This window comes from Acaryochloris marina MBIC11017, assembly GCF_000018105.1.
Classification (GTDB): Bacteria; Cyanobacteriota; Cyanobacteriia; order Thermosynechococcales; family Thermosynechococcaceae; genus Acaryochloris; species Acaryochloris marina.
Window position 1 is genome coordinate 6,053,108 of the sequence record NC_009925.1, and the last position, 450,617, is coordinate 6,503,724.

Consider the following 450,617-nt stretch of genomic DNA (forward strand, 5'->3'; position numbering starts at 1 on the left):
GAGACAAACAACACCTTGAAATGTGTGGAAAGTTGGTTTGAGCTAGAAGAGAAGATGGGCTCTTTCCAGATTGCATCGAGTTCTGCTAATTTTGCCCTGGCTTCAGGACTGATTCAACGCATCTGGACCCATGATGGTCCCCTATGGCTAACAGATAATGCCATTCAAGATATTCATGCCAATTCGTTTCCCCAGGCCGGTATGCAAACCGCCTTTAGCTTTCCGATCTTAGAAGGCTATAACCGTTTGGGGGTAATGGTTTTTAGCAAGCGTGAACATCAAGCGATGGACGCTAGTCTTTTAAAGATTATGGGGTCTATTGGAACCCAGCTTGGTGAGTTTATTATGCGTAAACGAGCGGAGGAAGAAGTCCAACATCAGCATGCGAAATTGCAATCTGAGCTGGATCAGGCGGCAGGCTATGTCCGTTCTTTAATTCCCCCACCCATGACAGGTCCTGTTTCGATTCAGCATCAGTTTATCCCGTCCAATCAATTGGGGGGAGATGTTTTTGATTACTATTGGCTGGACTCGGATCATCTCGCCATTTACTTACTAGATGTGGCAGGCCATGGTATTCGTTCTACTTTGTTGTCTGTTTCCGTGCTCAACGTGGTGCGATCGCAATCCTTGCTGGATACAGATTTCTATCAGCCCAGTTCGGTTTTGGATGGCCTCAATGAAGTCTTCCAAATGAATGAGCAAGGGGATGACTATTTCACAATTTGGTATGGGGTCTATAACTGTAAGACTCAAAAACTCAAGTACGCTAGTGGTGGTCATCCAGCGGTACTTTTGGCGTCTGCCCAAAACCCAATTCAGCCTTTAGAGGTGCGCAGTATTCCCATTGGCATGATGACAGGGTTTCCCTACGATCAGTTTGAATGTGATATCCAAACCGGTAGTGCCCTCTACCTATTCAGTGATGGGGTCTATGAAATTGTGCAACCAAATGGCGAAGTATGGACTTTTGATGGATTTATGACCGTAGTCTCTGAATATCAACGACGGCAGTTTGATACCCTCGATCCACTTTTCCAGCAGATTCAGCATATTGCTGGCAATAAGAGCTTTGAAGACGACTACTCTCTGATGAAAATCTCCTTTGACTCGGTTCAGCCTAAGCAAACTTTGCCACCAATACCTTATGCGGCCCAGGCTGCTACCCCGATAGCTGCTAATCCCTTCTAAAAAGTTAAAAAAAAACTGATTGTTACAGAGTTTAGCTAACAGAAATTGACTTCTTGCTTAATTCAGCTACCGATATGGAAGTGGACAAAAATTTAAGTCAGATTGCAGCATGAATTGAGTAAATAACACATTATGAAAAGAATGTTGCAAGGAGTCTAGTCTGTTTTTCAGAATATAGCTTGTATTTGATTCTGAAAAAAATCTCCTGAATAAAAAAGATAAACACTAAGCTAGACAACTTAGACAATTCCTGAGACATGATGTTAAACCTGAGCTTGACATACTAATAACTAAGCCAGATTTATACCTTAGTATTGTCATCTCTATTATGATAAGTACCCAGCTCAATGAAACCTCTTTATCTCTAAATGGTGAAGGCACGATTGATCAGCTTCCATCCGTTTTGGCGATGCAACGGTTTCATGCTTTGAACGATCAAAGGAATGGGAGCTTGACCCAGAAGATGCAAATATCTTCTACTTCCTTAAAGATGCTTAATCGGATTGTCGAGAAATTTCCAGCCCAGGAAATCTATCAAATCGGAAAGGAATTAGGAGAAAGAGAATTTAGAGCCTTTTATCTCGCCTTTGCACCAGTCAATCCTTCTTTGCTCGATTTGGGCTGGAAGACAATTCTAGAGCGGTGGTGGGTTTATGCCTATTTATCTGAATACGGTAACGTGAATCTTGAGTTAAGCCAAGAACAAAATGATTACTTCTTTGTAACATTTACCAATACTAAGATCCATCGTACCAAAGCGACGAAAAACAAGCCGGTGTGCCCACTGATTGCAGGAGTCCTAGCAGGTTTTTTTAGCAGCTTGTCGGGTTATGAATATGAAGCCATTGAAACTGAATGCCATGAGAAGGGGCATCAAAATTGTACGTTTATTCTAGGGAATAGTGGCTTGGTTAATTCCGAGACATTTTGGCAAGCAATCCATGATATCCATTAATCTGGATTACTCATGAAAAGGGCTATGTCATCCTACAGAAATCTACAAAATCCATTTAGAAAACTTTTAAGCAGTCAGTGCCATTGTTCTGTAGCAATCTCTATTATTTAACTAGGCACCAGCTAAATTGAAGGCGTTGCTCAATGACGGGATGAATTAATTGGATTGCGTCAGGATAACCTCATGACTATTTCAAACATCATGAGGAATCTGTATGAAGTGTCCTGAGTGTGGTGGTCAACATATCCATAAGAATGGGCATCGTCGAGGTAAACAAAATCATATCTGTGTGACCTGTGGACGACAGTTTCTTTCAACTTACTCAAAGCGTGGCTACAGTGATTGGACGAAACGACTCTGCCTGAGAATGTATGTCAATGGAATGGGGTTGAAGGGTATCGAACGAGTCATAGGCGTTGCTCATACCACTGTGATTCATTGGGTTCAACAAGTTGGAGTTCTATTACCCGATGCTTATGACCCCGACGATATCCCACAGGTCGGAGAATTAGATGAACTCGAAACCTTTGTGGGCAAAAAACGCAATAAGGTCTGGATTTGGACTGTGGTGGATCATTTTCACCCCGGCATTCTAGGCTGGGTTGTGGGTGACCATAGTGCTGAGACCTTTCGACCGTTATGGCAAGCAATCGTCTGTTGGCAATGTTTTTTCTGGGTCAGTGATGGCAATCCCGTCTATCCAGGCTTTATCCCAGAGGGTGACCAGATTGTTAGCAAGACCTACATGACACGAGTAGAGGGAGAAAATACTCGTTTACGACATTACTTGGCACGGCTCCATCGCAAGACTTTATGTTATTCAAAGTCGGTGGACATGCTCAAGCATTCAATTCGACTATTGATCCACTATCTCAAGTTTGGGGAAGTACCTATTCCTGCGTGAGTCATCCCGTCATTGAGCAACGCCAAATTGAAACCCATAAACAGTTATTCGGTTGCCTTTTATGCCTATCTCTTTCCTGGGGTCAACGACTGCTCTCAAGTTTATTAGGAATCCCTTCGCAACCGCCAGGAATAGTTGCCCTAGACTGTTTTCCTCCCCACGCACAACAGTAATACCGTTGCTCTTCGGATAATCCTTTCGCTTTAGAGAAATCGGCATTTTCAATTACAGCCCCAGTTTGTGCACCGGTTTGAAAGTTGGGTGGATTCATGCGATCGCGCGGTGTTACCTTTTCCACTTCCCCATAGAAAAATCGGGTCCGGGTTAAATCCGTCTTCGATAAATTGGCTCCATACAAAATACAGCGAGACAAATTGGCTCGGCCTAAATCACACCCCTGCAAATTACTATGGACTAGATTGGCTTCACTCATCTCAGTCCGCCGTAGATCAGTCCCGGACAGATCGACATTTGCCAACATACCAACCAAATCAATTACCCGTACTCCATATTCCAGGTCTTCTTCATAGCCTCCCAACCCATCAAAAATGGCGCGACCTAATCTGCGATCGCGTTTTAACGGCGTCAATAACTTAGAACTGGATAGGAACCGAATCACCTTTGCCTTTCCTTCGGCACTCAGTCCTGTCAAAATTGCTGCAGTTCGGCCTTCCGCAATAGCTCGCTCCGGGGGCCAGTCTTCTAACAATCCTTCTTCATTGATCACCAAATCAGAAATCCCTTGGAAATAGGCATCAATCGTTTGTTGTTGGGTAATCCGATTTTGCTGCTCCGTTAATTCTTTGGAAATCACGTACTGACGCCAGGCCACATAAAGCGCTAAAAAGGCCACTAGTATTTGCCCCACTGCTCCAAAGGAGTCTGCTAGAGCACCCACTGCTTCCCAATTGACCGTCCGTCCCCCCAGTAACATTTGGGGCAACCCCGTAAACTGAATAACACCGATCAGGCCAACAACACTCAAAACGCCGGCTAGAATCAGTTGCTGATTCCGAACAGACACCCATTCCTGCAGAGCTTTACTCAGGGGAGGCCACAGTACCCTCAGGGACAACCACAGCACCACCACGGCTGCCGGTAGGCCAATCCAGGGATTATGAAACAGCAAGCTCACAATCAGGACGACCGTTGCTGCTCCGGTTACTAACTCGATTGAAGAAGAAGCGGTAGCAGATTGCAACAGCCTGGTGGAAGACGCTTTTAATCCTGCTAATGAAGGAGACAACTCTCCTTTGCCATTTGCAAGAGACCGTTCCGTTTCATTAACTGATCGAGGAGACACCGAAGACTGTTGTTCTTCTGGATTTGGCGTTGGGGATGAAGGCCGTGTCATGCACTTTTCGAAAAGAGACTACAGATACCGCTTTTATTTAATCGTAGTCTGCCCCAAACACGAAGATCGTTACCTTTAAGCGTTTATTCCCAGATTAATCGCCATCAATAAGTTCAGTTCTAACAACAGTCATCATAAATATTTTACTAAGAAGTAAAAATATTTATGATGTTCCCTTGCCCAATGGGAGTCTCCTTTTTCATGATTAATTCCTAAATGGAGAATTTTCTTCTCTCCAGTTTGTTGGGATTTGTATAGGGACTTAATGGGATGTTCAAACGTCACTTTTTGGGGTTAGGTAGTGCAGGAGTGAGCATAGGTTTTCTCTGGCTGAACCCAGGTATAGCTTTGGCTGCACCAGGTTGTGAATCGGCTCAACCACTTACTTTAGCCGGTATTGGATCACCATCGAATCCTGCTCCACCTCCATTTATTTTGGCCAAGAAACAGTTTTCCGATACCCGTAATCATTGGGCAGAACCTTTTATCTCAGCCTTAGTCAAACGAAAAATTGTCAGCGGTTTTCCAGGGAATCGGTTTAAGCCTGATGCCCCTGTAACCAGGGCAGAGTTTGCAGCCATGCTTGCCAAGGCCTTTGACTATCGTTCGCCCCGTCAATCTCCAAAATCATTCTCCGATGTCACGATTTCTTGGCAGAAACAGTCCATTGGCAAAGCCTACGCCCTAGGGTTTATGTCCGGTGGTCCCAAGGGACGTTTTAACCCAAACCAGGCGATTACTCGATTGCAGGCACTGGTTGCCCTGTCCTCGGGATTAGAACTGGCCAGTCCAGGCAATCCGGTTCAGGTACTAAGTCAACAGTTTAGAGATGCAAATCAAGTCCCCAGTTGGGCTGTTAAAAAGATTGCAGCCACCACTCGCCGTAAAATCGTCAGTAACTACCCCAGTCCCCAAGTATTGTCTCCCAATCGCATGGCAACCCGAGGAGAAGTGGCTGCCTTTATCTATCAAGCATTAGTCAACGCCAAAAAAGCGCCCCAACTAGCCGCCAAAAATGTATCTCGCAAATATATCGTTGGCTATCAAGGCAGCATTACCTACGATATTAAAGATTTGGTCCCCTTGCACAATCAAGTCCGTTCAGAGGTAGGAGTTGGCCCTATCACTTGGTCTGATAATTTAGCAGAATATGCCACTGAATGGGCCAATTATCTGGCTACTAAAGGGGGCTGTAAGCTCACCCATCGGCCCTTTAAGGGAAAGTGGCAGCAAAAATACGGCGAGAACTTATTTATGGGCAGTTTCACTGCGTTTAACGTTACCGATGCCGTCAAGACTTGGTACACGGAAAAGAAGAAATATGACGGAAAACCGCTCAACCGTTCAAATGCTGTCTTGGCTAGCCACTACACCCAACTTGTCTGGGGAAAGACCCGTAAAGTCGGTTGTGCCCAGGTTACCTGTCAGAAGAGACTGATTGTGGTGTGTAATTATGATCCACCTGGCAATCATCTGGGGGAAAAGCCCTTTTAGTGGCTTGTTCGGTTGCAGATTCAGCGGCTTCACCTTCTATAGCACTACGGATATATGTTAGTACGCTCTTTGAAAGCAGCATCCACACAATCACGAAAGGTATCAAATTCATCCCACCGCTGCTTCATCCAGTTTTTGAGCACAAACCACCATCGCTCGATTTTATTGAGATCTGGAGAATAGCTCGGTAGATACCAAATCTCACAGCCTGCTTCAGCTACGATTTCTTCGATCCTCTGGCCATGATGAAAACTGGCATTATCAATCACAATCACATCGCCAAGTTGTAACTGGGATATAAGACTCTGCTGTAACCACGCTTCGAATAACAACCGATTGCAAGACCCTTCAAAGGTCATGGGAGAAAATAACTGGCCTTCTTTGAGCGCAGCAATAAAACTGACTCGCTCTGTCCGCTTGCCTGATTTGAGGTCATAAAATCGTTGACCCACAGGGCAGTATCCATAAGGATAGTCCGCTCGATTATCGATACCCGCTTCGTCTACATAGACGATCTGATGAGGGTGTTTGGTCTGTAATCGTTCTATAAATGCTTGACGTTGTGTTTCATCTCGTTCTCGATAGCCATAGGTCTTTTTTTTCGACTCAATCCCAGTTTTCTCAAGGCATCACTGATATTTTGCTGGGTGACATTATCCCCCCATAGCTTAGCCATTTGGGCCTGGGTTTTACCCCCATGCTCTTGAGCAAATTCACGAAAGCGCTCCCAATCTGTGATCTTGTGGCGAGCCCCTTGTTGGTAGTTGGTAATCGCCTGACAGTCACCTGTAGCTTCTTCGCGGACTATCCATAGATGCAAGGTATTACGGCTGATGTTCAACATTCGACAGATATCGACTTTCCGTTCACCATTCTTGAAGGCATCAACGGCTTTACGACGAAGGTCATAACTATAGGGTGCTGGCATACTAATGTAGGGATATCTTCTATATCAATAGTACTAACATAGTTTCGTAGGGCTATATTAACTTTCCAAGGTCCTTTTATAAATACCAATATCAATCTGCATTAAAAGTTGGGTCACATCCCTTTGATCATCAACTGATAGTTTGATCTGACTTTTCACGGTAACTCCTGGAGTTATTTTCCCATAGAGGTTCTAGAAAATCTTTCTCCATACAACTACGATGGCTAAACCCCGAGTATGGAGATGATTAGGATGCAGACATGGTGGAAGAAAAACTTTGCTGAGTGTCAATTCAGTGATCAGCGCTTGACCCATCGAGCCTTAAAGATTGGTCAAGCAATTTGCGAAGGCTTCGGCCAAGCCCTGTCGAGTATTTTCAAGACTGCAACAGAGCTCAAACGCTCTTATGAATTTTCGCCAATGGGAAAACTAGTGCTTCGCCACAGTGATTATGACAGGATAGTTTGGGGATAGAGTCGGCTGAGTTTAGTTCGTGCATCATCCACCGTAAACAACCAATTAACCGTTGCCTTATCATGGTTCCGCCTTTTTTCCCCATGCAGTGACCTCGTACCGGAGTTGTTCAATATCAGGAATCCGCCGATTTAAGCATTGCCTCGAAAGGGCAGAGAACTCAAACTCAATCATATTGAGCCAACTGCCATGTTTTGGGGTGTAGTGAAACTGAATACGCTTGAGAATCCGCAAGGCTTCATCTGGATTGAAGGTTTTGTAAAGTGCTGCGGGAGAATGGGTATTGAGATTGTCCAAAACAACATGTAGCTTGTCAGCCTGGGGAAACAGACCATCCACTAGATATTGCATGCAAAGTGCAAAATCTTCGCTTTTGCGATGCTCAGTCACCTTCAAATGTCGCCAACTTTTGAGCGGTTGAAAAAAGCCAAATATATTACAAGTGCCCTTCCGCTCATATTCATGGTCGTAGCGTTGAGGACGACCGGGCTTCGGTGGACGGGGCACCCGGGTTTCGCCAATCAGTTGGCAAGGCCGTTCATCAAAACAAACAACAGGCTCATCAGGATCGTAGGGTTGGGCATACCAATCTAGAACGTTCTCCATCCGCCAAACAAAGTCTGCGCCTACAGTAGAAAAACACCACTGCTCTTTTAGCCAAGGCTTAAGCTGTTTTTTTCGAGCGTACGTCGCACAGTTTCATCCGATAGGCTTTCGACGACTTTAAGTTCAACCAGCCGTTCTGCCAATAGCTGCATGGTCCACCGGCAACAACCGGTTGGTGGGTCGCTACAAGCTGTCGCAATTAGCAAGGCCTCTGCTTTGCTATCGAGCTTCTTTTGCCCTCCTGGTCTGGGACGCTCATTGAGGGCAAATTCCACACCACCTTCAACAAATTTCTGGCGAGTACGATGCACGGTAGAGATGCCTGCATTGAGCATTTGAGTAATGGTATCGTCTTTGTGTCCCTCATCTGCCAACATCAAAATCTGGGCTCGTTTCATTTTTCGCGCTGACAGGGTTCTACGTCGGGTGAGTTGTATCAGCTCACTGCGTTCTTCAGGCGTTAGCGTCACAATATATTTGTCAGGCATGATTAGTTGGCTAAAAACAGCTAGATTGTTGCTAGCTTACCTATCCAATTCAGTGTGGTCGAGCACTAGCTTTGCTCTTGTGATTACGCCTCATTGTCGTGCAACCGCCCGAGCCATTGCTGAGGAAGAGATTACCTTGTGCGTGGGTGATACGAGCTTTTTAGATTACGGAGGCATCAAGAAGAAGCGTCAAGGCTATGGTCCTCAAGGCAATGGGGGAAATGGCTTATTGCTCCACAGTGCCTTAGCTGTTGACCCGGCGCAGGGTCAGCCGTTGGGGTTGCTATGGCAAAAGGTATGGAATCGTCAGCATCGACCCCAGCCTCCGAAAAAGGAAACCCCGCGACAAAAGAAGAAGCGTCAGGCAAAGGCGCGAAAAGCTTCTCGGAATCGACCGTTTGAGCAAAAGGAATCCTATCGTTGGGTGGAGGCCATGCAAGCCGTAGAGAAAATAGTGAGTCCGTCAACCCGCACCATCCATGTGTTCGACCGAGAAGGAGACATCGCCGAAGTGTTCGAGCAGCTCAACCATCTTCGCAACACAGGGGTTGTGGTCAGAGCCTCACATAATCGTCGACTTGAGCAAGACCCTAATCGGCTGTGGGAAAAGCTGGAAGCCCAAAGGGTTCAATTGGAGTATGAAATTGACTTACCCAAAACGAAAGACCGGAGTGCACATACAGCCAAGCTAGTGGTGCGCTGTTGTCTTGTCCAACTGCAGCGACCCACCCGTCTAGCTGATAGTCACCCCCTCCAAGTCTATGCCGTTTATGCCACAGAAGTAGATCCCCCAGAGGATGAAGACCCTGTCTCATGGATGTTGCTCACGAGTGAAGCGGTCACCACGGTGGAGATGGCCCAGACCATTTTGCGCTGGTACACATACCGATGGAGAGTGGAGGAATATCACAAAATTCTCAAATCAGGGACTCAGGCGGAGCGGTATCGTTTGGCGGCTGAGGGGATGAAAACCTTATTGGGATTCCTATGTGTCACTGCTGTAGAGCTATTGCGTCTGACCTACTTAGAACGCACATCTCCGCAACGTCCTGCTCAAGATGTCGTCACACCTTTGCAACTCAAGGTTCTTATTTCTAAGACACCGAAAGTTCCCAAACCCCTCACTGTTTCTTGGGCAGTGAAGGCGGTTGCACGACTCGGAGGATACTTGGAGCATCGTCGCAATACACCGATTGGGATTCAAGTCCTTTGGAAAGGATGGGCTAAGTTAAATCTCCTGATGGAGGGCTGGCAGTTAGCAACCCAGGAGACTTACCGTGAAAAGTCAGATAGTTTGATAACTGAACTGATGCTCGTATCGTTTCTAATAACGTCTTGGCTTCAGGGCTAAGGGAATATTTCGGGTTAGTAGCAATGACAACTTCATGCACAAGAGGAGTTCCAGGGATAGTTTTAACGACTAGATCTTTACCTTGAAGGTTGGAGGCAACCTGAGAACCGGGTAAAATAGCAATTCCAAAGTTGGCTAGTAAGATTAATCGTAAGGATTGGGCACCACTAAATTCAACAACTGTCTTGATACTGCGCTTGTGAATTCGAAATAACTCTTCTACAACAGAACGTATTCCGTAATTAGAGCCTTGCCGAGGCAAAACAATAGGGTACTGGCAAATATCGTCCCATGTAAGATTAGCGACTTGAGCCAATGCATGTGCAGAAGAGCATACTAGACTAAGAGGCTCTTTATACAAAACTTCAGTATGAAGCGTTTCGATGGGTAAAGGAGAAGACATCCAAGCTAAATCAATAGTCTGATTTTGCAAGCCATGAATAAGTTCATCCAGTGGATACTCAAAGATTTGCAGGTTGATATTAGGATTGAAATCATGGAAGTTTTTCAATACAACCGACAAACAGTGTTCAGCATTAACACTAGTTAATCCTAAACTTACTTTATTTACAGAGGTTTGAGCTGCCTTAAGAGCTGCAAATACGCCTGTTTCAACATTTTGCAAACCCGACTGGCAATACTCAATAAAAGCCTCACCCGCTTTACTTAAATAAACTTTATTTGAACCACGATTAAGTAACTTAACCCCAACAATACGCTCAAGCCTCTGTATTTGTTGGCTTACAGTGGGTTGAGATAAATTCAAGGCTAAGGCGGCCTCAGTAAAACTGCCTCTCTCAGCAACTTCAATGAAAGAAATGAGGGCCGACATCTCTATATTACTAAGACAATACTTATCCATCAAAAAGGCTGCAAGTCAAAGTTTAAACAACTAAAAGCATAGAAAAGAGCTATTGAATTACATATTATGAACTTTTAGTATTTGATGTTCTCATCAACCAGAATCAAAATCTTTTCAACTTTATTGTGTTAATAAAATGCTACGGCTAATCAATAAAAACACTTACTTCAAACAGGCATCTATCTTAAGATTTTTATACTGCCAAATAGCGATGCAATAAGGAATCTGCGAGTTTGTCAGTTTTACCTTTTTCCACAATAGCCCCCTTCTCCATGATGAAGAATTGCTGAGCAAGTTTACGAGCAAATTCAATTTTTTGCTCAACAACAATGATGGTAATGCCTTTCTCAATATTGATACGTCTCAAAGTATCTTCAATTTCTTGGACAATAGAGGGCTGAATTCCTTCTGTTGGCTCATCCAGCAGTATAATTTTAGGGTTACACATTAGACCGCGTGCTATGGCAAGCTGCTGTTGTTGACCTCCACTTAATAGGCCCCCTTGACGTTGCAAATGCTCTTTAAGCATTGGGAAAAAATCATAAATCTCGGCTGGAATACGCTTTGCCTTCTTCCCGCTCGCACTAAAGCCCATCTTCAAATTGTCTAATACGGTCAAGTAGGGAATAATTTCTCGACCTTGTGGAATATAGGCAATTCCTTTTCTGGCCCGCTTATAGGTTGGAGCCTTCGTAATATCGGCATCATTGAAGTAAATGTTGCCACTCGTTAAGGCATTCAAACCGATAATACTGCGCAAAAGAGTTGTTTTACCTACGCCATTTCGTCCCAATAGGCAGGCTATTTCTCCCTCCGCAACAGACATATCAACATCAAATAAGACTGGAGTTTGGCCATAGCCAGCCGTTACATTGACTAAATCCAATAATGGCCTAGTGACAGCCATATCATCTTCTTTACGCAGCAGTGTTGATGGTTTCACGGCCGAGATAAACCTCAATAACTTTAGGATTAGCTTGAATACTTTCGATAGAGCCTTCTGCCAAGACCTGGCCTTGGTGAAGCACTACGATTCTTTTTGCTATTTGTTTCACAAATTCCATATCATGCTCAATCACCACAACTGCATGAGATTTGGAAATGCTTTTAATAATTTCTCCTGTCATGTAGGTTTCGTCTCCTGTCATCCCAGCTGTAGGTTCATCAAGTAAGACAATGGACGGATCCTGCGCCAAAACCATTGCAATTTCAACCCACTGCTTTTGGCCATGGGATAGAGAGGACACCTGCTCAAATGCTTTATCGACTAAGCCCGTTCTCTCTAGAGCATCGTGAATTTTGCTTTTTTTGGTTTGAGTTAATTTGGCTGTGATGGAAGCCAGAATCCCATGGGTTCCCTTAAGAGCTAAGAGAATATTGTCAAATACGGTTAATTCGTTATAAACATTAGGGTTTTGAAACTTCCGGCCAATACCCATCCGAGCGACTTCATGGGGCAGCTTATTGGTAATCTCCTTACCTTGATACCGAATATGCCCCGACGATACAGGAGACTTACTCACAATGGCATCTAGTAGTGTACTTTTCCCTGCACCATTGGGACCAATAATCGTCACAATTTCACGATCAAATACATTCAGGTTCACACCACTTAAGGCTTTAAATCCTGAAAAAGTGACATTTAAATCTTCAACGGATAAAACGGCATCCATATACTCCAACCCTCAATCCAATACTATTTATTTTTTCGTCAATACTGATATGGGCAATGGCTTCGGCTTTGATAAATTTGCCATTGAAGCTTGCTTAGGTAACAGACTCATCAATCCATTCGGTAGGAATAGAACAACAACTAATAACAAAATCCCAACAACAAGTTGCCAATCCTGAGTCACTTTTTCAGCGTAGTTCTGCACTTGTCCCAATAAAATCGCGGCAACTAATGGCCCCACTATGGATCCTCGACCGCCGATAGCCACCCAAATAACCACTTGAGTACCAAAAGCAACCGCTAAGTACACCGGAGAAATGAAGCGATTGAGGGGGACAAATAGCCCCCCAGCTACACCTGCGATCGCAGCTGAAAGGGTCCAGATAAAAATCTTAAATTGCGCTACATCATATCCCAAAAAAGATATCCGTTTTTCATTCTCATTAATCGAACGTAAAATCAGGCCAAAATTAGATTGCGTAAGGAACCAACTTAAAGCAATTACAAAGGCCGCATAGGCCAAAATCAAAAAATATAGTCCTATCGGTTTAACTTGAACCCCAAAAAACCTCAAGCTACTGACATCGGTAATCCCATTTGTGCCACCAGTATAGGCCTGTTGACTAATGAAAAAAGTGGTTAAGGCAGATGAGATCGCTAAAGTAATGATAGTGATATAGACCCCACTCACTTTAGAACGAAAGATGAAATAGCCAATGATATAAGCAAATAATGCTGGAACAGCGAAAGTTGCGACTAGGGCCACAGGAAAATGCTTCAAAGGAGCAATAAACCAAGGCAGTTTCTCTAATCCATTCCAGACCATAAAGTCAGGCAATTCTCCTCCGTAGGTATTTGAAGCAGCCGAGAGATTCAGCTTGAGATAATAGGCAGAAGCATAGCCTCCCAACGTAAAAAAGACCCCATGGGCAAAACTTAGAATACCTGTAAATCCCCAAACTAAGTCCAGGGAAACTCCTAATGTGCCAAACAACAATAGTTTAGACATCAAAGATAACTGAAAGCTATTTAAAGTGAAGGGCAATATAGTAAAAATCAATAGTGAAATACCACTCACCACAACCAACTTCTTAGGAAAAGTTGATTGTTTATATCCCATAACAATATTCGTCATTTAAAACCTCCAAAAGATCATCAACTAGCACGGAATAAATTCTGGAAATCATGCCCGTTTCTGAACTGTAAATAGACCTTCCGGACGATAACGAATTAACACGATGACAGCTCCCAACACGATGACTCTAGCAAGGGGGTCATTAAGAAGAAAAGCGATGATGGCGTTAGCCTCACCAATTAATAGAGAACCCGCTAAAATCCCAATTAACTTGTCAACGCCCCCAGTGACCACCACCATCCAAGCATCCACCAAGTAATCTTGGCCCATCGGAGGGGCTACAGACTTTAAAGCCGAAATAACGGCACCCGCTACTCCTGCCAAACCACAGCCATAAGCAAAAGTGCCCATGTCAACTAGTTTGGTGTTTACACCAAGGCACATGGCCATATCTCGATTTTGGGTCACTGCTCTAATCTGCCTACCCCAGGAAGTGCCATAAAATAGATACAAGGTGAGTCCTAATAATGCCAGTGCAACTCCAACAATAAATAGACGATAGTAGGAAATCGCGACCACTGCGGCACCGTTTTCATCTGAAACCAAGGGTATATTTCCAGACAAATAAGCGGGAGCTTTCACATACTTCAATTGAGCTGTAAAAATCAGCTTTACAACGCCCTGCATCACAATACTCAATCCCCAGGTCGCTAATAGCGTTTCTAGGGGATTACCATACAATCTACGAATAATAGTAATTTCTACAACTGCACCAATTAGAGCAGTAATCAAGAAAGCTAAAGGAATCGTCAGGAGTAGGTCTAATTGAAAGGCATCTTGAAACACAAAGGTGACATATGCCCCTAACATAATGAACTCACCATGAGCCAAATTTATAATGCGCATCACTCCAAAAGTAATCGCTAAGCCCAACCCTGTTAACAGCAAAATTCCCACAATACCGATCCCATTGAGGGCCTGATTAAGAAGGGTATAAACATCAAAACTTTCAGGAGATGCTGCTTCTTCCTGAGCCAACAAGAAGTAGGGGGTCGAAAATACTGAAGAGAATGAGATATCCAACATAGGCTTAATTCCTAAGACCTAATAAAGCTAAAGACTATGGGTGAAACAGAAAAACAGCACCCTGTTCAACATTTCTAAATTGAGAATCTAGTTCTTGATAGTTAGGAGAGATACTTAGGTTCTAAATCTTTACCTGTCTCAACCGTTGGGTCTACCCGAGTGTCAGGAGTAGGATGAACACAAGTTCTACCTTTGTATAGAGTTTGGCTCCAAGCAATCGGTTTCACTGCTGCATCTGTCGAAAAGACAATTTCTGCTTGGCCATCCTCTTTCCACTTGCCAATTCTGGAATAAAGGTAGGTGTGGTAGTTCTCAGGATCTATTTTGACCTTTCCTTGAGGTGCATTAAACTCTTGCCCTCTTGTTGCCTCCCGGATGGTCCCAGTATTGAGTTCTCCACCTTCATCCAGAATCTTCTTCATCGCCTGAGCCATAAAGAAAGTCTGCAAATAAGCAGCTTCCATCACACCGTTCGTAACCCGGTTTCCTCCAAACATCTCTTTGAACTGCTCCACAAAGAGCTTGTTTTCTGGCGTGTCTACGGTCTGAAAATAGTTAAAACTCGTATAGTGACCGGATGAATATTCAGGTCCCATGGCCTGAATTTCTTCTTCGGTAGTGGGATAAGCCATAATCGGCATCTTATCTGCAGTAATTCCCGCATCCTTAAATTGCCGATAAAATGCGGGAATACTATCCCCAACCAGATTACTTAAGACAAAATCAGGTTTTGCTGCTTTGATTTTGTTGATAATCGTAATAAATTCTGTTGTACCCAGGGCTGCGTATTCATCCCCTACCACTTTTCCACCAATTTTTTCTAATTCTGCCTTGGCAATTCGGTTACTCTCTTTAGGGTAGATATAGTCAGAACCAATAAAGAATCCTTTGGGGCCAAAGTTTTTGTGACAATAGGGAATAGAGTCCGTAATCTGTTGGTTTGGAGCCGCCCCGGTATAAAAGACATTAGAACTACATTCATTGCCCTCGTAATAGACCGGATAGTAGAGAATGGCGTCCTTGTCTTCAAAAACAGGTAAGACAGATTTTCGACTAGCTGATGTGTAACATCCCAATACACATACGACCTTATCTTCATCGATCAGGCGCTTGGACATTTGATTATACAAATCCCAGTTGGAGTCTGGATTGACGACAACCTTTTGGATTTTACGGCCAGCAATACCCTCACCATTCCCTTCCCAGGGTCCAGTTCCAGAATTAATTTGCTCAATGGCCAAGAACGTCGCATCTTGGAGTGATTTTTCTACAATGGCAATGGTGCCCGTCGTAGAATACATCACACCAACCTTGATTGGATTCTCACCTAAATCAACACTCTGGGTAGAAGAACCGCTTGAACATGCTGCGACAATACCAGAGCCTACTGCTAACGAACTATACTGAATAAATTTTCGACGACTGATGCCTTCAGAGGATGATTGGGGCTTTGTCATAGTTTTAGCTAACCAAAACAGGTGCAAATACAACATAATTAAGAGAAAACACTTAAGTCTAAGGAAGAACAAGAGCCATTTAATATTCAACAAAAAAGCTAGTGCTCTTTTAATGGCTGTTCTTCAAAAGTATTTCACTCGAAATTATTTTATTTGAGGTGCATAGGTTACTCGCTCAGCTAGCAAGTAAAGACCTAAGTACCGATAGGAAGAAATATCATTAGTAAAAGATTACTGTAGTTTTAAATTGATTTTGTAATCCTATATACAAGGCAGCTGCTATTACAATAAAATTGACTTTATACATAAAAAATAGGTTTGTATGTCATGAAATCTCTACTTTATTAAACTAAGCAGAAAATAATGCATGGGCTTTTTAAGTGAGATATCTGAGAAAAGGACGAATCTGATTACTTGAATATCAGCATTATTGGGTTTAACAATATGCCTATTGATTAACTCAATAATTCTTCTGCTATTTTATCGTTGCATATGAATTAGTATTGTCACCAATGAAATAAGTGTATTAATTACGGGAATAAGCCTTTTCAAAAACATTCTATGTAATGTATAAAGGAATACATTTATTTAGAGATGTTTGTTTGACTTATGGTCTATTTCTCTTGTGAAACCCATTAAAATAGGAGAGTCAGATGGCATTTCATGGTGATATTTCTTCAAGTTATGATTCTGTTGGCGTTGCTGTCGTTAACTACAAAATGCCGAGGCTACATACTCAAGATGAAGTATTAGCTAATTGCAATAATATTGCTGAAGTCATAGATGGAATGAAGCAGGGCCTGCCTGGTTTAGACCTTGTGATTTTCCCTGAGTATTCAACTCATGGCATTATGTATGATTCCCAAGAGATGATGGATACAGCTTCCAGCATTCCAGGCCCTGAAACGGATATTTTTTCTGAAGCTTGTATACGGAATAAAGTTTGGGGTGTGTTTTCCCTCACGGGGGAGCGCCATGAACAACACCCAGATAAAGTCCCCTATAACACCCTTATTCTGATAAATGATCAGGGGGATATCGTCCAAAAGTATCGCAAAATTATGCCTTGGACTCCCATTGAAGGATGGTATCCAGGAAACTGTACGTATGTTACCGAAGGTCCCAAGGGTTTAAAAATTAGTCTGATTATTTGTGATGATGGCAATTATCCTGAAATTTGGCGTGATTGTGTTATGAAGGGCGCTGAATTAGTCATTCGCTGCCAAGGATATATGTATCCCGCCAAAGAACAGCAAATCATTGTTTCGAAGGCGATGGCATGGATGAACAATACTTACGTGGCGGTTGCAAATGCTGCGGGCTTTGATGGCGTGTATAGCTACTTTGGTCATTCTGCAATCGTTGGGTTTGATGGTCGAACCTTAGGTGAATGTGGTGAAGAAGAAAATGGTATTCAATACGCTGCGCTATCCAAATTTTCGATTCGCGATTTTCGTAAACACGCCCAATCTCAAAACCACCTCTTCAAATTGTTGCATCGGGGATATACCGGCATCATTAATTCAGGGGAGGGAGATCAAGGCATGATGGAATGCCCCTATGACTTCTATAGGGAATGGGTTTTAGATCCTGAATCAACGAAGAAAAAGGTAGAAGCGTTAACACGACCAACGGTGGGAACCCATGAATGTCCCATTGATGGCATCCCCAATCCAGCTACCAAAATCCCTGAAGTGAGAGTGAAAGAATCAGAGCCGATTCCGGTAAGACAAATCATTCCCTAAGAATAGATGGTTGGGAAATCTCAGAATTGAGACCTCAAGGATCTATTCAAAACGTTGGGTTCGTACTTTTTGTATTAACTCAATCACGATAATTTCATGATATTAATATTTTAAAAAAATGATCAAATTATACAGTTAGAATCTTAAGTTTCGTTTGTGAATTACTTAATAATAGATTGAAATGTAAATAGTATCATAGCAAACAAAACTAATATTTATTCGTTGTATAGTTTTAGTTAGATTCACTCCAGCCTATGTTCTACGTAGGCCTTTTCTTTGCTTTTTTTAAATTTTATTCTATATAAGCATTCAAGATAGAAATCATTTCTATATATGTTTTAAGACAATTAAGCCTTAAAGCTTTAGATTTATATAGTCAATAGAATCATTCTAAATAAGCCTAGGGAATCTTGCGTAAGGTCAATATTTTATGGATATTTAGGGAATTAATTTAATCCATCTAAATCAATATTTACTGTGGCCATAAATCAACAAAAATAATTTTATTTAGAGAAATACAAATATTTTTATTAATCTTTATTCAAAAGTATCTAAATTATCTTTCAATTAAATTTTCCTGCTTTAACCTAACAATCATATTCATCCAGGAATTAATATTCTTGAGACTAATTCATAGATAAATAAATATTGATAAGTTTCATTCTTACTACTATTAGGACTGCATCACTATGCCCGAAACTCTCTTCAAAATAGATCTGACGAAGCCGATGCATGAACAAGATGTGCCAGGCCATAATCGATGGCACCCTGATATTCCAGCTGTCGTCTCTGTTAATCCAGGAGATATCTTCAGAATCGAATGTAAAGACTGGACAGATGGACAAATTGGCAATAATGATGATCCCAGTGATATCCGAGATGTTGAGCTACAAGTTGTTCATGTACTCAGTGGTCCGATTCATGTAAATGGTGCAGAACCAGGGGATATCCTAGTTGTGGACTTGCTTGATATTGGTGCTTTACCCGGAGATGAATGGGGGTTTACAGGCATATTCGATCGTAATAATGGAGGAGGATTCCTGACGGATCACTTTCCTGAGGCAGCAAAAGCCTGTTGGGATTTAGAAGGTATCTATACTGAAACTCGTCATATCCCTGGGGTAAAATTTGCGGGCATTACCCATCCTGGACTTATTGGATGTGCTCCATCCCAAGAACTATTAAATACCTGGAACCAGAGGGAACAAGCATTAGTTGACAAAGGGGACAGTGGTTGGGGGCCACCTTGGAAACCCCCAATCCCTCCCTATGCAGCACTTCCCAATCCAAATTATGCCGTCCTTGGGAAATTGGGGAGCTATGTCAATAAGGGACCAGAGTTTGACCGTGTTGCAGCAGAAGCCGCGCGTACGGTCCCTCCCCGAGAACATGGTGGTAACTGCGACATCAAAAACTTATCAAAAGGATCCCGCATCTATTTCCCGGTTTATGTTGAAGGAGCTAAATTATCCATGGGGGATATTCATTTCTCTCAAGGGGATGGAGAGATCTCTTTCTGTGGGGCCATTGAGATGTCTGGCTATATTGACTTACACGTCGACATCATTAAGGGGGGGATGGAAAAGTATTCGATGATCAACCCCATCTTCAAACCTGGTCCCGTTGAACCTCATTATTCTGAGTATCTAATCTTTGAAGGAATTTCTGTGGATGAATTTAGCGGAGAGCAATATTATCTTGATGCTCATGTGGCTTATCGAAGAGCCTGTTTGAATGCGATTAACTACTTGAAAAACTTTGGATTTACGGGAGAACAAGCATACTTGTTACTGAGTTGCGCCCCTGTTGAAGGGCGGGTTAGCGGTATTGTGGATGTTCCCAATGCTTGTTGTACCCTCGCTTTACCCACTGCCATTTTTGATCAAGATATTGTTCCCTCTTAATTCAATCTAATTGGTCATCCATTGTTGATGTGTTCTTCTCCTCAATGATTGAGTGCTGAGTCAGTTTTCAGTGCTCAATCTTCTCTCGTTTCTTATTTATTCAATAGTTTTGGAGAGTAAATTTTTATATGCCTTTGTACGATTATCGGTGTAATGAATGTGGAGATTTTGAAAAATGGCTCCAGATTTCTGATTTAGATTCACCTGTCTATTGTTCAGATTGTGATCAAGTTGCCAATCGGCTCATTTCTGCTCCAAACATTAGTCTTAATTCAGGTCGTTTTCCCAAAAAGTATGGTACTCCTGAATTGGTGACTCGCAAAAAAAGATCTGTATCTCCCCCTCGCTTACAAGAGGCCAAAGCTGGACGTCCCTGGATGGTCAGTCATTCCCCCGCTCGGTATTAACACCGCTCTTCCTTCATACTATTCGACAGGAATAGATAGGATTGGGGATGCTAGAAAGTACAATTTGGGTTCTGCTAGTCGGGTTTGGGGCTGGACAATTAGCCAAACGCCTAGGAGCACCAGGCCTAATTGGCATGATTCTAGTCGGTATTCTCCTGGGGCCTGAAGGTCTGAATCGCATTAGCACTGATATGCTGGCCAATGCGTCCGAGTTGCGTCAGTTCGCCGTTATGGTGATTTTAATGCGGGCAGGGCTGGGACTCGACCGGGACAAGCTCCAGCAACAAGGAAGCGTGGCGTTGCGATTGGGGTTTCTTCCTGCGATGTGTGAAGCGATCGCAATCACCGTAACCGCGATGGTGCTCTTTCAATTTAACTGGGCTACAGGACTACTTTTAGGATGCATCATTAGTGCTGAATCTCCTGCAGTTATCGTTCCGGCAATGCTGCGGCTGAAAAATCTAGGGTGGGGCGTAGGTAAGGGTATCGCTGATGCCATCTTGACAGGGAGCGCTTTATCAGATGTCTTTATCCTCCTGGTCTTTAGCTTGTTGATCAATTTCCTGGCTCAGGAGCAAAGCAATGGGCTGGCCCTGCTTCCCCTACAAGTTGTAATGCAAATTGGTGTCGGTGCATTATTTGGCTATGGCTTTGCCCGATTATTTACCCTTCTCTTGACCCAATTATTGTGGTTGGAAACTCAGGTGCAAGAAGTGCTTGTCGCGGCCTGTCTTGCCCTCTTGCTGGTGGTTGGCAACCGTTTCTTACCCATTTATTCTGGCTACCTGGCAGTGATGGCCTTTGGTTTTTTTATAATTGAGTTTTCTCCTCCCCTGGCACGACGCATGCGTATCGGGTTTAATACCTTGTGGGTCGGTGCTGAAATCGTCTTGTTTGTTCTTATGGGAGCTAGCATCCAGCTTCAAGTTTTGAGCAAAACTTTTTGGCCAGCACTACTAATATTGGTAATTGGTATTGTGTTTGGCCGAACGCTGGGGTGGGCCTTATCCACCTACCGTAGCAATTGGAACTGGAAAGAGCGATTGTTTCTCCTACCGGGCAATTCAGCCAAAGCGACCGTTCAGGCAGCCATCGGTGCTGTACCCCTCAGTCTCAATCTAGACGGAGGCGACATTATTCTTGCGGTTGCCGCTCTATCCATCCTGATCACGGCTCCTTTTGGTGCTTGGGCTATTCCTGCCTTTGCACCTAGATTACTGACTCAAGATCCCATTGATCCCACTAAAGTAACGGTCAATCGTAAGACTATCCTGTTAGCCGCAGTGGATACTTCAGAATTAGCGGTTCTCGTGTTAACGAAAACAGCTGAAATCGCTCGCCGTTGTCAAGCTGAAGTGATCGTCGTCCATGCCCTCCAAGGTGAGCCCACCGCATCGACCCAGACTTTAGAAACCCAAATCAGTCGATTGTTATTAGATGTGCCCCACCAATTTGTAATGATCGCCGGAACGGTATCAGATGTACTTCTCAAGTCTGCACAGCAATATCAAGCAGATGAAATCATCATGGGCAAACGGGGGCATCGACCTTGGCAACAAGTCTTTATCGGTTCTGTCTCTAGAGCTGTATTAGCAACCAGCACTATTCCAGTGATGTTGGTCGAACCCGATCGTTCTACCTCTAAACCTATTTGCTAGCCAAAGAATTTTATTCAGCATGAAAACAATTTGACTAGATAGGTATACGGATAATCTGATTTTGAATTGTCCTTTAGGTTTTCGCTCAAGATAGATACTCTTTCTGGACGTAAATAAGCTAGCTATGAATTTACTTTATTAGTAATTTATTTATTGTAGGCGATGCTCTTGTTCTAGTGAATCTGCTATTAAATTAAATAATTGATATATTAGATTATTTTATAGTTAAATTTACCTAGATATAGTAGTTAAGTTTTGGGTTTAGTAAAGCTAAAGAAGCTACTAAAAAATTGGGGAATATGATTTCTATGACATTCTGTTAAAGAAAATTGTTTTTTATAGGTTCTGTTATAACCTCCTGCTGGCATGAAATACGGATATACCTGATTTTAGATTGCTAGCTTATAGAAGTAAGGTCTAGATTGAGTTTAATTTTTGATAAAAGGCAAGAAATTCCATTAAGATTACCTTGATTTTAGTAAAAATAAACTCATAGTGAGTATAGTTAAATAAATTATAAGTCAACATCCTCTTATCTCATTCAGCAGCCTTCTTGTCTGCTCAGAGCAATGTTGGTAGCTGAGCTTCAACAGTTAATTAATATTCTATTTCTCCATGGTGCTTCTGTCCCTCGCCCAATAGATCGAATACATTTTCTTCTTGTCTAAAATTAAGTTCTTTTTTTCTGATGTTTTTAATCAGTCTGGGGAATGCTAGGGACAGTGCATCACAACCATGGGTGATGGACTCTTACGATTTACCTTGACGCCCCCTTCAGGAAGAAGCTGACTATGGGATCGCGCTGGCCTGTAACTTGGCAACCCGTATCAACCAGCATCATTAACCCCCAGCCACTAACCGTGACTGTCGATACGCCTGTGATGTCGGTCTTGAAGCAGATGAGCCAGCTTTATGGGGCAGCCTGTGCATTTCCCGTAGACCCAAAGGAATCCTTGCTTCAAGCGAGCTGTGCCATCGTAACCCATTCATCAGGACGGCTGGCGGGGGTTTTTACTGAACGAGATCTAGTTCAATTGATGGTGGAGGGACATGATCTTGCCCATGCCAACATTGGGGATGTCCTTCGTGACTTGCCAGTCACAATTTCTCCAGAACAGTGCCGAGATATTTCTGTCCCTCTTTTTTTAATGAGGAGGGCGAAGGTACAGCATTTACCTGTGGTGACTCCCCAGCAAAAAGTGCTGGGAATCGTTACTTTGGGCACCCTTTGTCAGGCAATTGAAGCAACCAACTTTTTGCAACTATGGTCTGTGCCGGCCGTGATGTCTACTGAAGTGGTTTGTGCAGCCCCCTCCATGTCGATCTTAGAAGTTGCCTGTCAAATGCATGCTCACCATACGAGTTGTGCAGTGGTTACTTGTCAGAAACAGCAAATGACACAACTCATTGGCATCATCACTGAACGAGATATTTTACAGCTACAAACCTTAGGGATACCAATGACCACCACCTTCGTTGAGCAGGTGATGAGTAGCCCGCTATTTTCAGTCAATCCTAAGGATAGTTTGTGGTCGGTGTATCAACAAATGCATCACCATCACATTCGCCGGATGGTGGTGGTTGATTCAAATCAAATTTTGGGGATTGTCAATCAAGATGATCTGCTCCATTTATTTGATCCATTGGCGACGAACGCTTTAACAGAAGCTCTGCAAGGGCAGGTTAAGCAGTTAAGACTAGAAAAAGTTGACTTGTTGCAGGGTCAAAGTTACGGCATAGAGACCCAACAGTCGCTAGAAGATATTAACCATGCCAACGATCAAGTCCAACTCTTAAAACAACAGAATCAGCGACTTCAACAGGAACTTAAGCATAAGGAGCAAGCGGAAGCAGAATTAAGCCAACAAATTAAGCAGGAACGACTCCTCCGACTCATCACCCAAGAGATCCATAGCACCACAGATCTCAAGGAACTCCAGTCTATTGTTGTCCATCAAGTCCGTCAGGCTGTTGGTGCTGATCGAGCCTTGCTGTTTCGCTTGATGCCAGGGGGTGGCGGCATCATTCTCGAGGAATCTGTTCTCCCGAACTATCCTGCAATGGAAGAGTTAGACGGGGAAGATCAAGATTTTCCACCTGAATATTATGAATTTTATCTCCACAGACAACCTCGAATCGTTTTGGATGTGGACCAAGATGACTGGAGTCAATGTCTAAAGCAATTCTGGCTGCCAGCTCAAGTCAAATCTAAAATTGTGGCCCCTATTGTACAGTCCCAAGATCATGGCCACAGCCGATTGTGGGGGCTGTTGGTTGTTCATGCCTGTGAATACCATCGGGTGTGGCAGCCAGATGAAGCATTATTTCTGCAGCAAGTGGCCAATCAATTTGCGGTTGCAGTTCAACAAGCTGATTTAGCCATACAGTTGCAGCAAGAGTTAGTAGAACGTCAACAAAGCGATCGGGCTTTAGCTCAAGAGTTACAGCGATCACAATTGTTGGGAAAAATCGCTCAGAAGGTTCACGAAAGTCTGGATAGCCTGCATGTTTTTGAAACGGCAGTGGTAGAAATTCGTCGTGCTCTCAAAGCGAGTCGATGCAACATTTATATCTATAGTGCTACGGATGAACCTCATTTTTCTTTGATGTTTCATGACTATGAAGCGGATTATCCTGATCGTGGCCCAGAGATTGTCCGCTTGGCCGACCATGAGTATGCACGACGACTGGTAAGCCAATCAGAAGCCATTGTCAGCCCCCAGGTTCAATCTGATCCATTATTGGCCAACGGTTTACCAATGGTTAACGCACTGTCCATTCAATCCATGGTTAGTATTCGTACGTCTTATCAAGGTGATGTGAATGGTGCGATTACGATTAGCCAATGCGATCGCATCCGGGATTGGACCCTTGAGGAAGTAGACTTACTCGCTGCAGTCGCCACAGAAGTTGGCATTGCCCTAGCTCATGCCAACTTGCTGGCCCAAGAACTCCAACAGCGAGCACAACTCTCCCAAAAGAACCAACAGCTGCAAACTGAAATCGAAGAGAAGAAACAAACACAGACCCTTCTCAAACTTGTGATGGATTCTATTCCCCAGGCAATCTTTTGGAAGGACAAGGCCTCCCGCTATTTAGGGTGTAATCAAGCTTTTGCCCAAGAAGCAGGTTTTAACACTGCAGAAGATATTATTGGCAAAACGGATCAAGAAATGCCTTGGTCATCGGAAGAAGCTGAATGGCATCGTCTCTCTGATCTAGAGGTCATGAACTCCAAGCAACCTCAATTCCATGTGCTTGAAACTCACCTGCGGGCCGACGGGACCAAAACTTGGTTGGATACCAATAAAGTCCCCCTTCATAACCTTAAAGGGCAAGTCGTGGGTCTTTTGGGAACCTCAGAAGACATCACAGAGCGAATTCAGATCGAAACCGAGCTGCAACAGCAGCTCCAACGAGAACAGGTCTTATCCGAGATTACCAACCAAATTCGTCGAAGCCTCGATCTTGATGTCCTTTTGAAATCTGCTGTAGATCAGCTTCGTGATCTATTCCAAGTGAGCCGATGTTCATTTTTTACCTACTCGGACCAGCCAAATTCACAACTCATTCTCTCCGCCCAAGCCTATGCACACCCCGAATGGGAAGCCGCTCTTTCTGATCCTCTTCCCACCTCAGATCATCCTCGTTTCATAAAGTTACTTGCGAATGATCGAGTACATGCTGTGTCTGATATTTGGCAAGAGCCTAGCCTTTCAACAACAGAGAAAGAACTGTTATCAACTTCCCTTAGAATTGGAGCTTATCTCAGCGTTAGAACGGCTTTTAAACATCATCCGAATGGCATTATTTTCCTCGACCAATGCGAGCGCCGACGGAATTGGACCAAAGATGAAATCTCTCTATTGGGAGCAGTTGCGGCTCAGCTGGGGATTGCCGTTGCCCATGCTGATTTATTAGCGGATGAACAGAAGCAGCGTCAGAATTTGAATCTTCAGAATCATCGTCTTCAAGAAGAGATCGTTAATCGAAATCAGGCGGAAAAGGCTTTAGCCAAGCAACTCGAAAAAGCTGAACTATTAGAGCAAATTGTTCGGCAAATTCGGCAAAGTCTAGAACCCCAGTTAATTTTTCGCACTGCTGTGACCCAGGTACGGAAATTACTGGCTGTAGATCGCGTCTGCATCTATCGGTTTATAGAGGATGCTGGCTACTCTCAAGGCATGATGGTTGCGGAAGAAGTACTCCCAGAGTTTCCGTCTGCCCTCACAGCACAAGTTCGAGACCAATGCTTTGGTGATGAATATGCAACTCAGTATCAGAACGGTCGCTTTCAAGCTGTTGCTGATATCTATGATGCCGGTCTCAGTGAGTGCCATATCGAGATTTTGGACCTGTTCCATATTCGTGCCAACTTGGTTTTGCCTCTCCTTCAGGGAGATAATTTGTGGGGATTACTCTGTATTCATCAATGTTCAGGGCCACGGTCTTGGCAGCCTGATGAAATAGAATTTGTGCAAAAGATTGCGAATCAGCTTGGTATTGCCCTCTATCAAGCGGAACTCTTGCTGAAAGAGCAACACCAACGTCATGTTTTATCCGTTCGAAGTCAAGAATTAACCTTCAATAATCAACAGTTAGCGAAGGCTAAACAGGAAGCCGAAACAGCTCAAAGGAAAGCAGAACAGGCTAATCGAGCCAAGAGTATTTTTCTAGCAAATATGAGCCATGAACTGAGGACACCATTAAATGCCATCCTTGGTTTTAGCCAGTTGATTAGTCGCGACCCCAGCACCCCAAACTATCAGCTAGAGCAGCTCGAAATTATTAATCGCAGTGGTGAACATCTGCTGGCCTTAATCAACGATGTTCTCACCATGTCCAAAATTGAGGCAGGACGGTCTTCTCTACGTTCCCAAATTGTAGATCTACCGTTGCTTCTAGATACCGTGGAAAATATGCTTGGCCTTAAAGCAGAGAAAAAAGGTCTAAAACTGATATTTGATCGTGGACTTACCCCCCCTCACTACATTCGGACCGATCCAGGCAAACTCCGTCAGGTATTAATGAATTTATTGAGTAATGCCATTAAATTTACGACCAGTGGTCATGTCCAGTTATGCCTAGAGTCTAATACCTTAGATACCCCAGAGGGGGCTGGAGTTCCTCCATTATTAGACGTCCGGTTTACGGTTTCAGATACCGGGTCCGGCATTGCCCCAGAAGAACTTAAGTTGTTATTTGAACCGTTTGCTCAGACAGAAACCGGGCGTCAATCCCAAGAAGGGACGGGTTTAGGCTTAGCCATTAGTCGGCAGTTTGTACAGATCATGGGGGGTAATCTTACTGCCCACAGTATCCATAATCAGGGAACTACGTTAACGTTTAATATCGTGGTTGAAACTGTCCTGCAGAAAAAGCAACTTGGTTCCCATCGTCAGGTCATGCAACTCTTACCGGGACAACCTCACTATCGAATTTTAGTGGTAGAAGACAATGTCGATAGTCGTGAGCTGTTGGTAACCTTACTGGTAACCGTAGGTTTTACCGTGAAGGCTGCCGAGAATGGTGAAGTAGCCATTGCACTGTGCCAATCATGGCAACCCCATTTAGTTTGGATGGATTTGCGGTTACCTGTTTTAGATGGTCTGAGCGCTACTCGTTTGATCAAGCAGCTGGAGACACCCCCAGTAGTCATTGCCTTAACTGCTAATGCCTTTGATGAAGATCGTGACTTGGCACTACAAGCAGGGTGTGATGACTTTGTCCATAAACCCTATCGAGAAGCCAGTATTTTCGAGAAAATGGCCCTTCATTTAGAAGTGCAGTATCAGTATCAAGAGAAGGAACTGCTCAAATCAACGATTCCTACCCTCAATGTGGAGCAGCTCGCTCAAATGCCTCACCCTTGGCTAGTTCAATTACATCAAGCGACCAACAACCTCGACCAACACATGGTTGAACTTCTCCTGGATGAGCTTGATGAGACCAATCAACCCTTACAAGAAGCCCTTAGGCATCTAGTGCATGAGTTTCGTTATGACGAAATATTAGCGGTGACTCATCCTCTCCTTTCCCCGCCCCTCCAAGAATCTACTGAACCCCCTCAAGAATCTACTGAATAAGCCCTCTGAATTAAATGGGTAAGCTAATCAACAGGTACCGGAAGTCTCCTGAGAAGTGATCACCTAATGCTCACAGGCAATCCGTTCTCTCAATCTATTCAGTTTGCTCTGGCAAGTAACGGCATATGGGTGTCTTGCTATCTGTGCTGAATAAATGCCCCATCTGTTCTTGATACATGGCCAGATACAGTACCACTCAAACATTACAATCCCTAGTTGTGATCGGTGTTGTCGCAGGCTTCTCTTTTGTGCCCATTTACTACGGGGGCTGTACCTTCAGAAAGGACATCAGTCAGAAAGCTGGACATCCACAACAGCTCTCGTTGAACAATCGGAAACAATTCGGACACCGAGTGGAGATACTAAAACTCATCTCAACTACAAATTTAAATATCGATATTGGGTCAATGGAAAGTCTTATACGTCCCATCGCAACTCTTATAAAGCAGGAGGTGGAGATGTGGCTGAGATTGTAAACCGATTAAAAAAGGGAGATTCTGTGCAGGTCTATTACAATCCCAATACCCCATCAGAAGTTGTGGTGGAACGAGGCTATTCCTTACTGCAGATAGTGTGGATCGCAGCAGGCTTAGGAGGGCTGGGTTTTTGTGGCCTGGGGTTAGTTGGATTATGGATGGATCCTTTAGATAGAAACCCTCATCGCCATGCTTCCGATATGGAATAGCACTATATCTATTTTATGAATATAGTGCTATTTTTGAATATAGTAACCCAGACTACTTAGGTCCAATATGTCAGAACTCAACTTACGTTTGACACCTAATCAGGAGGTCATCTTAGCGGCCTTACGATTACATAGACGTTATGGTCTTGAGATTCTAGCTGCTATTGAAAATAGTGGGGGAAAGCAGATTGGTTTTAATTCCCTCTATCCCAATTTGAAGAAATTAGAGCATAAAGGACTCGTCCAGTCGGAATGGGGAGATGAGCCTCCAGAAGAGCATAGTGGGGCAAGACGGAAGTATTACCGGATTACTGATGTAGGCATTAGAGCATTAGATCTTAAACAAGAACTATTAGCTGGGGTATCAGCCTGGATACCTGAAACAGAAGGGGCATGATATGAATGAGAAGGACTTAGAGCTTGCAGGTAAAACAGGACGGTTTGCTCGTCAGTTTCCTCAAGTATGGCAAGAGTATCAGGACTGGTTGAGAGCCATTGTCTCTTCTCGGGAGCAACTGCAACAACGCTATGCCAAGGGACTTGCCAGTCTGATATTCAGATGGCGATTGCTGTATTTTGGCATCTACATTGTAGCTATGGCTGGATGTAAGACCGTGATTCAAAGCCGAAACCAGCTATCGACTCGGCAAGGTGATAGGGATAAGGCTCTTGCCTTGGGCCAGACCGAGAACGTAACCCAATCTCTACAAATTAATCGTACCTATTTTATTCTGCAAAGGATAGCGACGCTTTTAGCCGTGGCGGAATTAACCCTATGTGGTCTAGCAGCGCTTACGGGCGTCATGCTGGCGTTCTACTATCAACCGACAGCGATTGGTGCTCATGCATCGTTGTATGCGATCGCATATCACATCACCAACGGCAATCTTATCCTCAGCTTACATAATATTGCTGGGAATGGCCTCATAGTTCTGGCTTTAGTCCAAATTGTCGTTATGTTTTTGGGGCGACAGTTTATGAGATCTTGGTTAACGGCTTGGATTAGCGGTATTTGCCTAGCCCTAGCAACAATAGGTCTTAGCTGGACCGCCATTATTCTCAATTGGGACCAGATCGGGTTCTGGCGATTTAAGATTGAGCTCAACATTATTGGATCCTTGCCTGCAGGCTCATTTCTCCGGGAGGTCCTAGCCGGTGGGAGCGCTATCAATACCCTGACGCTGCAGCATATGTATACATTGCACAGCTACGTACTTGCGATCGCAGCCCTGCTTCTGTCTATTATTCATCTCGCAGCCCATATCTTCCAAGAAAAATCATGGGCTCAAATTGCTCCTGGGAGCTGGTGTTCTTCAGAAGATACCAGCACAGTTTAGTTGTTTAGAAACTCAATAGTCTACGCCCAAAAGGGATCCAATTAATCAAGCCAATGCACTCCGTTGTCAGACGTGGGAGGGGACTCATTGGCCTGATTAGCCTCTGAAGCCGAAGGCATTTCTTCATTGGGGTCAAACTGAATAAACGGATTGACACTCACATCCGTGAGACTATCCGGATCAATAATCATGTAGGGGGGTTCCCCAATATGTTCTGGATAAAACTGCTCAACGAAAAAATCCAAGGTGGCTTGTCGAATATAGCCATTCAGAACGGCAAGGGCTCCAAACCGTAACCCTGTCTTTTTCTGGGCTGCCAAGATAGCATCGACCATGTTTCGATCAATCAGTCCAGCCCGACGAAAATAGCTACCAATGGGAACTGGCTCTGCTTGAGTATCTGGGTAGGGCCACTGATCACCAAAAAAGTCAGCCGTTTGTTGTTGAACCCACCCATGGAGTGTCAGAATCTCACCCAAGCGCATCATTTCATACAGCCGCTGCTCATAAAGGGCAGTCTCTAGTTGATGGGGCGTAATCAGATCTGACGCGCACAAACGCTCACCAATTTTGTGAGAGTTTTGGATTAGGGTGGGGCCAATCGTCATGGCTTAGCCTACAGAATACTCTTACCCAAAGTAACAAATTTCATTCTCATAAGTGAATATTGTTACGGAATGCAGGACAACAAAGGGGGATTGGAGATTTGCCAGGAAAGTACCCCATACACTGACACCTTTATCGTTTCTCAGTTAGAGCTTAAAGCCAGATGCTAGCAAAAACAAACAGCATGGCCCATAGCGAATTCACTGATTCTTAATCAAACAACTCTCGATGGTAGTGGGTTAAATATCCAAGAGAAGCAACAATCCAATCCATCTTTATCATTCACAAGAACACCATCTTAGAGAGAAATTCTACACGCATTGGCAGCAAATATCCTCACTATCATTGCGAACACAATAAATCCCCCTCATTTTCGAAACCCAACAGGAGTAATGAGAATGAGGGGGAAGTTCCAGTATTGTCAATTAGGAACAAAACCTTATTAAAACCATGAAGACAGAGGACGCTTATCCCTCTCCACCTTCTCCACCTTCTCCACCATCATCAGAGGAACCATCTTCTCCACCTTCTCCACCATCATCGGTGGAACCATCTTCTCCGCCTTCGCCACCATCATCTGCAGGGCTTTCCACAGCTGGGCTGGGGCTTTCTTGTTCACCACCTTCACCATTTGTTGTGCCACCATCACAGGCAAAAAGGGTAGCCGATAAACCTAAGGCAAGAAATAACTCAACTGATTTGGAACGTTTCATTGTAGTCACTTAAATTTTCAACAGAGCTGGAATCATCCTACCGTTTATTCACATCAACTCTCATTAAAAAGAAAAATGATTGCTCAAAACTTCAGGTTTTTTTCAGATTGACTTTAAGCATTCGAGGGATGAAACAGTTGATATATAAGTCTTTCAGCAGGGTTTCATACATGATGTCGACCTAAAGGTTTCCGATTAGACCCTCAATATAGACCTTGGAAGATCCAATTTTATAGATAATTTCTCAATTAGATTCCATTGATATTGCTTTGATCAGCTTACTCAAAGCTTATCACTATCTACAAATTGGATAGTGATAAGCTCCCTATAATGAAAGACTTATTAGTTCTTTCATCGTCAATCCAGAGAAAAATTTTTAAAAAGAGCCCTAAGCTTATTGCCATTATTGGCAATGCCTGCTTAAATAGCGAAAGAGTCTTATTGACTTAAATTCTCAATAAAATATCTAAGCCAACCATTCTTGGTTTCAAACCTACCCTAGGACTGGTTAGCAAGAAGACGTTGTACCAAAACGCTAGCTAAAAAAACATCCGTCGGAAACGGCATTCCTTTTGTTAGCACAGCCCTCACATCTATGTCAGAGGTTGGTTCCTTCAACCTCTGGCCTTTACTTAAAATCTTTCGCAATGCTCATAACAGAGCGATAAATATGGACATTCAAAAAGGAAGGAGACTTTCCTATGCAAAACTACGGTAACCCTGAAGTTACCTATGGCTGGTGGGCAGGTAATTCCCGCGTAGCGAACTCTTCAGGATTATTTATTTCCGCCCATGCGGGCCATGCTGGCTTGATATCAGTTTGGGCTGGTGGTTTTACGTTATTTGAACTGGGTCGGTATTCCACTGAATCTCCCATGTGGGATCAGGGACTTGTGCTCCTCCCTCACCTGGCTGCTGAAGGCATTGGTTTTGGGTCTGGTGGAATTTTGAATGATCCGCAACAACTAGTTGCAGTGGGTATGGTCCACATTATCGCTGGGGCCGTTCTGGGCGCTGGCGCGTTGTTCCACATCCTGAAAGCGCCGCTTGATCTCAGTGATGCTTCGGGTGCAGCTCGTACCTATCATTTCGAGTGGGATGATACAGCTCAATTGGGGCGGATATTAGGGCATCATCTTCTCATTCTGGGCCTATATGCGCTCTTATTTGTGGGTTGGGCCATGTTTTGGGGAGGACTCTACGATCCTGACTTACAAGAGGTTCGTCTAGTCACGGATCCAACTCTCAGTCCCTCAGTTATTTTTGGTTATCAAACCCATTTCGACAGTGTAGATAATTTGGAAGATATTGTTGGGGGCCATATTTTTATTGCTGCTCTAGATATTGTCGGTGGGATTTTTCACTTGCTTGTTCCCATGCTTCCTTGGGCTAAGAAGCGCGTCCCTGTTAATGGAGAAGCGATATTGTCCTATTCTCTGGGAGCAGTGGCTTTCTTCGGTTTTCTCTCTGCCTATTGGTGTTCGGTTAATACCTATGTGTGGCCAGAAGAATTTTACGGACCGGCCTTGCAAATCAAGTTTGGCTTTACACCCTACTTTGCAGATACGGTAGACCTTCCTTACGGTATCCATTCCGCCCGTTGTTGGCTATCTAATGCTACCTATATCTTGGCATTCTATTTCCTCCAAGGTCATCTTTGGCATGCCCTGAGAGGTCTTGGTTTTGACTTTAGATCCGTCGATAAGTTCCTTAATTCATTGACTTACGATGAACAGGTAACATCTGCCAAACCCAAGCAATCGAAGAATGCTATGGCACCTGTTCCGGCAACTACTCCACCTGCGCAGACGGCCGAAAATTAAATCTGCATAGGTTTTTAACCCTATTCAACTCAGTTGAATAAGAGCGCCACGGTAAGAGCGTGAACAACCTGGGCGCTTCACGCTCTTGCCATTTTTATCGTAACGAAACTTAGTTCTTTTGTAGTAATCCTTTGGAGTAGATATGACACAAATCGGAATGTTCTTTGGCACAACCACTGGAAAAACAGCGGAAGCAGCTGAAAAAATTCAAGAAGCCTTTGGTGGGGAAGATGTTGTTACTCTGATCGAAATCCCAGATGCTGAAAACGATGACTTTTCCAGTTACAACTTCTTGTTGATTGGTTGTCCGACTTGGGATATCGGTGAACTGCAAAGTGATTGGGACGCATTTTTTCCTAATCTAGACAGCATTGATTTTTCCGGCAAGAAAGTGGCGTATTTTGGTACCGGTGATCAAGTGGGCTATGCCGATAACTATATGGATGCCATCGGCATGATTGAGGCAAAAATCTCTGAAAAGGGTGGCCAAACCGTTGGCTATTGGTCAACGGATGGGTATGAATTTGATGGTTCTAAGGCAGACAGAGGCGGAAAATTTTGTGGTTTGGCACTGGATGAAGATAACCAGTCTGAACTCTCTGATGAACGCATTGAAGCTTGGGTTGCCCAAGTTAAAACAGAATTCGGAATATAGGGTTCCAAAAGCCGGGTCAGGGCTTATTCCTGGCCCTTCATCTCCCCTTTTTAGAGTTCTTCTTTACTCCATTTGCGACGAAATAAATGACTCACTCCATTGATGCTGTCTGGACAACGACTAGTCCCTATCTCAAACGTTTTGACCAACCCCTACTGGATCGCTTGAGCAAACACAAAACGATTGCTCAGTGGCAGTACCAACAAACTGCGGATGAACCCAGCTCCCTGAGTACAGCGGTGGGTCTCCTGCATGAATATATCCAAAATTTTGACCATCCTATTCATTTAATGGGGCATGGCACAGGTGGGTTAGTGAGCCTAATGTATGCACGTCAATGCCCACAGAATGTTCGGTCCCTCACAATACTGGGGGTTGGCGCATCAGCCACCCTAGACTGGATGGCCCACTATTATTTTCATCTCCAATTTATGCCTAGCAACCGTCGTCAGATTCTAACTCAGCTGATTCCCGATCTATTTGGTGAACAAAATTCAACCGTCACTTGCTACCTCAGTCGGCTATTGGAAAAGGAAATGATGGTTTCTCCTTCACCTCATTCCCTATTTCAACGCTACAGTTTGCCCCCTAGCGGTGTATCAATGCCCCTATTTGTTTGTGGCAGTAAAAATGATCCTGTAGTCGATAGCCAGGCTTTGAAGGAATGGCAGCGTTGGATGAAAGGATGCGATCGCATATGGCAATGCAAGAGCGGTTACCACTTTTTCCACTGTTTTCATCCGCAGCCCATCGCAGAACAAATTCTGGACTTTTGGCAAATCAAATCAGAGCCTCCTATTCCATCTGAAACTTGGGATGTTTGCTCCGTTTAATTCAGCATCAGTTTTTTACTTTGGTTGTCTGATGGTTTCTTCACTATCTACCGCTCCTTTTTCTTCGTTTATGCACTCTCAGTCTAGTGGTTTGCAATCGTCCTTCTTCTCAGATCGAGCCTTTTTACCCTCTGAATCGCAAGAATTATGGCAAATTAAGCGAGGGCTTGTGAGAACCTATACCTGGGATTCCAATGGCAATATCACCACCTTGGGAATTTGGGGAACCGGAGATATCGTTGGGCAATCGCTGTCAAACGTTACACCTTATATGATCCAGACCTTAGGAACCGTTGAAGCAACGTCCCAAGTCTCTAATCAATGGAATAATCCTGAAGCTATTCTCAGTCATGCCCAGCAACTCACCATTCTGCTTAAAATCATTAGTATTAAACGAGCAGACGATCGGTTATTAAGCTTGCTTCAATGGTTGGCCCAACGTTTTGGCTATATAACTCCCACAGGAACATGCACAACCTTGCCCATCACTCATCAAGAGCTAGCAGAAACCGCTAATGTCACGAGAGTTACAGCCACTCGACTGATAGGTGATTTGGAGCAACAGGGCGTTCTATCATGGTCTCGCCGACGTCAGTTTGTACTGTTGAAGCCATCCTAACTACCATGGCAAGGCTTTTAATTTAGGTTTGCTTGCCAGCAACGATTTTAATCAAGCATCTTTTGTCAGAGATTGGACTATCTTGAGGGACTCATCAATATGGCCCTGGAAGTTCAACTGCGAATTAAAAATATGACGAACAACGCCGTCAGTATCAATCACATAGGTCACTCGGCCAGGTAATAATCCTAATGTAGAGGGAACCCCAAAGGCCTTACGGGCTTGATTGGCTCCATCGCTCAATAAGGTAAAGGGGAGTTGGTACTTATTGGCAAACTGTTGATGGGAATTTGGGGTGTCGTTACTGACGCCAATCACCTCTGCCCCCGCTTCTTGAAAAACGGTATAACTATCCCGAAAACCGCAGGCCTCTTTCGTACAGCCAGGGGTATCATCTTTGGGATAAAAATAGAGGACAACAATCTTTTCCCCTAAGAAGTTTTTAAGGCTAACGGTTTCTCCTGTCGGGGTTTGGAGAGTTACATCGGGAACTGAGTTACCAACTTTGATTGCCATTGATTTGGTTTGAATGTGAGACTTTTGCTCTTCTCCCAATGCTATCAGAGAAATCTCATCCCAATTATAGAGACCTAGAGGGTGCACCATAGTGGTTCTCCGTTCTACACAATCGGCATGGTTCCTGTCTTACCCGATCTGATTTTTTAGATGAGTCATACCCTGCAGGTTTAGCTCCATCCCATTTTCTATCCCAGCTTTCCTAGGGTAGTGGAGGATGGATATTCGCGCCGATGAAGAATTTCATTAAAGTTATCCCACTGTAGTTGAGACCATTGGTTACAGTTCATCTTTCCAGATTGAACTCCAGATTGGACTTGTTCTATCAAAGGCCTACGAATGTTCTCATATTGATGAAATGCATTGGCGATCGCAGTCCTATCATCCAACCCGTTGTCCTGAATCAGCTGAACAATATAAGTGCTAACCACAGCTGCATCTTCCAGCCCTTGATTAGCCCCTTGGGCCATAAACGGAGGCATTCCATGGGCTGCATCACCAACGAGAACTGCCCGTCCATGACACCAAATCGACTGCACATCCTTTAGGCTTGCGATTGGATGGATAAAGTAGGGGCGATAAAACACTTTTTCAGGGGCTGACAACTCTACAATTTCAGAGAAAATGGGCAGAAAACCAGCATCTCTTAAAATTTTCAGTCCTAAATCGAGAACTTCTGCAGGCGAACTCTGTTGCAATACATCCAAATGAATTGGACTGGTAATGGCATAGCCTATTGCTGTATCAGAAATACGGATCAAACTCACACGGGTCTGTTCTGATTCTGGAGTATCTAATTGAGCTGAATCATTCTTAAGGGTAACGACCTTTGCTCCTTGCAAATATCGAGTCTCTAAAGTGTCGAGTATGGAATCTGGTAAATTGTCACACTTAAAGCAACTTATCGTGGCGAAACCAGAATATTGTGGTTTTGCCCATTCTTCTAACCCTTTATTTCTATAAAGCACTTGGCGTATCGTTGAGTTGATTCCATCAGCAACCACAACTAACTTGGCATAAAAGCGTCTACTGATGGATGCTTGATTAGTTTCAGGCGTAGTAGAAGGCTCCGAGCCAGAACGCAACATTTCCCAATGGGCAAAAGGATTTATGGACTCCGCCGCATTCGAGGTCGAATCTACTCGCACCCAGTCAGGACTATCCTCAATGTGAACACAACGATGATTGGCTAGGACCTTTTCGGGGGGGAGTAGATTTCTCAATTCAGTTTGTAAATTAAACCAGGGTAAGGAGACCCGTCCTTCTCCATAGCGGTCAAACCAACTTTGAAAATCCAAGGGAAACGAGCGTAAAATGTCTCCCTGCAGATTTCTTTTGCACCACCGTTGTGTTGCAGGGGCTGGCTGAGATTGAGAGACCGAAGAACTAGAAGGTTTACTCACGCCAAGCCGGGATGCTTTTATTTGCTCATAAGCATTTGGGTCAATATATTTGATAGCTCGTAAGCCATTAGGGAGTAAATCAACAACTTGCCCCACCCTGCGGAATTCACGCGTCTGATCGATGACCAGAATATTCGTGATGCCTCGTTTTAGAAGTGCGATCGCAGTTGCTAAGCCAACTGGGCCAGCCCCTACAATCAAAACATCATAAATATGCTGTGGGGCAGTGAAATCTGGTCCATCACTCATAGCACTCAAGCAGATATGATTTGCAAGTTTAGAATTCAGTTGCTTATAGCTTATGGGTAACAGGTACCGGCAGCAATAAGCGAAACTTGCATTGATCGAGGGGATGGGACAGTTATTCAGTGAATACTCAAAGGCAGTACTTTTTAATGAATTCCAATTAGCTAGCCATACTTTTCCATAGAATCTTTACACCTGAAAACGGGGCAGCCCCTCCTTGATTTAGAACTGGTCATAATGCTAGCTGTACTCTAAAGATTAGAGCACTAGGGCATTATCCTTCTTAACTTAGTTGTTAGCTTCTTAGGGGAAGCGAGAGCTGACATTTTATAGATAATTTGACCCCGACATAATCCCAACTTGAAGAGCTTTTCAGTTCTCAACAAGTAGTTCAGCATTCTAGAAGGTCGAGACGAGGACTCTTGATGAACTGTGGTATTTTCCTGTGTACTGTTTGGAGAAATCTGAATCCAAATCTCTGGAGAACTTGACCAGGGTGAAGAAGATTTTGATGAGCTACCAAGTTCCAGTTTATTAACCGCAAAGTCGACCTGGCTTGCAATCCGATGCAATCCGTCAATAGAAAAGTTGTACTTATGGGCGATGTGTAAGTACATCAATAAATTACCCAGAGCAGGTAGATGCCCAAACTGATCAATGCGGCTAATATCAGGCACAATCAAGACAATCTTCCCATTAGGGGTGAGATACTGACGAGCCTCTTGCAGAAAATTAAGTGGCTGATCAAGATGTTCAAAAACGTGATGCAGATAGATTAAGTCAAACTTCGCTTTTCTTTGCTCTTCTGGCAGGGAATTTAGGTCGCCATAGTAAAGATGTTTAACTCCATAATGGCGACCCGCTTGCAAGGCTGCTACATCGTAATCACAGCCAATGGCGTCATATCCCCGTTCCTGCATGAATTTAACACTACCTCCTCCTCCACAACCAACCTCACACAGTCGGCTTTTTGGTGTTAAGGAGTCACCAGCGAATTGAAGGAGTTTCTCAGAATAACTGCTTTGGCTCGCAATATAATCTCCATAATCAGCTGAGTCATCAACATCCATGGCATACATTTTTCGATAGATGTTGGTATAAAAATCAGCTAGGCTAGCTTCATCTAAATACGGATCAAATCTTACCGTTCCGCATCGATTACATAAGACTGATTTTAGCGGAATGCCATATCTATCAATCTCAGAAACGAGAATATCTTCTGATGATTCTGCTCCGCAAGGACAGGCCGAATGCTGAAGATTATATGACTTGTTGGTAATATTTAATTTTATTTTTTCTATGTAATTTTTCTGGGTTTCAGAAACAGAAGGCTGATAAGGATTATCAGAATTAAACTCAAATCTAGGAGAAATGATTTTCCGTTCTGGTGCTAAAATCATAGTCAAAAACTTGTCGGTAAATTAAAGGTTCAAGTTTTATACTAAGTACCGGAAAGTTATAAAGAAGTGGCTTAGATCACAAATTAAAATCCAATTTTTGAGATAAAAATAGTCTGACTTATTTAGATGAATTCAATGTAAAAATTAGAGCTATTTGCTACCTAGCCCCAGTTCAGGTTAAGCCCATTTTTGAGATTCTTCTACGCAAGAATGCAGGTTTCAGCTTATCCCGAACTCAGGTTACCTAGGTATTTCTTTTGCTACAACTTCTTTGATAATCGGTTGACAATATGTTTAGCCCGAAATAAAGCGCCAGCCTGGTTTAAATGGTATTCACTATCAAAGAAATAATTTACCTGTAAGGCCATCTCTTTAGAGGTATCAATAAAATCAAGCTCAGAAGAATCCTTTAGGGCAGCACTAATTTCACCAATGGCCTCTGAATTATCCTTATAAACGTTTTCAGCCAGTGGTGGATAAGAGAAATAGACTTGTGCACCCTTATCTTTCGCAACTTGATCAAATTCCTGAATGATTCTTAAGGCCGTTTGAATTGAACTATCCGTCACTTCCAATGTACCCTTTATCTTCGAAATATCTCGTGGTGTTCCTGTATTCGCCATCATATCTCCTACTGGACTAAAATTAACCCGTTTATAGGTTTTATCTAGTTCATAGGTCCCAGTAAGGGTCGAAATGACATTACGAATCACACCGCCTAGATAGAGTTGCCCTTTATCTAACATCACAGGAGCATAGTAATAAGGAACAAACTTTATATTTTGAAATCGATTGTCAATGGTATTAAACAGGCGTTCTGGAATATCAGGTAAATGATTAGAGAAATTCTCATATTCTAGGGAAACAACTACGACATCACCCGACGCCAACTTCTCCTCAACTTCATTCAGGGTATACTCAAGGCCAAGGGCAGCATGAAGTCCCATATTGACTGGTTGATGGTTAAGCTGGCTGGAGATAAAGTTCGAGTTAATTCCAAAAGCAACATTAGACCCTCCCACAAAGATAATTCTGGGTTTGGCTTGCCGCTTGAGTAGAGCGTGCTTGTCGATTGTTGCAGCTAAATACTGTTTTTGTGCTAGCTGATCATGAGTTTGAATGTAGTAGAACGCAATTGCAGCGAGTATGAGGAATTGTAGCGAAGCAAACTTAAAAAGCTTAAGTAAAAACTTATTCATATCTATTTAAGTTGTTTGTGGTGATTGGCAGTCAAATAGGTGGGTGCAATGCCATTTCTTTCTCATTAATTTGGCAGTAAAAAACCATCCCCATCATTTAAGACAGGCAATTTGAGTCACTGAGGTTACTCACTGAGTGCCCATGCTCTTATTTAGCGATAAGGTTTCTGGAAGACTTTTCAATAATCATCTTTAACCGTACACGTTTTGCTTTTTTCGCATTGTGATCGAGCTTACGTTTTCATGGTCATATCTAAAATAGTTGTCCCAAAGCCCCATTTAAGCCTCATCTGTAGTCCATCTACTCAACCAAAGAGTACGTAATGGCATGCAAGATCTTTGTTGCTTACTAGCCTATATCCTAGACCTATCAGGACTGACACCCTGTTTCTGCTATCTAAAGTTAGGGTTAATAATATAGCGGCTTACAGCTCAACTTTTATGCCAAAGTCTTCAGACTATAGCAATCGCTAAATTCATACCGCCCCGGATACTATGTCAACGTCAATATTTGTGCTCATCAGACATCATCCGATTTGGACCGATGATGATTCGAGTACCATCTGCAAAATAGCCCCTAAACCAGAACTCATTTCTGCAGGAGTGATTTTGCCGTCATGGTCTTGATCCAGGGCATCAAATACAGCATCTGTTCCTAACCATTCTTCCCGGGTGATACAACCATCACCATCCAGATCGTAGCTGTTAAAAATATTGGCGGTTGCAGTACTAACATTAACGTCAGCTTCTAGTCGCACCAATCGGTTAATTAGCAATTGTTCTAAGGTTTCCAGCGCTTTACTAAACCCCTTAATCCCTTCTTCTAATTTTTCAGAAGCCATTGGATCGTCGGCATGCATCTGCAAAAAGGTTGCTTGATCGATGGCCAACTTTTCTATCTCCATCCCTGCTGCCTTACTGGGATCGAGTTTTCGCGGCACATTATCAGTACTGGCTTGTAACTGTGCCAGTAGCTTAGGTGAAATGGTGAGGAGATCACATCCGGCTAATTCTAAGATCTCGCAAGTATTGCGGAAGCTAGCACCCATAACTTCAGTCGTATACCCGAACTTTTTATAGTAGTTATATATCTGAGTAACAGACTGTACCCCCGGATCGTCAGAAGGTGTGTAATCTTGGCCAGTCTCTTTTTTATACCAATCCAGAATCCGACCGACAAAAGGAGAGATTAAAGTAACCCCTGCTTCGGCACAGGCGATGGCCTGGTGGAGACCAAAAAGTAGCGTAAGGTTGCAGTGGATGCCCTCTTTTTCCAAGACTTCTGCAGCTTGAATCCCTTCCCATGTGGAGGCGATTTTGATTAAGATGCGATCTCGGTTAATTCCTGCTTTTTCATATTCAGAAATAAGGTAACGTCCTTTGGCAATCGTGGCCTCTTTATCGTAGGAAAGTCTCGCATCAACTTCCGTTGAGACCCGCTGAGGAACGATTTCTAAAATCTTTTTGCCAAAGGATACTGCTAAGCGATCAAAGGCTAAAGACGCAATGTCTGCATGAGTTGCACCTGAACCTGCATCTGCTTTGGCTTGCAGCAAGGTTTCATCGACAATCTCTTGATATTCAGGCATTTGTGCTGCTGCAGTTATCAGAGATGGATTGGTGGTTGCATCACGGGGGGTAAACTGCTCGATCGCTTGAATATCACCAGTGTCAGCAACAACAACTGTAACTGCTTTGAGTTGGTCTAGTGCACTTTTGGCCATGACTGATTCCCTGTAGTAATGGGTGATGCCTTTACACTGTAGCGTTGAAGAACTAGGGATTCGAGCCATGTAAGCATTGGCTCTAGTTCCCCGATCTCATTGTGAATAACAGACTTAACTTATTACACATTACTCACTCTAGATATGGATTAATGCCATATGAACCCTATCTTGGAAAATTCTCAGAATCCTCTGGATTCAACCTCAGTTTCCTATGACTTAATCAACATAGACATTCAAAGGTTGATGCATCTCTTACTCTAATCCTCGATGGATGAGTGATTTCAATGATTGCCACGTACGTTCTGCATCAATGTCTAGTTCTGCTACCAAAACAAAGGATTAACGATGCCCTCACTTCACTCCGCTATTCGTTCACTTGGTGTTTTGATTGCTGTGAGTTCTGTCAGCCTTCCGGTTTGGGCTGCTCCCCAGTCTTCTAACACAACTGCATCTAGTTTGGGGGAACCCATCATCGTTTCACCCAACACCAAATTTGTTGAGCCCACTCCGGCGACCAAACTCATTGAAGACGTTAATTCCCAACTGAAAGGCATAGAAATTTCCCGCCGTCTTTCCCCTCAGCCTGACCCTTCATTCCAGTGGCAGTCAGAGCTTCAGAACAATCAACGTCGTAGTGATCCAGGCTATCAATTCTTCCAGTCCAAGTTTTAAATGCCACAGGAAGGTAACCTTGCACTTCCGTATCTAGGGAGGCACAAGTTGGAAGTCTGTTCAGTGCCCCAAAGCTATTTATTTGCGCGCAAATCTCCATCTCTCATCGCCAACCTTGACAGCGTTTGCAGACCATAAAGTTTGGCCTGAATCACTTATCCGTTTTCCACCTACCCTACCCCTATCAGGTCACAATTTCAGATGGGGGCATCTCAGGAGCGACCTTTGTATCATGAGTATGATAGCTCTATATCTTTTAGGATTCTGATGTGATATTTCTGATGGAATCTGTATCCTTGATCCAAACGGTGCTTTAATTTGGATGACCTTTGATATGCTCGATTCCTCAAAGATTTTCGTTCAAGGAATAGCACTCATTGCCTTCGGAGTAGTGTCTTGTACTTCCCCACAACGAACGGGTCCAAGCTCTTTAGCTTCTGAGAAACAGGAGTTGGCTGCCCAGCCAGGAGCAGCTCAATGTACCTTAGTGGACAATGGCTTTGGCCCTCAAGGACAAGTTCAGATCAGGGTGGAAGAAGTGGTATCAGGGTTAGAGGTGCCCTGGGGTATTGCCTTTTTGCCGAATAACCGCATGTTGGTAACAGAGCGGCTCGGACGAATTCGGTTGGTTCAGAATGGCAAGTTACGCTCTCAGCCTATTGCTACAGTTAGGGTCAGCGATCGGGGTGAAGGGGGATTGTTGGGGATTGCCACCCATCCTGATTTTGCCAATAACCGATTCTTCTATATCTATTTCACCGCCAGCCAGCCTGGGAAATCTGTCAATCGAGTTGAGCGCTGGCGATTGTCAGAAGATGGGGGCAAAGCAATCCGCGATCGCATTATTGTAGACAACATTCCCGTTGCTCGCTTCCATAATGGTGGACGAATTCGATTCGGCCCGGACGGGATGCTCTATATTGGCACGGGTGATGCCCGAGATCCTGACCTATCTCAGGATGTTAACAGCTTAGCGGGTAAGATATTGCGGGTAACTCCAGAAGGACAGGTCCCCGCCGATAATCCTTTTGCCAATAATCCAGTCTATATTTTGGGGATTCGCAATACCCAAGGATTTGATTGGATCAATCCTTCCACCCTTTGGGTGAGTGATCATGGTCCAAGTGGTGAGTTGGGACGGTCAGGACATGATGAAATCAGCGTGGCCCAAGCTGGAGATAATTTGGGCTGGCCCACGGTGTATCGATGTGAATCCCAACCTGGATTGGTCCCTCCGACCCTCACCTGGCGTCAAGCCCTACCCCCTGGCGGTGCTGCAGTATACACAGGGGATGCTGTTCCAGAGTGGAAAGGGAGCTTTTTGGTAGCAGGACTGCGGGCTGAACAGTTGCAACGTATCGTCATTGATCCTCAATCCGGTCAGTTGAAGCAGCATGAAGTTTATTTGCAAGGTCAGCAAGGACGTTTGAGAGAGGCTGTGATGGGACCTGATGGTGATTTGTATATCACGACGAGTAATTGTGACGGTCGGGGTAGATGCTCAGCAGACCGAGATAAGATTCTGCGCATTACTCGCTAATTGCTTGATGCATCTCTCTTGATCCAAGAGAGATTGGGTTTTGCCGCCGCTATTCCTTTCGGTATAGCTTGATTGTATCCATCTATAACGACGAGTGATCTTTGGTAGCTTAAGGTATGGAAGCCATCCATAACCTGTCGGTGAAATGAATATTGTAAGAGGTCTAATATACTTGGGTAGTTGTCTCATTATTGAGTAGTCACAACACCATATCTGCATGATGTAACCCCCATTGTCTGCTGGAGTAGATACTGATTTTTCCGGGCTTCAATTTGTTAGTGATGGAAAACTTCAATCTATTTCAATGATTAATATCCCGTTCCCCGATTGATTGAGATTTGCAGTGTCTAGTTCTATCCTCAGTGCTAGAGCAGAAATACTATTCGGGAGCAATTTATGTCCCGTTCCCTCAAGGTTCGTAGTGATCGTACCGACCAAGCTAAATTAGCCCTTAAACGCAATGGATTTCATAGTCAGAGAGCACTCGCTGAAGCTGCAGGTTTTTCGTTAGCAACAGTCAGCAATTTCTTACGGGGGCTACCGGTTGATTTTGCAACTTTTGTCGAGCTGAGTGCACATCTGTCTCTGGATTGGCAAAGCTTGGCTGATGTTGGCGGCTCTCAGCCAACGCCAAGCCATCAGTCTGCTGATCAGCCCCCAAGTCGTCCAGCTCAGGATCGACGTTTAAACTGGGGAGAGTCTCCAGACGTGTCCTCTTTTGTCGGTCGTTCGGCTGAACTATCGATTCTTCGCCAATGGATAGAGGTTGCTCGATGCCGCTTGATTATGATCCTGGGGATGGGAGGCATCGGCAAAACCTCACTTTCGGTCACTTTGGTCCACCAAGTTCAAGAGAAATTTGACTGCGTAATATGGCGTAGTCTTCGGAATGCCCCCTCAGTAGAGGCTATTCTGGACCAACTCTCTCAATGTTTTTTCCCTTCTCAGCAGAATCAAACGTCGTTGGATGCCAAAATTCTCCAGTTATTAGCGTATGTGCGAGAAAATCGTTGTTTGATTGTTCTGGATAATGTGGAATCGATTTTACAAAGTTGCGATCGCAACGACCAATTCCACGCTGCCCACGAAGGCTACCAACATCTCTTCAAAGTGATGGGTGAAACTCAGCATCAGAGTTGTCTAATTTTGACGTCTCGGGAAGTTCCCCGATCCTTAACTACATTGACCGGAGAAACGACTCCAGTTCGAAACTTTATTCTCAAGGGTTTGCCCTATGCAGAGGCTCAGCAACTCTTTCCTTTCAAAGGCAATTTTGAAGGCCAATCTAGTGAATGGGAAACCCTGATTGACCATTACAGCGGTAATCCTCTGGCCTTAAAAATTATTGCCTCTGCGATTCAAAATTTTTTCAATGGCAATATTTCCCAATTCCTAGCCCTGCTGAAGGAAGAGACATTTGTCGTTGACGATATCCATAACTTATTAGCTGAACAATTTGATCGCCTCACCGCTTTAGAACAAGACATTATGTATTGGTTGGCTCTAAATCGGGAACCCACCACGTGGCAAGAGCTGCAATCTGATTTAGCCAATCATCATTCATCGGCAGAGATTTTACAAGCGATCTCATCCTTAGAACGAAAGTCATTGATCGAGAAACAAAATCAAGGTTTTACTCAATCTGCCGTAGTGATGGACTTCTTGATTCAAGAGTTTGTGGAGATGATGGTCGAAGCACTGATTGCCCAAGATCTATGCCGGCTGAGTTCCCACTGTTTGATCAAGGTCAACAGCAATGATTACCTGCAAGATATACAAACTTGCTTAGTTCTAGATCCCATTACTCAAAAATTGCAGACTCACCTTGGTTCCTTACCCCATCTTAAAGAACATCTAAAACAGATTTTGGCTCAAGCCCGACAGCAGCCGTTGCAACTTGCAGGTTACATTGGGGGCAACATTTTCAATCTGTTACGACATTTACAGGTTGACTTAGGACATTATGATTTTTCCAATCTAACTCTGTGGCAGGCTAATCTTCAGGGGCTCCGTCTTAACAAAATCAACTTGTCTGGATGTGATTTAGCGCATTCATCCTTTTCTCAAACCTTTAGCAGTATCCGGGCCGTTACCTTTAGCCCTGAATGGTCACAGACAGGTGTAGAGAATCAACTTTTGGCAACGGGCGATACCAGCGGTGAAATCCGCCTATGGCAGGTGCCAGAAGGACAAAATATATTAACCCTATCGGGGCATACCAATTGGGTTTGTGCTTTAGCTTTTCATCCCAAAGAAAAGTTGCTTGCTAGTGCCAGTGCCGATCACAGCATCAAAATTTGGAATACTCATACTGGACAGTGTCTCAATACATTGATAGGCCATCGCAGCTGGGTCATGTCAGTTGCCTATAGCCCTAGCGGGAAGGAATTACAGCCATTTCTTGCCAGCTGTAGTGCAGACCGCAAGATTAAACTCTGGGATGTGCAAACGGGGCAATGCCTACAAACGTTGGCAGAACACCAACATGGCGTCTGGTCTATTGCGATTGACCCTCAAGGGAAATACGTAGCCAGTGCTAGTGCAGATCAGACGGTTAAGCTTTGGGATGTCCAAACGGGACAATGTTTACGAACATACCAGGGGCACTCACAAGGGGTTTGGTCCGTGACCTTTAGCCCGGATGGCAAGCTTTTAGCGACAGGTAGTGCAGACCAAACCATCAAACTGTGGAATGTGCAAACGGGACAGTGCCTAAACACATTCAAGGGCCATCAAAATTGGGTGTGGTCGGTCTGTTTTAATCCCCAAGGGGATATCCTCGTCAGTGGTAGTGCAGATCAATCTATCCGGCTGTGGAAGATACAAACAGGACAATGCCTTAGAATCTTGTCTGGCCATCAAAATTGGGTGTGGTCTGTCGCTGTGAGTCCTGAAGGAAATCTGATGGCCAGTGGCAGTGAAGATCGCACCTTAAGGCTATGGGATATCCACCAAGGTCAATGCCTCAAAACCTGGCAAGGATATGGTAATTGGGTGAGATCCATTGTTTTTCATCCTCAAGGAGAAGTGCTGTACAGCGGTAGCACTGACCAAGTGATCAAACGGTGGTCTGCCCAGTCTGGAAAGTATTTAGGGGCTTTATCGGAGAGTGCTAATGCCATTTGGACTATGGCGTGCCACCCCACGGCTCAATGGTTAGCGAGTGGGCATGAAGATAGCAGTGTAAAGCTATGGGATCTTCAAACTCATCAATGCATCTATGCCATCACTAGGCATCTCAATACAGTGTGGTCAGTTGCCTTTAATCCATCGGGAGATTACCTAGCAAGTGGTAGTGCAGATCAAACGATGAAGCTCTGGCAGACTGAGACAGGGCAGCTGCTACAAACCTTTTCAGGTCATGAAAATTGGGTTTGCTCCGTGGCCTTCCATCCCCAAGCAGAAGTGCTAGCGAGTGGGTCTTATGATCGCACGATTAAACTTTGGAATATGACGTCAGGGCAATGTGTGCAAACTCTGAAAGGACATACTAGCGGCTTATGGGCGATTGCGTTTAGTCCAGATGGTGAACTATTGGCAAGCTGCGGCACAGATCAAACGATTAAGCTTTGGGACGTCCAGACTGGACAATGTCTGAAAACCCTGAGAGGACATGAAAATTGGGTAATGTCGGTTGCCTTTCACCCTTTGGGGCGATTGCTAGCGAGTGCCAGTGCAGACCATACCCTCAAGGTATGGGATGTTCAAAGTAGCGAGTGTTTACAGACATTGTCAGGTCATCAAAACGAAGTCTGGTCAGTGGCCTTTAGTTTTGATGGCCAGATCTTAGCAAGTGGAGGAGACGATCAAACCCTGAAGCTTTGGGATGTTAACACCTATGACTGTCTCAAAACCTTAAGGTCTCCCAAACCCTATGAAGGAATGAATATTACAGATGTGACCGGGTTAACGCCAGCCCAGAAGGCGACTTTGAAGTCGTTAGGTGCTAAAGATCATCCACCATGTCTATGATGAGATTAGCCGATAAGTCATTAAATGGAGAAGATTCTTTACCTATATGCAAGCTCCCCCTAAAACATCGGTAATTTCTACGGATAAATTTACAAATCCGTCATTACCCGCTCAATTTATGGTGATGATTATTATCTCGTGGGTGTTGCTTCTATTTGTAGGCGGAAGTTTATTCTTCTTCCCTGGGTTTGCTCGCAGCCACTGGATGTGGGCATTAACTCCTTTTAATACCAATTTCTTAGGGGCCGTGTATCTAAGTGCATGGGTGCCTTTAACGGTGGTCTTATGGGTTCGCCGCTGGGCGCCTGCACGGCTAATTCTACCGATGCTTTGGGTCGTAACTACTTTTATCCTGATAGCCTCGTTTTCCCATCCTGAGCAGTTTGCGTTAAACCGGCGTGTCACAGGGATTTGGTATTGGCTCTATTTAGTTGACTGCCTGGGAGCCACTTACTACTTGGGCAAATTTCACAGTCGTCCTCCTGCTAGTTCATCACGAGTCGGGAAGCAGTGGGCTTTGGTATTGCGGGCTCAGGGCTTTGCATTGGGCGGGTTTGGTGTAGGTTTGCTCGGAATCCCCGCCTTGTTTGGTCAATTTTGGCCTTGGCCCCTCGATCTTTTTCACTGTCAGTTGTACAGCTCAATTTTTATTGCTGGAGCGGTGGGCAGTTGGGTATTGCAGCGAGCAGCAACTTCAGTTGAGCTGTTGACGATGGGTCTGACTCAGTTGACATTTAGCCTTTTAGTTCTGATCGGGATGACAGTGGTAGATGCTTCGGTGCATAAAATCCAGTGGCTGCAGGCTGGAACTATTGTTTGGCTAGGTAGTTTTGTTGTTTTAGGTTTCATTGGCATGATGATGATTCGTCAGTCTTGCAAAGCTGATGCATAAAGTAAACCTTGGGATGTAAACAGAAGAGTTGATCCAGTTTTACTTCCATGATTCTTCATCCATAGTTATGTAATATGAAATCTCAAGAGAATTCAAAAGTTAAAGTATTGACTTTAGCTTGACTTGAATAGACGAGTATAGGTAATACAAAATTTGTCGAGAATTTGAAAAATTAAAAGACTGCATGAATTACTAGGTGTGATAACGGGGTTTGCGATCGCACTGAGCGGGCTTAACCTACATTATTCATGACATTTCTAAAAATATCTCTAAAAGTCTTCTATTACCGCCGTCAAATTTCTCCTCAAACCGTTCAGGCCATCCTTCAATCTCATGCTGAAGGCAGTAGCATCGGAGGCCTATCCCACATCACAGGTGTGATTAAATATTGGTAAGCCTCCGGCTTGTCGGGGGCTTACCAATATTTAGTTAATATGAATAAAATACTTTACCATCTAAACCAAATAATTCCGCTGTTGAAACCTCTACATAACTATCACTTACTCTAAAGTTGCTATCGAGCAATTGAACCCTTTGAGTATGCTGCTGTTTGCAAGTTTTAAAAGAACAAATGTTCGATGATTTTTGTGCCATTTCAACTAAACTAAGTTGATTGTTTAATGATCTAATCCTAACGATAAATTTATTCATTCTTTTTGTATTTTTATATTAGATGTAATGGCTCAATATTTATATTTCAAAGTCTAGTTTTTTCTTAGGCTATTGAGCTGTAAGAGTTCTTGTAAGGTCTTTCCATCATGATAGATGTTGAATCTTCGCTAGAAAGAAGTAGTTGATAATTGAGCTAAAGACGATGATTGCGAACTCTTTCAGGAGTGATATCTGTAAGATAACCCTAAATATCATCATTATTTATATAGGTGAAAATCATCACTCTGCCAAATGACAATCTTTCGATTATTAAAAAAGCCTATATGTTGCAGGTTGACCATTAACCCTTACTCCATTTCAACTTCGATCATCATCACAGGTTCCATCAATTAGTTTGTATTTCTTATTATCACTACTCTGAACCTGGACTAGCTGGGTGTGGTCCTTAGATATTGTATATGAGAGTAGATAAATATCGATGTCAGGTTTCCTGTCAATAGAGTAGACTATACGGTACTTTTATGTCTCAGCGCTAAGAAATGCTTAGCATGTTCCATTAATATGTAAAACTCATTAGTGATGAATAGTATTTTTCTCATATCTAATAGTAAATCTAAAAACTATCAATACAATCAGTGATATTACTTATTTTGCAACTTAATGTGATGTGCAACAAGACAAAATATTTCCGAATTATTGAATAATATATCCTTGTTGATAATTTCAATTAAGCCAATATTGTATGATATTTAATTTCTATTTTATAGAATTAATAAGTGAAGTTGAAGATGTGACTTCTCAATAAATTTAATTGCTGAATTAGCCTGTGATGCTTTCTATTTATGATATTCAGCGATCTTTAGTATTTTGAATATCAGTATATTTTTGTTGTGCTTTTCAGTAGTTTTTCTATATAAAAATTACTCTATATAGAAATAAATAGCTTATACATAAAATAAGTTTTTGATGGCGATCCGTGTTTATACTGACAGCTGAGATGATTGGCACGGGTAAGTTAGTAATACTACTAAGATTTTTCAAAAATTATATTTATATATGATCTGTAATTCTAAATGAATTTCATCTCATGAATTGAGGATGTGCATGTATTTTGAAATTTCCTATTATTAAAAGTCTACAAAAAAGTAGATATCAATAATAATTTTATCTCTGAGTGCTTGATATGATGAATCAACAAATTCTACGCTATTTACTCAATTTTAAGAATCGCAATAGTAATCGAGGTTTCACGCTTTTAGAATTATTGGTAACAATAGTGATAATGGCAGTGCTTTCTGGCATAGCCTTACCATCTGTTCTAAATCAAACCCTTAAAGCAAAACAAGCAGCTGCTCATAACCATATTGGCTCAGTCAATCGGGCACAGCAAGTATATCGTCTTGAACGTGCAACATTTGCTAACTCCATTACTCAGTTGAGTATTGATCTACCTATGACGACCAATGAATATACCTATTCATTTGGTGCAGCAAACGCCACTGTTGCTGAGTTTAGAGCTACTCCTCAAGATAATTCTCTGAGTGCTTTGACGGGATGTACACGCGCCAATATCGTAATAGGGACTTTAGCCACAACAGATTTTTCGATTGTTGAGCAGTCAGCTCCCGGTGGAGGTATTCCTGCTACTCCTCCCAGTTGCTAGCATGATTTAATAATAAGCAGTCACAAATGCGATGAGTGAGTTGGTGAAGTTTGAGATATTGCCCCTTCTCCAACATGACTTCCAGGTAAACCTTCGTTTGGTTGAGTTCGTTTAAGCTTAACATCATCTCTATCTCTTTCCGACTCAGTAGTGGAAATGTATAGACCACAATCGTTTCACTTAACTTCATTATCGCCACAAGTCTCTGATTGATCTGTACTTGAGGCTGGAACCTTGATAGCAAAGCTTGAGCTTGGGTGACGGTATCTTCTGAATCGGCCACAATCAACTGCATTAGACCCACGCCCAGAGGGTCAACGGGTTCATTCAAGTCATCAAGGTAGATTCAGTGAACTTGATCGCTGTTTAAATTGGCTCGGAAGACTGGATATAATCAGGCTCAATGCTACGTTGAGGGTAAATAACAACGGCTTGCCAGACCACGCCACGGTATCAGGTACAGATTGAGATACAGATATAGCAGTCGCCATATTGAGAAGGACTTAAACTAGAGAAGTATTTTATTCCTTCTCCTGTGTGATGCCCAAAATTTATAGTTACGACCTACGTTGCAAAGTGATAGATGCGATTGAGCTAGATGGGATGCGCCCTTCTGAGGCTAGTGAGCTGTTCGATATCAGTCGTAACACCATTAACCAATGGCAACACCTCAAGGCGGAAACGGGTGATTTGCATCCCAAGCCAGTCCATCATCCTGGCCATAGCCATAAAATCACTGACTGGGACAAGTTTCGAGCGTTTGCCCACAAGCATCGTCATAAAACCCAAGCTCAGATGGCTCAACTATGGGATGGAGAGATTAGTGATCGAACCATCTCAAGAGCCCTCCAGAAAATCGGATTTACTCGAAAAAAAAACATATGGGTACCGAGAACGAGATGAGCACAAACGGGCAGAGTTCATCAAACGTCTAAGTACCGTAGATCCAGACGATATCGTCTATGCGGATGAGTCGGGCATGGATCATCGAGACGAGTATGACTATGCTTATGGCCCCAAAGGTGAGCGGGTTTATGCTTTGAAGACTGGGCGTAGAAGCGGCCGAGTCAATATGATTGCGGCGTTGAGAGCCAAGCAATTAATGGCGCCGTTCACGATCGAAGGAGCTTGCAATCGCACCGTATTTGAAATTTGGCTGGAGCGTTGCTTGATACCTATGCTCAAACCTGGGCAGAAGCTGGTGATTGATAATGCCACTTTCCACAAGGGGGGACGAATACAGGAATTAGTGGAAAAAGCAGGATGTGAGGTTTGGTATTTACCGCCTTATTCCCCTGACTTGAATAAGATTGAGCGGTCTTGGTCATGGATTAAAAGTCGCATCCGTCACCAATTAGACCATTTTGGGTCTCTCAGAGAAGCAATGGAACATGTCCTGCATCTGGCGTCCTGAATAGTATGGCGACTGCTATAAATCTCAGTGAAGAACCGTTGATAAAACACCGGATCACGTTGAAACTATACTTCCACGAACCAAACCGTTTGATCTGAAGTCTCTGGCGTGGATAAGAAAACGGCATCGATACGGAAGGCAACCTGCTTGATTTCAACTGATGTAAATTCATAGCCTTGAGCGACTTCTAAGGACTGTCCTCGTAGCTCAAATAGGATGCCGGGGTCAGTCTTGAACTAACGTTTCTCTACTAAAATCTATCTTGAAAATTTTGCTTTTGGGTTTAGGATTGAAGGCATATGATTCGGTTTCAGATGGGGGACTGTTGATGAAGCGTACTCATGCTTATAAGCCAGAAAAATCTAAGTCACAACCGATACCTCAACAGATATCATCAGATCAAGCTCAATCAGCAACACCAGTTCCTCCCCCTATCCAAGCGAAAACAAATGAAGAAGGTTTGGCTGAATGGAAAGCTCAACAGGAGAAGTGGGAAAAGTTTGGAACACCTTGGCAAGATAAGGTTCCTAATCCTTCAGGGGAATTGGCACAACCTTGGATTCAGCGGAAACTAACCCTTGGACAACCAGGAGATAAGTATGAACAGGAAGCGGATCGGATTGCTTCTCAGGTAGTACAGCAAATTAATGCCCCTACTTTATCTCAATTCAATCAAGGGCAATCCGTACAACGAGAGAAAGAATTGGAAGAGGAAGTCTTAGCGCAAAGTATTCGTCCTGCCATTCAGCGTCAGCAAGAAAAGACAGATGAAAAAATATCATCAGAGTTAGAGTCTTCTATTAATACTGCTAGAGGTAGCGGACAGCCATTGGATACAGGATTGCAACAGTCAATGGGTCAGGTTATGGGTGCAGATTTTAGTGGCGTGAGGGTGCATACGGATGCCCAATCAGACCAATTGAATCAATCAATTCAGGCGAGGGCATTTACAACCGGGCAGGATGTATTTTTCCGAGAGGGGGCATATCAGCCAGGGAATCGTCATGGGCAAGAGTTGATTGCCCATGAGTTAACTCATGTAGTGCAACAGAATAGTGCAATTCAGGCTAAGAGAAGTAGTGTATCGTTCGAGCGGCTGCCTTCTAGAGAGCAGACTGAGAAAAGTGCAATGGCTTTTGGCCAACCTAGTGAGATAGTCAACCAATCGCCAGCAGGCCGAGTACATCGCTGTTGTGGAACAAGCGGCCCGACCGAACTTAAGGATGAGTTAGTGGGGACAGGTAGTAAACCAGGGGTGATCGTTGAAGCAATCCTCAATAAATCTGAAGAGTTTGCTAGCCTTAAAGCTAAGGCAGGAGTGACATACAAGACGGCTAAGAAGGGAACATCGGGTTCGTATGATCCTGAAAGCCATGAGGTCCGCCTAGCAAAAGGACAGAACACAACAACAGCCTTGAACGCAATTTTTGAGACTGCAAATGCCATACAGCATTCGCGATTTGCAAAAGTTAAAAATGCTTATGACAAAGGTGAATTTGAAAATGGAGCAAAACTGTCTGATTGGGAAGTAGACTCTCTAGACCCACTAAATCCCACTACTCCCGAAGAGTGGCGTGCTGCAATTCAAGAGTACTATGAGTGGGATAGCTTTCAGCTTGCGAGAAAAACCTTCGAAGAAGTAGAACCTTTCTTCAAAGAAGCGGGTAAGAGCGATGAGTTTGAAGCATTTGGAAAGTTTTTCCCTTGTGAAAATTTTTCAGACTATATCGGAGTCGCTAAAACGAACCACTACCGAGATCAGGTCACTCGCCTAAACGCAGCAAAAGACCCAAAGCGCATTAAGTTAAACTTCTAATCATCTATTTATGATCCCCGGAGATATCCTTAAGGCTATTCGCCTCAGCGTTATTACCCTTGCGAGTGATGCAGATATTGCTTTGGGGGAACTAATGTCTACTACTCTTCCAGACCCACTCCCACCTGTAGCGATCTTGCCTGTGGCCACAGGCTTAGCATGCGGTGGTTCAATAGAGCAACTTATCCCTGTCACCTCAACAATAGTTGCGGTTGCCTTTGCACTTCGTACTCTCGACGATATAGCTGATCAAGATAACTCTAATGCGCTGCATCAAAAAATAGGTATTGGACGTGCAGCAAATTTCTCTGCTGCGCTAATTGCCTTAGCTTCGCGTGAGATAGGAGTTCTCTCTAAATCATCACCCGATAGCATCCTCATGACAGGAGACTACTTTGATGCTCTGCTACGGATATTTGTTGGACAGGATAAAGACATTCAAAGAGAAGTTCGTTCATTGGTAGCATACGAAGAAGTCGTTGAATTGAAGACTGTTGCTGCTTATGAGCTAGCAGCAATTGTGGGTGCCAATGCTGTTACTGCCGATGGAAATTTCACAAAGAAGTGTCGAGTCTGTGGTCGTCATATTGGTTGGGCACAGCAAATACTTGATGATATTGAGGCGTTCTGGTTTCTGGACAATGCAGAAGAATCCGGTCATGAACAGTATACGTACCCTGTACTTCTAGGGATAGAGAATGGTGGTAGTACAGGTGAAGCAGTGTCAAGGCTTTGTAATCAGAAAGACCGAAACGATGATGCTATTCGTAACCTACTGGATAGTCTTGATGTCCGAGGTCAATTAATGATGCGAGCATTAGATCATCGTGACCAGGCCCTGTTAGTTCTTGGTCCACCACTTCGGTCAGAGGGACATCAGCTTATCAAATTGTGGTTTGATTGGCTCTTTCGTGACGGAGAGCGCTTGTTGAAATTGTCATCATCAAGAAGTTTAATAAGTGGGTCGCCCTTGAGCTGATCAAGGTGGTTAATCAGGATGGAGAACGGCAATATGCGATTCGCTATGCGGGTAAACAAATCTTCTCAGAAGAAGTGGAATCGGAGATTGAAATAAAAAGACAAAGTTGTGAAATCCGAAAGGACGATAGAGAGCTAATTATAGAAATTATCGCTCTTTCATCACCCTTGACAGAAAAAAACGGCGTTTTCACCCTAGGCGCAGCCCTGGGTATGGCTCCATTATTCAGTAGAAGCATCCTATTTTTTCTAGGATTAACGTAAAACAACTCTGGACCAATGGAATATAACGTCAACAGATTGGGCGAAGGTATCGATGACAGAACAAATTTGGTCAAGTCTGGCAACAAAGTGCAGTGACCTTAAGACTGGTACTGACTTATTTCAATTGGATCTGGTGCCACTCTCGATTCAAAAATACGGCTGCCCAACGTGCTGGGCTGACGGAGCATTCCTGGGAATGGCAAGACCTCGCTACCTATCCAACACTTAGTTGATGCACAATCCTTTGATTTGGTGAATTAAACGCTGCTCATCGATTCTGCAAAGCAGTAGATGAAGTGAGTAGTTTTTTGAGACCTTGCAGTCATATGGCAGAATGCGTGTCTCCATCTGCTCAAAGAAAGAAGTTCATCAAACGGTATTGGTGAACTCAAAGAAATATTCCAGGCTACTTAACAATAGGAAAGACAACGTTTGGTGGGTCGTGCATCAAAGAAGTGTGGGTTTGTTAAACCGATAGGGAGTCGAGTTGTTTTATTTCCTCATGCAATGTCCTCTATGTGGTCATCCTAAAACCCACAAACATGGCAAGACCAGCAAAGGCAGTCAACGTTACCGTTGCCCCCACTGTCAACAGACCTTTAGTGAGACCTTTGACACCCTGTGTTATCGCCGTCAGATCTCTCCTGAAACGATCCAGACCATCCTTCAAGCTCATGTTGAAGGGAGTAGTCTACGAGGACTCTCTCGCATCACGGGTGTAGCGTATAACACTTGTGTGAGTGTGGTTCGTTCAGCGAGTCATAAATCCCAAATGATTCACAATGGGGAAGTTCAGGCCGTTGCGACCGACGTCATTAATGCAGATGAGTTGTGGTCCTTTGTCAAAAAAAGCAAAAGCACTGTGAGCCGAAGGAGTTGAGGGTAGGCGACTGCTGGATAGCATTGAGTCTTGCGAAAGAGAGTGGTCTCGTGCTCAGTGGCCGTATTGGCAAACATACCGACGAGCTAGCTCAAGAATTGATTGAAAATACTGAGGGCAAAACCGCCTGTCATCATTGGCAAACGGATGGTTGGGAAGGGTACGCACGACAATTACCCGATGAGGTCGTCCATGAAGTGAGTAAAGCCCTGACCCAACGCTTAGAGCGGACCAATGGCATCGTGCGTCAGCAGACCGGGCGTTGGCATCGACGACAGAATAAGTTTGGCAAAGTCTGGCAACAGAGTGCGATGACTTTAAGATTGGTGCTGAGCTATTTCAACTGGATTTGGTGCCACTCTCGATTCAAGAACACGGCTGCCCAACGAGCTGGATTGACGGAGCGTCCTTGGAGATGGCAAGACTTAGCTTCCTATCCCACACTTTGTTGATGCACAATCTAATATTCTTGGCTAACCAACCTCGAAAATTTCGTTACGCAGGCATTGAATTAATGTTCATTCTCTGGTGTCGTAGCTAATAATCAGTGGGCTTCTTAACGTAAGTATCATTTTTCTCTTAAAAAAGTGACACGCTCCCTCCTACGATTAGTCAAAACTCCTACAGAATCAAATGGAAGACACCTTTTGCTCAGTCTAGAGGGGTTCGGATATGTACGTCCAGAGCACTTGCGTAGGAATTCGATGATGATGCTTGGTCAATCATTTAAAAATTGATTTATTTCCTGAAAAAAGTGATCTAAATCAGTGACAAGCCAATTAAAAAAATTAATTTTTTGATCCCAGAAAACTATCTGTAAGTAGAAAATTCTATATTTTTTTATCTCTCTATACCTCAAGCTTAACTCAGTTTTAAGTCAGCTATTCTCAGTTCTAAAGTCATATATACATCTTCTTGAATATAGATAGATGCAGTTTAGATGGCTCTTATATGAGAGTTTCATGCTTCTTTGCAACTTCAAGGCATTGCTTTGAATTAGTCATTACAAGATGCAAGTTATTTCTAATGTGTTTTTCTTTGAAATACCAGATAATTCTTGTTTTTTTAGCTATAGAGATAAAGTTTCTTCTAGTAACAGATGAAGTCATGAGAATTACACATATCTTAAATAAAGTTGATCGATTTCTCCACCCTTCTAATATCTATGCTCTTCAACCTGATCACGATCTTCTTAGGAAAAATCGATCACTTATAAAATCAAATGATATTGTTCTACTATCTTATCCGAGATCTGGAAATACTTGGTTGAGAAGACTCTTAGCAAACTCAATATTAGAGTCTCAGAAAAGTCTAATCTCTATACAGTCAGATATTCCTTTTGAAACCGTAATCCCATCTATTTATACTCAAAGCTTAGAACCCAGTTGTTTACATAATTATCAAGATATCAGTCAACGTATCATTAAAAGTCATGAGCATCGGGATGCCAAAGGACATCGAACCATTTATTTAATGCGTAACCCAGTTGATACTTTAGTGTCTTGGTATCATTTTGTTTGTGGATCGCCAAAACTTTTAAATCAATTTCCTTGGATACAAGATCTCTCTATTGATGAGTTTTGTTTGAATGCTGTAGAAGGCTGGGCCAAACACATCCAACAGACCCGCAAGTATGAAAATATCTTACTAGTTGAATATGAAAACTTATTTCAATACCCAAACCAGGTTCTTGGAGAAATTTTATCTTTTTGTGGTATCCCCCAACACAATATTGATCTAGATCGGGTAATTGAAAATCAGTCTATCCGTAAACTTAAGCCTGTCACACAATCACTAGAGTTAAGAAAAGGTGGGGTTGGACATGGCAATGTTGAGTTACAAGCAGATACTGTGGCAGAACTACAGAAATATCAGAACTTGATCGATACCAAATGGAAACCTGCAATTGAACTTATTACTCAGTCATAGTAATTTCGACAGGCTAGGTTGAGGATAGAGTCTGGTGAGTCTAGTGCGCAACTAATTACGGGTTTTATTTCATGGGTGAGATTGCCTAAAACCCGTAATTAGTTGGACCTTAATCGCTCTCATGAGCTTGGGTGACTTTCCCCCTAAAGACCACATAGTTATAGATGTTGTAGAACAACATAATCGGGATTAAGAAACCAATAAAAATGATCATAAAAACCAGGGCACTTGACGAAGCAGCAGCCTGATAGATCGTGACTTGAGGGGGGATGATGTACGGAAAAATGATTAACCCCAGGCCTAAAAAAGAGAGTAAGAAAATCAGCACTGTCCAAACAAAGGGCATTCGCTCTTGCTCCTTGCTGAGACTTCGCAATAACAGAGCTACAAATAAGCTGCCTAAGAGGGGAATAGCGGCGAAGAAATAAAGCAGAGGTGGATCAAACATGCGATCGCGCATTTGTTCATAAAACACCGGCGTACTCACCGTAATAAATACTGCTCCTAGGAACGTCGTGACTGCCGCTAATTTAGCCGTTTTGTAGTGGGTTTGTTGCAGGGCTCCCGTCGTTTTCATCACCAAATAGGTGGAACCAATCAGGACATACCCTTGAATCAGCGTTAGAGCGACCAGAACTGATTTCCAGCTTAACCAATCCCATACACCCCCCACAAAATGGCCTGCAGTATCTACCGTAATTCCCTCAAATACGGTTCCTACGGCAAAACCCTGACCTAAGGCTGCCATAAAACTCCCTGCGCCAAAGGCAACATTCCACAGTTGCTTGCTACGAACCGAATTTTCCCGAAACTCAAATGCGATCGCCCGCAAGATTAATCCGCCCACCATCAAACTGACGGGAATATATAGAGCATGGAGGACCGTGGCATAGGCTAATGGGAAAGCGCCAAATAACGTTCCCCCCACCAAGACCAACCAGGTTTCATTGGCATCCCAAATATTGCCCAAACTGGTCATTAAAATGCTGCGACTTTCCTCATTCGAGGCCGTTAGGGACAAAATCCCCACCCCTAAATCAAATCCATCGAGGGTGACATAGAGGAAAAGAAACAACCCTAGAATCACAAACCAGACCTGGGGTAGAAAATGTTCTAATGCTTCCATGAACGAACCTCTACTGTTGGGTTTCTATGGGACGCTGATCAGGCTGATGCTGCATGGGTTCAACCGCCAAGGGAGCTTTGCTAACTGATTGGGGTAGGGGTAGCTCTAAATTAGGACCCTTACGAATAATGCGGCTGCCAAAATACAGTGCTCCCACAAATAACAGGCTATACATACCAGCAAAGCCCAGAAGAGAGGTTAGAACTTCAGGAGGTGGCAGAGGCGTGGCCATATCTGCGGTGCGTAGCTCACCATAAACCGTCCAGGGTTGGCGACCAACACAGCGAACAATCCAACCACATTCCACTGCTATATAGCCCATGGGCGCTGCGAGTAGCCATCCCCACAGCATTAGTTTCTGCTCAACGATCGCCTCTGCCGTCAGTTTGCCCCGGAGCCATCGCCATAAGCTAAAGCCCATCAACCCTGCTAAGAAAATACCAATCCCACTCATAATCCGAAAGGAATAGTAAATTAATCCCACCATATGGGGTCGATCCTGTGGTTCCCACTCGTTTAAACCTTGCACAGGCTCCGATAGGGTGGGCTTCAACTCCAACAAATAGCTGAGCATACCTGGGACTTTGACTTCCCATTCATTGCGCTCCTCCTGATCATTCGGCAATGCGACCAAGCTCCAGGCCGGAGACGATCCAGCGGGAATGGTATCCCACTGAGCTTCCATGGCTGCCAATTTAGAAGGCTGGTAGTGATAGACCTGCTCAGCGCTGAGATGACCGACAAAAATCTGGAGTGGGGCAACGACGAAGGCAACAGCCAGAACCACCTTCAGAGATCGTCCGAAAAAGCCTGGATGACGACGATTGAGGATATACCAGGCACTAATGCCCCCAATCACAAACAAAGACGTTTCCAGGGTGGCGAAAAACATATGCAGAAAGCTATTCAGCATAAATGGATTTAGTATCGCCTGGAAATAATCGCTGACGATAAACTTACCCCCAATAAATTCTCCTCCCGCTGGAGTTTGTAACCAGGAATTCGCAGTCAAAATCCAAAAGGTGGAAAGGTTTGCACCAAAAGCAACCATGATCGTCGCTAGCCAGTGCATCAACGGGGGGACTCGGTCCCAACCAAATAGCATAATCCCCAGAAAGCCCGCTTCGAGCATAAAGGCCATTGCCCCTTCAAAGCCCAGAATGCTACCAAAAAAATCTCCTACAGCTTCCGAGAACGGTGCCCAGTTGGTACCGAATTGAAACTCCATGGGTAAGCCAGAAGCCACACCAATCCCAAAATTCAAGACATAGAGCTTGGCCCAGAATCGGGCATGGAGATAATAATCACGATTTCGGGTTTTTAGCCATAACCCTTCAACTACGACTAAATAAATGGCCATCCCAGTCGATAAGACAGGCCAAAGCATATGAAAAATAGCTGTCAAGGCAAACTGCATCCTTGACAGCACAACCGTATCAGACAAAAAATCCATAGGGGCAACCTGTTGACGGAGCGGAATGAAAGATCAATGGTTCATCCCTCCCCCTTGTAACAAATCTGGTCAAAGCTTTGCCAAAGACGGTTTGTAGAACTTATCAGTTCAGGATTAAAGTTTATACCCCAAGACTTATCCTGTTACCCACTCCCGCATCACATAGCGAATCAGTAAAATCAAACGATCCCCTGATGTGGGCTGTGCACCTTTGTGAAAGACTTGAGGTTCTTCCGCAAAACCAAACCCCGCCTCTCCTTCTAGGCTGACTAAGGAGTCTTGGCCGTAATGGTTGATCAGATCTTCATCCGAACGAAAGCGCGATAGGGTGATTTTATCTGTCAAACGTTTGTGATCGTGGGTGCCCCGCACAATCATATGAGGGCCACAGGCAGAATCCACTTTGGTGAGATAAAAGAAAAATCTTAAGGCCCCAAAATCATCCACATCATAGTGAAAACGCTGGCCTGCATGGTCGATATCATAGGGAGGAACATTGGCATAACTCCACCACAACCTTGAGCCGTTATGAATCGGCCGTACACCCAAATAGCCTTGGGCAATCTTCAATAGCTTGGGATCGTGGATAATGCGCTGAATTGCCGGGCAATCGAGAAAGGTTTCTGGATATCGCCCCCTAGAGTAGAGCTTATTGTACTGAGGTGAAGTGGAGTCATTATTTGCCTCAGTCTGGGGAGGGATATAAGCTGGCCCGTCATGGTCAGGGTAATAGTCAATGGTTTCCAGAAATTGAAAAATTTCCTGAACTGTAGCTGATGGGAGAGTTATGCCTGGGTAATATCCATCTTTTTTGATGCCATTGACAACGGTATTAACCTGTAAGTCTGAGAATAAAGAATCTCTATCTTCTATGCCAAAAAAGAGAGAATTATTCGTTTTATTGCTTTGAGTACTGCCATAAAGGCGAGTTATCAGCTTCCGCATTGTGCTAAAGCGACTTAAAGCATACATGAGAAACCAATCTGGTTTGCGTAGCTTGAACAAAACGTGTTGAAGTCGTCCAAGAACAGCAGTATTCATAAGCAGACTCAACTTAGTAGGTAACCCTAAAAACTCTCTCGTAAAAGTATTTTCAACCCACCGAGTTGAATTTTGCGGAAGCCCCAGTGTAACTTATATTGATTGTTTGTGATGTGATTTAAATCCCAATCCAAAATAATAGAAAAGAATTGAGTTAATGAACGGTTAACTATAGATGTCGCCAAAAAAAAGGAAATCTTATTCTAGTTGAAGATTTCCTTTCTATAAAGTTCCGAGCGAACAAAAATATGATTCGGGAAAAAATCTAAAAAGTGATCGTTAAGTACCCACCTTGAAATTTTGCAGCTTTCACGGGCTTGCCACGAAGCTCAGATGGGAGAAAAATATTTCGTCGTTGGTCTCCTGCTTCAATGGTCACTTCTGGACCATATTGGGTTAATTTAACCTGGGATTTTTCAAATTTGGGCAGAAATAATTTCACCTGACCATGGATAATGTCAATTTCAATCGGTTTAGGAGCATTTGCAGCTTGTTTTAAATCCGGTAGAGCTGCGATTAGGGGCTGCCAATCTCCGGTGTGCTCGGGCAGGGTGACCACAGAGAGTGGATCAAATGCAGTTTGCAAAGCTGAGGAATTGAGGGGCGTTCTAGCAGGATTGGCAATTACACCCCCTACGCTTAACCCCACTTGCTGGGCGCTGCCCCAATAGTACTGGGCAGTTGCGATCGCAACCTCGTCCCCAGTGGTAACCAAATAGGCTGCAACTCGATTTGGATCGGAGATTGCCCGCTTGGCATCATCCAACACGGCATTGGCGCGTTCCGTCGGTTCAGCAAAATTGTCCCCAGCCAAATTAACCGTAAATACGGCTGCTGTAACGGGTTGAACAAAGGGAGATAGGGCTTTACCTAAATCGGAATCAGCAATGACCTGGCGAAATCGGCGGGCATACCAACTGAGAATTTCCGGTGAGCCCACCATCCGCAGGGTAGACAGATCGCCCGGCCCGTCGTAAATAATGACGTCATAACTGCCGCTACCCTCGTACTCCCGTAGAGCATTGAGGGCGAGGGCGCTATCCATTCCGGGCAAAATGCCGAGTTCTTGACCAAAGACCGTCTTAAAAAAAGGCGTGCGAACATATTCTGCTTCGAGTTTCTTGAGGTCTTCCCAAGCTTTCTCTAGCAAAACCGTGCTGCGGAGCTGCACTGCTTTTAAGTTGACGCCGAGTTCTTGAGGTTCCGTGCCAATTGGGGCACCCATCATTAAATCAAAACCGGGACCCGGGTTCTGACTGGCCAATAAGACCCGATATCCCTGTTCAGCGAATTGTTTTGCCGCTGCGATCGCAACCGTCGTTCGCCCCGTACCACCTTTTCCTAAGAAGGTCAGAAGAAATGCCATTCAGGATTACCGTCGTCCGGTCTCTAGCTCTTCTTCGAAAAACCAGCTACTGGTTTTATCACTAAAGGCGACGACGACGCCAATACCGCTACCATCGGTCATTTTGAACTCTTGAATGGTGCCCATTTCACCGACTTTATCGTTGAGAGCACTCGAAAATCGATCGCGAATTTGGCAAACGCGAACTTTCTGACCTAACTTCATCACTTGATACCTCTGCAAGAAAACGGACCAATCCATAGTCTAGCAGGCTTGAGGTCTTTATACCGTAAGGATTTAAGCCTATTGTCAAGAAAAAATGTGGTAAACCCGTGTCATTTTGGGGATTATTTCACGAGTCCTTGAACTTCGATCCAGTGAATTGCTTCTTTTAAGGTTTGAGCGTAAAAGGATTTCCCCGAACATGGATCGGCAATCTGCCACCAGACTTCACCCTTGTAATTACTCTTTTTCTCAAGGCTCAATTGAGACCGTTGAGACAGTTTTTGAGAAGCCTGCAGAAGCACTCTCCGCAAACCCGAACCATGGTGTTGATGCTTAGAAGATGCTGTGCTTGCACCCCTTGGTGCAAGAGAAGATCGATGTTGCTGATCCACCGATAGAGAAGGCAATTGACTAAACATCCTAAAAACCCCGCTGTCAAAAAATGTGTTCAATCTTACTATTTATAAGACTTGTCAGCTCACGTCTAGAAAGATACGCAAGATACCAAAAACCATATTCCGATCCCACTCAAAGAAACAGCATTTCTATCACCCTGCTCGATAGACTGAGATCACTGCACTTTCTAGATTTCATCAGTAGCTCTCTTTTCAACCTCCCCGTCATGGCTGAGCCGTTTTCAAGGACGTTATAAACCCAGAGAGATCGCATATGGATAATCAACCCCTTAAGCAATCCGTCCGAATGGCAGTCGTTATGGGCATTTTCCTACCCCTTGCCGAAACCGTCCGACGCTCCAACCATATTTTGGATATCTTGCGCTTTCTGAACTGGTTTGATGATTACATTCTGGGAGGTGTGCTGTTACTGGCAGCATACTTAGTCCTTCGCCAGGTAGCCAATGGTATTACCTACCTAGTCGCAGCTTGGTCCTTTGCCGCAGGAGCGCTAGCTCTGAGCTTTTTAGGACAACTTGATTACTTCAGGACCCACACAGCTGATCCAGGCATCTTTAACACAGCCTTTATCGCCTTTGCCAAGGGGATGATCTTTATCTATCTGATGGTTGGCCTAGGGTTAGCCATCAAAGCCAACGCTATCCGAGAGAAACAACTCATGCAGAAATAGCCCCATCTGCCAAAGAATAGTCCTAAGCCGGGCTTTTCGATTCTTGAAGCGGGAAAGATTAACCGATTGAATCCCAACACCTTGATGGGAAGCGAACCAGTCGGTACCCTCATAGATATCTGCTCTGAGGATCTAGATCGTGACTTTTAATATTCGCCAGCTCGACGGCCTGGATTATGACGAAGCTGAACCCTTATTTGACGATTACATCAATGGTTTGATCAACGAATTCATCCAATCAGACGTGGGAATTGCCCATACCCAAACTTACCCAGAGGGAGGATTTTGGATCGGCACGTTTATTGAAATGGCCTTTGCCTACGGTGAATTTACCCTACCGAAGATGACCAAAGGGGACGCCCAGCTGGTGATGGAGAATATCCTGCCTCGTAAGCTTACCTTACGCGATCGAAGTGAAGCTGAGGACGCGATTCCTGAGTTAGTGGCCTTTTGGACCTTTTTGAAACGAGAGTATAAATTGCGCAGCGGGGGTGCGATCGCAAAATATCTCACCTCTATCCAAGACAAATTTGCAGACTGGATGTTTGATGCATCCCGAGGCGGCATTGCTAAAAACTTTATGCTGCAGGGAATGCAGGCGGGCTTTGATATGTCGAGTCAAGCCGATATAGAGGCATTTCAAGCGGAATATAATCAGCGCATCAAAGCTGATCCACAAAATAATCCCCTTATCCCTGTTGAACCAACAGTTCCCATGACAGCTCCTCCTCCAGATATTCAGAAGTTTCTGGATTTAATGGGAGTCGAACTACCGGAAGTGGGCGAACAGGTCAACCCGGTAGAGCTGCTCAACAAAATAATGGATGCAGCCGATCAGATGGCTGACCTCCTGGACGCTACTGGACCAGCCGCCAAGGAAGGACCGGGGGATACTCTACGCTCCCTCAGAACTGAATTGATGTCCGCGTCCTTAGATAAAGATGCCTCCTTGTCAGAGCAAGAGATTACACAGCTTAAAGCACTGACCATTAGTGAAACTCAACCTGGTTCCATCCTTAAAGACTTTCAAACCCTATTAGGGTTTATTGGTCTCGAAGGTCGAGCGGTCAGTGGCAAACGACAGCAAATTTCCATGAAGGACCTCGCTGAACTGAACCAGCAGTTGAGCACTCCCATAGACATTGATCTAAAACGTCCAGCTCAAAAATCCTATCCGCCAATCCATGGACTCTATCTGCTGTTGAGGGCAACAGGTATTGTAAGCTCAGTGACCAAAGGCAAAAAACAATTTCTGGTTCTGAATCAACCTGTATATGAACTCTGGCAACAACTCAATCCCACAGAACGGTACTGCACGCTACTGGAAGCGTGGCTGATTCGCGGCTATGCAGAAATGCTAGGGGAGGACCGCATGGGATTCCTCACAGAAGGCAATCGCTGCATACAAGGTTGGGAAAGGATTGCTGACCAGAAAAAGCATACATTTAATCAGAAAAAGTCATCCCTGGATTTTTTCAGCTACTATCCTGGCATCCATAATCTAGCGCTAATGGAGATGTTTGGCTTTTTGAACATTACGACCGGGAAACCGGAAGCTGGGAAAGGATGGCGGATTAAGAGTTTTGAAGCATTACCCTTGGGGTCACCCATATTCAAGTTGGTTCGGAATGCTTATGAACAGAATGATATGACTTGGCCTTCTGAGGTCGATCCATCTGTTCCCTACGATGAATTACAAGATACCCTACAACCCTATTTCCCGGAATGGCAGAAAACCCTGGTCTTAGCTAGTTCAGGCTTTCGTCCCGATCGCCATATTTTTAAGGTTAGTTTAGGAAAAATCTGGCGACGGATTGCCATCTCAGGAGAAGCCACTTTAGAGGATCTCAGTGCTTATATTCTCTCCTCCGTCGAGTTTGACTCAGATCATCTGGATTCCTTTACCTATACCAATGCAATGGGGCGAAAAGTGGAAGTACTACATCCCTATGCCGACGGCGGCTTCTTCTCTAGAGGAGTACCGCTTCATACCGATGAAGTTAAAATTGGCAGCCTCCCCCTGTCAGAAGGCAGTGTGATGGAATATCTGTTTGACTTTGGAGATTGCTGGACTTTTGACGTTCAACTCGAAACCATCGAGCCAGATCTCAACCAAATTCAGAGCACTCGAACTAAAAAGAAAAAGAAGAAAAAAACACCTGTGGGTGAAATCTTGGAGGTACATGGAGAATCCCCCGAACAATACCCAGGTTATGAAGGGGATTGGTAGCTTCTGCTCAGTCCTTAGAGATTCATGACTCAAGGATTCTTCCTCAAACCTTCAAGTAAAAAAGCGATTGTCTTAGCTGTCAAGCTCCCCTTGCCATTTCGGGATTCCATTGCTGATTGTTTTTGACCATCGCATTCAAAATGATCAAGAGCTTCCGCATACAGGCCGTCAATGCCACTTTCTTCGGTTTTCCTTGTCCAACTAAACGCTCATAGAAAGCTTTGAGCACTGGGTTGTAGCGAATAGCGACTAAAGTTGGCATGTAAAGGGCTGTACGTACTCGGCCACGCCCGCCCCAGATCATCCGCTTACCACGGAATTTTCCACTGTCTCGATTGAGCGGAGCTAAACCAACAAGACAAGCAATTTTCCGGGAATCAAGCTTCCCAAGTTCAGGTAAATCGACAAGTAGGACAGAGGACAACACGTCTCCAACACCAGGAACGCTTTTAAGCAACTTCGCCTGCTCACACCATACGGGGGTCTGACGAATAGTTCTCTGAAGTTGCTCATCTAACTCATTGAGTTGCGTCTTGAGCCATTCGATATGCTGCTCAATATGCTCTTTCATTGGACCATGCATGGCTGCTAAACGATTTTTCTCAGCAGTGATCATATCTACAATTTGATGACGCCGCGTTACCAGCTCACCCAGAAGTTGACTCTCTTCACTAGCAAGAGGTCTGGTCTCGGGACGAATTGCTTCTGCAAAGTGAGCCAATATTGCTGCATCAATCGTGTCTGTCTTGGCGATCTGTCCCGTTGCTTTGGCAAAATCTCTCGCTTGGCGGGGATTAACCACAGCAACAGCCATACCAGCTTGGCTCAGTGCCACTGCTGCGGGTAGCTCCATGCCACCTGTCGCTTCTAAGACAATCCGCTCAATTGAGACAGACTCTAGGGACGCGACAAGGGCACTAATTCCGTCTTTATCATTGGGGTGTTGGAAGATGTGTCCGCTCGGACGAATGTGAATGTCCAAGTTCTGTTTGGAGACATCAATGCCTACCCAGCATTTAGTGTCAATCATGGTTCGTGTCCCGCGATGTTGTTCTACGGATTCTACTCATCCTTGCCAGATGCGGGTTCTATGACCCAGGCGATTGTTCGAGTTAGATGGAGAGCCGAAGAGTGTGGCGGCCCAAGCTTTTTTACGGTTTGCTCAACCAAGGGGGAGACGGCCTACCACACCTTCCACAATACAAGGGGGACTAATAATAGTGCTCCTCCTGTATCCATGAATCAAGACCACCTGGGATCGTCCTCACACTGCTTGAGTACCTGGATCACAAATTATTCTGCTCAGGATGATTAAGATCACCCTACGGAATGGTTTGAGATCAATATGTCCGCTGAAATAGCAGTACGCACCCAGGGATTGACGAAGCGATTTGGTCGTCACGTTGCGGTCAACGACTTAGACTTAGAAATTGGTTCAGGGGAAGTTTTTGGGCTTATTGGTCCTAATGGAGCCGGTAAGACCACCCTGATTCGGATGTTGGCGACGGCAGAACAGCCCACCCTTGGCCATATCTATATTCGAGGCCAGTTGTTAGAGCGCAATCAAACCAATGCTCATCTTAAGCGCCTGATCGGTTATCTCCCCGATGATTTTCCCCTCTACGAAGATCTGACGGTGTGGGAATATCTCAATTACTTTGCCCGTTTGTATGAGTTACGCCAGCCTCGCCGCCGTCAACGTCTGTTTGATGTTTTGGAGCTGGTGCAGTTGACCCATAAGCGACGGAGTTCCGTTGCCAGTCTATCGCGGGGCATGAAGCAGCGACTGGGCCTCGCTAGGACAATCATCCATGAGCCTGTTTTGCTGCTGTTAGACGAACCCGTCTCTGGCTTAGATCCCCTTGCTAGAGTTCAGTTTCGGGAATTGATTAATGTGCTGCGAGAGGCAGGCATGACTATTGTCATTTCCTCCCATATTCTCAGTGACCTCGCCGAACTTTGCACCTCAGTGGGGATTATGGAATTGGGCTATTTGGTGGAAAAGACTTCACTCCAGCAGCTTTACCAAGCCTTAAGCCAACAGCAAATTCAGATTGCCACCCTGGGGGACTTGCCGCCCGTGGAACAACTGTTGGGGCAATGCCCTCATATAGAGAGTTGGCGTGTAGATCCAGCGACCCAACAGATCAAAGCTCAATTTCAAGGGAATCAAGCAGATGCCGCTGCCTTATTGCGATCTCTCCTAGCAGCTGATATTCCCATCTATAACTTTCAGTGCATTCAAGAAGATTTAGAAACCATCTTTCTCGATAAACTAGATCATAAGCAGGTGTCATAAATGGGCAAGGCTCAATTTTCCCTTGTAAACAGAGGGATCGAAACCCTGGGCGACTGGAATCCGCAACTGATGCGGGAGATCCAAGGTCGATTGAAATTACGTAGTGTGCTTTTGACAGTATTCTTGTCTTTGATCGCTCAAGGACTGTTTCTTTTCTGGCAATATCGGACGTTAGATTATCGGTGGGGGAATTGCCAAACAGCTGAATATCGAGAAACAGGCTTGGACTGTTTCCAAGTCAGCAAAGAACAATATCTGTTAGTGAACTGGCAAGGGTGGTGGCTGCAGGTCTTTTCCTGGAGCTGTATATTCTTAATGTTTGGCCTGATTGTAGGCGGCACCTTTTTGCTAATTAGTGATCTCTCGAAAGAGGATCGCCAGGGAACCCTGACATTTATTAGTCTTAGCCCCCAAACGGCCCGCACCATCCTGCTGGGTAAGATGTTGGGTGCTCCCTTCCTAATTTATTTGGCTGTTCTTCTCGCTTTACCGCTCCATTATCTGACGGGTTTAGCCGCTGAAATTTCGGTCATCAGAATATTGGGTTTTGATGTCTTACTCTTGGCAAGCTGTTGTTTCTACTACAGCCTGGCTTTATTACTTGGTCTTGCCAGCAACTGGCTCAATGGCTTTCAAGCTTGGATCAGTAGTGCAGGTATTTTGTTGCTCCTGCTATTGCTCTCCCAAAATGCTTTAACCTCCAGTTCTATCGACTGGCTCTATACCTTATCGCCATCAGCAGTATTGCCTTACCTTTATGAAGATATTGTTCCCAGTCTTATTGGGGTGAATCTCCCGTTTAATGCTTACGGGTTATCGGACTGGCAGTGGTTCTTTGTTCCGCTTGGGAGAAGTGGGGGTCTGATAGGGGTTTTTGCCTTAGCTCATTTCGGATTATGGGCGTGGTGGCTCTGGCGTCCCCTGCAACGACGCTTTCGCAACCCAACGGTCTCGCTTCTCAGTAAAAAGCAAAGCTATTGGGCAACCGCCTGCTTCTTCGTCTGTTTCTTGGGATTTTCATTCAATGCAGGAAACAACACACCATCCAATATGATTAAAGCCATTATCCTCACTCATCTGTTGTGGTTCCTGTTGATGGTTGTATTATTACTCCCTCACCATCAAGATCTAGAGGATTGGGCTCGGTTTCGAGGAAATTATCCTTCTACAAAGGGTAAAACACAGCGCTTTAGAGATTTATTGTGGGCCGATAACAGTCCGACTTGGATTGCGATCGCAATCAATCTGGGCATTGCCAGTCTTCCGATTATGTTTTGGATGCTGTCTTTACCCGAAGATGACTCTGGAGTCGGCATTGCCGCACTCTTGTTCAATTCCACCTTGATATTGATTTTTACCTTATTTAATCAAGTGATGATGTTGCGGCCCATCTCCAATCGCAATTTGTGGGTGGTGGCAACATTGTTGGGACCCACCATCGTACCCGCTGTTGTACTTGCTATTTTAGGGATTAGTCCTGGACAAGCCTGGGGTAGTTTGATCTTACTTACCCCCTTTGCGATGGTTAGTATCAAAGAAATATCAGTCTTCAGTGCTTTGCTGATGTTTGGAATCCACTTAGGTCTGATCGCAGCTTTGAGCTGGCTACAGGACCGAAAGCTTATACAATTCGGGGAGTCTACTTCCCAGCAACTCCTTCGAGGTGATGTGTCTGTTGAGCAAGGCTAATTTCGTACCCAGTCTATAGGATGGATATACCTCAATTTGTTGGGAGTCTCTCGTTCGTTTTGGTTTGAGAATCTTGTTGTTCGGCCAAAGCTAATAAGGTGACCTCCCACACTAATCGAGGTTGAGCATAGTGACGCAGCTGTTCCTTCGCTTTCTCAAACTGATGGAGCAAGACAGAATTGCCATAGGTACGCCAGTATAGCTGTTGATAATAATCTAGGAGCCACAGTTGAGAGGGGAGGTCCAGAGCTTGATCAATTTTCTGAGCCAGCTCAAGACAGGCGAGGGGCGTGTTTAGATCGTCCAAATTGGCCTGCAAGAGATCGGGTGAAATGGAGTCTTGCTGATGCCAATGTGCGATCGCACATCCAGGACTCCCCTGAGCCATCTCGATCAATTGAGGATACTCCAAAATCTCTCCATATCCCGCCTGATCCAACACCTGAGCCATTTGAGCAGCATTCAGTCGACTAAACGGGATACGCTGACACCGCGATACCAACGTTGGTATCAAAGCGTCAATATTTGGTGCCAATAAAATCAATGTGGCATTTCCAGGCTCTTCTAAACTTTTGAGTAGCGCATTGGCGGCAGCTTCATTCATGGTTTCCGCCCCCTCGATCACCACAGCCAATCGGGATGCCTCCAAAGGGGATTGGCTGAGGAACTGGGTCATGTCTCGAATTTGGGCCAAGCGTATTTGAGGATGGCTCCTCGGCAGGGCAATCTCCTGTGCCTGCATTTGAGCCACCGTCATCAGTTTGTTCTTATGTTTATAGGTCGGGGCAATCCATAGGCTATCAGGATGGTTTCTCAGGCTGCGCTGCTCCGTTTGTTCTGGATCTAGCAGCAAACTGAGAAACTGTTCGGCAACCCGACTTCGCCCAATGCCTTCAGGGCCAGCAAAGAGATAGGCAGGGGCAATGCGTTGGGTTGAGATGGCCCGCTGCAAATACTCAATTGCTGCCGATTGACCAATAATCCCCTTAAACATTAGGGATACCATTCCTGAAGTCGCGATTCTAGAATGCCTTGAATTTGCTGGGCAACCACGTCATCCGATTGATGAGCCTCTATACGAAAAATCCGCTCTGGATGTTGACGAGCTAAATCTGCGAACCCTTGTCGTAACCTTTGATGAAAGGCTATCTCATTGGCCTCCATACGATCGGTCTCAATCTCTGGATCCTGCTCCCGATCGTGGGTCCTAGCCAGACCAAATTCAGGATCGATATCTAACCAAAAGGTGAGGTCACTGACTAATCCTTGGGTTGCAATCTGATTGAGCTGATGGATTAAGGTTAGGTCTAGTTCTCGACCATATCCCTGATAAGCGATAGTGGAATCCGTATAGCGATCGCATAAAACTAATGCCCCCTGCTGTAGATGCGGTAGCAGGCAACTCGAAACATGTTGAGCCCGATCGGCCGCAAACAGTAATAACTCCGCCCGTTCATCGATCGATTCATTCCCCGTTGCGGTCACATCCAACAACAACTTACGAATGCTCTTACCTAAAGCCGTTCCACCGGGTTCTCGGGTTGTCAGGACTGAGGGATAATCACCCTGTATATATCCCTTAATTCGGTTTGTCCAGCCGCTCCCTGTTAACCATTCAAATACCAAGTTGAGTTGAGTGGTTTTACCCGCTCCTTCGCCACCTTCAAAAACAATAAATTTGCCAAGCATGAATCAGCCATGAAAGTCATGCTCTCTATCTTGCCCTGGAAGTTGACTTTTAAGCATCCAATTCTGGGCGACGATTCTGAAAATAGAGCTGGCGCGTCAGTTGTTGTCTTGCTTGAACATACTCAGATGAGTTTTCGACTCTGCTACCACTCTGCTCAGTAATACAGGCATCTAGCTCGTCATTCAGTTTGTCAATCAGGTTCAGGGCGACTTCATCTTCTAAATAGGTTTGCAAAAATAACACAGCAATGATGTTATTGATATCTCGATTGGTCAAATTGACCCTACAATCCATGTAGCTTCTCCTACGATGCGGTAAAGTTCCCCCCACACCATTAGGTCAACACTCAAATTTGAGAAGGACATGGAAATCCCAGTCAATCCTCACTCCAGATTGAAAAACAATCGGAGAATGACCTATGTATCCGTTGAAATTTGTATTGAGTGACAGCAGCCTACGCCTCTCTTAGGGTTAGCGATGGTTAATGGCTAAACATAGAGAGAATTGGCGATAAGATGCATTTCCCCGCGACAGCTCAAAACAGTGGATAAATATATTCGTTCATCCAAGATAGCTCATTAAATCTCTACCGTCACTATTTAAAGAATGGGAGATGCATTGATGTCCCGTCCCATCGCTAGCATAGTCTTCTTACTTTCATTGAAGGGTTAACCCTAGGAGATTGAGCGGGACAGTATGCACCCGCAGGTTATTACCGAATTCGGATAAACAACTCTTCTGGTGTACACTCATTTAATAATTTTTAAAATGGAATATTGTCAGGATCGTTTTGAAAGATCGGTGTTGGGCATCGGATAAGGAATGGCATTTGACTGGCCCAATCTCTAGGAACCAAGTCTTCTCGATTTTATCGGTTGCCTAGCTTGCTGAAGTGAGAGCAAGAGCATCTATCACATCTAAGAGTGTCACAATAAGTGAGTACACTCAACTTGAACGCCCTAATGGCCATCAATAAAGTTCAAATACGGCGTCTACATGCTCGAATTGCACCGATATGGTTTCTGCCGCTTATCCTGACCTCCCTTTCAGGTTCCCTTTATCAAGTCGCCAGTCTTATGAAAGCCAATAGTGATTTCTTTTGGTTGCTCGACATCCATAAAGGCAACTTTGGCCCCCTCAAGCTAGAAGTCATTTATCCTTTTATCAATACCTTTGCCCTGCTGATGCTGGCGGTAACCGGCATCACGATGTGGCTGCAAACACCTCGCAGAAAACGTTCATAGATGCTACCTACTGTCATATTGCCGGGGTATCTGGCTCCGGCGAAAGACTATCTAGACCTCCAACAACAACTGAATGCCTTAGGCACAAAAACGACCATCGTTCCTCTCCAGCGCAAAGACTGGTTTGTCACCTTAGGGGGACGTCCCATTACCCCTATTCTTGAACAGCTCGATCACACCGTTCAGCAGGTTCTGGAACGCACCCAAGCCCCTCAAGTCAACATTGTCGGCCATTCTGCTGGTGGATGGATCTCCCGGATTTATATGGGAGCAGAGCCCTACTGTGATCAGGTTTGGCAAGCTCAGCCCAAAATTCACACCCTGGTTAGCCTAGGGACCCCCCACACCAGTAAAGAAGCATGGACCCAGCGCAACCTCAATTTCGTCAACAATAATTATCCCGGAGCGTTCCATCCTGAAGTTAAATATGTATGTGTTGCCGGGAAAGCCCTCTATGGACAGCGCAGTTGGCGGTTGGGACAGTGGTTTACCTACAGCAGTTATAAGGTCACTTGTGGTGAAGGCGAATGCTGGGGCGATGGTGTTACTCCGGTGATGTCTGCCCATCTGTCTGGTGCGCTCAATCTCACCATTGATCAGGTTTGGCATTCCCCCCATCCCACCCAAGCCGTTCCTAAAAATACGGATTATCTGTGGTATGGCTCCCCAGCAGCGATTAAACAGTGGAGCACTTATTTGGCATAACGGGTAGCTGAGGGGTTCCTCCTGCCCAGGTTGTCATTAAGAAATCTGGGGTCTTCCCTCAGCCAATCTGTCAATACCTCAGATCTTCCAAAAGAAAAGAGGTAAGTTTATACGTCTTACCTCTTTTGTAGATAGCAGCTTTTTGCCGTTACAACGCATTGCCTCTAGGTAAAACCTCTTCAGGGAAGACAAAATTTTCGTGAATTTGATCCTGAGGAGCCATCCAAGCTCTAAGACCCTCATTGAGCAGGATGTTTTTGGTATAAAACGTTTCAAATTCTGGATCTTCTGCTGCACGGATCTCTTGGCTAACAAAATCATAGGCTCTCATGTTGAGGGCAATGCCGACTAGCCCAATCGCCGAAGCCCACAGCCCAGTCACGGGAACAAATAACATAAAGAAGTGCAGCCAGCGCTTGTTCGAAAAGGCTATTCCAAAGATCTGAGACCAGAAGCGATTGGCCGTTACCATGGAATAGGTTTCTTCTGACTGGGTGGGACTAAAACCACTAAAGGTGTTGGCATCTTTAGTGTCCTCAAATAAAGTGTTTTCTACCGTTGCCCCATGGATGGCGCAGAGCAGTGCCCCACCTAAGATACCCGCCACCCCCATCATATGAAAGGGATTAAGGGTCAGGTTATGAAACCCTTGGACAAATAGTAAAAAGCGGAAAATACTGGCTACGCCCCAACTGGGAGCAAAGAACCAACTGGATTGCCCTAAGGGATACATTAAAAAAACAGAAACAAAAACGGCAATGGGACCACTAAAAGCAACTGCGTTATAAGGTCGCACATTTACTAGCCGAGCAATTTCAAATTGCCGCAGCATAAAACCAATCAGCCCAAAGGCACCATGTAAAGTCACAAAGTTCCACATGCCCCCAAGTTGGCACCATCGAGTAAAATCTCCTCTAGCCTCTGGTCCCCACAGCAAGAGTAAGGAATGTCCCATACTATCCGCAGGGGTAGAGACGGCTGCAGTTAGAAAATTGCACCCTTCGAGATAAGAACTCGCGAGGCCGTGGGTATACCACGAGGTGACAAAAGTCGTTCCCGTAAACCATCCGCCAATGGACAAGAACGCACAGGGGAATAGTAATAACCCTGACCAGCCTATAAAGACAAAGCGATCGCGTTTCAACCAATCGTCGAGGACATCGAACCAGCCTCGCTCTTGGACACGTCCAAGTGCAACTGTCATAGAATAACCTCCAGACAAGTGATGAGTAATCTTGATTTGTGGATGCAGTTATAACTCAGTTCCTAACTGCATGAGCAGCCCACCAGGAAACATCGCAGATGAAGATCCGGTGTTGTGCTGTGTCACTCCATGTGGCTGCAGGCAAGTTTAGAATATTCCACCCATCTCTTACGAATTGCTGCTTGAGCAATCAGATAGGTTAACGGAATTATCTGCCGGTAGAAGCTTTATCTGACAAAAAACAGAAGGCTTAATGCGCTAAATGTGCCCTTAAAATTTCAAAAAAGACTTAGCTGGTAAAACTCAATCTTTTAGGGCTACGCAAATGGTGCTTTGACAACATCACAGGCCGATAAAATATTCGTTGTTTAGGGTGCTTTTTGGATGCCTGATAAGTGTCTGATAGCTTAGAAGGGACTTCTATCCAGCAATGGGGACAAAACCAGCTTACTCTCTCAAAGCGGATTTGTCGTAGCAATGGATTCGAGCAGCAAGGACAGTCAGTCATAAGCTTTGTAGAAACGATTGCCGGGGAAAATGATTCTGTTCGGTATTAACCTTAGTTTGCAATCATGAGGAAGTTGTGAGGATAGACTTAAAGATCTCCGGTTAAGCCGAGAGGGAAGCGTCACTATCCCTCTCTTTGCAAAGGTTTTATACCTTCTGGAAGATGGGCTAATGGGTATGTAATAATCATCGCAATCTGAAACCTTCAAGTCTATGCGCCGTTGGCTGAAAAAACTATACGACCACCCATTTTTGCCTGCGGTAGCTTCTCTGGGAAATACCCCACAAGATCGGCAGGTTGCTGAGCAATGGTCAACCTGGATGAAACAGCAGTGGTATGACCATGGCCTCAAGGAGCTGAAGCAGCAGCGCAATTTAATGACTGAGGTGCGACAGGCGTTGAAGAAGCAGTTGGGTGAGGAACATGTGGTCGTGGAGACCATGAATTTTTCACGGGATGAGTGGATTCAAATTAATTTGTCGATCAATGATCGAGTCGCAGCCCGTAATGAACAGCAAGGGCTGATAGAGCAACCAGATGCCATTGTTGATCGCGCCAAGATGCTCTTGGATAGCCGAGACTGGTCAGAAGTTGCCGCTGGATTAGCAGTGGTCACTGGACGTCGCTGCACAGAGCTATTACAAACGGCTGAATTTAATTATTCCTCTCCCTATAGTGTGTGGTTCAATGGAGCCTTGAAGCGTCGGAAAGAAGCGATGGAATTACGCTTTGAAATTCCCACCCTTGCACCGGCTAAACATGCGATCGCAGCCCTAGATCTCCTCCGGCAGCGAGTCAATACCGTGGGGTTGGAACTGGAAACCATCAATCGAAAGTACAGTCCTCCCGTGGCTAAAGCGTGCGATCGCTATTTTGCTGAACTGATTCCTCAACGAGCTGGGCGGGGCAATCTCTATACTCATCTATTTCGGACGATCTATGCTCGGATCGCTACCCATTGGTATGCTCCACCCACTGTGGCGGATGTTGAGTATATGGCAGCGATCCAAGGTCATTTTTTGATCCAAAATGAGCAAGATACGACGCTTCGCCGGTCCCTTGCCTCCACTCGACACTACAATGACTACAAAATTGGGGACGGCGAGGGAAATATAGATGGCCGTCAAGGCATCCGACTACGGGATCCAGGAGTACAGGTCCTGCAAGTCTTCCAAAGTGCCGCCCCTCAACTTGAACCAGACCCCCTCACTGAATGGGAAGAACAACCAATGATCCGACCAGTTAAACGTCAACGCCAACGCCCCAAGCGGGAAATTTCGACCCTAAGGCTTTATCAAGATGAACGGGATCGCTGGCTTCAAGTGCTCGACCAGTTTGAACCTCGGGGTACCCAGCAAGAAAAGATGTCCGTGTTGCTGGAATGGCTGGAGCAATCCTTAAAAGACGGTACCTCTGTTCATGAAACCCCGGACGATTTAGAACAGCTGGCTCACCTCTTTATTGAGCCACTGCAACCCCTCAGAGATCCTGAGGCCATCCGCACTTTGTGTCAGCAGGAAATTGCTGACCTAGAGCAGGACTACTATCTAGAAGATTACTTGCCGCTGTATAAACGGGCGATCGCAGAAGCCATTCGCTCGGGACAGCTGCCTTTATTAGACGGAAAAACAGCAGAACGAACCAGCTATACCAAAGAGGGCGTCAATTACGAGCAGCGCACCCATTATGCCCTATTATTTCTAGACAATTTGGATCATGAATTGGAAGCTCCCAAATCTGATCCGCCGCAGCGAGTTACACCTATAAAATCGGACATTACACCTACAAATGATTCAACGCTTGATCAAACAACCCCACCATCCGCAACCGATCAAAAATTAGATACCCTGACCACGGTGCTGACACAGCTTGTCCAAGTGATGCAGGGGGAGCAGGCCGCTCCACACCCCACTCCAGAGCTGGATACTGCTCAGAATGAAAGCGCCCAAAATAATGGCCACGCTCATCCGGCTGAATCTCCTGAACTTTCTACTGCAGATCCAGACCCTTCTTCTCCTAAAAAGAGAGGAAGGCGGGCAGGGAAGACGTCTGCCGCTGCAGAGGCCAAAATCTCCCAGGCCATTAATGCAATCATGGACTACAACAATGTTTCCACTCGGACCTTTGATGAAAAATGGATGATTAGCTCATCTATCCTCAAACGGCTCACTAAGTCCTACCAAGGCGTGATTCAGCGAGTCCTAGATGCCCGCAAAGATGAAATTAAGCTTCACCATCAGGCCCATGGATTGAAAGGCCGTCATAATACTCGCCACGGTCGAGCTGGGGTCACCATTGATCAAGTGATTCAGCTGGACTTTGATTAAGTGTTTGACAATGGCAGATTAACTCGCTATTCTGTTCCCTCAAAACATCAATGGTTGGAGGGAATGGTCGTCTATTACAACTCTAGTAAATAGGCATCTAACGACAGAAGCTGCGTTTGGAGGCAGGTTACGCTTATAAGCTATGAATAGTAATAGTTTTAGGCCCTTTCAATAAATATTGCTTGTTGAGAATTCAATCGGCTTGCAAATGCTGTAAGACCAAAATGGGTTCATCACCATCGTGCATTTATACAAAATCGCCTTGTATCACAGCTATGGTCGTTTGAGGCCAAATAGGGAGAGAGCTACTTTTTGGGTGAAATGAAATTCTACCCTTTGTTCAGGAATCCATATGTTTAGCCAAGAGCTTTTTCGCCATGGGTTTGTATAGCAGGTAGAAGATAGTCTCGATATACCGGAGCATATCTTCCCTTTTTTCCCTAGAAGTGTAGTTCCAAAAACCGTATATTTTAGCGAGGGAAAGTAATCGACTGGTGTGAATTTTCCAAGTGTAGGTAGTGTAGACCCGCTCTATCGCTTGTTCTGAAATTTGTTGCCAATAGTCTGGATTGGTTGCACATTCTTTGGCAAACTCTAGCAATTTAGTCGCAATTTCTTCATTATGGGTGGGGTTGATATAAAAGCCATCGATGCCATCTCGAATGATTTCTAGTGGTCCCCCAAACCGAGTTGCAAAAGTGGGGAGCCCAGAAATCATGGCTTCTAAAACCGTTAACCCAAAGGCTTCAAATAGGGCGGGTTGAACAAAAATACCTTTGTGATCGGCAACAACTCGATAGATTTCACCTGAATCTTGCTTGGGAAAGCGTACCCCTAACCAACGGATTTTGCCATGCAAATTGTATTGATCAATTATTCGGTATAGTCGCTCGATTTCGTTGATTTCTTCGTGATCCACTGAATCACTGGTTCTCAGCTTTCCAGCCACTAGAATGAGGTTGTAGTGGTCTTGGAGTTGAGGATGTTGGCCAAAGCATTCTGCTAAACCCGTCAAATTTTTAATCCGATCCAAACGAGCCATGGAAAACAGTGGCGGTTTTCCTGGATTGTCTAAATGGCCAAAGACATGTTCAGGGTCTTCGAGGGTAAACAGCAATTCTTCCAGTCGGTCTATATCCCCGGGTGTTCTCTCCTGATGCCGTGTGAAGGGAAAATAGACACTTTCGTTGACGCCAGGGGGAACAACATTAAATTTAGGACTGAACAATTCGGCTCCATAAACAACATGGTACAGATCGGGCATTGTAAAGGAGCGATAGCTTTCATACTGACCAATGGTATCGGGGCGACCCGCGATTTCTTGATAGGTACTAGTGACAATAAAATTCGCCGCATTCATGGCAATTAGATCGGCGGTAAACTGCATGGAGAAGTGATACTGCTCCTCTAAATCCTGCCAATACAGATTACTGAACAGATACTTCGACTTTTCAAGAGCATGGGCAACGTTGCACTGGGTTACTCCTAACCGACGGGAGAGGAGAAAGGCGACTAAGTTACCGTCTGTATAGTTACCCACGATCAAATCCGGTAAGCCCCGAAACTCGGCCAGTAGTTCCCGCTCAGCATCGATGGCGTAGGTCTCTAGGTAGGGCCATATCTCAAATCGGGAAATCCAGTTCTGGGTGTATTTGGGATTTAGCTCTCGGAAGGGAACGCGCAAAATCCATACATTGTCGGTGGCATGAACCTTTTCTAGCCGCTGATTGCAGAGGGTTCCTTCACTATTGGGAATCAATCGAGACAAAATAATAAGCTTTGGCTGAACTTCTAAGGTATCTAGCCCTGCAAACTGAAGATCTTCTTGCAGCTGCTTCTCTAGGCTTTTTGCTTGATCAAGGACATAAACAACCTGCCCACCCGTATCGGGTCTGCCCAAAACCCCTTCTTGACCAAAGTAGCCGTGAATTGAAACCAGCACGATCTTAAAGATCATGGGAATGCGAGAGATAAAGGCTTCCAACACCTGATCGTCAGGAGAATCGATTAGCTCATCCAGCATTTCTAAAGTTTCTAGAACTCTGGCCGCGGTATTCCCCCAACCTGGTTCAAAACCCAACTCTTGGAAGTTAAATCTAAATTCCGGATAGGGCTGTTCTGGGGGGAGTCCCCCCACTAAGCTAATGGCTTGCTTTACGCACTCAGATAGATGTTCGGGGCTTTGGATCCTTTGATTAATCAGAAGTTGAGTGCCGTTATAGGAATGAAGTTTGAGGAATGAAAAGAGAGAGAAGAGCCATTGTTGAGGTCCCTCAAACATCTTGCTCGATAAGTATCGGTTGAGATATTGAACGCCTCGACCAATATTCTTGGGATCTCGGATGACGGGAGAATAGTCATAGAAAGGACGGAAATCAATTTCGAGGATGTCGCCCTCTTGGGGATGATAGTGCCCTACAAATCGATCGCGCAGATCCAATAGCTCATCAATCTGGATTTGCTCATAGACTAATTCTCGAGGATCTAAGCGGTAAGCTTCTTCAGATGCGATTTTGGGTCGAATAATCAGATAGAGGTTTTCATCCTCGACCAGGATTTCCTGGGTGTAGTAAATCAGCTTTTGCAATCGTGATGAGAGTTGAAATGCAGGAGTCTTCTCATATTTCTCGCAGAAGGTGTCAAATACGCTCAGAATGTCGTTGCGGAGTAAATAGCGTTCGGGTTGATTATGAACTTCACTGGCAAACTGTCGCAAATCCGTTTTTTCATCGCTATTTAAGACCGCTTGAATCAACTGAGACATAAAGATGCTCCGGACATGGGACCTAGGAATATATTAAGTCTGATAGCAACAGACGTATCAATAGTGTTGTAAGGGGTTACGAATGTTAAACATTGCAGGCATAAAAAAAGCTGACCCTGAGGCCAGCTATTAGGATTTTGGGAACGCGCAGAGAAATTAGCGATGGAGAACCAACTTGACATTGGCGTTCTGGAGCTCAGGTCGCTTAATTTCTGACAATGTTTTGGTGACGGCGTACTTTTGATTAATAGAGTTAATGAGTTCGGTTTGATTATGCTTTTTGGCAACGCCCCATAGATCAGCAATCAGATCAAAGGAGCCATCAGTATTATGGGACCAACCCAAATCATATTCACCGTCTAAAACTGCAACGATGTCTGCCCGAACACGTTGGCCGTTATAGCCCCGCACATCGGCATTTGTTTTAACTTCAATACCGAGATCCTTCAGGGAAGACTTAAGAATTTCAGCTTCCGTGATCTTGGTGCGGAGAGTGCTAAAGTGTGACATTGGATGTTCCTCCAGGAATTGAGATAACAACGTTTGGTTGGGATAAACCGCAACGCTGACAGAATTGCGGTTGGATGGACTAGCGTATAGCTAGTGGTTCCTCCTGTTGGGAACAGGAGAAAGCTTTTAGAACTCAAGTCGCTGATATTCTGCGACTGAGGCTGCTGCAGGGCGGGCTCTTTGGCGAGCCCAGTCCCGTAAGGCCATTACCTGCTCGGTCATTGTCTTGGAGAGGGGTAAGGTGGAGCGGCTGGCGGCAATAATATCGAGTTGCGTGAATTCGCGATTTTGGGAAAAAGCTTCGTACATGGCGGCGATGACGACCTGTTCAATTTCTGCTCCCGAAAAGCCTTCGCAAACGTTTGCGAGTTCAGCTAAGTTAAAACGGGAAATATCTCGACGACGCTGGGAGAGATGAATATTAAAAATTTGCTGGCGCTCTTGGGGGTTGGGCAAATCGACAAAGAAAATTTCGTCAAAACGGCCTTTACGCAGAAATTCTCCAGGTAAGCGTTCAACCCGGTTAGCGGTAGCCATCACAAAGACGGGAGAAGTCTTTTCCTGCATCCAGGTTAAAAACGACCCGAAAATTCGGCTGGAGGTGCCGCCGTCTGAATCTGCCGATCCGGCACCACCCGCAAAGGCCTTGTCCATCTCATCAATAAATAAGATAGCTGGAGAAATAGACTCAGCGGTTTTGAGGGCACTTCGTAAATTGGCTTCTGACCGTCCTACGGTGGAGCCGTCATAGACACGTCCCATATCTAAGCGGAGGAGGGGTAAGCCCCATAACCGTGAAGTGGTTTTGGCAATCAGGGACTTTCCGCATCCAGGAACCCCCAAAATTAACATGCCTTTGGGTTGGGGTAAGCCATATTCCCGTGCCCGTTCAGTAAAGGCTTCCGACCGCTGGGTCAGCCAATGCTTCAATTCTTCTAAACCACCGACGGCATCAATGGTGTGATCACTTTCGATATAGTCTAGAATGCCATTGCGGCGAATAAGCTGCTTCTTTTCGGAGAGCACAACTTCAACTTCGGCTTCTGTGAGTTGACCCGCTGTTACTTTGGCTTTGCGATAAACTTTTTCAGCTTCATCTTTGGTCAATCCGAGGGCTGCTTTTAGCAGTTTTTCCCGTGCTGGAGTGCCTAGGGACCGCCCTGTAAACTGCAACTGCTGATCCAGAACATCTTGGAGTTCAGCCAGGTTAGGGAAGGGATAGTCGAGAACGACCATTTCCGTCTCCAACTCATGGGGAACCTGATGAACAGGAGACATCAAGATGATGGTTTTTCGGGTGTTTTTAAAGCTTGCGATCGCATCTCGTAACCATCGCATCACTTCAGCATTATCTAGAAACGGATGCAGATCCTTAAAAATAAAGATGGCGTCTTGACGTTCCCCAATGGCTGATTGGATCGCCATCTGGGGAGAAACAGTACTATGTTGGGTGGAACTGCGGGGCTGTCCATGCTCAACGGTTCCCCGAGTCAACGTCCAAACAAAAACCTTTCGTTCCTGCCTTTGAGCAATGGCAGCAATCGCTTCCTCTGCCCGTTCTTCCTCGGGGGTAACGAGGTAGATCAAAGGATATTGAGCTTGAATAAGAATACTTAGCTCTTCTTTCATGACCTTTGTCTCCCAATGCAGGGTTGACTACAGAGGATGCATGAAGTTGGACAGACAGCTATTAAAGAATAGGCCGAAAAATCAGACGCCCGCTCCCACGAGTTCTTCAGCTGCAGGTTGAACCTTCAGTCCATCATCACTTAACATGGCAGGCTGCTCTTTCATTGAAACCAACTCACCCGCACGCAAAACGACAGTCGTCGTACATTCGGGACAGGCATATACTTGATGGGTCGCCCCATAAGCAGATACTTCTGTTTGCTCCACCACCTCAGGATGACCCAGGTAGAAATCAATGGCCCGTTCAGCAATGGCTGACATGGGCTCTGCATCAACGGCAGCTCGAATTTTGAGTTGACGATGCAGGTCGGGTGGTAGGTAAAGAGTAACCTTTTGTTTGTCTTGCATATGGCTTAGTAAATGGATACCCGGGTATTAAGGAACAGCTTAAAGATTAGACACATTGCTGTCAAGCTGTCAAACCGTTATGACGTCAATTTCTTCATATAAGTACATAAAGTATGGGCTCATACTTGAATCTGAGTGACGGCAATATTGCCCTGAAAACAAATATCCACATCACTACCCAGTTCGCGATCTCGGCCATGATAATTGCCTACATACACTAAACCTGCTTCTTCTTGGCGATAGGCGACGGGTAAAGGTTGTCTGGACAGTGGACATTGAATAATTTCAGGATCGGGGGCCCCTGGAGGCAGATGGGGGAAGTTTACATTCCAAAATGCTTGTGAAGGTAGGGGCTGGTCCTGTAAGTGCTGGATGACCCGTTTGGCCCAGCGAGTTGAGCGGGACCAGTCGATGGGGCGGTCTCGGCGATGATATTGAGAAAGGGCTATACCGGGAATACGATGCAAGGCAGCTTCTCGGACGGCGGCAACCGTTCCCGAAACATAGATATCTGAGCCTAAGTTACCGCCCATATTGATGCCGGAAAAAACCCAAGTCAGCTTGGGACAGAGATGCTGGAGGGCTACCCGAACGCAATCGACTGGCGTTCCGCCAATACCATAGCTGGCAAGCAGATTAGACCCCGCTGGCCGCTGGTCGATGGTAATGGGGGCAGAAGTTGTGACTTGATGTCCACAACCAGAATGGTGGGTTTGGGGTGCAATCAACAAAGCTGGCTGCTCCATCGCCTGTGCTAAGGCTGCAATGCCTGGGGCATCAATGCCGTCATCGTTGGTGAGAATCCAAGTCATGCCAAAAGGCACATCATAGTATTTCCTCAGACGATGTGGGAAAGTCCGAGACGATAGAGATTAAAGATTGGCGTGGTGGGTTGAGCAATTGCGGCCGGATTGTTTGGAATAGTACAAGGCCTGATCGGCTTCATTGATGAGTTCTTTGGCTGTTTTATAGGTAGAGTCTTGATCTGCGATCGCAGTGGCAACTCCCACACTGATTGTAATTTCTTGAATGGGCCAGCCATAATTATCTACCGCCTGCCGTAACGACTCGGCTACAGTAAATGAACCCTGCTGGTCACTGTCTGGCAAACACACCACAAATTCTTCCCCACCATAGCGACCGGCCAAGTCGCTTCTGCGTAAGTTGGTTTTGAGGATACCTGAAATTAAGACAAGGGCTTGGTCCCCAGCTGAGTGACCATAGGAATCATTAAAGGTTTTGAAGTAATCTACATCCAGCAATAGGATTGACAAAGGGCGTTGAGTGCGGGCGGCAAAAGACTGATATTGCTGGAGTTGAGTTAAAAACCCCCTCCGATTCATCAACTCCGTTAAAGAATCGGTATAAGCTAGTTCGGTGAGTCGAAAATTCTCTTGCAGAATCCCCTCTTGAAATCGTTTGAGGGCCTCACTCTCTCGGGCAATACCCAAGATAGAGTTTGAGCTGGAGTCAAAGCTAAAGGACCAAGTTAAATAAGCCTGATTTCCGTCTGCTTTGCAGTGTAAGGTTTCAAAGTTAGGAATACTTTGGTTGATCGTCGATTGGAGAACCTGCTGAGTTTGCTGTATCCATTCAGCATGGACAAAATCAAGAAATGATCGCCCGTGGACTCGGCTCGTATCCCAGCCAAATAGCTGAGTAAATGAGGTGTTTACTCGGTGAATGGTGTAATTGGGCTTCAATATGCAGATAATCTCTGGGCAAATATTGAAGAGTTGGTCCAGATTTGGTTCCAAGGTAAGTTTCGACTGAAGAGGGACTTGTTGTTCGGCTAAGAGATTAATCTTGATATTCCTGAAAAAACGGTTTTTGGGGCCGAATTACGAGATCAATATAGTGTCAGTGACTCATTTGGCTAACGACAGAAGTGACTTAAATAGAGAAATGCTATAGATTCTATTCTGTCTTAAGATACCCGAAAAGAACTGGCTTGATACCTGAGAACTTTTGATGTGTTGAGAGTTAAATTGAGCCGTTTATGCATCTACTTTTTAGACACTCGCTGATTTAATACCCTGACGCAGTCCCTTCGCCTCGGGGGTCAGCTGCACCAAACAATTTATCTTGGGGGGTCACTTCAATTAAGTTGGCATTGCCCCATTGAGTTCTCATCTGAATGTCATGTCCGCGCTGTTTTAGTGCTTCCACAGTGGTTGGGGGAAATTTCACCCGTTCTTCAATGCGTAAGGGCAGAGGCCGCCATTGATGGTGAACTTTAGGGGCGTTAATGGCGGTGGCGACGTCCTGTTCAAACACCAACACATTCATCACTAACTGCAATACGGTGGTGATAATCGTGCTGCCCCCGGCGGCACCCACGACAAGTCTTAGTTTTCCTGCCTCGGTGACGATGGTCGGCGTCATGCTGGAGAGAGGCTTTTTGGCGGGTGCGATCGCATTTTGAGTATTGCCAACTAATCCAAAGGCATTGGGAATCCCCGGTGCAGTTGCAAAATCATCCATCTCATTATTAAGAAGGATGCCAGTTCCGGGGACGACGACCCCAGCCCCAAAGCCTAAATTGAGGGTAAATGTGAGGCTAACGGCATTGCGATCGCGATCCACTACATTTAAGTGACTGGTATCATTCGATTCTTTTTGTAGCCACTTCAAGGTTCGAGCATCCATGGCCTTGACCTGGTCTGCTGGACGAGCTTGATTGGGATCAATCTCCTGAAAGCGACGTTGGGCATATTGGGGACTGATCAGTTCCTGGACGGGAACCTCAACAAAATCAGCATCTCCAAGATATTCGGCACGATCGGCATAGGCAATTTTCATCGCCTCTACCAGGGCATGTACATAGTCGGGATGATCGGACTTGGCTGGAAATGGCAGGCCGAGGGTGAGTAGATTGAGGATTTGGTTGAGATGAACTCCCCCCGAAGAAGGCGGAGGCATGGAGCAGACCTGCATTTGTTGGAACTCGCCACATAAGGGCTCTCGCCAAGTGGGGGCATAGGTCCTTAAATCCCAAAGGGAAACAAGGCCATCGTTATTGCGCATATCCTTGGCTATGGCTAGGGCAATAGAGCCAGAGTAAAAGTCCTGCGGATCCTGAGCGAGACGTTTTAGGGTTTTAGCTAAGTCGGTTTGGATCAGGCGACTGCCAACCGTCAAGGGTTGACCCTTAGTCAGAAAAATCTCCCGAGCAGCGGGATTTGCTGCCAGGGCCTTTTGACGCAGGCGGATGATACGGTGGGTGCGATCGCTGACCACAAATCCCTCTTCAGCCAGTTTGATCGCAGGATTTAGTAACGTTTGCCAAGGCAATCGACCATGTTTTTGGTGAATAGCTTGCAACCCCGCAATAGTTCCCGGTACGGCGACGGCTCGATGGCCGTCAATACTGGCTCGGGGAATCACCTGACCCTCTGCATCAAGGTAGAGTCGAGAATCTGCTTTGAGGGGAGCCCGCTCGCGAAAATCCAGAGCGATCATCTGATCGGTCTCCTCCAGTCGCAGAAGCAAGAACCCCCCTCCTCCAATCCCTGCTGAGAAGGGTTCCGCTACTGAGATGGCCATCGCTGTGGCCACGGCAGCATCCACCGCATTACCACCTTGTTTGAGGATCTCTAAGCCAACCCTCGTTGCGTCGGGATGAGTAGAGGTGACGAGGCCAGTTCGGCCTTGAACAAGAGGTGGAGCGGCTATACCAGGCCCTGCTAAGGAGCTGATTGTCAAACATATGCTAGAGTAGGCAGCCCAAAATTTTAGTAGCACCATGGTTGTTTATTGATAGCCGAACGAGGAGACTTTATAAATGCAAAATCCAATCAGCAATTAGCTTAGCGTGGAATAGGGAGACTAACTGGATTTCACCGCCATTGGGCTCACTGCAATCAATTTTGAGCTTTCTACCCGCCCTTATGCATCAGCAACTAATATTTGGGATTCAATATTGTCCCAAACTGATTGTGAGAATGATAATGCAGACTTCTGACAGTGAATGATAACAATCATTGCTTTGAGATAATGATTGAGGGAATCCAATTCTTCCAAGGAAAAGCTGACCAAATCGAACTTGACTTTAAACGCATTAATCCAGATCTGCTGGGCTCGCTTAGCGAACACTAAATTCTCCTCAAAAGGCGCTGAGTCACTGGGGATATCACCTTTTAGTGATTCAAGATCGTTCACTAATTTATTAAAGTCGACAGAGTTGAATATTTTTGCTTCTTTGAACTTTTTGGCGCTAATGATTGAAATTTTAATAGCACGTAAAAATGCATTTTTATGGGTGCTTTCTATGCCGCAATACATCACTGTATCGGTTGTTCTATTGCGATCTAAAGCCAGAGTTAGTAGTCGTTTGTGCGTTAGGGTGCCTGTAAGCTCACGAGCTAAATCATAGGTATAGTACAGTTTCTTTTTGAGATTGGCATCCTCTGGATTTGCGAAACGGGTAATAGCATAGAGAGGATGTACACCAGGGAAAAAGAGTCCAATTGCAGTCGCTCTTTTGGCTGCTACCTTGAAATCACCTTCCGTATTTTGAGTCATTAGATCCGCACATCGAAGTAACTTCTGGAGTGCTGAAGAATTTTCCACATAGCTATGGGCATGCTTTGCCATGATTTGTAAAATTTTGTCAGCCTTACTCATACCTGATAGCAATAAGAAAATTTCTTGCCACCGATCATCCGTTAGATATTCTCCAATCAACTCCTGTAAAAGTGAGTCATCATGTTTAGACTGAGCAAAAATGTACTGGGCAGCTAGAAATTCTTGAATGGTTAAGTGTGAGAAGGAGTACACTGCCTCGACCCGCTCAACCAATAGTCCATGCTGTAATTCAATTGATTTCAAGACTTTCTTGCCATCAATTAACGCAACATCCGGCAGCATTTCACTCAATAGATCTTCAAGCTGCTGGGTTAGGGTTCGTCTTGTGATAAATAGTTCATCTCTTTGAAAGGCATCAAACGCAATTTTTGAAAGAATAATCTCTTTGCGTTTGATGGCTAGTCCTTTATAAATACTTTCTCTGGGCACATCTTTTTCAGCATCCCACTCTTCTAAGAGCACCCACAGAGACTTTTCATACAAGGTTGCTCTATGTTTCGGGAACTGTCCTTCCCTTTGAAAAACGAGACAAAGCATGGTGAGCAGTAATGGTGTTCGAGTCAGCTCTTTGGCGGCTGTATTACTGTCAGTATTCAGTTGCTCCCAACATTTTCGACCCTGTTGGGGCTGCTTATGAAACCATTTTTCTATAAATTGCCCGATCTGATGGTCATCAAATTCAGCAATGACAACATCTGTAAAGTTGCGGAGATTATATTTATAGGCCGCAGGTCTACAGGTAATGATGAACCGATTTTGGTGAAATCGATTGGCAAAATCTTGAATTTTTGATATTGCCTCGCTCATTTGTTCTATCGGTACTTCATCTAGCCCATCTAGCAATAACAGCAAATTCCCTTGAACCAGAGCCTTCTCTAAAAAATGTTGAGGTTTAGGAAATCCACAAATTTTGAATTCTTCAATAATTGCGGATTCCAGATCAACTTCTGTAAAACTAAATTTTTTAAGCTCAATAAAGACGGGAATGCAGTTATGCTGATAGCCACCTTGATCCTTATGATTTAGAGTTTCTAGGCCTATTTTCCGTAAGAAGGTGGATTTGCCTGTACCAGGACCGCCTAATACCATTAGATATTGATATGTATTGGCTATCTCTAAGCCAGACTGTCGTTTAGCCCGCTTTTCTTCTCGCAAAAAAACTTTTCGCTGCCGGTAGTTCTCTTCCAGCCAATTAATGGACGCAGAGCTAAGAACGGAATCTTCATTGAGTAAGTGCATCGTGGTATAGAGGGAGTCCAGCTGGGCTGGCCCTCTCATCCCCAATACCTTCAAAATGCCATGACGTTCCGAATACCGTTTCAAATACTCTTCCGTAGAAAAATAGCATTGCTGATGGCTATGGGGACCAGATTGATAGTTGAGTGAAGCGTTTAGTGTTCTATTTCTTTCGGCAACGCTATAAGTAACACCTTGTAAAGTGGGAATTGATTGGCTTGTGTTATAACCATAGTCAGTGACTTGTTTAGATTTAGAGGGTCTAAGACGCTCCCATTCGTCGTGAAACTTTGCTAAATTCTCTGCAGTACTGTACCGATTAAACCAAAGCTTAATTGTAAAATTCCACTTGTGCGATCCTCTTGGCTGAGACCGGTTATCTACAAGGATATTTAGGAACTTTTCTAATAGTTTGAGTGAATTTTTGACTTGATTGTTATTAAGCTGACCATGATAGGTATCAGTCTGGGTTAGGCTCACTAAAGCCTGAACCGTTGTCTCGACCACTAGTTGATAGTCTGTCTGCCAATTGACTCTGATTTTTGATCGGAGTTGCTCACTAATTTCGAATTCATCATTGGCATAGGCAATTAATCCTTCAAGCAGACGCTTTGTCCTTCGTCTAGGGACTGGACCATAGGTTAAATGATTTCTCCCATTCTCATGATCGGGATATTGGCCAGAGTCAAACATGGGCCGAGGTCGAATGTATTACAGGATATGTACAGTAGATACAACATGCAAACCTAATCATAGATCTAGATGCTGTCGGTTCTGGTTATTACACCGCGAATAAAGTTAATAGCAATTGATAGGTTGGGCAACTGTTCTTAACTCTAGAATCTTTTATTGGTATAGCTTCTTGCGATTATAAAGTACCTGTTGCTTGTTGTTACTAGCATCAAGTTATCAGTGGTTATATGGACTAGTCGCAACGTTGTTGTTTGGTCTGGTGAGACTTTGTTGTTGTTTGAGGGGTAAGTCTCCTCATTAGCTCAAAGGGTTTCAGTGTGTTTGTCAAAGATGGATTTTTTACGGGGGATTAAGTTGTAAAAAACGAATGGTTTTCGACTTTGCTATTCTCTAGACGATGCAAGACATATGAATATCACTGATCGAGATTCAAATCCAATAGATGCAGAAGTTCTTCCATTATTGCTGGAGGCTCGTCAATATCCCCCAGGTCATCATAAGAGGAAGCAATGTTTATCGAAAATAATTAGGATTATCCAAAAATCGAAAAAGCTTTGGTACGAACATACCCCATACTATGAAGATGCTCTACAGCTGACCTGGCTTTATTTTTGCCAGAATATTTGTGAAGAAGGTACCGGTAAGCAATTTGACCCAGATCGCAGTAGCATCATCACTTGGTTAAATCAGTATCTCAAATGGCGTTTGCGAGACTTCCAGATCAGCAAGGCTCAGTATCATGCCAGATTTTGTTTTCCTATCTCTTCAACTGGGGCAAATCAAGCTTGTGATGCCATGGCAAACCTTGCCGCTCCACCAGATATCCCTCCAATTTTAGAAGTGACCCGTCATTGGGTAGAAACAGATCCGACTGGAGAATTGCGTGGGTTGCATATCCTCAATCGTCCTGATGTGAATTGCCAAGTCTTGTTATTGAAGCGCATCTTCTCAGATATGCAATGGGACCAAATTTCTCAGGAGTTCGATTTGCCTATTTCTACACTGAGTAGTTTTTTTCAGCGACGATGTATGCCGGTGGTCAAGAAGTTTGGCGAACAGCAGGGCTTTCTTGATCATAAGCACCCTTGAGACGTTATACCTGCATGGATTGGTAACAGTTCCTACCTGACTTTTCACGGTAACTCCTGGAGTTATTTTCCCATAGAGGTTCTAGAAAATCTTTCTCCATACAACTACGATGACTAAACCCCGAGTATGGAGATGATTAGGATGCAGACATGGTGGAAGAAAAACTTTGCTGAGTGTCAATTCAGTGATCAGCGCTTGACCCATCGAGCCTTAAAGATTGGTCAAGCAATTTGCGAAGGCTTCGGCCAAGCCCTGTCGAGCATTTTCAAGACTGCAACAGAGCTCAAACGCTCTTATGAATTTTCGCCAATGGGAAAACTAGCTTTGCTCTTGTGATTACGCCTCATTGTCGTGCAACCGCCCGAGCCATTGCTGAGGAAGAGATTACCTTGTGCGTGGGTGATACGAGCTTTTTAGATTACGGAGGCATCAAGAAGAAGCGTCAAGGCTATGGTCCTCAAGGCAATGGGGGAAATGGCTTATTGCTCCACAGTGCCTTAGCTGTTGACCCGGCGCAGGGTCAGCCGTTGGGGTTGCTATGGCAAAAGGTATGGAATCGTCAGCATCGACCCCAGCCTCCGAAAAAGGAAACCCCGCGACAAAAGAAGAAGCGTCAGGCAAAGGCGCGAAAAGCTTCTCGGAATCGACCGTTTGAGCAAAAGGAATCCTATCGTTGGGTGGAGGCCATGCAAGCCGTAGAGAAAATAGTGAGTCCGTCAACCCGCACCATCCATGTGTTCGACCGAGAAGGAGACATCGCCGAAGTGTTCGAGCAGCTCAACCATCTTCGCAACACAGGGGTTGTGGTCAGAGCCTCACATAATCGTCGACTTGAGCAAGACCCTAATCGGCTGTGGGAAAAGCTGGAAGCCCAAAGGGTTCAATTGGAGTATGAAATTGACTTACCCAAAACGAAAGACCGGAGTGCACATACAGCCAAGCTAGTGGTGCGCTGTTGTCTTGTCCAACTGCAGCGACCCACCCGTCTAGCTGATAGTCACCCCCTCCAAGTCTATGCCGTTTATGCCACAGAAGTAGATCCCCCAGAGGATGAAGACCCTGTCTCATGGATGTTGCTCACGAGTGAAGCGGTCACCACGGTGGAGATGGCCCAGACCATTTTGCGCTGGTACACATACCGATGGAGAGTGGAGGAATATCACAAAATTCTCAAATCAGGGACTCAGGCGGAGCGGTATCGTTTGGCGGCTGAGGGGATGAAAACCTTATTGGGATTCCTATGTGTCACTGCTGTAGAGCTATTGCGTCTGACCTACTTAGAACGCACATCTCCGCAACGTCCTGCTCAAGATGTCGTCACACCTTTGCAACTCAAGGTTCTTATTTCTAAGACACCGAAAGTTCCCAAACCCCTCACTGTTTCTTGGGCAGTGAAGGCGGTTGCACGACTCGGAGGATACTTGGAGCATCGTCGCAATACACCGATTGGGATTCAAGTCCTTTGGAAAGGATGGGCTAAGTTAAATCTCCTGATGGAGGGCTGGCAGTTAGCAACCCAGGAGACTTACCGTGAAAAGTCAGGTTCCTACACCCAAAAAGTAGGGCTTGATCAAAGTGTCTCTATCAAGGTGCTGATTCAATTCAGGGCAGCACTGGGATGTTTTTTAGCCCTTTGTAAAGTAATCTACCAACCGATTTCTACTACCCTTCTATAGGATGTAGAAGTAAGCTGCTAACGGAAGTGAATGGTATAGCTGTTGTGAGTTGTGGCCTCCTAGTTCCACTATCTATGAGCCCCTTCATGTGATTTTTCTGCCAAACTCAATGGTCCTGGTGCTTCGCTCCAATCTAATAGGGGAAGGCTATATTTGGTGTATAACGCTCCCATGTATAGGGGTTAGGATCTGGGTTGACAATAAAGATCCTCGGTTCTGTGATGGGTGTTGAATGGGGAACATCTATGAAATCACAATGGCTTTCCAAGTATTCGTTATCGTCTGCAGATGCAGAGCGATTAGACCAATTTTTTGACGACATTCAGAAAGAATCGAAGCTGTTTTTAGGGTATCCCTGTAACGGCATTTTTGATTACTCCCCTCTGTATCGATTTCTGCAATTCCCCCTCAACAATGTGGGGGATCCTTTTCTTGCCAGTAACTATCACCTCAATACCCACGCTTTTGAATGTGAACTACTGGAAATTTTTCAAGACTTAACCCAAGCTCCTCCGGGAAGTACTTGGGGCTATATTACCAATGGTGGAACTGAGGGGAACCATTATGGTTTATTTCTTGCGCGGGAGTTAATGCCAGGGGGCATCGTTTACTATTCTCAAGATGCCCATTACTCCATCGATAAAATTCTGCGCTGTCTGAATTTAGATAGCATTATGATTCGGAGTCAGCCGGATGGCTCGATGGATTTAGACGATCTGCGAGAGACCTTACGGATTCACCGGGATGTGCCGGCGATTGTGTGTGCCACGATTGGAACCACTATGAAAGGGGCCGTTGATGATATTGCTGGAATTCAAGGGATTTTTCAGGATCTAGCTTTGAAGCGTCATTATCTCCATGCTGATGCAGCTTTGGGGGGGATGGTTCTTCCGTTTATTGATACTGCGCCTCCATGGAACTTTGCGGATGGCATTGATAGTATTGCCATTAGTGGCCATAAAATGATTGGTTCGCCGATTCCCTGCGGTGTGGTCTTGGCGAAAAAAGGTAATGTTGATCGAATTGCTCAAAGTGTGGAATATATCGGCACCTTGGATACCACTCTCAGTGGATCTCGAAATGGCTTTACACCGTTGTTTCTTTGGTATGCATTTCATACGATTGGTGTGGACGGATTTAAGCAGATCGTGCCGAACTGCTTAAAGATGGCAGACTATGCTATTGCCCAGCTGAATCAACTTGACCGCAATGCTTGGCGACATCCCTATTCCAATATTGTGGTGTTTGATCGCCCTTCCCCTGTGGTAACCCAGCGATGGCAGTTGGCTTGTAATGGTTCTTTGACTCATCTGATTGCTATGCCCCATGTGGTAAAAGAGCAAGTTGATCAATTGGTGGCTGATATTCAGTCCTTGGAGTCACCACCAGAACCATCTTTAACCGATCTGCCGGTCTGTGAAACGACTTTAGGGGAAACCAACGAAGAAATTACCCTGGTCGGTTCATCTGAAGAGTATTTGCTGACTCAGATATCTGTGGCTTTGGCGTCAGCGGGAATTTCCATTGAAGATATTACGGCGGTCCAGGCCGCAGGGGGGAGCATCATCCAGCTGAAGGTGAATGACCGGGCTCGGGCATTACAGATTTTGAATGAGCATTTAGATATCGGTCGTTGTCATGGTCAGTATCGGCCCTTTAATACAGAATCCGCGACCCAAATGCTGACTCAGGCAGATTATCAGACGGTTAGCCAAGATGCCCTGTTAGTGAAGCTGAATGATAAGCCTGGGGCTTTGGCAGAGTTGATGAAGAAATGTCGAGAACATGCGATCTCGATCCGTAGTGTCCGCCTTGTATGGCGAGGACAAGGCAGTGCCCTGGTTGAAATCGCCTCGGATCAACATCAAACCTTGCAGAGTCTCTTGGTTGATCAGGTTGTTGTGCAATAGCTGTAAATCGCAAAGTCTTTATTGTCACCAGCTAGGTTGTTCTCATTAAACACTGCAAAGATTGTTCCAACCCTATCAATACATTGGGGAAATTAAGAGTACTGAACAGACTAAATACTGATTCACCAAAGCCTAAAATTAATGATGCCTGATATTTTTGACTATATTTTGGGAGATAGATATATCCTTCCTCTCCTTGCCTTAACTGTGGTTAGTTTTTTACTTTCAGTTCAGCATTTTTATAACACCAATACTGATAATTCCGAATATCAGTCTAGTCATTCAAGTCAAGCTGCATCCGAAACTAAAACGCAATCCAAGGGAGGCTGGAAAATTAACTTATTGTTTATCGCTGGTGGCTTGTTTTACCTCAGAGTAGTCGGTAATTTAGTGGGTTTTTCTCGTGCAGACTTTTACCTGGACGAAGACGGTTTGAGTGGGAAAGCTGGCCTTCTATTGATTAGTGGTTACTACGTAGTTATATTCTTTATTATTCTCGCTAGAAGAGCTGGTGAATGGCTTAGCAAAAGATTAAACAATCAAACATAATGTTGCTCTTCTAAATGCCTTTGTTGCATGAATCGAGTAAAGGTTACATGCACTACCTCTGCCCTGTATCCTTAAATCAACCCAAACAGTATCAGGTTTGGCAATCTGAATCAGTCGATTGAGTACTGCACACTGCAGCAATAACTCAGTGGCTTTAGCTCACGCCTTATCCGCAGCACCTATTCATGCAACAAAGCCCAAGTGCTATTCAGTTCCACCTTCTGGGACTGGAACCATTGGCGGTGTCGTTGGTGTCCCTTGAGGGTCGTTTGGGGACATGGGTTCAACCGGCGTAGTATTATCTGGTGTCATGGTTTCTGGAGGATTAGGGACTTCTTCTGGGGCGGTCATTGTTCCATCGGGTTGTGCCGCCCCTCCTTCTGTCGGTTCATCCATATCATCTGTGGATGAACTGTCTACTGGAGCCTCTTCTGACTCGGTATCAGAAGAATCCATCTCAGGAACAGTGGAATCCTCAGGTTCTGAATTTTCGGGCTCGACACTTTCAGGTGTATCTGCAGCCCCTTCTAAGTCGGATGTATCGTCAGATGGTGGAACAGTATCGGATTGACTAGTTCCTGAGCAACGAGAGTTGAGCGGGAAGTTTTTACAGAGGATTTTCATTACCTCAGGAGAAAGTTCCTCTTCCTGGGTTTCGCTCTCATCGACTTGTGCAACATGGGTATTCGCACTGGCTAAACCTGTGGTTGAAGAAGGTGTGTCAGCTAGTGCAGGTAAACTTGCCATCAGACTAGACATACCAACAACTGTTGAAACCAGCTGAATGGGAAATTGAGATTTAAAATATTTCACAAGAATTCCTTCGCCTTCGTAGGCAGAACAATAGTTGGGGCGTAGGATGCTGTCCCTTATTGGTAGGACGATAGAGGACAAATACGATCCAGGTTGTGATGGATTATTGCTGGTAAATCAAATGGGGATATTGATTTGCACAGTATTCAATTACCAAAGTAGGTTAAGGGTTATGGATGGCTTCTCCTACGATGGCGCAGCAAGTTAGGCTGGTCACCAGACTAATGCCACGTCAGTTGAAAGTTGGCTAATGAGGGTTCCTAAGGAGATGGTTCGTCAGAATTTTCAGGCGAGTTTTCTCCACCATCAGGAGAAAGTGGTACATCAGAAGCAGGTGTTTCCTCTTGAATAGAGGGGGATGCCTCATCTTCTGATTGATTAAGTTCTGCCCCCCCTTGAGGAGACTCACCTTGGTTGACAGGGGGGGCAGGGATCTCTCGATTAGCCGTTTCACATGCACCTAAAACAGATGCCAATACCATCATCAAAAAAAGAGGGATAAGTCTAAGTTTCATCATGGATACCTCCTGACAAAACTACTGGATAGCAGTCTTGGTATATGGGCTATATCTCAGAGCCTACGAGGCAAAGGTGAATAATGTGAGAATTTATTTTGAACTCTTAAATTTGTTCAACGGAACCCATACCAAAACTACAGTGGTTTTCGCTATCTAGAGTGACGTTTGATGACCTGAAAGCCGCAGTTTTCGTACAAACGATTTGCGCTATTTAGGTTTCCGTTATTGACTTCTACGATAGACTCAACCAGGCCTACTCCTTTGAATACTTCAACTTAAAGAAGAACAAAGCTATCGCCAGCCTAAGTCGGCATCAAAGGCGACGAACACTTAAAAATTCCGTGAAGTTGCGTGGTGATCATATGTTGTGTTCGAGGCTGATGAACTAATCTGGTCTACCATTGGGTCGATGGCTAGCTATAGTTCAATGGCACTGACTTAAGAAGTCAGGAAAAAGCTACAAGTCTTGATAGATATAGGATCAAGACTTGCACGCCATAAACTTCTGCCTTTCACTATGTCTGAGTCAGCCGAAATTCTCAAGCAGCAATTTTCCCAAAGCCTGGGTTTACCGTGGACAGATATCCTTCCAGCCTCAAGGTTAGAGGAACTCCTGAAAGAAGAAGCATTCTCCTATCGCAACCGGATATATAGCCCCATCGTTACGCTGTGGGCCATGCTTTACCAAGTGCTATCAGCCGATAAAAGCCTTCGTAACACAGTCAAATGCATCACGACTTGGCTCACAGCGGCTGGCATCCAACCGCCCTCATCTGATACCGGAGCCTACAGCAAAGCCAGAAGTCGCTTTCCAGAGTCACTGTTGCAACGTTTAATTCCCGAAAGCGCTGAGTGCTTAGCGCAACCCCTCTCCCCAGAGCACCTCTGGTGTGGTCGGCCCGTCAAGGTCTACGACGGAACCACCGTGTTGATGGCTGATAGTGCGGCCAACCAAGCATCATATCCACAACATGGCAATCAAACAGCAGGCTGTGGTTTTCCCATCGCTCGCTTGGTAGTGTTCTTCTGTTTGGTTACCGGTGCAGTGGCGTCAGCTTGTATTGCCTCCTGGGACACCAGTGAAATTGTCATGAGTCGTTTGCTCTATCAAGACCTTGAGGTCGGTGATGTGGTCATGGCGGACCAAGCTTATGGCAGCTATGTTGATCTAGCCATCATTCAACAACACAGGGCTGATGGAGTGTTGCGTAAACATCATGCTCGCAAGACTGATTTCCGCAAAGGCAACAAGCATGGCATTGGTGATCATCAGGTGACATGGCATAAGCCAGCCCAACGGCCTGAGCACATGAGTGAGCAAGATTTTGCCCTGATTCCTCAAACATTGGTCGTTAGAGAGGTGTGTTTGCGCTTATCCCTTAAGGGCTTTCGCGACCAGCACATTATTGTGGTGACGACGCTGCTGGATGCTCAACGCTACAGCGCTGGGCAACTGACTCGCTTGTATGGCTGGCGTTGGCCAGTGGCGGAAGTCAATCTGCGCCATCTCAAAACCACCTTAAAAATGGAGATGCTCAGTGCCAAAACTCCGGATATGGTGCGCAAGGACATTTGGGTACATTTGTTGGGCTATAACCTACTCAGAAGTCTCATGGAACTTGCGGCACCGCTAGCAGATAATGCTAGAACTCAACTGTCTGTGCAAGGAGCACGACAACACTTCAATCAGATGCTTGCTTTGTTGGCGACAGCCAACCGTGCGACCAGAAAGCGGTTGTTTACTCATCTACTTGAGACCATGGCAGCCGATCTATTACCCTCTCGACCGAATCGGCACGAACCGAGAGTCGTCAAACGCAGACCCAAATCTTTCCCGCGAATGCGACAACCTCGCTCTGCTCTCAAAGCTAAGCTAGCTGTTTGATTGAGCTTAAGTCAGTGCCATTGAGCTATAGTTTATTCGCTCTTTCTAGCCAGTCTTTGGCACTGGAGGAATCGCCCTGCTGTTGGTAAAGCTTTGCCACCTGACGATAATCCGCTTTTGCTCCTGCACGTTGCCCTGCTTTTTCTCTGGCGCTGCCGCGCATGATAAACCAAGACGTTTGAAAGGGCTGTAATTCGATCATCTTGGTATAGTCCGCAATGGCTTCAACATAGCGTTTCTGCTTCTCATACAGTTGCCCACGACTCATATAAACCGACGTATCGTTCGGTTTAAGGGTTTGCAGCTGACCATAGGCCGCAATCGCCCCCTCAAGATCATTCTGGTCTTCACTCAGGGACGCAATCTGCTCATAGGCACGGGAATTGCGGGGATTAATCTTTGTGATCATCCGATAGTCCTGGAGTGCGCCCTGGGGGTTACCACTGTAGCGGCGCACATGGGCACGACGATCGTAGGCTTCAACATTCTTGGGATTGAGCTTGATCAGCTGGTCATAATCTTTGAGAGCGCCCTGCTGATCTCCTTGAATAAAGCGGGTACTGCCTCGCTGACTGAAGGCCAATACATTTTTCGGATCGAGCCGAATGATAGCGGAATAGTCTTGAATCGCAGATTGATAATCGGTCTGAGCCATATAAAGGGTTGCGCGCCACAGATAAGCCTGTAAACGGTTGGGGTTCAGTTCAATTACCCGACTAAAATCCGAAATTGCACCCGCTGCATCACGACTCGCATTCCGATAGGCACCCCGAAGCCAGTAGGCTTGTTCGGCCTTGGGATCGAATTCGATTACTCGGTCTAAATCTTGCAGAGCAGCTTGAGTTTGACCACTTGCGATCGCATAATTCGCCCGAGCTAAATAGAGGCGAGCTTCGCGGGGCGAAGTACCAATGGCCTGAGACAAGACGGCCCGGGCGCCAGCGTAGTCCCCAGACTGGGCTTTGATCGCGGCATTAATCAGGGCGTCATCAACGGGAGAGGGGGGCGGTGCATTGGCAGGCAGATGGGCCTTGAAGGTCATCCCCAAGGACTTGGCTTGTTTCAGAAATGATTCGATAGGAATCCCGAGATTAAACCCTGTTTTAATCCGAATATCGGTATTGATGGTTGAAGCTTCTAGGGCACTATCGACATCTCCTCGCCCGTGAATGCCGATGAGTTCACCATTTCTATTGAAAACGCCACCGCCACTCATGCCCGGGAGGGTGCGGTTGGAGTAGATCATGGCATAGCCATCAGCAAAGCTGCGGCTGCTGCGGGCAGTAATTTTACCATCGGTAAAGTTATAGACGGGTTGAGTGATGGCCGCTGTTGTCATCGGAAATCCCGCTACGAAAACGGGTAACCCCTCGCTAGCGGTTTGCCCGTTGGCGAGGGAACAGACGCTGTAGGCGCGATCGCTTTGGAAGGTGACGACAGCAAGATCAATATCCTTTAAGGGGCGCACCTGCAGTGCTGTATGTTGTTGTTGATCGTCGGTGGTAATACGGTAGGGGCTATCGGTTGCAGCCACAACGTGAGCAGCAGTTAGAAGAGTATAGGTGTTGCCTTGGCGCTCAATAATTACCCCCGAACCCTCGGTGATGTCATTCCCCAATCTAACGGTGACCTGCTTAGCTCGTTGGGCAATATTTCCAGTGGCCAGAGCAACGGGAGAAGTCCCCGTTGGTCGGTCGGTCTGGGGCAGGGCAATGGGCTGTGCTTTGGTTTTGCAAGTATCGGGATAAAGGGCGGCGATAGGCCCCGTGGATACGCCTTCTGGAACAGGAACCGCGGGACTACCTGGACCTTGGAGCGGTAGACCCGGTTTTTTGGTGACGACCTGACCTTCTACACGAACCCCATAGCCAATGCTGACATTATGACCAATTCTGACGGTGGCAGGCTGCGGTTCAGGCGGATTCGTCCCTGGAAAGGGGGACAGACCTGCGGGTAGGGGTGTTGCGCTGGTGCGATGGTCTCCGACCGGTCGTTGGCCATCGCAATTCTTGGTTACGGTCTGGGCTTGGCTGGAGGTTGGGGCTAGGAGTACTGGCAGCCCCAGTAGGCCTAGATTGAACAGTAGTAACCCCCACATTACCCCTCGATGTTGCTTCATAACCCGCTTTTGTTTTTGTACATCACCATAGAAATCCAGCGACATCTCAGTGCAGCTTTATACCTACCTTTTCGCTGGATCTACAAGGCCATGATAGCCTTCCCATTGATGAACGTCCTGCCGACTCACCTCGTTTGCGTGAATTTTCTCGATTGGGCTGAAAATCACCTTCCAAGTTTTCTGGTCTTCAGGAATGTTTCTTTCTGTAGCCCCTCGATACCTGGAGGATATGCCAGATTCTCGGCACCGTTGGTCCTCCCAAGTTAATGGGCATAAGAACCAATCAAGGCTTGGGTTAGAAAGCTCTACAACTTTGGCCTTCCCCTGGTTTTTGAGCGAAAAACGGTTTGTCAAAGAGCAGTAAACTCATCCAAAGATCAAAGAAGGGACAGCACCGTCCCCCCTTTTTAGGCGAACGGTTTACTGACCATAATGAATTGGGCAATACAAATGGACATTGGAAAGAAAAAGCTCAGGATAGTAATGATGCTATTAAAATAGGCCAGTAATTATCTAACGCAGGAGTGTACGTACACGGCGTTTTAGGTTTTGACCAAGCCCCTATTGTTATGAAACAACCTCAGTAGGTGCTAGCGGGGGATGGTAGGCAGTTCAACAGTAACGGTAGTTCCGGACTGTGGATCAGAGCTAATTCGCAAGTGTCCACCATGTTCTTCAACGATGCGTTGCACTATGGGTAGCCCTAACCCATTTCCTGTGGACTTAGTGGAATAGAAGGGCTGAAAGACCTTGGCTAACTGATCGTCAGGAATCAGCTCGCCCCAGTTATGAACATTAATGCAGACCCGATGGTCTTGGCTCTGTAGTTGAATATCAATTTCATCTCCAATACTGGATGCTTCACAGGCGTTTGTTACAAGATTAATCAATACCTGCTTAAGTTTGTCCGCATTTCCCTGAATGTTAACTGGGTTACGCTTGGGGTTATAAGCCAATTTCTTATTAACCGCAGCAGGAATGGCTTGTAAGTTTTTGATGCAGCTCGTGATTAGAGCGTTTAGATCTAGGGAGGTAGCGCTCAAGTTGTCAGGTCTGGTATAGAGCAAAATCTCATTGACGAGACGTTGTAACCGGTCCGCTTCATCTAGGGCGAAATCAAGCCGCAGTTGAAAAATCTCTGGCAAATTGAGATTCTTGAAAGACTGAAGGCTCATGAGTATTGTGGTCAATGGGTTCCGAACTTCATGGACAATCATGGTTGAGAACTTGCCTAGCTCTGCGAAGCGCGCATCCTCGGTTTGACGATTGCTTAAAAATGGTTGCCCTTTAGGGATTAGAGCATCTAATTGGGTAAACACCCTCAGTTCAGACTGTTGTGTTCGGATTTGAGACTGATAGTCTCGACTGATGAACGGCTTACTCTGGGGTAAGGTCCGAGGTGAAAATGCCTGATATGTATTCATTGGAAAGATTAACCCACTGGAGAATAGAAGCATCGGACATATTAATCGTGCGAAGCACATCGTGTCGCAGTGTCAGTCTGTTGTGAAGTTTCTCCAAGAGACACTTGATTTTGCAGTTGGCCCTGACGATTGAATAGCTACACTTATGCTTTTCCCTAGATAAAAGAATGCCGATTGCTAGATTGATACACCTTTAGGATCAGCTGCCCCACCAGACAAAGGGGACTTCAATCTGCCTGAGAATTGTGATGCTAATGCAATGTGATGCTGATGCAAGCACTGATATCCCTAGGGTAAGGAGTCGTTGTACCACTTATGAACGATTGAGACATGACACAGAGCTGTTGAATCGAGAGCTGCCACAGCTCTGTGAAAGGCCCTGACTAAGGATCCGTCTTGGATGTCTTTTCTGGAGACAACATATTCAGGATCCGAGAAGAGAGATTGTCGCTACTTTCCATCATTTCTTTGGCGAGTCCTTTGACTTCAGGATCATCAGATTTTAGGAATTCTGCTGCCATTTCAGAGATTTCCATCTGCATAACCAGCATTTCCATTAACTTCTTCCGTCTTTGGTAGGCTGGGCTGATTTCTTTCCGGAACGGAGAAGCAATCAAAAAGCTTGAATTGGGTTGGGTGGGTAAGTTGGACTGAGTTTTTTGTAAGGGGACTGCAGCAGCAGGAGCGGCCATACTCAATGCAATCAGTGAAGCAATGGAGCTAACTTTACCGGGGAGAGCCATTCTTTAAGATCTCATATACGGTGAACTGCACCCAATCGTCTATCTGCCTTTTCATCGAATGGGAAGATATCCCTAGTTCAAGCAAAGATCGGTTGATAGATTGGTTGCGTAATCACCCTATCGGTTGCCCCTCCTAGGGAGTCTTTTAGTTTTTTGCAGGAGATAACAAAATCTTGCGGTTCGAATGAAATTATCCGATTAATGCAGAAATATCAGAATTTTCTGTGTCTGACACTACCTTATTTGATGCTGTTTTGGGTGGGATGGCTAGCTCAAAAAGGCATCAAATAGGTTGAGCGTTCGAAGGCGGAGGGTCGCAGCTAGGGCGTCATACTGAATTTTGATCCGTAACATGGAGCGGACTCGTGCCCGTAACTCCAGGCTATTGATGGGTTTAGAGATAAAGTCATCTGCTCCAGCATCTAAGGAGCGGGCCAAATCTTCTTTGGAAGTAAGGGCAGTGACGATGATGATGGGAATATGCTTCCAGTTGGGGTTGGCTTTAATCTGGCGACAGACTTCAATGCCATCCATTTGCGGCATCATGACATCGAGCAGAATGACGTCGGGCTGCAGGGAATCCATCTGCTGAATGGCCGCTGGGCCGCTGGCAGCATAAGTCAACTGATAGCCTTCCCGCAGGAGTAACCCCTCAATCACGTCGAAGACCCGCTCTTCGTCATCAATGACAAGGATGGAATGTTGTTTACTATCCATAATGATTCCTACAACATCGCTAAATCTGGAGGTGTTTAGTTAGCATCTGGGTGAGTTGCTCCATCTTCAAGGGTTTTGAGAGAGAGTCACTAAATCCAGCGGCGAGGAAGCGCTCTTGATCCTCAGGCATTAACAAGGCTGTGAGCGCAATGATAGGAGTATCAGGGAGATGGGTTCGAATTTGTCGAGTGGCTTCTAATCCATCCACTTGGGGTAAGCGAATATCCATAAAGATTAAGTCTGGAATTTGAGTTTTGGCGAGGTCGATGGCGGTTTGGCCGTCTGTTGCGATCGCAACTCGGCATCCCTGTTCTTCCAGATAATCCGTGAGCAACAAAACAATGGCTTCTCGATCTTCAGCCAGCAAGATCAACGGCTCAGAGATATTCTGAGGTTGATGGGGCGAAACGGTGGGTTTTGCTTTCTCAGCAGAGACATAAGAGCAGGGTAGCGTGACGATAAAGGTGCTGCCACTACCCACTTCACTCTCCACCTGAACGGTACCGCCATGGAGATGGATGAGGCGCTGCACTAGGGTTAACCCTAATCCAGTGCCGGGATAGGGGCGCGCCCAGGAACTATCCAACTGCACAAAGGGTTCAAAGATGTTGGCGAGATCCGCCGTAGCAATACCAATCCCAGTATCGGTGACCCTAACTTGGACCTGTTCAGTGTCTGCTGTTGCCTGTACGGATACTGCACCGCCCTGAGGCGTAAATTTGAGGGCATTGCTGATCAAATTCTGTAAGACTTGGCGGAGACGCAGCTCGTCTCCGGTGACCTCCGCTAAATCCGTGGGAATATGGTGGCTCAAGGTAATGTTCTGTTTTTGGGCCTGTGGTCGAACCATTGCTAGGCAGCTCTCAACCAAGGCACTAATTGAGACTCGCCTTCGCTCTAAGACCAAATTACCAGACTCAATTTTGGACAGATCAATTAAATCATTCAGCTGAGTCAGGAGGGTCTCACCACTCTCTTCAATGGTGCAAACGGACTTTAGTTGTTTGGGATTGAGGGAACCGTAAACTTCTTCCCGCAGGACTTCAGCCAAGCCGATAATGGCCGTTAACGGGGTGCGTAGCTCATGACTCATGGTGGATAGGAACTCATCCTTAAGCCCTGCCGCTCGTTCTAGAGCAGCATTGACAATCACTAACTGCTCACTGAGTTGCCGATACTGGGCATTTACTAGCTGCTGACGTTGATAGAGCTGGTAGTTGTCGATTGCGATCGCAGCCCGTTCTGCTAGGACCTCAGCGAACTGGACCTCTTCCTCTGTACAGCGATGGGGCTGTCGATAAAACGAACAGACGGTGCCTAAGACTTTCCCCATTGGGGTTTTAATGGGAATCCCCAGGTAGGCTGCATAGCCTGCGGGCATCTGCCCGATTGGATCGTGAGCCGAATCCTCCACCATTAGTGTGGCCCCCTGTTCCACCACGCAATTGGTGATGGACCCATGCAAGTTCCAAACGGTTTCGGCATTGTCCATTTCCACGCTACTGGCCAGGATTTGATATTGCTCCCCTTGGCAGAGGGTGACGATGGACCAGTCGGTACCAATCAGTTGGCTGATTCCTGAGACAACGGTTGTTAGATAAGCGTTCAGATCACTCTGGCGGTAACTTAGAGAGGTTAGGACTTCTAACAAGTGAAGGGTACGGTCGGGCGTCATGATTCAATCGCTCCCAAGCGGTGCAGCATCTGGCGGCGCGATTCCGTGAGGCCCCGCGTTCCTGAAATATCCAGTCCTTCGTAGGGGCGCTCTAGGGACAGGGTTCCTAACGGTTGACCAGACGCTAGGGACCACAGCCGTAAGGTGCCGTCTTGTCCCCCACTTACCAAATATTGACTATCGGGGGTGAAAGCTACGGACCAGACCGAGTGGGTATGCCCGGTGAGAATCTGGAGACATTGTCCTGTCCGAGCATCCCAGAGTCGAACGGTGTTGTCCGCACTGCCGCTGGCAATATATTGCCCATCTGGACTGATTTGGACAGTCAAAGCGAGGCTACTATGACCTTTCAGGATTTGGTAACAGTCTGCTGTGGAGAGATGCCAAAGTCGGATCATCCGGTCTTCACTGGCCGTTGCCAGGATATCTCTAGCGGCACTGACGGACCAAACGCTGCCAGTATGCCCGGTCAAGGTGTGGCAACAGTCACCAGTGCGCATATCCCATACTTTAATGGTTTGATCCGCACTACCACTGATCAGGATATTGTCCGAGAAAGTGATGGATAAGACCCAGCTGTCATGGCCAGTGAATGTCCTGAGGGTGTGGTGATTAACGACATCCCAAAGCCGAATCTGATGGTCAGCACTGCCACTAACAAGGGTCTGACCGTCGGGGCTAAAGGCAATTGCCCATATCGGGCCACTATGGCGAGGGGTCATGGTAAACTGCCGCCCGGTTCCAGGCTCCCAAAGCTGGACGGAGCCATCTTCTCCACCGCTGGCAACAAGTTGCCCATCGGGGCTAAAAGTGACTTGGCGAGCTGAGGATTGTAGATGGCGCTGCCGACAATGCTGCTGATTTAGATCCCACAGCCTAACCACATGATCGGTACTGCCGCTAGCAACGGTTTGACCATCTGGACTTATCGCTACAGACCAAACCCCGTTGGTATAGCCTTGAAGAGTGCAGAGTCGCTGTAGGTCCTGCTGTAGCTGCCAGACTCCTAGCATTTGCTTATCGCAAGCTAGAAGCAGACCATTCTGACTAAAGTCGACGGCCCAGATTTGACGGTCGTATGTGGCCTGGGACTGCAGCAGTTCTCCGGTGGGAACTCGCCAACATTTGAGGAATTGGCGATCGCCTGCCCCTAATATTTCTCCATCCGCACTAAAGGCCATCGACCATACAGACGTTAACGCCTCAATCACATGAATGCATTCCTGGGTGCTCACCTGCCAGAGACGAATCGTTTGGGCATCGCTGCTGGCTAAATATTGGCCATCGGGACTCACGGCAATACAGGTAATGGGTAGGGAATGTCCGGTGAAAGTGGCTAGGAGCCTAGAGGTTGGATGCCACAGTCGAACCGTTTGATCAGCACTGCCACTGGCGATCCATTCCCCCTCTGGATGGTAGGCAACGGCAGTGACGCCATCAGTATGCCCGGTCAAGATGCGAATACAGGTTCCTGTCGTCACATCCCAAAGGCGAAGGGTGCAGTCATTACTGCCACTGACCAGAGTTTGACCCTTTGGGCTAAAGGCAATGGACCAAATCCGATCCTGATGGCCGCAGAGAGTTTGTTGTCCCTGGCCCTGCTCCAGATCCCAGAGCGAAATGGTTTGATCGAAGCTGCCGCTGGCGAGGGTTTGACCATTGGGGCTAAAGGCAATGGACCAGATGGTTTCTGGATGGGCCTGGCAGGAAAATAACAGCTTGCCATCGTTAACTCGCCAGATTCTAGGAATGCCATCGGTATGGGCAGTGGCGACCCATTCGCCGTTGGGGCTAAACGTGGCGTCACAGATATCGCCAAAGGTCTGGGTGAAAACGCTGTTAGCGATATCAGTATTCTTAAAACTTACACGGTGCAGGTTAATTCCTTGGAGATAGGCTTGCCAAACGGTGAGATGGGAAAAGTCATAGCCTGTGAGATCGATATTGAAGTACACCAGCAGATTGAGAAGATTGCCCGCAGCATAGCTGGGCTGCGACGAGAGTTGTGACAGTATCTGCTTAATATGAACCTCAATCTGGGTGGGGCTGCCCAGTCTCTTTAGAAGCCGTTCGGCTATAGGGGCCAACACCAAGCGAATTTGGCAGTCGCGCAGATAGTCTGGGCTGTCTGCTTTGATCAGGGCATGGGAGTAAAATAGGGAGGTCTCAGGCAGGGGCTGATCAAGGAGGTCTGCACTGACGGTATCAATCAAGCGATCGCAAACATACTCCATAATCACGGGCTGCAGGGTCAGCTGAAATACGGTGCTATCCCGTTCCAACAGTGAGCGCCGATCAATGGATTCGATGGTTTCTAGAAGATGAGTTGAGGGAACGAGAATTTCAGCTTGGAGGGTTTGGAGAGAGATGGGGGTGCGTGCGATCGCAAGCCAATACAGGACCTGTTGTTCTAAGGAAGATAACCGGTCAAACTGTTGATCCAGCAGGAGACGGATTTCACTAAAAGCAATTTGTTCTTGGTCGAGAAACCCTTGGATATCACCAGCAAAGAGATCTTGAATGGCGGTGGCAACAATCTTAAGGGCAAGGGGATTGCCCTGATAGGTTGCAACGAGCTGACTAGTGGCGGAATTGAGATGGATCAAGCCTTTTTGACTAAGAAGTTCCTGACCGGTTGATGTTTCTAAGCCCTGGAGCAGGTAAGTGCGAACGGGTGAGGCTTCCCCTTCCAAGGCTGCTATCCCTTGGGGCTTTTCACGGCTGGTTAGGATTAAGCAGCTTTGATGGTGAGTGCTGGCGATGTGGTGTAGCAGCTCCCCATACCCTTGAAAGTCAGACTGATACCGGCCAGCAGGACGACCGCGCTCCAGGATAGACTCCACATTATCAAGAATCAACAAACATCGAGACTGGCGCAAGTAGTTGATGAGTTGAGTGATTTGGCCATCCAAGTGCTGGGGCAGGTCAGCTTCCCGTTTCCCAGACAAGACTTGCAGGTAGTCCAGTAACAGCATCTCGATGGGGGGAGCGTTGCGCAGGGATCGCCAGATCAGGGTTGTAAATTGATTTTGAACCTGTTGGGCCAGCTTGACGGAGAGGGCCGTTTTTCCCATGCCGCCCATGCCCAGCAGGGTGACTAAACGACAGCGATCCGTGACGATCAAGTGGCTGACGGTTTTTAAGGCTTGATGGCGGCCATAAAAGGGGGTGATGTCGGGTGCTCCACCCCAATCCTGTTGAGTGGGGACGGTCTGGAGGGGTGAAGGTTGCTCACAATCCTCTGGGGCCAAGTCGAGGGCTAATCCATAAAACAGAACCTGCAGGGTGGTGAAGTCTACGGTTTCTTGGCGCAGAATCTTGCGGACAGTGGTAGGGTGCAAGCCCTTGGGATCAATCATTTGAATCTGTTGGGCAATGCGGGCGGCATTATGTTTTACGCCCGTTTGGGCTTCTAATGCGAGTAACCGTTGCTGCAGTTTCATCATCCCGAGGGGCGTCAGTGAGAATCCGCGCTGACGCTGGGGTGCAGAAGATTGATGATCCATACTGACTAGGGTACTGCTCTGGGGGTATTACAGATACACTAGTGGACAACAGTTTCTAGATTATCCATTGCTGGTGTACATTCCAGAATTATTTCCGTTTTCCAGAATTAGTGTCACATACACTAGAAAAGTGACTGGTGGCTAGGAGATGTCTACGAGATCATTCGGTGAAGAATAAAAACGCAGAACCTTTTCCCCTCATAGCTTTCTGGATCTTTCAGACCTATCCGATCTCGATGCTAGTTGAATAATCTTTCTGATCTTAAGTGGACCAAATAGAATTTTTTGGTTCGTTTTCATGAAGTTAGTGTCGTGTAACGCCTCGCATCATAGGCTGACAAAGCACGTTACGGTTTGGCAGTCCGTGTGCATACGCTTGTTAGGCTGGGGGCGACCACTACTGTTCCTTTTTTTAACCAGAATTCCGACTGTGTTAGGTCTCGGTCTCATGGCAGACCGCTTCAATGTTGTGTCCGTCTGGATCAAGAACATATGCCGCATAGTACTGCCCACTGTACTGAGGACGTAGTCCAGGCGGTCCGTTGTCTTGCCCGCCTGCGTTGAGGGCGGCTCGATAGAACGCGTCGACCTGATGCCGGCTCTCGGCTACAAATGCAATGTGTAGATGCGCGGGCGTCTCTTCCGTTTGGTACAGGCATAGGGAACTCGTGCCTGCTGGTTGACTAAGCTCAGCACCGTTTGGCGGCCAATCCGTGACTACAGTCACTCCAATTGGTTCGAGCGCTTTAAGGTAGAAGTTTCTGCTTAGCGCAAAGTCGCGAACGCCGAACTTTATATGGTCAAACACGAGTTCCCCTGTTGTACTTTGCTGGGTCAGCGGTAGTGTTTTACATGGCCTAACGATCAGCATAACCGGGCAGCGAGGTTACGTGTTGATTTCAATTTTCGCCGGATTCGCCGCTTCGGTTAACGCTATTGTTAGCTGGCTACATACTCACTCTTCATCAAGTTGACTGAGTCGCTCGTCGATGTAATCAAAGCAGTCTTGCGAGCCCGAAATCTCCCAAGTCTCGTGGTCCCAGTCTACGGTAGTGTACGTATCAGCTTGACGGTAGAAACACTGAGCATTTCCGGTACCATCTTGGTGGAACTCAAGAAGGTCAGAGTAACGGTAGTCCTCTGGATACACGTTTTGCTCTTTGCAAATCGGGTCCATCATCTTGGCCATTACCGAGATGTCTTGGCTACCGAGAATTGGTCCAAATCCATCATGAACTGCGTACAGTCTCGTGAGATCAGGCGGGACCACCCAGTCGAATTCGGTCAAGCATAAGTTTGGTTGGACGTCGGTATTTGGTAAGCCACCCGTGTAGACGTGATAATATTGGCGACCGTCGTACAGCACCATGTCAAGAAAGTAGTGAAGTACCCAAAAGCCATCTTTTTCTTCAGCATACAAGTGGCTGCAGCGGCCTCTCAGCACACTCAGTAAACTGGGAATTTCAACGGCGATTGGGGCGAACAGATTGTCGATAGCAGCTTGAATATTGAGATTGCCCACGTGAGCCCAAGGGCAGTATTCGGGCATTTCGCCCAATGGGTGCAATACAGTACCACGATTGAGATAAATGAGCCGAATGGCGTCGAACCCGTATTCATCAACGAGGCGTCGTTCTAAGTCAGTTGTCCGGACATATTCCGGGCCAAATTCCTTATTCGGGTCTCGTAGGAGCTGCGACTGATACGTGCTCTTAAGTTGCTCAAACATGCCTTTGTCAGCTAACAGCTCGTACTCAGGGGCACGAGCAATATTTTAAAGAGTTCAACCTGTCGGAAAGTTTGAGCGTCCTTTGCAGCACATGGTTTGAAAACGTCTAAAAACTGCAATATGCTCACAAATTACGATCACCCAAAAACCGTAAAAGGCGTTAGTCTACGTTAATTGATTGGATAATCTTATCAAAAACTTGACGATCACGCTCCCAAAGACTGCTCTCTGCTGATGCAGCAACAAATAGTCTTGTTCTCCCATTTAATCTAAAAATAAGTTCCCAGCTATGTAGCTGAATGTGATCGATCTGATGCGTATATTCTAATCGACCCACATTGATACCATTATCAAGTTCAAATTCATCAGCTAAGATTCTTTGGAAATTTTTCTTCTGCTCTTTTAAGGACCTACTTAAATCACTCAAAGATTGCTTTAGACTTCTATTCTCACTATCTCTTCTAAATTCAAAGAATACATTAGCTTGCCAAGCTTCCTCAGAAACAGAATTTATAACCAGTAGCCCATCTACATCGTTAAGCGCTTCAGATTGCCATGACGAAGGAATTTGAAAGTTAATATCCTTATATTTCACTGTTTTGTTATCAATATTTCTGCAAGAAAAAATCATTATAGAAATAAGCATAACCACAATAATCTTTTTCGACCGTAGAAACATATCAAAGCCTGAAATATCTCTTCTAAATAAGAGGGAGTTTAGCAAGAGTATAGACACATGAGCAAAAACTAGTTTCTTATAGGCTGAAGACAAGTAGAGCAGCAAATTGTTCTAGGGTTTACGATGCTTATTTCCTGAACTCAAGGTGGGGATGGGCCAATGCAGAGGGATGATGCCCGAATTAAGCTCAGGTCTACTCTGGAATCAAATTGTGGCAAAGCATTAGAGTGATCGAGGAGGATTTTATCCGTATTCAACTGCATGTTAAAGTTCGATGGAAGACCGGGGATGAGTTCTCCCTTGGGTAATCTTTAAAAAGGACACGGCTAGGTTGGATTTTGATGCGCTGGTAGTTGGAGCAGGCCCCGCTGGGATGATTATTGCGGCGGCTTTGGCTGAGCAAGGCGTAAACGTCGGCAGCCTGACGGCTAGTCCGCTGAGGCAAGTCTGGCCGAATACCTACGGGATCTGGCGGGATGAACTAGAAGCGTTGGGATTAACGGACTTATTAGGCCATTGTTGGGACAATTGTGTTTCCTATTTTGGTAAAGGGGAAGTCAACCACGGTCGTGCCTACGGTTTATTCGACAAAGTCAAGCTGCAAAACCACCTGCTGGCCCAATGCGAAGCTGGGGGAGTGACATGGCAGCAAGGTGAGGCCACCCAGATAGAGCATGATCATAAGCACTCAATCGTCACGACGGGGGCGGGGGAATCCATACGGGTCAGGGTGGTGATTGATGCCAGCGGCCACAAGCCGATGTTTATCCAGCGGCCAGATCAAGGGGCGGTTGCCTTTCAAACGGCCTATGGTATCGTCGGACATTTTTCTGCACCTCCTGTTGAGCCGCAACAATTCGTGCTTCAGGATTTTCGCAGTGAGCATCTATCGGTGACCGAACGGGCCACCGAACCGCCGACCTTTCTCTATGCCATGGATTTTGGGGATGATGTCTATTTTGTGGAAGAGACATCTCTGGCGATGGCCCCTCCAGTCAGTTTTGAACTCCTAGAGCGACGCTTGCACCAACGATTGGCTGCCCGAGGTGTTCAGGTGACTGCTGTCCAGGAGGTAGAACGCTGCATCTTTCCGATGACGCTCCCCTTGCCCGATCTCCATCAGCCTGTGGTGGCTTTTGGTGGGGCGGCGAGTATGGTACACCCGGCTTCGGGGTATATGGTTGGGGCGCTGCTGCGCCGTGGACCGGGTTTGGCCGCAGCGATTGCCACCGCCCTCCAGGATGCTCAAGCTGGGCCAGCCGAGATCGCCCGGAAGGCATGGCAGGAGCTATGGAATCGAGATCGCCTCCGCAAGTACTATCTCTATCGGTTTGGCCTGGAGAAGTTAATGCGGTTTGATCAGGGCCTATTAAACCAGCATTTCGATACGTTCTTTAGTTTGCCTAAAAATCAATGGTCGGGATTTTTAGCCGATACCCTATCGACACCCGAGTTGGTTGGAGTGATGATGCGCTTATTTGCCATTGCCCCCAATTCTTTGCGCTGGGGGTTGCTGCAAATGCCGGGCCAGGAAAGCAATCTGCTTTGGCAATCAGTCGCTTCCTAATCGTAAAATCGCCGCTAGCTGGGTTTTCCCAATAACGCCTGCCAAGCTTGAAATATTGGTTCGAAGGTTCCTGGCTGTTGGGGATAAAGAATGACATTATTTGGGATTTGTACCCAAGGTTGAGCACTGGCTACCCAGAGATGTGCAACGGGCACGAGCCATTTTGTGTTGTCGAGGGTTCCAGGCTTCACGTTAAAAATTCTTGGGTTGCGTTCTGGTGCATGATAAATGCGCGTTCCACAGCTAGGGCAAAATGCACAATCGACACGCCGACCACTAGCCGACTCCCTAGTCCAAGTTTTCAACACACCTTTCCGTAATTGGAACCCTGTTCTATCAACTGGCATAGATAATCCAAAACTTGCTGATGATTGCTGTTGACACTCTGTGCAATGGCAGACATACAAGGCTTTCGGCTGTAGAGTTATTTCATATCGAATTTCGCCGCACTGACAACCACCTGCTAAGGGTAGTGGTATTACGAGTTTTGACATTTGACGGCCCGCCCCTTGGCTACTTACAGAATAACGGTTGTATCTTACTCAGGTAGTTAGGGTTTGCTGAGAAAGTAAATTGAGCAAATTCCATGCATCAAATCGTACAAGCAACCCATTTGTGACGGCCAGAGCCATATCCTTTGACTGGCCCTAGCAAAGCCCCAAGGAAGTCCTGACAGCTCCATAACGCTTTCCAAAACCAGCAATCCCACCCCAAAAATGAACGATAAAAAGTGGCTGAGCCACCGCTCCAGATTCATGACCAAGAACGTGATAGCAATCGCACTGGCAGCCGTATCCGCTAACTTCGCCATCACTCGATTCAAGCCAAACCGTCGCTTGGCCTGCCCAAACTTACCCTCAATCTGGACCCTCACCTTTTCATCCTCACACGCTTGTTGCTTGAGTTGGGTCTGTACTTGTGGGTCTTGTTGAGGTCTTCCTAACGGCGGTCCACTCAAGCGAATCCCCCGAGCTTTACACCATCGTCGATTAGCCCGAGTCCGATAGATTTGGTCAGCATGGACTGAGAAAGGATAATGGCCAAAGCGACGACGAAAGGCTTCCACTTGATGTTGAAGATGCTGGGATTCATTGAACGCATCCCAACTCAAGCGCTCCAGAAACACACATCCACGCACACAACTGAGGGATAGCTTGGCTCCAAACTCAACGGGTGTTCCAGCTTTGCCTCGGACCATCGGTCGGACATGAGGCTGACTCATACTGACAATCCGGTCGTCCACTCGACGTACTGACTGTTGATACATCCATTCTTGCTGTCGAAAGACTTCATGAATCACCAGCAACAGACGGTACTGCCGCCGGGACAATTGGGATAGGGAAGCCCCCAATGTTATCAACCCATCAATATGGGCTAGATTGCGACGCACATAGCCCAACTGCTGACGAATCCCTTTACGAATCAGCTTGCGGCTCGGTTGACGTTTTTTGGCAATGGCCAGATAGGCTTTGCGGGCCTTCTGGCGGTAGGTGCGAGGTTTGCACTTGAGGGACAGCATGACTTGAGCATATAAAGCATCGAGGATGGCTTCGCTTGCTTTGCGGGCATCATTGAGCAAATCCAAGTCTGTCGGATAGCGAATATCGGCTGGTGCACAGGTCGCATCTATCAACAATTGGCCCTGGTTGGGAGGGGCAGGAGGCTCATCTTCATCATCGTCAGAGGGAGGAGATGACTCAGGGGACATCGCCACAGGAGACCCCTCGGATGCCAGCACAGAGTCCACGACTGCGTCATTGACTTGAGCTAGCAGCTCTAGATTCAACCGTTGGCGAAAGTGAACCAGCATGGAGGCATCAAACGGAGCACTCTCTCGATATTCACTAAACCCCAGAAAGTACTGCAAGTAGGGGTTCTCTCGAATCTGTTCTACGGTCTCTGCGTCGGATATACCCAGTTTCTCTTTGATGATTAAGGTCCCTAAGGCCACACGAAAGGGTTTGGCAGGTGCCCCCATGGTCTGACTGAATTGGTCTGCATATTCTGACTCAAAGCTCTCCCAAGGAATCAACTCGGCTAGTTTGACCCAGCGATTCTCTCCTGAAAGTTTCCCTCCAAAGGGCAAGTAGAAGTTCTCAAAGGACAGTTGACCGGGGGATGGACGGCGATACATCGGGTTGCAGGTGCAAGGGTTTTAAATATTTTGAATGATTTTCCTTGCACTTCTCAAGGGCCCTCAACACTTGGATACACTGCAAATATTGGAACTTAGACTTCCGAAGCAAGCCCTAGTTAGGTGAGATTATCTCAGCCCCCTATTCTTAGCTTGGTTATTCTAAACTTCTGTGAAAACCTGAGTTCGGGCCGCTTCGTTAGGGGAGGGACTGGACTTGGGTTTTCTCTAGGATGATCACAACCGCCAAATTCTAGCGAACTCTAGGTTCAATGGCACTGACTTCTTAAGTCAGTGCCATTGATTCAATACATCACTATTACATTCTGTGCTCAGAAGTATGTGAGGTCTTTCCTAGAAATCGCCTTAGACAAAGCCATAGAACTTGATCCTGACTATGTAATTGCCTACTTCAGACGTGGCACTGCCCGTCTCAACTTAAAGGAATACCCAAAAACGATCGCTGACTTAAACAAAGTGATTGAGCTAGATCCTGAGTTTGCAGCTGCCTATGTTAGTCGAGGAATCAGCTACACTTACTTGATGAAATACTCCAGGGCATTCTCAGATTACAACAAAGCGATAGAACTGAATCGTGAGTTTGCAGCCGCCTATGCCATCCGGAGAGCTACCTACGTTTTAATCGGGAACCTTACTCAAGGCAAACAGGATATACAAACTGCTGCCCAACTATTTAAGCAGCAAAATATCCCAGAAGGATATGAGATGACGATCAATTTCCTAAAACAACTTGAGTTTTCACGATAGGAGCCAAAATCCCTAAGCTGGAGTGATTGCTTGGGATAATTCAGGGAGACCTCTGGGAGAAGGATGAGTGATGGAAAACCTAGAAAAGCCTGATGTCGATCATGGATGAGGTCAATGGCCGATTTGGGTGAGGGACGCTGGAGATTGCAGCATTAGAGGTTATTCCACAATACTCCTATGAGAGTCTTCTCATTCAACCTTCACATTGACTTCATGGCCAGACGTGATCTTAAAGGGTAAGACGCAGAGGTGGGCACTGACGTAAACCGATAACGGAAGGTCTTTGTCTACAACCCAAAGGGCTGGGTGAGCAGCCTATGCCAAACACATCAAGAACAAAACGGGTGATGATCATGAATCAAACCGTCCCACAACAACCAGGGCCGAAAGAACGTGCAAAAGCCGGTTTCGGCATTGTCGATGAAATGTTGAAAGCCTATAACGGTGGCGAAACCTACGTGAAACGCTTTTTGACCTTTGTTGGTATTGGCGGTGTGATTACCGGGACGGCCTTAGGCTACAGACCTCATGTGAGTCCTCAAGCACCTCAAGCTGAGCCGATTATTATCCAAATGACTCCTCCAACCTCATTGCCTGCTACTTCGCCAGCCAAACCTGAGTCCTCTCCAGCCAAGCCAGCAGAACCGTCCACGACTCAGCCTGTCGCTGAAATCCAACCTGAGCCGTCGCAAAAAACTCCACCGTCTCAGCCGAATGTTCGGCCTGCACCACTTCCTAAGCCTGTGATTGCCACCCAACCTGTCCCATCCCACGTTACAGTTCAGAAACCCTCCATCGTCATTACTCCTCCTATTCTTAAACGCCCTGCACCATCCTTACCCTTTGAAGTGGACCAATCAGACCAAGATGATAGGTTTGAAATTGATGATTAGCAGACTCTTTGGACAGTAGGAAAATCACGTCATTAGGGGTTTAGGATCTATTATTATTTAGAACATTCTCAGCCCACGCTAACAGCATCCAGCACAACATCACTCAACGTACCAGTGATTGAATCTTGGCGTTGCATTGACATTAGGAATCAAGTGATTATTCGAAGGCAGATCTTTAACCATCCTAAATATCCAGCAGGAAAATCACTGAAATCCTCACCAATTCAAGGTTGATTGACCAAAACTGGTCGAGTGTATGTGACGACAAAGAACTCCATGTATGAACTGGGTACACCTCATTCTGATTGTGCGAAAGATGCTTCAGATTGGCTTAACTACACGGATCATCAACTCGTGAAGAAATTGACTTACTGGTGAGCGTAGAAGTTGCTTCGCAGATTTGATAGAGGGCCTGGATAAGGATATTGAACCTATTTTTCTTGATTTATAACCTTATACTCATTAGCAAATTGCCTTGCTTAACCCTGACAATACAAACTGATCTAGGGAGATGTGGTCCCCAGAAGTGGGGATTTAAGGTGGGGGTAGCAACCTCATTAGCTTGCTACCCGCCCTCACCCGTTGTCGAATCCTCACACGCTAATGACAACCTTCCCTTGGGCGTGACCTGTTTCTAAATATCGGATGGCTTCCGGGACTTGGTTCAGTGGGTAGTGCCTGTCAATGACAGGTGTAACTTGCCCAATTTCGATCATCTCTTTCAAAAGGAGTAGATCGGCCTTGTTGCGTTTCATATCCAGAGAGGTAACCTTCTGCTCCACGAACGGTGATATCAGGAGGGCTTTGAGGAAATGCCCCAGTGGTCCCAGGATGCCACTCCCTTCTGGCCCACCAATGAGGACATATCTTCCATGCTGGTTCATCACCCGAACGCACTCGAATAGCGATCGATTGCCAATCATATCCAGCATCAGGTCACAGCCCGCTTTGCTTAAAGCTGGATCCCGCGTGAAGTCTGCTTGAGTGTAGTCAATCACCCGGTCTGCACCAATGGAATACATCCTCTCCACATTCCGAGTACTGCACACACCGATGACCACAGCACCAAACGCTTTCGCAATCTGAACAGCATAGGTGCCGACACCCCCTGAGGCTCCGTTGATCAACACTGTCTGCCCAGACTGAAGCTGTCCTGCATCTCGCAATCCTTGCAACGCGGTTAATGCTGCGAGAGGAACACTAGCGGCTTCCTCGAAGGATAGATTGGCTGGCTTGGATACTAGTGCCTCCTGTTCCTGGACACAACTATATTCAGCAAAGGAGCCATCAATACGACCATAGACTTCAACTCCAGGCTGAAACTGGGTGACGTGTTTGCCTACGGCTTCTACCTGTCCAGCAAGCTCAGCGCCGAGGCTGGGATCTTTGGGTTTGAGTAGACCGAAGAACAGTCGCAGGAAGTAGGGGCTGCCCCGCATGATGTGCCAATCTTTAGGATTTGTGGCTGCTGCGCGAACTTTGACTAGGACATCATGGTCGCCAATGACAGGCTTTTCAATCTCTTGGAGTTGAAGTACGTCTGGAGAACCATATTGGTAGAAATGAATTGCTTTCATGGGTTTCTTCCTCGTTATTGGTTGTTTGTGGACTGAATGTTGCAGGGAGTTTTAATGGCAAAGGTGGGGAGATCGCCCGACATCCTCACATCAACAACGTCACTGACAAAACTGCTACAGTTGAGTTGAAACTGGGTTGGGTTAGCAAGAACGTTGATGAGGCTGTGGTCTGAACGATTTTCAATCGAGAATCGGTAGCTTTGAGGGATAGACAGATAGGTTGTTACCAGGGTTGCAAGTGTCAGCGGCATTACTCTGCTGACTGCAGCACTCCACCTCACTGGATGGAGCAATCCTCTATTCCATAGTTTGAGATCTCGTTTGAACTGCAGCAGTCGTTGGGAATACTTTATCCGCTCCCGCAGATAGAAGCTCAGAAAGAACGGTAAAGTGCGATCTCCGAAAAAGTGAGTTTGGTATTGCCCCGTTCCCATAAAACCTTTCTTGGACCTTAAAAGTCGGGGATGAAGCTTGTTACTCGGGAGATGATTTTTCCCATTCAGCACTGCCTTGAAGACCTGCGGCATCCAGGATGCCTGTTCAAGCTGCTGAGTCATCTGCTGTGCTAACTTCGGTATATCTCGGCTTAAGGTCGTTCTATCCACCAGGGTATAGATGTGCTGGGCCAACTGCTCAAACTCCGGGAAACCACCGCCTGCTAACCTCAGCGTTTGGAGCTGCTGATCATACTCTTGTCGGTTTATTGCTAGTGCACGGCTACTCGTCAGCTTCACTAGCTCCAGATAAGCGCCCGTCAACCAAAGAACAGAGAACGGTGACCATAATCGGTAATCTGAAAAGGATTGGTAGGCATGGGTGACTAACTGATCATTAGCTTGAATATAGGCCAGGGTTAGCGCCTCGACAGATCGAAAGTAAGCCGCCGAATAATCGCCCGTTTCTTTCGCGGTCAGTAATCGCTCTGCCAGTGCAGACGTACAGGCCAATGCGGTGTAAAGCCCTTTGGAGAAGAGCGGATCGATAAACCCAGCCGCTTGCCCCAGGAGGCAGAAGCGATCGCCCACCACCTGCTTGGCACTGTATTGAATCCGTCCGGTGCGGGTCCAGTTCCGTACGGCTTTCGCCTGCCGAAATTGCTCAGCGATGCTCGGAAAGCGCTCAATGAATTGGAAAAACTCGACTTCGGGACTCAGTTCCGGTTGAGCCGGATATACCCTAGGGTCCAGCATCAACCCCACACTGCACAGGGGATTTGTGGATTTGGCGTGGTTATCAAAGGGAATCACCCACAGCCAACCCCCCTTAAAGACGTGATGCAAAGTGCCTTCGGAAAGCTGAAACGGTAGCTGATAGGTTTCCTTTGGGGCTGTCACCTCATGGAAGCAGGGGACATCAACCATATGGGTAAAAATGGCCCGCGAGTGAGTCTGCAAATTATGGTGCCGCAGATCAAACTGCTCAGCGAGTAGAGAGCGAAAGCCTCCCGCATCAACGATATAATCGGCCTCGAACTGTTCCCCAGATTGGGTTAGCAGTGCCACTCCGACTTCATTAATCTCCACTGATTGCACCGGAGTATTTTGCATTACCTGTGCGCCATAGCGAATCGCTACCGTCATCAAAAAGTAATCGGTGTCTTGCCGATAGAGATGTAGCTCGTGACCGTAGGGTTGTTTCGGAATCACCGCCTGAAGAGTGCGCTGTTGATCGAACGGTTGTCCCTCGCTGTGGTGGGCAAAGCTGAAGTGGCGTTTGACGCCGTGGGAGGTGCCGATGCGCTCGAAGTAGTTTTCAGAACTGAAGTAGGCTAATTCTGGGATGTCGTAGCGCTCGGAAAGCGATCGCATCATCTCAGAGGTTTCTAAAATCATCGACTCGCCAATGGCAAATTTGGGATGACTCCCGGCCTCAAAGAGAATGACCTTGAGTCCCTGGCGAGCCAGAATTGCCCCCAGGGTGGACCCTGCAATTCCAGAACCGATAATGGCTACGTCGATTCTACCGACAGGTAGACGGTGACCTGCATTTTTTTGAGCCGTTGTTGAGTTTATAGGCTGACTGATTGGGGGAGAGGCATTAAGGGGTTTCATGGTTAGTTGTCTCCTTTGTGGTGCTGGGGGTAACACGAATGAGTGAAATCAGCGGTACACCTAAATCCCGCACTTTTTTGAGCAGTCCATGCAGGGCTGCCTGATCAACCACTGGGCCAGTCAACAGTGTATTGCCGTCGTCTTCTAGGATGATCGTTAGGCCCTCAAACCATGGAGTCCAGCGATCATTCAGGTGGCCCTTGATGCGAATTTCGTAAAGATCAGGTTGGCCCTGTTCTTCAGGTAATACGTGCTGATCACTCATGTTGTGCCCCGTACACTTTGCTTGTGTAGAGCCGTTGGCTTGGCTCTTGGCTGCAATCTGAAGATATGAAGAGATGTGGGGAGGCGTCGTCACCACATGTGGTGAATGAGATGGTGATTATCAATGCGAGATGTGGGGAGGTGGACTATAACAATTCCAATTCCGCAGCGCGTTTGACGGCGGATCTACGGTTATTAACCCCAAGTTTGCTGTAGATGTTCTTTGTATGGGTCCGCATCGTGTTCAGCGACACCATCAGTTCGCGGGCAATTTCTGGACCGCTCAATTCGGTTCTGAGCAATTTGAGTACGTCAAGTTCGCGATCGCTTAAGGGTTCTGCTAACCCCTGAGTGACAGGTACTTTAACTTGGACATCTCTAAAGGCTCCCAGTAGCTGCAAGACATAGCTTGGAGCCATGTCTTGCTTTGCAGCCGCTTGCAGCAATGTCATCATGGGTGGGCCTTCATCCAAGAACAGCCGAATATAGCCCTCCGGCTCAGCCAGTGTCAGAGCCTGTTGCAGGGGAACAAGGGCTACCGGGATATTGCCCTGTGCTTCCTGGGCTAGAGCCTGCAAGATGAGAAGTGCGATCGCACTCCCAATCCGCCCCCCTGCTTCTGCTGCAGTCAACAGCCGATCCAGTAGACCCACTGCCCCATGAATAGGTGGTTTCTCTGCTGGATTCTGTCGGTATTGGGTAATCAATATCCTCACCAGGGTCATATGCTCAAACTCGCGTAGGTAGCTTAGATCGTCGTCAATGGATAGATTTTGCGATCGCACCCACCCCCAGGCTTCCATCAACCGACCTTGCCGCACCCATACTCGAGCCCTCTGCGCTGCAATAGGCTGTGCAGTGGGCATTGGACTGCGATAGTAGAGCCGCTCTGCTTCATTAAGCAAATCAAGTGCGCCATTGAGATCACCTTGGGCCTCCTTCATTCGTGCTTGGGCAATCCGCCAGCGATGCTGCCAATCCGGTAATGTCGCAGTTTCATCGAGTGCTTTGCCAGTCTGAAAAGACTGAGCGGCGGCATCCAAATCGTTCCATTCACACTGTAATTCGCTAATTCCCATATACAGATTTGCCGTCCCTCGTAGCACAGTCCCGCCCTTCTCTATGGCAATTTTCGAGAATTTCTGATAGGTCTTCAGCGCTTCGCGGAGATACCCTTGTGTCGCTCGAATTTCAGCCAGGGCATAGCCTAGGTCAATGGTGTTCAAAACATCGCCAGCCCTCTGAAAACTCTTAACCACTTCAGTAAAGAAACGGTGGGCTGCGTCTAGATCGCCATTGGCCCAGTGGGCAATTCCCAGCAGTGAAGTAGGAGCAGCCCGCTTGATATAATCATCCTCCGGCAACAGATCGAGGGCTTGCTGGGCATATTTCAAAGTATCGGGGATATCACCTAAGGTCTGAGCTTGGTAGGCACGGGCCGCAGCGAGAGTCACTGGGAGAGCGTGAAATTCGGCTTCATTCACCACGACCATTTCAGGTTGTGATGACCCAGGTTGATTTGAAATGTCATCCAGCCACTGTTCGATAGCCTGAAGGTGAGGCTCAGCAGCTTCCAGCTTCCCACAGCCCATCAGCGCCCAGGCATATCCTGCGTTGAGCACAGGTCGATTACAGAACAGCTCATCAGGGAGTGCCTTCATCCAGCCAATCACCGTGGCGTTTTGATACTGTCGGGTTAGATCTCGCCAGTTCAGCTCGACAAGGTTTGCGGCCCGCTCATAATTTTGAGCCGCAAAAGCATGATAAATCGCATCGGTGGGTAACCCCTGGCGCTCATACCACCCGCTTGCCTGTGAATGTAAGCCGGATATTTGCTCGGGTTGTTCCTCAATGGCTTTAGCCTGAAGTACCTCTGCAAACAAGTGATGATAGCGATACCACTGGCGTTGATCATCCAGGGGCACAACAAATAGATTATCTCGCTCTAAGGTTTTTAAGATCTCTTGACCATTGGTTTGCTCGGTCACGGCATTACATAGAGGACCAGTCAACCGCTGCAGAATGGAGGATTGTAGTAGAAAGTGACGGATCGGTTCAGACTGACACTGTAAAACCTCTGCGACTAAATAGTCGAGAACGAAATGGTGACTCCCGGTAAACGTTTGGATAAACCGAGTTGGGTCGGTTTGGCCTTGTATAGAGAGTGCCGCTAATTGTAGACCTGCAACCCATCCCTCAGTCCGGTTTTCTAATGCAGTGATATCGTCCCTCGAAAGATTGAGACCGATTCTCTGATTGAGAAACTCAACCGCTTCTGCAGTGTTGAACCGTAAGTCTTTGACCCGGACTTCACACAACTGACCCTGAACACGCCAGCGGGCTAAGGGGAAAGCCGGATCTTCACGGGTGGCTATCACCAGGTGCGCTTGGGGTGGGAGGTGTTCAATGAGAAAGGTTAGGGCCTGATCTACGATTGAGTTATCAACCCGATGATAATCATCTAAAACCAGGACAAACTGTTCGGGGATAGTAGTGATTTCATTCAGTAGGACGGTCAAAATGTTTTCGGTGGAGAGCGGCTGAGGAGATTGGAGAGCTGCCAACACGCTTTCTCCAAAATTGCTTGAGATCTTCCGCAACGCCGCAATTACGTAACTCAAAAACCGTTGGAGATCGTTGTCTTCCTCGTCTAGAGATAGCCAGGTAACGGTGCAGTTATCCGAAGAAGAGGGTTCATCAGCGTAATTAGAGACCCAGTCACTAACTAACGTGCTTTTGCCAAAGCCTGCTGGGGCTGAGACCAGGATGAATTTCCGGTTCAGTCCCCCCTGCAGGTAGTCAATCAGTCGAGCGCGGGAGACCACCTCTGGGCGTGGGAGAGGGATATAAAGCTTAGTGGCCAGTATAGGGGTCGGCATGATTTAAGACTCAACATCAAATGCATGGTCTAAATTAAATCCAGAGCAGTTGCCCGCTTAATCGCTGCCCGACGATTATTGACATTGAGTTTGCTATAGATGCTCTTGGTATGGGTGCGAACCGTGCTCAAGGCAACCACTAGTTCACGAGCAATCTCTGGACCAGACAGATCAGTTCTAAGCAAGCGCAACACATCAAGCTCTCGTTGGCTCAGCGGTTCAACTAGCGACTGAGCAGATGCAGAGATAGGGGAAACAGCTTGATCCTCACGTTTTTGCCCCCAGGTCTCTAACGCAGTTAATAGCCTACCTGTGTAGCCTGGAGTAATGCCACGGGCTGCGATTTCACGCAACAGCTCCGCCATTGATGTTCCTTCTTGGGCAAAAATGCGGACATAGCCTTCTGGTTCAGCCAGGGTGAGGGCACATTTTAGGGGTGAGATCGCCCGCTCAACATCCCCTAATACCTCATATGCCAGTCCCTGAGTTACCAAAATGTCAAGTACACTCCCGTTTCTCCCTGCTGCTTGCGCCACCTGCAGGAGTCGGGCCAGCAAGTCAAGCACTTGATGAATTACATTGTCTCTGCAATGGCCCTGAGCCGATCTTTGACCATCACTTCGATACCGAGCAATCAGTACCCTCGTTAAAGTGATATGTTCATACTCTTTCAGATAGCTAAGGTCATCCTCAACGGATAGCTGACGCTCATTTGCCCAGCTCAGGGCTTCAGAGAGTTGGCCCTGCCTTACCCACATCCGCACCTTCAATGCTGCAACAGGACGCACATCAGGAATAGGGATTCGATGGTACGACCGCTCCGCCTCGTTGAGTAACTTGAATGCTTCCTCTAAATCCCCGAGCGATTCCTTGAGGTGCGCCTGCACCACGCACCAGAGATGGTCTGCTCCTGGTAACGTGGTGGCTTGCTCTCGCAGCTCCTCGCCTTGTAGCAAAAGCTGGCTGGCGGTCTCCAAATCACCCTGCTCATAGTGCAGTTCGCTGAGTGCCATCAATAGTTCCGCCGTCCCCCGTCGCCCAGGCTCACCCTGTTCTGTTGCCAGTTGCAAAGCCTGCTCACAGGTGCGGATAGCCTCTTGGAGTCGACCTTGGCCTCTCCTGATATGGGCCAAAATTAAGGTGCCACCGATCGCAATCTGGACACCGCCAATTTTCTGAAAAATCGCCAGCCCTTTAGCAAAGGATAGGTGTGCAGCCTCTAGATTTCCGCTAGCCCAATAGGCAAGGCCGAGCAGAGATGCAGTGGTTCCGCGCTCATATGCTGCATCCTCTGGTAACAGCGCTAGGGCCTGCTGTGCATAGGTGATGGTACTCGACACATCACCCAACGCTTGCGCTCGATAGGCGCGGGCATTGGCGATAGAAGCCGGTAAAGACCGAAACTGTAGGTCGTCCACCACGACTCTCTCAACGGCTGGAGATTCGGTGTCCTTGTCCAGCCACCGTTCAGCATTCTGTAAACGCGCTTCCGCAGTATCCAACTGGCCGTCGTTTAGTAACACGAGGGCATAAACAACGCTCAGGACAGGTCGGTTATGAAACACTGAGTTAGGAAGTGACTTCATCCAGCCAAATACCGTGGATTCCTGCTGACGCTGACGCATCGTGGGCCATATCCGCTCGATCAAACTGGCCGCTCGCTCGAAGTCTTTAGCAGCCAGGGCATGGTGGATGGCATGGAATAGTTGATTATTCTGCTCGTACCACTCGCTAGCTCGCCTGTGCAGAATGGAGAGGTGCTCTAACTGCTCCGCAATCGCATGGGCCTGGAGAACATCAGCAAACAGATGGTGATAGCGATACCACTGGCGCTTGTTATCCAGCGGCACCACAAACAGATTGTCGCGCTCCAGATCCGCCAGCATGGTCTGGCTTCCTTGCTGGTTGGTGACTGCATCACAGAGTGGCCCACTCAAGCGTTCTAACATGGCGGTTTGGAGCAAAAATGTACGAACGCGATCGCACTGACGCTGCAAGACCTCTTCCAACAAGTAGTCCACTATGTAGCGGTCATCACCCGAGAAGGCTGCGATAAATTCAGGAATGTCCTCCCGACCTTGCATTGAGAGGGCTGCAAGCTGAAGTCCCGCAACCCAGCCTTCGGTTCGGGTCTCTAGAGCAGCGATATCTGCAGGCGAAATGTCCAACCCCATCATTCGGTTGAGGAACGCTGCGGCTTCGTTTGAGGTAAAGCGCAGATCCGCAGCTCGCAGCTCGGTCAATTCTCCTCGACCTCGAAGACGGGCTAGAGGCAGGGGTGGATCAGTCCGGCTAGCAATGATCAGATGCAATTGGAAGGGAAGATGGTCCAGGAGAAATGTGATCGCTTCCTGCACACCTCGGTTTTCAATCACATGGAAATCATCGAGGATCAGCGTCAAGTTATCCTCAACGCCATTGATCTCATTGATTAAGATCGCCAAAACTGACTCAATGGGCGGTGGTTGTGGAGATTGCAATAACGAGAGCGATCTCTCACCTAGCCCAGAATTAATCTTCTGGAGGGCGGTGATTAGGTAGGCCCAGAAAAATGCAGAATCATTGTCACCCTGATCTAGTGAAACCCAGGTAACAAGCTGATCCGGGACAGCCGCCACCCACTCCGCCAACAGCGTTGTTTTGCCGAAACCAGCAGGGGCCGAAACGAGCGTCAGCTTGCGCTCCTTGTGAATCCGCTCAAGCAGCCTCGGACGTGAGACCAAACCAGGACGCCATTTAGGGCGGTAGAGCTTGGTCTCTAGAAGGGGGATTTCTGCGATCTCTTGCCCTGGCACATCAACCATCAATTTTTTCGCTCAAGTGCCTGAGATATCTACTCTAATCGATTGAAAACCTATTTGATGATAGGCCCTAATACAACACGATTTGATGGTAGTACAGCAATTCTAAATTATTCATACCGCCAAGCAATAAATTATCTGAGTTTGACACCGATCTCGGCTATACACATCCATTTCGACCAGCCAGTGCCATAGTCAAATGACGTCACGGACTCCAGTCCTGCTACATGCAGGAAAGAGTCCATTTGGTTGGACAGCGCAGGAACATTAGGACTTGACCCAGCCCTTTGCGATTCACCGAGCCGATCAGAAGAGTTGCGCGAGCCAACCTCAATATTCCTGGGTGCAGCAAGCTATCGAAATATTTAAGAACGACGCACCGCCATAAACCAGACCCACCACAGTAAGAAAAGTTGTAATGGTATGCGAAAGAACAGATAGCGAGGGCCGTTAATATTTCCACCAAAGTCAACGGAATTTAAGGCCGCATAGATATTAGACGGAAGTACAGCAATCAAGAATGTAAGTGTCAATAGACCATTCATACGTCTGACTGATGGCCATAAAAAGCCAAGTCCCAGAATAATTTCTATGATTCCGGTGATGTAAATGATTGGATAGCGCCCCGGAACCCATTCAGGCAGCATCTGTACCATGCCTTCGGCCAAAGCAAAATGACTGATTCCTGTGAAGATAAACAAAGCCGCAAAGGCAATACAGCCAGCGGTACGAATCTGGCGGGGACGTTGGGTGATCGCTGATAGTCCCCAAGTCACAGTAAATACGCTGAGTAGTACAACTAAAACAATCATGTCGCTTCCTTATTGAGAGCTTGCCTGCCTCGTGGCGTTCGAGAAAAAGTCGTGAATTGAGTTGGATACTCTACTACAGTTACCAGTGCAAAATGAGTGGCATTGCAGGTCGAAAATCTTGGGTGTGCCCCAGGGCACGATGTTCTAACGTGATTTCCATCAGATGTTCACAAGCTGATTGGATGGATAGGCGATCGCACCTTGATGCCAACGCCAACACCCCGTCAGTGTCAATCGATGGTGTAGAAATGACCACCTCCGTAATCCTCTGGGAATTGCGTTCAGGTTGCGGTAGGGGTACACCCGGATTATGGAATGGGAAATAGAAACAGAGCGGTTCCAGATAGTTCTCGGAATTGGCACCCACATGGAATCCTGTCGGGAGTGGAAAGTAGTCAGGTTGATAATGCCAGCCAGGGAAGGGCATGTCGGGGCTGGCATTATCTTTGCAGGGGACAAAAATGATGCCGAAGGGCGAGGCGGTGGGATCTGTTGCTCGCTCAGAAAAGTGCAGGTTTCGACCGGGACCAGTGTTTGCCTCATGGGCATCTCGCACCCATAGGAATTCCACCATGCCATTGGCAAAGAAAAACCGACGGTTGGCAGTGCCCTGACCGGGATGAGTGTTTCTTGAGCCTTCTCGAAAGCCTTGTTCAAGCAGTCGATCAGCCACCCTCGCGTCCGGCTCAACCAGTATAAAAACGTGATCCAGTGTCATGTTCATGGCCGTTTATGCAGGCTTCTTTGCCACGATGAACAGGATTTTGGCGTTACCGATGGGTGATTGATAATCCCCCGCTTGCCATTGGTAATCGATCTCAAACCCTGCATCCGTCAAACTTGTCTCTAAGTCTTTTACTGTAAAGATCTTGACTAACGGAAAAAGTCCCAAGACTTTACCCACAGGGGCAATCAGCTTGAACCAAGCCATCGTATCCCCCAGACACACTGTACTGGTGATGAAACATCCGCCCGGTTGGAGCATTTTATGGACCTGAGCGATCGCTGCTTCCTTGTTTTCGAGGAGGTGTAAAACATTCAATCCCAACACCGCATCGTAACTGCTGTCTGGGACGTTCAGCTCGTCAATGCTGGCTTGCTCAAAGGTGACGTTTAGGATGTTTTGGGCGGCGGCTTTTGCTTGAGCGATATCAATCATCTTGGATGAGAAATCGATCGCTTGGATATGGTGCACGTAAGGGGCATGGGCAATGGCCGTCGATCCGGTGCCACAACCAAACTCCAGCACGTTCATACTGGGCTGAAAATACTCCCGCGTGATTTGGAGTTTTTTCTGGTAAGCGGCTTCATCAGAGATCGGCTGCTTGGCATATTTCTCGGCGATTTTGTCCCAAAATTGGGTTGATGTCGTCATGGATTCAGCTCCTAGGTAAAGTAGCGTCAGTTTGTGCTGCGATGGTCTGATAGAAATAGGCGATGTCCCGGCGCGATCGCAGATGATAAACCTGCTTGGTCGCCTTCACTTGCGCCATATAGTCCCGATATTTGGGCGTTAGTTTGGTGTGGCACAACCGGACGGTGGTATAGGAATTCAGCGTCCCTTTGAGTAACGGGCTTCCCTCCGGCCAACCAGCGGGTGGCACCCAAGCCCCTTGAAGAAAGCGTTTAGTCACCCACCAGTAATGCAACAGCACGGGCATATCGAGATAGACCAACGTATCGGCTGTGGCCAAACGCGGCCATAGGGTATCCATTGAGCCAAAGCCATCCATAATCCACTGGTCCTGTTGTAATAGGGCATCGTGAGCGGCTTTAAACTCAGCGTGGGGCACTTCGCTGCCACCCGGTTGGTACTGGATGGAATCAAGGGGAAACCAAGGGAGTCCCGTTATCTCCCCAAGGCGTTTGCTGAGGGTGGACTTTCCCCCACCCGTGTTACCAAATACAGCAACTTTGTTCATGGATAGTTCCTCAGTGGGTTCTGTTCAGTGGCTGTTTAACGGAATCACATGGAATCAATACAAATTGGCGTAGCTAAGCTAACGGGTATCACGCCGATAGCCTATCGTGATCAAACGTTACAGTTACAAACCTGTGTGGCTCTCTTGGTAGGCTGTTCTCGATTTGATGCGCTCGATGTAACTCACAACCTTCTGCGATGCTGTCATCATATTAAAGCCGCAAAATAATGCGAGCGTACCGCCAAAGACGACATCTGCTGCAGTGAACTTTTCCCCGAGTGCCCAGCCAGTAGCAGGTGTCATCGATTCGACTGCGGCCATGGCACGCGGTATATCTCCCCAACCCATCGTTTGCGGCTTGATATCGTTGATTCCAAGCGAGGTGACCGACAGAAGCGGTTCAAGGGTGGTACCCGGGAAGAAGAGATACCGATAATACCTGCCGCGCTCTGGTGAGCCGGGAGATGGCGCAAACTCTTTCTCTGCAAACTTGTCAGCCAGGTATGCACAGATCGCAGCAGTTTCGGTGATAACTGCGTCACCATCGACGAGTGTGGGGACTTTGCCCATTGGGTTGATTGCCCGGTACTCAGGTGAATTTTGCTCACCAGCTTGAACATCGATAACGATCCGTTCGTGCTCGGCGTCGAGTTCCCTGAGCATCCAGTCGGAAGTCAAGGCCCGGCTCATCGAGTTGAAGTAGTGCTTCATCTGTGTAGCTCCTTCGTAATGAATATTTTGGGTTCTGATAAATTAAGGGACTCAAACACAAGATTCATCGTTTTCTCCTTCAATTCGGTTACGATGACACTGCCGCATCGATCGCAGGTCGCTTAAGAGATGGATTCCGCCACCGCACCGCCGACCAGATAATGAATGACAGCGCGGTGACCTCAACGATTAGATGAAAGGTATCGTCTAAATCGGTTGAGCCAGTCACAATTACCAACGAGATGTAAAGTACCGCGATGATGATGTTTGCCCACCGATTGGCACGATAGGGTAATAGTCTGGAGAGAAGAATCATGGAAATCGGAATCTCAAGCATGACACCGCCCAACAGCAGCATATGTTCTTGGATGGGATTCCCATTGAGTGTCCCGGTCATAATCTCTTCAACGAAGCCAGGTTCTACAAATTCATGAATATCTCGGAAGATGATATTGAGTAGAAACAGCAGCCACAGGGTCGATAGCTTCGCTTTCGTCTCGATTGCCAGTATCTGCTTTTGCACATTCATATTCATTCTCCTTTGTTTGCATTTTTGGTCTGTTCGCGTTGGACAGGTGTAACTGAGACCAGTGACAGCCCCAAATCACGCACCTTGATCAACACGCCATGAAGCGCGGCCTGATCTACTACCGGGCCAGACAACAGCGTTTCACCGTTGTCCTTGAGCGCGATCACAAATCCCTCAAACCAGTGGCTCCAGCGCTGATCAAGATGTCCCTTGATACGAATCTCGTACTGTTGGTGATGATTTGCGGCAGAACTGTGGGGTTGACTCATGGGAGTTGCGATCGCCTTGGCGTTAACAACTCAAAAATACAAACGGATGTGGGGAGCTGTTGTCCCCACATGTGGGGATTAGAGGTGAGGATTTATGAATGAGTTTTGTGGGGAGGAGCCTCTAACTCTTCTATATCGTCTCGTCTGTACTGCGCGATCAAAACTTTAGCCAGGGTCAGATGTTCATATTCGCACAAGTATTCTACTGACATGACACTAGGACAATGCAGATGCCTTGGCCATAGTGGGCTTATCCGTGTTACTTTCAACAGCTTTCACCTTGGCTGCTGCCATAAAGGCTTGGAGAATCGAAATTCCATCAGAGAGCTGACTCGCAGTTAACAGCGCCCCCATCATCGAACCGACAATTCCCAGCATGTACACATCACTGCCCGTCATATAGAGACCGGGAATCGGTGTTTGAATCTTCGTCCAGGCCCGATTTTGAGGTGCGAACCGATCCACCAGCATCGGCAGCCCATACATCCCCCCTTTGGGATGGTCTGTAAAGTGCTCATTCGTAAGTGGGGTTGAGACTTCACAATAATCCACCAAGTCTGTAAATCCTGGATAGTGTTGCTCGACCAGATCTAACAACACACTTTGGATGCGGTCCTTAAGGGCTTGGTACTGCTCGTCACGGTGCAACCAACCCTGATCACGCCAAGAGGCAAAGCTGTCATAATCGGCCAAGGCAATAATCTCAGCCGTATGTTTTGTAGCCTTAGGATCTTTGAGCGATGGGAAGGACAGATAGGCTTGGAGCGGCTGGCCAGACTGGAGCCACTTTCCCTTTTCACACTCCACAGCCTGATGATCAAAGGTGGTGTAAATCCAGTGATTTTCCCCTTGGAAGCCGAGTTGACGCGGATCTTCAGAAAAGCCAATGTAGAGTGCCACATTGGTTGCTGGAGACTGCTTCTCAACAAACTGTTTCAGAGAATTCCGGAACGGAATGGGATAGTGAGCCGGAATGAACTTGAGATAGGTATTGTAGGCACCCGCATTGGAGATTATTACCGGTGCATAGTACTCCTCGAACGCCTGATCTCTAGCTTTCAGGTTGCGGACTCTCACGCCAACAGCCTGCCCCTCATCCAATAAAATTTCGTCCACCTCTCGGTTAACCAAGACATTACCATTGTGATCTTCAACGACCTGCTGTACCGCCTGGGCAATGGTGCCTGCGCCACCTACGGGATAATAGCCGCCGTTGAGATAGTGAGTGGCAATGGTGGCATGGAGAGCAAAGGGACTTGCTGCTGGAGATACGCCATAATCTAACCATTGGGAGGCCAATAATGCCTTAAGTTTTGGATCCTGGAAGTGTTGATCAAGGTATTCCTGGGTCGTTAAGCTTAAATCAATACCGTGCCAGAGCTTGGCAACTTGACCGACGAGCTTGGACAGAAAAGAGCCGTTCTGCTTGGCTGCATCGAGGAAGAGAGCAGCAGATCCTTTCTTGAGATCTTTGAAATATTGTCGAATTGCTGGGGCTTCCGCCGAAAACCGCTCGATTAAATCTGCCTGGTACTGCTGCGGATCATCGTAGAGATCAAACGTTAAACCTGGATACACAAACTTCTCAAACAGGTTAGGCATCTTCTGCCATTGCACCTGCTGATGGGTGACCAGATCAAACAGATGGCGGGTACTGGAACCAGGTCGCATTTGGCCAACGTAATGTAATCCCGGATCCCAATGAAACCCTTTGCGCTGGAAGGAGTGGGTAAACCCGCCAGCAATGAAATGGCGCTCTAAGATCAAGACCCGTTTACCGCGTAGTTGCGCCATGAGGCTGGCTACGGTCAGCGCTCCAATACCGGAACCAATCAAAATCAGATCATAGTCTTGTTGAGTTGTAGATTTCATGATGCCCTCCACAATTTTCAGTGAGCGTTTCAGGAGATAGACACAAAAATGTTTACACTGGCAACATTACTATAGATCTTGAAGTTGACGCTGTCAACATAGAGGCATACAATTTGTAACGGTTCCGTTAAAGCTCCACTAGTGATGCCTAAGCCCACCAAGGAGACGCCTTATCATCACGGCGATCTGCGTCAGTCGCTCATAGATGCGGCGTTGGAATTGATTGCTCAAGAGCAGGATGCCAAAACCCTATCGCTCCGCAAAGTGGCGCGTCAGGTGGGGGTGTCTCATACGGCCCCCTATCGCCATTTTGCAGATAAGGAAGCACTTTTAGCGGCGGTGGCTGAAGAGGGGTTTCGGCTGCTTTTTGATGCGCTCAAGCAGGATATGGAGGTGGCTGAAGATCCTGTGGAGCAGCTGCAGGTGAGTGGGGTGGCCTATGTTCAGTTTGCCCTGTCCCATCCGTCCCATTATCGGGTGATGTTTGGGGCATTTCAGGCTAATCATCCAGATTACCCAGCACTGAATGAGGCAGGAAGGAAAGCATTTGGGGTGATGGTGGAAGCGATCTCAACTGGCCAAACCCTAGGCAAGATCAAAGTCAACAATCCCCAAGAACTGGCTTGGGTAGCTTGGTCCTTAGTACATGGTCTGGCAATGCTTTTGATTGAACAACAGTTGCCCCTCAAAGATGAGAAAGCGATTATCGCATTGACTCAATTGGCGACGGCATCATTAACTCAGGGACTACGGAGTAACATTGATTCCAAAAGTGAGGAGTAGGGCAGCATTTACTGCTACTCTGCCCCACTCATAAGGTGTGAAGGGTTGGATCATCTTCTCAAATAGGATGGACAACCCCAAACGTATCCTCTAAGCAATGACTAATCACCCAATCTTTATGTTCAAGGGCATAAGTTGGCTGACTGACCCTCGGTAGATATTGACTGCGCTCATAGCCCTCTACATCCGGTACAAGAGTCCACAGAATTTGCAACAAATTCCAGACTGCTCGGAGTTGATTGCCAGTGGATCGTTGTACCGTAGGGCTATGAGCCACATAGCGGCGGACGATGGTTTCAAAATCTTCGGGTGGCTGACCTCCAACTTCTAGAACAGCATGAGTAGAACCGCCCATACCAAAAGCGTTCCGACGATATTCCTCGGCATAGTAGCGCATTTGCGATTGCAAAAAGGGAGAAAGACCTTGGACTCTCAGCGCTTTGAGAAACATCTTTTCAGAAATATCAATGTACCGCACTGGGCGATTGAGAACTCGTTCAAAGGTCTGTGCAATGTCTTTGGGAGACAGGAGTTTAGGCCCCGTTGGGCGGTAAGTTTTGCCGATATGTGGTGCAGGATTAGTCAGGGCACCAACGATCACTCTGGCAATATCTTCATTAGAGGGGGGTGGATTCAGTCCCTGACCTAAAGGCATCGGCATTAGTCCTAATTGTGCGATCGGCTCCAGGATTGCCATATAGTTGTCTGCAAACCAGCCTGGGTTCACGGTCACCACATCCACATCCGGCATCCAGGATAGAACTGAGTCCATCAGATTGGTGACGCGGGTCGCAAAGGAAGGATGTTGGGGATGAGACAGCCACTGCCCCATCATCACCACAACTTCTAGCTTGATGACTTGTGCTGCCACGGCAAAACTAACGCCAGAGAATAAGGGATTCGGGATGCCGGGTAAGCACAGATACGCACGCTGAATACCCTGCATGACTTGATTGAGGGTGGCCATATCGGCCATATCACCAATGAAGATTTCAGCCCCTGCTCGCTCAAGCTGTGTGGTGTTGGGTCTTCGGGTACGGACGAAGGCGCGTACTGGGTAGCCTTTGTCCAATAGCTGCAAGGTTGCCGCAAAGCCAGTTTTGCCATTGGCATTGGTAACAAGAATTTTGGGTAGGGTCATAATGATTTCCTTAGGTTAGTGGAGCGTATTGGGGGTTACGAAGCTGGAGTAAGTTGAGCTGCTGCTGTTGGGCACTGACAACCCAGTTTGGGTTATGGACTGCAAGTTGGGTCTGTTTAAGGAGAGGGTGGTTGCGATCGCGTTCCCATTCCTCCCAATCTGGAACCCGACTGAACAGGGTCCGCACCAGCAAAGTAATGGCCCCAATCTTGCTCATGTGTGCCAACCGAGGATGAATCAGTGCTGGATTTTGGAGATATCGATGGGCTGTCTGTTCAAAGGACTCAGGCTTTTGTCCAGTCACCTGCTCCACATGATGAGTTGGGGTGCCAACTTCAAAGCTGCCGTGGCGAATGTCATCCGCGTAGTATCGCATTTGGGCTGTCTCAAAATCCGGGAACCCCAACGCTTTAGCAGCCTTTGCAAACATTTTGAGCGAGGTATCTTGATACTTGACTCGGCGATCGAGAATCTTGCTGAGAATATTCGCCATGTCGTGCGTTGACAGCAAGTCCGGCCCAGTGGGTCGATAGCTCTTGCCAATATGAGGTGCTGGATCGACGAGGGCGCTCGCTGCAACGCGAGCAATATCTTCGTTAGAGGGTGGGGCATTGCGACCTTCACCAAAGGGTGCCATCAGCAAGCCAAAGTGAGTAATCATTGGCAAACCCAGCAGGTATACAAAGGCAAAGATGCCGGGGTTGATGTGAATGACGTCCACTGAGGGCATCCAGCGGTATAGGTGGTTAGCAATCCAATGCTCCCGACTTATATAGGAGGGGTGTGTCGCATGGGGGTTCCATTGACTCATAAGGGTAACCACTTCGAGGTGGGCTTCTTCAGCTGCGATCGCAAACAACATTGCCCCATGCAATAGATTGGGTGCAAAGGGTGGACAGTAATAGGCCCGCTGCACCTCTAGTAGAGCTGTACGCAGATCACGAAAATCAAACAGGTCACCGATAAACAGCTCGGCTCCGGCCTTTTCGAGCTGCACCGCGCGGGCACTCCTACGGCGCACAAAGGCCCGAACTGGAAAGCCTTTTTCTAGTAGCTGGAATACCGCTGCAGAACCCGTGCGTCCAGCGGCAGCGGTCACGAGAATCTTAGGATGTTGCATTGATTCGTCTCCACATTAGAAACACTTCGACAGAGTTACAGAATAAATAGTCTGAAATTAATCAAAAAAAATTACGACAGGATCTGCAGCGCAAATTTTAGGTGCTGCTGGATCTCTTGAACGGCGTGGCCACTGCGGGCCAGCATCAGAGCGCTGCGAAATTCAGTGGTTAGATAGATTGCTAAGGCATCTAGTTCCTCCTGTGGTTTAAGTTCATCTTTCTGGACGGCCTGGGTCAGGCAACCTTTGAGAACTTTGGCGATATCAGCAAAAAAGTCTTTGACGACTGCGTTGATCTCCGGGTCTCTGAGGCCCACTTCAATGCCAGTGCTACACATCAGGCACCCGTGGGGGTAATCCTCCTGGGTAATCAGATGAGGTACCTTGTCAAAAAACTCTTGGATTTCAGGCAAGGATGCGCCGGGTCGCCGGATCGGGCTTTGGATATCTTGGTGGCGATCGCTGGCGTACTGACTTAGAACCTTCTTGAACAACTCCCGTTTGGGGCCAAAGGTGCCATAGATGCCATATTTGGCGACGCCAGAGTGCTTGACCACCTCATCAACAGAGGTATCGTAGTAGCCTTTCTCCCAGAACACCTGAATGGCAGCCTGGAGAGCGGCTTGAGGATCAAACTCTCGGGGACGGGGCATAATTTCATACTAAGTCGTCTGGAATAAATACAGACTAAATCGTCTGAAATGAGATGTCAAGTCTTGGGCTGTGAAAACGTTGAAGTTTAAGATTCCTGCTGGTAGTGAAGTCTGCTGATCAGACCCTAATGGTAACTTTTCCTCGAACCTGTCGCTGTTCAAGATAACGGATCGCCTCTGGCACCTCATGCAGTGGGTAACTGCGATCAATGCAGGGCGCAATCTTTCTGGCCTCAAGCCAGTCTTTCACAATCGCAAGATCGTTTGGATTGACTTTCATTGCCAGGGCTGTCATCTTCCGATGCAGAATCTTGCTAAGGAGGGAGCCAAACAACATCACCTGGAAAAATCGAGCCGTTGAGCCACCCACCAGGACGAAGGCTCCCTCCGGGCTTAAAACCTGCTGATAGTCCAGTACTGAACGATAAGCGGCGGTATCCAGAATTAGGTCGTATTGTTGTCCAACTTGAATAACTGATTGTTGAGTGTAGTCAATAATGTGGTCTGGATGAAGAGATCGCACCATCTCTATCTTTTCGGTTCGACACACCGCTGTTACCTCAGCCCCATAGATCTTGGCAATCTGCACCGCAAACGATCCCACACCACCGGAGGCACCATTAATCAACACCTGCTGCCCAGACTGAATTTGCCCACAATCTCGTAGGGCTTGTAGGGCCGCAACTGCTGAGGTTGGCACAGCTGCTGCTTCCTCAAATGTTACGTTTGCAGGCTTAGGTTGTAGGGCATCTGTGGGGGCACAAACATATTGGGCAAATGCCCCCCACCCAGACTCGGACAGATTACCAAAGACCTCGTCACCCGGTTTAAACTGCGTGACCTCTTTACCGACCGCTTCTACTTGCCCCGCTAGATCAGATCCCAAAATGTTGATCGTGGGCTTGAAAATACCGCTGAACATTAAGCGAATTAAGAACGGTGTGCCTCGCATCAGATGCCAATCTCCGGCATGAACAGAGGCCGCCTGTACTTTTACGAGCACTTCGCTATCAGCAGGTGTGGGTTTGGGGACATCTACTAATTGCAATACATCCGGTGAACCATACTGAGTCTGCCAGGTCGCTTTCATGGTGCAGACGCCTGGAGTAACAGAACGGGTTGGTGACATAACACGAAATTCCATACGAAGGGAACATGTTGGGAAATAAAGCTGAGATTCTTGCTGTGTGAGCGTTGTGGATTAGTTCATCAGAACAATAAGCCCACCCTGTCGGCAAAACAATAGGACCATTATTCATTGGAGTTCAGCGTCCATTGCTCGCGCCAAAGACACAACAAGAGTAGTCCTAGCCCAATTTCAATTCCTGCAGATCAGAGCAAGGACGAACTGGGGGACCATCAATTGCCATGCCTGCTAATCGAGAGCAACCATAGAACAGGTAGATCAACACTTCTAGGATGGTGGACGTGAAGGTGAGTGTAGCCATAAACGCATCGAGTAGCATGATGAGATCACTGGCAAACAAGGCCTCGGCAGTACGGAATTCGCTGACAGAGATGGACCAGCAACCTTCATATGTTTAGGTTAGGTATTACGCTTAGTAGTCAAAAGATATATGGAAAATATTGCGACAACGACGCTATCGAATGCAACTACTAATCCAGCCTTTCCCAGATATTCGTTGCCAATAGTCAGTACTAGTCCAATAAAGATAATTTTGCTGGTACTAGAGAATACAAGAATTAGTGAGCGATGTAGAGGGTTAAATGCACCATAGATAAGAAGTCCCCCTATTAAGGTGATTAACGCACCCCAGTTTCTGACGACTATCTCAGCAATTGGACCACTGATAGATTCTCCAAAAGTACTCATTAAGGCTGCTTCTGGAGCTATTGCAGCATAGGCCATTGTACAAGTGAGTAGCCCCGATACAAGCATGACCCATTTGATATTTTTTGTAATAACGTTCACGTTGAAGATTTCCAGATGTTGTACCTAAAAGCAAAACGCAGATTAAAGTCGGCAGTGCGCACTTGATAGTGGTACCACTGAACTTGGGGTTGTAGTGTCATTAAAACGGTGGGTGAAGCTAATCTATCCACTTGAATGGATAAGCTGATCTCTAATCTATACGTTGTGGAAGTTTGGAGTCCACGCGAAAGTACGATGAGTGGGGGTGATTTAAGAAAGCATTATGCAACCAACTGTAGCCCCACGTATCAAAATCTGCTGTATTAGCTGCATCCAAGAAGCAATGCTTGCGATCGACTGTGGTGCCTCTGCCCTGGGACTTGTTTCTGCGATGCCAAGCGGCCCAGGCATAATCGATGAATCACTGGTTGCAGAATTGCGGCGGCTGTACCACCTGCGATCGCAACTTTTTTACTCACCAGCGAACAAGACCCCGATATTATCATCCAGCAGCAGCACCGCTGTCGCACAAACACAGTTCAGCTTTGCGATCGCATAGAAACAGTGGCCTATCCGATATTGCGTCAGGCGCTGCCTGGAATCAAACTCGTGCAGGTCATTCATGTGCAGGATAAAGACGCCATCAATGAAGCACGGCTGATTTCACAGCACGTAGATGCCATCTTGCTTGACTCAGGGAATCAAAATCTGGAAGTCAAAGAGCTTGGCGGCACAGGGCGTGTTCATGACTGGCAGATCAGCCGCCAGATCCGGGAAGAAATTGATGTGCCGCTTTTTCTTGCAGGCGGCTTGAAACCGGATAACGTCCGCGTAGCCATTGAGCAGGTTGAACCGTTTGGTCTGGATCTTTGCAGTGGAGTTCGCACTGACGATCGGCTGGACGAAAACAAGCTGCGATCGTTTTTCAAAGCCGTTCGGGAAACGACGGAGCAGCGATAATGGGCTTGAGCGTAGCAGATATATCCTCCCAGTCCCCTACCATCACGCACTCGATATGAAAACGAAGTTTAAGCTCATCGCCCTTGATGCCGACGACACCCTATGGCACAACATTCCCCTCTTCAACACCACCGAAGCACGATTTCGAGAGATTCTGACGGCTAGCCAAGATACCGACACCATAGAGCAACGCCTCTACCAAACGGAGAAGCGGAACCTCGAGCACTTTGGCTACGGTGTAAAAAGCTTCACGCTCTCAATGATCGAAACCGCTATTGAGCTGACGGAAGGCCACATCCCCGCCACCCACATTCAAGAAATCATTGACTTGGGCCGCGAGATGCTCAAAGCCCCAGTGGAGCTGCTAGATGGTGCAGAAGAGACCATCAGAATCCTCGCAGAGCAGGTGCCACTCATGCTGCTGACCAAAGGAGATCTGCTCAGTCAGGAAAGCAAATTGGCACGCTCTGGACTGGGGGGTTACTTCTCTGCCATTGAGATCGTTTCTAAAAAAGACACCGACACGTACCGGAAGATCTTGAGACGCAACGATCTGCAACCGAGCCAGTTTTTGATGGTTGGCAACTCGATTCAGTCTGATGTGTTACCAGTGCTTGAAGCCGGAGCCGCAGCCGTCCACATTCCCTATCACACCACATGGGTGCATGAGCAGGCCGATATGGAGGCACTTCAAGGAAAAGACTTTACCTGCCTAGAGAGTCTGCGGGAACTTCCTGCTTGGCTCACCCAAACAGAATGGATAAGATGAGGAAGAAGGCAAGAGCGCAGGCCACAGCCATGACTGCTATTACACTCAATCTGGAGTCGTTAACGACGTTGACCCATGACCAGTTCTACCAGCTCTGCATGAACAACAAAGATGTGGTGATGGAACGCAGTCGATCAGGTAAGTCAATCATTATGCTTCCAGTGGGTGGTGAAAGTGGCGCAAAGGTCACATTGATTAGGTGTCTTTTGCGACAGCCTGACGTATAACCATAGTTATCCCACTTGGTTCCAACCAATGCGAATCGAATTCACGCGGGAAATCGAGCATCTAGGGATCTTGGACAAGCTACGTCCGTTTGACCCCGTGGTCATTGGGACGCCTCCACTTGGGATTGACGTGGCGAACAACGATATTGACATCGCTTGTTCCTATGACGACCTTGACCGTTTCAAGATGGATTCTACGACCCAGTTTGAATGCTTCAAGAATTTTGAAATACGCGACTCTACCGCGCAAAACGAAGAGTCCGTTGTCGTTCAGTTTAGCGCGTTGAATTGGGATATTGAACTGTTCTGCCAATCCATCCCAACAGGCCAACAATGGGGTGTAAGGTACTTCCGAATCGAAAAGCGGTTGCTGGCAGTTGTGCCTAAACTGAAAGCGACAGTGATCAAACTGAGACAATCTGGGTTGAAGACAGAACCAGCATTTGCGATTGCCCTTGGGCTGTCGGGTGATCCCTATTTAGCACTTCTTGATCTTGAACATGAAGGCCACGACGAATTGCTGCAATTGGTTGAGACCCAGCCGAAAGTCATGGAGAATCGTCCGCACAGTGATCCCAATACGAAGTTGGGATAACAATGCAATACATCGGAGTCGCGAAGCCGACGTTTCAAATGGACAACTACTCGCTGCGGCCCGGTGATTGCGGACGTTAGATTTCAACGACACCGATGCGCAACCAAAATACAGTGTGTTGTTTAAAGAACTCCCTGTAAGCCATGCAGAGAGAAGGCTATCGGCATTCTAAGCTAGGGCTGGTGAGAAATCCAGGGCACAATATCTCAACTATCCCATTCTGTAGACTTTTGGTGTCACTCCCATCATTTGTCGAAACTGCTTGCTTAGATGGCTATGACTATTAAATCCACATTCGTAGGCTATATCGATGATGCGTCGATCTGTTTGTTTCAATAGCTGCTTAGCATGCTCAATGCGCTGCTGAATTAGGTATTGGTGTGGAGATTTACCCGTGGATAGCTTGAATAAGCGGCTGAAATGGAAAGGGCTCATATCCAGTATTTGAGCTAAATCTGCCAGCTTAATCTCGCAATCTAAATGGGCGTCGATGTAGTCCAAAACCTGCTGAAGTTGTCTCGGGGGCAAGCCGCCTTCATAGATGGGTAGCTGTGGTCTTTTGGTTGCGTGGTGCCGCAGTAAATTCACGGCCAAAATGTTCGCTAAAGAATCCAAGTACAGCCTATTGCCCGAGGTGTCTTGCTGAAACTCCGTGTGGAGCATCATGGCGATCGCTTCCATCTGAGCATCGCGCACATGAAATGTGGGGATAAGTTCGATGAGATCGCTGTTCTGCTCTAGGGTTTCTCGGGCAACACTTTGCAAAAACTGGGTTGTAAGCTGAATCTGCAAGCAATTTTCTTCACCCTCCCACCGAACAAATAGGGGGATTTTGGCTGGTGTGATCAGGATATCTCCCTTCCGGTAGAGTCCTGTGTAGGTCTTGTCATCTTGAGCTTGTAAATAATGGATTGGACGGGAAGCAAGGGGCATAAAGATCGTGTGCGTTTCTTCAAAATGGCAACTTGCTTCCCCTGGCGCATATTGGAGCGTTTCGACTCGAAGAATATCGTTGCCTGAACTAGATGAAGGGAACGATGTATGGGCGTCAACTTCTGGCATAGCAGGATTTTCCATAGTGCCAACCTAGTGCTGCTGAATCCCAACTAGGTTAAAGAAATGGGTGGTCTCACTTTAACTTAGAAACTGACCGCAAGATTGTTACAGGTGAGCAAGAATCCAATAGCTGAGCCTAGACCGTTTTCCTAAGCTGAGACTGTCATTTCTTAGGAGAGCACGATTATGCAACTACTTATCTTTGGAGCCACAGGAAGCGTCGGTCGCCAGGTGGTTGACCAAGCGCTGGAGCAGGGGCACCAGGTCACAGCCTTCGCTCGAAATCCCGAAAAGCTAGATATTCAGCATCCCCATCTCAAGTTTTTTCAGGGGGATGTGATGGATGCCCCAGCAGTCGAACAGGCGGTGCAAGGCCAAGAAGCTGTCCTGTGTTCAATTGGGGCCGGTCGCAATGGAAAGATTCGCTCAGAAGGCACCCGCAATATTGTCAAAGCGATGGAGAACGCTTCAGTACAGCGGTTTGTTTGCCAATCCACAATCGGGGTTGGGGACAGCCGGGGCAATCTCGATTTTTTCTGGAAATACATCATGTTTGGACTGCTGCTGCGTCCAGCCTATGCCGACCACGTTTTTCAGGAAGCTTTCGTTCGGCAAAGCCGACTGGATTGGACCATCGTTCGTCCAGCCGCTTTCACCGATGAAGGCCGAACGGGTGCCTACCAGCATGGTTTTCCGGGTAATGAGAGGGGAATAACGCTCAAAATTTCGAGGGCGGATGTTGCTGACTTCATGCTAAAGCAGTTGTCAGACGATACTTATTTGCACCAGACACCCGGTTTATCGTACTGACTGCTTTTCTGGTCTGTCCTTGCCAGAGGTATCAAGTATTCAAAGTCCCCCACTTGGAAAATTTAGGGGGACTAAAATGCTCTCTCTCACCGATCTAAATTAATCAATAGGAGATTTCATCGCTATGTCTAACCAACTTCTGTTTTCGGTGAAGCTGTTCTCAGTTCTAGGCTGTGGACTCGTAGCAGGAATGTTCTTTGCCTTCTCAACGTTTGTGATGCTGGCCCTGGGGCAACGACCACCGTCTGAGGGAATTGCGGTGATGCAAGCTATCAACATCACGGTGATTAATCCCTGGTTTATGCTTGCATTTTTGGGCACGGCGGCCACTTGCCTGTTTCTAGCTGCTTCCTCACTGTTCCAGTGGCAGAAACCGGGGTCTGTCTACCTCCTCGTGGGGAGTCTATTGTACCTCCTCGGCACGATTTTGGTCACCATGCGGTTCAATGTGCCGATGAATGATGCCTTGGCGATTGTCGAGCCACATAATCCTGACGCCATTGGTCTTTGGAGCCGCTACCTAACTAACTGGACCTTCTGGAATCACGTTCGCACTGCTGCTGCACTGGCTGCGACGGCTTCATTAACGCTAGCGCTTAGAGCGCCACAGTTATAGTTCTCTGTTTGGAAATAACAACTCAGAACCAATTCTGTTTCTATCTTGTAAAAGGAAAGAAATTAACATGACGGAGCATATATTTTTCTTGACATTAGAAGTCGCTGTCATTTGCTGTGGGCTAGTTTCTGGTTTCTTTCTCACGTTTTCGGACTTCTTGATGCGATCGCTTTATCTAGCCAAGGTTGAAGCTGGAATTGAGGTCATGCAAATCATTAATCGCGAGGTGTGGAGATCAATCTATATCTTTCTGCTATGGGGAATGGCTCCTTTTGCCATTGTCCTAGCTGGCTATGCTTACTGGAATATCACTGGCCCTGCAATGATCTGGGTGATGATTGGTAGTGCGCTCTATGTCTTTGGTGTACTGGTCATCTCCTATGGGTTCAACATTCCTATGAACAACCGGCTTGATGCAATGGAATATTCTGGTACGGAAGCGGCGACCTATTGGAAAGATACCTATGTATCGCGTTGGGTGCTGTGGAATTATATCCGAGCTATTACTACCGGAGGAGCTGCAATTTGCTTCTTGGTTGCATGTATCTTGATAGCCCAGTTGCAGTAGTCATTAGCCTGTGAAGCGCTCAGCCCAATGGGGACGGGCAGCGATCAGACAAAGCTGTTCTCCCCCACCTCATCACAAATGCTCTCTATTGAGGAACGTAAGATGCAGAAAGTTGCTGTATTCGGCAATGCTGGTGGTGGTAAATCAACTCTCAGCAAACGCCTCGCTCAATTCACCGGCCTACCCTTAATTGCTTTGGACTTGCTCAAGTACACACCGGGTGGCGAAGAAGTTCCCCATGCGGAGTACAAAGCGGCTCATGATCAAAGCGAAGGAACAGATTTGATGGATACAGCAACGCCAAAATCACTCAATACCCGAAGGGCACTATCAACCTGGGGCGCAGTATCGGGATAAACAATGCCAGGAGCAGGAGGCGGGGCACCATCCCAACCCAGCAAGCGTTCCAAATGCACCAAGGCACCCAACGCCGTCAAGTGAGTTTGCCCTTGGGGATCGACGATAGTGGCATTAACTATTGTTGGATTACCGTCTCCAGCAGTCCCAGAGGCAGTAATCACAATCTCGTGGCTGGCCCCGCTGCCAGGATTGTAGAGGAGCGATTGCCGCAACGGCGTAAAGCGAGCACCACTGATCAATTTCCAAATTCCAGAACGGGTCAGGACACGAAGGAGGTTGGTGGAGAACGCATCATCGAAAGCGATTCGAGTAGCAACTGTTTTGGCCCCTATCGTACTGGGCAGCGTGAGCAAATCTGGGGTGTCGAAACGATACACCTTAGTAGTGTAACCCTTCGGAAACGTGACGGAGCGAGGATCTGTATAGGGCAGAACTTCTCGTTGTTTACTATCAATCGTGACCTCGAACGGTGTTGCTAATCGATCCATATACTCAACGGAGTTGGGGCCGGATTTATCTTTGGTTGAGAACAGAACGCTAATGTCAATGCGGTCCACCTGATGTAAGGACCGAGTCGCCGCAACAGAGATTGCTGCGGCCACACCACCCATCCATCCTGATGAGAGGAGAACCGGGACCTTTAATTCTTCGACTGAGAGCTGTGCGATCGTATTTCTGAATTGCGCTGACCAACGGGTGATATCCAGATAGGGTATGCCACTGTGAACCACATCCCTCAAAAGGTAATCATGGGAGTCATTCACCGCCGCAACAATCGCTCGGGGTCTTATACCCTGCAAAGGATTAGGTTGCTCAACATCCAATTGGAAGCTACTGGCCTTGCCTAACCTTTGGGCTAGTGAGTCGGCCTTGCCTAACGTTCGCCCAGCGATAATCAGTGGTAGATCAGGGTGACGCTGTCGAATGAGATTTGCAATTTGTTGTCCAACGACGCCATAGCCACCCGCAATTAAAATTCCATCCTCAATCATCATGTCTATGCTTCCTCCGAAATCAACTGGACCTCAAGCTCTGCCATCGAGCTAGCAAGGATCTAAGACAACCGATCTTGATACTGAAGGATCCTCCCTAGCAGCCAGACCACTCGCTCTACAGCCCCATTGCAGAGCGAGTGGCAAAGGTGATAATGCCAAGCCCCAGGAGCGCGATGACAAGTGCAGCGGTAAACTGCTTGACCCGAGTAAAGGAGTGGGTGCCAACCTGAGGGCTAGGAATCGACAGCTCTCTACTGAGCCGTAACCCTTGCACTGAAACGATCATTAAAGGCAACGAAACAATGGTTCCGAGGACTTCAATTATGAATAGAGCTGAAGGCATTGCGTCAGGGGACACCGGGAACAGGCGACCTAAATCAAGTACATACACCAGAAAATAAGACAGACCAGCAATCGCTGATGCTGCATAAGCCCAGCGCTGACGTTGCCAGACAAAGTAAATCAACAACAAGCTCAACAGACTTAGAGCGGTTAGAAAGGTATTAAAGCTCCCTAAAACAATGGGATTAATGTGGGCAAAACTGCGGGTTTCAATCAGTCCCCCTGGCACCAAGCTAGTGAGTAAAACCGACGAAAGCGCTAACAGAGCAGGCGCACCGTACTGGACCGTTTTTGAGAATTGAGCAGGTTGGTGGTTAGACGAAATGATAGTAGTCATGGTGATATCCTCATACTTTAGAAAAAAGAACTCGAAATCAACAAAAAGCAAGTGGCTTACAGCTTTTCCCCAGGCCGATAGGGTGTTTCATGAAGTAGGTGACTAACCAACAGCTTCAGGAAAAGCAGGGGTAGAAACCACTCCAAACCAGGAGTAGCAGCGAGGCAGTAGCGATCGCATAGCAGCGCCACAACATAAAGGCCCAGAGCGACAGGCCGCTGGAGATAAAGCGGACAGCTCAGGATCAACGCTGATGCCCCCAGCAGATAACCGGAGACACTGACAAGGAAATACCAATCACCACCCCGAAAGAGCAGCGCCACAAGACCGACATGGACCATATGCAGGACCACAAAACTCAGATGCTGTTGCCATCCTTGACTGGGCCGGTGATACCAACGCTTGGCGGCAGCCGTCGCGTTCGTCAGAACACCTCCAACAAAGTCGAAACCCAAAACTGAAATGAGTCCCAGCTGTAGTGGCGACCATTCAATTGGCAACGTCATCGCATAGGCTGGGGCCGCGATCGCTGCCGTAACAGCAGGAACAAACTGAAGAACCATTTCAGCAGCAGTCGCACCAGGACCAATGAAGCGATCCAGTTGCCCGCTGAGACCAGGGCGGGGCAATGGACCATGCTGATCCTCTTGTGGCTCGAATTCTATTGAGGCTTGAATTGGACCTTGCATATTCGCAACCTCATAACAGTTGTTATGTAACTAACATAATGACTGTTATGATATCTGTCAACTGAGTTGTTAGATATTCTTCTGTACTTCTTTGTGGTTAACGTTTATGTCTCAGCAGGATCGTCGTCTTGAAGTCTCTGAGGCCGCTTGGCGCGTCATTGTCCGGGAGGGGTTAGACCGTGCCAGTATGCGGGCGATCGCACAGGAAATGAATTGCACGACGGGGGTAGTCACTCACTACTTCCGAAATAAGCAGGAGCTGATTCTGTTTGCCCTACACCAGGTCTCAGACCGCTTGCAGATGATGATGCAGTTGGCGATAGAGAATGTTTCAGGGGTTGATCGGTTGAAAGCAATGCTGTTGTCTTTTTTACCCTTGGATCAAGAACGGCAGGAAATCCTGCGGGTGTGGGTCGCCTATTTGGGCTATTCAGTTGGCAGAGATGGACTACTGAAGGAGCATCAGCAGAGTGCGGCTGAGCTGCGGGCGGTTATTATTCAGGAGTTAGAGGTTCTTCAGAGCGCTGGCCTTCTTCGGGAAGATCTATTGCCTAAGGTGGAGGCGAATGCTTTGCTTGCCCTTGTGAATGGTGTTGCTATAGACTCTCTGATTCAGACGGAGCATCTTTAACCTAAGCAGCAAGAGGCAATTATTAAGCGGTATATCGCAGGTATGCTGCCAGGTCGCTCCTTAGCCGCAAATAACGATTGAGTCGAACTGCCAGATATACCGAAAATGATCTCCTATATCTAAGAAAATCAAGCAGATCACATTCTGAAAATACTGACATATAAGGCTTTAGTGACAACATGACCCTTTCTTACACAAATCATTGCAATACCCCACCTTCGGTTAAGAATCTATATTTACTAAGTAGCTCAGTGTGACATGAGTTCAAGGAGAGCTAGATTTAGAGACCAGTCATTTGACACCTACCTTTGCTTTCCATATAATTAGAGAACGATCATTCTCTAATATGAAGGTAATAGCTTTTTGCCACGACCTCGCGAATTTGAACCTGATGAAGCACTTGATGCAGTGATGCATGTGTTCTGGAAAAAAGGGTTTGCAGAAACAAGCTATGAAGATCTAGTGTTGGCAAGTGGTGTGAGTCGTAAAAGTCTTTACACCGTCTTTGGTGACAAAGAGGCTTTGTTTATCGCATCATTACGTCTGTATCGTCAGACTGTTTTCAAGTCAATTCTTTCTGGTATTGAACAGGAAGCGATTACCATTGACGACATCATAAGGGCGCTGAAGAATCTCGGTCTGCTCGCAATTTCAGACGCGGGTAGCACGGGTTGCTTCATGGCCAACACTGCTTCCGATGAAATACTTCGGATACCTGAAGTCAAGGACCAAGTTAATGCTCACTTAAAATCCATGTCGAAGATTTTTTATGATGCCTTGAAACGTGCAGGCATTCAATCGGACCGGGCTGTTATGCTAGCAGATTATCTTACGGGTGTATTACAAGGTCTTTTTGTATTGGCCCATGCGCGTGCAGAAAAGACCCTGATCGAAAATTATATTGATTCTGCGATCGCAATCTTATAATTTTTTTTGGCTAATTAGAGAACAATCATTCTCTAATTAGGAGTTTTGATATCGAATCATTCTGATGTCGAACAGTTAAACCACAAATCTAACGGAGTTTCCATCATGGGCAAAGTTTATGTTGAAGTTCAGATACCTGCGCCTACGTCAGATGTCTGGAATGTACTTGCAAACTATGGCGAGATTTACAAATTCAATCCTGGTGTTGCAAATTCTTTTATCCTCGACGGGAGCGTTGCCAAAGGAGTTGGTGCCCATCGGCGATGTGATTTAAGCGATGGTAAGAATCACGTTCTTGAACGTGTAACTCATTGGAAAGAAGGAGAGTCTTACACCGTCGATATTTACGACGGGACAATGCCACTGAGGACAGCTCAAGCCAGGCTTGGGGTTAGATCGAACACGGGAGCAACGTCCGTCGCGTTTATGGAAATGGAATATGTGCCGAAATTTGGCGTTATTGGTCGCCTCATGGATGCACTCATGATGCAGCGAGAAATGCACAAACTTGGCAGACGTGTTCTTTCTGGACTGGCTGAATTTGTTACTTCAAATTCGGGTGCATCTTATATCTCAAAGGCAGGACAATGATTAAACTTCCCGAACCTCGCAATAAACGAATGGTCTTGGGCGGTGGCGACGTCAAAATTGCTGTCCAACAATGGGGTAAAGCCAACGGTTTCCCAATCCTGTTTATTCATGCTTTTTCGCAAAGTCATCTCGCTTGGTGGCAACAAATTGCAGGTCGACTATCGCTTCAATTTAATTTGACTACCTTCGATAATCGTGGACATGGCAACTCTGCTAAACCTGAAGGTATTGAACCCTACACTAACGGAGATCTATATGCTGATGACATAAAAGCAGTTATCAGCAAATGCAAACTAAAACGGCCAATTATAGTTGCCTGGTCTATTGGTGGCGTTATCCTTGGCGATTATCTTGCTAAATATGGTGATCAAAATGTATCTGGGATTGTTTACCTCGGTGCTGCACATCAGCTAGGGATTGAACCGGGATACGTTGGCTCTGCCTTCGCAGAGAAAGCGGTTGGAATGCTGTCCAACGATCTTGCCACAAACGTTGCAGCCACGATTGCTGTTGGAGAGCAAGTAACAGCTAAGTCAACTGACCCTTCAACTTTTACCTTCATTATTGCGACCAATATGGTGGTACCCACTCATGTAAGAGCTGGAATGTTGAGGCGTAAGGTTGATCACATTACCAATACTCTCCCCAAAGTTTTAGTGCCCAGCCGATTTATTCATGGCAGTAAAGATCAGATTGTTCTACTTGCTTCTTCCGAAGCTGCTGCTGCAGCTAGTCCAAACAGCAAATTGATCATCCTAAATGGGGTTGGCCATGCCCCTCATATCGAAGCTGCGGAGGCGTTAGCAACTGAACTGGAGCATTTGGTTTCAGAGCTAGGCGAGGGAGAAGGATAATGATTGAATTTTCTAGCATTCCTTTTCTATTTATTGCTCAGAGCTTATTCCTCTTGACGGCTGCGAGTCATACGAAGCGAAGGATGAGATCACCTCATACTGGGTCAACTGGCATCATTGTCATTTCATCACTATCGCTGTGGGGTGGTCTCAGCACATATCTATCGACTAGTGGCGTTTATGCAACTTCTGCTTTTCTATCTCTAATGCCTGGTCTTTGGTTGCCCTTTATTCCATTCATCATTGTGGGACTTATTTTGCTCGCACTTCCATTCACACGCATTAGTGTTCAGGATGTTGCATTAGCTGTTCCTTCGCATTGGTGGGTTGGCATTCAAGCCCTACGAATACTTGCTTTAGGGACATTGCTAAAAACAACTACGGGACATTTCCCAGTACATGTAGAGTTAGCGGTTGGCCTGACGGATGCAGCATTTGGGATGAGTGGTGTGTTTATTTACCGACTTGCGAAATCCCATCGGATCTCGGTTGATGCCCTTGCCCTATGGCATGTCATTGGACTACTCATCATCATTCTTCCGGGCGAGTTGGCCATACAGACGGGGTTGCCAGGAAAATTCCAGATCTTTTCAGCACCACCGACTGCGGAAATCATGCTTGCCTTTCCAATGGTGCTTGCTCCCTCGCTAGTTGTTCCGATATTTCTAATGCTCAACATTTTGGGAGCCTATGCTGCACTCCGTACAGAGCACTTAGGCAGCAAAAAGCCAGCATTATAACGACTGCAAAAAAATATCTTATTGAAAGGAGATCCGCTATGTCGGATGGACGTGTTTTGATCGTAGGTGCAACAGGCCATGTTGGTTCGCAGGTTGCAAAATTACTTCTACAAAAAGGACGCCCAGTGAGGGTTATGGTGCGTCGAGAAGGGACCAGCATTCACGGTGCTACCGGAGATCTTCAATACGTGCTCGGTGATCTGTCTGATCCTGCCAGCCTTCGCCGTGCTGTCACTGACGTTGACATTATTGTTTCAAGTGCCAACAGCATCATCCCATCAGGAAAAACCCTTTCAGTAAAGCGCATTAACGACAGCGGCTACGAAAATTTGATTGCAGCGGCTGAAGAAGCGGGTGTTCAACAATTCGTTCAGTCATCTGTTCCAAAACATCCCATGGAACAAACTGTACCTGAGCTTGCAGGCAAACGACTGATAGAGCAACGGCTACAATCCTCCTCAATAGCCTCAACAATTATCAGAAACCCTGCTTTTATGGATGTCTGGTTAGTGATGTCGGGCGCACGTCAGCTCATTGGGCCTGATCCACATGCCACTACGCGCCGTCCGTATAACTTTATGAGGGTGTGGCAATCAATAACGGGTGACTTCGTAGTTAAACATGGGATATTGCTGGCTCCAGGAGGTAGTCAGCAAGGTTCTGTATTTATTTCAACTCGTGATGTTGCACAGATGATGGCTGGTACTGTAGGCCATCAAAATGCTTTGAATCGAATTATTGAGGCAGGTGGACCAGAATGGATCACTTGGGCAGAAGTGGCTGAACTTCTTGCCAAAAAAATAGATCGTAACGTACGGACGTTACCTATTCCTGCGTGGTTCGCAGGAATAGGTCAAAGCATTGTGCAACCAATCATGCCATTTGCTGCCAATGTTCGGATCTAGTCCACTTTTGGTGATGCTTGAGAAAATGCACGCAAAGCTATAAGCAGCAACTACTTCAGCTCATAAGCACCAAGCGTTTATTCAAAAGGTCGAGACCAGCCCTCCCATACATTTGGCGCTTCACCATTTTCAATCGATTATTTTGTCCTTCAACCTGGCCATTACTCACTTCCAGTGTTAGGGCAGCTTTGACCGCTTCGTAGTCGTCTAGGAGCCCTTTCGCAAAACTCTGAAAAGGTTTCAGTGCACTATTTTTAGCTCTGTCCAACCACGGGTCTAGATGTTGAGGTAATCTCTTCCTGACGATGAAGAGCAAGCTTTGAGCCAGATCAATGGCTTTTGAGAGTTCAGGTTGACTACTCAGCTGTTCCAAAATTGTCTCATCCTCTTCCGTTAGATTTTCCACCTTGCGCATCACCAACCAAGCCGCCCTCTGAACTGTCAAAGGCTTTTGGATGAGCTCTTGAGCCTCAGGAACAGGTCCTCTTCCTGGTAGCTCATTGAGGGAATCTCGTGGAGGCTGCGGGGGTAGAGACTGACGCAATTTGTGAGTGTAGCGAACGACCATCGTATAACTGCCCTTGAAGCCCTGCTGCTGAATCTCTGCTAATAATTGTTTGGAATTCTGACGACCTTTATTCCATTGTTCAAGCAGGTAGGCTTTGTAAGGGTTAAGACCACTCCATCCTCGTCGGGGATGGGTTTTATACTCTTGAAATGTATCAGCAGCTAGGTAGGTATACACAGTGCGTTTGCCAATCCCCAGATGATGAGCAATATCTTTGATCAGGTAACCTTGCTTGCGTAAAGCATGAGTCTGCTCGTATTTTTCCAATCTTCGAGCCCGATTTTGAGCCTTACGAGAATTAGGATCAACTTGAGGTTTCACCACAGGCTGGCTCATTGCTTCTGTGTCTTGATGCTCAGCAAGTGTAGCTTTCAGCAGGGTGTACTCGACTGTCTTGATTACTTGGGAATGAGAGCTAAACACGTTTTCTAGAATTTCTTCAAGGTTCTGGAGTAGATGAAAGCGGTCTGCAACCTGCAATGCATCAGGTGCCCCTTCACTTGCTCCTGATTTATATGCCTTGGAGCGATCACGAGAAATGACTTCGACACCAGGGTGCTCGTTCAACCAATCTGCTAACGTGTCTGCTTTGCGATCTGTTAACAAGACAATAGGTTGATGCTTTTCAAGGTCCACAAGAATGGTGCCATATTCATGGCCTCTGCGAAGTGCAAAATCATCCACCCCTAATATTTTGGGCGTTGTCACTGAGGGAAGTGGAAGCTTGAAGAGGGCTCTCAACATAGTATTGCGACTACTTCCATAATTGATTTGATAACTCAGCCGGGCTGCAGCTGCACCACCAAGGGCCAAGCCAATCGAACTAAGGTGTTCTGCAAAGCGAACTGTCCTCCGAGCCCAAGGAACCGCGACCTGGGGTAGTCGCTCAGTAAAAATGCGACGCTTACAAGTTTTATTGGAACAGAAGAACTTGCAAACTTGAAGCAGAATAGTCAGACAGAATTCCACACAGGGAAGATCTCTCAAGGTCCGCTCATAGCGACTGTGAACCCGGTGTGATGTTTGATGGCAGACTGGGCAACAAGCCAAAGCTTGAGTTGAAGAAACATGGAAGGTCATCTGATGGTTTGTGGAGTCAAGATCCCAACTGTCCAAGTGAAGGGTGTCTTGGCACGGAAGGAATTGTTGGAAGAGTTCCATAACCAGACCTGGCAAGGGTTTACTCCTCTATCCTCTACCGCATAGTTGGCATCACCAAAAGAGGACAAGAGCCCGAGGTTAGGATCTAGTCCACTTTTGGTGATGCTTGAGAAAATGCACGCAAAGCTATAAGCAGCAACTACTTCAGCTCATAAGCACCAAGCGTTTATTCAAAAGGTCGAGACCAGCCCTCCCATACATTTGGCGCTTCACCATTTTCAATCGATTATTTTGTCCTTCAACCTGGCCATTACTCACTTCCAGTGTTAGGGCAGCTTTGACCGCTTCGTAGTCGTCTAGGAGCCCTTTCGCAAAACTCTGAAAAGGTTTCAGTGCACTATTTTTAGCTCTGTCCAACCACGGGTCTAGATGTTGAGGTAATCTCTTCCTGACGATGAAGAGCAAGCTTTGAGCCAGATCAATGGCTTTTGAGAGTTCAGGTTGACTACTCAGCTGTTCCAAAATTGTCTCATCCTCTTCCGTTAGATTTTCCACCTTGCGCATCACCAACCAAGCCGCCCTCTGAACTGTCAAAGGCTTTTGGATGAGCTCTTGAGCCTCAGGAACAGGTCCTCTTCCTGGTAGCTCATTGAGGGAATCTCGTGGAGGCTGCGGGGGTAGAGACTGACGCAATTTGTGAGTGTAGCGAACGACCATCGTATAACTGCCCTTGAAGCCCTGCTGCTGAATCTCTGCTAATAATTGTTTGGAATTCTGACGACCTTTATTCCATTGTTCAAGCAGGTAGGCTTTGTAAGGGTTAAGACCACTCCATCCTCGTCGGGGATGGGTTTTATACTCTTGAAATGTATCAGCAGCTAGGTAGGTATACACAGTGCGTTTGCCAATCCCCAGATGATGAGCAATATCTTTGATCAGGTAACCTTGCTTGCGTAAAGCATGAGTCTGCTCGTATTTTTCCAATCTTCGAGCCCGATTTTGAGCCTTACGAGAATTAGGATCAACTTGAGGTTTCACCACAGGCTGGCTCATTGCTTCTGTGTCTTGATGCTCAGCAAGTGTAGCTTTCAGCAGGGTGTACTCGACTGTCTTGATTACTTGGGAATGAGAGCTAAACACGTTTTCTAGAATTTCTTCAAGGTTCTGGAGTAGATGAAAGCGGTCTGCAACCTGCAATGCATCAGGTGCCCCTTCACTTGCTCCTGATTTATATGCCTTGGAGCGATCACGAGAAATGACTTCGACACCAGGGTGCTCGTTCAACCAATCTGCTAACGTGTCTGCTTTGCGATCTGTTAACAAGACAATAGGTTGATGCTTTTCAAGGTCCACAAGAATGGTGCCATATTCATGGCCTCTGCGAAGTGCAAAATCATCCACCCCTAATATTTTGGGCGTTGTCACTGAGGGAAGTGGAAGCTTGAAGAGGGCTCTCAACATAGTATTGCGACTACTTCCATAATTGATTTGATAACTCAGCCGGGCTGCAGCTGCACCACCAAGGGCCAAGCCAATCGAACTAAGGTGTTCTGCAAAGCGAACTGTCCTCCGAGCCCAAGGAACCGCGACCTGGGGTAGTCGCTCAGTAAAAATGCGACGCTTACAAGTTTTATTGGAACAGAAGAACTTGCAAACTTGAAGCAGAATAGTCAGACAGAATTCCACACAGGGAAGATCTCTCAAGGTCCGCTCATAGCGACTGTGAACCCGGTGTGATGTTTGATGGCAGACTGGGCAACAAGCCAAAGCTTGAGTTGAAGAAACATGGAAGGTCATCTGATGGTTTGTGGAGTCAAGATCCCAACTGTCCAAGTGAAGGGTGTCTTGGCACGGAAGGAATTGTTGGAAGAGTTCCATAACCAGACCTGGCAAGGGTTTACTCCTCTATCCTCTACCGCATAGTTGGCATCACCAAAAGAGGACAAGAGCCCAATGTTCTTGCACTCGTGAAATTTATCGCAGCTTGGCAACCACATTGGGACAGCGCACCTATCGTTAAAGAGTTCAATCTACCTAAGCAATTTACGGTAGCAGACTACATTGAGCAAAATTTGGAAAATATCTAGAATATAATGCAACAGAATTGATGATTCTGTCATTTACTTTCCACAACTACTTAAGAATTTCTATTTCCCAGAACCCAACCATTGTAATACCCTATATTTCTTAGTTTTTAGAATTGAGACCAATAGCAAGTGGGTACAGTGTGAATATTGAAAAGTAATGGGTCGAATTGGTTGGTATAACTTTAATTAGCAGATTTACTTGAATCTTTCTTCCAAGAAATTGTCTCAGCCAACTTTGCAGAAGCCTTCTTCTGAAGCTGTTTGCGATTGTCATCATAGAACTTGAGCGTATTGAGATTGGCGTGTCGGGAATAGGCTTGTGCCCCCCGTAAATCCCCACCGGTCATTTCTAGATAAGTCGTAGTGCCGCTGTGACGTACCTTATGAGGCCCAAAGTTCTCGCTAACCCCTGCCTTCTTCGCTAGAGCCCGGACAATCCGATACACCGATGTCCCCGACAACCTCGACCCCCAATTCGCCCGATCCAACGAGATAAACAACGGCTCCGTGAGGCCATAAACTTCTCGCAGTTCCAGCCACTCTGAAATGGCTCGTACCCCACTTTCCGTCAAATCAATCCACTCCCTTTCATTCCTTCCTTTCCCTAAAATCGACAAACGTTTTTGCTCCGAGTCAAAATGACGGACATCACAGCCCACTAGCTCAGACCGTCGCAATCCCGCCTCCCAGAGTAGCGTCATCATGGCGAAATCCCGAGCCCCAGCTAGGGAAAACCGATTGATGAATACCATCATCAGTCGAAATTTAGAGGCTGTAATTCCTCTGGTATCTCGATAAGGTTTCACCGATAAACGGCTTTGTTGCATGAATCGCGTAAAGGCTAGATGAATTGCCTCTCCTCGTTATTCTTAAGCTTCAACCCAAACAGTCTCGGGTTTGGCGATCTGAATCATTCGATTGAGTGCCGCACACTGCAGGAGTAACTCTGTGGCTTGATTATCAAAGTTACGGGAACGTACCTGACCCCCAAAGATAGTTTTGAAGCGAAACATCGTCGTTTCAGCTAGAGACCGCCGATGATAGTGGGCTTGTTTTTTCCACCTCTTTCGTCCCTGTTTTCGGATGGCTCTGAGATTTTGATCTCGTGGATGGGGTGGAGCATTGCAGTTTCCATGTTGCCAAATTTTGGCATTCTTCCTTGGGGGAATTGCAGCTGTGGCATTGCGCTCCATGAGGGCATCATAGCAATGACTTTGGTCATAGGCTCCGTCAGCAGAGACCTGTTCAATCTCATCGTCGATGCCTTCAAGGAGATCTTCAAACACTTCACCATCCTGAACGTCATTGGTTGTCACGACACCCGTGAGAATTTCTCCAGTGGACTCATCAACACTCAAGTGAAGTTTACGCCACGTCCGACGTTTGCTCACACCATGTTGCCTGGTTTTCCACTCTCCTTCACCATAGACTTTGACCCCTGTGCTATCGATAACGACGTGAATGGCACCTTGCTTAGGTATAACGGGCAATGAAATCGATAGCTGACCTTTCCGCCGAGAGACGGTGCTGTGGTCACAAACGGGAAGCTCAATTCCCATCAACTCAAACAATGAATTTAGAAATCCTTCGGTTTGACGCCCTGCTAAACCATAGATACATTTGACGGTCTCGAAGGTGGAGATTGCTGTATCGCTATAGGTCAGAGAGGCTCCCCGCTTTTGTCTCGGTGTGGTTTCTAGCCAATGAACGATAGCTGATTGTTCGAGCCAGAAGGTCACACTTCCCCGCTGTTTGAGACCAGCGTTATACTCGGACCAGTTGCGGATTTGGTAACTCATGGGCTAGCGGTTTTTGGTGGTACATAAACTCTAGCCCGCGCCTAATCCGCAGCACCTATTCATGCAACAACGCCCCGATAAACCATCAACTTCCGTCAAAGTCCAATCACACATCTCTAAACGACGGGCCATCCGCACCATGGACTTCACTGCGGACAACCGCCGATTGATAGTATTCGCTTGTAACCCTCGCTGCATCATGCATTCTCGATACCGAGCGGCTAATTCTAAAGCCTTCAGTCTGCCAATCCCCACAAAGGATTGACTCAGCCTAGATAATTCCCTCTTCACCTGCGCCTTTATCTCACTTTTTCGCTTCGGTCCCTCAACTCCATAGACCATTTCCCCTTGGGTCACGAATAAAAAGAAGTCCACCAGATCCTTGGTATACCCTTCCCGCGTGGAGGGTTTGGTTTTCTCCACCAAGACTGCTCTAAGCAAATCGATATCAACTGCCGACTCATCGATTTCTAAGCGAACTAACCCTGATGCTTCCATTTGCGATCGCAATATTCTCACCTATCCATTTTAGTGTACGTCAATGGCGATTTCCGTACACATAACCCAATTAATCATTATTTGGACTTTGACTAAACTTTGACTAATAAGCATGGTAGAGTGAGGTCATCTGCTACATCATCGCTGGAGAGAGAGGTGGATGCCTAAGAAGATTCGTGAGATCAAGGCTATGCTCAAGGAGGCTGGGTTTATCTCCCGACCGGGCAAATACTCTCACAGTAACTGGAAGCATCCTCAATTGCCCCAGGTGATCACGGTTGCCCGCAAAGATGGGGCAGATGCCCCACTCTATTTGGAACGCAAAGTGCAGAAAGCGCTACAGCAATTGGAGGCGTTATCGAATGACTCAGACTAAGTATCGAATGGTGATCGAGTGGTCGGAAGAGGATCAATGCTATGTAGTGTCGTTACCAGAATTTGACCGGGTGATGCAGCCCGTTACTGATGGCCAAACCTATGAAGAGGCTGCTAAACATGGGCAGGAAGCCATAGAATCCTTGATGGAATTCTACGAAGCGGAAGGCTGGACTTTGCCTGCCCCTCAAATGATGCAAATGGTTTAGGACGATGGCCCGTGCGATCGCAGAAAAATGCCGTCGATGTTCCAAGCTACCCGTGGACCAAGCAAAGTTAAAGGAGTGCTGGGTGGGCCAGCGTTGCCATGTGCGACGTTCCTCGTATAAACACCGCGATCGCTATAACCGAAATAAGAAACGGAAATATCAACTACAGACGGGGAAGCTGATTCCTGAAGTTACGGTGGAAGTCCCCGTCAAACCTGCGGCTATTCGACGGATGTATCGAGCGAGAAGGGATGCGCCCCTTCATGCCATGTCAGCGGAGCTGTGGATAGGCCAAAAGCGGGTTGCGATCGTTGAGCCTGTCCATACCCTGGGGTGGACTAACTCTGATGTGACGAAATACTCCAGGAATATACTCAACCGCTTCTCTGAGCATTTAGACGGAAAAGTACTGCATCAGTTTGATTCACAAGTCGAAGTGGATCCAAGTCAATGCCCGATTCGTCCCTGCCCTTTGTTCCCGTAGGAGGTTGTTCACGATGGCATTGCAACTGGAACTCGATCTTTGGCAGCAGTTGAATCAAGCGGAAGCGGTTCCAGTGGAGAGCGACCTCCAGCAGTTGCAGGAGCGATTGGACTTAGTAGTCGCCCAGTTGCCATTAGAGGAGAAGTTATCCACGGCGGGGACTGCCCTATTGCAGATGGCAGAAATCTTGAGTCGGCGAGCGGAGGTCTTCCTCAGGGACTGGCGAGATGCCCACAACGATGACGGTCCCATCCTTGATTTGGATGACGAAATGGGGATGGTTCGGCAATCCATGGTGTTAGACGATGATCTAATTGCTGAACCCGACCCGGTGACTCGGCGAACATTGCCCAAAGAGGAGTGTGAGTCGATCGTTGTGCTCAAGGACAAGGCATCGTTGCTGGAAGAGCTGGAGACTGAGTTAAGGGTTGAGCAACCTGATGAAGTCTTGCAAGTCTTGGAAGAAGAGGATGTTTTGGCATGGGTACATGCCATCTCAACGTACTTACAGGGGACATCTGGGATGGTGCCTTTGGTCGAGCTAAAACAGGAGCTACAGCTGTCACTGGTACCTATCTGGCTAGGAATGCTACTCGGTGGATTTCAGTTTGAGCAGCGGGGTGGGTTTTACGATCAGAATGTCTGGATTAAGACGGGTGCCTTGAACAGCCAGCCTTGAAGACTATCTCCCTTTTTTAGAAGACCTCTGCAAGAAGCCGTACCTGGATAACTCGGATGAGATGCTAGTGATACACTCAATCAGCGAATCGAATACGAATCACGGAGCAGCGGGTGGCACAATGGGAATCCATTGACCATGATGGCCTGTTCAAAGAACTGATCGAAACGTTCTTTTGGGAATTCTTAAATTTGTTTTTGCTTCAAGTCTTTGACTATGTAGAGCGCGGACCCGTCACGTTTTTATTCCAAGAAGTCTACAGCAGTATTGGTGCTGAAGAGAGGCGCATCATCGACCTGCTCGGTGCGGGTTCACTTGCCCTTACAATAAGCCCTTTGCTCAACGTCAAATCTTGTTGGATTTAGATCCTCTGGTTGAACCAAATCTATCGGAGTTAGTACATCACCGATCCTAAGCTTGGGCATAGGATGTGGACTAGGCCTATCAGCTGTATCAGAAAGTTGAGCTTTCGAATTCTTGAAATAATGTAAACATTGCAAGTTATTCGTTTGAGCTAAAGCCTCTCAAAGAAATACGTTCCATCTGGCACCACATGCTTTCAATGTGGTCTGGATCCGTTACCTAAGTCAAGATAGCCATAAGTCTCTCGAATCCCTTCATCTAAGGCATAACGTTTAGAAAATAAGGCAAGGAGTTTTCAAACTGCTATGAAGCGAAACTTAACTTCAGGCCCAGTCGGTTCTCAACTTGTGAAACTGACTCTGCCAATGGTATGGGGTCTATTTGCTTTAATCGCATTTAATCTTGTTGATACCTACTTTGTGGGACAGCTGGGTACAACTCAGCTAGCAGCCATGAGCTTCACATTTCCAGTAGTACTCACCTTAGGCAATCTAGCCTTTGGGTTGGGAATTGGGTCTACTTCCGTAATTGCACGAGCCATTGGTGAAGGAGATATGCGCCGTGTACAACGCTTTACCACCAATAGCTTAACTCTGGCCCTAACAGCAGTGTTTCTGTTTGCTAGCGTGGGATTGTTCACCATCGATCCGCTGTTTAAGGCGTTGGGAGCCGGCCCTGAAATCCTTCCCTTCATCCGTGAATACATGCGGATTTGGTATTTTGGTATCGTGTTTTTGGTAGTGCCCATGGTGGGTAATAGTGCCATTCGCGCAACCGGAAATACCTTAACCCCCAGCATTATCATGACCGTGGCTGCAGCTACGAATATCCTGTTGGATCCGCTGCTGATAAATGGTGCTTTAGGGTTTCCCCGATTGGAATTACAAGGCGCAGCTCTGGCTACGGTGATAGCTCGGGCCATCTCATTAGTCGCCGCCTTGCTAGTGTTGCATTTCAAAGAGAATTTGCTGTCTACCCAAATTTCTACCATCCAGGAAACGCTTTGGTGCTGGCGTGACATTTTGTCAGTGGGGCTACCAGCTGCTGCTGCCAGCATGATCACACCAGTATCAATTGGAGTTATTACCAGTTTTCTTGCTTTTCATGGTGCTGCATCTGTGGCTGCATTTGGCTTAGCCTCCAGAGTCGAATCACTGGCTATGATTGCCGTCATGGCCTTGGCTTCTAGTATGGGACCTTTTGTTGGGCAAAATTGGGGGGCTCACCAAGTTGATCGGGTACGGCAGGCCCTCAGCTACGGTTATAGCTTCTGCCTTAGTTGGGGGATACTCATGGCGGTAGGGCTGGGACTGAGTGGGCGATCGCTAGCTGCAATTTTCAATCCAGATCCCAAGGTGATCGAAATCGCCACTCGATATCTGTGGCTAGTACCCATTAGCTATGGGGCTGCTGGGATGTTGCAGATAACCAGTTCTGCCTTTAATGCGATGGGCAAACCTATCCCTTCAATTACGATTACAGGAACTCATATGGTGGGATGCTATATTCCCCTGGCTTATATCGGCAGCCGTATGGCTGGACCCACGGGTATCTTTTTGGCAGCAGCAACTGCCAACCTGATAGTTGGCTTTGGGGCCTATGTGTGGAGCCGAAGAACTTGTTTACAGCGTATGAAAACAGTATCAAATAATACTGAAGCTCAGAAAACTTAAGGGAGATTGAAAACAACTGTCACAACCTTACAGAAAATTTTTTTGTACAACTCTCAGATAAACTAAAGCATGCCCAAAGTCCCAAACAGCTTGGTTTGCTATTCAGTTTTATAGGTTTATTGAGAATGCTTACGAGCTAGGATGGGTTCAACAATTGTTAATTTAAATTAGCCAACCACTTTCGGTGAGAGTATTTCTGAACCATCATTGGCTAAATCGATGGGTACATTGGGCCTATCAGGGATGAATAAGCCAATAGCTAACCATCCAATTGCATCATTGTTGGAAAAAAGAGAATATATAGGAATTCCTCCTCAAACTTGGAGATGAGCTTCCAACATCCACAGCATCTTATCAACGGCCCGAGAGATTTCTCTGTATAAGTCAGCTGTGTTTGCCTCTTCCAAGCCCGTTGCAATTTCAATACTGGCCCGTAACGACTTTGCATATAAACTAACAAACTCAGCCAATAAGATCACGTAACCTTTACTCTCCATAACACGTAAGGCATATGCTGGAATCTCTGATCGTTGGGTAGCTACCTGAACTGTTCCCATGGCTACACCTCCCAAAGTCACAATCCGCTCTCCAACTAAATCAGCAAAGTGATCTAACTCTGATGCAAGATGCTCAAACAGTTGGTAGAGAGCAAAAAACTGCATCCCCTTGACGTTCCAGCAGGCACATTTCACTTTTGCTCGCAAATCAATTGTAGTGGCCAAGGTTTGGTTGAGAATTTCAATAATTTCAACCTGAACTTCAGGAGCTAGTTCGAGCCGAGTGGCATAGTAGTGCACCTCACCATTTAAGTTCATATCGTTTATCGAACCTTTATAGATTCAAACCACCATAACCAGTCTGATAATTCTTGTCTTGTCCATCTTTGGGGAATATAGTCGAATTGCGATCACACAAGCTATTAAAGATTGCTTCAAAATCAATGAAGCAACTCTCATCGAGACTTAAATGTATCTCCACTTATCCGAAGAATATCCAATCTCCTTGCTAATATACCTATCTATCGATAGAGGGCAATTCGAACATTGAGTGATTAAATGTGGGAAACAATACTCTAAAGATGAAAAACTCAGCTCAACAGCAGACATTCGAGCAGCTCGTTCCGCATGATTGGGTTATGTCGCGGCAGCCTCTCAAGTCTGGTGGTCTCACTATTGAACACCACATGGAGGAACCTGGTGAACTGTCTACGCCTGGTCTCGCCCAACATGCTTTGTTGGTTACTATGAGCCAGGGGAGTACCCAACAGTTAACTCGAATCGGCAATCAAACCTATAAGGGTGAAAATCCAGTGGGTGCCTTCTGGCTAGCGACAGCGAATACACCTGCGACCTGGGCATGGAATAGCATCGATGAAGTCATAGCAATTATCATTGAACCTTCACATCTTCAGCAGGTGGCAGCCGAGACAGAATGTTTAGATCCAAGTTCAGTTGAACTCAAAAACGTCACCTTTGGGATGGACCCCCAGCTTTCCTTCTTTGCCCGTACTTGCCGTCAAGAAGTAATGCGCCGAGAAGTAGGTGATCGCATTTACACTGATTCACTCGCAAATTTAATCTCGCTTCATTTACTTCGGAACTATTGCACCCATCAGCCCCTGATTCGTAAGTATGGGAGTGGAATAGGAAGCAAACGGCTACGTAATGTTCTGGACTATATCGATGCCAACCTCGATCAAAATATGGGTTTAGCGGATTTAGCAGCAGTGGTTGACCTGAGTCAGCATCACTTTTCGTCAATGTTTAAGGAATCAATGGGGGTGCCTCCCTATCGCTATGTGCTGCAGCGACGAATCCAACAAGCCAAGCAGCTGCTAAAGAATGATTCACTATCTATCACAGACATTGCGCTAACCTGTGGTTTTGCCGACCAAAGTCATATGACGAAACATTTTCGCAAAACTGTCGGTATTACACCCAAAACTTATCGAGAGAATTCAACTATTTAATGGTGGGCTAATTCCATAGCCAGTACATCTTAAACATGGCTCGAGGCTTCCCCCATCCTCAGTTTATTGGACACTACATTACTGAAGTCCAGAAAACGCATTCTTCCAACAATAAATTAGACCTACTGTCTTCAATCTGCTAATTGCTTTGCTGCGATAAGGAACTGTTTTCTCAACCATTGGTGCTGAGGGCGATTATTGTGTCGCTGATGCCAAATCATAGAGACTGTAAATCTGGTGACATCAATTGGTGGTGGTAAAAGCTTCAATCCCATCTCTTTGGCGCACCGCTCTGCCATCCGCTTGGGGAGGAGAGCAACACAATCTGAATTGGCTAGGAGAAAGGGAACAACCATGAAGTGGGGCGTTGACCAAACGACCTGGCGGGACTGCTGCTGTTGTTCTAAAATCAAATCGCCAATGCCGCGAAAGTCGTCCTGAAAGGATACAAGAATGTGAGTCCTTTCCACATATTGTTCTAGTGATAGTTCAGTCAATGGGCAGTCACTCTGCAAAACGCAGACAAATTCTTCCTGATAGAGGGATTCTTGAACATGCCAACGCTTGAGGTCCAACCCAGCTCCAATAAATAAATCAATACTATTGTCATCGAGCGCTGCTAAAACTGCATCTTTATTCAACCCTTTTACTCGAATTTGTATTCCTGGGGCTTGCTGAGTCAGTTGTTGGAGCAAATTAGCGCTGAGTGTGGCTTCAACATAGTCGTTTGTCGCAATCCGAAAATCTTCTTGAGCGGTGGCTGGATTAAACACATCTTTAGCTAAGAGCGTTTCTTGAATTTCTGCCAAGATTTGTCGCACCTGTGGGCTAATTTCTAGGGCGTAGGGAGTAACCTCCATCTGTCGCTGGGAGGTTCGAATCAAAATGGGATCTTTCAGCACCGCTCTTAATCGCTTCAATGCGTGGCTCATAGCGGATTGGCTCATGTTGAGTTTTTCGGCAGCCTGCGTAACGCTTGCTTCCTGAACCAAGATATCGAACGCAAGTAATAGATTGAGATCAAGCTGACGGAGGCTTGAGTAGTCAATAGTCACTGAAGAATCTTCTGGAATTAGTGTCATCGATATTACTTATCTATAATATTCATTTGACTCATGCTGTCAATGGTCATTAGTCTACCGATAGAGGGGCAAATTGAGCCACAACTCTCAAGCTGCCTTAATGCTTATCGCAATCAGGGAGACCCATATGACGAACGCTATCCAATTCCACGAAATAGGTAGAACTGATGGTCAGATGATCGAAGCCCCTGTATCAATAGACGAGGGCCCAAGAAAAAGACCTTTGGCTAGAAATTGCATTAGCCAAAATCTAGCGATGCCCTTTGATACCTAACTCAAGTGGTTGAAATACCTTAGATACTGTCTAGATTGGTCTTCAACGATGTTATTGAAATGTCTATAGCTAAAAACTTTAGAGATTTGGATTTTGTAGGAGCTGTACAACTGCTCAATCAGGCCATTCCAATCAACGCTCCTTTGCGCCTTAGCGTTATCACCCCGGCAGGTGGACCAACCCCAAGGGCTAATGTGATTAGCTAAGAGGTTGCTGTCTCTCGGTCAATTTTGATTTTGACGTCAAGTTCCAAAGAAGTCGATTGACAGAGCTAGAGAGCAAGCTACAAATACAGCGATCCCCTTTCTTTGCCCACCAATATCAAAGGTGATAATCAATATATTGATTCAAAGTACGGCATTGTATTTGCTCCTGCAAAAATACTGTATATTCTCAACTAATTGACTGTATAAAATACTACTAAATTGTATTTATTAATGATTTTTATGAATTAAAATGACTCGCTTCCTAGGATTCTAATTAGGCATTGAATATGGAGATGGAAAAGCTCAACCAGACATTTATAAGACTAAATACCTGTGCATTTTATCCTTGCAAAACACTGAAAAAATCATTATTTTGGCACAATATACTCTAAATCCTTTAATTAGTTCAAGAATCAAATATTAGTTCTATTAATAATAGATATTCATCATATTGATGACAGCAAGAATTGACTAAGGAAGACAAGAATAGACAAGAAAAACAATCAGTTTTTACCTAGTTTAGAGACTTAGCTGGTGAAGCTACTTCTCTCTCATAGAAAACGATGGAAATGACCGATTGGAGGCGAATGACTTCTGGAAAGGTTTTGTCCTCCACAGTTGCATAGAGCGATGGATATAGGTTTCCAATTTCAAAGACAACTCAGCATGGAGAAATCCATCCTTCGCGACTCAGGAAATGACATGGGCAAGTCGAAATGATTGAATCTCGGTATAGTGGCCTTCCTCGGATGATTATGTGTGTTGGCCTTTTTGCGATCACCCTGGGAGGATGCGGTAGCAGTGATCAAGTGAATCAGCCCCAGGCAATCGCGGTTAAATTAAGCACTGTCGAATCTGACACATTGGTTGACAGTAGTGAATTTATTGGTACATCGACGGCTCGTGATCGCGTCAGTCTGGCTCCCCGTATTGACGGCAGGATTTTGGAGATTTTTGTCAGGCAGGGCGATCGCGTCCGTCGAGGTGACAAGATTGTCCGCTTAGAACCCACCCGGGATCGCGAAAATGTGAACGCAGCTAGCCAAAGTGTCAACGTTGAGCGGGCACGATTAGGGCAAGCAGTGGCTGAACTAAGAACCGCCCAAGCTAATCGTGCTGCAGCTGCTGCTCAAGTCAAAAGTGCTAAGGCTGATCTCCAGACGATAGAGGCTGAAGTAGAGCTGGCCCAGATTAACCTGGACCGCACTAAAAAGCTGGTTAAGGATGGGGTGCTTCCCCAGCAGAACTTGGACGATTCGACACGAGATCTGAAAACAAATATTGCCCAGCGAAACTCTCGGCGGGAATCGCTGAATGCAGCAATTGAGTCCCAACAGGCAGCCGATCAGCAGGTTGATCAAGCCCAGGCTAATGTGGACAGCCAAAAAGCCGCGATTGCTCGATCTAAGGCTGAATTGAGAGCAGTAGGTCAGAACTTGGAGTTCAATACGATCCGTGCCCCAATTGATGGTGTGATTGGTAGCTTTGATAGCAAGAAAGTGGGAGATTATGTCAGCGTGGGGGAGCAACTGACGACACTGACCAATAATCAGACTCTTGAGCTTAATATTAATATCCCCATCGAAAATCGCGATCAGATAAAGCGGGGATTGGCGGTGGAAACGATTGGGAACAATGAGCGCCATATCGTTAGGGGACAGATAAACTATATAGCTCCCCTCGTTCAGCAAAATGCCCAATCGATTCTGACCAAGGCAACTTTCCCAAACCAACGTCGCCTTAGAGATCGCGAGTACGTGAGGGTTCGAGTGATTTGGAATGAAAGGCCTGGCATATTAATTCCTACCACTGCCATTTCCACCTTAGGTGGACAAAGCTTTGTCTATATTGCCCAAGAGCAAAGTACCCAATCTGGTGAGCGGTCGATGATGGTTCGACAGCAACCCGTCAAACTAGGCAGAATTCAGGATCAAGCCTATCAAATACTGTCTGGTATCAAAGTTGGAGATCGCATTGCCACTTCCAATATTTTGAGCTTGAAAGACAATACGCCGATTACAGATGCAGAGACGGTCGGACGATTGGAATCCAAGATTCAGAAGACACAGGGGACTCATTAATGCTGCTGTCTGTCTCTAGCCCTTTTATTAAACGCCCGGTATTAACAACGGTCTGCACCATTGTGATTGTGTTGTTGGGGGTCATTGCGATGGCCTTGTTGCCGCTCGATAAACTGCCCCAAATTGCTCCTAAACAGATTGCAGTTCGGGCCAACTATGTGGGAGTAGATGCTAAGACTGCAGTCGATAACGTCACCACCGTGCTGGAGCGAGAGATTAACGGTACTGAAGATGTCAAGTGGATGACTTCAAGTACGGATAACACGGGCACTGCCACCATAAACGTTTCTTTTCCAGTGGAGAAAGATACCAATATTTCCCAGGTTCTGGTGCAAAATCGGGTCGCTCAAGCCCAGTCAGAACTCCCGCCTAGCGTTATCTCTACTGGAGTGACCACTGAGAAGGAATCGCCCAGCGTTACGCTGGTGTACTCACTCTATTCCGAGAAAGATGAGGCCGGAAGCTACTATTACAATCCCCAGTTTCTTTACAACTATTTGGATCGTTATCTGTGGAATGAACTCAAGCGAATTGAAGGGGTAGGCAGTTTGAGAGCCTTCGGGGCTGCGGCATACTCCATGCGGCTATGGCTCGACCCCGATAAGCTGGCAGCTCGGGGATTGACTGCTGCTGATGTTGTTAACGCAGTTCAGACGCAGAACTTTGAAGTGGGGGCGGGTGGTGTGGGCCGACAACCCGGCCTCCCCCAGCAGCAATTTGAGTTGCCCTTACGGGTCTTAGGGCGGTTCACCACCGTTGAGGAAGCTGAAAATATTGTGGTCCAGTCAGAGGCTGATGGCACACTGATCAAAGTCTTGGATGTGGGACGGGCCGAACTCGGAGTAGAGGACTATTTCTCCCAAGCTGTATTTGATGCTAAGGATCCGGCGGTTGGATTGATTGTCTACCAACTTCCCGGTACAAATGCCCTCAATACGGCTGAGCTGGTCAAAGCCAAGATGGCAGAGTTGTCAGCGGATTTCCCCCGAGGGTTGAAGGCTGAGATTGCCCATGACAATACACTATTTATTAACGCGTCGCTGCGTGATCTATTAGTGACCCTAGCCCAGGCAATCGGGTTGGTCGTCCTGATTATTTTCATCTTTCTTCAGGACTGGCGAGCCACCTTAATTCCGGCAGTGGCAATTCCAGTAGCACTAGTGGGGACCATGATTGCGCTGCTGGTCCTTGGCTTTACCCTCAACCAGTTGACGTTGTTTGCCTGCATCCTCGCCACGGGGTTAGTGGTAGATGATGGAATTGTGATCGTCGAGGCCGTATCGGCGAAGCTGTCCCAGGGGATGCGTCCCCGACAGGCTGCGCTTGACGCTATGGACGAGTTAGTGGGAGCTGTGATTTCCACCTCTGTCGTCCTGATGGCCGTGTTTATCCCAGTCACGTTTTTCCCCGGAACAACCGGAATTGTGTATAAGCAGTTTGCCTTGACCATTGCCTTTGCCGTTGTCTTCTCCACTTTTAATGCTCTAACCTTTTCTCCCTCCATGTCTGGGGTCTTTCTACGACGGGCAGAACCTGTAAAGGGGCCATTGGGTTGGTTGTTCCCCAGATTTAACCGTAGCTTTGCCTGGCTTAAGGATCACTATCGTCAGCTGATCGAGTTTTTCACCCGCATCACACCTCTGATCATTGGCATCTTTGTCGCGGGCCTCGTGCTGACGGGCTGGATCTATCAAACCTTGCCGCAGGGATTTGTCCCGGAAGAGGACCAGGGCTATTTCTTCGTCATCATCGAAGGTCCGCCAGGGGTGTCATTGAACTACACCCACAACATCACCCAGCAGGCCGCTCAAATGATGATGGATTACGAGGAAGTGGAGCATACCATGGGGTTATCGGGCTTCTCCTTTGATGGTCTCAATAGTAATAAGGGCGTCATGTTCGTCAAGCTCCATCCCTGGAACAAGCGCCCCCAAGATTCCAGCTCTATTTTTGGTGTTTTGCAGCGAGCGAATCAGGATTTTCAGCAGCAGATTGATGGGGGGCGTGTGCTTGCGGTTAATGCACCTGCTGTTGATGGTCTCAGTAGCTTCGGCGGTTCAGAAATTTTTATTGAGGATCGTCAAGGACGTGGGATGGAGGCCTTGATTGCCAATACCCAACAGGTGATTACTGCGGCCAATCAACGGCCAGAGGTCGCCCTGGCCCTGACGACGTTTACCTTCGATAGCCCGATGCTGGAAGCGGAGATTGATCGTAACCGTGCGAATGCCCAAAACGTCAACGTCAGTGAAATTCTAAGTACGTTGCAAACCTATCTGGGGTCTAACTTTATTAACCAGTTTGTGCTGGATGGTCGTCTCTACCGCGTCTATGCTCAAGCTGAGGCTGCCCGACGCCAAAGCCCAGAAGATATCGATAGTTTGTATGTGAGATCGCGAACGGGTACCCTTGTACAGCTCAGTAATCTGATCAATACACAGCAAATTTCTTATCCCCCCATTGTCAACAACTACAACGCTTATCCCGCGATTAAGGTCAACATCGCCCCAGCACCTGGCTATAGTTCAGGGCAGATTATTCAGGCCATGGAAGCAGTGGCTGAAGCCACCCTGCAGCCTGGTTTTGACTATGAGTGGACCAATACGGCTGCTGAGGAGAAAACGGCAGGTGGAGCCGCCCCAGTGGTATTTGGTCTCAGCTTTATCATGGTGTTTTTGGTTCTAGCGGCCCAGTACGAGAGCTATATCGATCCGCTCATTATCATGCTTTCTGTGCCCCTAGCGATTCTGGGTGCCCTGGGCGGCATTTGGTTTAGAGCCACCTTTTTACAGGCAGGCGGGGTGTGGCCCGTCCTCAATAACAATATTTACGCTCAGGTGGGTTTAGTGATGCTGATTGGAATGGCGAGTAAAAATGCCATTTTGATTGTGGAATTTGCCAACAAAAATCGCGACTTGGGCATGAAAATCCGGCAGGCCGCTATTTTTGCTTCAGAACAACGGTTTCGAGCGATTGTAATGACCGCGATTTCAACTCTAGCGGGGTTTATTCCATTAGTGATTGCCTCTGGCGCAGGGGCTGTCAGTCGCTGGTCCCTGGGAACTGCTGTTTTTGGTGGCATGTTGGTCGCCACCATCTTGAGTCTGATTTTCGTGCCCATTCTCTATATCGTGATTAAAAACCTAGAGGAAGACTTCCTCAAGGGAGGCCGAACCAACCAGAAAGATCCGCAAAGGCTGACCGAGAGGCAATCAGACGGCGGTGCTGAGGTTAGCAATATCCAAAGTCAATCGGGAGAGTAATCGTGTTTAAGGACTGGACGCTCAATGACTGGATGAACAATGGTTTATTTTTCGCCACGGTCATCATGCTGATCGGCTCATTTATTTTTGCCTAAACAGGTGGTATCAGACATGAATTTTAGGATGCTGATCTTTTCCGGTGTAATGACGGCGCTAGCAGGTGCAGTCCTAGGCATTGTCGTGGGTCATGTGAGTCCGATGCAATCTCGAAGACCCGTCATTTTTGTGGTGGGTTCAACCCTAGGATTTTTGATCGGTACAGGTTATGAAGCTGTTCAACAGTACAAGGATGAGGAGGTAGATGAGTAAAGCAAGTTTTGACAGCGGCTCAGACCACACCACACGCTGGACCGCCTTTCCTATTAAAAGTTCTTCGTACCCTTTACACAACATCAAAAACTATGGACCTTAAACTTCAAGGCAAACGCGCACTCGTTACCGGCAGCAGCAGCGGCATTGGAGCCGCGATCGCAAAAACCCTCGCCTCTGAAGGTGCCTTTGTCGTTGTTAATGGACGCAATCAGGAACGGGCAAATCAGGTGATGAATGAGATTGTTCAAAATGGGGGGAAAGCAGCGGTGGCGATCGGCGATCTCTCGGCAGACGAACCTGCCAAACAAGTCGCTAAAGCTGCAGCTCAGGCATTTGATGGGATTGATATCCTCGTCAACAATGCTGGTGGGGGTGGGGCGATCAACTGGTTTGATGCTACTGCTGAAGACTGGGCCAATACCTACCAGCAGAACGTCCTCTCGGCAGTCCGATTGATTCAGCAGTTTGCACCCCAAATGAAAGCGGCTGGATGGGGTCGAATCATTAATATTTCCAGTGGTGTGGCCACTCAACCCACCGCCCAGATTGCTGACTATGCCGCTGCAAAAGCTGCGATCGTCAATCTAACGGTCAGTTTGGCTAAGGAATTAGCCTATAGCGGCATTACGGTTAACACCCTCTCTCCCGGTACCATCCGCACCTCTGGTTTAGAGAAAGCTATACGCGGAATTGCCGCTGGGCAGGGCTGGGACACCGATGATTGGGCTGAACTCGAGAAGCGAACGGCTCGTGAAGTCTGGCCGAATCCAACCGGGCGTGTAGGACGAGTCGAAGATATTGCCAATATGGTGACTTATTTGGCGAGCCCGCTGGCAGACTTCATCAATGGTGCAGACTATCGCGTTGATGGCGGCAATATTGGTTCAATTAATTAATCGCCTAAACTACCCGCTGAAAAGGAAGAACAAAAATACTCAAACTGATAAAAGAGATGAAAATTGGATTGATTGGGACGGGAAACATGTCTCGTTCTCTCGGCATTCTCTGGGCAGAGCAAGGCCATGAAATTTTTTGGGGATCACGCGATCCCAACAAGGCAAAGTCCGTCGCTGAGTTCGCAGGTCACAATACCCAAGGGGGCACCAACGACGAAGCGGCTGAGTTTGGTGAAGTAATCTTCTACTCGGTACGAGGCGTAATGCCGTCCACTGTTTTATCCTCCACGGATTGCTTGGCTGGCAAGATCATTCTTGACTGTAACAATCGTGATATCCCAGAAGGGTTTGCCTACGGTCCGTTGATGGCAGAGTCTTTGGCAGAAAAGCTAGCGGTGGATGTTCCCAACGCCCGCGTTGTTAAAGCCTTTAACACAATAGCCCAAGAGGTGTTTGAGCTATCGCCTGAACCGCTTCAGGAACATCAGGTATCGGTCTATATCTGTGGTGACGATCTAGAAGCACGACAGACCACAATGACTTTAGCCAAAGATATTGGATTTAATCCCATTGACTGTGGCCCCCTCCGCAGTGCCCGGATGTTGGAGGCTTTGGGTGACTTTATTCGCTTCATGATTGGCGGAATGGGGCTTGGTCCCTATGCAACGATCTCCGTTAATGTCCTACCAGAGGCTTCTCAGCAGAGGCTGGGCAGACGGCAATCCGGCTCTTGACCCATATATTTGAGGTTTACCGAAATGTCCAAAATCGATACGGTCATTGCCGCCTAGTTCAAGCGTAGAAATAGTTCACACAAATGAGGAAAAACGATGAACGTAGATGTATTGCAACTCAAAGATAAAGTTGCATTGGTCACAGGAGGTTCTAGAGGCATTGGTAAAGCCATCGTTAAAGATTTAATGGAACAAGGAGCCGCAGTAGCCTTTACTTATGCCAACAGCACCGAAAAGGCGAAAGCCCTTGAAGGTGAGTTATCGAGTCTAGGCACGATTAAGGGCTATCAGTCTGATGCCTCTAATCTAGACAACATCAACCAGCTTACCGATGCCATTGAGAAAGATTTTGGCAAAGTCGATATTCTGATTAACAACGCCGGACGATTTGTGAGCAAACCCTTTGATGAAGTCACCGAGGATGAGTTTGAACAGCTCTTTGCAACCAATGTCAAAGGCCCGTTTTTCCTAGTGCAAAAAATGGTGAGACTTATACCTGAAGGGGGCAGAGTCATTAATATCTCATCTGGCTCTACCCAACACTATGTACCCATGTCGAGTATCTACGCGGCTTCAAAAGGTGCCTTGGAGCAATTTACGAGAACGTGGGCCAGAGAACTCAGCGCTAAGAAAATTACGGTCAATAGCCTATTGCCGGGTTACACCGCAACAGACTGGGTGTCTGATACTCCTGAAGAACAGATGCAGTGGATGGCAGGCCAAGCGGCTCTCGGAGAACTCGGCACTGCAGAGGATATTTCACGCGCCGTTCTCTTTCTAGCCTCTGATTTAGGCCGATGGGTGACTGGACAGCAACTTAGTGTTGATGGTGGTTTGTAGTGCGAGAGTGACAGACACCACAGACGAAGATGCAGTTGCTAATTGCGCCGATGTATGGACAGTTTGCGATGGTCTACGGCCAGCCTGCCTCCAGAGGAGGAGCTACGCTAACAGCCATCGCAGACATCAACCAGCGGTCCAGCATGTTCAGGACAGAAAAGCCCGCTATTGAGCCGTCGTTAACCTATAGGAGGGAAAGAACATCATGCATAAACCAGTCATTCTAGTTCTAGGAACCACCGGGCAAACAGGCTCCAAAGTACTCGCACACCTTGATGAGGCTCCGGGCGATTACGCTATTCGCATCTGCTCACGACGACAGCAACAGGTTGATGAATGGACCAGTAGGGGCCGGGATGCTGTGCGCTTAGATCTCGATGATCCAGCAACATTTGGCCCTGCCCTCAACAGCGTTGATCGCATGTTTGTGATCAGCGGCTATACCGTCGATATGCTGTTCCAAATCAAAACCCTCGTGGATGCTGCCATCAAGTGCGGCGTCAGTCATATCGTCCATCAGGGTGTCTTTGCCAACTGGGACACAACTGACCCCCACTTTATTTGGCATCAGCTTGTCGAGTCCTATATCAAAGCCAGTGGAATAGCCTGGACCCATCTGCATCCCAACTACTTTATGGAAAATCTTTTGGGGCTAACCGCCTTGCAAAAGGGATCATTCCCAATGTTCGTCAACAACAAAGCAGTAGGCTGGATTGCGCTGGACGATGTTGCAGCAGTGGCCGTCCGGGTTCTCTGCGAAGGTCCACAGAAGCATAGCGGTAAAGATTACTGGCTTAGTACTGATTCTCTGACGGGTGACCAAGCGGCTGAACTCCTCACGGATGTTTTAGGGCAGACAGTGGTATGTGACCATAAAACACCTGATGAGCTGGCCACCCTTATGCAGGGAGCAGGCGTTGAACCCAATTATGCAGCAGGCGTTGTTGATTTTATGCGACAGGTGATCGACGGTCGCATGGCCTATGTTGCAACTATTCGAGATGACGTTCCCTATGTAACCGGTCGCCCATCGATCTCTTTTCGGGAATGGTGCCAGCAAAAACGTGAAGCACTGCTGCAGGGTATTTAAGGAGTAAGAAGATAATGCAACGAATTTTGATTATTGGCTCGACAGGCGCGATGGGTTCATCCGTTATCCGCGCACTGATTGCCGATCAATCACGAGACTGTCATGTATTGGCGATGACGCGAAATCCTTCAAGCGATCAGGCTAAACAGCTTGTGGAACTGGATAAGCAACGCATTGAGTTAGTCAAAGGCGATCTGGATGATGAGCAAAGCGTAGAAGCTGCGATGAAGGATGTCGATGCTGTCTTTTGCAATACTGCATTCTTCGCATCAGGTAGCGTTGACGGTGAGCGAGCCCATGCTCACGGGGCCATTAACGCAGCTCGCCGAGCCGGTGTCGATCACTTTGTTTATGCATCACTGGATCCGGCCAGTCGCTTATCCGGCGGTCAGTGTTGTGTACCGCACTACGACGCCAAGGCATCCGTTGAAGCGGATATTGACTACCACCGTTCTGATGAGTTTATGCGACAGATTGAGGATGGCTGGTTCAGCAATCACGTCAGCGTGTTGGTGACCTGTCCGTATATCGAAAACTTCTATGACTTCTTTACACCTGATGATGGAGAATTGCCAGACGGTCGTCTAGGTAAGATCTTTCGCGGTCCTATCGTAGGCGATGGGATTTGGCAGATGGTTGCGTTGGCGGATCTCGGCTATTTCGCCCGTATGATGTTGTGCGATGGCCGAAGGCCGGTCGTAGACCATCGCAAAACTTGGGGCGGACGAACCCTCCGCATCGCATCTGAGGAAGCCACCTTACCTGAGATTGTCCAAACTTTTGAAGCGGTTACGGGCATTCCTGCGGCCTACCAGCCGATGACGGAACAGGAGTTTCTTGATTCTGGTTTACCCAATGCCCACGATCCCCTCAACAACATGCTGATGTATCGTGACGGCTTCTTTGAGCGGCGGGACTTTGATGAGCTGCGGACGTTACATCCGGGGCTCAGATCATTTCGCCAGTGGCTACAGGAAACAGGCTGGCGGGGTGAAGCACGAAGTATGCGTAAGAATCCGGCAACTGGCTGAATGAACATGGGGTTGCCATGGTCTATGGCTGGCCTGCCTCAAGAAGAGGAGCTACGCAAATGGCTATCGCGCCTATCAACCCAGCTATTGGCCACCTTCGGAATGGCCTGATAGATGTTTTCAGAAACTTAGTTTGAGTACGTCCGTATGAACAGTAGGAAAGAAACAGTTGTGGTGGTAGGTGCTAGTCGTGGGATTGGTGCTTCCGTTACACAGCACTTCCACAACAATGGGCACAAAGTATTCGCGGTGTCACGCACTCAGGCAAAGGTTAATAGTTGGATCAAAGCAGACATTTCTCAACCGAGTGGAATCCAAGCTGTTGGAGATGCGATAGGAACTGAAACGTTAGATGCTCTACTGTTTATGGGAGGCGTTTGGGAGACGGATGCTTTTACTCAGAACTATAACTTTACAGAGAGTTCTGATGCTGAAACCCGTTTTGTGATCGGCGTTAATACGATCGCACCCATTGAAATCACTCGCATACTCTCCGATAACCTGTTGCAAGCCGCTAATCCCAGAGCAATTTATATCGGTTCTTTATCAGGACTAGATAACCGAGCCTCAGCGGAGGTTGCCAACACAGCCTCAAAGTTTGGTTTGCGGGGCGCTGTCCAGGCACTCAGAATTGCGTTTGACCGCAAGATAGGCTTCACCGTTATCAATCCTGGCAACGTAGCAACGGAAGAAGTTCTGTCAGATATTCAAGAGGGTCGATTCCCACCTCAAAAAGTAATACCGATTTCAGACTTGATTCACAGTGTCGAGTGGCTATTAAGCCTATCACCACTCGTTGACGTTCAAGATCTCAACCTACAGCAGCGATAAAAGTATCAGCAGAATATTTCTGGAGAACAAGGAGCAAGTATGAAGATTGGCATCGTTGGGTCAGGCAATATCGGCGGCACACTGGGACGCCACTGGGCAGGTGTGGGGCATCAGGTGATGTTCAGCTCTCGCCATCCCGAAACACTGCAGCCGATGGCGGATGCGGTCAATGCCCAAACCGGCACCGTTGAGGAAGCGACCAAGTTTGGAGATGTGATCTTGCTGGCGATTCCCTTTGGCAAAGTGCCGGACGTAGCTCAGCAGGTTGGGACACTTGACGGCAAGGTTTTGATTGATGCAGGGAATCCCTATCCCCAACGGGACGGTGCGGTTGCCCAGCAAGTGATCGATGATCCATCTCAGACAGCGACTGGCTATGTTTCTGCTCAGTTTTCAGGTGCGAAGACTATCAAGGCATTCAATTCGATCTACTTCAAGGTGCTGGAAGAGCAAGCATTCCAATCTGAAGATGCTCGCATCGCAGTACAGGTCTGTGGTGATGACGAACAGGCCAAAGCAACCGTTACGCAGCTTATTGAGGAAATTGGCCTTGCTCCGCAAGATATAGGAGTTTTAGCCGATGGCATCTTGTTTGAGCCTGGGGCACCCCTCTATAACAAGAACCTGCCTATCTCTGAAGCTAAAGCCATTTTGCAACAGCTTCGGTAAGCAAACTGGCATAAAAAACACAACACCCTTCGCGCTTGCATTCCCAAAAGCCATGAACGCTTTAGAGGTAAGTACCTCAATTCGACCTGTACACCTTATTCTCTAGTTTTCAGTGTTGATCATGATCGAACTTCCAGTTTTACCTTTACCCTCACAGTGGCCTCCATCCGTTGTCTTGGCGGTAGTGGAATCAGACGAAAGCTTTACCAAAGCGGTCACGGCGTCTTTGCTAGTGACGGCAGGTCTGGTTTTCCTCCTCAGTGTCCTCCTCGGAGAACTCTGCACCCGGCTGAAGCTCCCCTCGGTGTTGGGCGACTTAGCCACTGGCATGATTCTAGGGGGCTCTGTTCTAAGTATTCTGGTCTTTGCAGAGGTTGATCAGGTCGCCAATGGTTCAATACTTCATCTGCTTGAACTGGCGACCGGTGCGCCACCCGATACGGTGATGAATGCCTATCAGTTTCAGATGGGGGAATTCATCAATAACAGCGCCACCATTGGCTTGCTGACCCTTCTGTTTGTCACTGGATTAGAATCCGATCTAGAAGAGTTAATTCGCGTGGGTCCCCAGGCCGTTGCCGTGGCGATGACGGGCGTTTTTCTACCGCTGATCGGGGGTGCGATCGCACTCATCTACATCTTCCATGTCCCCACGATTCCTGCCATTTTTGCCGGAGCAGCCCTGACTGCTACCAGTATCGGCATTACCGCCAATGTCTTACAGGAAATTGGCCATTTACAATCTGATGAAGGGCAAGTGATTCTTGGGGCCGCTATTCTCGACGATATTCTCGGAATCGTGGTCCTGGCCCTGACCCTGAGTCTTGTGGAAACAGGTTCTATTGAGCCGTCAAGTTTGATCCTGCTCGTGATCAATGCTGCCGTGTTTGTGCTGTTGGCGGTTCTGCTCAATCGCTATTTCTGCCCTGTGTTTACGAAGAATATTGAGCGATTTGATAACCCGGCTGCGTTACTGCTTTGCTCCTTTGCCTTTTTGAATATTTTGGCATTACTTGCGATCTCATTCGGCCTCGAAGCTCTCTTAGGCGCTTTCGCTGCAGGACTGGTTTTAGGCGGTACCAGTCAGAGGGAAAAACTGATGCGATTGGTGCAGCCCTTCGTGTTCGTTTACACGACCATTTTCTTTGTCACCATTGGCGCTAGCGTCAATCTGAACGTTCTGAATCCACTGGTGCCAGAAAACCGAGAGGGGCTGGTGATTGCTGCCTGTCTGATTGCGATTGCCGTAATCGGCAAGGTTATCGCGGGATTTACCATCCTTGGAGATAAACCGATTAACCGACTGGCCGTGGGTATAGGTATGATTCCTCGGGGAGAAGTAGGCTTGGTGTTTGCGGGGCTCGGAGCGTCCACTGGAGTTCTATCTGAGTCCCAGGATGCGGCGGTATTGATTATGGTCGTAGTCACAACGTTGATAGCGCCGCTCCTGTTGCGATGGGTCTTCCCGTCTCAACCCGAAATCTTAACGGCAGACACTGCCAAACGCTTTGCAGAAATAGAGGAAGCGGTAGGAGGAAAATTTTAAGAATAATTGATGTCCTGTTTGCAAAATAAGGATTAATCCCATGAATGACGCTGAAAATGCCTTAAGTGAACAGCTTGCTGCGATTCAAGCTCAACTTCAGCAACTCGGAACCCAGCTCAATGAACTCCAGGCAAAGGTTTCACCCCTGCAGCAGTTATCTAAGCAAGTGACTAAAATTGAGCAACGTTTATTGGCTGTCGGCGATCTCTATCGTTATCAACAGCTTCAAGACCACCTGGCCGCCCACCGTTGGTATGAGGCTGATCAAGAGACGATTCAACTCATACAAGAAATTGAAGGCGTGACAAATCTAGAACAGCTCACTCCCGATGACATTCGTACATTTCCCTGTGGTCAACTTCAAGTCCTGGATCAACTCTGGCAAAGTTATAGCGAAGAGAAGTTTGGTTTTAGTGTACAGGTCCGTATTTATCAAGAGGTGGGTGGTACATTTGACACGACGATCGCCCAGGATCAAAAACTAGTGGAGCAATGGGGAGAGCGCCTCGGCTGGCGAGAGGGCGATCGCTGGCGGAAATGCAGCGAACTGGATTTTTCTTTAGAGGCACCCTTGGGCTGCCATCCTTCTGGCTGGTGGAATTCGCCCTATGGGTCCAAAATGACCAATTACTTTTTGGGGCGATTATTAATTTGTGAGCTTTAGGACATTTCCTGGGGCTGAGAAGGTTGCTGTCCAATACCCAACGGAAGCGTTTGCCAAACGATAGGAGACTAGAAAAATGGACTTTCGATATATCTACACTCGACTCAATGTAGCGAACTTTCACGCCTGCAAAGCGTTTTACCGAGACATTATGGGACTTCCGGTCAAGTTTGAAGATGATAGGGATGAATATGTCGAATTTGATGCCAACTCGATTCGGCTTACCCTATTCAATCGCCAAAACCTGGATAATTTTATTCCCAAGGAAGAATCGCTCAGTTTTGATGTTCACAATGCTCAGATTGTGCTGTCATTCCAGGTCAGTAATTTGGAAGAGGCGACTACTCATCTCAAGAATCACCAGGTAGAGCTGTTAGCCCCTCCTACCAGCTATCCGGATCGAGGATTTCTGTCCACCTGCTTTCGAGATCCAGACGGGAATTTGATTGAAATAGAGCAGATGACTGATGTACTCATTTCATAATTTAGCTATTGGATGTCAACCCCATAGGCGATGTCGCGACAACCACAAGGCGGATCAACCCCCAAATTTGGACCGTATTATTTGGCGTACACTCCCTTTGCGTTAGCTCTTTTTCAGACCTCATACGATACCTTCAGAACAAAACGACAACCCGTGATCGAAATGACAACCAGTGATCGCTCGATTATTTGGACTGGGATTTTTGAGGTGGAGACTGAGTTTGAGCCGTTCTCTGAGTCGCTGATTTGCGCCGATAACTATCGGCTTGAATTTTGATAATCAAGCCATGATGAATTAAGCGATCAATGGCAGCCACCGCCATCATCGAATCAGTGAAAATGTCATCCCATTGGCTGAAGGGTTGATTCGCTGTAATCAACAAACTTTTTCGTTCATAGCGATGCGCAATTAATTCAAACAGAACGGACGTTTCCGCTTCCGACTTTTTGCAATAGCCCAAGTCATCCAAGACCAACAGATCATAGCGGTCCAGTTTTTTGAGCATTGGATGCAGCTGCAGTTGGAGCTTCGCCTGTTGCAAGTGTTGAACCAATGCGTTGGCTGCAAAGAACTTCACCCGCTTACCGAATTCCAGCATCTTTTTGGACACTCCAGTGGCCAGATGTGTTTTTCCAACGCCCGAGGGTCCCAAAATAAGGCAGTTCTCGGCGCGCTCCAACCAACCCGGATCTGCGGCTAATTGCATCAAGGGAGCAGGATTGAGCTGGGGACAATGGCTAAAGTCAAAGTTGGTAAAACTTTTTGCGTTTGGGAGCCTGGCTTCGGTGAGAGCACGTTTTAGGCGAGCTTGTTCTCTTCTTTGGGCCTCCGTTTCGCACAAGGCTAGTAAGAATTCCGCATAGGACCAGTTTTCCTGCATGGCTTGGGATTCGATAGATTCCCAATGGGTCAACATGTGGGAGAGCCTGAGCTTTTTTAAATAGAGGCTCAGGTGCTGGTAGGGGCTCAGCGGGGACTGAGCAGGAGGGGAGGAGTTTGTCATAAAGTTCAAGTGAATGTTGTTCAATGCTGAGGTCAGGAACCTGCTTCATCTGAGGCGGCTCAAACTGTTTTTTCAGGCGATTGAGGGTAAGGCTGGATGAGCGAAGCTGCTGCTGTAAGTACACTGCTACGGCCTGTTCTTTATCTTGAACCGCAGCAATATACAGGGCTTCCACGATGATCTTGGCAGCCTGCTCCAGGTCAAATTGGGCTTTGAGCTGTTCCCAGATTTGGCGGTATTCAGGATTGGGAAGTAGGTCTGATTGCCAGGTGCAATAGATAAAAGCACGAGGCTTCAATCGCATTGAACCAATAACATGGCGATAGTTGATGCAACGGTCGCGACGTTTGCCTTTGCCACTGACACGCTTCCTCGGCAATTCCACGACTGGGTGTCGCTCTAGATAGCCGACAATCCGGTCGTGGTATAGATGCAGTTCCAATTGACGGCCAATTAGCCGAGAAGGAACGGTGTATAGAATGCAACGAACATCAATGGTGCTGCGTTTACTGACTTTAGCGGTAAGCACTTCATAGTCAGGGGTTCGATATTTGGGCAAGGGTTGCAGATGCTCTTTTTCTTGCTCATACTTGGCCTGGCACTGTTGATTCAACTTGGCAACCTGGGCATCAATCAAAGCTTGATACTCACCAACACTCGTAAAATCTGCACTGCCGCGCAGATAGATCGCCTGCTTAATTCGGTTTTTGAGATGGCCATGGGGAGATTCAATGGAGCCATTCTCATGGGCTACACCTTTGTTGTTACGAGTGGGTTCTAGCCGATAGTGGTCACACAGTTCGTCGTACAAACGCGTGAGGTTTTTGGACCGGCGGCCGCCCATGTTGCGATAGGCTGCACTCAAACTATCAGTACGATGCTGTGTAGGAACACCTCCACAGGCTGCAAAGGCATTTTGCAATCCTTCTGAGAGGGCAACAAAGCTTTCGCCTCCTTGGATGATCTGGGCATATCGCCAGCCGCTATATCCCAGACGGTAATGGTATATCAGGTGCTCAAAGGGTTTGCCGGCAATGGTAATCGTGATGCCTTTGAGTTCTGTAAAATCGGAGAACCCTTGTACCCCGGGTTCATGACGCAATTCAAACATCACTTCAGGGCTTGGTCCATGTAAGGCTTTCCACGTTCTCACCCGACGTTGTAGGGTCCGCAGGACTTGGGGATACTGGCCTGGATACTTATCCTGCAGGTACTCATACAGGGTCATGGGTTTGAGGCGTGGGTCTCGACGCAGCATTGGTTCTAGCTCGTCTTCCCACACATCAGCTAAGGGGTCGGGAACGGTGCGTTGGTCCTGAAGGCGGCCGCGATTAGGTTGATGGGTGCCGGCCTCAATTCGTTGTCCGGTTCTTGTAGATATTTCGGCAATGTAAGCTGCTTCAGCTTGTTTCAAGCCGAGGTCTCTTCCGTTCATATAAACACGAGTATGATAGGAATCAATTCTTTTGTTAGGCACTTGTACAGCCCTCTATTGATTAGGGATGTAAAAAGTGTCTTTTTTCTTGAGATTGAATTCTAGAAACGCGATCTCACACATCATTTCTAGGGAATTGAGATCTAGTTTTATCCTTCTCAGGGGATGCCTGGTTTCTTCATAGCTATAGCCGACGTGACATCGTCATTGATCCGTCAGCTCGATTGTCGTCTAATACTCAAGAAACTGATCCCCGCCGAAAAAGTTGAATTTGTTTCAGCCTCCATAGACCGGGCATTGTCATCATCCTGGTATCAGATTGAGCGTAAATTGGATTCCTCTCAAGCCCTGATGGATGCCGTCACCATCTACGTCACTGGGGGGAGTTCTCAGCTCTGGCGTAAACAGCTCAAAGGGGTCTATGGTCGGCGGCTGAATTGCCTAGATGGCATCGCGAGAGAAATCGCAGAGACATTCCCCCAGCTAGACAAAGACCCCATGATTCTGAGAATGGCTGATGCTTATCTCACGATTAAAGGAATGGTGACCGCATGAGCAATCGCAAAACCCTGAACCTCAATTTCAGCACCAGGCCAACCACTCGATTAGCGGCAACGATTGACACGATGAATGAGCTGTATGGCACAGACATCGAAGCAGCGACTGCCAACTTGCTGGAATACATGATGGCTCCAATGACTGCGGCGCTATCAGGTGCATCCAGAAGCGAAGTTGACGCCTTGATTGAGAAATCCTTGGCTCGGGCGAGATTGCATCTTGAATCGGCCCGTTTGCATCTGCCCTGTGATGAGCTTCCAGAAAAAGTTGCAGAACCATTTGCCGCTCAAGAGGCATCTTGCCTATCCTCCCCACAAGAAGACTCTTCCCCACCCGATGAAGATGAAGAGTTTGATTACAGCAAACCCATTGGAGTATTTGATGATGATTACTAGTGAAATCTTAGACCTACTCAAAGTTGATAATGCTGAACTAGAAGAGATTCTGGAAGCTTGTAACTGGACGGGTACCACTGAGTTCACAGATGAGCAATCTGAGACCTTGTTGGTGATGAAAGCTCTCCATGATGAGAAAGGCCATGACTATATTGATGCGTACCTTCGCAGCATCGGTCAGAGGCTACAAGTGAATGACACTCTGTTCAATGAAATTTATGCCGCCATTGAAGCAGCGAATGGATTTCTGATTGACTACCGGGAGCGGTTTGAGGAGATTTGCCAACTGGTGAATGATTGTGTCTCTCCCGCTGAAGCCATCATCCCCCCTCAGCCTGTGGTCGAGGATACGCCCCCAGTAGCTGAGGTCGAGGCTGATCCTGAATCAGTCCAGATGGATAAATTTATTGATGAGCAGGCGAACGCTGCCATAGCGACCACGATCTCTCAAATCAAAGGGTTTGCAGATCTGGCCTATGAGGAACAGGAGCGGCTGAAGACTCTATTTATGACCAAGTATCGCCAGGGTTTAGCTAAAGAACTTCTCTCAGAGGAATTCAAAGCTGAATTTATGGCACGGATGACCGCTAGCTTGGAGGGCAAAGGAGCTGAAAAAAAGCAGGGAGAACTCACTGGAGTACAGAACCCTACGCCATTGTTGTCCAGCAGCAACTAACCGCCCGGATGGATGGCCTGCTTGCGGAAAACGAGAAGGCTATCAAACAGCGCATTGTTGATTTAAAGCTCAAAGACAAAGAAATCAGTCAGCTTGAAAAGCTCCAGCGAATAAAGCGGACTGAGAGGGAAATTAAACGAGAAGGGACATGGTTCAAAATCGCGTTTATTGGCATCGGCATTCTCATTGGTCTTCCAGTTGGGGGCTTCCTCAATCACCTAGTTGGGCAGAATGCGGCTGTATCTTCGTCCATTGAGCAGGTTTCGGGGAAGTGATTTCGGGGGTGGTGTTGGGGATTGTGGTTTTTGCGATCGCGCCATCGATACCAATCCTCGATATCGCATCTATTAATTCACCCAGTCTTTCAACTTTTCAAAATCTCTATGGATTTTGTGTTACCTATCTGATTCCCCACCTATCTACTCAATACCAATGCTCTAACTTTTCATTTTCTCTGTGGATTTTGTATTACCTGACTATAGGGACTCAGCTATGAAAGTAACTCTAGACCAACCAGAACAAGAACCTGAAACCATCGCCCGAATGCTGACGGAAAACTACATTATGGAGGTTATCTAATGAAAGGCCGTCTGATTGTTCTTCTGATCCTGATTACCCCCTTACTGATCCTCGCAGGCTCCATTGGTTGGGTCTTAGGGATTAGTGCCTGGATTTTGATACTGAAGTGAGGTACTCCCATTCCCTCAGCGACCAAATCGCTTGATCAGGGTTGAAGGCATCCTAGTATTTCATTTTCCAGGCAGATTCTGTGTTGCCTAGATGTGATGACCTATGGTTGGTCGCAGACCATCGCAACTCCAATACCCATCGCCAATACCAACCTCCAGACTTCACACCTAACCAAATAAAACGACCCCTTAGCTCTTCCAGTCCAAGAGGTCGTTACCAATCCTTTCCCTAAATTATAACGAGGTCACCCAATGACGACTAACCCCTTTTTCGGCTACTACGAGCAAATCTGGATCGACCACCAGACCGACTATGGCCAGCACCCAGACCCATGCACAGGACTGCCATCAGACCAGATCTTAGACCGGGTTTCGTCCTGGCTGGCTGAGTTTAACCCGCTGCTTCCACCTGAGTCTCAGCTATCTGAGAGTATCCGGGTGGGCATTGTCCAGCGATTTTATGGGTGGCAGCTATGACAAATACTCAAAACCATGATGACTCTTCAGGTTGGGAGGGGGAGAGTTTTGCAATTGCATGTATTGATGATGTGCCGTTTTAAGTATTGGGGTTCGTACTGTGGCAATGAAATCGCAAACTCCAATACCAACTCCCGACATTGCACCTATTAATGCATCCAATCTCTAACTTTCTGTTTTTCGACGAATAAAGTAAATCTTGCAAACTTACAGGTCAAATCAATGCCATTACTAAACATACATTATCGAACAACGCTCGACCCTCTCACTGACCCCGACCATGCAGAAAAAGCCCTTAACGAAATTAAGAAGTTCTGGGTCCTAAACGTACAATCTGATTTAGACAGTATCGAGACTGCATTTAAAGAAGAATTTCCCACTTACAAAATTTTTCTGCCTGATGTAGACCATTTGAAGCTTGCTCATCCGATCCCCGAGAAAAAAACGTTAGAGTACCAAAACTCTTTCGAGTACATCTCTAAGAATTATCTGGAGACTTACACCGATACATACGACAAAAGCGAGTATCCTGATTTAATCCCTTGGGATGAGCAGTTTGCTTGGGACGGTAGTTATAACAGGAAGACAGTAACCCATCCCCTTCATAAATACCCCCAGTGGGATAAGCTAGCCCTTTTAGTCGATGACGAGGAAGGCAAGGCTAACGATATATTTTTGAGAGGTCTTTTTGAGCAGGTGCTCCCCTGTTTAGATGATGAGGGTAATCCGCAATTTAAGGGTGATGACTACCATATTCTAGGGTAAGGCCCAAGAGTGAGAGGGTTGTCTCTCACCAGGATTTTGAACCCTTGGCAAATGTGGTCTTTGTAATATCAAAGCTATATCTCTGGTGATGTGCTGTTTTGAGTGTGAGTTATTGGTATTGGGGTTTGCGATCGCACTCCAAAACCAATTCCCGATATCGTACCTATTAATTCACTCAAGTTTTTAGATTCCCTGTGGATTTTGTATTACCTATCTCACTTCTTCACTCATCTATATCAAGCCAAGGTCAATACTATATCTTTTGGATTCCCTAGGGATTTTATATTACCTATCTCTTGAGACTGATCCATGCCAGCAAAAACTGTAAACCTGGATCGACTCTTCGGCTCTCTCAATCTCACCTGAACTATTAAGCACCTAGCTAAAATTAATTACATAATCATCGCCGTAGGCTTTCAAAACTCTTTCCACATATTCGACCAAAGATGACCACCCCCAGTAGGCACTCATTTCAATCCACTGATATTTCATGAATTGCCACAGACGCTCAATCAAATTTAGATGGGGAGAATAGCTTGGCAACTCAAACAAGGTAATTCCCCGTTCGGCCCACTCTGCTTTCATCTCATAGATTGATTGGCTCGTATGGATAGGGGCTTGATCCACCACAATGACGGTGGGCAACTCCACGTCAGCAAAAAAGGTATCAATGCAATGACTGACAACCTCACTGGTGATGGTCTGTTCTGATGTATAAGCATGTAGCCCTTGTCGTCGACTCAAAAACCCCAGAACATTCAAGCGTTTACTTGAACGAGTCGGTATTTCCAGATACGTCCCTATGGGTTGCCATCCATAGGGAATACAGGGGACTAACGAAAAACCACTCTCATCCATAAAGAATAGATGGATGTCTCCCTTCTCTTCCTGTTCCTTGAGATGTTCTAACTGCTGTTTTTTTCGAGGTAGTGGGCATATAAAGGCTGGCCTGATGTCCCTTGGCGAAAGCGATGCCAGCTCATGTCCATCTGCTTCAAGACGCGTTTAACTGTGGCCTTTGACACGCGTACTGACCACTGTTGTTCAATCTGAGCTAACACCTGATTGAGTTGGATGGGAGATGCCTGAGTCCACTCATAAATCTGCTGTTGTTGGTCGGGATTAAACATCGGTTTTCGACCTCGACCTGGGTGATTATAGAGTCCTGCAAATCCTCGGTTGTTCCAAGCCTTAAGCCAGTTGTAAACCGTTTTAGGACTCACACTAAAAAGGGAGGCTAAGGTGTAGGGGGGCCAACCCTGGGCGAACAAAATGAGGCAATGGGCGCGTTGTCTGACCTGATGATGGCGACTACTGTGATAAATCCGATGCAATAAGCGTAAGCTTTCGGTGGAGATAGGACGGACTAATAACATCAAATCAATGGATGTAAACAGAGGACTCAGGTAGTTTACAACCAGGAAATTCTATGTAATTAATTTTGTTCATCTGCTTATCAACGTTGATTTCTCCGAATTTACGCTAGGTGTCTCTTGCACATGCGATCTCTGGCGTGTATTACTGTTAACAGGTTTCGGAATAGATTAGGCAGGAAATGTTTGTGATACGCTCAAGCCTTTGAGTTGTCAATCCTCCTGCAAGATTAACTCAATAAAGGTACACAACAGGGTAGTCTCTTTGGCAGGGTGTTGTGCTGGTCAAGGTTGAAGCTTGATGGAAGTCGTCCACCATTTGCAAGGCAACTTGGAAATCATCGTATCTTTTTTAGAAGTAGTACTGGAAGCAGTAGCGGCTTTTTGTATTGTGTTGGGCCTGCTCGTGAGCATCAAGCTCTCGGTTAATTTGCGCCGTCGTCGCTCAACTATACAGTTCCCATTGGGACGATTGCGGTTAACTTTTGGACGATGGTTAGCATTAGCTCTGGAGTTTCAATTGGGGGCAGATGTCTTAGCCACGACCGTTGCTCCTACGTTTGAGGCACTCGGGAAACTGGGTGCCATCGCAATCATTCGTACCTTTCTCAACTACTTTCTGAACAAAGAACTGATCGAGGTCTTTGAGATGCAAAAGCGCTTTGATGAGGACGAGACGGATTTATCCAACTCCAATTAACCAGATCTGGATGTGAGTTGGATAATTCTAGTTGAGTGAGGATGGTTTAGCATCTTCACTTCTGCTTAGCCCTCTTTTATCACTTTGGTAGAAGAGTATCTGTAGGCTTGAAGTTACATGAGTGCTTGGCCTGATGATTGGCTTCACCCCAAACATAATTACGTCGTTTCAAATTTCATTTATCTGAAGTGATAAAGCTTCCTAACCACGTTCACCCCAATTCCAATAACCCTGTGATGATTAAGTCTTGTTCATTGGCATTCTTGTGATGTTTGCCTTTTCTCCTCTATGGGAACAATAAGTCTGATTGAGGCATTCATTGTCATTCAAGAAAAAACACCGCTCTTGGGGAAGAATGTGGTGTTTTTTCTTTTAAGGCGCAAGCTTCATGAGCCATTTTTCGATTAAGAAAGAAAACAGCCCCTACCTTTGTCGTCATAGGGGCTAGATATTCCTATTTCCTTGATGAAGTAATCAGGTTCGTAATAGCTGATTAGACTGATTTTGCCCAAAGGGACTCAAGATCTAACATCGAGACTAAAAACTTACACCTAGAATTTAGGAGGGAAGATTGTCCAATATCGGTTTAAGCCGCCGTTAATCATAAAAACAACATTAATTTTTTTATACTTTTTTAACTAAATATTTATAATTTCTTTGGCATTGAATGTTCTCCTCGTATCCGTTCCTCGATCATCTAGTGGAGACATCATGTTTTCCTCCCGAATTTCGCCTGAAGCAGCCACATCTCTATTCGGTCTTACCCTGACTGACATTCGCCAAGCTATTTACAACGGAGAGCTACCTGCACAATGGAATCATGGCTCTCCCTTGTTGTCTTATACTGATTTGCTGAATTATCAATTTAGAAAAGTGTCCAAGTCTGCTTAACCCTTCAATACTTGCTTGGAGATTCTATATTCAACACCCAACAGAACGGTCGGTTATACCCAATGATTACTCAAAACATGCAGGTTAAGACTGTCTCCATCCCCCATGTCATTGAGCTGTGTTGCATACAGCTATGAGGGGAATTATGGCTATTGAACCATAGACGTAGAGATACCTATCACTCGTTGAATTTCAACTCCGGCCTTTAATTTCGTTAAACCGAATTAAAGCCCCAAGCCCCACTCACAGACTACTTGGCTGAACCCCTCGAAGGCCAATCTCTCGGATCCATACCTTAGAGAATTGCCCCAAGCTTTTTCCTGGAGTCATCAGGCTTTCAAAGCCCTCACTGAGTTGGACAATGAATCCCTGCCTCCATCGGTCCCAATCGGTTTGCTTGGGATAGTCAATCTCGTCACAGTACTCCGTCCAGCTTTCTTGTTGAAACTCGGAAGCACATAAAGAAGTTCCTTTCTCTTGCACCTGAATGAAATGGTGATCAATCAATTCTTGGATAAATGGTGGGTGGCCGCTTGAAAGTTCATTATCATCCAGCACTGGGAACTCATAGACAAGCCGAAGTTCTTCCACAGAATGTTTTTTAGCAAGTCTGAGGAGTTCTAGTTGTGGGAGTGAAAGAGATGGGATATTGGCCATAGGTTATCTCCATCATCCAGATCATGTATATTGAACCAGCTTTAAATATATATCTGTGAATTGATAGATGTTTACTCAGAATGCCTCAGCAACTTATCGATACCAGCCTTGATTGCTCGGAGTAAATCACGATCCCCGTTGCGACTGTTCATACTGACCGTTAGCTACTGGGTTAGAGAGTCCATACGCTGAAATACTCTATCAGCAAGTCTTTTGGTTTCCTCAAATTGTGTCCTCATCGCCTCAATGGATCGGGCAGTAGACTGGATGATCTGAGTAATTGGGATATACCAGTACTTCAATACGGTCCAGTTAATTTGAGTCAATGCTGGTCATCGCTGTTTCTCATCCCTGGAAACCAAGGGTTGTAGAGATTTGATATCTGTAATCCAGCGATGCAGCGCACTTTCAGCAAGATCCCTTGTGGTACTCACGACCGTCTGAATGGTCTCTTTGCCACTGGTGTGAAAGACGATGAAGGAAAACTCACGAAGCTCAGTCATCCCCACCTCGTTTAAGCACCCATAATTCAACTGCCTCACCGATTAGGTCAAGGACTGTTGGAGACGATTCAATGTTAGTGCGTGGGTCGAGGTCATTACCCTCCTCAATGGCTTCCGAAGAGATGCTCTCCATTCCAGCTTCAATCAATTCATCAGATAGAAAGCTTGGTAATAAATAGTACAAATGCTCTAACTTTTCTCTTTGTACCTCGAAATCGGACATTTTTCTATACCCCTTTCTATTTCTCGTCGGAGGCGGTGGCTAGAATGGCTCCACCCAAAGACCGGATGTTTAAGGATACTGCTTGACTTAATACATAAGCTGTTTGGTCTAGAGATTTAGGCAATAGCAACAACCCAGATTCAGTTGAGGTGGTGCTTGCTATGTTTTGATGAATGGCATTGGCTGGTTTTGCGATGACATCATCACCAACCTGGCCTAAAAAAAGGTCGAAGCTGAGATATGGGAAATTTTTGTATTAGATCAACAAAATATCGGGAGCTGAAAGCCTTATAGAATTCTAAATATTTCTAATAATTTTGCTGTGATTTCTAAAATGTTTTCATAGGATTATTCTATAAACATTAAAGCCCTATATAAACGTGCATTTTTATATTCTACCAGTACTTATTCCTGGCCTAATCATTGATATTTTGCTTACCTTGAGCATAATTAGATCTATTCATACAAATGTTGTTCGATTAAGGTATAGAAGGGCACTTGCTGCATTTGTTTCAGCCCCGTCATATCTCATCACTGCTTTTTTTATGGCGATGATTTACTCCACTGATTCACGATTTCAAGGTCAAGGAGTAATAGGCTTGATTTTATTTATCGGAATTGGTATCGCTTGTACTTTTATTCGTTTACTGCTAGGAGTATTTCTTTTTATGATGTTGCAACGAAGATAGTAGTTCTTCGCTGAACTGAATATCTTTGAGTATATTTCAGGATACAAATTATATTAATTATCGATTTTAAATCTCCTCAACCTATCATCAAATTTCATCTCTATCGATATGGGGATATTGAATCATTGCTAAGCCGAACGAACTTGTCGCGTCATCTTCTTCATAGCGATATTGAGAATTTGCCGAACCCGTTCCCGGCTGATGTCAATTTGCTTGCCAATGGCTCCCATTGACTTGGGCTGACCATCCGTTAAGCCATACCGCTGATCAACGATGAATCTCTCCCGCTCAGTTAAGTAGGCCATGCACCGGGTTAGAGCATCTTCAATTTCTAACCCATCCATGATCGAGAGAGGAGCATCTTCTGTTTGGATTAAATCAATAAGAGCATCTTTCTGTTCAGGACCCACGGGCTGATCGAGAGAAGAAACCGCTTGAAATGATTGCAGGGTATTCCGAATCAGTGAAGACTTTATGCCAGTCGCTGCTGAGAGTTCTTTGAGGGTGGGAGTACGCCCTTTCTCTTGCGTTAATTGGCGAACAGCCTTCTTGATCCTGTGGGCGCGTTCCCATTGATGAATAGGGATATAGATCGTGCGGGACTGGGATTTCAGCGCCCGCTTAATCGCCTCTGAAATCCACCAATAGGCATAGGTGCTGAACTTACAGCCTTGAGCTAAGTCAAACTTGTCAACAGCAGTATTGAGACCAATGCTGCCCTCTTGGATGAGATCCATCAGGGGTAAACCGAGATGCTGATGCTTCTTGGCAATGGAGACTACCAGGCGCAGATTACACTCAATCATCCGCTGTTTGGCTTTGAGATCACCAGCTTTAACCTGTCGGGCCAGTCTGATTTCTTCTTCATGGGAGAGGAGTGGGTAACGTCCCATCTCCTTCAAATAGGCTTGAACGCTATCGTTCTGAATCGCCATACTTAGGGCTTGCTTCGGAAGTCTAAGTTCCAATATTTGCAGTGTATCCAAGTGTTGAGGGCCCTTGAGAAGTGCAAGGAAAATCATTCAAAATATTTAAAACCCTTGCACCTGCAACCCGATGTATCGCCGTCCATCCCCCGGTCAACTGTCCTTTGAGAACTTCTACTTGCCCTTTGGAGGGAAACTTTCAGGAGAGAATCGCTGGGTCAAACTAGCCGAGTTGATTCCTTGGGAGAGCTTTGAGTCAGAATATGCAGACCAATTCAGTCAGACCATGGGGGCACCTGCCAAACCCTTTCGTGTGGCCTTAGGGACCTTAATCATCAAAGAGAAACTGGGTATATCCGACGCAGAGACCGTAGAACAGATTCGAGAGAACCCCTACTTGCAGTACTTTCTGGGGTTTAGTGAATATCGAGAGAGTGCTCCGTTTGATGCCTCCATGCTGGTTCACTTTCGCCAACGGTTGAATCTAGAGCTGCTAGCTCAAGTCAATGACGCAGTCGTGGACTCTGTGCTGGCATCCGAGGGGTCTCCTGTGGCGATGTCCCCTGAGTCATCTCCTCCCTCTGACGATGATGAAGATGAGCCTCCTGCCCCTCCCAACCAGGGCCAATTGTTGATAGATGCGACCTGTGCACCAGCCGATATTCGCTATCCGACAGACTTGGATTTGCTCAATGATGCCCGCAAAGCAAGCGAAGCCATCCTCGATGCTTTATATGCTCAAGTCATGCTGTCCCTCAAGTGCAAACCTCGCACCTACCGCCAGAAGGCCCGCAAAGCCTATCTGGCCATTGCCAAAAAACGTCAACCGAGCCGCAAGCTGATTCGTAAAGGGATTCGTCAGCAGTTGGGCTATGTGCGTCGCAATCTAGCCCATATTGATGGGTTGATAACATTGGGGGCTTCCCTATCCCAATTGTCCCGGCGGCAGTACCGTCTGTTGCTGGTGATTCATGAAGTCTTTCGACAGCAAGAATGGATGTATCAACAGTCAGTACGTCGAGTGGACGACCGGATTGTCAGTATGAGTCAGCCTCATGTCCGACCGATGGTCCGAGGCAAAGCTGGAACACCCGTTGAGTTTGGAGCCAAGCTATCCCTCAGTTGTGTGCGTGGATGTGTGTTTCTGGAGCGCTTGAGTTGGGATGCGTTCAATGAATCCCAGCATCTTCAACATCAAGTGGAAGCCTTTCGTCGTCGCTTTGGCCATTATCCTTTCTCAGTCCATGCTGACCAAATCTATCGGACTCGGGCTAATCGACGATGGTGTAAAGCTCGGGGGATTCGCTTGAGTGGACCGCCGTTAGGAAGACCTCAACAAGACCCACAAGTACAGACCCAACTCAAGCAACAAGCGTGTGAGGATGAAAAGGTGAGGGTCCAGATTGAGGGTAAGTTTGGGCAGGCCAAGCGACGGTTTGGCTTGAATCGAGTGATGGCGAAGTTAGCGGATACGGCTGCCAGTGCGATTGCTATCACGTTCTTGGTCATGAATCTGGAGCGGTGGCTCAGCCACTTTTTATCGTTCATTTTTGGGGTGGGATTGCTGGTTTTGGAAAGCGTTATGGAGCTGTCAGGACTTCCTTGGGGCTTTGCTAGGGCCAGTCAAAGGATATGGCTCTGGCCGTCACAAATGGGTTGCTTGTACGATTTGATGCATGGAATTTGCTCAATTTACTTTCTCAGCAAACCCTACTTAAATTCCCAAACACCGTTGCTAGAGGAATACCCCACCTATCGGAGAAATGGAATAGCTTATTCGTATTTCTTAAAGTAAAGGGGCGTATTCGGTCCATAGAAAACGGATGGGTTTTCAAGTGAACCCATCCGTTGAACCACAGTAATGTCATGAAAACAAAGCGTGTTGATTTATCACTTAGTCTCTGACCTTCTCCTTAAAGTCTTTGCCAGCACTAAACACAGGGGCTTTAGTTGCTGGGATCTTAAGCTGTTTCCCCGTTTGAGGATTCCGCCCATTCCGGGCTTTGCGATCTCTGGCCTCAAAGCTACCGAAGCCCACGAGAGTGACCTTTTCACCAGAACTCACACTATCGATAATTGTCTCCGTTAATGCTGAGAGTATGGTATCGGCCTGTTTCTTAGTCGTTCCAGACTTCTCAACAATAGAATCCACTAAATCAGCTTTATTCATAGTTACACCTTAAAGAGTGGGTCAGACTTGAATCTTAGGCAGTTAATGTGGTGTTCTCTTGAGGATTTAAAGCTCATATTAGTGAGTAAGGATATAGCGTAAAACAATCAAAATTCAAGATATACACCAATCTTTACCCTAAAATCTGACTAGAATCTATATTTACGATTCATAGAAAAATCTTTCTATGAATAACTAACGATCTAAATGACCTTATTCAAATGGATATGCTTCCGCCCCAAAGAGATTTCAAATTCATCTCCTGGTTGTAGTTCCATCTGCTTGGAGTAGGCAGAACCAATCAGCAATTGACCATTTTTTTGCACACTAATTCGATAACTAGGACTCCGCCCACTTTGCTTTTGATGGGGGATCACTTTTGCATCTAAGTCCATGCCCTCAGCTTCTAGGAGTGCATTCATTAAAGCCATGATGTTGGCGCGCTCAGTTCCATTATGAGAAACCTTGTAGTACCCGCAGGCTTTCGCTTTCTCTTCACGGGTCGCCTGTCCGAGTTGTGCGACTTTGGTTATCAAGGCAGCCCCCTTTAATGGTTTAGGGGTTGATTTCTTCTTTCTGGGCATTGAGTTTAATGTGGGTTGATATGTAATACAAGATACAAAATAACAAAATATCTTGAAAGTTGTTATAGATTTTTGTGCCATTTATAAACTTCTTGAGAATTCATAATGCTTGTTTATCAACAATTAGAGTATCAGCACATATAAGTTCATATATCTGCTAGTTAAATCTGCTAATTACTCAGGTATTCTTATTCTTTCTGACATTGATTAATAGACATTGTTTTTGATAAGAACTCTTTGCTATCCTATCGCCATTCAATATATCAATTGGAAGGGTGAGGGTCATGAAGGATATCAATAGAAATCCTCTACAAAGAGATAAATTTACTGAGAAAAATAGGCTGCGTAATCATCTGCTGATCTGCCTGAAATATCACCATCATGAGCTTCTTGAGGAAGTGCCTTTAGAAACTGCGATAAACGCTATGCTCCAGGCTTGGAAAGACTGTCAATCTGATATGAATCATTACCCATTCAGTGGAATCCCTACTGAGGTTAACCCTAAGGTGAATACACCCGAATCAGTTGCGCGGCATGTCCATTGCTAAAGGGTATTCCTGGTTGAGTGTAACGCCATAACATCTCCCACCTGGAGCTGCTGAGAGAGTGAGCCTAGGTCAAAATCGATGTCTATTGAAAGTACCTGGCTGGAGCATGACGGCCAAAGACTACCCTTCAGACATCTCACCCAAATCCCAGCAGGTGTATCCTTGATTTCTACTTTTGTAGATTTCCCCTAAGTCTGACTCACTGATCAGACCGTCTCAGTAGTCTATCTATGCCCGCCTTGATGGTACGCAGTAAATCGCGGTCCTCATTTCGGCTACTGACTATTGCTGATAGTTGCTGGGTTAGGGAATCCATGCGCTGAAATACCTTGTCAGCCAATTTTTTAGTTTCCTCGAAATGTGTCCCCATGGCTTCGATGGAACGGGCATTAGATTGGATGATCTGAGCATTAGACTGCACAATTCCTTCAATACGAGATAGACGTTCATTGGAATCAATAATTGAACGTTCTAGTAATGCCTCAATGCGATCTAGCCTATCTGGGCCATCAGTAGTCATGATTTATCCTCTAGATTTCCCATTAATTCACGCCTTGCAGCTTCAGTAACAACCCGCCGAAGCCATGCAGACCGATCTGGTAAAGCACGAACAACCTTATCTACACTCTTCGTCAGACGAAACTGGATATTTCGGTCTGCCAGCTCTTCAATCGTTTCATCAGATCGCTTAAAACGGCTAGACACAAACTTAGGTGGCATGACCGGATCTGGGTTGCCTTTAGGCATAACTTAGGGAGCAATACTTCATCTAAAGCTTAATCGACAAATAACCCTGTAGTACAGGCATAAGTAATAGTTATTGGCCTAGCCACAACGGCATAAATAATATCATAGCAAAACCATTGTATTATGCCTGTGTTAAAGGCATAATAAGGTCAGATAAAACAAAGGCATCCGGTCCCGTGGAAAGTTCTCGGATGCCTTAGTCAATACCCAATCACAGGAATCAACTATGCCTACTCTACTCGAAACACCGATTCTTCGCTTTGGTGTTGAGCGTCAAACCCAGCCTGATATGTGGCTGGTTCAGACTGAAGCTGATGGGATAGCCTTCATTAACGAGCACACCGAAGATCCGCTTTGCCCTCCCTATACGTTGGCTTGCATTCAGACAAAGGACTGCGGCCCCTTCGATGCTGATATCGATTTTGATGAATATTGGGTGCTGATGGTGACCCGCAAGCCAACCGCTGACGAGCGCACGACCCAGACCCGGATCGAGAACTGGGTTCTTAATCACCTTGAGCTTAAGGGTGTTCTCAGTGACTGGTTCACCGTGCCCGCCGATCAGACGGTTCGAGCTGAGAACGATTACGAGGACGAATTTTAAAATCGTCCTGGGGCACCTTTGCCCCTCCTACTCCACACATACCCGCTCGCTACAAAAGGGGATTAATATTATGACCACTCAATCCAAGCGTGAGAAGGCCCAGGCTAAACAACAAGCTGCATTGGAAAAGCTAGAGCAAGGCATCCTGAATATAGCCAGTGAAGCTGACTGGAGAAAATATCTAGACTTCCATTCCAAGTTCTATAACTACTCTGCCAGTAACACAATGCTCATTTATGGCCAATGTCCCGAGGCCAGCCACGTAGCAGGATATAAGGCTTGGCAAAAACTTGGGCGACAGGTCCGCAAAGGAGAGAAGGGCCTCGTTATCCTTGCCCCTTGTAAGAAAAAGGTAGAGGACAAGGAAACGGGGGAACCAGTTTGGAGAATATACGGTTTCAAAACCTCCACTGTATTCGATATTAGCCAGACTGACGGCGATGACTTAGAGGAAACAGATATCAAGGCCCCAACCACAGAGGCCGAGCTGTACCGCAATCTAAAGGCGTTCGGTGAGGCTCAAGGTTTCACAATCCTAGAGAAAGCCTACCCAGGCGCTTACGGCGTTTGTATCTACAAGCCTAATAGTATTGAGATCCAAGTTGATCCGCTGTTGAGCGTGGAGCTGAGAGCTAGCATCCTTGCCCATGAGTTGGGCCATGCCTTAATGCATAGTGCGGCTGAGTATCACGACCACACCCCCACCTCAACCAAAGAACTAGAGGCTGAGTCTGTGGCCTACTGCGTCACCCAATATTTCGGAGTTGCAGAGGATCAGAAACGCTCCTTTGCTTATATCACCTGTTGGAACCGGGAAAGCGATCAGGCTCTGGGGCAATTCAAAGCATCGATGGATGCGATCGCAAAAACAGTCAAGGCAATTATTGAAGGCATTGAAAGCGTTGCCTCCAATGAATCTAGCACTTTAGTAATTGCCTAATGACCTGGCTTGGGTGAGCCATTAATCACCCAACCATTTCAGATTCCAGAGAGATTTTGAAAACTTAGGGGGCAACGATGAACGGTTACACCCTCATCTGGTTCTTGTTTTGGCAATTGGGGTCCGACAACGATTCATGTAAAAACTGATCATAGGGCTGAAAGCTATATCTGATAGCTATTTCAGGCGACGATTTTAGGGTTTTGGCAAAATACGAAGTCTATTTCGGTACTGATACCCCATTCTTAAACTCTCTTTCCAACTGACCAACATAGATTTTAACCACCGACTACACCAATATGGGCTCAGCCTCTTGTTCCTTTTGAGCAATCGGAATTTCGAAATTGATCGGTGGTGGATTGCGCTGTTGATCTAAGAAGAACAGCCCGAACCGATTGAGATGGTCCATCCAATAAGGGCTCAGTAATGCCAGAACTTCTGCATCATACGTGCGGCCATTTTGGGCTTCCTCATTGAGGATACGACTCATCTCTGAAACGTTGTAGAAAATGAGGCAGTTGGCCACCAGGTGATTGTATTTGATGCGCTTTCGAAGTTCAGCCCGGTTGTTGCTAGAGAGGACTTGGTTTTCACCGCCAAAAGCGATCCACTTAATAAAGCGATTAAATGCCTCGCACTTGTTGGTTTCAGCATGGATCGTTTCCTGCATTTGAGGATCGTTGATGTACTGCAGTAAAAAGATAGTTCTCAAGACGCCCCCAAGTTCATGAAAGGCTTGAAATAGCTTATTCTTACGGCTATTGGTTCCCAACTTTCTCAACAGGGTAGAGGCTTGAACTTTCCCGTCCTTAATGGACAACGCCACCCGCAACATGTCCGGCAGGTGCGTCTCAATCAGATCCCAGTCCGTCACTTCGGTGAACAAGCTGTCCAAATGCTTGTAGCGGGTGCCCCGAGACGGTCGATAGAACGCTAAGTTCTGCCAACCTCGAATGCGGGGCATTAGCGTAATGCCCAATAAAAATGCCAAGGCAAATACCGTACAGCTTTGGGATTGAGTATCGCCATGAATCGTGTCCGGTTGGATCTCGGAAGTATTCTTGAGCAATCCATCGAGGATGTAAACGGCTTCCCAAACACCACAGGGAATAAAGTGACTGAACAGAGCAATGTAGGTATCGGAGATGTGGTAGTAGCCAATGCCGCCATACCCGCCATAGTGGATGTGATATTCCGCCAATAGATTCTGCTCATACATATCCCACTTGGTACCATCCACAGAAGCCTGTTTGCCGGACCCCCAAACCTTGGGAAGCGAAAAGCGATTGTAGGAATCGATAATCCCAGTAATGGCCTGTTGTATTTTCTCTTCACTGATATGGCGATGATGAATCCACCAGATTTGGCGACGGTCACTCCCTGGAACTGACCGTGCCAGCTGGTTGGGGCCAATGTTGCAGCCATAGCAAAATGTCGTGGTGATATAGCGTTCGACCGGATCTATGATCTTGGTATCAAAGCCAGATAGGGGCCCGAAGCACTGGGTCCAGTTGAGCCATTTCTCGGTGTCACACAGCACATCCAGAATAGAGACGGGTTTGATCTTCCGTTCAATGAGTGCCTTCACTTCCGCCAATCCTTCAGGTAATTGACGTTGGCGTTTGTGGATCACCAGGCGGTCTTTTTTGAAACTCAAGTGAGCATTGGTGGGAAAGGCCTGATCTGCCGTCTTAGCCGCCGTTCGCAACCGCTGCTTCATCTCTTGAACAAAGGCCTTACCCTCCGTTGGCAGATTGATCATCTTGCCATACTCTTCAGCTGAGTCCTGGTATTCTTCCCAAGAAATCAACTGGCTGTAATAGTCCCCAAATTCATTACTGCCAGGAATATACAAATCCCCCGACTGCAGTTCCAGACTGATATGAGAGAACACGCACAACTCAAAGTAAAGGCGATGAATTTTAGTGGGCGTAGTCTGTTGCGGGTCAGTGATCAATGACCGCCACTTGTTAGGCACCCAACTGAGATCCAGCAACGGGACAACCGCTTCATCAGGGGTGCCCTGATTGACGATCTGGGTCATCGGCACCCATTTACTGCGTTTGGACCGATGGGCTTTGATAAATTCAATCGCGTTGATTAAAGACTGGTCCTGGGTGCTAGAGCACAAGGGAAGTTGCTCTAGGAGTCGGAAGAATACGGCTCGATGGCTACGATAGAAACGAGTCAAAAAAGAGAAGTAGTTGTTGCCCACGTAGGCTAAGTGCTCTTGGCAATCGTCAATGAGCGGTTGTGGATCATCCCCAATCACAATTTTCATCGACTTGAAGCGTGTGGTGATCCGGCCTTCAGAGTCATAGGCCAATAGAACATGCAAGAAGATATCGATGAGTTCATCCGTGCGAGCTTGCGTCCTGCGACGATAGTCACTCAGGGCTTCTGCCCCCTTGTGATGGAGCTGGCGGTCCCGTTTGATAAACATCTCCGCGAGATCATCCAGGGTGTTGGCATATTGAGTCGATAGCAAGGCCAGGGCTAAGGTATAGCGTTTAGCATCGCTCATTTCTTTCATGCGAGCGGCATCTAAAGACTGGGCCTCTGCGGCGAGGGCCTTGAGCTTGACGGCGGGAATATCCAGCAAACCGGAATTTGGGATCTGCAGATCAGCCAACCATTCCAATCGCTCAATCCACTCTTGCAGCCGCGAGAGCAAGGGTTTACCAGGGTCTTCCTTCAAGCGGTTCCACAACGATTTCTCTGCTAGAGAAGTCGACACAAATAACCGATTCAGCTTCACCCGCTCCGCCCGCTTTAAGGTCTGACTGACTTGTTCATACAGCTGAGTAGATACGGCTTGTCTGACCTGACGGGCTGCGCGATCTAGGGCAATAAAAGCGGGTAATTCCAATCGATGGCGGACCAATTCTTCAATGGCCACATTGATGAGGTCAGCGAGTTCATGTTTCGTCACTGCGGCCTTTTCCATGGACTCCTCAATGACCGCTTTGGCTTGAGGGCCATACTTGGTGATTTGTAGATACCCCCGAATAATATTCAGGTGCCGGTAACGCGTGGGGGAGCAATCATAAGTCGTCAGATCCAATTGGAAACCGTGCAGGCCAACTATAGTGGCGATGTGACGCACAGCAGCAGCGGGCACATCACTGGTCTTGATGGCATAGCCCAAGCGCTGATAGGTTTTGAGCATCACCAAAAACCCCAATTGAGTTTGAGGACTACGGGTGAGGTGCTGCGCTAGCGCCATTTCCTCTTTAGTGGGAGTGTAGATAGCTGAAAGGTCTTGATCTGAAGGATTCCGTTTCAAACGTGGATAGGCGGTTTCATGTACACTGGCCACGACCTCAAACTCCTTGGATCTGCTGCTGGGTTTGATAGGGGGTTCCGCAATAGGGGCAAAAACGATGCTTGAGGGAGGTAATGGGTTCTTGGCAGCTGATACAGCGATCTTGTAGTCGAGTGCCGCAAGCAAAACAGTGTTTAGATCTGATGTCCATCCACAGCGGCTCTGGAGCACTGCCTATGCGCCAACACTGGGGGCAGAATTTCAAAGTTTGCGTGGCTTGGATGGCTCGACCTCGGCTGATGGAATCCAAGTAATCAGGTGGAATTTGTAAGGCACAAGCTAAGCCCTGACGAGTTTTATGATTGAGGGACAACGTTTTGCCGCGCTCCAGCTTACTCAAGCTTTGGGCATGAATATTGGCCTTGAGAGCGACTTCCTTCTGGGTGAGACCGAGTCTGACTCGCAGACGGCGAAGATACTCAGCCAAGGATTCATCGGCAAGGGGGAGGGAATCGGATTCTAAAGGTTGCATGGATTTATCACTGGATATTTCTTCCCCAGAGGTATAGTGCATGAGGCGAAGTGAGTCTTTAGATTTAAGCAAAGCTCCAGATGAATCAGCCTTTAGCCACCGTGGCAACCCAGTTTTTAGATCGCCCCCATCTGGCTACGAGCACAGCCCGCTCCTATGAACTGACCTTGATGCCGTTACTGAAGCGATATGGCAGCTGGTCAGTGGAATTATTAGATGCTGACATCCTGTCTGAGTATCTCAATAGCCTGACGCACCTGTCTTACACGACTCACCATCGGCATCAAGCCACCCTCAAGGACTTACTCAACTTTGCTGTGCGCCAACGGTATATTCGCAGCAATCCCATTGCCCAGTTAGAGCATCGTTCACCGGATAAAGCCAAGGGAGAGCATCTAAGTGATCAGCCCATTCGGTTCTTGAAACCCGAGCAATTGACCACCCTATATCAAGCTATTTATAACGATGCACGTTTGTATGCACTGGTGAAGCTATTGCATCACAGTGGGGCCCGCATCTCAGAAATCTTGGCTTTGGATTTAGCAGAAGTCGATCTGGGGCAACGGCAATTTCAGGTCGTGGGTAAAGGCAACAAAACCCGTTGGTGCTTTTACAGTGAAAATGCAGCTGCAGCCTTGCAGACCTATATTCAGCACTATCGCTATACGCCTTCGCCAGCATTGTTCACGGCTAGAAAGACCCCTACGAGTCAAGTGACCCGTCTGAGTTACAGAACAGCCCATCATCACTGGCATCAATCGATTCAAGGCTATCCACAAATCCAAGGGATAAGGTTGCACGATCTGCGTCATACTTTTGCGACAGAGCGAGTGGGACTAATGGGGTTGGAGGAACTCAGAGCGTTAATGGGGCACCAGCATATCCAGACCACCCTCCGATATCAGACCGTCACATCTGAACAAGCAAAAGGGGCAGCGCAAAGAGCATTTCAACATTTAGAAAATGCAGTTCAATAATGATGTTCTCAAGAAGATGACGTGGGTAGGTTAGAATTGACCATCTTACCGAACACATTGGAGATCTCTCAGAGTATTGAAACTACTCTGCAATCAAACAGTGAGTTTAAAAACGGGTCCAAAACAACGATATGAACTTCTACCTCACCTCAAAACACAAAATCACCGACTGAAATGGCTATCAGATATAGCTTTCAGCCCTATGATCAGTTTTTGTACGAATCGTTGTCATACCCCTTCGGATTGCTAACCCTGGAAGCGACGGGTCTAGAACAGCGAAAAACTAATAAGGCCAAATGCTCTCCCCTAAAAGAGGCTGTATTCAAAGTGCTTAAGCAGGTAGCAGGCCAAGACATTTTGATGATCGTTGCCCTAAACGAACTGATGGATCAACTCACGGTCACTCGCATCAATAGCTGGGAGACCTTCTTTAAGCAACTTGCCATTAAGCGAACTGAACTGGAATCTCTGGCCGATACCGTGTATGAACTCTCGGGGGTTTCTCCTGGGGCGGTTGAAGACCTCGACGCTGTGATTGTGCCCCTCTACAACGAAGCAAAAGGCCAAGACATCAAAGCGATTAACTGGGAACGTCGCTCTTGGTGGGACTGGGCACACAACCATTTGCTTGAGCAGGTTAGCAAAGCAGCTTAACCCTCTCCCCCTGTCTGTACCTGGGTCAGCCCTGTGGCGATCCCCCCCAGCAATCGGGGCTGGCCTTTCCTCACCACTTTTGGAGAAAACCATGCAAGCCCATCACCTTAATTTGCCAGAATTTCTACTCAACCCGCCTACGGTTAACCTCGCCTATTCTCCGGTGGCAGTCATGACGGTAGCAACGGCAAAAAACCTGATGCAATCCCAGGAGTTATTGCTCAGTGGTGCCCAGAAACTGTTTAATCCAGCGGTCTGGCCCCAGCTAGAACCAGAGATTGAGCGCATTCCCTTTGACCGACAAAAAGCCCAGTGCTTCCGTGATTGTGTCGCCTATCTGATGGCCGAGGCGACGACGCTGAGATCGGAACGGCGGCATGTCGATGCCCTCAAACATATGGAGACGGCACTGATGCTAGAGGCACTGATCCATGGCGGCTATGTCGATGTGCCATCCATTTCAGAACAGTAAAAGGCATCGCCAAGCTCAGGACAAGTCAAACGATGCCTTTTATTGAACGAACCATTCAACGAGGTTATTCAAAATGAATCATACAACTCTTCCCCGACTAGTTATCGACAGCATTGCTCTGCCTTCCTACGAACTCCATGCCAGACCGACTGGTGAGAACGACCGCAAGCTCAATGTCTTTTTCGGCAGTCGGTTGATCGGGTATGTCTACATCAACTTTATCCAGGGTCAATCCAATTACGTCGGCACCACGCTCAGACATCAGTCCTTCGGCCCTTATTCTCGCAGGATGGAAGCCGCTGAGGCTGTCTTAGAAGCGTTCAATGCAGGACTCACGGATGAGCAACGGCTGAGGGTCGCTCTTGCTCATGAGATGGCCGAGAACATGACCGTCATTGCTTGCTAATCCCCAACAGCTAGAGATTTGGAGTATTCATCATGCCCACTATCCACATTGCCAATCTGAGAAAGTCCCGGCAGCTTCAACCCGGTGTTCGATGTGATCGGGGGACTCCTTTAGGCAATCCTTTCCATATGTTCGCTGAATCAGAGCGAGATCGCTGCATTGCGGCTTTCCGAGTCTTCTTGTATGAGGTTGCCATTCTGGGAAATGAACCTAGCCAAGACTTGATTCGCAGGATTGCTGAGCAGCACAAGATTATGCCCAGCGGTAGTTATAAACCATTCGGTCGAGGTGCAATGATGGCAGCGCTGGAGGCGCTGGGCCAGAAGTCTGAAGTAACGTTGCTGGGCTGGTGTCATCCCAAACCCTGTCACTGTGATGTGATCAAGGCTTTCCTTGATTGGAAGTGCCCAACCCCCCAGCAGCAAACATTGGAGGTTCTGTGATGCCGATGATTCGGGCACGATACCCCGATAACTGGGATGAGATTGCGTTGCAGGTCAAGGATGCGGCTGACTGGTGCTGTACTGAGTGCGGTAAACCCTGTCGAAAGCCGGGGGTTGAGTGGCTACACTTCTCTTTCTGGCTGATGATTACCCACCCTGAATGGTTCCCGATCACTTCAGAGAGGGAGGAACAGAAGCCTCAGCGATTCACTCTCACAGTGGCGCACCTTGACCAAGATCCGCAGAATAATCACCCAGACAATCTCAAGGCCCTGTGTGCGCCGTGCCATTTGAAATTTGATGCGCCATTCCGAAAAGCCAATGCTTTCACCAAGCGGGAGTGGTTTGGACAGATGAAGTTGGAGGATTTGACCAATGAAACGTAAAAGGGCATATTGAATTGCTGAAATACCTGAGCTTAAGAATCAAACTTCATCCAGCCAAGACATAGCTTTTTCATACAATTCCCCCAAACTAGCAAGCCAATACCCATCCACTCGACTTTTTTACCGTCAATAAAACCACCATCTCTAAGGTTAATACCGGCATTCCAATCAATCGCTAACTCTTCACGCATTTCATCAGTGACCATTTCATGATCAATGAATTCTTGAGCCATACAATCACACATTTCTGTGGCCATCGAATCACTCATGAATTTTAATGAGTGATTCATACAGGATTGGAATAACTTCGACTTCATTGACTGATCGGCAGAAGATGGCGGTTCATTCATTCAATTCATCCTTATGAATGCAACAAGGATTTAGAGCCCAAAACCTAACTGTACCTGTCGTTCCTTTCTAGCACCTCCTGGAAAGGTTCTGGTTGATCTGATTTTTCTGGACAATATCTTTGATACCCAAAGCGATCGCAATGTTGTCCCACCTCCGGTTCCCCTTCTTGATCCACCCTGAGCTTCCCTGCTAAGTCCCCAATCAGCTCCTGACCCCGCTAGCGATGCGGTGAAGTGACTTCAAACGTGATTTTTGGGCCATATCACAAATAAATCAGACTCAATCTTCGAAGGTCCTGGTAATTAGCTCTAAAACCTAAGATCACCCTCTAAATCACCGATTATCACGCCTAGCTTGTGATCCAGCTTAGAGAAAATCTTTGACAGAGCCGATAGTTTACTTACAGAGAGAAAAACAAATCCAAAACAAGCAATCTAATTCATTAGAAAGTTTGAAATGATTCTCTCTTATCAGTACCGATCAACGTTCATTTTCTTATCAATTGCAGGATAATCCATCATGCTAAAGCCAATCAAAGTAACGCTGCTAGGCATTATGGCAGCAACGACAGCAACAATTGCCATCCCCCAAGCAAACGCTTACTCTTCTTTGGTTGGGCAACAGTCTGAAGCCATAGAGCAGAATGATAGTTCACTCGTTGCCTCTCATCGCCGTTTCCGCAGAGGTCGTAGAGTTCGACGAATTCGCTGGCGCAGAAAGTGGGTTTGCTATCGACGCCCCCATGTGTTCTATCGTCATGGACGTAAAATCGTGAAGTTCAAGCGTCATTGCTTCTGGAAAAAGTATCGCCATTCTGGCCATCATTTCTAAGTAGATACGGACTGAATTTACACCTTAGCTACGATTAACCCGTACTCCTCCCATATAGCGATCTGTGGACTGATCTAAAGGACTAACCCTGAAAGGGCAGTTCATCGATTTTGGAGTGAAGATTTTGGATCGCTAGATTGAAGAAACAGGTGGCGGCTATGAACAGAACCAATCAGGACTTTAAAGAATTTCTATGGTCCTTCATTTGAGTATTCGTTGCTATCCCCCAGTAAGATGAGCGCTCATCGGGTGATACCACTGCTCCAATCCCGTCTCATCCCCCACTACAGGATCAAAGAATGCACGAATGACTGAAATTATCGTGTATTTGTGCCAGGGGAAACAGCATGTTTGCCACTCTAAATCGGACCGAGCTTGCCGAGGTGGCCGCAATATCCAACTGTAAGTCTTTGCGACATTGGACTTTAATGATCCTACAAATGAGGTGGTATGAGCCTTGGCTTTCAGTTGTGTTGAGCATTTGAGCTATTCCCCATCACCACTGATGATTCATTACGGAAAGTTGGTGGAGTCATCGTCACACAACCATCAACAGTTTGAAGAGAATATCCATATTTCAAAAACCCACCAGAACTCAATCTTGAGTACGGCATACCCTGTATGGGACTTCGAGCAGTGGTAAAACCTTTATTGCTTTGAATTTTTTTACTGAACTTTCCACTGAATAAATCTGAACTTTTCAGGATTTTATCTACCAAGAATATTGGCGATATTGAGGGCATCAAAGTTAAAGGAAGCAAGCTAAACCATTATATCTACTGGGTTACTGAGTTTACATCTTAGTTGTTGCCTCCTGGCAAACAACTCTTACCACCAAGCTTAGCCCTGACTTCAGTACTCAGTACTTACTCATCCAGATAACATTTCTGGTTTTCAAATGGCAGATGAGAAATGGTCTGCAAGCTTGTCATGCCTAATTTTTGATTTTTCACTCACATGTTGACTCAAATACTAAACTCCGATGCTATTAGAAACATCTTCTTCAGCTCAAGAAATCATTGTCATCAATCTAGGCTTTGCATTTTGTGGTGGAGCAATAAAATACATTGATGATGCTTTTGATTCTAGTGATCATGGAAAAATTTTAGCGATGATTTTTGCTCCAATTACAGGAGTTATATGTTATTTGCTCATAGCAACTGATATTGCAGCAGCGACAATTCTATTAGCTATTATGCTAGGAGTCGCCCTCAAAGGGAAAATCGATACAGTAGGTCATTTACTAGCATTAGCCATTGTTCTTTTACTTTTATATGTAAATCCTCCTGAAATCATGTTACTTCCCTGGCTAGTTTTAGGTCTCGCGGGTTTCGCTGATGAAATAGGGAACGATTTTGTTGACTCTCGGCCTAATCTCTTAAAAAGAGCTTCTTTTTGGAGTGGAACGAAATTCACCTACTTTTTTCTTGAATACCGTTGCTTCATGAAGGTGATGATGATAATTCTCTTCTTTATGAATATATTAAGCTGGCACTATTTAGTCGCTTTCCTGTTCTTTGATCTTGCATATCATCTTACGGGTACTTGGTCAGAACACTGGATAGCCTAAGCCAATATTTACTTGGAACATATTTTGTTCCAGTAAAACTCTAAGTTATGCAATGAGAAGTAAGGACATCTAGAATACCTATTTCTCTAAATGTCCTTTAAAAAAACCGAAGCAACGTGATATTGCATAAAAGACAATGACAACTATCAAAAAATTAGTTAATACATGAATAAAGACAACTGCAATAGCGAGCTATAAGTCATGCTCAACCATGAAACCTAAAGATAGAAATTTGGATTATAAATCTACTTTTTATATCACCAATCACATCATGCTTTATGTCTAGAAATATAACGATTGAAGAGCAAGGTATAAGGTTAAGCATATTGGGCAACCTCTTCATGGCAGCCCTTGGCCTTTGTTTTGCTAGCTTATCCCACTCAGAAATGATTCTTCTAGATGGAGTATTTTCTTTAATTAATCTAGTTATTGCTTATCTATCTCTCAAGATATTAAGACGATCCAAACAGTCAAACGATTACTATAATTCTATTCCCTCAATTTATTTTGAACCATTGATAAACTTAGTAAAAGGCGTCATCTTAACTATTGTCTGCCTCTTAGCTTTTGGGTCTTCAGTAATTATTATCCTAAACGGTGGTCATGCTATATCTACAGGAAAAGCCATTTGGTATGCACTATTGGCAACATTAGTCTGTATGACTATTGCGCTCAAGCAAAGAAAAAGAGCAAAAGCATGTAATTCTTCACTCATTGAAGTAGATGCCAAAAGTTGGTTCATCGATGGTTTATTGAGCGGAGTTGTAGTCTTAGTTTTTACAATTGTGTTTTTCTTGCAAAATACAACATTAGCAATATTCTTACCCTACGCTGATCCTATTCTAGTTATTTTCTTGTGTTTAATAGTAGCTCCTATTCCTGTGGAGATTGTAAAGGAGAACTGGCCTAAATTAGTAGGGGAAAAATATGATGTCCAGCTTGAATATAAAATCATTGATATTATAGACAAACATATTCCAAAGACAACAATACAAGACTACTATGTTAGTCATGGATACTTAGGTGATAAGCTTTACGTGCAATGTCATCTTTTAGTAATTGAAGAAATAAGTCAGAAGTTAAGTTTAGCCGAGCAGGATAAAATTCGTGCTTTTCTTTATCAGAAGCTAAGAGATGACTTTCCTAGCCTAGCCATTGATATAAATTTCATATGTGATCCAATATGGGTTGAAAGAAGGATATTGCATGTGAGTAAAGCTTGACTGATCCAAATATCTTTATAATGAAGTTCTCTAGTATCTCATTGGATAAGTCAAGATATCTCGACCATGAAGCCGGCACACGATGTCCTGGTATCCACTGAATATGTTTCATCAGAACCCAGCGTTATGCAACCGTGTCAGCAATAAGCATCTGAAACTGTTCGTACTGAAACTTATAAATTCAAAAAAATCACAATCCCAAAGCCAACTGCACTTGCGTAACCTCCTTAGCCTCTTGCGGTAGGGGTTCTGGTCTAGTATTTTTCGCGGGGCAATATTTCTGATACCCGCAGCGATCGCAATGCTGTCCCGTCACGGGTTTCCATTCCTGATCGCATCTGAGCTTCATCGCCATATCTTCAATCAGAGATTGGGCTTGCTGGTGATGGTCAGGTGTGACCTCATAGGTCAGTTTCTCGTTAGAACGCAAGTAGATGAGACTCAGGCGTTTGAGCGCTTTCTTGTAGATCTGTTCCAGAATCAGATAGTAAAAACCCAATTGGATATCCACTGATGGAGGAGGATTAACGGATTTGCTTGTCTTGTAATCAATCAGTTCCAGACCATCATCGATATAATCCAAGCGATCATACCGACCAGACAGGGTAAATTCGATATTACGGACTTGGAGATTTGCCCTGACCTTTGTCTCAATCCCCAGCGGTTTGCGGATTTGGGGGAGTGAGGAAATATACCGCTCATAATAAAGCTGTAGTGCTACCCACCCCTCATGGACCTGAGTTGGGGTCAATTCACTCGTATGCTGCTGCCAACAAACGGCAAACCAATCGAGGGAAGGAAGAGGGTAAGCGTAGTTCCAATCCTTGTAGACATTGGCTAACGCTGCATGGAGAGCATTGCCAAGCTTGGTGGAGCCGAATATGGTTGGTGAAGGTAATTTATGCTCATACCTAAATTGATAGGATTTTGGGCACTGTCCGTAGGTTTTGAGCTTGGTGGCTGACAGGGAATAGGACATGGGCGTGTGTTAGCGCATGAACCTATGGTAGATCAGATGTATTAAGTCTCAATCATCGATTCAGTTTTATCGTCTCTTCCTCAGCGGCAATATACTGATCTGCTGCCGCTGAAAAGCCATAAAGTAACGGTGACTAAACTTGCCAAAACTCTTTAGGGATTTCCGATCTTGGCTCTCCCTGAACTGTCTTGCTAGCATGGTTCACTGAACACCATTTATTCATCCTTTCCACGCCTAATGTCAGAGCAAGATAAATACGCCCCAGCCCCCACTCGAAATACGGAGGAGATTCAGAAGAACTACAACAGCGATGCCAAGGCAATGCGGGCTAAAGCTGCTAGGGCCAGGATTGCTGCTCGACAGAAAGCGGAACGAGATGCACGGCAGAGAGCGGCGATTGAGAAGATTCCGCTAGAGCATCGATACGTGCCTGATCAGGCTAGTTAGTATATAGGACTTTCTTTATCAATACTGAGGTAGATCTGCTTTGTGCTAATGTTTACAGCCATTCTGAATGTTCTGGTGTAGAGAGGGTACCGAAAAGTTCAACTTATCTGAATCCTGGCCAAAGCCTTTAGGTTCGTAGTTTAGAACCCATTCTCAACATCAATTACAGTTGTAATTTTAAATTTTGCTCTACGTTCATCAAACTGTGGAATCTGTTTCTATCCAATCGGGTAAATATTCAGAGTTCAGATTGTCATAAGTTGATAAGGTCTCATGATCATGAATAGATGGGAGCTGAAGGAAAGGAAGCTTTCCAGAAGCTGGCATAGTATTTTTTGCAGATACCAAAGGCAAAGCCTTTTTCTTCGGGGGTAAAGGCTCTGCGACTTCGTCAGCAGCTTTGTTTAATCGCTCCTGTCCATATCTCTGGGAAGATAGCTTCGATGGGTAGGCAGCATCTACAGTTTTTTTAGCCAAAGTTCGCTGGGGTAGAATCACATTTTGAAATACGAATTCAACCGTTTCAAATTTGAGCCAGCCCCGAGACACCAAGATTTCTCCAAATCGCATTTCCGTAGAATCTTGATCCGATAAGACAACTTCTACTTGAGCCAAGGACAATAAGCCTGCATCAACTAGGTAACTACCAATGCGTTTAATGCCAGGATAGCGGGATGCATCTGTCCGACGATGTACTGTTTGTTTTTGTCTCAAACGGTTTTGGCGTTTTTTTGACTGAGTTTTATTAAAGTGCTTTTTCGGTTTGGAGGGTGTGGTGAGAGAGGGTTTTTCTGTACTTTTCAGCCAACTCAACATATTCAATGGGTTTAATCGCATCCAATGGCCCGAAATTTGAATCGTGATGATACCTCGCTCACAGACCAAGTTTTGGATAGGATATAAAACACCTCGATAGAGGATAAGTAAACTCATTAAAGAGCGCTGTTTATTCTCTTTTTCATACCTCCACCAGGCTTGTAATAAGTCTAGGGAATTAGTAAAGTGAACACTATAGTTTTTAGGAATATCAATAGGTTCATATTCATAAAAACCTGAAATGTTTGACTGGCGGATGGGCAAACATTTTTGCTTGGCCATAGATTCATGCAACTGTGACCAAAAGCTAGACTTATAACGAATTGAGCTAAAGCGTCGTTTACCAGATAATTTAGCTGTAGCAATTAATCCTTCAGATTTAGCTAATAGTTGCAAAGTATCTCCAATTGGCTCAAACCTAAGCTCAGCATTGCTCTCAAATGCTGAGTAGCCTGAAAGATAACTTGATACAAATACTTTTAAAAGTTCGGCATTGTTCATAAGGGTAGAGTATGAACTTTAGTTGAGATAATAGAAGCCATTCCATCATACGATTGTTCTCAAACAGGTTGAGTGATCTATATCAATGACTGTTATAGATTTTATCTCTCATGAAATATATTAGGGAAACCACTCAATAAAATTCTCAGATTTCAAACTAAATAGCAGAGCGCTTAAGATCATGGAATAGCTTGATAAAAATGAGAAATAATTAATTTAACCCCAGCAACACCCCTATAATCTCTCCCTGAAGATTCTTCCAATTATTGTCGTATTTAAGCACCGTTTTAGATTCATTAAAACACCAGCCATGCAATCACCCTCTCCACCTATCGGTGACCTCAAGATAACCCTACAATGCGGCCAGCGTCCTGTGCCTTGAGATTCGCTGAACATGCTTCGTCGGCACTCAAGCGTTATGCATCCGCACCAAAGCTGTGCATCTGAAGCTATGGGTACTAAACCTTTCCGGCTCTCTGGGAATTAGCGTGTAGCAGTCCTACATTTAGTGTGTTTCCTTTTTCATCCCTATGGAATGATCTGAGGTAGTACTTCAGAGCAATGGCGTAATGGATAACTCAATTCGCATCCCGCTCAACCTTCCTGATATTCGAGTTCTAGAGCTATCGAAGACTGAGAGAGGGGATTGGCTCATCAAGATTGAGAGTACGCTTCAAGGAACAACCTGTCATCAATGCGGACGTGAGATTACTGACCTCCATTGTCATGATCAGCCTTTTCGGATTCGTCACCTGCCATTATTTGAAGTCCCCGTTTACTTAGAAATTCGGCCCAAGCGTTATCGATGCAAGTATTGCGATGACCATCCCACAACAACTCAACATTTAGAATGGCACGAACCTCGCAGTCCCAATACAAAAGCATATGAGCGTTGGCTTCTGCGAATCTTGATCAATTCAACGGTCTCAGATGTTGCCAGAAAACTAGGCGTTAGTGAGGATATCGTCAGTGGAATCATTGATCGTTGGATTGCCGCTCAAGTTGACTGGAGCGAATATGCAGACCTCAAAGTTATGGGGATGGATGAGATTTCTCTCAAACGAGGCCATCGTGATTTTGTGGTTTTGATCACGATTCCTACGACGGATGGGGTGGATATATTGGCAGTTCTAGCCGACCGTAAACAGCAGACAGTGGCAAATTTCCTTCAATCGATTCCCATTGATTTACGCCAAACCATTGAGCGCGTCTGTACGGACATGTACCAAGGATTTGTCAGTGCAGTCCGAGAACAATTGCCGCAAGCCAAAATTGTCATTGACCGCTTTCATGTGACCAAAGCCTATCGTAATTGTGCTGATACGGTTCGTAAACGTGAGGTCAAACGTCTACGACGAGAGCTCTCTAAGCAAGAGTATGACAGCATCAAAGGCGCGATGTGGCCTTTTAGAAAACGACCAGAGAATCTGAAAGAGTCAGAGCAACAACTCCTTGAGCGATTGTTTGCTTATTCTCCACAACTGAAACAGGCGTACAACCTCCGAGAGAAACTCACGCAGATATTTGAGGGCAGGTACACCAAGCACGGAGCTAAATGTGCCATCCGTGCTTGGTGTAAACAAGTACTCAAGAGTGACATCAAGGAATTCGATTGTTTTCTGACCACTATCAATAATTGGATGGACGAGATGACCAACTATTTCCTGGAGGGGTGGACCAGTGGTTTTGTGGAAGGATTTAATAACCGAGTCAAAGTCTTAAAAAGACGATGCTACGGTATTTTCGATATTGAAAGACTCTTCCAAAGGATTTCTCTTGACCTCAATGGGTATCAGACATTCGCTGTGACCTAAACACTATATCTAGCGGCTACCACGCTAATTCCCGGAGAGCCACCTTTCCAGTCCCACACGAGCAAAAGTATGCCTAAAGATTCGGTCTGCTGAACTCACCCGGATATAAGAACGGCCATGCCAACCGGGGGAAATAGGTGCGAGTTGGGTCAGGTGAATAAGCCACTAAATAGTCATACAGCTAGGGATGCATCGGCACTTCTCGCGTATCCCAATTGCCCTTCGTTTGATGCCAGCGAAACAACACCGAGGGTTTGGGTTTACTGGCGTTGACCACATCACTGGTGAGTAATGTACAGGCTTCACCGATCCTGAATCCGGTATAGAGGCAGACACCGAGCAAGGCTGATAATCTCACTTAAATTCAAGATCAAAGCACTCTTGAACATGGGAATAATGGCGAAAGAGTTTCACAAAATATCTACATCGCGCTGCTATATAAACCCCGTTTCATATTGACCATAAATCGTCCACTGATGTTGATCTCAGTACGATGTTTTCAGTTCGAAATTACTTGAGAAAACCTTTATTATTATTTGCCTAAGAAAGTAAATAATTAGGCTACTCATAACTAAGGAAAATCATCTTTCATTTAGTAACTTTAAACCAAGATGTAAACCATGAAGTCCTCTAACATTGAGAGTATAAAATCCTCCCATTGCTGGAAAATAATTGTTGTTGATGATAAGGAACAAGTTCATGCCGTTACTCGTCTGGCACTCCAAAATTTTCAATATAAGCACAAATCTCTAGAGCTTATTTCAGCCTATTCTAGTAGTGAAGGGCAACAACTATTAGAGCAAAATCCAGATACAGCCGTGCTGTTGCTGGATATAGTCATGGAAAGAGAAGAGGCTGGTTTAGATCTAGTTAAATATACTCGTGAGAAACTGCATAATCGGTTTATTCGTATAATTCTACGGACAGGTCAACCATGGATTGCTCCCGAACAGTCCATTATTGAAGAATATGACATCAATGGGTATATTTTAAAGACTGAATTAACCCAGCACAAACTCTTTTGTTTTCTATTAACAGCAATTCGAAACTATCACAACTTACTGACTGTAGAAGAGGCTCGTCAGCATATATCTGCCCAAAACAAAGCACTAGAGAACTCTAATCTCATTTTGGAAAAGAAGGTGCAAGAGTATACCCAGATATTACAAAAACAAACTTTAGCACTTGTCGAAAATAATAAAAAGCTCGAATTAGAAGTTCAGGCTAAGCTCCATGCTCAACAAAATCTAGAAATAATCAATGAAAAGCTTTTTGAGGCGAATAAGAAGCTCTCCCTACTTGCCAACCAAGATGCATTGACAGGTTTGGCTAATCGTCGTTATTTCGATGTGTATTTGCAACAAGTTTGGGAATCTGCTCAAGAAAACAAGCATCCATTGAGTATATTGATTTGTGATATTGATTTTTTTAAGGGTTATAACGATAGTTATGGACATCCAGAGGGTGATCATTGCCTTCAAAGGGTCTCCCAAATCATTCACCGAGTTGCTGGGAAATCCGAGGGCTTCGCTGCACGCTTTGGTGGTGAAGAGTTTGCTATGGTTCTACCCAATACCAACCTCATAGATAGTCAAACAATAGCTGGTAAGTTAAGGTCAGAGATTCACAACGCTCGTCTCCCTCATCGAGCTTCAACAGTTAGTGAGTATGTAACAGTGAGTATTGGTGTGACCTCAATACAATTTCAGTCAGATGGATCAATAAATGACTTGATCCATCGGGCAGATCAGGCCCTCTATGGAGCTAAAAAACTAGGACGCAACCAGTTCGTTACCCTTCACTAGAATCTAGAAGGTAACCCAATTGAAAAGTTACTAACTGAATCTCCTTGTTTAACATTCCTACTCCCACCACCTCTCCCTAAAGGTCTTTCTGATTATCTTCAGGCAATCCCTCCGCTAACTGGTCATAGACAGTAAAAACTTGAGTGACAATGAAGCATAAAAACTATGGCATGCCCTGAATCCCTGGAGCTGGGAGTTCCAGCAGTTCAACCTCAGAGATATGTTGGCTTCGCTGCTGTTTGTTGCCTTCACGAAGCCAGACAACAGCAGAACTGGTACAACCTTGCCGCGCTGATATGATCTCATCTACCTACCCTTAATTGTTCAGCCACATGGAATCCTAAGAGATAAGCGGTCATTTGCGGACTGACACGAGGTAGGGGTACCGAGGATAAATCTGCAACATGTACATTATGGGTTCCGGATACTTTGCCAGTATCTTCTGGGTTGTCTAGGCCCTTGTCGAGTACTGATCCGTAGAGACATCCTCCAGCTAAATGCTGCTCGGTTAGTAGAAATTTTCGACTATAGGTTTCGACATAATTATCGACTTGACCTTTGGTATAGGGAATCCGAGTTAGACATCGGAGCAGACATTTCACAAACCAGTGAGGCTGATAACCAAGTTCATTCAAAAAGTCTATATGGTCCTTGATTACAGTTTTGGCAACTTCTTTATCCTGATTAAAATTAGTGTTCGGATCTGGGGCGAAGAAATCTAGAGTAATTCGTGAACTATCTTTGACGTAATATCCTGCTGAACGGGGTTTGAACTTCAGAATAGCAGTGACAAGCTCCAACTCTTGCTGGCTCGGTTTGCCTGTGAGGCCATTCCACACAATCCTCACTCTATTGATGAAAAAGGCGACAATCTGGATCAAAATTCGTACTGCATTCTTGGTAAAGGTGAAGAGCTTCGGATATTTAATTACCTTTCGTTTGAGACAATTTGGTAAAAGTAGAGCCAGAAATAGATGAGAGACCAGAAAAATAAGGCGATCAAAATCACCAGCAAAGAAGTCAAAGGTGCAAACAGTCGCTTCAGAATCTGGATCGTCTCTCCATAAAGTCGTCGCAAACACAGGAACATAGTTATCCTTAGGAGTGGTGACAATCCCTTCTTTAGGTATGTAGAGTCCCAATGGTAAAAGGATATGGTCGCTTACATGATGACCAATTTCGCCCTGACCCGTTTTTTCTCTGTAGGGTTGTAATAGGCGAGGGGTTGCCGCTCCAGCACAAAGAATGACTTTACAAGTCTCCTTTAGGGAAATACATTCAGAGGTTTCATCAACAAGATTTTTAACATGGACTGCGCTACACCTTAACTCGCCCGAATCAGTCGCCTCAAAATCCAGGTGTTGAACGCGACACTGGGTTCTTAGAACGATCCGGTCATCAAACCAATTAACGATGGAAACACCACTATGGGTGCGCTGACCAAATGGGTTGAAGAGAGAGGGAAAAAGGTGGAGGAGCTTCTCATCTTGTTCTGGGTGATTCGGAATATTTTCAAATTCGTCATTACTTTCCCGAAATCCAGCTTTTGTAGCTATCTTCAGCACATGTTGGGTTATCGGAGAGAGATCTTCTCTTGGGTCATCTCGGTTAAATTTGTAATTCAACTTTTGTTTTAGATCCTGCCAATATCCAACAGGTTGACCCACATGAGCTGACAACCATTCGGACGATTCATGTATCATCGTGTAGTTAATCGACCCACCACCACCCATCGTGCAGGCTCTTCCAGAAATAATCGGTATGCCATTGGGGGTTTGAGTATTATGCAGCTTAAAGATTTTACCTTCAGAAAAGGATTTAAGCCAATTTAGCTGATGGGCAATATCACTACTGTAGAAAAAATCCTCTCCTTCTTCCAAAACCAGAACTTTACCTTTAGCTTGGGAGTCCAAATAACGGCTGAGAAACCCACAGGCCCCATTACCAGAACCAACCACAATATATTCGAACTCCATCCTTGCCTCCCTAGGCTATAGCTATGTTTCAATAACAGCGCGAAATCAATATCGATATTGCGGTTAAAGTTTTGCTATTTAAAATCTATTTTAAGCCGCATAAAATAAAATAAGTGAGCTAAAAGGGGAGCGTTAAGAATTTAAAGTTACCCATCGATTCTCTCCAAAATTATGGCCAAAAATTTATAATCAGAATTATCACAAATCTACTACAGAATATTTATACTCACCTTCCTTGACCTCTATATGTGGTCACTAAATTTTTCTTCTGAGTTTTTTTAGAAACTCTAAAGTTGTTTCTGCTGTAGCTTCTTTTATAGCGCTGAAATCGCAGGGAGCCAGATGACCACCTGATAAAACAGAAAAAACAGCAGGTCGGATATTGTCTTTTAGCCAAAGGATCGTATCTCTAGCAATATTGTCTGCTTTATAAGAGACAATACCCTCTAAGTTAAACAAATTACTATTGTGAATAAGACAATGAGTCTCTTCCACATTAGGTTTTACATCCAGTCCAATCCTTTTTATCAAATCAGCGAGAAATCTAATTGGTACAGCACTTTCAATTCCTGTAATTGCAGGAGCTAATAGAACAGAAGGCTGGTTTTTAATAGAAATATCAGCTAAATCTGTCTTACCTAAACTAGATTGGATCTGCTTAAGCTGATTTTCACCTACACATTTTCCAAGTGACTTGCTAAAACCTCTGGTTTCAAGATCTGCTAGCAACTCTAGTAAAGCAATATACTTACAGCCAACACTATGGCCGACCCAAAAGTAATTTGCTTTTCTGGATTTAGGATCCTCATTATATATTGAGAAATCATATCCTAGTTTTTCAGCTCTTTTCTTGATAGCAGCTACCACCCGAATACGCTTCTTCACTAACTTAATAGCAACTTTCCAATGGTTTGAAGTAAATTGATAGGGAGTCGCTATTACAGTATATCCAGAATCGAAAAGTTGTCTTAGCAAATGACGATAGAATATGCTAGGGAAGCTTCCAAAAAAGATGCCTCCAATAACCTGAACAACACCAATTGGGTTAGGATGGATGCTCACCCATGAGAATCCAATTGGTCTTAACTTAAATTTTGCATCCATTTTGTTCTCCAATTTTTATAACTTTTATTGGATTAAATATATATAGTCTGCAACTATTACACAGTTACCAATTATTGATCTGTTGAAGTACAATGCATCGCATAGTGGATTTACTGTTTAATATTTACTTTGATCTTTTACTAGAATTACACCTGGCTGCATACATTTAATATGATAATGAAGACGTACTAAATCCTCTTCTAGGATATAGAATTTATCTATAAATAATATTTTGATGCTTTGAAGGTAGATGGTCTATATGTAAACTAATCAGGTTGGTTATATACAAATTACGACAAAGGAAATATATCTTAAATATTTCAGATTTCTAATGAAAATTAGCTTTAGATAAAAAGATTTTTTACTGCGGCATAAATTTACTAGACCTCTTGCATAATTCAGCTACTGATATGGTAGAAGACTAAAAATTCAAGTCAAATCGCGGCATGAATTGAGCGCACAACACATCATGAAGTGAATATTGCAAGAGGTCTACTGAAACTACAACCTACCCCACTGAAATTCCCCCAACCGCTTCGAATTCAGCTTCATATATGTCACTGTATGCTGAATATTTAGATGCCCCAACCAATCTTGAAGCAACATTGTATCCAACCCCTGATTCGACAGGTGATAACCACAGCTACGGCGCAACTGGGGATTAAGTGTCATTCCCAGTTGCGCCAACTCCCCACAGCGATTGATCAGACTTGTCAACGCATAGCACTTAATCTGATCCCTCCTCCGACAAATCTGACAGCACCCCCGTCACCCCTTCCAGAAGAACCTTCCGGTTATCGTCGTACCACATCACCATTTCTGGCTTCACTTGGCGTGGGAGCTGCTTCACTGCCCGGACATACCCCACCTACCTGAGGAATCCACCACCGCAGTATTTAAACCTCGTCGATGCGTGGCGTTAAAAGTTTTATTTTCGATTCTTAAGATATGACCTTTTCGATTTTATTTTTTTATTCTCAAAGGTAAACACATCGCAGCCATCCACCTTAATTTTTGTACCATCTTTTGTTGTACCGACAATTGTCCACTCTGAGCAGCCATAGTTATCTTGTGAGAAATGGATTGCGTTTTCAAATCTTACATTTGGAATATCTGTCCATACTTCAATGAATCGTGCCCTCACAGCATCATGACCTTCATAACTGGTGCCAAATCTCTCGGGTCCACCTCCAGGTTCGAAAACACAATCTTCTGTCATGAACTTCATGATTTTATCGATATCATGCTCGTTCCAGGCATCACTGTACTCTTGTAGTTCTTTCGAATTCATCACTCTTTAGAAGTACTCATAACATCCACAATCACTGGGCTAAAAAGAGTGATTGTCCATTTAAAATACTCCTAACTTGGCGGCTCTAATTAATAAGGGTGATTAAGATTAGAGGAAGTCGTGTAAATTGGAACTTCCAGCTTATCAAACACTTTTTCTGATCCAGAGAGGACACCCCACCCCCCCAACCTGTCTTAAACGGTCTTGTTGTATGGGGCGAATATACATGCTCTTTGTTTCAAAAGACCTCCTAACGAGGTCAAAGTATTGGAAGTTCGTGGATTTGATCTAAATTAGGCAGTAAGATCGAGCTTATTGAGAATTTATCCACCCGAGCTATTGAGCCGATAGCCCATCCCTCTGACCGTCTCAATGTATTGACTACCGAACTTTCGCCGTAAATGTCGTATGTAGACCTCGATGATATTGGAGCCTGGATCGTAGTCGTAACCCCAAACTCGATTTAGAAGCTGCTCTTTACTCATCACCTGCATCGGATGCCGCAGAAGCACTTCCGCCAAAATAAATTCTTTCGCCGACAACTCCACCACGCGATTACCCACCCAAGCTTGCCGTGTCAATAAATCTAGCGATAGATTGCCGACCTGTAAGTGTGTCTCGGAAGGAGGTTGTGCCCCAATGCGACGATCGCGCAGTTGCACCTTTATACGGGCCAATAACTCTTCAAAGCGAAAGGGCTTGGTCATATAGTCATTCGCGCCTCTTTCCAGAGCCTGAACGGTGTCATCTACACCATCCCTAGCAGTAAGGACGATGATAGGCAGCAATTCACCTTGCCCCCGAATCTCCCGCAATACAGTGAGGCCATCCTTTCTAGGCAAACCTAAATCTAAGATAAGCAGGTCAAACTGATCACTACAGGCCAAATTGGCAGCCTGGCCACCGTCTTCTGCCACCAGAGCTGTGAATCCATGGGCCTTGAGACCAGCCTTCAAAAAGTCAACAATGTGCGGGTTATCTTCCGCAATCAGAATGCGATTCATGCTGAGTGTTTCTCGACTGATGGACTACGGGATCTAACGGTAAGATCAGTGTGAAGGTCGCACCTTGACCCAGCTCACTCCACAATTCAATTCGTCCACCATGAGCTTGAACAATTTTGCTCACAATTGCTAGCCCCAATCCGGCCCCTTCAAACGGACGATTATTGGTGGTGGCTTGGGCGAACCGCTCGAAAATACGAGTTTGGTCAGCTAGGGCAATACCTTCTCCTGTGTCGCGGACCCAAAATCGCAATGAATCGCCATCAACAGCAGAGCCCAAGGCAATCACATCTCCAGGTTGAGTATGCCGTAAGGCATTTTGCACTAAATTCATCACGGCTTGAGAAAACCGCTGCTGATCGATGGTGGCTGGATATAGCCCCTTAGCCTCTAGCCGCCAGTCTCGGTCTGAGGTGAGCGATCTCGCCTTGAGATACAACTCCTCGGTTAGCCAGTCCAAATCTTCGGGTTTCATAATCAGAAAATCAGGACACTCCGCCTTCGTCAGCAGCAACAGATCATTAACCAGCCGATTCATCTGCTGGAGCTCGTTGGTAATTAGCGAGATGGTTTCTGGTTGTTTTTCGGGACGGTAAGCTAGAGTTTCGAGCTGTCCTTGAATCACTGTTATGGGTGTTCGTAGTTCGTGGCTCACATCTTTCAGAAACTCTTGCTGTCCATCAAAGGCACTTTGCAATCGATCCAGCATAGCGTTGAATGTTGCCACAACCTCAGTGATTTCATCGGACCCCTGAATCGGAATCCGCTGACTCATATCAGATTCAGTAATTTGCCGGGCTGTTTGATTCATCAATCGCAGTGGCCGCAGCAGTCGTCCCGCTGAGACCCAGGCCACAACAAAGAAAACCCCTAGCACTGCGACGGAAACCTTGAGCACTAACCAAATTGCACTTGTTCCCGACTGGTAGGCGATGGTTTTGTCTTCTATCGCCACAAAAATACCCTTTACCTGTTGACCGATGACTAGCGGCTCAGCAGCATAAATAACATTTCGATTCGTTCCTTCCAGACGCTGACGCTGAGGTATTTTCAAGTTGGCCCAGGTCTTCATGAGGTCAGAGTTGCGGGCTAACCAGTTTGGTAAAGGGCCACTAGCACGATAAAACTGACCGTTCACAAAAGTGAGGACCTCTTCATCCTTAGATGGGACATGACTGGTCACCACCTGATCAAACAGCTCATTGACCTCTTGGTCCGTTGGCTGTCGAGTGGTAAGAGGCTCAGCAAACTGCTTAAATCGTGCCACTTCTTCTGTCACAGCCGCTTCTGCCTGCTCATACAGACGATCGCAGTAAATCTGCCGCGTTACCCAAACAGCCATCCCCGTTGTAGAGACGGCTAACAAAAAGTACCAGGCTAAGAGGCGAGTGCGAAAGTTACGAAAGGACATCAGCCACTCAGTTACTGGTTTCATCGTACCGATTCCTTAGGGTATGGGGAAGGCAACACTTTATTGGATTGACGGTCTAGACTCATTGGCCCTGATCCATATGTCACCACCATCAACAGGCCACCAATAATAGAAAGATTTTTCAGGAACTGGATCGTCTGCGTTGGGTCCACGATGGGATTATGAAATACGAGGGTCGCTGGTACGAGAAACACCAGCAAGAGTCCTGTACCTATCTGAGCTCTGTAACCCAGAATCAAGGAGAGACTGCCTAAGAATAAGAAAGCAATGGTAAACACGGTCACAAGCGGTGCTAAAGGCAGTCCTGCCCCAGCAATTTGCTGCTGGGTTCCCGAAAAATTAGAAATCTTGCCAATGCCGCTGTGCAGGAAAATAATCGAGATCGCAGTGCGAGCCAAGAGAGGAACATATTTTTGAAAAGCCATGAGATTTCTCCTAATTACTTGGGGTTATCGAATTGATGAATTGGAAATTCAGCATTCAGCTGGAAATTGGAGTTTTGTGTTTAGAAAGTTGAATTCGGTCTTTTGCGCTATTGCTCGACAGAATGATACGAATGGCACGATCACCTCGGATATAGCCCTGCAGCCAGTTCAACAGAACCATCAATCGATTCCGAAACCCTGGTAGGTACACGAGGTGCACACTAAGCCACAACAGCCAGGGCAAAAAGCCTGTGAGCAAGAAGGGGCCAATTTTGCCCACACCAGCGTATACACCAATAATCGCCAACCGTCCTTTATTGAAATAGCTAAACGGTTTGGGAGATTTACCGCGAAGCTGTCGTCGTAGGTTATGTGCAACGGCAACCCCCTGTTGCAAGGCTTCTGGTGCGACCCCTGCAAGCGGCTTACCGTGTTGTTGGGTGTAAGCTAAGTCCCCGATCGCATACACGTTGTCATGGTCAATCAGCTGTAGTGTTGGCCGCACCTTTAGCTTGTGTTTGCGAGCGGTGGTTAGTGGGGCTGTTACATCTGGTAAGGCGGCTTCCAGTCCGGCAGCCCATACGACTGTTCCTGTAGGTAGTGTTGAGCCGTCTGAAAACTCTACCGCCTGCTCTGTGACTCGCCTTACCCGTGTCTTAAAATACACGTTAATGCCAAGCTGTCGCAGCTTTCTGGTGGTGTAGTGACCCAAACGATTGGGCAAGTTAACCAACAGATTGTCCCCTGACTGAACCAAAACAATCCGCATCTGTGACCAGTTGAGGGTGGGATAGTCGTGCCGAAGCGAACGCTTTAACTCCACCAACGTGCCCGCCATCTCAACACCAGTTGGACCACCACCAACAATGACGAAGGTCAGCAATTGCTGCCGCTGCACTGGGTCATGCTCCTGCACCACTTGTTCAAACCGTTGGAGGATGTGGTTTCGCAATGCAATAGCATGATCCAATGTTTGTAGTGGAAAGGCGAAGTCTTCAGCACCCGGTACGCCGAGAAACTGGGTCTGACTGCCTGTGGCCATTACCAGATAATCGTATGAAATTACCGCTTTGTCTGTTTCAACCACCTGATGCTCAAAATCTATGCGCTGTACTTCAGCCATCAGAAAGCGAGTGCGTGGAGCACGGCGTAGCACCGTGCGAAGCGGATAGGCAATGCTCTCTGGCTCAAGTTGGGCAGCCGCCACCTGATATAGCAGTGGCACAAATGTGTTGTAGTTGTGGCGATCGATCAGGCAAACCTCTGCCCCGCTATGAGCCAAGGATTGGGCTGCTTGCATACCACCAAACCCAGCACCAACAACAACAATTCTTTGGGGATTGTGAACAGGTTGCATAATTTGGATGCATTAATGGGGTTGATATTTTTGAGCATCGCAATCCCCAGGATTAGTTTCCTGAATCTAACCTGAAAATTTTTTCAGGTTCTGATGGGGTAGCCATGATTCTCCGGCTCAGTTGCAGAAATCGGGTTGGTTCAATTCAGGGTAACAATTGTGCTGAAGGGATAAGGACTACCACTACTGCTGTGCAAGGACTTTAAGGATTTTGGGTTGTTTAAAAGTGTTACCCTGGCATCCGATTACTTGAACCATGCAGAGGCTGCCTATAGCGTTTGCTTCGACGGACGGATGATTACCTCATTGATGTCAACATCGGCAGGCTGAGCCACGGCGAAGTGAATAGCACGCGCGACCGCGTCCGCGTCAATGGCAATTTCGGTAAACGTCTTTACACCCTCCTTCACCTCAGCCACTGAAATATGATCAGTGAGCTCAGTCTTGATAGCACCGGGACTGATATTCGTCACCCTTATGGAACCATCGGACTCCATGCGAATGCCCTCACCAAATGCTCGAACGGCGAACTTAGTAGCGCAGTAAACTGCAGCACCTGGAAAGACAAGATGCCCAGCTACTGAGCTTATATTTACAAACTGGCCTGAGCCTTGGGCGCGCATGAGAGGCTGAGCGGCGGCCACACCGTTGAGCACGCCCTTGATGTTAACGTCCACCATCCAGTTCCACTCATCGATGCGGTTCATTTCAACAGGAGAGAGCGGCATAACCCCTGCATTGTTAACCCAAACATCCAGACGCCCGTAGGTATCTTTAGCAGTTTCCGCCGCACACTGCATATCCTCAAAAGCTGTGACGTCAGCCTCAACAGCGATGGCTTGACCACCAGTCGCTTCAATGTCTTTGACAAGTTGGTCAAGCCGCGACTTGCGACGGGCAACAGCAACTATCTTCGCCCCGTCTTTGGCCAACAGGTGAGCAGTTGCTTCGCCAATGCCGCTGCTTGCTCCAGTGATAACGACGACTTGGTCAAGTTTATTGTTCATGATCAATGCTCCTGGCTGATAAAAATAGGCAGCAGTTTCTTTCTCCAAAGCACTATAGCGTGCCTCATAACGACTAAGATAAGCGGCGACAGGCAACTCTAGCACCCTTGCCAAGCTCCTCTGACCGTCCGCCTCATCGACTTGTTAGGTTGCGTCGCTACAAATTGCTCTTTACTGCTTTATACCTATAAACCTGTTTCAGAAATGTGCTGAGAACGATCTTTTGCAGAAATGAACCAAGCTGTGCCGATTAGTGTCGAGTATCCCCCAAATAAAAAGGCTGCGTAACGGCCTGCTGTTTCAGGTTGCATATTGCCCATCAGTTCTGAAAACCCAGCAAGAATTGGAATATTGCCCAGCATCCCCGGTAAAGCAATGTAGATTGCACATTGCAACCAATCTTTCTGCTCAATCTTTCGCCACTTCATTACTCCCAGCGAAAAAACAGCATATAGAATACCTGTCAAACTGACGCTAAGCCAATACCTAGCAGCAAAGCCTTCAAAGAAGGGGTTAGCGGCTATAAGGTCTGGGCTAGCTGTTAACTCTTTGAGTCGATTAATAATGGTTTGTTAATCTCGGGAAAAATAATTCTTTCGTTATCAAGAGCAAACGCACTGATAATCAGTCATTCCAGCCATTAGATTTATCTGGCAGAACATATCAAAGAATCAATATCTAATAAGCTACTTTAACGCAGACCTTTTAGCCGCTAACGGGTGCTTCCCCGTGCACTTCATAGAATTCCTGCTCCGCCTTCAGCTCAATCCCCCGATCCGAGTATCGGACAAAAGACTGCTCTGAAGCATGACGGGTAATCCGCCGGGCCAGAACTGAATCCATGTCCTTCATCACTAACCGAGTCGCTAGGGTATGCCGTCCCCGGTGAGGATGGGCATTCTCCACCTCGGCAATCTCAGCAATGGCCTTGAATATTTTGTAGATACCCCAGTACTGTAATCGCTGACCTTTGCTGTTGTTGGAGTGGGAGACGAACAACGGTGAATCATTTCCCAGAGCATCCCCCTGCTGCTCTCGCCATTGCTTATACTGGTCAATCGCTTTTCGGGCTTTCTTCAACAGGGGTACGGTGCCCACACTATCTGCTTTAGCGACTCGAATGGTGATGCGCTGCCCGTCGTAGTCCCCGACGTTCAGTCTGTGAATCTCCGATGCCCTCAGCCCATGATCAATCAGGTGAAGCAAGGCTCGATCTCGGAAGGCATGGAAGCCGCGATCGCAAATCGCCTGGTAGAGATTATCCACTTCATCCTGGCTAAACTCCTGGGGTAGCACGGGATCAGACTTGAGTTTTTCTAGGAGCAAAGTTGGGTCTTTAGTGATGTAGTCCCGGACCGTTAGCCATTTGAAAAAGCCCTGCAATGCGGCCAAGTTGCGGTTAATGGTTGCGTTCTTTCGGAGTTGGCCCCGTTGATTGGGTTCCACCTTCAGGTAGTTCTTGTACCGATCCAAGTCCCTGGCTGTTATCTCATGCCAACCCTTATCGGTCCAATCCATGAACTGCTTCAAGTCTCGCTCATAGGCTTTGCGAGTGTTGGAGCTAATCTCGCGAGACCTCATAAACTCTTCCACTCGCATCCATCGCAGATCCGCTGGGGTGGTTTTTGGGGGTTGTGTATTGAAGCGGGCAGTATCGATGGGGGTGGCGGATTGGTCTGACAGTACGATGAGTTTTACTTCGGGGACAGTCATTCGGGAAAGCCTAGTAGCAAGACACTGTAATGGGTTGGGATGCCATCAATGGAGATTCTACTCCAAATAACTGCATAACCTATTCCCTATAAATGAATCTATGCAAACTGTAAGACAAAAGTTTTGACAAACCGTAGGTTATGGTTTGATTGCCTTACTTCTACCTTTAATTCAGAAGAGCTGATTGAACAAATTTTTACCTGCAATAAACTAAACCCATATTGATACAGGGGATATTTTCCAATTTGTCACCTCAGAAACGAACTCGAACTTCACCGGGGTATGACCGTTATTTCTCTGCACTCAAGCAGAGATATCGAAAAACGCAGAGAGAGCTATTTCTCGGACTATTAGCACTTATTTGCATTATTTTCGCCGGAACCCTTTGGTATTGGATTATTGAGGGTTGGCACTTTATAGAAGCGCTCTATATGACCGTCATTACTCTAACGACGGTTGGATTCACTGAAGTTCAGCCCCTCAGCGAACGCAGTCGAATTTTTACAATCTTACTGATCGCATTAGGGATTGTTGCCGTAGGATATATCGTTAACCGATTTACAGCCGCAATTATGGGAGGCTACTTTCAAGAAGGGATGCAATTAAAGCAACGCCGCAAGCTTATGCAAGAACTGTCTCAGCATTATATTTTGTGTGGATTTGGGAGAACAGGGCGCCAAATTGCAGAAGAGTTTTCTCTCCAAAAGATTCCTTTTGTGGTGGTGGATAACGATGAAGAGGTGGTTCAGCAGGCACAGCAGTTGGGTTTTATGGCTGTACAAGGAGATGCCACCAAAGATAATATCCTCCATTTACTGAAGATTGAGTCGGCGGTTTGTCTAATTACAGCTTTAACATCCGATGCTGAGAACTTATATACAGTGCTCTCAGCCAGAACGCTCAATCCAGATATTCGAATTATTGCCCGAGCAAGTAGTGAAGATGCTATTCAGAAATTGCAACGAGTGGGATCTGATTCTGTGATCTCTCCTTATATAACGGGTGGTAAGCGGATGGCTGCTGCTGCACTACGTCCTCAAGTGATGGATTTTGTCGATGGGATTTTTGCCGGTGGTGATCAAACGTACTACATGGAAGAGTTTTTTCTCGATCCACAAGTAAGCTCTCAAATTGGCCAAACTCTTGAAGAATCACAATTGCGATCGCTGACGGGAGTTCTAATCGTAGCTATCCGACGAGATCATGGGGAAATGATTATCGGACCGACTGCAGAGATCCGACTAGAGGCAGGAGATTTTCTTATCTGCTTAGGGACTGCTGAGCAGCTTCAAACGATGAATCGCACGCTTTGCCCTATTAATCCAAGCCAATTGAAGCGACCTGTTTGAGATCAACCACATCAGCAAAGTTCTCAAAACAGTTATTCACCCCCGAAACCATGACGGAAACAGTATTTTCAAGATAATTTCTACTGGGCGTATGTCGTTACAGCCCCTACTGGGCTCAAACTGCTACATAATAAGTATCGCTGTATATCATGAATACACCTTCAAACAAACGGCAGTCCCGCTTACTATTAGGCAGTCTGTTAATATTTTTGGCTCTCCGGGAATTAGCGTGGTAGCCGCTAGATATAGTGTTTAGGTCACAGCGAATGTCTGATACCCATTGAGGTCAAGAGAAATCCTTTGGAAGAGTCTTTCAATATCGAAAATACCGTAGCATCGTCTTTTTAAGACTTTGACTCGGTTATTAAATCCTTCCACAAAACCACTGGTCCACCCCTCCAGGAAATAGTTGGTCATCTCGTCCATCCAATTATTGATAGTGGTCAGAAAACAATCGAATTCCTTGATGTCACTCTTGAGTACTTGTTTACACCAAGCACGGATGGCACATTTAGCTCCGTGCTTGGTGTACCTGCCCTCAAATATCTGCGTGAGTTTCTCTCGGAGGTTGTACGCCTGTTTCAGTTGTGGAGAATAAGCAAACAATCGCTCAAGGAGTTGTTGCTCTGACTCTTTCAGATTCTCTGGTCGTTTTCTAAAAGGCCACATCGCGCCTTTGATGCTGTCATACTCTTGCTTAGAGAGCTCTCGTCGTAGACGTTTGACCTCACGTTTACGAACCGTATCAGCACAATTACGATAGGCTTTGGTCACATGAAAGCGGTCAATGACAATTTTGGCTTGCGGCAATTGTTCTCGGACTGCACTGACAAATCCTTGGTACATGTCCGTACAGACGCGCTCAATGGTTTGGCGTAAATCAATGGGAATCGATTGAAGGAAATTTGCCACTGTCTGCTGTTTACGGTCGGCTAGAACTGCCAATATATCCACCCCATCCGTCGTAGGAATCGTGATCAAAACCACAAAATCACGATGGCCTCGTTTGAGAGAAATCTCATCCATCCCCATAACTTTGAGGTCTGCATATTCGCTCCAGTCAACTTGAGCGGCAATCCAACGATCAATGATTCCACTGACGATATCCTCACTAACGCCTAGTTTTCTGGCAACATCTGAGACCGTTGAATTGATCAAGATTCGCAGAAGCCAACGCTCATATGCTTTTGTATTGGGACTGCGAGGTTCGTGCCATTCTAAATGTTGAGTTGTTGTGGGATGGTCATCGCAATACTTGCATCGATAACGCTTGGGCCGAATTTCTAAGTAAACGGGGACTTCAAATAATGGCAGGTGACGAATCCGAAAAGGCTGATCATGACAATGGAGGTCAGTAATCTCACGTCCGCATTGATGACAGGTTGTTCCTTGAAGCGTACTCTCAATCTTGATGAGCCAATCCCCTCTCTCAGTCTTCGATAGCTCTAGAACTCGAATATCAGGAAGGTTGAGCGGGATGCGAATTGAGTTATCCATTACGCCATTGCTCTGAAGTACTACCTCAGATCATTCCATAGGGATGAAAAAGGAAACACACTAAATGTAGGACTGCTACACGCTAATTCCCAGAGAGCCATATTTTTCCTCATTTGGTTTTGGGGACTACAAGTCTCCTTCCAAACTGATCGGTTCATCTGGTTCTCTATGTTCTCATCCAAGCAATCCGGTGAAGCCATCGTTCAGGATCTCAGACAAGAAAAAAGATTAAATCTTACCTACTACACAATTTACCTGAAGGGTGTAGAAGACACCCCAAACTTCTCAATTCACAATGCCTTTTCAGCCAAGCCTTATAAAGTCGAAACCATACATCAAAGACTGAAATCAGTGCCTATAGGGGATAAAGTATCCGTACAGTGGAAACAACCACTATGGAGAAAGCCTTTTTACATATCAATTGAAGGTGATTCAAACATTTTAGAATCACTAGTAAGTTGCGATTGGATAATAGCATCCTGCTTTAGCTTGGCAATGATAGCCATAATAGGGTGTTTATTTACGAAGTGTTTTTGACCACTATTTGGCACTGATATATTAACAAGGCACATACTTAAATCCTGCCATTCCCCCTTCCAAGAACAGCTTGATGCTCTTTGGGAAGCATTGCTTGACTTTACGGAACCTGCTGATTTAGTGAGCTGGCTTTGGAGAGTCAGGTGGTAGCCATTGTTTCCTCAATAACTTCAAAACACCGTTTCAGCCCCCTTCTTCTGAGCTGAAGGGGCATTATTTCGACTATTTCTAGTCCAAATAACGGTCATTACTTGTAATTGAGCTTTCTCAATGGAGAATACAAAAGCCCATAATCTGTATCAGGCAATTATTTGAGCAGTTTTCAAACCAAGCTGCAAGATAACAAATATGTTATGTTTGCTTTATGGCCTGGAGTGTTCAATATTATTCCGAAACAGTTGAATCTGAGGTACTTGCTCTGCCTCCAGGTTTGTTAGCTAGATATTTGAGGCTCACCGACCTCATGTTAGAGTTTGGTCCCAATCTGGGGATGCCTCACACCCAATCCATGGGCGATCGCCTATTTGAATTGAGGGTAAAGAGCAAGGAAGGGATTGCGAGGGTGTTTTATTGCACCCTGATCGGCGAAAGGATAGTGATGCTGCACAGCTTTGTGAAGAAGACTCAAAAGACCCCCAATCGTGAACTCAAGATCGCGCGTCGTCGGTTAAAAGAGGTGATAGACAATGACTCATGAGGATCTCAAAGCAAAAGCCCTAAACAATCCAGAAGTGGCTGAAGAGTACGAAAAACTAGAGGAAGAGTTTAGTCTTTTAAGGCAAATGCTTGCTGCCCGCCAGAATGCAGGTCTAACTCAAGCTGACATTGCTGAAAAAATGGGGACAAAGGCAACAGCAGTGACCCGGCTGGAATCATCCCTCAGTAGTGGTAAGCATTCACCATCCCTATCCACTTTGCGAAAGTATGCCAAGGCAGTGGGTTGCCGTTTAGAAGTGAAGTTAGTGCCAGAACAGTAGCCCAACATAAGATATGGCCCCAATATCTTATATTGCATTCCATTAGACCAAATAGACTAGAGTCATTTTTCTTCGTATCGATGAAATACTATTCAGAGAGAAGAATTCAGATAAGTATATCTGTGGAATAAATCCCGAAACAGCTGTTAGGAATTCTCGGGAGTTTGTTTGAGCATGTTCATTGCCATTTCCATACTTACCTTCAAACGGTTCACTGAAGCGGCTAGAACTCCGATTTCATCTTTTGATTTATGTTCAAAGTTAGAAACTAATGCCCCTGTGCTCACTCCCCGAGACCACTTGGACATATTTGTGATGGGTGAAATAATTGAAAACTTTAGAAACAAGTTGAGAATGATGGCGGCAACCATGAAACCAGCTGCCAAAATACTGATGACTAATACTTGCAATCGCCGAGCTTCTGCAATGACACTGCTCGCGGGTACGGAGATAATCTGGGCACCGACAATTTCATCTAACTTCCAACCAAAACCACCATCACGTCCATAAGTTCTAATTTGACTGGCAGGTGCTCTATTTGGGGTACTATGACAGACCAAACAGCTTTCACTCTTGATTTGCAGCGGTCTCGCAATATAAAACAGGTCACCAGCAGCAATTTTCCGAAAACCGGATTGCTCCTGTAAATCTGGCTGCCTACGGAATTTCTCAACAATTTTAGTTTCAAACTTATCTGCTTTGTCTGAGAGGGAAGTTGGATTTAACGTCGCTTCTCGGTAGAAAAAGTCACTGTATTTCTTGCGCCTTTGCAAATTACTAAAAACTTCATTAGCAGAATATGCAGGAATACTCGTCTTGATAAACTGCCCATCAATTTCTAGATTTGGAGAGAGCGCTTTAATCGTGTCTTTGCTGACCTGCTTGTTCGTATATTCTCGAACAGCAGTCATTGTTTCAATCAGCACTAAAGCTTTATCTTTGACCTCTTGTTCGGCATTCCTCTGCAATACACTAGATAATAGCAAGCCATTCATTAAAATAATCACTAGAAAAACTGAAAGCAAAATTAGGTTTAATTTGACACCCAGTTTTAGATTTCGAATCATTTCAGCACCTTTTAGCAAATAGAAAACCAAATATTTTTTCTGAATTAAGTTGAATGAATTCAGGCATTGACTCATACCAATAGTCATTAAAAACTATGAAATCTATGTACCCATTTAAACTTCAAGTATGGCTAGCTTGGGTGATATGCTTGCGAAATGCTTTAAAAGAATGATACAGACTATCTTTGTGGATAACTCGTATCATTCTTCAAGAACATAAACTAAGAACTCGAAGTATTTCTGGCTTAATTCATCAAATATTTGAATATCTTTTCAAGCTTATAGACATATAAAATAGAGCTTAAAGTTTATATGCTATTTCATTTAATAGATTTTTAGTTCTATCTATTTATCAACTTACATTCCAATCATTATGTAGCCAGAAATATATCTTTATTCTTGATATTGAAAGAATTTACAAAGTCAATCACTTAGTAAAACAAGGGAAATATCTTTACTAAGTTAATCTTTGTTTTAAAGGGCATACTAAATTCATGCCGTCAGCCAATATCAATCCTGCATAAATAGCAAGATTTTAAAAGCCCAAAGATCCAGAAGAACTCTGGGCTCAGAAACTTAACTAACGTAATCAACGTAGCTAGAGTTGAGACTAAAAGTTGTGTTGTTGGCAATAAAGGCAACCTGATCACCCACCCACGAGTTGTGTTCAATGGCATTAATAAAGGTACCGGTTACACCATTGACGGAACCAAGAGATAAGTAATATCCGCTACTGTTGCCATACAACTGAACGGTATCTTGGATATTGCTGAAATCTTCAATGTAGGCATAGATTACCGTTGGAGGTACTGGGGTTATCGTAGAATCGACCGCTGCTATCCCCTAACACAAATAGATCAAATCCATTTCCTCCATCTAAGGTATCTATGGAACCTACAGACTCGCCCATAGTCGCAGCGCCCCAAAGCGTATCATCGCCGTCACCGCCATCGAGATCGTCGTTACCGTAACCGCCGACTAATTGATCATTGCCCCCATCGCCGCGAAGAAAGTCATTACCATTCCGCCCCCATAGCCGATCTTCACCATCGCCACCATAGAGGTAATCAACGTGATAGTCCCAACCGCCATCTAGGCGATCATTGCCCGCTTCACCATAGAGGACATCGCTTCCATCCCCTCCATAAAGGTAGTCATTTCCTGTGCCACTGTACAAGAGATCTCCTCCATCATCACCGTAGAGCCAGTCATTACCTGAGTCACTGTAAAGCTGATCATTATGGTCTCCTCCCCGGAGCGTGTCATTACCAGAACCGGCAAAAAGAGTATCAGTATCCGCTTCACCGCTTAGGTAATCATTGCCCGCTTGGCCATACAGACGATCCACTCCGCTCCCACCATAAAGGGAATCATTGTCTATTCCACCAAAGAGGGAATCATGATCAGTGCCACCGTAAATGCGGTCTTTGCCAGCCCCGCCGTAAAGCATGTCGTTTCCAGACCCACCACTCAGGTAGTCATCACTATCTGCACTAGATTCAACAGTGTGGTCGTGATAACCATATAAGCTGTCATTGCCAGAGCCACCATACAGGCTATCTCTGCCAGCACCACCATTGAGAACATCATTGCCGGCTTCTCCATATAGCGTGTCGTCACCGATTCCACCATCCAGTGAATCATTGCCTGGCCCAGCATAGAGTTTGTCATTTCCTTTCCACCCAAAGAGAGAATCGTTTCCTGATCCGCCAGAAAGGACATCGTTGCCTCCAAGGCCAAATAGGCGATCATTTCCGCTACCGCCATAAAGGGTGTCGTCATCATCCCCTCCAATGAGGGTGTCGTTCCCTCCATAGCCATACATGAGCCATGGCTCATGCCCACTAGTAGCTTTTCCAAAATCGTCTTTGGTCGGGTCACCGTAGTAGTAGCGCGTCATAGTGATTCTCCTTTGGCTGAAAGATATGTTTTCGTTTTTTTCGCAGTCACCACCATCCCAGGCAACACAGAGCGTTACGGGAAAGTCGTGATAGATGAATTCCGGTATCAGTGCTTATCTGCTGGGGGCTGACAGATGGACATGAAGGTTAAGTCCTTTCGGAATCTGTAAGCGCTTGTATCTCAATGATTGTCTTACCTTGACGTTGTTTCACCGATGACAACACAGTACTCGTTAGAGCCCAAAGCACTTGATCAACTCTGAGCTCTGGGACTTAAACGACGTAATCGACGTAGCTTGAGTTTAGATCGAAGTTATTGGTGTTATTGGCAATAAAGGCGACCCGATCCCCTCCCCAAGAGCCAGGTTCAATCGCGTTAACAAAGGTGCCTGAAACACCATTAACTGAACCGATAGACAGTGAATAGTCACTACTGCTTCCATTCAACTGAATGGTGTCTATTGTCCAGTTGAAATCTGCGATATAGGCATAATCTAGATTACCGTTGGAGGCACTGGGGTTATCGTAGAACCGACCCGTGCTATCCCCTAGCACAAACAGGTCATTCCCATTACCACCCGTTAAGGTATCGATGGAACCAATAGACTCGTTATTGGTGGCCGCACCCCAAAGCGTATCGTTGTCGTTACCCCCATTGAGGTTATCGTTGCCATAACCACCGATAAGCTGATCATGGCCATTATCACCTCTGAGATAGTCGTTGCCATACCGTCCCCACATGCGATCATTGCCTCTGCCACCATAGAGGTAATCGGCGTGATAGTCCCAACCACCATCTAAGATATCGTGACCATCTTCGCCGTAAAGGAGATCTTCTCCATCACTGCCATAGAGGGAATCATTGCCAATGCCACCAAATAGGAAATCATTACCGGAAACACCGTAGAGGAAATCATTACCGGAACCACCGTAGAGTGAGTCTTCACCAAAGCCACCGCTGAGGGTATCGTTACCAGATTCGCCATACAAGAGATCGTCGCCCTTGTCGCCTCTTAATTCATCATTACCAGTACCACCGTACAGGGAATCATTATGATCGCCTCCATAAAGGGTGTCATTGCCATTACCCCCTTTTAGTAAGTCATTCCCTGCTCCACCACTTAGGTAGTCGTTACCACCCTGATGATAGGTGAGTCCTTGCGAGAAGCCATATAAGCTGTCATTGCCGGAGCCACCATAGAGAGTATCTTCATCAGCTCCACCCTCAAGGAGATCATTACCCGAACCACCATAGAGGGTATCTTCATCTCTGCCTCCTCTCAGAGTGTCATTGCCCCCGTAGCCATACATTTTCCAAGATTCCCAGGTGTCAAACCACCAACTGCGCTTGGTTATTGTTGCTCTTTTGTAGTCGTCTTGATTTGGGTCGCCATAATAGTAACGAGTCATAGTCAATCTCCTTTTGTTGAACGATAGGTTCAAAGTTTTTAGACAGCCACCACCATCCCAGCCCATACCGTGCAAGTGCATAGCTGGGATAGTTGCAGTTGAAAAGTTGTAATAGTCTTGGGGGAATCAACTAGGAATGCAGGTTACGTCCTCGGTAGGCCATAGACTGTTCAGCGGACCTCCGCAGTGCTAGGGATGATCCGGGTTCTGGAGTCAAGGGAAGAGAATGAACTGGATGTACCAACCTATATGAGCCACAATTTGGGATCACGCTGGTTGAACAGATATCACCTACTAAAATCCAGCTCTAGTGCAAGTCTTACACTCTTATGTTCGAGGGAGTAATGATGGTTCTCCTGCAGTCTTGGTGCGTTTTCATTCCATAACTTCAATCTGCTTGAACCATCAAAATGACGCCACGTAAGATCACAACTTAAGCGCTCAACTTAAAGGCCAACTTAAACTAAATCTGCCAGAATTATTGAATTCACTGCGTTTCAGTTGTTGTGGGACCTTTAAGAAATAAGTTGAAATATCTTAACTTGGGCATGCAACATAACGACTAAGGTTATTTCCTTCATCAATGGACTGCAGACATGGTTGTGCTGGGAGTTTCAAGTATTCGTTTTGGGCAGTTTTGATTCTAGAATGAGAAAAGAGTAAATCATCTGTGGCTGTGCTGGTATGCTGCAACACTGATTGCCTGTATGACTAACCCCCAAAAGCCATCAAAACGAAGGCGGGGCGTTATTCTCACCGCAGCAGGTTGGCAACGGTTGCAAACCGCACAACAGCAATCAGAACTGACCCATAACGGTGGCAATCCTTATACCGTTGAGGACTTAAACGAACTCACTCATCTAAGTCGAAATACACTATCGAAGGTTAGGCTGCGCAAGAAACCGGTTGATCGACACACCTTAGAAGCCTACTTCACAACCTTTGGTCTCAACCTCACCCCAAAAGACTATAATCGAACCGCCTTAGAGCGAGCAGAAGCACCAGAACAATTCGAGACAGAACCAGTCCCCCCACCTTCTAATCACCAAGATTGGGGGGAAGCCATTGATGTATCTATCTTTTATGGACGAACTACAGAGTTAGCAGCTCTAAAACAGTGGGTTGTAATTGATCGATACCGGCTGATTAGTATCTTTGGTATGGGGGGAATTGGCAAAACGGCACTATCTGTGAAGCTAGCCCAACTTGTACAGAGAGATTTTGACTATGTGATTTGGAGATCGCTCCGTAATGCTCCCACGATGGAATCGCTCCTCGGTGAACTGGTCCCATTTCTATCTCGTCACCAAACCACAGAACCAACCATTGGAAAACTATTGCAGTGTTTTAAGCAATCCCGATGTCTCGCGATTCTTGACAACGTGGAAACGATTTTGCAGAGCAATCGAAACGCTGGATATTTCCGTCCCAACTATGAACCCTATGGTGATCTACTCAGGGTTATTGGTGAAACGGATCATCAGAGCTGTTTGCTTCTTACAAGTCGCGAGAAACCCGTTGAAATGGCTAAGTTCATAGGGTCGGAAGAAGCAGTAAGAACACTCTCCCTCAGCGGTTCTCTGGAAACCTCATTAGCCCTCATTGAAACTCAGGAATTAATTGGAACTCAAGACCATAAACAACAACTGTGTGAAGCCTGTGGTTGTAGTCCTCTAGCCCTAAAAATTACAGCTAGTTCTATTCACGAATTATTTGATGGCAATATCGCTCAATTCCTTTTCGAGAAAACTATTGTTTTTAACGGAGTGCGTCGACTGCTAAATCAGCAATTTGAGCGTTTGTCAAGTCAGGAACGCAGCATTATGTATTGGCTAGCAATTAACCGTGAATGGACATCTATTTCAGAACTAGATGATGATTTGATCCCTAAGATTCCCCGTTCTCACTTGTTAGAGTCTTTGGAATCACTCTGTTGGCGTTCGCTAATTGAAAAGCGTTCTGGTAAATATACTCTTCAGCCAGTGGTGATGGAGTATATTATTGGACAGTTAGTTGAACGAGTTTGTCAGGAATTAATTGAGTGGGAGATTGATATTTCTCTATCATCTTCCGAGCCTAATTTTTTGACGAAAACCTCTCTTTTTCATGTCCATGCTCTCCTTAAAACCAATGCCACAGATTACATTCGTGAGAGCCAAAAACGTCTGATTCTACAACCGATTGCTGAACAGATTCAACAAACTTTTAGCACACCTGCTTCATTAGAAAAGCACATCAAAGCTATCCTAGCGAGCTTACGCAGCAAATCACCTAAAGTCGGAGCCTATAGCAGTGGTAACTTGCTTAATCTCTGTGGTCTTCTAAACCTAAATTTAGCAAATTACAATTTTTCTGGCCTGGATATCCGTCAGGCTTATCTTCCTGGTATTGACCTACCCAGGGTCAATTTTTCCAATGCTCATATCACATCCTCCATTTTTGCAGAGCCTTTGGGGGATATGCTGTGTGTTGCTTTCAGTCCAAATGGTCAAATGATTGCAACAGGAGACTCAAACGGTTTCTTGTCTGTGTGGCAAGCAAACACAGGCCAGAGGCTGCTGACGTGTCAAGGACATGCCGGATGGGTGATGTCAGTAGATTTCAGTCCTGATGGAACGCTGTTGGCAAGTAGTAGTAATGATCAAGACATTCGACTTTGGGATGCTCATACAGGACAATGTCTAAAAATTTTACAGGGTCATACCAACCTAGTGTGGTCAGTACGCTTTAATCCTGATGGGAAACATCTTGCCAGTGGGTGCCATGATCAAACGATCAAAGTGTGGAATGTTTCATCTGGAGAATGTTGTCACACCCTGCGAGCACACGCCAGTGGAGTTTTTGATGTTGTCTTTTGTATGGGAGGAAAAACCCTAGCCAGTAGCAGTATGGATTGCACGGTGAAACTTTGGGATTGGGCGAATGGGAGCACCCTAAAGACATTAGAAGGGCATACTGATGCAGTCCTCTCGCTTGCTTACAACACACTGGATCAAATTTTGGTGAGTGGCGGTCGTGATAAGACCATTCGGCTGTGGAATATAGAGACCGGAGACTGTTTACAGATTCTTCAAGGACATATCCATTGGATCTGGGGAGTCAGCGTGAGTCCCGATGGTCAAACCGTGGCGAGCAGCAGTAGCGATTGCAGTATCAAGCTGTGGGATGTAATCACAGGGCAATGCTTACAAACACTTTTAGGACATACCAGTGGCTTGTACGGTATCGCCTTTAGCCCAGATGGTCAACGCCTCACCAGTGGTAGCTCGGATCAAACGGTAAAGTTCTGGGATATTTCTACAGGAAAAGTATTACGGACTGTGCAAGGACACACCCGACAAATTCATCAGGTTAGATCATTAGCTCTCAATGTCGATGGCCACACATTAGCTAGTAGCAGCGATCGCCAAATCATTCGGTTCTGGGATCTTCAGACAGGGAATTGTTCTCAGACTTTACAAGGGCATACTGGATGGATCTTTGGCATAGATCAAAGTCCTGACGGGCAGTGGCTAGCGAGTGCAGGTGGAGAAGATCAAACAATTAAAATTTGGGATGTTAAAACTGGCCAATGCGTTCAAAATTTGCAGGGGCATCTGGCTTGGGTGTTTGATGTTGCCTTTAACCCAGCCAGCCCTTCAGAATCGAATAAAACGTTATTGGCAAGCGGCAGCCAGGATCAAACCATCAAACTATGGGATCTTGACCGCGGTGAATGCTTAAAGACACTATATGGGCACAGTCAAACAGTTTGGACTGTTGCTTTTAACCCCCAAGGAACGCTTCTAGCCAGTGGTGGGCAAGACCATACGGTGAAAGTATGGAATATACCAACAGGTTCCCTCCTTACAACTTTGCTGGGACATACCAATGAGGTATTGTCCGTCACCTTTAATCCTCAAGGGACAATCCTAGCAAGTGGTAGTCAGGATCAAAGCATTAAACTGTGGGATGTAGAGAGGGAACAGGCTCTAAAAACCATATCGCAACAAGAGATGGGGCATATTTGGACTCTGGCGTTCAGTCCAGATGGCCACCTCCTTGCTAGTGGGAGTGTGGACCATATGATTCGGTTGTGGGACATTCATACCGGTGAGAATGTACAGACATTAAAAGGGCACACGAACTGGGTGCTTTCAGTCTGTTTTAACACCCAAGGAACAGTGTTAATCAGTGGCAGTGCCGATGCCACCATAAAGCTGTGGGACTTACACACAGGAGATTGCCTAGAAACTCTAAGACCCGATCGCCCCTATGAAGGTATGAATATTACTGGAGTTACGGGCTTAACTGAGGCCCAGAAATCCACACTTCAGAACTTGGGTGCCATGTCAAATGATAGTTAAGTTTAATCTCTTACAACTCATTTCGGGTTTTTATCCAGTTGACCTGAAATATCAGCTTTTTAAGCTAAAATGAACAACAAAGAAAGAAGAAAAAGGGAATTTAATCATTCCTCTTTGATTATTCACCTCATGATTCCGTTTTCTATGCATGACAATCTGGATCTCAGTTACAGAGACCTCTAGAATTTATAGATTTCAAGTTGAGACTAACTTTGGCAAAAATGCCGAAGATTGATCATCGTGTATGCCAAGCTTTTCAAGGCTGAGATGTTGCACCAAGGGTCCTGCCTATGAGAAAAGGGCGTGCAGTTATATCCAGAAACAAGCATGCCAAAACACATCCTTGCCCACGCCCAAGGGCTAGTCTACAACCTTTGGTTGAGGTTCCCGACTGCCGATGTGCAAATGGGGCAAGACAAATGTCTCAAACTGCTCAAGAGTTAAGAATGTTGGAATCCATTTATGGGACTTAGTTTGAGGCATCTGCACTCCTAACGAACGGTAAACTAAATGACTGGCGTCATTTAAGTCTTTAATGATGGAAGGCCATGCAGGGTATGGGTTTTAAGTGATCTGAACCATGGAATAAAACCCGAAATGAGTTGAAGGATTCGTTTTGGGCAGTTTTGATTCTAGAATGAGACCAGAGTAAATCATCTGTGGCTGTGCTGGTATGCTGCAACACTGATTGCCTGTATGACTAACCCCCAAAAGCCATCAAAACGAAGGCGGGGTGCTATTCTCACCGCAGCAGGTTGGCAACGGTTGCAAACCGCACAACAACAATCAGAACTGACTCATAACGGTGGCAATCCTTATACCGTTGAGGACTTAAACGAACTCACTCATCTAAGTCGAAATACACTATCGAAGGTTAGGCTGCGCAAGAAACCGGTTGATCGACACACCTTAGAAGCCTACTTCAACACTTTCGGCCTCACTCTCCGTGCCGAAGATTATAGCCAAAGCACCACAGATGGAGAGAAAATTCCCAAACTAGCACAAACATCTAAGAGCCCTCTAATTTCTAACCGACAAGATTGGGGTGAAGCAATTGATGTATCTATCTTTCATGGGCGTAATGAAGAACTGTCAATACTCAATCAGTGGCTAAGGCAAGAACGATGTCGTCTCATCAGCATCCTTGGCATAGGCGGGATCGGCAAAACAGCACTTTCAGTTAAGTTAGCCCAACAACTTCAGCATGAATTTGAGTACATAATCTGGCGTTCGTTACGCAATGCCCCTAACCTAGAAACCCTTCTTGAAGAACTCGTACCTTTCCTGTCTACAGATCAGGACACCAAAACTGATACGCTTCACTTTCTCAAATGTTTGCAAAAGTCTCGCTGTCTAGTGATTCTAGACAACTTGGAGACAATTTTACAACCGGGAGGCCAAGCTGGATATTATCGCCCAGGTTATGAAAATTATGGTGATCTACTAAGAATAATCGGGGAATCTAGCCATAAAAGCTGTTTTATCATCACGAGTCGGGAGAAACCTGCTGAAATTGCAGTGTTTGAGACTATAGAGTTTCCCGTTCGATCTCTTCAGCTGAGCGGCTCATTAGAAACAGCTTTGGCTTTGGTTGATACAAAGGACTTACTCGGAACTGTTCAGAACAAAAAGGACCTGTGTGAATCCTATGGGTGCAGCCCTTTGGCACTCAAGATTGTCACTAGTACGATTAAAGACTTATTTGGAGGGGACATTGCCCAGTTTCTAGCAGAGGAGACAATTGTCTTTAATGGAGTGCGTCGTTTATTAGATCAACAATTTGAGCGCCTAACTGAGCTTGAGCGCACTCTTATGTATTGGCTCGCGATCAACCGTGACTGGACTTCGATTTCAGAACTCGTCACTGATTTGGTGCCAAATGTCCCTCGGTCCAAACTGTTGGAATCCCTGGAATCGTTAAGTTGGCGTTCTTTGATTGAAAAACAACCAGGCAAATATACACAACAGCCTGTAGTGATGGAATATGCGACTGAATCGTTGACTCAGCAGGTTGTATCAGAGCTCATGACTCAATCCTTTTCAAGATTTACCCACCATGCCCTGCTCAAAACTTCAGTCAAGGAATTTGTCCGTAATAGTCAATGCCGACTGATATTAGATCCTGTCCTTCATGCGCTTAAAACGGAACTACGATCTCCTTCCGCGTTGGCAAAGCATTTGCAAGCCGTACTATCGACATTACGGCAAAATCAAGATTACCGATTGAGCTATGCCGGGGGTAATGTGTTGAACTTATGTCGTCAAGGCCAGCTTGACATCAAAGGCTTCGACTTTTCACAACTGGCCATTTGGCATGCCTTTCTACAAGATGTTGAACTCCAGCAAACCAATTTCACTGAGGCTGAATTTTCAAATGCTAGCTTTGCTCAAACCTTTAGCAGCATTTTATCGTTGGCGTTTAGCCCTGATGGTCAACTGCTAGCTGCATCTGACACCAATGGAGAATGCCACTTGTGGGACGTTGCAGATGGTCAACTCCTCTTAACACTTCCCGGAGTGGATTGGGTACGATCAGTCGCCTTTAATACTAATGGCAAGCTGTTGGCCAGTGGAGGGGATGACTACAAGATTGTATTCTGGGATATCCAAACTGGGCAGTGCCTCAAAACCCTACAAGAACATACCGGTCGTGTCTGCGCTCTCATGTTCAGCCCCAATGGTCAGGCTTTGGTGAGCAGTAGTGAAGATCAAACCATACGTTTGTGGGAAGTGAACAGTGGCGAGTGCTGCGCGATAATGTCTGGCCATACCCAACAGATATGGTCTGTTCAATTCGATCCAGAAGGCAAGCGGTTAGTCAGTGGGGGAGAAGATAAAACCGTTAAAATCTGGGATGTACAGACCGGACAATGTCTCAACACTTTTACAGGACATACCAATTGGATTGGGTCTGTTGCCTTTAGCCCAGATGGGCAACTGGTGGGTAGTGCCAGTCATGATCAAACCATTCGTTTGTGGAACGCTCAGACCGGTGAATGCCTCCAAATCCTTAAGGGGCACACCAATTGGATTTGGTCAATTGCTTTTAGTCCAGATGGACAAATGCTGGCTAGCGGCAGTGAGGATCATACGGTTCGCCTTTGGAATGTTCATACAGGTGAGTGTTTGAAAGTTCTTACTGGACACACTCATCGAGTGTGGTCTGTTGTGTTCAGTCCCGATCAATCGATGCTGGCAAGCGGGGGTGAGGATCAGACTATACGATTATGGGAAATGTCCCGATTGGTTTCTGAAGAGTATTCTGCTGATAGTCGCACATCCCAGCTACATTGGCCTCTCTCAGCTCGATGTTTGCGAACCTTACAAGGCCATACCAACCAAGTTTGGGGGATCGCGTTTAGCCCCGATGGTCAGCGTTTAGCCAGTGTCGGAGACGAGAAGTTTATTAGGATCTGGCACACCGAAACTAGGATATGTAACCAAATTTTAGTAGGACATACTCGCCGGATCAGTTCCGTTGATTGGAGTCCAGATGGTGTCACCTTGGCTAGTGGTGGTGAAGATCAAACAGTTCGACTCTGGGATATTAAGACTGGAAGTTGCTTGAAAATCTTGAGTGGACACACCAAGCAAATTTGGTCAGTCGCTTTTAGCCCAGATGGTGCCATTCTTGCGAGTGGGGGCGAGGATCAGACGATCAAACTGTGGCTGGTTGATAGACAAGATTGTGTCAAAACAATGGAAGGTCATAAGAACTGGGTCTGGTCTCTGGATTTCAACCCTGTCAACTCCTTATTGGCAAGTGGTAGCTTTGACCATACTGTTAAGCTCTGGGATATCGAAACGGGGGATTGCGTTAGAACATTGGAAGGGCATCAAGGATGGATTATGGGCGTAGCTTTCAGCCCTGATGGTCAGCTTCTTGCGAGTGGGAGTCCTTACGATAAAACCATACGGATATGGGAGGTGCTTACCGGAAAGTGCCTAGAAATCTTGCCTGAACAATCTGCATATTGTTTAGCCTTTTCTTCTCCACTTAGAGCACCATCCTCCGAGCAAGATGCCATCCTTGCTATCGGCGGATTAGATCAGACCATAAAGCTTTGGAATACTAACACAAAAAAAATTACTTGCTTACCAACTTTACATAAGCGTTGGATCTTTGACATCGCCTTTAGTCCTGATTGTCAGACCATTGCTAGTGGAAGTGCCGACGCAACTGTGAAGCTGTGGGATGTCAGTGAAAGAGCCTGTCTCAATACACTCAGACCACATCGACCTTATGAAGGTATGAACATCACTGGGATAACAGGTTTGACCGAGGCTCAAAAATCTACACTTATGGATTTGGGGGCAATCGCGAATTAAAATTACTGACGAAATAGATGATTTACTCTTGCAGGCCACTATATTAAGCAGCGATTTCTATTCCAGATTTGTCTCTCACAACATCAAAACTACTTTTCAAACCCTTGACCCTTACAGTAAGGATATTTTAGTAGGCCCAATTGAAGGGTTGCTGACACCAGGGACAACGAAAGCTACAACCCTTTCTCAGTAATAGTTACAGGCATTAAGAAGTGTAAATACCATCGACTTACACTACTCTTAAATCATAAGTTTTATTTATAGTACATTAGCTTGCCTTACGCTCTAGTGAATTCACTTTTAATAGGAGCGTAATCGCATGAAACGGAAATGGCATCCAGAAGAGCTGATTGAGCATTGGTCCATCCAGCCCGATGAAGCACATCTATTGGCTAGGCGTAAAGGCGTTACTCTTTTAGGATTTGTCCTGCTGCTTAAATTTTTCCAATATGAAGGACGTTTCCCCGAACAGAAGTATGAGATTCCTCGCATGGCGATAACTTTTGTGGCAGAGCAGTTAGACTTGCCGCCAGAGCAGTTTCAAGACTATAAGTGGCGAGGGAGAGTCGTTAAATATCACCGGGCCCAGATTCGCCAATTTACTGGATTTCGACAAGCCACTCTTTCAGATCAAAATCAGCTACGTACTTGGTTAGTCGATACAGTCCTGAGTCAAGAGCAGGATTACCATCATCTGAAATTGAAAGTCTATGCTCAACTGCGTACTCTTCAGATTGAACCACCCACCCCTGCTAGAATTGAGCGTTTAATCCGGTCCGCTCAGCGTCGGTTTGAGCGTCAGCTTTTTTCCTCAACCCTCAAGCAGCTGTCCAAGCAAACTCAGACTGAGCTTGATGAATTGATCCAAGAACCCAAAGTGACGCCGGGTAAAGAGATACCAGATCCGCCCCTGAGTGCCTTAAAAAAAGATCCTGGACCCGTGGGTCTCAATAGCCTGCTTTCAGAAATCATCAAGCTCCAACGCCTCCGCCAAGTGGCTTTGCCAGATACCTTGTTTTCTCATCTGACCCCACGAGTTCTGGAGTGTTATCGGCTCCGAGTGGAGACAGAAACCTTATCAGAGTTGAGGCATCACCCCAAAACCATCCGACTCACCTTACTCGCGAGTTTCTGTTGGCAGCGGTGCCAAGAGATTATCGACAACATCATGGATTTATTGATTCAGATCGTTCATCGCATTGATACACGCAGCAAGAATAAAGTGACGTCAGAGGTGATCGCTAAAGTCAAAAAAACCGACTCTCATACCCAGCTGTTTTATCAGGTGGCCACCGCAGCCCTGGCCACACCAGATGGCTTGGTCAGAAATGTTATCTACCCCGTTGCTAGTGAGCAAACTCTGGAAGCATTTGTTGACTCCTACAATGATGGCGGTCAGACTTACCGACAACTTCTACACTCGAGGATCCGTTCTTCCTACGGTCATCATTATCGGCAAATGCTTCCTGCGGTACTGGAAGTGATTGACTTTCGGTGCAATAACAAGCAATACCAGCCCATCCTCCAGGCTGTGGATTTACTCAAAGCCTATGTGGACACCCCCCGAAAACCTTATGCCTCAGCAGACGACGTTCCCATCGAAGGGGTCGTTAGTGCAGACTGGCAAGAGACGGTATTGGGTCAGGATGAAGACCAGCCAGACAAAGTAGATCGCATCGCCTATGAGATGTGCGTCCTCAGGGCCCTGCGAGAGAAACTACGGTGTAAGGAAATTTGGGTCGCCGGTGCCAATCGCTATCGAAACCCCGACCTGGATTTACCCCAAGACTTTGACGAGCGGCGAGAGGAATATTACCAGGATCTACAACAGCCCCTAGAGGTGGAAACCTTCATCGCTCAAATCCAGGCTGATATGGAAAACGCCTTGACCCGTTTAAATCAGGGGATGCCTCACAACTCCAAAGTTGAGATCTTGAGTAAGCGTGGAGGACGAATTAAGGTATCCCCGCTTGAGGCTCAACCGGAACCCATGAACATTCACAAGCTCAAGGAAGAGATCAACCAGCGGTGGTCATTAACGCATTTGTTGGACGTCCTCAAAGAGGCAGACTTTCGGATTGATTTCACCCAGCATTTCAAGAGTGCGGCTAGTCGTGAAATATTGAGCCCCCAGTCCCTGCGCAAGCGCCTACTGTTGTGTATTTACGGACTGGGCACCAATTTAGGAATTAAGCGCATCGCTCATTCAGAAGCCGATGCAGGATACTTTGAATTGCATTATGTCCGACGCAAGTTTTTAAGCAAGACAGCTCTCAGCTGTGCGATTACGGATGTGGCCAATGCGATTTTCCGGATTCGCCTTTCTCATATCTGGGGGGAAGCCACCACGGCTTGTGCGTCTGATTCTCGGCACTTTGAATCTTGGGACCAGAATTTGATGACGGAATGGCATGTTCGCTATGGCGGCCGGGGGGTGATGATCTACTGGGTGCGATTCGTTGGCTAGAAACTAGACCTGAATAGGGTTTGAGGGGATTAGCCGCAAGCGTAAAGAAGGGGAAAATATCCCAACTGTACCTTGACAACTTAATAGCCATATAGGTGAGAGTCAGTATCCTAGACCGCTCTAGTCCTATCCCGCAGGTGCAGCGGTGACAGCATTTCCCCCAGGTTCGCGACTAGCCATCAACGCCTGAAGCGGGGAAAAAAGGAGGTAACAGGGAGCCTAGCTCTGAACCCCTTCGAGCAAGAACTTATGAGTAGCGAAAGCGAAGATGTGGTTAACCCACCGTAATCATTAACCAGCGAAATTAGGTTGATAACGCTGGGAGTCCCAAAAGGGCAAGGATATACGGAGCTGGCGTGTCCAGTAGCGACCAGTTAGCACTTCCAATAAACCCGGTGGAGCGCATCACTCTAACAGTTCAATCAATGGCTATTAGGAACGAAGTAACCCCCGCCTATCTCTCTTGGAGGTCGATTGGCTAAGAGTAGGTGCTAACCAGAAGTTAGGCGGTGGGAAGGATTGGGTCAAAAGCAAAAGCCCCACTGTAATGGTGAGGATAAGCAGACAGACTCACGGTGACTTGGAATGAATAGGAACAAGTAGCAATAAATATGTCTAAAGCACGGGTCAAACCGATGATGGAATGGAGCGCAATCCCCTGGCCAAAACTAGAGCGGAAAGTGTTTAAGTTGCAAAAGCGCATATTCAGAGCCAGACAACGTGGCGATGTCAAAGTAGTACATAGACTCCAGAAAACTCTGATGAGGTCCTGGTCAGCCAAATGCCTTTCAGTTAGACGGGTCACACAAGACAACCAGGGAAAAAAGACGGCAGGTGTGGATGGAGTTAAATCTCTGTCCCCAGAAGCTCGTCTGCCCCTAGTGGGTCAACTTAAACTCGGCTCAAAGGCCCCTCCCACCAGACGGGTGTGGATTCCTAAACCAGGAAAAGACGAACAACGTCCTTTGGGTATACCGACCCTGTATGAAAGGGCAAGAATGACACTAGTCAAACTAGCCCTGGAACCTGAATGGGAAGCGGTTTTCGAACCAAACTCCTATGGTTCAAGACCAGGCCGTTCATGTCATGACGCGATAGAACAAATTTTTGCAGCCATTAAACAGAAAGCAAAATATGTGTTGGACGCTGATATAGCCCAATGTTTTGACCGAATAAACCACGAAGCACTGCTCAAAAAGCTGAAGACCTTTCCCACTCTACGCCGACAAATAAAAACTTGGCTAAAAGCTGGGGTAATTGATGGTCATCAGTTCTTACAGACATCTGAAGGAGCACCTCAAGGGGGGACTATCTCTCCTTTGTTGGCAAATGTAGCCCTCCATGGCCTAGAGTATCGAATCAAGCAAGCCTTTCCTATCAGAAAGATTGCCGACGGGAATAAGCGAAAAAGAATTGCTACTCCTGATGTCATTCGATACTGTGATGACTTCGTGATTCTTCACGAGGATTTATCCGTAGTTCAAAGATGTCAGAGCTTAGTTCATGAGTGGCTAAAAGACATGGGGTTGGAACTAAAACCTAGCAAAACGCATATATCCCATACTCTCAAAAGGTATGAAGCTGAAAACCCTGGATTTGATTTTCTAGGATTCTCAGTTAGACAATTCCCGGTCGGTCAACATCAATCGGGGAGATTATGCGGGACATTGCTGGGATTTAAGACCATCATTACCCCCAGTCGAAAGAAGCAAAAAGTACATTACAATCGGCTCGTTAGTATCATCAACGCCCATAAGGCAGCGCCGCAAGCGGCATTAATCCGCCACCTCAATCCCGTGATTAGAGGATGGACGAGATATTATTCGACCATGGCTAGTAAAGAGACCTTCTCCCGTCTAGACCATTTACTGTATCAAAAGCTTCAAACATGGGCTAACCACCGCCATCCTGGCAAATCCAGGAAATGGGTGGTGAATAAATATTGGCAAACTGTCGGGGGAGATAAATGGGTCTTCGCGACTAGAGTAACTAAATCTAGAACCGAAAAATTACTCAAACATCGACAGACTCCAATTATCCGCCATGTCAAAGTCAAGGGGGATGCAAGTCCCTACAATGGCAATCTAGTTTACTGGAGTTCAAGGACTGGGAAGCATCCAGAAGCTCCGAAGAGAGTATCTATGCTCTTGAAGAAGCAGAAGGGGAAATGCGCTCAGTGCGGCATGTTCTTCCGAGAAGAAGATTTACTTGAAGTGGATCACATTCTCCCTACATCAATGGGAGGATTGGACGTATACAAGAATCTTCAACTACTACACAGACATTGTCATTATGTTAAAACGGCCAAGGAGAAGTCCTCTCAGGCCAAATGGTATGTATGACAAGCACCAAGCCACTGAGGAGCCGTGTAAATCGAAAGATTTACGCACGGTTTTGAAGCCAAGTCGGAGGAGTGATCCTCCGGCTTAGGTTAACCATGTCGAGAAAAAATCCGTGTGTATCTACTCGCAACTGAAGAAGTGTTCTTCCTCGGAGGTGGCCTTTATGGTGAAGGGCGTACTTCGCCACTGTACGCAAATGTCCGTGAATAAAAGCTATGTGGATACCCATGGCCAAAGCGAGGTGGGGTTTGCCTTTTGCTATTTGCTGAACTTTCAGCTGATGCCCCGCTTCAAGGGCATCAACAAGCAGAAGCTCTATTTACCGATGTCCGGGCAGAAGAAGAAGTATGTCTATCTCAAGGCGATTGTGAAGCGCCCCATGCGTTGGGATCTGGTGCGGGAGCAATATGAGCCAATGATCCAGTTCACCACCGCAATGAAGCAAGGGACCGCCGAACCTGAAGCGATTCTGAGTCGGTTCACTCGCAACAACATTAAGCACCCCACCTATCTTGCTTTGGCTGAATTAGGCCGAGCTATCAAGACCATTTTCCTGTGCCAGTATTTGCACGATGAAGCCTTACGGCAAGAGATCAATGAAGGTTTGAATGTGATTGAAAATTGGAATAGTGCCAATGACTTCATCTTCTATGGCAAGAATGGTGACTTTGCCAGTAATCAAACGGCGATGCAAGAGCTGTCCATGCTTTGCCTGCACCTACTGCAAATCAGCCTGGTTTACATCAATACTCTAATGATTCAAAAAGTACTTTCTGAACCCACGTGGATGAATCGTATGCAGGAAGAAGATTTGAGGGCGTTAACGCCGTTGTTTTACCTTCATATCAATCCTTATGGACGTTTCCGCCTCAACATGAATGAGCGTCTGGTGATTGAAAACTTGGCTGCGTAGGGAGTAGCTGTAATGAGGTTGCTGAGTTGGGGCCCATCTCCACAAGGCAACCTTTGCTCCAATATCGAGTAGTACAGCGACAAAAAATACTTAAGCAAAACTTATTGATTAGCGGTAAATTTGCCCTGTTTTGAGGGGTGATTTGGTTTGATTGCCCCTGGTGTCAGCAACCCTTCAATTGGGCCTAGTAGCGAAGACAAATTGGAAGCATTAAAACAAGTCAAAGAACTTGCAAAAGCAAGCCAGAATTCAGATGAAGGTACTATGAAAAAATTAGCTAAAAGAGCAATGACAATGCTTAGAGGAATTCTTTCAAGCCTATCTGACGGAGTAAAGTTGGTTCAAGAGTGTAAAAACCTATTACCAGTAATTGCTTCTCTTCTAGGCATAAGTTAGACAAGAGTCATTAGCTTTAGCGACCTTTTCATCCCATTGATAGATAAATGCCATTCAGCCAAGTTTGTCTCACTATGTCTGCATCCTAGTTTATTCTCTAAACAAAGGCTTTGGTTATCATAGCTGAACGAAGAAAGATTTCCCATAACCTTCATTGTCGTTGGAACGCACCTGCATTAATAAACCCCGGACAGGGGGAGACCTTCCGGGGCAAGAGACTTTCTCGCTGTTAAAGCGATAGCTTACCTCTGGCTATAGCTTGCCAAACCAACGTAAAGAAGCTGTAAAAACATCACAATCTGGTCGAGTTTTGTGTCCACTCGATGACCTATTACGAGTGCTTCAGAGTGATAGTCTTACCCCAACTACCTCCACACTATCCCTGAAGGGTTTGATTGGTACACAGAAAAGTGCTTGGCGAGATGCAGCCCTTAGCATCAAGACCCATGTGGGAGCTATGGAGCAGCAAGCTACGTAACCTTTCCCAAAATTCTCCTCCGATCCTCCCCTGGGTTGGAGGGGATTCATTTTTTGTGTGTATTCCTGAATTAAAGGCCATATTCTTAGATGATATCTACATCAACGTCAGGATTTTAGATGCAGAGACGGTCAAGAATTTAGAACGTGTTGAAGAGTTAGAGCAATTATACAGAGAAGCCAATTAAAGAGGACTTGGGAGAAGAGTGCCTGCTATACAAAATGGTATGGCGGTTAACCGTCCGAAACAGCGATCCATTCGTCTTGTATTTGTAACGTAGGGAATGTTCGTTTTGAAAGAAATTACACGCATTAATCATGTTGGTCTTCGAGTCAGAGATCTATCCATTTCCCAAGCCTTTTACGCAAAATTGGGATTCGAGTTTATTGCAGGGCCAATCGGGCCAGAACCTGTGGCCATTATGGAGCATCCGTCTGGCGTGAATATCAATTTCATCCTCAATACCTCTGACAATGCTGTGTCAGACAATATATTGATGGATCACCCAGAAAAGCATGCCGGGTTCACCCATATCGCTTTGGAAATTACTGATCCAGATCAAGTCGAGCAGCACCTCGAAAGCCTGGGAATTAGAATAACGGAGCGAGTTGAATTTGGCGGAGCAAGATTCTTCTTTATCCGCGACCCAGACGGCAATGTACTGGAATTTCACAAACCAGCTTCCCAGAATGAATCGTGAGTCAAATCCTCATAACAAGAAAAGACTGAGAACCGTCGCAAAAATGTAGGGTGTTAAGGGCGTTACTCCCTAGCCTGCTCGATAAACTTTCGGTGTCATCCCCGTCATCTGCCGAAATTTTCGGCCAAACTGGCTGTGGCTATTAAAGCCACACTCCAAAGCGATCTCCACAATAGGTTGATTGGTACGTTTCAGTAGTGTCTTAGCCCGTTCCACTCGTTGCAGCATCAGATATTGATAGGGAGATCGCCCCAGGGATTGCTTGAATAACCGACCAAAATGAAACTGGCTGATATCCACTAACACTGCCAAGTCAGCCAGGGTGATTTCATTTCCCAAATGGGCGTCGATATAGTCTAGAACCTTTAAAAGTTGACGTTGAGGGAGTCCACCTTCGTAGGTCGGCAGCTCAGGTCGATTGGTCACGTGATGCCGTAGCAAATGGACGGCTAACACATTGGCCAACGAGTCAACATATAAGTTGCTGCCCAATGATCCACCCTGGAGTTCGGCCAAGAGCATTGTAGCGATCGCCTCAATTTGAGGATCACGAGCCTGGAATGCGGAGATAAGTTCAATGCGATCGCCATTCTGCCCCAGGGCCTCCTCCGCCACTTGGCGCAAAAAAGCATCTTGAAGCCGCATTTGCACAATATGAACATCTCCATTTGCCTGGGTTGTCAACCTCGTGTCTGCTGGGGTAATCAGCAAATCACCCTTGCTATAGAGTCCGGTATGTATAAGCCCCTCTTGACGATGAACAAATTTAAACGGACGCGGCGATAGGAACAGTCCAAGGGTATGTTCGTTCGGATAACTCCACGCATCCGCGCTCGCGTCATTGCGGCAGACATGGCGAGCATGCCGAATCGCTAACGGCCCCCATTGTTGGGTTATATGCCATTCAGCTTGTGCAGACTTTTCCGATAAGAAACACGGGGTTTGAGACATGGGCATCTACAGCGATACGTTACCAACCTGGCATTGTGAACAAACTGACAGCGCTCCTGCTCTGAGGCATATCACCTAAGTCTAGCGTCCTGAAAAAACTCAATAGCAAGAATGTGCCAAGTTAGCGGGAATTAGATAGCTGAGCAACCATACTTCCCCTAAATTAAGGGCAAATAGACGAGTTCACGATTCAGACAGCATGATGAAGTCAAGCCTTAGAAACACAGATTCAGAACGCAAGTCTTTACTCTCAACATTGTGGATATTTATTCTTGTAAACATGGTCAATGCCGACATTTTGGGAATGTTGCGACCTGGATACTTAGACTTTTTAGACCGGATAAGTCAGCAACTCACAGGAAGTACGGTGCTGTTGTTTGCGGTATTCATGGAGGTCGCAATCTCCATGGTTCTCCTTTCTCGTGTCTTAGCTTACAAAGCCAATCGGTGGGCGCACTTCATCGCCATTCCGCTCACGATCCTGTGGGTTGTTGTACCTGCCCTCCTGCCGTCCTTGGGAGAGACGACCCCACTGTCCTACGTATTTTTCGCTTCGGTAGAAGTGGTAACGATGGTATTCATGTTCTGGTACGTGTGGCAATGGCCCCAGCCAGAGAGAAGATATAACTAGCTCTAGTAGAATCAATCACCTTTGACAGCCATATTCCTCTGAAATTTTTCATTTTCTACTGGAAGAGAGAGGCATCATGAAAGCAATTGTCTTATCTAACTATGGATCTCCAGATCAGCTTGAGCTGAAAGACATTGAAAAGCCCATACCCAAGGATGGTGAGGTCTTAGTCAAAGTCCACGCCACCACGATCAACGACTGGGATTGGTGTCTTGTCAGAGGCAGCCCCTTTTACATTCGGTTGTTCTGTGGCTGGCGAAAACCTAACATCCGAGTCCCCGGTGTAGAGATGGCCGGACAGGTCGAGACTGTGGGTCAAAACGTTATCGAGTTTCAACCGGGTGATACCGTCTATAGCGATATTTCCGAGAGTGGGTTTGGTGGCTTTGCGGAGTACGTATGTGTGCCGGAGACTGCCCTGGCTCCAATGCCCGAGGGCATGACTTTTACTGAGGCAGCAGCGATTCCCCATGCCGCAATGTTGGCAATCCAAGGGTTAATTGATGCCGGACAGTTGCAGCCAGGTCAAAGACTCCTGATCAACGGGGCGGGTGGTGGTGTGGGGACCTTGGGAGTGCAAATTGCCAATGCAGTTGGAGTTCAAGATGTAACTGGCATCGATCGTGCCAGCAAATTTACCCTGATGCGCTCAGTTGGGTTTACTCACACCATCGATTACACCCAAACTGATTTCACGACAGGTCAAGAGCGGTATGACGTGATTTTGGATACCAAGACAAATCGTTCCCCGTTCAAATATCTATCAGTACTTAATCCTGGGGGCACTTATGTGACCGTTGGCGGTTTAACGCCACGACTATTCCAGGTGCTGTTGTTCGGGCCAATGATCCGCTGGTTGACCCAGAAGAGTGTGCGTTTGGTTAGTCTTCGACCGAATAAAGATTTGGCCTATGTAAACGAGCTTTGGGCAGCAGGGCAATTGAAACCAGCGATTGATGGTCCCTATTCTATGAATGAGGTTCCAAGGCTTATTCAGTATTTTGGTACAGGTCAGCATCAAGGCAAGGTCGTTGTGACCCATGAATCCTGAACTAATCAAGTCATTATTTTGGTAGAGCTGGAGGCAAAGGCAACCGATCGTTTGCTAGAACAGACTTCTCCCTCTCATCTCCTCGTCCCAGCTCTGTAACCACATAGGCCGTTTCTCCTCCATATCACTCTGTCGTTCTCGGCCTCGGTCGATAAACCTTGCCATCAATCCTCCCCAGCTCACACAAAACATCATTGAGATCGCACACAACCCCCAAGCCCATGTTCCTCCCAATGAAATAACCTCCGATCAACCCAACGACAAGGCAGCAACCCATCAGAGTCACCCCCTGCCATCGGTCCCGGTTCAGTCTGAGCTTGAGTCTTTCGGTTCGTGAGAGCGTCGTGCATTCTCCACGACTTGATTGAGGATGTCGTCTACCTGCTGCTCCGTGACGAGCGGTTCGGGCTGGTAGTCGTTTCCCAACTTCCCCAGGCCATCGTTTAGCCCCCGGTAGAATGCCCCATCCACGACCTTGGCCGCTAGTTCCTGGTTATGTTGGATCCTCCCTTCCATCCCTTGAGCAATTTGCAAGCCCGCATCATAGGACCGTTGGGCGGGGATTGATAGGTTGTGTGCTGGATTGTTGCCCGTATGGTTACCTGCATCGGTGCCTGCATGGTTACCCACATTGTTACCTGCAACCATATCGCCGTGCTGCACGGAAGTTAATGCGGAACTCTCTTGTTCAAAAGCTGCATTCACACTCTCTTTGCGCTCCTCCCAAGCCTGGTTGAGTGCATCGTAGTCTTTGATTTCGCCACTATCGACCCAACTTCGGACAACACCGATGGAGTATGCGGTCTGTTGCTTGAACTTTGTCCCATTCGGTTTTAGCCCCATTGCCTTAAGGGTGTTTGCTAGTTCCTCCTCTGAATTATTAGACGACAATCGAGCTGACGGATCAATGACGATGTCACGTCGGCTATAGCTATGAAGAAACCAGGCATCCCCTGAGAAGGATAAAACTAGATCTCAATTCCCTAGAAATGATGTGTGAGATCGCGTTTCTAGAATTCAATCTCAAGAAAAAAGACACTTTTTACATCCCTAATCAATAGAGGGCTGTACAAGTGCCTAACAAAAGAATTGATTCCTATCATACTCGTGTTTATATGAACGGAAGAGACCTCGGCTTGAAACAAGCTGAAGCAGCTTACATTGCCGAAATATCTACAAGAACCGGACAACGAATTGAGGCCGGCACCCATCAACCTAATCGCGGCCGCCTTCAGGACCAACGCACCGTTCCCGACCCCTTAGCTGATGTGTGGGAAGACGAGCTAGAACCAATGCTGCGTCGAGACCCGCGTCTCAAACCCATGACTCTGTATGAGTATCTGCAGGATAAGTATCCAGGCCAGTATCCCCAAGTCCTGCGGACCTTGCAACGTCGGGTGAGAACGTGGAAAGCCTTGCATGGCCCGAGCCCCGAAGTGATGTTTGAATTGCGTCATGAACCCGGGGTACAAGGGTTCTCCGATTTTACAGAACTCAAAGGCATCACGATTACCATTGCCGGTCAACCCTTTGAGCACCTGATATACCATTACCGTCTGGGATACAGCGGCTGGCGATATGCCCAGATCATCCAAGGAGGCGAAAGCTTTGTTGCCCTCTCAGAAGGATTGCAAAATGCCTTTGCAGCCTGTGGAGGTGTCCCCCAACAGCATCGTACTGATAGTTTGAGTGCAGCCTATCGCAACATGGGCGGCCGCCGGTCCAAAAACCTCACGCGTTTGTACGACGAACTGTGTGACCACTATCGGCTAGAACCCACTCGTAACAACAAAGGTATTGCCCATGAGAACGGCTCCATCGAGTCTCCCCATGGCCATCTCAAAAACCGAATTAAGCAGGCGATCTATCTGCGCGGCAGTGCAGATTTTACGAGCGTTGCTGAGTATCAAGCCTTAATTGATGCACAGGTCGCCAAGTTGAATCAGCAGTGCCAAACCAAGTATGAGCAAGAGAAAGACCATCTACAACCCTTGCCCAAATATCGAACCCCTGACTATGAAGTGCTCACCGCTAAAGTCAGCAAACGCAGCACCATCGATGTTCGCTGCATTCTATACACCGTCCCTTCTCGACTGATTGGTCGTCAATTGGAACTGCATCTCTACCACGACCGGATTGTCGGCTATCTGGAGCGACATCCAGTCGTGGAATTGCCGAGGAAGCGTGTCAGTGGCAAAGGCAAACGTCGCGACCGTTGCATCAACTATCGCCATGTCATTGGTTCAATGCGATTGAAGCCTCGTGCTTTTATCTATTGCACCTGGCAATCAGACCTACTTCCCAATCCTGAATACCGCCAAATCTGGGAACAGCTCAAAGCCCAATTTGACCTGGAGCAGGCTGCCAAGATCATCGTGGAAGCCCTGTATATTGCTGCGGTTCAAGATAAAGAACAGGCCGTAGCAGTGTACTTACAGCAGCAACTCCAGGCATCCAGTCTCACCCTCAATCGCCTGAAAAAACAGTTTGAGCCGCCTCAGATGAAGCAGGTTCCTGACCTCAGCATTGAACAACATTCACTTGAACTTTATGACAAACTCCTCCCCTCCTGCTCAGTCCCCGCTGAGCCCCTACCAGCACCTGAGCCTCTATCTAAAAAAGCTCAGGCTCTCCCACATGTTGACCCATTGGGAATCTATCGAATCCCAAGCTATGCAGGAAAACTGGTCTTATGCGGAATTCTTACTAGCCTTGTGCGAAACGAAGGCCCAAAGAAGAGAACAAGCTCGGCTAAAACGTGCTCTCACCGAAGCCAGGCTCCCAAACGCAAAAAGTTTTACCAACTTTGACTTTAGCCATTGTCCCCAGCTCAATCCTGCTCCCTTGATGCAATTAGCCGCAGATCCGGGTTGGTTGGAGCGCGCCGAGAACTGCCTTATTTTGGGACCCTCGGGCGTTGGAAAAACACATCTGGCCACTGGAGTGTCCAAAAAGATGCTGGAATTCGGTAAGCGGGTGAAGTTCTTTGCAGCCAACGCATTGGTTCAACACTTGCAACAGGCGAAGCTCCAACTGCAGCTGCATCCAATGCTCAAAAAACTGGACCGCTATGATCTGTTGGTCTTGGATGACTTGGGCTATTGCAAAAAGTCGGAAGCGGAAACGTCCGTTCTGTTTGAATTAATTGCGCATCGCTATGAACGAAAAAGTTTGTTGATTACAGCGAATCAACCCTTCAGCCAATGGGATGACATTTTCACTGATTCGATGATGGCGGTGGCTGCCATTGATCGCTTAATTCATCATGGCTTGATTATCAAAATTCAAGCCGATAGTTATCGGCGCAAATCAGCGACTCAGAGAACGGCTCAAACTCAGTCTCCACCTCAAAAATCCCAGTCCAAATAATCGAGCGATCACTGGTTGTCATTTCGATCACGGGTTGTCGTTTTGTTCTGAAGGTATCGTATGAGGTCTGAAAAAGAGCTAACGCAAAGGGAGTGTACGCCAAATAATACGGTCCAAATTTGGGGGTTGATCCGCCTTGTGGTTGTCGCGACATCGCCTATGGGGTTGACATCCAATAGAGGAGCGTTACTTTAAAAACTTTGCGCAATTAGTTGGCCGATTGGTTGTCTCAGATCCCGGCCAAAGTAAAAGTGATCGCTTATTGAGCATGTTTCTTCAGCATTACTTCACTTTCAAGCCCCTTGCTTTGATGGAGCTACTTACGACTTCGTATTTATCTCAATCTCGTTCAGCAGGAACTGGCAAAGGTTAGAGGTGTACACACTCCATAGGGGGCGTATTAGGATCCGTTCCAGCATCAGATAAGGTCATTGTTTTACGAAGCAGTAGCTTCTCATCCTAAGGACAACTAGCCACATTCGTAAAAGGAGCAAGCGGGGTGCCAGGAGGAACCAAAGTGCCATCAAAGCTGAAGGTGGCATTGTTATTGTCGGTACTGACAGTGGCTAAATTCACCACTTGGAATGTGTTACTTCTGGAGTTCAGGTTGAAGTCATTACCTCCCAAACCTGCGAAGTTAGGGTTGCTGCTGAGATTGCCTGAAATCGTTGTGCAGATGGGATTGCCGCCATTATTATCAATCTGCACACTGTTTTGTCCAGCTTGAGAAATTGTGTTGTCCGAAATCGTGGTGCTGTCCAAGCTGCTGTCATCGTCTATACGCACATTGATGCCATCTGCATCTTCTCCTTGGGTGGAGAGAGTATTGTCCGAGATGGTGGCGCTACCCAAGCTGCTGTCATCGTCTACACGCACATTGATGCCATCTGCAAAGTCTCCTTGGGTGGAAATGATATTGCCCGAAATCGTGGTGCTGTCCAAGCTGCTGTCATCGTCTATACTCACATTGATGCCATCTGCAAAGTCTCCTTGGGTGGAGAGAGTATTGTCCGAGATGGTGGCGCTACCCAAGCTGCTGTCATCGTCTACACGCATATTGATGCCATCTGCAGAGTCTTCCTGGGTGGAGACGGTATTGCCCGAAATCATGGCGCTGCCCAAGCTGCTATCAGGTCGTATACTCACATTGATGCCATCTGCGAACTCTCCTTGGGTGGAAATGGTATTGCCCGAAATCGTGGCGCTGTCAATCCTTCCGCTGGTGGAGATGGTATTGCTAAATGTGCCACCTCTTGACGTACGAACATTGATTCCCTGAGCAAAGTCTCCCTGAGTAGAGATGTCGTTGCCTGCAACTCTAACGCTGCCAATGCGTCCACCATTGAGGGTGCTATTTATGGTGGTATTTACAAATTCGGTTCTGATTGAAGATTCAATATTGATTCCATCTGCAGAGTTCCCCTGAGTAGAGATGTCGTTGCCTGCAACAGTAATGTTGTCAATACTCCCAGCGGTGATGGTGGTGTTGCTAAAGCTGCCCCGAATCGGGACGGTCAGTTGAATGCCATCCGACCCATCCCCAACCGTAGAAATGGTATTGCCTGAAATGGTAGCAGTGCCCAGTTTGGCAGCCCCTGTCTCACTGAGGACGGTGGCCAGAATTCCTTGGGCATCCGTACCTGAAGTAGTAATGATGTTGCCTGCAATCGTGGCACTTGTTAAAGTGACATCTTCGAGGTCGATTTCAATACCGTGGGCTCCATCGGTGAGAAATTCGGCGCTTGATTCAGTGGTGTTAGTCGTGTTCCCGCTAGTGGCAATCTGGTTGTTGATAATTTCAGCGGAGCCACTGACATTCTGCAAACGGATACCTCCGGTATCGTCTCCACTCACTACAATCTGATTGTCCTGTACCGCTACATTCTGAACATTGTTAGCAAAGATGCCGCGATTGCCTGCTAAGGGTGAAATGTTCATGCCTGCCACTGTTGTGTTGTTGCCCAGCACGACACCATCTCCACCCGTGTCGTTAATGCTACTCCCTGGTAACCCGATAATCCGCACCGTACCCATGGTTGGATCAACATTGGAAATATTGATACCTACTGCCGCTGGATTGGTGATGTTGACTGTCGTATTACTGAGGTCAAATACACCGCTAATGTCATTGAGCGTGATGCCATTGGTGGCTGAGTTGGTGCTAGTGAGAGTACTGTCCGTCACAGTGGCATTGGCGATATTCGTAGCCTGCAGCGCTGGACCGTCGGTACTGTCCACTGTCAACCCTGATAGGTTGATGGACTCGGTATTGTTCTGCAGTAGAATTCCCGCTTGATTGCCCGTGGTGGTAATGGTGCCGCCATTGGTGGCTGCCACATTGACGATACCGCCATTGGTGGCATTAAATCCGATGCCTGTGGTGGTATCAATATCCAATCCCCCATTAAAGGCCACCGTACTGCCCGTATTATTGGTCAGGTTCACCCCAGGAGCCGTACTCGTATTAGCCGTAACGAAGCCATTAAAGGTGGTAGTGCCCCCTGTTTTGTCAGTGATATTAATGGCACTTGCAGGATTGGTTTGAGTAATGGTGCCGTTATAGGTAATCGTGCTTGTCCCCCCTACAACATTAAACGCCGCATTCGTGGCATTGGTAATCGAGCTAGTGGCATCAAAGGTAAAGGTGCCATCACCGTCTGTAATCTCTAGGCCGTTATCACCCGCATTCGTGATATCCACATTCGTTGCCGTAATCGTGCCTGCTGGATTAGCAAACTGGAGACTATCCCCACCTGAATTAGAGATATCGACATTAGTGAGCGTTGTGGTCCCAGTGGCATTGAGGATCTGGATGGCGGGACCTGTGGCGTTGGTGCTCACGACGTTGGTTAAGGTCGTGTTGGTGGCATTGACGATGACATCTGTGGCGTTGTTGTTGAAGACCACATTATCAATGGTGGTGTTGGTGGAGGGGGTGATCTGAATCCCAGCCACGGTGAAGTTCCCGAGGCTGCTGTTGCGGATAGTGGTGTTGGTGGCACCTGTGACGGCAGCAATTCCTCTGGGAGCAGTGTTTTGTCCGTTGAAGGCAAGACCGTCAATGGTGTTGTTATTGGCGAGGGTGAGGACGTTGTTGTTGGCACCATTGACCAATTGGGGCTGTCCCATATCCAAGACGGTGACTGAACCCAGATTGGGGACAGTGAACACAAAGTTGGGAGTGGTCCCTACTCCTAGGGCCTGTTGTCCTGTTTTGAGGGTGAGGGAATTGCCTAGACCCGTTTGGGTATCGATAGTGCCTGCATCATCTAAGAAAAATAAAACATCATTCGCTTGGGTAATGGAGCTAGTGGCCTGGGCAACCGTCAAGGGATTATCTTGAGTGCCATCACCAGCCGTGCCGTCACCATTGACAAAGAAGATATTAATCGGTTGTCCTGTGGCAGGATTAAGGACAACTTGAGATGTGATAGCAGCAGTTTGTGGTCCCAGCGGAGAGAGGGTGCCTTGTCCAGCCACCGCCGCTTGAAGTTCGGTGAGGGAGATGGGGCGGTTGATGTCCTGAGCAAAGGTGGTGATTTCGTAGTGGCGTTCAATGGGGCGGCGGGCTAACCGCTGGGTTAGGCTCAAAGGTTCAGATCGTTGGGGGCCACCAAAGGGAATTCCGAGGCGGACAAAGCCTTCGAGTTCGGATCCACGGGTTTCATCGAAGCGGAAGCGGCTGCCGACTTGGAGGAGTCCCCCATTCATACCTAAAGGGTCTTGGACTTCGAGTTGGGCACGGGCCATGGGGCCATCGATGCTGAGGGTTTCGCTGCTATCGAAGAAGAAATAGCCACCAAACAGACCAAGACTGACTTTGTCACTAAAGTGGTGACGATGGCCCGCTTCAAAGTCAAAGCCAGCTAGGGCTCGTTCACGGGCTTCTAGGGTGAAGATTTGTTGGACGATGTTGGTGCCGAGGCCATTGGCTCTAGGCTCGATGCCGAGGACGCCATTGACGGTGCGTTGACCCACCACATTGGAGTTGCTGCCAGGGAGATAACCATTGACTCTAAACTCAAATTTCTTGCTAATGAGTTCGACTCCGAGGCTACCTTGGTGATACTGAAAGTCGTTTTCGCTACGTTTGGTGTCGTAGAAGGCATGGGTACCCAGGATCCAGGGATTCTCTTCGGAGGTGTTGAGGACGCGACGATAGGCGAGACCGAGGTTTCCCATGAAGGTTTCGTTACTGCCTGCTTCAAAGTGAACATCGGCAAATGCAAAGGATTTCTCGTCTTGGAAGAAGGGGAGTCGGAGGTTGAGCACACCAAATTGACGGCGGGTACTGCCTCGAAATTCAGCATCGACAAAGTAGGGGATGCCGAGGTTTTCTGCAGGGGGTGTTGAGGTTTTAGCCTCTTCTTGAGAGATAGGGGTGTTCTTTGAAGGGTCTGATTGAGGCAGTCCAGATTCTGCTTGGGTGAGGGGTAAGGACGTAACTTTAGGCGAGGGGAGGGATGAGGGCGTCTCTGGACTAGTGCTAATCGTCTGGTCAATGCTAGTCCATCCCGCTTCTGTTAAGGTACGGGGTGGATGGAGCAGATCTGGTGTTGAGGGCTCTAAAACGGAACGATTATTCTGTGGCTCGACCGTGGGGAGTGTCATCTCTGGTTGAAGGTGAGATGTCTTGAGCAAGAATCTAGGAGTGGGTGTTAAGGTCAGGTCTAAATCACCCAGGGGAGTGACATGGACAGTGATGGGAGCAGGTGTGGCTTCTAGCTTAGGTAGAGAAGCGGTTAGGGGCTGTTCAGAAGGGGACGAGGCAAGGTCTATCTGTTCAGCTATAGCTGTGAGGGGCCAGATACCAGAAATTAATAGACTTAAAACTATAGTCTGACCAACCCCTAAGAAAAAATTTGCATTGGCAAAAGTACGGCGAGCCATCATGATTCCTCAAATACCTTTCAGAACAATCTCACTTGCAGTAATCTGTAGCTTGGGGCAAGCCTATCTCCATAAAAAATGGTAGATAGACATCGTTCAATCAATATCCACAAAATAGTTTCATGGGAGCAGCTTAGTTGAGTCAGTGCTAAGAACTGACAAGTCGCCTCCCAGCACAACTTACCCTTGGATAAAGAAAATATGTCGATATTCTATATTTCTTGATAAAAAAGAGTCCTTGAAACCGTTATGTGGAAACTCCTCTAATGAAAACGATAAAGTTTTTGCCTTGGTGAAATTCGCTACTGCCTGTGTACTGAAACTCTTAGCCTTGATCTCAATAATGAAGGCATGGTAGACGAAGCGATCTATTGCGGCTACCGTCATCGAAGAATCACAGAAAATACACTACCGCGTTGAGAAAGGATGATTAGCTGTAATCTTGAAAGAACGACGCTCATACCGATGAACAATAAGCTCAGACTGTATAGATGTTTCATCATCCGTCTTTATGTCATAGCCAATTTCATCAAGGATGAATAACTCAAAGTGGTCCAGCTTAGCTAGAGTTGAAGCTATTGTTACGACAACAGGTACTGACCCAAGTCGAAAGAGCAGATTGCTGAGAGGATTGGAGCTTTGCTAGGTCAGGAGCGGGTGAGTAAGGTTTGGGGGTGATGAGAGTGTTTAGATTTTTGTGTAAGCAGCAGTGTATTCAATAGTTGAATCGTGTTGGGAACAGAATAGCAAAATGGGACAGCGCCGCCTTCCAATTCAGAATTGGTCTGGTCCATCGCTTCGAAATATTCCTCATCGCTAGAAACATCAATTTGTAGACAGACTCTTCATTAGGGAAAACCGCTTTGGTCTTAATCACCTTTCTCAGTGAGCGGTTGAGCGACTCAATGGCATTGGTGGTGTAGATAACCTTACGGATGGCCATTGGGTATTGAAACAACGGGGCAACATTATCCCAATGTCGTATCCAGATTTGGCTAATGCCAGGATACGTCTCGTCCCATTTATGGGCAAATGCATCCAACGCAGCCTCAGACTCTTCCAAAGTGGCCGCTTGGTAAATGGGCTTGAGGTCTGCAGCTACGGCTCGACTTTCCTTCCACGGCACATGGCGAAGGCTATTACGAATAAGATGGACAATACAAACCTGCACCTGGGTCTGAGGGTAGACCGACTCAATCGCTTGAGGAAAACCTTTGAGTCCATCACAGCAAGCAATCAAGATATCCTGAGTTCCTCGATTTTTAAGGTCTGTGAGCACCGAAAGCCAGAATTTTGCTCCCTCTCGTTCAGCGGCTCCTATCCATAATCCCAACAGTTCCTTGTTGCCCTCCACAGTCACTGCCAAAGCGACATAGACAGCTCGCTTGCTGACTTGACCATTGACTTTGATGTTCACATACAGCGCATCAAGATAGACAATCGGATACACCTCATCCAGCGGCCTTGAACGCCAGTCTTTGACCTCTTCCATGACGCTATTGATGACGTCACTAATCAGAGCTTCAGAGATATTGGCCCCATACAGCTCCACCAATTGGGCTCGAATATCACGGGTGGTCATGCCCCGAGCATATAAGGCGATGATTTTCTCATCGAGCCCTGCGATGCGTCGCTGGCCTTTAGGCACCAGGACAGGCTCAAACTCGCCGCAACGGTCACGAGGAATCGATAGGTCCATCTCTCCTTGTTCAGACTGGACGGTCTTTTTCGAGTAACCATTGCGACTATTTCTGGGGCCATTAGAATTCTCATCACCTGACTGATCGTTGGAGGATTGCTGCAGGTGATGAGTCAATTCACCTGCAAGGGCTCGTTCCACTAGGCGTTTGCTGAGTCGTTTAAGCAGTCCTGATTCAATGGCACTGACTTAAGAAGTCAGGAAAAAGCTACAAGTCTTGATAGATATAGGATCAAGACTTGCACGCCATAAACTTCTGCCTTTCACTATGTCTGAGTCAGCCGAAATTCTCAAGCAGCAATTTTCCCAAAGCCTGGGTTTACCGTGGACAGATATCCTTCCAGCCTCAAGGTTAGAGGAACTCCTGAAAGAAGAAGCATTCTCCTATCGCAACCGGATATATAGCCCCATCGTTACGCTGTGGGCCATGCTTTACCAAGTGCTATCAGCCGATAAAAGCCTTCGTAACACAGTCAAATGCATCACGACTTGGCTCACAGCGGCTGGCATCCAACCGCCCTCATCTGATACCGGAGCCTACAGCAAAGCCAGAAGTCGCTTTCCAGAGTCACTGTTGCAACGTTTAATTCCCGAAAGCGCTGAGTGCTTAGCGCAACCCCTCTCCCCAGAGCACCTCTGGTGTGGTCGGCCCGTCAAGGTCTACGACGGAACCACCGTGTTGATGGCTGATAGTGCGGCCAACCAAGCATCATATCCACAACATGGCAATCAAACAGCAGGCTGTGGTTTTCCCATCGCTCGCTTGGTAGTGTTCTTCTGCTTGGTTACCGGTGCAGTGGCGTCAGCTTGTATTGCCTCCTGGGACACCAGTGAAATTGTCATGAGTCGTTTGCTCTATCAAGACCTTGAGGTCGGTGATGTGGTCATGGCGGACCAAGCTTATGGCAGCTATGTTGATCTAGCCATCATTCAACAACACAGGGCTGATGGAGTGTTGCGTAAACATCATGCTCGCAAGACTGATTTCCGCAAAGGCAACAAGCATGGCATTGGTGATCATCAGGTGACATGGCATAAGCCAGCCCAACGGCCTGAGCACATGAGTGAGCAAGATTTTGCCCTGATTCCTCAAACATTGGTCGTTAGAGAGGTGTGTTTGCGCTTATCCCTTAAGGGCTTTCGCGACCAGCACATTATTGTGGTGACGACGCTGCTGGATGCTCAACGCTACAGCGCTGGGCAACTGACTCGCTTGTATGGCTGGCGTTGGCCAGTGGCGGAAGTCAATCTGCGCCATCTCAAAACCACCTTAAAAATGGAGATGCTCAGTGCCAAAACTCCGGATATGGTGCGCAAGGACATTTGGGTACATTTGTTGGGCTATAACCTACTCAGAAGTCTCATGGAACTTGCGGCACCGCTAGCAGATAATGCTAGAACTCAACTGTCTGTGCAAGGAGCACGACAACACTTCAATCAGATGCTTGCTTTGTTGGCGACAGCCAACCGTGCGACCAGAAAGCGGTTGTTTACTCATCTACTTGAGACCATGGCAGCCGATCTATTACCCTCTCGACCGAATCGGCACGAACCGAGAGTCGTCAAACGCAGACCCAAATCTTTCCCGCGAATGCGACAACCTCGCTCTGCTCTCAAAGCTAAGCTAGCTGTTTGATTGAGCTTAAGTCAGTGCCATTGAGTCCTGATTCGCCCAGAATATCTTCCGGTTGAGGGTTCTCTCCGATGAGTTCATCTAACAGTTCATCGACTCGATTGGGAGCTTTTTTCTTTCTAGACATCGTACGGTCTCCTGATGTGTTTGGATCCTAGACCGCTTACACAAAACTCTGAACAGTCCCGGGTGATAGGAGCCGATTATGTTCAAGTTCTATCTGGTACAAAGCAGATCCATAATACCGATAAAGTCTTGATACTCTTTGCCTTCAAGCTTTGTTTTTTGAGGCACACTAATATTACTTTGCGTGTTTTTAGTGTCTTCAGTCGTCATCTTTAAATTTGAACGAAATACTCTCCGAGCTGCACAGTGGACTTCATAATCACCCTTTGCTAGAACAGACTCTCCATTCTCCCGATAAAACATCGAAAGACGAGCCTTAATCACACTCTCTCCCGAGAGTTTAATTCTCTTGAAACTATGCGACTCCATATCAACTCTGGCCTCAGTGGTTCCAGATGTCGAGCTAAACAGGTTTTCCCAAGGACTTGCGAGTGTTGGTTTTGCGGATACGAAGCAGAAGAGAATGGAAAGACCTAAAAGGGAGGTAGACCTAAACATAGATTATGAGTATTTTTGATGATGTGAAAGAAAGTGCTCCGAACAATAATGCTACCTGAAAAGTAATTTAGAAACGTTATCCCAATTCAAATAGGTTTGGGGTAGCCCGGAAACAGTCTACTGGGGAGGTCATACACATAATCCATCCTAGCGTGCCCAAATTAAGGGAGTATTAGATCATAAGGGATCATAAGGATGAAACATAAGCCATTAATGAGTCTTCATCCCCAATAAGCCTTTCCCTAGCTGGTATTGACATCCTCTTCCAGCCAACCTAACGAAATGGCTAGAGATCCGCTGCGTCAAACTGACATATTTAGGTTAATAACAGTAGCTCAAACAAAAATAGCAGAGGAGGAGAATACAAGTAACCTTCTCAATTAAGGAAGCTTATTATAAGAACTTATAACTACGCTTATAAGAAACGCGCTTCCCAGTCTGTACATACCCGTGTGCCTCGACCGTCTGAAGTCAAGTCATCAGTGCAGCCTCCGCTTCAGGCAAGGTCGAATGAAGAGGATTTAGCTGAACATGCTGAGCGATTGAAAAAGTTTCAGCGGCTGGGTAGTTCGATGATACAAATGGGTCCACCCAGACTTGATAATAATAAGACCAATTCAATACAACCCAAACCTTGGATTCAGAGGAAGCTAACACTTGGAGAACAGGGAGATAAATATGAACTGGAAGCAGATCGGGTTGCATCTCATGCGGTTCAACAGATCAATGCCCCTGCTTCTAAACCATCAAATCTAGAGCAGTCAGTGCATCATCTAGAGTCTGCTATTAGTAGTGCAAGAGGTAGTGGACAGCCATTGGATGCGAAATTGCAACAGTCAATGGGTCAAGCGATGGGTGCAGATTTTAGCGGAGTGAGGGTCCATACCGATGCTCAGTCTGATCACTTAAATCAATCGATTCAGGCCAGGGCATTTACAACGGGTCAAGATGTTTTCTTTCGAGAAGGGGCTTATCAGCCGGGGAATCGTGGAGGGCAAGAGTTGATTGCCCATGAGCTAACTCATGTAGTGCAACAGGATGAAAATTCTCTGTCATCTATATCTGAATCATCACATTCTAAACAGGTCAAACCCAGCAAAACTAACAGAGAGCAACAAATAAGTCTCAGCGTAAATCATGTTTCGCCCAAACATATCAACATTCAACGTGTAGTTACAAGTATTGAATGGAGTGATGCAAAGGAAGTTCAAACTCTTGAAGTTGAGGGGCGACCTCCAGGAACTCAAGGAGCTCATACAACAGCATTTGTTGTTTTTGTACAAGGTTTACGTAATCGCTTATTTAAGAAAAATTTTTCTGATGTTCTCAAAGAGCTTAAGACAATGACTGCTGAGATCAAGAATCTACCAGGCTTTTCTCAAAGCACAAAATATATGCAAAATTTTGTCAAAGATGCAGTCGATAATCTTATTAATAATATTGACACTGCTATTTTAAATATAGGAACAACATCTGAAATTAAATATACTCAAATTATTCAGGAATTTTGCAATCAGTATCTTAGAGCTAGGAACCAAGTTCACTTTACTGCTGATAAGGATGTAAAAGGATCTTCACCTTTAGGGGAAGCAGCTAGTAACAAGGTTTTAGTTGAGTATGTAGCAGGATATATTGAGGATCCAACCGACGCAGATGCTTCAGCTAAAGCAATAGCAAAACAGAGCTTTAAGTTATTTGATTGGAAGGTTACAAAGAAATTGAAACCTGATATTGTGGCTCAACATCTTATCTCTATCGACCAGGCATTTCCAGGGATAATCCCACTTAGGAAAAAGATAGTCGCTAAATTTCTTTTACTTGTTAGTAAAAAGTATCGTAGAGAGTCAGATTCATTTGATAGGAAGGTAAAAGACATCTTAACTGGTCAACCACTTCCTTGGATCGTTTAAAGAAGATGTATACAAAAAACAAGAATTGTGAATGGTTTAGTGAATTGTATATCTCACAGAATATATGGCGCTTTCTAACATAAGAAGTAACGCATTTAAAGCATAAGGTGGTCAACACCTCGACGATCTTAACGGGTCTTTGGATAAAACCCATTATCATTGCTGTGGACACGTTTGTAACTCTTCTTTAATAAGTACGGTACCAATTCTGGATCACCATCGAAGGTAGTGGTAAGCCATTCATCAAAATTTCGTTTGAAACGCCCGAGTTTTGCTTCGAGTGCGCTTTGGAGTTAGAGAATACGTTCGATGTGTTGCAGGTTTTAAGTCTGCGGCCAGGGGAAACTCTCGAGCGGATTGAGGAGATGATCGGGGTGTGGTTGGATCGGGAGCGGGTGGCGAAGGTTTGGGGGTGGGAAATCCTTAAAGTGCGGTAAATATTTCTATTTGGATTTCTACCGTAAGAAATTTTTCCGTGAGTTTAGGATTAAAAGTATGTGATTCGGTTTCAGATGGGAGACTGTTGATGAAGCGTACTCATGCTTATAAGCCAGAAAAATCTAAGTCACAACCGATACCTCAACCAATATCATCAGATCAAGCTCAATCAGCAACACCAGTTCCTCCCCCCCTTCAAGCCAAAACAAATGAAGAGGGTTTGGCTGAATGGAAAGCTCAACAAGAGAAGTGGGAAAGGTTTGGAACGCCTTGGAAAGATAAGGTTCCCAATCCATCCGGAGAATTGGTACAACCCTGGATTCAGCGGAAGTTAACCCTTGGACAACCGGGAGATAAGTATGAACAGGAAGCGGATCGGGTTGCTTCCCAGGTAGTACAGCAAATTAATGCCCCTTCTTTATCTCAATTCAATCAAGGGCAATCTGTACAGCAAGAGAAAGAACTGGAAGGTGAGATGCAAGCGAAAAGTCTTCGTGCTGCTATCCAGCGCCGTCAAGCAATGACAAATGAAGAAGTATCATCAGATTTGGAGTCTACTATTAATAATGCTAAGGGCGGTGGACAGCCATTGGATGTTGGATTGCAACAGTCAATGGGTCAGGTGATGGGTGCTGATTTTAGTGGTGTGAGGGTGCATACAGATCCCCAGTCCGATCAGTTAAATCAATCAATTCAGGCGCGGGCATTTACAACAGGTCAGGATGTATTTTTTCGAGATGGAGCCTATCAGCCAGGAAATCGCGGAGGGCAAGAGCTAATTGCCCATGAGTTAACCCATGTGATTCAGCAAAATAATTCAACAATTCAAAGGAAAGGAGGTCAGGGAAGGTTTGGGAAACAAAAAAATATGAATCGTCTTCCCAGTAATCTTCAGATTGGAATAGAGTCCCTTTCGGGAATTTCAACAGACGACATAACAGTCCACCATAACTCTGGTGAACCCGCCAAAGTTCAGGCTTTAGCTTATACGGAAGGTACTGATATCTATCTTGCGCCAGGTCAGGAAAAACATCTTTCTCATGAAGCTTGGCATGTTGTACAACAAAAACAGGGGCGGGTTAGACCAACAACACAAGTGGGAGGTGTTGCCGTTAATAATAATCCACAACTAGAACGAGAAGCAGATGTGATGGGGGAGCAGTCAAAAAGAGTAGGTAATTTTAGTAAATCTAAAGCAATTAAAGTCAGTAATACCATTAATCAACGAGAGAAATCATTGCGACGAAAACCATCCTCCTCGCCAATCATTCAGCGCATGGTAGGAATGAACTCTAAAGGAATTAATAACGAGATCAAGAGTTTGACGAGTGATCCTAAGAATATCCTGAAACTGACTGAAGCCTATACATTTATGCAGCATATCTCCTGGGCTCATAATATTGTTGGAGGGCAACTTTTTGACATGAGTGACCCTAAATTCAATAACATTGGCAAGAGTGAAAATTTAATTCTTGTGGCTCATGGTCTGGAGGGGCAATCAGGCCCATATGATGGTGCCACAATTGCTGGATTTTTAGCAGATAAAAATACAGGCGTTCCGCTAGATTGGGAAGGAAATGTATATATAACTTCCTGCTATTCAGGAGCAGGAGCTTCTCCATTAGTGAAGCAAGTAGCAGAAAGCTTAACTGTTCTCGGGAGAGATAAAATAACTGTAACAGGCTATGCAGGAACAACCGTTACTCATAAAGAATTTGATGAAGTTATTTTTGTTGTTGATCCTAAAAAAGAAAAAGAGTTTAAGAAGATTTCAGATTCTGTTTCACTTAAGTATAAGCACTTGTTTACTGAGTGGTATATGAAAATACAGGGTTTGAAACCTAGTAATGTTCTTGAAATGGCGGATTACACATCAAATCTTACTGCTGCGGCATACAAAGAAATGGTAGAACAGGCTGCTAGTCAAGATATCTTCTTAGATGAAGATCATGGAGAAGTGTCTAGTACTTCTTGAAGGCTATGTTTTTTAGTGAATATTTCCTGAACGTTTGTTCATTATCTAAAAGAATTTAGTTCAGCAGACTAAGCAAAAAGACCAGCTTGAGTATCTGACCGTTTCCCGAAGCAATTCAGAGAAATTCTAGATCACTGTGGAGCACCAGTGTATAAAATAAATCCTTTATTGATGGGAGCAGCTAAAGGCTCGAAACCAATAAATAATGACCTCAATAACCAGTTTCATTTACGAAAAACTCTCACTTTATCACTAGACGTCATCGCAACTTAAATCGCATTGCAATCGGCGGTAACTAATTCTTCTCTAAAAATCGGAAGATATGCCTTGGAATAACAGGTTATATCCCGAATAGTCGCGTTTATATCTTGTCCAATAGACATAAGAGTATGCTTATTTATCTGAATATAGAATCGTAATTCCATGACCGAATCTAATCTGGGTATCGACCGTAAGCATAGACATAAGAGTCTCTTAAATTCATTCTATAAATAGAAATTACTTGTTACATACGCTAAGGGTTTTATCGTTTAGACTCAGGATTAAAACAATTTCTCAAATCAAACTCATATGATATTTAATTGAAAATCTGATTTTGAGATGGCATCCTAGATCTCTCAAAAAAGTCTTCTATCAGATCCATCACAATCATTTTATTAAGATGCATATTTCTTGAAATTACGGGGGTATCTTTATGAATCAAAATAATGGTCCAAACTGGGACTATATCGTTAGAGATGGATGCAGGATCTACCAGTCTGGAAGCCATATTGACGGGAACTTCATCCGAGTTTATACACCCGAGGAGATTCCCTCAAAGAAAGAAAAAATAAAAGCAATCATCTATTTGCATGGCTTTGCATTATGCATGCCCAAATTCTATCAAGACCACATTTTGTCACTGGTTAAACAAGGCTACATTGTCTTTTTCCCCGATTTTCAAAGAAGTGACTATCCAGATGATGTTGAAACTGAAAAGATTTGCAAAGAAACCTACAACAAAAATGATTTTGGTTTCTGGTTAACCGCCTCAAGCAAAGTCGTGACAACAACCCTGAAGCCACAAAAGACCTTCGAGCGCAGGATGGTCTATCGGGATGACCAATTATCCAAAAAAGAGCAAGATAGTATCTGCGGTAGTTTTGAGGAACCTAGCTTATCAAGATATCGCCAGGTCTCTATTGCCTTGGTTGTTTTATTGGGTTTACTCAATTTAATTGCTTGGTTCCGAAAAAATTACGGTAAAAACCTAATAAGGTTGATCTCAACGGTTGGGTGGAGTTTAGCTGAAAAACCCCCTGAATGGATTAAACATGCCATGACCTTGACGGAGAATGCATGGAGGCAAATCTGCTCGGATAATCCAAAATTGGCTCCAGACAACATTGAGTTTTATGTGTTTGGTCATTCTCTGGGTGGATTACTCGCCTTAAGCTGGCCCTACTATGTCCAAGAAGAAGGCAAACACTTATTAGCACCCAAACAAATTCTGGTTGCGGATCCGGCCCCAAGCACTGAAATGGGGATTCCCTGGTTTGGAATTTTGATCTTGAAATTATTTAGATCTCCCTTTGCAAGAGAACCCATAACGATTAGCAAAACAGGTCCAAAGTTAAACGTCCCTGTTGGCATCATGCATGGAGCTGATGACAAGCTGGTCAAACCGCAAACTTGGGTCGAAGGGAAACCCTCTAACTTTCATCAGATTGCTAGCACCGATAAGGCCATTTATTTTTCCCTCTCCAACCAGAAGAATGATCCACCTCTGATTGCCTTCCACAACCAGGCAGTAACGGATACAACGTATTTTGATGATGATCTATTTGATAATTTTGGTGGCGTTAAAGATGGGCCAAATGCTTACAATGGCGAATTTATCTGGCCAGGGTTTGATTTTGTTCTCAGTGGACAGGCAAGTGCAAATCAACTGCTCACGAGATTTCCTTTACACAAGATTCAGGTCACGGATACCTTACCTGACAACAGCAGTCTATTCAGTCGGCCCCTCATCCGAGTTGCAACTGCCCTAATAGCTTTGGGGGTTGGCTACTGGTTATTGCGAGGGGTCTAAAATTTGTTCGATTCCTAGGGCCGGACAAATTATCGCCTACAGATTCTCAGCTCAGGCAGACACAAAGGGAGTGGTTAAGATCATGAAATTCCTCAACAATATTTTCAATACACTCCTTTGTCGGTTGACCTCCATAGTGCTGATAGGTTTACTGAATTTGTTGGGTGTGCAAATTCAACCTGTTGTCGCAGGACCTAACAATAGCCCTTGTACATCTTCCAATCCACAATTGGCCCAACCATGGTGTATACCCACTACATTGACCCTAAGTTCTACTGATGCAGATCAAGAGCAGTACGAATACTATGACTTTATTTGGAGAACCTTCATTGCGCTCAATTGGCCGAATGTTCCCATCACCGTCGAGGGTAATCAGATCGTTGAGGGGTTTCGAGGAGAGCCCGATCCGACGATCAATATTTTGGACCAGCAAGGTAATGGGCCTCTCAAACAATCGGTTTGGGAAAATTATCGTGAACCCAGCTCTGAAATATTTCTCCCACCTGAAGATTGGGATAACTATCCAGAATGGAATACACCCAGACCACCAGTGGCTGATAGACCAAATAATCAGCGGTTCTTGAAAAATTTTGATGGCTTAGTGGAGTACGCCGCTGATATTAACCAGCCTTATTTTTATCCCAATTTAACCGGGCCATTAATCGATCAAGCGGGCAACTTTGTTCGCTATGAAGTTGCCACCAATCAAGCCTTTTTTACCTATATTCAGCACTCTCGCTACTATGATACCCAGCAACAAAAGGAAGACGTAGCGCGTTCCATTGAGAAACCAAAGGATAAACAGTCAGGTTTCAAACGTCCTCCCTATGGAGATGAGGCATACCTCCGAAATCTCAAACCCTTTGCCAAGCAGGGCTTTATTGATGTGAAAGCAGCTTGGCGAGAGCTGAAGGAAGACGATCCTCTTGAGCGTTACTTACATCGAACCTTGGTCGTCGATCATCAAGGAACCCAAAAGATGATGGGACTGGTTGCCTTGCATGTTTTTAGATACACCTTGATTGACCAAAATGGCAAGATCACGCCAGGGTATGTTGGCGCTACCTTTGAACAGGTAGATAATGTGGAATCGAGTCCGGGTATAAAACCGTCTTTTAATACGGGGTCCAAACCATCTGAGGTTCAAAAAACCTTCGGTTTTTCTGGGGATATCCCCACCACCGCTTCCAAAGATAACCCTAAACCTCAATCACCAGTGTCAATCTATCGAGTGACACCTATCCCTGGTAGCGACGTCTTTTGCCCACCCCCTAACCAAACGCAAAAATGCCCCCCAGCTCTTAGCGTTGCCGCCATTAATGCAAAGTATCAAGAACAGCTCCAGCCTTCTGTTTTTTCCTATTACCAACTGATTGGTACTCAGAATAAGCGTCCTGATCGGCCACTCGATTTTTCCAACCCATCAAACCGTCAGTTTAACGGCCATGAAGGCCCAATTACTGGGGTCTATACCAATACAAACAATTTAATCAATACAGCTCTCGAATCATACACACAACAAAATTTTTCCTGCATCTTGTGTCACTCTCAAGCCCGTCCCCAAGGTGTTCCCAAAAAGTCATTTGAGGATGATCGCTTCAAAATCATCACCTTTATGTTGAATATGGCTCACGATAAGTAAATAAGTAAGGCCAAGACTGGCCTACTGATCACTTTTTCCAATAGCAAAGGTTGCTGTTGGAAGACTGTCTAGGCTTCAACTTCCAGACTCAATACCTAAGTGAAACCGTATGATGTGTTTACCGAAACCGGCATTAAATTTTCTATGGCCTGATTTGAGCACCCAGCAATAGGTTTGATACTGGGTGCTGGGGTCATTGCTAGTTCGTTTTGCAGAAGGCTTCAAGAAAATGAACTGCTCAAGTCGATCAGGGTATTACTGAGCTTCACCTAACAGAAAACTAAAATCTGCTGATTGATTATCAGTCGTTTTAGCCCCTTTATGACAACCTAGGCAGCTTGATTGGAATCCAAAAGGAGAACCCTTCTGGATAAACGTTTCCAGAGTTGTATTAGCCAGAAATGGCGGTGTGCCTTGAGGGGCACCACCCGTCGCCCACTGAGTTCCAATCAACTCATAGTTGGCCCACACTGAATCCCCCAGTAGTTGTTGGTAATAACGATTCAATTCAGGAGCAGAAGACTCAATAGGAGTGGTCCGAATGACTTGCACAGGTGAATTGATGGGAATACCATCTGGATTAAGCTCCTGATAAGGTTTACTAGCAGTCTGTACATTGGGTTTGCACTGAGGACCTTCACAGTTAGGGTTATAAAAGGAATGGGGTTGCTTTAAACCTTCCGTCTTAATTGTTGGTGCATTATCGACTTGTTCAAAGGTGGACCAAAACCAAGAATTCTGCGAAGGAGTTTTGTGGATGATATGCATTCCCACTAAGCCGAGCGTTACAGGATTTTTACCAGGACTAGTAGTTTCTTTATTGTCGTTATAGACAATGCCTTGTGTCGTGTAGAATCGACCCTTATCAATTTCCTGTTGACTCAAAACCTTCCAAGCGGCTTTTATCTCCATCGATCCTGTTTTACCGCAGGGTTTATCACCACATGGGCTTGGACTAGATTGAGAACCATCAGGGAAATTAATAGCTTTCCCTTGCTGACCAGCTTGGTTCCAAAGATCATTGCTGACAACGTAGTTATATTCATCCAAATTAAGACGTTTTTCCGACCGAACTAATCTCTGATTCTGATCCGTAAGGACACCCCCCACAGCTTCATCAATATCAGGGAATTGCTCCTGTAAGTTGGCAGAAGCCTTTGAAATGTGTTTAAAGACCTTAGGCCCTTTCAGTTTTTGTGAACACCATTGCTGAGGCGTAGACCCAGAACTCACAAAGACATTTGTATCCTCTGAAAAAGTTTCCCACTCGGTAGGGCCATCCCCAGTGAGGATGCTTTTCTCAACATCAGGTTCGCACTTATTTAAATTGGCAGGCCAATTCATCGCGATAAAGGAGTTCCAGGAAAAGACATCCACATCACTTTGGAATTCACCAAACCTAGGGCATGCATCTGTTGGTTGTTGGGCGAGTTCTGCCGAAATTACCGTAGGACAAGTGGAACCTAGACAGGGGGAATTAGTATTACATTCTTGAGGAATAGCTTGGACCGGATCTGATACTAAGAAGATTAAAACTGTCGAAGAAATTGCAAGAGCCAAGTGGGACAAAGTATTCATATTTCAAAGAACCAAACTCAGTATCTATTCAATGAATAAAATTATGTGTATCTAGTACCCAACTTTTGAGGTTTTAATAGGCTTAATGCATTGGCCTACGACAGGACTATAGGTTGAGCCTTCAGGACATTCGCATGCACTGGAATTTCCACATTGATTAATATCTTGAGTACAAATCCCTTGCGGTTTTGTAGCACAACGACTTTTGACTTCAACCCCAGTACCGTCAGCTAGAGCAATATCATCGATGAGACATTTTCCAACAGAAGAATTATATGAATAGCCTTGTGAGCATGCACAAACACTGGGGTTACCACATGCATTGATGTCACGGGTACAAACTCCAGTAGGTTCTTGTATACAGGGTCCAATAGGTTTTGCGGATGCTACTGGAGAATATACTAATAGAAGTATGCTCAGCAGTAAGGTGCTGACTATTTTTAAGACTTTTTCAGTTGAGAAATTTTGACGCATAGTCTATCTCCTCATCAAAAAAATAGGTATATTTAGGATATTAATATCAATAATTTCCTATAATTTATTTCTATAGCTTCAGCTATATAATTCTCAAACTAGTCAATTTTTGCGAACTAAATTATCAAGGAAATTTATTTTCATCAGTATGAGTATTTAGTTATAGTCATCCATCTTATGAAATCAGTCGACTCAATGGATTAATGCTCAATTTTTGGTGAGATTCGAAGTTATTCTATGTATTAAAAGTGAATATGACAATATTATAAATTTTAACTAAATAGCTCTGAGCTAAATCTAGATTTTTATCTTTGGTCTTATAGATTCATATGCTGTATTTTTGAAATATCATATTTTACCTATATTCAGCTCAATTTTTTGGAAAATTAGCGTTTAGAAAGATATCAAAAATAAAGTTCTAGACTGAGATATTTAGGTTAATAACAGTAGGAAAAACAAAATAAATGCGGGAGAGAATACAAGTAGCCTATTGAAATTAGGAAGCTTGTAATGAGAACTCATCAGTACGCTCATAAGAAACGAGCTTCCCAGTCTGTCCGTACCCCAGTCTCTCGACCTACTGAAGTCCAGGCATCAGTGCAACCTGCTCTGATACAGGCGAAATCGAATGAAGAGGGACTGGCTGAACATGCTGAGCGGTTGAGGAAGTTTCAGCGGTTGGGTAATTCAATGATGCAAATGGGTCCACCCAGACTTGATAACGATACGACCAGTTCATTACAACCACAACCTTGGATACAGAAGAAGCTGACGATTGGGAAGCCAGGGGATAAGTATGAACAAGAGGCAGATCGAGTTGCATCTCAAGTGGCTCAACATATCAATGCCCCTACTTTTAAAGAAAACAGTATGAGGGAGTCGATTCAGCGCGAGAAAGACTTAGAAGGTGTAATGTGCGCGAGAGGTTTTCAAGCTGCCATCCAGCGAAAGCAAGCAATAGAAAGTGGAGAAGCATCACCTGATTTAGAGTCTGCTATCAGTAGTGCGAGGGGCTGTGGACAGCCATTGGATGCAGGACTGCAACAGTCAATGGGTCAGGCGATGGGTGCAGATTTTAGTGGTGTGCGGGTGCATACGGATGCCCAGTCAGATCAATTGAATCAATCCATTCAGGCAAGGGCCTTTACGACGGGACAGGATGTATTTTTTCGTTCAGGAGCTTATAAACCCGGAAATCGAGGAGGCCAGGAGTTGATTGCTCATGAGTTGACTCATGTGATGCAGCAGAATGGAAAGATGGTGCAGCGACAAAGTGAATGTGAAGAAGAACTCTTGCAAAGCAAATTTGCTGCTGGTAGGATGCCGACTCAACTCCAAACTACCCACACTCCTAGTGAAAACCGCACGGGGATGCTGGATGCTTTGAATGCGGAGGATGATGCTTCTTACCAGTGTTTAGCCGGCACTACAGGAACAGCAGCAGTTACTCAAAAAAGTTCTGACCTCAGTCCTGCCTCTCAGTGGGATTTTGCTAAATATAAAAACGGATTCACATCAGATTTTAATGCAAACGTGCCTATTCAAGCGAAGATCGTTGTAAGTAAGGAACAAATCACCTATCCCGATTGGGAAAATGCTTACAAGGGGCTAAAGCAGAGCACATCTTTAACTCTGAGTGGAAAATTTACAGATAAAGATGACTGGATGATCCGTTTTGTTTTGTATGCAATGGATCAGGAAAACGAAAAATTTGTGAACTTTATGAATTTTGAGGCAGTTGTACTCGATCGAATAACTAAAGGCTGTTGTAACGCTACCCGTCATCGAATTTTAAGTGGTTTGGAAATCAATAATGACTTTGAAACTCTTTATAATGCATTAACTTCCAGGCAATTTTTCGGAGCCGATGTTGGGAAAGAGACCACTCCCAAGGAAGCGAAAAATATCTTTAAAAATGCTCTACAGCAAGGTTATCGAAGATTTGATACAGCTTCAATATACACTATGGAAGGTGGAGGATCCACTCTTGAGGCTTTAATGGCAGCAGCCAAAGAGCTGACAATTTCTCGGGAAGAACTGACCATTCTTTACAAAGTCAAGCCAGAAAAAGGGAAATCTATTGATGGGCAAATGGAGAGTTCTAAGAACGCCCTGAGTAATCTTCCTGATATTCTCATGCTGCATGAAATAGATGACATTGAGAAAGCAAAAAAGGATTTAGGGGATTTAATTGAACTGGTAAAGATAGGAAATTCTAAAGCAGTTGGTGTGAGCAATGTCAACGCAATTTACCTTGATATACTTTACCAATTTTCTCTTCAGAAGCAAGTTCCAATCACCTATGTCGAAAATCGTTTCACTCCTTATTATCCTGACACAGAGGTCCGGGATTACTGCAAAAAAAATGGTATCAAATATTTAGGTTTTGGGATCATCGGAAGCGCACAAAAAGGGGTTTGTGAAAACGATGGACAAGGGCTTCCCTCACAGTATCTTGTTGCATTGATGGATCCTCGTCTCCAGAAACTTGCCGAGAAATGGGGTCTGAAGAATGAGGCTTCAAATGGGGTAGGTGAATTGCTTTATGCCTGGTCTGCTCATAAAGGAGTGGCTCCTGTGGCTTATTCAAGTGATCCTGGACGACAAGCAAAAAATTATGCTGCAAAGAATATCCGACTAACCCGTAAGAACCTAGCAGAAATTGATGCAATCGTCTTGAAGCCTCGGAATATCGAAGAAAAAGAATGGGGGGACTCAGAATCTGAAGTAGCTCTCAAGAGTTTATTTGCTTCACTAACACATCCTACTGCCTGGTTTTTGATGAGTGAAGTATGTGATTCTGGAGGTGGCAAATTGGTCAATGCCATTGCAATGAGGATTATTGACGAGTTTAAAGAAAGTAAGAAGCAAAAAGAAAAACTTCAAAACTTTGTTTGGAATTTTATGCGTTTCGCTGCGGATCTGCAAGCTAAGGCAAATCCACAAAGAAAAAAATGGTTCAGTAGTATGAAAGGGCTTTTTCGAGCAATGAGTGAGGCTGCCCAAAAGTCACCCAAGATATTTGACTTGAGTTATGAATGGGCTATGCGATCTAGTGAAAAAGGAGGCGATGCTCAAAATGCTATTCAGCGAGTTGAACAGGTTTTAAACGGAGAGTATGTGCCCTCACATGATCCATTGACAGAAAGTGGCAAATCTAACCTTGAGGAAAAGAAAAAAAAGGATGAATTGAAGGCACTATCCATAAAGGAGGCTAAATTTGAGAAAGTTAGCTTAACTGAGACAATAGAAAATCTAACTATACAAGAGGTAAATAAACAATTTACTCCGGAAGATGAATCATACAAAATTTTTATGTGGATACCCGATCTGATGAAGATGCAAATTAATGGTAAATCAATCGATGGAACGATTGTCTTGAGCAGGAAGGAAAAAATAAGATACAAGATCTACGTTCAAAGCAAAAATCCCAAACTCTATCGTTTGGAGAAAATTTAGGCACAGGTGGGTTAAAGGTAATTTTATAGCTCAGATCTTATCCTCAAAAGCTACACGGGAAAGAATACGGTAGCTTGGTAGCCCCGTGACTTTAGTTCGAGTTGGAAAAGCGACTCGAGCGACTTTAGTCGCATTAAGCATGGTGAGGGCCATGGCAATATTGAATGGCATTGTCCCCTCATGTTGATAGCTGAATATTTACTGATGACTCCCCAACTCATCTCACTGAAGCCCAAACCACCAGCCCAAGCCAAGCTGACACCCTCGATAAGCATCGAAGCAACCCCCACATACCCAGACAAGGCATCATTCTCAACCATCGACCGGAAAGATGATCTTCCAGTGAAGTGCAAGGCAGCTCCAGAGATTGAAGACGATGATCGCACTACTGGCACCACCACCAGATACGACCAAAGTGAACCCACCGACACACGGAGAACCCAGCGAGGGTATTCAGCTCGACAAATACCAGGAAGAGTCAGACCTCCCAGAGTATCCAGAGAATTTGAATCCAAATTCCACGCACTCGAGTGCAGGCAGAAGAATCTGGTTCAGCAGACTAAGCAAAATGGGCAGCTTGAATACTTGGCCGTTTCCCAAAGCAGCTCGGGACACTTCTGGATCACCGTCGAAGGCAGTGGAAAGCCATTCATCAGAATTCCATTTGATACAGCAGAGTTTTGTTTCGAGAGCGCGTTGGAATTAGAGGACACGTTCGATGTGTTGCAGGTGTTGAGTCTGCAGCCAGGGGAAATTATTGAGAGAATCGAGGAGATGATTGGGGTGTGGCTGAATCGGGAGCGAGTGGCGAGATGTTGGGGTTGATTGGGACTAGTCTGGATGGAGCTAATTTGATTGTGATTAATCTATGTGGGACTAATCTCGAAGAGGCTAGGAAAATACTCCTGTTGAAATTAGGGAATCAAATACCTAGAAAGAAACAATCTACTGTGATGAATTTAATGCTCAACTAGGGAGTGTTAACAACTATACCTAGTTGAGTAATTTACAAATGATGTTCTATGGGTTGATACTTTTATTTGACTATATGGGGATTTTGTTGAATGACTTCAACTGGTAATGGTAAATTGAGCTTTTGAGCTAAATCAATTAGGTTATTGCTAAAGTCAGTAGCACCAGCAACACCAACAGAAATGGCGCAAACGATAGCCCATAGAGCCATGATTCGTTTTCGTAACCTTTTTTCAGATCGCTTCTTTGGGTTGTTGATGGCTTCGACTAGATCATCTAAATCTTCATTCAAATCATCCTGAAAATCTGGTGGCATAGTCTTAACGGATTCTCGTAAAGCAATAATGAGTTGTGTAACTTCCTCTAAGAGGCTGTTTGAGAAGTTTTAGTGCTCCTGCGCTAGCCTTCGAACCATGAGTCGAATCATCGCCACATAAACAAGCGCTTCAGCCGTCCTAGTCAGCACCTCATAATCTTTATTAAGACGTCGAGACCACAACAACCATCCAAACGTCCGCTCTACAATCCATCGTTTGGGAATAACCTGAAACCCCGCTAGATTATCTGAGCGTTTGACTACTTCCAAGACATATTGAAAACGGTCCATTACCCACTTCATCAAAGCTTGTCCTTGATAGCCTGCATCAGCCCATATCCGAACTAGACGGGACAAACTCGCACCTTGGCGTTGAGCTTTCCAAAACAGTATTTTGGCCCCTCGTTGGTCAGAGATATTTGCAGCGGTGACCATCACCATCAGAACCAGCCCCAAAGTATCAACGAGCACATGACGTTTACGACCTTTGACCATTTTCCCACCATCAAACCCAATCAAGTGACACCGAGGATTGCCGACTTTGACCGATTGAGCATCGCAGATAGCGGCACTGGGACTGGGATGACGGTCTTCACTCACCCGCACTTGCATGCGTAGATGTTCATTGATTTGACTCCAAGTCCCATCATCGCGCCACCTTCGAAAATAGCTATAGACCGTTGACCAACAGGGAAAATCATGAGGTAGTTGTCTCCACTGACAACCTGTAACCACGAGATAAAAAATGGCATTGAGAACACTGAGCATATCAGTGGTGCGAGGTCTACCTCCAGGTTTAGCAGCAGGAATCAAAGGCTCAAGTAATTCCCATTGCAGGGTGGTGAGGTCGCTATCATATGCTGTAGGCATTGCTCTCTAGGTCCTGTCCAGTGTTTGTGTATTGACAGATTAGTACCTTGAGAGCTTTACTCACTTCTCAAACAACCTCTAAGTTATTGCCGATAGTTTGGGAAAAGTTCGTAACGTCACCACTTCCACTATGGATTACACCAATTGTGTTGGCTTGAATCTCTGTTTTACTAACTTCTTTTTCAGCCATTGCATTAGCCTCTACTTTAATTTGTCTAGTTGCTAATAATTTAGCTATTTCAGTCATATCGGAACTTCGTTCCCTATAAATGCTTATCTCCTTATCTTTAGCTTGTAATTCAGCTTTATATTGATCTTCTATTAATTTGAGTTTATTAAAATATAATTCTTTTACTTTATTCTCTATCTCTTTTTTGCTAGCTTCTTGGGGTATTTCAAGGCGAATAATAAAGGCTTTCCCTTTCTTTTCAATTGATTGAATACTAATTGATTGATCATCATATCTAGTACGGAGTTCTTGGAATGTAAGGAAAAATGCTTTCCAGTCAATTCCATCACGGAAAATGAGTTCAACTGTGTTCAATACTTTTTGAAACAGTGCAGAAAACTCTCCAGACTTAAAATATCCAGAACTAGGGACTCTATTTTTATTCCCACTCTCAAGGTAAATATAATCACATCTCACATCATTAAGATTTGTAGATGTATCAATACTCCAGGCATCTATGCAAGCACCAGACATTGCTGACCCACTAAAATCAGTTTTTATAGCATTAACTTCAGATAAGTTTGCGTTGGTCAGGTCAGCATCTAAGAAGCGAACGTGGCTAAGATCAGACTTATAAAGATTGGCTCCAACTAAACTTACATGTTCTAAATTTAGTTCTTGAAGGTTAGCATCAATGTATTGGTTATTATCCCCATTTCTTTTGGTCAATAAATCAATAATTATATCTTCTTGTAAGCTCGGTTTATCAATTCTACTCAGTTGTAAGTTTTTTGCATTCAACCATTGAATATGATAAAGATTTGCTTGACGAAAGTCTATACATTTTGTATCAACATTCGTGAAATTTGCATTCTTTAAGTTTGGGCTCTCCGGGAATTAGCGTGGTAGCCGCTAGATATAGTGTTTAGGTCACAGCGAATGTCTGATACCCATTGAGGTCAAGAGAAATCCTTTGGAAGAGTCTTTCAATATCGAAAATACCGTAGCATCGTCTTTTTAAGACTTTGACTCGGTTATTAAATCCTTCCACAAAACCACTGGTCCACCCCTCCAGGAAATAGTTGGTCATCTCGTCCATCCAATTATTGATAGTGGTCAGAAAACTATCGAATTCCTTGATGCCACTCTTGAGTACTTGTTTACACCAAGCTCGGATGGCACATTTAGCTCCATGCTTGGTGTACCTGCCCTCAAATATCTGCGTGAGTTTCTCTCGGAGATTGTACGCCTGTTTCAGTTGTGGAGAATAAGCAAACAATCGCTCAAGGAGTTGTTGCTCTGACTCTTTCAGATTCTCTGGTCGTTTTCTAAAAGGCCACATCGCGCCTTTGATGCTGTCATACTCTTGCTTAGAGAGCTCTCGTCGTAGACGTTTGACCTCACGTTTACGAACCGTATCAGCACAATTACGATAGGCTTTGGTCACATGAAAGCGGTCAATGACAATTTTGGCTTGCGGCAATTGTTCTCGGACTGCACTGACAAATCCTTGGTACATGTCCGTACAGACGCGCTCAATGGTTTGGCGTAAATCAATGGGAATCGATTGAAGGAAATTTGCCACTGTCTGCTGTTTACGGTCGGCTAGAACTGCCAATATATCCACCCCATCCGTCGTAGGAATCGTGATCAAAACCACAAAATCACGATGGCCTCGTTTGAGAGAAATCTCATCCATCCCCATAACTTTGAGGTCTGCATATTCGCTCCAGTCAACTTGAGCGGCAATCCAACGATCAATGATTCCACTGACGATATCCTCACTAACGCCTAGTTTTCTGGCAACATCTGAGACCGTTGAATTGATCAAGATTCGCAGAAGCCAACGCTCATATGCTTTTGTATTGGGACTGCGAGGTTCGTGCCATTCTAAATGTTGAGTTGTTGTGGGATGGTCATCGCAATACTTGCATCGATAACGCTTGGGCCGAATTTCTAAGTAAACGGGGACTTCAAATAATGGCAGGTGACGAATCCGAAAAGGCTGATCATGACAATGGAGGTCAGTAATCTCACGTCCGCATTGGTGACAGGTTGTTCCTTGAAGCGTACTCTCAATCTTGATGAGCCAATCCCCTCTCTCAGTCTTCGATAGCTCTAGAACTCGAATATCAGGAAGGTTGAGCGGGATGCGAATTGAGTTATCCATTACGCCATTGCTCTGAAGTACTACCTCAGATCATTCCATAGGGATGAAAAAGGAAACACACTAAATGTAGGACTGCTACACGCTAATTCCCAGAGAGCCTAAGTTTGCCTCCAAAAAACTAGTAGCTTGAAAGGAGGAGATTGAAATAATGGTTCTCACAAGCCATAACTCTTTTGATGGACGAACCACTTGAATTCCAAGATATATCCCAAGTAATAAAAAGTTATACTGCGGACGACTTGTGACTTAACATTGTGGTAGAGAGATTTGGCACACTGGGAGTATCCCCGCACCTATCCTCCACTCCCATGATTAAAATTGATTTCACCGCAGAGGAAATCCAACAACTCAATTACGAACGCTATCATCACCCTCACCCACGGGTGCAGCGACGGATGGAAGTGCTCTACTTGAAGAGTCAAGGTCTTTCCCATACCCAGATCTGCCAGCTTTGTCAGATTAGTCGCCCCACTTTAGCCAAAACTCTTCGTCAGTATCAACAAGGAGGGATTGAAGGGCTGAAGACCCTTGAATATAAAGGTCAACCGAGTCTACTCAACGCTCATAGCGATAGTGTGAGAGCTTACTTTGAGCAACATCCTCCCCGCACCAGTGCAGAAGCTCAAGCGGTCATTGAGCAATTAACAGGCATCAAACGCAGTCCCACCCAAATCAAAGCCTTCCTCAAACGCATCGGTTGTCGTTATCGAAAAGTGGGGTATGTGCCGGGAAAGTCGAGTCTGCCCGAGAAAATTGAGGAGCAAGAGCAGTTTCGACACACTCGCCTTGAACCCTTATTAGAGGAAGCTCAACGCCAAGAGCGTCTTGTCTTTTTTGTGGATGCTGCTCACTTTGTTCACCGTGCTTATCTAGGGTTTGTCTGGTGCATCACTCGGATCTTCATCCCTTCTCCTTCTGGTCGCCAACGTTTCAATGTCCTGGGCGCGCTCGACGCTATCACCAAAGACCTAGTCAGCGTTACCAACCACACCTATATCAATTCTCACAGTATGTGCCTGTTACTGGCCAAGCTGGCGCTACTTGACCCAGTCATACCCATCAGCGTGATTTTAGACAATGCGCGATACCAGAAATGTCAGCTTGTAACGGACTTTGCCGAGATCGTCGATATTGAGCTGGTCTATCTGCCCTCCTATTCACCCCATTTGAATTTGATTGAGCGACTCTGGCGTTTTGTACGCAAGGAATGTCTCTATTCAAAGTATTATGCTGATTTTCCCGCCTTCAAAGGGGCCATTCAACAGTGCATCGACCAGTGTAATGGAGAGCATAAGGCGAAACTCACCACCTTACTATCACTCAAGTTTCAGTCTTTTAAGAAAGTTAATATCTTAGCCGCCTAGAGTATACCCCTCTTTTATCACTTTAGACAGAGAGAAAATCAGGATGCTTGAGCAATTTCCTCACCAGTGGACAGCAAAATGCCTCCATCTTTGATGTGAGTTGCTCAAACCCCTTTTTCAAAGCACGGCTGGGAAAGACTTCTAACCAGCGCTTTAGAAGATTCCAACTGATTAACGGTTGAATGATCAAGCGCACATTATTGAGCAGATTCTTCCACCCGTTTTGGTTATCCCACCAAGGATGCTGCGCAAAGTGTTGATGTGCCACTGGACAAGAGTCATTGAAGACATCAGCGAACAAACTCACCATCAAGAAAGCGCTCATCACTATCTCCCACCACTTTTCAATTTGTTCGTAGTGCGTCATGCGAAAATCAGCCCAACCCAAGGTATCTTTAGACTGTTTGAGACCATACTCAATCCAAGTTCTGAAGCCATAGCAATCCCCAATTTCATCCAGCTTGATCTCGGGTGCCGCTGCCATGACATAAGAGGTTGAGTTCTCTGGTAGCGTTTGGGGGTCCGTGGTTAATAGCCAATAGCGCTTCTGGTGGTGTCGCTGGCCATAAATGATCTCTTGCCTGTAACGAGTTTCAGTGGTGCCATTGCTGAAGGTTCGTTCAAATGACTGCCACGGTTCGGCAAAGACTGCTTGTTCTGCGGGTAACCACACCGCATGATTGCTACGAATCGCTAGGATATAGGGCAGCTTTAACTCCTCTAAGACATTCACAAAGTTTGTTTGAGCTTCCCCATACAAGCTGTCAGCCAGGACGAGCTCAAAGCAAAAGCCCATCCCTTGCAACTGTCGGATCATTCCAGCAGCAATTTGGGGTTTGCTGAGATACTCATCCTCCTCTTTAAGACGTTCTCGGGGTTTGTACACTTCAAAGGACAAAGGCAAAATCATCCCTTGAAACAGCCCGTAGGCAGTGACTGCGACGATGCCATTCTCTTTCTTGCCCACATTGCCGATATACTGCCGTTTCACATAGTCGGTACTCTTGCCTTTTTTGCAATCGCCCGTCTCATCGATCAATAGAATTAACCTGCGCCCATCCAGTATTTTCAAGATGATGTCCAATCTCTTGTCAGACAAATGTGACGCTACCCAAGGTGATTCACTCAGAAAATGATGCAGGCTTTGATGGTTCTCCAAGCCCACTGCTCTTGCAATGGCGGGCAATGATTTACGTTTGATATCACTAATCATCCCCAGATGGAGATGCTTGAAGGCTTCATAACTGCGGACTTGGGGAAATAACTCTGCAAATAGTTGGCAGTACTCATCAACAAAGCCAATGGTTGGTTCTGGACTTCTTGAAGCTGACATCACTCATTAGAAAAATAGAAACTGAGAATAGTCTATTTTTTATCTGTCTAAAGTGATAAAAGAGGGATACTGTGATTATTAAGATTAAGACACCAATAACTGATATAAGAAAGTTACTGAGATAAAAAACTAAGATAATAATAGTTCCTAAAGCAGCAAAAAGTGATCTTTTTCCATAGACAGTGTTAGAAACAGCTATTCCAAAAGTAAAAGCTCCACAAATAGAGACTGCTAGACCAAAGCTAATTGCATTTGCAATTGCAATTGCTATGCAGTATGGGTAAACGGTACTGATCCCAATAATTAATGAAATAACGCTTGAAATAATTAATGAAAAAGCTACAATACCTGCTCCAATTAGCAATCCAATACTGATGCCGTAACCGATCCCTTTTTGGATTGTAGATATTAGTAATGAGATAGTCAGTACTAAAGCATTTACAAAAGCAATCTTTGATGTAAGGTTTGAGGGATCAAATCTTTGGGCTACAAGGTTTCCCACTAATGATGATCCTAGAACTGAGGCACCTGACAACATCCAAGTCGAAATAACGATAAAGATTATCCAGATTTTTTTATGACTAGTGACTGCCGCAGTAAAGTTTGAATTCTCTAAATCAGCCTTTGTGAAATTAGTACTCCTAATGTCAGCATTAGTAAAATTGACTGATTTAAGGATACTTCTAACGAAAGTGGAACCACTTAAATTGGCCTCACTAAAGTTGGCTCCTGATAGTTCTAATCCAGATAATTTAGCGTTACTGAGATCTGGATTAATTTGGTGATTTTTTTTTCGCCATTTATTCCAAGATTCTATTCCTTTTTCAAGTTCGATTAAATGATCTGGATTTGACATTATGTTTTTTTGAAAGAAAATATTTTACTCTGAAGCAACATGATTTATTCATTTCTAAATATTTTACCTTTAGCATTGGTACTACTAACTTCTATCATTAAGCTGAAAATATTTGTTTCTTCCCACAAGTCTAACGACATCATGATTTTTATGTTGAAATAAACGAAAAATTATGTTGAAAGTATGCCTTTCAATGCTTTCATGATATATAACAACTATCTATTGAGTTGATTAGAATGTGCTAAACCAAGAACAAGCTAACGATACATCCCTAACCAGTATCGACTAGAATAAAGCTTCAAATATAACGAAATCTGTGTATGCTCGAGTGAAGAAAATTCGTTAGGGGAAAAGGGAGCTATGAACATTGCAATAGGGGCTGATTGCTATGGCTTTGACCTCAAGGAAGCCATTAAAGTTTATTTACTCTCCCAAAAACATGAGCTTCAAGATGTTGGTATCTCTGCTGGTGACAGTAAAACACCTTATTATGAAACTGCATCATTGGTCGCCAATCTCGTTGGAACCCAGCAAGTGGAACGCGGAGTTCTGATTTGTGGTACGGGCATGGGGATGGCAATAGTAGCCAATAAGTTTCCAGGCGTTTATGCGGCAGTATGTGAGAATACCCACGCTGCCAAGAAGTCTCGCTCCATTAATAACTCTAATGTGCTTACGTTAGGAGGGATGTTCACGACCCCTATACTTGCACAGGATATTCTTGAAACTTGGCTGATGACAGGGTTCACTCAAGACTGGGAACCTGACATTCAAACTTGGTTAGAGCACTCCATGAAGGATATTGCTGAGTTGGAGATAGCTCAGTTCAAGGCACAGTTAAAGTGATGTAGAGCGAGTCTAATGGGCCTAATCGTTGCGTAGACACAGCCGGAAGAAAGGTGTTATCGTGTAGCCTCAAGGCAATCGGCTAACCCATTCTACTTGTGAATTTTATCTGAGTCTGACTGCTAGCGGCATGGTGAAACATTATCCAGGCGATGAATATGCTCACCAACGTCATGAATATCTTGAACTCAGAAAAATAATTCTGGATCTACCCAATTGAGCACTGGATATGCTGTTATACCTGAAATTGCTCAAGAACTAAATCAAATATGAATATTGGATTTTTTAGGTACGACTACTATCTGATAGTTGATTTGGAGGCGACTTGTTGCAATACGTTTTCTATTCCGCATAAAGAAACGGAAACCATTGAAATTGGCGCCGTAATCATAGAGTCAGTAGGGTTAGAGATAATCGATGAATTTACGGTTTTTATTAAACCCATCAGACATCCGAACCTGACAGATTTTTGTACAGAGCTAACGACGATTAAGCAAACAGATCTTGAGGATGCACCTACGTTTCCACAAGCAGTCGGGACCTTCAAGCGTTGGTTTGAACAATACGAAAATTCTGTTTTTTGTTCATGGGGCGACTACGATAAAAATCAACTTGAACGGGAATCAAAGTATCATAAGATTCCCTATCCCATGGGAGGGGAGCACTTCAACCTCAAGAAACAATTCTCTTTGGCATTAAGAACCAAAAAGCACTACGGTATGGCTAGAGCCTTAAAGACGGTTGGTTAGTCCCTAGATGGTACGCATCATCGTGGCATTGATGATGCCAGAAATCTAGCTAAATTAATGCCGTTCATTATTGGGCGCAAGCGCATACCAAAGTTAGGCTCTTGAACCTAAGTTCGAATGAGGTAGCCATTTTCTACCCTTGCTTTGAGGGAGCTACGTACGACTTTGTATTTAGCTCAATCTCATGCAGTAAGAGCTGACAAAAGTTAAAAGTTAGATGTTTACACACTCCATAGGGGAGCGTCGTTAGGATATGCACTAATTTAATATGAATAGAAGATTTTGCCATCTAGTCTAAATAACTCTGTTTTAGGAACCTCTACATAGCTATTGCTCGCTCTAAAGTTACTATCAAGCAATTGAACCCTTTGAGTGCTTTGTTGTCTAAAAGCTTCAATAGAACAAAAATGAGAAGAACTTTGTGCGCTATCAACTAAACCAAGTTGATTATTCAATGATCTAATCCTAACGATAAATTTATTCATTTTTATGTAAAGGGTAATGAGTTTAAATTATTGATTTATAAAATCTTTGGAATTTCTTAGGCCCTAGAGGAGTAAGAGTTCTTTCAAGAGGCTCCCATCATGATGGAAGTTGCATCCTGACTAGAAAGGAAAAGTTGATAATGAAGCAGAAGACGATGGTTATGAATTCTCTCTGGAGTGATATCTGTAAGGAAATCTAAAATATCTGCTCCATTTATGTAGGTGAAATTCATCACTCCACCAAATGACAGCCGATCTTGGTTTTTAAGCAGCTTACACGTCGCAGGTTGATCATTGACCCTTACTCCATTTCGACTTCGTTCACCATCGGAGTTTCCATCAATCAGTTGATATTGCTCTTTGGCATTACTCTGAACGCGGACTAGCTGAGCATGATGTCTGGATACAGTATCTGAGAGCAAACAAATGTCATTATCAGGTTTTCTACCAATAGAGTAAAACCCTGTGCAGAGAAGGACTACATGCTGCTCTTTGGTTTCGGACACCAAGAAATGCTTCGCATACTGCAAGATATCTTCAAATGTTTGACTCATAACTGTTTTGTTCTTTGTAAGTGACCAAAGACTTTGGCTAGGTGAGCTGGTAGATGATTGGGGAGTATGCCATTGATAATCAAAGTTATGGTTCTATCGGAATAGGGGATGCCGCTGAGTTTAGAAATAAACTTCAGGTATTTATTAAAAGTAAGATAGAGTGACTCCTATCAGAGTTAATGGAGAATATTTTCTCTATATCTAATAATAAATTTGAAAATACTCGATACAATCAGTGATATTACTTATTTATTTAACTTAATATAGAATCTTCCTATTGTGTAATTCTCAGATTTAGAAACTAATCGTTTGTATTTCTGAATATCTTCATTTCGATTATCTATAATTAGTAACACCTATATTATTGCATTTATATGCAGTTCTAAAACGAACGAAGTCTCATAGATATAGATCTGTATTAGAGCTTAAAATCGTTACCTTGTAGCTTCTATAGGGATCTCTAGTCATCCAAATATGAGAGTTCTTCGATTGAATTAATAATATTGAAAGTTAGAATATTTTGAATAAGATTCAACTTTATCAATAAAAATCTCGAAGAAATTGTATACCCTTGAATCTAATCCGTATTATTACTGAAAGCTAGGTTATTCAACATGGGTAGGTTAATACTATGAACCCAATATTTCAGAATACATATATAGATGAAAGTTTAATCCTCATCTAAGAAAAATTCTACAGATGAGAATCAAGAGTATTTTGAAATTTCCAATGAATTCATAGAGTCCCCAAAATATTTGAACTAGTTATCAATTATTGACTCTGAGTGTTTGAAATGAGAAATCTACAGTTATTAACCTATTTATTTAAGTGCAGAGAACGTAATTACAACCAAGGCTTTACGCTTTTGGAATTGCTGGTAACAATTGTGATCTTGGCAGTACTTTCAGGAATTGCCTTGCCTTCTGTTCTAAATCAAACGCTTAAAGCAAGACAAGCAACTGCTCATAACTACATTGGCTCAGTCAATCGAGCACAGCAAGTATATCGTCTTGAGCGAGCAGCCTTTGCTAACTCTATGGCTCAATTGAGTATTGATCTACCTATGACGACCAATGAATACGCCTATTCATTTGGCGCAGCAAACTCTACTGTTGCTGAGTTTAGAGCTACGCCTCAAGATAATTCCCTGAGTGCTTTTACTGGGTGTACCCGTGCCAATATCGTAGTAGGAACATTAGCTACAACAGATTTTACGATTGTCGAGCAGTCAGCACCGGGAGGAGGTATTCCTGCTGCTCCTCCCAGTTGTTAGCACGGTTGTAGCTGATATGCAGTCAGTGTGAATGACCGATCTGAAAACTTCTTAAACGGTATGATGCTCCTGCAACCACTCCACCAGATCAGCAGTTTCCGTAAAGTCAAGCAATGCTTCACCCAATGCCTCAATCTGATCGAGGGACAGCGATTGGATCTGCGATCGTATCTGCGATCGCATCTCAGGAGAAACGTCACCAATACGTCGGGTGAGCTGTCGGAGGATGAGAGATTGCCCCTCTTCCAGCATGGCTTCCAGGTAAACCTTCGTTCTTGGCATTCGCGTTATCCAATTCTGAATAAATATCTTGCTTCATCCTCCTGTAATTCAAGCCTCATCAGTACTTAACTCAAGGCTGGAGTAGATATCAGGGGCCAAGCCTAGAAGTTCTAAGATTCTCTGTTGCAGTGAAGTTAACGGAGAGACATGCCCATATTCTTCGTCTTTTACGCCAAGGATGGTCAGAGATATGTCCTTAAACGCCCTTAGAATTCTTTCCGTAGTGGGTCGGGTAGTGGCGCGTTTTGGATTCCCCGGGAAGAGTCCAAACAATTTCTCCTTGTGTTGCTTTAATCGACGTTGAACAACGAATTCAATTAACGTCAAGATCCGCAGTCCCAGACTCAGTAAATGCATCAATCCTTTGGCGTGGTCATCCCTTTGCACGAAGAGTGGAGACGCCCCGAGGGGATTACCTTTCAAGCGAGAGAATCCACTTTCTTGAATCCAAGCGTCCCGAACAGTCAAGACAGCTTCCTCAAATGACAACTCTTCAAGGGGAGCATTCGTGACGTAAACCCGCCAGCCAAAGCGTTGTTGTGTTGTCTCAACTGCGGCTTCTATGAGTGTAACTTGGGTGATTTGGTAGCGCTCTTTCTGTTGCTTTATCGCTGGGTGATACTCATAGCTATATTCAATCAATCCCTCAACGCGATGGGCTTTAAGGATGGCGTTAGCCTTCTGCTGAAGCTCTGAGAGGCTGCGAACTTGTCGCTTACCGCGTCCAACGGCAGGTGTCAGTGCGTTTAACTTTTGGGTTGCTCGTTTAAGTCGCTGCTCCAGACCCCGCTGTTGCTGTTGGGCATGAGCAGGAGAATGGACTAAAAATACTCGTTCGGTCCACTCTACTGTGTTGCCATCCGCTTGATGATGCTCCTGCTTTCTGGAAAACTCATATCCCGTGGCAATTTCCTGGGGGTGTCCTTTCTCATCAAGACGATGAACTCTCAATAGAGGCGACCCGCTGGCAACTGCATTGATGAGTCCTTGTTCGAGTAACTCTGGCACTGAGATTGTGCGTCAACAAAGTGTGGGATAAGAAGCTAAGTCTCGCCATTGCCAAGGATGCTCCGTCAGCCCAGCACGTTGTGCAGCCGTATTCTTGAATCGAGAGTGGCACCATATCCAGTTGAAATAAGTCAGCACCAGTCTTAAGGTCACTGCACTCTGTTGCCAGACTTTGCCAAATTTGTTCTGTCGTCGATGCCATCGCCCAGTCTGTTGACGCACTATTGGGCATCCACGAAACGGGCAAGACGATAGCGCACTCCAGATCGGCAAAGTCGCTCTCGCAAAGCCGTGCCTTTGCTCCGCTCCCTGCCTTTATTTGGGGATGCTGCATTATTGGAATTTTTGAGATGGGTGTGAGTTTTGGAGTTGGTATCAGGGATGCGATCTCCCTCATTAGTAAGTCCTTGACTCTTTCAGGATGCACTTAACAGGTAACCTAAACCTAGCCCTAAACCAGCAGAAGCATACAGGAAAAAACCTCGGATAAAATAATTTAGTGTACTTTCTAAGTATTCTGCAGCGAGGTTTAAGGTCATCCAAAAACATAAAACCATAAACCATCCAATAAAAGGGTTAAAACCAATCGAACTAGCTGTATGAATCGCAAGCATCGTCAGAAAACTACCGAAACAAAATAAACCCACTCTTAACTTTTTCAACCAAGCGACATCACTTAAAGCTGACTTTTCACGGTAAATTCTAGAGCGCTTTCCCCATTGCGATTGTAGGGAATTGTTCTCCATTCAGCTACGATGACCAAATCCTGAGTTTGGAGATGATTAGGATGCAGACATGGTGGAAGAAGAATTTTGCTGAGTGTCAATTCAACGATGACCGAAGGTCGGTCGTAGACCATCAGCGCTTGACCCATCGAGCTCTCAAAATTGGTCAAGCGATTAGTGCAAACTTCGGCCAAGCCCTGTTGAGCATTTTCAAGACTGCAACAGATCTCAAACGCTCTTATGAGTTTTCGCTAATGTGAAAACCAACTTCTCTCAAATCATTACTCCTCATTGCCATGCAACTGCCCATGCCATCACCGAGGAAGAGATTACCTTGTGCGTGGGTGATACGAGCTTTTTAGACTACGGAGGCATCAAGAAGAAGCGTCAAGGCTATGGTCCTCAAGGCAATGGGGGGAATGGCTTATTGCTCCACAGTGCCTTAGCTGTTGACCCCGAGCAAGGCCAACCATTGGGGTTGCTATGGCAAAAGGTATGGAATCGTCAGCATCGACCCCAGCCTCCGAAAAAGGAAACCCCTCGACAAAAGAAGAAGCGTCAGGCAAAGGCGCGACAAACTTCTCGGAACCGACCCTTTGAACAAAAGGCATCCTATCGGTGGGTCGAAGCGATGCAAGCCGTAGAAAAGATAGTGAGTCCTTCTACTCGTTCCATTCATGTGTTTGACCGAGAAGGAGATATTGCCGAAGTGTTTGAGCGGCTCAATCACCTCAACAACACAGGGGTTGTGGTTAGAGCCTCACATAATCGTCGGCTTGAGCAAGACCCCAATCGACTGTGGAAAAAACTGGAAGCCCAAAGTATTCAATTCGAGTATGAAATTGACTTACCCAAAACGAAAGACCGGAGTGCACGTATAGCCAAGCTAGTGGTGCGCTGTTGTCTCGTCCAACTGCAGCGACCTACCCGTCTAGCTGATAGTCATCCCCTCCAGGTATACGCCGTCTATGCCACAGAAGTAGATCCCCCAGAGGATGAAGACCCAGTGTCATGGATGTTGCTCACGAGTGAAGCAGTCACCACTATGGAAATGGCTCAGACCATTTTGCGCTGGTACACGTACAGGTGGAGAGTGGAGGAATATCACAAAATTCTCAAATCGGGGACTCAGGTGGAGCGGTATCGTTTGGCTGCTGAGGGGATGAAAACCTTATTAGGATTCCTGTGTGTCACTGCTGTAGAACTGTTACGCTGGACCTACTTAGAACGCACATCCCCTCAACGGCCTGCTCAAGATGTCGTCACACCTTTACAGATTAAAGTTCTCAGAGCGAAGACATCGAAGGTTCCCAAAAACCTCACGGTTGCATGGGCAGTGAAAGCAGTTGCACGACTTGGAGGATATCTGGAGCATCGTCGCAACACACCGATGGGGATTCAAGTGCTTTGGAAAGGATGGGCTAAGTTAAATCTCCTAGTCGAGGGCTGGCAGTTAGCGACCCAGGAGACTTAGCGGGAAAAGTCAGCACTTAAAGTTGGTAGTGAAATACACCCAACCAATGCAGCAATTCCTGTTAACTCCACTATTCCAAACGGCTTTGTTGCATGAATCGCGTAAAGGCTAGATGAATTGCCTCTCCTCGTTATTCTTAAGCTTCAACCCAAACAGTCTCGGGTTTGGCGATCTGAATCATTCGATTGAGTGCCGCACACTGCAGGAGTAACTCTGTGGCTTGATTATCAAAGTTACGGGAACGTACCTGACCCCCAAAGATAGTTTTGAAGCGAAACATCGTCGTTTCAGCTAGAGACCGCCGATGATAGTGGGCTTGTTTTTTCCACCTCTTTCGTCCCTGTTTTCGGATGGCTCTGAGATTTTGATCTCGTGGATGGGGTGGAGCATTGCAGTTTCCATGTTGCCAAATTTTGGCATTCTTCCTTGGGGGAATTGCAGCTGTGGCATTGCGCTCCATGAGGGCATCATAGCAATGACTTTGGTCATAGGCTCCGTCAGCAGAGACCTGTTCAATCTCATCGTCGATGCCTTCAAGGAGATCTTCAAACACTTCACCATCCTGAACGTCATTGGTTGTCACGACACCCGTGAGAATTTCTCCAGTGGACTCATCAACACTCAAGTGAAGTTTACGCCACGTCCGACGTTTGCTCACACCATGTTGCCTGGTTTTCCACTCTCCTTCACCATAGACTTTGACCCCTGTGCTATCGATAACGACGTGAATGGCACCTTGCTTAGGTATAACGGGCAATGAAATCGATAGCTGACCTTTCCGCCGAGAGACGGTGCTGTGGTCACAAACGGGAAGCTCAATTCCCATCAACTCAAACAATGAATTTAGAAATCCTTCGGTTTGACGCCCTGCTAAACCATAGATACATTTGACGGTCTCGAAGGTGGAGATTGCTGTATCGCTATAGGTCAGAGAGGCTCCCCGCTTTTGTCTCGGTGTGGTTTCTAGCCAATGAACGATAGCTGATTGTTCGAGCCAGAAGGTCACACTTCCCCGCTGTTTGAGACCAGCGTTATACTCGGACCAGTTGCGGATTTGGTAACTCATGGGCTAGCGGTTTTTGGTGGTACATAAACTCTAGCCCGCGCCTAATCCGCAGCACCTATTCATGCAACAACGCCATTCCAAAACCATAAAGGTGCCAGGTGATAGCCTAATACCATGCCACCAATGGAGTTAACCAATAGCCATACAATGATGCTGCTCATAGTTGATAATTTGAATCTTTAAGACTACTAAAGCAGCCCCTCATTCTCTGCCCCGATCCGAGCCTGCTTTCTTAGCCATGCGGTTCGCTCCCCTTTGCCTGGATACCTTTGAGGTAATGCATCATAGACGCTCATCTCTAAGCGCACGCCTATCGTTTTGGAAAATTCTTCTTCAGTATTGTCCTCTCTGGGAATGGGTTTGATATAATGGCACTGTTCAGTTAAGAAGTGAGGCATTTAAAAGCTCTGACTGCCAACACTTCGCCAATCTTAACGGGCCTTTGGATAAATCCCATCACCATTGCTGGGGTTCGCTGGTATCCATGGCTGTAGTGAGCACGACACCAATTGTGAATCAATCGCTGCACATTCAGCGCTCTTTGTAATCCCTCAACGGTTTTGGCATAGTGATTCTGGCGTCTACGATAACCGCTAGCCCGTCGTCTTAAAGAACTGTGGAGGGCTTCAAGATGATTGGCATGGACATCGCTCTTGGGGCTAATGGCCGTATAAGGATGCTCTCGATTAACCCACATTACCCGAGGTTTTCCTTGAGATCCTTTGATCTTCATTGCCACCTCTAAACCCGCTCGCCATACTTTGCGGAAAGGATAGGCCTGAGTCGTGGTACTCCTAGGCAAGTAGGCACTCGCTAGCTTCCATAATACCTTGGAGTATCGACGTTCTCCACCTGTGAACCAACGAATCGATGAACTGGGTTTAGCCCAATCCCAAGCAGCTTTGACACTTTTCTCAAATAATGATTCATCCTTAAGACCCGCGCGAGCCTCGAACCAATAGCGACTCTCACGGTCGATGAAATGAATAGTCCAACCTTCACTGAGCCAGGGGGGGAAGATTGTTACCCACGCGGGTGTACACTTCATCTCCTTCAATTGTGACCTCAGCTTCTTTTGGAGAAGGAGGAGAGAAATTTGATAATTGTGCGGATAAACGCTTCTCCCAAAGGAGAATACTGGTGGGAGATTTCCCAAGTACTCTCCCTGCGGCTCTAATCCCTAGACCTTCAGTGCGGGCATTGATGGCCATTGATATCGTCTCTACTGGCGTTCTCAATCTCGCCATCGGCGTCCCACTACGCTCGTTGAAGCGACGACCACAGTCTTTGCACAGAAAGTACTGAACCACTTGAGCTGTTTTCAGCGTCTTAGTTCCATTCTTAACAACATTCTCGCTTTGACAATGGATACATTGCATTGCTCTGAAACTGATACTGCAGAATCATCCTAGCAGTCACTTCTTAAATGAACAGTGCCTGAGATAATTTTATCAGTCAGCCCAGGCTATAAGTTGTGCAACCCCAGTGTTCCATTTTCGGTATTCGGGGACCACACCATCCTCGTTTTTTTAATTCTCTAGCAATAAACAGATTGGTGATGCCATGGCCAACTAAAACAACAGAGCTAGCTTCATAAGATTGCTGTTCTAATAATTCGGCAGCTTTTTTCACTCGTTTTTTGATGTGGGCTTGAGATTGAGCATGTGATGAGCAACCCAAACTCAATAGCAACCTATCCAGAAAAAGCCAGATATGGAAGGGTAAACGAATATTGATGGGACACTCAAGCCAAAAATCTACTTCACGAAAAATGGGATCACTGACAGGAGGAATGGTAGATTCAAGGATTTGGGCAGAGTGCATCGAACGAGGAATATCGCTTGTGAACACTAGTTTTGCTGATTGAACGAGTACTTGAACATCACCTGTAGGAAAGGAGTCACTGGCAATCTTAGCTGATTGAATTCGATTAATGACCTGTGGTAACTCGTGACCACCTATCCACCCTTGTGGAGTGATGGTAGGTTTCCCATGTCTTATCAAGGATATGGTTCTGCTCATATCTCAGATGTCTATTGTTCATCACTAAAGATAGGCTAGCTCACAATGGAAGATGCCAAATTTAGTTAAATTACCTCCGGCAGAGCTGGAGGCTTATTATGATTAACCCCTCAAAGGGGCTGGGGAATAGCCCCAAGGGGCAACTCTTTAGCATCAACCTAACGGTAGGCTTAGCTGCTCCAGGCGGGCATCCTCTAACTCCTGATTGCGAATATATGCTCGAACCATCCCTTCATACAAATCCACTGTCGATACATAGTAACCTCACGCCCAAAAGCTCTCTCCTGAATAATTTCGTCGCTTTCCCATAAATTGACGGGCAATCGCTATGGCACTCTTGCCTTTCATAAAACCCACTACACCTGAGACTGCATGCTTTGGTGGAATACTCATACACATATGAACATGGTCTGGCAGCAAATGACCTTCTAATATTTCAACATCACGTTGTTCTGCCAAGTCTCGAAATAAAACTCCTAAACGGATACGAAGACTACCATATATGACTCTCCGACGACGCTTAGGAATGAATACAATATGATGCAATCCCATGTCGTATGATTTAGCTTCTTAGGTGACATTTCTTTCTCCTTGCGAGAAAACTGCAAGGAGAATTTTCTACCGTTGCACCCGGTCAAACCTACGAGAGTCTCCCCGGCAGAGCCGGGGGCTTACCAATATTTAGTTACACACAGCTCTCCTAGCGTTAGGATGCCCCGCATTTGTGTAGATTGCCCTATTATTTCCCAAAGTCCATATACAGGATAAAGATCCACTTGTTGCCGATGGCTCATTATTATGGGCATCACAGTTTGAGAATTTTTTTGCTAGGTCCTTCCTGGTTGATGGCACTTTTTTAGGTGCTCTGTGTTTTTCAACACAGTTACTGCATTGGGGTGTGAGCAATAATGAATATAATGCAAATATATTCATTATTCACTTAACGTTTACCTTATGCCTGACCTCAAAGAAGTCCCTCAACAGGGAACGAAACGCTATCTACCAGCCCCGCCAGGACCACCAGGGTATCTGCTCTTTAAGCTTCCCTCCTTACAAAAAACGCCCATTGAATACCTGGGCGCACTCCATCGAGAGTATGGGGATTTAGTCCGATTGCCGATCATGCCGGGTTTGAAGCTGTACTCAGCCATTCATCCCGACCATGTAGAGCATATTTTATCCACACACCCAAACCGATATGGCAAGCCTGATTTTTTCCTAAAACCGATGGGATTAGTTCAGGGGCAGGGGTTATTTACCAGCGAAGGTGACTTATGGCAGAAACATCGACGGTTGATGCAGCCTGCTTTCCAGCAGAAAAAGCTGGTTTATATCCATACGGTGATGCTCCAATGCGTTCAGTCCCTGATCCAGGAATGGGAGGAGAAGCCAGAGGGAGCAGTCATTGATATCGCGGCTGAAATGACCCGCCTGACGCTCCAGATCGTTAGTCTAGCCCTATTTAGCGTCGATATCAGTCAAGACATCTGATGCGTTGGGTAAAGCCTTCCGAACGGCATTGGCGTATGTTTACTTTCGTCTAACTTCCCCCCTTGCGGCACCAGTTTGGCTGCCCACACCTCGAAATTTAAAATTTCGCCAAGCCAAACAAACCTTGAATCGCATCGTTTTAGATATTATCCAATCGCGTCGCCATGATCGGACCGAACATTATGATTTGCTTTCCATATTGCTGACTGCCCAGGATGCAGAGACTCAAACTGGAATGAGCGATCGCCAATTGCAAGATGAAGTCATTACTCTTATCAATGCAGGCCATGAAACAACGGCGACGGCATTAGCCTGGACCTGGTATGTCTTGGGTACCCATCCTCATATCTTGACCAGGATAGAGGATGAAATCAACACTGAATTGGGTGCAGAGGCTCCCAGTTTTGAGACATTGCCGCGACTGGAATATACCGGACGTGTCTTTGATGAGTCTTTGCGGCTTTATCCACCGGGAATAGGGCTAGCGCCGAGAATGGCACTGGAGCGGGATGAGCTGCAAGGATTTGCTATTCCCAAGGGTGCCATCATTAATATCAACAGTTACTTTACGTCTCGCCATCGCCAGTATTGGGATAATGCTGAGCAGTTTGATCCAGATCGCTTTCTACCTGACCCAGTCAATCGCCACAAGTATGCCTATCTCCCGTTTGGGGCCGGACCCCATGTCTGTATTGGTAAGAATTTTGCCCTGATGGAGGCGAAGACAATCTTGGCAGCGATCATTCAAAAGTTTAATATCTCGTTAGTGCCAAATCAGCCGATTGAAATTGATCCAAGATTTACCTTACGCCCAAAATATGGCATTAAAGTGACGATCCACAAAAAGATTGATCGATATGCAGCGACTGGATGAGGCCAAACGAGATGCGATTTTGCAAGCGGCAAAGCAACGGCTGAGTCAATATGGGGTCAAGAAGACGACCATGCAGGAAATTGCCAAGGATGCAGGTATAGCGGTTGGCACACTCTATCTATATTTCAAGAACAAAAATCAGATTTTGATTGCGGCAGCTGAAGCGTATGTTCAGCAACATATGCTTGATTCAAATCAGATTTTACAGTCACCGTTGCCAACCCCTGAAAAGCTTAAACGTTATCTGGTTAATCGTTTCCGTGCTGTTCAAGACCATCGATTAAGTGGAACTCATGCCGCAGAACTTGCTCGGGCGGTGATGCGCCTTAAAACAGAGATGCAGGAAGAAGAAAGTCAGGTGGTTAGAGATAATGTTGCGTTTCTACTTAAAGAAGGGATTCAGGCAAACGTTTTTAAGGTTGAAAACTTTGAACAAGATCTGAAGGTGTTCTTGTACTCCATTGGGTATTTTTTCCCCAAGCCGACAACGGAAGATCACTACGAACTGGATGAAAAAAATTTAGAGATGGTGATCGAGTGGTTTATCAGGCAATGGCAAGTGTAAGTTTTGCAAGGCTAGAATCAACGTCCAGATCTGCCATCCTCTTCCCTGCCTGGGGAGGATGCATTGGGCTGCACTGGCATCTTCACTTCTATCGTGGTTCCCTCACCAGGATGACTGGTGATTTTGACTTGGCCTTGATAACGGACCGTGCGCTCACGAATCCCCACTAGTCCAAATCCTGTTATATCTGCCACATCTTGGGGTTCAAAGCCCACGCCATCATCCGTGACACAAAGGCCAACCTCTTGGTCTGTGAAGGCCAGGGTAACGGTGAGGGTTTTGGCCTGGGCATGACGGAGAACATTGGTAATGGCCTCTTGACCAATGCGGAGGAGATTGAGCTGCAGCCCTTCTTCCAGAAGAATGGGAGTCCCCTGAATTTGGAATTCCGTCTGTAAGGACGTATTGAGGGTCATCTGGGTAAGATTTTTCTGAAGCGCTTTGACAAGCGTTTCGCGTTCCAGGGCTTCGGAGCGCAGAGCGTGCACCGAACGGCGAGCTTCGGAAAGACCCTGGTGGGTGAGGTCGCGGGCCTGGTCGAGATAGCTCTTTGCGGTTTCAGGCTGTTGGCTCAAGATATTTTTAGCGGCTTCGAGCTGGAGAGAGATACCCGTAAACGCCTGGGCCAGGGTGTCGTGAATCTCGCGGGCAAGGCGATTGCGCTCATCGGTGAGGGCGTTGGTTCGGGCCTGTTCAGCCAGACGGGTGAGATGAATAGCGAGGGTAGCTTGGTTGGTGAGGGCTTGGACAAATTCGAGCTGTTCAGTGCTGAGAACAGTTTGATCGCAAAAGGCAAAACCAATAAATCCAATGGGTTGGTTGCCAATTTTCATACAAGCACAGGTGGCAGACTGGTGGCCCCGGGAGGTATGCCACTCTAAGGTTGTGGGCCAGAGGAACGTTGCGGCTTTGGGATTGTCATCGTCTAAGGTGAAGGGCTTATCAGAGCTGATGAGGATTTGCCAAGCTGCTGTAATATCGGCAGGAATATCGGTGTAGAAAAGTTCAGGGTCGTTAGGCGCATTGCCGAGGTAAACAGTATTGTTTTGAACGGCGAGCTGGGAGTGCAAAGTATGAGTCTCGGCATCATACAAAAATAGGTGGGTATCATCTGCGCCAATTTGCTCGATGATTTGGGTCAAGATTTGGCCAAGAAAGCGATCCAGTTCTGGCTCGGTGGTGAGGGCATTCAGGGTTTGAGATATCGCTTCATTGGTTTTGGCTAGCTCCGCCGCCCGCTCCTGCGCAGCTTTTTCCCGCTCGGCCAGAACCTCTTTCTCGGCAGCTTCCCGAGCTTGACGGGTGCGATCGCATTCCACAGCACCCCCCACTGCAGAAGCAGCAGTTTCTAAAACCGCAATTTCGGCATCGCTCCAGACCCGCTCTTCCACACAATCATCTAATCCTAATAATCCCCACCATTCTCCACCCACCGTAATGGGAACCCCCACAAGAGAGAGAACTTGCCCAGGTTGACGATCTGCGGGATTGATACCGTCCAATTCACTGGCCAGAAATTGAGTTGCCCGTCCTGCTTTGAGGGGAGCGGTTAGATGGTCAGGAAAGCGATCGATGGGAACTGGGAAATGAGCCCCTACCTCCATTTTGGGTGGAATCTGAGGGGCATCCCACTCCAGCATCAGGTTGAACAACAGTTGGCCTGTTTGCTCATCTAGTGAATTCCGCAAAATATAGGCCCGACACTGGCCCGTTCCCTCACCCAAGATTTTCAGCATTGTGGGTAATGCCGTAGCCAGGTCTTCATTAGCTACCAAGCTCTGGGCGGCAGCATTAACGCTATTGAGTAACGTATCGCGCTGTTGAAGTTGGCGATTGTAGATTTCCAGAGCAGCAGCTCGTTTTTGGGCCGCTTGTTCCCGCTCTTGCTGCAGAAGGGTATCGCGTTCAGCCTGTTCGCGATTGCATCTCATTTGCTCTCGATAGATAGCACTGCCAATACAGGTGGCAACGGTTTTAAACACGGCTAATTCCGCAGAGGTAAGCTGCCGCAATTCACGGCAGTAGTCCATAAACATCACCCCCCAGAACTCCGCCTCAATAAAGATGGGGACGGCATAGGTCGAGAGGGTACCAAGGCTCCGCATTGTGTTGCGAAAGGGTTCGGGCTGTTCTTCTACGGGGCCACCGACGGGCTGGCCTGTCATCAAATGCCAGGTCCACTCAGCAAAGTCATTGGCAGGCATCTGGTGAAGTTCTAGATTGTCGATTTGAGCAGCAGTACCCGCTGAATCCCATTCATAAAGGATCTGGAAATGACCTAGCTCAGTCACATCAGCAACATGACGCATCACGCCCAGGCGATCGCTCTCTAGATTGGTGCCAATCGTCTGCAGAGCTGTGTTAACACTAGTCGCAATGTCGGCGGTTAGGAGCTGGTTGGCAGCGGTAGCGGTGGTCTCTAACCAGCGATCGCGAATGGTCAGGACTTGGTTGGCAACTTCCAGCTCAGCCGCACGGGCTGCGCGTTCCCGTTCGATGAGAGCTTTGCGCTCGGCAGCTTCACGGGCTTTGCGGATGCGATCTCGATCAATGGCATTGCCGATACAATCCGCTACGGTTTGTAGGGCCGTAAGTTCAGCTACGCTACGCTGCCGCTGCTGGCGACAATCTCCAAACACCACGGTGCCCCAATACTGCTCGCGCAAAATAATAGGGACCGCATGTAACGTTTGGATGTTCATAAACGCCATAGAACTACGAAACGGCTCCATCATCTGTTCCGTTTTGATGCTAAAACTTTCACCTCGTTGATGTATCGCGTAGAGCTGAACAGCTCCACCATAGGTTCCTTGCATGGGGTCTGGATAGCAAAGTTCGGCGACAGGGGTCATCTCAGGAATAGACCACTCATGAATCACTAGCCAGTGCCCAGGGCTGGTTTCGGTGAGATCTTCAAGATGTTGGGCAATGCCAACCCGATCCGTTCCTACGGCTTCCCCAATGAGTTGGAGCGCTTGCTTAATTTCACCTGCAAAGTCTTTATCTGTTAGCAAAACATTGGCTGCTGCTGCTGTGGCTTCCAAGATGCGATCTCGTTCAGCTAGCTCTGCTACACGGGCTTTAGCAGCGGCCTCTTTTTCCTTGCGGGCGTCGTTTCGCTCAATCGCATTTCCGATGCAATTGGCAAGGGTTCTAAGTGCTTCCAGTTCGGCTTCGCTACGGCGAGTTTGGTTGTGGCAATCATCAAGGGCAACAATGCCCCAGTAATGGTTATTAACGATGATGGGCACAGCATAGACAGACTGAGCACCTAACGCCTGCTGTCCACTTCGAAATGGCTCCGGCAGCTCTTCGACAACGCCGCCAAACACCTCTCCTCGGGCAAGCTGTTCTACTACGAACTCTATGCCGCTGTCGCTAATCCGCGCTAATTCAGGATGATCAATTTGCCGCGAGACACCTGCTGTATCCCACTCATAGATCTCTTGATGATAACCAGGGGTGTCGGCAGTTGCATCAAAATGTCTCATCACCCCAGCCCGATCAACCGCTAACCCCAGCCCGATAATTTCTATTGCCCGGTTTACGGCACTGTCAAAATCCCCCTCGGTGAGCATGATGTTGGCGGCAGCAGCAGCAGCTTCTAGGATGCGATCGCGTTCAGCAAGCTCTGCCACACGAGCTTTGGCAGCGGCCTCTTTTTCCTTGCGGGTGCGATCGCGGGTAATGGCTCCCCCCACGCAGTTCGCTGCTGTTTTGAGGGCGACGAGTTCAACCTCCGTCAACAACTTCCGCTCGCGGCAGTGGTCAACTCCAAAAACCCCCCAATACTGACCTTCCATAAAAATTGGAATGTTATGGGTAGATTTTACATTCACCGCTTGCTGGAGAGAACGAAAGGGTTCGGGCAAGTCTTCAAGAACCTGACCAAAGGCTTCATCCCTGAGATTTGCTTCATACCAACTTTCTAAACCCATTTCTTCCCAGGGGAAATCGGTCATAGCTTCAGAATCTCGGAGCTGAGAGCCAACGCCGGGAGCATGCCACTCGTACAGAAATCGCACGAAGCCTGAAGTTTCTCCTGCTGGATCGTCGAACTGCTGACCAACCCCAATGCGATCAAACCCTAGGCTGTCGCCTAGAATTTGGAGAGCCTGACTCACTGATGCATCAAAATCTTCGCTATTGAGCAATACCTTGGACGCTGTCGCCGTTGCCTGAAGAATGCGATCTCGTTTTGCTAACTCAGCAATTTGTGCTTTAGCGGCAGCTTCCCGCTCCTGTAATAAAGCCGTTTGCCTTGTTCCTTCAGCTAGGTTTGCAAGCTGAATCGCCAAAGCAGCCTGGTCTGCTAAGGCTCGAATCAGGTCTCGATCTTCATCCCTAAGATCAACTTCATGATCAAAGGTGAGTCCTAGCATTCCGATAGGTTGATCACCTGCAAATAAAGCCACAGCCGCCGCTTCTTTATGTCCGGATCGACGGTGCCATTCTGTCGTCCCAGGCCACATCAGATCTGAATCGACATCTAAATAAACACCATATAAACCAATCTCACGGGTTTGACATAAATCCGGGTAGGCTGGCGTAATATCGGTTGGGAAGGGGTGTTGAAATAACTCAGGATCAGTTGCAGATGCACCAATACGGATCTGCCCTTTTTGGACTGAAAGCCGCAACTCTAAGGTGTTGGTAGGTATGTCCTGTAAGAACACGTAACCGGAATAAGCGCCAGCAGCCTGATTGATGAGGTGGGTCACATGACCTAAAAAAGCATTGAGATCTGTTTGACTCGCGAGATTAGTAAGACTGGTTTGTAAAATACTGTTGACTTGAGACAGCTCCTCAGCACGAGCCTGAGCTGTTGCTTCACGTTCTTTGCGAGTGCGATCGCGTTCAATCGCGCTGCCAATGCAAGCCGCTGCTGTTTCTAGAACAGCGATTTCCGACTCACTCCATACCCGCTCAGTTGTACAGTCATCAAATCCCAAAACCCCCCACCATTGGCTAGAGACAGCGATGGGTACAGCAATCAATGACAATGTTTGGCCTTCTTCATTTATTTGTAAGGCTTTACCTTGCAAATCACGAGCTAAAAACTGAACTTCTTGTCCAGCTGAGAAAGAGTCATTCACAATGGGGGGGAAAGAAGCCATTGCAAGGGGCCAGTCAACGGTTGTAATCTCTGCACTTGAAGGAATCCCTTCCTTCACCCATTCGTAGGGCATCTCCCAAACCCCCTCATCCGGCCCCTTGGGAAACACATTCTCAAACACATAAACCCGATCCTGCTGGGTTCCCTGTCCCAATATTTTCAATGCCTCTGGAATCGCTTGCTCTAGCTCACTCGTTGCAACTAAGCACTGCGCTGCTGCATTTACACTTTTGAGTAGTGCATCTCGCCGCTGTAGTTCTGCTAGATTATCGCGCCGTTCCAACGCTCCCGCGCAACTTGCTGCTGCCGTCTCCAGCACTGCAATCTCTGCCTCACTCCATACCCGCTCGGTGGTGCAGTCATCGAAGCCAAAGTTCCCCCAATACTCGCCCCTTACAAAAATGGGCACTGTGAGCACTGACAGCGCTTGTTCCTGGACTTGTTTATCCTGCCCTAACACTGACATTTCTCGGGCCAACTTTTGTATAGGTTGGCCCGTCTTTAAACCAGATAGCCATTCGCTATATCCCTCAATTTCGTCGTAAAACATTGGAAATTGATTGGGAAGCTCACTTGCTTTTACAACACCCGCTGTTGTCCACTCATAGGGACAGGTTGCGAACTCTCTGCGGGTATTCTGCTCTATATGATTTTGATAGACAAAGATGCGATCGATTTCTGCAGCAGTTGCGATCGCTTCCAGAGCACCATTAACCGCCGTATCAAAATCTGCGATGGTTAGCAATTTTCGAGCTGCTTCCGCCACCCCCATAAGCAGGCAGTCTTGTCGTAGCCCCCCTTCCCTTTGTAATTGCTGTGGTCCATCTTCAAGTACTCCAGTCATTACGACTCGCTCCTGCTGGCTGGCGTACACCGATGCTACCGCACCTGACGAGAATAGACCCTAGCCAATCGATAGGGCAGAATTGATTCATCACTTCCGTACCGTCATGGGCTAACAACAGCACAACCCTCCATTCACGCCAAATTAGAGTGCTTTTCGGCCATAGGTATAGAAAATCGTACTATCACTCCAAATGCCTTGATCCGTTTGGAGTGTCTCCAACTCTTGGACGTAGTCAGCCCTTGCGGCAGCTAACTGCTCAGCACTAAGCAGAGAAACTGGATTAGGATATTGTCCAGGAGCAGGTGATGAACTGTCCCCTAGCCACATTCCCCTCAACCTCTCCAAACTGAGATAGCTGCCATCAACTTCAACTTTAAAGTCAATATCAACAAAGCCTGCTTGGGTTAAGAGCCGATGGCATTTTTCAACCGTTCCAGTTGGCTTATTTAACAACACGGAGATACCCTGCCTTTCAAGTACCCGTTGAGCGACCACACCTGCGATGAATGCAGTCTCTGCAAAGGCATGAAAGCCTAGTAAGCCACCGGGTTTTAGCACGCGATGCCATAACCGCAAAGCTTTAGGTAAATCTGACATCCAAATTAAAGCCGACGAACAGAACAGATGGTCAAAGCTTCCAGCAGGAAAATTGAGATCTTCTGCATCCGCAACCAAAAAGTCAACATTGGTCAGACCTAGCGCTGCAGCTTTCTGTCGGGCGCATTCAATCATATCTGTAGCAATATCAACCCCGATCACACTGCCCGTTCGTCCCACCCGCTGAGCCGCATCAATAGCCACCAGTCCAGTTCCTGTGGCTAAGTCTAAAACTCGCTGTCCTTGAGAAAGAAAAGCATGGTCAAGCAAGCGTTGAGCAATCTGTGGATCAATGGCACTGACTTAAGCTCAATCAAACAGCTAGCTTAGCTTTGAGAGCAGAGCGAGGTTGTCGCATTCGCGGGAAAGATTTGGGTCTGCGTTTGACGACTCTCGGTTCGTGCCGATTCGGTCGAGAGGGTAATAGATCGGCTGCCATGGTCTCAAGTAGATGAGTAAACAACCGCTTTCTGGTCGCACGGTTGGCTGTCGCCAACAAAGCAAGCATCTGATTGAAGTGTTGTCGTGCTCCTTGCACAGACAGTTGAGTTCTAGCATTATCTGCTAGCGGTGCCGCAAGTTCCATGAGACTTCTGAGTAGGTTATAGCCCAACAAATGTACCCAAATGTCCTTGCGCACCATATCCGGAGTTTTGGCACTGAGCATCTCCATTTTTAAGGTGGTTTTGAGATGGCGCAGATTGACTTCCGCCACTGGCCAACGCCAGCCATACAAGCGAGTCAGTTGCCCAGCGCTGTAGCGTTGAGCATCCAGCAGCGTCGTCACCACAATAATGTGCTGGTCGCGAAAGCCCTTAAGGGATAAGCGCAAACACACCTCTCTAACGACCAATGTTTGAGGAATCAGGGCAAAATCTTGCTCACTCATGTGCTCAGGCCGTTGGGCTGGCTTATGCCATGTCACCTGATGATCACCAATGCCATGCTTGTTGCCTTTGCGGAAATCAGTCTTGCGAGCATGATGTTTACGCAACACTCCATCAGCCCTGTGTTGTTGAATGATGGCTAGATCAACATAGCTGCCATAAGCTTGGTCCGCCATGACCACATCACCGACCTCAAGGTCTTGATAGAGCAAACGACTCATGACAATTTCACTGGTGTCCCAGGAGGCAATACAAGCTGACGCCACTGCACCGGTAACCAAACAGAAGAACACTAAGTACCTATCCAAAATCAATTACATAATCTCTTCCGAAGCCCTTAAGGATTTTGTCGATATACAGACTCAGGCTGCCTAAACACTTGTAGGCATCAAATTCAAGCCACTCATATTTCATAAAACGCCAGAAAATCTCAATCAAATTCAGATGCGGTGAATAGGTAGGTAGCCAGAAAATTTCGACATTCTTGGCTTTCCAGTCCTCAATGTTTTCTTCAATTTCAGTGTTTTTATGGATGCTGGCTTGATCCATCACCACGACCGTGTGTTGGTCACAGGTCTGACTAAAATCATCAATACAGGCCACCACCACCGCACTGGTAATACTCTTGTCAAACACATAGGAAGTGAGGTCATTGTGCCGATTCATCAACCCCAACACGTTGAATCGACCGCTGCGTTGACTGGGAAGTCCTAGTGTTTCCCCTTTCTCCTGCCAAGCATAGGGGACATACGGCACTAAGCAAAACCCGCTTTCATCGAGATATCTCAGGTCCAGCTCACCTTTTTCCTCCTGACGCTTCAAGACCTCTAACTGATGACGTTTGGTTGCATACTCCACTGGGTCTGGCTGGCCCGCAACGACTCGCCTGAGGCGACGCCAGCTCATGGAACATGATTTGAGGATGCGCTTGAGGGTGGTTTTGCTCACCTCTATGTTCCAGGCTTCCTTGATCTTTGCCAACACAACATTGAGGTTATGCGGAGTCATTTTTGCCCACTCTCGGATTTGCTCCTTCTGCACGTCTCTCAACTTAGGTTTACGGCCACGGCCCGGCTGATCATACAGACCCACTAAGCAGTGGTTGTCCCAAGCATCTAACCAGGTGTAAACCGTTTTTCGGGTGACGGCAAAGATGCTCATTAACTCGGTGACATTAAACCCTTCAAAACTCAAGAGAATGCAATGGGCGCGTTGACGGACTTGGTGATGATGACTATGGCGATGAATTCGGCTGAGTAAATGGATGGTCTCTGGGCTCAATCCTTGAATAAAACGTTGTTTCATTGGGCTATAAGCTATTCGCTATCCACTGAACTGAAACCACTTATTATGATGTAAATATTTCTGGCTATCTACTTACCAAGCGAGCGATGGGAAAACCACAGCCTGCTGTTTGATTGCCATGTTGTGGATATGATGCTTGGTTGGCCGCACTATCAGCCATCAACACGGTGGTTCCGTCGTAGACCTTGACGGGCCGACCACACCAGAGGTGCTCTGGGGAGAGGGGTTGCGCTAAGCACTCAGCGCTTTCGGGAATTAAACGTTGCAACAGTGACTCTGGAAAGCGACTTCTGGCTTTGCTGTAGGCTCCGGTATCAGATGAGGGCGGTTGGATGCCAGCCGCTGTGAGCCAAGTCGTGATGCATTTGACTGTGTTACGAAGGCTTTTATCGGCTGATAGCACTTGGTAAAGCATGGCCCACAGCGTAACGATGGGGCTATATATCCGGTTGCGATAGGAGAATGCTTCTTCTTTCAGGAGTTCCTCTAACCTTGAGGCTGGAAGGATATCTGTCCACGGTAAACCCAGGCTTTGGGAAAATTGCTGCTTGAGAATTTCGGCTGACTCAGACATAGTGAAAGGCAGAAGTTTATGGCGTGCAAGTCTTGATCCTATATCTATCAAGACTTGTAGCCTTTTCCTGACTTCTTAAGTCAGTGCCATTGACTGTTGGGATAGCTCTCTTGAACATTGGGTGTAATTTCTGTCAATGCGTTTGTCCTGTCTAATACTTCGGGCAAAGATTTCACAGTGGTACTCAATGAATCTCATTTCAGTGGCCAGCCCAGGGTGATGAGATTTTTGATTCAGAAGGGGATTTAGTGGATTGTTTTCTATGTCTAAACAGCAGATATAGAATACTAGCTCAACGATCAACTATGTCAATTCTTAGGGCAAGCTGATGATAATGGGATGTCTTTGAACAATCATAGATTCCAATCATGCGGGCACATTGGGTCTAGGAATAATCATTGTCCTCAGTCTGCTTATAAAGAATGAATCCAGAAAACCGCACCTCAGAACAGGTCAACATGAAATTTCACTGCACCTATTGCGGCTACAAAATTGAAACAAGCAATGGGCAATCTGGACAATTGATGACCTGTCCGAGCTGTAGCGCAGATATTTTGGTACCACCTCCACCGATTTCAGAACTTTCTGCAAAGTCGAATGCTAACCCTAAGAAGTCTGACTCACTCCCGACACAGGGGTTTGTTTATCGACGTTTATTTTTAATTAGTCTAATTGGGTGCTTAATTTTTGGCGCTTTGACCGCTATCTATTCCCTGATTACATCTAGTTTTGATACCAGCCAAGCCACTATCTTGCTTACGACAGTATCTCTAGGAACCTACAGTATGACTGGTTTGTGTTGCTCGACTTTAATTGGTCATCCACAACACAATAGATTTGGCCAGATAGGTATTGCAGTATCAGTATTTAGCGGATTTTGGGCTTTCGTGAATAATCTGGCTATCTTAGCCAATCAAGAAATCAACAACTGGGGAGAATTGCTCCAGGTTCGTTTCTCTTTCCTCGTTGTTGCAGTCGCCTTTGCTCACTGTTCTCTGTTATTAAGGATCCATACAACCAATAAGACTGTCCAGAATGTGCGATATGTGACCCTTGGCATTATTGCCATGTTTTCCATGGTACTTTTGGGAAACATTATGGCTCCAGATAATTTTTCAACATCATGGAAGCTGATTAGTATACTTTCCGTATTGAACGTACTTGGAACCATTGCTACCCCTCTTTATCATGCAGCTACTAAGGAATCTAAAGCCAACTGATAAGTGGTTCATTCCTTAGAATTTCTCCAGTTAAAAGACTCTGAACCCTTGGTAGAGATGATTTATGCAGCGACAATCCACATGACTGCTGGAGATGCTGCTTAGAAAGCTCTGCAATCCTACCTGTGAAATACCGTTGACTGCTTTTGAAGCGATAAAATCTCAGATTCTACAGGGGATTTGTATTAACTAGGTAAGGTCTTGAAGCTTGGTGCATAGGGTTGGTGTTTGGGAATGGGATGAGTGCGATCTCAGCTCGATACCAAACCGTAGACTTCACATCAAATAAGCTTAACAACCGCAATACCTCAATTTTGGCTACTCAGGACGGACACTTTCTTCCCAAAAGCATCGTCTGAACTTGATTGAGAGTCAGTAGACCTCAAGTCATCAATGAAGAATGGATTATTCTGCCGTGGAAGTGCAACCCAAACTCCCCGGTTACAGGGCCACATAGGCTTATGGCAATATTACGATCAAAACCATCAAACTCTGGTATGAACGCAATACATTCAACCTCTGCAAGGATTCGGGTTGTGCTAACGGCAATAGCTGTGTCTATGTCGTTCCTCATCGCCTTTATAATCAGCCCAACAATAATTTATTTACCAGCCACTCAGTTTTCTTTTCATCTATTTTGGTTTTTTGGGCCAGCATTAGCACTACTCTTTGGATTACTTGTATGGCGGATGGCCAAAGCACGTTACATCATAGTCTCTCTTCTTGTCATTGCAAGCATCAGTTTCCCTTTTCTCTTCTATGTGAGCCAGGAGATTTTCTGTAGCCGTGTCGGAGCATTTGCGATAGTGCAATTGGAATGCTACTACCGCAGTGAACCTTTGATCCAGACTCGTTTGCCTGAGCAATTTTCAGAGGAGAAATTTAACTCCATACAGCCAGGGATGAAGAAAGAACGGGTTGTGCAACGATTGGGTTTACCAAGCAGTGGTACAGATAACCTCACCTTGGATTATGGAGCTGAATGGTGGGACTTTGCCTGGGTCAACTATTTCATCAGGCTGGACGAAGAGGGCAAAGTCATTAGCAAAACTCGAACTGTATATCATGACTAAAGTGATTGCGCGAGCATTACAAATAAACCTGATATGTGTCTATCCAGGCTGAAGTATTGGCATCACAGGATTACTAGTAGAAACACTTCAGAGTGCATCAAGAACAAGAATGCCTTGTTTCTCAAAGTTGAGTACTCCAACCTAAGCCGATAATCCGCCTCAACTCCCTCAGCTTTTTTTGCTAAGCAATTCCCCATTGTGGATAATAGAAACCCCTCAAGCGATAATTTGATGGGTTACTTTGAATGATTTGTTATCCCTTTCCAAGATGATGTTGTTGCTGTGACGCTTATTCAAAATCAGTATCGAATCATCAAGCAACTTGATGAGCAAGACGTTGGAATCACTTATTTGGCGGAGGATTTGCATCACCCCTCTAAGCAGCTCTGTGTGGTCAAAGAAACGAAACCGATTCTCTTGAAGCCTACGGTTAATCAGAGTACTCATAATAAAATCAAGTTATTTCAGGAGAGATTTAAGCAAGAAGCGGAAAACCTTGTGGAGATTAGTAGAGAACATGACCAAATCTCTAATTTGTATACCTGCTTTGAGAAAGAAGGACAATTATATTGGGTTCGTGAATGGGTTGAGGGCCAAACGTTAACCCAATGGGAGCATCCTGTAGAACCAGGCATGATCGTAGAAATTTTACGTCAGACGTTGCTTGTCTTGGACTCCCTCCACAATCGAGGCATCCTGCATCTGAATCTGAAGCCAAGCAATATTATCTGGCGTAAGCAAGACAGTAAGGTGGTACTGACTGATTTTGGAATTCTCAAAGAAATCACTGGACACTTTCCCTTGGACCTTCAGGTTGATCCTGGCCCCCGTGTTATCCCGTTTAGCTACAGGTCTCCAGAGCAATCCAAGGGCGGTAGAACGGGTCCATTTAGCGACTATTACAGTCTTGGTTTAACGATGATCACCCTAATGATGGGGAATGCATTTGAGCAATTTAAACGAGACTTTGCCTATCACGGAGAGATGAGGTGGCGTCAATACATACCAGAGGTCAACCCTGTGTTAGCTGATATCCTCGACCAAGCGATTCACTATGATCCAAGGCATCGGTTCAGGGTGGCCCGTGACATGCTGGTTGTTTTGCAGGAGGTTCCCATTGAACCTTCCACCACGTAAGAATCTTCGTTACTTGAATGCCGAGTTTCCTGGTCCTGGTCTCCTGCAAAGATGACCTCAGCGATAGGCAATCCTGGCTGTAAAACTCGGTGGCGAAATTAGAGGATATGATCTGTGGTCGTTGGGGTGAAGGTGATAATGGTGGGTGGGGCTGCGATCTCAATTCCAGTATTGCTATTGCCATCCAATTGAGCATCTCAAGCACTCATTCTTTCTGACTAGTTTCACATCCCAAGCTGATCACTTTTCAACGTTGGTTAGCCTTGACCGGAGGGCATTAGATCTGAAATGGTGTAACTTCTTGGGAGAGGTTTGATAACGCCTAGATTTTAGATGCTTTTGGATGGATGGGTGATAGCGAGTGCTTAACTCAAGAGGGAACTGTTCGCGGCAATGATCACAATACCAATACAACTGGTCTTTATGAATGTGCAGCAAAAGGTCGCCTGAGCAAAGAATGCAGTCAGACATGGTGAGGACCTGAGTGGGGAAAGGTGAGTCAGAGTCTAACCTAACAAACCCTAATTTTGTCTCCTAACAAAATAACCTTGTGGTGAGTGTAGTTTACAAGGCGAAATCTCCAGCAAGTTCTCCCAGGTATGCCGTTTGTTGGGCTTGCTATTTCTTAAAAGTCTTGGCGTATAAATAGACCTAATCGACGCAGTCCAGCTTTCTTCCATAACCAACCGTAAAGCGGTAACTTACCTTGAGGAGAACTGTTCGGGTCAAGAATAGGTTTGCCGTCGTCCATTCCAATACCTTGATTATTCCAGCCTACAGAACTACAAAACTTTGTCCAATCGTTATTGGATTCTGTGGGACTACCACACTTCTCCCACATCTGTTTTTGCACACTGAAACCCCATTTACCTTTGCTGTACTTAACCCATAAGCGGTTCAGAATAAGAAGGTCTTTACACGGAAACGTTTGTAGATCACTTAATGTAAAGGGTTGCCCTTCTTCTTTACTGATCGTGGTAATCATCAACCGATAGGTTTCCTGATCGGCCTCTCTCCAAAGGGCATTAGCCAAATTATTCACCAGTTTGGAAAATTTAAGGTCGATTGTATGGCGGAGGATATAGAACTTATGAGTGCCATGAAGACCTACTTTCTCCAGATCCTTGGAGCCAGGGGGATTGTAGTCGAATAAAGCGCCATTACTGCGTTGGGTGATTTGAGTTGATATCCAAACACAGAACCCTAATTGCTCAAGGGTCGATAACCCTTCAACAGGTAAATCAAGTGGGTGAGAAAGCGCTGTCTGCGCTTGGTCTATGGGGTGGGGCTGGCTCGTATTTTGGGCGTCCAAGAATTGCTGGTACTCACGCCAACAAATAGGCTCATTAGTGATTGCCGTCCACTTATCTAACGGAACCATCTGCTGAAACCGCCGCTCCAAGGCAGGGTTAATACCTGATTTATCCATAATCTGTGGTTCAGTAGGTAATTCACTTAATGGTTGTTCATTTTGAGAAGGGCGGAGTGGGTTCTTCTCGTCATTCAGAGGCTGAGACATGAGTTAAAGCGGCAGGGATCAGGGTGAAGGGGCCAGGGCTCTAACGGGGGTAGTCATTGGGCGCGAAAGAGAGCTAAAAAGATACGCTTAAGTCTGTTTGTCCAGTGCAGTTAGGGGGTTACTCGCTTTAGTGGTGGCGTTTGCCATGTGCCATTAATCGCCTCTTGTTTTGGCAAGTAAAGCCGCAAGGATATGAAGAAGCCCTTATCCGGTGCAGGGAGACAGTTTTTCCTCTTCTTTTCTTCAGTTGGTTGAGCGTACTGGATATAAAGCGTCAGTCCCCCATCTTCGTCAAGAACGAGTTCGTTGTTGTCTAACATCGTTGAATTAATAAGATAGCGATCGAGGTCGTTCTCGACAAGGAGCTGCTCGGGAAGGTTATACATTGTTGCCGACCAGAAAGCGTCAGCTGGTGGCAATCCACCTGGCTCGAATCGTAGTGTATAACAGACGTTGCCTGATGCATTTAATTCGTTGCCGTCTGCATCGTTATAGTAGGAGGGATACATGGCCTCCTCAATGGAATTGCCCCAGATGCCAAGAATTGCGCCAGCCATACGGTACAGATAAATGTTACCTGTTTCCGTCAAGTGTTCACGTGTGCCGAATAGGTCGGCGGCGGTGACTTCTTGAGTGGCAAGTTTATTCTTCTTCAGCTCTAAATAAGTATCCCAACCGTCCTTTATACCTTGCTCGACAGCCTGATTCAATTCCTCAGAGAATTCTGTCGGGTTAAAGGTCAGGCCAGGTCCGATGTTTAGCTTCGCGAAGCGAGTCATCAATTCCGTTTCCGCTTCGTGTGTTGAACAAAACGTCGTGAGCAGGAAGTTCAGCAGGCTGAATATTCTGGGTGAAGTTTCGCCCTCGTCCAGTCTTACGGGTCTCGGGTATTTCACCGCTGGCATTGCCGCTGGTGGCTCCGTATTTGTAAACTGACTCAGCGGCTGAACCTTGTAACCGTTCTCAATAATGTTTTCGACATTCTCTAAGTCATCTGAGTTGAAAAGCTGGGTGCGGTACAAGGCTAGCGCAAGACTGGTTTCGCTACGGATAACGGCGGTGATTCCAGATGGTATCTGCCCTGTCCAGTCCGGGCCCGCAAGCAAGTACTTGCTTGCGCCATTGCCTGTTGTCCGAGTGCCAACGTATTCGAAATTGTGTGTATAAGTATCGATGAGTTGGATAGAGTAGTATCGTTTAGAATCTATTTTTGGGACCTTCAAAACTAAAGGTTCCATGCGAAGATCTGCTCCAACCAGGCAGTAAGGTGTATCTGCATTCGGTGTCTGAACTGCGGTGTCCGATGGCGTGAACAGTCGTGCCGTGCCAATCAATTCATTCAAGGGGCCTTTGTATTCGTCATTCTTAGGCCAAAGAAAGTAGGCAAAAAGAATTCGATAGCTGTCTGCCATCGGATACGCGTAAGTAAACGCATCTTTCGCGATCAATCGGGCTTCTTGTGGTGTAAGTGTGGAAGAATCAGCCATTCTCAAATTTCCCTTATAAAGGAATAAGTAGGTGATGGTATTGAAGCTCAACTATATTTCGAAATATAAATCTGGTGATGTACTTGATTAATCAATACTTCTAACGGAATTAGCTAAGGAATTTCTGGTAACAATATTAAGCCTGACCTACTTAGAAATAGAACATTTACTAAAATATTATTGGTTTTGTCGATCTACTGATTCTATAATCATCGAGAATTTGAGATTCAGACATGAAGAACTCAAAGCTTTTGGCAATAGTGGTTTGTGCGTATGCATCCTGCAACTTAGTTCTGAGCTTTACACCCCCAGTAACGGCAGCCTCCCTAACCTATAACTTCAGGCAAGATGGTTTTGATGAAGGTGCTTACGCTGAAGGTTTTTTCATCGCCGATGACCTGAATGGCGATGGTCAAATTGCATATTTCAGAGGACTTCAAAACTCCAGTGAAGTTTCAGACTTCAGAGTCACTTTTTCTGGGAATCGGTTAACACCACCGACAACTTATGGATTTGGAGACTTATTTGGTCTTGTCTATGACTTAGATGGTGGTCCTTTGGGCGATGGCGTTACCGGGGTTATTGAAGGGATTAGTGCTTCAGTTCCAAATCGAAACGCCATTGACCAGGGTTACTCTGCTGGTCCTGGCCCGTTAAACACGTATTATTTCGGTCCAAGACAACAATTCTGTGTTGATTCTCCATTCTCCCTGTGCGGAATATTTGACGGTTCTACCTCAAATGAGATCGTTGCTGTTCCTGAGCCTAGTACTTTCTTGGGAAGCATCGTGACCATCGGTCTTGGTATCCTCGCCAAGAGAAAACGGTCGCCTCTTGTCCGTCAGAAAAAATCCAAATGCACTTTGTAGCTTCATAATGCCGGGCTTTCTGGTCTTGGTCTTTTGCAAAGATAACCTCAGCGATAGGCAAACCTGGCCGTAAAACTTGTTGCGTTAGGGTTTTGAACTTAATAAATGCCTCTGAAAAATATTACTCTACTTTTTAGACATTTTTGCCAAGCCTATACCAATCTTTCTATCCGGCTAGCTACAAATTCTTGTAGTCAATGAATAATTTGCATTAATAAAAAGGAAAAAATTTTTTATTTTAACGAATCAAAATGCATGTGACTTATATCATTTGTTTTTGCTATTTAAATCACTTATTTACCTGAAGATTATCACTATCTGGCATACTCTATGATCACTGATAAATTAATGTATTTCTGGGATTATAAATTTTGTAATAACAAACTAGAAATAGTTTCTAGGAAAAAAGTAAATGGCTGCCCAAAATAGTGAAATTTTTCTGCATGACCAAAGTTTGAGGTTAGGACAACTGCAGTAGGTATACCCATTGAAATACATAAAGAATGGAATGGAAAAGTAGGGAATAATGCGATAATCTCAGGCTGTAGATGCCAGTTAGGAAGTACTAAAATCTCTCTGAATAGATATTTCTGATTGATATTGAGTCTTCAAGATTTCAGATTCTATAGGGCATTTAAATTTTCTAATTCTAAAACTTAGTGATTTGAGTTGGAATATCCAGCATTTATCGTTCTAAATATGACAATCCAAAACTATGGACTTTAGTACAAATCTTTAGCTATTTTAAATCTTTATATATATAGAGATTTTATTGTGGTGTCAGTTAAATATTTGTGATAACTAGCAGATTAAAAACTTAAATCTCAGCTAAAAACTTGGCTTTTCAGTATTGAGTAGTTTTATCTTGTTTTGTTGTATAAATTTGCATAAATTATTTTGCAAGACTTAATAAGTTTATATCAGTTCATACTAATTAATAAATATATAAACTGATTTTTATTCTTTTTTAAGCTATTAAAAACAGGATAAAAAATTGGGGTTTCTATATTGCCTTATTTTATCAATATGCTAAGCCATCCGAGTATTTGCATTTCAAAATATATAACCTAGGTGAAAATTAATGGAAATTACAACAGCAAAACAGTTCAATCAAAATCTTGCTTTCCGTCCTAATGCATCAGGAACTCCAAAAACAATAGCTTTTGATGATTTGATAAAAAAAGCAAAAGAAGGAGGAAAAGGCACAACAGAGTTTTTCAAAAAATCTGCTGAAGTTAGTTCATTTTTAAGTTGGATCAACGACGAAAATACTAAGCATAAAGAAGATCCTGATTACCCTAGCCCTTGGAATGTTGATACGACAGAATCTGGATGGCCTTCCATTTATGCTATTCAAGGCAATTTTCAGTTTATTATCGAACTCACAAATATAGATAAGAATGCACTGAAACCAGGGTCTACTAGTGAAGAATTTGATTTAGAAGAATCAAATGGATTTACCTGGAATGGCAAGCATTACAACACTTTTGGGGTTGCTGAAGCAACAATTTATCATGACAGTGAAGTATTCAACACTACAAATGTTGCTCTCGGCGTCGGTGGGTTTCTAGCTTCTGATCTCTTGCTTGAAACAGCTTTTGTCGAGTTACTAAAGCCAATTATATCAGCTTTTACTGATGCAATCAGTATCGGTCTACAATCAGCATTCACTGGTATAGGTGATGCTTCTGAGCTAATGGGAGAAGCATTCTCTGAAGCATTGGAGGGAGTGACAATGGCAGGTGGGGTTGCATTTCTTGGAATCATTGTTTTAACAGCAGCCATTATCATTCTCACTGAATTATTAGACTTTCCGATGTACCACTCAGTTACCCTTGTAAATCTAACACCGTACTATTTGGAATGGGGCATTCATGCAACCTCTGGTGGTACAGTTATTGGCAATTTCCCTGGGAAGGGTACAACAAAAAACCCTTATATACCTGCTCCTAAAACTTATAAACCCATTGGTCAAAAGTCTGAAATTGTCGTTCCACAAGCAGGGTTTGGATTTACCAACAAAAATGATGAATGGACTGGCGTAGAATACGTTCTTCATCTTAACTATTATGAAGATGATTCCCACAAAAAGAAAGTTGGCTCATTAGCAATTCTATTTGATATTCCAAAGATTGGAGATAATTCTTTTTATGCTGAAAATGGCATCACTGGTAACTGGGAGGATTGGGAAGATGATAAAGAAGGAATAGATAAAGTTAAGTCAAAAACTTATGCTGCTCCAGAAAGCACCAAGGTAACGCTAACTTATAACGCCCTTAGTGGGGAGACTAACGGACCTACTGAAGGTGAAAAAGGTTACTACTATAGCTCAATGATCGTTTTAGAATCCTGATCATAAATCCACAGGGTATTTCCTTGAATTTGCTCTGTTGCTTCAAGGTTTGAAGCTATCATAATAATTATTGAAATAATTTAATTATTTTACTGGGATATCCCACCAGAAAAAACAATGGGAAATACTCCTTAAAGTAGTTTCTAGGTATTCTCTATCTCTAACAAGCCGTAAACACAGCCCCCAACTCATCAAAACTCCCCTCCGCGTCAATTACCCAAGACTGACTCGCCAAATCTCTGAGTTCGCTCGACCAACTTTGCTCCGGCTCAATTTCCAGTAGGAAGGTATTAGTCTTCAAATTCTCTTGGGAATCTGAGTACTCTTGAAACTATCGAGAGCAGACCAGCTCGAGGCTTGGGGGGATAAGTGGGCACCGTGGAAAGACAGGTTACAGAAAACTATTGCTGTGCTGGGGAGGGTTTAGGTTTTGGATTCCCTAGGGCAACTGAAAAGGTGAAGAGTGCAAAAAGGAAAAAGGACTACGGTATACACACAACCCGAAAACCGAGAGCGTTGCTGCGAGAGCCGGGAAAGTAGAGGTTATGGCGGGAAGCAGAGCGGCCAGACCGCCTGGGCTGACGGCACCTCTTCTCATCAAGATACTGGCCGAATAATATTCATTGTTACCAACTTTTGGTTCAAACCCATTTTTCTCGCAGCTCAATAGTCCGTCTCGTCCAAATGTTCTGAGACATCTCGGTAAAGATTAAAAATATGGTGGTCTTTTAATCCGTAAATCACGGTTCGTCCACATTTACGGCGGCGGACCATCCGCGTATTTCTGAGAACTCTCAGTTGATGAGACACGGCTGATTCTGACATCTCAACTGCAGCTGCTAACTCTCCCACCCGCATTTCTTCAATGGCAAGAGCCGATAAAATTCTCCAACGATTAGGGTTGCTCAATACGCCTAAAAATTCAGCCATCCGCTGTGCCTTTTCAATGGACAAAATTTGATCTACCACTGGCTTCTCTGACCGGGATTTCTCGGAAAAGGAATGAGTGCTGATATCAAGGCGAGAGTGCGACATGACGTGATTGAAGGTTGCTTGACCCTAAGATAATCAACTCTAGATGGCTTTCTGCATACATTACTAATGACATTTTAATACTTGATCAGTTATTCATATGTTAGTCTGTGAAGTATGAATGATTGTTCATATATTTAGTTGTGGAGGTTTGCAATGGCGACCGTTACTCAAATGAAATGTGCTTGCGAGTCTTGTCTTTGCATCGTGACAATTAGTGATGCTATTCAAAAGGGCGGCCAGTATTTTTGTGGCCAAGCCTGTGCGGATGGACATCCCTCTGGCTCGGGTTGTGGACATACAGGTTGTGGATGCCATTCATAATTTGAAGAAAGCGGGCTTGAATCAAAACCGGGTCACACTGTCTGGATCGATCAAGGTCATCTGAAGGCTTGTTTTCACTCCTTGGAATTGACCCTCAAGGACGATTCCGCCTGCAATTGCATCTATATTCCCGCCAAAGAGGAGCGTACCAGCGTTTCAATATTGTCCAGTCGATTTGAGCAATGGGTGGTCATCGATCTTCCTCGTCCCTGGAAACCAAGGGTTGCAAAGCTTTGATATCTGTAATCCAGCGATGCAGCGCACTTTCGGCAAAATCCCTTGTCTGAGATGTTGCACCAAGGATCCTGCCTATGAGAAAAGGGCGTGCAGTTATATCCAGAAGCAAGCATGCCAAAATACATCCTTGCCCACGCCCAAGGGCTAGTCTACACCTTGCTCCATTTGATGCAGAGTCCCTATCAGCAAGAGACCTTATAAGCCTTATTGGAGTTGTTTTTAGAAGCGACCGGTCAATCTTTACCTGCCCATAGCAAAGTTAAATCTGCCAGTGCCATCAGTCGATTTCTCAATCAGTATCAATGGCCCACCCGTCAAGTAATTCGTGCGGTGCGTCAAGCATCCTGATTTTCTCTCTGTCTAAAGTGATAAAAGAGGGAAAATAGGGAAATCTACACAAATGCGGGGCATCCTAACGCTAGGTGAGCTGTGTATAACTCATGCACGATTACTAAAGAATGGCCAATCGTGGCATAAATTTGTCTCATCGCTCAGAGCCAATGCAATTAGATCATCAATCAACAACTCCTCCAAGTCAGACTTCTGAAGTAGCTCTTCAAACCCAACTTCAGCAAGCTATTTTATTATTGGAGGTTACCAAAGAGATTCGGCAGAGTCTGGAAACTCAAACTATTTTTGAAACCTCTGTTCAGCGGGTTTTGGAATTAATAAAGGCTAATAGAGTCGCCATCTTCAAACTGGATTCAGCTACCAACTATACAACGGGATGCTTTGTTGCTGAAAAAGTAGTTCCGCCTTTTACATCCGCTTTAGCCGCCAATGTACGCGATGATTGTTTTGGTCATAATTATGCCAATAAATATCAGCAAGGACAGGTGTTTGCCGTTGCGGATATATATGCCGAAAATCTGAGCGATTGTCACGTTCGAATTTTGGAGCGGTTTCAGGTTCGGGCAAATCTTGTCGTTCCTTTGCTCCAAGGAGAAAAATTATGGGGGTTGTTATGTATCCACCAATGCAGTGGCCCTAGGGCTTGGCAACCCTATGAAACCCAATTTATTCAGGAGGTGGCGGACCATCTGAGTGAAGCCCTGAGGCAAGCAGAACGTTTAGAAGAGACTCAGCAGCGTTCGCAAGAATTACAGACGGCTCTGAAGTATGTTGATACCCAACGCAAGCGGGAAATTTTAATCGCAAACCATGACCGCAATGTTGCTCAAATTATCAACCAAATTCGTCAAAGCCTAGATATCAAAGATATTTTTATAGCGACTACGGAGAAGGTACGAGCGTCTCTAGAATGCGATCGCGTTGTTGTCTATCATTTTCTACCGGACTGGTCCGGTGAATTTATGTTTGAGTCATCAGACACTTCATTCCCTCCCCTAGTGACTGCTAATTCCACAACTAACTGGGAGGATACATATCTGCAAGAAACCCAGGGAGGACACTATCGCCATCAAGCAACAACTGTAGTAGCAGATATTTATGAGCAAGGCTACACAGATTGCCATCTTGCCATGTTGGAACGATTTCATATCCGAGCCTTTATGGTTGTACCTGTATTTGTGGGTGAGAAACTATGGGGCTTATTAGCTACCTATCAACATACTCAAATCCGACATTGGCAAGATTTAGAGCTGAAACTGCTTAAGAAAGTGGGAGCCCAATTAGGAGTGGCGCTGCAGCAAGCAAATTTACTCAAAGACTTACGTGAGGCTAAAAATGCTGCTGAGACCGCAAATCAGGCTAAAAGTGTTTTCCTTGCCAATATGAGCCATGAGCTACGCACACCCTTAAATGCGATTCTTGGCTTTAGTCAGCTACTCAGCCGTGATCAGAATTTGACCCTAGAGCAAAAGCAGACGCTGAGAACGATTAATAGCAGTGGAGCCCATCTGCTCAACTTAATTAATGACGTTTTAGAAATGTCCAAGATTGAAGCTGGAAAAGTTGATCTGAATCAGGGGCAGTTTGATCTGAGAGCGCTTCTAGAATCTCTGTTTGAGATGTTTAGCCTTAAGGCTGAAGCCCGCCAATTGCGTCTTGACTTTGAGCTTCCACCTGATTTACCTCAATATATTGTGAGTGATGCAAGTCGGCTACGTCAGGTGCTCATAAACGTTTTAGGTAACGCGATTAAGTTTACCGAAGTGGGATCAGTCACCTTAGCAATATCCACCCTTCCCCTGCAATCTGTAAGTGAACAGCTCAGTGATATTAGCTCTGAAAATGAAGCCATAACGCTTGAGCCAACCTTGGAAAACGACACGCTCTTGCAGATCACTGTTACAGATACGGGGGTAGGCATTGCTGACGATGAACTACCCAATCTTTTTAATCTGTTTACACAAGCCTGTGCGGGTCGTCAGTCCTTTGAGGGAACTGGTTTAGGGCTTGCCATCAGTCGCCAATTTGTACAGCTGATGCAGGGAGATATTCATCTCTCTAGTAAAGAAGGCCAAGGGACAAAGGTCCAGATTCAAATTCCAGTTAAGATCGCGGTGACTCCACCAGCTCAAAGGTGTAATTCTCCCGGAACTGTGGTGAGTCTCGCTCATGATCAAGCGGAACAACGGATTCTTATTGCAGAGGACCACCCTGAAAATCGACAACTTATGGTCAAGCTACTGCAAAGTGTCGGCTTTCAGGTTCGAGCAGCTGAAGATGGTCAGTCTGTGATTGATCTATGGCGAACTTGGCATCCCCATCTAATCCTAATGGATTGGCAGATGCCGGTACTCAATGGTTATCAAACCACGCAACAGATTCGCTATCTGGAAGCACAATGTTCCACTCCCCTTTCCACTGAGGAGAGGACAGTGATTATTGCATTGACTGCCAGCGTTTTTGAAAGTACCCAAAAGGAATCGCAAGAAGCGGGATGCGATAGTTTTATTTGCAAACCCTTTAAGGAAGAAGAACTGTTCAATGTTCTGGCTACGTTCTTGGGGGTGGAATATATCTATGACCCAACCCAGGATGAAGCTTCTAATGAAAGTGAAGTCAAAACCTGGACTGACTTAGAAATCCAACAGCTTTTATCGTTATGGCCAGCAGATCACTTACTTGATCTTAAGCAAGCAGCGATCACCTTAGAAGAAGAGGCAGTCTTTCATCTATTGATGGCTTTTCAAGCAAAGGAGCCAGCGTTAATCCAAAAACTCATGGAATACTTCGATACCTTGCGATTTGATAAATTGGTTTATTTTGCCCAAGAAGCTTTAGACCTTGGGCAAAATAAGCCCAAGTGAAATTAATCATAGCTACTCATCGCAATGCAACTGACAACTCCTCAGGCTGCCAACATCTTAATCGTTGATGATAACTTGAATAATCTCAAGGTTTTAGTAGGGATATTGTCGGATTCGCCCTATAAAATTCGACGGGCTGTGACTGGAGATATTGCCTTGCAATGTATTACTGCTGCACCTCCCGATTTAATTATGCTAGACATTATTTTGCCTGATTTCTCAGGTTACGAAATCTGCGCAAAGCTCAAGCAAGATCCTGAAACTGCGAGTATTCCCATTATTTTCATGAGTGCCTTAAGCAGTAATGCGGATAAGGTAAAAGCTTTTACTGTTGGGGGAGCTGACTACATTACCAAACCTTTCGAGAGTACGGAAGTGAAGGCTCGAATCCGTAATCAATTGCAGCTAAGGGCGGCTCAAGCACAAGTAAAATTGCTCACTGCTGAACTTGAAAAAATGCGTACAGTCCAAATCAGTCAATCTGGCAATAATTAGCAGAATCTTGCGAGTGGTGACATCAAGCGCAAGCCAAATCTGTACATTATTCAAATTATTTCCGAGAGCTGAAGGCTCAAACTTTCAAGATCAATTTCATAGTGCTGCATCAATGTATTGATCTGGGTATCTGTTTGAGCAAGTTGAACCAGCCCCCATAAGAGATGTTCAGTCCCAATCGATTTTTTCCCTTCGAGTTGAACAGCCTCTAAGGACAACTCCACAATTTTTTTGCTTTGCTGATTTAATCTGGGTTCCCCCCGGTATTCAAAGGAGTGGTCGTCGGTGGTAATCTCTACAGCTGTGCCGTTTGAGTGCAGTAAACGAGCAGACGTAGAGGTAGGGTCAGCCAACAAGCCTGCCAGTAAATGCTCTGGTGTAACTTGTGCGGTTCCTTCTTGTTCAGCTCGATGACCGGAGAACTTGAATACATTGATTGCTTTGGGAGCAAACCGTTCAAAACCAAAATACTTTTTGTAGCGTTTGACGAGCGTTTGCATCGGATTTTCAGCCTCGTAGATAAATACATCTTCAATGGACACTTTGAACAGCTTGGCCAGTTTGAAAGCCATTTCCAAACTAGGGTCAAACTTACCGGACTCAAAACCATTGACAGCCTGACGACTAACTCCTAGGTCTCTGGCTAACGCGGCCTGAGATTTGTGGTGAAGTTTTCGCAGCTCTTTGAGTCGATTTTTCATCGATGACGGTTACTTGTCGTCAAGTAACACTTTACGTTGGGTATTCTGATATGTCAAGCATCACTTGACAACATTCAAGCAAGGCTTGGTCAGCAAGTGTTTTGAAGCAGACTTCTTAGTTACTTGAACAAGACGAATATGGCTATGCACACCTGCTTCAGCGGATTTACGACAGGAAACAAGTGGCCAGGATAATTTAAAGGGGTGGTGACCGCCTTGAAGGCTATTACACGAAGTTAGGGTAAGTCGTCCAAGTCTCTTCTGTTATTTATCGAGCCCATCGCGCAATTTCAACACCATCTCCATTCGAGACGACACTTCTAATTTTCTAAACATACGTTTCAAGGCTTGTTTCACTGTATTTCGACTAATCCACAACGCTGCACCAATTTCTGGATTGGTCAGCCCTTGAGCGACAAGATTAGCGATTTGTCTTTCTCTAGGTGTTAGGGATTGCCAGTAGGGGTTGGAATCTGCAACTGAATGTTTGCGAAGTTCAGCAAGACGCGTGGAAAAGTGCGTACAAACTGCCCCAAATCTGGAGAGATCGAATTGATTAAAAGCAGGACCATGACCAACACGAGCAAAGTTAATGGTACCGATCAACTGTCCTTGGCCCAATACAGGACCGGTCATGATGTGTTCGTGGTCGTAGGTAGAACAACATCGCTGATAAAGTTCACTCTGTTTCCAGGTCCCTTTTGGTAATACCAACTCTTCATGGGCTGGTGCATGATAGTTCAGGACAAACTTTAAGAGGCTGTTTGAGAAGTTTTAGTGCTCCTGCGCTAGCCTTCGAACCATGAGTCGAATCATCGCCACATAAACAAGCGCTTCAGCCGTCCTAGTCAGCACCTCATAATCTTTATTAAGACGTCGAGACCACAACAACCATCCAAACGTCCGCTCTACAATCCATCGTTTGGGAATAACCTGAAACCCCGCTAGATTATCTGAGCGTTTGACTACTTCCAAGACATATTGAAAACGGTCCATTACCCACTTCATCAAAGCTTGTCCTTGATAGCCTGCATCAGCCCATATCCGAACTAGACGGGACAAACTCGCACCTTGGCGTTGAGCTTTCCAAAACAGTATTTTGGCCCCTCGTTGGTCAGAGATATTTGCAGCGGTGACCATCACCATCAGAACCAGCCCCAAAGTATCAACGAGCACATGACGTTTACGACCTTTGACCATTTTCCCACCATCAAACCCAATCAAGTGACACCGAGGATTGCCGACTTTGACCGATTGAGCATCGCAGATAGCGGCACTGGGACTGGGATGACGGTCTTCACTCACCCGCACTTGCATGCGTAGATGTTCATTGATTTGACTCCAAGTCCCATCATCGCGCCACCTTCGAAAATAGCTATAGACCGTTGACCAACAGGGAAAATCATGAGGTAGTTGTCTCCACTGACAACCTGTAACCACGAGATAAAAAATGGCATTGAGAACACTGAGCATATCAGTGGTGCGAGGTCTACCTCCAGGTTTAGCAGCAGGAATCAAAGGCTCAAGTAATTCCCATTGCAGGGTGGTGAGGTCGCTATCATATGCTGTAGGCATTGCTCTCTAGGTCCTGTCCAGTGTTTGTGTATTGACAGATTAGTACCTTGAGAGCTTTACTCACTTCTCAAACAGCCTCTAAGACAGGATCGACGGGAATACCAAATTTTTGATATCGCTCAGCAAAGCTATCCGAAACGCCACGGGCATCAAAACTAACCAGATTATTGGCTGAATCAATCAGCGAAATTCCCCACCGTTGTATCCCAAAATAATGGCTGATATTATCCATTACTCTAAATCGCAGTACTTCTTCTGTGGGGGCAGTTGCAATTTCGTGAAATAGAGGATGAAGCGACCTAGACATGGCTTAAAAGTGTACCCACTTGGGGTCTAGTGACGTTAGCTGCATTTCCTTAAAATCCTTACATAATTAGACTTTTCAAACAACAAAAGGGAATGACGCAACTACAGATTGGCTTTCTGATCTATCCGGGAGTAATTCAGCTAGATGTAATGGGCGCTTATCAAGTTCTCGCCTTTCCATCGAATACCCATGTGCATCTGATCTGGAAAACGCTAACACCTATCGCCAGCAATGAAGGGTTAACCCTAACACCAACCGCAACCATTTCCGATTGTCCACCGTTAGATGTCATTTGTGTGCCAGGGGGTGGGATGGGACAAATCGAGGTGATGAAAGATCTGGAAATTTTAGACTTTCTGAAACAGCAGTCTCAAGGCGCACAGTACGTCACCAGTGTCTGCACAGGATCGATGATTTTAGCGGCGGCTGGCGTATTACAAGGCTACAAAGCAACTTGTCATTGGGCATTTCGAGATCAACTAGCAATACTGGGGGTTGATGTCATGTCTCAAAGAGTCGTGATTGATCGCAATCGCGTTACAGGGGCTGGTGTGACCTCAGGGATTGATGTTGGCTTAACGCTTTTGGGGCTGCTTTGTGGTGATGAAGTAGCAAAAATGACTCAACTCATGATGGAGTATAGCCCTGAACCTCCTTTTAATGCAGGGACACCAGAACAAGCAGGGGAGGAAATCGTTCAACCCTTTATTCAATTGGGCAAACCACTGCTTGATGCTTTCCTAGCTCAAACAAGAGATTCGGCAAGTCAACTCAGTATACAAAGCTGATTTTGGGGCTTAGGGGGCATGGCTATCTTAAGAGGATTAGGCCTCATGAAAATTCGTCAACTCCTCACCCTTCAGTAGGAATAAGGATGGATTGCACTGCTGCCATCCTTTAAGGGGTAAGGTCTGGATTAAATTGCCGAATAAGCTGTATTGCTCGTTGATACTCTTTCTGATTGCCTTGTTGGGAGAACAGCCCTGCGGCCTGCCTCAGATCGACTAGCCCATTCGTTTGATCTCCCAAGGAGAGCCTCACACTTCCCCGGTACAGATAGGCTTCTGCAAACCGAGCATTTCGCTGCACCGCATCATCAAAATCTTCTAGTGCTCCAAAGTCATCCTCCAGTTCAAACCGCACTTTTCCCCGATAGAAGTAGGGCGTGGCACTATCTGGATTGAGAAGAATTGCTTGAGTGAAGGTTGCGATCGCATCACGATACTGACCCTGTTGGAAATGGACCTGCCCTTGCCGAATCAAACCTGCAAGATTGTTTTCCGATGCGATGGCGACCCTGGAGCATAGCATCAGCAGCAGGGCCACCCCGAAACCGCATAGTTTGTTTGATTTCAGCATATCCCGATCTACCCACATCCCTCAAAAACGACACCGCTACGACATCGAGTTGTATGGTTAATCATGGAGCAGCAACCTGAAATTAGCCTGAGCGAACCTTAAACAAGCCAATATGTCTCCTCCCATCCGTATTTTAGTCGTCGAAGATCACCCAGTTGTCCGCCACGGCATTATTGCGATTCTCAGCCAAGCCGAAGATATGGAAGTCATTGCTGAAGCTGAAAATGGCCTAGAAGCTATTAACCAATACGAAACCCATCAGCCGGACATCACCCTGATGGATCTGCGCATGCCCCATCTTGAAGGGGTCGAAGCCATTGCTCGCATTCGCGCTAAAACCTCCACTGCCCAGATCATTATCCTCACCACTTACGACACAGATGAAGATATCTATCGGGGCCTGCAGGCGGGTGCGAGGGGCTATATCCTCAAAGATACAACTGCCACAGAACTGATCCAGGCCATTCGCACCGTCCATGGTGGCAAACGCTACATCCCCTCAGAAGTGGCCCTCAAGCTGGCGGACCGGATTGACGATAGCGATCTGACCGAACGAGAACTCGAAGTCCTGCAATTGCTGAGCAAAGGGAACAGCAACCAAGAAATTGCCGCTGCCCTCACCATCTCTGAAGGAACCGTCAAGTTCCATATCAACAACATTCTGTCCAAATTGGGGGTCAAAGACCGCACCCAAGCCGTGATTATGGCCTTAAAAAAGGGGCTGGCTCGTCTCGACTAAATCGGGCAGAAGCCTCCTAAACCAAAGGTTTTCCTCAACACCTAGCCAAAAGTTAGGGAGATGCCCCTGCTCAACGTTGGGAATTTCTCATAACTCTTCCTAAGTACGATTGCTGAACACTGGACTAGCGCTTTCACTGGTCTGACTTGGTATAAAAAGTCAGGTCGGATGACAAGCGACTAAACCCCTTGCCTCTCCTTAAAATCTTTTTCATGAAGGCAACTCGATCTAGCAAACAAACAGGAACCCATCTCTATGTCACCATCCTTACGCCCTTGTGATCATTTTCGGGGGTCTCCAGGCGATACTGTGACGCTTATCCTTTATGGAGATTACCAATGCTCCCACTCCTGCCAAACCTATAAAACCATTACCAATGTTCTCAACCAATCCCCCCATCCCGTTTGTCTCGTCTATCGACACTTTCCCCGAACTCCACCCCAGACCTCTGCCTGGAAAGCTGCTGAGGCCGCCGAGGCCGCATCCGCTCAGGGTAAATTTTGGGAAATGCATGATCTTTTATATCAACATTCAGAGATGCTAGAAGACGACAAACTCGTTGAGTGCGCCGTCCAGGTGGGTCTCGATATTCCTCAATTTCTCAAAGGCCTTACCAACCATATTCATACTGAACAAGTAGAGGCAGATATTGAAAGCGGACGTTCACAAGCCATTACCGCCCCTCCCACGATCTTGACCCGTATTTACTGGCAGAGAACCTCGGCCCTAGAACCTCTCCTATCCAAAGTTCTAGAGATTGTTGAACTGACTCGGCCTGATGACAGCTCTTGACAAACTTATTGGCATCATTTTTAAGAAAAGTCTAATTTCAATATTTTTAGGACTGATTTAGATAAGCACTTTAATCACTAATTTCTTGTAAATGCTAGAGAACTTTGCCCGTGATACCACTCTTCTAAGCTTTCTTGACAGCAATATTAAGTCTAGATCCCTAAGTTTCTGCCCCTTGTTTGCCCAAGAGGATTGCCTTCTCATCCGTACAAACTCAGCAGAGACATAACATGAGTATTCAAGAGAAATTAGAGCCACCCTCTTACAAACTTGAGGGCTTCTCGTTTTACACCGCTTTAGAACCACCGACCTGCTACGAGGAACATCGCCACGACGAACTTGAAATCTGCCTGATGCTAAATGATGCAGCCGCCCAGATTGCTTGGTTGCCAACCGAAGGGAGATCGCAATACCGTCCAATTTCTGCGAACCAGCTGTGTATTATTCCGTCTCACCACTCCCATACCCTCGCCTGGGACATGCCTGCAGACTGCATTTTGATTTTTTTACATCCCAGCTTTATTTTCCAAACCACCTATGAATGGACCCTGGGCAGCTCTATCCAGTTTGAAGGGCGATATGCCATTGCCGATTCCCTGATTCATTCCCTCGCCCTCACCATGCGCTCTGCCTTCGAGAATCGGGAATTTACCGATTATCTCTACATTGATTCCTTGGTCAATGTATTGGCCATGTATCTCCTCAAAGCCTACTCGGATTGTCACACCGTCGCCCAAAAAACACCTCGGCCCCAGCGGTGGTTGCGACAGACCCTGGACTATATTCACGATTCCCTTGGACAAGACCTGCGACTATCAACGTTGGCCCATATTGCCCAAATGAGCGAGAGCAGTTTTTGTCATCTTTTTAAGGAGCAGATGGGCATCTCTCCCCACCAATACGTTATTCGCCAGCGCATCGAGAAAGCCAGACTGCTGCTGATTGAAAAAAAGTTACCGATTGTGGAGATTGCCTATGACTGTGGCTTCAATAGCCAGAGTCACCTCACCCTTTATTTTCGGCAGCATCTGGGAATCACCCCCAAAGCCTATCAGGATAGCCACTAAAGATAGGCCAGGGCGGGAGACGGGTAAACCCGCCTCAGAAAAAATGGGGGAGCCGTTAAGGTCATGCCTTAAGTTCTCCCTTAACCTCATTATCTTGACCCACAAACCGGACGGACTATTGCTCAATAGGGAGATTCTAGAAATAATCTCCCATGAATCCAAATGAGGATTTTCGTTCCCCTGAGTCAGATTCACCGATTTACTCCATCAACTGCGGTGATCCAGACGCTGTTCTCCAAATTTGTCCAGAACGTCCGCACTGCTCCAGCCAAGCGGCAGGATGGGATGGACTCATTCTCAAAGAGCACCATCAACCGGCCCATACCACACCGGTCCATAAATTCACTCACCATGTGTTGATCCTCTCTCCCTTGGATAACGTTTTTGAGGTGGAGTATCAGTTAGGCGAGCTTTCCTTTCAGGGACCCTATGGTCATGGGGAGCTGATGATTATTCCGGCCCATACCCCCCAGCAGTGTCAGTGGCATCAGGCAGTATCCTTTCTCAGTCTCAGCCTCGAACCTCAATTTTTCGAGACGGCAGCCTACGATTTAACACAGGTCAACCGCTTTGAACTACTGCCCAATATTGCGGTTCAAGATCGTCTGATCTATGACATCGGTACAGCCTTACGGCAAGAACTCAATACCCTCGAATTCACGGATCACCTGTATATTGACTCCCTAGTCACCGCCTTATCCATCCATTTGATGAAACGGTATTGTACACAAGTCCCCCGCCTCAAGGATTCATCCGATCAAGGACTACCCCCGGCCCTGTTGAATCGAGCCTTAGAGTATATTAACGATCACTTGGACCAAAACCTGAAACTCGTGGATCTGGCCCAAGAGGTGGGCATGAGTCGGTACTACTTTTCACGGCTGTTTAAGAAATCCATGGGCGTTGCCCCGCATCAGTACGCCATTAAACAGCGAATCAAAAAAGCCAAGGGATTGCTGAGGCAAACGAATACCCCCATTGCCATGATTGCTCGACAGTGTGGTTTTACCAATCCGAGTCATTTAAGTAAGTATTTTCGCCAGCTCACGGGGGTTACTCCAAAGGCATTTCGAGACCAATATCGTTGAGTTAAACATGAGTGCAAGATCGTAATAGTTCCTGCAGGAATATAAAAGAGTTATCCCCCATTGATTTCATACTCTAAAGGGGCATCACACACAGAGGTTGGCGTTGCTAGTCGGTGAATTCAACCATCACCATGCCCTGAAGACTGTACCCATATTATTCAGCGAATGGATGGTATGAAATTGATCTCCTAGCAGCGCCAAAACAAACAAGATGTTTTTGATGTGACCTCATTAGTGAATGAAAATTCATGCATAATCACATGCCCTTGTTGCACCTCACAACTACTCAGACATATTGATCGTCGAGGGATTTACTGGTATTGCCTCCATTGTCGAGCAGCCATGCAGGTCCTAATTGAACACTCACATTATCTACTCATCAATTCTCAGCATAAAGTGTCAAATCTTCAGGATTTAGACACATTAATGGATTCACAATCTCTTCCTTTATTGCTCAATCTATTTATCGATTAACACTCGATTTTTAAGATGGACTGCCTTGGCTTTGTTTGCGTATTTGTATTGATTGCTAAGTTAAATCCGAAATAAAAATTATCCCCTGTTTTTCTGATTTATCTCAAATCTTTATAGGTCCTTCAGATGACGGAAGGCCCTGCTATCCTTCATCCCCTAGGAGATAAAAATGAGTGTTGCTCAAACCCTAACTCAACCCAATGCCCTGCAAAAGCTAAAGGATTATCATCAGTCCGTTTGGTTTGACTATATCCGTCGCTGTTCCTTGGAAAGTGGAGAGTTACAAGAACTAGTAGCCGATGCAGAAATTCAGGGGGTCACCTCTAATCCGGCCATTTTTCAAAAGGCCATTGCAGGAAGCACGGATTATGATGCTGCCTTGTCTGCCTTAGAGCGGGACCATGACCAGGATGCGATTACCCTGTACGAACAATTGGCGATTGCAGATATTCAAGCGACTGCGGATATCCTTAAGCCCCTTTACGATCGGACAAATCGATTAGATGGCTATGTCAGTCTAGAAGTTTCACCTTATCTGGCGGAGGAGTCGGAGCAGAGCCTCCAGGAGGCTAAAAGACTATGGCAGACGGTGAACCGACCTAACTTAATGATCAAAGTGCCAGCGACCCCCGCTGGCATTCCCGTGATCCAGCAATTGATCAGTGAAGGCATTAACGTTAATGTTACGCTGCTGTTTTCTCAAACCGCCTACCTAGCGGTAGCAGAAGCATACATATCAGGGCTAGAAGCCTATACGGCTCAAGGCGGTGATCCGAGCCATATAGCCAGCGTCGCCAGCTTCTTTATTAGCCGCATCGATACCGCTATTGATGCCCAAATCGCTGAACGCTTAAAAGCCCCGGATATCGATCGGCAAACCACGGTCCTGCTTCAAAGCTTGCAAGGCAAAGTTGCGATCGCAAATGCCAAACGGGTCTACCAGGATTATCTACAGCTTTGCCAAGGAAGCCGCTGGCAGGCGCTTGCTCAGAAAGGTGCTCAGCCCCAGCGTCTGCTATGGGCCAGTACAGGGACCAAAAACCCCCAATATCGCGATGTTCTCTATGTCGAAGAGCTAATCGGGGCTGAGACCGTCAATACGATTCCGCCGAGCACCTTGGCAGCGTTCCGGGATCATGGTCAGCCTCGTGCCAGCCTAACGGAAGGGGTCAAAGAGGCGGATCTGGTGATTGCCAGCTTGCCTGAAGTGGGCATTAATCTTGACGCGGTCACGGATCATCTGTTGGCTCAGGGGGTTCAGCTCTTTCAGCAAGCCTTCGATCAGCTGCTCAGTGCCGTTGAACATAAGCGCGAGGTCCAGCTCGGTGACGCGTTGAATCGGCAGACGTACAGCCTACCGCCAGATCTGGAGGCCAAGGTGCAAGCCACCCTGCAGGATTGGCAAACGACTGGCAAGGTGCGACGGCTGTGGGCAATGGATGCCTCTCTCTGGACAGGTACTGATGAAAGCCAGTGGTTGGGGTGGCTAGGAACCACGGAAGATCAGTTAGCTCACCTCACAACCCTAGAATCTTTGTCCCGAGACGTGCAGGCATTGGATATTAACCATATTCTTCTTTTAGGGATGGGGGGATCGTCTCTGTGCCCCGAGGTAATGAAGCTCACCTTTGGACAGGTGGACGGTTATCCAGAACTGCTCGTGCTCGATTCTACCGATCCGGCCCAGGTGCAAGCGATGGTGGATCAAATGGACCTCAAGCGCACTCTGTTTATTGTCTCCAGCAAGTCGGGCAGTACCCTGGAACCCAATATTTTTCAGCAATACTTCTTTGACCTGGTCCAGCAAGCGATCGGGCCAGAGGTGGCGGGGTCTCGGTTTATTGCCATCACCGATCCAGGTTCTCAGCTCCAGCAGGTCGCAGAAGCGTGCCACTTCCGTCATCTGTTTTTTGGCCTTCCCAGCATTGGCGGTCGATACTCAGCCCTCTCTAACTTTGGTATGGTGCCAGCGGCCTGTATGGGCGTCGATGTCGCTCAGTTTCTCGATGCTGCGGAGGAAATGGTCCATTCTTGTGCTGCCTCAGTTCCGGCTATAGATAATCCAGGGGTGGTCCTCGGCATTGTTTTAGGAGAAGCCGCCCAACAGGGCCGAGATAAACTGACCCTGATCGCGTCGCCAGGCATTGCCGATATTGGAGCTTGGTTGGAACAGCTCTTGGCTGAGTCCACAGGTAAAGATAGCACTGGCATTATCCCGGTGAATCAAGAACCATTGGGGGTGAATTATGATTGCGATCGCATCTTTGCCTACATTCGTTTAGACGCGGCCCCCGATCCAGCCCAGGACCAGCAGGTCGCTGCCCTGAAAGCGGCAGGCCATCCCGTGATTCAGATTTGTGTTACCGATGCCTACCAGCTGGGCCAAGAATTTTTTAGGTGGGAGATGGCTACGGCTGTGGCGGGGGCAGTCCTGAACATTCATGCCTTTAACCAGCCGGATGTAGAAGCCAGTAAAATTGCCACCCGTCAGCTCACGGATGCCTATGAACAAACGGGCCTTTTGCCTACCGAAACTCCGATTTTCCAGGAGGCTGGACTGCAGTTGTTTACCGACCCAGACAATGTGGCTGTGCTCACGGCATCCTTAAGTGCTGAACCCAGTTTATGCGGGTTTCTCCATGCCCATTTGAGCCGTATCCATCCAGGGGACTACTTTGCCCTGCTGGCCTATATCCAAATGAATGAGGTCCACCGCGAACAACTGCAGATTATGCGGAAAACGGTCTGCGATCACAAACAGGTGGCCACCTGCCTTGGGTTTGGTCCTCGGTTTCTCCATTCCACTGGCCAAGCCTATAAGGGTGGCCCCAACACAGGTGTTTTTCTCCAAATCACCGGTCAAGACGAGGTCGATATTCCCATCCCCGGACATGGCTACAGCTTTGGGGTCGTTAAAGCCGCCCAAGCTCGGGGAGATTTTCAAGTTCTAGCGGAACGCAAACGTCGGGTCCTTCGAGTCCATTTAGTCAGCGATATCGAATTAGGACTAAACACCCTGCGCGTTGCTATTCAGGGAGCTTTGCCCTAGATTGCCCTGGTCCTGGAGGAAGGAGCTACTAGCTCCGCTAACCGTCCTTTGATTTTGCGAAAGTCACCAGAGCTTCTCAAACCAGTATTGCCACTACACCTTTAATTCTTTATCCCAAACCACAGGAAAACTTTATGGAAATCGGCATGATCGGCCTCGGACGCATGGGGGCCAATATTGTTCGGCGTCTGATGCGTTACGGACATAGTTGTGTAGTTTATAACCGCACTCCCGATAAAGTTGCCCAGCTAGAAGCTGAAGGGGCCATCGGCGCTGCCTCCCTAGACGACTTAGTCCAAAAACTGACGCCTCCTCGCATTATCTGGGTGATGGTGCCTGCGGGAGAGGTGACGGAACAAGTGATCGGGAAGCTAGCGGACAAATTGGAGCGCGATGACATCATCATCGATGGTGGCAATTCCTACTACAAGGATGATGTTCGACGATCCCAAGCGCTGCAAAAACAAGGGATTCACTATGTTGATATTGGCACCAGTGGCGGAGTGTGGGGGCTGGACAGAGGGTACTGCTTAATGATTGGAGGACCCCAGGAGGCTGTTGAGCAGCTGGACCCTATTTTAAAATCCGTTGCACCGGGCAAAGGAGAGATCGAAACAACCCCTGGCCGAGAGCAGCTCAAGGGAACTGCTGAAGAGGGTTATTTACATTGTGGTCCTGTGGGGGCTGGACATTTCGTCAAGATGGTGCACAACGGTGTTGAATATGCGTTGATGCAGGCCTATGCCGAGGGATTTGATATTTTTCGCAGCGCGAACTCGGAGGAACTGCCCGCCGACCACCAATACACCTTAAATGTGGCCGACATTGCTGAAGTCTGGCGACGGGGAAGTGTGGTGGGGTCTTGGTTGCTCGATCTAACAGCGATTGCTTTAGCAGAGGATCCAGCCCTGTCTGGTTATTCTGGCCATGTCCAAGACTCCGGTGAAGGGCGCTGGACCTTGATGGCCGCCATTGAATCTGCGGTTCCGGCGGATGTTCTGTCCGCCGCCCTCTACACGCGATTTCGCTCTCGCCAAGAGCATACCTTCGCTGAAAAAGTCCTCTCGGCCATGCGCTACCAGTTTGGTGGTCATGTGGAAAAGTAAGGAGGAGTCGATGATCGCCACTGCACTCAGCTTAAACCCGACGGATGCCATTGAAGTCACCGGTCCCTGCATCATCGTTATTTTTGGCGCTGCCGGAGACTTAACGAAGCGGAAATTAATTCCGGCCCTCCATAATCTCGCCCAAAACAAGCTTTTACCCGATGCCTTTGCGATTTTAGGGATTGGCCGAACCTCAACCCAAACCAATGCCTTTCGCAGCCAAATTCACCAAGATTTACAGGAGTTTGCGGCAGATGCCCTGGAATCGGAGCTGTGGGAGTGGTTGGAACCTCGGCTTCACTACCTGGCAGGAAACTTTCAGGCCCCTGAAACCTACCAGCAACTTGCAGCCCAACTTCAACAGCTCGATCAAGCCTTTGGAACTCAGGGCAACGTTCTTTTCTATTTCGCCACTGCTCCCACCTTCTTTACGGAGATTACCCAGCAGCTTGGGGCAGCGGGACTGGTTCAGGAAACATCTGACCAGTGGCGACGGATTATTTTTGAGAAACCCTTTGGTCAGGATCTAGCCTCTGCCCAGAGATTGAACCAAGAGATTGGTCAGGTCCTAACGGAATCGCAAATTTATCGCATTGATCATTATTTAGGCAAAGAAACGGTTCAGAATATCTTGGTGTTTCGATTTGGCAACGGCCTGTTTGAGCCGGTGTGGAACCATCGCTACATTGACCATATCCAGATTACTGTCGCTGAACAGGTGGGAGTTGAAAGTCGCGGCGGCTACTACGAGGGGTCGGGGGCGCTGCGAGATATGATCCAAAACCATCTGTTTCAGCTCTTAGCCCTTACGGCCATGGAACCCCCAGTTTCTTTCGAAGCCGATGCGGTGCGAGATGAGAAATCTAAAGTGCTCAAAGCCATTGAACCCCTCACGGCAGAGGAGGTCCTCACCTGTGCCGTCCGGGGGCAGTATGGTGAAGGGCAAATCAAAGATCAGTCGGTCTCAGCCTATCGACTCGAATCGCGGGTGTCTCCAGAATCCAATACGGAAACCTTTGCAGCCTTAAAGCTCACCATTGATAACTGGCGGTGGGCGGGGGTGCCCTTTTACCTGCGCACGGGTAAACGACTGCCGGAGCGGGTGAGTGAAATTGCGATTCAGTTCAAACACGTCCCCTCCCTGCTGTTTCGGGAGACCTCTATTGATCAGCTTACGGATAACTTTTTAGTCCTCAGGCTGCAGCCTAACGAAGGCATCAGCCTCCAGTTTGGAGCAAAAGTTCCTGGCCCCAAAGTGCGCATGGGCAGCGTCAATATGGACTTTTGCTATGCCAATTTCTTTGATGCCACCCCCACCACTGGCTATGAAACCTTGCTGTATGACTGCATGATTGGCGATGCCACCCTGTTTCAGCGATCCGACAATGTGGAGCTGGGCTGGCAGGTCATCACGCCGATTTTAGATGTGTGGAGCGCTCTCCCCAGCCGAGATTTCCCGAACTATGGGGCGGGAAGTTGGGGACCGCAAGCTGCCACAGATTTACTCACGCGAGACGGACGCCAATGGCACAGCAGCAGTCCTCAGTTTTGTAGTGCTTAGGGAAAAGAGATGAGTCATCCCACCACCTTTAACAGTCATCTATGGCAACAACATCGCTTGGCTCAGCAACCGATTGAAATCTCCATCTTGTTAACTCAGATGGGCTTTGCCGCCAAGGTGCTGGCCCGTGAAATCAGTCGAGCAGCCCTGATGGGAAATTTGGGTCTGATGGGTGAGACCAATGCCACGGGGGATGCCCAGAAAAAGCTGGATGTCTTTAGCAATCAGATTGTGATTGATGCCTTTTCGAATATTGGTTTGGTGGCTGTGATCGCATCCGAAGAACTAGACCAGGTGAAGCTGATTGAGTGCGGCCAGCAGGCCCAGTACATCCTCTGTACTGATCCCCTAGATGGGTCCTCTAACACCGATACGGGTAGCGCGGTGGGCACTATCTTTGGCATCTACCGTCGGCAAACGAGTGGATATTGCAGTACCGAAGCCGATGTCCTGCAGCCGGGTACAGAATTGGTGACCGCAGGCTATGTCCTCTATGGCACCAGTACGATGTTGGTTTACACCACTGGTGGACGAGTCGACGGCTTTACCCTTGATCCAAGCTTAGGGGAATTCCTCCTCTCCCATGAGAATATTCGCTGCCCTGAAACGGGCAAAACCTATAGTGCTAACCTGAGCTACTACCAGGAATGGCATCCCCATATTCAAAACTTTGCGGATTACTTAAGCGATCGCAAGTCTCATACGGCCCATACCCTTCGTTATAGCGGTGCCCTTGTTGCTGATGTCCATCGCTGTCTACTGGAAGGAGGACTCTATTTTTATCCCCCCACAGCAGATCAGCCTGAGGGCAAGCTGCGGTTGCTCTATGAATGTGCCCCCTTGGCATTTTTAGTGGAACAAGCCGGGGGGAAGGCCACTTCCGGTCTTGCCCGAATTATGGATCTAGAAGTGACCTCTATTCACCAGCGCTCGCCCCTAGTGATTGGTAGCCAAGTGGCTGTTAATTTATACCAAACCTTTCTGGAGCAAGGGAAAGCAGCTTAGCCACCTCTAATGAATGGGATTTCTTAGATGGAATAAGGCGATTGCTTAACTCGAATTCAGTGTGCCTTCAGCAAACCTTAAGTCCCCAGCCGTAAGCTCACAGTCACCATTTACAAGGAAGAGATTTGAACCATGATTACTAAATCTTTAATCACAGCCGCTGCCATTCTCACAGTTACACCCACCTTAGCCTGGGCCGCTGACGTCTTAGAGGGGGCAACGGTGGTTGAATCGGCCACCTTTACAGGGGAAAGCGACCATACCGTAAGTGGAAAAGTTGAGATTGTTAAAAAAGGCAAAGTTTATTATCTCGTTCTCGGTGAAGACTTCTCCTTTGATGGTGCTCCTGATCCTCGACTGGGCTTTTCGAGTCAGGATTCGTATGTTGAAACCAGCACATTTTCTGGCCTCAACCTTGATAGCGGCAAGCAAATCTATCGGCTACCAGCCACCCTCGATATCAGCAACTTTGATGAAGTCACGATTTGGTGTGAAAAGTTTGGTGTACCTTTGGCAGAAGCAAAATTCTAAAGGGCAAGGCCGACCTTACCCGGAATTCGGGCTAACTCATCTGAGGCACCAAAATAATTGGGGTGTAGCTGCTACCATTACATTAACTTGCCGTAATTGCTAAACTTCATGTGATTTTGTGGCAGACAGTTGCGGCATCTGGGTGTCCGAAAGAGAAGGGGATTATTGCGGCCATGACCACAAAATTCCCTTCTGAAGCGTAAGTTATAGGGATATTGAGTTGAGCGAACTAAGTGCAAACGATCCTGTTTATCTGCACTGGGAATTACTACCGAAGTCGATTTTCAGAGCATTACTTCAACCATTTAGCAGCGCAAAAGGAACTTGGTTGGCGGGCAGAGTCTCGGGGGCTTGCTTTGGAGTGGGGACAAAACAATGATGGCCCCATTTCTAAATATGCTCGCCAAGGATTACTGAGTCGCAATATCCAGCTCTCCGATGAGCTTCGTTTTCCCTTGCCGCTGACCTTAGCTGATCTCAATGCATCCCATCAGGTGATTGCCGTTGATGAAACAGAGCATCGACCCTTGATGCACGCACGATTTCCAGACTGGGAAAACAAAATCGACTATTGGTGCGTCCATGATATCGATCGTGAGAATCCAGAAGAGGCCCTTAAACAATTAGAAAACCACATCCAAGATCTGATTTCTAGACTGTAGGATCGGTTTCAAACCCCTAGGGAAAAACCGTCATGGCTTGGTCTCGGAGAAACTTTCTACTTACTGCAGGTTTGGGAACGGCTGCAGGTACTCTGGTTACCCCTCAAATCGCAACCAGCCAATCAGCCAACCATCGAGCTAAACACCAAAACATCAAGAATTGGCGGGCCGTCCGCACTCACTTCAATTTGGACCCCAAATATATTCATATGGCGGGTTTGCTACTAGCCTCCCATCCCACTCCCGTTCAATCTGCCATCGATGAGCATCGGGATGGTCTCGATCAAAACCCGACCCATTATCTCTATGACCATCGACCCGATTTAGTGGCAGCGGTGCGAGCCAATGCGGCGGATTATTTGGGGGTTCAAGCTAAGGACATTGCCCTTACGGACAGTACAACAATGGGGACTGCGCTGGTAATCAATGGGCTGAGCATTCGACCTGATCAGGAAATGTTGACCACCACCTTTGATTACTACTCCACCCATACATCTTTGAAATATAAAGCTTCCAGAACTGGAGCAACGGTCAATGAAATTCCCCTGTATCGAGATATCCAAACTGTTAGCCAAGACGAAATGGTCGAGACCTTGATCAAAGGGATTGGCCCCAAAACGCGTCTGGTTACGGCAACCTGGGTTCATTCCAGCACGGGTCTCAAAGTTCCCATTGCTAAAATTGCAGACCAGTTAAAGCAACTCAACCAAAATCGCTCAGAGGAAGATCGGGTCCTATTTTTTGTCGATGGTGTTCATGGTTTAGGGGTCGAAGATGATGCATTGCCTACCCTAGGATGTGATTTCTTTGTTGCGGGCACCCATAAATGGATGTTTGCCCCGCGAGGTTCTGGTTTTATTTGGGGCAAACCTGAAACCCAAGATGCCGTTACACCGACAATTCCAACATTTTCGGGCGGGGCAGGCTGGGGGGCTTGGATGACCCCTGGAGGATTTAAAACCTTTGAGCACCAATGGGCGATGGCTCAAGCCTTTGCCTTTCACCAACAGATGGGCAAAGAGCGCGTCACCAAGCGCCTGCATTCCCTCAGTCGGCAACTGAAAAAGGGGTTGTCAAAAATGCAGCATATCAAGCTGTATACGCCCATCGACGATGATTTATCTGCCGCAATTGTTTGTTTTGATGTGGAGGGACTCTCGCCCAAGGCAGTGGTTGCTAAGCTAAAGGCTAAAAATATCATTGCCAGCACTACCCCTTATGACGTGTCCTATGCTCGCTTGACGCCTGGCGTTTACAACACCCCTGACGAAATCGATCGCGTATTGAACCAGATTCGTGATTTAGCTTGAAAAGCTAACGACGAGCAAGGCGACGAGCTTGAAAGATCCACTGGGTCACTTCCGCGACGGTTGGGCAAAGGGAGTTTCGTCCTAGCATCGCCACATGTAATCGGAGTAGTTGTCGATGCAGACGCTCAGCTGTCATCTGGGCAAGTTGCTCTGTCGAACCCACTCCTGCATGTAAGAGCAAACCACAGTTCTTCGTTCCCACACCAGGAATTAAAGACAGTTCTGCGAGAGCAGCCCATTTATTGATGTATTTTTGATGCAGTTTCAGTTGCGCTGCTAATTGTTGGCGTTGTTGGAGCGATTGGGTTTGAGTGTGGAGTTTGTGAATGGTTGTAATTCCACATGGCTTTGTTGCATGAATCGCGTAAAGGCTAGATGAATTGCCTCTCCTCGTTATTCTTAAGCTTCAACCCAAACAGTCTCGGGTTTGGCGATCTGAATCATTCGATTGAGTGCCGCACACTGCAGGAGTAACTCTGTGGCTTGATTATCAAAGTTACGGGAACGTACCTGACCCCCAAAGATAGTTTTGAAGCGAAACATCGTCGTTTCAGCTAGAGACCGCCGATGATAGTGGGCTTGTTTTTTCCACCTCTTTCGTCCCTGTTTTCGGATGGCTCTGAGATTTTGATCTCGTGGATGGGGTGGAGCATTGCAGTTTCCATGTTGCCAAATTTTGGCATTCTTCCTTGGGGGAATTGCAGCTGTGGCATTGCGCTCCATGAGGGCATCATAGCAATGACTTTGGTCATAGGCTCCGTCAGCAGAGACCTGTTCAATCTCATCGTCGATGCCTTCAAGGAGATCTTCAAACACTTCACCATCCTGAACGTCATTGGTTGTCACGACACCCGTGAGAATTTCTCCAGTGGACTCATCAACACTCAAGTGAAGTTTACGCCACGTCCGACGTTTGCTCACACCATGTTGCCTGGTTTTCCACTCTCCTTCACCATAGACTTTGACCCCTGTGCTATCGATAACGACGTGAATGGCACCTTGCTTAGGTATAACGGGCAATGAAATCGATAGCTGACCTTTCCGCCGAGAGACGGTGCTGTGGTCACAAACGGGAAGCTCAATTCCCATCAACTCAAACAATGAATTTAGAAATCCTTCGGTTTGACGCCCTGCTAAACCATAGATACATTTGACGGTCTCGAAGGTGGAGATTGCTGTATCGCTATAGGTCAGAGAGGCTCCCCGCTTTTGTCTCGGTGTGGTTTCTAGCCAATGAACGATAGCTGATTGTTCGAGCCAGAAGGTCACACTTCCCCGCTGTTTGAGACCAGCGTTATACTCGGACCAGTTGCGGATTTGGTAACTCATGGGCTAGCGGTTTTTGGTGGTACATAAACTCTAGCCCGCGCCTAATCCGCAGCACCTATTCATGCAACAACGCCATTCCACATTGCTGAAGTTGGCTGAGATGGTCAGAACTCAGACCGGACAGTTGGGAAAGGGGTTCCGCAGGTGTATAAGTGTTGGAGGGCTTCACTGGGATGGGTCCCCGCGCTTAGGGACTTGATTGGGCTTGTCCACTGTAGCGAGTTGGGGGCAGGGTCGTCTAGAAATGGCGGTCGGTCCCTGCACAATTAGATTCCTTTGGCTTGAATTTGATATCGACCTTGCTCACCTCGATCAGATGTCGTTACTCCAATGTAATAGAGGCCATCTTGGGGGAGTGAGAGATTCAATTGAGCAGTGAAATCAGCGGGTCCACGGTCATCATTTTTGGCCACTGGAATGTATTTTGGTTTGGGGCTGGATTGATCCACAAAGAACAGCTGGAGAACCGGATTAAATTCATCACTTTTGAGGGTTAAAGTTACCGATTGTCCGGCTTTACCCTGGAATTGGTACAAGTCAATAAAGGTTTGAGGGGTTAATTGGATATCTGTTTTTTCCAGACGGGCATTGAAGTTTCGATTGGCGAGTTGGGGAATCGATCGTTTCTGGCTTTGTTTGGGTAAGGTCGAAACGCGAGAGATTTTTCCGGATCGCATGGCCTTTAGAAAAGTGTGCAAGCGATCAACTGAAATGGCGAAGTTTATGCCACTTTTGGTAACCCCAATGGGTCGGCCAGTGGGACTATAGACGAGACCCTGTAGATCTCCACTGAAATGGACGCCGACAACCTGTCCCTGGCGATTGAGAATGGGACCACCGGAATTACCTGGATTAGTATTGGCACTATGTTGAAGTGTGCCATTTTGTTGGCTTATTCGGCTGACCATTCCCCTTGCCAGGGTATTCTGATAGTCCTCGGTTAGGGGTGTGCCAATCACGAAAATATCGTCTCCCACTTGAGTAGAGCCTGCTGGGGACAGGGGGATTGAGGGCAAATTCGTGAGGCCATAGATTTTGAGTGCTGCTAGGTCTACGCCATGATGGGCAAAGCCAATCACATCAGCAGAGACCTGCCGACCGTCATTGAATTTGACGGTAACGATCCGGGGACCATTGGCAACGACATGGGCATTGGTAATAATCCAGCCATCAGCACTGACGATAAATCCACTCCCATGTCCTGAGCCGTTTTTAATCGTGACGACGGCAGGGCTCGCTTGCTGATAGATTTGTGTTGCTGTGGATTGGGCCGATTGGGCTACAGCCCGTTGGACCAGGGAGGGATGGAGGGAAATGGCGGGTGTAATGATGCCTGCTGTCAACAATAGGGCGTTAATGGAGATGAATTTAGAAATCAGTTTTGGGGTGGTCATCGTTCTATCACCAATGCATTGATTCATCAATCGTTGTGGTGGCTTGTTCATATGCAGGAAAGATATATCGTGCCGAGACTTTTGACCGATTGAGACGCTGAATGGTAGTCCATGAATGGCAATCAGACTTAGCTGATATGGCGCAAGGAACATGCATGGATCCAAGGGCTTATAGTGCAGGATCTGAAAAAAGTTGTTGGGCATCTGCGATTAACTGATCTCCCCAGAGATTTTGCTTGAGGAATTCAACATCTCGCAATCTAGAATCTTTTGTGAGGGCAAATTTGGCTGAGGCTATTGCTTGTTGTTGTTGACCGCTGTGATACAGAGCAATAGCTAGCGCAAGTTGTGGTTCTGCCAACTTGTCGTCTAGTTCCATGGCTCTTTTGAACTGAGCGATGGCTAGATTTCGTTCCTCTTGCTCGTAGTAAATGAGGCCCATATTAATGGTGGGTATAATTGCTTTTTCGTCCAGCTCAACAGCCTGCTTAAAATCTTTGAGTGCATGCTGAGCGTTGTTCGTTAATGCATATAAAATTCCCCGTTTGGTATAAGCAACAGGTTGTTTAGGATTTAGCTCAATATATTTGCTGGCATCTGATATTGCTTCTTCAAAACGTTGGAGCCTTCGATGAGTCTGGCTGCGCAGGTCGTAAGCTGGAGAAGCCTGGGGGTTGAGTTCAATGATGGTATTAAAGTCAGATAGGGCTTGCTCATAGCGTTTGGTTTCGAGATAGATTGGACCTCGCCCCGCATAGGCCAGGATATTTTTGGAATTAATTTCAATCGCTTTACTAAAATCTCCTACTGCGCCCTCTAAACGCTGCCAATTTAAGAAATTTCTCCCTCGGGCTTCAAAAAGCTCTGATACATAGGGTGATCGAGGATTTGGGTGGAGGACTATGGCTTGGGAAAAGTCCGTTTTGGCTTGCTCATATTGCTGTAATTCACTATGGACCCTAGCTCGACTGCTGTACAAAATGCTGGTTCTTAGACCATTTTGGGGGGCTAACTCAATGGCTTTGGAATAGTCCGAAATCGCTTCTGAGTAACGTTTCAGTGATTTGTTAATCCCAGCCCGCACTCGATATCCTTCACTATCTTTGGGTTCAGTTTTGAGAGCGGTTTGAAAATCTGCTGTTGCTTCTGCTTCCCGTCCCATTTTTTGGTAAAGTTGCCCTCTACTCACGCGGTACTTAGGGTTTTGAGGGGCAATCTCTATCGCTTTAGTGTAGTCAGCGAGTGCTTTGTCATACTGCTTTAAATTGATGTAGCTGATTGCACGGATATTATGCAAATTGTCAGTTTTGGCCAGGGGAATTCCGTTCGGATTATCAGAGTTAGATCGAAGCTCAATGGCCTGAGTGAAATCGGCAATGGCCTGTTCAAATTTCTCTAACTCAACGTGTAAATACCCACGGGCAGTATAGGCAAACCCTTTTTTCTGCTGAATATATTGGTTGTCAACTGCTGTGGCTTGGGGATAATCTGCATTCTTTATCGCTTGATTAAAGTTTGCGATCGCAGCTTCATATTGCTGCAGACTTTGATAAGCTTGCCCTCGACCTGTGTAACTCTGCACATCTCTTGGGGCGAGCTGTATCGCTTGTGAAAAGTCGGCAATAGCAGCTTTGGGCTGGTTTAAACCAGCGTAGGCTTCCCCTCGACCTTGAAAATAGGTCGGATTTTGAGGATCCAGTTCAATGGCTTTGGACCAATCTGCGATCGCATTTTCATACTGCTGCCTGAGTAGATAAATATTAGCTCGACTCGATAGGTGGCTAGGAAGATTAGGTTCCAGTTGGATGGCTTGAGTATGGGCTGCGATCGCATCTTCATATCGTTTTAGTCCAAAGTAAACATGCCCTTGTCCAGAATAATGAGTGGTATTTTCAGGATCGATGCTGATGCCTTTTTTGAATTGAGCCAAAGCCTGCTCAAACCGTCGCTCAGCAAGATAGAGTTGCCCCAAACCACTGTAAACATACGAGTCTTGTGGATCGAGCTGGATCGCTTGCTGATGATCGGCTAAGGCCGCATCATAACGTCGCAATAATTGATGAATAACTCCACGGTTGGTGTAGGCAATCGCTAGCCTAGGATCAAGCTCAAGAGCTTGATTAACCGTAGCCAGAGATGCTTCAAACTGATCCATCCACATAAGCACCACACCACGATTGATATAAAATGCCGCTCTAGGGGCCTGGGCAATTGCTGCATCAATGGTTGCCAGGGCTTCAGGGTAACGCCGTAAACGACCTAAAACCGTGTATTTTTCATTGAGTAGTTGTGCATCATTTGCCTTAATTTGGAGCCCCTTCTCAATCGCAACTAGGGCTTGTTTAGGTTGTTTGAGATTTCGGTAAACGACGCTTAGCAGTTGCCAACTTGGTTTATAGGTTGGTTTCAACTGAACCACTTTCTGCAACGCCGTTTCAGCTGCGGAATAGTCTTCCTGAGCACGATAAACTAACGCTTTACCATACCAAGCTAGATGTACAAACTCAGGATTAAATTGAATCGCTTGCTCAAAAGCTGCTAAGGCTTCAGCATGTTGTTCCAACCGCCACAGTTGATTACCCCGCTCGATCCAGACTTCTGGTTTAGCATTGCTAGTCGGGACTTGTGCTTTGAGAACCGAAGCTTGCCATTCTTCTTGTTGCAGAGATGATAGGGTTGCTGGCGCTGTAGTGTTGATCTGCAAAGCATTTAAGTCAACATTGAACTTCGGCATCACCCCCAACACTGAACTCGTGGGAATGCCTAAGCTCCATCCCAATTGGATGTTTATATTTCCCGTCTCAGATTCGCCTTCAGCTAATCCATGAATACCGATGACCTGGCCTTGGCGATCAAGGACAACACCCCCACTCATCCCCCCGTAGGTGATGCTGGAATACACCAATTCATAGCCACCCCAAAAACTGGCTTGAGGGATGGAAATGACGTTATCAGCTTGTTGCATCCGATAGCTAGCAACTTCTAGAAAGCCTCGGTTTTTATCAAAAACTTTGCCTCCATTAAACTGCCAACTCGCTTCTGATTGATTGACTTTTGGAAAACCAGCGACGAACACCTCATCATCGGTTTTCGGGTTGTAGTCACCAAAGGCGGCAATCTCAAAGTTAGCCTCACTTTGGAACTTGAAAATGGCCAGATCGACCCCTTCCTGACGTCGAATGGTGTTGGCATTAATCGGATGAGTTTGCCCATCTGGTGTGACCACAGAATAGCGCTGAGCAAGGCAAGGAGGCGAACCATTGGCAGTTTCACAGACGACATGATTTGCAGTTAGAACGGTATAGGTTTGCCCTTGCCTGGCAATAATGACACCAGAACCATTCGAACCACTAGAGCTGTCAATGCGAACCGAAATGTTTTTGGCTTTGGCTTCTAGGTCTGCAACCCATCCCTGTGACCGGGCCATTTTCACTGTCGATGCCACTAAGGGTTGGGGTAGGCCATAGGCGGTAAGGATATTGGGCTGGATTTGAGCTAGTACGGTTTGTAGAGAGATACCCCAGTTGAGTTGTCGGAGTTGTTGGATGGTCTCAGGGTTGAGAGAAGTCCCATCAACGGTTTCGTAGTTATCTACCACCGGAGATACACTCTGACCGTTGATGCCTACAAGTTCTCCAGTGGTTGTTTCTATAATGGGTCCTCCACTCATTCCCTGCTTAACATCACCTGGGTATCCCAATTGATATCCCCCTTTCAAAGGCTGATCGAGGATCTGTTGCAATGGATGAGTGCTGATTTGGAACTGTTGTGAGTCAGCTGCATAGCCCGCACTAGCGAGGGATTGTCCTGGGCGGGGGGTAAAGTTGCCTAGCTCTGGCAAGGTATAGGACTGATTGCCCTCGAAGGAGACTAGGGCCAGATCATAGCCAGATGAGAAAGAGTTCTGAACGAGAGTGGCAGTATGGGTTTGACCATCATAGGTCTGGATTTGAATGGTTTTTGCTCCTTGCAGGATGTGTTGATTCGTCAATACCAGATAGGTGTTGTTCTGCTTAGAGATAAGAGTGCCACTGCCCTGATTGTTGTTTGTCCTGATCCGAACCGTAATTTCTTGGGTATAGGTGGTGATGGCATCAACAGACTGTGCTTGGGCAAGATGAGTTGCAGGGAGGCTACCGTGGGTAGGTTGAGCACTTGCGGAAGTACAGAGTGTTGTGGACAAGACCAACAGAGAGAGTAAAGATAATGTCCTTTGCATCATGGTTTTAAATTACTTTCTAAAAGAATAGTTGAGATGATTGAGGCATAATCCCTTTGTTCTACATCGTGGTGATTTAGACGTAATATGCACCTTGCCCTCAACTGCTATCGGCCTTTACCTGTCCAGAACTAGTGGAAATTCTACCCCTATAGATGTTGAGTGGTTGTTAGTCGTCTTTTGACTCTTCAACCACCATCTATGCTCATGAATATGGATTACGGGGCCTGAAAGGCTGGCTCTGTCAGAAGTTTTTTTACATCTACAATCAAGCGTTCTCCCCAGAGATTTTGCTTGAGAAATGCGACTTCTTGAAATTTGGGATCTAGCTTGAGGGCAGATTGGGCTAGGGCAATCGCTTGTTTTTGCTGACCCCCGTGATAGAGCGCAGTAGCCAGGGCAAGCTGGGGTTCAGCTAGAGAACCATCAAGCTCAATTGCACGCTGGAATTGGGCAATCGCTTGCTTCCGATTCCCTTGCTCGTAATAAATTAGGCCCAAGTTGACGGTAGGGATAATGGCTTTGGGGTTGAGGGTGATAGCCTGCTGAAAGTCATTCAACGCGAGGGATGGATTGGCCCCTAAGACATGTAAAATGCCTCTACGGGTATAGCTGGCTGCATTGGCCTGGCGTTCAATCCATTGATCTGCATCTGCGATCGCATCTTCTATACGATTCAACGCCTGATAAGTTCTACTGCGAAAGTCATAGACAAACCCTAGCTTTGGATTGAGTTTAATCACGGTACTGAAGTCGGCCAAGGCGTCCTGATATTTCTGGGTTCCCAAGGATAGACGACCTCTACCGACATAGGCCATCACATTTTTGGGGCTTATGCCAATGGCTTGGTTAAAATCAGCCAAAGCATCATCTTGGCGCTGCCAACTTAAAAAGTTGTTACCCCGAGCAATGTATAGGTCCGCCGCAAAGGGAACGGTGGGATTGGGAAGGAGGGCAAGTGCTTTTGAATAATCTAAATTGGCCTGTTCATATTGCTGCAAATTGCCATGCATTTGGGCGCGGCTACTATGTAACAGACTTCGTTGGAATGGGTTTTGGGGGGCTAACTCAATGGCCTTGGTATAGTCAGCCAGGGCTTCTGGATACCGTTTTAATGATTTATAGACATCTGCTCGGACACCATACCCCTGACTGTCCGATGGTTCAGTCGTCAGAACCTTTTGAAAATCTGCATTAGCTTCAGTTTCCTGGCCTAATGTGCGGTAAATCTTGCCTCTTCTGATATAGGTGGATAGATCCTTGGGGGCAATTTCAATGGCTTGGGTATAGTCTGCGATGGCCTCTTGATATCGGTTTAAGGCCGTGTAATTCAGGGCGCGGGCGCGATAGAGATAGGTGACTTTAGGGGATAGTTCGATAGCTTGGGAAAAATCGGCAATGGCCTGTTCCAGCTTGCCAAGGTCGCTGTAAAGAAAACCCCGAGCGGAGTAGGCCAACCCCTTATACTTTTTATCTGTCTCTAATTTTTGGGGGAAATCAGCAACTTCAATGGCTTTGTCAAACTGTGCGATCGCACGTTGATACTGCCGCGCCCTTTGATACACCGTCCCCAGACCGATATAAGCCCGAGTATTATTTTTGTCCACCTCAATAGCTTGGGAGTAGTCGGCAAGGGCTGCTTCTGGCTGGTTCAAGGCGTCATAGGCATCACCTCGGTTGTTGAAATAAATTGGATCGGGCGGAGCCAGCCGGATGGCTTTGGTTAAATCTGCGATCGCATCTTGGTATTGCTGAGTCGTGATATAAACGTTAGCCCGACTGAAGTAGTCATTGGCACTGTCTGGCTCTAGCTCAATGGCTTTGGTATGGGCTGCGATCGCATCTTGATATTGTTTTTGGGCAAAATAGACAAATCCTTGGCCCGAATAATTGATGGGATTTTTGGGGTCGATGGCAATCCCTTGGTTGAATTGAGCCAGAGCTTCCTGATAACGGCCTTGGGAGTGATAAAGCATTCCTAAGCCGCCATAGGCAGAGATATATTGCGAGTCCAGGGCGATGGCCTTTTTAAGATCTGCAATCGCTTCCTTCGGACGTTTCAGAAAAGAGTACGTCACCCCTCTGTTCGTATAGGCAATGGCCATATTGGGGTCGATTTCGATGGCCTGGTTAAGGGCAGTCAAGGTCTCTTCGTATCGATCCATCTTGATTAGCACCCAGCCGCGATTGATATAAAAAGCAGCCCGAGGAGCCTGGGCGATCGCGGCATCTATGGCTGCAAGGGCTTCTGAGTACCGATACAGTTCTGATAGAACAACATACTTCTCATTTAGTAACTGGGCATCCGTTGGTGCAATTTTTAATCCTGAATTGACGGCAGTTAAAGCCTGTTCTGGTTTCTTCTGGAGGCGATAGGCCGCACTCAGTACTTTCCATCCGGGCTTATAGTTTGGCTTGAGATTAAGAACTTTGAGTAAAGCCGTTTCAGCCGCAGGAAAGTTTTCCTGAGACCGATACACAAGTGCTTTGCCATACCAAGCCAAATGCACAAAAGAGGGATTCAATTGAATCGCCCGATCAAACGCAGCCAGGGCTTCCGCATATTGTTCCAGCCGCCAAAGCTGATTACCACGCTCGATCCAGACCTCTGCTTTAGCGTTACCTGTTGGTACATCCACCTGCAAAACCGAGGCTTGCCACTGAGCTTGTTGGCCCGCCGACAGGGGCGTTGGTGCAGTGGAACTGACCTGAAGGAGTTCCGGTGAGAGGTTGAACTTAGGCAGGGTTCCCAAAACCGAACTGGTGGGAATGCCTAAACTTAGCCCCAACTGAATCTTTAAATTCCCGGTTTCTGATTCCCCTTCTGCCAGACCATGAATGCCAATCACCTGGCCCTGACGATCCAGAACGACTCCTCCACTCATCCCCCCATAGGTAATGCTGGTATAGACCAATTCATACCCCCCTCCAAAGTTGGCTTGGGGAAGGGCAAAAACGGCATCATTTTGGCGGACGCTATAGCTGTTGACGCTGAGAAATCCATCGGTTTTATCGAATACTTTGCCACCGTTGAACTGCCAACGGGCTTCGGATTGATTCACTTTGGGAAAGCCAGCCACAAACACTTCATCATCTTTTCTGGGGTTGTAATCTCCAAAGGTGGCTAACGCATAATCCGCATCGCTCGTAAACGTAAAGATCGCGAGATCGACCCCCTCTTGGCGCTGAACGGTTTGCGGATCGACTTTAAAGATCTGTCCATCTGGGGCAACAACGGCATACTGTTGCAGGGGACAAGGCGGTTTGCCATTGGGCGTTGCGCAGAGCACATGGTTGGCGGTTAGTACGGTGTAGGTCTTGTCTTGCTTGGCAATGAGTACTCCCGAGCCGTTGGCCCCAGTCGAGCTGTTGATCTGTAGGGTGAACGTTTTCGCTCTAGCTTCCAGATCTGCGACCCATCCTTGAGCCTGAGCCGTTTTTACTGTAGAGGCCACCAGGGGTTGGGGTAAACCATAGGTTGCCAGTAGGTTTGGCTGAATTTGGGCCAGGACCGTTTGCAGGGGAATTCCCCAGTTCTGTTGGCGTAGGGTCTGAACCGTTTCAGGGGGAATGGCTTGACCGTCTAAGGTCTTGTAGTCATCCACGAGAGGGAAGGCACTCTGACCATTGATGCCGATCAGTTCCCCTGTGGTGGTTTCTATGATCGGCCCGCCACTCATGCCCTGTTGGATGTCTCCTGGATATCCCAGTTGATATCCCCCTTGAAGGGGCTGGTCAAGAATCAGTTGTACTTGATTGGGTCTGACTTGGAACTGTTGGGAGTCTGCTGCATAGCCTGCACTAATAACCGATTGACCTTTGCGAGGGGTAAAGTTGCCTAGCTCAGGTAGCGTATAGGATTGGTTACTGACAAAGGTGACGAGTGCCAGGTCATATTTAGCGGGGAAAGGATTCTCTACCGCCTTAGCTGTATAGATTTGACCATCATGGGTTTGAATGTTTAGAGACTCTGCTCCGCGCAGAATATGGGCGTTGGTCAGCACTAGGTATTCATTATCCTGCTTGGTGATTAGGGTTCCGCTCCCTTGATTGTTGTGGGTCTGAATCCGAACCGTAATTTCTTGAGCATAGGCGTTTACAGTGTTATCTGGATTGGCCTGGGCAATGGGAGCAACAATCGATGAATTAGGTGTTGAAGGGAGAGTTGCACTGATGGCTGGACGGAAGGCTGTCGATAAAATCAACAGGGGTAACAAATCCACAAGAAAAGGTAAAACGGGTAGAAAACGTCGCAACATAGACTTTGGATGACTCACCGTAACAATGGTAAAGATAAACGTGACCTAGAGATTTAGATGTATATCGTTGACGAGGCTTTCCATATGCAACGTCTCAGTAAATTGCCGAGACTTTAAATTGATGCAGCAGATTTTTTGGCCGACTCTACTCCTTTGAGCGGCCTCATCACATGGTCATAGCTTTCAGTCCGATTACCTTTGAGATAGAGATCTGCTGCTGTCTTTAAATCAGATCGGTATGACTTTGTATGGTGAATTTGTTTGCACTCACCAACAGATCAAGGTAGATGACCCAGAACGTTCCTTCATTGGATGGATGCATCAAGGAAATGACAGCAAGTTCAAAAGTGGTTTATAGAAGTTGAGTGCTTATTCATTCCATCGTATAAGCTATGAAAAACTGGTGGAGAGAATGGCTAGGAGTCACTCTCTCGAAGAGATTTTGACGTGCCATCATGGAGATTAGAGTCATTCTTTGATCCAAGTATGAAACCCACCATACTCATTGTTGAAGATGAGAAAGAAATTGCTCAACTGGTTCGCAATATGCTTGAAACTGAAGGGTTTATATGTGAAACCTTAAGCAATGGGGCAGATGCGCTGCGGGTTGTAACCGTGCTGCAACCAGACTTGGTCATATTAGATCTGATGTTGCCAGGTTTAGATGGTTTGGAAGTTTGTACCCGAATTCGTCAGCAATCACTCGCCAAGGATCCTTATATTCTGATGTTGACTGCTAGGGCTGAAGAACTTGACCGGATCATTGGCCTTACAACCGGAGCAGATGATTACCTAACGAAACCTTTTAGCCCTAGAGAGTTAATAGCTAGGGTAAGAGCATTGTTGCGTCGGAGTTTGCGGGGTGAACAATCTGACCATTTACTCTATAGAACTGAATCTTTCACCGTTGATGTTGAGCACCATATCGCGCAAAGGCATTTGTCAGGTCAGGAGGCTGAGATGCTGGATTTAACAAGTCTTGAATTTAAGCTTTTGCAAACATTCCTGAGTTACCCTGGACGGGCCTGGAGCCGTACTCAACTCATTGATAATCTTTGGGGCAATGATTTCTTCGGAGACGATCGCGTTGTGGACACGCAGGTTGCTCGGTTGCGCAAGAAAATTGAGGTTAACCCTACCCAACCTCAATTTATTAAAACAATTCAGGGAGTGGGGTATAAGTTTGAAGACGGGCCATGCTAAAAACAATTGGTTTGAAGTCGCGATTGTTTTTCTCTCATATGCTGGTAATGTTTATCAGCCTGGATTTTTACATCATTATTAACCGATTGACCTCCTTTAACCGTTTCAACGAAGATCTTGATCAGTTAGTGCAGCGCCAAATCGAAATTACTGAATTAAAGTCCATTCTGATTGCAGAATTCGAAACTGCTTGGCACATCAGTATGATTTGGTCCATTCTTTCAGGTGTGACTGCTGCTCTTCTATTAAGCTATTGGGTGGCTCGACGAATTACAGCTCCCCTCATTCAGATAGAACAGACCACTAGAAAATTTGCAGATGGGCAGTTAGATATTCGTTTACCTACTAGCTCTATTCCTGAAATCAATCGGCTCAGTCGAAGTTTTAACCGCATGGCCATGAGTTTAGAGCAGGTTGAACAAAAACGACGAGAGCTTATTGGCGATTTGGCTCATGAATTGCGCACCCCCATGACCACTATTCGAGGCTATTTAGAAGAAATAGTAGATGAGCGCATACCTCCCACTGCGGATCTATTGGATCGCTTGATCAAAGAAGTGCGGCGGGTTGAACGATTAGTCATGGATTTGCAGCTACTTTCAAAAGCAGAAGCCGGACATTTGCCACTGCATTTACAATCAATTTCTCTAAATTCACTTTTACTACACGTCAGCGAAAATCTCTCAACTCAATTGAGAGAAGATGGCCCCACTCTGACCTTAGACTGTCCATCTAACTTACCTCCAGTTTGGGTGGATCCTGATCGCACAGAACAAATTTTAGTGAATCTTGTTGGCAATGCCCTTCGCTATACAGAACAGGGGCAAATTGTGGTACAAGTCCGACGAGATGATCGTAATGCTTGGGTTACGGTAGCTGATACAGGCTTAGGCATTGCTCCGAAAGATTTACCTCATGTATTTAACAGATTCTGGCGATCGCAACATTCCCGCACCCGTCATTCAAGTGGAACTGGATTAGGATTAGCTATTACACAACGCCTAGTAGAACTGCAGGGTGGGACGATTAACGTCGATAGCCAGTTAGGTATCGGGAGTAAGTTTCAGTTTTCACTCCCTCTAACGGTATCTACGTTGACACAATAAATCGGTAGTTTTGACACAACTTTGCCACACGTGGTTGATACGCTAATTACTTGCCTAATATGCCATTTGGAAATTCCAATGCCATCATTGGTGATTACTGTGTGTATGATCGCCACTATTTTATCCATAGAAATTAGTAAAGAGGATCATCACTCTCTAGTTTTCAACCTCTTCTACTGAAGAACTATTGGATAAATAGTTCTAGGGTTGATTTCCTGATGGTCATAAAGAATTTTGTGTAAAAACTGGAAGATTAACATGAGTTACAACCGTGTTTTAGTAGCAATTGATACCTCATTCTCGGGTGGGGTTGTCTTTGAGCAGGCTCTAGAAACTGCTCAATTCCACAAAGCAAAACTATATCTACTCCACTGTGTAGAAACTTCAATGCAGCGGTCTAGTTTATTAACTGCTTCCCAAACAAGAACCACCAAAGGCGCTAATTATTTTACTCCATATGATGACGCTGATTTACAGTTCGCTCAACAAAAATGGGAGACTCAGATTGAACAAGCTAATGAGTGGCTTTTGCAATATTATCAACAAGCAACTCAGCGAGGCGTATTAGCTACCTGTGAGTCTGTTTTTGGAGCACCAGGATATCAAATTTGTACCTTGGCAAATGAATGGCAAATTGATCTAATTGTCATGGGACGTAAAGGTCACTCAGGTCTGGCAGAGCTTTTTATTGGCAGTGTGAGTAACTATGTGTTGCATCATGCACACTGTTCAGTATTGGTCGTTCAAGACCATAAAGCTTAAAGAACCCCCCTTTATGGAAAGTGTATTTGACTCGTATGAAAGCTTTGCTCTGGGCGGCTTAACTTTTATTTGAGATTTAAAGTTAATGCATACCTTCTCCATAAGCAGATTTCTAAAGCCCGATTTTCGCAAAAGTGGGCTTTAGTGAATTTATCAAGAGATCACGAAACATCATTAATTTTACATCCTAAAACTGAGTAGCACAAAACTCCTGGAAATAAGGAGCGATGCTTAATTAGGAGAGCTATCTAAAATGCTAAAAACTATGGAGCCAGTTGAAAACTCATCTCGCTCTTATTATCAACTTTCTGTGACGGAATCTATTGAGCTCTTTGATAGTAATTCTGAATGGGGGTTAACTTCAGAGGAAGTTGCCAATCGCTATGAAATTTATGGCTGGAATCAGCTCCCCATAAAACCTGGAAAACCTATTTGGTTGAGATTTCTATTGCAATTTCATCAACCACTTCTCTATATTCTGTTGATTGCAGGGGGAGTTAAGGCATTTTTAGGATCTTGGACTAATGCCGTCGTGATTTGGGGGGTGACGGTAATTAACGCTGTCATTGGTTATGTGCAAGAAGCGAAAGCAGAGGGTGCGATCGCTTCATTAGCCAAGGTCGTAACCACCGAAACTACGGTTCTACGTGATGGACAAACGCTACGAATTCCCTCCCAGGACCTCGTCCCTGGCGATATTGTTCTATTGACATCTGGGGACAAAGTACCAGCAGATTTGAGGCTTATAAGCATAAAAAATTTGCAGGCTGATGAGTCGGCATTGACTGGGGAATCTGTACCTGTGGATAAATCTATCCAATCTTTACCAGAAGAAATTTCATTGTCAGAGCGAACCAATATGGCTTTTGCAGGCAGTTTCATCACTTTTGGGCAAGGGACTGGGATTGTTGTTGCCACTGCAGATGCAACAGAAGTTGGGCAGATTTCTCAATCCATGATGCACAGAATTAACCTAAGTACGCCCTTGACCCGCAAATTTACTAAGTTTAGCCGCATTTTGCTCTATGGAATTTTGACCTTAGCAACCCTAACTTTTGTTATTGGGTTAGGGCAAGGAGAGTCTTGGATTTATATGTTTGAGGCTGCTGTTGCCCTAGCTGTCAGTGCGATTCCAGAAGGGTTGCCTGCTGTTGTCACGATTACTTTGGCGATTGGGGTTAATCGGATGGCACGCCGTCATGCAATTATTCGTAAGCTGCCAGCAGTTGAGGCACTGGGAGGCGCAACCGTTATTTGTTCGGATAAAACTGGAACATTAACTGAAAATCAAATGACTGTCCAATCGATTTATGCGGGAGGAATGCATTTCGAGGTGAGTGGTAGTGGCTATAGTCCCAAAGGAGACATTAGTGCTACAGACCCTTGTGATCGTGAGAAGTGGCTCGAATATCAGTTACCACCACCTCTGGAAGAGTGTCTGATAGCTGGAGCGCTTTGTAATGACTCCCAGCTTAGACAAACAGGAGACGATTGGTTAGTCGTTGGGGATCCGACAGAAGGGGCACTGATTACGGCAGCTTCTAAAGCCAGTCTCAACCAAGCCAGTCTAGTGGCGTCAAAACCTCGATTAGATGGGATTCCCTTTGAATCTCAATACCAATATATGGCAACCTTGCATGATCATGTCTCCCCAGTCATTTATATCAAAGGATCCGTAGAGGCATTATTGGGTCGGTGCTCCCGGATGATGGGCCACGATAGTCAGACGACGGCTCTGGACGCTGTGCGAATTCAGAAGGCGGTTGAAATAATGGCAGAGCAAGGATTGCGAGTGCTTGCCTTTGCAAAAAAAGAAATGCATATCCATCAGCATTCGATTGATCATGAAGATATTGAATCAGAACTCATGTTTTTAGGATTACAGGGGATGATTGATCCACCTCGCCCAGAGGCTATTGCTGCTGTTCATGCTTGTCAAGCGGCTGGGATCCAGATAAAAATGATTACTGGAGATCATATTGCAACCGCTCGGACCATTGCTCAGCGCATGGGAATTCAAAAGGCTGAGCAAGTGGTGGCCTTTGGGGGGCAGCAATTAGCCAGTATGGATGATCATCAGCTTGCCCAGGCAGTTGAAGAGGGAGATGTTTTTGCCAGAATTGCTCCGACCCAAAAGCTGCGATTGGTTGAAGCACTTCAGTCTAAAGGTGAAATTGTTGCTATGACAGGCGATGGTGTGAATGATGCGCCTGCTCTCAAACAGGCTGATATCGGGACTGCGATGGGAAAAGGCGGTACTGAGGTAGCAAGGGAAGCGGCTGATATGCTCCTCACTGACGATAACTTTGCCTCCGTTGAGGCGGCTGTGGAAGAAGGGCGCACCGTCTATCAGAATCTGCGAAAAGCGATTGCATTTCTCCTGCCTGTCAACGGAGGTGAATCGATGACCATTTTGATTAGTGCCCTCCTGGCAAGGGATTTGCCCATCCTTTCACTCCAAATTTTGTGGCTAAACTTGATCAACTCCCTAACAATGACAGTACCTTTGGCCTTTGAGCCGAAGTCAAAGGGGTTGATGCAGCAGCCTCCACGAAATCCCAACGAGCCCTTAATTACAGGAAAATTATTACGCCGGATTTTGGTGGTTTCACTGTTTAATTGGATTCTGATTTTCGGTATATTTGAGTGGGCTAAATCCACTGGAAGCGATATCACCGTAGCTCGAACAATGGCCATCCAAGCCCTCGTCGCTGCTCGCATCGTCTATCTTCTTAGTATTAGCCAGTTGGGTTTGAGTTTGTTCAACTCTATTTGCCATCGGGACTTATCGATCACCCATACTCCTATTTTGGTAATGGGGATTGTTGGAGCTGTGGCTCTTCAACTCCTTTTCAGTCAGTGGCCTGTGATGAACCAACTTTTTGAGACCGCTCCCTTAACCTTGATGCAATGGCTTATTTGCTTGTTACCGATGTTACCCATGATACCCATGGCAGCCTTGGCTAACTGGATAGATCCATCATAATAATGATGGATAGCCACTTTCAATTGAATTACTGTTGAATACTTGATGAGGTATTGGGATGAACATATTAGTTGCATTGGACCTTTCCCCATCCTCTCAAGAAATTGTGAAACAGGTAGAAGAGCTGTTCAATTTACCGCATGTGAAATTTTGGCTATTACATGTTGCAGATCCTGAACCAGAATTTATTGGATATGCAGATGGTCCTCAATATATTAGGGATGCAGTAGCTCAGGAATTTCACGCAGAACATAAAGCTATACAAGCAATAGCAACAGAGATGCGAAATGCTCAAATTGACTGTACAGCTTTACTAATTCAGGGATATTGCCCCGACACAATTTTGTCAGAAGCTCAACGCCTCAAAGCGCACCTTATCGTCATGGGTTCTCATGGTAAAAATATGATGAAACAGCTCATTTTGGGTAGCACAAGTCAAGCGGTCATACAGGATTCGAAGATCCCTGTGTTAGTGATTCCTACAAAAACTAACTAGGAGTCAAATGCGATTAAAATTTACCCCTGGCACATTCGCTCATAGAAACAGTTGCCATAGGTAAGATATCTGCATAATGTGGACCAAGATAAATCTTTGGCCTGGAGGGGGGAGTAGCTCAATCAACCGCGTTCAGCCCTATACTTTACTGTTTTTCCTGGAAAGATATGTTGCTATCGGGAAAATTTTCTTCGTTTTGTTTGCAGTGATCATGCACAGAGCTAGGGGGAGGCCGACTCTTGAGCTTGGGATAGCGATCCGTCCCCTGGAGTAGACTTCATTTGAGTTCCTGCAGATTTTCGACGACGCGGCGGGGTGCGATCGGTAATGGGAGCACGACGAAATAACTCAGGTATCGGAACTAAGGTCTCTCCGCCAGAATTTTGCAGCAGCATATCAGCCGTCTTGCCCTTAAGAATATCCATCAGTTGGTGAAGTAGCTGATTGGGATTATCGTGGGGCTTCATGGTAAACAACTGGCGACTGCTTTCGCAGATATCATTCTCCTGGGTTAGAGCACAGACAATTGGATAGCCATTGGAGTACCCCGTTGTTAGATATTTAAGCTGTTTGGCGTCATAAAACTGTTGGAATTTGGGGGTTACCGCTGCACATCTTTTTTGGGGATTCCAGCCAAACCGAGAGAAAAACTCAGACTTCCAACCAATAATGCGAATATTGCCTTGCCGTTGGGGAATCCAAACAAGGGTCGCTGGAATCTCAGAACCACTGGCTGGGTCATAGACCTCTTTGCAAAAAAAGGTCACTTGATCAGGAGAAGCTGTTTGCGCTTGAGAGACAGGGGTTTGCCCCCAAGCTGGCAGACTGCTCAATGAGAGGGTGACAGCCATTGTACTGGTTAAGCCCCAATGCCAAAGATGATGCGTCATAAGGTGGTATCTCCTTGAATTTGGTAAGCGGGTCAGCTTCACTGTCTTATCGTTGCGTGATGATCTGATATGCACGGGGCAAAGACCGAATCGCCAGCCCCCCTATAGCAGTCGCTATAAAAGCAATGCCCGCTGGGATAACAGGCACCCATAGGCCGCCTCCATAGAGCAGAACCGCGCATATTCCCCCTAAACTAATGAATATGCAGCTAAGTAAGGCCCATTTTATCCTGCCAGAAGACAAAGTCGAGAGACTCATATTACCGAGACTTGCCCAAACTGCGATCCACAGGGTTTCTAACCAGGTCGGCCAAAAAACGATGGCAGGCCGTCCGTCTAACATAGTGCTCAAAAGCTGACTGGTGGCGTGAGCATGTAAATAGACCCCTGGAACCATCGCCCCTGGGCTTAAGGGGGTAAGGAAATCATCTTTCCCCGGTTCAGTCACACCAATAAGAACAATCTTGTCTCGAACGGATTCACCATTAAAGATAGGGGAGAGAACCTGCCGCAGGGATTTTTGCGGTGCAATTTTGGTGACTGCCCCTCGGGGAGTATTCGATAGGCGTCGGTAGTGGAGCATGATTTGGCGACCTGCCAGAGCTTCTCCTTGCTGGCTGCGGTAAGGTCCAGAGCTTTGCTGGAGCCAGTCGCCGAGTTGAGCATCCCCAACATTCACTTCTAAGTCACCTCGCTGGAGGTTTTTACAGTCAAAGTCTTTGTTCTGGGACTGTAGGTATTGCTTTGCAATCAGCAATCCAAAGCTAAAAGCATAGTCCTCTAATTGACATTGATCCAACGACGTTGTTGTCTGAGAGTTCCGGATGGCTCCAGGTGACAAGCACGGTGACCCTGGATCAAAACTGGCTTGGTAGAGATATCTTCGGACAATGTCCTGACTAGGTGTTGCTCCGTAATCTAGAGGAACATCACTAAAGCCAATTTGATTCAGCGGCACTTCTGGGGGTGGGGCGATGCCTGAAAATGCTTCTGCAGGACGGCTGGGGGTGCAAATACCGATGAAGTTTGTCTGACGCAGTTGATTCACTAAAGCAGAATTGGAGGCAGGAATGGGGCGAAGAATATCCAGACCAATCACACTAGGTTGGTAGGTTTGCAATTTTTCCAGCAATTGAGCAAGAGCCTTGCCAGAGAGGGAACGTCGTTGGGAGGTTCCAGGAATAATGGACCGCCCCAACCCTTGCTGGTCTTGAAACTGCATATCCTGTTGATCAATGGTGATGATTAAGAAACGCTCATCCCATTTTTCTTTGGGCTTGAACCGTAACATCAGGTCATAGGTTTTCAGCTCGATGGATTCCATCCATCCCATTTCACGGATGCCAATGACTCCTGCTGCCACGATTAGGCTAATGCCGAGGGCAATTCCCAGACGACGACGTTTAGGGGGAGATGGACTGGGTTGTAGAGACTGCCAGGTTGGCGGTACTTCTGTGGGGTTGGGACAGACGACCGGAAGCCAACTGGCACAGGGATAGGTTTTCTCCCAGTCATCATGCAAAATGCGTTGGGCTTGCTGGACTGAACTATAGAGGGATTGATTTTGAGTAAACGCGTCTAAAAAAGCGCGCAGAAATTTAGGAGAGATGGCATCCGGGAGCTTCTCGCGCATAAAGACCAAATGAGGCAAAGCGATGTTTTTCTCAGCGGCTAGCTGATGGGCTAAACCAATACCATCACAGGAGTTGAAGATGGCAAGACGTAACCCTTTGGCGGCTGCTTCTCGCAGCGTAAATCGAAAATCAGGAATCGCCAGTTGCTCTGTTTCATTGAGCTGAATCGCAAACCGCTTGCCATCTTCTGAACTGGCGCTATGTCCGCTGAAAAAGAGAATGTCCCAGCGGTCTTGCCGCAGTACTTGATTGAGCTGCTGTGGAGTAGGAGCAACCTGCCAGACAACTTCGGCTCCGGCTTGTCCGGCAATCTGGTCCAGTAATTGTTGGTCTTCGGGTAAATGCTGCAAATCTGTGGCATGGCCCAGGATCGCTAAGATTCGAATCTTACCTGGGTGATGGTAGGGTCTTGGAACGGTGGTGTATTGGTTTAAGGCCAAGGCAACGGTGGCCTCGATCTTTTCCACCACAGACCATCTCTCCCAGGGCAGTCGTTGTAGCCAGACATTGTCGGTCTGTATCCACAGACAAGCTTGCTGGCCTGCCATTAACAAGGCTTGGCGAATCTCTTCTAAGTCCTCTGTATTGAGCCACTGGTTCAGCTGTTTCTCGACTTGGGACGCGGTGGTGTGACAGGCTGCGATCGCATCTTCTCGTTCCGAACTATGGGTAATCTGATCCGGGTCGCTGTGGGTTAAGGCTCGGAATAAGCTTTCTAGGCTGGCGTAGCGTTGTTGCCACTGGCGATAAGTGGCTAATAAGGCTGGATTACTGGGTAATTTCCCCCGAACAACAGTTTGAGGTAGAGACGGCAAGTTCTCTCGAATCTCAAGTTTGACGCGAAATCCCTGTTCGAAATCGCCATCCAATTCCAGAATTAGCAGTTTCGTCATAGATTTAATGATTCTCGAACCTGAAACAGAGGATTGTTATGAAACGGTTGGGTTGTCCCATATTTTATCTTTAGGTCTATACCTGAAAGGCTTCTGATACCGAAGCTGTTCCTAAACTGACCTGTATTGTGAAGCGATCACCCGTTGATGCATCAAAGCGATACCGAATAAATTCATCATCACTGCGGCTAATCACTTCCTTAAACACGTCTCCAGAATCCGTCAGAATTTTTAGGTGTAAATCGGGGGGCAAGGTTAACCGTTCACCTGTTGGATAGACACTGGCCTGAAGATTAATTCCCGACTCCATGGCAGAAATCGTCATCATTAGGGACACCTGGCAGCCCCCTAACTCAACCCCCAAGTCGATCAGTTTAGCCCGTTTGATTTGGGTATCCATAAACGCCCCAACTAGCTGAGGGGCAATCAGCTCATTGATGGCCTGCCAGCCTTGCTCAAACTGATGATTTAACCATTGGCTGAGCTGAATGGCTTGGGAAACAGAGGGCTGGGGTTGCGAGAGTGTGATCGCATGTCGTCGCCATTGCTGATTTCCGAGAATGCTGGCCCAAGTATTAAAGCTAATATGTCGAGCTGCAAAGGGTAGTGGGGTTTCCCTTAGCAAGTCCCATGCATGGGTCAATTCATCTAAGTGTGGGGCAGTTAAGGCTGAAACTCCGTCCCTAACTTGGGTCTCAGGAAAATACTTCTGCTGCAACCACAATAAATTTAGGGTTTCGGTTAACTGCTCACGCTCCAGCCTATAGGTTCGATTTCTGGGGATAAACTGCCCCTTTTTCTTCACGGTTTTGTGCGTGGTCACGCCCCATAACCGCAACCTTCCTTCTTCTAAATCCACCTGGACTGCTACGAAATAATCGGCTGCCAAATTGGGACTATTGACCCATTCTTGAGGAACCTGTACTCCGTCTAAATCCCAAGCTCTACTGGGTAAACAAACGAAACGAAAATTGTCGGATTCAATTCCAATACCATTCAGCCCCAACTGCCACAGATCTTGTTGCAGGTCCAGTCCCTTAGCATTGGGAAAGTATTCACGAAAATAGGGCAAAACTACCGTTTCACAGATTTGATTTAGCGCCATAAGATCATCAATCTGTGGGGAGAGGGGACCTGTTGTCTCGTTGGAAAGGATCAGAGGTTCAGGAAGTTCTAACCAAACATGGTCAGGAGTCAAATCATAGAGACTCATGACTCGTTGCCTCCTGACTGGGTTTGACAAATAGACCATAGCCATTGGCTCACTGCTGCATTAATAGTTTCTACATCGTTGACCTGGAGAGAAATATGCAGATGATCCCTAGACCATTCCAGAAAGCGATCGGTCACAATGGTTTTTACTTTATTGAGGGTACGGGACACAGTGGATTGATTAATGCCGAGCTGTTGGCTAATGTCTTTTTGTTCTTGCCCTTCCCCGTAGTAAAGCTGGACGATCGTTTTGGTGTGGACATTTAAGCGATAGGTTTTGAGGTCTAAACCCTGCCATTCTTCCCGCAACCAAGCCAAGATTTTGGTATGAATCGCACCATAATCGTGAAGGGAGTCAGCCCTCTCTGGGTCGTCTGGGGCTGCAATTACATCAATCAGTTCCTGTTGCCCTTCCGTTGAGAGGGGCTGGTTGATAGAGACTTCGGCTGGAGCCATATATCGAAAGACCGCTTGACCACTCGTTTTGACCCATTGTTGGATGGTCTCCAGCTCTTGAGGGTGCGGCATTAAGAGGTTGTAGGTAGACACAATATCTGACCATATTTCTGGAGAGGGGGCTTGCGTTTTTCCCTCTCGTTTAATTTTCGCTGGTTTATAAAGCTCCACATAGCAATCCCAGGCCTGTAGATGACACTCCAGCAGTGAGTCCTGGATTCCCATCGCGATTAAGGCTTTGCGGACGCGGGTCTCGCTGGTATGGAGTAACAAACTCCAAAGGGTATGACCATAGCTTTTGTCCTGACGGCGGAGTTCATCCAGAATGCGCCATTTGAGAAAGAAGCTAGCATAAGCCCCTAAGTTGGGATTAAGGATAGGATTGAAGGAGGTCAATAGTTTCTGGAAACACAGCACGCCTTGGCTAAACAAATCGAACAATGGCCGATCATTGCGATGTTGGTAGGTGGACCAAAGTTGAGATGCAACCCGATAACACGGCTCTTGGAGATAGGCATATAGATGATCTCGGCTGATCGTCTGGTTATGCTGTTGCCATTGCTGATGCCAGTAAGCGACCCAATATTGACTTTCGCCGCTACTCACCTGTTGGAGACTTCTTTCCATGTGGCGGCTTAATCGTGGATCAGTTTGCCAGCGTTGAAACCGTTCCTCCGACCACGCAATAAAGGTGGAGAATTGCTCAATCAGACTCTCTCGTTTATCCATAAACAGTCAAGAAACGTTATGGGGGCGTCATCCTTGAAGAGTATCGTTGGCCCCTAATCACAATATGCAGATGGACTGATGCATACTCCGTTTTTACCTCATGATACTGGTCCCTTGTAGAAGGAATCCTGTTGGTACTTCCCTGGGTAGGGGCCTCTATCCGTCTATTCACCACCAGACTATTAAGTGGAGTCTATTTTCTTTATTGACGAAATATCTTGAGAAGTAAACGCAAAAACATTTAGAAAATATAAATAATTTTGCTTTGGATGATGTTTAAAAAGGGGATTAACTGAAAAGTGGGTTGTTATATGAATATAAACAACCTGATCTGTCCTCAGATATACGGAAGACGGCTGACCCACACCACTAAATCTCTCCATAGTTATACGGAAAAACCCCTGAAAACCATAGACTTCAGTATTTCTACCGTTAGCTAATGGCGTCTGGGTTGGCACTATATTACTAACCAGCTACCGTTGCGAGCTGACTGAGGATAGTAAGGGAGACTTCCTCAAATCACATCAAATGAATACCCCTTTCTTTTTTTGGATTAGGCAATCATGTCATCTTCACTTCAGCAAAAATTTATAAATTTTCTCCAAAATGATTTAGCGATTTCCACCGCAGAATTGAATGTTGCCCTGCGTCGTCAAGATCCATCGTTGGGGCAGCTACATATGGTCCTATGGCAACATGGACTGATCAGCCTTAATCAACTCAATTCCGCCTTCGAATGGCTTGAGCGGGAAGCCTCAAATCCTTTGGAAGTGCAGGTTGCCTAACATCGCTATCAATATCCAACTCCTTCATAGTCCGGTGCTCTTTTGCCGTCCACAGTAAGCTTAAGAAGGATAAATCAGGAATTTGGAAGGATATCGATCTGATTCATGGAAACCACATCAGACTATCAATGCGCCTATTGTGGAGAATTTAACACCACGTTTATCGATATCAGTGCAGGCTTCAGCCAGTCCTATGTAGAAGATTGTCAGGTCTGCTGTCGTCCCAACTTACTGTCTGTGAGTGTGGACCGAGAAAGCTTAGAGATTCAAATCGCTACAGAATATAACGGATAGTTGTATTGCTATTGGCCATGCGGGAGTATGTGCCTGCTTTGTATCAGTAATTTAGCAACTTCAACTAGGAAAAGGGTTTTGCCGCAAACAGAAATTGCAGGTATTAGACTTCTATGAGTTTCATAGATGAAAAAGCGACCTTGTTTTGCAGCTTTAGTATCCTACTTGGTTATGAGAATAAATTAAGATTGTTGTCATCAGAGTCTACAACCCGATAAATTCACCTTTATTTTTCCTGCCTCTTGATCTAGCTGTCGTCTGCTCTTCTGGAGTTGTTAGTAGACTTGAAAAAATCAGAGGGTTGAGCTGTGGTTGAAATTTGGCATTCAGATTACTGATTCCAAGGCTAAATATAAAGTTCTACTCAGTGAAAAAAATAATAAACGAAAATTTAAATGATTTTCTAGGAAGTTAGGAGCGGGTTGATGGGTGACCGATTATATGCGAAGAAAGAAAAAATTGCCCAACCTGTTAATAAAGCTACTCCTTATACCGTTGCGGCTCAACCCCTTCAAGTTCATAACATTACTGAGACTAGGTCGAATGAAGAAGGGCTGGCTGAACATACTGAGCGACTAGAGAAGTTTCAGCGGCTGAATAATTCATTTATCCAAACGGGGCCACCTAGACCTTGTAGTGATATAACCCGTCCGTTGCAACTAAAAACCTGGATACAACCAAAGCTAATGATTGGGAAGCCTGGGGATAAGTATGAACAGGAAGCAGATCGAGTCGTAACTCAAGTTGTTCAACAAATTAATGTCCCTACTTCTAACAAACCAAATCTAGGTCAGCCATTTCAACTGGAGGGCATATCAGAAGGGGGAAAACAACCGAAAAGTGTACATACTTCTATGCAGTGTCATCAAGCAATCACAGATGAGTTGCCCCATGTAGTTCTGCGGAATGAAGGAACAATAAAAAAATATGGAATCATTCAGCGAGAACCAATAGAAGAAAAAATAGAGGACACCGACATTGAAATTCTCACCGGAACTTTCAATCGAGAAACTGAGATTTACGACATGAAAAGAAAGCTTAAAGATACCGCAAAAAAAGGAGACCGCGAAACTTTCAGCCGAATTGGGACGACCATATTGTTTGTAAAAATTGAAGGGGAAGAATGCTATGTTCCAAAAGATAACGTTACCCTGGATACCTTTGTTAGTTCAAAGCAACCTTTATTTCCTGAGGGTGGACTGTCACCACGACCAGAGGACATAAAACAAGGTCCAATAGGAGATTGTTTCTTACTAGCTGTTGCAGGTAGCATTGCACATACAAATCCTGAATTCATCAAGAACATGATGAAAGATAAGGGTGAGACTGTCTCAGTTCGGTTTTACCAGGTCGAAGAGCATAAGGGTGATAAAGATAAAAGGAACTTCACCCCTTTTGAGGTCACTATAAATAAATCGGTGGTCAAGACAGACTCAGGTGAAGATGCCTACGGGAAAGGTGCACTCTGGACACAGATTTTAGAGAAAGCATATGTAGCTTCAGGGATTGATCCAACACAGGAGCTGACGAAAAGACGTAGTTCACGCTCATATAATGTTTTTGATGATGGAGGGACAGCCTCGCTTACCTTTCAACTCTTACTGGGTAAACAAGCTGATTGGGATTACATCTATAGTGGATACGATCGTGCTGATAACAAGATACTTCCTTGGTCTACAGAGGAGCGGAAACTCGGAAAAGAAAAGCGCTATACAAAGATGGTTTCGTATGGGATTTTCGCCGGAGACACAAAATTGATAGATTTGTGGCTAAAGTACCTCAAGACCACTGATAAAAACGGCGAGGATCCCATTGCTCAACTATTCAATAGTCTTACAGACTTTATTCCACCTCAAGCTGAGGCTATCGTTGTCCCGCACCGGGGCACACCTTACTATGATGATGAGATCCGAATTGAGAGCTTTGAAGGAAAGTTCAAGGATGACAAACTTGATAAGAAAGTAGCTAAGCCTATGATTGCTTGGCTTTATAAATCGGGACATTATCCAGGAGAGCAGGGAAAAGCCCACAAGGTTGTTACTGGCGAGGCACAGTACTCCAAACCTCAGTTAGACTTCTATCAAGAGATCTGTAAAGCCCTCAAATCCAAAAAGCCAGTTGCATTAAAAACTAAAGATGTACCCATTCCCAAAATAGATCAAGATAAAGATGCTCCCAGCACAGGTGAAGTTAAAGGTAAAGGTTACCTTGGCTCGCACTATTACAGTGTTCTTGACTGCGTTACTGGCGTTACTGATAAAGATGATAAGACAACCACCGTACCCGGCGTGAATCTCCATTGGATAAAGGTGCGTAACCCCTGGGGAAGCTATGGTGTTGCGTATGATTATGATAAGAAGTTAGGCAAATTGGTGAGTAAAACTGATGAAGTTAATGGGGAGTTCTGGCTTGAACTGAGTGATGTGACTAAACACTTTAAGTCGATTCATACGACCATAGACGATAGACGTTGATAATTGATAAAAGCAAATCCACCAGTGATAAGTCCGTTAATTGCTTCAGATGTAAAATTTTCGATTTATCTGACACTCTGAGAAAAAGAATAAGCTCTCTTATGTAAATATCGGCTTACCGCCTAGGCCCTGTCTCTTAACAATACGACCGTTTGCCTTAATCGTGTAAATGAATTCTCAGGAGATTCCTGCATTACTTTAGAAGGGCTTAACGCATTTCTCAGGGAACCTTCAGTTCCCAGACCTAACTTGGCTAATAAGAGGTTTTCTTAACCTTGATTGCCCTTTAGAGCAATACTGTTGGGAAGAATCTTTCTATGTAGTCACTCGGTTTGGTTGATGTTAGTGCAAGTTGAAATACCCTCTCTGCGCATGCCCAAAAGTCTGGAGTCTTTAATCCAGCTGATTCGCAAGCAGTCTCAAATAACGCCTCAGATTGCCTGTCAATGTGTGCAGGATGCCAATATCCAAGCTGAAGACCTGATACTATGGGCCGATTTTGACCATCCCCTTGCCGATAGTTATGGTCGACATTTGGTTTATGACGGGGGACATTTTGAAATTATGGTGATGTCCTGGGCTCCTGGGGACTTTAGTGCCTTCCATGATCATGGTTCGGCTCAATGGGGAGCGGTCCAGTCATTCGGTCAAGCGGAGCATAGTGTTTATCACTTTGAGGATAGTTTACTGACAACGCGGGCCATTATGCCGTTTAATGCTGGGACGATTATTCCGGTGGACCATGATTTAATCCATCAAATGGGAAATCCTAGCTCCCAACCTTTTCTGAGTTTGCATGTGTATGGCACTGAGTTTCCCCAAGAAGCGATTACTGGTAGCGCTCGTATCTTTGATTTATTTGCAGGCAAGATTCAATTCACCGATGGGGGCGTCTTTTTTTGCCTCCCAGAGGAACTGATTACCCGGGAAATTGCGGGTCTAAAAGGGGACCGGCAAACGACCCTACGCCATCACCAACAGATGTTAGCCCGGATCCAGCGGATGGAGGAGCCTCTTTCTGCTCCATTTCAGCGAGCGGTCCAAGAACTCCGCATTCAGATTCATCAACTCCAGGGCTAGTTCTATCCCTGATTTATCCGTTTATCTCCATAGATTGCCAACATCGAACGTTATGTTCAATCCCAAATTCTTGTTGGTGTTGTCTCGGGCCTTGCGTTCCCTTGGCACACCCTTGATTGCATTTCTACTCCTGAATGCCCCCGACTTAGCTGGGGATGTGATGCATCCCGTTTCCTTCTGTAATGTCTTGTTCCTAGGCAATCTTTGTGCAGCCCTTGTGGTTCTTTCTCGATTTGGTTGGAAATCCATTTGGCAAGATTGGCAACGACTGCACCATCGGGTTCGCCTAGGTCTTGTGATTAATGGCTGCTTAGCAGTGGTTTTGTCGGCATTGATTTTTCTGGCACTGACGGATACAACGGTCACCAACACGGTGCTATTAGGCCGTCTGGGGCCTGTGATTTATGCCTTGGCAGGAGCGCTTTTCTTTCGGCAGCGGATCACCAAGCCGGAATGGGTAGGATTTTCCCTGATTGGTGGAGGTGTAATAGCGTTAGCCCTGCAGCAAAACCAGTTTCAATTTTCCCATGGCGATCTGTTGATCATTGCTTCAGCATTTATTTATGCCCTCTCCGCTTTGGTCAGCAAGATATTGCTGTCTAAGTCTTCAAGTCTGCGAGTGGTGGTTTTTACCCGGAACGCATTTGCAGCGGTTGTGTTCTTTGCGATCGCAATTAAGTTATTTGGTCCGGTACACTTTGTCGACATCTTTTCAGGGCAGCTATGGCTAATTATGCTGATCTATTCCCTGTTCGTGATTGTGATTTCTCAGTTTGCTTGGTTTGCCGCCCTCAAGCAGCTTGATTCCCAAACTGTAGCGCGGTGGACCATTCTCTCCCCCGTTTTCGGCATAGTGTATGCCTTTGTGCTCAATGGAGAACGCCCTTCTTATACTCAAGGCGTTGCCTTCTTGATCATTATGACGGGGGTGCTGATTTCCAATGTCAGGAAGAAACAGCCCAAAGGTCTCCCAGAGGGTGGAGAAAACAGCTTATCTGCAGCCTAACTCTATAAGAAAACGACTATGAAACTTCTTTGTATTTGCGATCCATCCCTCTACACATCCCCGTTACAGGATGTACCGACGACCTACCAATATTTTGCTCAACATCCGCAGATTGAGTTGTTTCATGCCCCTGCAGAATGGGTGAGCGATCCGTATCAAGTTCAGGCGGCAGTGGTGCCTCATGCCCTCACCTATGATCAGTTTTTGCGGTTAGATACCTTACCGCGCTCAGCGTATACCTTATCGGAATTTGATTTAGTATTTTGCCGTCGTCTTAAGCCCTTTCCCCCTGGATATCTCAATATTTTGGGGCAATGGTCCCAGCAAGTCCGATTTGTAAACGACCCTATCAGTAAACTGGAGCAAATTCAGCCTGACTTTTTGGCTAAGGTCGCTGGTCCCTATATCCCTGAGACCTTGATTACCAGTGAGTTGGAGGACGCTTACGGTTTCCTAGAACAGCATCAAACCATTGTGGCCAAACGGTCTAATAGCTGTGGGGGCAGAGGTGTTTTCAAGATTTGGCGTGAGGCGGGCCATTTTTGGGTGGATAACTCATTGACCGGAACTCGCGATTTCTCCTCCTTTGAGCGGGTGATGGGATATTTACTGGGCAATGTCCCTGAACCGCTGCAATTTGTGCGGTACTTAAATAACGTTTCGGCTGGCGATAAGCGAGTGGTGGTGGTCAATGGTGAAATTTACGGGGCCTACGTGCGACGCTCTCGGACCGGATATTGGGTGAATAATGTCAGTGTGGATGGCGACTGTGCCCTGGCAGAGGTGACACTAGAGGAAGAAGCAGCGATTGCGGGGACGGTGGGAGCCTATTGCGATCGCAACCTCCATACCTTGGGATACGACTTTTTGCTAGACGATGACGACATCTGGAAAATCAGTGAAATTAATGCTGGCAACATCGGTGGCTTTGCCCGCTTGCAGAATTTAACTGGGGAACCGATCTGCGATCGCTTAACGGATTGGATGTTGGCCTATGCGGGTGATCTGAAACCCTCCAAGCGCCGTTGAGTTTGTTGGGATCTGTGAGTGTCCGTTCAATAAATCTAGCGGGGTTATCGAAGGTAAAACGAGTTCTTGTAGCTTTAGTTTAGGTCACATCGTGGGTCCCGTGTATTGATTAAGAGTGATTTGGAATCAAAGCAATCTGATCTTTAAGGAGTCCCTTAAGTTCTCCATAGGGAATTACCACTTCCGTTGGACCCATGACATAGGGACTAACTTCGTAGGTGTTAAAAAAGAAGATCAGCCCCCCTGGAGCCAGAGCAAAATTGGTATTCACCTTAAACTGGTCATTCTCAAACCAAAACCCAACTTCATTCAAACTCGTGTTGGTCTCTAGTTCCCTGGCTTGGCGAAAATGCTTTTCCGCAATCCTATTCAGCTTTGGGGCATATCCCTCCACAAATAAATCCGCCAGCTGAATTTGTTTGCCTGTTTTGGGATTATAGTTCCAATAGGTGCGACTGGAATTGGGATGAGCCCCACCGGTATACCAGTAATGGGAATATTGAAGACTCAATAAATTGGAACGATTTTGTAGGACTTCTACAGTTTTCTCATCTGCCCAGACCCCTTGGTGAGGGAAGTCTTGCTTTGAATTCTCGTAGCCTTTAAGGAACTTAACCATTGCTTCTTCAATGGTTTGAGGATCGTTCTCTAGTGAGGCTGATTGCAGCAAGAACTGCTTGATATTCCTGTTGATGGAATCGATGGCATCTGATGAGTGTATCGCTTCAAAATGGGGATAGCTTACTTTGATCTGGGTACAGGGTGTTTTGGGTAAATGGGCACAACGACCATCCATTTTGACCCGTTCATTAACTGTAAAAGGAATTGCATCACCTCCCTGAGGTGACGCTGGATTGGCAATTCCGTGACTGGCGTAGAGCACCGTCACTAATCCTAAGACTCCAATGGTCCAAGCCTTGCGGGGCTGATTCATCCCTCAATTTCCTCAAGTCACCTGTCATGCCACATTAGCTCAGCTCATGAATAGGCGACTGTGACTCAGGTCAGGATATCTGAAGAACTCAAGCTTGAATCCGGTTACTCCGATAAGATTCGCTTTTGAAAGTCTAAGGCTTTTTGGGAATCAGGAATCTGTTGGGCCAAGGCATTGACGAAATCCATCAGCCGTAAATTTGGGTTTTGAGTGAGGGTGCGATCGCAAATCAAGGATGCAATGGGACCAATGATTTCCGCCAACTCTTTTTGACAATAGGCAATTTCAAATTCATCTAAATGGATGGGCAGCGTGGGTGCTGATGAAATGGATGGAACATAAGAGGAGGATTGTGCCCCATTTGAAGTTGGATGAGGAGGGTTGGTATGGCTTGCTGCAAGGCTGGAGGCAGATGCTCCATTGGTTGCGGGCGACATAAGGGTGCCAACCGAGGCCTGATTAATTAACTCCGTTGGTCGGTAGCTTAATTGCACAACCGTTGCATCGTGGTCAGGGGCTCTGAGGGATGTCCTTAGCCTGTCTAAATAATGGTGAATGTAATGCAATAAATAGCCAGAAGGAACATCTTGGGATCGAATGAGTAAAAAAATGTCTTGAAGACATTGGGTTAAAATTAAGTACCCTTCAAGGGCTTGAATCGTTACCCAATCCACCGCATTCCAGTGGCATTGCTCACTTACACATCCTGCTAACTGCAGCATGGAGCCTGCCATAATGCTAGTTGAGGTTTCAGAGAGGCCAATAGGATGGGTTAGGAGCTGCCCTTGCGGAGAAACCATCACTGCACCTTGAATCTCAGTGGAGGCAGAAACAAAGTCGTTCAGTAATGTCTCAATCGTTACCTTATTCATTCAGTTTTTTTAGGCCCATTCAAATCAGAATCTAGGACCTATTCCCCCCTTATAGCTATCTACCCCGTTTTTGAAAAATTTGCAAATGATCAGGCAATAATTTTCCATATCCTTCATTCTTTAGTGGCCAATAGTAAGCCTGTTAGGTTTACACCGGAAGGGATGTAGAGAGCCTGACACTATCCTATAGTTTTATTTTTTTGTGTTTGAAGTATCAATTTTTTCTGATTTAACTTCTTGGCATACCTTGGGTGATGCATCGTCATTTGTTCTTGTTAAGAAGAGGACTAAGTCTAAAAATTGGCATATAAATAGTACTGAAATATTGATTTTAATTAATCCTAGAATCTTTAACTAACAGAAATGTCAATAGTAATTGATTGGATTGCTGTCGACCCGATTTTTACATTCTTATTTGATGCTTTCTAGCCGGATTGAGTAATGATATGCTGCCTCAATGGCGATATAGTAAATCTAAGATCTGAGTGCAGTAGTCTAGGCCGTAATGATTAAGCATAAAGTTGTAATGTTAGGAATGTGGGGCGTTGGTAAGACCAGTTTGGTCCAACGTTTTGTCAATAGCATTTATGATGATAGATACCACTCAACTCTTGGGGTTAAGGTCGATAAAAAAGTAATCTTACTGGGCGGAGAACAGGTCACACTTTTGCTTTGGGATATTGCAGGAGCAGAAGATCAGTTTTCAGTCCCGCTTCACTATTTACATGGAGCATCAGGGTATTTAATTGTGATCGATGGGACACGAAAAGCTTCCCTTGAATGTGCTCTGGAACTTGTAAGAATCGTTGAAGAAAATTTAGGCCAGATTCCTTATGTACCCATCATCAATAAATCTGACTTAACTTGGGAAGTGAGCTTAGATGAAGTGATTTTTCATTTGGGTCAAGGAAGGCGAGTGTTTGAAAGTAGTGCCAAAACAGGAGATCAGGTTGAAGATGCCTTTCTCGAATTGGCTCGAGCCTTGTAAAAAATGTTTAGAGATCAATAACGGTTTCTGCCCTAGCTAGCTCAAAATTAAGCCCTGTCTGTTTGCTTTTGCGTTGTAATGTTTCATCCAGCCAATTTCGCTCCGACCAATCACGATTAGGATCATGATGACCGATGTAGGTCTGTTTGATCCGACAGCGTGTGGCCATATCCAACACATCTTCAATACAACTATGCCCCCAGTCCAAGCGTGAAACACCATGGGGAGAGCCAACTCCTAAATCGCCGTCATACTCAATTCTTAAAAATTGACCATCTCGATACAGGATGTCCGCATCCATGCTGTGTTGGCATAATCGTTCTTCAGCTTCTAGGCTGGCAATTTGTAAGGGATGATCAGACTCTTTACCTCGGCGAAGTTCATGATCTGTACAGAAAATAAAGACTTTACCACCCCGCTCAATTCGATAGGCTAAACAGGGGCTGGGGTGAAATACTTCAAAGGGCTGAAGAATTGTTTCCCCCAGGTGGATGGGATGACCTAGATCTTGATACTGATCGACGAATTTATCTGGAGTATCAGGAGGCGGATCGGTTTGAAAGTCTCGAATCTCGCAGGAATGGAACTGGGCAGGCATTAATTCATAACTTAAGGGAGTTTGTACCCCCTTGAGTCGATAATCCACCTGGTGGGAAAAGATCCCTAATATTTGATCGAGGGCTTGAAGATATTGGCGGTTGGCATACACATGTATATGGTTGCGAGGGTCAAAGCAAACGGCAGCCTGGTCAAATCCTTCTGTATGGTCAAAGTGGGAGTGGCTACCGAAGATGTACAGGTGACGGCCCGTTCCTGATGGATGTTTTGAGGGGAGTGAGGATTGTGCTTGCTCCTCTGTTCCCCACTTGTGCATGATGTCCTTGGCACAAAGCCGAAATCCAGTTCCGCAATCTAAAACGATATCGTATTGATCTGCGGTTTCTATTCGGATACAGGTGGTCCATCCCCCATAAATGCGTGCTTGCGAACGTTCCAAACGGTTTCGATAGGCTGCAAGGGTTGCCTTGTTGAAGGGGCCACCCAGTAGCTCTTCTATCGTTGTGTTTAAGCGACCATCAGGGCCAGCCCGTTTCTGTAGATCTTCAAATACCTGCTTAAGTAAATCTTGGTCCGTCAGGGCTTGATATGCTCTTCGTTCTTGGAAAGAAGGATAGATTGATCCACTTCCTTGCACACCATAAAAGTGAATTCTCAGATTTTCAATGTCGCTCATGGCCGTAGTTTACCCAGATGGCGCTGAGGGGTTGGCTGAAAGACTATTCTTATTCTGGAGGATAAAGAAAAAGAATGGTAGAAATTTATACTTAGCCCTAACTCATACTGAGTAGATGTTTCAGCTCTCAGTCTTTAAGTTAGGACAGGGGTACAAACTTAAACCCTTAATCTATGACCTCTAGGTGAAAAGGGAGCCAATCAACATCCACAGAATTTACATTAATTGTATTGAAACTTACACAATATTTGGTGATCACGTCTTGAAATTAAGTCTTCTAGAATCTTGGAGATGGAGCAATCATGTCTAGAATTTAGGGCTTGATCTGGTTATAAGCTGTTTATGTTATCTGGGGGACTTCCACAATCCAATTGCTTTCTTACAGCATGATGTGTATTCCAAAGTTAGCCCCATCAAAGGTTATTGGATGACGCAAAACTTCTATTTTTTATGAAAAAAAGAGAGCGAGAATAAGTACTTGCTCTCTTTTTATAAATGGTGAATATAAGCTCAAATGCGAGCTTTTTATAGGGAAATTAGGCTCTAGGCAGGAATTGCTAGTAATTGATCGGCTTGCTTGACCGTTTCGAAGAAAAAGGCTGCATTTTCTTCTGGTGTTGTTGGCAAAATGCCATGACCTAAATTCATGATGTGGCCTTTGTTGCCAGCTTTGCGAATTGTATCTAGGATGCGATCGCGAATGAAATCCTGGGACCCAAATAGCACGCCTGGATCCATATTCCCCTGCACATGTAGGTTCGGTCCTAAACGCTTACGGGCATCAGCCATATCGACCGTCCAGTCCACACTGATAATGTCAGCACCGGATTGCGCCATCCGCTCCAACAAACCAGCACTACCGCTTGCCAACAAAATCAAGGGCGTATCAGGATGAGTTTCTTTTACCTGACGAAACACTCGTTGCTGATAGGGAAGCGCAAAGGTCTCAAAGTCAATGGGACTCAGCTGACCGGCCCAAGAATCAAACATTTGCACCACCTGGGCACCGCAATCAATTTGGTGTCGTACGTAGGTTGCGATCGCATCCGAAATTTTCTCCAAAAAGGCATGAAGAATCGTCGGATCATCAAACGCCATGCCCTTAATAACGGAATAATGCTTGGAGCCTTTACCTTCAATGGCATAAGCTGCCAAAGTCCAGGGCGCGCCGACAAACCCTAAAACCGTCGATTGATTACCGACTTCTTGTCGCAGAGCCGTTAAAATTTGGCGAATAAACGGCAGAGACTCATCTGGCTCCAAATCATGGAGGTTATTCACCTGTTCCATGGTTCGGATCGGCTCTTCGATGATCGGCCCCTTGCCTTCTGCTACATCCATTTTGATACCGATGCCCGGCAAGGGCGTCACAATATCCGAAAAGAGAATGACACCATCTGGTTTAAAGGCACGCCAGGGTTGTAGAGAGATCTCAATTGCCACCTCAGGAATCTCAGAGCGCTCCCGAAAAGAAGGGTACTTTTCCCGTAGGTCTCGGTAGGCCTTCATATATCGACCCGCCTGTCGCATCATCCATACGGGGGGACGATCCAATACTTCCCCACGGGCAGCCCGCAAAAGACGTGGGACATCTTGGGTAGATCCAGCCATCTGTACGTTTTACTCCTAACTTAGTCAAAAACAAGGGAACCAAATTGCATCCATCGCTCAATCCGAAAGCAACTGGCACCCTACCGCTTCAATCTGCTTGCTGGATCTAGTTTAGGATTAATTGGCTACATTTTTGGATTTGAGTGGCGATAAGCAAAGAAGTCCACTCGATAATCTGAGATGGTTACGCCTGCCTGCTCTTCGATTTGAGCAATCAGCTCTGGCGGTAGCTCAACTTGAATATCAATAATTTGATCTGTATCTAGACAATTAATATGGCTGTGGGAATGGCTTAGGTTGCCATATAAGCGTCCATCTGATCGCTCTACACATTCAATAATTCCTTGTTGGGACAAAGCCTCTAAATTCTGGTAAACCGAGGTATGGCCAATCTCTTTACCCGCCTGATTCAGTCGATCATAGATTTGTCGGGCCGAAAGATGTTCTTCCGCTAGCCAAAGCAACTCCAAAATCGATCGTCGTTGTCGACTTAGCCGCATTCCCAAAGCTTGGCATTGGTCAATCGCGTCTTCTAGGGAAGTGATTGGTTTGGTGGGGGTCTCAGGCTCAACGTCCAACACTCGGTACATCCCAACACTAAACAACGGTTTCGAGCTTTAATAGGTCAAGGTAAACCTAATCTAAATTCATTAAGTTCAAACCAAGCTGAATATCACTTGTGTTTGACCGCCAGTCATACTCAACCCCAGCTCAATAGCACAGACGGAACTGAGCCGCATTGCTATTCTTCTCTATCATACCTAAACCCGAACCGATTCCGTTTTACCGACCGACCCCACCTTTATGCAAACTGAACCAGAATCATGACCGAAACGATTGCCATCAACGCTACTCATATTGATAGCCTAGACTTATCCCCCATTCGTCCCCTCCTGGAAGCTTGGCTGGCTGACGATATTTTGGCTCATGAGCAAGAACTAACCTTTCAAATTGACTACCCTCAACCGGCCGATGCCCAACAAGAATGGTCCGAGATACCGGAGGTACGTTTATGGTTTATTCGCTTAGATAGTCTCTATCCTTGGTTACCGTTACTGTTGGACTGGCGTTCGGGTGAACTGGTCCGTTATGTTGCCATGCTTGTCCCTCACCAGTTCAGTGAGCGAGAAGGTATCCTATTCAATCCCCAGGCCTTAGACATTCTGATCATGCATAAAGTTTTCACGATTACCCGTTGGCTGCGCTCTTTAGGACAGGATAGTAATGCCAAAGTTATCCAAATGGCGGAGATGTTTGGTTATGAACTGGATAACACCATTTTTGATCTGATCCAAGCCCACCCCGATTAATGGCTAGTAGCTATCCCCGTCGTTTGCAGTTTGCAGTCCGAGTTGACGATTGGCTTGGTTGAGACGTTCTGCGATCGCTTCTCGCCATTGCAAACTTACCTCGGGGTCCGCCAAAATATCTTGGGCCATCTGACGATATTGGGCGCTACTCACTTTGTCGACTTGCTCAAGTAAGTTGAGATTGTCGTAAACAGTTTGTGGAGAAGGTTTCATGTCGTGTTAATGGTTGAGGACAGTCATTCTCTAAAGCAAATATTATAGCTAAGGCAAATCCGTTTGCCCCATCAGGTAGCGATCGCATTCTCGTGCTGCACCTCTACCTTCATTAAAAGCCCACACCACCAGGCTTTGACCCCGTCGGCAATCCCCCGCTGCGAACACCCCTGGGATACTGGTCGTGTATTGCTCATACTCAGCTTTGACATTTCCCCGGGGATCGAGATCTAATTTCAACGAATCTAGAAGGGGTTGTTCCGGTCCTAAAAAGCCCATGGCCAACAGAACCAGTTGAGCTGGAATCACTTTTTCAGATCCAGGAACGTGAACCGGTGTAAAGCGGCCTTGGTCATCCTTTTCCCAAGTAACCTGAACCGTGTGCAAAGCTTTAACATGACCCTGTTCATCCCCTTCAAAGCGGGTAGTCATGGTTAGATAACCTCTTGGATCATCCCCAAAGACAGCAGCAGCCTCTTCCTGACCATAATCGAGACGATAGACCTTCGGCCATTCGGGCCAAGGGTTATTGGCAGCCCGCTCCTGGGGAGGTTTAGGCATAATTTCTAGCTGTACTAAACTCTGACAGTTATGTCGAATGGAAGTCCCTACACAATCTGTCCCCGTATCTCCGCCCCCAATTACGACGACATCTTTACCTTGGGCTGAGATCACCTGGTCATTCAGGCTAGCATCCATAACCGCCTTGGTATTGGCTGTTAGAAAGTCCATGGCAAAGTGAATCCCTTGCAAATCCCGACCTTCAATGGGGAGATCCCGGGGACGAGTCGCCCCGGTACAGAGAACAACCGCGTCAAAATCCTTTAGCAAAGAGTCGGCCGGGAGGTCTTTGCCCACTTCAGTGTTACAAACAAACTTCACCCCTTCTTCTTCTAGAAGTTGGAGACGGCGCATTACCACCTGTTCCTTCTCCAATTTCATATTGGGAATGCCGTAGGTCAGCAGCCCACCCGGTCGATCGGCCCGCTCCAGTACTGTCACCCAATGCCCTGCCTTATTGAGTTGGGCGGCAGCACAAAGTCCTGCAGGCCCTGAACCCACCACGGCAACCTTCTTACCCGTGCGTTTTTCTGGCGGTTGGGGGGTAATCCACCCCTCTTCCCAGCCTCTATCAACAATGGTCTGTTCGATATTTTTGATGGTTACGGGAGGGTTCGTTATTCCCAATACACAGGAGCCTTCACAGGGGGCTGGGCAGACTCGGCCAGTAAATTCTGGGAAATTATTGGTCTTATGGAGCCGATCAAGGGCTTCTCGCCACAGTCCTCGATAAACCAAATCATTCCACTCTGGAATCAGGTTATTGATGGGGCACCCACTAGCCATATTGCTAATGACCGTGCCTGTATGACAAAACGGTGTCCCACAATCCATACAACGGGCCCCTTGGTTTCGGAGCCTTTCTTCAGGTAAGTGCTGATGGAATTCATCCCAGTTCTTAATCCGTTCCAACGGGGGACGATCCGTTGGAATTTCGCGGACGAATTCTATAAAACCAGTCGGTTTACCCATAGTCGTATCTTTACCAATTAGTCTTGAGCCAAGTCAGCACCACAGAAATCCTAGCTTTCCCCCTTTCACTAGCGAACCAGGATGCCAAGATTCTTATTTTTTTCTCCAAACCTCTGCAAAGTCAAGAGGAGGACTTATATTCAACAACTTAATCCCTATTGTTTAAATCGAGACATAAGATCACAATTTTTCCTAGATCGCCTCTTATAAAAGGGTGTCCTAAGTCTCAAGCTGTAAGCGATTACACCAACAGAAACATGCGTTTCAAGCAAAACAGGGTGTCAGCATGAAATGAAAAGATGAAGTTAAATCGAGCAGAATCTGAAACCGCACCAGACCCAATCCATCACGGTCAACATCAGTCCCTGCTTATCATGTTGCCTTTACACTAACGATGAGAGCTTATTATTCAGCTTTAATGAGCTCTTGAGGTAAAGAAATCAGAAATTTAGTCCCTTCCCCAACCGTGCTATCCACTTTAATATTGCCGCAAAAGGACTGAGTAACGAGATTATAGACAATATGTAATCCAAGCCCTGTCCCACCGCGATCGCGAGCAGTCGTATAAAAGGGTTCGAAAATCTTGCGTTGTTTTTCCGGCGAAATACCACAACCATCATCACTATAAATAAGTTGTATTCCATCAGGTTCCTTCTGAATATCCACCTTCATCAACCCTGGTTCAGAGGGTTGATAGGCATGGATTAAAGAATTAGTGACCAGATTGGTAACGATTTGAGCAAGGAGTCCAGGGTAGCTCGTGATTACAAGCGAATCATCTCCAGTTAAAAGTAATTGATGCTTGCTATTTTTGAGCTGTGGTCGCAGGCTATTTACAACTTCTTGTAAATAAGCTTTGACATTAAATTCCCGTTGTTCCTGATGAGATTGGTCAACAGCAACAAGCTTAAAACTACGAACTAGATCTCCCGCCCGATGTAAATTGCTGAGGACCAGTTTGGAGCTGCTTTGTGCGACATGGATATAACGGCTAAGAACAGATCGTTTAACTTGTCCCTGCTCCACTGCCTTTAGAAACGTATGGGTTTCATCGGCTAAGGTTGAGGCAGCCGTGATACTGGTACCAATAGGTGTGCTGATCTCATGGGCAACACCAGCGACTAAATTCCCTAAAGCCGCCATCTTTTCGGACTCTATCAGTTGGTTCTGGGTATTTTGGAGTTGGTCGATGGTTTCAGTCAGGGTTTTTTCTGTGGAGATGCGCTGTGCAATCTCAGCTTTCAGCTGATGATTTTGAGCTTGTAAGGTTTGATTTAACGCATATATCTGAAGGTGAACCTTAACCCTTGCCAGAAGCTCATCTACATAAATTGGTTTTGTTATATAGTCAACAGCTCCGACTTCTAAGCCTTTAACTTTGTCATTGTTAGAAGTCAGGGCTGTCATAAAGATAACGGGAATTGGTTCCGTTTGTGGATTAGCCTTTAAACGTCGGCAAGTTTCATAACCATCAATATCTGGCATCAAAACATCTAAGAGAATGATATTGGGCTTAGCAAAGGCAGCCCGTTGCAAACCGCTCTCCCCCGAACGTGAGACTAAAACAGTGGCACCAAACCCTTCGAGAGCCGATAGTGCAACCCCCAGATTATTAGGATTGTCATCGATGATTAAAACGGTGTAGTTGCGAAAATCAATATCGCCAGACATTAGAGACACACCAGATAAAACAAATCATTCAAAGAAAATGGCACAGTTGAAGATGTTCGTTGTTCAGCCTTCCGTGTCTATTGGGATCAAGCACATCATCAGCCCTTTGCAAACCATCATCAAAATTTGAGTGTTAGCCCTCCAAATACCAACTTAAACAAGACAATATTATTGAAGCTACTCATGGGGTAAAAAATGTTGGAGAAACACCATGATTTTTTCATCTTCAAAATTGTGAGCTAGAGAGATTAATTGATTAGCGAAGGGCGCTAACTGTGGCTTGGAGGCTACCAGACCAGACGCCTCTCGACGTATTTGAGTCATGTTTCCAAGCATGGCAAGTTCAAACAGCCGTTGTAAACAGCCTTGATCTGGGACAACAAGTGTTGTTAAATCGCTGTCGTTGGTGGTTTGAGCCGCCGAGCTGGACGCAAAATTCCATTCCAACTGTAAATACTCAGCTAGCAGATCATATAAAGCTATATCTTCTACAGGTTTAGGAATAAAAGCATCACACCCAGCATCTTGGCTTAGTTGTTGATCTACTGCTTGCACACTAGCAGAAATCGCAAAAATAGGAATGCTTTTTAATTCAGGAATTTGCCGGATTTCCTTGATCATTGCCCAGCCATCTTTATTCGGCATGACTAAATCACTTAAAATAAGCTCTGGTTTACATTCAATCGCTTTTTCTAGACCTTGTTGTCCATCCTCCGCTAACTCTAGGAGAAAGCCTAGAGGTTCTAACATTGCCACCAAAACGGTTCGGTTGACCGCACTATCATCAACAATTAATAACCGGCGTGGGGGGCCGTCATACCCAACAATGGGACCACCGATTGTCTGAGCGGGGACAGATTGTTTCGAGAATTTGTATGGAATTGAGAACCAAAATGTAGAGCCTTTCTCTTCACAACTCTCCGCTTGAAGTGTTCCTCCCATTAATTCCACCAGTTGGCGAGATATGGATAGCCCCAGCCCTGTACCTTCAGCTCGCCGGTTCAGGTCTCCAACTTGCTCAAAAGGGTGAAAAATCTGCTCAATTTGGTCTGGAGAAATTCCGATGCCTGTATCGGTGATTGTGAACTTAAGTTTGATTTGCTGGGACGTGTGTTGCTCGATCTCTACAGATAAAGTGACTTGGCCTTGATCGGTAAACTTAATGGCATTGCTCAACAGATTCAGAAGGATTTGACGAAGACACTTCTTGTCAGACTGAATTCCTTGAGGTAGAGAGTCAGCAGGCCGATAGACAAACTGGATATTCTTTTCTTGAGCCCGCATTTGAAAGAGGTTCACAATACTCTCTAATAGGGATGGAAAATGAATATCTGAGATATTTAGCTCTAGTTTTCTGGCCTCAATTTTGGCAATATCAAGGATGTCATCAATGAGTGTTAGGAGATGTTCACCACTTTGATGAATGGTGTTTAAGGCTTGTTGATGACAGGGCAATAAATGGTGATCGCGTTTGAGAACCTGAGCGTATCCCAAAATCCCATTCAGAGGTGTTCGCAATTCGTGACTCATATTGGCGAGAAAGTCACTTTTCGCTCGATTGGCCGCATCAGCTGCTTCTTTGGCAGCTTGGAGTTCCTTCGTTCTCAGGACAACCCGATGTTCAAGCTCTTCATTGACCTGCTTCAGTGCTTGTTCAGCTTGTTTGCGGTCACTAATATCTTCGTAAGTCCCTAAAATACCAACCGTATTATCAAACGGATCTTTTAAGGGGATTTTATTGGTATCCGCCCAAACATTGCCATTTTGCTCTGTGTTGAAAATTTGCAGTACATGTAGTTCAGGAATGCCAGTGGATATTACACGCTCATCATTTTGTTGGCTAGCGGCAAGATGTTTGTGGGGCTTGGATAATGCATCATCCGTTTTGCCAATGACCTGCTCGGGAGAGTCGAGCCCCATAGATGCAGCAAAATTTTGGTTACACCCCAAGTAAATGGAATCATGGTCTTTCCAGTAGATGAGCTGGGGAATGTTGTCAATCACGAGGCGCAGCAGCTGTTGAGATTCTCGCAATTGATTTTCAGTTCGTTTGCGGTCACTGATATTCGTAGAAACTCCTCCAATGGCATACACATGGCCTTGGGGGTCTAAGACTGGAAATTTATTGGCGATATAGGTGTGACGGCTGCCATCTGCATGGGTGACTACTTCTTCTATCGTTTGAACCTGACCTGCAGCTAGAGTATTAATGTCATTTTTCCGCAATTTTTCCGCAATTTGCCGGGGAAACAAGTCGAAATCGGTCTTACCTAAGAAAGTTTGGGGATCAATATCAAATAACTCTCCCAAGACTCGATTAAAGATGAGGTATTTCCCCTCTAAATCCTTTAAGTAGATTGCAGCGGGTGAATTATCAATCACTGCTTGCAGCTGCTTTTGACTTCGCCGGAGGGCATCTTCTGAAGCTTGTCGTTCCATTTCCGCCCCGACCCGAGTTGCAAACAATTGGAGTACAAATTCCAAGTTACTGGTATCAACGGGTAAAGGCTTTGTATCAATAATCCCTAAATTTCCTATGACTTGTCCCTGGGAGTTTTTAATCAAGCAGCTAATGTAACTTTCTCCCTGGGGAGATAAGTGTCTTGAGAGAGTGGGAAATTTGGCTGATAGATCATTCGGGACACAACACCATTCATGTCGATAGGTCTCTAAACAAGGGGTGTCAGATAAGTCGAAGTCATAGGGGGTGGCAAAACTATCTCCAGTCCACATGGCCAAGACTCGGGATTGGGTCCAGGTCTCATCCTTGATCTTGGCGACAAATGCGTAGTGCACCCGAAAGATATTCGCAAGATACTGGACACAAGATTGATAAAAGTCTGAACCTGTTTTATCTGCAGTTCCTTTAACGATCGATTCAATTGCAGTTTGTTGTTGTTTGCGGCGGGAGATATCACTCAAAGTTGTAATCAAAACCGGGTTGCGTTTAAGGGCTACCTTTCTGATTCGAATCTCTACGGGAAGGGAGGCCATTGAGTCCTGGAAGTTCTTGGCAATATCTTCAAACTGGAGGCTAATTCCCTGTTCCGCTTGTTGAAAATGCTTTTGGAATAGCTGAAGTGAATCTTCAGAAACTAAATCTGTTAAATTCATCTGCAAAATCTTATCTCGCGTTAAACCATGGATATCCAATGTCCGCTGGTTTACATCTAGCAGCTGCCCTTGAAGGGTGTGAATGTATATACCGTCATAGGCTGTATTTAAGATGGTTCTTAAATCTTGTTGAGACTGTTTCAAAGCCACGGTGCGGCTTCGAACGCGTGCTTCTAGTTCTGAATTAAGCTGCTCCAGCGCTTTAATTCCTTGTAATCTTTCTAGTTCTGCCCCCGCTCTAGCCCCGAAGATCTGCAAAATGGAATATGCAAATTCTCCATCAGGAATGGGAGAAGAACTTAAGCAGCATAAGACTCCGATGGGCTTCCCTGCAGAGTCTTGCAGAATATAGCCGATGTAACTTTCTGCGTTCAGGTGAACCAAATCTGGATCTCCAGGAAAGGTCTCCTGCACCCCTCTTTCACAGCAGTAGGCACCATCCCTCAGGGTTATTTCACAGGGAGTATGTGAGATGGGGTAGAGCACATTGGGCTGCATTTTGCCATCGGAGAAGAAAGCTAGGGTGGAAAGGTCTTCTCCATCTACTTGAGACAGCATCACTTCAGACATATTGAGAGTTGAAGCGATTTCTTGGACCAAGACTTGGAAGAAATCATCTCCTGTGACTTTTGAGGTTCCATTAAATAACCCTGACAAAGCCAGCTCGGCTCGCTTGCGATCGCTGACATTTCGGATCAGAGCTAAAACTTGTCCTGGGTCAGCGGGAAGGATGCGAGCCTCATAATATTGAGTAATATTTTCTCTGAACAGAGAATACTCAAATTGGTGAATCTGTTGCGACTCTAAGACTTCCGTCAAAACCGTTAGAAATTTATTCGAGATTTCTTCAGGCAAAATTGACTGAATTTGTTTCCCCAAAAAGGCTTCAGGTTGATCAAATAGGTCATCTTGATAATGTCCTCCTTTGAAGCCCAATAATGTGCCATAGCTATTCACCCGCAGCAGCAAATCAGGGAATGTATCAAAAATGGCCTGTAATTCAGCATTGGAGCGCAGGATATCAGAGGAGTTTTCCTCCTTTTGTGCTCGACTTTGCTGTTGTTCTAAGGCAAGACCGGCGAGATCAAGTGCAATATCAAGAAATTTTTGCTCATATTCTGTTGGGACTCTGGAGGTTTTGAAATAAACTGCCATTATCCCTACGACCTGGATTTGACTATTTAAAATTGGAAAAGACCAACAGGACTGAAATCCTTGATCGATGGCGATTTGTTCTGTGGTGGTCAGAGGTGAATAGGTATTGAGTTCTGAGATCACGGGTTCCTTCGAACGAACCGCTTGACTCAGGGGGCCACCTGTATCAGAAATTTCAATCCTCTCGACGATATTGATCATCTCGGGTGGTAAATGAGGGGCAACCCCCAGACGTAAATAATGATAGGGATCAACGAACAGAACTGCCCCTCTACCCCCTAGCAGATGGCATTCAAGACTATCCATAATTGTCTCTAATACTTCTATCGTCGGGGTCCCGGTGGCAAGTTGTTTAAGAATAGTCGTCTGAGCATCTTGCCAGCTCTCAATGTAGGCCTGTTGGGTCACATCTCGACTCACCATTAGCATTTGAGCGGGTTGGGCCAAAGAGAAAGACATTTCAGCAATAAAGGCTTCTCCTCCTTGGCGTTGGGCATATGTTTCACCTTGCCAGCCCTGATTGGGCAATAATTTGGGAAGAATATCTGTTTCTATTCGCCGGGCTTCTTCTTGGGAATAGAAGACTTGCCAAGGTTGCCCTAGCAATGGCTCTGGGGTTGAATAGCCAAATAGGTTCAAATGCTGGGGATTAACGTAGGTGATACATCCGGCTTCGCATAGTGCGATCGCATCCGATGCACCGTCAAAAATAGAGTATGGATGCGCATCTAAGCTGTTTCCGACCAAAGCTGAATGAGCTGGATCTGAGAGGGCAACTTGTTGTTCTAATTGATGGCAATACTCGACTAGCTCCTGGTGCAAAGAGCCCGACTCAACCAAAACCTGAGTTAAAGTGCTGAGGAGTTGTTGATTGCCCTTTAGATTCATCATCCTTCCCCTGGCAGACCTACTCACTCCAGCATACCCTTATGACTTGAGATGCCCTCACGTCTAGAAATTTTGCTTCTCAGGCAGAAAAACTTGTAAAAAGAGAATATTGCAGCTGAACCCATAAAATTATTACTAATTTAGGGTCATTGTACTGAGGCCCCCACCAGAGGCTCAATTAACTGAATGATGATATCAAACCGAAAATTTTCTGAAAGGGACAGCAATTGTTTGCGAATTACCTCATGTTCTGTTGGTAATTCGGCTAACAGGTTGGCGGTGCGATTAGGGTCAAGACTTAAAGCTGCATCATAAAGATACTGAAGTTGGTCACTCTCAATGAACTCTAACTGTTCTGAAGTCAGGGGAGACAACGTTTCAGGCTTTGGAGGACCCTCACCATCGTAGAGATATTCAACCCCTAAATGTAGAGCCAGTTTCTCAAAGATCTCGGATTCTTGAAACGGTTTACGGACAAAGTCATCAAAGCCTAAGGCCAACGCTTTTTCTTTATCTTCTTCAAAGGCAAAGGCTGTGAGTGCAACAATCACTGGAGCGGGTGCGGAATGATTTGCTTTAATCTGCTCCGTCGTCTCATAGCCATCCTGCCCTTCCATACGAATATCCATCCAAATTAGATGAGGATGCCAATCTAGCCACTTCGAAACAGCGGCCTCTCCACTATAGACAGCCTGAACTTCAAATCCCACCATACTCAGCAGCTTAGTCAGGAAACTACAGTTATCGGGTTGATCATCCACAATTAAAATTCGATAGACTGGCTGATTAGGAGCCAGACCTGTTACCTTCGCTTTTTCGACTAAGGATGTCTTTCCGCAAGCCTGAGCCCGCTCCACGGGCACTGAAAATTTAAAGCAACTGCCAGCACCTAGGGAACTGGAAACAGACAAATTCCCCCCCATCAAAGATACAAATTGATGGCTAATTGCCAACCCCAAGCCTGTCCCTTCGTCCACGACGCTTCGGGCCTGTTCTCCTTGAATAAAAGGGTGAAAAATATTCTCTAACTCGCTCACTGAGATGCCAGGACCAGAATCTCGAACTTCGAAATTTAGCCAGTAGTGAGGAGTGAGGGGAAGATGAAGCTCCTCATTTAGCTTCGACACGACAGTGGTTTGATGAATTCGAAAGGTGATATGCCCTTGCTCAGTAAACTTAATGGCATTGCTCAACAAATTCATTAGAACTTGGCGAAGCTTTCCTTCATCGGTGCGTACATAATGGGGCAAGTCTGATCCCCATTCCAACTGATAATCCAGACCTTTATGTTGAGCTTTGGTCGTCCAAATATCTTTTAGTGTTTTCAGTAATTCATGAAAATTAAATGTATCAATGTTTAGAACCACCTGTCCTGAGTCAATGCGGGATAAATCCAAAACGTCATTAATCAGTGCCAATAAGTGTTTGCCACAGCGATTAATGGTTTCTAATTCTTTGGTAAAGGACTGGAGCTGAGGTTCTCGGGCTAACAATTGGGTATAGCCCAACACTGCATTCAGAGGGGTCCGCAACTCATGGCTCATATTCCCCAAGAAAACGCTTTTGGCCTGATTTGCTTTGACCGCCTGCTGCTTAGCAATCGTTAAAGCCTGGTTTTGAGCAATCAGTTCTTGCTGTTGTCGTTCAATTTGTTGGTTCGCAACGATTTGTTGACTGTAGAGAGTATCCAACTCTTTGTTTGTTGCATCTAAAGTCACTAAATCTCGATAGGAGCGCAAGGTTGTAATTACGGTTGTGAGTAACCGCTGTCGCGTGAGATCGATTTTTAAACGGTAGTCATTGATATCATAATCCCTGATGACATCTAGTTCAGGCGCTTCACCGGGTTGCCCTGTCCTCAAAATAATTCGGATAATCTGATTATTTAAAGTCTTGCGAACATACTTCACCAGCTCTAGACCTGCTTGGCTGGTTTCCATCACAACATCCAGGAGTAGCAAAGCAATATCAGGATGGTCGTGCAAAACTGTTTTTGCCTCAGCCCCTGAATATGCAGACAGCAAATTCAACGGTCTATATTCAAATTCAAAGGAACCGCAAGCAAGAATAGTTGCTTCATGAACCTCTGGATCATCATCAACAATCAGGACTTTCCACGCAGGCAAAATAGAAGCATTGGCTTGTTCGATGCATTCACTCGGGTCGTCTTCAATTACAAAGATAGGTGCATCAGGCATGAGGCTATCATCTGGATTGTACATTTCCCTGAACCAATCACCTGCACGTTAGTTGGACCATATAGCACCAACACTCTCATGGAAATAAAATAAGACAGATTAGAAGTAGCTTTAGCTGAGAAAGAAAGTTGTTAAACTCACTTGGGGCGAATCTATTATTCCCAATATCTATCTGATTCTACCGTAATCACAAAAAAGGTTATGTTTAACACCAAATAGGGCGCAAAGCGTTAACTTTATCAACAATTCAACCTTCATCTATCAGGGCTGTGCATTTAGCTTATTTTTTATCCGTCAAACTATACATTGATGGAGAAAATAATTGATCAATCTAGTCTGTCTACTACGTCATAATAGGGTGTGATTTTAATCCCATTCATGTCTTATTTGTGTGAGTAATGCAATGAACCCTGTAATGAGTGCGTTCATAATGGTTTGAGTCACCAGGATGGCTCATTTGATGCGTTTGATACTTACCTCAACTCGAAGTGACTGAAACGTACACTTTGGCTGAATAATGGGCATCCTAAGTAAGGAAGATAAGTCACAGGGCAATATTCGGTATGTTGCTAATTGATCAGGTAGACCTGGAAGCAAGAGGAATTACATGCCAAGGGGTTACCGAATTTGTTTTTTTAGATAAATGTTTTCAGAAGGGACAAACCTTTGAAAACTCCCAGCGGGAAAGGGCAATTGCTTCCTGTCGTCAAATGCTGGACGATGGTTTGATGAGCTTAATTGTAAATTATCAAAGCCATTTCACAATTTGGGTGGAATCTGAGCAGTCGTCATCTCCCCGTACATCTTCATCGGCCACGCAGCCCTCCCATCCGAATGAGGCAGAAACCAATTCAGCAGATTGGAGTTACAAGCAAATCATGACCAAGCTCAATGAGCCGATTAACATGAAAACGGTCATGGCTAAATTGAATGAGCCCATCAGCTTCAAGTCAATTTTTTCTAAAGCTGAAAAAAAACAATCTTCGGATTAAATTATTAGACTAGGCAATTATAGGGACAACACCATAGTGACAAAAGATTTGATCTTCTATCACTATGGCTGAAAAAAACGGTTAGATTATCAGGATTGATTATTCAGACGGTTGTACCTGGCCGATGACATTGAGTTTGCCATCCTCTTTAACGGTCCAAACATCATAGACCCCTAAGACATCTCCATTTTCATCAATATCGACGTTGCCACTAGCTCCTTGATAGTTGATCTCTTCGCCTTTCTCTAGGAGTTTTAAGGCTTCACAAACATCAGTCGTTTCAGTTCCAGGGCCGTTAGCAACATCACGAAGCTTGGCTGCGATCGCATCTCCAGAATTGGACTTGGCAGCTTGGGAAGCTAGTAATACTAAGGCAGTGGCATCCCAGCTCTGAGGAACATAGGCCGGGGGCGCTTCATTCTTTTTAGACTTCCATAGCTCTGTCAAGGATTCTAGGGCTGTTCCATTGGCGCCAGGGACTGTACCAATGGCCTTGGTAATAATAAATTTGCCATCACTGGTTTTACCGACTTGACCGGCAAATTCATCAGATTTAACGCCGTCTGTGAGCATCACCTGTACCCCTTCCATCAATCCTTGTTCATAGGCTGACTTTAAGAGAAGCGCTCCAGTTTCTGGATAGAGAATGGCTACCACAGCATCGGGTTTATTGGCAAAAGCTGCGGCTGCTTCTGTATCGAAGGTGGTTGCTTTGGGATCGTAACGGGTCGGTTTGGCTTCATTGAGAATCGTCCCCCCTAGCTTTTTGAAAGATTTGATAAATTCTTGTTCAAAGCTGACGCCATAGTCGTTATTGATAGCGACGGTAGAAACTTTCTGAAATCCTCTTTCCTGGGCCAACTTTGCTAGGGCTCGGGCTTGGTAAGTATCTGGTGGAGCCGTTCTTGCCCAATATTGGGTTTCACCGGACTTGAAATCGCCTTTCTGGGCACGATCCGTAAATTCTGTGCTGGTACTACCAGGAGAGATGAGCAGAACCTTGTTGCGAACCGCCACATCAACCGCTGCTTGGGAGACGCTACTAGCAAAGGACCCGACCACCGCAGATACTTTCTTCACTTCTACCAGGTTAGTCATGGCTTGACTGCCCTTAGTCGGATCGGTTTCATCATCTTCAGACGTCAGCTCAACGGGCTTGCCGTTCACTCCACCACAGGCATTTACGGTTTCCACCAGCAGAGGTACCGTATCAATCATCGGTACACCTAATGGTGCCAAGTCTCCTGTTGAGGGTAAGAGGGAGCCGATTTTTAAGCCCTCACCTTCTCCTGAGCCAGGGGAATTCCCTCCGACTTGACAGGCGCTTAACAATAAAACAGAGGCTAAAGCGGTAAACCGACGCAGTTGGCGAGGGTTTAGGGCTTGAAACAGTGCTTTTGGGTTATTCATGATGTATTCTTTTGATCCTCACCCGGTAGAGTCTTTCCGTTATCAATCGAATGGTATATCGCTGATGACGTTAAGTCTAAATTAAATCAGCAAATTCAATGAATTTGGGTAAAAGGGAATGATGTCTTAGGAGATAATGAATCACCTAGGCTTCTGATTCTTCGAGCATCCCCAAGCATCTTCTATCGGCTGGGCAATGGTTTTTATTCTTTTTGTCAGTGGACTAGCGTTTTATTTAGCCTGGAATTTAGGGGCCAATGATGTCGCGAATGCCATGGGGACATCGGTGGGTTCCAAAGCGGTTACCCTACGACAGGCTCTGGTGATTGCTGGGATACTTGAATTTACAGGGGCCGTTGTGTTTGGCCGCCAAGTCATTCAAACTCTGACCCGTGGGGTGGTAGATGCCCAAGCCTTCGCTAACATGCCTCAAACCTTGAGTTTAGGCATGATGTCGGTGTTGATGACCTGTGGCCTATGGCTACAGATCGCCACTTGGCGAGGCTGGCCTGTGGCCTCTTCCCATGCCACCATTGGGGCGCTAGCAGGATTCAGTCTCGTGGCTCTGGGGACATCGGCGGTGCAGTGGTCCATGTTGGGGATTATTTCTTTATCTTGGCTACTAACACCTGTTACCAGTGGAGGGATAGCAGCCTTAATTTACCACCTTATCGCCCAAGGAATTCTGAAGTCTCCAGATCCCGTTTCCCGCCTGAATGAATGGATTCCCTGGTTGAGTGCGGGCCTGGTCAGTATTTTTGGTGTGATTGTACTGCCTCAAGTCACCCATCCCCTTTACCAAGTGCTGCAAGCGCGTTGGCACTGGCAACTACCTGAGCAAGATCTTGCGATCGCAGTGGGTCTCACGGCAATTTTGACGTTAACGACCTGGAGTTGGCAGAAACTCGATCGGTCTTCTGATGCCGTTAGCCTAGAAACTGACGCCACCGCAGTCGAAAACCAATTAGCACTCTTTCAAGTCTGTAGTGCCTGTTTTGTCGCCTTTGCCCATGGCTCTAATGATGTCGGCAACGCAGTGGCTCCTCTGGTCGTCATCACAGCTATTTTTTCGACTCAAGCAATCCCCACTGCAGGCGCAGCGGCTCCCCTGTGGATCATGATCTTAGGTGGACTAGGGATTGTGGTGGGATTAGCGGTTTCAGGGAAAAAAGTAATGACCACCATTGGCGAAGACATTATTCCCCTGCAGCCTAGCAGTGGGTTTTGTGCTGAATTGGCCGCAGCCACGACAATTCTTCTCGCGTCTCGATGGGGACTACCTGTCTCTACGACCCATGCTTTAGTCGGTGGCGTGATGGGTATCGGCTTATCGCAACGGGGACAGACGATTCAGTGGGCTACCCTGAGGCAAATTGCTGGGGCTTGGGGCCTTACGTTACCGATTTGTATGGGTCTAGGCGCACTTTTGTTCTCTGGACTACAGTTCCTCACCGGATTGTAGCCGGCATGTGGTCCTCAGAAATGGATGAGAGGTCTCCTCTGTTCTCAGATTTAGGGTGGGGCAATCTTCTTCTGGATCTGGACCGGAGTGTTAGCAGCCGCTGCTCTTTAGGAAGACGTTCCAATCGGATTGAATCTGAGAAATATATGTACTTATATTGCTGTGATAAGAATATTATAAAAATTATTGCAGATAGTTGATTTAATTGTTAGCTTATGCATGTAATAAAAAGCACCTCATGCTGAATATGCTGTCCACCATAAAAAGACTGCAAAATGTAGTGTTCAGCACAAACTTAATTGTGTTGTGCTCGTCTCAACCTTGAGGAGTCGATTGGATGCTTCAAGGAATAAGGACCATTAGTTTTGCAACTTTGTAACTATTTTTCTCAGAAAAGATTTTAATTTTTTCTCCCTCGCTTTTCGAGGTCTATTAGCAAGTTTTTATCTCAAGTCATTCACTCACCTATCCTGTGGAGCGCTTAAGGATAGGATTGCAGTGGATGGACGAAACGACCCATTTGTTAACCATTGTGTCGGGAGGTATCCCATGAAAATACAAGGAAAAACGGCACTGATTACAGGTGCATCCCGAGGGATTGGCCGTGCGATCGCAAAAGAATTAGCCCAGCAAGGAATGGATAAAGTTATCCTTGTGGCACGCAATCAGGCCCGCTTACAGGAAGTCGCCACAGAAATAGAAGCTATCGGTACCCAAGCAGTTGTTCTTCCTTTGGATCTAACTCAGACGGTAGAGGTGAATATCGCCATCGCCCAGACCTGGAAGCAGCATGGCCCCATCCACTTGCTTGTGAATTGTGCTGGGGTGGCCCATCAAGCCCCCTTTCTACAAACTAAGCTCCCCAAAGTTCAGGAAGAGCTGTCTCTCAATCTCATGGGCATTTACAGCATGACTCAGGTCTTGGCGCGACGAATGGCCAGTAAAAAAGAAGGACGAATCGTGAACGTCTCCAGTCTGATGGGCAAAATAGGAGCCCCAACCATGGCCACCTACTCCGCCACCAAATTCGCAATTTTGGGCTTTACCCAGGCGCTGCGTACGGAGTTGGCTGCTCACAATATTAAAGTCACAGCTCTCTTGCCTTCTCTCACAGAAACAGATATGACTCGCAATACCCAGCGGTTTCGCTGGGTCGCAGCCATGACCCCCGAGAAAGTGGCTAAGGTTTTAGTCAACAGTCTGGCAAAGGAATCCCCAGAAATTCTGGTGGGATGGCAAAGCCACCTAGCCGTCTTGGGTAACCGTTTTGCCCCTAGGTTTTTGGAGTGGTGGCTGCAACTCACTGCGCCTCGGTCTGAGCAGCCTAAGAAATCCATCTGGAGTCGAGGTTATTAATTTTTGGAGCCAGTGGGAAATGATATCGTTCCCCACTGGCAAATTGCTGAAGCCTATGGTCCCTCAGGGGGCATCTATCAAAAATCCAGTCTTTATTACAAGCAATTCTCAAGAAGTTGAAGTAAAAGATCGTATTGACTGAACTGTCCCTTGCTCACTTGAAGAACCTAGCTTAAAAGGTTCAAATCAGCCCAAATATCTCAATATTGACATGGGTCAATATCAGAGGGTGAAACCCTATTGGGGATGTTCAGTAATCAAATCCCTATAATTCATAATTCGAATTGTAATTTTACGAACATATATAAATCAGCAACCCTCGGTATTCTGATAATCGTGGGAAGTTTCTATGGTCCAAGTTGGATGGTCAATTGTCTGAATCCAGATTGCCAGAAACCCGTCAACCCCGATCTTGATCAACAGTGCCAATGTTGTGGGAGATCTCCTAATTTACTGCGACATCGATATAAGATCCTTAAACCCATCGGCCAGGGAGGATTTGGGAAAACCTATTTAGCTGAAGATATTGATAACTTCCATGAGCTTTGTGTGGTCAAGCAGTTGATTTGCCCGACTCAAGATCAACAAATAGAAAAGAAACTACAGCTTTTTTTGAGGGAAGCCCAGCAGCTTCAGAAACTCAAGCAGAACCCGCAAGTTCCAAGCCTCCTGGCTTATTTTGAAGACAATCAACATCCCTATTTAGTTCAAGAATTCGTGGATGGTCAAAATCTGCAGGAGGAACTTGAGCAAAACGGTATTTTCAATGAAGATAAAATCCGACTTGTACTGCTAGATTTACTCCCGATTCTGCAGGACATTCATGAGCAAAATATCGTCCATCGAGATCTTAAACCCGTCAACATCATGCGACGGTTTGCCGATCAACATTTAGTTCTGATCGACTTCGGTATTGCCAAACAAGATAGTTTTTCAAAAATGATGCAATCGGGAACTATCTTAGGTACCGAGGGATTTGCTCCGCTGGAGCAATTTATTGATGGTAAAGTTTGCCCTGCTAGTGACCTTTTTAGCCTAGGGGTTTGTTGTTTTAATCTACTCACAGGCATTTACCCCGATCATCTCAAACATCTCCAAGGGTATGCCTGGGTGAATGAATGGCAAAAACATTTACCTCAGCCGATCAGTCAAGATTTAGCCGCCATTATTGATAAATTGTTGCGTATCAAAATATGCGATCGCTTCACCTCTGCCGATGAGGTTCTAGCCGCCCTAGCCCCAGGCTCACTCAAATACGGAAATAATGATTTAACCTTACCCACAACTAACTGGCCCACAGCCATTTCTACCCACATCTCCTCCCATTACAGGCAAAGTAGTGTGTCTCTTCCCTCTACCGCCTTAGAGCCCTTTAGTTATGAAGGGCTGGAAGTGGATCCACAGGGGAAATTTATGACTCGCACCCAATATCTGGGTCAGCGGTTCTTGGAAGATTTAGGCAATGACTTCATCGAAATGGTTGCAATTCCAGCAGGGCAGTTTTGGATGGGATCTGCAGACCATGATCCCCAACGATACGGTGATGAAGGTCCGCAGCATAGGGTTTCGATTGCCCCGTTTTACCTGGGTAGGGTGTTGATCACCCAAGCCCAATGGCAACAAATTATGGGAAATAACCCATCTTCGTTTCAGGACCCTAAACGTCCCGTAGAACAAGTGTCTTGGATAGACGTGGTGGAATTTTGCCAGCGTCTTTCCCATCGCACTGGGCGACCCTATCGATTACCCAGTGAAGCTGAATGGGAATATGCTTGTCGGGCCGGGACAACCACGCCTTTTCAATTTGGAGCCAGCATCACCTCCGATCTCGCCAATTTTGATAGCAATCAAGCCCATGATTCTGGTCCTCAGGGACAATATCGAAAACAGACAACGGAAGTGGGATGTTTCCCCGCCAATGCGTTTGGCCTCTATGACATGGCGGGCAATTTGTGGGAATGGTGTCAAGATACCTGGCACAGCAGCTATCAAAATGCCCCGAATAATGGCAGTGCTTGGGAGGAAGACGATAGTTCCTATCGGGTTCTGCGGGGTGGTGCTTGGATCTATTCTGCCCGGTACTGTCGATCCGCTGCTCGATACTATGTCTCCCAAGACTGCAGCAATTTCTATATTGGCTTTCGAATTGCCCTGTCGACCCTAGCCTCTGAAGGAGTGGTCTAGATAGCCATCCCACTAAACATTAGTGGATTTGATTTCCTTGAATTTGCATTAAAACCTACGGTTAATTTAGTTTCTTCGTAGGAGAATTTAGATTGACTAGAGTTAAAGCTTATAATGCTGGTCTCAGGATTCTTTACCCTTAGGCTGTGGATAAGCGGCCTAGTCCAGTTACAGTTCGAACCTTCAGATCACCCAATATGAACAGCAATACCACTCCTGCCCAGCAAGGTCTCTACGATCCACAATTTGAGCATGATGCCTGTGGGTTGGGGTTTGTCGTTCATCAGTTGGGTCAAAAATCCCATGACATTATTGAACAGGCCCTGACAATTTTGGTGAATCTGGATCACCGGGGGGCCTGTGGTTGTGAAACTAATACGGGCGATGGTGCGGGTCTACTGATGCAGATCCCCCATGGTTTTTTCCAGAAAGAAGCAGCCCGATTGGGGTTTGAACTTCCCAAACCCGGACAGTATGGGGTCGGGATGATCTATGCATCCCCTGATGCCCAAGAGCGGCAAGCCAGTCGCCGCGCCTTTGAACAGGTCGCAACCCAAGAAGGCCACAAGGTTCTGGGTTGGCGAGACGTACCTACCGATAATTCCTCCTTGGGTAACACGGCCAAGGCCAGCGAACCCTTTATGGAGCAGGTCTTTATCCAGTGCAGTCCTGATGTGAAGGATGATATGGCCTTTGAGCGCAAACTATATGTGCTGCGCAAGTTGTCCCACAACGCCATTCGCCCCACAGGTATAGATGGACATTGGTATATCTCCAGTATGTCCTCCCGCACCATCGTCTATAAGGGCATGTTGATGCCCATCCAGGTGGGCCAATATTACCCCGACCTCCATGATCCTGATATGGAATCAGCTTTGGGATTAGTACACTCACGATTTAGCACCAATACCTTTCCAAGTTGGGATCGGGCTCACCCCTATCGCTACATTGCCCACAATGGTGAAATCAATACGATGCGGGGCAATATCAACTGGATGCTGGCTCGCCAGTCCATGTTTGAGTCGGAGCTATTTGGCGAAGATATGGCCAAAGTCCAGCCCGTGATTAACGTGGACGGCAGTGACTCCACCATTTTCGATAACACGTTAGAGATGCTGTTTTTGGCGGGACGCTCCCTTCCCCATGCCGCCATGATGATGATTCCCGAACCTTGGACGGCCCATGAGTCCATGAGTGCGGAGAAAAAAGCTTTTTATAAGTACCATTCCTGCTTGATGGAACCCTGGGATGGTCCAGCATCAATTTCCTTTACGGATGGCACCATGATTGGGGCGGTTCTGGATCGGAATGGCTTGCGGCCCTCCCGCTATTACGTCACCAAAGATAACTTGGTGATTATGGCTTCAGAAGCTGGAGTGCTGCCCATTGAACCAGAGCGAGTGGCGAAGAAAGGTCGTCTCACCCCTGGGCGGATGTTTGTGGTGGATATGAAGGAAGGCCGGATTATTTCTGACCAGGAACTGAAAGACCAGATTATTTCTGAACATCCTTATCAGGACTGGCTGGATCAACAGATGGTGAGTGTTGAACAGCTCCCTGCAGCAGACGCTGCTCCCGAATATGATGCCAAGACCGTGCTGCAGCGGCAGATGGCCTTTGGCTACACCTTTGAAGAACTGCGAATGCTGATTGCCCCGATGGCCAATAACGGGGTAGAGGCGATTGGGGCCATGGGGACGGATACCCCCCTAGCGGTGCTTTCTAATAAGCCAAAGCTGCTGTACAACTACTTCCAGCAACTGTTTGCTCAGGTGACTAATCCCCCAATTGACTCGATTCGGGAAGCGATTATTACCTCACCTGAAACCACGATTGGTTCCGAACGTAATTTACTGAAGCCAGAGCCAGAAAGCTGTCATCTTCTGGAGCTAAAAACGCCTCTTCTGACTAATGCGGAGCTGGCCAAAATTAAGGCTCTCAACGGTGATCCGTTTAAGTCAGTAACCTTGCCGATTTTGTTTGATCCCAATGCTGGGGTGCAGGGCTTAGAAGCAGCCATGATGAGCATTTGTCAGCAGGCGGATGATGAGATCGCATCCGGTGCAAGTCTGATTGTACTTAGCGATCGCAACTTGGATCATGACCATGCCCCTATCCCTGCCTTATTGGCTGTCTCTGGACTGCATCACCATTTAATTAGGGAAGGAACCCGAACTCGGGTGGGTCTGGTATTGGAATCCGGTGAACCCCGAGAAGTTCATCATTATGCGGTTCTGATTGGCTATGGCTGCGGTGCCATCAATCCCTATGTCGCCTTTGAAACCATTCACGACATGATTCACCAGGGGCTGATGGTGGACATTGATCCAAAAACGGCCTGTAAGAATTACATCAAGGCCGCCACTAAGGGCGTGATTAAAGTAGCCTCCAAGATCGGAATTTCCACCATTCAGAGCTATCGCGGCGCTCAAATATTTGAAGCCATTGGCCTGAATAAATCAGTAGTGGATAAATACTTTAGCTGGACGGCCTCTCGGATTGAGGGGGCAGATCTAGAAGTCCTAGCAGAAGAAGCGATTCAGCGCCATCGCCATGCCTTCCCTGAGCGGGATGTGGAAGTCCATACTTTGGATGTGGGGGGTGAATACCAGTGGCGAAAAGAAGGGGAAGCCCATTTATTTAGCCCTCAGGTGATTCATACCCTGCAGCAAGCTACCCGTGCCGGAGACTTTGACCTGTTTAAGAAATACTCAGCCTTGGTAAATGAGCAAAATGAACAGCTGTTTACCCTGCGCGGTCTGCTGGAATTTAAAGATCGACAGCCCATTCCCATTGAGGAAGTGGAACCCGTCGAAGAAATTACCCGACGGTTTAAGACCGGGGCCATGAGCTATGGCTCCATTTCCAAAGAAGCCCATGAGTCCTTAGCCATTGCCATGAACCGTGTGGGCGGTAAGTCCAATACTGGAGAAGGCGGTGAAGATCCAGAACGCTTTACCTGGACAAATGACCAGGGCGACTCCAAAAACAGCGCCATTAAACAGGTGGCCTCCGGTCGCTTTGGCGTTACCAGCCTCTACCTATCCCAGGCCAAAGAAATTCAAATCAAAATGGCCCAGGGGGCTAAGCCGGGAGAAGGTGGTCAGCTCCCCGGACGTAAGGTCTATCCTTGGATTGCTAAGGTGCGTCACTCTACTCCGGGCGTGGGCCTCATTTCTCCGCCGCCCCACCACGATATCTACTCCATTGAAGACTTGGCAGAGCTGATTCACGATCTTAAAAACGCCAATCGGAGTGCTCGAATTAACGTCAAGCTCGTCTCAGAAGTAGGCGTGGGTACCATCGCCGCTGGAGTCGCCAAAGCCCATGCGGACGTGGTGCTTGTCTCTGGTTTTGACGGGGGTACGGGAGCCTCCCCTCAAACCTCCATCAAGCATGCGGGTTTACCCTGGGAGCTGGGGATTGCCGAGACCCATCAAACTTTAGTGCTCAATAATCTGCGCAGCCGGATCGTCGTGGAAACGGATGGTCAGCTAAAGACAGGCCGGGATATTGTGATTGCGGCTCTCTTGGGAGCCGAAGAATTTGGTTTCTCCACTGCGCCCCTGGTCAGCCTAGGCTGCATTATGATGCGCGTTTGCCACCTCAACACTTGCCCCGTGGGCGTCGCTACCCAAGACCCACAGCTGCGGGAGAAATTCAACGGCGACCCTGCCTACACCGTCAACTTTATGAAGTTTATTGCCCAGGAAGTCCGGGAGCTAATGGCCCAATTGGGCTTCCGAACCCTGAATGAGATGGTGGGCCGTTCGGATGTCTTAGAACCGCGCCGGGCCATTAATCACTGGAAAGCCAAGGGGTTGGACTTCTCTAAAATTCTCTATCAGCCAGATGTTCCTGACGATATCGGTCGGTACTGTCAGATTCCCCAAGATCATGGCCTAGAAAAGTCCCTGGATATGACCACCTTGCTGGATTTGTGCCAGCCTGCCATTGAGAAAGGTGAGAAAGTCAAAGCTACCTTGCCCATACAAAACATTAACCGGGCGGTGGGGACCATTCTCGGCAACGAAATCACCAAGCGCCATTGGGAAGGACTGTCTGAGAACACAGTTCACCTGCATTTTCAGGGCAGTGCAGGACAAAGCTTTGGCGCCTTTGTACCCCCCGGTGTCACCCTGGAGCTTGAAGGCGACGCCAATGACTACTTTGGCAAAGGCCTTAGTGGTGGCAAGATTATGCTTTATCCACCTAAGGAATCAACGTTTGTTGCTGAAGAAAATATTATCGTTGGCAATGTAGCCTTTTATGGGGCCACCAGCGGTGAAGCCTATATTCGCGGCATTGCGGGAGAGCGATTCTGTGTCAGGAATTCCGGGGTGCGAGCAGTTGTTGAGGCCGTTGGCGACCATGCCTGTGAATATATGACGGGCGGCCAAGCCGTGATCCTAGGGCCTACAGGTCGTAACTTTGCTGCTGGTATGAGTGGTGGGGTGGCCTACGTTCTAGATGAGGCTGGAGATTTTGCCACCCGATGCAATACGGAAATGGTGGGTCTAGAGTCCCTGGAGGATCCTGAAGATATCAAGGATCTGAAGGAGGTGATTCAGCGCCATGTGGACTATACCCAGAGCGAAAAGGGAGCTAGAGTTCTCGCAGATTGGGAGGCCATGGTGCCTAAGTTCGTGAAGGTGATGCCCCGAGATTATAAGCGAGTATTGCAGGCGATACAGAATGCGATCGAGGATGGCTTGAGCGGAGATGATGCCTTGTCAGCAGCATTTGAGCAAAATGCTAAAGATGTCGCTCGAATTGGAGGAAGTTAGCCAGTATTAAATAGAACCTTCTAGCAATGCTCATTTTAACTCCTGCCGTAAGATTACAGATATTGCTGATATAGATTACGAGAACATGAGTCATGCGTGTTCTCAACTGGATGTGGGGATGTAGCCCTCACAAAAGAGACTGCAATGCGATAGGCCCATTCAAACCGCTCAAACCTCATCTTGATCTTGAGGAGGTTAGAGGTACAAAGTTAATCGATAGTCGTTGATTGAGCGCTGTCGCAATCCGATTCAGCATTGCCAGGGAATGCCCCTCATAATCTGCATCCTCTAATCGACAAATTACAGATGCCTGCGTATCCACCAACGTAGCCAACTGTCGCTGCGTAAGATTCGCAGCTTCCCTCAACTCCCGAATCTTACGAGCCACATCATCATTCATCCGTGCGGCCTCTAGTTCGGCAATCCGCTCTGGCCGACCTTCGTATATGTCTTGATGTAAAATTTCTAACGCATTAGATATTTTCTTTTCAGGCATAGCGCTTACCTCTGATAGGTGTACTTGTCTGGGTCACTCTCAAAAAGAATTCGACGCTCAATAGCCTTGTCAATCTCTTTTGGTGGTACCCGCTTCTCTTTCACAATGCCGTGGGACAAAATTGCTGTGCACTCACCGTGAAAAAAATAGAGAATGCGATAGTTTATACCTTGCAATCCAACTCGTAGTTCATAAATCTTGTCTCGCAGATAATCTGCCTCTGGTCGGCGCAATTCATGTCCTAGCGCAGCTAACCGTTCTATTTTAACCACGCATTTATCTTGAGCTTTGGGAGATAAACCTTTCAGCCAATCTAATGTTGGAATAGAGCCATCTGTGTCCTGGAAGAAAACAACAATTGTTTGTGGCAATACTTATCTTCTTCGGTGTGCTTTTCTATGTTCGCAAATATGTGAACAAATATCAAATCCTTTAAAAAATCGGTACAGCTCATAGAGGTTAAATTTAAGTAGCACAACCTTAATGGAAAAGAATTTTAAAAACACTCTTGGTTGCTTACCGCAGAAACATTTCTATCGATATAGATTGAAATTTTCGAGTCTGAAGAATTCGATGTCAGTAAGAACAACTATTTCATTCTTGAAATATGTAATCACTATTCCGTGATTTCTCTGTTCAATTCCTAGAGAAATGATCAGATGATGCTAGTGAACAAATCCTCACAGGCACAGATGATGTTGACAGAAATATTAGCCGAAGCTTTAGCCGTGACTTCCGATAACTTGCTCTTGGCAAAATTAATGTTTGATTGTGCGAGTGATGCGACAGATGAACTCAGCTTAGAAGCCAGACAAAGATTAGGACTCGTTCAAGCTGGGCTTTCGTTGGCATTTGAAGGCTTGGAATGCGATGAGCTGCAGGAATTGATCCAGCAAGCAGATATTTATTGCGAACTTTAAGGGTACGCCTTCTTACCAAGACCTGATGAAAAGGAGTTGTGATGCTTAAAAGTGGTCTTCGGCTACCCCATCAGTAGAACTCGATCTAATACATGGATGATGCCATTATCTGCTTCAATATCAGCGGCAATCACCGTGGCATTTTTCACTTCAAATTTCTCAGAAGCTCGAATCGGAATAGGGGATCCTTCTACGGAGACCACCGACTCTAGCGCTTGTAGATCTGCCTGAGTGAGCTTGCCAGGAACGACATGAAACGTCAAAATTCGGCTGAGTTGGGGGATATTCTGTAGCAAGGTGTGGATAGTACCGTCAGGGAGCTGGGCAAAGGCATCATTCACCGGGGCAAAAACCGTGAAGGGACCCGGACTCTTCAAAGTATCCACTAAATCCGCTGCCTGTACGGCTGCAACCAACGTCGAGAAATCATTAGACCCAACCGCAATATCAACAATATCCGCCATTGTTCGAAACTCCTTTAACCGCAAAATTTAATAAATTGAGCAGTCATTGACTGCTGAAAGGGGATAAAACGCATCAGACCTAGCGATAGTCCTGGCGTTGAATATCCATTAACCGAGCTTCAGGACGCTTAAATCGATCCAGTTGGGATTCAAAGAAATCGCGATTGGCTTGTAGATGTTGAGGGTCTTCGTCATCCAGGGGATAGAGTAGTGCCTGGCGGAGGGCCTGAATCACGGCTGAAGTGACACAATACATGGACCGCTGAAAGGTAATCCCCAGCTGAATTAGTGTATCGTCCTCACCTCGGCAATATTGTTGGTAATAGTCCACCAAGTAGGGAGGAAGGAAATGGAGCATATCCTGCATCAGCAGGGTAGGCGGGATGCCAGCCGAGCCAACGGGAAACACATCGGCATAGAGAATACCGTAGTGGAAGTCTTCTTGGTTTTCTGGCACTTGCTTGGCTTGGGCATTGTAGGATTTCGTTCCTCGGAAAGGAGAGGTGCGATAGAACACCGCTTCTACATAGGGAAGGGCCGCTTCATAGAGCCACATAAACCCTTTGGATTTGGGGATAATTTCGTAGCATTCACCCCGAATATAGACATGATGATAAATGGGACGACCTGCGATCGCAAAGATACCATTCACCAAAAAGTTCATCGCTTCCGGCACCGACGTCAACTTGCCTTCATCGTAGAGATCCGACATCTCGAAAAAGACAGGAGCCATCACTTCCCAAAACAGTCCCAAGTTGGAGTAGTAGGAGAGCTGCCGCACCTGCTCTATAAACATATCGGGGAACAGCTTATACAGCCCCAGCATGACTGGGTTGCCTTTGAAGTAAGCCTTAATCGCCCGATCGGCATTGGCGACATACTCATCCGTATCCAAATAGGGGTCAAACTGGCCTCCCATATTGCGATGCCAGAACATGGCTCGCATACAGGCTTCCGCAAATTCCATATTGATGCGGTCATGCCACAGGTGATGGAGTAGCTTAGGCAGCTTGCGCTTGACCTCACCCTTCTCCATAAATTCCAGCAATTCTGGATGAGCGGTGGCCTCACCTCGCCAGATCCGCAAATCGGCGTCATCCCCTGCATAGTGATTGTGCAGATCCAGGTACTCTTTGGGTAAGAAATACTTGAAAAAAGGCAACGGTTCTAAGAACACCTGCTCAGCAATATAGAGCAAGTTGCGCCAGTAAAAATCCATCGGAACCGCATAGGCTTTGTAAATCCCGATAATCTGCTTAAGATTTTCTGGCGTATCCGGTAGCATCGCCCCACCCGCTTCCAGGCGATGAATAATATCAGCAAATTGATGCTGGGAAGGAGGGAGTTTGGTTGGTGTCGAAGTCGGGGCACTCATAGGAATTGCGGATGACTAACAATAAATTAAGAGGGAAAGAAGGGGTGGACTAACTGAGGGAGGAAGAATCCCTAGTACTTAGCAGAGTGGGCGTCGGCTCAACTTCAACCATAAAGGTTTTAGGGGTTGGCGTAGAGAGATGGGCCTCAGCAAGGAGTGCTGCTGTTGTCGGTTCACTCCACCGCACCAACCAAGACGGTTGTAGTCCCAAAAAGATGATCAGTCCCATCAGCACTAGGGCTGGAATTCGCTCATTCCACTGCACCTGTGGGTAATAGGCCGTGCTGCTATCGAGGCGACCAAAGCAAGTCCGGTTCAGCAAAATAACGAAATAGACCGCCGTCAATCCTGTTCCCACCACGCTCAATAGGGTCTGAATCGGGAAGGCAGTATAGCTGCCTTGGAAGACCAAAAACTCAGCGATAAATCCCACCAGTCCAGGAATTCCGGCACTGGCCATACCCGCCAGCACCAGGAGGGCGCTGACTAAGGGCAACCCTCGAACCGGGTTCATCAAACCATTGAGCACGTCTAAATCTCGCGTTCCTACCTTGGTCTCAATCAGTCCGACCAAGTGGAACAGCAATGCCAAGATTAACCCGTGGGCAAACATTTGGGAAATAGCACCCACCACACTCAGTTCGGTATGGGCTGCCGCAGCCAGAAGAATATAGCCCATATGTCCCACAGAACTGTAGGCCACCATCCGTTTGATGTCTTTTTGGGCGATCGCAGTCAACGAACCATACAGCACACTCACGACCCCCCAAGTCGCTAACACGGGGGATAAGGTTTGCCAAGCATCGGGGAAGAGGGGCATACAGAACCGGAAGATTCCGTAGGTGCCGAGTTTAGCCAGCACGCCTCCAAGCAGAATAGCCACGGGGGTAGAAGCCGCCACATAAGTATCGGGCAGCCAGGTATGCAAGGGGACTAGGGGAGTTTTAATGCCAAATCCCAACAGCAACAGAATCAGGACCCCATACTGGAGATTGATCGGCAAATCCTGACCAAGTAAAACCTCGTAGGAAAAACTGCTGGCCTCACTAAACCAAATCACCCCTAAGAACCCCGCTAAAATCAGGCCCCCAGAGGTGGCAGTGTAGAGCAAGAACTTAGTGGCTGCACTACCCTGTTGGGCACTGCCCCAAATAGAAATCAGCAGATAAAACGGAATCAGCTCAATCTCGTAAAAGAGGAAGAACAGCAGCAAATTTTGAGCCAGAAACGCCCCCGCAACCCCGCCGTTGATCAGCAAAATCAGGGCGTAAAACAAACGAGGTCGTTTGGTTTCAACGCGGCTGCTATAAATCGCAATCCAGCAAAGCAGGCTATTGAGGACGATTAAAGGGAGTGATAGTCCATCTACCCCCAGTTGGTAGTCCAAACCCAAATCCGTTAGCCAGGATCGAGTCTCTTGAAACTGAAGGGCATTGTTACCCAAATCGAATTGAAACCCCACAGCTAACGTTAAGACCAGGATTGCCCCCGAGAGAAACAGGGCAGCCAGACGAACCTTACGACCCGTCACTTGCTGGGGTAGCAGGGCAACAATGATGGCGGCAATACAGGGAAACCAAATCAGTACGCTGAGCATGAAACTTTCAGGTATTAAAAAAGACGGCAGGAGGCGCGAGGGCAAACAGAAGCAGAGGAATCAGTTGCAGGCTTAAAGCAAAGACCGCAGTAACAGCAGTGTAATAACGAACACCCCAGTGATAATGGTCAACAGATAGAACTGGGTTTGTCCGATGTTTCCATATTTCAGGACTTCACCAGTGGTGACAGAGGTACGGGCAATCCAGTTCACAACCCCATCTACCACTTTGCGATCCAGCCAATCCGTCAGACGAGAAATTCCATCAACGCCAGAAACAATGCTGGAACGATAGAGGGTCGGGGTATACATATCGAAGGCAAAGAAGTCTTGAACCGAAGTCCAAGGTAGGCGAACTGGTTTGGAAAAACGATTCCCTACATAAATCAACGCCCCTAGACCACAACCCACCAAGCTAGACGCAGCCAGCAGAAACCCAGCTTCATGATTCAAAACCGACCAGTGGGGGAGGAGTTCCAGTTTTTGCAAAATGATCGGCAAATGCAATGTTGCACCCGCGAGGATGGTGGTCGGTAAGGTGATGGACCACAGATTTTCTGGCGATCGCACCGTCATTTGCTGACGCTCTCCGGCAAAGATCAAACCAAATTCTCGGATAATGCTAAATCCCGTTAAGGCATTGACGAGCAATACGACCCCAACGAGGACTGGATGCTGAGTCCATAGCCCATCGATTAACTCTAAAAGCGCCCAAAACGTACCGAAGGGCGGTAACGCTACCAAGCCTACCGTGCCGACAAGATAGCTCAGTCCAGAGATGGGACGACGGCTCCATAAGCCCCCCATCTGGGTTAGGTCTTGGGTGATGGTGTTGAGAATAATTGACCCTGTACTCATAATCAGCAGGGACATGGATAGGGCATAGGTCAGCATCAACAGCAGTGCTGCATTGAGCTGTTGAGTCCCGACGGCGATAAATATCAGCCCCATATAAACACTGGCAGAGTAGGATAAGGCTCGCTTGATATCAATTTGTGCGATCGCAATCAAGGTACCGCCAATCGCCGTAATCGCCCCCACCGCAATCATGGTGGTTAAGGCAATGGGTGAAAGGCTAATCACCGGAGATAGCTTCAGAATCACCCAAGCCCCGGTAGATACCACCACGGAATTCCGCAGAATTGTCCCTGGGACGGGACCTTCCATTGCTTCATCAAGCCAGAGGTGCAGGGGAAATTGAGCACATTTGCCCATCGGACCTGCTACCAAACCCAGGCCCAGCCAAGTCATAACCGTTGGGTTAACCTGGGCAGTTTGCGCCCAGATCGCCATTTCCCGATAATCCCAAGTTCCCGCCAAAGGGAAGATGGCCAATACCCCCATCAACAGGAATAAATCTCCGACCCGCTTGGTGAGAAAGGCATCCCGAGCCCCCGTGACTACCAGGGATTGGTTAAACCAAGTCCCCACAATCAGGTAAGTGGCCAAGGTCAAAATTTCTAGAATAATGTAGCTAAAGAATAGGGAGTTGCAGAGGGCCAGGGAACACATCCCCGTTTCGAATAACGCCAGCAGGGCAAAGAAGCGCGCCCACCCCCAATCCATTTCCAGATAGCCAATGGCATAGAATTGCGTCAGCAAGTTAAGGCTCGTAATAACAATGCCTGCCCCTAGGGTGATAGAGGAAATTTCTAAGGGAATATCGAGGGTCAGTCCCGACACTTCCAACCAGGTGATATTGATGTACTGAGGGGGTTGGTTCCAAAAACTAGGGAAGGTGATCACGCCATGCAAAAAGGCACAGAAGGTCGTGACAATATTGACGTAACCGGCGGGGCGAGGTCCCGTCCGACGGATGATCGAGGGCGTCCACAGGAGGGAAATCACCATGCCGATCAGAGGATAGCAAGGGATAAACCAAGCTGTTTGGATTAAAAACTGCAGCACAACTGATTCCAGAGCTAAAAGAAAAACTTATATAGACTTAAATCTACGTTTATATAGAAATAAGTATATGAATATCTATATAGTAATTCTGTAACATAACTTCAAAAAAATCAAACATCTTTTTCTGTCGGCTGAGTTTTTCTACTCAAAGGGCTACTGTCCTCCTTTGGATAGAACAGATCGGATCAATCGAAGTGGAATTGATCTTCAAGAAAATGTTCCTGATAAATAAAAAACGATGCCCCGTTAGACAACTGTTCCAAACTGAGAAGAGATGGGAAGCGTAATCGTAAAGGTAGAGCCCCTACCCGGCTGACTCTCCACGTCAATTTTGCCTCGGTGGGCTTTGGTAAAGGCTTTAACAATGGCAAGACCTAACCCTGAACCGTCCGACTGACGTTTACCCAATCGAGCAAACCGATCAAATATGCGGAGCTGTTCTTCTAGGGTCATACCTTCGCCGTTATCTTTGACCCAAAAAATAACCTGGGAAAACGTTTGCTTGCAGCCCAATTCAATCGTGCCAGAGGCTGGAGTATGCTGAGTGGCATTCCTCAGTAAATTCAGCAGCGCTCCCGTTAATCGCTGGCGATCGCCCATCATGGAGCTAGAGCAGTTCAACTGCAGTTGCCAGTCTCGATCAGCCAAGGCTTGTGCTTTGGTAAACAGTTCGTCCATAAACTGGTTTAAATCAATCATTTCGTATTGAAGAAAATCAGGACGCTCTGATTTGGTCAGGGCAATCATGTCATTGACTAAGCGGCCCATCCGATCCAGTTCATCGAGAACCAGCTCAATGGTTTCCTCCTGTTCCTTGGGGTCATCTCCCATCAGTTCTAGATGGCCGCGAACAATTGTAATCGGGGTCCGCAGTTCATGACCCGCATCATTCACAAAGCGACGCTGACTGTTAAAGCTGTCTTGCAGTCGATCCATCATGGCATTAAAGACTCTGGCTAAATCAGCCAATTCCCCTGAGCCTTCTGTTGATAATCGTTGAGTTAAATCGGATTCGTTGATGGAGCGGGCTGCGATCGCAAGTTCTCGCACCGGCTTGAGTAACCGCCCTGTCACAAACCAGGCCAACAGCAGGGAGATTACAACGACGGCTCCCTCAATCAAAACAAAGGTATATACACTAGCTAAAGCTTCGTTCTGTTCACCAGCCGTAGCATGGGCAAGGACCATCACACCCATCTGCTCACTGTCTACGATGAGTGGTTCAGCTTTATAAATAATGGTGCCAATTTCAGGTAGATCCGTCGGTTCCTCTCCCCGTTCAAATTGGTTTAAACTCTCCCATTTTTCATAGAGGTTTGACCCTGGACGCATGGGCTTGAGTAACCGAGGTGGATTCGCGCGGTAAAAGTCTCCACCAATAATAAAAATAAAAAAATTGTCGTCTTCTGGGAGTTGATTGGCTAAGAAATCATCGGCGAACGTCTCCAAATCTTCCACAGATTGATTCGGCTGACGTTCCCAGTTCATATAGGATTCATGAAAGATTTCATGCGCTTCAATCAAATCATTTCGCACCCGCAGAGACACCTGACTGGTAATAAGCGATTTATAGAGCGGTATGGCAAGCCCTGTGAATATCCCCAATAGCGAAATGTACAGCAACAGAATACGCGTCCGAGTTTGACGAAAGAACCGTCTGATCACTGAGCGCTGTCGCCGCCCCAAAGGGGAACGTTTGGAGTCAATCACGAAAGGTCCTCTTGATGATCGAGCCATTTTAAAACCGAAACAGGGTGCGTAGGGTCCCCACCACGATGGGGGACCGATTGGGATCAGGAGCCGTAATCACAACTATGCCAGGCGTAAGGGTAATATGCTCATTCAACTGAACCTGATAAAACACTTCTAGATGCCAGGCAGGCTGAGCATCTGAAGATACGTGAGGCGGGCGGCCGATAATCAGTCCCCCCAAGGTGCGATCGCGGAATAAATTCTTATATCCCAGTGTAAAGGCCCAATTGAAGATATCTGCATGGGGCTGGTTCGACAGATCCGTCGCTGTAGCTCGGGTATAGCCCGTCCAACCCGATAGGGTCAGTTGTTCACTGATTTTAGCCGTCCCTTGCAGCCCCACGGAATGGGAATTGATCGCATCGCTTTGTTCCAAAAATGGATCGTTGGCCTGCTGACTGCCCGTGCCTGTATCCAATCCGTTTAGGCCATAGGTGTAGAGCAATCCGAAGCGAATAGAATCAGCCGGTTCCAGGGTGAGTTGAGCAAAGGCAACGGATTCTTCATTGGAAAATACATCCTGATTATCCCCGAGATATCCCAAACTGATATTAATGCGATCGTTAAAGTCATGGGACAACCCAATCCCCGTACTTCCCCCCTGGCGATACAGAGGATTACGCTGACCAAAGCGAGAAATCGCCCCCCGACTACTGCTACTAAAGAGGGGATTTAAGGGATCAGCAATATCGCTAATCGACCCCCCAATTGCTTGGACAAAGACTTCTGTATCCTCTCCCACTGGGAATTGGTAATCCAGACGACTCAGGGAAACTTGATATTGATCTGCTCCCTGAATCGATAATCGGGCCAGATCTGTGTCAAACACATCATCGAGTTCAACAACGTTGGTCGTTTGTAGCCGCAGGCGGAATTGATCCTCTCCTGAAAAACTGGTTTCAAGATTGAGACGAATACGACTACCAAAACTAGGTTCGTTGGAATTTTTAGACTCTTGACGATCACCGGCTGCCTGAATCCATGAAAAGACGGCTTCACCACTGAATTCAGTGCTAGAAATTGAATCAGTTGACTCATCTGAAACTGGGATTAACGGTTCTTCGTGTAACTCTGGCCCAGAGCTTTCCCTAGGTTCAAGCTGCCAAACAGGAATAATGGGTTCTTCAAGTCGCTGCGACTCTGGTACACGGACGGAGGATGGGGCTGTTTCCGCGAGGGCACTAGGGGATTTCTGTGTCACACCACTCACGACTCCTAAGAACCCACTCCACAGCAGTAGTCGAGTCAAGCCAAACACCGAGAATTGGAAAACTGACCCTCCCTCCAACTGGCTGTCACCCCTAGGATGCACAGGCAAAAGTTCCTTGTTGAATTAGGGCTGGACCGGCAAAATTCATCGCTTGCAGAATGGGTGCGGGCTGAGTTGTTGGGCAGTGAACGACGCTGACTCGGCCAGCTATCTGTGACAAGTGCAGCACTTGCTCTGCACCCATAATCTGGCTGATCATCTGTTGCAATAGGTGGGACGGTGCGACCAACACTCCCGTCATCATGCTCTGCCCTGAGAGGTTGCGACGGTTGAGGGTCCTTAGCCACAGGTGATGAAAATCAGAACAATGGGTATGCAATTGAACCGTTTGGGGGTGTTCGGACAAAATGGCTTTGCTCAGCCTCTCAGCTGTATCCCCTTGACTGACGCTAAAGCTCAGATCTTGAGGGCTCAGTAAAGTCCGCAGGGATTCCACAGTCTGAAAACGATGCTCTTCACTCGGCACCAGTAACAACCGTAGTCCCTGTTTGCCTGCTTTTAGCTTGGGAAGCGCTTCTCCCAGATGACTGGTATCATTCATGGCTTCTAGGTGGGCTGGTTGACCTTGCCCAGGGAAGCGCAATACGCTGATGCCGCAATTGGATTGCTGCAAGGCTTGAAAATGGCGGCAGGAAAGTCCCAGGGCAGTTCCCATCAGGGCGCGAATCGTCCCCCCATGACTGACGACTAATAGAGTTTGTCCAGAATGCCGCGGTAGAATCTGTTGCCAAAACTGACGAGCTTGGTCATAGAGATCTTGAACCGGGCGGCGAACCCCTTGAGGCCCAGTCATTTCAAATAGATGGGGATGTTCCATCCAACAGCGGTAGTTGGCAGCCATCGTTTCCCGTACATATTGGTAGGGAAGTCCTGCCCAACCGGGAAGATCCACTTCTTTAAGATCGGGGTGAGTTTTTATGGGTATTGAACGGCACAAGGCAGACTGGATCCCTTGAGCCGTTTGCTGGGTTCGCTGCAACGGACTGGTATAAATGGCAGAAAAAGCAGTCACACGAAGGGCTATACCCGTTTGATGAGCATCTGCAAGCCCCTTCGCGGTTAAGACAGATTCGTCGCTGGCCCCTTGATACCGACCTTTGTCGTTAAATGTGCTCCGACCGTGGCGAAGGAGTATGACCTGAGTCGGTGCAGGAGTTTGAGTGTTGGTCATCTTTTCTAGACCTCCAAGACTAAACCGTTTTGCTAAATTGAGCTTGTCTAAGGCGGCGGGCATAGCGATTAAACCAGAAGTGATTTAAAGGACGCTCTAAGGCAATCAACCGCTTTTCTAACCAAGCATTGCCTTTGCCCAGGGTTAAGAATCGGACAACCGGCTTGATTAAAAGCTCGTGGCGACGACTGCCTAATCCGGCATAGCGTTTCGTAAAGTATTTGTCTTCAGCCAGATTCCACTTTTGGCGTAGATGGTCCAAACTGGCCCGGTCCCAAGCATCACTCCAGCGCACCATAAAGTAGGGCAGATCCGACCATTTAAAGTCGGGCAGTTTTAATTGCCCAAACCAGGCCATCAGTCCAGCTTTGTTAGAGGCCAGCCCCAGTGTATCCGTGGTGACGATCGCCTCCCTTTCACAGTAGATGTGCCCTCCTGCCTGAGTGACCATAAAGCAGAAGTCGATATGTTCGCGAGTTGCTAACATGCCTTCATCTAGCAAACCGATGGTGGAAAAGATGTCTCTACGAACCAGCATGCAGTGGAACTCTACATAGTCACACTGGGTTCGTTGGAGTTGATCTGACACATCTGCGATCGCACGTCCGGTCAAATAGGCTGATTGCTTAATCCGTCGACGGGTCTGACCATCCTTTACTTCTGTTTTGATATAAGATTTGCCCCCAGCGTTATGAATCACTTGATGGGCCGGGTTGCCAATACATGTCAAGGGACCAACTACTGTGGCATTCGTTTCTTCCGCACAGTTGACCAACTGGGTTAACCACCCCCGCTTGACGATCACGTCATTCTCAATAAAGACCACATAGTCGCTATCCGTATGATCAAGTACATACCGCAATCCCACATTTCGAGCTTGATTGGGGGAAATATAGTGGTCTGTGGTTAAAAGGGAGAACGACTGCTCTTGGGATTTTTCTTGCAAATAGGTTTGTACTGAGGCCGGGGAACACACATCCACAAACACTAAGTCGAAGGGATAATCCGTATTGGCATAGATACTTTCTAAAGACGTTTGAGTATAGCTAAACCGCTCTCTGGGACCTACAACAAGGGTGACTTTAGGTGGTTTCATAGTCTCCTCCAAGGAGTGATGGCTTATGTAGAGATAAAGCATTCCTTCCCCGAGCAATCCTCAATTAGCTTTTCTGAGAATCATGCAAATGGCTGGGGACTGGCAGATAGGTTCAGTTGTATGGGGATGAACGGAAAAAGTGAGCGTTATTCAGAACTCGGGTTGTCCCTTAGGGTCTATTGTTCAATTTGTCTTTCAAGGAAACGTGAAAGCGCCATGAGAAAACTTTCATCTTGAGGAGAGCATTGACTTTAAGCTGCAACCGGTAATTTGGTCAGACGAACCAATCGTTCTCGTTCTGCTGAAGATAAGCAAATATTTCCTGTTGCTGCATTTGCTTGGGCTTGTTCAGGTGACTTTGCACCTGGTATAGCAACGGGCGATACCGGATGAGAAATAACGTATCGCAATGCTGCGGTGACCATCTCTGATCCAGGCTGCAAAGCTGTTTTAAGTTGTTCAACCTTGGCTAATTTGCGTTCTAGTTTGGCTCGTGTGCGATCGCTGTCATACCATTCCGATCTCACCGTATCTGTAAAGACGGTCTGGGAGGAATATTTCCCCGAAAGCAGCCCTTTATGCAAAGGACCTCGGGCCAGTACGCCAATGCCATGTGCTTGGCAATAGGGTAGAAACTCTTTCTCTGGATTGCGGCTCAGCAGGGAATAATCCACTTCCACCACGCTGCAGGTATGGTTGACGTTGAACCGCTTCAGGACATCCAATCGATCCGTGGAAATGCCGTAGGCGCGGATGGTTCCTTCAGCTTTCAGCCGCTCAAACCCTTCTAAGTAAACGCTTGGGTCCTCAATTTTGCCTTCATGACAGAGCATGACATCGATATAGTCAGTCTTTAATCGATGCAGGGAGGCATGGGTGCAAAGCCGTACCATATCAACCGTGGTCATAGGAACCGTCTGACCACTGCGGCGTCCCCATCGTCCAATTTTGGTGACTACATGAACTTGGTCCCGAATCCCGTGGAGCGCTTTTCCCAACCGTTCTTCTGATAGTCCAGCTGGAATACCGTAGGATTCAGCGGTATCAAAGATATTGACACCATTGTCGAAGGCACTACGGACAGTGGATAAAGCAGTGGCTTCATCAATTTGTCCCCACTGGTTGCCGATGTTCCAAGTGCCCATGCCAATGGCAGAGACTTGCAGATTAGTGTTACCTAGTTTTCGATAGAGCATATTCGTTAATCCTTGGATTTGTGAGGTTGAAACTGAAAATGGGTTGCTTGTAAAAAATGCTCAAGTAGAACTGCAGCAAAGCAATAGTTGTTCGAAATCTTGCAGCCTTCTTATGCTGCATTCAAACCTACTAGTCCCCAATTCTGTGGTGAGAAAACAGGATTCTGTTAATTCCCTTCTATGATGGGGACCAGTGCAAGAATTGTGTTGAGCCAATCTAGACAGAAGTCGTGGCTTAATTTATTGAATCGATACCCAACCAAAATTTATTTAAAGAGGGAATTCACGCCAGTTTTTGTAAACGAGTCAATGGAGCCCCCGATGCAAATTGTTGAAGCTGTATTTGATGGAGAAGTATTTCTTCCTGATGCTCCCCTAAATCTGCAAGAAGGGGCGCGGGTTCGAATTACAGTTGAATTAATTGAGAAACCTCAGATAAATGAATCTCCTTCGTTTCTTAAAACAGCTCAATCTCTGCAATTAGAAGGGCCATCGAACTGGTCCGAACAAATCAATTAATGTTGCATTAACGAGTGCTTCCCACTTTCATCAGATAGAGATTGCTGTCTTATTTCAGCATTACTCCCTGTTTGGGGGAGCAACTTAGGAATATCGTTGTTGGGATGTCGTAAGCCAGATATCCGCTGAGCGTTAGCCAAACGATTGGCATGGCGCTTAGAGAACCAGCGATTGAACCGTTTCTCTAGATTAAAGAGCTGTTGCTCAATCCACCGGGTTACGTGTTTACCAAGAAAAGCGAACTTTTTGGCAATAGGTCGAATTAGCACTTTGCGTCGTCGTTGTCCCAATTTCTGATACCGTTTTTGGAAATAACGACTCTCTTGCAGTCCCCATTTTTGCTGGTAATGGAGCAGATTACTGAGTTCCCAAGCATCACTCCAGCGCAGCATAAAGTAAGGTATATCGCTCCACTGCAAAGCCGGGGCAGGTGGATGGGTTAAGAAGGTAACGACGGAGTCCGGTTCCAGGTAAATTAGTCCACCCGCACGGGTGACCATCATGCAGAAATCGAGGTACTCTTTCGTACAGGAAAAGCCTTCGTCTAAGGGGCCAATTCGATCAAAGATAGCCGTCCGCACCAACATGGCATGAAACTCTACAAAGCCTGTCGGCTGGCGATAAAGCTGATCGCAGACTTCGGCAAGGGGCTGATTCTGATAGGGAGTGCGTTCTTGAATTTTCCATCCCCCTGTATAGTCCAGGGTGCCAGAAGGATTGAGTTCACCTCGGGCAAAGGCACTGTAGGCAGCTGGTGCCATATAGGTGCCCCCCGCACAGTGGACAATGGTATGGACAGGGCGATACTGGCAGACTAAGGATCCGACTACAGTGGCCCCTGTTTCCTCTGTGCAGTTCACTAATTTCTCCAGCCAGCCTGATGTAAAAACGACATCGTTATCAACAAAGACCACATAGGGGGTTGTGACGTACTGGAGTCCCAAATTTCGGGCTTGATTTGGAGATAAGTAGGTCTCTGATCGAACGACTTGAAACCGGCGAAGCAGAGATTGAAATTCAAGATTCTGTCGAAGTTTACGAGGAGAGTTATTGTCTACATAAATCAACTTGAAAGGGACAAAGGTATTTTCGAAAAGGCTTTCTAGAGATTCACGGGCAAACTGAAACCGTTCTCGGGGAACGACAATAATCGTGACTTTAGGGTTTGACATGGGTATAACCTTGAAATCGATGAGATGTAGCTATTGAGGATCTCCCCTCTTGGGAGGAATCAGGGGTAAGCGAATCGGAATTCTAATGACCCGCCCTGCGGGTATCCTTCACAGGAGGGAAAAGTTCGATTTTGACGAAAGTCTCTAGGCGGAAAGAGTCTTAGGGGACAGAGTTGGTTGTTCAGGGTAGACGACTGACTGGAGCTGGAAGAGGGCTGCGTAATGCTGGCCTTGGTGCATCAGCTCTTGGTGGGTTCCTTGTTCTAGGACTTGTCCACCTTCGACATAGAGAATTTGGTCAAAGTCTTTGGAAACACTCAGATCATGGGTGATCAATAGGGTCGTGCTGCCTTGAGTTAGGCGTTTAAGGGCTTGATTGACGGCTTGCTCACTTTTATTGTCTAGACCCACCGTGGGTTCATCGAGAATAACGATAGGGGCTTTGCGGATGGCGGCGCGTGCGATCGCAACCCGTTGCCGCTGTCCTCCCGATAAAGTGGCTCCACGTTCACTCATGAGGGTGTTGTAGCCATCGGGTAAAGCCATGATGAACTCATGGGCATTGGCCAGCTTGGCGGCTCGACGCACCTCTGCATCTGTGGCCCCCAGAGAACCGTAGGCGATATTGTCGCGAATAGAGGTTCCAAATAAGATACTGTCTTGAAGAACAATGCTGATTTGATTCCGCAAGGAGTCCAGTTGATACCTGCGCAAATCTTGACCATCAATCAAAATTCGTCCTGAATGGGGGTCGTAGAGGCGAAGCAATAAGCTAACGAGGGTTGATTTACCACTGCCAGATGGACCGACTAGAGCGACTCTTTGGCCCGGTTTTACCTCGAAACTGAGGTTTTGGAGGGTGTCTTGATTGCCTTGATAGGCAAAGCTGACGTTCTCAAACTTTATGGTCCCTTGGAATGGGGGAGCTGCGATCGCATCTTTGGCATTGCGCACTTCTGGCTCTACATTGAGTAGGTCTATAATTCGCTCTGCAGATACGACACCGCGAGAGATTTTAGCCATTTGTTTTGCCAGTTCCCGCGTGGGTTTAAAGGCCGTTTTGAGATAGGTAATAAAGACCAACAGATCCCCCGGAGACGCCTTATCTAGTTGAACCAAATACACCCCTCGCCACAACACCAATGCAGTGGCTATGGCAACCAAGATCTCAGCCGTTCGTTTTAAACCTGCCGAGAACTGTTGGGTGCGGGCACTTTCCTCTAAACTCTTGCGGTTGTCATGGACAAAGAGTTGCTCTAAAACTCGCTCCAGGGATAGGGCCTGGACAACCTTGATGGCACCAATGGACTCTGCAGCCGTCGCTGCCATTGCACTTTCACGACGACGTTGCCGCTGGGAAATTTTGCGAATGCGCTGGGTAATACTGACCGTTGAGAACATAAAAACCGGCAGCACTGCCAAGGCAATTAACGCCAGTTCCCAATCCATCCAGAACATCACCCCAACCATGCAGAATAGGGTAAAAATATTGATGAGTAAGGGCAGGGCATGGTTGATGATCACATCCCGTAGGCGATCCATATCGCTGGTGATGCGGGTGAGTAAGTCTCCACTTTTAGCCTGGTAATGAAAGGCTAAGGACAGCCGTTGCAGATGACGATAGAGCTGACTGCGAATATCAGAAATCATTCTGCTCGCGGCCACTGAAAGACTGACCAAGCTGATATAGGCAGACATGGCACTCAGTCCTGCCACTCCAACAATCGACAAGGCCAAAATCAAAATCAAAACGGAGGGATTAACCTCTCCCAGAACAGGAAGGTCCGTACTATTGGCATCGGGAAGCAATACATAGTCAAAGATCAGCTTGAGGGGCCAGGGACTTAACAGGCGGGCCAACACCTCAATCACTAAACCGATAATGGAAACTGAAAGTAGGGCTTTTTCTTGGCGGATCTGGGGCCAAAACTGGCGTATCACTTTGCCCAGACCTGGAAATATTTGGGTAGGTTGAGTCATATTGGCTCACTCCAAACGGTTGTGGCGGAAGGGGGATAGAATAGGCCCCTTAGACGAGAGAAAGGGTTTTAGGCGCAGCAGTCCCCAAAACTTGTTCGTAGACTTGTTGCCATTGGCGTTGTTCAACCGATGGGGCCATTTTCTGGAGGACTGTTTCTCTAGCAGCTAATCCGAGTCGTTCGCGGAGTTGAGGCTGGGTTATCAGGGATTTTAGGGACTGGGCTAGGGCAGCACTATCGGCTGGACTGACCACTAATCCATTCACGTTGTCTTCCAGAATTTCGCCAATGGCATCGACATGGGTGCCGACCACTGCTTTAGCCGCCAGCATCGCTTCGAGTAAGGCATTAGGGCAGCCATCATGGAGGGAGGGGATGGCAAAAATATCCATATAGGGCAGGTAGGCTAAAGCTTCTTGACGGCTGACTTTACCGGTAATCACAATCTGGTCGGCTAAACCGCTGTCCTCAATCACTTGCAGCCAGTAGTCGCGCTCTTTGGCAACGAAATCACCCACAAATAGCAGGGTTAATGGGGTACTGAGTTTCAAAGATTGGCAGGCATCCAGCAAGTATTCCAAACCTTTCTTGTCCCGGAAACTACCAACAGAGCCAATGACGGTTCCCTGGAGTTTGTGGGCTAGTGCTGGCTGAGGTAAATTGCTGAAATCCAGGGGTGCGATCGCATTCCAAAATGCCGATGATTTAGCCCGAATACTAGGAACTAAAGCACGAGCCCGCTGCATTAAATCTCTGCTCACAAAGGTGGTCCAAGCAGAATTTTCTAGAGTCCAAGTTATTTGACCAAACTGCTGGGGACTAAAGGCATGCTTGTGCAGATCCGCGCCTCGCACGCTGTTAATAACAGGAATTCCGCCCTCTTGTCCTAATAACGTCGTTAGGAACCCCATTTCGTTAATAAAAAAGGCATGGAGGGCATCAAACTGATATTGCCGCTGCAACAGCTGAAGCAGTCCGTATAGATCGCAGAAATAGTCTTGTTCCTTCGCCTGGGTTGACCGGACAGCAGGCTGCAAGCGGTGAACAGTCACCCCATCTTGCTGAGTGGTTTGACAGCTAGGGCGTTGGAATTCTCCCGCTGCAGCCTGGGCACGCTGTTCGCGGAATACAGCCCGAAAAACTGCAACATGGACATCAAAACCTAGATCGATCAGCATATGGGCAATGCGTTGAACCGACTCGCCCACACCGCCAATATCAGGTGGGAATTCCAGAGCAGTGATACAAATCTTGCGTTTCATAATCATGTTCTCCTAACAGGTCTACTTATCGAGCCAGGGCAACCGTCTGATCACAAAGCTGGCGCAAGCGCTTGGCCGTGTTTTCAGAGCCCTTGAGATTAATGGCATGGGAGGGTTTAGCTGTATGTAAGTGTTGGAGGATGGCATGGGCCAAAGCTGAGGGGGAAAGCTGGTCAGGGGACAACACCTCAACGGCCCCCAGTTGGGCCAGTCGAGAGGCCCGGAGCCATTGCTCATCTGCTTGGTTTGGGGAAGGGGAAGGCAGGATCAGAGACCGAACCTGAGAACTCAACACATTCATGGTGGTGTTGTATCCTCCCAGGCTGATGGATAAATCGGCCCCATAGAGGTAATCCATTAAATTCGGGGTAAATCGTTGTAGGGTGATGTTGGACTGAGAAGAAGTTAAAGTCTTAAGGGAATGGAACTCCGACTCCGACATAAATGGTCCAGCAAAGGCATAGATCTGGTGAGGAATAGCATGGTGCAGAAGGGGACCCACCTCACCAATAGCCTTTAGCAAAGAATAACCGTATCGCCCGCCCCCCACGCTGGCCACAATCCGAGGGGACTTTAGAGCCTGTTGCTGTACGAACGAAGTGGCTAGAGATTGAGCCACATACCCGGTGTAAAAGACTTCGCAAGTTAGGGCATGGGCGGAGGGGAAGCAAGCATCTAGGGATTGGAGATTGCGATCGCAATGGCAAAGCACTAAATCATAGAACTGCTGAATTTGATCTAGAATCCGAGCCTGCTTTCGAGCCAGTCCCTTTTCACTCATGGATTGGGTCATGATCAGATCTCTGAGACTGCAGACCACTTTGACTTGTGCTGCTTTAGCCCGCTCCAACAAGGGCAGCAATTCGAACGCCATCTTGTACTTACTAAAGGGGAAGCACTCAGTAATCACACAGTCTGGCTGGAATTGTTCGAATAGGCCAAGAAGTCTTTGTCGACGAGCGATCTTTACTGATTCAACTGATTGATTCAGGGCAATCAATTCACCTGCTTCTTCCCTAAGAGCGGGGAGATAGACCACCTCCACACCATCAGGAACTTCAAACTGATCAATGGGCTCTCCACCAATCACCAGACAAACCTGAAAGCTTGGAACTAAACTACGAATAATTTCAGTACTGCGGACCAGGTGGCCCATTCCCGCTAAATACTGGCAGTAAAATAAGATCTTCTTCATCTGACTTCCTCAGGCGGTTAAGCCGCGACAGCGGGATGGTTGTCATAAGCGAGGGAGCGCACTCGCTGAGCCGTTTTCTGTACCCCATCCAGATCAAATCGAGTGGATTGAGGTTTGGAATTTAGAACTATTTCTACCCGTTGAGCTAGACGTTCAGGGGCTACATCAACTTTTTGCAGCATCTGAGCCACCCCAAGCTCGTCTAATCGGCGGACTCGCATCGTTTGTTCTTGGTCGTCGTTGCCTGTAAAGGGCAACATCAGGGCATTGACCCCTGTGGTCAAAATATTCATCGTGGTGTTGTACCCCGACATGCTGACGGAGAGATCCGCCTGCTCCATATAGGCGAGTAGGTTGGGAGTATAGCGATGAATATGTAGGTTATGACAGTCTCGGCCTGCCTGTTTTAATTGCCAAAACACTGACTCAGGAATAAAAGGTCCAGCAAACATCTGAATATGGTGGGGAATGCGCGTTGACAAGTATTCCGCTGCACCAACCATGCCCCTCAGCAACTCATGTCCAAATCGACCACCTCCCACACTGACGAGTATCATGGGAGCCTGTCGGCTCAAGGCCCATCGATCCACCAATGTCAGTCGATTATTTTCGGGTTGTTGGGCCACATAACCCGTATAGTGAACCTCACAATTGAGATCCTTAACCCGAGAGAAGCTATCTTCCAGGGGATGTAAGTTGGGGTCTCCATGAATCAGTAATTGATCAAAATATTGATTCATCAATCGACAGATTTTAGCCTCATGGCGGGCCTGGTCTTGCTTGGTCACCACAATATCGCGCAGGCTACAGACCACTTTGGTACCACTGGCCTTAGCGGCTTCCATTAAGGGAATAAGTTCAAAGGAAAACCGCCGTCGACCAAAGGGGAAGAGTTCCATCATCAATACATCGGGCTGAAAAGTTTCTATTTGGTTAAGGAGCAAGTGTTTACGGGTCTCCTGCACAACCTCCAAACTCAGGGACTGATCTACTGGACGCAGTTCACGGAACTCCGTGTCCGTTTTGATCGCTGGTAAATTGACAACAGTGACGCCATTGGGGACTTGAAAATTTTGAATCACTTCCCCCCCATTGATAAAGCAAATCTCAAAGTCTTCCACTAGGCCCCGCACAATTTCCATACTGCGGATCAGGTGCCCCATACCCAGAATGTGTTGGCAATAAAACATCAATTTTTTCATGACAAATATCCAGAAATTTGAATTACAGAAATGTAGCTGCCCTTACGCCAAAGCCGGTTCTCGATCAGGGGGGCGAAGGAATAGGTTGGATAACTGATTCGCAATATTAGGTAAACCATTGAAATCGAGTTCTAAAGATGGGGCAGCTCGATCCTCTAGTTGGGCGATGACCGCTTGCATTAAGGATTTCGGCTGTAGATGATTGGGATGAATCGCCCGAATCAATCCGTTGTGCATAAACCGTTCTGCCCGAATCAGCTGTTCCTGGGAAGGGGTAATTCGAGGAACCACAACTGTACGTTTGTCCAGAGCTAAGATTTCAGTCAAGGTGTTGTATCCTCCCATGGAGACAACAGCATCCGCAGCATCTAAATAACCAATTAGATTGTCCGTAAATGCTTGAACTTCGACACCAGAGTATTGCAAGGCTTGTGTTTGGATATCCTGCTGCTGAGATAAGGGCATCTCTGGACCGCAGAGAATAACACTTCGGACCTTCACCTGATTTGGCAGGTATTTCAATCCTGCGAGGTAAGCTTTCACCAGAGGATAACCATCTTCTCCTCCACCTGGAGTCACTACCACCAACTTCTCTGAAGGCTTTATCCGCAGGAACCAGCGCAGTTCCATTCGATTAAGCCCCTGAGAAGATTTACGTATATAGCCGCAATAATGGACCTTTTTCGCAATCGGTAATGGGAATTGGTACTCTTGAGCAACATCAAATAGCTCAGCCATACCTACCACTAGGACTTGGTCATACCAAGATTGGATCGCCTGGTAATATCCCTGTCGTTTCCATTCGCCAATCGTTTTAACAGGACTATCCAGAATATCCCTAAGGAGAAGTACTTTTTGGGTCTTTGGTTGGTGAGTTTCAAGATGTTCTAGGGTGCTCAGTAATTCTTTCTGAATCCCATAGGGCTTTTTGTCAACAAGCAACACATCTGGTTTAAAGTGCAGCGCGGCTGAATGAATTAAGTGGGAGCGCCACTTTAGAGTTTCTTCTAACTCTGTTCCCAAGTATTTTGCGAATAAAGTTCCTGACTGTCCTCGATTAAGGCAAGGAAGTTTGATGTAATCCAAGCCTTTAGGTAGCCGAAAGGCCTGCAGCATCGGTGAACCAGATACCAGTAAAATAGATAGGTCTGTTTGGTCCTTCAGCAGGTATTCACAGATAGAAAGCATTCTGCGGAGATTGCCAAGACCGAATGCGTCATGAGAGTAAACCATCAGTCTCATTGAACGGTCCTCAAAGAATTAGGTCAGTCGATAAAAGGGAATATAGTTAAACTGTTTGAAGCTGACGGTCTGATTTAATCTTTGGCAGGACTGGAGTTAGACGCCCTATTCCTACATATCCAGTACCAATTACACAAACTTTCATAAATAATGAACCTCTCCTAACTGCGTTGTTCAGTTATCTACACCCTGACAAGGCGGAGTTAAGGTTCAATGAAACTAATGTGAGAAAGGGTTCATGAGAACAGTTTCATGAGAAAGCTTTCATAGAAAGCGTTTTAAGGGCTGGTTAATATAACAACACCTCAACGTCTCACTGTTTTGAAGAACAAGAATAGATTGACAGATTTATGAATCGGCGAGATGTCGCTGAATCGTTTCTATTAATTCAGAGAATTGAAATGGCTTACTGATAAAATCTGTAGCTCCAGAAGCCAAAGCCAACTCGTCTTGATCCACAAAAGCAGTAATTACAATAATCGGAACCGTAAATCCCCGTTGACGTAAGGTTTGGAGTACGGTCCAACCACTGATAATAGGTAGCCCCAAATCCAACAACACAACATCAAACGCTTCCAGATTGGCTTGGTCCAATGCCTGCTGACCATCAGTCACCAGTGTCGATTGATAGCCATGCTTGAGTAGTCCCTTTTCTACAAAACGGGCTATGCGCTCTTCATCTTCAACTAGGAGAACCCGCTTCATATGGAATAGAAGTGATGCGTCAGTACCAATACTCCCTTTAGGCCGAAGCACTACAAAGTGTATTTATATGAAGCTAGCTCAAACAGCCCTTAAAGAACATGAGAATCTTCTCATGCAGTAAATTGGACCTAAGTCTTTAACCGATACCCAACCCCACGAACGGTTTCAATAAGTGAGTTGCCGAGCTTCTTGCGCAAATAGCCAACGTAAACATCAACGATATTGGAACCAGGATCATAGTCATATCCCCAGACCCGATCCAAGAGTTGCTGCCGACTGAGGACCTGCCCAGGGTGACGGAAAAATGTTTCTGCCAGAATAAACTCTCTGGCTGGCAGTTCGATCCATTGATCATCCACTTTGGCCTTACGAGTACGCAGATCTAGCACCACATTATGGGCCGTCATTGTCATCGTCTCAGGAGGAGTGCCAATAGACACTGTTCTCAGTCGAACTCTAACCCTTGCCAATAACTCTTCAAACCGGAACGGCTTTGTCATATAGTCGTCCGCTCCTCCTTCAAGTCCAGAGATTTTATCTTGAATATCATCTCTGGCGGTCAAAATGATGACAGGGAGTACAGAACCTTGACCTCTCAAATCAGCTAAAACTTCTAGCCCATCTCTTCCGGGTAATCCCAAATCTAGTATCAGTAGCTCAAACCCATCACTTAAAGCGAAGGATAAGGCTTCATGGGCATTTTCTACCGTAGTCGTAGCGTATCCGTGGCTCTTTAAACCTTTCTCTATAAAGGATGCAATTCTAGGTTCATCCTCTGCGATCAGAATATGTGCCATCGATAGTGGGCAGTTGTTTAACAATGACTACTTCTTAGACGATCATAATCACTGATACAGTTCCTCGACCATAAAGCCTGCTAATTTCTTTTTTCCAATACCTGACAGTTACAATTATGAATATCAATAAAGTCTTGAGAAACGATGAGCCAATTGCCATCATCTAAGAATTTCAAATGCTCGAAATTCCCCTAAGGATTCTTCATCAACATCAACCTTACTGACCTCTGCCGCAGGAGGTCCTTGTTTAAACCACTCAATTAGTTTATCCACTTGGGTGCGCTCTCCTTCCGCCATAGCTTCAACGCGGCCATCTGGCAAATTTCGGACCCATCCCACTAGTCCAAGGGACTGAGCTTTAGCTCTTGTACTGTAACGATAACCCACCCCTTGGACCTTTCCTGAAATCACTGCTTTAAGGCAAATTATATTTGGCATCATCGATTAGCAAATCCTTTAGATCACCACCAAAATAAATAATAGAAAAGAGTGGTACCCCATACTCAAAATATTGGCATCTAGCGATGAATACAGAAAAATAAAAAATAGTTCCAGTAGGAAAATAGTTAATTGATAATTAATATTAATTGTTTAAGGTGATGTAGTCATGGCTCAGTATTGCTGTAGCCCGTATAATACAATCTAAATCTGCTGAAAACGTCATAATTCGGTGCTTTAACGGCTTAAGTGCTAAAAAAACAATATTTATAGCTTTTTGGTTCATTTACGCATTGAAATCGGTTGTGAAACAGCTGTCTTTCCCAGATTCTCAAATACTTAATTCCTAGGCAAGGAGCTAACTATCACTATTCCGATTATAGGTAGTTGTTGTTTCAGCCGTGTAGCAGAGTTATCTATCTTTCGTTAAGAGATTTTTAATTGAGAATATTTCTAACTAATGAAAGTTGATTAGGGCTAATAATAAAGTTAATCGCAAAAAAAATGTCTTAACAGCGTAATATCTTTACCAAACACTGACATCTATATAGAAATGTTTACGGGGTTATATTTTTCTCTAAGAGAAAAAAAGTCAGCGCGGTTTATATAATATTACTCATTGTTGGAATCTACTCTAAATGCAATCTAAAGCATCCGTTCTAGAACAAAATACTCTTGTGAAAGAACTCCCTCGCATTGATATCATTGGCTCCCGAGTAACGGCAGCTTCTTTTGATGTCCTAAATGAGGTGATTTTAGATTGGGCCAAACAAAGACTCAGCAAATGTATTTGTGTTGCCAACACGCATATGTTGGTAGAAGCGCACCGAAGACCCAGTTTTGGCGAAATAGTTCAACAAGCTGATGTCGTGACCCCCGATGGCATGCCCTTGGTTTGGATGCTGAGAATATTGGGAGCTAAAAACCAAGATAGAGTTGCTGGACTCGATCTTCTACAAGCCCTTTGCCGCAAAGCAGAGAAGGAAAAAGTTAGCGTCTATTTTTTGGGATCAATGGATCTCATTCTCCAAAAAATGAGAACCCGTTTACTGGTGGAGTATCCTGATTTAGTAATCGCAGATATGGAGCCTTTACCGTTTAGGCCGCTCACCGTAGAAGAGGATGAAGCTTTAATTCAACGGGTCAATGCTAGTGGGGCTGGCCTTGTAATGATTGCCCTTGGATGCCCCAAGCAGGAATGTTGGATGGCAGCCCATAAAGACCAAATTAATGCAGTTATGATTGGTTTGGGAGGCGCGTTTCCAGTCTATGCAGGTATACATCGCCGAGCAAGCGGCTGGGTCAGGCACATGGGAATGGAGTGGTTCTACCGACTTATCCAAGAACCTAAAAGATTATGGAAACGTTATGCTTCATCCATACCTCTATTCATATACCTAGCTATCAAGCAACTATGTTATCGGTTTGCCAGTTTAGCTTTTAAGTAATTTGGTGATACCAATTCGTTTTCCCCAATCAAAATAATGCTTGATTAGAATGCTATTCAAGTTTGCTTGTCTCTCTTGGCATTGGATAACAGTTTTACTGGCCCTTACCATTGCCTATCACTGAATGCAGCGCTTCAGTCTCTTAAAACCGGTCTAAGTGAGGTCTTTCTCTTGATCGTCGACCCATTATTGACTTGTAAACATCAGAGTTCTGATTTTCCACGGGGCTACGACATTCGGACGATCCATCTCATAATTCGTTTCTAATAAATCAATAGTTTGTTTGAAATGGAGGTTCAAATCGTTCGTGACAGCCAATGGTGCTTCCTCTCCATGGCATTCATAACAACGCATCACCCAGGCTTTAGGCTGATCCTCAGATCTCTTTAAGGCCATCAGCACTAAATTATCTGTCCCTAGCGATAGGAACTGATTTTGCAGTAGTCGTCCCTGCTTTTGTTGATCTAATGAAATCAACGTCCGGAGAGGGCGATTGATTTCGTATCCCTTGTGGGTGGTTCGGGCTGTTTGCCAGGAACCTGCATGGGGGTAAATGGCATAGGTAAATTGATGATGACCGCGATCGCATCCTGGATCCGGCCAATTCGGACTACGTAATAACGTCAAACGCAGTTGGTCAGGCTTAGCATCGTAACCATACTTACAGTCATTCAAGATGCTTACCCCAGCCATTCCATTTGCATCTGTTAAATCAGCCCATTGCAAGGCTGGCACTTCCCATTTCGCCTGTTCTCTATCGTCTAGCTGAGGATTCGGCAAAGTAGGTCGCTGAATCGCACCACAGGGAATTTCGTAGGTGGCAGAGTCAGACGATATTGTGAGAGGGAACACCGTTTTGACCAGTACTTGACTTTCTTGCCAATCTACCGTGGTTTCAATTTTGAGTAATGGTGCATCCGTATCGAGCACATAGTCCTGGCAAAATTGGGATTGACCAAACTGGAGTTTAACCCGCAATCGTTGTTGTAGTGGACCTTGACTCAACCATTCAATGGATTGCAAGGTTGCTCCCGGTAGTCGCTTGTGTTCGTAATTAGGGTCTATGTTCCAAGCATCCCAATATTGGCCTTTGTCGGTGAAGAACTGGAGTTGATTCCCTGGGCCAGACAACATTTGGCGTTGGGTTGCTTTGTCATAAATTTGAGCTAGCTCTCCAGTTGATTCATTAACTTGCACCTGTAAATAGTCATTTTCCAAGATCCAATTTTTAGGTGCAATGTCGGGTTGATCAGGTTTAGCGCTTACTAACGGGGATAACCAATAGAGCTGATACCCCACTGAAGGCACTGCAGCTATAAACCCTAAGGAGTTAGGTTGATTGGGGTGGCGCTGAACGGGCTGCGTTTCTCCCTCAATGGTGGAAATTTGCCATCGTTTCTGAGTGTCAGGCAGTTCTACCCACACTAATTCAGACCGTGGCCAGTTCAGAGAATTAAACACAATAACGGGAAGGCTATCTGAGGTGGGAGCTTGAGGAATGTCAATCGCGCTTGCGATCGCATCCAACGCAATATGCAAATGTTCGGTTGCAGTCTGTTTGGCTGATTCCCAATCGCAATTGGCATCCACAAAAACTTGAGGGATTGAAGACCCTGGCAAGATATCGTGGAACTGGTTGAACAGGACCTTCTTCCAAGCTTGTTCTAGGTCATCTTTGGGATAGGAATGATCGAGGGTGAGGGTTGCGATCGCATTCCACAATTCAGCCTCGTACAGCAGCTTTTCGCAATCACGGTTGTAATGTTTTTGATCTGCATGGCTGGTGTAACACCCCCGATGCAATTCTAGGTAGAGTTCATCATCCCAAACGGGTACCTGTTGAATCTGAGTTTCCACCTGTTGGCAGAAACGTTCAGCTGTGGTTGGTTGGAGCTTTGGAAACAGGGAAGATTGCTGCCACTGACGAGCCACTTCCAGCATGTCACGGGTTGGACCCCCACCATGATCACCAACCCCCGGCAACCATAGACAGTCTTTCACTCCCGTTGCCGATTCCCATCCCTGGGCATAGGTTCCCATTTTGACGGGGTAAATCTGCTCTCCAATGGGAGGCAACATAATGCTGAAAATTTCAGTACCATCTGGCGATCGCCACTGAAATACTTCATAGGGAAACTCCGTGGTATCGTTCCACCGCAGTTTCTGGGTTAAAAAATAGTCAATCCCACCCTGCTTTAGAATTTGGGGGAGCTGCCAGCAGAATCCAAAACTATCGGGAAGCCAAGCTGTCTTGCTGATGCAGCCGAATTTTTCTTGGGTATACTTTTGCCCATATAGAACTTGACGAACTAATGATTCGCCACTGATCAAGTTTAATTCTGATTCTACCCAAAGCCCGGCAGCTATCTCCCATGTCCCTTTATCGACTTGTGCTTGAATTTGAGCAAACAGATCTGGACGGTTCTGCTCGAACCAAGCATAAAGAGCTGGGGAGGAATGGCAGAAAATAAGTTCAGGGAAATCCGCTTGTAAATTAAGGACCGATTTAAATGTTCGTTCTGCGGCTTCCCAGGTTTCTGCTACGGGCCAGAGCCACGCTAAATCCAAATGGGCATGACCAATCCAGTTGATTTGGCGCTGCTGTAACCAGGTTTTCCAAGGAGCAAGATGTTGATGAAGTTGGTTCAAACTAAGGCTAAATGCTTCAGGATCATTGACATGGGACCAGTTGATGGCGTTAATGGCTTTATTTAGAGAGGCTAATTCTTCTGGCGCAAATTTTGTGAGATAACCTTGTAATACAGCCAATTCATCGGCGACTTTACCTGGATCAAGAAGAGGAGGTGGGGGTTCGTATATCAGTTGAGAGCCCACTAATGCCCCTGGATCATGACCAGGGCTAACCAGTCGCAGGGCAACCGTAATTTCCTCCCCAGGTTGAGCCGCAGAACTCAAAACAATCCGAGCCGTACAGTCGTATAAATCTCCTGCTTGGACCAACGCTCCGTTGACAAAAATTTCGGCTTGTTCTGCCCACCAAGTCAGAGCCAGCCTCAGCTTGCAGTCTGCTAGAGGGTAACGAAATTGATCATTGGGGATGGAGATAACCTGTCCCAGCCACAGCACTAAATGACCTTGGGGCCAGTCAATATGCTCCCTAGCATTTAATTGTCTCGGCGACCATGTTTGCCAAGTCTGTGGATTAAGACCTTTTTCGACAGGCAGATCATCTAAACAAGCTTGCCAATTGCCTTGAATATTCAACTGAGTCAGCTGATACAGTTTCAACATCGCGGAATCAACAAGGTTCTCCTGCTCAAGGGGGTGTTCTGGAGTGGACTTTGACTGCATATGCTATGCCATTGGGACAGTGCGTAACCCGGAGAATACCAAAGATCTCTCTTTAGTCATTCAGCAGTATAGAACCCATTTATGATCTTGCATGAGTTATAAAGATTCGAAAATGCTGGACATTAACAGGTTGACTGATTGAGATGGCCCCCATTTTTTCTCAAAAATCAGATTATTCAGGCAGTTTACCCTAGCGCCAGGTAAGTAGCCCAGCCTTGAAAAGCTCAATTAGATGAAGTTGAATGAATCTACCCACACTATCGTTTAGGAGATTGTGAGGATGGGTGCCCGATTACGTACTTTATTGAATAGCTCAGAAGAACAGACCTTATTTGAACTGAGGACAGCAACAACAGTCCCCCAACGGGTCAAAGATCGAGCCGCAATGATTCGATTGAGTCATCAGGGGATGTATGTAGAGAAAATTGCAGCCCTATTCCAGTGTAATGTTCGGACCGCTCGCCAAACCTTTCATCGCTGGCAACAGAAAGGATTAGGAGGGCTATGGGATGCACCACATCCGGGTGCTCAGCGACGGTGGCACCCTGAAGATATTGAGTATCTCGAAACCTGTTTGCGTCAGGAAGAACGCACCTACAATAGCCAACAACTGTCTCGGAAACTGGCGAAGGAGCGTAACGTTCACTTAAGTGCAGACCGCATCCGGCAGATTCTCAAAAAAAGGGGGTGATCTGGAAACGAACTCGCCATAGTCACTGACATAAGCAAGACCCTGTTAAGAAAGCTATCAAACTCGCTGATTTAGAGATGTTGCAGTGGGCAGCAGCGAGTAGAGGGATTGAGTTGTATTATCGGGATGAGTCTGGTTTTTGCCTATGGATGCCCGTGGAATATAGCTATTTCTTCAAGGGAGAGCAAAAGCGGATGGAACAGACTAAACGTAAGGGAAGACGTATCAGTATTTTGGGGCTTCTCCAACCGTTGACGACCTTTGTTTATGGGCTAGTTGTCGGCAGTTTTAATGCCGACCGTTACATCAAAATGATGGATGAGCAAGCACGCCAGGCCCAACAACAACTGGATAAAACTGGACGGATTCGGGTCATCGTTCAAGACAATGGTTCTAGTCATACTTACAAGAAAGCGAAGCAAAAATGGGCACAGTGGCAAACCCAAGGGCTCTATTTATTCTTTCTGCCCAAATACTGTTCACAGATGAATCCGATTGAAACAGAGTGGCACCAGCTCAAAGCGCACCAATTGAGGGGGCAAATGTTTGAGCATGAGCTGGATTTAGCCTATGCGGTGATGGATGGCGTGAAGGCTAGAGCGTAAGCGGGAAACTATGAAGCAAAACGGTTGAGATTCCCATCACGGCTCGCTGCTTCATGAGCCTTTACGTACAGACAATTTTTAAGGCTTGGCTACTTAGAACTCTGATTCTCCTGGATGAAGCTTTAAGTTTATTGTTACCTTAAAATAATATTTTGAGGTAACAATATATTAATTTAAATTGGCAAGTAGTTGTAGATTGATTTCTTCTCAGAACTGCTCCAAACTTGTATCAAAGAGCTACAGTTTGTAATAACTATCTAGGGTTGTTTGCCAAAGCGGTATGAACATGTTTCCCCATTGCTAGAGGAGAAAATTTTGATAATGGGAAAGCTATAAAGATTTCTTAATTCTGAACGAGAATAATACCGTTCATCTGCTCTTTAATTACGCCTATGAACTGCTTCTGGTACTCTTCTTCATCAATCTCATTGATTAAGATTTCAATGAAGATGGCTAAATCTCTCCGATCTTTCAATAAGCTGATTTCAGCATAAGCATCATCATATATAAGCCCAGAAATAGGCCCTACTGCTTGCTGTAAGGCAGACTTTATTGTAGGTATCGTAGAACGTGGGATTTCAGTATATTTTGGCTCAACTGGAGTTACTAAGCCAGACTGTGCAACGGTTACAGGAGATGCATTCGATTCTGGATTCGATTCTTTATGGCCGTTAACTTCAGGGACCGTATTCTCTAGACTTGGAGCTAATGAGGCTGTTCCATTAAGTTCACGGGGTTTGAGTGAATCCTGATGTTCCTCTAGTGACTTTGGCAGTTTGATACATAACTTTTGTAAGATTTCATTTGTTCCTGGTAGCACTCGATGAGTTTTGGAATGTTCTAGAGAATGCTTGCGCACAACAAAACTCTCAACTTCCATGCCAAGAACAGCGTTCAATGCGTTTGTACCAGACAGTGAGCCATAGCGAATATACGAGATTTCACCTTCTTTCACAGAAACCATCGCAGTATGCTTATCTTTGGTCGAGATAAGATATGTTATGTCTGTTTTCTCTTTAATGTTCTGTAATAGTTGAAAAACTAGTTTTAGATATTCATCCATGCTAGATATGAATGTCGATTAAGCCATTAACAAATTGTGTTCACACTCAGTTGATGCAATGCAAGATATTTGTAGTAATTTTTCAAATATTTACTTTAAGAAAAATTCGTAACACCTTCAAAGGCAGTAGTGCAACATTGCTATTTCGATAGTCTCCGAGCAAAGGGTAATAAATCTCAGCCAGGTCAATCGATATTATCAGGGGTAGTGGATACCTCTAATATGCCCATTTTTTTTGCTATCTACAATATAATCAAGGATCAAATCAACGCTTAGCATTGCTATTTATTTAAAGATTTGAACGAATAGCAATATTGAATCTAAAGATAATTACCTCGTTTGGTAGGGTTCTGTGAATAGGCTGTCAGTCAACAACCAGTCGCTTGTAGAAGGTGATTGTAGGCTTTTATCAGGGGTTAGTACTCTTTTTAGCTAGTTTTTTTATCAAGATGATAAAAATCTAATGAACATCGGCTTTAGTTCAAATTTATATATTTAAACTCAACTTCACTAATGCTAAATAAATGAGGCCAAAATGACTATTTCTGTGGATCCCAAATATACTCGAACAGCCAGACTTCCAACTGCCGAGATTGCAAGTATTGTCTCTCACTTCATGTTGGTTGACTAAACAGGCTGAGTAATATTGAAGTTGGGCTGTTTGCATTATCCCTCTGGGGAAGACTCAATTAACGCCTCAATTTTCTCAATACTTTTCTCAGACATTTTGGCTTTCTTTAAGGCTAGTTGTAATGTCTGCCAATTTTGCCGTGTTGGATTTGAGATCGCAGTTTCTAACTGCCCCAACCAAACCGGTGCATTGGGTGCAACCGGCCAATCTTTTTGGCCTAGAGCAAACCCTAGATCTCCATGCTGATGACCATTGGGTAGGGTTAACATGACATACATATACTGTTGCTCGCCATTCCATTGAAACCACCACTTATCCTGGGACTCACTTTTACTGCCAAGTAAAACACCTTGATTGAGGTCATAAGCTGATGTATTGGGACCGATTGAGGTCGCGATTCCTTTGAAAATTAATGCAAGTGCAATTGGAACTTCCTTTTGCCAATTCGCCTGGTTGCAGGTTAAGTCTGCCAAAGTGTGGCGATACCCTAAGTCCGTTAGCTTTTCCATACTAACGGGGCCACCAAATAGTTTTTGGGTCAGAGCAGTTCCTTCCGGAGAGTTTTCTGTTTTATCAGCGTCTGCAATGTCAGCGAAAATATCTACTAATGGTTCAATCTTAGGTGATTTTCCTAGCATAACTTGAGCATTCTCCCCTTCTATTTGACCTATAAAGAGGATCGTATGGTGGTCTTGATCTTGAAGGACAAACACATCCGTGTACTGCATTGCAGGGACGGGAATCTGTCGTTCAAGCCAGTTCAGCTTCCAACTTGATTGGATTGCTATATCTTTCGGCAGCGGAGCATAGGTAATTTTTGCTGCTGGTTGTTGGGATAATTCTTTTTTGACTTGCTGACACCGTTGAGGCCAATTCTCTTGACTGAAGGCAAACTCAGACCCTTGACTAGAAGCACTGGCGCAACTAGTTAGAGATAATAAGCCCAAGCCAATCCATAATTTCAAAATAGCTTTTTGGTTGTTCATCTCTAATCCCAGATTGTTGTCTGGAACTAGGGTGCCCATCAGGAAGGACTGTTCTGTAGATTATCCTTTGGCAACCACTGCACAATTAGAGGATGCTGTTAGCGATGACAGAGAGTATTAGTTTCCAGAAAGAACCCCGGCAGGAGAGGCCGGGGGTGGGATGAGTGACGGTTCTCTGTCGAAACAGATGTAAGGTCTAGGAAGGGTGATTTGAAAATTGGAACCACGGGTTTCAGTTGGCGCTATCATAGCCCCCTCATTTATTGAAATCTGTAAAATTGAGTACTTGGCCAATTTCCATTAGGAAGTTTTCAGGAAACACAGTCTTCCTCCGTCCTATGCCCCGATTTGATACCTACCGATTGTGCATGACAGCTGAGGAAAATCAAGGTTGGAGACGGCTTATCCGTTGTCTTTTTCCGCTGACTGAACGAGTCGAATTTCAACCTCGTACTGCCTATTACGACACTGGAGAGCAACTGCAATGGACGCCGACACAAGAATTGCAGGAGGATTTATTGGAGCAAGTGATTGTGCCTAATCTTTCGAGCAAAATGCGCTGGTTTTTCATGACCTTCCAGCCTACATCGCAGGTATTGGACCTTCTAGTCCATCAAGTCTCCCCCCATACGAGTGATCAATGGGGATGTCCACTGATTCCGAAGCTGTATCGGCAGGGAGAAGTATTGATGGAATGGGATCACAACTGTTTTTGGCTGAAGTTGACAGAACAGGAAGCCCAAATGCTCTATGCTACAGGGATACCTGTAAGCGGTCCCTACACCCAGCGTCGTCAATATCATCTTGAGTTACAGGATCTGGAAGCAGATTGGTTGAAGTTACTAGATTTTTGTATCCCTAAAGCTGATCATGTTACGTTTCAGGCGGACCCAGTTACGATCTCTGCCCAGGATCAAACAGGAACTTGGCAGGAAAAGATTTGGCAATGGTCTCCATCTGCTGAATTACAGGTTGAAGGGAGCTGTTCTAAAGATGGAAAGACCTGGACCTTCCCTCTTACCTCAACGATAGAAGCATTTTTACGATCAAACGATTGTCTAGGGGAATGGCATTTGGGAAATAAACTGCCAGAAGATCCTTGCTTGTTGGCTGGGAATGAACAGATATTAATCACCGTTAGTCATGAGGAGCTGATATGGGTAAGGTTGCTGGAGTCAGAGTTTCAAGCGCTACAAGCATCAGAACTGGGAATGCTATTCCCTTATCCAGACTGTGAGACTTCGACTGGAATGAACTGTTGATAGGTCGTTAAACTCTGAAACTCCTGATTATCCCTCAATGTCACTGCAGTAAACGGAACCTGTGGTTGATGTTAATGTACCGCTAATAAAGTCGAGCAATTCTTTTACCCTTAGCATTTATGAACTCTGGCCAATATTTTTTAGACGTTTGACTGAGGGTAGAAATGCAAAGCACAGTATTATGATTCTTCTGGCAAAATTGCTTCTAGGTAGGGTGCAATATAGTTGCGACCCTGTTCAAGATAGTAGGGAGTAAAAAGGGACTCAAACTCTTGAGCTACGACCTGTGTGGCGGATTCTAGCCGCTGGCGGCCATAGACCAAGAATTGTGCTGCGGATGAAGCATAGTATTCTCGCTCTGCACCCTCAATATGCTTTTTAAAGGCAGCATGATAGAGCTCGCGGACCTCATTCATCAGCTGTTCAATCGGGGGTGAGAAGTGAATAGAGTCTCCACTGGGGAGATCGATTTGCTTGGCCAGAATAAATCCAATCACGGTTCTCATACATTCACGGGTTTGGTCTACTGAAAGGCACTGTGGGTCTTGTCGGCGAAATCCCCATTGAGTGCAACCATTGGTTACTTCCAGTACTCGCAATAGGGCCAGTTTATCTAGCTCTTTGGAATCGAACTGTTCTAAGGCCAAAATATGATGCTCAACCCGGTGCTGAAAACTGGCAAAATCAGCCTCAAAATATTGTCTGAGCTCCTTGATTTGGGACAGTTTCTGCCAGTTGGGCAACATGATGGTATTACCTCTATTGCTGCTAACAGTTTAGAGGAGCCCCCCATAAAAGACTGGGTTGTAATTATTCGTGAACTAAAACTGAGGTGGCAATTCTGCTGGTGGTGGCGAATTACGATCGCGGGGTACGGGCTGAATACCGCCGGGTGGATCGGGTAAAGGCGGAGCAGGTGCTGCCGCTGCGTTGGGATCTACCCCAGGAGCTGCCGCTGGAGGAGTTGAATTATTCGCCTCAGCACTTACGGGGGCATCGGACGCTTGAGCCACTGGAGCAGGAGGTGCCACAGTTTCAATCACCACGGATCGATTTTGTTGTTCACCTTTGGCATTCGTGACTTGCAGGGTTAGGGTTTGGGTGGCAGAGGTGGGGCCAAACGATAAATTTGCCTTGCCCTGGAGGGGAACAGTCCCTGGCGCAGGCAGTAAATTGACCTTAGTATTTTTACTCCCTTTAACCTTCCAGGATACCTTCACGATCAACGGCGTTTGATCTTTAAGGGCAAACACATATTTGGGTTTCGCAATCTGGCCATTAATTTTGAATTCCTGGATTTGTACTGGCCCAGGCTGAATCTGGATCGGCTCGGTTTTTTGAATAATCGGAGATGGCTCTGCAGGCGGATTAGCCTGGGTGGGTTTCGGGGCGACTTTGAGCTCAAAGGTATAGGTCCCGGCGTCTTGAACCCCAGTTGGTACATTCAGACAAACTAGGGTTTGGACGTCCAAACGACAATTTTTTTGTAGGGACTGGGGAATACCTTGAGTGAAGTCAAATATTTTGGGAGCTGTGACTGGTGCATTATCTGCTCCCCGACCAATTAGTGTCACTTTGGTTCCTTTGGCCTGGGTGATTTTCCAGTTCAGAAAAATCCCTGATGGTCCCCTTGGGGGAACCTGACCAATGGGTTCTGTATAGGTGGTCTTTGTGGATTCAAATTGTTGAATTTGAGGGGGAGGGAAGGGTTGAACCACAATTGCCTCTGTTTTGGCCGCAATGGGTTGAGGGACGCCCTCGGGTTGAGGGGAGAGAGACAGCTCAAACCGATAGGTGCCAGGTTTGCGTGCATCCGTGGGCACCTGCTGACACCGCAGGACCTCAGTTAGGGTACAAAAATGGCTAAGGTCTGAGGGTATTCCCTTTTGGAAATCGTAGATAAAGGGACCACTCATCACGACCCCGTCAGGAGAAACTCCTTTCAGTTGAAGCTGCTTGAATTTCTGAGGATTTTTTATGGTCCAGTTCAGTTCAATGGGACGACCATCGGCCTCTTTGAGGGTATAGGTTGCTGGGGCAAAGCTGATAATCTCGGCTCGGGCTGGGGGACGGGTCAGTAACCACCATACGAGTAAGGCAATCCCAACTAAGGTGCCAAACAGGGTCAAAATAACCAGCAATAATTGCCACCAAGGTCGAGGTTCCCAAATCAATGCTCCTTGAAAGCGATTATTGGCAAGGGGGAGTTGCTGGGCATCTTCCAACTCCAGGGCAAAGTTGAGGGGGCGACCATAAAAGGGGCGCTTCCACCATTTGGTGGGCTGAACTTCTAAGCTGACCTTGGTCGAGGCATGGGGTAATAAATGGACTTGGGTGGGGTTAAGAGTATAGTCGCAGAGTTCTTCCGCATCTAGATTTTGGACCTGTAAATTGAGAGTTCGTGGGGTATTTCCAGCATTGTGAAGCCGTAGTTCAAACCATCCGGACTGGTTCTTGACTTGGCTGACCAGGGAAATAAGCTCGATATCAACCTGGTAAATCGGTAAAACTTGTAAATAAACCGCTTCCAACAACACCAGTTCCGGGTTGTTCATGGAAAACAGGCGGATGGTGGGGGTATAAATGCCTGCATCCGTACCTAGGGGCGGCTGAATCAAGACCTGAATTTGGCCCGTATCCCCTGGGTTGAGTTCCAGGGCTTCACTGGCAATCACAACGCCGGTTTGCGGTCCTTCTGGATAAATAATCTTGACCCATTCGGTAGGCAGGTCTGGACAGATTAAGCGGAATCGATCGACGCGATCGCATCGGTTATCCACCAGCACCGTTAAGGCCAACGCATCTCCAGTTTGTAAAGGCAGGGGAGACTCGGCCGTGGTGGTTGGGGTGATGCCTAAAACCGGATTGCTGACTTCTGCCGTTTCCCGGATGTAGGACAGCACCTGTAGCCGAGCCGGATAGCGGATCGGCGTCTCTTCTGGGTAATGTTTGGGGGCATCAATCACTAAGGTATAGGGATAAAAGCCCGGTAGGGTTTCCGTTGGCACCTGAATACGGAAGAACACCTCGCTACTTTCTCCAGGGTTTAGGGCCAGACTTTCCCGGGAGGAGGTACACCATTGGCTGACGATATCCGTGGGGTCTGTGATATCGATGTGGATAATGGCACTGTGGATTCCATCATTGGTGACGGTCACACTCAGTTCGAAAATTTCCCCCGCCTGAATCGCCACATCGCCGGATGGGTTGCGGATAATGCCCAAGGGATTGCCCACTTTCTGGGCTTGCAGGCCAATTTGATCAATTTGGGTGAGGTCTGTCATGAGCTTTAATCATCCATTAGGGTTTGCCACAGGGGAGAGTTTGTCGCTGTATTCGGGACTGAACGTCTTTGACCGTGGTGGAAAATAAGCGAACTTGTGTATCATCGCTGCCGCTCAGCACGAGGATCTTGCCACCAATCACCTTCAGGTCCACACTGTTGATGCGATCGGAGGAACGGGGATGCAGAATATTTTGAAAGAAGTTTGCCATGCTAACGGTAGAGGGTTCATACAGTTCAATCCCCTCTCGGAATTCAGGATCTCGTTGACCATTGGGCAACAAGGGCCACAGCATGACCCGACCATCATCACCCCCGCTGGCTAGGTAACAGCCATCGTCACTCATAGACACGGATCGCACGGGCTGTGTAGCCTCACTATGGGACCAGATTTCAGGCTTTAGGGTTTTGCAGGTGGTCGAATCCTGAAGGCAGGGGGCTAAATTCCACAGGGTAATATTGCCTTGGGTATCTGCGGTAGTCAGGAGCGTTGGCGTATCACGAGCTGTATCAATGCTTTGAATATAGTCGCGGTTGGTGCCTGATTCGGGATAGATAAGGGGCTCTAGGGCTTGTTTGGACTGCCAATTCCATAAGACCAACTGATTTTGTTGACCTGCGATCGCAAGCCACTGATCTGGATTTCCTAACAGCACTGAATCGTAGATGGCGAAAGGCATTTTTTGCTCTTTGAAGATTTTGCGCTGTTGAGCTGTCCTCTGGGTTGCCCAGACAACAATCGTGCCACTGCCATGACTACTGAACAAATAGCGAGAGTCTTGACTAAACTCCACATCCAAAACGCGATCAGCTTTTTCGTAGCTAAAGGTTTGCAGCGGATCTGTATGATCCGTATTTAAATCCCATAACTGAATTTGGCCATTTTCCAGACCCACCGCCACCAAATCGTTATTGACAGGGCGATAGGTAATCCCACGAATGGCTTTTTGTTGCTGAGCCAACTGTTTGCCCCGCTGAATAATATTTTCCAAATAGGGGAAAGCCCACCAAGCGCTGAGTCCTTGCACACTCCAACGAATCGCCGTCGTATCGTTAGAACTGGACACAGCCTGATCCGCAATACCGTTAAAGGCGACGGAGGTCACGGCCCCCCGATGACCATAATTGCGGTTGTATTGATTAAAGGGAGAAATCCACCATAGCCATACCCCGCCTACCAAAGCCATTAAGATCACCAGCCACAACGGGATCCGAGGTTTAACTTTTAGTTGGAGAACATGGGTTTCATCGCGACTATCAATGCGTTCGACATTTGACCAAACGGCCTCCACTTGTATGGTATGTCGCTTGGAAAAGCCCAACCAGTGGCGATCAGCTTCAGCAATCAACGAAAGTTTGCCAGAATCACCCAATCCCAACTTGATATTGTCTGGCATTACCTCAAAGGTGCAGTGAGGGGGGGGATCGACGATCTCTGCTTGGGCATGTTGATATAGGTTACTGTTATTTTCAAATTGCAACTCATAGATAACCGGAGGAGATTGCCAAAACTTCAATTGAAACTGCTCTGGAATGCAATGTTCCTCTGGCTGGGCCTGAAAGGCCACAAAACCTAAGGGATCAATTTTCAAGTGTCCTTCAATTTGAGTGGGTGGCCCATAGGCATGACTCGCCTCAACCTGGAACCGATAGCCATGACTAGGAGCCTGCACCGGATCAGCAGGTACTTTACAGTTAAAGGTGGTTTGCACCCGTCCTCCAGGAGCCAGTTTTACTGTTTGCTCGTTGCCTTCCGGGAACCAACTGGCATCAATGCCTTGGAGACTGACGGTTGCAGTCGTTTTTAACTGACTGGGGTTACTGACCCATACCGGAATTTGAATTTCCTCTCCTGGATCAGCATCAAAATCTTCAACGGGTAAATTGAGCCCCAAGGGCACTGCCCCTGTTCCCTGCGCCAGAGTGAGCTTTAGAGATTCCCGTTCTTCTTCCTGCAGTTCAATGGAAAACACCCTTACAGCTAAGCTCATTAAGCCCACAAACCCTGGCACGGGACTATCGGTGATCTCAATTTGGAATTGGGTCGTATCTCCAGGAGGATTTTTACTACTAATGTCTGGTGAAACGTGATACCATTTGCGCCCAGCTAGATGATTGGTCCCTGCAGCTGAGACCTCAAGCTGGAAACTGGCATATCGATCGCTGTGATTGACCACCTCCACGGCAAAGGCAGAGGGAGGACCTCCAGGGGTAAAGGCCAACTGCTTGGGTAATACTTGGGTGGCAAGCTGCTTTTCCATAGTCTAGATAGGGGGTAACTGAGATTGCAGTCGGTCTCGAATCCAGTTCAGACTTGAGATTTGATGTCCCTGCCATTCAGGTTTTCGTTGCCATAAAACATTGGCCGTTATATTCACTAAATGGGGATAGCGTTTGAGCAGCTTCAGCAGATCTGACGTTTCGACAATAAATAAACTGGTTTGGTAAAACGTTTGCCCTTTAATAGGGGGAAGATTGTCGAATAGCAAGCTGAGATCTCCCCAACAATTACCCGCCGTCAAGGTGATGCTCTGATCAGTGAATTGAAGACCGCCGAAGATCACGAAATAGACTTTGCCGGATTCGGGTATCAAGGATTCTTCCGCAGCCAGGTTTTGGCGATAGCCTCGATCTAAAAGCTGCTGGAACTGGATTTCAGGCCAATTTTGAAAATAATCTACCTGTCTAAGAACGTCGGCGAGTTGCGTTTGGCGATGCAGGAGGCGATTACCCAATTGAGGAAATTGGCGCAGCAGCCGCTGAAAAGCCTGATCCTCAATGACAAAAAGCGTGGTTTGTTCAACCGCCAGGATGGTATTTTGGCGGGCAACCCCAGAAAGTAAAGCCGTTTCACCAAATGCATCCCCGGAAACCCATTTATTTCCTTGTCGTTCAGGATGATCCATCTGGGACTGAATCACCCCGTTGAGAATGATATAAAATACTTGACCCAGCTCTCCTGCTCGAAAGATCACTTCTCCCGGCTCGTACTGGCGCTGATAGCCACAAGCGATTAAATCTTGAAGTTGATTTTCCGAAAAGTCCTGGAGAAAATCTACACTTTGCAAACACCGGAGTAAATCTAAATCCTGAGATTGTCCCAGTTGTTGCCGGACTTGGCGCGATTTTGCTAAAAGCTCGTGGGTATAGGGGATCTGAATTTGGCTTAATAACGCCTGGACAGAGTTAGGGACGGTATTGGGGGTGGCGACTGAAGTTTGTTGAGAGCTAGAAGGGCGATGGTAAACGTTGGTGAATAAGTGGTGTAAAGCTCCTGCCAATTGACCAATTTCATCCTTATGTCGGGCATGGTGGTGCAAATGTTGAATTTCAGTGCTGGATTCATCCAGAGGTCGAATCGGAGCTTGCCGAAGCTGATGAGCTAATTGAGTGATGGGTTGGATCGGTTTTAAGACGGTTCGTCGAACTAAGTCATTCACTAACAACAGAATTAGGCCCAATAAGACGACCAACGTCCCCATCTCCATCCAAAAGTTGGCGTTCGCTAACTCTTTTACAGGCGCGGAAGGAATAAAAACGGCTTGAATTTGCAGGGTGCCATCCTGATCTAGACGTTGGGCAAAATAATAGTTTTCCTGGTCAGCATGGGTGATATAGCCGGATATAGTTTCTTGGTCGATCTGTTTCTGGAATTGGGTTTTGAGGGCTTCGGCTAGCTCATCTATATCCGGGAGCATCGTGTCAGAGTTTGGCACCAAGACTTTGTAACACAAGGAGGGTTGAGTCTCGCACAAGGTGGAAACGACTGGGTAAGCCTCAGAAGCAGAATCATCCTGTTTGAGCTGATCCACCAACGCCATCAAGAGTTGCCCCCGAGACTCCAGCTCGTGATCAGCCTGTCTATGAACAGATTGATGAACGATCACCCCTGCAATTCCGGTCGTGGCCATAAAAACCATTGACAGAATAAGGCTGAATTTGGTGGTTAGGTTTAACCGTCGCCACTGACGTTGTAAGGCGCTGGCAATATAAGGCATAGCACTAGGAGGTAGATGCTGCAGGTGTAGCTAGAAGTTGACGATAATGCTGGCGTTGCCAAGCATAGTGAAGGATATTGGTGCCAAACTCCTGGGCCGTGCGAATCTGGTCTCGGGCAAACCCTTCTTTGCTGCCGCCGCCCCAAACCACTGATAAATCGCCCACCAACATCAGCAGATGGTCACTGAAAAACAGTTCGACCGGCTGTTGGTTGACGATGGGTAACGCACCAAATTGAAAGGGTTGGCATCGAATGGGATGGTCTGCTGGCATGGTTTGCAGAGACTGTAGAGGCTGCCCCAATTGCTCAGCTAAGGTTCGAAAAGGGAGTCCTGTTTCATTCAGCTTGGCACTGAGAGCAGTTTGAGTAGCAGATAATTCGCGGGTAATATCTTGGCGCAACGGTTGGAGAGTCTGATGATCGGCAGATGCCCCCAACGCCTGTGAACGATCGATTTGAGACAGAGCTGTTTGTAGTTGGGCTTTAACGGTAAATAGTTCTGCTAACTGAGTGCCCCGAACTGAGACTTCAACCCACAAAAATCCCCCTTGCATGAGGAAATATCGGAGCGATCGCACTTGCACATCCGTTAAAGATTGAGCCGATTGTGTCTGCAGGTACAGCACATCGTAATCCCTGAGATCAACCGCTTGGTTGCGATCCACCAGCTCAATGGGATGAGGCGCATCCACGGCCAGCAGATTGGGATACAGCACCTCAATAGATCTAAGAAAGGCTTGGAAATTAGTGATTGACTGCTGATTCTGAGGGGAGGGCGCAATGGGACTGACTTGAGCGATCTGGAGCACGGCTTGAGGACGAGATCGCGGCTGTCGTCGATACCGCAAATCCACCTGGTTAATTTGGGGAAAGAAGGGATCCGTCGGAAGCTCTAGCTGAGCTTGGGTATCAATGACGATCCGACAAATCTCAACTTCTCCGGGGCCGGGGGGATGGGTCTTTTCATCAATTCGAAACACCTCTGTCAGCACAGGGTTTTCCTCAGATTGCTGAAGTTGTTCTGGATCGACGTATTGGAGAACTAAATAGATGGTGGTCGGTTGCTCCACCCGAGAAGCAATCCTAAAGTCGATGGGCTCAGGGACTACGATGCAATTGCCTTGGTCATCAATGGCCATTCCCGGTTGAACCTGCAGCCATCGTTGGTCTTGAAACGGCTGGGAGATTTTGTCCGGTGGGGAAATGGGATGGATGCCTAACCCACAGACAATCCCCGGCTGATGGAGGGATTGGTAATACAAACTCTGGCGTTGGCGATGGTAATCATAGGCCAACCGCCAACGCTCAGCATTAATCAACAGCCCATCCGTTACCCGCAGACGTTGCAGGGGTTGAACCGGGGGAGTGGGTGGTGAGTAGGTCATGGAGGAACTAGGGTGAGATTAGAATTGATAGGTGTAAATAGACAGGAATTAATAGGTGCAAATTTAAGGAGCAAGAATTAATAGGTGTGAAATAAAATCAGGACGATTCAATGGATAAGTCGTAGGTGCAAAACGCGGGCTTCTCCTGCTGGATGATCTTGTGGATAAGGGGTTCAGAGAGAGGCTGTTGGGAACGCAAGCAAACGGAGAAATGGAAGGGCTTGCCCCCACCGACGGTGGATTCTTGACCCAGGTGAGTTTCCCCCAGCACTAACCCACGATTAAAGGAATCTTGAATGGAGATCTGCTTTTGGTCTTCTGGGACAAACTCTTCCAAGGGGAGCCCCGTATATAAATGCAGATAGAGCCGCAGCCCTTTGCGCGTGCCTCGCCATTGATAGAGCTGAATCGCCTGACGAATCAGGGACCGTTGCCGAGATAGCGGCAATTCGGAGGCCAGCTGCCAGCCCACCCAATGGGACAGAAAGGGAAGTAAGGTTTCAGGGGCTGTCAGGGGATCGAGATAAGCCCAAAGGGTATCCAGGGTTTGAACGGCTGGTTCAAAGGCCTGCTCAAAAATATGGAGAAAGCGGCCAATAAAATCTACCTCTTTATAGATGTCGGGTAGGAAGGTGGGATAGAGACTGCGGGGGCGAACAAACAGTAAAAACTCTGCTGTCTCTAAGGTTAAGCCACTGGTCGCTTCGTTCGTCTCAGCATCAACAGTGCCGAAATACACACAGAGCCGCCCCCGAAAATCTAACCCCTGGGTTTGAATAAAGGCTGGACTAGACTCGGCCTCAAAAAAATCTTCCGGCAGCTGGAAGTATAAGACCGCTTCCATTTTGCTGCCAGGAGGCAAGGTTTGGCCTTCTTGCCCAATCCGACACCAGTCTAAAGGAAAGGTTCCTTCTGTCTCTAAGCTGATGCGAAGGGTGCGATCGCAGGTATTCTCCAGCTGCACCACAATTTCGCTAGGTTCCCCCGGATATAGCACCTGTTGACAGAGATGGCTCTGTTGCCAAGCAAAAGGAGCTATCTCAGGTGTCACAGACTGTGATGCCGTCCTCACAATGGGTTGGGGCATCGTCGCCGCCACTGACATAGAGGCCAGTTGCAGTCTTAAGGGCAGTAGATCAGGGGAGGTGGTCATAGCAGTTACCGGGAAATAAGTTATCTCCTGTTACAGCAGACTGATAGCGTGACTAGAGCGAAGTGGGGCATTCTGCCAGGAGCAGAGCACCCCTAAAGGTCCTGGATCGATCACGGGTTCCTTGGGCAAAATCCGCTGCCAACGAGATTCCTGGCGACGGAGTTCAAACAGCTGTACGGTTCCCAAATGACGCACCCCCGGCATGGGCTGAAACAGCGTCACAATATCCGAGGGATACACGGGACGGCCAAAGGGCCAACCTCGGCCATCGGGACCGCCGGTAATTGGATTTAGAAACCGATAGAGGGCGACCTGAAGCTGATGTCGCATCTGTGTTTGGGCTTCTGGATTGTTATAGTTCGGCTCTAGGGCGACCTCTGCCTGAACGGTTACCCCGACATAGTGAGGTTGGTCATAGCGAATGGCCATGCCCAGGAGACGACGGTCATCTAAGTAGTCACTAATCTGGGTTTCCAGTTGGGGCGTCAAACTCAGAACATCTGGATGAAGCCCTTCGCCCCGCTCAATGGCGTCGGTACTCACCTGGGGAACGATTAGAAGTCGGACCTGCCCTGGGGTACCCGTTTGATCCGCAGGCAAACAGAGGACACGTGCAACTGCCCCTTGACCTGCCGTTAAGGCTAACGTCTCAAAATCTTCTTTGGTGACTGCGCGATCGCGAGTCCGCAACATTTGCGGTACGCGAATGACTGCAGCATCCAGGGATTCGGCATCAGTACCGTTCTGGGCAGGCTGATGATTGATTACATTAGCGACATAGGGAACCGCCGTTTTCAAAATCCGAATCATCCCGCGTTGCACATTGCCTTTCAGCCCTCCGCCTGTACGATAGGTCGCCATCCGCAGTTCAGCTCCCTTCGGCGGGACCTTGCCATATTGGCGTTTCAGAGCTTGCTGCTCAGGGGCTAGGGCCACAAGATTGGCATTGGATTGGGCCATTCGCTGTTGCGTTTGCACCTTGATTTGAGCGGGTTCTCGAATCAATGGTCCAAACTGTAGCGCCCCCGTCAGGGCATCAATAGTGTAGTGCAGGTCTTCTGGCCCAGAGTCCGCAAAGTCCGAGACCTCCGTCCAACGCTGGGGAATGCCACCGATAGGGGTCACCAACAGGTATTCCTGGGCTCGGCGAGGCAGAATCGGTGCGGATTGGAGTTGAAAGGCTTGTCCAGGCGTGCCATCACTGGTTCCTAAAATTTCATTGTGAATTTGCAAAGATTGCGTCGTATCGACCGTCGCGCCAATGGCTTGCACCGACACCCCAACAATTTCTGGCGAACAACGATACCCCCATTGGGTGGTTTGTTCCGTTTCATAAATACACCGAATCCAGCGACCTTGGTAGCTGGCAAAATTTGTCACAGGCCAGTGTTGCGGCAGGTGTAAGATCACATCTGCTCCCTGGAGGGGATTACCATTTTGACGAGTTAACCGGGCAAAGCTAAAGCCATCCGTATGGTCATCGGCTTCATTTAATAAAATGGGTTGCCAGTAGACACCATTCCAAGCTTGCCACTGGCGGGGTGGACATTCAGGGTTAATCCCTGTGGGAGTTGCCGCTTCCCCCTTAAACGTCACGGAGATCACATTTCCTGCCGGTTGCTCTGGCTCAAAGACGAGATAAAAACAATTGCCAGTTTGAGGTTGAGGATTGAAGCAGCTTAAGGCAGACCCTTGCCATTCTCCATCAGGATTTAGATTCCAGGATTCGGCAAAGCGATCTCGCACGAGCTGCGGTTCCATTTCAGCCCTATCAGCTGTCAGAAAGTGCCGCAGTTGGGGTTGCCCAATTGTGACAGGGCGATCGGTGCTAAAGACAATCGCTTCTTCCGTTTCCGTCCGTAGGGTTGCTACTTCCGTATCCATCGGAATCGTGTAGTTTTCCGACAAACCTGCACTGAGGTAGAAGGTCACTGGCGTCTTTGCTGGGGAGGGGGGCTGCAACCTGACCCCCATTAACTCTAAGAAGGTGACATAGTTGCGACGGGGCACCTGATTAAATCGCAGCAACATTTGGTCCGTTAGCCAGCTAAATAGCTCGACCAATGTAATTCCTGGGTCGCTGGGGTTATGGTGGGTCCATTCAGGGCAATAGCGAGGGATGCGGAGTAGACATTCTTGCACGAGATCATCGAAACTGCGGTCATCGAGATCTGACTTGGGTAGCTTGGGTAAGAAATCAAACTCCATGTCTTGCCTAGGTAATGGGGGTCAGATAAAAGGGATAAACTAAACTCCGGTAATCGTGGGTCTGTTTAGGATGGTATTCGAGGGTGATATCAACCCGCCCCTCAATGGGGTCTGGTTCTGTATAAACACCATCTAGAACAATGCGGGGTTCCCACCGTTGCAAGGCTTCTGTGACGTACAATCGAATCAACAAAAGGGTTTGAGTATTCATCGGGGCAAAGGTCAACTCGGAGAGACGGGAACCAAACTCAGGCCGATAGACCCGCTCCCCCAGTTTGGTCCCCAGAACGATTGCGATAGATTCTTCTATGTTGCGAATGGCGTGGGCACTAAATCGTAAATTCCCCTGGGTATTCACCCCAATGGGAAACGTCCAACCCGTCCCCAAATGAGCAGCTTGACCGTCCACCATACCCCTGTCCCATCTAGTAGAGCTCACTATAAGGGCTAGGTAAAAGAGGGACTATTGGCCAAAAGTCGTACCTATTGGGATGAAGATCACTAAACCTTTGTCATTAGACCTGACCCTAAGCGACTGGCAAAGCGATCAACCATGTTGGTCTGTGGTTTGATCGCTTTACTTTATCACCAAGAAGGTCTGATGCACCTATTAGCGAGAACTTCGGTATTTTCAACAACAAGACTTTTAACGAATGGGTAAAAGTCTAAGCTTAGATCCGTTTAGTCATCTGGCCCCTAAATTATGTTCCAAAGGAACTAATGCTCGATCTTGGTCTACAGCGTGTTCAGTCTTTCACATCAACAATTAGTATTGGGAACCAACCATCTGGGATGGAAAGGTCAGATATTCCTTAATTCATTGCCCTGAAGTTCCTACCCATGTTTACAATAGGTGCATAGAAGATCTAGCGCTGAGACATTAACCCATGCTACTGAAGTCCACGACTCGTCACATCCACATTTACACTGCCGAAGTGGAAAATAACGAGTTGATTCCTAGCGAAAGTGTCTTAACCCTAGATGTTGACCCCGATAATGAGCTGGTTTGGAGTGAAGATGCCCTCCAGCGAGTATATGCCAAGTTTGATGAACTAGTTGAAACCTATTCAGGCGAAGATCTAACCGACTATAACCTGCGTCGCATTGGGTCAGATTTAGAACATTATGTGCGATCTCTGTTGCAAAAAGGTATTGTGGGCTACAATCTCAGCAGCCGCGTGCGCAACTTTAGCATGGGCTTACCCCAAGTAATTGCATCAGAATCTAAATAGCGAATGGCGGCTTACCAAGACCACATCCAATTCACCCCCCAAAGGCATGTCGACATGCAGAATCTGAGAGGTTGTTTGAGAAGTTAGGGAAGCTCTCAAGAGAGTAATCTGTCAATGTAGAAATTTCGACAAGGCCTTGAGAGCAATGCCTACAGCTTACGCTAGCGACCTAACAGCAGAGCAATGGGAATTACTCGAGCCCCTGATTCCCGCTGCTAAACCTGGAGGTAGACCTCGCACCACTGATATGCTCAGTGTTCTCAATGCCATTTTGTATCTCGTGGTTACGGGTTGTCAGTGGAGACAGCTACCTCATGACTTTCCCTGTTGGTCAACGGTCTATAGCTATTTTCGAAGGTGGCGTGATGATGGGACTTGGGTCATGGAAAGTGAGGGCAATCCGCGGGGCAACGACAGCAACTGAGAATTCCGTAGCCGCAATACGGGAAGCCGTGAATGAGCTCATGTTGGCCATTGAGTCAGAGAATTCTCTGGATGTGAATGAAATTATTAGCGTAACGTTTTCCGTGACTCGGGATTTAGATGCCATTTTTCCTGCAGCAATCGCTCGCCAGCGTCCCAACTGGGATACAGTCCCTCTCCTAGATGTGCAGCAGATGCATGTATCAAGTGATCTGGAATATTGTATCCGCTGTTTGATCCATTTTAATACTGCAGATCCGAACCAGGCGATCCATCATATATATCAAAGAGGGGCCAGGCATTTACGCCCAGATTGGGGCTTTATCAAAGCAAGAGTTTCCACTTCCTCATCGTTGTAATCCTAGCGCGTCCATTTGGACAATTCACATATAAATAGGTGGGCTAATGGCAGAATCTCATCCCGTAGTCAAAGACTTTATGACCCCTGATCCTATTACTATCTCTCCCACGGACTCAATAGAGAGAGTGATCAAGCTCATAGAGGATCATCGAATCAGTGGAATGCCGGTGGTGGATGCCTCGAATCATGTTGTTGGCATTATCTCAGAAGGCGATTTGCTCGTTAGAGAATCCCCCATGCAACCTCCTTTGTATATGACATTGCTAGGGAGCGTCATATACTTTGAGTCTCCGAAGCAATTCCATCAGCATATGCAAAAGGCGTTGGGTATGTTGGTTCAGGACGTTATGACGAGCCAACCGATTACCACTAAGCCAGATATCCCCTTAACGTCTGCAGCCAACTTGATGTTGTCTAAAAAGATCAACCGTTTACCAGTGGTTGATAACGACCAATATTTGATAGGCATCATTACACGGCATGATTTAGTGCGCGCATTAAAGCCTGCCGTAACCTATGAATCACTTCCTGATTGATATGGGCCTTTGATCAACCACCGCAGCCTTCAATAGTGATTTCAATCATAGTGCCTGTCTAGGGGACGCGCCTGTTAAGGTCCAAAACCGCCCCAGGAATTAAAGTTGTGCGCCGACTGACTGGCCCTCAATACCGACTGAGAGAACAGTTGAAACGCCTTACGAATCTCATTTTGAGAATTGCCGGGCGTCAAGATCCATTGATCACGCACCCCCATCTCTCGAAACACTCGTTTAAAGTCCGTCTGTCCATCATTGATGCCCATCGCCGCAATAATATGGTCTTCCGTTCTTAGCATATCCTCGACCACCCCCTTGACTTCGCGTACCGAGCGCCGAGAATGGGCATCCGCCCCATCCGTAATAATCAGCGACACCGTCCGTGCCGGCACTCCATTATCGATAAAAGCTTGGGCCTTCGCCAGCACCGTAGCGAGTAACACCAGGGTTTGGTCATAGAGCGGCGTACCTAGATTCGGATCATAATTGTGTTGATCCATCCGAAGCGCTTGGTCAACAGGACAGTAGGGATAAAGCACTGCCCCATTGAGATAGCGGTTGTGAACCAGAATCTGATCTTGTTGCGGGGACATAGCCAAGGTATCCAGCACCATATTATGCCCCGCTCGGACCACCGCCCCATTGCCCGCAAACCGAATCGACCCCGAATCATCCGGCATAATCGTCACCAGCACCACCTCACTGGCCATCACATCATCCACCGGTGTTCCCAGTCCCGCCTGGATTTGCGCCCCAATATCGACAACATTGAGAGCCTGCATCGATGCATTAGAGAGTACCCCATCCGCTTGGGCAGATTGGAATAACGTATTTAAATTGGGAACTTGAGACATCCCATCCTCCTTGAATAAACCAAAACATTGAAAAAAAAGACAAACGTATCCTGTGAAGCGATCACAATCGCTCCCAAACCTCAAAAGAGGCCAAGTGGATTAAAAAAAGATTATTTACGCATTATTGAGAAATGCTAGCAGCCCATCCTTACACCTTATGCACACAGTTGATCCTGACCCTTCTGCCTAAAGATGGATTCCAGGCCAAGTTGAGATCGCCTCCGTAGACTGCAGAATCCACCAC

Annotated in this window: 372 protein-coding genes and 23 pseudogenes (1 of these 395 cut by a window edge); 190 read left to right on the plus strand and 205 right to left on the minus strand. The window is 46.3% G+C overall.

Annotated elements, in window-relative coordinates:
- The 3 genes from AM1_RS26950 to AM1_RS26960 form a co-directional block, all read left to right on the plus strand.
- A protein-coding gene (locus AM1_RS26950; RefSeq protein WP_041660611.1) for a SpoIIE family protein phosphatase crosses the window boundary here: on the plus strand, positions 1–1,191 show its 3' portion. 915 nt of this gene lie to the left of the window's left edge; the window shows 1,191 of its 2,106 coding nt (coding positions 916–2,106); the start codon falls outside the window, past its left edge; its stop codon occupies positions 1,189–1,191.
- Positions 1,192–1,519: 328 nt separating this feature from the next.
- Complete coding sequence (locus AM1_RS26955) at positions 1,520–2,146, plus strand: V4R domain-containing protein (RefSeq protein WP_012166115.1); 627 nt, start codon at positions 1,520–1,522, stop codon at positions 2,144–2,146.
- Positions 2,147–2,360: 214 nt separating this feature from the next.
- Complete coding sequence (locus tag AM1_RS26960) at positions 2,361–3,050, plus strand: IS1-like element ISAcma4 family transposase (RefSeq protein WP_012166116.1); 690 nt, start codon at positions 2,361–2,363, stop codon at positions 3,048–3,050.
- Between the two features lie 82 nt (positions 3,051–3,132).
- Here the strand turns inward: AM1_RS26960 and AM1_RS26965 are convergent, their stop codons facing one another.
- On the minus strand, positions 3,133–4,404 hold the full coding sequence (locus tag AM1_RS26965; protein WP_012166117.1) for a pentapeptide repeat-containing protein: 1,272 nt from the start codon (positions 4,402–4,404) through the stop codon (positions 3,133–3,135).
- 270 nt (positions 4,405–4,674) lie between these two features.
- Between AM1_RS26965 and AM1_RS26970 the strand changes: the two genes are divergently transcribed.
- Positions 4,675–5,898: an S-layer homology domain-containing protein gene (locus AM1_RS26970; protein WP_012166119.1), complete on the plus strand. Its 1,224-nt coding sequence runs from the start codon at positions 4,675–4,677 to the stop codon at positions 5,896–5,898.
- A gap of 44 nt (positions 5,899–5,942) precedes the next feature.
- Here the strand turns inward: AM1_RS26970 and AM1_RS40020 are convergent.
- Positions 5,943–6,826, minus strand: a protein-coding gene (locus tag AM1_RS40020; protein ID WP_076611717.1) for an IS630-like element ISAcma31 family transposase whose coding sequence is annotated in 2 segments (ribosomal slippage) — positions 5,943–6,497 and positions 6,500–6,826 — 882 coding nt in all. Because the reading frame shifts where the segments join, the coding sequence is not laid out codon by codon here.
- Positions 6,827–7,078: 252 nt separating this feature from the next.
- On the opposite strand from AM1_RS40020, the pseudogene AM1_RS26985 reads away from it, so the two are divergent.
- Positions 7,079–7,255: pseudogene (locus tag AM1_RS26985) on the plus strand (IS4/Tn5 family transposase DNA-binding protein); the annotation flags it as partial.
- A 20-nt stretch (positions 7,256–7,275) separates the two neighbouring features.
- On the opposite strand, the pseudogene AM1_RS40025 reads toward AM1_RS26985, so the two are convergent.
- Positions 7,276–8,394 (minus strand): annotated as a pseudogene (locus tag AM1_RS40025) (IS630-like element ISAcma30 family transposase).
- Between AM1_RS40025 and AM1_RS27000 the strand changes: the two are divergent.
- Positions 8,393–9,667 (plus strand): annotated as a pseudogene (locus tag AM1_RS27000) (IS4 family transposase); the annotation flags it as partial. The pseudogenes AM1_RS40025 and AM1_RS27000 sit on opposite strands and share 2 nt — an antisense overlap.
- Here the strand turns inward: AM1_RS27000 and AM1_RS38900 are convergent.
- The 6 genes from AM1_RS38900 to AM1_RS27025 form a co-directional block, all read right to left on the minus strand.
- Positions 9,618–10,607, minus strand: a complete 990-nt coding sequence (locus tag AM1_RS38900; RefSeq protein ID WP_083776745.1) for a LysR family transcriptional regulator — start codon at positions 10,605–10,607, stop codon at positions 9,618–9,620. The pseudogene AM1_RS27000 and the gene AM1_RS38900 overlap by 50 nt on opposite strands.
- Before the next feature lie 193 nt (positions 10,608–10,800).
- Positions 10,801–11,514 (minus strand): urea ABC transporter ATP-binding subunit UrtE, encoded by a 714-nt coding sequence (gene urtE / locus AM1_RS27005; protein WP_012166122.1) that lies wholly within the window; start codon positions 11,512–11,514, stop codon positions 10,801–10,803.
- 10 nt (positions 11,515–11,524) lie between these two features.
- Positions 11,525–12,280 carry an urea ABC transporter ATP-binding protein UrtD gene (gene urtD, locus AM1_RS27010; protein ID WP_012166123.1) on the minus strand — a complete coding sequence of 252 codons (756 nt, stop codon included), beginning with the start codon at positions 12,278–12,280 and terminating at the stop codon, positions 11,525–11,527.
- Positions 12,281–12,307: 27 nt separating this feature from the next.
- Positions 12,308–13,414: an urea ABC transporter permease subunit UrtC gene (urtC, locus tag AM1_RS27015; protein ID WP_012166124.1), complete on the minus strand. Its 1,107-nt coding sequence runs from the start codon at positions 13,412–13,414 to the stop codon at positions 12,308–12,310.
- Positions 13,415–13,462: 48 nt separating this feature from the next.
- Positions 13,463–14,440 (minus strand): urea ABC transporter permease subunit UrtB, encoded by a 978-nt coding sequence (gene urtB, locus AM1_RS27020; RefSeq protein WP_012166125.1) that lies wholly within the window; start codon positions 14,438–14,440, stop codon positions 13,463–13,465.
- Between the two features lie 101 nt (positions 14,441–14,541).
- Entirely contained in the window at positions 14,542–15,897 is a 1,356-nt protein-coding gene (locus AM1_RS27025) for an ABC transporter substrate-binding protein (RefSeq protein WP_238549099.1), read from the minus strand.
- A gap of 653 nt (positions 15,898–16,550) precedes the next feature.
- On the opposite strand from AM1_RS27025, the gene AM1_RS27030 reads away from it, so the two are divergent.
- From AM1_RS27030 to AM1_RS27070, 8 genes are all read left to right on the plus strand, one after another.
- Positions 16,551–17,642, plus strand: coding sequence for an aliphatic amidase (locus AM1_RS27030; protein ID WP_012166127.1), 1,092 nt, complete (start codon positions 16,551–16,553; stop codon positions 17,640–17,642).
- 689 nt (positions 17,643–18,331) lie between these two features.
- On the plus strand, positions 18,332–19,546 hold the full coding sequence (gene fmdA / locus AM1_RS27035; protein WP_012166128.1) for a formamidase: 1,215 nt from the start codon (positions 18,332–18,334) through the stop codon (positions 19,544–19,546).
- 128 nt (positions 19,547–19,674) lie between these two features.
- The gene (locus AM1_RS27040; protein WP_012166129.1) at positions 19,675–19,953 is read left to right on the plus strand and encodes an FmdB family zinc ribbon protein; all 279 of its coding nucleotides are present in this window, start codon (positions 19,675–19,677) and stop codon (positions 19,951–19,953) included.
- Positions 19,954–20,000: 47 nt separating this feature from the next.
- Positions 20,001–21,611, plus strand: a complete 1,611-nt coding sequence (locus AM1_RS27045; RefSeq protein WP_012166130.1) for a cation:proton antiporter — start codon at positions 20,001–20,003, stop codon at positions 21,609–21,611.
- Between the two features lie 791 nt (positions 21,612–22,402).
- Positions 22,403–27,697 carry a GAF domain-containing protein gene (locus AM1_RS37840; protein ID WP_012166131.1) on the plus strand — a complete coding sequence of 1,765 codons (5,295 nt, stop codon included), beginning with the start codon at positions 22,403–22,405 and terminating at the stop codon, positions 27,695–27,697.
- A gap of 154 nt (positions 27,698–27,851) precedes the next feature.
- On the plus strand, positions 27,852–28,382 hold the full coding sequence (locus tag AM1_RS38905; protein WP_071819970.1) for a DUF3592 domain-containing protein: 531 nt from the start codon (positions 27,852–27,854) through the stop codon (positions 28,380–28,382).
- 67 nt (positions 28,383–28,449) lie between these two features.
- Positions 28,450–28,779 (plus strand): PadR family transcriptional regulator, encoded by a 330-nt coding sequence (locus AM1_RS27065; RefSeq protein ID WP_012166133.1) that lies wholly within the window; start codon positions 28,450–28,452, stop codon positions 28,777–28,779.
- A 1-nt stretch (position 28,780) separates the two neighbouring features.
- Positions 28,781–29,719, plus strand: coding sequence for a cytochrome b N-terminal domain-containing protein (locus AM1_RS27070; protein ID WP_041660619.1), 939 nt, complete (start codon positions 28,781–28,783; stop codon positions 29,717–29,719).
- 41 nt (positions 29,720–29,760) lie between these two features.
- On the opposite strand, the gene AM1_RS27075 is transcribed toward AM1_RS27070, so the two are convergent.
- Both AM1_RS27075 and AM1_RS27080 read right to left on the minus strand, forming a co-directional pair.
- Positions 29,761–30,327: a hypothetical protein gene (locus tag AM1_RS27075; RefSeq protein ID WP_012166135.1), complete on the minus strand. Its 567-nt coding sequence runs from the start codon at positions 30,325–30,327 to the stop codon at positions 29,761–29,763.
- A gap of 465 nt (positions 30,328–30,792) precedes the next feature.
- The gene (locus tag AM1_RS27080) at positions 30,793–31,038 is read right to left on the minus strand and encodes a hypothetical protein (RefSeq protein ID WP_012166136.1); all 246 of its coding nucleotides are present in this window, start codon (positions 31,036–31,038) and stop codon (positions 30,793–30,795) included.
- A 701-nt stretch (positions 31,039–31,739) separates the two neighbouring features.
- On the opposite strand from AM1_RS27080, the gene AM1_RS27085 reads away from it, so the two are divergent.
- The 4 genes from AM1_RS27085 (at position 31,740) to AM1_RS27100 (ending at position 34,968) form a co-directional block, all read left to right on the plus strand.
- Positions 31,740–32,861, plus strand: coding sequence for a chlorophyll a/b binding light-harvesting protein (locus AM1_RS27085; RefSeq protein ID WP_012166137.1), 1,122 nt, complete (start codon positions 31,740–31,742; stop codon positions 32,859–32,861).
- A gap of 142 nt (positions 32,862–33,003) precedes the next feature.
- Complete coding sequence (gene fldA / locus AM1_RS27090; RefSeq protein ID WP_012166138.1) at positions 33,004–33,516, plus strand: flavodoxin FldA; 513 nt, start codon at positions 33,004–33,006, stop codon at positions 33,514–33,516.
- Positions 33,517–33,602: 86 nt separating this feature from the next.
- Entirely contained in the window at positions 33,603–34,349 is a 747-nt protein-coding gene (locus AM1_RS27095) for an alpha/beta fold hydrolase (protein ID WP_012166139.1), read from the plus strand.
- A gap of 70 nt (positions 34,350–34,419) precedes the next feature.
- Positions 34,420–34,968 (plus strand): Crp/Fnr family transcriptional regulator, encoded by a 549-nt coding sequence (locus tag AM1_RS27100; protein WP_238549100.1) that lies wholly within the window; start codon positions 34,420–34,422, stop codon positions 34,966–34,968.
- A 51-nt stretch (positions 34,969–35,019) separates the two neighbouring features.
- On the opposite strand, the gene AM1_RS27105 is transcribed toward AM1_RS27100, so the two are convergent.
- The 5 genes from AM1_RS27105 to AM1_RS27125 all read right to left on the minus strand — a co-directional run bounded on the left by AM1_RS27105 (position 35,020) and on the right by AM1_RS27125 (position 41,456).
- The gene (locus AM1_RS27105; RefSeq protein ID WP_041661078.1) at positions 35,020–35,484 is read right to left on the minus strand and encodes a peroxiredoxin; all 465 of its coding nucleotides are present in this window, start codon (positions 35,482–35,484) and stop codon (positions 35,020–35,022) included.
- Positions 35,485–35,672: 188 nt separating this feature from the next.
- Positions 35,673–37,136, minus strand: coding sequence for an FAD-dependent oxidoreductase (locus AM1_RS27110; protein WP_012166142.1), 1,464 nt, complete (start codon positions 37,134–37,136; stop codon positions 35,673–35,675).
- 263 nt (positions 37,137–37,399) lie between these two features.
- On the minus strand, positions 37,400–38,533 hold the full coding sequence (locus tag AM1_RS27115) for a class I SAM-dependent methyltransferase (RefSeq protein WP_012166143.1): 1,134 nt from the start codon (positions 38,531–38,533) through the stop codon (positions 37,400–37,402).
- Between the two features lie 260 nt (positions 38,534–38,793).
- Complete coding sequence (locus AM1_RS27120) at positions 38,794–39,732, minus strand: hypothetical protein (RefSeq protein ID WP_012166144.1); 939 nt, start codon at positions 39,730–39,732, stop codon at positions 38,794–38,796.
- Positions 39,733–40,259: 527 nt separating this feature from the next.
- The gene (locus AM1_RS27125) at positions 40,260–41,456 is read right to left on the minus strand and encodes a transaldolase (RefSeq protein ID WP_041660622.1); all 1,197 of its coding nucleotides are present in this window, start codon (positions 41,454–41,456) and stop codon (positions 40,260–40,262) included.
- Between the two features lie 348 nt (positions 41,457–41,804).
- Between AM1_RS27125 and AM1_RS42370 the strand changes: the two genes are divergently transcribed.
- The 6 genes and pseudogenes from AM1_RS42370 (at position 41,805) to AM1_RS27150 (ending at position 50,810) form a co-directional block, all read left to right on the plus strand.
- Positions 41,805–42,131 carry a hypothetical protein gene (locus AM1_RS42370; protein WP_187152908.1) on the plus strand — a complete coding sequence of 109 codons (327 nt, stop codon included), beginning with the start codon at positions 41,805–41,807 and terminating at the stop codon, positions 42,129–42,131.
- A gap of 334 nt (positions 42,132–42,465) precedes the next feature.
- Positions 42,466–43,671, plus strand: a complete 1,206-nt coding sequence (locus tag AM1_RS27135; protein ID WP_012166148.1) for a PQQ-dependent sugar dehydrogenase — start codon at positions 42,466–42,468, stop codon at positions 43,669–43,671.
- Positions 43,672–44,067: 396 nt separating this feature from the next.
- A complete protein-coding gene (locus AM1_RS27140; RefSeq protein ID WP_012166149.1) occupies positions 44,068–47,643 on the plus strand; it encodes a WD40 domain-containing protein in 3,576 nt (1,191 codons plus the stop codon).
- A gap of 46 nt (positions 47,644–47,689) precedes the next feature.
- Positions 47,690–48,535: a hypothetical protein gene (locus AM1_RS27145; RefSeq protein WP_012166150.1), complete on the plus strand. Its 846-nt coding sequence runs from the start codon at positions 47,690–47,692 to the stop codon at positions 48,533–48,535.
- A gap of 284 nt (positions 48,536–48,819) precedes the next feature.
- Positions 48,820–48,915: pseudogene (locus AM1_RS41310) on the plus strand (IS1 family transposase); the annotation flags it as partial.
- 1,415 nt (positions 48,916–50,330) lie between these two features.
- Positions 50,331–50,810 (plus strand): type IV pilin protein, encoded by a 480-nt coding sequence (locus AM1_RS27150; RefSeq protein WP_012166152.1) that lies wholly within the window; start codon positions 50,331–50,333, stop codon positions 50,808–50,810.
- On the opposite strand, the gene AM1_RS37845 is transcribed toward AM1_RS27150, so the two are convergent.
- The gene (locus AM1_RS37845) at positions 50,791–51,156 is read right to left on the minus strand and encodes a DUF2887 domain-containing protein (RefSeq protein WP_390610044.1); all 366 of its coding nucleotides are present in this window, start codon (positions 51,154–51,156) and stop codon (positions 50,791–50,793) included. The two genes, AM1_RS27150 and AM1_RS37845, sit on opposite strands and share 20 nt — an antisense overlap.
- A 194-nt stretch (positions 51,157–51,350) precedes the next feature.
- On the opposite strand from AM1_RS37845, the gene AM1_RS27165 reads away from it, so the two are divergent.
- Positions 51,351–52,224, plus strand: a protein-coding gene (locus AM1_RS27165; RefSeq protein ID WP_148215692.1) for an IS630 family transposase whose coding sequence is annotated in 2 segments (ribosomal slippage) — positions 51,351–51,680 and positions 51,682–52,224 — 873 coding nt in all. Because the reading frame shifts where the segments join, the coding sequence is not laid out codon by codon here.
- Between the two features lie 65 nt (positions 52,225–52,289).
- On the opposite strand, the pseudogene AM1_RS38910 reads toward AM1_RS27165, so the two are convergent.
- Positions 52,290–52,448, minus strand: a pseudogene (locus AM1_RS38910) (DUF2887 domain-containing protein); the annotation flags it as partial.
- Between the two features lie 104 nt (positions 52,449–52,552).
- Here AM1_RS38910 and AM1_RS27170 point away from each other — a divergent pair.
- The 6 genes and pseudogenes from AM1_RS27170 (at position 52,553) to AM1_RS27195 (ending at position 58,091) form a co-directional block, all read left to right on the plus strand.
- Positions 52,553–54,040, plus strand: coding sequence for an eCIS core domain-containing protein (locus AM1_RS27170; protein WP_083776747.1), 1,488 nt, complete (start codon positions 52,553–52,555; stop codon positions 54,038–54,040).
- 10 nt (positions 54,041–54,050) lie between these two features.
- Positions 54,051–55,019 carry a polyprenyl synthetase family protein gene (locus AM1_RS27175; protein WP_012166156.1) on the plus strand — a complete coding sequence of 323 codons (969 nt, stop codon included), beginning with the start codon at positions 54,051–54,053 and terminating at the stop codon, positions 55,017–55,019.
- Positions 55,020–55,024: 5 nt separating this feature from the next.
- Complete coding sequence (locus AM1_RS27180) at positions 55,025–55,282, plus strand: hypothetical protein (protein ID WP_012166157.1); 258 nt, start codon at positions 55,025–55,027, stop codon at positions 55,280–55,282.
- Positions 55,283–55,308: 26 nt separating this feature from the next.
- Positions 55,309–55,515, plus strand: a pseudogene (locus AM1_RS41315) (IS1 family transposase); the annotation flags it as partial.
- Between the two features lie 254 nt (positions 55,516–55,769).
- Positions 55,770–56,614 (plus strand): IS1-like element ISAcma3 family transposase gene (locus tag AM1_RS40030; RefSeq protein ID WP_076611323.1). Its coding sequence is split into 2 segments (ribosomal slippage): positions 55,770–56,126 and positions 56,129–56,614, totalling 843 coding nucleotides; the frame shifts between segments, so codons are not numbered across the junction.
- A gap of 655 nt (positions 56,615–57,269) precedes the next feature.
- Complete coding sequence (locus AM1_RS27195; protein ID WP_012166160.1) at positions 57,270–58,091, plus strand: sulfotransferase domain-containing protein; 822 nt, start codon at positions 57,270–57,272, stop codon at positions 58,089–58,091.
- Positions 58,092–58,200: 109 nt separating this feature from the next.
- Here the strand turns inward: AM1_RS27195 and cydB are convergent, their stop codons facing one another.
- From cydB to AM1_RS27225, 6 genes are all read right to left on the minus strand, one after another.
- Positions 58,201–59,217 carry a cytochrome d ubiquinol oxidase subunit II gene (gene cydB, locus AM1_RS27200; protein ID WP_012166161.1) on the minus strand — a complete coding sequence of 339 codons (1,017 nt, stop codon included), beginning with the start codon at positions 59,215–59,217 and terminating at the stop codon, positions 58,201–58,203.
- A gap of 10 nt (positions 59,218–59,227) precedes the next feature.
- Entirely contained in the window at positions 59,228–60,670 is a 1,443-nt protein-coding gene (locus tag AM1_RS27205) for a cytochrome ubiquinol oxidase subunit I (RefSeq protein WP_012166162.1), read from the minus strand.
- A gap of 135 nt (positions 60,671–60,805) precedes the next feature.
- A complete protein-coding gene (locus AM1_RS27210; RefSeq protein ID WP_012166163.1) occupies positions 60,806–61,711 on the minus strand; it encodes a hypothetical protein in 906 nt (301 codons plus the stop codon).
- 265 nt (positions 61,712–61,976) lie between these two features.
- The gene (locus AM1_RS27215) at positions 61,977–63,077 is read right to left on the minus strand and encodes a Get3/ArsA fold putative tail anchor-mediating ATPase NosAFP (protein ID WP_012166164.1); all 1,101 of its coding nucleotides are present in this window, start codon (positions 63,075–63,077) and stop codon (positions 61,977–61,979) included.
- A gap of 6 nt (positions 63,078–63,083) precedes the next feature.
- Entirely contained in the window at positions 63,084–63,281 is a 198-nt protein-coding gene (gene petP, locus AM1_RS27220) for a cytochrome b6f subunit PetP (RefSeq protein ID WP_010473025.1), read from the minus strand.
- Positions 63,282–63,403: 122 nt separating this feature from the next.
- Complete coding sequence (locus AM1_RS27225; protein WP_012166165.1) at positions 63,404–63,700, minus strand: hypothetical protein; 297 nt, start codon at positions 63,698–63,700, stop codon at positions 63,404–63,406.
- Positions 63,701–63,950: 250 nt separating this feature from the next.
- On the opposite strand from AM1_RS27225, the gene AM1_RS27230 reads away from it, so the two are divergent.
- Both AM1_RS27230 and AM1_RS27235 read left to right on the plus strand, forming a co-directional pair.
- Positions 63,951–64,367 carry a hypothetical protein gene (locus tag AM1_RS27230; protein WP_012166166.1) on the plus strand — a complete coding sequence of 139 codons (417 nt, stop codon included), beginning with the start codon at positions 63,951–63,953 and terminating at the stop codon, positions 64,365–64,367.
- Positions 64,368–64,506: 139 nt separating this feature from the next.
- Positions 64,507–66,597 carry an IS1096 element passenger TnpR family protein gene (locus AM1_RS27235; protein WP_012166167.1) on the plus strand — a complete coding sequence of 697 codons (2,091 nt, stop codon included), beginning with the start codon at positions 64,507–64,509 and terminating at the stop codon, positions 66,595–66,597.
- A 79-nt stretch (positions 66,598–66,676) separates the two neighbouring features.
- Here AM1_RS27235 and AM1_RS42790 read toward each other — a convergent pair whose 3' ends face one another.
- Positions 66,677–67,627, minus strand: a complete 951-nt coding sequence (locus AM1_RS42790; protein WP_012166168.1) for an IS110 family RNA-guided transposase — start codon at positions 67,625–67,627, stop codon at positions 66,677–66,679.
- 315 nt (positions 67,628–67,942) lie between these two features.
- Here AM1_RS42790 and AM1_RS27245 point away from each other — a divergent pair, with 315 nt between their 5' ends.
- The gene (locus tag AM1_RS27245) at positions 67,943–68,896 is read left to right on the plus strand and encodes an ABC transporter ATP-binding protein (protein ID WP_012166169.1); all 954 of its coding nucleotides are present in this window, start codon (positions 67,943–67,945) and stop codon (positions 68,894–68,896) included.
- Positions 68,897–70,585 (plus strand): hypothetical protein, encoded by a 1,689-nt coding sequence (locus tag AM1_RS27250; RefSeq protein WP_012166170.1) that lies wholly within the window; start codon positions 68,897–68,899, stop codon positions 70,583–70,585.
- Between the two features lie 31 nt (positions 70,586–70,616).
- On the opposite strand, the gene AM1_RS27255 is transcribed toward AM1_RS27250, so the two are convergent.
- The 3 genes from AM1_RS27255 to AM1_RS27265 are packed head-to-tail and all read right to left on the minus strand — an operon-like array spanning position 70,617 to position 72,569.
- On the minus strand, positions 70,617–71,579 hold the full coding sequence (locus AM1_RS27255) for a DNA polymerase III subunit delta' (protein WP_012166171.1): 963 nt from the start codon (positions 71,577–71,579) through the stop codon (positions 70,617–70,619).
- Positions 71,579–72,274: a dTMP kinase gene (gene tmk, locus AM1_RS27260; RefSeq protein WP_012166172.1), complete on the minus strand. Its 696-nt coding sequence runs from the start codon at positions 72,272–72,274 to the stop codon at positions 71,579–71,581. The genes AM1_RS27255 and tmk overlap by 1 nt, the downstream gene beginning before the upstream one ends.
- Positions 72,275–72,323: 49 nt before the next feature.
- The gene (locus tag AM1_RS27265; RefSeq protein ID WP_012166173.1) at positions 72,324–72,569 is read right to left on the minus strand and encodes a hypothetical protein; all 246 of its coding nucleotides are present in this window, start codon (positions 72,567–72,569) and stop codon (positions 72,324–72,326) included.
- Between the two features lie 668 nt (positions 72,570–73,237).
- Here AM1_RS27265 and AM1_RS27270 point away from each other — a divergent pair.
- Both AM1_RS27270 and AM1_RS27275 read left to right on the plus strand, forming a co-directional pair.
- Positions 73,238–73,519: a hypothetical protein gene (locus AM1_RS27270; RefSeq protein ID WP_012166174.1), complete on the plus strand. Its 282-nt coding sequence runs from the start codon at positions 73,238–73,240 to the stop codon at positions 73,517–73,519.
- The gene (locus AM1_RS27275; RefSeq protein WP_012166175.1) at positions 73,520–74,224 is read left to right on the plus strand and encodes an esterase/lipase family protein; all 705 of its coding nucleotides are present in this window, start codon (positions 73,520–73,522) and stop codon (positions 74,222–74,224) included.
- A 148-nt stretch (positions 74,225–74,372) separates the two neighbouring features.
- On the opposite strand, the gene psbD is transcribed toward AM1_RS27275, so the two are convergent.
- Positions 74,373–75,428: a photosystem II D2 protein (photosystem q(a) protein) gene (gene psbD, locus AM1_RS27280; protein WP_012166176.1), complete on the minus strand. Its 1,056-nt coding sequence runs from the start codon at positions 75,426–75,428 to the stop codon at positions 74,373–74,375.
- A 395-nt stretch (positions 75,429–75,823) separates the two neighbouring features.
- Between psbD and AM1_RS42375 the strand changes: the two genes are divergently transcribed.
- Both AM1_RS42375 and AM1_RS27285 read left to right on the plus strand, forming a co-directional pair.
- The gene (locus tag AM1_RS42375) at positions 75,824–75,985 is read left to right on the plus strand and encodes a hypothetical protein (RefSeq protein WP_012166177.1); all 162 of its coding nucleotides are present in this window, start codon (positions 75,824–75,826) and stop codon (positions 75,983–75,985) included.
- 163 nt (positions 75,986–76,148) lie between these two features.
- Positions 76,149–78,263, plus strand: a complete 2,115-nt coding sequence (locus tag AM1_RS27285) for a protelomerase family protein (RefSeq protein WP_012166178.1) — start codon at positions 76,149–76,151, stop codon at positions 78,261–78,263.
- Between the two features lie 340 nt (positions 78,264–78,603).
- On the opposite strand, the gene AM1_RS27290 is transcribed toward AM1_RS27285, so the two are convergent.
- The 8 genes from AM1_RS27290 to AM1_RS27325 form a co-directional block, all read right to left on the minus strand.
- On the minus strand, positions 78,604–81,027 hold the full coding sequence (locus tag AM1_RS27290; RefSeq protein WP_012166179.1) for a sucrose synthase: 2,424 nt from the start codon (positions 81,025–81,027) through the stop codon (positions 78,604–78,606).
- A 156-nt stretch (positions 81,028–81,183) separates the two neighbouring features.
- A complete protein-coding gene (locus AM1_RS27295) occupies positions 81,184–81,537 on the minus strand; it encodes a DUF1257 domain-containing protein (protein WP_012166180.1) in 354 nt (117 codons plus the stop codon).
- 126 nt (positions 81,538–81,663) lie between these two features.
- The gene (gene ycf46 / locus AM1_RS27300; protein ID WP_012166181.1) at positions 81,664–83,166 is read right to left on the minus strand and encodes a stress-responsive protein Ycf46; all 1,503 of its coding nucleotides are present in this window, start codon (positions 83,164–83,166) and stop codon (positions 81,664–81,666) included.
- Between the two features lie 81 nt (positions 83,167–83,247).
- The gene (locus tag AM1_RS27305; RefSeq protein WP_012166182.1) at positions 83,248–83,574 is read right to left on the minus strand and encodes a hypothetical protein; all 327 of its coding nucleotides are present in this window, start codon (positions 83,572–83,574) and stop codon (positions 83,248–83,250) included.
- Between the two features lie 119 nt (positions 83,575–83,693).
- Positions 83,694–84,386 (minus strand): 5'/3'-nucleotidase SurE, encoded by a 693-nt coding sequence (gene surE / locus AM1_RS27310; RefSeq protein ID WP_012166183.1) that lies wholly within the window; start codon positions 84,384–84,386, stop codon positions 83,694–83,696.
- Positions 84,387–84,446: 60 nt separating this feature from the next.
- Positions 84,447–85,331 carry a sensor domain-containing diguanylate cyclase gene (locus AM1_RS27315; protein WP_012166184.1) on the minus strand — a complete coding sequence of 295 codons (885 nt, stop codon included), beginning with the start codon at positions 85,329–85,331 and terminating at the stop codon, positions 84,447–84,449.
- Positions 85,332–85,602: 271 nt separating this feature from the next.
- Positions 85,603–87,321 carry a gamma-glutamyltransferase gene (gene ggt / locus AM1_RS27320; protein ID WP_012166186.1) on the minus strand — a complete coding sequence of 573 codons (1,719 nt, stop codon included), beginning with the start codon at positions 87,319–87,321 and terminating at the stop codon, positions 85,603–85,605.
- Positions 87,322–87,462: 141 nt separating this feature from the next.
- On the minus strand, positions 87,463–90,090 hold the full coding sequence (locus AM1_RS27325; RefSeq protein ID WP_012166187.1) for an NACHT domain-containing protein: 2,628 nt from the start codon (positions 90,088–90,090) through the stop codon (positions 87,463–87,465).
- A gap of 408 nt (positions 90,091–90,498) precedes the next feature.
- Between AM1_RS27325 and AM1_RS27330 the strand changes: the two genes are divergently transcribed.
- From AM1_RS27330 to AM1_RS27350, 4 genes and pseudogenes are all read left to right on the plus strand, one after another.
- The gene (locus AM1_RS27330; RefSeq protein WP_010473062.1) at positions 90,499–91,179 is read left to right on the plus strand and encodes a hypothetical protein; all 681 of its coding nucleotides are present in this window, start codon (positions 90,499–90,501) and stop codon (positions 91,177–91,179) included.
- Positions 91,180–91,320: 141 nt separating this feature from the next.
- A pseudogene (locus tag AM1_RS27340) lies at positions 91,321–92,705 on the plus strand (IS4 family transposase); the annotation flags it as partial.
- Positions 92,706–93,100: 395 nt separating this feature from the next.
- On the plus strand, positions 93,101–94,765 hold the full coding sequence (locus AM1_RS27345) for a histidine decarboxylase (RefSeq protein ID WP_012166190.1): 1,665 nt from the start codon (positions 93,101–93,103) through the stop codon (positions 94,763–94,765).
- A gap of 141 nt (positions 94,766–94,906) precedes the next feature.
- Positions 94,907–95,314, plus strand: a complete 408-nt coding sequence (locus AM1_RS27350; protein WP_012166191.1) for a hypothetical protein — start codon at positions 94,907–94,909, stop codon at positions 95,312–95,314.
- A gap of 204 nt (positions 95,315–95,518) precedes the next feature.
- Here the strand turns inward: AM1_RS27350 and AM1_RS27355 are convergent, their stop codons facing one another.
- Entirely contained in the window at positions 95,519–96,073 is a 555-nt protein-coding gene (locus AM1_RS27355; protein ID WP_238549104.1) for a hypothetical protein, read from the minus strand.
- Positions 96,074–96,387: 314 nt separating this feature from the next.
- Positions 96,388–96,645, minus strand: a complete 258-nt coding sequence (locus AM1_RS27360; RefSeq protein ID WP_012166193.1) for a hypothetical protein — start codon at positions 96,643–96,645, stop codon at positions 96,388–96,390.
- Positions 96,646–97,111: 466 nt separating this feature from the next.
- On the opposite strand from AM1_RS27360, the gene AM1_RS27365 reads away from it, so the two are divergent.
- Positions 97,112–98,530 (plus strand): IS4-like element ISAcma16 family transposase, encoded by a 1,419-nt coding sequence (locus AM1_RS27365; protein ID WP_012162310.1) that lies wholly within the window; start codon positions 97,112–97,114, stop codon positions 98,528–98,530.
- 25 nt (positions 98,531–98,555) lie between these two features.
- Here the strand turns inward: AM1_RS27365 and AM1_RS27370 are convergent, their stop codons facing one another.
- The 9 genes from AM1_RS27370 to AM1_RS27410 all read right to left on the minus strand — a co-directional run bounded on the left by AM1_RS27370 (position 98,556) and on the right by AM1_RS27410 (position 111,215).
- Entirely contained in the window at positions 98,556–100,694 is a 2,139-nt protein-coding gene (locus AM1_RS27370) for a tetratricopeptide repeat protein (protein WP_012166194.1), read from the minus strand.
- 545 nt (positions 100,695–101,239) lie between these two features.
- Complete coding sequence (locus AM1_RS27375) at positions 101,240–102,073, minus strand: sensor histidine kinase (protein ID WP_012166196.1); 834 nt, start codon at positions 102,071–102,073, stop codon at positions 101,240–101,242.
- A gap of 383 nt (positions 102,074–102,456) precedes the next feature.
- A complete protein-coding gene (locus AM1_RS27380) occupies positions 102,457–102,816 on the minus strand; it encodes a hypothetical protein (RefSeq protein WP_012166197.1) in 360 nt (119 codons plus the stop codon).
- A 267-nt stretch (positions 102,817–103,083) separates the two neighbouring features.
- Positions 103,084–103,533, minus strand: a complete 450-nt coding sequence (locus AM1_RS27385) for a response regulator (protein WP_012166198.1) — start codon at positions 103,531–103,533, stop codon at positions 103,084–103,086.
- 19 nt (positions 103,534–103,552) lie between these two features.
- On the minus strand, positions 103,553–105,208 hold the full coding sequence (locus tag AM1_RS27390; RefSeq protein ID WP_012166199.1) for a hybrid sensor histidine kinase/response regulator: 1,656 nt from the start codon (positions 105,206–105,208) through the stop codon (positions 103,553–103,555).
- Positions 105,205–108,714 (minus strand): WD40 domain-containing protein, encoded by a 3,510-nt coding sequence (locus AM1_RS27395; RefSeq protein WP_012166200.1) that lies wholly within the window; start codon positions 108,712–108,714, stop codon positions 105,205–105,207. Before AM1_RS27395 ends, AM1_RS27390 begins: the two co-directional genes overlap by 4 nt.
- Positions 108,715–109,147: 433 nt before the next feature.
- Positions 109,148–109,522 carry a VOC family protein gene (locus AM1_RS27400; RefSeq protein ID WP_041661079.1) on the minus strand — a complete coding sequence of 125 codons (375 nt, stop codon included), beginning with the start codon at positions 109,520–109,522 and terminating at the stop codon, positions 109,148–109,150.
- A gap of 147 nt (positions 109,523–109,669) precedes the next feature.
- A complete protein-coding gene (locus AM1_RS27405; RefSeq protein ID WP_012166201.1) occupies positions 109,670–110,443 on the minus strand; it encodes a hypothetical protein in 774 nt (257 codons plus the stop codon).
- A 160-nt stretch (positions 110,444–110,603) separates the two neighbouring features.
- Complete coding sequence (locus AM1_RS27410) at positions 110,604–111,215, minus strand: DcrB-related protein (RefSeq protein WP_148215843.1); 612 nt, start codon at positions 111,213–111,215, stop codon at positions 110,604–110,606.
- Between the two features lie 238 nt (positions 111,216–111,453).
- On the opposite strand from AM1_RS27410, the gene crtL reads away from it, so the two are divergent.
- Positions 111,454–112,689 (plus strand): lycopene beta cyclase, encoded by a 1,236-nt coding sequence (crtL, locus tag AM1_RS27415; RefSeq protein WP_012166204.1) that lies wholly within the window; start codon positions 111,454–111,456, stop codon positions 112,687–112,689.
- Between the two features lie 14 nt (positions 112,690–112,703).
- Here the strand turns inward: crtL and AM1_RS27420 are convergent, their stop codons facing one another.
- Entirely contained in the window at positions 112,704–113,183 is a 480-nt protein-coding gene (locus tag AM1_RS27420; protein WP_071819972.1) for a GFA family protein, read from the minus strand.
- Between the two features lie 56 nt (positions 113,184–113,239).
- Positions 113,240–114,823, minus strand: coding sequence for an IS5-like element ISAcma17 family transposase (locus AM1_RS27425; protein ID WP_012161164.1), 1,584 nt, complete (start codon positions 114,821–114,823; stop codon positions 113,240–113,242).
- Between the two features lie 294 nt (positions 114,824–115,117).
- Here AM1_RS27425 and AM1_RS27430 point away from each other — a divergent pair, with 294 nt between their 5' ends.
- Both AM1_RS27430 and AM1_RS27435 read left to right on the plus strand, forming a co-directional pair.
- Complete coding sequence (locus AM1_RS27430; protein WP_187152909.1) at positions 115,118–115,591, plus strand: tetratricopeptide repeat protein; 474 nt, start codon at positions 115,118–115,120, stop codon at positions 115,589–115,591.
- Positions 115,592–115,944: 353 nt separating this feature from the next.
- Entirely contained in the window at positions 115,945–116,484 is a 540-nt protein-coding gene (locus AM1_RS27435; RefSeq protein ID WP_148215844.1) for a hypothetical protein, read from the plus strand.
- A gap of 593 nt (positions 116,485–117,077) precedes the next feature.
- Here AM1_RS27435 and AM1_RS27440 read toward each other — a convergent pair.
- The 11 genes from AM1_RS27440 to AM1_RS27490 all read right to left on the minus strand — a co-directional run bounded on the left by AM1_RS27440 (position 117,078) and on the right by AM1_RS27490 (position 130,030).
- A complete protein-coding gene (locus AM1_RS27440; protein WP_012166210.1) occupies positions 117,078–118,061 on the minus strand; it encodes an NAD(P)-dependent alcohol dehydrogenase in 984 nt (327 codons plus the stop codon).
- Between the two features lie 14 nt (positions 118,062–118,075).
- On the minus strand, positions 118,076–120,112 hold the full coding sequence (locus AM1_RS27445) for an NAD(P)/FAD-dependent oxidoreductase (protein ID WP_012166211.1): 2,037 nt from the start codon (positions 120,110–120,112) through the stop codon (positions 118,076–118,078).
- Positions 120,099–120,470, minus strand: coding sequence for a hypothetical protein (locus AM1_RS27450; RefSeq protein WP_202947636.1), 372 nt, complete (start codon positions 120,468–120,470; stop codon positions 120,099–120,101). Before AM1_RS27450 ends, AM1_RS27445 begins: the two co-directional genes overlap by 14 nt.
- A gap of 52 nt (positions 120,471–120,522) precedes the next feature.
- The gene (locus tag AM1_RS27455; protein ID WP_012166213.1) at positions 120,523–123,255 is read right to left on the minus strand and encodes a LuxR C-terminal-related transcriptional regulator; all 2,733 of its coding nucleotides are present in this window, start codon (positions 123,253–123,255) and stop codon (positions 120,523–120,525) included.
- 29 nt (positions 123,256–123,284) lie between these two features.
- A complete protein-coding gene (locus tag AM1_RS27460; protein WP_012166214.1) occupies positions 123,285–126,059 on the minus strand; it encodes a tetratricopeptide repeat protein in 2,775 nt (924 codons plus the stop codon).
- A gap of 362 nt (positions 126,060–126,421) precedes the next feature.
- Complete coding sequence (locus tag AM1_RS27465; protein ID WP_238549106.1) at positions 126,422–126,832, minus strand: DoxX family protein; 411 nt, start codon at positions 126,830–126,832, stop codon at positions 126,422–126,424.
- A gap of 115 nt (positions 126,833–126,947) precedes the next feature.
- Positions 126,948–127,592, minus strand: a complete 645-nt coding sequence (locus AM1_RS27470) for a VOC family protein (protein ID WP_041660634.1) — start codon at positions 127,590–127,592, stop codon at positions 126,948–126,950.
- A gap of 6 nt (positions 127,593–127,598) precedes the next feature.
- A complete protein-coding gene (locus tag AM1_RS27475) occupies positions 127,599–128,243 on the minus strand; it encodes a class I SAM-dependent methyltransferase (protein ID WP_012166218.1) in 645 nt (214 codons plus the stop codon).
- Positions 128,244–128,247: 4 nt separating this feature from the next.
- A complete protein-coding gene (locus AM1_RS27480) occupies positions 128,248–128,790 on the minus strand; it encodes a P-loop NTPase family protein (protein WP_012166219.1) in 543 nt (180 codons plus the stop codon).
- A 123-nt stretch (positions 128,791–128,913) separates the two neighbouring features.
- Positions 128,914–129,501 (minus strand): glutathione S-transferase family protein, encoded by a 588-nt coding sequence (locus AM1_RS27485; protein WP_041660636.1) that lies wholly within the window; start codon positions 129,499–129,501, stop codon positions 128,914–128,916.
- A gap of 88 nt (positions 129,502–129,589) precedes the next feature.
- Entirely contained in the window at positions 129,590–130,030 is a 441-nt protein-coding gene (locus AM1_RS27490) for a DUF6326 family protein (protein ID WP_012166221.1), read from the minus strand.
- A gap of 98 nt (positions 130,031–130,128) precedes the next feature.
- On the opposite strand from AM1_RS27490, the gene AM1_RS42380 reads away from it, so the two are divergent.
- Complete coding sequence (locus tag AM1_RS42380) at positions 130,129–130,401, plus strand: hypothetical protein (RefSeq protein ID WP_012166222.1); 273 nt, start codon at positions 130,129–130,131, stop codon at positions 130,399–130,401.
- A gap of 114 nt (positions 130,402–130,515) precedes the next feature.
- On the opposite strand, the gene AM1_RS27500 is transcribed toward AM1_RS42380, so the two are convergent.
- Positions 130,516–132,171: a phytoene desaturase family protein gene (locus tag AM1_RS27500; RefSeq protein ID WP_012166223.1), complete on the minus strand. Its 1,656-nt coding sequence runs from the start codon at positions 132,169–132,171 to the stop codon at positions 130,516–130,518.
- Positions 132,172–132,315: 144 nt separating this feature from the next.
- Between AM1_RS27500 and AM1_RS27505 the strand changes: the two genes are divergently transcribed.
- Complete coding sequence (locus AM1_RS27505) at positions 132,316–132,954, plus strand: TetR/AcrR family transcriptional regulator (RefSeq protein ID WP_012166224.1); 639 nt, start codon at positions 132,316–132,318, stop codon at positions 132,952–132,954.
- 58 nt (positions 132,955–133,012) lie between these two features.
- On the opposite strand, the gene AM1_RS27510 is transcribed toward AM1_RS27505, so the two are convergent.
- From AM1_RS27510 to AM1_RS27535, 6 genes are all read right to left on the minus strand, one after another.
- Complete coding sequence (locus AM1_RS27510) at positions 133,013–134,095, minus strand: NmrA family NAD(P)-binding protein (RefSeq protein ID WP_012166225.1); 1,083 nt, start codon at positions 134,093–134,095, stop codon at positions 133,013–133,015.
- 10 nt (positions 134,096–134,105) lie between these two features.
- Positions 134,106–135,215: an NmrA family NAD(P)-binding protein gene (locus AM1_RS27515; RefSeq protein WP_012166226.1), complete on the minus strand. Its 1,110-nt coding sequence runs from the start codon at positions 135,213–135,215 to the stop codon at positions 134,106–134,108.
- 71 nt (positions 135,216–135,286) lie between these two features.
- Complete coding sequence (locus AM1_RS27520) at positions 135,287–135,868, minus strand: TetR/AcrR family transcriptional regulator (RefSeq protein ID WP_012166227.1); 582 nt, start codon at positions 135,866–135,868, stop codon at positions 135,287–135,289.
- 118 nt (positions 135,869–135,986) lie between these two features.
- The gene (locus tag AM1_RS27525; RefSeq protein WP_012166228.1) at positions 135,987–136,958 is read right to left on the minus strand and encodes an NAD(P)-dependent alcohol dehydrogenase; all 972 of its coding nucleotides are present in this window, start codon (positions 136,956–136,958) and stop codon (positions 135,987–135,989) included.
- 217 nt (positions 136,959–137,175) lie between these two features.
- Entirely contained in the window at positions 137,176–137,334 is a 159-nt protein-coding gene (locus tag AM1_RS42385; RefSeq protein ID WP_012166229.1) for a hypothetical protein, read from the minus strand.
- Between the two features lie 80 nt (positions 137,335–137,414).
- Positions 137,415–137,801 carry a hypothetical protein gene (locus AM1_RS27535; protein ID WP_041660640.1) on the minus strand — a complete coding sequence of 129 codons (387 nt, stop codon included), beginning with the start codon at positions 137,799–137,801 and terminating at the stop codon, positions 137,415–137,417.
- 223 nt (positions 137,802–138,024) lie between these two features.
- Here AM1_RS27535 and AM1_RS44495 point away from each other — a divergent pair, with 223 nt between their 5' ends.
- Genes AM1_RS44495 through AM1_RS27555 form a run of 5 tightly spaced genes read left to right on the plus strand, consistent with a single transcriptional unit; the run spans position 138,025 to position 140,292 of the window.
- On the plus strand, positions 138,025–138,300 hold the full coding sequence (locus AM1_RS44495; RefSeq protein ID WP_238549108.1) for a hypothetical protein: 276 nt from the start codon (positions 138,025–138,027) through the stop codon (positions 138,298–138,300).
- Positions 138,246–138,701: a phosphoribosylanthranilate isomerase gene (locus tag AM1_RS27540; protein ID WP_238549305.1), complete on the plus strand. Its 456-nt coding sequence runs from the start codon at positions 138,246–138,248 to the stop codon at positions 138,699–138,701. The genes AM1_RS44495 and AM1_RS27540 overlap by 55 nt, the downstream gene beginning before the upstream one ends.
- A gap of 55 nt (positions 138,702–138,756) precedes the next feature.
- On the plus strand, positions 138,757–139,470 hold the full coding sequence (locus AM1_RS27545; RefSeq protein WP_012166232.1) for an HAD family hydrolase: 714 nt from the start codon (positions 138,757–138,759) through the stop codon (positions 139,468–139,470).
- Between the two features lie 29 nt (positions 139,471–139,499).
- Entirely contained in the window at positions 139,500–139,697 is a 198-nt protein-coding gene (locus AM1_RS41330) for a Uma2 family endonuclease (RefSeq protein WP_238549109.1), read from the plus strand.
- Positions 139,698–139,725: 28 nt separating this feature from the next.
- A complete protein-coding gene (locus AM1_RS27555; RefSeq protein WP_012166233.1) occupies positions 139,726–140,292 on the plus strand; it encodes a DUF4269 domain-containing protein in 567 nt (188 codons plus the stop codon).
- A gap of 210 nt (positions 140,293–140,502) precedes the next feature.
- Here AM1_RS27555 and AM1_RS27560 read toward each other — a convergent pair whose 3' ends face one another.
- Complete coding sequence (locus AM1_RS27560) at positions 140,503–141,369, minus strand: AraC family transcriptional regulator (RefSeq protein ID WP_148215845.1); 867 nt, start codon at positions 141,367–141,369, stop codon at positions 140,503–140,505.
- Between the two features lie 165 nt (positions 141,370–141,534).
- Between AM1_RS27560 and AM1_RS27565 the strand changes: the two genes are divergently transcribed.
- The 4 genes and pseudogenes from AM1_RS27565 to AM1_RS43350 form a co-directional block, all read left to right on the plus strand.
- Complete coding sequence (locus tag AM1_RS27565; RefSeq protein ID WP_012166235.1) at positions 141,535–142,158, plus strand: NAD(P)-dependent oxidoreductase; 624 nt, start codon at positions 141,535–141,537, stop codon at positions 142,156–142,158.
- 124 nt (positions 142,159–142,282) lie between these two features.
- Entirely contained in the window at positions 142,283–142,774 is a 492-nt protein-coding gene (locus AM1_RS27570; RefSeq protein WP_012166236.1) for an anthrone oxygenase family protein, read from the plus strand.
- Between the two features lie 67 nt (positions 142,775–142,841).
- On the plus strand, positions 142,842–143,342 hold the full coding sequence (locus AM1_RS27575; protein ID WP_012166237.1) for an anthrone oxygenase family protein: 501 nt from the start codon (positions 142,842–142,844) through the stop codon (positions 143,340–143,342).
- A 102-nt stretch (positions 143,343–143,444) separates the two neighbouring features.
- Positions 143,445–143,606, plus strand: a pseudogene (locus AM1_RS43350) (adenylate kinase); the annotation flags it as partial.
- Here the strand turns inward: AM1_RS43350 and AM1_RS27580 are convergent.
- From AM1_RS27580 to AM1_RS27590, 3 genes are all read right to left on the minus strand, one after another.
- Positions 143,606–144,697 (minus strand): saccharopine dehydrogenase family protein, encoded by a 1,092-nt coding sequence (locus AM1_RS27580; protein ID WP_012166238.1) that lies wholly within the window; start codon positions 144,695–144,697, stop codon positions 143,606–143,608. The pseudogene AM1_RS43350 and the gene AM1_RS27580 sit on opposite strands and share 1 nt — an antisense overlap.
- A gap of 115 nt (positions 144,698–144,812) precedes the next feature.
- Complete coding sequence (locus tag AM1_RS27585) at positions 144,813–145,376, minus strand: hypothetical protein (RefSeq protein ID WP_012166239.1); 564 nt, start codon at positions 145,374–145,376, stop codon at positions 144,813–144,815.
- A 56-nt stretch (positions 145,377–145,432) separates the two neighbouring features.
- Entirely contained in the window at positions 145,433–146,065 is a 633-nt protein-coding gene (locus AM1_RS27590; RefSeq protein ID WP_012166240.1) for a hypothetical protein, read from the minus strand.
- A gap of 106 nt (positions 146,066–146,171) precedes the next feature.
- Here AM1_RS27590 and AM1_RS27595 point away from each other — a divergent pair, with 106 nt between their 5' ends.
- The 6 genes from AM1_RS27595 (at position 146,172) to AM1_RS27620 (ending at position 150,713) form a co-directional block, all read left to right on the plus strand.
- Complete coding sequence (locus tag AM1_RS27595; protein WP_012166241.1) at positions 146,172–146,696, plus strand: TetR/AcrR family transcriptional regulator; 525 nt, start codon at positions 146,172–146,174, stop codon at positions 146,694–146,696.
- A 363-nt stretch (positions 146,697–147,059) separates the two neighbouring features.
- On the plus strand, positions 147,060–147,623 hold the full coding sequence (locus AM1_RS27600; protein WP_012166242.1) for a TetR/AcrR family transcriptional regulator: 564 nt from the start codon (positions 147,060–147,062) through the stop codon (positions 147,621–147,623).
- Between the two features lie 105 nt (positions 147,624–147,728).
- Positions 147,729–148,214, plus strand: coding sequence for an SRPBCC family protein (locus tag AM1_RS27605; RefSeq protein ID WP_083776777.1), 486 nt, complete (start codon positions 147,729–147,731; stop codon positions 148,212–148,214).
- Positions 148,211–149,068 carry an alpha/beta fold hydrolase gene (locus AM1_RS27610; RefSeq protein WP_041660648.1) on the plus strand — a complete coding sequence of 286 codons (858 nt, stop codon included), beginning with the start codon at positions 148,211–148,213 and terminating at the stop codon, positions 149,066–149,068. The genes AM1_RS27605 and AM1_RS27610 overlap by 4 nt, the downstream gene beginning before the upstream one ends.
- The gene (locus AM1_RS42390) at positions 149,068–149,808 is read left to right on the plus strand and encodes a hypothetical protein (protein ID WP_012166246.1); all 741 of its coding nucleotides are present in this window, start codon (positions 149,068–149,070) and stop codon (positions 149,806–149,808) included. Before AM1_RS27610 ends, AM1_RS42390 begins: the two co-directional genes overlap by 1 nt.
- Positions 149,809–149,846: 38 nt before the next feature.
- A complete protein-coding gene (locus tag AM1_RS27620; RefSeq protein ID WP_012166247.1) occupies positions 149,847–150,713 on the plus strand; it encodes an SDR family oxidoreductase in 867 nt (288 codons plus the stop codon).
- Between the two features lie 55 nt (positions 150,714–150,768).
- Here the strand turns inward: AM1_RS27620 and AM1_RS27625 are convergent, their stop codons facing one another.
- The 5 genes from AM1_RS27625 to AM1_RS27645 all read right to left on the minus strand — a co-directional run bounded on the left by AM1_RS27625 (position 150,769) and on the right by AM1_RS27645 (position 156,778).
- On the minus strand, positions 150,769–152,442 hold the full coding sequence (locus tag AM1_RS27625) for an ISL3-like element ISAcma23 family transposase (protein WP_012166248.1): 1,674 nt from the start codon (positions 152,440–152,442) through the stop codon (positions 150,769–150,771).
- Between the two features lie 144 nt (positions 152,443–152,586).
- Positions 152,587–154,260, minus strand: coding sequence for an ISL3-like element ISAcma23 family transposase (locus tag AM1_RS27630; protein WP_012166248.1), 1,674 nt, complete (start codon positions 154,258–154,260; stop codon positions 152,587–152,589).
- Between the two features lie 391 nt (positions 154,261–154,651).
- Positions 154,652–155,296 carry a tyrosine-type recombinase/integrase gene (locus AM1_RS27635; protein WP_012166251.1) on the minus strand — a complete coding sequence of 215 codons (645 nt, stop codon included), beginning with the start codon at positions 155,294–155,296 and terminating at the stop codon, positions 154,652–154,654.
- A gap of 42 nt (positions 155,297–155,338) precedes the next feature.
- Positions 155,339–156,268 carry an IS5-like element ISAcma6 family transposase gene (locus AM1_RS27640; RefSeq protein WP_012161013.1) on the minus strand — a complete coding sequence of 310 codons (930 nt, stop codon included), beginning with the start codon at positions 156,266–156,268 and terminating at the stop codon, positions 155,339–155,341.
- 30 nt (positions 156,269–156,298) lie between these two features.
- A complete protein-coding gene (locus AM1_RS27645; protein WP_012166252.1) occupies positions 156,299–156,778 on the minus strand; it encodes a hypothetical protein in 480 nt (159 codons plus the stop codon).
- A gap of 148 nt (positions 156,779–156,926) precedes the next feature.
- Here AM1_RS27645 and AM1_RS27650 point away from each other — a divergent pair, with 148 nt between their 5' ends.
- The 6 genes from AM1_RS27650 (at position 156,927) to AM1_RS27675 (ending at position 160,549) form a co-directional block, all read left to right on the plus strand.
- A complete protein-coding gene (locus AM1_RS27650) occupies positions 156,927–157,142 on the plus strand; it encodes a type II toxin-antitoxin system HicA family toxin (RefSeq protein ID WP_012166253.1) in 216 nt (71 codons plus the stop codon).
- Positions 157,129–157,350 carry a type II toxin-antitoxin system HicB family antitoxin gene (locus AM1_RS27655; RefSeq protein WP_010479416.1) on the plus strand — a complete coding sequence of 74 codons (222 nt, stop codon included), beginning with the start codon at positions 157,129–157,131 and terminating at the stop codon, positions 157,348–157,350. The genes AM1_RS27650 and AM1_RS27655 overlap by 14 nt, the downstream gene beginning before the upstream one ends.
- Before the next feature lie 4 nt (positions 157,351–157,354).
- Complete coding sequence (locus AM1_RS27660; RefSeq protein ID WP_010479413.1) at positions 157,355–157,834, plus strand: hypothetical protein; 480 nt, start codon at positions 157,355–157,357, stop codon at positions 157,832–157,834.
- A gap of 13 nt (positions 157,835–157,847) precedes the next feature.
- Positions 157,848–158,513 (plus strand): hypothetical protein, encoded by a 666-nt coding sequence (locus tag AM1_RS27665; RefSeq protein ID WP_012166254.1) that lies wholly within the window; start codon positions 157,848–157,850, stop codon positions 158,511–158,513.
- 113 nt (positions 158,514–158,626) lie between these two features.
- Positions 158,627–158,878, plus strand: a complete 252-nt coding sequence (locus AM1_RS27670; RefSeq protein WP_012166255.1) for a hypothetical protein — start codon at positions 158,627–158,629, stop codon at positions 158,876–158,878.
- Positions 158,879–159,181: 303 nt separating this feature from the next.
- On the plus strand, positions 159,182–160,549 hold the full coding sequence (locus AM1_RS27675; RefSeq protein WP_012166256.1) for an MATE family efflux transporter: 1,368 nt from the start codon (positions 159,182–159,184) through the stop codon (positions 160,547–160,549).
- Between the two features lie 314 nt (positions 160,550–160,863).
- Here the strand turns inward: AM1_RS27675 and dps are convergent, their stop codons facing one another.
- Positions 160,864–161,364, minus strand: a complete 501-nt coding sequence (gene dps, locus AM1_RS27680) for a DNA starvation/stationary phase protection protein Dps (protein WP_012166257.1) — start codon at positions 161,362–161,364, stop codon at positions 160,864–160,866.
- A 263-nt stretch (positions 161,365–161,627) separates the two neighbouring features.
- On the opposite strand from dps, the gene AM1_RS27685 reads away from it, so the two are divergent.
- Positions 161,628–162,518, plus strand: a complete 891-nt coding sequence (locus tag AM1_RS27685; RefSeq protein ID WP_049783800.1) for a helix-turn-helix domain-containing protein — start codon at positions 161,628–161,630, stop codon at positions 162,516–162,518.
- 131 nt (positions 162,519–162,649) lie between these two features.
- On the opposite strand, the gene AM1_RS27690 is transcribed toward AM1_RS27685, so the two are convergent.
- Positions 162,650–163,573 (minus strand): LysR family transcriptional regulator, encoded by a 924-nt coding sequence (locus AM1_RS27690; RefSeq protein WP_012166259.1) that lies wholly within the window; start codon positions 163,571–163,573, stop codon positions 162,650–162,652.
- A 1,223-nt stretch (positions 163,574–164,796) separates the two neighbouring features.
- On the opposite strand from AM1_RS27690, the gene AM1_RS27695 reads away from it, so the two are divergent.
- The 13 genes from AM1_RS27695 to AM1_RS27755 all read left to right on the plus strand — a co-directional run bounded on the left by AM1_RS27695 (position 164,797) and on the right by AM1_RS27755 (position 178,521).
- The gene (locus AM1_RS27695) at positions 164,797–166,161 is read left to right on the plus strand and encodes an efflux RND transporter periplasmic adaptor subunit (protein ID WP_012166261.1); all 1,365 of its coding nucleotides are present in this window, start codon (positions 164,797–164,799) and stop codon (positions 166,159–166,161) included.
- Positions 166,161–169,424, plus strand: coding sequence for an efflux RND transporter permease subunit (locus tag AM1_RS27700; protein WP_012166262.1), 3,264 nt, complete (start codon positions 166,161–166,163; stop codon positions 169,422–169,424). The genes AM1_RS27695 and AM1_RS27700 overlap by 1 nt, the downstream gene beginning before the upstream one ends.
- Positions 169,425–169,535: 111 nt before the next feature.
- Positions 169,536–169,733: a hypothetical protein gene (locus AM1_RS27705; protein ID WP_041660653.1), complete on the plus strand. Its 198-nt coding sequence runs from the start codon at positions 169,536–169,538 to the stop codon at positions 169,731–169,733.
- A 92-nt stretch (positions 169,734–169,825) separates the two neighbouring features.
- Positions 169,826–170,632: an SDR family NAD(P)-dependent oxidoreductase gene (locus tag AM1_RS27710; RefSeq protein ID WP_012166264.1), complete on the plus strand. Its 807-nt coding sequence runs from the start codon at positions 169,826–169,828 to the stop codon at positions 170,630–170,632.
- 56 nt (positions 170,633–170,688) lie between these two features.
- Positions 170,689–171,366 carry an NADPH-dependent F420 reductase gene (locus AM1_RS27715; protein WP_012166265.1) on the plus strand — a complete coding sequence of 226 codons (678 nt, stop codon included), beginning with the start codon at positions 170,689–170,691 and terminating at the stop codon, positions 171,364–171,366.
- 96 nt (positions 171,367–171,462) lie between these two features.
- Entirely contained in the window at positions 171,463–172,206 is a 744-nt protein-coding gene (locus AM1_RS27720; protein ID WP_012166266.1) for an SDR family NAD(P)-dependent oxidoreductase, read from the plus strand.
- A gap of 205 nt (positions 172,207–172,411) precedes the next feature.
- A complete protein-coding gene (locus tag AM1_RS27725; RefSeq protein WP_012166267.1) occupies positions 172,412–173,296 on the plus strand; it encodes an NmrA family NAD(P)-binding protein in 885 nt (294 codons plus the stop codon).
- Positions 173,297–173,310: 14 nt separating this feature from the next.
- Positions 173,311–174,327 carry an NmrA/HSCARG family protein gene (locus tag AM1_RS27730; RefSeq protein ID WP_012166268.1) on the plus strand — a complete coding sequence of 339 codons (1,017 nt, stop codon included), beginning with the start codon at positions 173,311–173,313 and terminating at the stop codon, positions 174,325–174,327.
- Between the two features lie 147 nt (positions 174,328–174,474).
- Positions 174,475–175,158, plus strand: coding sequence for an SDR family NAD(P)-dependent oxidoreductase (locus tag AM1_RS27735; RefSeq protein WP_012166269.1), 684 nt, complete (start codon positions 174,475–174,477; stop codon positions 175,156–175,158).
- A gap of 15 nt (positions 175,159–175,173) precedes the next feature.
- The gene (locus AM1_RS27740) at positions 175,174–175,827 is read left to right on the plus strand and encodes an NADPH-dependent F420 reductase (RefSeq protein WP_261891557.1); all 654 of its coding nucleotides are present in this window, start codon (positions 175,174–175,176) and stop codon (positions 175,825–175,827) included.
- Positions 175,828–175,948: 121 nt separating this feature from the next.
- The gene (locus tag AM1_RS27745; protein ID WP_012166271.1) at positions 175,949–177,373 is read left to right on the plus strand and encodes a cation:proton antiporter; all 1,425 of its coding nucleotides are present in this window, start codon (positions 175,949–175,951) and stop codon (positions 177,371–177,373) included.
- Positions 177,374–177,413: 40 nt separating this feature from the next.
- Positions 177,414–178,037: a GUN4 domain-containing protein gene (locus AM1_RS27750; RefSeq protein ID WP_012166272.1), complete on the plus strand. Its 624-nt coding sequence runs from the start codon at positions 177,414–177,416 to the stop codon at positions 178,035–178,037.
- 76 nt (positions 178,038–178,113) lie between these two features.
- Complete coding sequence (locus tag AM1_RS27755; protein ID WP_012166273.1) at positions 178,114–178,521, plus strand: VOC family protein; 408 nt, start codon at positions 178,114–178,116, stop codon at positions 178,519–178,521.
- A gap of 184 nt (positions 178,522–178,705) precedes the next feature.
- Here the strand turns inward: AM1_RS27755 and istB (AM1_RS27760) are convergent, their stop codons facing one another.
- The gene (gene istB / locus AM1_RS27760; RefSeq protein WP_083776749.1) at positions 178,706–179,524 is read right to left on the minus strand and encodes an IS21-like element ISAcma26 family helper ATPase IstB; all 819 of its coding nucleotides are present in this window, start codon (positions 179,522–179,524) and stop codon (positions 178,706–178,708) included.
- 430 nt (positions 179,525–179,954) lie between these two features.
- Positions 179,955–180,959: pseudogene (gene istA, locus AM1_RS43355) on the minus strand (IS21-like element ISAcma26 family transposase); the annotation flags it as partial.
- Between the two features lie 195 nt (positions 180,960–181,154).
- Between istA (AM1_RS43355) and AM1_RS27770 the strand changes: the two are divergent.
- The 6 genes from AM1_RS27770 (at position 181,155) to AM1_RS27795 (ending at position 184,519) form a co-directional block, all read left to right on the plus strand.
- Positions 181,155–181,514 carry a hypothetical protein gene (locus tag AM1_RS27770; RefSeq protein WP_187152911.1) on the plus strand — a complete coding sequence of 120 codons (360 nt, stop codon included), beginning with the start codon at positions 181,155–181,157 and terminating at the stop codon, positions 181,512–181,514.
- The gene (locus AM1_RS27775) at positions 181,511–181,912 is read left to right on the plus strand and encodes a hypothetical protein (RefSeq protein WP_012166277.1); all 402 of its coding nucleotides are present in this window, start codon (positions 181,511–181,513) and stop codon (positions 181,910–181,912) included. Before AM1_RS27770 ends, AM1_RS27775 begins: the two co-directional genes overlap by 4 nt.
- Positions 181,899–182,588 (plus strand): hypothetical protein, encoded by a 690-nt coding sequence (locus tag AM1_RS27780; RefSeq protein ID WP_238549111.1) that lies wholly within the window; start codon positions 181,899–181,901, stop codon positions 182,586–182,588. Before AM1_RS27775 ends, AM1_RS27780 begins: the two co-directional genes overlap by 14 nt.
- A gap of 8 nt (positions 182,589–182,596) precedes the next feature.
- Complete coding sequence (locus AM1_RS27785) at positions 182,597–182,863, plus strand: hypothetical protein (protein WP_012166279.1); 267 nt, start codon at positions 182,597–182,599, stop codon at positions 182,861–182,863.
- A gap of 666 nt (positions 182,864–183,529) precedes the next feature.
- Positions 183,530–183,754: a hypothetical protein gene (locus AM1_RS27790; RefSeq protein WP_012166282.1), complete on the plus strand. Its 225-nt coding sequence runs from the start codon at positions 183,530–183,532 to the stop codon at positions 183,752–183,754.
- Positions 183,755–183,976: 222 nt separating this feature from the next.
- A complete protein-coding gene (locus AM1_RS27795) occupies positions 183,977–184,519 on the plus strand; it encodes a hypothetical protein (RefSeq protein WP_012166283.1) in 543 nt (180 codons plus the stop codon).
- A 378-nt stretch (positions 184,520–184,897) separates the two neighbouring features.
- On the opposite strand, the gene AM1_RS40050 is transcribed toward AM1_RS27795, so the two are convergent.
- Positions 184,898–185,895, minus strand: a protein-coding gene (locus AM1_RS40050; RefSeq protein WP_148215715.1) for an IS630-like element ISAcma34 family transposase whose coding sequence is annotated in 2 segments (ribosomal slippage) — positions 184,898–185,442 and positions 185,442–185,895 — 999 coding nt in all. Because the reading frame shifts where the segments join, the coding sequence is not laid out codon by codon here.
- 298 nt (positions 185,896–186,193) lie between these two features.
- Between AM1_RS40050 and AM1_RS27810 the strand changes: the two genes are divergently transcribed.
- On the plus strand, positions 186,194–186,592 hold the full coding sequence (locus AM1_RS27810; RefSeq protein WP_012166284.1) for a DUF1622 domain-containing protein: 399 nt from the start codon (positions 186,194–186,196) through the stop codon (positions 186,590–186,592).
- Positions 186,593–187,303: 711 nt separating this feature from the next.
- On the plus strand, positions 187,304–187,483 hold the full coding sequence (locus AM1_RS27815) for a hypothetical protein (RefSeq protein WP_012166286.1): 180 nt from the start codon (positions 187,304–187,306) through the stop codon (positions 187,481–187,483).
- 243 nt (positions 187,484–187,726) lie between these two features.
- Here the strand turns inward: AM1_RS27815 and AM1_RS27820 are convergent, their stop codons facing one another.
- The 4 genes from AM1_RS27820 to AM1_RS27830 all read right to left on the minus strand — a co-directional run bounded on the left by AM1_RS27820 (position 187,727) and on the right by AM1_RS27830 (position 190,490).
- Positions 187,727–188,140 (minus strand): hypothetical protein, encoded by a 414-nt coding sequence (locus AM1_RS27820; RefSeq protein ID WP_012166287.1) that lies wholly within the window; start codon positions 188,138–188,140, stop codon positions 187,727–187,729.
- A gap of 332 nt (positions 188,141–188,472) precedes the next feature.
- The gene (locus tag AM1_RS42395; protein ID WP_012166289.1) at positions 188,473–188,643 is read right to left on the minus strand and encodes a hypothetical protein; all 171 of its coding nucleotides are present in this window, start codon (positions 188,641–188,643) and stop codon (positions 188,473–188,475) included.
- Positions 188,636–188,866 (minus strand): hypothetical protein, encoded by a 231-nt coding sequence (locus tag AM1_RS42400; protein ID WP_012166290.1) that lies wholly within the window; start codon positions 188,864–188,866, stop codon positions 188,636–188,638. Before AM1_RS42400 ends, AM1_RS42395 begins: the two co-directional genes overlap by 8 nt.
- Before the next feature lie 817 nt (positions 188,867–189,683).
- Entirely contained in the window at positions 189,684–190,490 is an 807-nt protein-coding gene (locus AM1_RS27830) for a sigma-70 family RNA polymerase sigma factor (protein WP_012166292.1), read from the minus strand.
- Between the two features lie 121 nt (positions 190,491–190,611).
- Between AM1_RS27830 and AM1_RS27835 the strand changes: the two genes are divergently transcribed.
- The gene (locus AM1_RS27835) at positions 190,612–192,276 is read left to right on the plus strand and encodes an IS5-like element ISAcma17 family transposase (protein ID WP_012166293.1); all 1,665 of its coding nucleotides are present in this window, start codon (positions 190,612–190,614) and stop codon (positions 192,274–192,276) included.
- A gap of 99 nt (positions 192,277–192,375) precedes the next feature.
- On the opposite strand, the gene AM1_RS27840 is transcribed toward AM1_RS27835, so the two are convergent.
- Together AM1_RS27840 and AM1_RS27845 are read right to left on the minus strand one after the other, a co-directional pair.
- Positions 192,376–192,651, minus strand: a complete 276-nt coding sequence (locus tag AM1_RS27840) for an HU family DNA-binding protein (RefSeq protein ID WP_012166294.1) — start codon at positions 192,649–192,651, stop codon at positions 192,376–192,378.
- A gap of 203 nt (positions 192,652–192,854) precedes the next feature.
- Positions 192,855–193,235: an AbrB family transcriptional regulator gene (locus AM1_RS27845; protein ID WP_012166295.1), complete on the minus strand. Its 381-nt coding sequence runs from the start codon at positions 193,233–193,235 to the stop codon at positions 192,855–192,857.
- 284 nt (positions 193,236–193,519) lie between these two features.
- Here AM1_RS27845 and AM1_RS27850 point away from each other — a divergent pair, with 284 nt between their 5' ends.
- Positions 193,520–193,783 (plus strand): hypothetical protein, encoded by a 264-nt coding sequence (locus AM1_RS27850; RefSeq protein WP_041660656.1) that lies wholly within the window; start codon positions 193,520–193,522, stop codon positions 193,781–193,783.
- A 199-nt stretch (positions 193,784–193,982) separates the two neighbouring features.
- Here AM1_RS27850 and AM1_RS27855 read toward each other — a convergent pair whose 3' ends face one another.
- Together AM1_RS27855 and AM1_RS27860 are read right to left on the minus strand one after the other, a co-directional pair.
- Complete coding sequence (locus tag AM1_RS27855; RefSeq protein ID WP_012166297.1) at positions 193,983–194,303, minus strand: hypothetical protein; 321 nt, start codon at positions 194,301–194,303, stop codon at positions 193,983–193,985.
- On the minus strand, positions 194,300–194,530 hold the full coding sequence (locus AM1_RS27860; protein WP_012166298.1) for a hypothetical protein: 231 nt from the start codon (positions 194,528–194,530) through the stop codon (positions 194,300–194,302). Before AM1_RS27860 ends, AM1_RS27855 begins: the two co-directional genes overlap by 4 nt.
- Before the next feature lie 226 nt (positions 194,531–194,756).
- On the opposite strand from AM1_RS27860, the gene AM1_RS27865 reads away from it, so the two are divergent.
- Both AM1_RS27865 and AM1_RS27870 read left to right on the plus strand, forming a co-directional pair.
- Positions 194,757–195,134 carry a hypothetical protein gene (locus AM1_RS27865; protein ID WP_012166299.1) on the plus strand — a complete coding sequence of 126 codons (378 nt, stop codon included), beginning with the start codon at positions 194,757–194,759 and terminating at the stop codon, positions 195,132–195,134.
- Between the two features lie 70 nt (positions 195,135–195,204).
- Positions 195,205–196,074, plus strand: a complete 870-nt coding sequence (locus AM1_RS27870; protein WP_012166300.1) for an ArdC-like ssDNA-binding domain-containing protein — start codon at positions 195,205–195,207, stop codon at positions 196,072–196,074.
- A 289-nt stretch (positions 196,075–196,363) separates the two neighbouring features.
- On the opposite strand, the gene AM1_RS27875 is transcribed toward AM1_RS27870, so the two are convergent.
- Together AM1_RS27875 and AM1_RS27880 are read right to left on the minus strand one after the other, a co-directional pair.
- Positions 196,364–199,393: a Tn3 family transposase gene (locus AM1_RS27875; protein ID WP_012166301.1), complete on the minus strand. Its 3,030-nt coding sequence runs from the start codon at positions 199,391–199,393 to the stop codon at positions 196,364–196,366.
- A gap of 4 nt (positions 199,394–199,397) precedes the next feature.
- Positions 199,398–199,871, minus strand: coding sequence for a double zinc ribbon domain-containing protein (locus AM1_RS27880; RefSeq protein WP_012166302.1), 474 nt, complete (start codon positions 199,869–199,871; stop codon positions 199,398–199,400).
- A gap of 80 nt (positions 199,872–199,951) precedes the next feature.
- Between AM1_RS27880 and AM1_RS27885 the strand changes: the two genes are divergently transcribed.
- The 6 genes from AM1_RS27885 (at position 199,952) to AM1_RS27910 (ending at position 203,209) form a co-directional block, all read left to right on the plus strand.
- Positions 199,952–200,848 carry a tyrosine-type recombinase/integrase gene (locus AM1_RS27885; protein ID WP_012166303.1) on the plus strand — a complete coding sequence of 299 codons (897 nt, stop codon included), beginning with the start codon at positions 199,952–199,954 and terminating at the stop codon, positions 200,846–200,848.
- A 174-nt stretch (positions 200,849–201,022) separates the two neighbouring features.
- Positions 201,023–201,502 (plus strand): hypothetical protein, encoded by a 480-nt coding sequence (locus AM1_RS40055; RefSeq protein ID WP_041660657.1) that lies wholly within the window; start codon positions 201,023–201,025, stop codon positions 201,500–201,502.
- A 91-nt stretch (positions 201,503–201,593) separates the two neighbouring features.
- On the plus strand, positions 201,594–201,974 hold the full coding sequence (locus tag AM1_RS27895) for a hypothetical protein (protein WP_012166305.1): 381 nt from the start codon (positions 201,594–201,596) through the stop codon (positions 201,972–201,974).
- A gap of 73 nt (positions 201,975–202,047) precedes the next feature.
- The gene (locus tag AM1_RS27900; RefSeq protein ID WP_012167083.1) at positions 202,048–202,380 is read left to right on the plus strand and encodes a hypothetical protein; all 333 of its coding nucleotides are present in this window, start codon (positions 202,048–202,050) and stop codon (positions 202,378–202,380) included.
- A gap of 32 nt (positions 202,381–202,412) precedes the next feature.
- Entirely contained in the window at positions 202,413–202,823 is a 411-nt protein-coding gene (locus AM1_RS27905) for a DUF4326 domain-containing protein (RefSeq protein ID WP_012166308.1), read from the plus strand.
- Complete coding sequence (locus AM1_RS27910; RefSeq protein ID WP_012166309.1) at positions 202,823–203,209, plus strand: hypothetical protein; 387 nt, start codon at positions 202,823–202,825, stop codon at positions 203,207–203,209. Before AM1_RS27905 ends, AM1_RS27910 begins: the two co-directional genes overlap by 1 nt.
- Before the next feature lie 32 nt (positions 203,210–203,241).
- Here AM1_RS27910 and AM1_RS27915 read toward each other — a convergent pair whose 3' ends face one another.
- A complete protein-coding gene (locus AM1_RS27915) occupies positions 203,242–203,559 on the minus strand; it encodes a hypothetical protein (RefSeq protein ID WP_041660658.1) in 318 nt (105 codons plus the stop codon).
- A gap of 520 nt (positions 203,560–204,079) precedes the next feature.
- Between AM1_RS27915 and AM1_RS41340 the strand changes: the two genes are divergently transcribed.
- The 3 genes from AM1_RS41340 to AM1_RS27925 all read left to right on the plus strand — a co-directional run bounded on the left by AM1_RS41340 (position 204,080) and on the right by AM1_RS27925 (position 207,184).
- Positions 204,080–204,391, plus strand: coding sequence for a hypothetical protein (locus AM1_RS41340; protein WP_012166311.1), 312 nt, complete (start codon positions 204,080–204,082; stop codon positions 204,389–204,391).
- A 982-nt stretch (positions 204,392–205,373) separates the two neighbouring features.
- Positions 205,374–205,961 carry a hypothetical protein gene (locus AM1_RS37850; protein WP_012166313.1) on the plus strand — a complete coding sequence of 196 codons (588 nt, stop codon included), beginning with the start codon at positions 205,374–205,376 and terminating at the stop codon, positions 205,959–205,961.
- 278 nt (positions 205,962–206,239) lie between these two features.
- Entirely contained in the window at positions 206,240–207,184 is a 945-nt protein-coding gene (locus tag AM1_RS27925) for a cation diffusion facilitator family transporter (protein WP_012166314.1), read from the plus strand.
- A 190-nt stretch (positions 207,185–207,374) separates the two neighbouring features.
- Here the strand turns inward: AM1_RS27925 and AM1_RS27930 are convergent, their stop codons facing one another.
- On the minus strand, positions 207,375–208,163 hold the full coding sequence (locus AM1_RS27930; RefSeq protein WP_012166315.1) for a RecB family exonuclease: 789 nt from the start codon (positions 208,161–208,163) through the stop codon (positions 207,375–207,377).
- Positions 208,164–208,400: 237 nt separating this feature from the next.
- Between AM1_RS27930 and AM1_RS27935 the strand changes: the two genes are divergently transcribed.
- The gene (locus AM1_RS27935; protein WP_012166316.1) at positions 208,401–208,610 is read left to right on the plus strand and encodes a hypothetical protein; all 210 of its coding nucleotides are present in this window, start codon (positions 208,401–208,403) and stop codon (positions 208,608–208,610) included.
- 198 nt (positions 208,611–208,808) lie between these two features.
- On the opposite strand, the gene AM1_RS27940 is transcribed toward AM1_RS27935, so the two are convergent.
- Positions 208,809–209,927, minus strand: coding sequence for a hypothetical protein (locus AM1_RS27940; RefSeq protein WP_041660659.1), 1,119 nt, complete (start codon positions 209,925–209,927; stop codon positions 208,809–208,811).
- Between the two features lie 569 nt (positions 209,928–210,496).
- On the opposite strand from AM1_RS27940, the gene AM1_RS27945 reads away from it, so the two are divergent.
- Positions 210,497–211,741: an ISL3-like element ISAcma10 family transposase gene (locus AM1_RS27945; protein WP_012160803.1), complete on the plus strand. Its 1,245-nt coding sequence runs from the start codon at positions 210,497–210,499 to the stop codon at positions 211,739–211,741.
- A 181-nt stretch (positions 211,742–211,922) separates the two neighbouring features.
- On the opposite strand, the gene AM1_RS41345 is transcribed toward AM1_RS27945, so the two are convergent.
- Positions 211,923–212,099 carry a site-specific integrase gene (locus AM1_RS41345; RefSeq protein WP_187152964.1) on the minus strand — a complete coding sequence of 59 codons (177 nt, stop codon included), beginning with the start codon at positions 212,097–212,099 and terminating at the stop codon, positions 211,923–211,925.
- Positions 212,100–212,361: 262 nt separating this feature from the next.
- On the opposite strand from AM1_RS41345, the gene AM1_RS27955 reads away from it, so the two are divergent.
- Positions 212,362–213,546: a GGDEF domain-containing response regulator gene (locus AM1_RS27955; RefSeq protein ID WP_012166319.1), complete on the plus strand. Its 1,185-nt coding sequence runs from the start codon at positions 212,362–212,364 to the stop codon at positions 213,544–213,546.
- A 302-nt stretch (positions 213,547–213,848) separates the two neighbouring features.
- Here the strand turns inward: AM1_RS27955 and AM1_RS27960 are convergent, their stop codons facing one another.
- The 12 genes from AM1_RS27960 to AM1_RS28010 all read right to left on the minus strand — a co-directional run bounded on the left by AM1_RS27960 (position 213,849) and on the right by AM1_RS28010 (position 224,855).
- On the minus strand, positions 213,849–215,522 hold the full coding sequence (locus AM1_RS27960) for a GMC oxidoreductase (RefSeq protein WP_012166320.1): 1,674 nt from the start codon (positions 215,520–215,522) through the stop codon (positions 213,849–213,851).
- Between the two features lie 255 nt (positions 215,523–215,777).
- On the minus strand, positions 215,778–216,626 hold the full coding sequence (locus AM1_RS27965) for a DUF1350 family protein (protein ID WP_012166321.1): 849 nt from the start codon (positions 216,624–216,626) through the stop codon (positions 215,778–215,780).
- 501 nt (positions 216,627–217,127) lie between these two features.
- Complete coding sequence (locus AM1_RS38940; protein ID WP_012166322.1) at positions 217,128–217,343, minus strand: tyrosine-type recombinase/integrase; 216 nt, start codon at positions 217,341–217,343, stop codon at positions 217,128–217,130.
- Positions 217,344–217,353: 10 nt separating this feature from the next.
- A complete protein-coding gene (locus tag AM1_RS44040) occupies positions 217,354–217,476 on the minus strand; it encodes a hypothetical protein (RefSeq protein ID WP_261891521.1) in 123 nt (40 codons plus the stop codon).
- A 78-nt stretch (positions 217,477–217,554) separates the two neighbouring features.
- The gene (locus AM1_RS27975) at positions 217,555–217,917 is read right to left on the minus strand and encodes a nuclear transport factor 2 family protein (protein WP_041660661.1); all 363 of its coding nucleotides are present in this window, start codon (positions 217,915–217,917) and stop codon (positions 217,555–217,557) included.
- 323 nt (positions 217,918–218,240) lie between these two features.
- A complete protein-coding gene (locus tag AM1_RS27980) occupies positions 218,241–218,921 on the minus strand; it encodes a response regulator transcription factor (RefSeq protein WP_012166325.1) in 681 nt (226 codons plus the stop codon).
- On the minus strand, positions 218,893–220,356 hold the full coding sequence (locus AM1_RS27985; RefSeq protein ID WP_012166326.1) for a sensor histidine kinase: 1,464 nt from the start codon (positions 220,354–220,356) through the stop codon (positions 218,893–218,895). The genes AM1_RS27980 and AM1_RS27985 overlap by 29 nt, the downstream gene beginning before the upstream one ends.
- A complete protein-coding gene (locus AM1_RS27990) occupies positions 220,353–220,778 on the minus strand; it encodes a DoxX family protein (RefSeq protein ID WP_012166327.1) in 426 nt (141 codons plus the stop codon). Before AM1_RS27990 ends, AM1_RS27985 begins: the two co-directional genes overlap by 4 nt.
- Positions 220,779–220,833: 55 nt before the next feature.
- Complete coding sequence (locus AM1_RS27995; protein WP_012166328.1) at positions 220,834–222,135, minus strand: NAD(P)/FAD-dependent oxidoreductase; 1,302 nt, start codon at positions 222,133–222,135, stop codon at positions 220,834–220,836.
- Positions 222,136–222,404: 269 nt separating this feature from the next.
- Positions 222,405–223,142 (minus strand): SDR family oxidoreductase, encoded by a 738-nt coding sequence (locus tag AM1_RS28000; RefSeq protein ID WP_012166329.1) that lies wholly within the window; start codon positions 223,140–223,142, stop codon positions 222,405–222,407.
- A 185-nt stretch (positions 223,143–223,327) separates the two neighbouring features.
- Entirely contained in the window at positions 223,328–223,609 is a 282-nt protein-coding gene (locus AM1_RS28005; RefSeq protein ID WP_238549114.1) for a DUF5367 domain-containing protein, read from the minus strand.
- A gap of 238 nt (positions 223,610–223,847) precedes the next feature.
- Positions 223,848–224,855 carry a tyrosine-type recombinase/integrase gene (locus tag AM1_RS28010; RefSeq protein WP_012166331.1) on the minus strand — a complete coding sequence of 336 codons (1,008 nt, stop codon included), beginning with the start codon at positions 224,853–224,855 and terminating at the stop codon, positions 223,848–223,850.
- A gap of 245 nt (positions 224,856–225,100) precedes the next feature.
- Between AM1_RS28010 and AM1_RS28015 the strand changes: the two genes are divergently transcribed.
- A complete protein-coding gene (locus AM1_RS28015; protein WP_012166332.1) occupies positions 225,101–226,204 on the plus strand; it encodes a potassium channel family protein in 1,104 nt (367 codons plus the stop codon).
- Between the two features lie 252 nt (positions 226,205–226,456).
- Here AM1_RS28015 and AM1_RS28020 read toward each other — a convergent pair whose 3' ends face one another.
- The gene (locus AM1_RS28020; RefSeq protein ID WP_012160803.1) at positions 226,457–227,701 is read right to left on the minus strand and encodes an ISL3-like element ISAcma10 family transposase; all 1,245 of its coding nucleotides are present in this window, start codon (positions 227,699–227,701) and stop codon (positions 226,457–226,459) included.
- A 570-nt stretch (positions 227,702–228,271) separates the two neighbouring features.
- Here AM1_RS28020 and AM1_RS44500 point away from each other — a divergent pair.
- The 3 genes from AM1_RS44500 to AM1_RS28030 all read left to right on the plus strand — a co-directional run bounded on the left by AM1_RS44500 (position 228,272) and on the right by AM1_RS28030 (position 229,215).
- Positions 228,272–228,388 (plus strand): DUF4351 domain-containing protein, encoded by a 117-nt coding sequence (locus tag AM1_RS44500; RefSeq protein ID WP_390610046.1) that lies wholly within the window; start codon positions 228,272–228,274, stop codon positions 228,386–228,388.
- A gap of 214 nt (positions 228,389–228,602) precedes the next feature.
- On the plus strand, positions 228,603–228,935 hold the full coding sequence (locus tag AM1_RS28025; protein WP_012166333.1) for a type II toxin-antitoxin system RelE/ParE family toxin: 333 nt from the start codon (positions 228,603–228,605) through the stop codon (positions 228,933–228,935).
- On the plus strand, positions 228,925–229,215 hold the full coding sequence (locus AM1_RS28030) for a helix-turn-helix domain-containing protein (RefSeq protein WP_012166334.1): 291 nt from the start codon (positions 228,925–228,927) through the stop codon (positions 229,213–229,215). Before AM1_RS28025 ends, AM1_RS28030 begins: the two co-directional genes overlap by 11 nt.
- A gap of 146 nt (positions 229,216–229,361) precedes the next feature.
- On the opposite strand, the gene AM1_RS28035 is transcribed toward AM1_RS28030, so the two are convergent.
- From AM1_RS28035 to AM1_RS28045, 3 genes are all read right to left on the minus strand, one after another.
- Entirely contained in the window at positions 229,362–230,282 is a 921-nt protein-coding gene (locus AM1_RS28035) for a Tll0287-like domain-containing protein (RefSeq protein ID WP_041661100.1), read from the minus strand.
- 778 nt (positions 230,283–231,060) lie between these two features.
- Positions 231,061–232,182, minus strand: a complete 1,122-nt coding sequence (locus AM1_RS28040; RefSeq protein WP_049783802.1) for a calcium-binding protein — start codon at positions 232,180–232,182, stop codon at positions 231,061–231,063.
- Between the two features lie 274 nt (positions 232,183–232,456).
- Entirely contained in the window at positions 232,457–233,593 is a 1,137-nt protein-coding gene (locus AM1_RS28045) for a calcium-binding protein (RefSeq protein ID WP_012166338.1), read from the minus strand.
- A 707-nt stretch (positions 233,594–234,300) separates the two neighbouring features.
- Between AM1_RS28045 and AM1_RS28050 the strand changes: the two genes are divergently transcribed.
- From AM1_RS28050 to AM1_RS28060, 3 genes and pseudogenes are all read left to right on the plus strand, one after another.
- Positions 234,301–237,939, plus strand: coding sequence for a WD40 domain-containing protein (locus tag AM1_RS28050; RefSeq protein ID WP_012166339.1), 3,639 nt, complete (start codon positions 234,301–234,303; stop codon positions 237,937–237,939).
- 696 nt (positions 237,940–238,635) lie between these two features.
- On the plus strand, positions 238,636–242,268 hold the full coding sequence (locus tag AM1_RS28055) for a WD40 domain-containing protein (protein WP_012166342.1): 3,633 nt from the start codon (positions 238,636–238,638) through the stop codon (positions 242,266–242,268).
- A gap of 319 nt (positions 242,269–242,587) precedes the next feature.
- A pseudogene (locus tag AM1_RS28060) lies at positions 242,588–244,717 on the plus strand (Tn3 family transposase); the annotation flags it as partial.
- A gap of 520 nt (positions 244,718–245,237) precedes the next feature.
- Here AM1_RS28060 and AM1_RS42405 read toward each other — a convergent pair.
- Positions 245,238–245,438, minus strand: coding sequence for a hypothetical protein (locus tag AM1_RS42405; protein ID WP_187152965.1), 201 nt, complete (start codon positions 245,436–245,438; stop codon positions 245,238–245,240).
- Between AM1_RS42405 and ltrA the strand changes: the two genes are divergently transcribed.
- From ltrA to AM1_RS28085, 5 genes and pseudogenes are all read left to right on the plus strand, one after another.
- Positions 245,347–247,077, plus strand: a complete 1,731-nt coding sequence (ltrA, locus tag AM1_RS28065; protein ID WP_012166345.1) for a group II intron reverse transcriptase/maturase — start codon at positions 245,347–245,349, stop codon at positions 247,075–247,077. The two genes, AM1_RS42405 and ltrA, sit on opposite strands and share 92 nt — an antisense overlap.
- Before the next feature lie 94 nt (positions 247,078–247,171).
- Positions 247,172–247,990, plus strand: a pseudogene (locus AM1_RS28070) (Tn3 family transposase); the annotation flags it as partial.
- Positions 247,991–248,137: 147 nt separating this feature from the next.
- Positions 248,138–248,386: a hypothetical protein gene (locus AM1_RS28075; RefSeq protein WP_041660662.1), complete on the plus strand. Its 249-nt coding sequence runs from the start codon at positions 248,138–248,140 to the stop codon at positions 248,384–248,386.
- 422 nt (positions 248,387–248,808) lie between these two features.
- Entirely contained in the window at positions 248,809–249,051 is a 243-nt protein-coding gene (locus AM1_RS28080) for a hypothetical protein (RefSeq protein ID WP_041660663.1), read from the plus strand.
- Between the two features lie 105 nt (positions 249,052–249,156).
- On the plus strand, positions 249,157–249,564 hold the full coding sequence (locus AM1_RS28085; RefSeq protein WP_012166350.1) for a VOC family protein: 408 nt from the start codon (positions 249,157–249,159) through the stop codon (positions 249,562–249,564).
- A gap of 69 nt (positions 249,565–249,633) precedes the next feature.
- Here AM1_RS28085 and AM1_RS28090 read toward each other — a convergent pair whose 3' ends face one another.
- Positions 249,634–250,515 carry a helix-turn-helix domain-containing protein gene (locus AM1_RS28090; RefSeq protein ID WP_083776750.1) on the minus strand — a complete coding sequence of 294 codons (882 nt, stop codon included), beginning with the start codon at positions 250,513–250,515 and terminating at the stop codon, positions 249,634–249,636.
- A gap of 199 nt (positions 250,516–250,714) precedes the next feature.
- On the opposite strand from AM1_RS28090, the gene AM1_RS28095 reads away from it, so the two are divergent.
- Entirely contained in the window at positions 250,715–251,146 is a 432-nt protein-coding gene (locus AM1_RS28095) for a DUF6326 family protein (protein ID WP_148215847.1), read from the plus strand.
- Between the two features lie 76 nt (positions 251,147–251,222).
- A complete protein-coding gene (locus AM1_RS28100) occupies positions 251,223–252,197 on the plus strand; it encodes an NAD(P)-dependent alcohol dehydrogenase (RefSeq protein ID WP_012166353.1) in 975 nt (324 codons plus the stop codon).
- A 306-nt stretch (positions 252,198–252,503) separates the two neighbouring features.
- Here the strand turns inward: AM1_RS28100 and AM1_RS28105 are convergent, their stop codons facing one another.
- Positions 252,504–253,088 (minus strand): hypothetical protein, encoded by a 585-nt coding sequence (locus AM1_RS28105; protein WP_012166355.1) that lies wholly within the window; start codon positions 253,086–253,088, stop codon positions 252,504–252,506.
- A gap of 224 nt (positions 253,089–253,312) precedes the next feature.
- Here AM1_RS28105 and istA (AM1_RS43360) point away from each other — a divergent pair.
- Positions 253,313–254,365, plus strand: a pseudogene (gene istA, locus AM1_RS43360) (IS21-like element ISAcma26 family transposase); the annotation flags it as partial.
- Positions 254,366–254,747: 382 nt separating this feature from the next.
- Entirely contained in the window at positions 254,748–255,566 is an 819-nt protein-coding gene (gene istB, locus AM1_RS28115; protein ID WP_083776682.1) for an IS21-like element ISAcma26 family helper ATPase IstB, read from the plus strand.
- Between the two features lie 459 nt (positions 255,567–256,025).
- Here the strand turns inward: istB (AM1_RS28115) and AM1_RS28120 are convergent, their stop codons facing one another.
- The 3 genes and pseudogenes from AM1_RS28120 to AM1_RS28125 all read right to left on the minus strand — a co-directional run.
- The gene (locus AM1_RS28120) at positions 256,026–260,459 is read right to left on the minus strand and encodes an inverse autotransporter beta domain-containing protein (protein WP_012166357.1); all 4,434 of its coding nucleotides are present in this window, start codon (positions 260,457–260,459) and stop codon (positions 256,026–256,028) included.
- 405 nt (positions 260,460–260,864) lie between these two features.
- Positions 260,865–261,074 (minus strand): ATP-binding protein, encoded by a 210-nt coding sequence (locus AM1_RS44505; RefSeq protein ID WP_083776781.1) that lies wholly within the window; start codon positions 261,072–261,074, stop codon positions 260,865–260,867.
- A 97-nt stretch (positions 261,075–261,171) separates the two neighbouring features.
- Positions 261,172–262,332 (minus strand): annotated as a pseudogene (locus tag AM1_RS28125) (IS256-like element ISAcma7 family transposase); the annotation flags it as partial.
- A 40-nt stretch (positions 262,333–262,372) separates the two neighbouring features.
- On the opposite strand from AM1_RS28125, the gene AM1_RS28130 reads away from it, so the two are divergent.
- Positions 262,373–263,791 (plus strand): IS4-like element ISAcma16 family transposase, encoded by a 1,419-nt coding sequence (locus AM1_RS28130; protein ID WP_012162310.1) that lies wholly within the window; start codon positions 262,373–262,375, stop codon positions 263,789–263,791.
- On the opposite strand, the gene AM1_RS42410 is transcribed toward AM1_RS28130, so the two are convergent.
- On the minus strand, positions 263,775–263,915 hold the full coding sequence (locus AM1_RS42410; RefSeq protein WP_012166359.1) for a hypothetical protein: 141 nt from the start codon (positions 263,913–263,915) through the stop codon (positions 263,775–263,777). The two genes, AM1_RS28130 and AM1_RS42410, sit on opposite strands and share 17 nt — an antisense overlap.
- Before the next feature lie 89 nt (positions 263,916–264,004).
- Complete coding sequence (locus tag AM1_RS42415) at positions 264,005–264,238, minus strand: hypothetical protein (protein WP_012166360.1); 234 nt, start codon at positions 264,236–264,238, stop codon at positions 264,005–264,007.
- A 656-nt stretch (positions 264,239–264,894) separates the two neighbouring features.
- On the opposite strand from AM1_RS42415, the gene AM1_RS28140 reads away from it, so the two are divergent.
- From AM1_RS28140 to AM1_RS28155, 5 genes and pseudogenes are all read left to right on the plus strand, one after another.
- On the plus strand, positions 264,895–266,322 hold the full coding sequence (locus tag AM1_RS28140) for an eCIS core domain-containing protein (protein ID WP_148215849.1): 1,428 nt from the start codon (positions 264,895–264,897) through the stop codon (positions 266,320–266,322).
- Positions 266,323–266,525: 203 nt separating this feature from the next.
- Positions 266,526–266,759: pseudogene (locus AM1_RS38955) on the plus strand (hypothetical protein); the annotation flags it as partial.
- An 89-nt stretch (positions 266,760–266,848) separates the two neighbouring features.
- On the plus strand, positions 266,849–268,735 hold the full coding sequence (locus AM1_RS43365) for an eCIS core domain-containing protein (RefSeq protein WP_012166363.1): 1,887 nt from the start codon (positions 266,849–266,851) through the stop codon (positions 268,733–268,735).
- 868 nt (positions 268,736–269,603) lie between these two features.
- The gene (locus AM1_RS28150; protein ID WP_012166365.1) at positions 269,604–270,806 is read left to right on the plus strand and encodes an alpha/beta fold hydrolase; all 1,203 of its coding nucleotides are present in this window, start codon (positions 269,604–269,606) and stop codon (positions 270,804–270,806) included.
- 82 nt (positions 270,807–270,888) lie between these two features.
- Positions 270,889–272,448: a hypothetical protein gene (locus AM1_RS28155; RefSeq protein ID WP_012166366.1), complete on the plus strand. Its 1,560-nt coding sequence runs from the start codon at positions 270,889–270,891 to the stop codon at positions 272,446–272,448.
- 255 nt (positions 272,449–272,703) lie between these two features.
- Here AM1_RS28155 and AM1_RS28160 read toward each other — a convergent pair whose 3' ends face one another.
- Complete coding sequence (locus AM1_RS28160) at positions 272,704–274,026, minus strand: hypothetical protein (protein WP_012166367.1); 1,323 nt, start codon at positions 274,024–274,026, stop codon at positions 272,704–272,706.
- 51 nt (positions 274,027–274,077) lie between these two features.
- Complete coding sequence (locus AM1_RS41355; RefSeq protein ID WP_148215850.1) at positions 274,078–274,500, minus strand: hypothetical protein; 423 nt, start codon at positions 274,498–274,500, stop codon at positions 274,078–274,080.
- A gap of 597 nt (positions 274,501–275,097) precedes the next feature.
- Here AM1_RS41355 and AM1_RS42425 point away from each other — a divergent pair.
- Complete coding sequence (locus tag AM1_RS42425) at positions 275,098–277,959, plus strand: aldo/keto reductase (RefSeq protein WP_049783804.1); 2,862 nt, start codon at positions 275,098–275,100, stop codon at positions 277,957–277,959.
- A 180-nt stretch (positions 277,960–278,139) separates the two neighbouring features.
- Positions 278,140–278,784, plus strand: a complete 645-nt coding sequence (locus AM1_RS28170; RefSeq protein WP_012166370.1) for a hypothetical protein — start codon at positions 278,140–278,142, stop codon at positions 278,782–278,784.
- Between the two features lie 211 nt (positions 278,785–278,995).
- On the opposite strand, the gene AM1_RS28175 is transcribed toward AM1_RS28170, so the two are convergent.
- The 5 genes and pseudogenes from AM1_RS28175 to AM1_RS28190 all read right to left on the minus strand — a co-directional run bounded on the left by AM1_RS28175 (position 278,996) and on the right by AM1_RS28190 (position 282,456).
- Positions 278,996–279,247, minus strand: coding sequence for a hypothetical protein (locus AM1_RS28175; protein ID WP_012166372.1), 252 nt, complete (start codon positions 279,245–279,247; stop codon positions 278,996–278,998).
- 69 nt (positions 279,248–279,316) lie between these two features.
- Positions 279,317–280,117, minus strand: coding sequence for an IS5 family transposase (locus AM1_RS28180; protein WP_012161398.1), 801 nt, complete (start codon positions 280,115–280,117; stop codon positions 279,317–279,319).
- A gap of 67 nt (positions 280,118–280,184) precedes the next feature.
- Complete coding sequence (locus AM1_RS28185) at positions 280,185–281,087, minus strand: pentapeptide repeat-containing protein (RefSeq protein ID WP_012166373.1); 903 nt, start codon at positions 281,085–281,087, stop codon at positions 280,185–280,187.
- Between the two features lie 18 nt (positions 281,088–281,105).
- A pseudogene (locus tag AM1_RS44510) lies at positions 281,106–281,162 on the minus strand (hypothetical protein); the annotation flags it as partial.
- A 49-nt stretch (positions 281,163–281,211) separates the two neighbouring features.
- On the minus strand, positions 281,212–282,456 hold the full coding sequence (locus AM1_RS28190) for an ISL3-like element ISAcma10 family transposase (protein ID WP_012166374.1): 1,245 nt from the start codon (positions 282,454–282,456) through the stop codon (positions 281,212–281,214).
- Positions 282,457–282,764: 308 nt separating this feature from the next.
- Between AM1_RS28190 and AM1_RS28195 the strand changes: the two genes are divergently transcribed.
- Entirely contained in the window at positions 282,765–283,820 is a 1,056-nt protein-coding gene (locus AM1_RS28195; RefSeq protein WP_041658446.1) for an IS630-like element ISAcma14 family transposase, read from the plus strand.
- 22 nt (positions 283,821–283,842) lie between these two features.
- Here the strand turns inward: AM1_RS28195 and AM1_RS28200 are convergent, their stop codons facing one another.
- Complete coding sequence (locus AM1_RS28200) at positions 283,843–285,153, minus strand: IS701-like element ISAcma8 family transposase (RefSeq protein ID WP_012160919.1); 1,311 nt, start codon at positions 285,151–285,153, stop codon at positions 283,843–283,845.
- Positions 285,110–286,009 carry a pentapeptide repeat-containing protein gene (locus AM1_RS28205; protein WP_012166376.1) on the minus strand — a complete coding sequence of 300 codons (900 nt, stop codon included), beginning with the start codon at positions 286,007–286,009 and terminating at the stop codon, positions 285,110–285,112. The genes AM1_RS28200 and AM1_RS28205 overlap by 44 nt, the downstream gene beginning before the upstream one ends.
- Positions 286,010–286,369: 360 nt before the next feature.
- On the opposite strand from AM1_RS28205, the gene AM1_RS28210 reads away from it, so the two are divergent.
- Entirely contained in the window at positions 286,370–286,855 is a 486-nt protein-coding gene (locus AM1_RS28210) for an RpiB/LacA/LacB family sugar-phosphate isomerase (protein WP_012166377.1), read from the plus strand.
- A 269-nt stretch (positions 286,856–287,124) separates the two neighbouring features.
- A complete protein-coding gene (locus tag AM1_RS28215) occupies positions 287,125–287,604 on the plus strand; it encodes a 3'-5' exonuclease (RefSeq protein ID WP_012166378.1) in 480 nt (159 codons plus the stop codon).
- A 568-nt stretch (positions 287,605–288,172) separates the two neighbouring features.
- Here the strand turns inward: AM1_RS28215 and AM1_RS28220 are convergent.
- Complete coding sequence (locus AM1_RS28220) at positions 288,173–288,643, minus strand: FHA domain-containing protein (RefSeq protein ID WP_012166379.1); 471 nt, start codon at positions 288,641–288,643, stop codon at positions 288,173–288,175.
- Positions 288,644–289,436: 793 nt separating this feature from the next.
- Between AM1_RS28220 and AM1_RS28225 the strand changes: the two genes are divergently transcribed.
- The gene (locus AM1_RS28225; protein WP_012166380.1) at positions 289,437–289,916 is read left to right on the plus strand and encodes a type IV pilin protein; all 480 of its coding nucleotides are present in this window, start codon (positions 289,437–289,439) and stop codon (positions 289,914–289,916) included.
- Positions 289,917–289,967: 51 nt separating this feature from the next.
- Here AM1_RS28225 and AM1_RS28230 read toward each other — a convergent pair.
- The 4 genes and pseudogenes from AM1_RS28230 to AM1_RS28240 form a co-directional block, all read right to left on the minus strand.
- Positions 289,968–290,174, minus strand: a pseudogene (locus AM1_RS28230) (DUF4351 domain-containing protein); the annotation flags it as partial.
- Positions 290,175–290,246: 72 nt separating this feature from the next.
- Positions 290,247–291,218: pseudogene (locus AM1_RS40075) on the minus strand (IS1634 family transposase); the annotation flags it as partial.
- A pseudogene (locus AM1_RS38970) lies at positions 291,219–291,431 on the minus strand (IS1 family transposase); the annotation flags it as partial.
- A 191-nt stretch (positions 291,432–291,622) separates the two neighbouring features.
- Positions 291,623–291,952 carry a hypothetical protein gene (locus tag AM1_RS28240; protein ID WP_187152912.1) on the minus strand — a complete coding sequence of 110 codons (330 nt, stop codon included), beginning with the start codon at positions 291,950–291,952 and terminating at the stop codon, positions 291,623–291,625.
- 41 nt (positions 291,953–291,993) lie between these two features.
- Between AM1_RS28240 and AM1_RS28245 the strand changes: the two genes are divergently transcribed.
- Positions 291,994–292,191 (plus strand): IS4/Tn5 family transposase DNA-binding protein, encoded by a 198-nt coding sequence (locus AM1_RS28245; protein ID WP_012161283.1) that lies wholly within the window; start codon positions 291,994–291,996, stop codon positions 292,189–292,191.
- On the plus strand, positions 292,188–293,405 hold the full coding sequence (locus AM1_RS28250; RefSeq protein ID WP_012164215.1) for an IS4 family transposase: 1,218 nt from the start codon (positions 292,188–292,190) through the stop codon (positions 293,403–293,405). Before AM1_RS28245 ends, AM1_RS28250 begins: the two co-directional genes overlap by 4 nt.
- A 136-nt stretch (positions 293,406–293,541) precedes the next feature.
- Here the strand turns inward: AM1_RS28250 and AM1_RS28255 are convergent, their stop codons facing one another.
- From AM1_RS28255 to tnpA, 5 genes and pseudogenes are all read right to left on the minus strand, one after another.
- On the minus strand, positions 293,542–294,471 hold the full coding sequence (locus tag AM1_RS28255; RefSeq protein ID WP_012161013.1) for an IS5-like element ISAcma6 family transposase: 930 nt from the start codon (positions 294,469–294,471) through the stop codon (positions 293,542–293,544).
- Between the two features lie 188 nt (positions 294,472–294,659).
- A complete protein-coding gene (locus AM1_RS28260) occupies positions 294,660–294,869 on the minus strand; it encodes a hypothetical protein (protein WP_012166385.1) in 210 nt (69 codons plus the stop codon).
- Positions 294,854–295,850, minus strand: a protein-coding gene (locus AM1_RS28265) for an IS1-like element ISAcma40 family transposase (protein WP_076611790.1) whose coding sequence is annotated in 2 segments (ribosomal slippage) — positions 294,854–295,486 and positions 295,488–295,850 — 996 coding nt in all. Because the reading frame shifts where the segments join, the coding sequence is not laid out codon by codon here. The genes AM1_RS28260 and AM1_RS28265 overlap by 16 nt, the downstream gene beginning before the upstream one ends.
- Positions 295,851–295,926: 76 nt before the next feature.
- A complete protein-coding gene (locus tag AM1_RS28275; protein WP_049783805.1) occupies positions 295,927–296,493 on the minus strand; it encodes a histidine phosphatase family protein in 567 nt (188 codons plus the stop codon).
- 153 nt (positions 296,494–296,646) lie between these two features.
- Positions 296,647–297,074, minus strand: a pseudogene (tnpA, locus tag AM1_RS28280) (IS200/IS605 family transposase).
- 373 nt (positions 297,075–297,447) lie between these two features.
- Here tnpA and AM1_RS44045 point away from each other — a divergent pair.
- From AM1_RS44045 to AM1_RS28290, 3 genes are read left to right on the plus strand one after another with little or no spacing between them, the layout of a single operon-like run.
- Positions 297,448–297,984 (plus strand): cytochrome P450, encoded by a 537-nt coding sequence (locus tag AM1_RS44045; RefSeq protein WP_202947637.1) that lies wholly within the window; start codon positions 297,448–297,450, stop codon positions 297,982–297,984.
- Positions 297,985–297,988: 4 nt separating this feature from the next.
- Entirely contained in the window at positions 297,989–298,858 is an 870-nt protein-coding gene (locus AM1_RS44050) for a cytochrome P450 (protein ID WP_202947638.1), read from the plus strand.
- The gene (locus AM1_RS28290; RefSeq protein WP_012166390.1) at positions 298,842–299,423 is read left to right on the plus strand and encodes a TetR/AcrR family transcriptional regulator; all 582 of its coding nucleotides are present in this window, start codon (positions 298,842–298,844) and stop codon (positions 299,421–299,423) included. Before AM1_RS44050 ends, AM1_RS28290 begins: the two co-directional genes overlap by 17 nt.
- Before the next feature lie 17 nt (positions 299,424–299,440).
- On the opposite strand, the gene AM1_RS28295 is transcribed toward AM1_RS28290, so the two are convergent.
- The 5 genes and pseudogenes from AM1_RS28295 to AM1_RS28315 form a co-directional block, all read right to left on the minus strand.
- Complete coding sequence (locus tag AM1_RS28295) at positions 299,441–305,383, minus strand: sensor histidine kinase (RefSeq protein WP_012166391.1); 5,943 nt, start codon at positions 305,381–305,383, stop codon at positions 299,441–299,443.
- Positions 305,384–305,527: 144 nt separating this feature from the next.
- On the minus strand, positions 305,528–306,277 hold the full coding sequence (locus AM1_RS28300; RefSeq protein ID WP_083776751.1) for a class I SAM-dependent methyltransferase: 750 nt from the start codon (positions 306,275–306,277) through the stop codon (positions 305,528–305,530).
- A gap of 19 nt (positions 306,278–306,296) precedes the next feature.
- Positions 306,297–307,172, minus strand: a pseudogene (locus AM1_RS28305) (IS4-like element ISAcma16 family transposase); the annotation flags it as partial.
- Positions 307,171–308,175 carry an IS630-like element ISAcma15 family transposase gene (locus AM1_RS28310; protein WP_012166395.1) on the minus strand — a complete coding sequence of 335 codons (1,005 nt, stop codon included), beginning with the start codon at positions 308,173–308,175 and terminating at the stop codon, positions 307,171–307,173. The pseudogene AM1_RS28305 and the gene AM1_RS28310, both read right to left, overlap by 2 nt.
- A gap of 73 nt (positions 308,176–308,248) precedes the next feature.
- Positions 308,249–308,800, minus strand: a pseudogene (locus AM1_RS28315) (IS4 family transposase); the annotation flags it as partial.
- 371 nt (positions 308,801–309,171) lie between these two features.
- Here AM1_RS28315 and AM1_RS28320 point away from each other — a divergent pair.
- The 3 genes from AM1_RS28320 (at position 309,172) to AM1_RS28330 (ending at position 312,179) form a co-directional block, all read left to right on the plus strand.
- Complete coding sequence (locus AM1_RS28320; protein WP_041660668.1) at positions 309,172–309,969, plus strand: hypothetical protein; 798 nt, start codon at positions 309,172–309,174, stop codon at positions 309,967–309,969.
- Positions 309,970–310,529: 560 nt separating this feature from the next.
- Positions 310,530–311,042 carry a hypothetical protein gene (locus AM1_RS28325; protein WP_041660669.1) on the plus strand — a complete coding sequence of 171 codons (513 nt, stop codon included), beginning with the start codon at positions 310,530–310,532 and terminating at the stop codon, positions 311,040–311,042.
- Between the two features lie 282 nt (positions 311,043–311,324).
- Entirely contained in the window at positions 311,325–312,179 is an 855-nt protein-coding gene (locus AM1_RS28330; RefSeq protein ID WP_049783806.1) for a serine/threonine protein kinase, read from the plus strand.
- A gap of 625 nt (positions 312,180–312,804) precedes the next feature.
- Here AM1_RS28330 and AM1_RS37860 read toward each other — a convergent pair.
- Positions 312,805–313,698: a GUN4 domain-containing protein gene (locus AM1_RS37860; protein ID WP_012166403.1), complete on the minus strand. Its 894-nt coding sequence runs from the start codon at positions 313,696–313,698 to the stop codon at positions 312,805–312,807.
- A 110-nt stretch (positions 313,699–313,808) separates the two neighbouring features.
- Entirely contained in the window at positions 313,809–315,185 is a 1,377-nt protein-coding gene (locus AM1_RS28340; protein ID WP_012166404.1) for a DUF1254 domain-containing protein, read from the minus strand.
- A 233-nt stretch (positions 315,186–315,418) separates the two neighbouring features.
- Between AM1_RS28340 and AM1_RS28345 the strand changes: the two genes are divergently transcribed.
- Both AM1_RS28345 and AM1_RS28350 read left to right on the plus strand, forming a co-directional pair.
- Positions 315,419–316,054: a PEP-CTERM sorting domain-containing protein gene (locus AM1_RS28345; protein ID WP_012166405.1), complete on the plus strand. Its 636-nt coding sequence runs from the start codon at positions 315,419–315,421 to the stop codon at positions 316,052–316,054.
- A 1,081-nt stretch (positions 316,055–317,135) separates the two neighbouring features.
- Positions 317,136–318,407: a hypothetical protein gene (locus AM1_RS28350; protein WP_012166407.1), complete on the plus strand. Its 1,272-nt coding sequence runs from the start codon at positions 317,136–317,138 to the stop codon at positions 318,405–318,407.
- Between the two features lie 160 nt (positions 318,408–318,567).
- Here AM1_RS28350 and AM1_RS42430 read toward each other — a convergent pair whose 3' ends face one another.
- Together AM1_RS42430 and AM1_RS28355 are read right to left on the minus strand one after the other, a co-directional pair.
- Complete coding sequence (locus AM1_RS42430; protein ID WP_012166408.1) at positions 318,568–318,708, minus strand: hypothetical protein; 141 nt, start codon at positions 318,706–318,708, stop codon at positions 318,568–318,570.
- A gap of 362 nt (positions 318,709–319,070) precedes the next feature.
- Positions 319,071–319,442, minus strand: coding sequence for an ArsR/SmtB family transcription factor (locus AM1_RS28355; RefSeq protein WP_041660671.1), 372 nt, complete (start codon positions 319,440–319,442; stop codon positions 319,071–319,073).
- A 153-nt stretch (positions 319,443–319,595) separates the two neighbouring features.
- On the opposite strand from AM1_RS28355, the gene AM1_RS38975 reads away from it, so the two are divergent.
- From AM1_RS38975 to AM1_RS28365, 4 genes and pseudogenes are all read left to right on the plus strand, one after another.
- Positions 319,596–319,763, plus strand: coding sequence for a metallothionein (locus AM1_RS38975; RefSeq protein ID WP_071819979.1), 168 nt, complete (start codon positions 319,596–319,598; stop codon positions 319,761–319,763).
- Between the two features lie 324 nt (positions 319,764–320,087).
- A pseudogene (locus AM1_RS41370) lies at positions 320,088–320,345 on the plus strand (IS701 family transposase); the annotation flags it as partial.
- A 155-nt stretch (positions 320,346–320,500) separates the two neighbouring features.
- Positions 320,501–323,215, plus strand: a complete 2,715-nt coding sequence (locus AM1_RS28360; protein ID WP_012166414.1) for a GAF domain-containing hybrid sensor histidine kinase/response regulator — start codon at positions 320,501–320,503, stop codon at positions 323,213–323,215.
- Positions 323,216–323,239: 24 nt separating this feature from the next.
- Positions 323,240–323,710 carry a response regulator gene (locus AM1_RS28365; RefSeq protein ID WP_012166415.1) on the plus strand — a complete coding sequence of 157 codons (471 nt, stop codon included), beginning with the start codon at positions 323,240–323,242 and terminating at the stop codon, positions 323,708–323,710.
- 50 nt (positions 323,711–323,760) lie between these two features.
- Here AM1_RS28365 and AM1_RS28370 read toward each other — a convergent pair whose 3' ends face one another.
- The 4 genes from AM1_RS28370 to AM1_RS41375 all read right to left on the minus strand — a co-directional run bounded on the left by AM1_RS28370 (position 323,761) and on the right by AM1_RS41375 (position 326,293).
- On the minus strand, positions 323,761–324,411 hold the full coding sequence (locus AM1_RS28370; protein ID WP_012166416.1) for a helix-turn-helix transcriptional regulator: 651 nt from the start codon (positions 324,409–324,411) through the stop codon (positions 323,761–323,763).
- A gap of 264 nt (positions 324,412–324,675) precedes the next feature.
- Positions 324,676–325,047 carry a LuxR C-terminal-related transcriptional regulator gene (locus AM1_RS28375; RefSeq protein ID WP_238549117.1) on the minus strand — a complete coding sequence of 124 codons (372 nt, stop codon included), beginning with the start codon at positions 325,045–325,047 and terminating at the stop codon, positions 324,676–324,678.
- Positions 325,048–325,185: 138 nt separating this feature from the next.
- The gene (locus tag AM1_RS28380; protein ID WP_012161398.1) at positions 325,186–325,986 is read right to left on the minus strand and encodes an IS5 family transposase; all 801 of its coding nucleotides are present in this window, start codon (positions 325,984–325,986) and stop codon (positions 325,186–325,188) included.
- Positions 325,987–326,053: 67 nt separating this feature from the next.
- Positions 326,054–326,293 (minus strand): hypothetical protein, encoded by a 240-nt coding sequence (locus AM1_RS41375; RefSeq protein ID WP_012166418.1) that lies wholly within the window; start codon positions 326,291–326,293, stop codon positions 326,054–326,056.
- Positions 326,294–326,385: 92 nt separating this feature from the next.
- Here AM1_RS41375 and AM1_RS28385 point away from each other — a divergent pair, with 92 nt between their 5' ends.
- Positions 326,386–327,081, plus strand: a complete 696-nt coding sequence (locus AM1_RS28385; RefSeq protein ID WP_012166419.1) for a DJ-1/PfpI family protein — start codon at positions 326,386–326,388, stop codon at positions 327,079–327,081.
- Positions 327,082–327,190: 109 nt separating this feature from the next.
- Here AM1_RS28385 and AM1_RS28390 read toward each other — a convergent pair whose 3' ends face one another.
- Positions 327,191–327,652, minus strand: coding sequence for a tetratricopeptide repeat protein (locus tag AM1_RS28390; RefSeq protein WP_238549118.1), 462 nt, complete (start codon positions 327,650–327,652; stop codon positions 327,191–327,193).
- 112 nt (positions 327,653–327,764) lie between these two features.
- Between AM1_RS28390 and AM1_RS28395 the strand changes: the two genes are divergently transcribed.
- The 11 genes from AM1_RS28395 to AM1_RS28445 all read left to right on the plus strand — a co-directional run bounded on the left by AM1_RS28395 (position 327,765) and on the right by AM1_RS28445 (position 341,036).
- The gene (locus AM1_RS28395; RefSeq protein WP_012166421.1) at positions 327,765–328,391 is read left to right on the plus strand and encodes a response regulator; all 627 of its coding nucleotides are present in this window, start codon (positions 327,765–327,767) and stop codon (positions 328,389–328,391) included.
- 255 nt (positions 328,392–328,646) lie between these two features.
- The gene (locus AM1_RS28400; RefSeq protein WP_012166422.1) at positions 328,647–329,183 is read left to right on the plus strand and encodes a DsbA family protein; all 537 of its coding nucleotides are present in this window, start codon (positions 328,647–328,649) and stop codon (positions 329,181–329,183) included.
- A gap of 230 nt (positions 329,184–329,413) precedes the next feature.
- Positions 329,414–330,250 carry an AraC family transcriptional regulator gene (locus tag AM1_RS28405; RefSeq protein ID WP_012166423.1) on the plus strand — a complete coding sequence of 279 codons (837 nt, stop codon included), beginning with the start codon at positions 329,414–329,416 and terminating at the stop codon, positions 330,248–330,250.
- Positions 330,251–330,402: 152 nt separating this feature from the next.
- Positions 330,403–331,338: an AraC family transcriptional regulator gene (locus AM1_RS28410; RefSeq protein ID WP_012166424.1), complete on the plus strand. Its 936-nt coding sequence runs from the start codon at positions 330,403–330,405 to the stop codon at positions 331,336–331,338.
- A gap of 643 nt (positions 331,339–331,981) precedes the next feature.
- Positions 331,982–334,861 carry a bifunctional transaldolase/phosoglucose isomerase gene (locus tag AM1_RS28415; RefSeq protein WP_012166426.1) on the plus strand — a complete coding sequence of 960 codons (2,880 nt, stop codon included), beginning with the start codon at positions 331,982–331,984 and terminating at the stop codon, positions 334,859–334,861.
- A gap of 134 nt (positions 334,862–334,995) precedes the next feature.
- Positions 334,996–335,967: a phosphogluconate dehydrogenase (NAD(+)-dependent, decarboxylating) gene (gnd, locus tag AM1_RS28420; protein WP_012166427.1), complete on the plus strand. Its 972-nt coding sequence runs from the start codon at positions 334,996–334,998 to the stop codon at positions 335,965–335,967.
- A 10-nt stretch (positions 335,968–335,977) separates the two neighbouring features.
- The gene (gene zwf / locus AM1_RS28425; RefSeq protein WP_012166428.1) at positions 335,978–337,528 is read left to right on the plus strand and encodes a glucose-6-phosphate dehydrogenase; all 1,551 of its coding nucleotides are present in this window, start codon (positions 335,978–335,980) and stop codon (positions 337,526–337,528) included.
- A gap of 9 nt (positions 337,529–337,537) precedes the next feature.
- On the plus strand, positions 337,538–338,533 hold the full coding sequence (gene fbp / locus AM1_RS28430) for a class 1 fructose-bisphosphatase (RefSeq protein WP_012166429.1): 996 nt from the start codon (positions 337,538–337,540) through the stop codon (positions 338,531–338,533).
- A gap of 132 nt (positions 338,534–338,665) precedes the next feature.
- Positions 338,666–339,064: a DM13 domain-containing protein gene (locus AM1_RS28435; protein WP_012166430.1), complete on the plus strand. Its 399-nt coding sequence runs from the start codon at positions 338,666–338,668 to the stop codon at positions 339,062–339,064.
- Between the two features lie 233 nt (positions 339,065–339,297).
- On the plus strand, positions 339,298–339,726 hold the full coding sequence (locus AM1_RS28440; RefSeq protein WP_012166431.1) for an arsenate-mycothiol transferase ArsC: 429 nt from the start codon (positions 339,298–339,300) through the stop codon (positions 339,724–339,726).
- 32 nt (positions 339,727–339,758) lie between these two features.
- Positions 339,759–341,036 carry an aminotransferase class V-fold PLP-dependent enzyme gene (locus AM1_RS28445; protein ID WP_012166432.1) on the plus strand — a complete coding sequence of 426 codons (1,278 nt, stop codon included), beginning with the start codon at positions 339,759–339,761 and terminating at the stop codon, positions 341,034–341,036.
- A gap of 4 nt (positions 341,037–341,040) precedes the next feature.
- On the opposite strand, the gene AM1_RS38985 is transcribed toward AM1_RS28445, so the two are convergent.
- The 5 genes from AM1_RS38985 to AM1_RS28465 all read right to left on the minus strand — a co-directional run bounded on the left by AM1_RS38985 (position 341,041) and on the right by AM1_RS28465 (position 352,237).
- A complete protein-coding gene (locus AM1_RS38985) occupies positions 341,041–341,433 on the minus strand; it encodes a DUF4332 domain-containing protein (protein ID WP_071819981.1) in 393 nt (130 codons plus the stop codon).
- A 2-nt stretch (positions 341,434–341,435) separates the two neighbouring features.
- Positions 341,436–342,365, minus strand: coding sequence for an IS5-like element ISAcma6 family transposase (locus tag AM1_RS28450; protein WP_012161013.1), 930 nt, complete (start codon positions 342,363–342,365; stop codon positions 341,436–341,438).
- Positions 342,366–342,631: 266 nt separating this feature from the next.
- A complete protein-coding gene (locus tag AM1_RS28455) occupies positions 342,632–343,759 on the minus strand; it encodes a trypsin-like peptidase domain-containing protein (RefSeq protein ID WP_012166435.1) in 1,128 nt (375 codons plus the stop codon).
- A 169-nt stretch (positions 343,760–343,928) separates the two neighbouring features.
- Positions 343,929–347,981: a tetratricopeptide repeat protein gene (locus tag AM1_RS28460; RefSeq protein WP_012166436.1), complete on the minus strand. Its 4,053-nt coding sequence runs from the start codon at positions 347,979–347,981 to the stop codon at positions 343,929–343,931.
- A 215-nt stretch (positions 347,982–348,196) separates the two neighbouring features.
- Positions 348,197–352,237: a serine protease gene (locus tag AM1_RS28465; RefSeq protein ID WP_012166437.1), complete on the minus strand. Its 4,041-nt coding sequence runs from the start codon at positions 352,235–352,237 to the stop codon at positions 348,197–348,199.
- A 486-nt stretch (positions 352,238–352,723) separates the two neighbouring features.
- Between AM1_RS28465 and AM1_RS28470 the strand changes: the two genes are divergently transcribed.
- From AM1_RS28470 to AM1_RS28490, 5 genes are all read left to right on the plus strand, one after another.
- Positions 352,724–353,440: a response regulator gene (locus AM1_RS28470; protein WP_012166439.1), complete on the plus strand. Its 717-nt coding sequence runs from the start codon at positions 352,724–352,726 to the stop codon at positions 353,438–353,440.
- Positions 353,434–354,546 (plus strand): sensor histidine kinase, encoded by a 1,113-nt coding sequence (locus tag AM1_RS28475; RefSeq protein WP_012166440.1) that lies wholly within the window; start codon positions 353,434–353,436, stop codon positions 354,544–354,546. Before AM1_RS28470 ends, AM1_RS28475 begins: the two co-directional genes overlap by 7 nt.
- Before the next feature lie 258 nt (positions 354,547–354,804).
- A complete protein-coding gene (locus AM1_RS28480) occupies positions 354,805–355,308 on the plus strand; it encodes a universal stress protein (RefSeq protein WP_012166441.1) in 504 nt (167 codons plus the stop codon).
- Positions 355,309–355,573: 265 nt separating this feature from the next.
- On the plus strand, positions 355,574–358,294 hold the full coding sequence (locus AM1_RS28485) for a cation-transporting P-type ATPase (RefSeq protein WP_187152913.1): 2,721 nt from the start codon (positions 355,574–355,576) through the stop codon (positions 358,292–358,294).
- Positions 358,295–358,352: 58 nt separating this feature from the next.
- Complete coding sequence (locus tag AM1_RS28490) at positions 358,353–358,790, plus strand: universal stress protein (protein WP_012166443.1); 438 nt, start codon at positions 358,353–358,355, stop codon at positions 358,788–358,790.
- 221 nt (positions 358,791–359,011) lie between these two features.
- On the opposite strand, the gene AM1_RS28495 is transcribed toward AM1_RS28490, so the two are convergent.
- The 4 genes from AM1_RS28495 to AM1_RS28510 all read right to left on the minus strand — a co-directional run bounded on the left by AM1_RS28495 (position 359,012) and on the right by AM1_RS28510 (position 364,604).
- Positions 359,012–359,680 (minus strand): COP23 domain-containing protein, encoded by a 669-nt coding sequence (locus AM1_RS28495; protein WP_012166444.1) that lies wholly within the window; start codon positions 359,678–359,680, stop codon positions 359,012–359,014.
- A gap of 46 nt (positions 359,681–359,726) precedes the next feature.
- Complete coding sequence (locus tag AM1_RS28500) at positions 359,727–362,207, minus strand: CHASE2 domain-containing protein (RefSeq protein ID WP_012166445.1); 2,481 nt, start codon at positions 362,205–362,207, stop codon at positions 359,727–359,729.
- 76 nt (positions 362,208–362,283) lie between these two features.
- Positions 362,284–363,420 (minus strand): DUF1822 family protein, encoded by a 1,137-nt coding sequence (locus AM1_RS28505; RefSeq protein WP_012166446.1) that lies wholly within the window; start codon positions 363,418–363,420, stop codon positions 362,284–362,286.
- Positions 363,417–364,604 carry a sigma-70 family RNA polymerase sigma factor gene (locus AM1_RS28510; protein ID WP_012166447.1) on the minus strand — a complete coding sequence of 396 codons (1,188 nt, stop codon included), beginning with the start codon at positions 364,602–364,604 and terminating at the stop codon, positions 363,417–363,419. The genes AM1_RS28505 and AM1_RS28510 overlap by 4 nt, the downstream gene beginning before the upstream one ends.
- A 563-nt stretch (positions 364,605–365,167) precedes the next feature.
- On the opposite strand from AM1_RS28510, the gene AM1_RS28515 reads away from it, so the two are divergent.
- The 6 genes from AM1_RS28515 (at position 365,168) to AM1_RS28540 (ending at position 371,272) form a co-directional block, all read left to right on the plus strand.
- Positions 365,168–365,389 carry a DUF2949 domain-containing protein gene (locus AM1_RS28515; RefSeq protein ID WP_012166448.1) on the plus strand — a complete coding sequence of 74 codons (222 nt, stop codon included), beginning with the start codon at positions 365,168–365,170 and terminating at the stop codon, positions 365,387–365,389.
- 105 nt (positions 365,390–365,494) lie between these two features.
- Positions 365,495–365,683: a CPXCG motif-containing cysteine-rich protein gene (locus AM1_RS28520; protein ID WP_012166449.1), complete on the plus strand. Its 189-nt coding sequence runs from the start codon at positions 365,495–365,497 to the stop codon at positions 365,681–365,683.
- Positions 365,684–366,108: 425 nt separating this feature from the next.
- The gene (locus AM1_RS28525; protein ID WP_012166450.1) at positions 366,109–368,157 is read left to right on the plus strand and encodes a calpain family cysteine peptidase; all 2,049 of its coding nucleotides are present in this window, start codon (positions 366,109–366,111) and stop codon (positions 368,155–368,157) included.
- Positions 368,158–368,529: 372 nt separating this feature from the next.
- On the plus strand, positions 368,530–369,237 hold the full coding sequence (locus AM1_RS28530) for a cysteine dioxygenase (RefSeq protein WP_238549119.1): 708 nt from the start codon (positions 368,530–368,532) through the stop codon (positions 369,235–369,237).
- Positions 369,238–369,289: 52 nt separating this feature from the next.
- Positions 369,290–370,243 carry a DMT family transporter gene (locus tag AM1_RS28535; RefSeq protein ID WP_041660673.1) on the plus strand — a complete coding sequence of 318 codons (954 nt, stop codon included), beginning with the start codon at positions 369,290–369,292 and terminating at the stop codon, positions 370,241–370,243.
- An 18-nt stretch (positions 370,244–370,261) separates the two neighbouring features.
- Positions 370,262–371,272 carry an ATP-grasp domain-containing protein gene (locus AM1_RS28540; protein ID WP_012166453.1) on the plus strand — a complete coding sequence of 337 codons (1,011 nt, stop codon included), beginning with the start codon at positions 370,262–370,264 and terminating at the stop codon, positions 371,270–371,272.
- Positions 371,273–371,381: 109 nt separating this feature from the next.
- On the opposite strand, the gene AM1_RS37865 is transcribed toward AM1_RS28540, so the two are convergent.
- Positions 371,382–372,206 (minus strand): DUF3298 and DUF4163 domain-containing protein, encoded by an 825-nt coding sequence (locus AM1_RS37865; protein WP_012166454.1) that lies wholly within the window; start codon positions 372,204–372,206, stop codon positions 371,382–371,384.
- Positions 372,207–372,310: 104 nt separating this feature from the next.
- On the minus strand, positions 372,311–373,078 hold the full coding sequence (locus AM1_RS28550; protein ID WP_012166455.1) for a roadblock/LC7 domain-containing protein: 768 nt from the start codon (positions 373,076–373,078) through the stop codon (positions 372,311–372,313).
- A gap of 505 nt (positions 373,079–373,583) precedes the next feature.
- On the opposite strand from AM1_RS28550, the gene AM1_RS28555 reads away from it, so the two are divergent.
- A complete protein-coding gene (locus tag AM1_RS28555) occupies positions 373,584–374,066 on the plus strand; it encodes a Rab family GTPase (protein ID WP_012166456.1) in 483 nt (160 codons plus the stop codon).
- 7 nt (positions 374,067–374,073) lie between these two features.
- On the opposite strand, the gene AM1_RS28560 is transcribed toward AM1_RS28555, so the two are convergent.
- From AM1_RS28560 to AM1_RS28570, 3 genes are all read right to left on the minus strand, one after another.
- Positions 374,074–375,300 carry an MBL fold metallo-hydrolase gene (locus AM1_RS28560; protein WP_012166457.1) on the minus strand — a complete coding sequence of 409 codons (1,227 nt, stop codon included), beginning with the start codon at positions 375,298–375,300 and terminating at the stop codon, positions 374,074–374,076.
- 543 nt (positions 375,301–375,843) lie between these two features.
- Positions 375,844–376,911, minus strand: a complete 1,068-nt coding sequence (gene hemE, locus AM1_RS28565) for a uroporphyrinogen decarboxylase (protein ID WP_010468663.1) — start codon at positions 376,909–376,911, stop codon at positions 375,844–375,846.
- A 125-nt stretch (positions 376,912–377,036) separates the two neighbouring features.
- Positions 377,037–377,501 carry a Fur family transcriptional regulator gene (locus AM1_RS28570; RefSeq protein WP_012166458.1) on the minus strand — a complete coding sequence of 155 codons (465 nt, stop codon included), beginning with the start codon at positions 377,499–377,501 and terminating at the stop codon, positions 377,037–377,039.
- Positions 377,502–377,735: 234 nt separating this feature from the next.
- On the opposite strand from AM1_RS28570, the gene AM1_RS28575 reads away from it, so the two are divergent.
- Positions 377,736–378,221, plus strand: a complete 486-nt coding sequence (locus tag AM1_RS28575; protein WP_012166459.1) for a CRR6 family NdhI maturation factor — start codon at positions 377,736–377,738, stop codon at positions 378,219–378,221.
- A 3-nt stretch (positions 378,222–378,224) separates the two neighbouring features.
- Here the strand turns inward: AM1_RS28575 and AM1_RS28580 are convergent, their stop codons facing one another.
- The 5 genes from AM1_RS28580 to AM1_RS28600 all read right to left on the minus strand — a co-directional run bounded on the left by AM1_RS28580 (position 378,225) and on the right by AM1_RS28600 (position 389,017).
- A complete protein-coding gene (locus tag AM1_RS28580) occupies positions 378,225–378,434 on the minus strand; it encodes a hypothetical protein (RefSeq protein ID WP_010468658.1) in 210 nt (69 codons plus the stop codon).
- A gap of 48 nt (positions 378,435–378,482) precedes the next feature.
- Entirely contained in the window at positions 378,483–379,967 is a 1,485-nt protein-coding gene (gene gltD / locus AM1_RS28585) for a glutamate synthase small subunit (RefSeq protein ID WP_012166460.1), read from the minus strand.
- Positions 379,968–380,372: 405 nt separating this feature from the next.
- Complete coding sequence (locus AM1_RS28590; RefSeq protein WP_012166462.1) at positions 380,373–381,638, minus strand: hybrid sensor histidine kinase/response regulator; 1,266 nt, start codon at positions 381,636–381,638, stop codon at positions 380,373–380,375.
- A 177-nt stretch (positions 381,639–381,815) separates the two neighbouring features.
- Positions 381,816–386,798 (minus strand): PAS domain S-box protein, encoded by a 4,983-nt coding sequence (locus AM1_RS28595; RefSeq protein WP_012166463.1) that lies wholly within the window; start codon positions 386,796–386,798, stop codon positions 381,816–381,818.
- A gap of 143 nt (positions 386,799–386,941) precedes the next feature.
- Positions 386,942–389,017, minus strand: a complete 2,076-nt coding sequence (locus tag AM1_RS28600; RefSeq protein WP_012166464.1) for a response regulator — start codon at positions 389,015–389,017, stop codon at positions 386,942–386,944.
- A gap of 539 nt (positions 389,018–389,556) precedes the next feature.
- Between AM1_RS28600 and AM1_RS28605 the strand changes: the two genes are divergently transcribed.
- The gene (locus AM1_RS28605) at positions 389,557–389,985 is read left to right on the plus strand and encodes a hypothetical protein (protein WP_012166465.1); all 429 of its coding nucleotides are present in this window, start codon (positions 389,557–389,559) and stop codon (positions 389,983–389,985) included.
- A gap of 99 nt (positions 389,986–390,084) precedes the next feature.
- On the opposite strand, the gene AM1_RS28610 is transcribed toward AM1_RS28605, so the two are convergent.
- Positions 390,085–391,395, minus strand: coding sequence for an ABC transporter substrate-binding protein (locus AM1_RS28610; RefSeq protein WP_012166466.1), 1,311 nt, complete (start codon positions 391,393–391,395; stop codon positions 390,085–390,087).
- Positions 391,396–391,591: 196 nt separating this feature from the next.
- On the opposite strand from AM1_RS28610, the gene AM1_RS28615 reads away from it, so the two are divergent.
- The 4 genes from AM1_RS28615 to gltB all read left to right on the plus strand — a co-directional run bounded on the left by AM1_RS28615 (position 391,592) and on the right by gltB (position 401,184).
- A complete protein-coding gene (locus tag AM1_RS28615; protein ID WP_012166467.1) occupies positions 391,592–392,857 on the plus strand; it encodes an inorganic phosphate transporter in 1,266 nt (421 codons plus the stop codon).
- Positions 392,858–393,406: 549 nt separating this feature from the next.
- On the plus strand, positions 393,407–394,213 hold the full coding sequence (locus tag AM1_RS28620) for an SDR family NAD(P)-dependent oxidoreductase (protein WP_012166468.1): 807 nt from the start codon (positions 393,407–393,409) through the stop codon (positions 394,211–394,213).
- Positions 394,214–394,576: 363 nt separating this feature from the next.
- Positions 394,577–396,397 carry a bifunctional serine/threonine-protein kinase/formylglycine-generating enzyme family protein gene (locus AM1_RS28625; RefSeq protein WP_012166470.1) on the plus strand — a complete coding sequence of 607 codons (1,821 nt, stop codon included), beginning with the start codon at positions 394,577–394,579 and terminating at the stop codon, positions 396,395–396,397.
- 197 nt (positions 396,398–396,594) lie between these two features.
- On the plus strand, positions 396,595–401,184 hold the full coding sequence (gene gltB, locus AM1_RS28630) for a glutamate synthase large subunit (RefSeq protein ID WP_012166471.1): 4,590 nt from the start codon (positions 396,595–396,597) through the stop codon (positions 401,182–401,184).
- Positions 401,185–401,359: 175 nt separating this feature from the next.
- Here the strand turns inward: gltB and AM1_RS28635 are convergent, their stop codons facing one another.
- A complete protein-coding gene (locus AM1_RS28635) occupies positions 401,360–401,680 on the minus strand; it encodes a helix-turn-helix domain-containing protein (RefSeq protein WP_012166472.1) in 321 nt (106 codons plus the stop codon).
- 5 nt (positions 401,681–401,685) lie between these two features.
- On the minus strand, positions 401,686–402,051 hold the full coding sequence (locus tag AM1_RS28640; RefSeq protein WP_012166473.1) for a type II toxin-antitoxin system RelE/ParE family toxin: 366 nt from the start codon (positions 402,049–402,051) through the stop codon (positions 401,686–401,688).
- A 321-nt stretch (positions 402,052–402,372) separates the two neighbouring features.
- On the opposite strand from AM1_RS28640, the gene AM1_RS28645 reads away from it, so the two are divergent.
- Positions 402,373–402,600 carry a hypothetical protein gene (locus tag AM1_RS28645; protein WP_238549120.1) on the plus strand — a complete coding sequence of 76 codons (228 nt, stop codon included), beginning with the start codon at positions 402,373–402,375 and terminating at the stop codon, positions 402,598–402,600.
- A 62-nt stretch (positions 402,601–402,662) separates the two neighbouring features.
- Here AM1_RS28645 and AM1_RS28650 read toward each other — a convergent pair whose 3' ends face one another.
- From AM1_RS28650 to AM1_RS28690, 9 genes are all read right to left on the minus strand, one after another.
- Positions 402,663–403,064: a fasciclin domain-containing protein gene (locus AM1_RS28650; protein ID WP_012166475.1), complete on the minus strand. Its 402-nt coding sequence runs from the start codon at positions 403,062–403,064 to the stop codon at positions 402,663–402,665.
- 79 nt (positions 403,065–403,143) lie between these two features.
- Positions 403,144–404,439: a CO2 hydration protein gene (locus tag AM1_RS28655; RefSeq protein WP_012166476.1), complete on the minus strand. Its 1,296-nt coding sequence runs from the start codon at positions 404,437–404,439 to the stop codon at positions 403,144–403,146.
- 49 nt (positions 404,440–404,488) lie between these two features.
- The gene (locus AM1_RS28660; RefSeq protein WP_012166477.1) at positions 404,489–406,036 is read right to left on the minus strand and encodes an NADH-quinone oxidoreductase subunit M; all 1,548 of its coding nucleotides are present in this window, start codon (positions 406,034–406,036) and stop codon (positions 404,489–404,491) included.
- A gap of 72 nt (positions 406,037–406,108) precedes the next feature.
- Complete coding sequence (locus AM1_RS28665; protein ID WP_012166478.1) at positions 406,109–407,944, minus strand: NAD(P)H-quinone oxidoreductase subunit F; 1,836 nt, start codon at positions 407,942–407,944, stop codon at positions 406,109–406,111.
- Between the two features lie 246 nt (positions 407,945–408,190).
- Positions 408,191–409,654 carry a sensor histidine kinase gene (locus tag AM1_RS28670; protein ID WP_049783856.1) on the minus strand — a complete coding sequence of 488 codons (1,464 nt, stop codon included), beginning with the start codon at positions 409,652–409,654 and terminating at the stop codon, positions 408,191–408,193.
- Between the two features lie 28 nt (positions 409,655–409,682).
- Positions 409,683–411,008 (minus strand): iron uptake porin, encoded by a 1,326-nt coding sequence (locus AM1_RS28675; protein ID WP_049783808.1) that lies wholly within the window; start codon positions 411,006–411,008, stop codon positions 409,683–409,685.
- The gene (locus tag AM1_RS28680; RefSeq protein ID WP_012166481.1) at positions 410,998–412,200 is read right to left on the minus strand and encodes a histidine phosphatase family protein; all 1,203 of its coding nucleotides are present in this window, start codon (positions 412,198–412,200) and stop codon (positions 410,998–411,000) included. Before AM1_RS28680 ends, AM1_RS28675 begins: the two co-directional genes overlap by 11 nt.
- The gene (locus AM1_RS28685; protein WP_041660675.1) at positions 412,157–413,233 is read right to left on the minus strand and encodes a glycosyltransferase family 2 protein; all 1,077 of its coding nucleotides are present in this window, start codon (positions 413,231–413,233) and stop codon (positions 412,157–412,159) included. Before AM1_RS28685 ends, AM1_RS28680 begins: the two co-directional genes overlap by 44 nt.
- A gap of 251 nt (positions 413,234–413,484) precedes the next feature.
- Entirely contained in the window at positions 413,485–414,429 is a 945-nt protein-coding gene (locus AM1_RS28690) for an aldo/keto reductase (RefSeq protein WP_012166483.1), read from the minus strand.
- A 321-nt stretch (positions 414,430–414,750) separates the two neighbouring features.
- Between AM1_RS28690 and AM1_RS28695 the strand changes: the two genes are divergently transcribed.
- Complete coding sequence (locus AM1_RS28695; protein ID WP_010469989.1) at positions 414,751–414,948, plus strand: antitoxin family protein; 198 nt, start codon at positions 414,751–414,753, stop codon at positions 414,946–414,948.
- Here AM1_RS28695 and AM1_RS28700 read toward each other — a convergent pair.
- The 9 genes from AM1_RS28700 to AM1_RS28740 all read right to left on the minus strand — a co-directional run bounded on the left by AM1_RS28700 (position 414,945) and on the right by AM1_RS28740 (position 424,943).
- Entirely contained in the window at positions 414,945–416,120 is a 1,176-nt protein-coding gene (locus tag AM1_RS28700; RefSeq protein WP_012166484.1) for a glycosyltransferase family 2 protein, read from the minus strand. The two genes, AM1_RS28695 and AM1_RS28700, sit on opposite strands and share 4 nt — an antisense overlap.
- A gap of 144 nt (positions 416,121–416,264) precedes the next feature.
- A complete protein-coding gene (locus tag AM1_RS28705) occupies positions 416,265–418,100 on the minus strand; it encodes an ABC transporter ATP-binding protein (protein ID WP_012166485.1) in 1,836 nt (611 codons plus the stop codon).
- A gap of 49 nt (positions 418,101–418,149) precedes the next feature.
- Positions 418,150–419,361, minus strand: a complete 1,212-nt coding sequence (locus AM1_RS28710) for a glycosyltransferase (protein WP_187152914.1) — start codon at positions 419,359–419,361, stop codon at positions 418,150–418,152.
- Positions 419,362–419,386: 25 nt separating this feature from the next.
- Positions 419,387–420,556, minus strand: a complete 1,170-nt coding sequence (locus AM1_RS28715; RefSeq protein WP_012166487.1) for a glycosyltransferase family protein — start codon at positions 420,554–420,556, stop codon at positions 419,387–419,389.
- 17 nt (positions 420,557–420,573) lie between these two features.
- Entirely contained in the window at positions 420,574–421,758 is a 1,185-nt protein-coding gene (locus tag AM1_RS28720) for a glycosyltransferase family protein (RefSeq protein ID WP_012166488.1), read from the minus strand.
- Between the two features lie 42 nt (positions 421,759–421,800).
- On the minus strand, positions 421,801–422,991 hold the full coding sequence (locus tag AM1_RS28725) for a glycosyltransferase family protein (RefSeq protein WP_238549121.1): 1,191 nt from the start codon (positions 422,989–422,991) through the stop codon (positions 421,801–421,803).
- Between the two features lie 357 nt (positions 422,992–423,348).
- Complete coding sequence (locus tag AM1_RS28730; protein WP_012166490.1) at positions 423,349–423,705, minus strand: response regulator transcription factor; 357 nt, start codon at positions 423,703–423,705, stop codon at positions 423,349–423,351.
- A gap of 128 nt (positions 423,706–423,833) precedes the next feature.
- Positions 423,834–424,502 (minus strand): response regulator transcription factor, encoded by a 669-nt coding sequence (locus tag AM1_RS28735; protein ID WP_012166491.1) that lies wholly within the window; start codon positions 424,500–424,502, stop codon positions 423,834–423,836.
- 159 nt (positions 424,503–424,661) lie between these two features.
- Positions 424,662–424,943 carry an acylphosphatase gene (locus AM1_RS28740; RefSeq protein WP_012166492.1) on the minus strand — a complete coding sequence of 94 codons (282 nt, stop codon included), beginning with the start codon at positions 424,941–424,943 and terminating at the stop codon, positions 424,662–424,664.
- A 635-nt stretch (positions 424,944–425,578) separates the two neighbouring features.
- On the opposite strand from AM1_RS28740, the gene AM1_RS28745 reads away from it, so the two are divergent.
- On the plus strand, positions 425,579–426,388 hold the full coding sequence (locus AM1_RS28745; RefSeq protein WP_012166494.1) for a WecB/TagA/CpsF family glycosyltransferase: 810 nt from the start codon (positions 425,579–425,581) through the stop codon (positions 426,386–426,388).
- 186 nt (positions 426,389–426,574) lie between these two features.
- Here AM1_RS28745 and AM1_RS28750 read toward each other — a convergent pair whose 3' ends face one another.
- Entirely contained in the window at positions 426,575–429,700 is a 3,126-nt protein-coding gene (locus tag AM1_RS28750) for an alpha-mannosidase (protein WP_012166496.1), read from the minus strand.
- A gap of 280 nt (positions 429,701–429,980) precedes the next feature.
- On the opposite strand from AM1_RS28750, the gene AM1_RS43375 reads away from it, so the two are divergent.
- Positions 429,981–430,391, plus strand: coding sequence for a helix-turn-helix domain-containing protein (locus AM1_RS43375; RefSeq protein ID WP_012166497.1), 411 nt, complete (start codon positions 429,981–429,983; stop codon positions 430,389–430,391).
- Between the two features lie 77 nt (positions 430,392–430,468).
- A complete protein-coding gene (locus tag AM1_RS43380; RefSeq protein WP_012166498.1) occupies positions 430,469–430,996 on the plus strand; it encodes a transposase in 528 nt (175 codons plus the stop codon).
- 343 nt (positions 430,997–431,339) lie between these two features.
- On the opposite strand, the gene AM1_RS28765 is transcribed toward AM1_RS43380, so the two are convergent.
- Both AM1_RS28765 and AM1_RS28770 read right to left on the minus strand, forming a co-directional pair.
- Positions 431,340–432,059 carry a hypothetical protein gene (locus tag AM1_RS28765; protein ID WP_012166499.1) on the minus strand — a complete coding sequence of 240 codons (720 nt, stop codon included), beginning with the start codon at positions 432,057–432,059 and terminating at the stop codon, positions 431,340–431,342.
- 666 nt (positions 432,060–432,725) lie between these two features.
- On the minus strand, positions 432,726–433,715 hold the full coding sequence (locus tag AM1_RS28770) for a hypothetical protein (protein ID WP_012166501.1): 990 nt from the start codon (positions 433,713–433,715) through the stop codon (positions 432,726–432,728).
- A 299-nt stretch (positions 433,716–434,014) separates the two neighbouring features.
- Between AM1_RS28770 and AM1_RS28775 the strand changes: the two genes are divergently transcribed.
- Positions 434,015–434,938 carry a hypothetical protein gene (locus AM1_RS28775; protein WP_012166502.1) on the plus strand — a complete coding sequence of 308 codons (924 nt, stop codon included), beginning with the start codon at positions 434,015–434,017 and terminating at the stop codon, positions 434,936–434,938.
- A 179-nt stretch (positions 434,939–435,117) separates the two neighbouring features.
- Here AM1_RS28775 and AM1_RS28780 read toward each other — a convergent pair whose 3' ends face one another.
- The 8 genes from AM1_RS28780 to AM1_RS28815 form a co-directional block, all read right to left on the minus strand.
- The gene (locus tag AM1_RS28780; protein ID WP_012166503.1) at positions 435,118–435,684 is read right to left on the minus strand and encodes a hypothetical protein; all 567 of its coding nucleotides are present in this window, start codon (positions 435,682–435,684) and stop codon (positions 435,118–435,120) included.
- A 75-nt stretch (positions 435,685–435,759) separates the two neighbouring features.
- The gene (locus AM1_RS28785; protein ID WP_012166504.1) at positions 435,760–438,222 is read right to left on the minus strand and encodes a COG1470 family protein; all 2,463 of its coding nucleotides are present in this window, start codon (positions 438,220–438,222) and stop codon (positions 435,760–435,762) included.
- 16 nt (positions 438,223–438,238) lie between these two features.
- Positions 438,239–440,482 (minus strand): WD40 repeat domain-containing protein, encoded by a 2,244-nt coding sequence (locus AM1_RS28790; protein ID WP_012166505.1) that lies wholly within the window; start codon positions 440,480–440,482, stop codon positions 438,239–438,241.
- A 3-nt stretch (positions 440,483–440,485) separates the two neighbouring features.
- On the minus strand, positions 440,486–442,219 hold the full coding sequence (locus AM1_RS28795) for a cyclic nucleotide-binding domain-containing protein (RefSeq protein ID WP_012166506.1): 1,734 nt from the start codon (positions 442,217–442,219) through the stop codon (positions 440,486–440,488).
- A 4-nt stretch (positions 442,220–442,223) separates the two neighbouring features.
- On the minus strand, positions 442,224–443,606 hold the full coding sequence (locus AM1_RS28800; protein WP_012166507.1) for a hypothetical protein: 1,383 nt from the start codon (positions 443,604–443,606) through the stop codon (positions 442,224–442,226).
- A gap of 97 nt (positions 443,607–443,703) precedes the next feature.
- Positions 443,704–444,759: a phage tail protein gene (locus tag AM1_RS28805; protein WP_041660676.1), complete on the minus strand. Its 1,056-nt coding sequence runs from the start codon at positions 444,757–444,759 to the stop codon at positions 443,704–443,706.
- A 30-nt stretch (positions 444,760–444,789) separates the two neighbouring features.
- Positions 444,790–446,967, minus strand: a complete 2,178-nt coding sequence (locus tag AM1_RS28810; protein ID WP_012166509.1) for a putative baseplate assembly protein — start codon at positions 446,965–446,967, stop codon at positions 444,790–444,792.
- A gap of 7 nt (positions 446,968–446,974) precedes the next feature.
- Positions 446,975–447,379 (minus strand): GPW/gp25 family protein, encoded by a 405-nt coding sequence (locus AM1_RS28815; RefSeq protein ID WP_012166510.1) that lies wholly within the window; start codon positions 447,377–447,379, stop codon positions 446,975–446,977.
- 475 nt (positions 447,380–447,854) lie between these two features.
- Here AM1_RS28815 and ndhM point away from each other — a divergent pair, with 475 nt between their 5' ends.
- The 4 genes and pseudogenes from ndhM to AM1_RS28835 all read left to right on the plus strand — a co-directional run bounded on the left by ndhM (position 447,855) and on the right by AM1_RS28835 (position 449,519).
- The gene (gene ndhM, locus AM1_RS28820; RefSeq protein WP_012166511.1) at positions 447,855–448,199 is read left to right on the plus strand and encodes an NAD(P)H-quinone oxidoreductase subunit M; all 345 of its coding nucleotides are present in this window, start codon (positions 447,855–447,857) and stop codon (positions 448,197–448,199) included.
- A gap of 145 nt (positions 448,200–448,344) precedes the next feature.
- Positions 448,345–448,578: pseudogene (locus AM1_RS38990) on the plus strand (transposase); the annotation flags it as partial.
- Positions 448,565–448,981: a chorismate mutase gene (gene aroH / locus AM1_RS28830; RefSeq protein WP_012166512.1), complete on the plus strand. Its 417-nt coding sequence runs from the start codon at positions 448,565–448,567 to the stop codon at positions 448,979–448,981. The pseudogene AM1_RS38990 and the gene aroH, both read left to right, overlap by 14 nt.
- A 46-nt stretch (positions 448,982–449,027) precedes the next feature.
- Positions 449,028–449,519 (plus strand): CBS domain-containing protein, encoded by a 492-nt coding sequence (locus tag AM1_RS28835; protein ID WP_012160720.1) that lies wholly within the window; start codon positions 449,028–449,030, stop codon positions 449,517–449,519.
- A gap of 74 nt (positions 449,520–449,593) precedes the next feature.
- Here AM1_RS28835 and AM1_RS28840 read toward each other — a convergent pair whose 3' ends face one another.
- Positions 449,594–450,373: a hypothetical protein gene (locus AM1_RS28840; RefSeq protein ID WP_012160719.1), complete on the minus strand. Its 780-nt coding sequence runs from the start codon at positions 450,371–450,373 to the stop codon at positions 449,594–449,596.
- Between the last annotated feature and the right edge of the window lie 244 nt (positions 450,374–450,617).

What these genes read in the sequence shown, in the direction of transcription:
- AM1_RS27695 (WP_012166261.1), top strand. Translation starts at nt 164,797, where the DNA reads ATGATTGAATCTCGGTATAGTGGCCTTCCTCGGATGATTATGTGTGTT.
- AM1_RS28695 (WP_010469989.1), top strand. Translation starts at nt 414,751, where the DNA reads ATGCAAATTGTTGAAGCTGTATTTGATGGAGAAGTATTTCTTCCTGAT.
- AM1_RS27545 (WP_012166232.1), top strand. Translation starts at nt 138,757, where the DNA reads ATGAAAACGAAGTTTAAGCTCATCGCCCTTGATGCCGACGACACCCTA.
- AM1_RS27570 (WP_012166236.1), top strand. Translation starts at nt 142,283, where the DNA reads ATGTCTAACCAACTTCTGTTTTCGGTGAAGCTGTTCTCAGTTCTAGGC.
- fbp (WP_012166429.1), top strand. Translation starts at nt 337,538, where the DNA reads ATGAGTCATCCCACCACCTTTAACAGTCATCTATGGCAACAACATCGC.
- istB (WP_083776749.1), bottom strand. Translation starts at nt 179,524, where the DNA reads ATGACAAACTCCTCCCCTCCTGCTCAGTCCCCGCTGAGCCCCTACCAG.
- AM1_RS28780 (WP_012166503.1), bottom strand. Translation starts at nt 435,684, where the DNA reads ATGTTGCCCAACTGGCAGAAACTGTCCCAAATCAAGGAGCTCAGACAA.
- urtC (WP_012166124.1), bottom strand. Translation starts at nt 13,414, where the DNA reads ATGACGAATATTGTTATGGGATATAAACAATCAACTTTTCCTAAGAAG.
- AM1_RS27255 (WP_012166171.1), bottom strand. Translation starts at nt 71,579, where the DNA reads ATGTTTAAGGGGATTATTGGTCAATCGGCAGCAATTGAGTATTTGCAG.
- AM1_RS28090 (WP_083776750.1), bottom strand. Translation starts at nt 250,515, where the DNA reads ATGTCTCAAACCCCGTGTTTCTTATCGGAAAAGTCTGCACAAGCTGAA.
- AM1_RS28495 (WP_012166444.1), bottom strand. Translation starts at nt 359,680, where the DNA reads ATGACGCATCATCTTTGGCATTGGGGCTTAACCAGTACAATGGCTGTC.
- AM1_RS28525 (WP_012166450.1), top strand. Translation starts at nt 366,109, where the DNA reads ATGGGTGACCGATTATATGCGAAGAAAGAAAAAATTGCCCAACCTGTT.
- AM1_RS27480 (WP_012166219.1), bottom strand. Translation starts at nt 128,790, where the DNA reads ATGAACAAAGTTGCTGTATTTGGTAACACGGGTGGGGGAAAGTCCACC.
- AM1_RS28180 (WP_012161398.1), bottom strand. Translation starts at nt 280,117, where the DNA reads ATGCCTACAGCATATGATAGCGACCTCACCACCCTGCAATGGGAATTA.
- AM1_RS27560 (WP_148215845.1), bottom strand. Translation starts at nt 141,369, where the DNA reads ATGGAAAATCCTGCTATGCCAGAAGTTGACGCCCATACATCGTTCCCT.
- AM1_RS27630 (WP_012166248.1), bottom strand. Translation starts at nt 154,260, where the DNA reads ATGGAACTCTTCCAACAATTCCTTCCGTGCCAAGACACCCTTCACTTG.
- AM1_RS27650 (WP_012166253.1), top strand. Translation starts at nt 156,927, where the DNA reads ATGCCTAAGAAGATTCGTGAGATCAAGGCTATGCTCAAGGAGGCTGGG.
- AM1_RS27895 (WP_012166305.1), top strand. Translation starts at nt 201,594, where the DNA reads ATGCAAGCCCATCACCTTAATTTGCCAGAATTTCTACTCAACCCGCCT.
- cydB (WP_012166161.1), bottom strand. Translation starts at nt 59,217, where the DNA reads ATGGAAGCATTAGAACATTTTCTACCCCAGGTCTGGTTTGTGATTCTA.
- AM1_RS28530 (WP_238549119.1), top strand. Translation starts at nt 368,530, where the DNA reads ATGCCCAAAAGTCTGGAGTCTTTAATCCAGCTGATTCGCAAGCAGTCT.
- AM1_RS28770 (WP_012166501.1), bottom strand. Translation starts at nt 433,715, where the DNA reads ATGGGCACCCTAGTTCCAGACAACAATCTGGGATTAGAGATGAACAAC.
- AM1_RS28650 (WP_012166475.1), bottom strand. Translation starts at nt 403,064, where the DNA reads ATGGCGGATATTGTTGATATTGCGGTTGGGTCTAATGATTTCTCGACG.
- AM1_RS28350 (WP_012166407.1), top strand. Translation starts at nt 317,136, where the DNA reads ATGGAAATTACAACAGCAAAACAGTTCAATCAAAATCTTGCTTTCCGT.
- AM1_RS38900 (WP_083776745.1), bottom strand. Translation starts at nt 10,607, where the DNA reads ATGGATAAGTATTGTCTTAGTAATATAGAGATGTCGGCCCTCATTTCT.
- AM1_RS28715 (WP_012166487.1), bottom strand. Translation starts at nt 420,556, where the DNA reads ATGAAGAAGATCTTATTTTACTGCCAGTATTTAGCGGGAATGGGCCAC.
- AM1_RS27735 (WP_012166269.1), top strand. Translation starts at nt 174,475, where the DNA reads ATGAACAGTAGGAAAGAAACAGTTGTGGTGGTAGGTGCTAGTCGTGGG.
- AM1_RS28745 (WP_012166494.1), top strand. Translation starts at nt 425,579, where the DNA reads ATGCAATCTAAAGCATCCGTTCTAGAACAAAATACTCTTGTGAAAGAA.
- AM1_RS27115 (WP_012166143.1), bottom strand. Translation starts at nt 38,533, where the DNA reads ATGATTTTAGCACCAGAACGGAAAATCATTTCTCCTAGATTTGAGTTT.
- AM1_RS28560 (WP_012166457.1), bottom strand. Translation starts at nt 375,300, where the DNA reads ATGAGCGACATTGAAAATCTGAGAATTCACTTTTATGGTGTGCAAGGA.
- AM1_RS27250 (WP_012166170.1), top strand. Translation starts at nt 68,897, where the DNA reads ATGGGCAAGGCTCAATTTTCCCTTGTAAACAGAGGGATCGAAACCCTG.
- AM1_RS28160 (WP_012166367.1), bottom strand. Translation starts at nt 274,026, where the DNA reads ATGAATACTTTGTCCCACTTGGCTCTTGCAATTTCTTCGACAGTTTTA.
- AM1_RS27905 (WP_012166308.1), top strand. Translation starts at nt 202,413, where the DNA reads ATGCCCACTATCCACATTGCCAATCTGAGAAAGTCCCGGCAGCTTCAA.
- AM1_RS27265 (WP_012166173.1), bottom strand. Translation starts at nt 72,569, where the DNA reads ATGGATTGTAGGGTCAATTTGACCAATCGAGATATCAATAACATCATT.
- AM1_RS42400 (WP_012166290.1), bottom strand. Translation starts at nt 188,866, where the DNA reads ATGTCCGATTTCGAGGTACAAAGAGAAAAGTTAGAGCATTTGTACTAT.
- AM1_RS28690 (WP_012166483.1), bottom strand. Translation starts at nt 414,429, where the DNA reads ATGCTCTATCGAAAACTAGGTAACACTAATCTGCAAGTCTCTGCCATT.
- AM1_RS27175 (WP_012166156.1), top strand. Translation starts at nt 54,051, where the DNA reads ATGATCCCCGGAGATATCCTTAAGGCTATTCGCCTCAGCGTTATTACC.
- AM1_RS27355 (WP_238549104.1), bottom strand. Translation starts at nt 96,073, where the DNA reads ATGTCTAGTCTGATGGCAAGTTTACCTGCACTAGCTGACACACCTTCT.
- AM1_RS27490 (WP_012166221.1), bottom strand. Translation starts at nt 130,030, where the DNA reads ATGAATGTGCAAAAGCAGATACTGGCAATCGAGACGAAAGCGAAGCTA.
- AM1_RS27030 (WP_012166127.1), top strand. Translation starts at nt 16,551, where the DNA reads ATGGCATTTCATGGTGATATTTCTTCAAGTTATGATTCTGTTGGCGTT.
- AM1_RS28735 (WP_012166491.1), bottom strand. Translation starts at nt 424,502, where the DNA reads ATGGCACATATTCTGATCGCAGAGGATGAACCTAGAATTGCATCCTTT.
- AM1_RS27635 (WP_012166251.1), bottom strand. Translation starts at nt 155,296, where the DNA reads ATGCAACAAAGCCGTTTATCGGTGAAACCTTATCGAGATACCAGAGGA.
- petP (WP_010473025.1), bottom strand. Translation starts at nt 63,281, where the DNA reads ATGAAGTTAGGTCAGAAAGTTCGCGTTTGCCAAATTCGCGATCGATTT.
- AM1_RS44045 (WP_202947637.1), top strand. Translation starts at nt 297,448, where the DNA reads ATGCCTGACCTCAAAGAAGTCCCTCAACAGGGAACGAAACGCTATCTA.
- AM1_RS28325 (WP_041660669.1), top strand. Translation starts at nt 310,530, where the DNA reads ATGTCGTTCCTCATCGCCTTTATAATCAGCCCAACAATAATTTATTTA.
- AM1_RS27815 (WP_012166286.1), top strand. Translation starts at nt 187,304, where the DNA reads ATGTTTTCCTCCCGAATTTCGCCTGAAGCAGCCACATCTCTATTCGGT.
- AM1_RS28510 (WP_012166447.1), bottom strand. Translation starts at nt 364,604, where the DNA reads ATGGATAAACGAGAGAGTCTGATTGAGCAATTCTCCACCTTTATTGCG.
- AM1_RS27425 (WP_012161164.1), bottom strand. Translation starts at nt 114,823, where the DNA reads ATGTATCGCCGTCCATCCCCCGGTCAACTGTCCTTTGAGAACTTCTAC.
- AM1_RS27585 (WP_012166239.1), bottom strand. Translation starts at nt 145,376, where the DNA reads ATGACTACTATCATTTCGTCTAACCACCAACCTGCTCAATTCTCAAAA.
- AM1_RS27965 (WP_012166321.1), bottom strand. Translation starts at nt 216,626, where the DNA reads ATGGATGCAAAATTTAAGTTAAGACCAATTGGATTCTCATGGGTGAGC.
- AM1_RS28475 (WP_012166440.1), top strand. Translation starts at nt 353,434, where the DNA reads ATGCTAAAAACAATTGGTTTGAAGTCGCGATTGTTTTTCTCTCATATG.
- AM1_RS42405 (WP_187152965.1), bottom strand. Translation starts at nt 245,438, where the DNA reads ATGCGCTTTTGCAACTTAAACACTTTCCGCTCTAGTTTTGGCCAGGGG.
- gltB (WP_012166471.1), top strand. Translation starts at nt 396,595, where the DNA reads ATGAACAGCAATACCACTCCTGCCCAGCAAGGTCTCTACGATCCACAA.
- AM1_RS27070 (WP_041660619.1), top strand. Translation starts at nt 28,781, where the DNA reads ATGAATGAGAAGGACTTAGAGCTTGCAGGTAAAACAGGACGGTTTGCT.
- AM1_RS27405 (WP_012166201.1), bottom strand. Translation starts at nt 110,443, where the DNA reads ATGTTTGAGCAACTTAAGAGCACGTATCAGTCGCAGCTCCTACGAGAC.
- AM1_RS27625 (WP_012166248.1), bottom strand. Translation starts at nt 152,442, where the DNA reads ATGGAACTCTTCCAACAATTCCTTCCGTGCCAAGACACCCTTCACTTG.
- AM1_RS28800 (WP_012166507.1), bottom strand. Translation starts at nt 443,606, where the DNA reads ATGACCTACTCACCACCCACTCCCCCGGTTCAACCCCTGCAACGTCTG.
- AM1_RS28150 (WP_012166365.1), top strand. Translation starts at nt 269,604, where the DNA reads ATGCCCAAATTCTATCAAGACCACATTTTGTCACTGGTTAAACAAGGC.
- AM1_RS28490 (WP_012166443.1), top strand. Translation starts at nt 358,353, where the DNA reads ATGAACATATTAGTTGCATTGGACCTTTCCCCATCCTCTCAAGAAATT.
- AM1_RS28785 (WP_012166504.1), bottom strand. Translation starts at nt 438,222, where the DNA reads ATGACAGACCTCACCCAAATTGATCAAATTGGCCTGCAAGCCCAGAAA.
- AM1_RS27820 (WP_012166287.1), bottom strand. Translation starts at nt 188,140, where the DNA reads ATGGCCAATATCCCATCTCTTTCACTCCCACAACTAGAACTCCTCAGA.
- AM1_RS28660 (WP_012166477.1), bottom strand. Translation starts at nt 406,036, where the DNA reads ATGCTCAGCGTACTGATTTGGTTTCCCTGTATTGCCGCCATCATTGTT.
- zwf (WP_012166428.1), top strand. Translation starts at nt 335,978, where the DNA reads ATGATCGCCACTGCACTCAGCTTAAACCCGACGGATGCCATTGAAGTC.
- AM1_RS28445 (WP_012166432.1), top strand. Translation starts at nt 339,759, where the DNA reads ATGGCTTGGTCTCGGAGAAACTTTCTACTTACTGCAGGTTTGGGAACG.
- AM1_RS27360 (WP_012166193.1), bottom strand. Translation starts at nt 96,645, where the DNA reads ATGATGAAACTTAGACTTATCCCTCTTTTTTTGATGATGGTATTGGCA.
- AM1_RS28620 (WP_012166468.1), top strand. Translation starts at nt 393,407, where the DNA reads ATGAAAATACAAGGAAAAACGGCACTGATTACAGGTGCATCCCGAGGG.
- AM1_RS27595 (WP_012166241.1), top strand. Translation starts at nt 146,172, where the DNA reads ATGTCTCAGCAGGATCGTCGTCTTGAAGTCTCTGAGGCCGCTTGGCGC.
- AM1_RS28210 (WP_012166377.1), top strand. Translation starts at nt 286,370, where the DNA reads ATGAACATTGCAATAGGGGCTGATTGCTATGGCTTTGACCTCAAGGAA.
- AM1_RS28610 (WP_012166466.1), bottom strand. Translation starts at nt 391,395, where the DNA reads ATGAATAACCCAAAAGCACTGTTTCAAGCCCTAAACCCTCGCCAACTG.
- AM1_RS28045 (WP_012166338.1), bottom strand. Translation starts at nt 233,593, where the DNA reads ATGACTCGTTACTATTATGGCGACCCAAATCAAGACGACTACAAAAGA.
- AM1_RS27290 (WP_012166179.1), bottom strand. Translation starts at nt 81,027, where the DNA reads ATGTCTCAGTTGATTCAAGCGGTCTTAAATAGCGATGAAAAAACGGAT.
- AM1_RS28750 (WP_012166496.1), bottom strand. Translation starts at nt 429,700, where the DNA reads ATGCAGTCAAAGTCCACTCCAGAACACCCCCTTGAGCAGGAGAACCTT.
- AM1_RS28680 (WP_012166481.1), bottom strand. Translation starts at nt 412,200, where the DNA reads ATGCCCGCCGCCTTAGACAAGCTCAATTTAGCAAAACGGTTTAGTCTT.
- AM1_RS27620 (WP_012166247.1), top strand. Translation starts at nt 149,847, where the DNA reads ATGTCGGATGGACGTGTTTTGATCGTAGGTGCAACAGGCCATGTTGGT.
- istB (WP_083776682.1), top strand. Translation starts at nt 254,748, where the DNA reads ATGACAAACTCCTCCCCTCCTGCTCAGTCCCCGCTGAGCCCCTACCAG.
- AM1_RS28320 (WP_041660668.1), top strand. Translation starts at nt 309,172, where the DNA reads ATGAATCCAGAAAACCGCACCTCAGAACAGGTCAACATGAAATTTCAC.
- AM1_RS28505 (WP_012166446.1), bottom strand. Translation starts at nt 363,420, where the DNA reads ATGAGTCTCTATGATTTGACTCCTGACCATGTTTGGTTAGAACTTCCT.
- AM1_RS42380 (WP_012166222.1), top strand. Translation starts at nt 130,129, where the DNA reads ATGAAGCGCGGCCTGATCTACTACCGGGCCAGACAACAGCGTTTCACC.
- AM1_RS27775 (WP_012166277.1), top strand. Translation starts at nt 181,511, where the DNA reads ATGAGCAATCGCAAAACCCTGAACCTCAATTTCAGCACCAGGCCAACC.
- AM1_RS37840 (WP_012166131.1), top strand. Translation starts at nt 22,403, where the DNA reads ATGGGATCGCGCTGGCCTGTAACTTGGCAACCCGTATCAACCAGCATC.
- AM1_RS28345 (WP_012166405.1), top strand. Translation starts at nt 315,419, where the DNA reads ATGAAGAACTCAAAGCTTTTGGCAATAGTGGTTTGTGCGTATGCATCC.
- AM1_RS27855 (WP_012166297.1), bottom strand. Translation starts at nt 194,303, where the DNA reads ATGACTACTGATGGCCCAGATAGGCTAGATCGCATTGAGGCATTACTA.
- AM1_RS28455 (WP_012166435.1), bottom strand. Translation starts at nt 343,759, where the DNA reads ATGACCACCCCAAAACTGATTTCTAAATTCATCTCCATTAACGCCCTA.
- AM1_RS27720 (WP_012166266.1), top strand. Translation starts at nt 171,463, where the DNA reads ATGAACGTAGATGTATTGCAACTCAAAGATAAAGTTGCATTGGTCACA.
- AM1_RS27975 (WP_041660661.1), bottom strand. Translation starts at nt 217,917, where the DNA reads ATGAATTCGAAAGAACTACAAGAGTACAGTGATGCCTGGAACGAGCAT.
- AM1_RS27830 (WP_012166292.1), bottom strand. Translation starts at nt 190,490, where the DNA reads ATGGCGATTCAGAACGATAGCGTTCAAGCCTATTTGAAGGAGATGGGA.
- AM1_RS28595 (WP_012166463.1), bottom strand. Translation starts at nt 386,798, where the DNA reads ATGATGAATCTAAAGGGCAATCAACAACTCCTCAGCACTTTAACTCAG.
- surE (WP_012166183.1), bottom strand. Translation starts at nt 84,386, where the DNA reads ATGACTTGGATTCTCACCAACGATGACGGCATTGATGCCCCAGGCATT.
- AM1_RS28355 (WP_041660671.1), bottom strand. Translation starts at nt 319,442, where the DNA reads ATGTCGCACTCTCGCCTTGATATCAGCACTCATTCCTTTTCCGAGAAA.
- AM1_RS28470 (WP_012166439.1), top strand. Translation starts at nt 352,724, where the DNA reads ATGAAACCCACCATACTCATTGTTGAAGATGAGAAAGAAATTGCTCAA.
- AM1_RS28040 (WP_049783802.1), bottom strand. Translation starts at nt 232,182, where the DNA reads ATGACGCGCTACTACTACGGTGACCCGACCAAAGACGATTTTGGAAAA.
- AM1_RS27870 (WP_012166300.1), top strand. Translation starts at nt 195,205, where the DNA reads ATGACCACTCAATCCAAGCGTGAGAAGGCCCAGGCTAAACAACAAGCT.
- AM1_RS42410 (WP_012166359.1), bottom strand. Translation starts at nt 263,915, where the DNA reads ATGTCTAGAAAGAAAAAAGCTCCCAATCGAGTCGATGAACTGTTAGAT.
- AM1_RS27385 (WP_012166198.1), bottom strand. Translation starts at nt 103,533, where the DNA reads ATGGATAGTAAACAACATTCCATCCTTGTCATTGATGACGAAGAGCGG.
- AM1_RS27925 (WP_012166314.1), top strand. Translation starts at nt 206,240, where the DNA reads ATGTCTAGAAATATAACGATTGAAGAGCAAGGTATAAGGTTAAGCATA.
- AM1_RS28225 (WP_012166380.1), top strand. Translation starts at nt 289,437, where the DNA reads ATGAGAAATCTACAGTTATTAACCTATTTATTTAAGTGCAGAGAACGT.
- AM1_RS27375 (WP_012166196.1), bottom strand. Translation starts at nt 102,073, where the DNA reads ATGAATACATATCAGGCATTTTCACCTCGGACCTTACCCCAGAGTAAG.
- AM1_RS27305 (WP_012166182.1), bottom strand. Translation starts at nt 83,574, where the DNA reads ATGCAAGACAAACAAAAGGTTACTCTTTACCTACCACCCGACCTGCAT.
- AM1_RS28615 (WP_012166467.1), top strand. Translation starts at nt 391,592, where the DNA reads ATGGTTTTTATTCTTTTTGTCAGTGGACTAGCGTTTTATTTAGCCTGG.
- AM1_RS28290 (WP_012166390.1), top strand. Translation starts at nt 298,842, where the DNA reads ATGCAGCGACTGGATGAGGCCAAACGAGATGCGATTTTGCAAGCGGCA.
- AM1_RS28155 (WP_012166366.1), top strand. Translation starts at nt 270,889, where the DNA reads ATGAAATTCCTCAACAATATTTTCAATACACTCCTTTGTCGGTTGACC.
- AM1_RS27700 (WP_012166262.1), top strand. Translation starts at nt 166,161, where the DNA reads ATGCTGCTGTCTGTCTCTAGCCCTTTTATTAAACGCCCGGTATTAACA.
- AM1_RS27470 (WP_041660634.1), bottom strand. Translation starts at nt 127,592, where the DNA reads ATGAACATGACACTGGATCACGTTTTTATACTGGTTGAGCCGGACGCG.
- AM1_RS27915 (WP_041660658.1), bottom strand. Translation starts at nt 203,559, where the DNA reads ATGAATGAACCGCCATCTTCTGCCGATCAGTCAATGAAGTCGAAGTTA.
- AM1_RS28295 (WP_012166391.1), bottom strand. Translation starts at nt 305,383, where the DNA reads ATGACTGGAGTACTTGAAGATGGACCACAGCAATTACAAAGGGAAGGG.
- AM1_RS28555 (WP_012166456.1), top strand. Translation starts at nt 373,584, where the DNA reads ATGATTAAGCATAAAGTTGTAATGTTAGGAATGTGGGGCGTTGGTAAG.
- AM1_RS27245 (WP_012166169.1), top strand. Translation starts at nt 67,943, where the DNA reads ATGTCCGCTGAAATAGCAGTACGCACCCAGGGATTGACGAAGCGATTT.
- AM1_RS28395 (WP_012166421.1), top strand. Translation starts at nt 327,765, where the DNA reads ATGTCTCCTCCCATCCGTATTTTAGTCGTCGAAGATCACCCAGTTGTC.
- AM1_RS37850 (WP_012166313.1), top strand. Translation starts at nt 205,374, where the DNA reads ATGCTATTAGAAACATCTTCTTCAGCTCAAGAAATCATTGTCATCAAT.
- hemE (WP_010468663.1), bottom strand. Translation starts at nt 376,911, where the DNA reads ATGGCTGGATCTACCCAAGATGTCCCACGTCTTTTGCGGGCTGCCCGT.
- AM1_RS28480 (WP_012166441.1), top strand. Translation starts at nt 354,805, where the DNA reads ATGAGTTACAACCGTGTTTTAGTAGCAATTGATACCTCATTCTCGGGT.
- AM1_RS27100 (WP_238549100.1), top strand. Translation starts at nt 34,420, where the DNA reads ATGCACTCTCAGTCTAGTGGTTTGCAATCGTCCTTCTTCTCAGATCGA.
- AM1_RS28030 (WP_012166334.1), top strand. Translation starts at nt 228,925, where the DNA reads ATGACTCATGAGGATCTCAAAGCAAAAGCCCTAAACAATCCAGAAGTG.
- AM1_RS28705 (WP_012166485.1), bottom strand. Translation starts at nt 418,100, where the DNA reads ATGACTCAACCTACCCAAATATTTCCAGGTCTGGGCAAAGTGATACGC.
- AM1_RS27145 (WP_012166150.1), top strand. Translation starts at nt 47,690, where the DNA reads ATGCAAGCTCCCCCTAAAACATCGGTAATTTCTACGGATAAATTTACA.
- AM1_RS44495 (WP_238549108.1), top strand. Translation starts at nt 138,025, where the DNA reads ATGCAACCAACTGTAGCCCCACGTATCAAAATCTGCTGTATTAGCTGC.
- psbD (WP_012166176.1), bottom strand. Translation starts at nt 75,428, where the DNA reads ATGACAGTTGCACTTGGACGTGTCCAAGAGCGAGGCTGGTTCGATGTC.
- AM1_RS28405 (WP_012166423.1), top strand. Translation starts at nt 329,414, where the DNA reads ATGAGTATTCAAGAGAAATTAGAGCCACCCTCTTACAAACTTGAGGGC.
- AM1_RS28605 (WP_012166465.1), top strand. Translation starts at nt 389,557, where the DNA reads ATGTTGCTAATTGATCAGGTAGACCTGGAAGCAAGAGGAATTACATGC.
- AM1_RS28385 (WP_012166419.1), top strand. Translation starts at nt 326,386, where the DNA reads ATGACGCAACTACAGATTGGCTTTCTGATCTATCCGGGAGTAATTCAG.
- AM1_RS38905 (WP_071819970.1), top strand. Translation starts at nt 27,852, where the DNA reads ATGCCCCATCTGTTCTTGATACATGGCCAGATACAGTACCACTCAAAC.
- AM1_RS28435 (WP_012166430.1), top strand. Translation starts at nt 338,666, where the DNA reads ATGATTACTAAATCTTTAATCACAGCCGCTGCCATTCTCACAGTTACA.
- AM1_RS27845 (WP_012166295.1), bottom strand. Translation starts at nt 193,235, where the DNA reads ATGCCCAGAAAGAAGAAATCAACCCCTAAACCATTAAAGGGGGCTGCC.
- AM1_RS28720 (WP_012166488.1), bottom strand. Translation starts at nt 421,758, where the DNA reads ATGAAAAAATTGATGTTTTATTGCCAACACATTCTGGGTATGGGGCAC.
- AM1_RS27575 (WP_012166237.1), top strand. Translation starts at nt 142,842, where the DNA reads ATGACGGAGCATATATTTTTCTTGACATTAGAAGTCGCTGTCATTTGC.
- AM1_RS28815 (WP_012166510.1), bottom strand. Translation starts at nt 447,379, where the DNA reads ATGGTGGACGGTCAAGCTGCTCATTTGGGGACGGGTTGGACGTTTCCC.
- AM1_RS27910 (WP_012166309.1), top strand. Translation starts at nt 202,823, where the DNA reads ATGCCGATGATTCGGGCACGATACCCCGATAACTGGGATGAGATTGCG.
- AM1_RS27455 (WP_012166213.1), bottom strand. Translation starts at nt 123,255, where the DNA reads ATGCCGACCCCTATACTGGCCACTAAGCTTTATATCCCTCTCCCACGC.
- AM1_RS28175 (WP_012166372.1), bottom strand. Translation starts at nt 279,247, where the DNA reads ATGCCACCAGATTTTCAGGATGATTTGAATGAAGATTTAGATGATCTA.
- AM1_RS27095 (WP_012166139.1), top strand. Translation starts at nt 33,603, where the DNA reads ATGACTCACTCCATTGATGCTGTCTGGACAACGACTAGTCCCTATCTC.
- AM1_RS27195 (WP_012166160.1), top strand. Translation starts at nt 57,270, where the DNA reads ATGAGAATTACACATATCTTAAATAAAGTTGATCGATTTCTCCACCCT.
- AM1_RS37860 (WP_012166403.1), bottom strand. Translation starts at nt 313,698, where the DNA reads ATGTCTCAGCCTCTGAATGACGAGAAGAACCCACTCCGCCCTTCTCAA.
- AM1_RS28590 (WP_012166462.1), bottom strand. Translation starts at nt 381,638, where the DNA reads ATGTCTGGCGATATTGATTTTCGCAACTACACCGTTTTAATCATCGAT.
- AM1_RS27380 (WP_012166197.1), bottom strand. Translation starts at nt 102,816, where the DNA reads ATGGCTCTCCCCGGTAAAGTTAGCTCCATTGCTTCACTGATTGCATTG.
- AM1_RS27790 (WP_012166282.1), top strand. Translation starts at nt 183,530, where the DNA reads ATGACGACTAACCCCTTTTTCGGCTACTACGAGCAAATCTGGATCGAC.
- aroH (WP_012166512.1), top strand. Translation starts at nt 448,565, where the DNA reads ATGATGGGACTTGGGTCATGGAAAGTGAGGGCAATCCGCGGGGCAACG.
- AM1_RS27120 (WP_012166144.1), bottom strand. Translation starts at nt 39,732, where the DNA reads ATGAATAAGTTTTTACTTAAGCTTTTTAAGTTTGCTTCGCTACAATTC.
- AM1_RS27985 (WP_012166326.1), bottom strand. Translation starts at nt 220,356, where the DNA reads ATGAAACCAGTAACTGAGTGGCTGATGTCCTTTCGTAACTTTCGCACT.
- AM1_RS27955 (WP_012166319.1), top strand. Translation starts at nt 212,362, where the DNA reads ATGAAGTCCTCTAACATTGAGAGTATAAAATCCTCCCATTGCTGGAAA.
- AM1_RS28170 (WP_012166370.1), top strand. Translation starts at nt 278,140, where the DNA reads ATGTTGATAGCTGAATATTTACTGATGACTCCCCAACTCATCTCACTG.
- AM1_RS26960 (WP_012166116.1), top strand. Translation starts at nt 2,361, where the DNA reads ATGAAGTGTCCTGAGTGTGGTGGTCAACATATCCATAAGAATGGGCAT.
- AM1_RS28775 (WP_012166502.1), top strand. Translation starts at nt 434,015, where the DNA reads ATGCCCCGATTTGATACCTACCGATTGTGCATGACAGCTGAGGAAAAT.
- AM1_RS28580 (WP_010468658.1), bottom strand. Translation starts at nt 378,434, where the DNA reads ATGAAACCTTCTCCACAAACTGTTTACGACAATCTCAACTTACTTGAG.
- AM1_RS27935 (WP_012166316.1), top strand. Translation starts at nt 208,401, where the DNA reads ATGTCAGAGCAAGATAAATACGCCCCAGCCCCCACTCGAAATACGGAG.
- AM1_RS27940 (WP_041660659.1), bottom strand. Translation starts at nt 209,927, where the DNA reads ATGAACAATGCCGAACTTTTAAAAGTATTTGTATCAAGTTATCTTTCA.
- AM1_RS28600 (WP_012166464.1), bottom strand. Translation starts at nt 389,017, where the DNA reads ATGTACAATCCAGATGATAGCCTCATGCCTGATGCACCTATCTTTGTA.
- AM1_RS28460 (WP_012166436.1), bottom strand. Translation starts at nt 347,981, where the DNA reads ATGATGCAAAGGACATTATCTTTACTCTCTCTGTTGGTCTTGTCCACA.
- urtE (WP_012166122.1), bottom strand. Translation starts at nt 11,514, where the DNA reads ATGGCTGTCACTAGGCCATTATTGGATTTAGTCAATGTAACGGCTGGC.
- AM1_RS28645 (WP_238549120.1), top strand. Translation starts at nt 402,373, where the DNA reads ATGATGTTGACAGAAATATTAGCCGAAGCTTTAGCCGTGACTTCCGAT.
- AM1_RS27675 (WP_012166256.1), top strand. Translation starts at nt 159,182, where the DNA reads ATGAAGCGAAACTTAACTTCAGGCCCAGTCGGTTCTCAACTTGTGAAA.
- AM1_RS28340 (WP_012166404.1), bottom strand. Translation starts at nt 315,185, where the DNA reads ATGGCTGATTCTTCCACACTTACACCACAAGAAGCCCGATTGATCGCG.
- AM1_RS41340 (WP_012166311.1), top strand. Translation starts at nt 204,080, where the DNA reads ATGCTAAAGCCAATCAAAGTAACGCTGCTAGGCATTATGGCAGCAACG.
- AM1_RS28400 (WP_012166422.1), top strand. Translation starts at nt 328,647, where the DNA reads ATGTCACCATCCTTACGCCCTTGTGATCATTTTCGGGGGTCTCCAGGC.
- fmdA (WP_012166128.1), top strand. Translation starts at nt 18,332, where the DNA reads ATGCCCGAAACTCTCTTCAAAATAGATCTGACGAAGCCGATGCATGAA.
- AM1_RS27860 (WP_012166298.1), bottom strand. Translation starts at nt 194,530, where the DNA reads ATGCCTAAAGGCAACCCAGATCCGGTCATGCCACCTAAGTTTGTGTCT.
- gnd (WP_012166427.1), top strand. Translation starts at nt 334,996, where the DNA reads ATGGAAATCGGCATGATCGGCCTCGGACGCATGGGGGCCAATATTGTT.
- AM1_RS27270 (WP_012166174.1), top strand. Translation starts at nt 73,238, where the DNA reads ATGGCCATCAATAAAGTTCAAATACGGCGTCTACATGCTCGAATTGCA.
- AM1_RS28205 (WP_012166376.1), bottom strand. Translation starts at nt 286,009, where the DNA reads ATGTCAAATCCAGATCATTTAATCGAACTTGAAAAAGGAATAGAATCT.
- AM1_RS27745 (WP_012166271.1), top strand. Translation starts at nt 175,949, where the DNA reads ATGATCGAACTTCCAGTTTTACCTTTACCCTCACAGTGGCCTCCATCC.
- AM1_RS28710 (WP_187152914.1), bottom strand. Translation starts at nt 419,361, where the DNA reads ATGAAACGCAAGATTTGTATCACTGCTCTGGAATTCCCACCTGATATT.
- AM1_RS27995 (WP_012166328.1), bottom strand. Translation starts at nt 222,135, where the DNA reads ATGCAACCTGTTCACAATCCCCAAAGAATTGTTGTTGTTGGTGCTGGG.
- AM1_RS28365 (WP_012166415.1), top strand. Translation starts at nt 323,240, where the DNA reads ATGCAACTGACAACTCCTCAGGCTGCCAACATCTTAATCGTTGATGAT.
- AM1_RS27065 (WP_012166133.1), top strand. Translation starts at nt 28,450, where the DNA reads ATGTCAGAACTCAACTTACGTTTGACACCTAATCAGGAGGTCATCTTA.
- ycf46 (WP_012166181.1), bottom strand. Translation starts at nt 83,166, where the DNA reads ATGAAAGAAGAGCTAAGTATTCTTATTCAAGCTCAATATCCTTTGATC.
- AM1_RS28245 (WP_012161283.1), top strand. Translation starts at nt 291,994, where the DNA reads ATGCAGACATGGTGGAAGAAGAATTTTGCTGAGTGTCAATTCAACGAT.
- AM1_RS27555 (WP_012166233.1), top strand. Translation starts at nt 139,726, where the DNA reads ATGCGAATCGAATTCACGCGGGAAATCGAGCATCTAGGGATCTTGGAC.
- AM1_RS28840 (WP_012160719.1), bottom strand. Translation starts at nt 450,373, where the DNA reads ATGTCTCAAGTTCCCAATTTAAATACGTTATTCCAATCTGCCCAAGCG.
- gltD (WP_012166460.1), bottom strand. Translation starts at nt 379,967, where the DNA reads ATGGGTAAACCGACTGGTTTTATAGAATTCGTCCGCGAAATTCCAACG.
- AM1_RS27075 (WP_012166135.1), bottom strand. Translation starts at nt 30,327, where the DNA reads ATGACGATTGGCCCCACCCTAATCCAAAACTCTCACAAAATTGGTGAG.
- AM1_RS27725 (WP_012166267.1), top strand. Translation starts at nt 172,412, where the DNA reads ATGCATAAACCAGTCATTCTAGTTCTAGGAACCACCGGGCAAACAGGC.
- AM1_RS27835 (WP_012166293.1), top strand. Translation starts at nt 190,612, where the DNA reads ATGTATCGCCGTCCATCCCCCGGTCAACTGTCCTTTGAGAACTTCTAC.
- AM1_RS27140 (WP_012166149.1), top strand. Translation starts at nt 44,068, where the DNA reads ATGTCCCGTTCCCTCAAGGTTCGTAGTGATCGTACCGACCAAGCTAAA.
- AM1_RS27390 (WP_012166199.1), bottom strand. Translation starts at nt 105,208, where the DNA reads ATGACGCCCGACCGTACCCTTCACTTGTTAGAAGTCCTAACCTCTCTA.
- dps (WP_012166257.1), bottom strand. Translation starts at nt 161,364, where the DNA reads ATGAACTTAAATGGTGAGGTGCACTACTATGCCACTCGGCTCGAACTA.
- AM1_RS28410 (WP_012166424.1), top strand. Translation starts at nt 330,403, where the DNA reads ATGAATCCAAATGAGGATTTTCGTTCCCCTGAGTCAGATTCACCGATT.
- AM1_RS27640 (WP_012161013.1), bottom strand. Translation starts at nt 156,268, where the DNA reads ATGAGTTACCAAATCCGCAACTGGTCCGAGTATAACGCTGGTCTCAAA.
- AM1_RS28685 (WP_041660675.1), bottom strand. Translation starts at nt 413,233, where the DNA reads ATGAAACCACCTAAAGTCACCCTTGTTGTAGGTCCCAGAGAGCGGTTT.
- AM1_RS27930 (WP_012166315.1), bottom strand. Translation starts at nt 208,163, where the DNA reads ATGTCCTATTCCCTGTCAGCCACCAAGCTCAAAACCTACGGACAGTGC.
- AM1_RS27730 (WP_012166268.1), top strand. Translation starts at nt 173,311, where the DNA reads ATGCAACGAATTTTGATTATTGGCTCGACAGGCGCGATGGGTTCATCC.
- AM1_RS27840 (WP_012166294.1), bottom strand. Translation starts at nt 192,651, where the DNA reads ATGAATAAAGCTGATTTAGTGGATTCTATTGTTGAGAAGTCTGGAACG.
- AM1_RS26970 (WP_012166119.1), top strand. Translation starts at nt 4,675, where the DNA reads ATGTTCAAACGTCACTTTTTGGGGTTAGGTAGTGCAGGAGTGAGCATA.
- AM1_RS28035 (WP_041661100.1), bottom strand. Translation starts at nt 230,282, where the DNA reads ATGATTCGAAATCTAAAACTGGGTGTCAAATTAAACCTAATTTTGCTT.
- AM1_RS27500 (WP_012166223.1), bottom strand. Translation starts at nt 132,171, where the DNA reads ATGAAATCTACAACTCAACAAGACTATGATCTGATTTTGATTGGTTCC.
- AM1_RS41375 (WP_012166418.1), bottom strand. Translation starts at nt 326,293, where the DNA reads ATGTCTAGGTCGCTTCATCCTCTATTTCACGAAATTGCAACTGCCCCC.
- AM1_RS27045 (WP_012166130.1), top strand. Translation starts at nt 20,001, where the DNA reads ATGCTAGAAAGTACAATTTGGGTTCTGCTAGTCGGGTTTGGGGCTGGA.
- AM1_RS27345 (WP_012166190.1), top strand. Translation starts at nt 93,101, where the DNA reads ATGAAATCACAATGGCTTTCCAAGTATTCGTTATCGTCTGCAGATGCA.
- AM1_RS41355 (WP_148215850.1), bottom strand. Translation starts at nt 274,500, where the DNA reads ATGCGTCAAAATTTCTCAACTGAAAAAGTCTTAAAAATAGTCAGCACC.
- AM1_RS28240 (WP_187152912.1), bottom strand. Translation starts at nt 291,952, where the DNA reads ATGGAGAACAATTCCCTACAATCGCAATGGGGAAAGCGCTCTAGAATT.
- AM1_RS27275 (WP_012166175.1), top strand. Translation starts at nt 73,520, where the DNA reads ATGCTACCTACTGTCATATTGCCGGGGTATCTGGCTCCGGCGAAAGAC.
- AM1_RS27795 (WP_012166283.1), top strand. Translation starts at nt 183,977, where the DNA reads ATGCCATTACTAAACATACATTATCGAACAACGCTCGACCCTCTCACT.
- AM1_RS28540 (WP_012166453.1), top strand. Translation starts at nt 370,262, where the DNA reads ATGAAACTTCTTTGTATTTGCGATCCATCCCTCTACACATCCCCGTTA.
- AM1_RS27040 (WP_012166129.1), top strand. Translation starts at nt 19,675, where the DNA reads ATGCCTTTGTACGATTATCGGTGTAATGAATGTGGAGATTTTGAAAAA.
- AM1_RS28080 (WP_041660663.1), top strand. Translation starts at nt 248,809, where the DNA reads ATGCAGCCCTTAGCATCAAGACCCATGTGGGAGCTATGGAGCAGCAAG.
- AM1_RS26965 (WP_012166117.1), bottom strand. Translation starts at nt 4,404, where the DNA reads ATGACACGGCCTTCATCCCCAACGCCAAATCCAGAAGAACAACAGTCT.
- AM1_RS27980 (WP_012166325.1), bottom strand. Translation starts at nt 218,921, where the DNA reads ATGAATCGCATTCTGATTGCGGAAGATAACCCGCACATTGTTGACTTT.
- AM1_RS28380 (WP_012161398.1), bottom strand. Translation starts at nt 325,986, where the DNA reads ATGCCTACAGCATATGATAGCGACCTCACCACCCTGCAATGGGAATTA.
- AM1_RS43365 (WP_012166363.1), top strand. Translation starts at nt 266,849, where the DNA reads ATGAAGCGTACTCATGCTTATAAGCCAGAAAAATCTAAGTCACAACCG.
- AM1_RS28390 (WP_238549118.1), bottom strand. Translation starts at nt 327,652, where the DNA reads ATGCTGAAATCAAACAAACTATGCGGTTTCGGGGTGGCCCTGCTGCTG.
- AM1_RS43375 (WP_012166497.1), top strand. Translation starts at nt 429,981, where the DNA reads ATGGGTGCCCGATTACGTACTTTATTGAATAGCTCAGAAGAACAGACC.
- AM1_RS27990 (WP_012166327.1), bottom strand. Translation starts at nt 220,778, where the DNA reads ATGGCTTTTCAAAAATATGTTCCTCTCTTGGCTCGCACTGCGATCTCG.
- AM1_RS28740 (WP_012166492.1), bottom strand. Translation starts at nt 424,943, where the DNA reads ATGATGCCAAATATAATTTGCCTTAAAGCAGTGATTTCAGGAAAGGTC.
- AM1_RS28700 (WP_012166484.1), bottom strand. Translation starts at nt 416,120, where the DNA reads ATGTCAAACCCTAAAGTCACGATTATTGTCGTTCCCCGAGAACGGTTT.
- AM1_RS28450 (WP_012161013.1), bottom strand. Translation starts at nt 342,365, where the DNA reads ATGAGTTACCAAATCCGCAACTGGTCCGAGTATAACGCTGGTCTCAAA.
- AM1_RS27230 (WP_012166166.1), top strand. Translation starts at nt 63,951, where the DNA reads ATGGATAATCAACCCCTTAAGCAATCCGTCCGAATGGCAGTCGTTATG.
- AM1_RS27435 (WP_148215844.1), top strand. Translation starts at nt 115,945, where the DNA reads ATGAATCAAACCGTCCCACAACAACCAGGGCCGAAAGAACGTGCAAAA.
- AM1_RS28500 (WP_012166445.1), bottom strand. Translation starts at nt 362,207, where the DNA reads ATGACGAAACTGCTAATTCTGGAATTGGATGGCGATTTCGAACAGGGA.
- AM1_RS27510 (WP_012166225.1), bottom strand. Translation starts at nt 134,095, where the DNA reads ATGACCCTACCCAAAATTCTTGTTACCAATGCCAATGGCAAAACTGGC.
- AM1_RS27110 (WP_012166142.1), bottom strand. Translation starts at nt 37,136, where the DNA reads ATGAGTGATGGACCAGATTTCACTGCCCCACAGCATATTTATGATGTT.
- AM1_RS27850 (WP_041660656.1), top strand. Translation starts at nt 193,520, where the DNA reads ATGAAGGATATCAATAGAAATCCTCTACAAAGAGATAAATTTACTGAG.
- AM1_RS27885 (WP_012166303.1), top strand. Translation starts at nt 199,952, where the DNA reads ATGAATCAGCCTTTAGCCACCGTGGCAACCCAGTTTTTAGATCGCCCC.
- AM1_RS27865 (WP_012166299.1), top strand. Translation starts at nt 194,757, where the DNA reads ATGCCTACTCTACTCGAAACACCGATTCTTCGCTTTGGTGTTGAGCGT.
- AM1_RS28195 (WP_041658446.1), top strand. Translation starts at nt 282,765, where the DNA reads ATGATTAAAATTGATTTCACCGCAGAGGAAATCCAACAACTCAATTAC.
- AM1_RS27605 (WP_083776777.1), top strand. Translation starts at nt 147,729, where the DNA reads ATGGGCAAAGTTTATGTTGAAGTTCAGATACCTGCGCCTACGTCAGAT.
- AM1_RS27460 (WP_012166214.1), bottom strand. Translation starts at nt 126,059, where the DNA reads ATGGTTGATGTGCCAGGGCAAGAGATCGCAGAAATCCCCCTTCTAGAG.
- AM1_RS27330 (WP_010473062.1), top strand. Translation starts at nt 90,499, where the DNA reads ATGAATATCACTGATCGAGATTCAAATCCAATAGATGCAGAAGTTCTT.
- AM1_RS27960 (WP_012166320.1), bottom strand. Translation starts at nt 215,522, where the DNA reads ATGGAGTTCGAATATATTGTGGTTGGTTCTGGTAATGGGGCCTGTGGG.
- AM1_RS28550 (WP_012166455.1), bottom strand. Translation starts at nt 373,078, where the DNA reads ATGAATAAGGTAACGATTGAGACATTACTGAACGACTTTGTTTCTGCC.
- AM1_RS27125 (WP_041660622.1), bottom strand. Translation starts at nt 41,456, where the DNA reads ATGGCCAAAAGTGCACTAGACCAACTCAAAGCAGTTACAGTTGTTGTT.
- AM1_RS27350 (WP_012166191.1), top strand. Translation starts at nt 94,907, where the DNA reads ATGATGCCTGATATTTTTGACTATATTTTGGGAGATAGATATATCCTT.
- AM1_RS28805 (WP_041660676.1), bottom strand. Translation starts at nt 444,759, where the DNA reads ATGACCACCTCCCCTGATCTACTGCCCTTAAGACTGCAACTGGCCTCT.
- AM1_RS28000 (WP_012166329.1), bottom strand. Translation starts at nt 223,142, where the DNA reads ATGAACAATAAACTTGACCAAGTCGTCGTTATCACTGGAGCAAGCAGC.
- AM1_RS27370 (WP_012166194.1), bottom strand. Translation starts at nt 100,694, where the DNA reads ATGTCGCTGGATTTCTATGGTGATGTACAAAAACAAAAGCGGGTTATG.
- AM1_RS27660 (WP_010479413.1), top strand. Translation starts at nt 157,355, where the DNA reads ATGGCCCGTGCGATCGCAGAAAAATGCCGTCGATGTTCCAAGCTACCC.
- AM1_RS27420 (WP_071819972.1), bottom strand. Translation starts at nt 113,183, where the DNA reads ATGTCAAAACTCGTAATACCACTACCCTTAGCAGGTGGTTGTCAGTGC.
- AM1_RS42395 (WP_012166289.1), bottom strand. Translation starts at nt 188,643, where the DNA reads ATGACTGAGCTTCGTGAGTTTTCCTTCATCGTCTTTCACACCAGTGGC.
- AM1_RS28520 (WP_012166449.1), top strand. Translation starts at nt 365,495, where the DNA reads ATGGAAACCACATCAGACTATCAATGCGCCTATTGTGGAGAATTTAAC.
- ltrA (WP_012166345.1), top strand. Translation starts at nt 245,347, where the DNA reads ATGTCTAAAGCACGGGTCAAACCGATGATGGAATGGAGCGCAATCCCC.
- AM1_RS28215 (WP_012166378.1), top strand. Translation starts at nt 287,125, where the DNA reads ATGAATATTGGATTTTTTAGGTACGACTACTATCTGATAGTTGATTTG.
- AM1_RS41330 (WP_238549109.1), top strand. Translation starts at nt 139,500, where the DNA reads ATGACTGCTATTACACTCAATCTGGAGTCGTTAACGACGTTGACCCAT.
- AM1_RS42790 (WP_012166168.1), bottom strand. Translation starts at nt 67,627, where the DNA reads ATGATTGACACTAAATGCTGGGTAGGCATTGATGTCTCCAAACAGAAC.
- AM1_RS26955 (WP_012166115.1), top strand. Translation starts at nt 1,520, where the DNA reads ATGATAAGTACCCAGCTCAATGAAACCTCTTTATCTCTAAATGGTGAA.
- AM1_RS27505 (WP_012166224.1), top strand. Translation starts at nt 132,316, where the DNA reads ATGCCTAAGCCCACCAAGGAGACGCCTTATCATCACGGCGATCTGCGT.
- AM1_RS28260 (WP_012166385.1), bottom strand. Translation starts at nt 294,869, where the DNA reads ATGCCTCACTTCTTAACTGAACAGTGCCATTATATCAAACCCATTCCC.
- AM1_RS28190 (WP_012166374.1), bottom strand. Translation starts at nt 282,456, where the DNA reads ATGGATAACTCAATTCGCATCCCGCTCAACCTTCCTGATATTCGAGTT.
- AM1_RS28095 (WP_148215847.1), top strand. Translation starts at nt 250,715, where the DNA reads ATGATGAAGTCAAGCCTTAGAAACACAGATTCAGAACGCAAGTCTTTA.
- AM1_RS27080 (WP_012166136.1), bottom strand. Translation starts at nt 31,038, where the DNA reads ATGAAACGTTCCAAATCAGTTGAGTTATTTCTTGCCTTAGGTTTATCG.
- AM1_RS27610 (WP_041660648.1), top strand. Translation starts at nt 148,211, where the DNA reads ATGATTAAACTTCCCGAACCTCGCAATAAACGAATGGTCTTGGGCGGT.
- AM1_RS27705 (WP_041660653.1), top strand. Translation starts at nt 169,536, where the DNA reads ATGAATTTTAGGATGCTGATCTTTTCCGGTGTAATGACGGCGCTAGCA.
- AM1_RS28835 (WP_012160720.1), top strand. Translation starts at nt 449,028, where the DNA reads ATGGCAGAATCTCATCCCGTAGTCAAAGACTTTATGACCCCTGATCCT.
- AM1_RS27785 (WP_012166279.1), top strand. Translation starts at nt 182,597, where the DNA reads ATGGATGGCCTGCTTGCGGAAAACGAGAAGGCTATCAAACAGCGCATT.
- AM1_RS27215 (WP_012166164.1), bottom strand. Translation starts at nt 63,077, where the DNA reads ATGGCATTTCTTCTGACCTTCTTAGGAAAAGGTGGTACGGGGCGAACG.
- AM1_RS28515 (WP_012166448.1), top strand. Translation starts at nt 365,168, where the DNA reads ATGTCATCTTCACTTCAGCAAAAATTTATAAATTTTCTCCAAAATGAT.
- AM1_RS27485 (WP_041660636.1), bottom strand. Translation starts at nt 129,501, where the DNA reads ATGAAGCACTACTTCAACTCGATGAGCCGGGCCTTGACTTCCGACTGG.
- AM1_RS27285 (WP_012166178.1), top strand. Translation starts at nt 76,149, where the DNA reads ATGCGCCGTTGGCTGAAAAAACTATACGACCACCCATTTTTGCCTGCG.
- AM1_RS27755 (WP_012166273.1), top strand. Translation starts at nt 178,114, where the DNA reads ATGGACTTTCGATATATCTACACTCGACTCAATGTAGCGAACTTTCAC.
- AM1_RS28415 (WP_012166426.1), top strand. Translation starts at nt 331,982, where the DNA reads ATGAGTGTTGCTCAAACCCTAACTCAACCCAATGCCCTGCAAAAGCTA.
- urtD (WP_012166123.1), bottom strand. Translation starts at nt 12,280, where the DNA reads ATGGATGCCGTTTTATCCGTTGAAGATTTAAATGTCACTTTTTCAGGA.
- AM1_RS27520 (WP_012166227.1), bottom strand. Translation starts at nt 135,868, where the DNA reads ATGCCCCGTCCCCGAGAGTTTGATCCTCAAGCCGCTCTCCAGGCTGCC.
- AM1_RS27225 (WP_012166165.1), bottom strand. Translation starts at nt 63,700, where the DNA reads ATGTTTAGTCAATTGCCTTCTCTATCGGTGGATCAGCAACATCGATCT.
- AM1_RS27900 (WP_012167083.1), top strand. Translation starts at nt 202,048, where the DNA reads ATGAATCATACAACTCTTCCCCGACTAGTTATCGACAGCATTGCTCTG.
- AM1_RS28635 (WP_012166472.1), bottom strand. Translation starts at nt 401,680, where the DNA reads ATGCCTGAAAAGAAAATATCTAATGCGTTAGAAATTTTACATCAAGAC.
- AM1_RS28730 (WP_012166490.1), bottom strand. Translation starts at nt 423,705, where the DNA reads ATGAAGCGGGTTCTCCTAGTTGAAGATGAAGAGCGCATAGCCCGTTTT.
- AM1_RS28220 (WP_012166379.1), bottom strand. Translation starts at nt 288,643, where the DNA reads ATGAGTCAAACATTTGAAGATATCTTGCAGTATGCGAAGCATTTCTTG.
- AM1_RS28200 (WP_012160919.1), bottom strand. Translation starts at nt 285,153, where the DNA reads ATGTCAGCTTCAAGAAGTCCAGAACCAACCATTGGCTTTGTTGATGAG.
- AM1_RS27655 (WP_010479416.1), top strand. Translation starts at nt 157,129, where the DNA reads ATGACTCAGACTAAGTATCGAATGGTGATCGAGTGGTCGGAAGAGGAT.
- ggt (WP_012166186.1), bottom strand. Translation starts at nt 87,321, where the DNA reads ATGGTGCTACTAAAATTTTGGGCTGCCTACTCTAGCATATGTTTGACA.
- AM1_RS27715 (WP_012166265.1), top strand. Translation starts at nt 170,689, where the DNA reads ATGAAAATTGGATTGATTGGGACGGGAAACATGTCTCGTTCTCTCGGC.
- AM1_RS27750 (WP_012166272.1), top strand. Translation starts at nt 177,414, where the DNA reads ATGAATGACGCTGAAAATGCCTTAAGTGAACAGCTTGCTGCGATTCAA.
- tmk (WP_012166172.1), bottom strand. Translation starts at nt 72,274, where the DNA reads ATGCTTGGCAAATTTATTGTTTTTGAAGGTGGCGAAGGAGCGGGTAAA.
- AM1_RS40055 (WP_041660657.1), top strand. Translation starts at nt 201,023, where the DNA reads ATGGCTATCAGATATAGCTTTCAGCCCTATGATCAGTTTTTGTACGAA.
- AM1_RS28360 (WP_012166414.1), top strand. Translation starts at nt 320,501, where the DNA reads ATGCAATTAGATCATCAATCAACAACTCCTCCAAGTCAGACTTCTGAA.
- urtB (WP_012166125.1), bottom strand. Translation starts at nt 14,440, where the DNA reads ATGTTGGATATCTCATTCTCTTCAGTATTTTCGACCCCCTACTTCTTG.
- AM1_RS27880 (WP_012166302.1), bottom strand. Translation starts at nt 199,871, where the DNA reads ATGCAACCTTTAGAATCCGATTCCCTCCCCCTTGCCGATGAATCCTTG.
- AM1_RS28810 (WP_012166509.1), bottom strand. Translation starts at nt 446,967, where the DNA reads ATGGAGTTTGATTTCTTACCCAAGCTACCCAAGTCAGATCTCGATGAC.
- AM1_RS28725 (WP_238549121.1), bottom strand. Translation starts at nt 422,991, where the DNA reads ATGGTTTACTCTCATGACGCATTCGGTCTTGGCAATCTCCGCAGAATG.
- AM1_RS28255 (WP_012161013.1), bottom strand. Translation starts at nt 294,471, where the DNA reads ATGAGTTACCAAATCCGCAACTGGTCCGAGTATAACGCTGGTCTCAAA.
- AM1_RS28535 (WP_041660673.1), top strand. Translation starts at nt 369,290, where the DNA reads ATGTTCAATCCCAAATTCTTGTTGGTGTTGTCTCGGGCCTTGCGTTCC.
- AM1_RS28375 (WP_238549117.1), bottom strand. Translation starts at nt 325,047, where the DNA reads ATGACCGGTCCTGTATTGGGCCAAGGACAGTTGATCGGTACCATTAAC.
- AM1_RS27780 (WP_238549111.1), top strand. Translation starts at nt 181,899, where the DNA reads ATGATGATTACTAGTGAAATCTTAGACCTACTCAAAGTTGATAATGCT.
- AM1_RS27295 (WP_012166180.1), bottom strand. Translation starts at nt 81,537, where the DNA reads ATGTCACACTTTAGCACTCTCCGCACCAAGATCACGGAAGCTGAAATT.
- AM1_RS28465 (WP_012166437.1), bottom strand. Translation starts at nt 352,237, where the DNA reads ATGTTGCGACGTTTTCTACCCGTTTTACCTTTTCTTGTGGATTTGTTA.
- AM1_RS27105 (WP_041661078.1), bottom strand. Translation starts at nt 35,484, where the DNA reads ATGGCAATCAAAGTTGGTAACTCAGTTCCCGATGTAACTCTCCAAACC.
- AM1_RS27025 (WP_238549099.1), bottom strand. Translation starts at nt 15,897, where the DNA reads ATGACAAAGCCCCAATCATCCTCTGAAGGCATCAGTCGTCGAAAATTT.
- AM1_RS28275 (WP_049783805.1), bottom strand. Translation starts at nt 296,493, where the DNA reads ATGAGCAGAACCATATCCTTGATAAGACATGGGAAACCTACCATCACT.
- AM1_RS28570 (WP_012166458.1), bottom strand. Translation starts at nt 377,501, where the DNA reads ATGTACCGAGTGTTGGACGTTGAGCCTGAGACCCCCACCAAACCAATC.
- AM1_RS38975 (WP_071819979.1), top strand. Translation starts at nt 319,596, where the DNA reads ATGGCGACCGTTACTCAAATGAAATGTGCTTGCGAGTCTTGTCTTTGC.
- AM1_RS27210 (WP_012166163.1), bottom strand. Translation starts at nt 61,711, where the DNA reads ATGAATACTGCTGTTCTTGGACGACTTCAACACGTTTTGTTCAAGCTA.
- AM1_RS27810 (WP_012166284.1), top strand. Translation starts at nt 186,194, where the DNA reads ATGGAAGTCGTCCACCATTTGCAAGGCAACTTGGAAATCATCGTATCT.
- AM1_RS27710 (WP_012166264.1), top strand. Translation starts at nt 169,826, where the DNA reads ATGGACCTTAAACTTCAAGGCAAACGCGCACTCGTTACCGGCAGCAGC.
- fldA (WP_012166138.1), top strand. Translation starts at nt 33,004, where the DNA reads ATGACACAAATCGGAATGTTCTTTGGCACAACCACTGGAAAAACAGCG.
- AM1_RS28120 (WP_012166357.1), bottom strand. Translation starts at nt 260,459, where the DNA reads ATGATGGCTCGCCGTACTTTTGCCAATGCAAATTTTTTCTTAGGGGTT.
- AM1_RS27170 (WP_083776747.1), top strand. Translation starts at nt 52,553, where the DNA reads ATGAAGCGTACTCATGCTTATAAGCCAGAAAAATCTAAGTCACAACCG.
- AM1_RS28625 (WP_012166470.1), top strand. Translation starts at nt 394,577, where the DNA reads ATGGTCAATTGTCTGAATCCAGATTGCCAGAAACCCGTCAACCCCGAT.
- AM1_RS27475 (WP_012166218.1), bottom strand. Translation starts at nt 128,243, where the DNA reads ATGACGACATCAACCCAATTTTGGGACAAAATCGCCGAGAAATATGCC.
- AM1_RS28100 (WP_012166353.1), top strand. Translation starts at nt 251,223, where the DNA reads ATGAAAGCAATTGTCTTATCTAACTATGGATCTCCAGATCAGCTTGAG.
- AM1_RS28795 (WP_012166506.1), bottom strand. Translation starts at nt 442,219, where the DNA reads ATGCCTTATATTGCCAGCGCCTTACAACGTCAGTGGCGACGGTTAAAC.
- AM1_RS37865 (WP_012166454.1), bottom strand. Translation starts at nt 372,206, where the DNA reads ATGAATCAGCCCCGCAAGGCTTGGACCATTGGAGTCTTAGGATTAGTG.
- AM1_RS27440 (WP_012166210.1), bottom strand. Translation starts at nt 118,061, where the DNA reads ATGAAAGCAATTCATTTCTACCAATATGGTTCTCCAGACGTACTTCAA.
- AM1_RS28025 (WP_012166333.1), top strand. Translation starts at nt 228,603, where the DNA reads ATGGCCTGGAGTGTTCAATATTATTCCGAAACAGTTGAATCTGAGGTA.
- AM1_RS28310 (WP_012166395.1), bottom strand. Translation starts at nt 308,175, where the DNA reads ATGAAACAACGTTTTATTCAAGGATTGAGCCCAGAGACCATCCATTTA.
- AM1_RS27150 (WP_012166152.1), top strand. Translation starts at nt 50,331, where the DNA reads ATGATGAATCAACAAATTCTACGCTATTTACTCAATTTTAAGAATCGC.
- AM1_RS28055 (WP_012166342.1), top strand. Translation starts at nt 238,636, where the DNA reads ATGACTAACCCCCAAAAGCCATCAAAACGAAGGCGGGGTGCTATTCTC.
- AM1_RS27395 (WP_012166200.1), bottom strand. Translation starts at nt 108,714, where the DNA reads ATGGATCATCAATCTTCTGCACCCCAGCGTCAGCGCGGATTCTCACTG.
- AM1_RS28575 (WP_012166459.1), top strand. Translation starts at nt 377,736, where the DNA reads ATGACCGAAACGATTGCCATCAACGCTACTCATATTGATAGCCTAGAC.
- AM1_RS28655 (WP_012166476.1), bottom strand. Translation starts at nt 404,439, where the DNA reads ATGAGTGCCCCGACTTCGACACCAACCAAACTCCCTCCTTCCCAGCAT.
- AM1_RS28050 (WP_012166339.1), top strand. Translation starts at nt 234,301, where the DNA reads ATGACTAACCCCCAAAAGCCATCAAAACGAAGGCGGGGCGTTATTCTC.
- AM1_RS28485 (WP_187152913.1), top strand. Translation starts at nt 355,574, where the DNA reads ATGGAGCCAGTTGAAAACTCATCTCGCTCTTATTATCAACTTTCTGTG.
- AM1_RS42385 (WP_012166229.1), bottom strand. Translation starts at nt 137,334, where the DNA reads ATGCTACTCGATGCGTTTATGGCTACACTCACCTTCACGTCCACCATC.
- AM1_RS28790 (WP_012166505.1), bottom strand. Translation starts at nt 440,482, where the DNA reads ATGGAAAAGCAGCTTGCCACCCAAGTATTACCCAAGCAGTTGGCCTTT.
- AM1_RS27205 (WP_012166162.1), bottom strand. Translation starts at nt 60,670, where the DNA reads ATGGATTTTTTGTCTGATACGGTTGTGCTGTCAAGGATGCAGTTTGCC.
- AM1_RS43380 (WP_012166498.1), top strand. Translation starts at nt 430,469, where the DNA reads ATGTTGCAGTGGGCAGCAGCGAGTAGAGGGATTGAGTTGTATTATCGG.
- AM1_RS27565 (WP_012166235.1), top strand. Translation starts at nt 141,535, where the DNA reads ATGCAACTACTTATCTTTGGAGCCACAGGAAGCGTCGGTCGCCAGGTG.
- AM1_RS27590 (WP_012166240.1), bottom strand. Translation starts at nt 146,065, where the DNA reads ATGCAAGGTCCAATTCAAGCCTCAATAGAATTCGAGCCACAAGAGGAT.
- AM1_RS28020 (WP_012160803.1), bottom strand. Translation starts at nt 227,701, where the DNA reads ATGGATAACTCAATTCGCATCCCGCTCAACCTTCCTGATATTCGAGTT.
- AM1_RS28765 (WP_012166499.1), bottom strand. Translation starts at nt 432,059, where the DNA reads ATGGATGAATATCTAAAACTAGTTTTTCAACTATTACAGAACATTAAA.
- AM1_RS27445 (WP_012166211.1), bottom strand. Translation starts at nt 120,112, where the DNA reads ATGAAACCCCTTAATGCCTCTCCCCCAATCAGTCAGCCTATAAACTCA.
- AM1_RS27945 (WP_012160803.1), top strand. Translation starts at nt 210,497, where the DNA reads ATGGATAACTCAATTCGCATCCCGCTCAACCTTCCTGATATTCGAGTT.
- AM1_RS27085 (WP_012166137.1), top strand. Translation starts at nt 31,740, where the DNA reads ATGCAAAACTACGGTAACCCTGAAGTTACCTATGGCTGGTGGGCAGGT.
- AM1_RS42370 (WP_187152908.1), top strand. Translation starts at nt 41,805, where the DNA reads ATGCCCTCACTTCACTCCGCTATTCGTTCACTTGGTGTTTTGATTGCT.
- AM1_RS42390 (WP_012166246.1), top strand. Translation starts at nt 149,068, where the DNA reads ATGATTGAATTTTCTAGCATTCCTTTTCTATTTATTGCTCAGAGCTTA.
- AM1_RS28370 (WP_012166416.1), bottom strand. Translation starts at nt 324,411, where the DNA reads ATGAAAAATCGACTCAAAGAGCTGCGAAAACTTCACCACAAATCTCAG.
- AM1_RS27325 (WP_012166187.1), bottom strand. Translation starts at nt 90,090, where the DNA reads ATGTTTGACTCTGGCCAATATCCCGATCATGAGAATGGGAGAAATCAT.
- AM1_RS27580 (WP_012166238.1), bottom strand. Translation starts at nt 144,697, where the DNA reads ATGATGATTGAGGATGGAATTTTAATTGCGGGTGGCTATGGCGTCGTT.
- AM1_RS27525 (WP_012166228.1), bottom strand. Translation starts at nt 136,958, where the DNA reads ATGAAAGCGACCTGGCAGACTCAGTATGGTTCACCGGATGTATTGCAA.
- AM1_RS27515 (WP_012166226.1), bottom strand. Translation starts at nt 135,215, where the DNA reads ATGCAACATCCTAAGATTCTCGTGACCGCTGCCGCTGGACGCACGGGT.
- AM1_RS27685 (WP_049783800.1), top strand. Translation starts at nt 161,628, where the DNA reads ATGAAAAACTCAGCTCAACAGCAGACATTCGAGCAGCTCGTTCCGCAT.
- AM1_RS27665 (WP_012166254.1), top strand. Translation starts at nt 157,848, where the DNA reads ATGGCATTGCAACTGGAACTCGATCTTTGGCAGCAGTTGAATCAAGCG.
- AM1_RS27135 (WP_012166148.1), top strand. Translation starts at nt 42,466, where the DNA reads ATGCTCGATTCCTCAAAGATTTTCGTTCAAGGAATAGCACTCATTGCC.
- ndhM (WP_012166511.1), top strand. Translation starts at nt 447,855, where the DNA reads ATGCTACTGAAGTCCACGACTCGTCACATCCACATTTACACTGCCGAA.
- AM1_RS28010 (WP_012166331.1), bottom strand. Translation starts at nt 224,855, where the DNA reads ATGACTGTCCCCGAAGTAAAACTCATCGTACTGTCAGACCAATCCGCC.